The organism is Hydrogenobacter subterraneus (genome assembly GCF_055390195.1).
This window is the reverse complement of the sequence record NZ_AP042473.1, coordinates 111,926-546,289: the sequence shown is the minus strand read 5'-3', so window position 1 is coordinate 546,289 and position 434,364 is coordinate 111,926. Positions and strand designations below refer to the sequence as shown.

475 protein-coding genes, 8 tRNA genes, 2 other RNA genes, 2 pseudogenes and 1 CRISPR repeat array (2 of these 488 only partly in view) are annotated in these 434,364 nt (G+C 43.3%); of the genes and pseudogenes, 252 read left to right on the top strand and 235 right to left on the bottom strand.

Features of this window, described 5'->3' with window-relative positions; genetic code table 11:
* On the bottom strand, positions 1–2,517 hold the 5' portion of the coding sequence (glnE, locus tag ACZ5GB_RS03090) for a bifunctional [glutamate--ammonia ligase]-adenylyl-L-tyrosine phosphorylase/[glutamate--ammonia-ligase] adenylyltransferase (protein WP_464327516.1). The gene continues 270 nt to the left of window position 1, outside the view; only the first 2,517 of its 2,787 coding nucleotides appear in the window; its start codon is at positions 2,515–2,517; the stop codon falls past the left edge of the window.
* 249 nt (positions 2,518–2,766) lie between these two features.
* On the opposite strand from glnE, the gene ACZ5GB_RS03085 reads away from it, so the two are divergent.
* From ACZ5GB_RS03085 to ACZ5GB_RS03075, 3 genes are read left to right on the top strand one after another with little or no spacing between them, the layout of a single operon-like run.
* Positions 2,767–3,456 (top strand): biotin--[acetyl-CoA-carboxylase] ligase, encoded by a 690-nt coding sequence (locus ACZ5GB_RS03085; protein ID WP_464327515.1) that lies wholly within the window; start codon positions 2,767–2,769, stop codon positions 3,454–3,456.
* A gap of 15 nt (positions 3,457–3,471) precedes the next feature.
* A complete protein-coding gene (hisG, locus tag ACZ5GB_RS03080) occupies positions 3,472–4,077 on the top strand; it encodes an ATP phosphoribosyltransferase (RefSeq protein WP_464327514.1) in 606 nt (201 codons plus the stop codon).
* 1 nt (position 4,078) lies between these two features.
* Positions 4,079–4,561: a tetratricopeptide repeat protein gene (locus ACZ5GB_RS03075; RefSeq protein WP_464327513.1), complete on the top strand. Its 483-nt coding sequence runs from the start codon at positions 4,079–4,081 to the stop codon at positions 4,559–4,561.
* On the opposite strand, the gene ffh is transcribed toward ACZ5GB_RS03075, so the two are convergent.
* A complete protein-coding gene (gene ffh / locus ACZ5GB_RS03070) occupies positions 4,529–5,848 on the bottom strand; it encodes a signal recognition particle protein (RefSeq protein WP_464327512.1) in 1,320 nt (439 codons plus the stop codon). The genes ACZ5GB_RS03075 and ffh overlap by 33 nt on opposite strands.
* Positions 5,849–5,870: 22 nt before the next feature.
* Between ffh and leuB the strand changes: the two genes are divergently transcribed.
* Both leuB and ACZ5GB_RS03060 read left to right on the top strand, forming a co-directional pair.
* Positions 5,871–6,965: a 3-isopropylmalate dehydrogenase gene (leuB, locus tag ACZ5GB_RS03065; protein WP_464327511.1), complete on the top strand. Its 1,095-nt coding sequence runs from the start codon at positions 5,871–5,873 to the stop codon at positions 6,963–6,965.
* Complete coding sequence (locus tag ACZ5GB_RS03060) at positions 6,947–8,452, top strand: hypothetical protein (protein ID WP_464327510.1); 1,506 nt, start codon at positions 6,947–6,949, stop codon at positions 8,450–8,452. Before leuB ends, ACZ5GB_RS03060 begins: the two co-directional genes overlap by 19 nt.
* On the opposite strand, the gene ACZ5GB_RS03055 is transcribed toward ACZ5GB_RS03060, so the two are convergent.
* Genes ACZ5GB_RS03055 through ACZ5GB_RS03035 form a run of 5 tightly spaced genes read right to left on the bottom strand, consistent with a single transcriptional unit; the run spans position 8,447 to position 11,370 of the window.
* Complete coding sequence (locus ACZ5GB_RS03055) at positions 8,447–9,385, bottom strand: SAM-dependent methyltransferase (protein ID WP_464327509.1); 939 nt, start codon at positions 9,383–9,385, stop codon at positions 8,447–8,449. The two genes, ACZ5GB_RS03060 and ACZ5GB_RS03055, sit on opposite strands and share 6 nt — an antisense overlap.
* Entirely contained in the window at positions 9,382–9,741 is a 360-nt protein-coding gene (locus ACZ5GB_RS03050; protein WP_464327508.1) for a histidine triad nucleotide-binding protein, read from the bottom strand. The genes ACZ5GB_RS03055 and ACZ5GB_RS03050 overlap by 4 nt, the downstream gene beginning before the upstream one ends.
* 20 nt (positions 9,742–9,761) lie before the next feature.
* Positions 9,762–10,361: a dTMP kinase gene (gene tmk / locus ACZ5GB_RS03045; RefSeq protein WP_464327507.1), complete on the bottom strand. Its 600-nt coding sequence runs from the start codon at positions 10,359–10,361 to the stop codon at positions 9,762–9,764.
* A complete protein-coding gene (locus ACZ5GB_RS03040) occupies positions 10,352–10,651 on the bottom strand; it encodes an alanine racemase (protein ID WP_464327814.1) in 300 nt (99 codons plus the stop codon). Before ACZ5GB_RS03040 ends, tmk begins: the two co-directional genes overlap by 10 nt.
* Positions 10,648–11,370 carry an alanine racemase gene (locus tag ACZ5GB_RS03035; protein WP_464327506.1) on the bottom strand — a complete coding sequence of 241 codons (723 nt, stop codon included), beginning with the start codon at positions 11,368–11,370 and terminating at the stop codon, positions 10,648–10,650. The genes ACZ5GB_RS03040 and ACZ5GB_RS03035 overlap by 4 nt, the downstream gene beginning before the upstream one ends.
* Positions 11,371–11,750: 380 nt before the next feature.
* Between ACZ5GB_RS03035 and acs the strand changes: the two genes are divergently transcribed.
* The 6 genes and pseudogenes from acs (at position 11,751) to ACZ5GB_RS03005 (ending at position 19,533) form a co-directional block, all read left to right on the top strand.
* The gene (acs, locus tag ACZ5GB_RS03030; RefSeq protein ID WP_464327505.1) at positions 11,751–13,643 is read left to right on the top strand and encodes an acetate--CoA ligase; all 1,893 of its coding nucleotides are present in this window, start codon (positions 11,751–11,753) and stop codon (positions 13,641–13,643) included.
* A 167-nt stretch (positions 13,644–13,810) separates the two neighbouring features.
* Positions 13,811–15,179, top strand: a pseudogene (gene thiC / locus ACZ5GB_RS03025) (phosphomethylpyrimidine synthase ThiC).
* A gap of 89 nt (positions 15,180–15,268) precedes the next feature.
* A complete protein-coding gene (locus ACZ5GB_RS03020; protein ID WP_464327504.1) occupies positions 15,269–16,015 on the top strand; it encodes a DUF2334 domain-containing protein in 747 nt (248 codons plus the stop codon).
* Positions 15,942–18,188, top strand: coding sequence for a glycosyltransferase (locus tag ACZ5GB_RS03015; RefSeq protein WP_464327503.1), 2,247 nt, complete (start codon positions 15,942–15,944; stop codon positions 18,186–18,188). Before ACZ5GB_RS03020 ends, ACZ5GB_RS03015 begins: the two co-directional genes overlap by 74 nt.
* Entirely contained in the window at positions 18,175–19,290 is a 1,116-nt protein-coding gene (locus tag ACZ5GB_RS03010) for a glycosyltransferase (RefSeq protein ID WP_464327502.1), read from the top strand. The genes ACZ5GB_RS03015 and ACZ5GB_RS03010 overlap by 14 nt, the downstream gene beginning before the upstream one ends.
* Before the next feature lie 36 nt (positions 19,291–19,326).
* A complete protein-coding gene (locus ACZ5GB_RS03005) occupies positions 19,327–19,533 on the top strand; it encodes a hypothetical protein (protein ID WP_464327501.1) in 207 nt (68 codons plus the stop codon).
* Positions 19,534–19,733: 200 nt separating this feature from the next.
* On the opposite strand, the gene ACZ5GB_RS03000 is transcribed toward ACZ5GB_RS03005, so the two are convergent.
* From ACZ5GB_RS03000 to ACZ5GB_RS02960, 9 genes are read right to left on the bottom strand one after another with little or no spacing between them, the layout of a single operon-like run.
* Positions 19,734–21,248, bottom strand: coding sequence for an RNA-guided endonuclease InsQ/TnpB family protein (locus tag ACZ5GB_RS03000; protein WP_464326441.1), 1,515 nt, complete (start codon positions 21,246–21,248; stop codon positions 19,734–19,736).
* Positions 21,235–21,837, bottom strand: coding sequence for an IS607 family transposase (locus ACZ5GB_RS02995; protein ID WP_464326442.1), 603 nt, complete (start codon positions 21,835–21,837; stop codon positions 21,235–21,237). The genes ACZ5GB_RS03000 and ACZ5GB_RS02995 overlap by 14 nt, the downstream gene beginning before the upstream one ends.
* A 51-nt stretch (positions 21,838–21,888) precedes the next feature.
* Positions 21,889–22,203, bottom strand: a complete 315-nt coding sequence (locus tag ACZ5GB_RS02990) for a hypothetical protein (RefSeq protein WP_464327500.1) — start codon at positions 22,201–22,203, stop codon at positions 21,889–21,891.
* Positions 22,169–22,426 (bottom strand): hypothetical protein, encoded by a 258-nt coding sequence (locus ACZ5GB_RS02985; protein WP_464327499.1) that lies wholly within the window; start codon positions 22,424–22,426, stop codon positions 22,169–22,171. The genes ACZ5GB_RS02990 and ACZ5GB_RS02985 overlap by 35 nt, the downstream gene beginning before the upstream one ends.
* Complete coding sequence (locus tag ACZ5GB_RS02980) at positions 22,423–22,695, bottom strand: hypothetical protein (protein WP_464327498.1); 273 nt, start codon at positions 22,693–22,695, stop codon at positions 22,423–22,425. Before ACZ5GB_RS02980 ends, ACZ5GB_RS02985 begins: the two co-directional genes overlap by 4 nt.
* A 5-nt stretch (positions 22,696–22,700) precedes the next feature.
* Entirely contained in the window at positions 22,701–24,776 is a 2,076-nt protein-coding gene (locus ACZ5GB_RS02975; protein ID WP_464327497.1) for a heavy metal translocating P-type ATPase, read from the bottom strand.
* On the bottom strand, positions 24,773–24,979 hold the full coding sequence (locus ACZ5GB_RS02970; protein ID WP_464327496.1) for a hypothetical protein: 207 nt from the start codon (positions 24,977–24,979) through the stop codon (positions 24,773–24,775). The genes ACZ5GB_RS02975 and ACZ5GB_RS02970 overlap by 4 nt, the downstream gene beginning before the upstream one ends.
* 12 nt (positions 24,980–24,991) lie before the next feature.
* Complete coding sequence (locus tag ACZ5GB_RS02965) at positions 24,992–25,306, bottom strand: hypothetical protein (RefSeq protein ID WP_464327495.1); 315 nt, start codon at positions 25,304–25,306, stop codon at positions 24,992–24,994.
* Positions 25,307–25,317: 11 nt separating this feature from the next.
* Positions 25,318–25,689, bottom strand: coding sequence for a hypothetical protein (locus ACZ5GB_RS02960; RefSeq protein ID WP_464327494.1), 372 nt, complete (start codon positions 25,687–25,689; stop codon positions 25,318–25,320).
* A gap of 76 nt (positions 25,690–25,765) precedes the next feature.
* Between ACZ5GB_RS02960 and panC the strand changes: the two genes are divergently transcribed.
* From panC to nusB, 3 genes are read left to right on the top strand one after another with little or no spacing between them, the layout of a single operon-like run.
* Positions 25,766–26,626 (top strand): pantoate--beta-alanine ligase, encoded by an 861-nt coding sequence (panC, locus tag ACZ5GB_RS02955; RefSeq protein ID WP_464327493.1) that lies wholly within the window; start codon positions 25,766–25,768, stop codon positions 26,624–26,626.
* Entirely contained in the window at positions 26,613–27,074 is a 462-nt protein-coding gene (gene ribH / locus ACZ5GB_RS02950; RefSeq protein ID WP_464327492.1) for a 6,7-dimethyl-8-ribityllumazine synthase, read from the top strand. The genes panC and ribH overlap by 14 nt, the downstream gene beginning before the upstream one ends.
* Complete coding sequence (gene nusB, locus ACZ5GB_RS02945) at positions 27,074–27,493, top strand: transcription antitermination factor NusB (RefSeq protein ID WP_464327491.1); 420 nt, start codon at positions 27,074–27,076, stop codon at positions 27,491–27,493. Before ribH ends, nusB begins: the two co-directional genes overlap by 1 nt.
* Here the strand turns inward: nusB and ACZ5GB_RS02940 are convergent.
* The gene (locus tag ACZ5GB_RS02940) at positions 27,490–27,687 is read right to left on the bottom strand and encodes a twin-arginine translocase TatA/TatE family subunit (RefSeq protein ID WP_464327490.1); all 198 of its coding nucleotides are present in this window, start codon (positions 27,685–27,687) and stop codon (positions 27,490–27,492) included. The two genes, nusB and ACZ5GB_RS02940, sit on opposite strands and share 4 nt — an antisense overlap.
* The gene (gene tatA / locus ACZ5GB_RS02935; protein WP_464327489.1) at positions 27,684–27,860 is read right to left on the bottom strand and encodes a twin-arginine translocase TatA/TatE family subunit; all 177 of its coding nucleotides are present in this window, start codon (positions 27,858–27,860) and stop codon (positions 27,684–27,686) included. The genes ACZ5GB_RS02940 and tatA overlap by 4 nt, the downstream gene beginning before the upstream one ends.
* A gap of 148 nt (positions 27,861–28,008) precedes the next feature.
* On the opposite strand from tatA, the gene ACZ5GB_RS02930 reads away from it, so the two are divergent.
* The 12 genes from ACZ5GB_RS02930 to truB all read left to right on the top strand — a co-directional run bounded on the left by ACZ5GB_RS02930 (position 28,009) and on the right by truB (position 36,469).
* Complete coding sequence (locus ACZ5GB_RS02930; protein ID WP_464327488.1) at positions 28,009–28,218, top strand: cold-shock protein; 210 nt, start codon at positions 28,009–28,011, stop codon at positions 28,216–28,218.
* A gap of 39 nt (positions 28,219–28,257) precedes the next feature.
* Positions 28,258–29,484 carry a bifunctional folylpolyglutamate synthase/dihydrofolate synthase gene (locus tag ACZ5GB_RS02925; RefSeq protein ID WP_464327487.1) on the top strand — a complete coding sequence of 409 codons (1,227 nt, stop codon included), beginning with the start codon at positions 28,258–28,260 and terminating at the stop codon, positions 29,482–29,484.
* Positions 29,474–30,025, top strand: a complete 552-nt coding sequence (yihA, locus tag ACZ5GB_RS02920; RefSeq protein ID WP_464327486.1) for a ribosome biogenesis GTP-binding protein YihA/YsxC — start codon at positions 29,474–29,476, stop codon at positions 30,023–30,025. The genes ACZ5GB_RS02925 and yihA overlap by 11 nt, the downstream gene beginning before the upstream one ends.
* Complete coding sequence (gene lipA / locus ACZ5GB_RS02915) at positions 30,012–30,842, top strand: lipoyl synthase (RefSeq protein ID WP_464327485.1); 831 nt, start codon at positions 30,012–30,014, stop codon at positions 30,840–30,842. Before yihA ends, lipA begins: the two co-directional genes overlap by 14 nt.
* 2 nt (positions 30,843–30,844) lie before the next feature.
* A complete protein-coding gene (gene gap, locus ACZ5GB_RS02910) occupies positions 30,845–31,864 on the top strand; it encodes a type I glyceraldehyde-3-phosphate dehydrogenase (protein WP_464327484.1) in 1,020 nt (339 codons plus the stop codon).
* Between the two features lie 20 nt (positions 31,865–31,884).
* Positions 31,885–31,957, top strand: a tRNA-Pro gene (locus ACZ5GB_RS02905).
* Positions 31,958–32,031: transfer RNA gene (locus ACZ5GB_RS02900), tRNA-Arg, on the top strand.
* Positions 31,996–32,646: an alpha/beta fold hydrolase gene (locus ACZ5GB_RS02895; protein ID WP_464327813.1), complete on the top strand. Its 651-nt coding sequence runs from the start codon at positions 31,996–31,998 to the stop codon at positions 32,644–32,646. The genes ACZ5GB_RS02900 and ACZ5GB_RS02895 overlap by 36 nt, the downstream gene beginning before the upstream one ends.
* Positions 32,606–33,262 (top strand): methyltransferase domain-containing protein, encoded by a 657-nt coding sequence (locus tag ACZ5GB_RS02890; RefSeq protein ID WP_464327483.1) that lies wholly within the window; start codon positions 32,606–32,608, stop codon positions 33,260–33,262. Before ACZ5GB_RS02895 ends, ACZ5GB_RS02890 begins: the two co-directional genes overlap by 41 nt.
* Positions 33,259–34,668, top strand: a complete 1,410-nt coding sequence (locus tag ACZ5GB_RS02885; RefSeq protein ID WP_464327482.1) for a Do family serine endopeptidase — start codon at positions 33,259–33,261, stop codon at positions 34,666–34,668. The genes ACZ5GB_RS02890 and ACZ5GB_RS02885 overlap by 4 nt, the downstream gene beginning before the upstream one ends.
* A 5-nt stretch (positions 34,669–34,673) precedes the next feature.
* The gene (locus ACZ5GB_RS02880; RefSeq protein WP_464327481.1) at positions 34,674–35,606 is read left to right on the top strand and encodes a sigma-70 family RNA polymerase sigma factor; all 933 of its coding nucleotides are present in this window, start codon (positions 34,674–34,676) and stop codon (positions 35,604–35,606) included.
* Positions 35,606–36,469, top strand: coding sequence for a tRNA pseudouridine(55) synthase TruB (truB, locus tag ACZ5GB_RS02875; RefSeq protein WP_464327480.1), 864 nt, complete (start codon positions 35,606–35,608; stop codon positions 36,467–36,469). The genes ACZ5GB_RS02880 and truB overlap by 1 nt, the downstream gene beginning before the upstream one ends.
* Here truB and prfA read toward each other — a convergent pair.
* The 3 genes and pseudogenes from prfA to alaS form a co-directional block, all read right to left on the bottom strand.
* Positions 36,453–37,526 carry a peptide chain release factor 1 gene (gene prfA / locus ACZ5GB_RS02870; protein WP_464327479.1) on the bottom strand — a complete coding sequence of 358 codons (1,074 nt, stop codon included), beginning with the start codon at positions 37,524–37,526 and terminating at the stop codon, positions 36,453–36,455. The genes truB and prfA overlap by 17 nt on opposite strands.
* Positions 37,526–37,711: a 50S ribosomal protein L31 gene (gene rpmE, locus ACZ5GB_RS02865; RefSeq protein ID WP_464327478.1), complete on the bottom strand. Its 186-nt coding sequence runs from the start codon at positions 37,709–37,711 to the stop codon at positions 37,526–37,528. Before rpmE ends, prfA begins: the two co-directional genes overlap by 1 nt.
* Positions 37,708–40,313: pseudogene (alaS, locus tag ACZ5GB_RS02860) on the bottom strand (alanine--tRNA ligase). Before alaS ends, rpmE begins: the two are co-directional and overlap by 4 nt.
* Positions 40,314–40,440: 127 nt before the next feature.
* On the opposite strand from alaS, the gene ACZ5GB_RS02855 reads away from it, so the two are divergent.
* A complete protein-coding gene (locus ACZ5GB_RS02855; protein WP_196607743.1) occupies positions 40,441–41,289 on the top strand; it encodes a hypothetical protein in 849 nt (282 codons plus the stop codon).
* Between the two features lie 87 nt (positions 41,290–41,376).
* On the opposite strand, the gene ACZ5GB_RS02850 is transcribed toward ACZ5GB_RS02855, so the two are convergent.
* The 5 genes from ACZ5GB_RS02850 to ACZ5GB_RS02830 are packed head-to-tail and all read right to left on the bottom strand — an operon-like array spanning position 41,377 to position 45,687.
* Positions 41,377–42,099 carry an ABC transporter ATP-binding protein gene (locus tag ACZ5GB_RS02850; protein ID WP_464327477.1) on the bottom strand — a complete coding sequence of 241 codons (723 nt, stop codon included), beginning with the start codon at positions 42,097–42,099 and terminating at the stop codon, positions 41,377–41,379.
* Positions 42,068–42,787, bottom strand: a complete 720-nt coding sequence (locus tag ACZ5GB_RS02845; RefSeq protein ID WP_464327476.1) for an ABC transporter ATP-binding protein — start codon at positions 42,785–42,787, stop codon at positions 42,068–42,070. Before ACZ5GB_RS02845 ends, ACZ5GB_RS02850 begins: the two co-directional genes overlap by 32 nt.
* The gene (locus tag ACZ5GB_RS02840; protein WP_464327475.1) at positions 42,772–43,662 is read right to left on the bottom strand and encodes a branched-chain amino acid ABC transporter permease; all 891 of its coding nucleotides are present in this window, start codon (positions 43,660–43,662) and stop codon (positions 42,772–42,774) included. Before ACZ5GB_RS02840 ends, ACZ5GB_RS02845 begins: the two co-directional genes overlap by 16 nt.
* Positions 43,649–44,521 carry a branched-chain amino acid ABC transporter permease gene (locus ACZ5GB_RS02835; protein WP_464327474.1) on the bottom strand — a complete coding sequence of 291 codons (873 nt, stop codon included), beginning with the start codon at positions 44,519–44,521 and terminating at the stop codon, positions 43,649–43,651. Before ACZ5GB_RS02835 ends, ACZ5GB_RS02840 begins: the two co-directional genes overlap by 14 nt.
* On the bottom strand, positions 44,512–45,687 hold the full coding sequence (locus ACZ5GB_RS02830; protein WP_464327473.1) for an amino acid ABC transporter substrate-binding protein: 1,176 nt from the start codon (positions 45,685–45,687) through the stop codon (positions 44,512–44,514). The genes ACZ5GB_RS02835 and ACZ5GB_RS02830 overlap by 10 nt, the downstream gene beginning before the upstream one ends.
* Positions 45,688–45,916: 229 nt before the next feature.
* Between ACZ5GB_RS02830 and ACZ5GB_RS02825 the strand changes: the two genes are divergently transcribed.
* Positions 45,917–46,696, top strand: a complete 780-nt coding sequence (locus ACZ5GB_RS02825) for a ParB/RepB/Spo0J family partition protein (RefSeq protein WP_464327472.1) — start codon at positions 45,917–45,919, stop codon at positions 46,694–46,696.
* Here ACZ5GB_RS02825 and ACZ5GB_RS02820 read toward each other — a convergent pair.
* Positions 46,693–47,430, bottom strand: a complete 738-nt coding sequence (locus ACZ5GB_RS02820; protein WP_464327471.1) for a nitrilase-related carbon-nitrogen hydrolase — start codon at positions 47,428–47,430, stop codon at positions 46,693–46,695. The genes ACZ5GB_RS02825 and ACZ5GB_RS02820 overlap by 4 nt on opposite strands.
* Positions 47,431–47,455: 25 nt before the next feature.
* Between ACZ5GB_RS02820 and ACZ5GB_RS02815 the strand changes: the two genes are divergently transcribed.
* The 4 genes from ACZ5GB_RS02815 (at position 47,456) to ACZ5GB_RS02800 (ending at position 49,333) form a co-directional block, all read left to right on the top strand.
* A tRNA-Ser gene (locus ACZ5GB_RS02815) sits at positions 47,456–47,543 on the top strand.
* Between the two features lie 12 nt (positions 47,544–47,555).
* A complete protein-coding gene (locus ACZ5GB_RS02810; protein WP_464327470.1) occupies positions 47,556–48,131 on the top strand; it encodes a CDP-alcohol phosphatidyltransferase family protein in 576 nt (191 codons plus the stop codon).
* A gap of 3 nt (positions 48,132–48,134) precedes the next feature.
* Positions 48,135–48,572: a pyridoxamine 5'-phosphate oxidase family protein gene (locus ACZ5GB_RS02805; RefSeq protein ID WP_464327469.1), complete on the top strand. Its 438-nt coding sequence runs from the start codon at positions 48,135–48,137 to the stop codon at positions 48,570–48,572.
* Positions 48,569–49,333: an ABC transporter ATP-binding protein gene (locus tag ACZ5GB_RS02800; protein WP_464327468.1), complete on the top strand. Its 765-nt coding sequence runs from the start codon at positions 48,569–48,571 to the stop codon at positions 49,331–49,333. The genes ACZ5GB_RS02805 and ACZ5GB_RS02800 overlap by 4 nt, the downstream gene beginning before the upstream one ends.
* On the opposite strand, the gene ACZ5GB_RS02795 is transcribed toward ACZ5GB_RS02800, so the two are convergent.
* Complete coding sequence (locus ACZ5GB_RS02795; RefSeq protein WP_464327467.1) at positions 49,312–50,505, bottom strand: class I SAM-dependent methyltransferase; 1,194 nt, start codon at positions 50,503–50,505, stop codon at positions 49,312–49,314. The genes ACZ5GB_RS02800 and ACZ5GB_RS02795 overlap by 22 nt on opposite strands.
* Positions 50,506–50,953: 448 nt before the next feature.
* On the opposite strand from ACZ5GB_RS02795, the gene ACZ5GB_RS02790 reads away from it, so the two are divergent.
* The 4 genes from ACZ5GB_RS02790 (at position 50,954) to ACZ5GB_RS02775 (ending at position 53,596) form a co-directional block, all read left to right on the top strand.
* Complete coding sequence (locus ACZ5GB_RS02790; protein ID WP_464327466.1) at positions 50,954–51,289, top strand: hypothetical protein; 336 nt, start codon at positions 50,954–50,956, stop codon at positions 51,287–51,289.
* A 68-nt stretch (positions 51,290–51,357) separates the two neighbouring features.
* On the top strand, positions 51,358–51,846 hold the full coding sequence (locus ACZ5GB_RS02785; RefSeq protein WP_464327465.1) for a V4R domain-containing protein: 489 nt from the start codon (positions 51,358–51,360) through the stop codon (positions 51,844–51,846).
* A complete protein-coding gene (locus tag ACZ5GB_RS02780) occupies positions 51,843–53,072 on the top strand; it encodes an FAD-dependent oxidoreductase (protein ID WP_464327464.1) in 1,230 nt (409 codons plus the stop codon). Before ACZ5GB_RS02785 ends, ACZ5GB_RS02780 begins: the two co-directional genes overlap by 4 nt.
* Positions 53,073–53,074: 2 nt before the next feature.
* Entirely contained in the window at positions 53,075–53,596 is a 522-nt protein-coding gene (locus ACZ5GB_RS02775; protein ID WP_464327463.1) for a molecular chaperone TorD family protein, read from the top strand.
* Here the strand turns inward: ACZ5GB_RS02775 and sat are convergent.
* Genes sat through ACZ5GB_RS02745 form a run of 6 tightly spaced genes read right to left on the bottom strand, consistent with a single transcriptional unit; the run spans position 53,528 to position 59,129 of the window.
* Positions 53,528–54,718, bottom strand: coding sequence for a sulfate adenylyltransferase (sat, locus tag ACZ5GB_RS02770; RefSeq protein WP_464327462.1), 1,191 nt, complete (start codon positions 54,716–54,718; stop codon positions 53,528–53,530). The two genes, ACZ5GB_RS02775 and sat, sit on opposite strands and share 69 nt — an antisense overlap.
* The gene (cobA, locus tag ACZ5GB_RS02765; protein ID WP_464327461.1) at positions 54,709–55,455 is read right to left on the bottom strand and encodes a uroporphyrinogen-III C-methyltransferase; all 747 of its coding nucleotides are present in this window, start codon (positions 55,453–55,455) and stop codon (positions 54,709–54,711) included. The genes sat and cobA overlap by 10 nt, the downstream gene beginning before the upstream one ends.
* Complete coding sequence (locus ACZ5GB_RS02760) at positions 55,448–56,215, bottom strand: sulfite exporter TauE/SafE family protein (RefSeq protein WP_464327460.1); 768 nt, start codon at positions 56,213–56,215, stop codon at positions 55,448–55,450. The genes cobA and ACZ5GB_RS02760 overlap by 8 nt, the downstream gene beginning before the upstream one ends.
* Entirely contained in the window at positions 56,205–56,492 is a 288-nt protein-coding gene (locus ACZ5GB_RS02755) for a hypothetical protein (RefSeq protein ID WP_464327459.1), read from the bottom strand. The genes ACZ5GB_RS02760 and ACZ5GB_RS02755 overlap by 11 nt, the downstream gene beginning before the upstream one ends.
* Positions 56,489–58,132 carry a phosphoadenylyl-sulfate reductase gene (locus tag ACZ5GB_RS02750; protein ID WP_464327458.1) on the bottom strand — a complete coding sequence of 548 codons (1,644 nt, stop codon included), beginning with the start codon at positions 58,130–58,132 and terminating at the stop codon, positions 56,489–56,491. Before ACZ5GB_RS02750 ends, ACZ5GB_RS02755 begins: the two co-directional genes overlap by 4 nt.
* Positions 58,041–59,129, bottom strand: coding sequence for a nitrite/sulfite reductase (locus ACZ5GB_RS02745; protein WP_464327457.1), 1,089 nt, complete (start codon positions 59,127–59,129; stop codon positions 58,041–58,043). The genes ACZ5GB_RS02750 and ACZ5GB_RS02745 overlap by 92 nt, the downstream gene beginning before the upstream one ends.
* Positions 59,130–59,259: 130 nt before the next feature.
* Between ACZ5GB_RS02745 and ACZ5GB_RS02740 the strand changes: the two genes are divergently transcribed.
* From ACZ5GB_RS02740 to guaB, 4 genes are all read left to right on the top strand, one after another.
* Entirely contained in the window at positions 59,260–60,609 is a 1,350-nt protein-coding gene (locus tag ACZ5GB_RS02740; RefSeq protein WP_464327456.1) for a sigma-54 interaction domain-containing protein, read from the top strand.
* Between the two features lie 108 nt (positions 60,610–60,717).
* Positions 60,718–61,362, top strand: a complete 645-nt coding sequence (locus ACZ5GB_RS02735; protein ID WP_464327455.1) for a 6-phosphogluconolactonase — start codon at positions 60,718–60,720, stop codon at positions 61,360–61,362.
* A gap of 7 nt (positions 61,363–61,369) precedes the next feature.
* The gene (locus ACZ5GB_RS02730; RefSeq protein WP_464327454.1) at positions 61,370–62,710 is read left to right on the top strand and encodes a sigma-54-dependent transcriptional regulator; all 1,341 of its coding nucleotides are present in this window, start codon (positions 61,370–61,372) and stop codon (positions 62,708–62,710) included.
* A 7-nt stretch (positions 62,711–62,717) separates the two neighbouring features.
* Positions 62,718–64,175 (top strand): IMP dehydrogenase, encoded by a 1,458-nt coding sequence (guaB, locus tag ACZ5GB_RS02725; RefSeq protein ID WP_464327453.1) that lies wholly within the window; start codon positions 62,718–62,720, stop codon positions 64,173–64,175.
* 10 nt (positions 64,176–64,185) lie between these two features.
* Here the strand turns inward: guaB and ACZ5GB_RS02720 are convergent, their stop codons facing one another.
* On the bottom strand, positions 64,186–64,659 hold the full coding sequence (locus ACZ5GB_RS02720) for an exodeoxyribonuclease VII large subunit (RefSeq protein WP_464327812.1): 474 nt from the start codon (positions 64,657–64,659) through the stop codon (positions 64,186–64,188).
* Positions 64,660–64,881: 222 nt separating this feature from the next.
* Here ACZ5GB_RS02720 and ACZ5GB_RS02715 point away from each other — a divergent pair, with 222 nt between their 5' ends.
* Both ACZ5GB_RS02715 and ACZ5GB_RS02710 read left to right on the top strand, forming a co-directional pair.
* Positions 64,882–65,730 (top strand): hypothetical protein, encoded by an 849-nt coding sequence (locus ACZ5GB_RS02715; protein ID WP_196607743.1) that lies wholly within the window; start codon positions 64,882–64,884, stop codon positions 65,728–65,730.
* A gap of 114 nt (positions 65,731–65,844) precedes the next feature.
* Positions 65,845–66,216 carry a hypothetical protein gene (locus tag ACZ5GB_RS02710; RefSeq protein ID WP_464327452.1) on the top strand — a complete coding sequence of 124 codons (372 nt, stop codon included), beginning with the start codon at positions 65,845–65,847 and terminating at the stop codon, positions 66,214–66,216.
* A gap of 3 nt (positions 66,217–66,219) precedes the next feature.
* Here the strand turns inward: ACZ5GB_RS02710 and uvrA are convergent, their stop codons facing one another.
* Entirely contained in the window at positions 66,220–69,012 is a 2,793-nt protein-coding gene (uvrA, locus tag ACZ5GB_RS02705; protein ID WP_464327451.1) for an excinuclease ABC subunit UvrA, read from the bottom strand.
* A gap of 26 nt (positions 69,013–69,038) precedes the next feature.
* Between uvrA and nth the strand changes: the two genes are divergently transcribed.
* Positions 69,039–69,659, top strand: coding sequence for an endonuclease III (gene nth, locus ACZ5GB_RS02700; RefSeq protein WP_464327450.1), 621 nt, complete (start codon positions 69,039–69,041; stop codon positions 69,657–69,659).
* Positions 69,656–70,489, top strand: coding sequence for an S-methyl-5'-thioadenosine phosphorylase (gene mtnP, locus ACZ5GB_RS02695; RefSeq protein WP_464327449.1), 834 nt, complete (start codon positions 69,656–69,658; stop codon positions 70,487–70,489). Before nth ends, mtnP begins: the two co-directional genes overlap by 4 nt.
* On the opposite strand, the gene ACZ5GB_RS02690 is transcribed toward mtnP, so the two are convergent.
* The 3 genes from ACZ5GB_RS02690 to yaaA all read right to left on the bottom strand — a co-directional run bounded on the left by ACZ5GB_RS02690 (position 70,486) and on the right by yaaA (position 73,064).
* On the bottom strand, positions 70,486–71,394 hold the full coding sequence (locus ACZ5GB_RS02690; RefSeq protein ID WP_464327448.1) for a selenium metabolism-associated LysR family transcriptional regulator: 909 nt from the start codon (positions 71,392–71,394) through the stop codon (positions 70,486–70,488). The two genes, mtnP and ACZ5GB_RS02690, sit on opposite strands and share 4 nt — an antisense overlap.
* 64 nt (positions 71,395–71,458) lie before the next feature.
* Positions 71,459–72,415: a glycosyltransferase family 2 protein gene (locus tag ACZ5GB_RS02685; protein WP_464327447.1), complete on the bottom strand. Its 957-nt coding sequence runs from the start codon at positions 72,413–72,415 to the stop codon at positions 71,459–71,461.
* On the bottom strand, positions 72,405–73,064 hold the full coding sequence (yaaA, locus tag ACZ5GB_RS02680) for a peroxide stress protein YaaA (RefSeq protein WP_464327446.1): 660 nt from the start codon (positions 73,062–73,064) through the stop codon (positions 72,405–72,407). The genes ACZ5GB_RS02685 and yaaA overlap by 11 nt, the downstream gene beginning before the upstream one ends.
* 17 nt (positions 73,065–73,081) lie before the next feature.
* Between yaaA and rsmA the strand changes: the two genes are divergently transcribed.
* On the top strand, positions 73,082–73,831 hold the full coding sequence (gene rsmA / locus ACZ5GB_RS02675; protein ID WP_464327445.1) for a 16S rRNA (adenine(1518)-N(6)/adenine(1519)-N(6))-dimethyltransferase RsmA: 750 nt from the start codon (positions 73,082–73,084) through the stop codon (positions 73,829–73,831).
* The gene (speE, locus tag ACZ5GB_RS02670) at positions 73,828–74,670 is read left to right on the top strand and encodes a polyamine aminopropyltransferase (protein WP_464327444.1); all 843 of its coding nucleotides are present in this window, start codon (positions 73,828–73,830) and stop codon (positions 74,668–74,670) included. Before rsmA ends, speE begins: the two co-directional genes overlap by 4 nt.
* On the opposite strand, the gene ACZ5GB_RS02665 is transcribed toward speE, so the two are convergent.
* The 10 genes from ACZ5GB_RS02665 to cas6 form a co-directional block, all read right to left on the bottom strand.
* The gene (locus ACZ5GB_RS02665) at positions 74,667–75,107 is read right to left on the bottom strand and encodes a ribonuclease H-like YkuK family protein (RefSeq protein ID WP_464327443.1); all 441 of its coding nucleotides are present in this window, start codon (positions 75,105–75,107) and stop codon (positions 74,667–74,669) included. The genes speE and ACZ5GB_RS02665 overlap by 4 nt on opposite strands.
* A gap of 86 nt (positions 75,108–75,193) precedes the next feature.
* Positions 75,194–76,084: direct repeats of the CRISPR family, unit length 29 nt; unit sequence CTTTACATCCCACATAGTTCAGATAAAAC.
* A 200-nt stretch (positions 76,085–76,284) separates the two neighbouring features.
* Complete coding sequence (gene cas2 / locus ACZ5GB_RS02660) at positions 76,285–76,548, bottom strand: CRISPR-associated endonuclease Cas2 (RefSeq protein WP_464327442.1); 264 nt, start codon at positions 76,546–76,548, stop codon at positions 76,285–76,287.
* A 4-nt stretch (positions 76,549–76,552) separates the two neighbouring features.
* Complete coding sequence (gene cas1b / locus ACZ5GB_RS02655) at positions 76,553–77,533, bottom strand: type I-B CRISPR-associated endonuclease Cas1b (protein WP_464327441.1); 981 nt, start codon at positions 77,531–77,533, stop codon at positions 76,553–76,555.
* Positions 77,534–77,539: 6 nt separating this feature from the next.
* Positions 77,540–78,046, bottom strand: a complete 507-nt coding sequence (gene cas4 / locus ACZ5GB_RS02650) for a CRISPR-associated protein Cas4 (protein WP_464327440.1) — start codon at positions 78,044–78,046, stop codon at positions 77,540–77,542.
* Positions 78,047–78,048: 2 nt separating this feature from the next.
* Entirely contained in the window at positions 78,049–80,568 is a 2,520-nt protein-coding gene (cas3, locus tag ACZ5GB_RS02645) for a CRISPR-associated helicase Cas3' (RefSeq protein WP_464327439.1), read from the bottom strand.
* Positions 80,543–81,385, bottom strand: coding sequence for a type I-B CRISPR-associated protein Cas5b (gene cas5b / locus ACZ5GB_RS02640; RefSeq protein ID WP_464327438.1), 843 nt, complete (start codon positions 81,383–81,385; stop codon positions 80,543–80,545). The genes cas3 and cas5b overlap by 26 nt, the downstream gene beginning before the upstream one ends.
* The gene (gene cas7i, locus ACZ5GB_RS02635) at positions 81,345–82,910 is read right to left on the bottom strand and encodes a type I-B CRISPR-associated protein Cas7/Cst2/DevR (RefSeq protein WP_464327437.1); all 1,566 of its coding nucleotides are present in this window, start codon (positions 82,908–82,910) and stop codon (positions 81,345–81,347) included. Before cas7i ends, cas5b begins: the two co-directional genes overlap by 41 nt.
* Positions 82,903–83,439 (bottom strand): hypothetical protein, encoded by a 537-nt coding sequence (locus ACZ5GB_RS02630; RefSeq protein WP_464327436.1) that lies wholly within the window; start codon positions 83,437–83,439, stop codon positions 82,903–82,905. The genes cas7i and ACZ5GB_RS02630 overlap by 8 nt, the downstream gene beginning before the upstream one ends.
* Positions 83,436–84,893 carry a Cas8a1 family CRISPR/Cas system-associated protein gene (locus tag ACZ5GB_RS02625; RefSeq protein WP_464327435.1) on the bottom strand — a complete coding sequence of 486 codons (1,458 nt, stop codon included), beginning with the start codon at positions 84,891–84,893 and terminating at the stop codon, positions 83,436–83,438. Before ACZ5GB_RS02625 ends, ACZ5GB_RS02630 begins: the two co-directional genes overlap by 4 nt.
* Positions 84,894–85,667, bottom strand: coding sequence for a CRISPR-associated endoribonuclease Cas6 (cas6, locus tag ACZ5GB_RS02620; RefSeq protein ID WP_464327434.1), 774 nt, complete (start codon positions 85,665–85,667; stop codon positions 84,894–84,896). It abuts the gene before it with no gap.
* A gap of 163 nt (positions 85,668–85,830) precedes the next feature.
* Here cas6 and ACZ5GB_RS02615 point away from each other — a divergent pair, with 163 nt between their 5' ends.
* From ACZ5GB_RS02615 to kdsB, 3 genes are read left to right on the top strand one after another with little or no spacing between them, the layout of a single operon-like run.
* Positions 85,831–86,592 (top strand): iron-sulfur cluster-binding protein, encoded by a 762-nt coding sequence (locus ACZ5GB_RS02615; RefSeq protein WP_464327433.1) that lies wholly within the window; start codon positions 85,831–85,833, stop codon positions 86,590–86,592.
* Positions 86,593–86,608: 16 nt separating this feature from the next.
* Positions 86,609–86,926, top strand: a complete 318-nt coding sequence (locus tag ACZ5GB_RS02610) for a hypothetical protein (protein ID WP_464327432.1) — start codon at positions 86,609–86,611, stop codon at positions 86,924–86,926.
* The gene (gene kdsB, locus ACZ5GB_RS02605) at positions 86,923–87,642 is read left to right on the top strand and encodes a 3-deoxy-manno-octulosonate cytidylyltransferase (RefSeq protein ID WP_464327431.1); all 720 of its coding nucleotides are present in this window, start codon (positions 86,923–86,925) and stop codon (positions 87,640–87,642) included. The genes ACZ5GB_RS02610 and kdsB overlap by 4 nt, the downstream gene beginning before the upstream one ends.
* Here the strand turns inward: kdsB and lpxC are convergent.
* Genes lpxC through ACZ5GB_RS02590 form a run of 3 tightly spaced genes read right to left on the bottom strand, consistent with a single transcriptional unit; the run spans position 87,567 to position 89,410 of the window.
* Complete coding sequence (lpxC, locus tag ACZ5GB_RS02600) at positions 87,567–88,406, bottom strand: UDP-3-O-acyl-N-acetylglucosamine deacetylase (RefSeq protein WP_464327430.1); 840 nt, start codon at positions 88,404–88,406, stop codon at positions 87,567–87,569. The two genes, kdsB and lpxC, sit on opposite strands and share 76 nt — an antisense overlap.
* An 11-nt stretch (positions 88,407–88,417) precedes the next feature.
* Positions 88,418–89,128 carry a uroporphyrinogen-III synthase gene (locus ACZ5GB_RS02595; protein ID WP_464327429.1) on the bottom strand — a complete coding sequence of 237 codons (711 nt, stop codon included), beginning with the start codon at positions 89,126–89,128 and terminating at the stop codon, positions 88,418–88,420.
* Positions 89,129–89,146: 18 nt separating this feature from the next.
* Positions 89,147–89,410 (bottom strand): hypothetical protein, encoded by a 264-nt coding sequence (locus ACZ5GB_RS02590; protein WP_464327428.1) that lies wholly within the window; start codon positions 89,408–89,410, stop codon positions 89,147–89,149.
* 81 nt (positions 89,411–89,491) lie between these two features.
* Here ACZ5GB_RS02590 and ACZ5GB_RS02585 point away from each other — a divergent pair, with 81 nt between their 5' ends.
* Positions 89,492–90,010: a gamma carbonic anhydrase family protein gene (locus ACZ5GB_RS02585; protein WP_464327427.1), complete on the top strand. Its 519-nt coding sequence runs from the start codon at positions 89,492–89,494 to the stop codon at positions 90,008–90,010.
* Here ACZ5GB_RS02585 and ACZ5GB_RS02580 read toward each other — a convergent pair.
* Together ACZ5GB_RS02580 and ACZ5GB_RS02575 are read right to left on the bottom strand one after the other, a co-directional pair.
* Positions 89,997–91,631 (bottom strand): ABC1 kinase family protein, encoded by a 1,635-nt coding sequence (locus tag ACZ5GB_RS02580; protein WP_464327426.1) that lies wholly within the window; start codon positions 91,629–91,631, stop codon positions 89,997–89,999. The two genes, ACZ5GB_RS02585 and ACZ5GB_RS02580, sit on opposite strands and share 14 nt — an antisense overlap.
* Positions 91,632–91,789: 158 nt before the next feature.
* Complete coding sequence (locus ACZ5GB_RS02575; protein ID WP_464327425.1) at positions 91,790–92,620, bottom strand: DMT family transporter; 831 nt, start codon at positions 92,618–92,620, stop codon at positions 91,790–91,792.
* 20 nt (positions 92,621–92,640) lie between these two features.
* Here ACZ5GB_RS02575 and ACZ5GB_RS02570 point away from each other — a divergent pair, with 20 nt between their 5' ends.
* The 6 genes from ACZ5GB_RS02570 to ACZ5GB_RS02545 are packed head-to-tail and all read left to right on the top strand — an operon-like array spanning position 92,641 to position 98,618.
* Positions 92,641–93,765 (top strand): pyridoxal-phosphate-dependent aminotransferase family protein, encoded by a 1,125-nt coding sequence (locus ACZ5GB_RS02570; RefSeq protein WP_464327424.1) that lies wholly within the window; start codon positions 92,641–92,643, stop codon positions 93,763–93,765.
* Positions 93,759–94,394 carry a phosphoserine phosphatase PspA gene (gene pspA, locus ACZ5GB_RS02565; protein WP_464327423.1) on the top strand — a complete coding sequence of 212 codons (636 nt, stop codon included), beginning with the start codon at positions 93,759–93,761 and terminating at the stop codon, positions 94,392–94,394. The genes ACZ5GB_RS02570 and pspA overlap by 7 nt, the downstream gene beginning before the upstream one ends.
* Positions 94,369–96,903 (top strand): tetratricopeptide repeat protein, encoded by a 2,535-nt coding sequence (locus ACZ5GB_RS02560; RefSeq protein ID WP_464327422.1) that lies wholly within the window; start codon positions 94,369–94,371, stop codon positions 96,901–96,903. The genes pspA and ACZ5GB_RS02560 overlap by 26 nt, the downstream gene beginning before the upstream one ends.
* Before the next feature lies 1 nt (position 96,904).
* Entirely contained in the window at positions 96,905–97,516 is a 612-nt protein-coding gene (locus ACZ5GB_RS02555; protein ID WP_464327421.1) for a MotA/TolQ/ExbB proton channel family protein, read from the top strand.
* Entirely contained in the window at positions 97,513–97,902 is a 390-nt protein-coding gene (locus ACZ5GB_RS02550) for an ExbD/TolR family protein (RefSeq protein WP_464327420.1), read from the top strand. Before ACZ5GB_RS02555 ends, ACZ5GB_RS02550 begins: the two co-directional genes overlap by 4 nt.
* Complete coding sequence (locus ACZ5GB_RS02545) at positions 97,899–98,618, top strand: YdcF family protein (RefSeq protein ID WP_464327419.1); 720 nt, start codon at positions 97,899–97,901, stop codon at positions 98,616–98,618. The genes ACZ5GB_RS02550 and ACZ5GB_RS02545 overlap by 4 nt, the downstream gene beginning before the upstream one ends.
* Here ACZ5GB_RS02545 and ACZ5GB_RS02540 read toward each other — a convergent pair.
* Both ACZ5GB_RS02540 and ileS read right to left on the bottom strand, forming a co-directional pair.
* Entirely contained in the window at positions 98,586–99,587 is a 1,002-nt protein-coding gene (locus ACZ5GB_RS02540) for a DHH family phosphoesterase (RefSeq protein WP_464327418.1), read from the bottom strand. The two genes, ACZ5GB_RS02545 and ACZ5GB_RS02540, sit on opposite strands and share 33 nt — an antisense overlap.
* Positions 99,588–99,612: 25 nt before the next feature.
* Positions 99,613–102,372 carry an isoleucine--tRNA ligase gene (ileS, locus tag ACZ5GB_RS02535; RefSeq protein ID WP_464327417.1) on the bottom strand — a complete coding sequence of 920 codons (2,760 nt, stop codon included), beginning with the start codon at positions 102,370–102,372 and terminating at the stop codon, positions 99,613–99,615.
* A 28-nt stretch (positions 102,373–102,400) separates the two neighbouring features.
* Here ileS and tgt point away from each other — a divergent pair, with 28 nt between their 5' ends.
* The 10 genes from tgt (at position 102,401) to ACZ5GB_RS02485 (ending at position 110,295) form a co-directional block, all read left to right on the top strand.
* Entirely contained in the window at positions 102,401–103,516 is a 1,116-nt protein-coding gene (gene tgt, locus ACZ5GB_RS02530) for a tRNA guanosine(34) transglycosylase Tgt (RefSeq protein WP_464327416.1), read from the top strand.
* Entirely contained in the window at positions 103,476–105,248 is a 1,773-nt protein-coding gene (locus ACZ5GB_RS02525; protein WP_464327415.1) for a tetratricopeptide repeat protein, read from the top strand. Before tgt ends, ACZ5GB_RS02525 begins: the two co-directional genes overlap by 41 nt.
* A 4-nt stretch (positions 105,249–105,252) precedes the next feature.
* Positions 105,253–105,621, top strand: coding sequence for a flagellar basal body rod protein FlgB (gene flgB, locus ACZ5GB_RS02520; RefSeq protein WP_464327414.1), 369 nt, complete (start codon positions 105,253–105,255; stop codon positions 105,619–105,621).
* The gene (gene flgC, locus ACZ5GB_RS02515) at positions 105,618–106,034 is read left to right on the top strand and encodes a flagellar basal body rod protein FlgC (RefSeq protein ID WP_464327413.1); all 417 of its coding nucleotides are present in this window, start codon (positions 105,618–105,620) and stop codon (positions 106,032–106,034) included. The genes flgB and flgC overlap by 4 nt, the downstream gene beginning before the upstream one ends.
* The gene (gene fliE, locus ACZ5GB_RS02510; protein WP_464327412.1) at positions 106,025–106,306 is read left to right on the top strand and encodes a flagellar hook-basal body complex protein FliE; all 282 of its coding nucleotides are present in this window, start codon (positions 106,025–106,027) and stop codon (positions 106,304–106,306) included. The genes flgC and fliE overlap by 10 nt, the downstream gene beginning before the upstream one ends.
* A 3-nt stretch (positions 106,307–106,309) precedes the next feature.
* Positions 106,310–107,812, top strand: a complete 1,503-nt coding sequence (fliF, locus tag ACZ5GB_RS02505; RefSeq protein WP_464327411.1) for a flagellar basal-body MS-ring/collar protein FliF — start codon at positions 106,310–106,312, stop codon at positions 107,810–107,812.
* A gap of 2 nt (positions 107,813–107,814) precedes the next feature.
* Entirely contained in the window at positions 107,815–108,768 is a 954-nt protein-coding gene (gene fliM, locus ACZ5GB_RS02500; RefSeq protein ID WP_464327410.1) for a flagellar motor switch protein FliM, read from the top strand.
* A gap of 1 nt (position 108,769) precedes the next feature.
* Positions 108,770–109,156: a flagellar motor switch protein FliN gene (gene fliN, locus ACZ5GB_RS02495; protein WP_464327409.1), complete on the top strand. Its 387-nt coding sequence runs from the start codon at positions 108,770–108,772 to the stop codon at positions 109,154–109,156.
* Positions 109,157–109,234: 78 nt separating this feature from the next.
* Complete coding sequence (locus ACZ5GB_RS02490; RefSeq protein WP_464327408.1) at positions 109,235–109,552, top strand: rhodanese-like domain-containing protein; 318 nt, start codon at positions 109,235–109,237, stop codon at positions 109,550–109,552.
* Positions 109,549–110,295: a hypothetical protein gene (locus ACZ5GB_RS02485; RefSeq protein WP_464327407.1), complete on the top strand. Its 747-nt coding sequence runs from the start codon at positions 109,549–109,551 to the stop codon at positions 110,293–110,295. Before ACZ5GB_RS02490 ends, ACZ5GB_RS02485 begins: the two co-directional genes overlap by 4 nt.
* Here ACZ5GB_RS02485 and ACZ5GB_RS02480 read toward each other — a convergent pair.
* Complete coding sequence (locus tag ACZ5GB_RS02480; RefSeq protein ID WP_464327406.1) at positions 110,283–111,710, bottom strand: acetyl-CoA carboxylase biotin carboxylase subunit; 1,428 nt, start codon at positions 111,708–111,710, stop codon at positions 110,283–110,285. The two genes, ACZ5GB_RS02485 and ACZ5GB_RS02480, sit on opposite strands and share 13 nt — an antisense overlap.
* Before the next feature lie 10 nt (positions 111,711–111,720).
* Positions 111,721–112,257, bottom strand: coding sequence for an ATP-dependent protease subunit HslV (gene hslV, locus ACZ5GB_RS02475; RefSeq protein WP_464327405.1), 537 nt, complete (start codon positions 112,255–112,257; stop codon positions 111,721–111,723).
* An 18-nt stretch (positions 112,258–112,275) separates the two neighbouring features.
* On the opposite strand from hslV, the gene hisA reads away from it, so the two are divergent.
* Complete coding sequence (gene hisA / locus ACZ5GB_RS02470) at positions 112,276–113,001, top strand: 1-(5-phosphoribosyl)-5-[(5-phosphoribosylamino)methylideneamino]imidazole-4-carboxamide isomerase (RefSeq protein ID WP_464327404.1); 726 nt, start codon at positions 112,276–112,278, stop codon at positions 112,999–113,001.
* A 7-nt stretch (positions 113,002–113,008) separates the two neighbouring features.
* A complete protein-coding gene (gene hemH / locus ACZ5GB_RS02465; protein WP_464327403.1) occupies positions 113,009–114,028 on the top strand; it encodes a ferrochelatase in 1,020 nt (339 codons plus the stop codon).
* Here the strand turns inward: hemH and ndk are convergent.
* From ndk to ACZ5GB_RS02430, 7 genes are read right to left on the bottom strand one after another with little or no spacing between them, the layout of a single operon-like run.
* Positions 113,986–114,408, bottom strand: a complete 423-nt coding sequence (gene ndk / locus ACZ5GB_RS02460) for a nucleoside-diphosphate kinase (protein ID WP_464327402.1) — start codon at positions 114,406–114,408, stop codon at positions 113,986–113,988. The two genes, hemH and ndk, sit on opposite strands and share 43 nt — an antisense overlap.
* Before the next feature lie 13 nt (positions 114,409–114,421).
* On the bottom strand, positions 114,422–114,700 hold the full coding sequence (locus ACZ5GB_RS02455; protein ID WP_464327401.1) for a hypothetical protein: 279 nt from the start codon (positions 114,698–114,700) through the stop codon (positions 114,422–114,424).
* 1 nt (position 114,701) lies between these two features.
* Positions 114,702–115,238 (bottom strand): F0F1 ATP synthase subunit delta, encoded by a 537-nt coding sequence (locus ACZ5GB_RS02450; RefSeq protein WP_464327400.1) that lies wholly within the window; start codon positions 115,236–115,238, stop codon positions 114,702–114,704.
* Positions 115,235–115,729, bottom strand: a complete 495-nt coding sequence (locus ACZ5GB_RS02445; protein WP_464327399.1) for a F0F1 ATP synthase subunit B family protein — start codon at positions 115,727–115,729, stop codon at positions 115,235–115,237. The genes ACZ5GB_RS02450 and ACZ5GB_RS02445 overlap by 4 nt, the downstream gene beginning before the upstream one ends.
* The gene (locus tag ACZ5GB_RS02440; protein WP_464327398.1) at positions 115,726–116,166 is read right to left on the bottom strand and encodes an ATP synthase F0 subunit B; all 441 of its coding nucleotides are present in this window, start codon (positions 116,164–116,166) and stop codon (positions 115,726–115,728) included. Before ACZ5GB_RS02440 ends, ACZ5GB_RS02445 begins: the two co-directional genes overlap by 4 nt.
* Before the next feature lie 19 nt (positions 116,167–116,185).
* Positions 116,186–116,632 carry a ribose 5-phosphate isomerase B gene (gene rpiB, locus ACZ5GB_RS02435; protein ID WP_464327397.1) on the bottom strand — a complete coding sequence of 149 codons (447 nt, stop codon included), beginning with the start codon at positions 116,630–116,632 and terminating at the stop codon, positions 116,186–116,188.
* Between the two features lie 10 nt (positions 116,633–116,642).
* A complete protein-coding gene (locus tag ACZ5GB_RS02430) occupies positions 116,643–117,296 on the bottom strand; it encodes a YidH family protein (protein ID WP_464327396.1) in 654 nt (217 codons plus the stop codon).
* Positions 117,297–117,485: 189 nt separating this feature from the next.
* Between ACZ5GB_RS02430 and ACZ5GB_RS02425 the strand changes: the two genes are divergently transcribed.
* Positions 117,486–119,924 (top strand): putative bifunctional diguanylate cyclase/phosphodiesterase, encoded by a 2,439-nt coding sequence (locus ACZ5GB_RS02425; protein ID WP_464327395.1) that lies wholly within the window; start codon positions 117,486–117,488, stop codon positions 119,922–119,924.
* On the opposite strand, the gene gatB is transcribed toward ACZ5GB_RS02425, so the two are convergent.
* A complete protein-coding gene (gene gatB / locus ACZ5GB_RS02420) occupies positions 119,919–121,328 on the bottom strand; it encodes an Asp-tRNA(Asn)/Glu-tRNA(Gln) amidotransferase subunit GatB (protein WP_464327394.1) in 1,410 nt (469 codons plus the stop codon). The two genes, ACZ5GB_RS02425 and gatB, sit on opposite strands and share 6 nt — an antisense overlap.
* 15 nt (positions 121,329–121,343) lie before the next feature.
* Between gatB and rdgB the strand changes: the two genes are divergently transcribed.
* The 5 genes from rdgB (at position 121,344) to ACZ5GB_RS02395 (ending at position 124,941) form a co-directional block, all read left to right on the top strand.
* Positions 121,344–121,949 carry an RdgB/HAM1 family non-canonical purine NTP pyrophosphatase gene (rdgB, locus tag ACZ5GB_RS02415; protein ID WP_464327393.1) on the top strand — a complete coding sequence of 202 codons (606 nt, stop codon included), beginning with the start codon at positions 121,344–121,346 and terminating at the stop codon, positions 121,947–121,949.
* A 7-nt stretch (positions 121,950–121,956) separates the two neighbouring features.
* A complete protein-coding gene (locus ACZ5GB_RS02410; protein WP_464327392.1) occupies positions 121,957–122,358 on the top strand; it encodes an arsenate reductase/protein-tyrosine-phosphatase family protein in 402 nt (133 codons plus the stop codon).
* A 202-nt stretch (positions 122,359–122,560) separates the two neighbouring features.
* Positions 122,561–123,232, top strand: a complete 672-nt coding sequence (locus tag ACZ5GB_RS02405; RefSeq protein WP_464327391.1) for a c-type cytochrome — start codon at positions 122,561–122,563, stop codon at positions 123,230–123,232.
* A 16-nt stretch (positions 123,233–123,248) separates the two neighbouring features.
* Entirely contained in the window at positions 123,249–124,658 is a 1,410-nt protein-coding gene (locus ACZ5GB_RS02400; RefSeq protein WP_464327390.1) for a cbb3-type cytochrome c oxidase subunit I, read from the top strand.
* Positions 124,648–124,941 (top strand): hypothetical protein, encoded by a 294-nt coding sequence (locus ACZ5GB_RS02395; RefSeq protein WP_464327389.1) that lies wholly within the window; start codon positions 124,648–124,650, stop codon positions 124,939–124,941. The genes ACZ5GB_RS02400 and ACZ5GB_RS02395 overlap by 11 nt, the downstream gene beginning before the upstream one ends.
* Here ACZ5GB_RS02395 and ACZ5GB_RS02390 read toward each other — a convergent pair.
* Together ACZ5GB_RS02390 and ACZ5GB_RS02385 are read right to left on the bottom strand one after the other, a co-directional pair.
* A complete protein-coding gene (locus ACZ5GB_RS02390) occupies positions 124,938–125,453 on the bottom strand; it encodes a nitroreductase family protein (RefSeq protein WP_464327388.1) in 516 nt (171 codons plus the stop codon). The two genes, ACZ5GB_RS02395 and ACZ5GB_RS02390, sit on opposite strands and share 4 nt — an antisense overlap.
* On the bottom strand, positions 125,440–126,072 hold the full coding sequence (locus ACZ5GB_RS02385) for a phosphoribosyltransferase (RefSeq protein WP_464327387.1): 633 nt from the start codon (positions 126,070–126,072) through the stop codon (positions 125,440–125,442). Before ACZ5GB_RS02385 ends, ACZ5GB_RS02390 begins: the two co-directional genes overlap by 14 nt.
* A 38-nt stretch (positions 126,073–126,110) precedes the next feature.
* Here ACZ5GB_RS02385 and ACZ5GB_RS02380 point away from each other — a divergent pair, with 38 nt between their 5' ends.
* The 5 genes from ACZ5GB_RS02380 (at position 126,111) to ACZ5GB_RS02360 (ending at position 129,772) form a co-directional block, all read left to right on the top strand.
* Positions 126,111–126,485, top strand: coding sequence for a hypothetical protein (locus tag ACZ5GB_RS02380; protein WP_464327386.1), 375 nt, complete (start codon positions 126,111–126,113; stop codon positions 126,483–126,485).
* Positions 126,486–126,807: 322 nt separating this feature from the next.
* A complete protein-coding gene (locus tag ACZ5GB_RS02375; protein ID WP_464327385.1) occupies positions 126,808–127,236 on the top strand; it encodes a DUF420 domain-containing protein in 429 nt (142 codons plus the stop codon).
* Complete coding sequence (gene ispF, locus ACZ5GB_RS02370; protein WP_464327384.1) at positions 127,233–127,706, top strand: 2-C-methyl-D-erythritol 2,4-cyclodiphosphate synthase; 474 nt, start codon at positions 127,233–127,235, stop codon at positions 127,704–127,706. The genes ACZ5GB_RS02375 and ispF overlap by 4 nt, the downstream gene beginning before the upstream one ends.
* Complete coding sequence (locus ACZ5GB_RS02365) at positions 127,696–128,442, top strand: patatin-like phospholipase family protein (RefSeq protein WP_464327383.1); 747 nt, start codon at positions 127,696–127,698, stop codon at positions 128,440–128,442. Before ispF ends, ACZ5GB_RS02365 begins: the two co-directional genes overlap by 11 nt.
* Positions 128,432–129,772 (top strand): MATE family efflux transporter, encoded by a 1,341-nt coding sequence (locus ACZ5GB_RS02360; RefSeq protein WP_464327382.1) that lies wholly within the window; start codon positions 128,432–128,434, stop codon positions 129,770–129,772. Before ACZ5GB_RS02365 ends, ACZ5GB_RS02360 begins: the two co-directional genes overlap by 11 nt.
* On the opposite strand, the gene ACZ5GB_RS02355 is transcribed toward ACZ5GB_RS02360, so the two are convergent.
* Entirely contained in the window at positions 129,767–130,777 is a 1,011-nt protein-coding gene (locus tag ACZ5GB_RS02355) for a GGDEF domain-containing protein (protein ID WP_464327381.1), read from the bottom strand. The two genes, ACZ5GB_RS02360 and ACZ5GB_RS02355, sit on opposite strands and share 6 nt — an antisense overlap.
* A 53-nt stretch (positions 130,778–130,830) precedes the next feature.
* Between ACZ5GB_RS02355 and ACZ5GB_RS02350 the strand changes: the two genes are divergently transcribed.
* From ACZ5GB_RS02350 to ACZ5GB_RS02335, 4 genes are read left to right on the top strand one after another with little or no spacing between them, the layout of a single operon-like run.
* The gene (locus ACZ5GB_RS02350) at positions 130,831–131,289 is read left to right on the top strand and encodes a hypothetical protein (protein ID WP_464327380.1); all 459 of its coding nucleotides are present in this window, start codon (positions 130,831–130,833) and stop codon (positions 131,287–131,289) included.
* Positions 131,290–131,316: 27 nt separating this feature from the next.
* On the top strand, positions 131,317–132,318 hold the full coding sequence (gene ilvC / locus ACZ5GB_RS02345) for a ketol-acid reductoisomerase (RefSeq protein WP_464327379.1): 1,002 nt from the start codon (positions 131,317–131,319) through the stop codon (positions 132,316–132,318).
* Positions 132,315–132,938, top strand: a complete 624-nt coding sequence (locus ACZ5GB_RS02340) for a CDP-alcohol phosphatidyltransferase family protein (protein ID WP_464327378.1) — start codon at positions 132,315–132,317, stop codon at positions 132,936–132,938. Before ilvC ends, ACZ5GB_RS02340 begins: the two co-directional genes overlap by 4 nt.
* Positions 132,935–133,594: a RibD family protein gene (locus ACZ5GB_RS02335; protein ID WP_464327377.1), complete on the top strand. Its 660-nt coding sequence runs from the start codon at positions 132,935–132,937 to the stop codon at positions 133,592–133,594. Before ACZ5GB_RS02340 ends, ACZ5GB_RS02335 begins: the two co-directional genes overlap by 4 nt.
* On the opposite strand, the gene ACZ5GB_RS02330 is transcribed toward ACZ5GB_RS02335, so the two are convergent.
* The 3 genes from ACZ5GB_RS02330 to carB are packed head-to-tail and all read right to left on the bottom strand — an operon-like array spanning position 133,595 to position 136,067.
* Complete coding sequence (locus ACZ5GB_RS02330; protein WP_464327376.1) at positions 133,595–134,089, bottom strand: efflux RND transporter periplasmic adaptor subunit; 495 nt, start codon at positions 134,087–134,089, stop codon at positions 133,595–133,597.
* Between the two features lie 10 nt (positions 134,090–134,099).
* Positions 134,100–134,384: a DUF2103 domain-containing protein gene (locus tag ACZ5GB_RS02325; RefSeq protein ID WP_464327375.1), complete on the bottom strand. Its 285-nt coding sequence runs from the start codon at positions 134,382–134,384 to the stop codon at positions 134,100–134,102.
* A gap of 9 nt (positions 134,385–134,393) precedes the next feature.
* A complete protein-coding gene (carB, locus tag ACZ5GB_RS02320; RefSeq protein ID WP_464327374.1) occupies positions 134,394–136,067 on the bottom strand; it encodes a carbamoyl-phosphate synthase large subunit in 1,674 nt (557 codons plus the stop codon).
* 124 nt (positions 136,068–136,191) lie between these two features.
* On the opposite strand from carB, the gene ACZ5GB_RS02315 reads away from it, so the two are divergent.
* The 8 genes from ACZ5GB_RS02315 (at position 136,192) to ACZ5GB_RS02280 (ending at position 143,609) form a co-directional block, all read left to right on the top strand.
* Entirely contained in the window at positions 136,192–136,776 is a 585-nt protein-coding gene (locus ACZ5GB_RS02315; RefSeq protein WP_464327373.1) for an NAD(P)H-dependent oxidoreductase, read from the top strand.
* Entirely contained in the window at positions 136,773–137,393 is a 621-nt protein-coding gene (locus ACZ5GB_RS02310; RefSeq protein WP_464327372.1) for a nitroreductase family protein, read from the top strand. The genes ACZ5GB_RS02315 and ACZ5GB_RS02310 overlap by 4 nt, the downstream gene beginning before the upstream one ends.
* A complete protein-coding gene (locus ACZ5GB_RS02305) occupies positions 137,393–138,145 on the top strand; it encodes a sulfite exporter TauE/SafE family protein (protein WP_464327371.1) in 753 nt (250 codons plus the stop codon). Before ACZ5GB_RS02310 ends, ACZ5GB_RS02305 begins: the two co-directional genes overlap by 1 nt.
* Positions 138,146–138,149: 4 nt before the next feature.
* Entirely contained in the window at positions 138,150–139,445 is a 1,296-nt protein-coding gene (gene aroA / locus ACZ5GB_RS02300; RefSeq protein ID WP_464327370.1) for a 3-phosphoshikimate 1-carboxyvinyltransferase, read from the top strand.
* Between the two features lie 241 nt (positions 139,446–139,686).
* On the top strand, positions 139,687–140,172 hold the full coding sequence (locus ACZ5GB_RS02295; RefSeq protein WP_464327369.1) for an N-acetyltransferase: 486 nt from the start codon (positions 139,687–139,689) through the stop codon (positions 140,170–140,172).
* Complete coding sequence (locus tag ACZ5GB_RS02290) at positions 140,156–141,889, top strand: bifunctional 3'-5' exonuclease/DNA polymerase (protein ID WP_464327368.1); 1,734 nt, start codon at positions 140,156–140,158, stop codon at positions 141,887–141,889. The genes ACZ5GB_RS02295 and ACZ5GB_RS02290 overlap by 17 nt, the downstream gene beginning before the upstream one ends.
* An 11-nt stretch (positions 141,890–141,900) precedes the next feature.
* The gene (locus ACZ5GB_RS02285) at positions 141,901–142,563 is read left to right on the top strand and encodes a flagellar basal body L-ring protein FlgH (RefSeq protein ID WP_464327367.1); all 663 of its coding nucleotides are present in this window, start codon (positions 141,901–141,903) and stop codon (positions 142,561–142,563) included.
* Complete coding sequence (locus tag ACZ5GB_RS02280) at positions 142,524–143,609, top strand: flagellar basal body P-ring protein FlgI (protein WP_464327366.1); 1,086 nt, start codon at positions 142,524–142,526, stop codon at positions 143,607–143,609. Before ACZ5GB_RS02285 ends, ACZ5GB_RS02280 begins: the two co-directional genes overlap by 40 nt.
* On the opposite strand, the gene rnr is transcribed toward ACZ5GB_RS02280, so the two are convergent.
* Entirely contained in the window at positions 143,606–145,687 is a 2,082-nt protein-coding gene (gene rnr, locus ACZ5GB_RS02275; protein WP_464327811.1) for a ribonuclease R, read from the bottom strand. The genes ACZ5GB_RS02280 and rnr overlap by 4 nt on opposite strands.
* 16 nt (positions 145,688–145,703) lie before the next feature.
* On the opposite strand from rnr, the gene ACZ5GB_RS02270 reads away from it, so the two are divergent.
* The 9 genes from ACZ5GB_RS02270 to ACZ5GB_RS02230 all read left to right on the top strand — a co-directional run bounded on the left by ACZ5GB_RS02270 (position 145,704) and on the right by ACZ5GB_RS02230 (position 151,892).
* Positions 145,704–146,009, top strand: coding sequence for a dephospho-CoA kinase (locus ACZ5GB_RS02270; RefSeq protein ID WP_464327365.1), 306 nt, complete (start codon positions 145,704–145,706; stop codon positions 146,007–146,009).
* A 40-nt stretch (positions 146,010–146,049) separates the two neighbouring features.
* Entirely contained in the window at positions 146,050–146,322 is a 273-nt protein-coding gene (gene rpsO, locus ACZ5GB_RS02265; RefSeq protein WP_464327810.1) for a 30S ribosomal protein S15, read from the top strand.
* On the top strand, positions 146,319–148,397 hold the full coding sequence (locus tag ACZ5GB_RS02260; protein WP_464327364.1) for a polyribonucleotide nucleotidyltransferase: 2,079 nt from the start codon (positions 146,319–146,321) through the stop codon (positions 148,395–148,397). Before rpsO ends, ACZ5GB_RS02260 begins: the two co-directional genes overlap by 4 nt.
* Positions 148,388–148,459, top strand: a tRNA-Thr gene (locus ACZ5GB_RS02255). Before ACZ5GB_RS02260 ends, ACZ5GB_RS02255 begins: the two co-directional genes overlap by 10 nt.
* A gap of 11 nt (positions 148,460–148,470) precedes the next feature.
* The gene (dut, locus tag ACZ5GB_RS02250; protein WP_464327363.1) at positions 148,471–148,917 is read left to right on the top strand and encodes a dUTP diphosphatase; all 447 of its coding nucleotides are present in this window, start codon (positions 148,471–148,473) and stop codon (positions 148,915–148,917) included.
* Between the two features lie 3 nt (positions 148,918–148,920).
* Positions 148,921–150,108, top strand: a complete 1,188-nt coding sequence (locus ACZ5GB_RS02245) for a cation:proton antiporter (RefSeq protein WP_464327362.1) — start codon at positions 148,921–148,923, stop codon at positions 150,106–150,108.
* Complete coding sequence (gene queA, locus ACZ5GB_RS02240; RefSeq protein WP_464327361.1) at positions 150,105–151,109, top strand: tRNA preQ1(34) S-adenosylmethionine ribosyltransferase-isomerase QueA; 1,005 nt, start codon at positions 150,105–150,107, stop codon at positions 151,107–151,109. Before ACZ5GB_RS02245 ends, queA begins: the two co-directional genes overlap by 4 nt.
* A 16-nt stretch (positions 151,110–151,125) precedes the next feature.
* A complete protein-coding gene (locus ACZ5GB_RS02235; RefSeq protein ID WP_464327360.1) occupies positions 151,126–151,473 on the top strand; it encodes a hypothetical protein in 348 nt (115 codons plus the stop codon).
* Between the two features lie 5 nt (positions 151,474–151,478).
* Positions 151,479–151,892, top strand: coding sequence for a potassium channel family protein (locus tag ACZ5GB_RS02230; protein ID WP_464327359.1), 414 nt, complete (start codon positions 151,479–151,481; stop codon positions 151,890–151,892).
* Here the strand turns inward: ACZ5GB_RS02230 and ACZ5GB_RS02225 are convergent.
* A complete protein-coding gene (locus ACZ5GB_RS02225; protein ID WP_464327358.1) occupies positions 151,889–152,737 on the bottom strand; it encodes a hypothetical protein in 849 nt (282 codons plus the stop codon). The two genes, ACZ5GB_RS02230 and ACZ5GB_RS02225, sit on opposite strands and share 4 nt — an antisense overlap.
* Before the next feature lie 136 nt (positions 152,738–152,873).
* Here ACZ5GB_RS02225 and ACZ5GB_RS02220 point away from each other — a divergent pair, with 136 nt between their 5' ends.
* Both ACZ5GB_RS02220 and ACZ5GB_RS02215 read left to right on the top strand, forming a co-directional pair.
* Positions 152,874–153,326, top strand: a complete 453-nt coding sequence (locus ACZ5GB_RS02220) for a TIGR00725 family protein (RefSeq protein WP_464327357.1) — start codon at positions 152,874–152,876, stop codon at positions 153,324–153,326.
* Between the two features lie 42 nt (positions 153,327–153,368).
* Positions 153,369–153,722, top strand: a complete 354-nt coding sequence (locus ACZ5GB_RS02215) for a hypothetical protein (RefSeq protein ID WP_464327356.1) — start codon at positions 153,369–153,371, stop codon at positions 153,720–153,722.
* Here the strand turns inward: ACZ5GB_RS02215 and ACZ5GB_RS02210 are convergent.
* Entirely contained in the window at positions 153,702–154,466 is a 765-nt protein-coding gene (locus tag ACZ5GB_RS02210; protein ID WP_464327355.1) for a YhjD/YihY/BrkB family envelope integrity protein, read from the bottom strand. The two genes, ACZ5GB_RS02215 and ACZ5GB_RS02210, sit on opposite strands and share 21 nt — an antisense overlap.
* Positions 154,450–155,562 carry a KamA family radical SAM protein gene (locus ACZ5GB_RS02205; protein ID WP_464327354.1) on the bottom strand — a complete coding sequence of 371 codons (1,113 nt, stop codon included), beginning with the start codon at positions 155,560–155,562 and terminating at the stop codon, positions 154,450–154,452. Before ACZ5GB_RS02205 ends, ACZ5GB_RS02210 begins: the two co-directional genes overlap by 17 nt.
* Before the next feature lie 17 nt (positions 155,563–155,579).
* On the opposite strand from ACZ5GB_RS02205, the gene ACZ5GB_RS02200 reads away from it, so the two are divergent.
* Both ACZ5GB_RS02200 and thyX read left to right on the top strand, forming a co-directional pair.
* On the top strand, positions 155,580–156,269 hold the full coding sequence (locus tag ACZ5GB_RS02200; protein ID WP_464327353.1) for an SIR2 family NAD-dependent protein deacylase: 690 nt from the start codon (positions 155,580–155,582) through the stop codon (positions 156,267–156,269).
* Positions 156,266–157,195, top strand: coding sequence for an FAD-dependent thymidylate synthase (gene thyX, locus ACZ5GB_RS02195; protein ID WP_464327352.1), 930 nt, complete (start codon positions 156,266–156,268; stop codon positions 157,193–157,195). Before ACZ5GB_RS02200 ends, thyX begins: the two co-directional genes overlap by 4 nt.
* Here thyX and rpmA read toward each other — a convergent pair.
* Genes rpmA through ACZ5GB_RS02160 form a run of 7 tightly spaced genes read right to left on the bottom strand, consistent with a single transcriptional unit; the run spans position 157,185 to position 162,400 of the window.
* Positions 157,185–157,451: a 50S ribosomal protein L27 gene (rpmA, locus tag ACZ5GB_RS02190; RefSeq protein ID WP_464327351.1), complete on the bottom strand. Its 267-nt coding sequence runs from the start codon at positions 157,449–157,451 to the stop codon at positions 157,185–157,187. The genes thyX and rpmA overlap by 11 nt on opposite strands.
* Positions 157,452–157,454: 3 nt before the next feature.
* Entirely contained in the window at positions 157,455–157,754 is a 300-nt protein-coding gene (gene rplU, locus ACZ5GB_RS02185; RefSeq protein ID WP_464327350.1) for a 50S ribosomal protein L21, read from the bottom strand.
* 51 nt (positions 157,755–157,805) lie between these two features.
* Positions 157,806–158,039: a hypothetical protein gene (locus ACZ5GB_RS02180; RefSeq protein WP_464327349.1), complete on the bottom strand. Its 234-nt coding sequence runs from the start codon at positions 158,037–158,039 to the stop codon at positions 157,806–157,808.
* A gap of 46 nt (positions 158,040–158,085) precedes the next feature.
* A complete protein-coding gene (locus ACZ5GB_RS02175; RefSeq protein ID WP_464327348.1) occupies positions 158,086–158,565 on the bottom strand; it encodes a peroxiredoxin in 480 nt (159 codons plus the stop codon).
* Positions 158,566–158,577: 12 nt separating this feature from the next.
* Positions 158,578–160,539, bottom strand: a complete 1,962-nt coding sequence (gene cfiA, locus ACZ5GB_RS02170; protein ID WP_464327347.1) for a 2-oxoglutarate carboxylase large subunit — start codon at positions 160,537–160,539, stop codon at positions 158,578–158,580.
* A 16-nt stretch (positions 160,540–160,555) separates the two neighbouring features.
* A complete protein-coding gene (gene accC / locus ACZ5GB_RS02165) occupies positions 160,556–161,974 on the bottom strand; it encodes an acetyl-CoA carboxylase biotin carboxylase subunit (protein WP_464327346.1) in 1,419 nt (472 codons plus the stop codon).
* A gap of 9 nt (positions 161,975–161,983) precedes the next feature.
* On the bottom strand, positions 161,984–162,400 hold the full coding sequence (locus ACZ5GB_RS02160; protein WP_464327345.1) for an OsmC family protein: 417 nt from the start codon (positions 162,398–162,400) through the stop codon (positions 161,984–161,986).
* A 195-nt stretch (positions 162,401–162,595) separates the two neighbouring features.
* On the opposite strand from ACZ5GB_RS02160, the gene ACZ5GB_RS02155 reads away from it, so the two are divergent.
* From ACZ5GB_RS02155 to ACZ5GB_RS02145, 3 genes are read left to right on the top strand one after another with little or no spacing between them, the layout of a single operon-like run.
* Positions 162,596–163,018, top strand: coding sequence for a molybdenum cofactor biosynthesis protein MoaE (locus ACZ5GB_RS02155; protein ID WP_464327344.1), 423 nt, complete (start codon positions 162,596–162,598; stop codon positions 163,016–163,018).
* Positions 163,015–164,016, top strand: a complete 1,002-nt coding sequence (moaA, locus tag ACZ5GB_RS02150) for a GTP 3',8-cyclase MoaA (protein WP_464327343.1) — start codon at positions 163,015–163,017, stop codon at positions 164,014–164,016. The genes ACZ5GB_RS02155 and moaA overlap by 4 nt, the downstream gene beginning before the upstream one ends.
* A 2-nt stretch (positions 164,017–164,018) precedes the next feature.
* Entirely contained in the window at positions 164,019–164,219 is a 201-nt protein-coding gene (locus ACZ5GB_RS02145; protein WP_464327342.1) for a Trm112 family protein, read from the top strand.
* On the opposite strand, the gene ACZ5GB_RS02140 is transcribed toward ACZ5GB_RS02145, so the two are convergent.
* Both ACZ5GB_RS02140 and ACZ5GB_RS02135 read right to left on the bottom strand, forming a co-directional pair.
* A complete protein-coding gene (locus ACZ5GB_RS02140; protein ID WP_464327341.1) occupies positions 164,158–164,826 on the bottom strand; it encodes an HAD family hydrolase in 669 nt (222 codons plus the stop codon). The two genes, ACZ5GB_RS02145 and ACZ5GB_RS02140, sit on opposite strands and share 62 nt — an antisense overlap.
* On the bottom strand, positions 164,823–165,734 hold the full coding sequence (locus tag ACZ5GB_RS02135; protein ID WP_464327340.1) for a LysR family transcriptional regulator: 912 nt from the start codon (positions 165,732–165,734) through the stop codon (positions 164,823–164,825). The genes ACZ5GB_RS02140 and ACZ5GB_RS02135 overlap by 4 nt, the downstream gene beginning before the upstream one ends.
* Positions 165,735–165,903: 169 nt before the next feature.
* Between ACZ5GB_RS02135 and rpoD the strand changes: the two genes are divergently transcribed.
* On the top strand, positions 165,904–167,610 hold the full coding sequence (rpoD, locus tag ACZ5GB_RS02130; protein ID WP_464327339.1) for an RNA polymerase sigma factor RpoD: 1,707 nt from the start codon (positions 165,904–165,906) through the stop codon (positions 167,608–167,610).
* Here rpoD and ACZ5GB_RS02125 read toward each other — a convergent pair.
* Positions 167,582–168,460 carry an NAD(P)-dependent oxidoreductase gene (locus tag ACZ5GB_RS02125; protein ID WP_464327338.1) on the bottom strand — a complete coding sequence of 293 codons (879 nt, stop codon included), beginning with the start codon at positions 168,458–168,460 and terminating at the stop codon, positions 167,582–167,584. The genes rpoD and ACZ5GB_RS02125 overlap by 29 nt on opposite strands.
* Positions 168,457–168,768, bottom strand: a complete 312-nt coding sequence (locus tag ACZ5GB_RS02120; RefSeq protein ID WP_464327337.1) for a hypothetical protein — start codon at positions 168,766–168,768, stop codon at positions 168,457–168,459. Before ACZ5GB_RS02120 ends, ACZ5GB_RS02125 begins: the two co-directional genes overlap by 4 nt.
* Positions 168,769–168,888: 120 nt before the next feature.
* Here ACZ5GB_RS02120 and ACZ5GB_RS02115 point away from each other — a divergent pair, with 120 nt between their 5' ends.
* Together ACZ5GB_RS02115 and def are read left to right on the top strand one after the other, a co-directional pair.
* A complete protein-coding gene (locus tag ACZ5GB_RS02115; protein WP_464327336.1) occupies positions 168,889–169,302 on the top strand; it encodes a glycine cleavage system transcriptional repressor in 414 nt (137 codons plus the stop codon).
* Positions 169,299–169,805 carry a peptide deformylase gene (gene def, locus ACZ5GB_RS02110; RefSeq protein WP_464327335.1) on the top strand — a complete coding sequence of 169 codons (507 nt, stop codon included), beginning with the start codon at positions 169,299–169,301 and terminating at the stop codon, positions 169,803–169,805. The genes ACZ5GB_RS02115 and def overlap by 4 nt, the downstream gene beginning before the upstream one ends.
* Before the next feature lie 335 nt (positions 169,806–170,140).
* Here def and ACZ5GB_RS02105 read toward each other — a convergent pair whose 3' ends face one another.
* Positions 170,141–170,989, bottom strand: a complete 849-nt coding sequence (locus ACZ5GB_RS02105) for a hypothetical protein (RefSeq protein ID WP_464327334.1) — start codon at positions 170,987–170,989, stop codon at positions 170,141–170,143.
* A gap of 467 nt (positions 170,990–171,456) precedes the next feature.
* On the opposite strand from ACZ5GB_RS02105, the gene ACZ5GB_RS02100 reads away from it, so the two are divergent.
* Positions 171,457–173,337 (top strand): TonB-dependent receptor plug domain-containing protein, encoded by a 1,881-nt coding sequence (locus ACZ5GB_RS02100; protein ID WP_464327333.1) that lies wholly within the window; start codon positions 171,457–171,459, stop codon positions 173,335–173,337.
* Complete coding sequence (locus tag ACZ5GB_RS02095) at positions 173,315–173,521, top strand: hypothetical protein (RefSeq protein WP_464327332.1); 207 nt, start codon at positions 173,315–173,317, stop codon at positions 173,519–173,521. Before ACZ5GB_RS02100 ends, ACZ5GB_RS02095 begins: the two co-directional genes overlap by 23 nt.
* Positions 173,522–173,572: 51 nt before the next feature.
* On the opposite strand, the gene ACZ5GB_RS02090 is transcribed toward ACZ5GB_RS02095, so the two are convergent.
* From ACZ5GB_RS02090 to ACZ5GB_RS02075, 4 genes are read right to left on the bottom strand one after another with little or no spacing between them, the layout of a single operon-like run.
* A complete protein-coding gene (locus tag ACZ5GB_RS02090) occupies positions 173,573–173,920 on the bottom strand; it encodes a hypothetical protein (RefSeq protein ID WP_464327331.1) in 348 nt (115 codons plus the stop codon).
* 56 nt (positions 173,921–173,976) lie between these two features.
* Positions 173,977–174,231 (bottom strand): DUF454 family protein, encoded by a 255-nt coding sequence (locus tag ACZ5GB_RS02085; protein ID WP_464327330.1) that lies wholly within the window; start codon positions 174,229–174,231, stop codon positions 173,977–173,979.
* 34 nt (positions 174,232–174,265) lie between these two features.
* On the bottom strand, positions 174,266–175,540 hold the full coding sequence (gene purD, locus ACZ5GB_RS02080) for a phosphoribosylamine--glycine ligase (RefSeq protein ID WP_464327329.1): 1,275 nt from the start codon (positions 175,538–175,540) through the stop codon (positions 174,266–174,268).
* A gap of 48 nt (positions 175,541–175,588) precedes the next feature.
* Positions 175,589–176,185 (bottom strand): anthranilate synthase component II, encoded by a 597-nt coding sequence (locus ACZ5GB_RS02075; protein ID WP_464327328.1) that lies wholly within the window; start codon positions 176,183–176,185, stop codon positions 175,589–175,591.
* A 25-nt stretch (positions 176,186–176,210) separates the two neighbouring features.
* On the opposite strand from ACZ5GB_RS02075, the gene ACZ5GB_RS02070 reads away from it, so the two are divergent.
* The 12 genes from ACZ5GB_RS02070 to ACZ5GB_RS02015 all read left to right on the top strand — a co-directional run bounded on the left by ACZ5GB_RS02070 (position 176,211) and on the right by ACZ5GB_RS02015 (position 190,575).
* Positions 176,211–177,176, top strand: a complete 966-nt coding sequence (locus ACZ5GB_RS02070; protein ID WP_339946006.1) for a flippase-like domain-containing protein — start codon at positions 176,211–176,213, stop codon at positions 177,174–177,176.
* A complete protein-coding gene (lpxK, locus tag ACZ5GB_RS02065; protein ID WP_339946008.1) occupies positions 177,169–178,095 on the top strand; it encodes a tetraacyldisaccharide 4'-kinase in 927 nt (308 codons plus the stop codon). The genes ACZ5GB_RS02070 and lpxK overlap by 8 nt, the downstream gene beginning before the upstream one ends.
* Positions 178,096–178,218: 123 nt before the next feature.
* Positions 178,219–178,710: a hypothetical protein gene (locus tag ACZ5GB_RS02060; RefSeq protein ID WP_464327327.1), complete on the top strand. Its 492-nt coding sequence runs from the start codon at positions 178,219–178,221 to the stop codon at positions 178,708–178,710.
* Between the two features lie 4 nt (positions 178,711–178,714).
* A complete protein-coding gene (locus ACZ5GB_RS02055) occupies positions 178,715–180,034 on the top strand; it encodes a PelD GGDEF domain-containing protein (RefSeq protein ID WP_339945925.1) in 1,320 nt (439 codons plus the stop codon).
* Positions 180,012–181,025 carry a tetratricopeptide repeat protein gene (locus ACZ5GB_RS02050; protein WP_464327326.1) on the top strand — a complete coding sequence of 338 codons (1,014 nt, stop codon included), beginning with the start codon at positions 180,012–180,014 and terminating at the stop codon, positions 181,023–181,025. Before ACZ5GB_RS02055 ends, ACZ5GB_RS02050 begins: the two co-directional genes overlap by 23 nt.
* A complete protein-coding gene (pelF, locus tag ACZ5GB_RS02045) occupies positions 181,009–182,526 on the top strand; it encodes a GT4 family glycosyltransferase PelF (RefSeq protein ID WP_339945919.1) in 1,518 nt (505 codons plus the stop codon). The genes ACZ5GB_RS02050 and pelF overlap by 17 nt, the downstream gene beginning before the upstream one ends.
* Complete coding sequence (pelG, locus tag ACZ5GB_RS02040) at positions 182,514–183,887, top strand: exopolysaccharide Pel transporter PelG (protein ID WP_339945917.1); 1,374 nt, start codon at positions 182,514–182,516, stop codon at positions 183,885–183,887. Before pelF ends, pelG begins: the two co-directional genes overlap by 13 nt.
* On the top strand, positions 183,853–186,594 hold the full coding sequence (locus ACZ5GB_RS02035; protein ID WP_464327325.1) for a bifunctional glycoside hydrolase 114/ polysaccharide deacetylase family protein: 2,742 nt from the start codon (positions 183,853–183,855) through the stop codon (positions 186,592–186,594). Before pelG ends, ACZ5GB_RS02035 begins: the two co-directional genes overlap by 35 nt.
* A complete protein-coding gene (locus tag ACZ5GB_RS02030; protein ID WP_409154496.1) occupies positions 186,566–187,705 on the top strand; it encodes a tetratricopeptide repeat protein in 1,140 nt (379 codons plus the stop codon). The genes ACZ5GB_RS02035 and ACZ5GB_RS02030 overlap by 29 nt, the downstream gene beginning before the upstream one ends.
* Positions 187,702–188,268, top strand: a complete 567-nt coding sequence (locus ACZ5GB_RS02025) for a hypothetical protein (protein ID WP_464327324.1) — start codon at positions 187,702–187,704, stop codon at positions 188,266–188,268. The genes ACZ5GB_RS02030 and ACZ5GB_RS02025 overlap by 4 nt, the downstream gene beginning before the upstream one ends.
* Complete coding sequence (locus ACZ5GB_RS02020; protein WP_464327323.1) at positions 188,235–190,460, top strand: tetratricopeptide repeat protein; 2,226 nt, start codon at positions 188,235–188,237, stop codon at positions 190,458–190,460. The genes ACZ5GB_RS02025 and ACZ5GB_RS02020 overlap by 34 nt, the downstream gene beginning before the upstream one ends.
* Positions 190,461–190,502: 42 nt before the next feature.
* Positions 190,503–190,575, top strand: a tRNA-Lys gene (locus tag ACZ5GB_RS02015).
* Here the strand turns inward: ACZ5GB_RS02015 and glgB are convergent.
* Both glgB and ACZ5GB_RS02005 read right to left on the bottom strand, forming a co-directional pair.
* A complete protein-coding gene (gene glgB / locus ACZ5GB_RS02010; RefSeq protein WP_464327809.1) occupies positions 190,537–192,453 on the bottom strand; it encodes a 1,4-alpha-glucan branching protein GlgB in 1,917 nt (638 codons plus the stop codon). The two genes, ACZ5GB_RS02015 and glgB, sit on opposite strands and share 39 nt — an antisense overlap.
* 10 nt (positions 192,454–192,463) lie before the next feature.
* Positions 192,464–192,952 (bottom strand): DsrE family protein, encoded by a 489-nt coding sequence (locus tag ACZ5GB_RS02005; protein WP_464327322.1) that lies wholly within the window; start codon positions 192,950–192,952, stop codon positions 192,464–192,466.
* Between the two features lie 35 nt (positions 192,953–192,987).
* On the opposite strand from ACZ5GB_RS02005, the gene ACZ5GB_RS02000 reads away from it, so the two are divergent.
* Positions 192,988–193,602, top strand: a complete 615-nt coding sequence (locus ACZ5GB_RS02000; protein WP_464327321.1) for a phosphoribosylanthranilate isomerase — start codon at positions 192,988–192,990, stop codon at positions 193,600–193,602.
* Complete coding sequence (locus ACZ5GB_RS01995) at positions 193,574–193,957, top strand: PaaI family thioesterase (protein ID WP_464327320.1); 384 nt, start codon at positions 193,574–193,576, stop codon at positions 193,955–193,957. The genes ACZ5GB_RS02000 and ACZ5GB_RS01995 overlap by 29 nt, the downstream gene beginning before the upstream one ends.
* On the opposite strand, the gene htpX is transcribed toward ACZ5GB_RS01995, so the two are convergent.
* The 4 genes from htpX to ACZ5GB_RS01975 form a co-directional block, all read right to left on the bottom strand.
* On the bottom strand, positions 193,954–194,829 hold the full coding sequence (gene htpX, locus ACZ5GB_RS01990; protein WP_464327319.1) for a zinc metalloprotease HtpX: 876 nt from the start codon (positions 194,827–194,829) through the stop codon (positions 193,954–193,956). The genes ACZ5GB_RS01995 and htpX overlap by 4 nt on opposite strands.
* A gap of 206 nt (positions 194,830–195,035) precedes the next feature.
* Complete coding sequence (locus ACZ5GB_RS01985; RefSeq protein ID WP_464327318.1) at positions 195,036–195,398, bottom strand: hypothetical protein; 363 nt, start codon at positions 195,396–195,398, stop codon at positions 195,036–195,038.
* Positions 195,399–195,652: 254 nt separating this feature from the next.
* Positions 195,653–196,696 (bottom strand): 3-deoxy-D-manno-octulosonic acid transferase, encoded by a 1,044-nt coding sequence (locus ACZ5GB_RS01980; protein WP_464327317.1) that lies wholly within the window; start codon positions 196,694–196,696, stop codon positions 195,653–195,655.
* Positions 196,677–197,777 (bottom strand): inositol-3-phosphate synthase, encoded by a 1,101-nt coding sequence (locus ACZ5GB_RS01975; RefSeq protein WP_464327316.1) that lies wholly within the window; start codon positions 197,775–197,777, stop codon positions 196,677–196,679. Before ACZ5GB_RS01975 ends, ACZ5GB_RS01980 begins: the two co-directional genes overlap by 20 nt.
* 36 nt (positions 197,778–197,813) lie before the next feature.
* Here ACZ5GB_RS01975 and ACZ5GB_RS01970 point away from each other — a divergent pair, with 36 nt between their 5' ends.
* From ACZ5GB_RS01970 to gcvPA, 3 genes are read left to right on the top strand one after another with little or no spacing between them, the layout of a single operon-like run.
* Entirely contained in the window at positions 197,814–198,302 is a 489-nt protein-coding gene (locus ACZ5GB_RS01970; protein WP_464327315.1) for a hypothetical protein, read from the top strand.
* A gap of 12 nt (positions 198,303–198,314) precedes the next feature.
* Positions 198,315–198,836, top strand: a complete 522-nt coding sequence (gene gcvH / locus ACZ5GB_RS01965; RefSeq protein WP_464327314.1) for a glycine cleavage system protein GcvH — start codon at positions 198,315–198,317, stop codon at positions 198,834–198,836.
* Positions 198,837–200,147, top strand: coding sequence for an aminomethyl-transferring glycine dehydrogenase subunit GcvPA (gene gcvPA / locus ACZ5GB_RS01960; protein ID WP_464327313.1), 1,311 nt, complete (start codon positions 198,837–198,839; stop codon positions 200,145–200,147).
* Here the strand turns inward: gcvPA and ACZ5GB_RS01955 are convergent.
* From ACZ5GB_RS01955 to ACZ5GB_RS01925, 7 genes are read right to left on the bottom strand one after another with little or no spacing between them, the layout of a single operon-like run.
* Entirely contained in the window at positions 200,144–200,695 is a 552-nt protein-coding gene (locus tag ACZ5GB_RS01955; RefSeq protein ID WP_464327312.1) for a hypothetical protein, read from the bottom strand. The genes gcvPA and ACZ5GB_RS01955 overlap by 4 nt on opposite strands.
* Before the next feature lie 16 nt (positions 200,696–200,711).
* Positions 200,712–202,253: a DHA2 family efflux MFS transporter permease subunit gene (locus ACZ5GB_RS01950; protein WP_464327311.1), complete on the bottom strand. Its 1,542-nt coding sequence runs from the start codon at positions 202,251–202,253 to the stop codon at positions 200,712–200,714.
* Positions 202,250–203,368 carry an EmrA/EmrK family multidrug efflux transporter periplasmic adaptor subunit gene (locus tag ACZ5GB_RS01945; protein ID WP_464327310.1) on the bottom strand — a complete coding sequence of 373 codons (1,119 nt, stop codon included), beginning with the start codon at positions 203,366–203,368 and terminating at the stop codon, positions 202,250–202,252. The genes ACZ5GB_RS01950 and ACZ5GB_RS01945 overlap by 4 nt, the downstream gene beginning before the upstream one ends.
* Positions 203,365–204,633 (bottom strand): TolC family protein, encoded by a 1,269-nt coding sequence (locus tag ACZ5GB_RS01940; RefSeq protein ID WP_464327309.1) that lies wholly within the window; start codon positions 204,631–204,633, stop codon positions 203,365–203,367. The genes ACZ5GB_RS01945 and ACZ5GB_RS01940 overlap by 4 nt, the downstream gene beginning before the upstream one ends.
* The gene (locus ACZ5GB_RS01935; RefSeq protein ID WP_464327308.1) at positions 204,621–205,199 is read right to left on the bottom strand and encodes a TetR/AcrR family transcriptional regulator; all 579 of its coding nucleotides are present in this window, start codon (positions 205,197–205,199) and stop codon (positions 204,621–204,623) included. The genes ACZ5GB_RS01940 and ACZ5GB_RS01935 overlap by 13 nt, the downstream gene beginning before the upstream one ends.
* Positions 205,196–206,416: a TolC family protein gene (locus ACZ5GB_RS01930; protein ID WP_464327307.1), complete on the bottom strand. Its 1,221-nt coding sequence runs from the start codon at positions 206,414–206,416 to the stop codon at positions 205,196–205,198. The genes ACZ5GB_RS01935 and ACZ5GB_RS01930 overlap by 4 nt, the downstream gene beginning before the upstream one ends.
* Entirely contained in the window at positions 206,413–207,462 is a 1,050-nt protein-coding gene (locus ACZ5GB_RS01925; RefSeq protein WP_464327306.1) for an efflux RND transporter periplasmic adaptor subunit, read from the bottom strand. Before ACZ5GB_RS01925 ends, ACZ5GB_RS01930 begins: the two co-directional genes overlap by 4 nt.
* A 114-nt stretch (positions 207,463–207,576) precedes the next feature.
* Here ACZ5GB_RS01925 and ACZ5GB_RS01920 point away from each other — a divergent pair, with 114 nt between their 5' ends.
* Genes ACZ5GB_RS01920 through truA form a run of 3 tightly spaced genes read left to right on the top strand, consistent with a single transcriptional unit; the run spans position 207,577 to position 209,694 of the window.
* Positions 207,577–208,599, top strand: a complete 1,023-nt coding sequence (locus ACZ5GB_RS01920; RefSeq protein WP_464327305.1) for a PhoH family protein — start codon at positions 207,577–207,579, stop codon at positions 208,597–208,599.
* Positions 208,520–208,963 (top strand): rRNA maturation RNase YbeY, encoded by a 444-nt coding sequence (gene ybeY / locus ACZ5GB_RS01915; protein ID WP_464327304.1) that lies wholly within the window; start codon positions 208,520–208,522, stop codon positions 208,961–208,963. Before ACZ5GB_RS01920 ends, ybeY begins: the two co-directional genes overlap by 80 nt.
* Positions 208,964–208,971: 8 nt before the next feature.
* The gene (gene truA, locus ACZ5GB_RS01910) at positions 208,972–209,694 is read left to right on the top strand and encodes a tRNA pseudouridine(38-40) synthase TruA (RefSeq protein WP_464327303.1); all 723 of its coding nucleotides are present in this window, start codon (positions 208,972–208,974) and stop codon (positions 209,692–209,694) included.
* On the opposite strand, the gene ACZ5GB_RS01905 is transcribed toward truA, so the two are convergent.
* From ACZ5GB_RS01905 to ACZ5GB_RS01870, 8 genes are all read right to left on the bottom strand, one after another.
* Positions 209,691–210,176: an SCP2 sterol-binding domain-containing protein gene (locus ACZ5GB_RS01905; protein ID WP_464327302.1), complete on the bottom strand. Its 486-nt coding sequence runs from the start codon at positions 210,174–210,176 to the stop codon at positions 209,691–209,693. The two genes, truA and ACZ5GB_RS01905, sit on opposite strands and share 4 nt — an antisense overlap.
* Positions 210,177–210,288: 112 nt before the next feature.
* Entirely contained in the window at positions 210,289–211,182 is an 894-nt protein-coding gene (argB, locus tag ACZ5GB_RS01900) for an acetylglutamate kinase (protein WP_464327808.1), read from the bottom strand.
* Positions 211,183–211,187: 5 nt separating this feature from the next.
* Complete coding sequence (gene fabD / locus ACZ5GB_RS01895) at positions 211,188–212,117, bottom strand: ACP S-malonyltransferase (RefSeq protein ID WP_464327301.1); 930 nt, start codon at positions 212,115–212,117, stop codon at positions 211,188–211,190.
* A gap of 12 nt (positions 212,118–212,129) precedes the next feature.
* Positions 212,130–212,366 (bottom strand): hypothetical protein, encoded by a 237-nt coding sequence (locus ACZ5GB_RS01890; RefSeq protein WP_464327300.1) that lies wholly within the window; start codon positions 212,364–212,366, stop codon positions 212,130–212,132.
* 3 nt (positions 212,367–212,369) lie between these two features.
* Complete coding sequence (locus ACZ5GB_RS01885) at positions 212,370–213,398, bottom strand: glycosyltransferase family 9 protein (protein ID WP_464327299.1); 1,029 nt, start codon at positions 213,396–213,398, stop codon at positions 212,370–212,372.
* Positions 213,385–214,509 carry a hypothetical protein gene (locus ACZ5GB_RS01880; protein WP_464327298.1) on the bottom strand — a complete coding sequence of 375 codons (1,125 nt, stop codon included), beginning with the start codon at positions 214,507–214,509 and terminating at the stop codon, positions 213,385–213,387. Before ACZ5GB_RS01880 ends, ACZ5GB_RS01885 begins: the two co-directional genes overlap by 14 nt.
* 15 nt (positions 214,510–214,524) lie before the next feature.
* A complete protein-coding gene (locus tag ACZ5GB_RS01875; protein WP_464327297.1) occupies positions 214,525–216,864 on the bottom strand; it encodes an AAA family ATPase in 2,340 nt (779 codons plus the stop codon).
* Position 216,865: 1 nt separating this feature from the next.
* Positions 216,866–217,186, bottom strand: coding sequence for an MTH1187 family thiamine-binding protein (locus tag ACZ5GB_RS01870; RefSeq protein ID WP_464327296.1), 321 nt, complete (start codon positions 217,184–217,186; stop codon positions 216,866–216,868).
* 32 nt (positions 217,187–217,218) lie between these two features.
* On the opposite strand from ACZ5GB_RS01870, the gene ACZ5GB_RS01865 reads away from it, so the two are divergent.
* Positions 217,219–217,941 carry a flagellar hook-basal body protein gene (locus ACZ5GB_RS01865; protein ID WP_464327295.1) on the top strand — a complete coding sequence of 241 codons (723 nt, stop codon included), beginning with the start codon at positions 217,219–217,221 and terminating at the stop codon, positions 217,939–217,941.
* Here ACZ5GB_RS01865 and ACZ5GB_RS01860 read toward each other — a convergent pair.
* On the bottom strand, positions 217,938–218,807 hold the full coding sequence (locus tag ACZ5GB_RS01860; RefSeq protein ID WP_464327294.1) for a 5'-3' exonuclease: 870 nt from the start codon (positions 218,805–218,807) through the stop codon (positions 217,938–217,940). The two genes, ACZ5GB_RS01865 and ACZ5GB_RS01860, sit on opposite strands and share 4 nt — an antisense overlap.
* On the bottom strand, positions 218,785–219,447 hold the full coding sequence (gene thiE / locus ACZ5GB_RS01855) for a thiamine phosphate synthase (RefSeq protein ID WP_464327293.1): 663 nt from the start codon (positions 219,445–219,447) through the stop codon (positions 218,785–218,787). Before thiE ends, ACZ5GB_RS01860 begins: the two co-directional genes overlap by 23 nt.
* A 48-nt stretch (positions 219,448–219,495) precedes the next feature.
* On the opposite strand from thiE, the gene ACZ5GB_RS01850 reads away from it, so the two are divergent.
* From ACZ5GB_RS01850 to ACZ5GB_RS01840, 3 genes are read left to right on the top strand one after another with little or no spacing between them, the layout of a single operon-like run.
* Positions 219,496–219,969 carry a Fur family transcriptional regulator gene (locus tag ACZ5GB_RS01850; RefSeq protein WP_464327292.1) on the top strand — a complete coding sequence of 158 codons (474 nt, stop codon included), beginning with the start codon at positions 219,496–219,498 and terminating at the stop codon, positions 219,967–219,969.
* A complete protein-coding gene (locus ACZ5GB_RS01845; protein ID WP_464327291.1) occupies positions 219,938–220,453 on the top strand; it encodes a lytic transglycosylase domain-containing protein in 516 nt (171 codons plus the stop codon). Before ACZ5GB_RS01850 ends, ACZ5GB_RS01845 begins: the two co-directional genes overlap by 32 nt.
* A 4-nt stretch (positions 220,454–220,457) precedes the next feature.
* Positions 220,458–220,799 (top strand): hypothetical protein, encoded by a 342-nt coding sequence (locus tag ACZ5GB_RS01840; RefSeq protein ID WP_464327290.1) that lies wholly within the window; start codon positions 220,458–220,460, stop codon positions 220,797–220,799.
* Here the strand turns inward: ACZ5GB_RS01840 and aroD are convergent.
* Positions 220,777–221,436: a type I 3-dehydroquinate dehydratase gene (aroD, locus tag ACZ5GB_RS01835; RefSeq protein ID WP_464327807.1), complete on the bottom strand. Its 660-nt coding sequence runs from the start codon at positions 221,434–221,436 to the stop codon at positions 220,777–220,779. The two genes, ACZ5GB_RS01840 and aroD, sit on opposite strands and share 23 nt — an antisense overlap.
* Positions 221,436–222,635: an argininosuccinate synthase gene (locus tag ACZ5GB_RS01830; protein ID WP_464327289.1), complete on the bottom strand. Its 1,200-nt coding sequence runs from the start codon at positions 222,633–222,635 to the stop codon at positions 221,436–221,438. Before ACZ5GB_RS01830 ends, aroD begins: the two co-directional genes overlap by 1 nt.
* An 85-nt stretch (positions 222,636–222,720) precedes the next feature.
* Between ACZ5GB_RS01830 and ACZ5GB_RS01825 the strand changes: the two genes are divergently transcribed.
* From ACZ5GB_RS01825 to ACZ5GB_RS01795, 7 genes are read left to right on the top strand one after another with little or no spacing between them, the layout of a single operon-like run.
* Positions 222,721–224,232: a hypothetical protein gene (locus ACZ5GB_RS01825; protein ID WP_464327288.1), complete on the top strand. Its 1,512-nt coding sequence runs from the start codon at positions 222,721–222,723 to the stop codon at positions 224,230–224,232.
* Between the two features lie 2 nt (positions 224,233–224,234).
* Positions 224,235–226,397, top strand: a complete 2,163-nt coding sequence (locus ACZ5GB_RS01820; RefSeq protein ID WP_464327287.1) for a BadF/BadG/BcrA/BcrD ATPase family protein — start codon at positions 224,235–224,237, stop codon at positions 226,395–226,397.
* A gap of 1 nt (position 226,398) precedes the next feature.
* Positions 226,399–227,490: an acyl-CoA dehydratase activase-related protein gene (locus tag ACZ5GB_RS01815; protein ID WP_464327286.1), complete on the top strand. Its 1,092-nt coding sequence runs from the start codon at positions 226,399–226,401 to the stop codon at positions 227,488–227,490.
* Positions 227,491–227,541: 51 nt separating this feature from the next.
* The gene (locus ACZ5GB_RS01810; protein ID WP_464327285.1) at positions 227,542–228,705 is read left to right on the top strand and encodes an LL-diaminopimelate aminotransferase; all 1,164 of its coding nucleotides are present in this window, start codon (positions 227,542–227,544) and stop codon (positions 228,703–228,705) included.
* The gene (locus ACZ5GB_RS01805; RefSeq protein WP_464327284.1) at positions 228,702–230,207 is read left to right on the top strand and encodes a sodium-dependent transporter; all 1,506 of its coding nucleotides are present in this window, start codon (positions 228,702–228,704) and stop codon (positions 230,205–230,207) included. Before ACZ5GB_RS01810 ends, ACZ5GB_RS01805 begins: the two co-directional genes overlap by 4 nt.
* The gene (locus tag ACZ5GB_RS01800) at positions 230,204–231,496 is read left to right on the top strand and encodes a CBS domain-containing protein (protein WP_464327283.1); all 1,293 of its coding nucleotides are present in this window, start codon (positions 230,204–230,206) and stop codon (positions 231,494–231,496) included. Before ACZ5GB_RS01805 ends, ACZ5GB_RS01800 begins: the two co-directional genes overlap by 4 nt.
* Positions 231,468–232,598, top strand: coding sequence for an acetoin utilization protein AcuC (locus tag ACZ5GB_RS01795; RefSeq protein WP_464327282.1), 1,131 nt, complete (start codon positions 231,468–231,470; stop codon positions 232,596–232,598). The genes ACZ5GB_RS01800 and ACZ5GB_RS01795 overlap by 29 nt, the downstream gene beginning before the upstream one ends.
* A 314-nt stretch (positions 232,599–232,912) precedes the next feature.
* On the opposite strand, the gene ACZ5GB_RS01790 is transcribed toward ACZ5GB_RS01795, so the two are convergent.
* From ACZ5GB_RS01790 to ACZ5GB_RS01775, 4 genes are all read right to left on the bottom strand, one after another.
* A complete protein-coding gene (locus tag ACZ5GB_RS01790; protein WP_464327281.1) occupies positions 232,913–233,518 on the bottom strand; it encodes an SCO family protein in 606 nt (201 codons plus the stop codon).
* Positions 233,519–233,641: 123 nt separating this feature from the next.
* Complete coding sequence (locus tag ACZ5GB_RS01785; protein WP_464327280.1) at positions 233,642–235,384, bottom strand: cbb3-type cytochrome c oxidase subunit I; 1,743 nt, start codon at positions 235,382–235,384, stop codon at positions 233,642–233,644.
* An 11-nt stretch (positions 235,385–235,395) separates the two neighbouring features.
* Positions 235,396–235,833 carry a cytochrome c oxidase subunit II gene (locus ACZ5GB_RS01780; protein WP_464327279.1) on the bottom strand — a complete coding sequence of 146 codons (438 nt, stop codon included), beginning with the start codon at positions 235,831–235,833 and terminating at the stop codon, positions 235,396–235,398.
* Positions 235,834–235,845: 12 nt separating this feature from the next.
* Entirely contained in the window at positions 235,846–235,971 is a 126-nt protein-coding gene (locus tag ACZ5GB_RS01775) for a hypothetical protein (protein ID WP_464327278.1), read from the bottom strand.
* 222 nt (positions 235,972–236,193) lie between these two features.
* On the opposite strand from ACZ5GB_RS01775, the gene thiS reads away from it, so the two are divergent.
* From thiS to hemG, 3 genes are read left to right on the top strand one after another with little or no spacing between them, the layout of a single operon-like run.
* The gene (gene thiS, locus ACZ5GB_RS01770) at positions 236,194–236,400 is read left to right on the top strand and encodes a sulfur carrier protein ThiS (protein WP_464327277.1); all 207 of its coding nucleotides are present in this window, start codon (positions 236,194–236,196) and stop codon (positions 236,398–236,400) included.
* Positions 236,401–237,204, top strand: coding sequence for a thiazole synthase (locus ACZ5GB_RS01765; protein ID WP_464327276.1), 804 nt, complete (start codon positions 236,401–236,403; stop codon positions 237,202–237,204). It abuts the gene before it with no gap.
* Positions 237,201–238,511, top strand: a complete 1,311-nt coding sequence (hemG, locus tag ACZ5GB_RS01760; protein WP_464327275.1) for a protoporphyrinogen oxidase — start codon at positions 237,201–237,203, stop codon at positions 238,509–238,511. Before ACZ5GB_RS01765 ends, hemG begins: the two co-directional genes overlap by 4 nt.
* A 205-nt stretch (positions 238,512–238,716) precedes the next feature.
* Here hemG and ACZ5GB_RS01755 read toward each other — a convergent pair whose 3' ends face one another.
* From ACZ5GB_RS01755 to panD, 6 genes are read right to left on the bottom strand one after another with little or no spacing between them, the layout of a single operon-like run.
* Complete coding sequence (locus ACZ5GB_RS01755; protein ID WP_464327274.1) at positions 238,717–239,175, bottom strand: Mut7-C RNAse domain-containing protein; 459 nt, start codon at positions 239,173–239,175, stop codon at positions 238,717–238,719.
* Complete coding sequence (leuC, locus tag ACZ5GB_RS01750; protein ID WP_464327273.1) at positions 239,156–240,445, bottom strand: 3-isopropylmalate dehydratase large subunit; 1,290 nt, start codon at positions 240,443–240,445, stop codon at positions 239,156–239,158. The genes ACZ5GB_RS01755 and leuC overlap by 20 nt, the downstream gene beginning before the upstream one ends.
* Positions 240,445–242,316: an ATP-dependent zinc metalloprotease FtsH gene (gene ftsH / locus ACZ5GB_RS01745; RefSeq protein ID WP_464327272.1), complete on the bottom strand. Its 1,872-nt coding sequence runs from the start codon at positions 242,314–242,316 to the stop codon at positions 240,445–240,447. Before ftsH ends, leuC begins: the two co-directional genes overlap by 1 nt.
* Before the next feature lie 34 nt (positions 242,317–242,350).
* The gene (tilS, locus tag ACZ5GB_RS01740; RefSeq protein ID WP_464327271.1) at positions 242,351–243,244 is read right to left on the bottom strand and encodes a tRNA lysidine(34) synthetase TilS; all 894 of its coding nucleotides are present in this window, start codon (positions 243,242–243,244) and stop codon (positions 242,351–242,353) included.
* Entirely contained in the window at positions 243,241–243,843 is a 603-nt protein-coding gene (locus ACZ5GB_RS01735; RefSeq protein WP_464327270.1) for a hypothetical protein, read from the bottom strand. Before ACZ5GB_RS01735 ends, tilS begins: the two co-directional genes overlap by 4 nt.
* The gene (gene panD, locus ACZ5GB_RS01730) at positions 243,833–244,231 is read right to left on the bottom strand and encodes an aspartate 1-decarboxylase (RefSeq protein WP_464327269.1); all 399 of its coding nucleotides are present in this window, start codon (positions 244,229–244,231) and stop codon (positions 243,833–243,835) included. Before panD ends, ACZ5GB_RS01735 begins: the two co-directional genes overlap by 11 nt.
* A gap of 126 nt (positions 244,232–244,357) precedes the next feature.
* Between panD and ACZ5GB_RS01725 the strand changes: the two genes are divergently transcribed.
* Entirely contained in the window at positions 244,358–244,801 is a 444-nt protein-coding gene (locus ACZ5GB_RS01725) for an RrF2 family transcriptional regulator (RefSeq protein WP_464327268.1), read from the top strand.
* Here ACZ5GB_RS01725 and ACZ5GB_RS01720 read toward each other — a convergent pair.
* Complete coding sequence (locus ACZ5GB_RS01720; RefSeq protein ID WP_464327267.1) at positions 244,791–246,899, bottom strand: ribonucleoside triphosphate reductase; 2,109 nt, start codon at positions 246,897–246,899, stop codon at positions 244,791–244,793. The two genes, ACZ5GB_RS01725 and ACZ5GB_RS01720, sit on opposite strands and share 11 nt — an antisense overlap.
* A gap of 118 nt (positions 246,900–247,017) precedes the next feature.
* A complete protein-coding gene (locus ACZ5GB_RS01715; protein WP_464327266.1) occupies positions 247,018–247,584 on the bottom strand; it encodes a precorrin-2 dehydrogenase/sirohydrochlorin ferrochelatase family protein in 567 nt (188 codons plus the stop codon).
* A gap of 17 nt (positions 247,585–247,601) precedes the next feature.
* Here ACZ5GB_RS01715 and ACZ5GB_RS01710 point away from each other — a divergent pair, with 17 nt between their 5' ends.
* Complete coding sequence (locus ACZ5GB_RS01710; protein ID WP_464327265.1) at positions 247,602–248,456, top strand: slipin family protein; 855 nt, start codon at positions 247,602–247,604, stop codon at positions 248,454–248,456.
* Positions 248,440–249,291 (top strand): DUF58 domain-containing protein, encoded by an 852-nt coding sequence (locus tag ACZ5GB_RS01705; RefSeq protein WP_464327264.1) that lies wholly within the window; start codon positions 248,440–248,442, stop codon positions 249,289–249,291. Before ACZ5GB_RS01710 ends, ACZ5GB_RS01705 begins: the two co-directional genes overlap by 17 nt.
* On the opposite strand, the gene pheA is transcribed toward ACZ5GB_RS01705, so the two are convergent.
* Positions 249,277–250,368, bottom strand: coding sequence for a prephenate dehydratase (pheA, locus tag ACZ5GB_RS01700; protein ID WP_464327263.1), 1,092 nt, complete (start codon positions 250,366–250,368; stop codon positions 249,277–249,279). The two genes, ACZ5GB_RS01705 and pheA, sit on opposite strands and share 15 nt — an antisense overlap.
* On the bottom strand, positions 250,368–250,799 hold the full coding sequence (locus ACZ5GB_RS01695) for a hypothetical protein (protein ID WP_464327262.1): 432 nt from the start codon (positions 250,797–250,799) through the stop codon (positions 250,368–250,370). The genes pheA and ACZ5GB_RS01695 overlap by 1 nt, the downstream gene beginning before the upstream one ends.
* 19 nt (positions 250,800–250,818) lie before the next feature.
* Between ACZ5GB_RS01695 and thiO the strand changes: the two genes are divergently transcribed.
* From thiO to ACZ5GB_RS01670, 5 genes are all read left to right on the top strand, one after another.
* A complete protein-coding gene (thiO, locus tag ACZ5GB_RS01690; protein WP_464327261.1) occupies positions 250,819–251,853 on the top strand; it encodes a glycine oxidase ThiO in 1,035 nt (344 codons plus the stop codon).
* A 176-nt stretch (positions 251,854–252,029) separates the two neighbouring features.
* On the top strand, positions 252,030–253,979 hold the full coding sequence (locus ACZ5GB_RS01685) for a PhoX family protein (RefSeq protein WP_464327260.1): 1,950 nt from the start codon (positions 252,030–252,032) through the stop codon (positions 253,977–253,979).
* Between the two features lie 120 nt (positions 253,980–254,099).
* Positions 254,100–254,744 (top strand): potassium channel family protein, encoded by a 645-nt coding sequence (locus ACZ5GB_RS01680; RefSeq protein WP_464327259.1) that lies wholly within the window; start codon positions 254,100–254,102, stop codon positions 254,742–254,744.
* Positions 254,734–255,231, top strand: coding sequence for a potassium channel family protein (locus ACZ5GB_RS01675; RefSeq protein ID WP_464327258.1), 498 nt, complete (start codon positions 254,734–254,736; stop codon positions 255,229–255,231). Before ACZ5GB_RS01680 ends, ACZ5GB_RS01675 begins: the two co-directional genes overlap by 11 nt.
* On the top strand, positions 255,221–255,559 hold the full coding sequence (locus ACZ5GB_RS01670; protein WP_464327257.1) for a DUF6394 family protein: 339 nt from the start codon (positions 255,221–255,223) through the stop codon (positions 255,557–255,559). The genes ACZ5GB_RS01675 and ACZ5GB_RS01670 overlap by 11 nt, the downstream gene beginning before the upstream one ends.
* Here ACZ5GB_RS01670 and ACZ5GB_RS01665 read toward each other — a convergent pair.
* Positions 255,548–257,995 carry a CBS domain-containing protein gene (locus ACZ5GB_RS01665; protein ID WP_464327256.1) on the bottom strand — a complete coding sequence of 816 codons (2,448 nt, stop codon included), beginning with the start codon at positions 257,993–257,995 and terminating at the stop codon, positions 255,548–255,550. The two genes, ACZ5GB_RS01670 and ACZ5GB_RS01665, sit on opposite strands and share 12 nt — an antisense overlap.
* 17 nt (positions 257,996–258,012) lie before the next feature.
* Between ACZ5GB_RS01665 and ACZ5GB_RS01660 the strand changes: the two genes are divergently transcribed.
* Genes ACZ5GB_RS01660 through ACZ5GB_RS01650 form a run of 3 tightly spaced genes read left to right on the top strand, consistent with a single transcriptional unit; the run spans position 258,013 to position 259,178 of the window.
* Positions 258,013–258,285: a hypothetical protein gene (locus ACZ5GB_RS01660; RefSeq protein ID WP_464327255.1), complete on the top strand. Its 273-nt coding sequence runs from the start codon at positions 258,013–258,015 to the stop codon at positions 258,283–258,285.
* Positions 258,263–258,646: a hypothetical protein gene (locus tag ACZ5GB_RS01655; RefSeq protein WP_464327254.1), complete on the top strand. Its 384-nt coding sequence runs from the start codon at positions 258,263–258,265 to the stop codon at positions 258,644–258,646. Before ACZ5GB_RS01660 ends, ACZ5GB_RS01655 begins: the two co-directional genes overlap by 23 nt.
* 49 nt (positions 258,647–258,695) lie before the next feature.
* The gene (locus ACZ5GB_RS01650; RefSeq protein WP_464327253.1) at positions 258,696–259,178 is read left to right on the top strand and encodes a bifunctional nuclease family protein; all 483 of its coding nucleotides are present in this window, start codon (positions 258,696–258,698) and stop codon (positions 259,176–259,178) included.
* Here ACZ5GB_RS01650 and ACZ5GB_RS01645 read toward each other — a convergent pair.
* From ACZ5GB_RS01645 to ACZ5GB_RS01635, 3 genes are read right to left on the bottom strand one after another with little or no spacing between them, the layout of a single operon-like run.
* Positions 259,170–259,598 carry a hypothetical protein gene (locus tag ACZ5GB_RS01645; RefSeq protein ID WP_464327252.1) on the bottom strand — a complete coding sequence of 143 codons (429 nt, stop codon included), beginning with the start codon at positions 259,596–259,598 and terminating at the stop codon, positions 259,170–259,172. The two genes, ACZ5GB_RS01650 and ACZ5GB_RS01645, sit on opposite strands and share 9 nt — an antisense overlap.
* Positions 259,595–260,239: a site-2 protease family protein gene (locus ACZ5GB_RS01640; RefSeq protein ID WP_464327251.1), complete on the bottom strand. Its 645-nt coding sequence runs from the start codon at positions 260,237–260,239 to the stop codon at positions 259,595–259,597. The genes ACZ5GB_RS01645 and ACZ5GB_RS01640 overlap by 4 nt, the downstream gene beginning before the upstream one ends.
* Positions 260,239–261,945, bottom strand: a complete 1,707-nt coding sequence (locus tag ACZ5GB_RS01635) for an FAD-dependent oxidoreductase (protein ID WP_464327250.1) — start codon at positions 261,943–261,945, stop codon at positions 260,239–260,241. Before ACZ5GB_RS01635 ends, ACZ5GB_RS01640 begins: the two co-directional genes overlap by 1 nt.
* Before the next feature lie 149 nt (positions 261,946–262,094).
* On the opposite strand from ACZ5GB_RS01635, the gene ACZ5GB_RS01630 reads away from it, so the two are divergent.
* The 17 genes from ACZ5GB_RS01630 to ACZ5GB_RS01550 all read left to right on the top strand — a co-directional run bounded on the left by ACZ5GB_RS01630 (position 262,095) and on the right by ACZ5GB_RS01550 (position 274,340).
* Entirely contained in the window at positions 262,095–265,133 is a 3,039-nt protein-coding gene (locus ACZ5GB_RS01630) for an efflux RND transporter permease subunit (protein WP_464327249.1), read from the top strand.
* Positions 265,134–265,145: 12 nt separating this feature from the next.
* Positions 265,146–265,442 (top strand): GYD domain-containing protein, encoded by a 297-nt coding sequence (locus ACZ5GB_RS01625; RefSeq protein ID WP_464327248.1) that lies wholly within the window; start codon positions 265,146–265,148, stop codon positions 265,440–265,442.
* A gap of 4 nt (positions 265,443–265,446) precedes the next feature.
* The gene (locus ACZ5GB_RS01620) at positions 265,447–265,794 is read left to right on the top strand and encodes a hypothetical protein (RefSeq protein ID WP_464327247.1); all 348 of its coding nucleotides are present in this window, start codon (positions 265,447–265,449) and stop codon (positions 265,792–265,794) included.
* Positions 265,757–266,638 (top strand): methylenetetrahydrofolate reductase [NAD(P)H], encoded by an 882-nt coding sequence (metF, locus tag ACZ5GB_RS01615; RefSeq protein ID WP_464327246.1) that lies wholly within the window; start codon positions 265,757–265,759, stop codon positions 266,636–266,638. Before ACZ5GB_RS01620 ends, metF begins: the two co-directional genes overlap by 38 nt.
* Positions 266,635–266,838 (top strand): MoaD/ThiS family protein, encoded by a 204-nt coding sequence (locus ACZ5GB_RS01610; RefSeq protein WP_464327245.1) that lies wholly within the window; start codon positions 266,635–266,637, stop codon positions 266,836–266,838. The genes metF and ACZ5GB_RS01610 overlap by 4 nt, the downstream gene beginning before the upstream one ends.
* 7 nt (positions 266,839–266,845) lie before the next feature.
* A complete protein-coding gene (locus tag ACZ5GB_RS01605; protein ID WP_464327244.1) occupies positions 266,846–267,322 on the top strand; it encodes a DUF1858 domain-containing protein in 477 nt (158 codons plus the stop codon).
* Positions 267,323–267,331: 9 nt separating this feature from the next.
* Complete coding sequence (locus ACZ5GB_RS01600; RefSeq protein WP_464327243.1) at positions 267,332–267,742, top strand: NUDIX domain-containing protein; 411 nt, start codon at positions 267,332–267,334, stop codon at positions 267,740–267,742.
* A 36-nt stretch (positions 267,743–267,778) separates the two neighbouring features.
* Positions 267,779–268,093, top strand: a complete 315-nt coding sequence (locus ACZ5GB_RS01595) for a hypothetical protein (RefSeq protein WP_464327242.1) — start codon at positions 267,779–267,781, stop codon at positions 268,091–268,093.
* 2 nt (positions 268,094–268,095) lie between these two features.
* A complete protein-coding gene (panB, locus tag ACZ5GB_RS01590; RefSeq protein ID WP_464327241.1) occupies positions 268,096–268,896 on the top strand; it encodes a 3-methyl-2-oxobutanoate hydroxymethyltransferase in 801 nt (266 codons plus the stop codon).
* On the top strand, positions 268,889–270,607 hold the full coding sequence (locus ACZ5GB_RS01585; RefSeq protein WP_464327240.1) for a GspE/PulE family protein: 1,719 nt from the start codon (positions 268,889–268,891) through the stop codon (positions 270,605–270,607). Before panB ends, ACZ5GB_RS01585 begins: the two co-directional genes overlap by 8 nt.
* Positions 270,608–270,635: 28 nt before the next feature.
* On the top strand, positions 270,636–270,878 hold the full coding sequence (locus ACZ5GB_RS01580) for a sulfurtransferase TusA family protein (protein ID WP_464327239.1): 243 nt from the start codon (positions 270,636–270,638) through the stop codon (positions 270,876–270,878).
* A complete protein-coding gene (locus ACZ5GB_RS01575; protein WP_464327238.1) occupies positions 270,875–271,177 on the top strand; it encodes a DsrE family protein in 303 nt (100 codons plus the stop codon). The genes ACZ5GB_RS01580 and ACZ5GB_RS01575 overlap by 4 nt, the downstream gene beginning before the upstream one ends.
* A gap of 1 nt (position 271,178) precedes the next feature.
* Entirely contained in the window at positions 271,179–271,520 is a 342-nt protein-coding gene (locus ACZ5GB_RS01570; RefSeq protein WP_464327237.1) for a DsrE family protein, read from the top strand.
* Complete coding sequence (locus ACZ5GB_RS01565) at positions 271,514–271,753, top strand: sulfurtransferase TusB (RefSeq protein ID WP_464327236.1); 240 nt, start codon at positions 271,514–271,516, stop codon at positions 271,751–271,753. Before ACZ5GB_RS01570 ends, ACZ5GB_RS01565 begins: the two co-directional genes overlap by 7 nt.
* Positions 271,753–272,247, top strand: a complete 495-nt coding sequence (locus tag ACZ5GB_RS01560) for a 6-pyruvoyl trahydropterin synthase family protein (protein WP_464327235.1) — start codon at positions 271,753–271,755, stop codon at positions 272,245–272,247. The genes ACZ5GB_RS01565 and ACZ5GB_RS01560 overlap by 1 nt, the downstream gene beginning before the upstream one ends.
* On the top strand, positions 272,244–274,247 hold the full coding sequence (locus tag ACZ5GB_RS01555; RefSeq protein WP_464327234.1) for a hypothetical protein: 2,004 nt from the start codon (positions 272,244–272,246) through the stop codon (positions 274,245–274,247). Before ACZ5GB_RS01560 ends, ACZ5GB_RS01555 begins: the two co-directional genes overlap by 4 nt.
* Positions 274,248–274,268: 21 nt before the next feature.
* A tRNA-Ala gene (locus ACZ5GB_RS01550) sits at positions 274,269–274,340 on the top strand.
* Between the two features lies 1 nt (position 274,341).
* Here ACZ5GB_RS01550 and dprA read toward each other — a convergent pair.
* Together dprA and moaC are read right to left on the bottom strand one after the other, a co-directional pair.
* Positions 274,342–275,355 (bottom strand): DNA-processing protein DprA, encoded by a 1,014-nt coding sequence (gene dprA, locus ACZ5GB_RS01545; RefSeq protein WP_464327233.1) that lies wholly within the window; start codon positions 275,353–275,355, stop codon positions 274,342–274,344.
* Positions 275,339–276,103: a cyclic pyranopterin monophosphate synthase MoaC gene (moaC, locus tag ACZ5GB_RS01540; protein ID WP_464327232.1), complete on the bottom strand. Its 765-nt coding sequence runs from the start codon at positions 276,101–276,103 to the stop codon at positions 275,339–275,341. Before moaC ends, dprA begins: the two co-directional genes overlap by 17 nt.
* Before the next feature lie 179 nt (positions 276,104–276,282).
* Between moaC and ACZ5GB_RS01535 the strand changes: the two genes are divergently transcribed.
* The 3 genes from ACZ5GB_RS01535 (at position 276,283) to ACZ5GB_RS01525 (ending at position 278,212) form a co-directional block, all read left to right on the top strand.
* The gene (locus ACZ5GB_RS01535) at positions 276,283–277,506 is read left to right on the top strand and encodes a porin (protein WP_464327231.1); all 1,224 of its coding nucleotides are present in this window, start codon (positions 276,283–276,285) and stop codon (positions 277,504–277,506) included.
* A gap of 127 nt (positions 277,507–277,633) precedes the next feature.
* Entirely contained in the window at positions 277,634–277,981 is a 348-nt protein-coding gene (locus tag ACZ5GB_RS01530) for a nucleotidyltransferase substrate binding protein (RefSeq protein WP_464327230.1), read from the top strand.
* Complete coding sequence (locus tag ACZ5GB_RS01525) at positions 277,982–278,212, top strand: nucleotidyltransferase domain-containing protein (RefSeq protein ID WP_464327229.1); 231 nt, start codon at positions 277,982–277,984, stop codon at positions 278,210–278,212. It begins immediately after the preceding gene.
* A gap of 71 nt (positions 278,213–278,283) precedes the next feature.
* Here ACZ5GB_RS01525 and ACZ5GB_RS01520 read toward each other — a convergent pair whose 3' ends face one another.
* Genes ACZ5GB_RS01520 through ACZ5GB_RS01505 form a run of 4 tightly spaced genes read right to left on the bottom strand, consistent with a single transcriptional unit; the run spans position 278,284 to position 281,084 of the window.
* Positions 278,284–278,709, bottom strand: coding sequence for a hypothetical protein (locus tag ACZ5GB_RS01520; RefSeq protein WP_464327228.1), 426 nt, complete (start codon positions 278,707–278,709; stop codon positions 278,284–278,286).
* Positions 278,710–278,753: 44 nt separating this feature from the next.
* Positions 278,754–279,182: a hypothetical protein gene (locus tag ACZ5GB_RS01515; protein ID WP_464327227.1), complete on the bottom strand. Its 429-nt coding sequence runs from the start codon at positions 279,180–279,182 to the stop codon at positions 278,754–278,756.
* Between the two features lie 32 nt (positions 279,183–279,214).
* A complete protein-coding gene (locus tag ACZ5GB_RS01510) occupies positions 279,215–280,495 on the bottom strand; it encodes a ComEC/Rec2 family competence protein (RefSeq protein WP_464327226.1) in 1,281 nt (426 codons plus the stop codon).
* Positions 280,431–281,084 carry a class I SAM-dependent methyltransferase gene (locus ACZ5GB_RS01505; protein ID WP_464327225.1) on the bottom strand — a complete coding sequence of 218 codons (654 nt, stop codon included), beginning with the start codon at positions 281,082–281,084 and terminating at the stop codon, positions 280,431–280,433. The genes ACZ5GB_RS01510 and ACZ5GB_RS01505 overlap by 65 nt, the downstream gene beginning before the upstream one ends.
* Before the next feature lie 86 nt (positions 281,085–281,170).
* On the opposite strand from ACZ5GB_RS01505, the gene ACZ5GB_RS01500 reads away from it, so the two are divergent.
* Positions 281,171–281,911 (top strand): GGDEF domain-containing protein, encoded by a 741-nt coding sequence (locus tag ACZ5GB_RS01500; protein WP_464327224.1) that lies wholly within the window; start codon positions 281,171–281,173, stop codon positions 281,909–281,911.
* Here ACZ5GB_RS01500 and pgeF read toward each other — a convergent pair.
* Genes pgeF through flhA form a run of 5 tightly spaced genes read right to left on the bottom strand, consistent with a single transcriptional unit; the run spans position 281,872 to position 287,203 of the window.
* The gene (pgeF, locus tag ACZ5GB_RS01495; protein ID WP_464327223.1) at positions 281,872–282,471 is read right to left on the bottom strand and encodes a peptidoglycan editing factor PgeF; all 600 of its coding nucleotides are present in this window, start codon (positions 282,469–282,471) and stop codon (positions 281,872–281,874) included. The two genes, ACZ5GB_RS01500 and pgeF, sit on opposite strands and share 40 nt — an antisense overlap.
* Positions 282,468–283,241, bottom strand: coding sequence for a pyrroline-5-carboxylate reductase (gene proC / locus ACZ5GB_RS01490; protein WP_464327222.1), 774 nt, complete (start codon positions 283,239–283,241; stop codon positions 282,468–282,470). Before proC ends, pgeF begins: the two co-directional genes overlap by 4 nt.
* A gap of 2 nt (positions 283,242–283,243) precedes the next feature.
* Positions 283,244–284,071: a MinD/ParA family protein gene (locus ACZ5GB_RS01485; protein WP_464327221.1), complete on the bottom strand. Its 828-nt coding sequence runs from the start codon at positions 284,069–284,071 to the stop codon at positions 283,244–283,246.
* Positions 284,071–285,177, bottom strand: a complete 1,107-nt coding sequence (locus ACZ5GB_RS01480; protein ID WP_464327220.1) for a flagellar biosynthesis protein FlhF — start codon at positions 285,175–285,177, stop codon at positions 284,071–284,073. The genes ACZ5GB_RS01485 and ACZ5GB_RS01480 overlap by 1 nt, the downstream gene beginning before the upstream one ends.
* The gene (gene flhA / locus ACZ5GB_RS01475) at positions 285,167–287,203 is read right to left on the bottom strand and encodes a flagellar biosynthesis protein FlhA (RefSeq protein ID WP_464327219.1); all 2,037 of its coding nucleotides are present in this window, start codon (positions 287,201–287,203) and stop codon (positions 285,167–285,169) included. Before flhA ends, ACZ5GB_RS01480 begins: the two co-directional genes overlap by 11 nt.
* A gap of 62 nt (positions 287,204–287,265) precedes the next feature.
* Here flhA and ACZ5GB_RS01470 point away from each other — a divergent pair, with 62 nt between their 5' ends.
* From ACZ5GB_RS01470 to ACZ5GB_RS01455, 4 genes are all read left to right on the top strand, one after another.
* Positions 287,266–288,978, top strand: a complete 1,713-nt coding sequence (locus ACZ5GB_RS01470; RefSeq protein WP_464327218.1) for a proline--tRNA ligase — start codon at positions 287,266–287,268, stop codon at positions 288,976–288,978.
* An 86-nt stretch (positions 288,979–289,064) separates the two neighbouring features.
* Positions 289,065–290,069 (top strand): uroporphyrinogen decarboxylase, encoded by a 1,005-nt coding sequence (gene hemE / locus ACZ5GB_RS01465; protein WP_464327217.1) that lies wholly within the window; start codon positions 289,065–289,067, stop codon positions 290,067–290,069.
* Complete coding sequence (locus ACZ5GB_RS01460) at positions 290,066–291,187, top strand: tRNA (guanine(10)-N(2))-dimethyltransferase (protein ID WP_464327216.1); 1,122 nt, start codon at positions 290,066–290,068, stop codon at positions 291,185–291,187. Before hemE ends, ACZ5GB_RS01460 begins: the two co-directional genes overlap by 4 nt.
* Positions 291,165–291,698, top strand: a complete 534-nt coding sequence (locus ACZ5GB_RS01455; protein WP_464327215.1) for a hypothetical protein — start codon at positions 291,165–291,167, stop codon at positions 291,696–291,698. The genes ACZ5GB_RS01460 and ACZ5GB_RS01455 overlap by 23 nt, the downstream gene beginning before the upstream one ends.
* Here the strand turns inward: ACZ5GB_RS01455 and trpE are convergent.
* Positions 291,684–293,165 carry an anthranilate synthase component I gene (gene trpE, locus ACZ5GB_RS01450; RefSeq protein ID WP_464327214.1) on the bottom strand — a complete coding sequence of 494 codons (1,482 nt, stop codon included), beginning with the start codon at positions 293,163–293,165 and terminating at the stop codon, positions 291,684–291,686. The two genes, ACZ5GB_RS01455 and trpE, sit on opposite strands and share 15 nt — an antisense overlap.
* Positions 293,166–293,296: 131 nt before the next feature.
* Between trpE and ACZ5GB_RS01445 the strand changes: the two genes are divergently transcribed.
* Both ACZ5GB_RS01445 and ACZ5GB_RS01440 read left to right on the top strand, forming a co-directional pair.
* Positions 293,297–293,731: a rubrerythrin family protein gene (locus ACZ5GB_RS01445; RefSeq protein WP_464327213.1), complete on the top strand. Its 435-nt coding sequence runs from the start codon at positions 293,297–293,299 to the stop codon at positions 293,729–293,731.
* 53 nt (positions 293,732–293,784) lie between these two features.
* Positions 293,785–295,074 carry an anaerobic glycerol-3-phosphate dehydrogenase subunit C gene (locus ACZ5GB_RS01440; RefSeq protein ID WP_464327212.1) on the top strand — a complete coding sequence of 430 codons (1,290 nt, stop codon included), beginning with the start codon at positions 293,785–293,787 and terminating at the stop codon, positions 295,072–295,074.
* A 5-nt stretch (positions 295,075–295,079) separates the two neighbouring features.
* Here ACZ5GB_RS01440 and ACZ5GB_RS01435 read toward each other — a convergent pair whose 3' ends face one another.
* Positions 295,080–295,358, bottom strand: coding sequence for a hypothetical protein (locus tag ACZ5GB_RS01435; protein ID WP_464327211.1), 279 nt, complete (start codon positions 295,356–295,358; stop codon positions 295,080–295,082).
* 344 nt (positions 295,359–295,702) lie between these two features.
* On the opposite strand from ACZ5GB_RS01435, the gene selB reads away from it, so the two are divergent.
* The 8 genes from selB to ACZ5GB_RS01395 all read left to right on the top strand — a co-directional run bounded on the left by selB (position 295,703) and on the right by ACZ5GB_RS01395 (position 304,597).
* Entirely contained in the window at positions 295,703–297,415 is a 1,713-nt protein-coding gene (gene selB / locus ACZ5GB_RS01430) for a selenocysteine-specific translation elongation factor (protein ID WP_464327210.1), read from the top strand.
* Positions 297,412–298,749 carry an L-seryl-tRNA(Sec) selenium transferase gene (gene selA / locus ACZ5GB_RS01425; RefSeq protein WP_464327209.1) on the top strand — a complete coding sequence of 446 codons (1,338 nt, stop codon included), beginning with the start codon at positions 297,412–297,414 and terminating at the stop codon, positions 298,747–298,749. Before selB ends, selA begins: the two co-directional genes overlap by 4 nt.
* 7 nt (positions 298,750–298,756) lie before the next feature.
* Positions 298,757–299,704 carry a cysteine synthase B gene (gene cysM / locus ACZ5GB_RS01420; protein WP_464327208.1) on the top strand — a complete coding sequence of 316 codons (948 nt, stop codon included), beginning with the start codon at positions 298,757–298,759 and terminating at the stop codon, positions 299,702–299,704.
* An 18-nt stretch (positions 299,705–299,722) separates the two neighbouring features.
* Positions 299,723–302,029, top strand: coding sequence for a phenylalanine--tRNA ligase subunit beta (gene pheT / locus ACZ5GB_RS01415; protein ID WP_464327207.1), 2,307 nt, complete (start codon positions 299,723–299,725; stop codon positions 302,027–302,029).
* Positions 302,027–302,194: non-coding RNA, 6S RNA (gene ssrS, locus ACZ5GB_RS01410), on the top strand. Before pheT ends, ssrS begins: the two co-directional genes overlap by 3 nt.
* A 33-nt stretch (positions 302,195–302,227) precedes the next feature.
* The gene (locus ACZ5GB_RS01405) at positions 302,228–302,797 is read left to right on the top strand and encodes a 5-formyltetrahydrofolate cyclo-ligase (RefSeq protein WP_464327206.1); all 570 of its coding nucleotides are present in this window, start codon (positions 302,228–302,230) and stop codon (positions 302,795–302,797) included.
* Entirely contained in the window at positions 302,794–304,503 is a 1,710-nt protein-coding gene (gene rny, locus ACZ5GB_RS01400; RefSeq protein WP_464327205.1) for a ribonuclease Y, read from the top strand. The genes ACZ5GB_RS01405 and rny overlap by 4 nt, the downstream gene beginning before the upstream one ends.
* A gap of 20 nt (positions 304,504–304,523) precedes the next feature.
* Positions 304,524–304,597, top strand: a tRNA-Met gene (locus tag ACZ5GB_RS01395).
* On the opposite strand, the gene ACZ5GB_RS01390 is transcribed toward ACZ5GB_RS01395, so the two are convergent.
* The 6 genes from ACZ5GB_RS01390 to glgP are packed head-to-tail and all read right to left on the bottom strand — an operon-like array spanning position 304,598 to position 310,994.
* Positions 304,598–306,316 (bottom strand): ATP-dependent DNA ligase, encoded by a 1,719-nt coding sequence (locus ACZ5GB_RS01390; protein ID WP_464327204.1) that lies wholly within the window; start codon positions 306,314–306,316, stop codon positions 304,598–304,600.
* Positions 306,317–306,326: 10 nt separating this feature from the next.
* Positions 306,327–307,076, bottom strand: a complete 750-nt coding sequence (locus ACZ5GB_RS01385; RefSeq protein ID WP_464327203.1) for an ATP-binding protein — start codon at positions 307,074–307,076, stop codon at positions 306,327–306,329.
* Complete coding sequence (locus ACZ5GB_RS01380; RefSeq protein WP_464327202.1) at positions 307,067–307,885, bottom strand: NAD(+)/NADH kinase; 819 nt, start codon at positions 307,883–307,885, stop codon at positions 307,067–307,069. The genes ACZ5GB_RS01385 and ACZ5GB_RS01380 overlap by 10 nt, the downstream gene beginning before the upstream one ends.
* Complete coding sequence (locus tag ACZ5GB_RS01375) at positions 307,882–308,445, bottom strand: D-sedoheptulose 7-phosphate isomerase (RefSeq protein WP_464327201.1); 564 nt, start codon at positions 308,443–308,445, stop codon at positions 307,882–307,884. The genes ACZ5GB_RS01380 and ACZ5GB_RS01375 overlap by 4 nt, the downstream gene beginning before the upstream one ends.
* Positions 308,438–309,328: a ferritin-like domain-containing protein gene (locus ACZ5GB_RS01370; RefSeq protein ID WP_464327200.1), complete on the bottom strand. Its 891-nt coding sequence runs from the start codon at positions 309,326–309,328 to the stop codon at positions 308,438–308,440. Before ACZ5GB_RS01370 ends, ACZ5GB_RS01375 begins: the two co-directional genes overlap by 8 nt.
* Positions 309,329–309,332: 4 nt before the next feature.
* Positions 309,333–310,994, bottom strand: coding sequence for an alpha-glucan family phosphorylase (gene glgP / locus ACZ5GB_RS01365; RefSeq protein WP_464327199.1), 1,662 nt, complete (start codon positions 310,992–310,994; stop codon positions 309,333–309,335).
* A 21-nt stretch (positions 310,995–311,015) separates the two neighbouring features.
* On the opposite strand from glgP, the gene ACZ5GB_RS01360 reads away from it, so the two are divergent.
* From ACZ5GB_RS01360 to ACZ5GB_RS01350, 3 genes are read left to right on the top strand one after another with little or no spacing between them, the layout of a single operon-like run.
* Positions 311,016–312,356 (top strand): MFS transporter, encoded by a 1,341-nt coding sequence (locus tag ACZ5GB_RS01360; protein ID WP_464327198.1) that lies wholly within the window; start codon positions 311,016–311,018, stop codon positions 312,354–312,356.
* Between the two features lie 9 nt (positions 312,357–312,365).
* Positions 312,366–313,766: a high affinity choline transporter 1 gene (locus ACZ5GB_RS01355; protein ID WP_464327197.1), complete on the top strand. Its 1,401-nt coding sequence runs from the start codon at positions 312,366–312,368 to the stop codon at positions 313,764–313,766.
* A 29-nt stretch (positions 313,767–313,795) separates the two neighbouring features.
* Positions 313,796–314,488, top strand: coding sequence for a uracil-DNA glycosylase (locus ACZ5GB_RS01350; protein WP_464327196.1), 693 nt, complete (start codon positions 313,796–313,798; stop codon positions 314,486–314,488).
* Here ACZ5GB_RS01350 and ACZ5GB_RS01345 read toward each other — a convergent pair.
* Together ACZ5GB_RS01345 and serS are read right to left on the bottom strand one after the other, a co-directional pair.
* Positions 314,477–315,664, bottom strand: coding sequence for a TRC40/GET3/ArsA family transport-energizing ATPase (locus ACZ5GB_RS01345; RefSeq protein WP_464327195.1), 1,188 nt, complete (start codon positions 315,662–315,664; stop codon positions 314,477–314,479). The two genes, ACZ5GB_RS01350 and ACZ5GB_RS01345, sit on opposite strands and share 12 nt — an antisense overlap.
* Complete coding sequence (gene serS, locus ACZ5GB_RS01340; protein WP_464327194.1) at positions 315,661–316,932, bottom strand: serine--tRNA ligase; 1,272 nt, start codon at positions 316,930–316,932, stop codon at positions 315,661–315,663. Before serS ends, ACZ5GB_RS01345 begins: the two co-directional genes overlap by 4 nt.
* Positions 316,933–317,015: 83 nt before the next feature.
* On the opposite strand from serS, the gene ACZ5GB_RS01335 reads away from it, so the two are divergent.
* From ACZ5GB_RS01335 to ACZ5GB_RS01315, 5 genes are read left to right on the top strand one after another with little or no spacing between them, the layout of a single operon-like run.
* Complete coding sequence (locus ACZ5GB_RS01335) at positions 317,016–318,509, top strand: flagellin N-terminal helical domain-containing protein (protein WP_464327193.1); 1,494 nt, start codon at positions 317,016–317,018, stop codon at positions 318,507–318,509.
* Between the two features lie 49 nt (positions 318,510–318,558).
* Positions 318,559–318,927 (top strand): flagellar protein FlaG, encoded by a 369-nt coding sequence (locus ACZ5GB_RS01330; RefSeq protein ID WP_464327192.1) that lies wholly within the window; start codon positions 318,559–318,561, stop codon positions 318,925–318,927.
* A 1-nt stretch (position 318,928) separates the two neighbouring features.
* A complete protein-coding gene (fliD, locus tag ACZ5GB_RS01325; RefSeq protein WP_464327191.1) occupies positions 318,929–320,257 on the top strand; it encodes a flagellar filament capping protein FliD in 1,329 nt (442 codons plus the stop codon).
* A complete protein-coding gene (gene fliS, locus ACZ5GB_RS01320; RefSeq protein ID WP_464327190.1) occupies positions 320,254–320,664 on the top strand; it encodes a flagellar export chaperone FliS in 411 nt (136 codons plus the stop codon). Before fliD ends, fliS begins: the two co-directional genes overlap by 4 nt.
* Positions 320,630–320,872 carry a hypothetical protein gene (locus ACZ5GB_RS01315; protein WP_464327189.1) on the top strand — a complete coding sequence of 81 codons (243 nt, stop codon included), beginning with the start codon at positions 320,630–320,632 and terminating at the stop codon, positions 320,870–320,872. The genes fliS and ACZ5GB_RS01315 overlap by 35 nt, the downstream gene beginning before the upstream one ends.
* Here the strand turns inward: ACZ5GB_RS01315 and ACZ5GB_RS01310 are convergent.
* From ACZ5GB_RS01310 to ACZ5GB_RS01300, 3 genes are all read right to left on the bottom strand, one after another.
* Positions 320,869–321,639 carry a polyprenyl synthetase family protein gene (locus ACZ5GB_RS01310; RefSeq protein ID WP_464327188.1) on the bottom strand — a complete coding sequence of 257 codons (771 nt, stop codon included), beginning with the start codon at positions 321,637–321,639 and terminating at the stop codon, positions 320,869–320,871. The two genes, ACZ5GB_RS01315 and ACZ5GB_RS01310, sit on opposite strands and share 4 nt — an antisense overlap.
* Positions 321,640–321,792: 153 nt before the next feature.
* On the bottom strand, positions 321,793–322,764 hold the full coding sequence (trxB, locus tag ACZ5GB_RS01305) for a thioredoxin-disulfide reductase (RefSeq protein WP_464327187.1): 972 nt from the start codon (positions 322,762–322,764) through the stop codon (positions 321,793–321,795).
* Positions 322,765–322,814: 50 nt separating this feature from the next.
* Complete coding sequence (locus ACZ5GB_RS01300) at positions 322,815–323,411, bottom strand: peroxiredoxin (RefSeq protein ID WP_464327186.1); 597 nt, start codon at positions 323,409–323,411, stop codon at positions 322,815–322,817.
* A 122-nt stretch (positions 323,412–323,533) separates the two neighbouring features.
* On the opposite strand from ACZ5GB_RS01300, the gene ACZ5GB_RS01295 reads away from it, so the two are divergent.
* Both ACZ5GB_RS01295 and ACZ5GB_RS01290 read left to right on the top strand, forming a co-directional pair.
* On the top strand, positions 323,534–325,381 hold the full coding sequence (locus tag ACZ5GB_RS01295; protein WP_464327185.1) for a GGDEF domain-containing protein: 1,848 nt from the start codon (positions 323,534–323,536) through the stop codon (positions 325,379–325,381).
* A gap of 22 nt (positions 325,382–325,403) precedes the next feature.
* The gene (locus tag ACZ5GB_RS01290; protein ID WP_464327184.1) at positions 325,404–327,665 is read left to right on the top strand and encodes an endonuclease MutS2; all 2,262 of its coding nucleotides are present in this window, start codon (positions 325,404–325,406) and stop codon (positions 327,663–327,665) included.
* On the opposite strand, the gene ACZ5GB_RS01285 is transcribed toward ACZ5GB_RS01290, so the two are convergent.
* Positions 327,662–328,954 carry an NAD(P)/FAD-dependent oxidoreductase gene (locus ACZ5GB_RS01285; RefSeq protein ID WP_464327183.1) on the bottom strand — a complete coding sequence of 431 codons (1,293 nt, stop codon included), beginning with the start codon at positions 328,952–328,954 and terminating at the stop codon, positions 327,662–327,664. The two genes, ACZ5GB_RS01290 and ACZ5GB_RS01285, sit on opposite strands and share 4 nt — an antisense overlap.
* A 115-nt stretch (positions 328,955–329,069) precedes the next feature.
* On the opposite strand from ACZ5GB_RS01285, the gene petA reads away from it, so the two are divergent.
* The 3 genes from petA to ACZ5GB_RS01270 are packed head-to-tail and all read left to right on the top strand — an operon-like array spanning position 329,070 to position 331,441.
* The gene (petA, locus tag ACZ5GB_RS01280; protein WP_464327182.1) at positions 329,070–329,588 is read left to right on the top strand and encodes a ubiquinol-cytochrome c reductase iron-sulfur subunit; all 519 of its coding nucleotides are present in this window, start codon (positions 329,070–329,072) and stop codon (positions 329,586–329,588) included.
* 12 nt (positions 329,589–329,600) lie between these two features.
* Positions 329,601–330,812 (top strand): cytochrome b, encoded by a 1,212-nt coding sequence (locus ACZ5GB_RS01275; RefSeq protein ID WP_464327181.1) that lies wholly within the window; start codon positions 329,601–329,603, stop codon positions 330,810–330,812.
* A complete protein-coding gene (locus ACZ5GB_RS01270; RefSeq protein ID WP_464327180.1) occupies positions 330,809–331,441 on the top strand; it encodes a cytochrome c1 in 633 nt (210 codons plus the stop codon). Before ACZ5GB_RS01275 ends, ACZ5GB_RS01270 begins: the two co-directional genes overlap by 4 nt.
* On the opposite strand, the gene ACZ5GB_RS01265 is transcribed toward ACZ5GB_RS01270, so the two are convergent.
* The 5 genes from ACZ5GB_RS01265 to ACZ5GB_RS01245 are packed head-to-tail and all read right to left on the bottom strand — an operon-like array spanning position 331,419 to position 334,339.
* Entirely contained in the window at positions 331,419–332,069 is a 651-nt protein-coding gene (locus tag ACZ5GB_RS01265) for an endonuclease (protein WP_464327179.1), read from the bottom strand. The two genes, ACZ5GB_RS01270 and ACZ5GB_RS01265, sit on opposite strands and share 23 nt — an antisense overlap.
* Positions 332,035–332,622 carry a hypothetical protein gene (locus ACZ5GB_RS01260; RefSeq protein ID WP_464327178.1) on the bottom strand — a complete coding sequence of 196 codons (588 nt, stop codon included), beginning with the start codon at positions 332,620–332,622 and terminating at the stop codon, positions 332,035–332,037. Before ACZ5GB_RS01260 ends, ACZ5GB_RS01265 begins: the two co-directional genes overlap by 35 nt.
* A complete protein-coding gene (locus tag ACZ5GB_RS01255) occupies positions 332,612–332,824 on the bottom strand; it encodes a heavy-metal-associated domain-containing protein (RefSeq protein WP_464327177.1) in 213 nt (70 codons plus the stop codon). Before ACZ5GB_RS01255 ends, ACZ5GB_RS01260 begins: the two co-directional genes overlap by 11 nt.
* Entirely contained in the window at positions 332,799–333,398 is a 600-nt protein-coding gene (mobA, locus tag ACZ5GB_RS01250; RefSeq protein WP_464327176.1) for a molybdenum cofactor guanylyltransferase MobA, read from the bottom strand. Before mobA ends, ACZ5GB_RS01255 begins: the two co-directional genes overlap by 26 nt.
* Positions 333,395–334,339 (bottom strand): lytic transglycosylase domain-containing protein, encoded by a 945-nt coding sequence (locus ACZ5GB_RS01245; protein ID WP_464327175.1) that lies wholly within the window; start codon positions 334,337–334,339, stop codon positions 333,395–333,397. The genes mobA and ACZ5GB_RS01245 overlap by 4 nt, the downstream gene beginning before the upstream one ends.
* 38 nt (positions 334,340–334,377) lie before the next feature.
* Here ACZ5GB_RS01245 and rlmN point away from each other — a divergent pair, with 38 nt between their 5' ends.
* Positions 334,378–335,421, top strand: a complete 1,044-nt coding sequence (gene rlmN, locus ACZ5GB_RS01240; protein ID WP_464327174.1) for a dual-specificity RNA methyltransferase RlmN — start codon at positions 334,378–334,380, stop codon at positions 335,419–335,421.
* A 5-nt stretch (positions 335,422–335,426) separates the two neighbouring features.
* Positions 335,427–336,110 carry a signal peptidase I gene (gene lepB / locus ACZ5GB_RS01235; protein WP_464327173.1) on the top strand — a complete coding sequence of 228 codons (684 nt, stop codon included), beginning with the start codon at positions 335,427–335,429 and terminating at the stop codon, positions 336,108–336,110.
* Here the strand turns inward: lepB and ACZ5GB_RS01230 are convergent.
* Genes ACZ5GB_RS01230 through rplN form a run of 25 tightly spaced genes read right to left on the bottom strand, consistent with a single transcriptional unit; the run spans position 336,100 to position 349,353 of the window.
* Positions 336,100–337,812, bottom strand: a complete 1,713-nt coding sequence (locus tag ACZ5GB_RS01230) for an oxygen-binding di-iron domain-containing protein (protein WP_464327172.1) — start codon at positions 337,810–337,812, stop codon at positions 336,100–336,102. The genes lepB and ACZ5GB_RS01230 overlap by 11 nt on opposite strands.
* Positions 337,812–338,060 (bottom strand): hypothetical protein, encoded by a 249-nt coding sequence (locus ACZ5GB_RS01225; protein ID WP_464327171.1) that lies wholly within the window; start codon positions 338,058–338,060, stop codon positions 337,812–337,814. The genes ACZ5GB_RS01230 and ACZ5GB_RS01225 overlap by 1 nt, the downstream gene beginning before the upstream one ends.
* Positions 338,036–338,440 carry a hypothetical protein gene (locus ACZ5GB_RS01220; protein WP_464327170.1) on the bottom strand — a complete coding sequence of 135 codons (405 nt, stop codon included), beginning with the start codon at positions 338,438–338,440 and terminating at the stop codon, positions 338,036–338,038. The genes ACZ5GB_RS01225 and ACZ5GB_RS01220 overlap by 25 nt, the downstream gene beginning before the upstream one ends.
* Positions 338,418–339,194 (bottom strand): TlyA family RNA methyltransferase, encoded by a 777-nt coding sequence (locus ACZ5GB_RS01215; protein WP_464327169.1) that lies wholly within the window; start codon positions 339,192–339,194, stop codon positions 338,418–338,420. The genes ACZ5GB_RS01220 and ACZ5GB_RS01215 overlap by 23 nt, the downstream gene beginning before the upstream one ends.
* Positions 339,191–339,430, bottom strand: a complete 240-nt coding sequence (locus ACZ5GB_RS01210) for a YggT family protein (RefSeq protein ID WP_464327168.1) — start codon at positions 339,428–339,430, stop codon at positions 339,191–339,193. Before ACZ5GB_RS01210 ends, ACZ5GB_RS01215 begins: the two co-directional genes overlap by 4 nt.
* Positions 339,427–339,783, bottom strand: coding sequence for a 50S ribosomal protein L17 (rplQ, locus tag ACZ5GB_RS01205; RefSeq protein WP_464327167.1), 357 nt, complete (start codon positions 339,781–339,783; stop codon positions 339,427–339,429). Before rplQ ends, ACZ5GB_RS01210 begins: the two co-directional genes overlap by 4 nt.
* Positions 339,784–339,786: 3 nt before the next feature.
* A complete protein-coding gene (locus ACZ5GB_RS01200; protein WP_464327166.1) occupies positions 339,787–340,740 on the bottom strand; it encodes a DNA-directed RNA polymerase subunit alpha in 954 nt (317 codons plus the stop codon).
* Between the two features lie 12 nt (positions 340,741–340,752).
* Positions 340,753–341,382, bottom strand: a complete 630-nt coding sequence (gene rpsD, locus ACZ5GB_RS01195; RefSeq protein ID WP_464327165.1) for a 30S ribosomal protein S4 — start codon at positions 341,380–341,382, stop codon at positions 340,753–340,755.
* A 3-nt stretch (positions 341,383–341,385) separates the two neighbouring features.
* Positions 341,386–341,775: a 30S ribosomal protein S11 gene (gene rpsK / locus ACZ5GB_RS01190; protein WP_464327164.1), complete on the bottom strand. Its 390-nt coding sequence runs from the start codon at positions 341,773–341,775 to the stop codon at positions 341,386–341,388.
* 11 nt (positions 341,776–341,786) lie between these two features.
* On the bottom strand, positions 341,787–342,167 hold the full coding sequence (gene rpsM / locus ACZ5GB_RS01185; RefSeq protein WP_464327163.1) for a 30S ribosomal protein S13: 381 nt from the start codon (positions 342,165–342,167) through the stop codon (positions 341,787–341,789).
* Between the two features lie 11 nt (positions 342,168–342,178).
* Positions 342,179–342,292, bottom strand: a complete 114-nt coding sequence (gene rpmJ, locus ACZ5GB_RS01180) for a 50S ribosomal protein L36 (RefSeq protein ID WP_464327162.1) — start codon at positions 342,290–342,292, stop codon at positions 342,179–342,181.
* A gap of 36 nt (positions 342,293–342,328) precedes the next feature.
* Positions 342,329–342,568 (bottom strand): translation initiation factor IF-1, encoded by a 240-nt coding sequence (infA, locus tag ACZ5GB_RS01175; protein ID WP_464327161.1) that lies wholly within the window; start codon positions 342,566–342,568, stop codon positions 342,329–342,331.
* Positions 342,561–343,352: a type I methionyl aminopeptidase gene (map, locus tag ACZ5GB_RS01170; protein ID WP_464327160.1), complete on the bottom strand. Its 792-nt coding sequence runs from the start codon at positions 343,350–343,352 to the stop codon at positions 342,561–342,563. The genes infA and map overlap by 8 nt, the downstream gene beginning before the upstream one ends.
* On the bottom strand, positions 343,342–343,983 hold the full coding sequence (locus ACZ5GB_RS01165) for an adenylate kinase (protein WP_464327159.1): 642 nt from the start codon (positions 343,981–343,983) through the stop codon (positions 343,342–343,344). The genes map and ACZ5GB_RS01165 overlap by 11 nt, the downstream gene beginning before the upstream one ends.
* Positions 343,980–345,275, bottom strand: a complete 1,296-nt coding sequence (secY, locus tag ACZ5GB_RS01160) for a preprotein translocase subunit SecY (RefSeq protein ID WP_464327158.1) — start codon at positions 345,273–345,275, stop codon at positions 343,980–343,982. The genes ACZ5GB_RS01165 and secY overlap by 4 nt, the downstream gene beginning before the upstream one ends.
* Complete coding sequence (rplO, locus tag ACZ5GB_RS01155; RefSeq protein ID WP_464327157.1) at positions 345,272–345,718, bottom strand: 50S ribosomal protein L15; 447 nt, start codon at positions 345,716–345,718, stop codon at positions 345,272–345,274. Before rplO ends, secY begins: the two co-directional genes overlap by 4 nt.
* Positions 345,715–345,900 carry a 50S ribosomal protein L30 gene (gene rpmD / locus ACZ5GB_RS01150; protein WP_464327156.1) on the bottom strand — a complete coding sequence of 62 codons (186 nt, stop codon included), beginning with the start codon at positions 345,898–345,900 and terminating at the stop codon, positions 345,715–345,717. The genes rplO and rpmD overlap by 4 nt, the downstream gene beginning before the upstream one ends.
* A gap of 12 nt (positions 345,901–345,912) precedes the next feature.
* Complete coding sequence (gene rpsE, locus ACZ5GB_RS01145; RefSeq protein ID WP_464327155.1) at positions 345,913–346,500, bottom strand: 30S ribosomal protein S5; 588 nt, start codon at positions 346,498–346,500, stop codon at positions 345,913–345,915.
* An 11-nt stretch (positions 346,501–346,511) separates the two neighbouring features.
* Positions 346,512–346,883, bottom strand: coding sequence for a 50S ribosomal protein L18 (rplR, locus tag ACZ5GB_RS01140; protein WP_464327154.1), 372 nt, complete (start codon positions 346,881–346,883; stop codon positions 346,512–346,514).
* Positions 346,884–346,894: 11 nt separating this feature from the next.
* Positions 346,895–347,449, bottom strand: coding sequence for a 50S ribosomal protein L6 (gene rplF / locus ACZ5GB_RS01135; protein ID WP_464327153.1), 555 nt, complete (start codon positions 347,447–347,449; stop codon positions 346,895–346,897).
* A 9-nt stretch (positions 347,450–347,458) separates the two neighbouring features.
* Positions 347,459–347,863, bottom strand: coding sequence for a 30S ribosomal protein S8 (rpsH, locus tag ACZ5GB_RS01130; RefSeq protein WP_464327152.1), 405 nt, complete (start codon positions 347,861–347,863; stop codon positions 347,459–347,461).
* A 12-nt stretch (positions 347,864–347,875) separates the two neighbouring features.
* The gene (locus ACZ5GB_RS01125; protein WP_464327151.1) at positions 347,876–348,064 is read right to left on the bottom strand and encodes a type Z 30S ribosomal protein S14; all 189 of its coding nucleotides are present in this window, start codon (positions 348,062–348,064) and stop codon (positions 347,876–347,878) included.
* 1 nt (position 348,065) lies between these two features.
* The gene (rplE, locus tag ACZ5GB_RS01120) at positions 348,066–348,635 is read right to left on the bottom strand and encodes a 50S ribosomal protein L5 (RefSeq protein WP_464327150.1); all 570 of its coding nucleotides are present in this window, start codon (positions 348,633–348,635) and stop codon (positions 348,066–348,068) included.
* Positions 348,632–348,988, bottom strand: coding sequence for a 50S ribosomal protein L24 (rplX, locus tag ACZ5GB_RS01115; protein WP_464327149.1), 357 nt, complete (start codon positions 348,986–348,988; stop codon positions 348,632–348,634). Before rplX ends, rplE begins: the two co-directional genes overlap by 4 nt.
* Positions 348,988–349,353, bottom strand: coding sequence for a 50S ribosomal protein L14 (rplN, locus tag ACZ5GB_RS01110; protein WP_464327148.1), 366 nt, complete (start codon positions 349,351–349,353; stop codon positions 348,988–348,990). The genes rplX and rplN overlap by 1 nt, the downstream gene beginning before the upstream one ends.
* A 218-nt stretch (positions 349,354–349,571) precedes the next feature.
* Between rplN and ACZ5GB_RS01105 the strand changes: the two genes are divergently transcribed.
* Positions 349,572–350,681, top strand: coding sequence for a DUF4382 domain-containing protein (locus ACZ5GB_RS01105; protein WP_464327147.1), 1,110 nt, complete (start codon positions 349,572–349,574; stop codon positions 350,679–350,681).
* A 105-nt stretch (positions 350,682–350,786) separates the two neighbouring features.
* Here the strand turns inward: ACZ5GB_RS01105 and ACZ5GB_RS01100 are convergent, their stop codons facing one another.
* Positions 350,787–351,635 (bottom strand): hypothetical protein, encoded by an 849-nt coding sequence (locus ACZ5GB_RS01100; protein ID WP_464327146.1) that lies wholly within the window; start codon positions 351,633–351,635, stop codon positions 350,787–350,789.
* 145 nt (positions 351,636–351,780) lie between these two features.
* On the opposite strand from ACZ5GB_RS01100, the gene rplT reads away from it, so the two are divergent.
* The 8 genes from rplT to ACZ5GB_RS01060 all read left to right on the top strand — a co-directional run bounded on the left by rplT (position 351,781) and on the right by ACZ5GB_RS01060 (position 358,757).
* Complete coding sequence (gene rplT / locus ACZ5GB_RS01095) at positions 351,781–352,140, top strand: 50S ribosomal protein L20 (RefSeq protein WP_464327145.1); 360 nt, start codon at positions 351,781–351,783, stop codon at positions 352,138–352,140.
* Complete coding sequence (gene pheS, locus ACZ5GB_RS01090; RefSeq protein ID WP_464327144.1) at positions 352,137–353,150, top strand: phenylalanine--tRNA ligase subunit alpha; 1,014 nt, start codon at positions 352,137–352,139, stop codon at positions 353,148–353,150. The genes rplT and pheS overlap by 4 nt, the downstream gene beginning before the upstream one ends.
* A 2-nt stretch (positions 353,151–353,152) precedes the next feature.
* On the top strand, positions 353,153–354,349 hold the full coding sequence (locus ACZ5GB_RS01085; protein WP_464327143.1) for an MFS transporter: 1,197 nt from the start codon (positions 353,153–353,155) through the stop codon (positions 354,347–354,349).
* 22 nt (positions 354,350–354,371) lie between these two features.
* Positions 354,372–355,466, top strand: a complete 1,095-nt coding sequence (locus ACZ5GB_RS01080) for a bifunctional diguanylate cyclase/phosphohydrolase (RefSeq protein ID WP_464327142.1) — start codon at positions 354,372–354,374, stop codon at positions 355,464–355,466.
* Positions 355,467–355,498: 32 nt separating this feature from the next.
* On the top strand, positions 355,499–356,824 hold the full coding sequence (locus ACZ5GB_RS01075) for a UDP-N-acetylmuramoyl-tripeptide--D-alanyl-D-alanine ligase (RefSeq protein WP_464327141.1): 1,326 nt from the start codon (positions 355,499–355,501) through the stop codon (positions 356,822–356,824).
* Complete coding sequence (locus ACZ5GB_RS01070; protein ID WP_464327140.1) at positions 356,799–357,392, top strand: DUF8089 domain-containing protein; 594 nt, start codon at positions 356,799–356,801, stop codon at positions 357,390–357,392. Before ACZ5GB_RS01075 ends, ACZ5GB_RS01070 begins: the two co-directional genes overlap by 26 nt.
* A 76-nt stretch (positions 357,393–357,468) precedes the next feature.
* Positions 357,469–357,811, top strand: a transfer-messenger RNA (tmRNA) gene (ssrA, locus tag ACZ5GB_RS01065).
* Positions 357,812–357,830: 19 nt separating this feature from the next.
* Positions 357,831–358,757 (top strand): YbgA family protein, encoded by a 927-nt coding sequence (locus ACZ5GB_RS01060; RefSeq protein ID WP_464327139.1) that lies wholly within the window; start codon positions 357,831–357,833, stop codon positions 358,755–358,757.
* Here ACZ5GB_RS01060 and metG read toward each other — a convergent pair.
* Together metG and moeB are read right to left on the bottom strand one after the other, a co-directional pair.
* Complete coding sequence (gene metG / locus ACZ5GB_RS01055) at positions 358,754–359,080, bottom strand: methionine--tRNA ligase subunit beta (protein ID WP_464327138.1); 327 nt, start codon at positions 359,078–359,080, stop codon at positions 358,754–358,756. The two genes, ACZ5GB_RS01060 and metG, sit on opposite strands and share 4 nt — an antisense overlap.
* A 9-nt stretch (positions 359,081–359,089) precedes the next feature.
* A complete protein-coding gene (gene moeB, locus ACZ5GB_RS01050) occupies positions 359,090–359,905 on the bottom strand; it encodes a molybdopterin-synthase adenylyltransferase MoeB (RefSeq protein WP_464327137.1) in 816 nt (271 codons plus the stop codon).
* Positions 359,906–360,009: 104 nt separating this feature from the next.
* On the opposite strand from moeB, the gene ACZ5GB_RS01045 reads away from it, so the two are divergent.
* Positions 360,010–360,771 carry an oxygen-binding di-iron domain-containing protein gene (locus ACZ5GB_RS01045; protein ID WP_464327136.1) on the top strand — a complete coding sequence of 254 codons (762 nt, stop codon included), beginning with the start codon at positions 360,010–360,012 and terminating at the stop codon, positions 360,769–360,771.
* Between the two features lie 103 nt (positions 360,772–360,874).
* Positions 360,875–364,339 carry a DNA polymerase III subunit alpha gene (gene dnaE, locus ACZ5GB_RS01040; RefSeq protein ID WP_464327135.1) on the top strand — a complete coding sequence of 1,155 codons (3,465 nt, stop codon included), beginning with the start codon at positions 360,875–360,877 and terminating at the stop codon, positions 364,337–364,339.
* On the opposite strand, the gene ACZ5GB_RS01035 is transcribed toward dnaE, so the two are convergent.
* From ACZ5GB_RS01035 to ACZ5GB_RS01000, 8 genes are all read right to left on the bottom strand, one after another.
* Positions 364,336–364,695, bottom strand: a complete 360-nt coding sequence (locus ACZ5GB_RS01035; protein WP_464327134.1) for a DUF309 domain-containing protein — start codon at positions 364,693–364,695, stop codon at positions 364,336–364,338. The genes dnaE and ACZ5GB_RS01035 overlap by 4 nt on opposite strands.
* The gene (locus tag ACZ5GB_RS01030; RefSeq protein WP_464327133.1) at positions 364,692–364,982 is read right to left on the bottom strand and encodes an FUN14 domain-containing protein; all 291 of its coding nucleotides are present in this window, start codon (positions 364,980–364,982) and stop codon (positions 364,692–364,694) included. The genes ACZ5GB_RS01035 and ACZ5GB_RS01030 overlap by 4 nt, the downstream gene beginning before the upstream one ends.
* Entirely contained in the window at positions 364,979–366,094 is a 1,116-nt protein-coding gene (locus tag ACZ5GB_RS01025) for a radical SAM protein (protein WP_464327132.1), read from the bottom strand. The genes ACZ5GB_RS01030 and ACZ5GB_RS01025 overlap by 4 nt, the downstream gene beginning before the upstream one ends.
* A 74-nt stretch (positions 366,095–366,168) precedes the next feature.
* A complete protein-coding gene (locus tag ACZ5GB_RS01020; protein WP_464327131.1) occupies positions 366,169–366,591 on the bottom strand; it encodes a magnesium transporter MgtE N-terminal domain-containing protein in 423 nt (140 codons plus the stop codon).
* On the bottom strand, positions 366,584–366,991 hold the full coding sequence (locus ACZ5GB_RS01015; RefSeq protein WP_464327130.1) for a hypothetical protein: 408 nt from the start codon (positions 366,989–366,991) through the stop codon (positions 366,584–366,586). The genes ACZ5GB_RS01020 and ACZ5GB_RS01015 overlap by 8 nt, the downstream gene beginning before the upstream one ends.
* Before the next feature lie 29 nt (positions 366,992–367,020).
* Positions 367,021–368,607 (bottom strand): citramalate synthase, encoded by a 1,587-nt coding sequence (gene cimA, locus ACZ5GB_RS01010; RefSeq protein WP_464327129.1) that lies wholly within the window; start codon positions 368,605–368,607, stop codon positions 367,021–367,023.
* A gap of 13 nt (positions 368,608–368,620) precedes the next feature.
* Positions 368,621–370,153, bottom strand: coding sequence for a DNA primase (gene dnaG, locus ACZ5GB_RS01005; RefSeq protein WP_464327128.1), 1,533 nt, complete (start codon positions 370,151–370,153; stop codon positions 368,621–368,623).
* A gap of 9 nt (positions 370,154–370,162) precedes the next feature.
* Positions 370,163–370,357, bottom strand: a complete 195-nt coding sequence (locus ACZ5GB_RS01000) for a CDGSH iron-sulfur domain-containing protein (RefSeq protein ID WP_464327127.1) — start codon at positions 370,355–370,357, stop codon at positions 370,163–370,165.
* A gap of 49 nt (positions 370,358–370,406) precedes the next feature.
* Here ACZ5GB_RS01000 and ACZ5GB_RS00995 point away from each other — a divergent pair, with 49 nt between their 5' ends.
* Genes ACZ5GB_RS00995 through ACZ5GB_RS00980 form a run of 4 tightly spaced genes read left to right on the top strand, consistent with a single transcriptional unit; the run spans position 370,407 to position 375,682 of the window.
* The gene (locus tag ACZ5GB_RS00995) at positions 370,407–371,429 is read left to right on the top strand and encodes an EAL domain-containing protein (RefSeq protein ID WP_464327126.1); all 1,023 of its coding nucleotides are present in this window, start codon (positions 370,407–370,409) and stop codon (positions 371,427–371,429) included.
* Positions 371,426–373,702, top strand: coding sequence for a 5-methyltetrahydropteroyltriglutamate--homocysteine S-methyltransferase (gene metE / locus ACZ5GB_RS00990; protein WP_464327125.1), 2,277 nt, complete (start codon positions 371,426–371,428; stop codon positions 373,700–373,702). Before ACZ5GB_RS00995 ends, metE begins: the two co-directional genes overlap by 4 nt.
* On the top strand, positions 373,699–375,174 hold the full coding sequence (gene tkt, locus ACZ5GB_RS00985; RefSeq protein ID WP_464327124.1) for a transketolase: 1,476 nt from the start codon (positions 373,699–373,701) through the stop codon (positions 375,172–375,174). Before metE ends, tkt begins: the two co-directional genes overlap by 4 nt.
* A 19-nt stretch (positions 375,175–375,193) precedes the next feature.
* Positions 375,194–375,682: a transketolase-like TK C-terminal-containing protein gene (locus ACZ5GB_RS00980; protein ID WP_464327123.1), complete on the top strand. Its 489-nt coding sequence runs from the start codon at positions 375,194–375,196 to the stop codon at positions 375,680–375,682.
* A gap of 26 nt (positions 375,683–375,708) precedes the next feature.
* Here the strand turns inward: ACZ5GB_RS00980 and ACZ5GB_RS00975 are convergent, their stop codons facing one another.
* Genes ACZ5GB_RS00975 through ACZ5GB_RS00965 form a run of 3 tightly spaced genes read right to left on the bottom strand, consistent with a single transcriptional unit; the run spans position 375,709 to position 378,436 of the window.
* A complete protein-coding gene (locus ACZ5GB_RS00975) occupies positions 375,709–377,580 on the bottom strand; it encodes a S8 family serine peptidase (RefSeq protein WP_464327122.1) in 1,872 nt (623 codons plus the stop codon).
* 11 nt (positions 377,581–377,591) lie between these two features.
* Positions 377,592–377,918, bottom strand: coding sequence for a S8 family serine peptidase (locus ACZ5GB_RS00970; RefSeq protein WP_464327121.1), 327 nt, complete (start codon positions 377,916–377,918; stop codon positions 377,592–377,594).
* 2 nt (positions 377,919–377,920) lie between these two features.
* Positions 377,921–378,436, bottom strand: coding sequence for a YbhB/YbcL family Raf kinase inhibitor-like protein (locus ACZ5GB_RS00965; protein ID WP_464327838.1), 516 nt, complete (start codon positions 378,434–378,436; stop codon positions 377,921–377,923).
* Positions 378,437–378,518: 82 nt separating this feature from the next.
* Between ACZ5GB_RS00965 and ACZ5GB_RS00960 the strand changes: the two genes are divergently transcribed.
* Positions 378,519–381,518 (top strand): valine--tRNA ligase, encoded by a 3,000-nt coding sequence (locus tag ACZ5GB_RS00960; RefSeq protein ID WP_464327120.1) that lies wholly within the window; start codon positions 378,519–378,521, stop codon positions 381,516–381,518.
* A gap of 1 nt (position 381,519) precedes the next feature.
* Here the strand turns inward: ACZ5GB_RS00960 and fabZ are convergent, their stop codons facing one another.
* Genes fabZ through ACZ5GB_RS00920 form a run of 8 tightly spaced genes read right to left on the bottom strand, consistent with a single transcriptional unit; the run spans position 381,520 to position 389,813 of the window.
* Positions 381,520–381,969 carry a 3-hydroxyacyl-ACP dehydratase FabZ gene (gene fabZ / locus ACZ5GB_RS00955; RefSeq protein ID WP_464327119.1) on the bottom strand — a complete coding sequence of 150 codons (450 nt, stop codon included), beginning with the start codon at positions 381,967–381,969 and terminating at the stop codon, positions 381,520–381,522.
* A gap of 44 nt (positions 381,970–382,013) precedes the next feature.
* Positions 382,014–385,043 carry an efflux RND transporter permease subunit gene (locus ACZ5GB_RS00950; protein WP_464327118.1) on the bottom strand — a complete coding sequence of 1,010 codons (3,030 nt, stop codon included), beginning with the start codon at positions 385,041–385,043 and terminating at the stop codon, positions 382,014–382,016.
* Positions 385,040–386,068 carry an efflux RND transporter periplasmic adaptor subunit gene (locus tag ACZ5GB_RS00945; RefSeq protein WP_464327117.1) on the bottom strand — a complete coding sequence of 343 codons (1,029 nt, stop codon included), beginning with the start codon at positions 386,066–386,068 and terminating at the stop codon, positions 385,040–385,042. The genes ACZ5GB_RS00950 and ACZ5GB_RS00945 overlap by 4 nt, the downstream gene beginning before the upstream one ends.
* A complete protein-coding gene (locus tag ACZ5GB_RS00940) occupies positions 386,065–387,234 on the bottom strand; it encodes a TolC family protein (protein ID WP_464327116.1) in 1,170 nt (389 codons plus the stop codon). The genes ACZ5GB_RS00945 and ACZ5GB_RS00940 overlap by 4 nt, the downstream gene beginning before the upstream one ends.
* The gene (locus tag ACZ5GB_RS00935) at positions 387,231–387,635 is read right to left on the bottom strand and encodes a DUF2231 domain-containing protein (RefSeq protein ID WP_464327115.1); all 405 of its coding nucleotides are present in this window, start codon (positions 387,633–387,635) and stop codon (positions 387,231–387,233) included. The genes ACZ5GB_RS00940 and ACZ5GB_RS00935 overlap by 4 nt, the downstream gene beginning before the upstream one ends.
* A 23-nt stretch (positions 387,636–387,658) precedes the next feature.
* Entirely contained in the window at positions 387,659–388,900 is a 1,242-nt protein-coding gene (locus tag ACZ5GB_RS00930; RefSeq protein WP_464327114.1) for a sensor histidine kinase, read from the bottom strand.
* On the bottom strand, positions 388,897–389,547 hold the full coding sequence (locus tag ACZ5GB_RS00925) for a response regulator transcription factor (protein ID WP_464327113.1): 651 nt from the start codon (positions 389,545–389,547) through the stop codon (positions 388,897–388,899). Before ACZ5GB_RS00925 ends, ACZ5GB_RS00930 begins: the two co-directional genes overlap by 4 nt.
* The gene (locus tag ACZ5GB_RS00920) at positions 389,544–389,813 is read right to left on the bottom strand and encodes a hypothetical protein (RefSeq protein WP_464327112.1); all 270 of its coding nucleotides are present in this window, start codon (positions 389,811–389,813) and stop codon (positions 389,544–389,546) included. Before ACZ5GB_RS00920 ends, ACZ5GB_RS00925 begins: the two co-directional genes overlap by 4 nt.
* A gap of 158 nt (positions 389,814–389,971) precedes the next feature.
* Between ACZ5GB_RS00920 and ACZ5GB_RS00915 the strand changes: the two genes are divergently transcribed.
* Complete coding sequence (locus ACZ5GB_RS00915) at positions 389,972–392,152, top strand: lipoyl protein ligase domain-containing protein (protein ID WP_464327111.1); 2,181 nt, start codon at positions 389,972–389,974, stop codon at positions 392,150–392,152.
* Between the two features lie 79 nt (positions 392,153–392,231).
* A complete protein-coding gene (locus ACZ5GB_RS00910) occupies positions 392,232–393,290 on the top strand; it encodes a DegT/DnrJ/EryC1/StrS family aminotransferase (RefSeq protein WP_464327110.1) in 1,059 nt (352 codons plus the stop codon).
* Here ACZ5GB_RS00910 and ACZ5GB_RS00905 read toward each other — a convergent pair.
* Complete coding sequence (locus ACZ5GB_RS00905) at positions 393,238–393,978, bottom strand: OmpA/MotB family protein (RefSeq protein ID WP_464327109.1); 741 nt, start codon at positions 393,976–393,978, stop codon at positions 393,238–393,240. The genes ACZ5GB_RS00910 and ACZ5GB_RS00905 overlap by 53 nt on opposite strands.
* Positions 393,978–394,727: a motility protein A gene (locus tag ACZ5GB_RS00900; RefSeq protein WP_464327108.1), complete on the bottom strand. Its 750-nt coding sequence runs from the start codon at positions 394,725–394,727 to the stop codon at positions 393,978–393,980. The genes ACZ5GB_RS00905 and ACZ5GB_RS00900 overlap by 1 nt, the downstream gene beginning before the upstream one ends.
* A 42-nt stretch (positions 394,728–394,769) precedes the next feature.
* On the opposite strand from ACZ5GB_RS00900, the gene trpS reads away from it, so the two are divergent.
* From trpS to ACZ5GB_RS00880, 4 genes are read left to right on the top strand one after another with little or no spacing between them, the layout of a single operon-like run.
* Positions 394,770–395,954 carry a tryptophan--tRNA ligase gene (gene trpS, locus ACZ5GB_RS00895; protein ID WP_464327107.1) on the top strand — a complete coding sequence of 395 codons (1,185 nt, stop codon included), beginning with the start codon at positions 394,770–394,772 and terminating at the stop codon, positions 395,952–395,954.
* Complete coding sequence (locus tag ACZ5GB_RS00890) at positions 395,951–397,036, top strand: PHP domain-containing protein (protein ID WP_464327106.1); 1,086 nt, start codon at positions 395,951–395,953, stop codon at positions 397,034–397,036. The genes trpS and ACZ5GB_RS00890 overlap by 4 nt, the downstream gene beginning before the upstream one ends.
* Positions 396,984–397,205, top strand: coding sequence for a hypothetical protein (locus ACZ5GB_RS00885; protein ID WP_464327105.1), 222 nt, complete (start codon positions 396,984–396,986; stop codon positions 397,203–397,205). Before ACZ5GB_RS00890 ends, ACZ5GB_RS00885 begins: the two co-directional genes overlap by 53 nt.
* Positions 397,205–397,552: a 6-pyruvoyl trahydropterin synthase family protein gene (locus ACZ5GB_RS00880; protein ID WP_464327104.1), complete on the top strand. Its 348-nt coding sequence runs from the start codon at positions 397,205–397,207 to the stop codon at positions 397,550–397,552. Before ACZ5GB_RS00885 ends, ACZ5GB_RS00880 begins: the two co-directional genes overlap by 1 nt.
* Here the strand turns inward: ACZ5GB_RS00880 and ACZ5GB_RS00875 are convergent.
* The 3 genes from ACZ5GB_RS00875 to ACZ5GB_RS00865 form a co-directional block, all read right to left on the bottom strand.
* Complete coding sequence (locus tag ACZ5GB_RS00875) at positions 397,549–398,004, bottom strand: ligand-binding protein SH3 (RefSeq protein ID WP_464327103.1); 456 nt, start codon at positions 398,002–398,004, stop codon at positions 397,549–397,551. The two genes, ACZ5GB_RS00880 and ACZ5GB_RS00875, sit on opposite strands and share 4 nt — an antisense overlap.
* A 97-nt stretch (positions 398,005–398,101) precedes the next feature.
* Entirely contained in the window at positions 398,102–399,262 is a 1,161-nt protein-coding gene (locus ACZ5GB_RS00870; protein ID WP_464327102.1) for an iron-containing alcohol dehydrogenase, read from the bottom strand.
* Complete coding sequence (locus tag ACZ5GB_RS00865; RefSeq protein WP_464327101.1) at positions 399,259–399,702, bottom strand: TraR/DksA family transcriptional regulator; 444 nt, start codon at positions 399,700–399,702, stop codon at positions 399,259–399,261. The genes ACZ5GB_RS00870 and ACZ5GB_RS00865 overlap by 4 nt, the downstream gene beginning before the upstream one ends.
* 54 nt (positions 399,703–399,756) lie before the next feature.
* Here ACZ5GB_RS00865 and ACZ5GB_RS00860 point away from each other — a divergent pair, with 54 nt between their 5' ends.
* From ACZ5GB_RS00860 to ACZ5GB_RS00850, 3 genes are read left to right on the top strand one after another with little or no spacing between them, the layout of a single operon-like run.
* Positions 399,757–401,091, top strand: a complete 1,335-nt coding sequence (locus ACZ5GB_RS00860; protein WP_464327100.1) for a peptidylprolyl isomerase — start codon at positions 399,757–399,759, stop codon at positions 401,089–401,091.
* 1 nt (position 401,092) lies between these two features.
* Entirely contained in the window at positions 401,093–401,872 is a 780-nt protein-coding gene (locus ACZ5GB_RS00855; RefSeq protein WP_464327099.1) for a citryl-CoA lyase, read from the top strand.
* Positions 401,869–402,294 (top strand): phosphate-starvation-inducible PsiE family protein, encoded by a 426-nt coding sequence (locus tag ACZ5GB_RS00850; RefSeq protein WP_464327098.1) that lies wholly within the window; start codon positions 401,869–401,871, stop codon positions 402,292–402,294. Before ACZ5GB_RS00855 ends, ACZ5GB_RS00850 begins: the two co-directional genes overlap by 4 nt.
* Here the strand turns inward: ACZ5GB_RS00850 and ACZ5GB_RS00845 are convergent.
* The 3 genes from ACZ5GB_RS00845 to ACZ5GB_RS00835 all read right to left on the bottom strand — a co-directional run bounded on the left by ACZ5GB_RS00845 (position 402,287) and on the right by ACZ5GB_RS00835 (position 403,509).
* A complete protein-coding gene (locus ACZ5GB_RS00845) occupies positions 402,287–402,676 on the bottom strand; it encodes a CZB domain-containing protein (RefSeq protein WP_464327097.1) in 390 nt (129 codons plus the stop codon). The genes ACZ5GB_RS00850 and ACZ5GB_RS00845 overlap by 8 nt on opposite strands.
* An 84-nt stretch (positions 402,677–402,760) precedes the next feature.
* Positions 402,761–403,003 carry a tetratricopeptide repeat protein gene (locus tag ACZ5GB_RS00840; RefSeq protein ID WP_464327096.1) on the bottom strand — a complete coding sequence of 81 codons (243 nt, stop codon included), beginning with the start codon at positions 403,001–403,003 and terminating at the stop codon, positions 402,761–402,763.
* On the bottom strand, positions 403,003–403,509 hold the full coding sequence (locus tag ACZ5GB_RS00835) for a hypothetical protein (protein ID WP_464327095.1): 507 nt from the start codon (positions 403,507–403,509) through the stop codon (positions 403,003–403,005). The genes ACZ5GB_RS00840 and ACZ5GB_RS00835 overlap by 1 nt, the downstream gene beginning before the upstream one ends.
* A 36-nt stretch (positions 403,510–403,545) precedes the next feature.
* On the opposite strand from ACZ5GB_RS00835, the gene ACZ5GB_RS00830 reads away from it, so the two are divergent.
* From ACZ5GB_RS00830 to purC, 3 genes are all read left to right on the top strand, one after another.
* Positions 403,546–404,937 carry an FAD-binding oxidoreductase gene (locus ACZ5GB_RS00830; RefSeq protein ID WP_464327094.1) on the top strand — a complete coding sequence of 464 codons (1,392 nt, stop codon included), beginning with the start codon at positions 403,546–403,548 and terminating at the stop codon, positions 404,935–404,937.
* 26 nt (positions 404,938–404,963) lie between these two features.
* A complete protein-coding gene (locus tag ACZ5GB_RS00825; RefSeq protein WP_464327093.1) occupies positions 404,964–405,848 on the top strand; it encodes a dienelactone hydrolase family protein in 885 nt (294 codons plus the stop codon).
* A 184-nt stretch (positions 405,849–406,032) separates the two neighbouring features.
* Complete coding sequence (gene purC / locus ACZ5GB_RS00820) at positions 406,033–406,731, top strand: phosphoribosylaminoimidazolesuccinocarboxamide synthase (protein ID WP_464327092.1); 699 nt, start codon at positions 406,033–406,035, stop codon at positions 406,729–406,731.
* On the opposite strand, the gene malQ is transcribed toward purC, so the two are convergent.
* Both malQ and ACZ5GB_RS00810 read right to left on the bottom strand, forming a co-directional pair.
* Positions 406,728–408,140, bottom strand: coding sequence for a 4-alpha-glucanotransferase (gene malQ / locus ACZ5GB_RS00815; RefSeq protein WP_464327091.1), 1,413 nt, complete (start codon positions 408,138–408,140; stop codon positions 406,728–406,730). The two genes, purC and malQ, sit on opposite strands and share 4 nt — an antisense overlap.
* 34 nt (positions 408,141–408,174) lie before the next feature.
* Positions 408,175–409,653 (bottom strand): IS200/IS605 family accessory protein TnpB-related protein, encoded by a 1,479-nt coding sequence (locus ACZ5GB_RS00810; protein ID WP_464327090.1) that lies wholly within the window; start codon positions 409,651–409,653, stop codon positions 408,175–408,177.
* Between the two features lie 120 nt (positions 409,654–409,773).
* On the opposite strand from ACZ5GB_RS00810, the gene ACZ5GB_RS00805 reads away from it, so the two are divergent.
* The 3 genes from ACZ5GB_RS00805 (at position 409,774) to ACZ5GB_RS00795 (ending at position 413,933) form a co-directional block, all read left to right on the top strand.
* The gene (locus tag ACZ5GB_RS00805; protein WP_464327089.1) at positions 409,774–411,183 is read left to right on the top strand and encodes a c-type cytochrome; all 1,410 of its coding nucleotides are present in this window, start codon (positions 409,774–409,776) and stop codon (positions 411,181–411,183) included.
* 11 nt (positions 411,184–411,194) lie between these two features.
* The gene (locus ACZ5GB_RS00800) at positions 411,195–412,517 is read left to right on the top strand and encodes a hypothetical protein (protein WP_464327088.1); all 1,323 of its coding nucleotides are present in this window, start codon (positions 411,195–411,197) and stop codon (positions 412,515–412,517) included.
* A gap of 429 nt (positions 412,518–412,946) precedes the next feature.
* Positions 412,947–413,933, top strand: coding sequence for a mechanosensitive ion channel family protein (locus ACZ5GB_RS00795; RefSeq protein WP_464327087.1), 987 nt, complete (start codon positions 412,947–412,949; stop codon positions 413,931–413,933).
* On the opposite strand, the gene ACZ5GB_RS00790 is transcribed toward ACZ5GB_RS00795, so the two are convergent.
* From ACZ5GB_RS00790 to mutL, 5 genes are read right to left on the bottom strand one after another with little or no spacing between them, the layout of a single operon-like run.
* Entirely contained in the window at positions 413,910–414,590 is a 681-nt protein-coding gene (locus ACZ5GB_RS00790) for a YggS family pyridoxal phosphate-dependent enzyme (protein ID WP_464327086.1), read from the bottom strand. The genes ACZ5GB_RS00795 and ACZ5GB_RS00790 overlap by 24 nt on opposite strands.
* A gap of 3 nt (positions 414,591–414,593) precedes the next feature.
* Positions 414,594–414,716: a hypothetical protein gene (locus ACZ5GB_RS00785; protein ID WP_464327085.1), complete on the bottom strand. Its 123-nt coding sequence runs from the start codon at positions 414,714–414,716 to the stop codon at positions 414,594–414,596.
* Positions 414,703–415,257, bottom strand: a complete 555-nt coding sequence (locus ACZ5GB_RS00780; protein WP_464327084.1) for a Maf family protein — start codon at positions 415,255–415,257, stop codon at positions 414,703–414,705. Before ACZ5GB_RS00780 ends, ACZ5GB_RS00785 begins: the two co-directional genes overlap by 14 nt.
* Positions 415,258–415,276: 19 nt before the next feature.
* The gene (gene hisF, locus ACZ5GB_RS00775; protein WP_464327083.1) at positions 415,277–416,032 is read right to left on the bottom strand and encodes an imidazole glycerol phosphate synthase subunit HisF; all 756 of its coding nucleotides are present in this window, start codon (positions 416,030–416,032) and stop codon (positions 415,277–415,279) included.
* Complete coding sequence (gene mutL, locus ACZ5GB_RS00770; protein WP_464327082.1) at positions 416,032–417,306, bottom strand: DNA mismatch repair endonuclease MutL; 1,275 nt, start codon at positions 417,304–417,306, stop codon at positions 416,032–416,034. Before mutL ends, hisF begins: the two co-directional genes overlap by 1 nt.
* 100 nt (positions 417,307–417,406) lie before the next feature.
* Here mutL and ACZ5GB_RS00765 point away from each other — a divergent pair, with 100 nt between their 5' ends.
* Genes ACZ5GB_RS00765 through sppA form a run of 4 tightly spaced genes read left to right on the top strand, consistent with a single transcriptional unit; the run spans position 417,407 to position 420,091 of the window.
* Positions 417,407–417,874: a hypothetical protein gene (locus ACZ5GB_RS00765; RefSeq protein ID WP_464327081.1), complete on the top strand. Its 468-nt coding sequence runs from the start codon at positions 417,407–417,409 to the stop codon at positions 417,872–417,874.
* A gap of 15 nt (positions 417,875–417,889) precedes the next feature.
* Positions 417,890–418,447 (top strand): hypothetical protein, encoded by a 558-nt coding sequence (locus ACZ5GB_RS00760; RefSeq protein ID WP_464327080.1) that lies wholly within the window; start codon positions 417,890–417,892, stop codon positions 418,445–418,447.
* Positions 418,448–418,449: 2 nt separating this feature from the next.
* Entirely contained in the window at positions 418,450–419,262 is an 813-nt protein-coding gene (gene lgt, locus ACZ5GB_RS00755; RefSeq protein ID WP_464327079.1) for a prolipoprotein diacylglyceryl transferase, read from the top strand.
* Positions 419,246–420,091, top strand: a complete 846-nt coding sequence (gene sppA, locus ACZ5GB_RS00750; RefSeq protein WP_464327078.1) for a signal peptide peptidase SppA — start codon at positions 419,246–419,248, stop codon at positions 420,089–420,091. Before lgt ends, sppA begins: the two co-directional genes overlap by 17 nt.
* On the opposite strand, the gene amrB is transcribed toward sppA, so the two are convergent.
* A complete protein-coding gene (gene amrB, locus ACZ5GB_RS00745) occupies positions 420,081–420,848 on the bottom strand; it encodes an AmmeMemoRadiSam system protein B (RefSeq protein ID WP_464327077.1) in 768 nt (255 codons plus the stop codon). The two genes, sppA and amrB, sit on opposite strands and share 11 nt — an antisense overlap.
* Before the next feature lie 18 nt (positions 420,849–420,866).
* Between amrB and amrS the strand changes: the two genes are divergently transcribed.
* Positions 420,867–421,877: an AmmeMemoRadiSam system radical SAM enzyme gene (gene amrS / locus ACZ5GB_RS00740; RefSeq protein ID WP_464327076.1), complete on the top strand. Its 1,011-nt coding sequence runs from the start codon at positions 420,867–420,869 to the stop codon at positions 421,875–421,877.
* 1 nt (position 421,878) lies between these two features.
* Here amrS and ACZ5GB_RS00735 read toward each other — a convergent pair.
* A tRNA-Arg gene (locus tag ACZ5GB_RS00735) sits at positions 421,879–421,952 on the bottom strand.
* A 24-nt stretch (positions 421,953–421,976) separates the two neighbouring features.
* On the opposite strand from ACZ5GB_RS00735, the gene murC reads away from it, so the two are divergent.
* The 3 genes from murC to ACZ5GB_RS00720 are packed head-to-tail and all read left to right on the top strand — an operon-like array spanning position 421,977 to position 425,452.
* The gene (gene murC / locus ACZ5GB_RS00730) at positions 421,977–423,335 is read left to right on the top strand and encodes a UDP-N-acetylmuramate--L-alanine ligase (RefSeq protein WP_464327075.1); all 1,359 of its coding nucleotides are present in this window, start codon (positions 421,977–421,979) and stop codon (positions 423,333–423,335) included.
* Positions 423,332–424,960, top strand: coding sequence for a single-stranded-DNA-specific exonuclease RecJ (locus ACZ5GB_RS00725; RefSeq protein WP_464327074.1), 1,629 nt, complete (start codon positions 423,332–423,334; stop codon positions 424,958–424,960). The genes murC and ACZ5GB_RS00725 overlap by 4 nt, the downstream gene beginning before the upstream one ends.
* On the top strand, positions 424,961–425,452 hold the full coding sequence (locus tag ACZ5GB_RS00720; RefSeq protein ID WP_464327073.1) for a DUF2227 family putative metal-binding protein: 492 nt from the start codon (positions 424,961–424,963) through the stop codon (positions 425,450–425,452). It begins immediately after the preceding gene.
* 32 nt (positions 425,453–425,484) lie between these two features.
* Here the strand turns inward: ACZ5GB_RS00720 and ACZ5GB_RS00715 are convergent, their stop codons facing one another.
* The 6 genes from ACZ5GB_RS00715 to ACZ5GB_RS00690 form a co-directional block, all read right to left on the bottom strand.
* Entirely contained in the window at positions 425,485–426,198 is a 714-nt protein-coding gene (locus ACZ5GB_RS00715; protein WP_464327072.1) for a 2-oxoacid:acceptor oxidoreductase family protein, read from the bottom strand.
* Complete coding sequence (locus ACZ5GB_RS00710) at positions 426,195–427,055, bottom strand: thiamine pyrophosphate-dependent enzyme (RefSeq protein ID WP_464327071.1); 861 nt, start codon at positions 427,053–427,055, stop codon at positions 426,195–426,197. The genes ACZ5GB_RS00715 and ACZ5GB_RS00710 overlap by 4 nt, the downstream gene beginning before the upstream one ends.
* Positions 427,045–428,253, bottom strand: a complete 1,209-nt coding sequence (locus ACZ5GB_RS00705) for a transketolase C-terminal domain-containing protein (RefSeq protein ID WP_464327070.1) — start codon at positions 428,251–428,253, stop codon at positions 427,045–427,047. Before ACZ5GB_RS00705 ends, ACZ5GB_RS00710 begins: the two co-directional genes overlap by 11 nt.
* 66 nt (positions 428,254–428,319) lie before the next feature.
* A complete protein-coding gene (locus tag ACZ5GB_RS00700) occupies positions 428,320–428,859 on the bottom strand; it encodes a Uma2 family endonuclease (protein WP_464327069.1) in 540 nt (179 codons plus the stop codon).
* Positions 428,856–429,425: a carbon monoxide dehydrogenase beta subunit family protein gene (locus ACZ5GB_RS00695; RefSeq protein WP_464327068.1), complete on the bottom strand. Its 570-nt coding sequence runs from the start codon at positions 429,423–429,425 to the stop codon at positions 428,856–428,858. Before ACZ5GB_RS00695 ends, ACZ5GB_RS00700 begins: the two co-directional genes overlap by 4 nt.
* Positions 429,426–429,443: 18 nt before the next feature.
* A complete protein-coding gene (locus ACZ5GB_RS00690) occupies positions 429,444–429,674 on the bottom strand; it encodes a 4Fe-4S dicluster domain-containing protein (RefSeq protein ID WP_464327067.1) in 231 nt (76 codons plus the stop codon).
* A gap of 604 nt (positions 429,675–430,278) precedes the next feature.
* Between ACZ5GB_RS00690 and mtnA the strand changes: the two genes are divergently transcribed.
* The 6 genes in view from mtnA to prmC are tightly spaced (at most 8 nt apart) and all read left to right on the top strand, a layout consistent with a single transcriptional unit that may run on beyond the window.
* Positions 430,279–431,229, top strand: a complete 951-nt coding sequence (mtnA, locus tag ACZ5GB_RS00685; protein WP_464327066.1) for an S-methyl-5-thioribose-1-phosphate isomerase — start codon at positions 430,279–430,281, stop codon at positions 431,227–431,229.
* Positions 431,226–431,918 (top strand): PilZ domain-containing protein, encoded by a 693-nt coding sequence (locus ACZ5GB_RS00680; RefSeq protein WP_464327065.1) that lies wholly within the window; start codon positions 431,226–431,228, stop codon positions 431,916–431,918. The genes mtnA and ACZ5GB_RS00680 overlap by 4 nt, the downstream gene beginning before the upstream one ends.
* A complete protein-coding gene (locus ACZ5GB_RS00675) occupies positions 431,915–433,075 on the top strand; it encodes an FtsX-like permease family protein (RefSeq protein ID WP_464327064.1) in 1,161 nt (386 codons plus the stop codon). The genes ACZ5GB_RS00680 and ACZ5GB_RS00675 overlap by 4 nt, the downstream gene beginning before the upstream one ends.
* The gene (locus ACZ5GB_RS00670) at positions 433,068–433,727 is read left to right on the top strand and encodes an ABC transporter ATP-binding protein (RefSeq protein WP_464327063.1); all 660 of its coding nucleotides are present in this window, start codon (positions 433,068–433,070) and stop codon (positions 433,725–433,727) included. The genes ACZ5GB_RS00675 and ACZ5GB_RS00670 overlap by 8 nt, the downstream gene beginning before the upstream one ends.
* Before the next feature lie 8 nt (positions 433,728–433,735).
* A complete protein-coding gene (secG, locus tag ACZ5GB_RS00665) occupies positions 433,736–434,062 on the top strand; it encodes a preprotein translocase subunit SecG (RefSeq protein ID WP_464327062.1) in 327 nt (108 codons plus the stop codon).
* Positions 433,980–434,364: the beginning of a peptide chain release factor N(5)-glutamine methyltransferase gene (gene prmC / locus ACZ5GB_RS00660; RefSeq protein WP_464327061.1), read on the top strand. It continues 431 nt past the right edge of the window; the window shows 385 of its 816 coding nt (coding positions 1–385); it begins with the start codon at positions 433,980–433,982; its stop codon lies beyond the right edge, outside the window. The genes secG and prmC overlap by 83 nt, the downstream gene beginning before the upstream one ends.

Genomic DNA, 434,364 nt, shown 5'->3' with positions numbered 1-434,364 from the left:
CAGTAGGATATAGTATTGAATGAGAAACTCCGCATCTATAAGCCCTCCCGGTGAAAATTTAAGGTCAATGTATCCCTTCATCTTTTTAGCGTTGCTTTCAAGAGCGAACCTCATATCCCTTATCTCTTTCCTCTCCTTATCGCCGATGGGCTTGTTAAAAAGAAAGTCTTTTAGCAAGGCTTCAAACTCCTCCATGAGACTCTTTTCACCCGCCACATACCTACACCTTGTCCAAGCTATCCTTTCCCAAGTCCTTGCCTGAGTTTGGAAGTAATCTCTGTAAAAGTCTATGGAAGGTGCTATCTCACCAGCCCTTCCCATGGGCCTGAGCCTAAAGTCCACCTTGTAGAGGTAGCCCTCTGATGTGTGTTTTGTCAAAAAGGCTATAAACTCTTGTGCCTTCTTTGTGTTTTCTAAGCCTGCTGACCTGCATGCAAAGACAAGGTCAAGGTCTGATCCTATGTTTAGTTCACTGCTTCCGTATTTGCCCAAGGCTATAAGAAGCATGTCTTTTATCTTGAGGTCTTCCCATAGTCTTTGAAGTAGAAAATCTGAAAGGTCAGAGAGCTTTTGGAAAAATTCAAAGAGCTTTTTATACCTTTCATTCTTCTTCACAAGGTAAACAAGGGTTATCCTTATCTCCCAAACCCTTTTGAACCTTCTGTATAGGTCCTCCAGGCCAAGGCCAAGGGTGCTTCTGTACTTTTCAAACTCTTCTTTAAGGTCTTCTAAGGTGGGAAAGTCCTGATATAGAGTTAGCACATCCTCCACCAGGTCCGGATACCTGCTTATGAGGGTGGAGATGTAAGAGGAGAGGGAAAAGACTTTACAGAGGGTCTTGTTTACATCCTCCTTTGCCGGGCTTAAGACTATCTTTCTCCCTGTAGGATTTGAAAAGAACTTGTCAAAGTTGGCGAGGGTCTCATCCGGGTCCGGTGTCTGGGACATACTCTCTACAAGCCTTGGAAGTAGCCTTATAAAGCTTTGCTTTTCTTGCGTGGAGAGCTTTATACCTTCCCTACCTGTTATATAGCTGGAAAGTATGTTATAGGCCCTTACTGGCTCTTTAAAGCCAAGGCTTTTCAGGATTTCTTTTGCCTCTTCTACGTCTTCATTGAGGAGGGCCCTTTGAATGGGGTGTAGCTCTTCCTCCTCTTGTGAGGGCATTATGCCAGAGAAGATAAGGCTTACACCTATTGTGTATTCCTTGTATACCTTTATAAACTCCTCCTCCTTCATGTTTAAGACCTTTGCAAGCCTTTTTATTTCCGAGTCCGAAAAGCTCTGTGTTGAAATACATCCATAGACCTGAATGGCATGCTCCAAGCGTCTTAGAAATTCATAGGCCCTTTCTAGCAAAAGAGCCTCCTCATTGGAAAAAATACCCTTTTGGTTTAGCTTCCATATGGCCCTAAAGGTGTTGCTCTCTTTTAAAAAGGGGAACTTTCCGCCAAGAAGTATAACAAGGGCCTGAACGGCAAACTCTACTTCTCTTATACCTCCTTCACCCGTCTTTACGTTTTGCTTGTTTAGTAGCTTTTTCTTTGCCTCGCTGGCTATCTGAGCCTTCATAAGCCTTATCTCTTCAATGATCCTGTAGTCTACAGACCTTCTAAAGACAAAGGGCTCTTTAACCTCCCTCTCAAAGGCTCTATAAAGCTCTTCATCCCCAGCGCAGTACCTTGCCCTCAAAAGGGCAAACCTCTCCCAGGTCCTCCCGTAGGATTCATAATAGAGCTCTGCACTTCTCAAGGACATGCTTATGGGACCGGACTTTCCAAAGGGCCTTAGGTCCAAATCCACCTCATAGGGCTTTCCCTCTGGCGTTACCTGAGTCATGAGCTTAAAAACCTTTTGAAAGACCTTTGAGAAAAACTCGTTTAGGTTTAGCTTGCCAGCCTGGCCTTTGTCTGTAGAGTGCAAAAACATTATGTCTATGTCTGAGTAGTAGTTTAGCTCATAGCTTCCAAGCTTTCCAAGTGCTATTATGCATCCTGTGGCTGGTTTTCCGTTCTCACCTACAGGCTCTCCATATTTTTCCACCATTTCCTTATAGGCACTCTCATAACACAGCTCCAGCATGGCATCGGGAAGCTGGGAGTATTCATAAAGGATGTCTTCAAGCTTGGCTGTGCCAAGTATCTCCTTTGACATTATCCTCATAAGCTCCCTGTGCCTGTAGTAGGCCAGGGCCTTTGAAAACTCCTCATCGGACATGCCATCATGCACAAGCTCTTTTAGTTCCTTTAAGTAAGCCTTTTTGTCCTTGAAAACATACCAAAGGCCAGGTATGGTATTTTGAAAGTCCTCCGGGTGGTTTATAAGAAACTTCTTTATACACTCGGACCTGTCAAGGAGCTCAAGGAGCAGTATAAACCTCCTTTCGTTAAGGTAGTCTATAAGGCTCTGTGGGTTTGGGTGAAGGCTAAGGAGCTTTTCTAAGGCTTCCTTTGCCTTTGGTAAGTTGAAGACCTTTTCCTCTGCCTTGGCCCACCAGTGGGAAGGGAAATCATACATTCCTAAGCTAAAATTATAAACCTATACACGCCGGATGAGAAATTCATCCTTTGTAGGGACAGGTTTTAAACCTGCCAGATTATAAAACATCAAGCGAATCCAAAACCGGTAGATTTTTTATTAGTAGTGGCACGGCATGCCGTGCAACTACATTTCTTGTCTCATTTATTTTTAACAAAAGGCATAATGGCATCACCGTTGCTTAATTTATTTCTCACTCGGCGTATTGTTTTAAGATTTTATTTAAGCATGTTCAAAGTCCTTCTATGGCTTGAAGAAATTACTTCAACGCAGGATTTTATAAAAGAGAGAAAACTTCCCTTATGGAGTGTGGTAGTTGCCAACAAGCAAACAAAAGGGAGGGGAAGGCTTGGAAGGGTATGGTATTCCCAAGAAGGTGGTCTTTACTTTAGCTTTTCTTTGCCACAAGGTATAAGGGATGAGAATACTCTTCCCCTTGTCTTATCCAACGCCGTGGCGGATTACCTTAGGTCTTTGGGTTATATACCAGCCATAAAGTGGGTAAACGATGTTTATTTGCAAGGTAAAAAGGTGTGTGGTGTGCTAACAGAAAGGTTAAAAGACAGAATAGTGGTTGGTATGGGTATAAACTTAAATCAGGAAAGCTTTCCAAGGGACATTGAAGCCATATCGCTAAAAATCGTATCAGGAAAGGACCATGATAAGGTTTGTTTTCTCTTGGAACTTTTGGATTACATTGAAAGTTCAATAGAAAAGCTGTCCAAAGATGGTTTTATGGTTTTCAAAGATATTATAGAACAAAGGCTTCTCTTCAAAGATTCAGAGGTAATACTCTATACGCCCCATCCTGTAGTTGGTATACTTCAGGGAATAGACATGGATGGAAGCCTTTTGCTTATGACGCAGGATGGTCTAAAGGCCTTTCAGGTGGGAGAGATTACCCTTAGGGCTTTGTAGTGTTATACTTTAAACATGCTAAGAATAGCCCTTCCGAAGGGTAGGCTTTTTGATGAGACCTTAGACCTTTTTTTAAAAAAAGGAATTATAAAAGAGAGGTTTGAAGAAGGCAGAAAACTAAGCATAAGGTTGGATAACTTTGAATTTTTGTTGGTAAAGCCCTTTGATGTGCCAGTTTATGTGGAGAATGGTGTGGCAGACCTTGGTGTGGTTGGCAGAGATGTGCTACTGGAAAGAAGGCCAGACCTATATGTTTTGCTTGATTTGGGCGTGGGCTTTTGTAGAATAGTGGTAGCAGGGAAAGAAGAAAACAGAGAAAAGTATAGAAAAAGCTCCTATATAAAGGTTGCTACTAAGTATGCACGCATAACCCAAGACTTCTTCTCGGAAAAAGGTATTAGATGTAAAGTTATACCCTTGAGCGGTTCCGTAGAATTGGCACCCCTCATAGGACTTTCGGACTTTATAGTTGACCTTGTGCAAACAGGAAGAACCTTAAAAGAGAACAATTTGGTAGTAATAGAGGAAATAACTTCCTCAACGGCCATGCTTGTATGCAACAGGGCAAGCTACAGAAACATGAGGGATGAGATACTAAATATGGTAGATAGGTTTATGTGAAATGAAGAAGGGGCTACTTATACTTTTTAACTTTTTCCTTTTTTCCTGTTCTGTTCCCACCATAGTTATCTTAGAAGACCCCCTCACCTCTCAAGAACATGTGAACTTAGGCTATATATACGAAAAACAAGGTAAGCTTGAACTTGCAGAAAAGGAATACAAGAAGGCAATAAAAAAAGACAAGAAAAATTGGATAGCTTATTACAATCTTGGAAATCTATATGCAAAGAAAGAAGATTGGAAAAAAGCTGAAAGCTTTTATAGGAAGGCCCTTGAGATTAAAAGAGACCCAGATGTTTTGAACAACCTTGCCTACGTCTTAAATAAACAAGGAAAATACTGCTCTGCTCAAAAATTTATAAAGGAAGCCATAGAAAAGGAAAGTAAAGAAGAATACATGGAAACACAAAAGGAGATAGAAAAGGCTATAAAAGAAAAGAATATTGACTGCCTATCTTTTGAAGGGGAAGGGGAACTTTGGTAGCTGTGGTATTCCTTGCATACCTTTAAGCTTTTTTATCATCTTTTTCATTTCCTCATATTCCTTTAAAACCTTATTCACGTCGGATACGGTGGTACCACTGCCCTTGGCTATCCTTTGTTTCCTGCTAAGGTTTATTATCTTTGGATTTCTCCTTTCCTGCTTTGTCATAGAGAGTATTATGGCCTCAGTTTTTTTGAACTTTTTCTCATCTATTTTAAGACCTTTTAGCTGGGCTCCTATGCCAGGGAGCATACCAAGGAGTTTGTCCAAAGGACCCATGTTCTTTATAAACCTTATCTGCTTTAACATATCTTCAAGGTCAAAATCACCCTTTAAAACTTTAAAGGCAAGAGCTTGGGCCTCGTCCTCTGGAATAACTTGCTGGGCTTTTTCCACAAGGGTTTGTATATCTCCAAGACCCAGTATCCTTTGGGCTATCCTATCAGGATAGAAGGGTTCAATATCTTCTATCTTTTCACCAACTCCAATAAACTTCACACCCACGCCGAGAGCTTCTTTAACAGATAGGGCCACGCCACCCCTTGCATCGCCATCCATCTTGGTAAGAACAAGGCCTGTAAGCCCAAGGGTCTCATGAAAGGCCTTTGCAGCACTAAGGGCAGATTGGCCTTGCATGGCATCAGCCACATAAATTATCTCCGAGGGCCTAACAGCTTCCTTTATCTCTTTTAGCTCTTCCATAAGCTCCTCATCTATATGCAACCTTCCAGCCGTGTCCAAAAGGAGATAATCCACACCTTCCAACCTTGCCTTCTCCACAGCCCTTTTTGCTATCTCCACGGCGCTAAGGCCTTCCTCAAAGCCATAGTAAGGCACGCCTATCTTTTCCGCCAGCCTTTGAAGCTGGAGCATGGCCGCCGGGCGCCTCACGTCTGTGGAGCTTACAGCAACCTTAAAACCTTTTTCTTTTAAATAGTTGGCTATCTTACCTATGGTGGTAGTTTTACCAGTTCCTTGAAGGCCTACAAATAGGACCACGCCCTTTTTAAGGTCCTGCTTTTCTCCACCAAGGGTGTTTACAAGCTCTTCGTATATGCTAATCAAAAAACTATCTTGAGGAGATGGACTTTTTGTTAAATCTTCCTTTAACGCCCTTTCCCTAACTCTCTTTATAAAGTTCTTCACCACATCGTAGTCCACATCGGCCTCTATAAGGGCTGTGCGTATGTCTCTAAGAATATCATTTACCTGTTTTTCTGTAAGCTTTCTTGTATCCTTAATCCTTCCAAGGGCTTTGCCAAACTTTTCCGTTAGCAATTCAAGCATAAGGTTTAGTATAATACACTCTATGCCTACTTTCAAGATAGCGGTTTTAGAAGGTGATGGTATAGGCCCAGAGGTGGTATCCTCCGCTTTAAAGGTCCTCAAAAAGATTGGAGAGCTTTCGGGTGTGGATTTTATCTTTGAAAAAGCACTTATAGGCGGCTCCGCCATAGACCAAAAGGGCACACCCTTGCCACAGGAGACGGTAGACCTTTGTCTCAATTCTGATGCGGTGCTTCTTGGTGCGGTGGGTGGTCCCAAGTGGGATGACCTTCCCACGGACAAAAGGCCGGAAAAGGGACTCCTTGGCATAAGAAAGGCCCTTGACCTTTATGCGAACCTAAGACCTGCAAAGGTGTATGAACCCCTCATAAGCTCCTCACCTCTAAAAGAGGAGGTGGCAAGAGGTACAGACTTTATTGTGGTAAGAGAGCTAACTGGAGATGTATATTATGGAGAGCCAAGGGGCATATTCATTGAGAATGGCAAAAGAGTAGGAATAAACACCATGAGATACACAGAAGATGAGATAAGGAGGGTGGTAAGAAAGGCCTTTGAAGTGGCTCTTCAAAGGAAGAAAAAGCTCACAAGCGTGGACAAGTCCAACGTGCTTGAAGTAAGCGGACTATGGAAGAGTGTGGTGGAAGAAGAAGCAAAGAACTATCCAGAGGTGGAGGTAGAACACCTCTATGTGGACAACTGCGCCATGCAGATAGTAAGAAGGCCTTCTTCCTTTGATGTGATAGTAACTGGCAACATCTTTGGAGACATACTCTCCGATGAGGCGGCCGTCATCACTGGAAGCCTTGGTATGCTTCCTTCCGCAAGCTTGGGAGATAAATATGCCCTCTATGAGCCGGTGCATGGCTCTGCACCCGATATAGCTGGCAAGGGCATAGCAAACCCCATTGCCACCATACTTTCCGCCAGCATGATGCTAAGGTATTCCTTTGGTCTAAAAAGGGAGGCGGATATAATAGACAGAGCTGTGGAAATTGTGCTTGAAAAAGGTTATAGAACACCGGATATATATAGCGAGGGCTGTATAAAAGCAGGCACAGAGGATATGACAAAGGCTATAATAAAGGTTGTGGAGGAGCTATGGGAAGGCTTATCTTAACATTTTTACTTTTCTTTTCTTTTAGTGTAAAGGCTCAGGAAGCCCTTGATAAGGTAAGGGATTTCTTTGGCAGGGAGGGTTATGCGGTAAAGGTGGAAGGACAAAGAGTGCTTGTAGACCTTGGGAAAGACAAGGTAAGACCTGGAGAAGAGTTTGATGTGGTAAGGGAAGGGAAGGAGATAGTCCATCCCATTACAAAACAGGTGATAGGGAAAGAGAGGGAAAGGGTTGGAAGGATAAGGATTGAAGAGGTGCAAGAGGGCTTTTCTTATGGGAGGCTTTTGGAAGGCTCTGTCAAGGAGGGGGATAGGGTAAAGCTAAGAGTAGAAAGTGCATGCTTTGACGGTGGGGATGAGCTATTCTTTAAGCTAAAGGCCCTTCTTCCAGAATTGAAGAGGGGAAAGGCTTGCACCTATGATATAAAGGAGCTAAGCGATGGCATAGGTGTAGAGTATAAGGGCAGTCCTGTAGCCTTCTTTAGAGTGCAAAACCCCACCCTTGGCATAGAGAGGGCAAGGCTGGAGGATATAAACCTTCTTGCTAAGTCTAAGCTCCTTAGGTCTTTGCCTTCTTTGCCCTTGTCCGCAGACCTTTGCGACCTTATAGGTACTGGGAAGGAATTTCTTTTGATTCTCTACTCTGGCAGGCTTGAGGTATATGAGCTTTTAAAGAACGACCTTGTAAAGAGGTTTGATTATAGCCTACCGGCAGGTGTGCCCGTTGGGCTACAGTGTGGCAAGATAGGAGAAGGAAATCAAGACTATGTGATTGTAAACATGGTCTCTGGCGATAGCGCAAGCTCCCTTATCCTTAAGGCCGTAGGCGATAGCTTGGTGCCAGTTGTCAAAAATGTGCCATACATAATGGGCGTTTTGGACAAGGAAAGGCCCAAGGATAGCTTTGTAGGCCAGAGGTATAGCTTTAGGGAAAGCTTCGGTCAAAGCGTGAGGCTCTCCTTAGAGAGGGAAGGTCTAAAGGAGGTTGGAGCCTTCCTTGCGCCAAGGGGTTTTAGAATAGACAGCGCCTTTTACTTTGGCAATTATCTTGTATTTACCGACAGTATGGGAAGGGTGAGGGTCTTCAGGGGTGATGGTGAGGTGTTTTCAACGGAAGAGGGCTTTGGTGGTTCTTACACCTTTGTAGAAATACCCTTTGAACAAGGAAAGATAAACTTTGTATTTAACCCAAGGGGGGCAAAGACCCAATTTCTAAACATGCCTATGGCCTTTGTGATAAAGAACCATGCGGGTGTGGTACAGAGGTTTTTGGATATTTTAAAGTACAGTAGGGGCGAGCTTTTCATATTGGGTGAAAAGCGCAAAGACCTTATCTTTATAAAGCCCTTGAGGGGTGGGAACTTTGAAGAGGCCGTTCAGGCCGTGCTTACCGCAAAGGATGGAAGGATCCTTGTCATCACCGGAAGGACTGGAACCCTTGCCATACAGAACAGGGGAGATGTGTATGAGGTTGAATTAAGGGCGCTATAGTTTTTTCTGCACAAGGACTCTAAAACGCTCTCCCATGCTTATAAGAAGGGTCTTTAGGCGGGAGAGCCTTTCTATATCCTCTGGAGACTCAGAGAGGCTAAGGTTTTCAAGCTCTTGCAAAAAGGCTGGGCTTTTCAGCAAAAAATCCCTTAGGCTCATAAAAGCCACGCTTTGCAGTCCAAAATCTTTGCCATACTCTTCAAGCAAGGAAAAGTTCACATGGGAAGTTATATCCATGCCAAGGGAAGGCCTGTTATAAAACCTGTGGCCTTTGTAGCCCACCACAGTTCCCTCTGGAAACTTGGCCATCTCTTGAGTTGTATATCCATAGTCTATTACGATGTGATAGCCCTCCAAAAGGTTTTCAGCTATGATTTTTAAAAAGTCTATGCAATCAAGGCAGACCTCTACCACCTGCGAAAGCCTTTCATAGCCCATCCTACTAAGAACATCCTTTAAAGGCTCATAAGAAACCTCTTGCCATACCTCCTTCTCACCATCAAGGAAAAGCTCTTTCCCCTCCTTTATTACATGTACGGGAAGGCAGTCAAAAAACTCATTGGAAAAGACCACACCACGCATAGGAAAAAAGTTTTCTGTCCAAAAGACCTTTTCTTCAAAATCTTTTAGCTTTCTTTTTTGAAGCTCTATAAGCCTTGGGCTAAAGTCGTATATATAGTAGCTTACTCTTTCAAAAAGGCTTGGCTCCTTTTCTTTTAGATAAGTTAAAACATCGTAAGCTAAGGCACCACTGCCACCACCAAGCTCAAGAAGAATAGGCCTTTCATAGTCCTTTATCAAACTGGCTAAATATTCGGCCAAGGCGTAGCCAAAGGACCTATCCAGCTCTGGCGCAGTAAAAAAATCCCTTCTAAAGTCAGACTGGTAGTATTCTCTTACCGCATGGGCCATCCAGTCCCTAAAGGAGATCATCCCGGTGGCCACTCCATCTTCCTGCCCGCTATAAAGTGAAGGTGAAGATGGAAAACGCTCTGGCCCGCATCCCTTCCTACGTTAAAAACAAGCCTATAGCCCTTGTTTAAATTCTCATCGGGCGCATAGCCCAGCTCTTCACCAAGCTTTCTTGCCACATAAAACATATGCCCTACCAATTCCTTGTCTTCCGGCTCAAGGCTTTGAATACCAACTATGTGTTTTTTGGGAACTATCAATATATGGGTGGGTGCCACTGGGTTAATATCATGGAAGGCATAAACAAGGTCATCCTCATAGGCCCCTTTTGAAGGTATCTCTTTCCTTACTATCTTGCAAAAGATGCAGTCCTGCATGGCCTTACCTCCAAGATAGATTATAAATCAAGCCCAAACCTCTCTTTTAAAACCTTTAAAACATCCATAAAAACCTCTTCCTCACTCCTTGTTCCATCCAGCATAACTATCCTATCCTTTTGCTCGTGGGCTATAAGTATGTAAGCATCCCTCACACGTCTTAGATAATCCCCGTCCTCAAAGCGTGTTCTTTTTCCCTTTATCCTTTCCAAGGCTACCTCCAAAGGCACATTTAGCAAAAAGGTAATATCTGGCTTTCTTCCCCTTGTGGCTATGTGGTTTAGGATGTTTACCGTGCCAAGGTTTATCTCCCTTCCATAGCCCTGGTAGGCCATTGTGGAATCTATAAACCTATCCACTATCACCACCTTACCATTCCTTAGGTCTGGAAGTATCTTCTCCCACACAAGGCTGGACCTTGCGCACTCAAAAAGCAAAAGCTCTGTGGTTGGGTCTGTTTCAAAGCCAAGGATAAGCTCCCTTATCTTTTCGGCCAACTCTGTAGAGCCAGGGTCCCTATAAAGGGATACCTTATAGCCAAGGCCTTTGAGGTGTTCATAAAGCCTTTTTGCCTGCGTGGTCTTTCCAGAGCCGTCAATGCCTTCAAAAGTTATGAGCATACTTGCCTCCTTATCCTTGAGGATAGATTTGTCATAAGCTCATAAGGTATGGTTCCCGCCAGCTTGGCAAGGTCTGTAAAGCTTTGATTTTCTCCCACAATTTCCACCCAGTCTCCCACCTTTGCCTCTGTGCCAGTTAGGTCCACCATGGTCATGTCCATGGTGATGTTGCCAAGTATCTTTATAGGCTTTCCTTGATAATAAAGGTATGCCTTGTTTGAAAGGCTTTTCATAAGACCGTCCGCATAGCCAAAGGCCACTACCCCAACCCTTGTGGGCTTCTCTGTTATATAGGTCCTTGAGTAGGATATGGGAAAGCCTGCGGAAGGTCCTTTATGGATATTATCCTTGCCTTTAGCTCAATGGCTCTCTTTAGCTCAATGGGATAGTCCTGCATGGGTTTTTCTCCATAAAGGGCAAGGCCTACCCTTATATGGGTTGTAAAGGGTATTCTGTAGACCACTCCCGCTGAGCTTTCCATGTGTATGTATCTGAGGTTGGAATATCTTTTAACTATCTTCTCAAACTTCTCTATCTGAAGAGAGGAAAAATCCCTGTCAAGGGGGCTTGAAAGGTGGCTAAGGACGCCTTCTACCCTTTCATCCTCCACAAGCTCCTCCAAAAAGCCAAGCCTTCCCATGCCTGTATCATACTTTACCTGTATGGGTACGTTTAGGCCCTCAAGGGCCTTAAGATGTTCCCAATGGGAAACCACCGGAGTAAGGTTGTATTCTAAAAAGGCTTTGGCCTCGCCCTTTAGAACACCACCAAGCACCAATATTTTCTTTTTTATGCCAGCTCTTCTTAATTCTATTCCCTCTTCCACACAGGCTACAGCAAAGGCTGAAACCTCATCAAAATTTTCAAGGATGGAGCTAACATATATGGCTCCTATTCCGTAGGCATTGGCCTTTACTACAGCAATAATCGGCTTCCCAGTATACCTAAGAAGATTGACAAGGTTTTCTTTAATATTTTGGCTCCTTATGCTAAGCACTGCCCTGTACATTCTTAATTATTCTAAAGCTTTTAAGCGGGTTTTTCATGCACAGGCTAAAACCATCCGCATATCTTATTAGTTCTATTTAAATGCCCTATCAACGGCCTATATGTTCTTGGTTTTTAATATATAGCAATATAACAAGGGAATTTATACGCTTTTAAAACAGGAGATAAAGTCTGCTTTAAGCAAGCCTTACTTAGACTACGTATACCAAAAAGAATGCTTTATATGCAAAAGCAATACGGCAGTGTTTTGGACTGTATGCCATCCTTTCAACTTTTCTTGTCAAAAATATATAGTTTTTATCATACATTTTTGAAATTTTACAATATTTTACAAATTTAGGTTATACTTTTTTACATAAAACAACCGTAGGAGGTGTAAACATGGAAATAAGGGAAGAGGTCCATTTAAAGGTGGAGGAAAAGTACAATCCACCAGCCCACATAGTAGAAAGAGCATGGATAAAGGATTATGAAAGCCTTTACAAGGAATCTATAAGCGACAGGGAAGGCTTTTGGGCAAAGGTAGCAGAGGAACTTCACTGGTTTAAAAAGTGGGATAAGGTCCTTGAATGGAACTATCCTTATGCCAAGTGGTTTGTAAATGCAAAGACCAATATAACCTATAATTGCTTAGACAGGCACGTGCAAAACGGAAAACGCAATAAGGTGGCTTACATATTTGTGGATGAAGACAATAGGGAAAAGAAGATAACCTACGGGGAGCTTTTGGAGCTTGTAAACCGAATAGCCAACGGCCTTAAGTCCCTTGGTGTAAAGAAGGGTGATAGGGTATCCATATACATGCCCAATACCATAGAGGCCATAGCGTGCATGCTTGCCTGCGCAAGGATTGGTGCCATACACAGCGTAGTCTTTGCAGGCTTTAGCGAAGGCGCCCTTAGGCTTAGAATTGAAGATGCAAAGGCTAAGGTAGTAATTACTGCCAGCTATACCAAGAGAAGGGGTAAAAAGATAGACCTATTTGCCACAGCCCAAAGGGCCATAGATGGATTGGGATTTGTGGAAAAGGTTATAGTATGGGACAGAGATGGGGATGTGTTAAACGGCTCTGGTGGCCTATTTGTAAGCCTTGATGAGCTTATAAAAAACAGTTCTCCCGAATGTGAGCCTACGGTTATGGATGCGGAGGACCCGCTATTTATACTTTACACTTCTGGCACTACCGGCAAGCCTAAGGGAGTGCTTCATACCACCGGAGGATACATGGTAGGCACCTACTTTACTACCAAGATAACCTTTGACCTTCATGAGGATGATATATACTGGTGCACTGCCGATATAGGATGGATAACCGGACATAGCTACATAGTTTATGGTCCTCTTGCCTGCGGTGCCACATCGGTTATAACGGAAGGCGCACCCGATTATCCAGACCCCGGAAGATGGTGGAGCTATGTAGAAAAGTATAGGGTGAACGTCTTTTACACTGCGCCCACTGCCATAAGGATGTTCATGAGGTATGGCGAGCAGTGGCCAGCCAAGTATGACCTGTCCTCTTTAAGAATACTAGGCTCGGTGGGTGAGCCTATAAACCCGGAAGCATGGCATTGGTACTATAAGCATATAGGAAGGGAAAATTGTGTTATTGTAGATACTTGGTGGCAAACAGAAACGGGCATGCACATGATAACCACCATACCCTCTTACCCCGCAAAGCCCGGAAAGGCAGGAAAGCCTTACTTTGGAATAGAAGTGGCTGTTGTGGATAGCAGCGGGAAAGAGCTACCACCCAACACAGTTGGAAACCTTGTTATAAAAACGCCATGGCCATCCATGCTTAGAACATGCTGGGGAGAACCAGACAGGTACGAAAAATACTGGAACACCATACCAGGTTATTACTTTGCTGGAGACCTTGCCACCTACGATGAAGAGGGATACATAATGATACTTGGCCGTGCGGACGATGTGCTTAATGTGGCGGGCCATAGGATAGGAACGATGGAAGTGGAAAGCGCCATAGTGGACCATCCTGCAGTGGCAGAAGCGGCGGTAATAGGCAAGCCTCATGAGATAAAGGGAGAGTCCATAAAGGCTTTTGTAATACTCAAAAAGGGCGTAGAACCCACAGAACATCTAAAGGAAGAGATAAAACAGCATGTCAAACAGATACTCGGCGCCATAGCGGTGCCAGATGAGATAGAATTTGTGGAAAAGCTTCCTAAGACAAGAAGCGGTAAGATTATGAGAAGGGTCCTAAAGGCTCAAGAGCTTGGCCTTCCTGTAGGAGATATATCCACCTTAGAGGATTAATCACTGGGGGCCTGCGCCCCCATTCAACTTTTTATACTCAATAAGCATTTTTGAATTACAAGCACACTATAGTGGTATTAAAAACGCAAAACTGCAAAAAATCATATTGAAAATTCACAGGGTAGGAAAGATATTTATAAAGCCAAATCCTTTAAAGGAGGTTTTGCATGTTAAGGGCTGAGTGGGTAGAAAGGAGAAAGGGCTTTAAAAATAAAAGCCAGATGCACCTTGCCAGGCAGGGCATAATTACGGAGGAAATGCGATATGTGGCCAAAAGGGAAGGCCTCCATCCAGAGTTTGTACGTCAAGAGGTGGCAAGGGGTAGGATGATCATCCCAGCCAACATAAACCACCTGCATCTTGAGCCTATGTGTATTGGTATAAACTCAAGGGTAAAGGTCAATGCCAACATAGGAAATTCTGGCCTTGCAAGCGATATACCAACGGAAGTGGAAAAGGCAAAGGTAGCCATAAAGTATGGTGCGGATACCATAATGGACCTATCCACTGGAGAGGCAATAAAAGAAACAAGAGAAGCCATAATAAAGGTCAGCACTGTGCCTGTGGGAACGGTACCCATATACGAGGCCCTAAGAAGGGCAAAAGGTAATGTAAAAAATATGACGGTGGACCTAATACTGGACGTGATAGAAGAACAAGCCCAGCAAGGCGTTTCTTACATGACCATACATGCGGGCGTTTTAAAGGAGTTCTTGCCTCTTGTCCAACACAGGGTTATGGGTATAGTCTCCCGTGGCGGTGCCATAATGGCCCAATGGATGATGGAACATGGAAAGCAAAACCCCCTCTATGAACACTTTGACAAGATATGCGAAATATTCAAAAAGTATGATGTGAGCTTTTCTCTTGGAGATGGCCTAAGACCTGGAGCCATTGCGGACGCCTCCGATGAGGCCCAGCTGGCGGAGCTAAAAGTTTTGGGAGAACTGACAGAGAGGGCATGGAGGCATGATGTGCAGGTGATGGTGGAAGGACCGGGCCATGTGCCTATGGACCAGATAGAGTTCAATATGAAGATTCAGCAAAAGGTATGCCATGAGGCACCCTTCTATGTGCTTGGTCCCCTTGTTATAGATGTGGCGCCCGGCTGATGACCATATAGCCTCCGCCATAGGCGCTGCCATGGCTGGTTGGTATGGCGCTGCCATGCTATGCTATGTAACACCCAAAGAGCACCTTGGTCTTCCAAACATAGAAGACGTAAAGCAAGGAGTTATAGCATATAAGATAGCCGCCCATGCGGCCGATGTGGCCAAAAACTGGCCCGGTGCAAGGGATTGGGACCTGGAGATGTCAAAGGCTCGCTTTGCTTTTGATTGGAACAGGCAGTTTGAGCTTGCCATTGACCCAGAGACGGCAAGGGCATACCACGATGAGACCCTACCACAGGAAGGCTACAAGAGTGCCAAGTTCTGCTCCATGTGTGGGCCAGAGTTCTGCGCTTACAAAATCTCTCAAAACGTATCCTCCAAAATGGAGGAAATGCTACAACTTGACAACTGGATAGCACCATAAACTTCCCTTTGGGGGCCTTGCCCCCATCTTAACCAAATCTTAACCAAAGCTTAAAGAAATCTTAACCTTTCCCTCCTATCCTTATACTCATGAGCTTGTTCCTTTTAGAACTTCACGACGTTAGCCCTTACTACAGGAAGGAGTTTTTTAAGGCCCTTGACCTTCTGGAGGAGGTGGGATTGGATGGATTCTCCCTCCTTATAGTGCCTTACTTTTGGGAGAGGGCACCCTTGGGGGAGGATAAGGATTTTGTCTCATTTATAAAAAGCCTACCTGCAGAGGTGGTGCTTCATGGCTATACGCACAAAGGAAGCAGAAGGTTTAGCGACCTTCTTTGGACGGATGGGGAGGGGGAGTTTGGGGGGCTTGACCTAATAAGCACCTATGAAAAGGTGTATTTAGCCCTTGAGCTTATGGACTATCTTGGTATAAAAACAGAGTTCTTTGTCCCTCCCGCATGGATAGGAAATCCTTACCTTGATGACGTGCTGTATTCTTTGGGCTTTAGGGCTGTGGCCTACAGGTGGTATATAAAGGACCTAAGCACGGAAAAGATTATAAAGTCGCCGGCGATAAGCTTTAGCAATAGGCATCTTTTCTCTTGGTTTAGCCTTATGCTTGTGCCAGAGCTTGAAAGGCTATACAAAAAACACAAACTCTTGAGGCTTGCCATACATATGGCAGACCTTAGGGACGAAAGGAAAATACTTCTTTGGAAGGAAATACTTAACAAGTTCAAAGAAAGAAGGAGGTGTGTGAGCTATGGGGAACTTTTTGGCAAAAGCGGACCTTCACCTTCATTCAAAGGCCTCCAACCTGCCGGGAGGCTGGTTTAGCAGGCTAATAGGCTGTCCTGAGAGCTTTACAGAACCTATGGAGATATACAAAAGGCTAAAAGAAAGGGGCATGAGCTTTATAACCATAACGGACCACAATACCATAGAGGGAGTATTGGAGATAGCCCACCTTCCCGAGGTCTTTATAAGCTGTGAATACACGGTGGAGTTTCCGGAGGACAAAAGGAAGGTGCACGTGCTTGTCTATGGCCTGAGTGAAAAGGATCACCAAGAGCTTACAAAATTAAGAGAGAATATCTTTGACTTTGTAAAATACCTAAAAGAAAGAAGGCTTGCCCACTCCCTTGCGCACCCACTATACTCTGTGGAAAGATCCAAGCTTGACAAAAGCTTTGTGGAAAAGCTGGTGCTTCTTTTTGACAACTGGGAGGTAATAAACGGCACAAGGGGGGAAGGTGTTAGATATGTGGAAGAGGCTATAGCAAGAGCTTACGATGGATGGGACAGGATATACCAATTGGCTGAAAAACACAGAGTAGAGCCTCAAAGGATAAGGGAAAGGATAAGCTTTACGGCGGGGTCAGATGACCACGGTGGTATGGATGTGGGAAGAACATGGACTGCAGTGGAAGGAGCAACAAGCAAGGAAGAGTTTTTGAAGGGTCTGTGGGAAGGGAAAACTCAAGTGGGGACGGAAGACCTTGGAGAACAAAGGCTTTTGAACATGATAGGAAGGGTGGGCTATGATTTTCTAAAGCGCAAAAACTACATTCCATCTGAGATAAAGCCTTTGACAGACTATATCTTTATGCACTCCGACAACCCCACCGTAGGCTTTCTTATAAGGAATTTTTTGGGCATAAGGGCAGAAAGGACAGATATGTTGAAAGAGGTTATGAAGGCTTTGCCTTCTCTTGCCTTGGAAAGGCTTATAAAGAGCCCCTCACCGCAAACCATTGGGGAGCTGTGCCTGTCCCTCGTGGCTCATGGCTTCCCCGCCTTTTTAAAGTATGCCCAAAGAAGGGAAGAGGAAAAGATAAAAGAGCTTGGAAAAGAGTTTGGTATTACAAAAACAAGGCCACCAAAGGTGGCATACATAACAGACACTTACCACCATATAAACGGCGTTGCAAGAAGCGCTAAGCTCATAAGGCAGATAGCCATGGAGGAAGACCTGCCCTTTACAGTCCTTATATCCAGCTCAAGCATAAGGGAAGAGGAAGGCCTCATAAACCTAAGGCCTTTGGTGGAAATTCCCACACCCTTTTATGAGGAGCTTAAGATGGGCCTTCCCAACTTCCTTGACCTTGTGGACCTCTTAGAAAAAGAAGGCTTTACGCAGGTTCATATAGCCACGCCGGGGCCTTTGGGCCTTTTGGGCCTTTTGGCAGGGAAGATTTTGGGCCTTAGAATAACCTTTGCCTTCCACACAGACATACCCACCTATGCAAGGACCTATACAGGAGACCCAGACTTGGAAGAACTCCTTTGGAAGGCCTTTGTGTTTATAGGAAATATGTCCCACAAGTTCTTTGTGCCTTCTGAATACTATAAAAAGGTCTTTGTAAATAATGGGCTAAGCTACGGAAAGATAGGTATATTTAAAAGGGGTGTGGACACAGACCTCTTCTCACCGGACAAAAGGGAAGATGGCTTTTGGGCAAGAAGGCTTGGCATAAAGAAACATCAAAGGGTCATACTCTATGTGGGAAGAGTCTCAAAGGAAAAAGGCTTGGATAACTTTTTGTATGTGGCAAAGTGTTTCCCGGAAGACACCTTTGTAATAGTGGGCGATGGCCCATATAGAAAGGAAATAGAGGCCAAAAGGCCAAAAAATGTACATCTTACCGGCTATATGGTGGGTGAAGAGCTTGCAAAGGCCTACGCCAGCTCCGATGTCTTTCTCTTCCCTTCCGAGACGGAGACCTACGGTCAGGTGGTGCTTGAAGCCATGGCAAGCGGTCTTCCTGTTATAGTTAGCTCTAAGGGTGCTTCCCATGAGCATGTACAAGAGGGTGTAAACGGCTTTATAGCCACAAGGCCAGAGGAGTATGTGGAAGCTCTATCTTTGCTCCTTTCTAACGAAAACCTAAGGAGAAGTATGGCCCAAGAGGCCCTATACAGCGCCAGAAGGCTTGATTTGAGAAAAAGCTATATAGATTACATGCTTGCCATAGCAGGCCTTGGGAGGTTAGTGTATGAAGTTGATTGATATAACACCCTATTTTCATAGCAAGAGTGGTGGCATAAAAAGGTATCTTTTGGAAAAGGCAAAGTTTTTACGGGATAAGGACATAGAACATGTGATCATAATACCAGGCAAAAAAAGGAGGGAATACTACATAGAGTCCTCCAAAGTATATGAACTTCCTTCCTTTCCCCTTCCACTCACGGGAGGCTATAGGTTCTTTTCCTCTTTGAATGAGATAAAAGAGATACTCAAAGAAGAAGGCCCAGAGGTGGTGGAGCTTGGCGGAACCTACCAGCCCATCCCTTTTTTAAAGTCGGAAGGCTACCTTCTTAGCGTTTTTTATCACTCGGATGTAAGGACGGACCTTTCCCTTCTTCCTGCACCGAACAAGCTAAGGAAAAGGCTTTTGGAACACACCATAAAGAAAAGGCTATCAAAGGCAGACCTCATCATCACCCCGTCAAAAAGGCAAGAAGAATTCTTAAGAAGCTTTGGGCTTGAAAAGGTTATCACCATAAACTTGGGTGTGGATACAAACATCTTCAACCCAAACAAAAGAAACCCTTACTTTGAAAAGGCCCTTGGTGTAGAAAAGGACAAGTTCAAAATAGTCTATGTGGGAAGGCTTTCCCCAGAAAAGAACGTAGGGCTTTTACTTGAGGTCTTTCAACATCTTGACCCCACTCTCTTTCATCTTATAGTGGTAGGAGATGGACCCCTAAGAAAGAGGGTGGAAAATCTCTCCAAGAAGCTTCCAAACTTAACCTACCTTGGATATATAGAAGATGAGAAGGAGCTTGCCCAGATTTATGCCAGCTGTGATATATTCCTTAGCGCCTCTCTTGGAGAGACCTATGGTCTTTCCTTCCTTGAGGCGCAAGCCTGCGGATGCCTCCTTGTGGCCTTTGATATGGGTCTTGAGACACAACCCTTTAAGGAGTTTTTGGCAAAGGAGAAAAGCCCGGATGCGCTTTACGACGCCATAGTAAAAGCATGCCATTCTTTAAACCTTAGTATGAGAGAAAGAATAAGCTCTTATATTGCGCAAAACTTCTCTTGGAAATCCACCTTTGAAAAACTAATAAACCTTTACGCCGGCTCTCTTGCGGGTGCTTGTTCTTAACCAAATCTTAACAATTTTTCTTTAAATTATTTTTTTATGAAAGACAGAATAGAAGATTTATTGAGGGAGATTGAAAGGGAAAAAGCTTCTTACAACAGGCTTCTTAAAAAGGGTGAAAAGGTAAGAAGGCGTGAGAGAGATACCTTTTTAACAGAAAAGGACAGGACCATCCTTATAGAATCTTTTGTAGTTGGTGGCCTTATAGAAAACCTTATAACAAAGGCTATAAATAGAATCTTTTAACACTTGGTAAGGAATCCATTCGCCGTATACCATGCCCTTGTTTGTCTCATTTATTTTTAGCAAAAAGTGATAGTGGCCTCACGTTGCTTAATACATTTCTCACTCAAGGTATGTTGCAGATAATTATAAAAACCTCTAAAACACTTTCTCTATAGCACTTAAAACCCTTTTATAGTTTCCAGGTATAGAAAAACCAGATTTTAAGTTTCAAACGTATTCAAATAACCTGGTTTTTCCATCCACCCTGCAGGGAATGATGTTCCCTGCCTACTACTCCCTATCCGTAAGGACTCAGGAGATACTTTGTAAAACAAATCAATCAATTTAAGTCTTACAGGATTGCAAAGCTTTATAAAGAAAGTTTTAAGATTTTCGTAAAATCTAAGTCTCAGGAGCTTGGCTCCTACTCTAATAATATTCACAGCTCCTACTAAGTCTGCGTGAAATACTTTATTTAAAACTTTATCTTTAAATATATTTCCATCTCTTTTTCCTTGACATATTTCTTTATTTTTTGTCTCTTTTACTTCAAATATATTAGCTAACGGTGATGTTTTAGATGTATAACTCTCATCAACCTCTATAACTTCCATTCCATACTCATAAGCTTTGTACTCTATTAACTCTATTAACCTTCTAAAAGGAATAGATACAAACTCTTGATTAGTTTTCTTTCCTAAGTCTATGCCGTTTTTACTTTCAATTGCATTTTTTCCTATGTAGATGGTTTTATGTCCTGTTTCACGGAGTAAATCAACCAGTTTCCTTGCTATTTTGTGAAAGTTGTTATCAAGCCACCTCTTTCTGTAGGAAGATAAAGATTTCATCTTTAATTCTAATTCATGAATCTTCTTAGTAGCAACTTCGTTTTCAATAAAACCTTTCTTGATAGAGTTTCTTAAGTTATCTATTTCAGCTCTAAGTTTTGACATTTCTTTGTTAAACCACTGATTGAAAGCTTTTATTTCTTTTCCTGATACTATAAAACTTTTTAACTCTGGATTTTCACTCACGACAGAAAGGAGTTCATTTAATCCTATATCTATTCCTGCTCTGTATTCTCCTTCTGGCTGTTCTACTTTTAAAGGATACTCATAAACAACATCTACATAGAGGTCGTCGCCAAAGAGTTTTATTCTTACTGAAGAAATTTTATAAGGGAAATCTTTAGGTAATTTAACTTTAAGATACTTATTGTTTTTGAGCCTGATTATTATTTTATCTCCTTCTTGCTTAAAAGTGTTAACATTTCCTTCTACAGAAAAGTTCATAAGGTATTTAAGTTTTTTAGCTTTAGGTGGTTTTGGCATTTCTTTGAACTTTTCAGGATTGGTTTTAAAGCTTTCAAGAGATTTAAAAAAGCTTTTAAAGTCTTTTATAGTCTGACGGATGATGTATTGGATGTAGCAAGGATTATCTACTTTCTCTTTTTGATTTTTAAGTTTTATAAGTAGGTCTGCTAATTCAGGATTACTTTCTATATTTTTTAAGACCTTTTCAAACTCTTCTTTGTATTTACCTGTATAGTTTTTTGCAACAAGGCCATAAAGAATAGACTGGTTTAGTAAATGTTCTTTATAAAGCGTATAATATTTTCTGACAAGAATTATAAGTATGTTTCTAAAGTGAGCAAGGTCTAAAAGTAGAGTTCTTACTTTTCTTTTTCTTTCTTTTCCCCCTATTCTTATGGTAAGAACTCTTTTACCTGAGAACATCTTCTACCGCCTTTCTGAGTTTTCTTCTGTTTGAATAATATTTCATGGAAAATGAATGTAGCAGAGTGATGATTTCTTCAATTATTTCTTCAACATCTTTCTTCTCGCTCGTATAGTCATTTATCACCACTATCTGGGTTCCAAATCTTGAAAAGAGGTTTTCAAAGAAATTAAACCCTGTTCTCGTAAGTCTGTCCCTGTAGGTTATCACCACTCTCTCTATGCGATAACTGAGAACCTCGTTTAAGAGAGTTTGGAAGTCTTTTCTTGCATCAAAATTAAGAGCTGAAGCTATGTCCTTATAAACTCCATCTATTTTCCAGCCTCTTGTAATACAAAAACTCTTGGCAAGCTCTATCTGGTTAATTAAATCCTGTTTCTGTTTTGGAGTGGAAACTCTCGCATAAATGATAGTTTTTCTGTACGGGGACTTTCCTGTAGTTTCTAAAAGGTACTTGTAAACACTATCTTCGTCATATTCATATCTGCCATTTGGCAAACGAGTTGCTTTTATTTTTCCCTCCTTCCTGAGTCTTCTTAAAGTACTCCGGGATATTCTTAAAATCTCCATCACTTCATATGATTTCATACAATTAAAGTAATCATTTGACTGCATTTTGTCAAGAGTTGCTAAAAAATTTTAGTCATATATCTTTACCCTTCCCTCAAGGATATACCTCAAAAGCCTTGAAGGCTTCTCAATAACTCTAATAAGGTCCTTGTAGTTCAAAACTATTCTGTCTTCCACTTGCGGTGGCTTTGAGGTGTGGCTTATGCCCTCTTGGCTTATAAGAAAGTGTTCCAACTGTCCGTTGGGAAGCTCTACCGTTAGAAGTATGGGGCTTTTTAGCTCTCTTAGGGCTTGGCCATGCTCTTCTTGTAGGTGGTGTGCCAGTAGCTTTAGCTCTCTAAGGTAGTCTTCAGTATTCGCTTTCAATGTGTATGATCCTCTCATCCCTTGATAGCCTCCCTATTATGTCCTCAAGCACCTCAAAGGCCTTCTCCTCTGTGGAATAGATGCCAAGGACAGCAGGAAGGAGAGGCTGGCTCATGTAGGCCACCACCTTATAAACCAGCCTCTTTTTACCTTCCACCTCTATCTTTGCCTCTTCCACCGAAAGGGATATAACGTGAAGAGTATTAAGATACCTTCCACTTCTTGTCCTCAAAAAGTTCATGCCTCTTCCTTCTTTTCCTCCTCTTTGAGGGCCTTTTTGGCACCCTCTACTGCACCTTCCACCGAGTATCTGACCACCCTCAGGGCCTTCTCTCCTATCTCCGCCGTAGTTTTAACTATCTCCTTGCTAACCTCCATTACCTTGGATAGGGCTTCCGTAGGCAACTCCCTTAGGCTCTTCTCTTCCGCCATTCCAAGCTTTTTCTTTAGCTCTTCCAGCTCTGCCTTGATCTTTTCAAGCTCTTGGGCCAAATCCTTTTTTTCTTCCATGACTTTCACCTCCTTTTGATTGAATATAATCCTAAAAGCAAAGTAGCACCGTTGTTTATAAGGGTTGAGACCGATGGGCCAATAAGCCCAAGGGCTGAACCCAAAAGGCCAGCAGTGTTTATAAGGTTGTTCAGTCTATAGACTTTTTTAAGCCTTTCCATAGTCTCTTGGGCTATATCCACCACATCCAGTAGATGCCAAAGGCTATCTCCTATAACAATGTCTGCCACCTCTATGGCTATGTCTGTGCCACTCCGTAGAGATACACCCACGTCTGCAGAAGTCAAAGCGGGAGAATCGTTCACACCATCACCCACAAAGGCCACAACTCTGCCTTGACTTTTGAGCTTCTCCACCACCTTTGCCTTTTCCGCGGGAAATACCCTTGCATAAAACTCCTCTATGCCCAGCTCCCTCGCCATGTGGCTTGCAATGCCCTCGTTGTCTCCAGTGCAAAGCACCACCCTTTTACCCCTCCTTTTTAGCTCAGCCACCACATCCTTTGCCTCTTCTCTGAGAGGGTCCCTAAAGGTAAGAAGGCCCACTATCCTTTTGTCTTTCACAAGGTATAGAACGGACTTTGCCTCCGAGTGAAACTTATCCACAAGGCCTTTTATCTCTTGGCTTATCCTTATCCTTTTACTCTGCATAAAGCGAGTGCTTCCAAGCATAAACTTTTGGCCCTCAATTTCTCCCTCAATTCCAAGGCCTATGTGGTATTTGGAGTTTTCCCTTGGCAAAAGCCTAAGGCCCCTTTCCTCCGCCAGTCTAACTATGGCCCTTGCCACAGGGTGGGTAATTCTTTGCTCCAAAGAGGCAGAGTAAAGAAGCACATCCTCTTCCGACATTTCTAATCCTACCACATCCTCCACCTTGGGATGGCCTACCGTTAGGGTGCCCGTCTTGTCCATCACAAAGGTATCCACCTTTGAAAGGGTCTCCAGCTTTCCACCGCTCTTTATGAGTATGCCATGAGTTGAGGCCTTGGCTATTCCAGACAGCACGTTGAGAGGGGTGGTAAGGTGTATGCCCGTGTGGTAGTCTATGATAAGAGTGGAGGTAAGCCTTCCTATGTTTCCGCTAAGCATATAGGAGGAAAGGCCAATACCTATGGTGGGCAATACCATCCTGTTTGCCCACTCTTCTGCCATCCTTTGCACCCTTATGGGTTCTTTTATGCTCTCTTCCACAATCTTTGCGATCTTTGCCACAACCGTGTTTTCTCCCACCTCCTCCACTCTTACATAGAGCTTTCCATCCTCCACAAAGGTGCCCGCATAGACCTTGTCTCCCACCTTTTTATGCACAGGGTTTGACTCTCCCGTAAGGCTTGCCTGGTTTACCAAGGCATCACCCTCTTCCACCACGCCGTCCACCGGTATCTTTTCACCCGCATACACTACAATAAGCTCTCCCTTTTTAAGGTCCAAGGCCTTTACCCTTATGGCTTGGCCATCACCCACAACCAGCCACGCCATATCCTCCTTGTAAGAGAAAAGCCTTTCAATCTTTTCATAGGCCTTTCTTTCAACCCTTTCGGAGAGGTAGTCTCCAAGAGAAAGAAGGAATACCATGGTATGGGCTGAAAGGGGACTTCCCGTAAGGCTTGCCAGCACTATGGCAGAAGAGTCAAGGAAATGGACATCAAGCCTTCTTTCTCTTAGAGAACTTAAAGCCTTGTCAAAGATAGGCTTGGAAAGAAGTAAGGTCATGCCGGCCAGCAATGGATTTGGAAGGATGCTTCTAAAAAGGTAAGGGATAAAGCCAAAAGAGGTAAGCACAAGCCACCTTAAAGCTCCCTTTTCTTCCTTTTGCACCTTTGGCCTTTCCCTTGAGAGGTCCTCAAGGAACACATCCCTTGGCGTGTTTTCTATGTGGTTTAAAAAGTCTATTAGGTCAAAGCTGTCTGGGTCATACTCAAGGGTAAGCCTTCCCGATGCTTTGGAGTATTTTACCCTCCTTACTCCGCCAAACCTTGAAAAGTAGGACCTTAATGTTTCTTCTGGATGGTGAAGGTATTGGAAAAGGTAAGAAGTTAGCCTTATTCTTCCCTGTGATAGCCTCTCTATCTTGTAGCTCATTGTCCTTCTGTCTTTTCTTCCTTTAGCTTTAGCTCAAGGGCCTTTACCATAGCTTCAATCTCCCTTTGCGTCTCCTCAAGCCTTTTCTTTTCTCTTGCCCTGTCAAGCATATAAAGGGCAAGCACTCCAAGGCCAAAGCCAAGGGCAAAGCTAAAGGGACCGGAGCATACAATCCTGCCAAGTATGGACCCTATTTGGTTCATCCTTCTACCTCCTTACAGTCTTTCTTTTATTCTCTGCAATATCTCCTGCTGTTTCTGGAGTATCTCCAGCTTTTTCTCCACCTCAAGCCTGTAGAGGTGCTTGGCCTCTGAGACCACATCCTCCCAAAACTCCTTACCCTCCTCCAGATTTCCTGTGAGCCACTGCTGGAAGGCTATAACTTCCTTTGTAGCAGATACAAGTAGTGGCCTTGAGTCCTTCATTACCTTGCTGAGGACCACAAGGCCTGCAAGGGCGCCAAAGCCGTATAGCATCATGTTGGTGGATAGGCATCCACCTATGGTAGTAGGAAGGCTAAAATTTAGCATCCTTTACCTCCTTATAGCTTTGTTTTTAAATAGGGGACCAAAAGCATACTGCAAAGGGCAAAGGAAATAAGGCCCGCACCCCAGCCAAGGAAAGCAAGGCTCACGACAAGCTTCACTCCAGGGTGTTTTAAAAGGTGCTGAAGGTAGAAATGTATATCTTCCTTCTCCAGCCTTTGAACCGGTTTATGCTTTATGTTCTCAACAAGGTAGTGGAAAAAGCTCCCTTCTTTGAACCTTACAAGAAGGGTTTTTGTGTTTTCTTTGTATTCCACCCCCATAACCCCCTCCATCCCGCCCATACCACGCAAGAAAAGGTCCCTCTCCTCTACGCTTGAAAAGTAAAGCCTCGCTTCACCTTGCCTCAGAGAAACATACTCAATCATAGGCAAACATTGTAGCAAGCTATTGTTAAGATTTGGTTAAGAGGAATTGTGTTATAATTACTTAACCTGTGAAGCCATGCCAACGCTCTTTAGAAAGATAAAGGAGATAAGGAACTACATAAGGTCTGTTAAGTGTGAGAACAAGCATACTATAGGCTTTGTTCCTACCATGGGCTATCTGCACGAAGGCCACAGAGAACTAATAAAAAGGTCAAAGATACAAAACGACATTACCATAGTGAGCATATACGTAAATCCGCTTCAATTTGGGCAAGGTGAAGACTTTGACAGATACCCAAGGGACCTTGAGAGGGATATAAGCATATGCGAAGAGGAAGGCGTAGATGTTGTCTTTGCACCCCTTGACGAGGAGATGTACCCAGAAAAGCCTCTCATAAACATAGAGATAAAAGGCCTCACAGACATACTGGAAGGGCAGTTTAGACCGGGACACTTTAACGGCGTTTGCACTGTAGTTCTTAAGCTCTTCAACATAATACAGCCAGACAGGGCCTACTTTGGTGAAAAGGACTACCAACAGCTAAAGGTAGTAGAAAGGCTTGTAAAGGACCTTAGCATCCCCGTAGAGATAGTGCCAGTGCCTACGGTAAGAGACAAGGATGGCCTTGCCCTTAGCTCAAGGAATACATACCTAAGGCCAGAGGAAAGAGAATCTGCCCTCTCTCTATATAGGTCCTTTTTGCTTGCGGAAAAGCTCCTTAGAAACGGAAACAAGGATGCCCAGACTCTTAAGGAAGCTATCAGAGAGTTTATAACAAGGCATCCACATGTGAGAAAGATTGATTATGTGGAGATAACCGATGAGAACCTAAGGCCCGTGCAAGAGGTAAAGGAGGGTGATAGAATACTCCTTGCTGTGTGGATTGGAAATACAAGGCTCATAGACAACTGGAGGATAGGAGATGCAGAACTTTGAAGGCCTTTTAAAGGCGGAAGGTTTTAGCTTTGGTATAGTTGCCAGCAGGTTTAATCACCTTCTTGTAGACAGGCTAATAGAAGGTGCCATAGATTGCCTTGTAAGGCATGGAGCTTCAAGAGAAAGCATCTATCTTGTAAGAGTGCCGGGTTCTTGGGAGCTACCAATTGCGGTAAAGGAGCTAATAAACAAAAGAAAGGTGGACGGTGTGGTAGCCCTTGGCGTTCTCATAAGAGGGCAAACGCCTCACTTTGATTATATAGCCAGTGAGGTAGCAAAGGGCTTAGCATTGGTAAGCTTGGAAACTGGCAAGCCGGTTAGCTTTGGGGTCATAACTGCGGACACACTTGAACAGGCCATAGAGAGGGCTGGAACAAAGCAAGGAAACAAAGGCTGGGAAGCTGCCCTCTCTGTTATTGAAATGGTAAACCTCCTGAGAAATCTTTAATGATATACAAGCCACAAGCAAGGAAGGACGCCTTTTTAGTCCTTTATCAATGGGATATGAAAGGAGAGCCTATAGAATCACTCATAGAAGAATACATATCCGCCAACAACATATCCCTCCAAGATAGAAGAAGGTATATGAGAAAGTTGGTAAGGACCTTCATGGAACATTCAGTAGAAATAGACAAGCTCATAGCCGAGTATTCGGAGAAATGGGACATAGATAGGGTAGGTTTTATAGAAAGAAATATACTTAGGATAGCCATAGCCGAACTTTTGTATATTTCAGCAAAGAACCCCAAAATTACTATATCTGACTACATAAAATTGGCCCAAAAGTATGCAGGGAAAAACTGCGCAAGGTTTGTCAATGGTATACTGGGGAGAGTATTGAGGGAGAAGTTGGGCATACAGGATTAGGGCTTTTCCTTTTCTTTTATCTCTTGACCATTTACCTCCTTTACCTTTTCTTCCTCTCCAGATATAGCCTTTTTGAAGTTTCTTATACCTTCACCCAAAGCTCTACCTACCTCGGGGAGTTTACCAGCACCAAAAAGCACAAACACCACAAAGAGTATAAGAAGTATCTCGGTAAAGGAAAAGTGGGGAATCATGCCTGCTCCTTCTTCTCGGGCCTTTTCTCCTCCTCTTCTCCAGAGAGGGCCTTTTTGAAGTTTCTTATGCCTTCACCAAGCCCCTTACCAAATTCAGGCAACTTTGAAGCTCCAAAAATAACAAGCACAACCAAAAGTATAAGTATCAACTGCCAAGGTAACGGGAAATGCATCTTTTACCTCCTTTCAATAAATTATAACCCTACCCCTTGACATAGGCAAGGTTATGGACTATGATTATAGGTAGGCAAGTAAGGAAAGGGAGGGCGCCTTACCTTTCTAAGCTTGCTAAGTAATAATTTTTAAGGAGGTTTTTGTTCCATGCCACTCACAGGTACAGTCAAATGGTTCAGCAAAGAAAAGGGTTATGGTTTTATAACCCGTGATGACAATCAAGGAGATGTGTTTGTGCACTTCTCCGCTATACAGCAAAGAGGCTTCAAGACCCTTCAGCAAGGTCAAAGGGTCGAGTTTGATGTAGAACAGGATACAAAAGGTTTAAGAGCTAAAAACGTAAGAGTTATCTCCTAAGGCTGATAAGCCCCCTTCCGGGGGCTATAATTAAACTTTATGCGTGTTTATGACCTTTATAAGGGTAAAGACTACCACATAGTTCCAACCTTAGAAAGAATAGAAAGGGCCGTAGATTATCTTGGTTTAAAGCCTTCCTACGCATCTATTCAGGTGGGAGGGACCAACGGTAAAGGTTCTACCTGTGCCTTCATAAGCAATCTATTGCAACATCACGGTTATAAAGTTGGCTGGTTTGTATCTCCACACCTCTTTGATGAAAGGGAAAGGTGGAGGATTAACGGAAGGAAAATACCGGAAGAAAGGCTATCCTACTTAATAAAAGAGCTTAAAAATGTTTTTGAAAGATTTGAACTTACCTATTTTGAGGCATGCACTCTTTTGGCGCTAAGATTCTTTGAAGAGGAAGGGGTTGATCTTGCAGTCTTTGAAGTGGGCATGGGTGGAAGGTGGGATGCCACAAAGGTGTGCTTGCCAGAGGTGTGCGTAATAACAAACATACAGAGGGACCATACAAAGTGGCTGGGTGCAGACTGCGAGAGTAGGGCCGTAGAAAAGCTTGGTATATACAGAAGGGGAAAGCCCTTGGTCCTTGGAAGTATGAGGTACCCACTATATCCCAAGGCTTTGGAAATGTGCAGGGAGGAAGACCTTTATGTGGCGGGCATTGACTTTTTTTCTTACGGAAGGGTGGAGGGGCTTACCACTTTGATGGACTTTTACAAAGATGATGCTATGGACATAAAAGAGGTGGAGCTTGGCCTATGGGGAAGGTATCAGATAGACAACGCAAGCCTTGCCCTAAGGGCCACAGGCCTTTTGATAAAACTTGAAGAACAAAGGGTAAGAAGGGCGTTGAAAAATACAAGATGGGAAGGCAGGATGGAGATAGTAAGGAAGGACCCTCTACTCATACTGGATGGCGCTCACAATCCCGATGGTGTGGCCAGGGTTGTAAAAGAGGTTAAAAGCCACCTTGGAGGCCTTACACCAGTTTTTACAGCCTTACGTGAAAAGGAATGGGACCTATCTCTAACATACCTTAGAAGCCTATCGGACAAGCTTTACCTTGTTCCCATAAAACACCATAGAGGAGAAGATATACAAAAGGTCTATCAGAAGGCAAAAGAATTGGGCTTTAAGGAAATCCATCTTCTTGAAGAGGCACGCCAAGCCTTGGACCTTCAGGAGGATATAATAGTCCTTGGGTCCCTTTACCTTATAGGAGAAATAAAGGAAATACTTGAGGGAGTGCATGAAGGTTAAGTTCGTTGGTAGTTTTAAGAAGGACTTTCCTAAGGATGAGAGAAGGCATGTGGTCTTTGCAGGAAGGTCCAACGTAGGTAAATCCTCCCTTATAAACATGGTGGTGGGGCAGGATATAGCAAGGGTGAGCAAAGAACCCGGAAGGACAAGGAGCGTTAATTTTTTCCTCCTTGAAGATTATGATGTTTATCTTGTGGACCTTCCCGGCTATGGCTTTGCAAAGGTCTCAAAGGCAGAAAGGGAAGAGTGGCGTGCAATGATAGAAGATTACTTTAAAAGCTGTTGGGAGAATATAAGGGTTGTCTTTTTGCTTATAGATAGCCTTGTGGGTCCTACGGATTTGGATGTGCAAGCTATTGAATGGTTTGAGGGCCTAAGGCTTCCATATATTATAGTTCTTACCAAGTGTGATAGGGCTACACAGAAGGATATACACCAAGCTATCAAGAAAGTGAAGGAAGTCACATCAGCCACAGTTATACAGACTTCTTCAAAAGAGGGAAGAGGAAAAAAGGAGATTTTAAAGTATGCTGTTGGTTAAAGCACCTCAAAAGGAGGTTTTATTCAAAACACAGCAGGTTTTGAGGAAGTATTCTCTTAACACCGTTTGTGAAGAGTCTCTATGCCCCAACATAGGCGAATGCTTTTCTAAGGGAACTGCCACCTTTTTAATATTGGGTAAGGTATGCACAAGGGCTTGTAAGTACTGTCATGTGGCAACAGGAAGGCCTACTGCACCAGACCCATCGGAACCCATAAGGCTATACTATGCTATAAAAGAGCTAAGGCTAAGGTATGTGGTGATAACTTCCGTAGACAGGGATGACCTGTCCGATTATGGCTCTGGGCATTTTCGCAGGTGCGTAGAGTTTTTAAAATCAAGGGATAAGGACCTTAAGGTGGAGGTTTTAACCCCAGACTTCCAAGGGTCGGAAAGGGCTCTTGAAAACATAGTTATATCCCATCCAGATGTGCTTGCACACAACATAGAAACGGTAGAAAGGCTTTTTCCAAAGGTTAGGCCTCAGGGAGATTATAAAAGAAGCCTCAAGGTCTTGGAGTTTTATTCAAAAAGCCAAATTGCACCCGTGAAATCAGGGCTTATGCTTGGTTTGGGGGAAAGATGGGAGGAAGTTATCAAGACAATGGAAGACCTTAAAAGGGTAGGTGTATCCATACTGGTTATAGGTCAATACCTTAGCCCAGGCCCTAAGCACTACCCAGTGGCCAAGGTCTACTCAAAGGAAGAGTTTGATAGGTTAAAAGATATAGCATTGTCTTTGGGCTTTGAAAGGGTATTGTGCGAGCCTTTGGCAAGGTCCTCTTACCATGCCCATGAGTTGGTTTATAATGTGTAATTATGGGTATTAAAGTTGGCATAAACGGCTTTGGTAGAATAGGTAGGTCCTTTCTTAGAGCTTGCTACGGCTATGAAGATATTGAAATAGTGGCGATCAACGACCTAACAGATACGCAAACTTTGGCCCATCTATTAAAGTATGACTCTGTGCATGGAAGGTTTAAAGGGAAAGTGGAAGCAAAAGACTCAAGCCTTGTAGTGGATGGAAAAGAGATAAGGGTATTCTCTGTAAAAGACCCGGCAGAAATACCATGGGGCGAGCTTGGCGTGGATGTGGTGATAGAATCCACGGGCGCCTTTACCAGCAGAGAAAAGGCCGAACTCCATCTTAGGGACACGGTCAAAAGGGTTATCATCTCTGCACCCGCCAAAAACCCTGATATAACCGTAGTTTTGGGTGTTAACGAGAGTATGTATGACCCAGAACAGCACAGGATCATATCCAACGCCTCTTGTACTACCAACTGCTTGGCTCCAACCCTTAAGGTGCTTCATGAAAAGTTTGGTGTAAAGAGGGGTTATATGGTTACGGTGCATGCTTACACCAACGACCAAAGGGTCTTGGACCTTCCTCACAAGGACCTAAGGCGTGCAAGGGCCTCTGGAATAAACATAATACCAACCACCACAGGTGCAGCAAAGGCCATAGGCGAAGTAATCCCAGAGCTTAAGGGTAAGCTTGACGGCACAGCCAGGCGTGTGCCTGTGGCCGATGGTTCCTTGATAGACCTAACAGTGGTGGTAGAAAATCCCCCCTCTTCTGTGGAGGAGGTAAACAGAGCCTTTAAAGAGGCCTCAGAAAACTCTCTCAAAGGCATACTTGAATACACAGAAGACCCTATAGTCTCACAGGACATAATAGGAAACCCCCACTCAGCCATCTTTGACGCTGGGCTAACTCAAGTGCTTGGAGACTTGGTCCATGTGGGCGCTTGGTATGATAACGAATGGGGTTATTCTTGCAGGCTTAGAGACCTTGTCCTTTTTGTTGCAGAAAAGGAACCTACACTTAAAGCCTGAGATATAATTTTATATAGATACGGGGTGTAGCTCAGGTGGCAGAGCGTTGGCTTTGGGAGCCAAAGGTCGCAGGTTCAAGTCCTGCCACCCCGAGGGTCCGTAGCTCAGCTGGACAGAGCAAGGGATTTCTAATCCCTAGGTCGGGGGTTCGAGTCCCTCCGGACCCGCTTTTCTTCATCCACGGATGGGGGTTTAGCTCAAAGGTCCTAAAAAACATACCATCCATAGACTTACCCTTTCATGGAGAAAGCACACTTGAATACAAGGACCTTTGGAGTCTGGCAAGGGATATAGCCCTAAGGGTGGAAAAAGGTTCCCTTTTGATAGGTTGGTCGCTGGGTGCAAGCTTGGCTCTTATGATGGCATATATGTTTCCAGATAGGTTTAGGGGGCTTTTGCTCATTGGAGCTTGTGCATGCTTCTCTTGTGCTTGGCCGGAGAAGAACCTTAGAGGTTTTATGCTAAGGCTTGAAAGGGACAGAGAAAGCTTTTTAAAAGAGTTTAGGTCCTTAGCCTATCCCAAGCCTTTTGAGGATAGCCTTAACCTTGAGGGTGCAAGGGAGATGTTAAAGGATTATATGAAATTGGACCTAAGGCCCATACTACCATACATAAGACAAAGGACCATAATCTTGCACGGCACAGAGGACCCCATAGCACCCTTTAGCTCATCCCTTACCCTTTACAACATGCTAAAAAGGTCTAAATTAATAACCTTCTTAGGAGGACATTTCCCAAAGGATGAAAGTCTTATCTTTAAAGTTCTCAAGAGCGTGCAATAGCTACGAAGATTGGGCTCTGCCCCAAAGGTACTCTGCAGAAAGGCTAAAAAGAATTGAAGATATAAAAGGGTCTGTCCTTGATGTGGGCTGTGGCACTGGCCTTATGAGTCAAGGGTTGCAAGAGGTGGTTGGCGTGGATATTGCCATGGGTATGGCAAGGGTATATAAGGAAAGGTTTGGGAAGGTTGTGCTTGGAGATGCTCATAATTTACCCTTCAAGGATAAAAGCTTTGACTGTGTGGTTAGCAATTTTGCCCTTCATTGGACAGACATAAATAAAAGCCTGCCGGAGGCTTTGAGGGTTTGTAAAAGGCTTTTTTTATGTGCTTTGCCAGTGGAAGGTAGCCTCCCACAAACAGGCTTCCCCTTCCCAAAGGTAGAGGAAGTAGGGTCCATTCTTGAAAGTAAGGCGACAATAAAGAGTTTTTTTGTTGAGGATATTCTTATCCCCTTTCAAGGCTGGGATTTGATACGGTTTTTCCACTATACGGGTTCTTCCTATAATCCTCTCCTCAAAGGTGGTATAATCTCAAAGAGGAGGCTTGAAAGTATGATAAAAACGATTGACAAGCCCCTTTTTAGGGTCCTATTCTTTTCCTGTGAGGTAAAAGGATGAAGAGGAGGTTAAAGATGCTATCCTTCTTATCGGTTTTTTTCTTGCTTTCTTCCCTGTTCTTTAGCTGCAAAGCACAGCAAAAGGAAGCCCAACCTACAAAAGAAGAAAAGCCTGTAATAACCTCCAACGTGCTTTCTCAGTTTGAACAGGAGCTTACCACCATAGTGGAAGCCGTATCCCCTTCTGTGGTAACCATATTTGCAACGCAAGAAGTATCGGGCATAGAAGTTCCCTTCCCCTTCCCATTCCAAATACCACCACAGGAGAGAAGGTCCCTTGGTTCTGGTGTAATAATAGACCACAAAAAGGGTAAGTTTTATATACTTACCAACAGTCATGTGGTACAGAATGCCAGGGCAATAACTGTAAGGTTTGATAAGCACACAGAAAAAAAGGCAAGGATAGTTGGCACAGACCCCAAAACGGATGTGGCTGTGATAGAGGTGGATGATAAGGATATACCAGACCCCCAAAGTAGGATAGCCAAGCTTGGAGATTCTGACAAACTAAAGGTTGGACAATTGGTAATAGCCATAGGAAATCCTTATGGTTTGGAAAGAACTGTAACCGTTGGCGTGGTGTCTGCCCTGAGAAGGGCCATAGGTATTACCCAGTATGAAAGCTTTATACAAACAGACGCAGCCATAAACCCGGGCAACTCTGGCGGACCCCTTGTAAATATAAAAGGCGAGGTAATAGGTATAAACACGGCCATTTTGGCAGAAGGTCAAGGCCTTGGCTTTGCCATACCCATAAACTTAGCCAAGTGGGTGGCGGACCAACTTATAGAAAAGGGTAAGGTGGTAAGAGGATGGCTTGGGGTGGTAATACAGGACATAACGCCAGAAATGGCGGAAAACCTTGGTATAAAAGAAGGTGTAATAATAGCTCAAGTAATGCCCGGAAGCCCTGCAGATAAGGCAGGTCTTAGGGTAGGGGATATAGTGGTGGAGATAGATGGTCAAAAGGTTAATGAGGTGAGGGAGCTACAATTTAAGATAATGAGAACACCGCCTGGTAAAGAAGTTAATATGAAGGTCATAAGGGAAGGTAAGGAGATAAGCCTTAGGGTAAAAGTGGGTGAGATGCCAGAAGATAGGCAGGTGGGAGAGCAGGACCAAACACAAACAGACATAGGTCTTATGCTAAGAGAGCTTACACCTGAGGAAGAAAAAAGGTTTGGTGTTAAGGGTTTGCTTGTGGTTGGTGTGGCGCCCAACAGCCTTGCCATGCAAAGCGGTATATTGCCAGGTGATATAATACTCCAAGTGGGCAACAGACCTGTATACAGTGTAAAGGACTTTCAACAAAGTATAGAAGCCTTAAGGCAGGGGGGTAAAAATAGCGTCCTCCTACTCATAAGAAGGAGAGGGAATAACCTCTTTTTAGTCTTAAGGTTGAGGTAGGAAAGATGATACCAGATACAGAGCAAGAGATCATAAACCAATACCTTAAAAAGGTTTCCAAAATACCCCTCCTCACTCCCGAGGAGGAGAAGGAAGTGGCCAGAAGGGCAAAGGAAGGCGACCCACAGGCCTTTAGGAGGCTTGTGGAGGCAAACCTAAGATTTGTTATAAGCATAGCCAAACAATACCTTGGGTATGGTCTTCCCCTTTCCGAATTGATCGCCGCTGGCAACCATGGACTAATAGAGGCGGCCAAAAGATTTGACCCAGATAGGGGCGTAAAGTTTATATCTTATGCCGTTTGGTGGATAAGGCAGGCAATTATGCAGGCACTTTCCCAACAAACGGGAGCAGTGAGAATACCAATAAAACAATCCCATCTTATAAACCGTATTAGCAGTATATACAGCAGGCTATACAGGGAGTTTGAAAGGGAACCAACTTCTGAAGAGATAGCCTATGAATATACAAAGGAGATACTTCAAAAGGAGCTTGAAAAGGAGCTTGGAAGGGAGCCAACCGAGGAAGAGATAGAAAAAAGGATAAAAAAGGAAGGTTATAAGATAAGCCCGGAGGAAGTGGAGAAGTGTTTACAGCTTTGCAGGGTTCCTCTATCCCTTGATGCGCCAGTGGGCGAAAACGAGGATACTTCCTTTGTGGACTTTTTGAGCCAACACGGCACTGCGGACGTGGAAGAAAAGATAATAAACGAAGTTTTGGAAAAGGAGATAGAGGACCTGTTGGATAAACTTCCCGAAAAGGAAAGAAGGGTTATAGAGCTTAGGTTTGGTCTAAGGGGTGAGGAGCCAAGGACGCTAAGGGAGATAGGTGAAATTTTGCAGATATCAAGGGAAAGAGTGCGTCAGCTTGAGACAAGGGCGCTTAGAAAGCTAAGAAATATGGCTATGAAAAGGCATCTTAAAGACTTTTTAAGCTGATGCTTTCTGGAATACTCCTCGTAGACAAGCCAAAGGGCATGACCTCTATGGAAGTGGTGGAAGGCATTAAAAAAAGGTTTAAAGTAAAAGCTGGGCATAGTGGAACCCTTGACCCAATAGCCACTGGACTTTTGCTTGTCCTTATAAACGAGGCCACAAAGTTTTCCCAGTTTTTCACAAGCTTGGATAAGGCATATATCACTGTAGCAAAGCTTGGTGAGATAACAGATAGCTATGACGCAGAAGGAGAAATATTGGAAACAAGGCCAGTAGAAATATCTTGTGAAGATGTAAAAAATGCTTTAAAAAGCCTTACTGGTACCATACTCCAAACACCACCGCCTTTTTCGGCAAAGCGTGTGGGGGGAAAAAGGGCCTATGAATTGGCAAGAAAGGGCCTAAAGGTGGATATAAAGCCGGTAGAGGTGCATGTTTACAAAGCAGAATTGAGAGAATGCAACCTACCACATGTTAGTCTATACTTTGAGGTATCTTCCGGCACCTATATAAGGAGCTTGGTTCATCAGCTTGGCCTTGACCTCTCCTGCGGAGCCCATGTGGTAGAGCTAAGAAGGTTAAGGATTGGAAATTTTGGCGTGGAGAAGGCTATAAGCTACCATAGGCTTATGTCCCTTGAGGACCTCGCCGGGCTTTTGATACCCATAGGGGATGCCCTTGATTTTCTGCCAAGGATAAGCCTAAGTAGAGAACTTTCAAGAAGGATAAGGCACGGCATGCCTATAAGGCTTGAAAGGCCTTATGAAAGAACCTTTCTCAGACTGTATGAGATGGATAACTTTTTGGGTGTGGGCCTTATAGAGGATAATATGCTAAAGCCTTACAGGCTTATGCGAGAGCTTTAAGCTTTTCTTCTATATCGTGTTCTATAAGGGCCTGTATAATCTCATCCAGCTTTCCTTCCAATACATCTTGTAGCCTGTAAAGGGTAAGGTTTATCCTGTGGTCTGTAACCCTATTTTGAGGAAAGTTGTAGGTTCTTATCTTTTCGCTCCTCTCTCCAGTGCCTACCTGTTGTCTTCTTTCCCTTGCCAATTCTTCTTCCTTTTGTCTTTCAAAAAAGTCCTTTAGCCTTGCATAGAGTATTTTTAGGGCCTTCTGCCTGTTTTGGAATTGGGACCTTTCATCTTGACAGGAGACGGTTATACCAGTTGGAAAGTGGGTTATCCTTACTGCCGTTTCTGTAGTGTTTACATACTGGCCTCCCGCACCGCTTGCCCTAAAGGTCTCTATCTTAAGGTCCTTTGGGTCTATCTGTATTTCTGTTTCATCCGTTTCTGGGAGGACTGCCACGGTAGCCGTTGATGTATGTATTCTACCGCCCGCCTCCGTTGCTGGCACCCTTTGAACCCTATGAACGCCGCTTTCAAACTTAAGCCTTGAGTATGCTCCCTCACCCTCAATAAGGGCTATAACCTCCTTATATCCACCAAGGCCCGTTTTGTTGGCAGAGAGTATGCTAAACTTCCATCCCTTTTCTTCCGCATACTTTTGGTACATATGCAATAGGTCTGCCACAAAAAGAGCAGCCTCTTCACCACCCACACCAGCCCTTATCTCAAGGATAACGTTTTTGCTATCCTTTGGGTCTTTTGGTAGCAACAGAATTCTTATCTCCTTTTCTACCTTTTCCAGCTCTTTGGTAAGCCTTTCCACCTCTTCCTTTGCCAGTTCTTTTAGCTCTTCATTCTTTAAAAGTTCCCTGGCTTGTTGTAGGTCAGAAAGGATCTTTTTGTAGTTTTTGTACGCATTGTAAAGCTCCTCAAGCTCTTTTAGCTCCTTTCCAAGCTTTGTAAGCTTTTCTCTGTCAGAAACTACCTCTGGACTACTAAGTTGGTATTGAAGCTCCAAATACCTCTGCTCGGCTAACTTTAACTTCTCTTCAAGCTCCTGGCTAAGCATTACTTCTTGCTGGTTAGCTCAAGGAAGGCGGGCTTTACTCTTAGCTTTCCTGTGTAAAAAGGATGGCAAGCGTTGCATGTTTCAAGGTATACGGTGCCACCCTTTGTGGAAAGCAAGGTAAACTGGTTCCCACAACCACATACAAAAAGCGTAGGTTTAAGCTCTGGATGTATGCCCTTTTTCATCCTTTCACCTCCTTAAGCCTATCTATTATAACAGATTTTAAGGCCTCCAAGGCAGTTTGCAAGCCCTCAAGGGTGTTTACCCTTCCCTGCACAAGGTCATCCCTTCCGCCTCCACCACCGCCAAGATGTTCAGAGACAATGTTCATAAGGTCCTTTGCAGAAATTTGGCCTGTCAAGGCCCTTGAAAGGGCTATAAGGGATGATACCTTGTCCCCTCTCTTGCTAAGGAGGAATACTATGGCTTTGTTGTCTTTGTTCCTTATATTATCGGCCAGGACAAGCATATCCTTTGGGTCCACATCCTCCAAAAGGCCAAAGTAAAAGTCTATTTGTCCTAAGCTTTCCTTCTTTATGTCCGAAAGGGCTGTTCCGCCAGTCAAGAGCTTTTCCTTTAACCTTGCTATCTCTCTTTCTTTTTCTTTAATCTCCTCCATAAGCCTTTGTATTGCCTTTGGTATATCTTCTGTGGATACTCCAAGGAGGCGTGCGCTTTCGGTAAGGACCTTTCTCTCGTTGAAGGCATCTTCCACTGCCCACCTGCCCGTTTTGGCCACTATACGCCTTATGCCAGCACCTACGGAAGACTCAGAAACTATTCTAAAGTAGCCTATATCTCCAGTCCTTTTAACATGCGTCCCACCACATAGTTCTTTTGAAAAGTCCCCCACGCTCAAAACTCTCACCCTATCTCCGTACTTTTCCTCAAAGATGGCTATGGCTCCGCTTTTTATGGCAGATTGATAGTCCATTTCCTCCACCATCACAGGCTGGTTTTTCATGATTTGATAGTTTACAAGCTCTTCTATCTTCTTTATCTCCTCCTCCGTAAGGGGTTGGAAGTGGGTAAAGTCAAAGCGTAAATACTGGTCTGCCACCAAGGAACCAGCTTGTCGCACATGTTCTCCCAACACCTCCCTTAAGGCTGCATGCAAAAGGTGGGTGGCCGTGTGGTTTCGCTTTATATCTTCCCTTCTTTCTTCCTCTATGTGGGCAAAAACTTGTTCTCCTACCTTTAAAACGCCTTTAACCATATATCCCTTATGGGCTATTATGCCTTCCAGTGGAGATTGGGTATCCTCAACGAAAAAGATGCCTTCTGGACCTTCAATGGTTCCCACATCGCCTATCTGGCCACCCCTTTCTGCGTAGAAAGGTGTTTCTTTTAGGAACACTTCTGCCTTTTCTCCCTCTTTTAGTTCAGAGACAAGCTCCCCATCCTTTATTATGGCCAAAACTTGAGTGTTTGCAGATGTTTCTTCGTAGCCTATAAATTTGGAAGTCATGCCAAGCTCTTTTAGATGGTGATAAATGGGCTGTGTTTCTTCCGCTTCTATCTTAAAGTGCTTTCTTGCCCTTTCCCTCTGCTCTTCCATCTCTTTATGGAAGCCTTCCATATCAAGGCTTATGCCCCTTTCTCTTGCCATCTCTTCAAGGAGGTCTATTGGAAAGCCATAGGTGTCGTATAGGGTGAATATCTGGTCTCCGGGAATAACCCTTTCTGCCTTCTGCAATATCTCCTCTGCGTAAGGCATACCCCTTTTCAATGTGTTTATAAACCTTTCCTCCTCTCCCTTTATAACAGACTTTATAAAGGACCTTGCCTGCACAAGTTCTGGATAGGGGTCTTTCATTATATCCACAACCAAATCCACACCCTTGTGTAAAAAGGGTTCTTCAATGCCAAGCTTGTAGCCAAACCTCATTGCCCTTCTGAGTATCCTCCTTAGCACATAGCCTCTTCCCGCATTGGAAGGTAGGACCCCATCACCCACAGCAAAGGTGAGGGCCCTAAGGTGGTCCGCTATGACCCTTAGGGCGCTGTCTGTTTCAAAGTTTTCACCGTAGGATTTCTTTGATAGCTCCTCACCAAAGGTTATAAGGGGCCTTATGAGGTCTATCTCAAAATTGGTCCTTGTGCCTTGGAGAACGCTTGCCACCCTTTCTAAGCCCATGCCCGTGTCTATGTTAGGCTTTGGAAGGGGTGTGAGATTTCCCTTTCGTCCCTATTGTATTGCATAAAGACCAGGTTCCATATCTCAAGGTACCTTTCTGGCTCATAATCTGGACCCCTATCCACGTATATTTCCGAAGAAGGCCCACAAGGGCCCGTATCTCCCATCTGCCAAAAGTTATCCTCTTCTCCCATCCTCCATATGCGCTCCTCTGGCAGGCCTATATGGTCTCTCCACAAAAGAAAGGCCTCTTCATCCTCCTTAAAAACGCTCACATACAGCCTTTCCTTGGGTATTTTTAGATGTTCTGTGACAAATTCCCAGGCATACTCTATGGCTTCCTTTTTAAAGTAATCCCCAAAGGAGAAGTTGCCAAGCATCTCAAAAAAGGTGTGATGCCTTGAGGTAAAGCCTACGCTTTCAAGGTCGTTATGCTTTCCAGAGACTCTCAAACACTTTTGACAGGAAACTGCCCTTGTATATGGCCTTTTTTCAAGGCCAAGGAAAACTTCTTTAAAAGGCACCATGCCAGCGTTTACAAAAAGCAAGGTAGGGTCCTTTTCAGGCACAAGGCTGGCAGACTTTACCCTTGTATGCCCTTTCTTTTCAAAAAAGCTCAAAAAAAGTTCACGAATCTCATGTCCAGTCATGGAAATAGAATTATATACAAATTACACGCTGGGTGAGAAATTCCCTTTAAGCCAAACTTTCCATATCAATAAAAAGACAGCAGGGCTACTATAATAGTAGCCCTAAAAACCATCGGAGGTTTTTACCATGGAAATTATACCACCTTACCTACGCATCTACCAACAAATCCTAAAAGACCTTGAAAATGCCTTGCCATTCCTTAATGTGCCAAAAGCTAAAGCAGGCAGAAAGCCTAAACTCACAGACATCCATATAGCAGCCATCTTTATACTCTCCTACATAACCAATACAAAAGTCCTCACCTTAGCTAAACTACTTATTGACCCATCCATACAATCATGGCATATCTTCAGAAGATACAGACTCAAGAGAGTATACAGGATATTGAGAGAATACAAGCTTCACAAGCTGAGGCTTATGATTTTAGCAAGGCTTTTGTATGGTAAGAAGATAGAACTTGTAATAGATGGAACCATAGTGGACATAGCCAATGTAAACAGGGCGAGGACACAGAAGATAAGGAGGGTAAGAGGGAAGGTATGGTGGGCAAAGAGGAGAAGGAAGATAGTTCGGAGAGACAATGGGAAGGTAGTGGAGTTTGAGGAGGTCAGGTATGGCATGTTGATGATGGTGTTATGTGATAGGTGGGGAAGAGTTTATGATGTGTGGATAAGCTTTGGAAGTGTGCATGAGGTTAGGGCATTTAGGGAAAGGAAGAGAAGGAGTTTATGGTTTAGGAAGCTTGTGGAGAGTTGTGTGGTGTATGGAGATAGGGGTTATAGGGGTTGTGAAGGTGTGATTGTGTGTGGTAGTAGGGAGATGAGGGCAAAAAGGCAGGTAGTGGAAGGTGTTATAAGTCAGATAAAGCTTTTTAATGCTGGTAGTGGGTGGAGGACTTTAACTTGTGTGCTTGTGTATGTATATGCTTATGCTATTGGATATAGCTATTATAGGAGGGGTGAACTTGAGGTCTAATTTCTCACCCGGCGTATGGAAATAGAATTATATACAAATTGGGATTATTGCAATAGGGAACCTGGCTTTATTGTAAAGGCAACAAGGTCACCAAAGACCCATGTAAACCTTCCTAACCACATCCTTGGAAAGTAGTTCTTCCACCTCCCCCTCCGCCACAAGGCTTCCAAGGTCCAGCACATAACCCCTCTTACATAAAAGCTTTGCGAGGTATATCTCCTGCTCCACAACCAGCAGAGATACACCCTCCTTTGTGCTTATCTCCCTAAGGGCTTCTCCAAGCCTATCCACCACCTTTGGAGAAAGGCCCAAGGAAAGCTCATCTATCATAAGAAGCACAGGCTTTGACATGAAGGCCCTGCCTATGGAAAGCATCCTCTGAAAGCCTCCAGAGAGGTCGCCAGCCAGTTTCTTTCTCACCTGTGCCAGCTCTGGAAAGAAGTAATAGACCTTTTCCAACCTCTCTTTAAAATCCCTCCTCTTTGTATATGCGCCAAGCACAAGGTTTTCTTCAACGGTCATATCCAGAAAGAGGTTTTTTGTATCGCTTGCCAAAGCTATGCCAAGTTTTAACCTATCATAAGGGCTAACCTCAGATATGTCCCTGTCCTTAAACCTTATACTTCCATTCCATGGCTTGAGAAGGCCAGCTATGGTTTTCAGGAGAGTGCTTTTCCCAGAGCCGTTAGACCCAAAGACCACCACCGACTCTCCTTCATAAAGCACCATGTTTATCTCCTTTAAAACCACCATATCACCATAGCCTACGCTTAGGTCCTCAACCTTCAAAAGCAAGGTGCCTTTCTCCAAGATAAGCCCTCCTTACCTCTTGGTCCTGCGCCATACCCTCCAAGCTTCCATCATACACTATCCTTCCCCCATGAAGAACCACAACCCTATCCACAAGACCAAAAAGTGCCTTAAGCACATGTTCCACCATAAGTATGCTAATGCCCTCTTCCTTTAGTTCTTTTAAAAGGCTTTGAATCTCTTTTGTAGATGCTGGGTTTAGGCCCGCAAAAACCTCATCAAGTAAAAGCAAGCTTGGCTTAAGCGCCAAAGCCCTTGCCAGCTCAAGCCTCTTCCTTTGGGCTAAGGAAAGTTCACCGCCCTTTTTGTTTCTTAGCTCATATAACCCTACCCTTTTAAGAAGTTCCTCCACCTCAGCACCCTTTCCCGCATGGTGGCTTGCTATCTGTATATTCTCCCAAAGGGTAAGGTTCCAAAAAGGTCTTGGAATTTGAAAGGTCCTTCCTATACCAAGCCTTGCCCTTCTGTAGGATGGTAAACCACTTATATCAATGCCTTTAAAGCGCAATGTGCCAGAGTCCTGTCTTATTATACCAGATATGATGTTTAAAAGGGTGGTCTTGCCAGAGCCGTTTGGTCCCAATAGCCCAACCACTTCTCCCCTCTTTACACTAAGGCTTACACAGTCCAAAACCAGGTTTCCACCGTAAGATTTTTTAACATCTACCACCTCTAAGACCTTCTCCATACAAACCCCCTTGGAAAGAAGAGTATAAGTAAAACTATGGCAATGCCAAGAAGAAGGCCATGAAGCATAAGGAACTTGCTCCAAAGCAATTCAAAAAGCATCTCAAAGAAAAAGGACCAAAGGAGAGGACCATAGGTAGGAAGGGATAGGGAGAGGGTAAGTATGAAGAAGGTTTTTACCGACAGCATGGGATTAAAAAGGGTTGAAGCATCCACATAAGCATTCCAAAAGGAAAAAACACCTCCAGTTAAACCAAGGAAGAAAGCCATAACCATAAAGGCAATGGACCTATATAACACAACGTTTATACCCACGCTTAGGGCTGTGGTCTCATCCTCCCTTATAGCCTTCATGGTAAGCCCAAGCCTTGACCTATCAAGGAAAAGGGTAAGCATAAAGAGGGTTAAAAGTAAGGTAAGGAAGGAATAAAAGGCGATGAGGTTAGAATATTCAGGAAGGTTGAAGGCTATTCCCTTTGTGCCTCCTGTTATTTCAAGGTTTTGGGCAAGCTCCATCAAACAAAGTTGAAAGGCTAAGGTGGCTATAGCAAAGTAGTGGCTTTTTAACCTCATAAGGATGGGGGAGATAAGGAGGGAGAGAACAAGAGAAGATAAACCTCCAAACAAAAGGGATAAAAGAAGGGGAGTTGAATAGTTGTTGTAAAGGATGGAAAAGGTGTAGGCTCCAAAACCAAAGAAGGCTACACCTCCAAAGGCTGGATAGCCAAGGAAATGAAAGAGAAGGTTATGAGAATATGAGAGGCAGGATAAAAAGATAAAGGCTGTCAGAAGGCGAAGCCAATAGGGGTTTATCTGGAGGGGTAAAACAAAGAGAAGAAGGATTAAGAAAAGGAGTATTAAATCAGCCTTTCTCATGGTACCTTATGCCAAAGAGTCCTCTTGGTCTTATGGTAAGGAAGGCAATCAGAAGCATAAGAGAAACCACATTTTTCCAATCTTCTCCTAAGTAAAAGCCAGAGAAGACTTCAAAAAGGGATAAGATAAAACTACCAAAGGCAAGCCCGCTTACACTACCAAGCCCTGCAATAACACATATTAAAAAAGCCCTTATGGTAAGCCAGCCGGACTCAAAGGGTGTAAAGCCTTGAAGCATAGCATAAAAGCTACCAGAAAATAGGGCAAGCCCTATGGCAATGCCCGTGCTTATCATAAAAACCTTTTTAGGATCTATACCGCAAAGCTGGGCGCCAACAGGGTCCAAAGAGACAGCCCTTATAGCCCTGCCGGTCCATGAGTACCTTAGAAAGGTATAAAGGGCAAAAAGGGAGATTAAAGAAAAGAAAAAGACCAGAAGCCTATTAAGTGGAAGGATAAGGTCTGCAATAAAAAGGGAGGAGTTCTCAAAAGGAAGGCTTATAGACCTTATGTCCGCTTTGAATATAAGGTTTAAAAGGTTGGTTATAACCACATCAAAGCCAAAGGTAAGCACAAGTATGGTAAAGGGTTCATAACCCATAAGCCGGTTTACAAAGAGGGCTTGAAAGAAAAGCCCAAGGAGAAAGCCAAGGATAAATATGATAGGAAGGAAAAGCAAAACATCAAAGCCTGCCATATATATGATGTATGAAAGATAGGCTCCCAGAATTATAAAGGACCCGTAGGCCAAGTTTATTATGCCAGTTACACCCCACATTAAGGAAAAGCCAGCAGAAAGGATGGTATAAAAGCCTGAGAGTAAAAGAGCATCCAGTAGTAGCTGAAGCACTATTTCCATGAGGGCTTGGGATATATGGGTCCAGCCTCTTTTATAGGATATACGGTTACCTGACGCCCCTTTTGTATCTGGATAATGGCCATAGGCTTTGTGTTTATCTTACCTGTAGAGTCAAAGCCCACAGGTCCAAAGAGGGTTTCTACCTTGTTTTTTGTAAGAGCCTCCCTTACCTTGGGAACTTCAAGGCTTTTTGCCCTCTCTATGGCTTTTTGGAATACTATGCCAACGGCCACAGCTCCCGCCACATGATACTCTGGGTCTTCCTTAAACCTTTCCCTATAAAGCTTTACAAAGTTCTGCGTATTTCCAAAGATGGGGTCTTTGTAGTTTAAGGCAGGACTCCACTGCACAGGGCCGAATATTCCTTCCGCATCCTCTCCGAGGGACTTTACAAAAGCTGGTAGGGCGGGTCCAACGGTCAGGCCAAGGAACTTTGGATTTACCCTAAACTGTTTTAGCTGTTTTACCAAAAGAACAGAGTCTGCAAAGTGGCCAGAGCCTATTATTATGTCCGGTCTTTGAAGTCTTACCTTTTGAATAAGACTGGAAAGATCTTGTGCCTCCTTTGGATAGCCTTCAAAAAGGACCACTTTAAGGCCTTTTTTCTGAGCATGTTCATAGGCTCCCTGGGCTGCATCTTGGGCGAATATGTCCTTTTCATAAACTATGGCTATGGTTTTAAGATTTCTGTCTAAGGTGGTAGCAAGCTCCACAAGGTCCCTTCCATAGTTTGGTGCTATGGTGTAAAGCCCAAACACATTTTTGTATCCCTTTTCGTATATGTCGCTGGAGGCTCCACCAGCTTGAATCATAATGGCTCCATACTTTTCCACTATGGGTGCCGCTGCAAAAACCTGAGCACTTCCGTAGGGTCCAAGGATAAACCTTATACCATCTTGGACTATAAGCCTTTCCACAAGCCTTGCTGTGGTAGTAGGGTCGCTCTGGTCATCGTAATAAACTATCTCAACCTTATAATGCCTATCACCTACCTTTATGCCACCCTGTTCGTTTACCTTTTCCTTCCAAAGTTCATAACCCCTCTTTAAGAGCTGTCCCTCCTTGGCAAGCTTTCCCGTCAGAGAAACCGCCGCACCAAACTTTATAACCTCCTGCGCTCCCACAAGACTTAAAAGAGTCAACAAAAGAAAGATTACGTACCTCATAGTTATTAATTTTATACGCCGGGTGAGAAATTCGTCCTTTGTAGTGGCAGGTTTTAAACCTGTCAGATTATAAAACATCGTGCGGGTCAAAGACCAGCCGCTTTTACATTGCTCGTCTCATTTATTTTTTTAACAAAAAGGCATAATGGCATCACCGTTGCTTAATTAATTTCTCACCCAACGTGTAAAGGTTATAATATTTTTTTAAAACTACGCAAGAGTGTGTAGGATGAGGTTTAGGGAACCTATTAAGGGCTTAGAACTGGAGTTTGCCATAGTGCCAGAGAGCAAGATAGTTATACCATCTATTCAGCGTGAATTATCGGATGCACACATAAAAAGACTTATGGAGTCTATGGAGAAGATAGGCTTTGTGGAGCCTTTAACCGTGATTCCAACGGAAGATGGCTACTATGAGGTTATAAACGGACAGCACAGGTTTGAAGCAGGAAGAAGGCTTGGCATGTCAGAATTTCCAGTCATTATCCTCCCAGCCTCTGCCAAAGACTATATCATAGCCCTCAACGTAGAAAAGGTGCCATCGCTAAAGGATAAGGCCCATCAAGCCTATGAGATATTTATGTCTTATCTTCAGAAGGAGCCTTCTTTGGAAGAATACAGGCTTGAGAAGTTTGTAGAGGAAGCCTACCTTATAACCATAGGCTTTATAGTGGATAAGATAGGGGACAAGAAGTTTCCGGGCTACGCCTTTGAAAAGGTTCTAAAGAAGGTAGATTTCTTCTTGGACTCTCCCTTGGAGTCTGCAAAGGAAGAGAGGGAAAAGAGGGCGGAGGTTTTGATGAAGGCAAAAGAGGTGCTAAACAGAAGGTATGAAGAATTGGGACTAAAGAACGCCCTTCAGAAGGAGGCCATAGTTTCAAAGGCCTTCCAGATGGAGTATGGAAGGTATGTAAGGAACATAGGCGATGATTTTTATACTGTTTTTGAAAGGCTCATGTCTGCCATGGAAAAGGTCACCTTTGAGGAGGGAGAGCTGGAGGAGTTTTAAAACCTAAGGGGTATAAGTTCTCTTACCCTTTGCACCTGTTCCCTTTCCACACCTACCTGAAGTATGCTATCTCCCTTTTCGGAAAAGGCAAGCACCTCTCCCCAAGGGCTGTATATGGCAGAATGTCCGGCATACTCCTCCTCTCCCACCCTTCCCCAAGCGTTGGAAAGCATCAAAAAGGATTGATTTTCTATGGCCCTCACACGGGATAAGACCTTTAGATGTTCCTTTCTTTTCTCACCCCACATGGAAGGCACTATTAAAATATCCGCCTCTTTTAAGCTTTGTGAAAGTTCAGGAAACCTCAGCTCAAAGCATATGAGGATGCCAATTTTTGCCTTACAGCTTTCAAAGACCGGGTTTTCTACGCCCGGAGTAAAATGTTTTGGCTCTTCATACAAAGGAAATAGCTTTATCTTGTGCCTTACGCCTACTATTTTGCCCTTTTCCACCAAAATGGCCGAGTTGTATATCTTTCCTTCAAGCTTTAAAGGGTATGTGCCTACAAGGGTGAGGTCCCTCTCAAAAGAGAGCCTTTTTATCTCTTCCAACACATCCTCTGTCTTTTCCGCATGCTTGTCTAAGTTTTCATAGTCAAAGCCACACTGCCACATCTCTGGCAAGGCCACTATGGAGCCTTCCTTTATGTATTTGAGAATTTCCATTACCTTGGAAAGGTTTTCCTCCACCTTTCCAAAGGCTGGCCTGTATTGGACTACCGCAAGGTTTAGCATGCTGTTGGAATATAATTATAGGATAGGCGAGGTGCCGGAGTGGACGAACGGGGCGGTCTCGAAAATCGCTGTGGGTTCAAAGCCCACCGGGGGTTCGAATCCCTCCCTCGCCGTAGGAGAAGATTATGAGCTACCTTGTAAGAGAGTTAAAACCAACCTTTGAAAGGCTTGTAGAGCCATTGGTAGATTTACTTAATAAACTTGGCACCACTCCAAATCTTATAACCATACTTGGACTTTTTCTTGTGGCCATAGGCGCTCTTTTCCTCTACCTTGGCCAAAACCTTATAAGCTTTATCTTTTTACTTTTGGGTGCTTTGTGTGATGCTATAGACGGTAGCCTTGCAAGGCGTTCTGGCAGAAATTCGCCCTTTGGTGCCTTCTTTGACTCTCTTATGGACAGAATTTCCGATGCCCTTCCCTTTATAGCTATAGCCCTATCTTCGGAAGACAAAGTGCTTTCCCTTTTTTCCATGCTTGCTATGGTTTTTTCTTACACGGTTAGCTACGCAAGAGCAAGGGCTGAGGGGCTTGGCTTTGAGCTAAAGGTAGGCACCTTTGAAAGGCCTGAAAGGTGGATAGTCCTTCTTTTGGGCATTGCCCTTGATATGGTATTCCTTGCGGTGTTGATAATAGCCATAGGTTCTCTTTTCACCACCCTTCAAAGAGCCTATATTTTTATGAAAATTCAAAGGAGGTAAGACATGCTTCCAAAGGACCTTGTGGAGCTAATGCGCAATCTTGGAGTTTTTCCAGTGGTGCTTTGCACGGTGGATAAGGATGGAAGCCCTCATTTAACCTTTATAACATGGGTATATCCTGTAGATGATAAAACCATAAGGATAGCCCTTAGTGCCAACGCCAAAAGTGCCAAAAATATGCTTCAAACAGGCACAGCATCCCTTATGCTTATAGCCCAAGATAAGGCTTTGGCATGTTATGGAAGGGCAAGCATGATAAAGGATAGGATAGATGAGGTAAAATTCCCTGTTTCTGTTTTTGAGGTGGAGATATACAACATAGAAAACAACCTCTTCCCCGGTGGCACCATAACGGGCACCATACCCTTTATGCATACGGGAGACCTTCAAAAGGCTGGTGAGCTGGACCAACTGGTGCTGGAAGCACTAAGAAGCTTATGAAGAGCATAGCAAGGATTGAGAACCTACGCCTTAACATAAACGGAAGGGAGATTTTAAAAGACATAAGCTTTGAAGTCTATGAAGGTGAGATATTCACCATACTGGGTGGTAGCGGAAGTGGGAAGACTACCATTACCAAGTGCTTGGTGGGTCTCTATAGGCCCACCTCTGGCAAGGTGGAGGTTTTTGGAAAGGAGGTGCCCAAACTAAGCCAGTTTGAGCTGGACAGAATGAGGAAGTATATAGGCTACGTCTTTCAAGGTGCTGCTCTTTTTGACAGCTTAAAGGTTTGGGAGAACGTGGTATTTTACTACTTGGAGCATGGGGACTTCAAAGAGGAGGAGCTAAGGGAGATGGCCAAAAAGTATTTGAGCTTGGTTGGCCTTTCAGAAGAGCATCTTGATATGTATCCTTCCGAGCTTTCAGGTGGTATGAGAAAAAGGGTAGGAATAGCAAGGGCTATAGCCACGGAGCCAAGGCTCATAATCTACGATGAGCCTACCTCCGGCCTTGACCCCATAACCAGTAGGCTCATAGATGAGCTTATTGTAAGCCTTAGAGATAAAACAAACTCTACGGCCATAGTGGTGTCCCACGACCTTGTGTCCGCCTTCTCCATCTCAGACCGCATACTCATACTAAGGGATGGTGAGCTGGTTCAAATAGGAACAAAAGAGGAGATATTAAACTCCAGTATTCCCTTTGTAAGGGAATTTATAAAGAAGGGCCTTGGGGACCTTCAAGCGGTTAAAAGTGGATAGCCAAACTGCCTTCTCATCACAGGATAGCTGTTTACTACACCCTTGGAGAAGAGGAATTGGAAAAGGTGGTTGCTACCTATGTAGAAGGAAACGGCAGAGGCAGTAAGATAAAGCTCCCACATCCTAAAGAATTCCTCACCATATCTTTTTATGACCCAGTCCTTTACTTTATAAAACCTCTTCTTCCACTCTTTGAGTGTAAAGTAGTAGTGAAGCCTCCAATCGTCTATGTCTATGAGGTTAAAATCAAGATCCTTAGAGGCTTTTATTACCTCCTCTATGGAGGGTAGATAACCACCTGGAAATATGTACTTCCTTATCCACCTGCTTTGGCTTGATGGGTGAACCTTCCCTATGGTATGCAGTAAAAAGAGCCCACCCTCTTCCATGATCTGGTTTACAACTTCAAAAAACTTTCTGTGTCTTCCTTTTCCTACATGCTCAAACATGCCAACGGAGACCACTTTGTTGAATTTCTCCCCAAGCTTGGGAAGGTCCTCGTAGTGCATAAGGTATACCTCTACCCTCCCCTTCAAACCAAGCTCTTCTATCTTATCCTTTACAAACTCGTACTGGTTTTTAGAAAGGGTTATGCCAACAGACCTTATGTTATAAAGGGATGCGCTCTCAAGTATGATTGAACCCCATCCACAGCCTATATCCAATAGCCTATCACCTTCTTTTAACTGCAGTTTTTCGTAGATTATTCTTCTCTTTTCACTTTGTGCCTCCTCAAGGGACACGTTGGGCTCTGAAAAGAAGGCGCAGGAGTAGGTCATGGAGCTGTCAAGCCAGAGTTTATAAAAATCGTTCCCAAGGTCATAATGCCTTCTTACTTCCTTCCCTTCCAAGCCTTTTATGAGCCTTAGACCTTTTAGCAAAAACCTAAGAAGGTATGAAAAGGTATCCTTTAGACTTTTCCTTTCATTGGAAGCTAAATACTCCATACAGGCCATTAAAACCCTCTCCAGATCGCCTTCTACAATCACATCACCTCGCATGTAGGCTTCACAAAAACCCATTTCTGCATCCCTGAGTATATCCTTTAGAGCTTCACCCTTTGTAATCCTTATTCTGTTCTCTCCCTGTCCATAGCATACACCATTGGGAAGCTCCACTATAAGACCATTCTCTATCTTTTGGTTTAATTTATCTACAATTTCTTTCATCATTGACAACCCTCCTCAGTGATTAAATATAAAACAAAAAAGGAGGGTCTAGTATAAAAGTATAAAATAAAAAAAAGAAACTGTTTATTCGCCTGAATCGTTGTAAGACCAAGCCCTCTGTTTCCAGGCTCAAGCACAAGGTCGTTCATATCGGAAGGTTTATGGGGTGTGAAGATGTAAGTGTAAGCCCAGTAGCCACCAGTGCCAAGAAGACTATGAACTGTTTTAGAACCGTTGCCGTTGTTTTTACCTGAGGAGTGAATACCAAGTAGGTTTACATTGGCTGGACCAAGCTTTCCAGAACCCTTAAACCTTGCAAGCCATACACTCTGCTTGTATTTCCAATCTTACCGCTGTTTGCAAGCACAACTCCATGAAGATTAAAGAGGTGAATCCAGAGAGAAGCTCTAACAACTTTTTAGGACATGCAGATGTCTATCAGTAGTACAAGGTGACCTTCCTGCTCTCCAAAGGTGGCTTCTTCCTAAACTGTGAGGACCACTTTAAAGGAGACCTCTACAAGTTCTCACTGAACAAGGAGAACATAGTAAGGTTCTACTTTGAGGGCTTGGCCACAAGGCATAATCCCATCACCGGTAAGTTTATGCCCTGTTATCCAAGATATGTGTCCTTGAGAGAGGCAGGTCAGTATCAAGGCTTTGACCCAGACAAGATAGAGCAGGAGTATCCCTTCAAGTTCATCACCTACAAGCCCACCTTACACACAAGGTCTTGGCCAGATTATAAAGAAACTAAGCCCTTTGTAACGCTTACTATTGGAGATTGAGTACCATATTGACATGAAAGGAGGGTATGCTAAATTATGAATTCATATTCAATCAAGGAGGTACGAAAATGGACGAGCTTGAGGCGGTGTCAAAGATCAGGATTTTTCTAAGGCAGGAAGGTTTTATAGTGCCTAGAAAGCCTGTGCAGGAGTTTTATTCAAGCATAGTAAAGCTTTCAGGCTTTGGTATAGGTGGCATACTCAACATGTCTGGCAAAAAGGCTGGGAAGATAGCGGGGCAAATATTAAAGGAACTTATAGGGAATCATGCGCCCTCCACGGAGGAAATAGAGCTCTACCTTAGGACCTTCCTTGAAGAGGCTGGTATAGGAGTTGTGGACCATTGGAAGAATGAGGAGAACAAGATAAAGATATACATTAGAAGCTCTGTCTTTGCAGAGGGGCAAGAAGGCAAAAAGCCTGTCTGTATACCCTTACAGGGTGCTCTTTCCGGCATCTTTGAAGAGCTAACAGACCTCAAATGGGAATGTAAAGAGGTGGAGTGTGTAGCACAAGGCAAAGAGTTTTGTCTTTTTGAACTGGAGGTGAAAGGATGATAAAGATCTATGATACGGTTGTTGTAGGAAGCGGTCCGGGGGGTTTTACTTCAGCCCTCATACTTGCAAAGGGTGGACTAAAGGTAGCCCTTTTGGAGGCTGAGGAGCTTGGTGGTACATGTCTAAACAGGGGATGTATACCAAAGGAAGGGCTTTACCGTATAGCTAAGGAGGCCTACTCTTTAAGGAAGAAGGGCTTTGAGGTAAAGCTGGACTTTGAGAGGGCTTTAAAGTATGTAAGAACAAGGATAAACCAGATAAAGGCTAATGCGGAATTTTTGCTAAAAAGGGAAGGTATAGACCTTATAAAGGGTATTGGTGTGCTTGTGGATGAGAATACGGTAAAGGTAGGTAAAAACCTTTATCTTAGGGGTGAGCATGTTGTGCTTGCTTGCGGCTCCAAGCCTAAGGAAAGACACACAAGCCCGGAGGATGTGCTAACGGGAAAGGTGCTTCCAAGGGGTAAAATACTTATAGAAGGTTCCGGTGCTAGCGCCTGCGAGCTCTCCTTTATCCTTTCGGCCTTTGGCTACCATGTTTGTCTAAAGGTTGAGGGAAGGCTTTTGAAGGACTATCCAGTGGATGAGGACATGGTGGAAAAGTTGGAGAAAGAGTTAGAGCTCTGTGGCGTAAAGTTTGTGGACAGTATAATAGATGCGGACCTTCATGTAAAGGCTACTGGTAGGGTTCCAAATTTGTGCAAAGAGAGCTTCCCCTTCCTTGAGTTTGACCAAGAGGGTTATGTTAAGGTTGATGAGTGTATGAGAACAAACATAAAGAATGTTTACGCTGTGGGAGATATAACAAAGCCCATGGGTGCAAGCCATGCCATTGCAAAGGCAAAGTCTGCCTGCCAGAGCATAATGGACCTCTATAACCCTTACAGGCCTGAGCTTGTGCCCATAGTTATATGCTCGGCCTTTGAGCTTGGCTTTGTTGGCTCTTATGAGGCAAGGCATAAAAAGATCACAAAGACCTTGAACGCAAACACAAAGAGCTTTGTAAACGGAAGAAGGGGGATAATAAGCATGTATGTGGACGAGGAAGGAAGGCTTTCTTACTTCTCCATCGTCGGGGAAGAGGTTAGCGAAGCTTTAAATCTGATATCCTTTACCATGAACAACGCTCTCTGGGACGATCAGCTCTTCCGCATGCCCTATACGCATCCCTCCCTTTGCGAATACTTTGGAGACATAGCCTTAGATTACTCTGTAAACAGGGTTTGAAGATGGATGAGCTAAAGGGCCTTTCCTTCTTTTATTATGCCTTTTCCGAGCTTTTTTTGGAAAAGGACTACTACTACCTCAATTCCTTATGCAATGACCTAATCAACTCAACATACTCTAACTATGCCTTAAAGGTGCTTAGGCATATGGACAGCTTTAAGCTTCAAGAGGAGCTTGAGCTTATGGACGGAATTTCCCTTTTGGAAAGGGACTATAGGGATGTGGACCCAAAGCTGATCTCTTCAGCTTATGAGCATTTGGGGTTTAAATTGGATGAAGGCTATGAGCCAGACCATGTGGGTGTGGAGCTTAGGTTTTTATCCCTTCTTTGCTTAGAGGAAGACCTTGTTAAAGGCTATACAAACCAGTATAGGTTTATAAGGAACAGGCTTGAGTGGCTTGTAGACCTTGAAGAGGCCTTCAAAGAAAAGGGCTTTTTAGCCTTGGCAGATTCCCTATCTTTCCTCAGGGCCTTTCTCAGAGACCACAAGGCCTTTCTTATGGGTGAACTCAAGGTCAAATAGGAGCTTAGCTATATCCTCCCTTATCATCTCCTTTGGTGGCACAAGGCCCTTCCTCAACATCTCCCTTATCTTTGTCATGCTCACATAGGTTCTGTAGCTTTCCCCATGCCCACAGCTTTTGTCCGATACCATACAACCACACTGGCTACAGTAAAAGACCGCAGTAACCCTTATTATCTCTATGCCTATGTCCCTTGGAAGCTTATCAAATATCCTGTGTGCATCGTAAGGGCCATAAAAATTCCCAACGCCCGCATGGTCCCTACCTACTATAAAATGGGTGCATCCAAAGTTCTTCCTTACTATGGCATGAAAGACCGCCTCCCTCGGGCCCGCATACCTCATGGCAGTGGCAAGGCCAGAAAGAAGCACCCTTTTGGAAGGATAGTAGTTATCTATAAGGTACTCATAAGCCCTTAAAACGGTGTAGGAGTCAAAGTCGTCAGACTTCTTCCAGCCCAAGACAGGGTTTATAAAAAGGCCATCTGCTATTTCAAGGGCTATCCTCTGAAGGTACTCATGGGCCCTGTGAGGTGCATTCCTAGTTTGAAATCCCACCACCCTCTTCCAACCCCTATATTCAAAGACCTTCCTCGTCTCCTCAGGGTCCAGCACCCAATCCCTAAGGGGTTGGTTTACCCTTTCCAAAAGCCAAACCTCTCCACCTATGGCCCACCTTCCCCTTGAGTAAAAGATCCTCACGCCTGGGTGCTCTTCCCTGTCCGTACCCCATACGAACCTGGCAACTTTTTCCAACTCTATGGGATATATGTCCTTAACATCAAGCAGGGCCTTTAGCCTGCCTTCATCGTCCCTTAGGGCCACTCTCTCTCCAGGTCCAAGGGACCTTGCCACCTCTTCTTCCACCTGTAGAAGTATGGGTATGGTCCAGACATGACCGCTTGGAAGGAGCATATGATAGACCACACCCTCAAGCTCTTCTTTTGTCATGAAGCCCTTGAGGGGCGAAAAGACGCCTGTGGCAATGTTCTCAACGTCAAGGAGTGTATCCCTATCCACATGGAGGGACGGGTACCTCTCGGCCTCAGTCAGTATCTTTACCCTTTCCCTCTCTGGCACAACCCTGTTTACAAGCTCTCCTCCATGGGGTGCTATAAGCATGCCTCAACCTCCTTTAATGCTAATTTTTCCCTCAGTCTTACCACATGTCCCACCACCATGATGGCAGGAGGGCTTACCTCAGGCGGGTTTGTGGAAAGCTCATAAAGGTCTGTAAGTATAACCTTCTGCTTCTCTGTGGTCCCATTCTCTATAAAGGCCACAGGCTCCTTTGGGTCCCTCCCTACCTCTATAAGCCTTTTGGCTATCTCTTTTCTTCTTGATACTCCCATGAGAACTATCAAGGTGTTTATCCCTTTTAGACTCTCCCAATCTATGCTTGATTTTTCCTTTCTTGGGTCCTCATGTCCTGTTATTACGGCAAAGGATGAGGATATACCCCTGAAGGTTATTGGTATGCCAGCGTAGGCTGGCACTGAGTAAAAGGAGCTTACTCCCGGGACTATCTCAAACTCTATGCCATGCTCTGCCAAAAATAGCGCCTCTTCTCCTCCCCTTCCAAAGATGAATGGGTCTCCCCCTTTTAGTCTTACCACCACTTCCTTTGTGTGGGCATACCTTAGCAAAAGCTCGTTTATCTTCTCCTGCTCTATGGTATGCTTTCCATCTTCTTTTCCTACATAGACAAGCTCACATTCTGGCTTGGCAAAAAGAAGTATCTCTTGGTTTATGAGCCTGTCGTATAGGATAACATCGGCGGACTTTATTAGCCTCAAAGCCTTAAGCGTTAAAAGCTCTGGGTCTCCTGGTCCTGCGCCTATAAGATAGACCTTACCCATTGGTAAAGCTCCTGTACAAAAGGTTTAAGGCCACCACAAGGAGCATGGCTGATATGACAAGCCTCAAAGGCTTTGGGTTTACAATCCTTGTTAGCCTTGTGCCAAGGTAGACTCCCAAAAGGCCACCCAAGCCCATGGGTAAAAGGAGATCTCTTTCAAAGTGTCCCAACATCATGTGAAGGCTACCACCCACAAAGGAGCAAGCAAGGCCAAAGGCTATGTCTGTGCCTACGCATCTGTTTGGTTCAAGGCGTGTAAAATAAAGCAGTAAGACCATGCCTAAGGCCCCTGCACCTGCAGAGGTAAGCCCCACCTCAACGCCTATGAGGAAGCACAGAAATGGCAGAAGGTAATCGTACCTTGTTAGGTCTATCCTTTTCCCTTTGAGAAGAAAGGCCAAATTAAAAAGAAGGGAGGCTAAGATGGTAAGGCCTATGATAAAGAGCAATGTTTTCTTAAAGGCTTGCACAGAGGAAAGCTCGGAAAGAATGTAAGAACCTGTAAAAACGCCCGGTAGCCCTCCTAAAAGCATAATCCTTAAGGTTTTGTAGTCTAAGTTTTTGTAAAGTATGTGGAAGAGACATGCGGGTAGCTTTACAAGGCTGGAAAAGAAGAGGGCAGAGCCTACGGCCTTTGTAGGGTCAAAGCCAAGGAGTATAAGGGTAGGGGCCGTAAGGGTCCCTGCGCCTACGCCTGTGAGCCCTATAGCAAAGGCTATAGAGAAGCCAAGGAGAAGAAGTCCCAAAAGGTCAACAACCATACTCCAACCTCCCAAACATGGCAAAGTCAAACTCCTCCGATAGGTCCTTTACCTCCTCCAAAAGCCTCTTTACACCTTCCGAATGCATCTTTGAACTTTCCTCAAGGGCAAAGGAGGCAAACTTGGCTTCATGGTCAAAGACCAAGCATATCCACAACCAGCTTTCCAGCTCCTTCATCATGCATGCCCTTCCGTTAAACCTTCCCTCCTTCCAACCCCTTTTCCTTAGCCCATCTTCAAAGGCCTTCCTGTCTTTGATCTCCTTCAAGCTTATCATTTCCTTTCCCCCAATATCTTGTCCGATATTCTTTCAAAGCTTCCCGTCTCCAGACTGCAGTGCATACCACACTCCTTAGGAGCTCCCACTTCCCACCACCATCTTCCTACCCTTGGGTCCTCATAGGGAGCCACAGGCCTGGTGCAAGGTGAACATCCTATGCTTCTGTAGCCCTTCTCGTAGAGCTCGCTATATGGCACTCCCTTTTCCTTTATGTACTTCCACACATCCCTTTCCGTCCAATCTACCAAGGGGTTTACCTTTACTATCTGTCCGTGGTCATGGTCCACTTCAATCTTCATAAGGTTGTGCCTGCTTGCCCATTGTTCCCTTCTCAGGCCTGTGATCCAGGCATCCACCTGATTTAAAGCCCTCAAAAGGGGCCTCACCTTCCTTATATGACAGCAGAGGTGTCTGAGCTCCACAGACCTGTAAAAGAGGTTTACGCCAAACCTCCTTACCATATCCTCCACCTCTTCCTTGTCTGGGAAGTAAACCTCTATCCTTATGCCGTAGACCTCATAGACCTTTTCCATAAGCCTGTAGGTCTCCTCATGAAGCCTTCCCGTATCAACGGTAAAGACCCTGACCTGTGGGTTTATCCTGTAAGCCATATCAAGGATCACCATGTCCTCTGCCTGACCGCTCCAGGCTATGTAGAGCCTTGGATGAAAGTTCTCTATGGCCCAGGCTATCACATCTTGGGCAGGCCTTCCTTCGTATTCGATGGCGAGTTCATGAAGCTCAAGCTCGTCATACATGGGTGCACCTCCGGCAAGGGCTGGATATATGGCTATCTCATCCCCTTCCTTAAGAGGAGTATCAAGGCCCTGCAAGAACTTTATGTCCTCCTCATTCAAAAAGACCTTTATGTAAGGCTTTAGCTCACCCCTTTCATCAATGGCCCTTCCACGAAAATCTTTAAACTCCTCCTCAAGCTTCAAAAGAGCTTCTCTCACTGTCTTAGCTTCCACCTCCACCTCAGAAAGCCCACCGAAAAACCTGCTTATGGGCCCAAAGAGCCTTACCTTTACCTTCCCCTTCTCCTCTTGCACCACCGCCTTTCCACCTTGCATAATGCTCAAGAGCTCCTCATCAGAATAAGACCTCACAAACTCCTGAAAGCTTTTATGTCCTGAGCTTTTGTATGCCAGTATAAGCCTCTCTATGTACTCTTTTGCCAAAGGCAGTGGCACCTTCTTGGCCACTATCCTACCTATGTTTGCATACTTTCCATAGCCACCTCCTAGCACTATGTTTACCGCGCTCTCTACGCTTCCGTCGGGATGTCTTATGTGGGTGGCCTGAAGCCCTATGTCGTTTAGCCAATGGTGGGCGCAGGCATGGGGACAGCCATCCACACCTATGGCAATATCTCCCAAATCTCCTAGCCTCTCCTCAAGATATTCCAAAAGCTCCAAAAGAAACTCCTTTGAGGAGCCAACGGAGTAGTTGCAGAAGGGGTCGCTTGTGCAGGCTATGGATATGCCCCTTGATATGCTCTTTTTGAGGCTAAAGCCTATCTCTTCCATCCTTCTTAGCACATGGTCAAGCTCCTCCTTTGGTATATTGGTCAGTATGAGGTTCTGCCTTTGAGAGACCCTTATGGAGAGGTTTAGGTCCTGTGCAAGCTCTGCCACCTTTATGAGCCGGCTGACCAGATACCCTACCTGCCTCCACAGGAAAGCCCACGTAGAAAAGGCCCTCCTCCTTCTGCTCTCCTACTCCCACGTGGAAGTTCCTGCCTATGGCCACAGGCTCTTCCTTGATAAACTCTGGGCTAAAGCTTAGCCTCTCAAGGAGCAATTCCCTAAAGCCTTCTACCCCAACCTTGTCTACGAAGTACTTTATCCTTGCCCTTACAAAGGACCTTCTGTTTTCTGGATCCTCGCTCCATATGTCCACCACAGCCCTAGCTACCTCTAGGACCTTTTCCTTTGGTATGAATAAGCCCAGCTTTCTTGCAAGCCTTGGCGTTGAAGAAAGCCCACCGCCCACCCAAACTGCAAAGCCTTCAACACCATCTTTTACCATGCCCACAAAGGCAAGGTCATGCATCTCCGGACAGTTGCAATGGTAAGGACAGCTTGAAAGGGTTATCTTAAACTTCCTAGGCAGGTTAAAGTATTCCCTGTTTTCTGGATTGTGGAAAAAGCCCTCAAGCTCCTCTATGCATCCTTCAACGTCAAAAAGCTCATATTTATCTACGCCTGAAACGGGACAGCTGGTTATGTTCCTTACCGTATCACCACAGGCCCCTATGGGGAAAAGCCCAACGCTGGAAAGCCTTTCAAAGACCCAGGGTAGGTCATCAAGCCTTATTCCATGCATTTGAATATCCTGCCTTGTGGTGAGCTCCGCATAATCATTAAAGCTTTTGGCAAGCTCCCCAATCACTCTCAGCTGGTCTGGCTTTACCTTTCCACCGGGCAGTTTAATCCTCAGCATGAAGTAGCCTATGCGTGGTTTATCATGATAGAGGCCGTACCATTGAAGGCGCACAAGGTCCTCTTCTGGGACCCTCTCATAGCCCTCCTTTATAAGCCTTGGAAGCTCTTCAATTATATCAAGGGGGTGCTTTTCTGCCTTAAGCTTTTCCCTTGGATTCTTGTCTATAACCTCTTTCCAAAGCTTCATATTACCAACCTCCTAACCAGGTTTATGCAAAATGCATGCCAGCAGAAAAGTCTCAAAAAGGTAAGGATTTTTCAAGTCTATCTGACCTATCTCATGTATATTTTGTAAACAAGCTGTATAATCAATAAACATGAAATATGTTATTCTTTATACAAAGGACAAGGGCTTAAAGGTGGAAGGCCTAAAAACAGTTGAAGAGCTCCCAGAGGACCTAAGGAACTCCATAGTTATCTTGGATGTGGATACAGTCGGGCTCTCACCACTGCCAGACCTTAAAGAGGATGGGAACTTGGTTATAGCCATAACGGGAAGGACCTTACCAGGATACACCATGAAGCTTATGAGCCTTGGCTTTTATGACGTGCTTCTAAAGCCTGTAAATCCTAAGGAGCTAAGGGAGGTAATTGAAAAAGCTAAGGGCGAGCTCTACCACAGAGAAGAAGTGATACCTATAGTTTACAGCGAAGAGGACCTCTCTGGAGACCTATGTAAGGAGCTATGTTCCATAATAGGGAACTCTGAGGGGAGGATGAAGGAGGTTTTAAAGACCATTGGGAAGGTGGCACCCTTGGATGTGCCAGTTTTAATAACGGGTGAGACTGGTGTGGGGAAGGAGCTTTTTGCAAAGGCCCTTTGGAAGCTCTCCAGAAGGTGGAATGGACCCTTTTTGGCCATAAACTGCTCTGCGGTGCCACCGGAGCTGTTTGAGGCTGAGCTTTTTGGATACGAAAGAGGAGCCTTTACAGGAGCTTCTACCTCTAAGGCTGGCCTTATAGAGATGGCGAAAGGTGGCGTGCTATTTTTGGATGAGGTGGGAGACCTGCCTTTGGTCCTACAGCCAAAGCTTTTAAGGGTACTACAGGAGAAGAAGGTAAGGAGGCTTGGAAGCACAAAGGAGGTACCCTGCGACTTTAGGCTCATCTGCGCCACCAATAAAGATATAAAGAGTTTGGTAAAGGAGGGTCTCTTTAGGGAAGACCTTTACTACAGGATAAGTGTAGTGCATATACATATACCACCTTTAAGAGAGAGGAAGGAAGACATACCCATTTTACTCAACTGCATAGTAGGGAACCTATCTACCGAGATGGGAAAGAGGATAAGGGGCTATACAAGGGACTTTTTGGAGAAGGTGCTTAGCTACAGCTGGCCCGGTAATGTGAGGGAGATGGAGAATATGCTAAGAAGGGCCATAGCCTTAAGCGATGGTGATGTTTTAAGGGGTAAGGATTTGGAGCTTGTGGCGGAGGAATATAAGCCACGGGACATTGACAGGGTTGTAAGGATGGAGGTAAAAAGGCTCATAGAAGCTGGTGAGAGGGACATATACCGTAAGCTTTTAGACAGCGTAGCCTACGCCATAGTAGAAGAAGCCTTTTCAGTCCTTGGTAAAAACCAGTCTAAAACGGCCAAGGTTTTAGGTATAAACAGGATAACCCTTAGAAAGCTTTTAAAGGATAAGGCTACTCCTTTAACTTAGCGTTGGGAGTATTCCTTGATATGCCAGGGAGCTTCCTCATGAAGGTTGTTTCAAGCTCTTCAAGGGCATTAGCCAGTTCTAACCACTTTAGGTTTATAGTATATTCCTATGAAAAAAGTGGCAAGCTATTTCATACATTCAAGCAAAGAGCCAGAAGTTTATCTTATCAGGTTTTTAAAAAGACTCTTTAAGCTTTTTCTAAACAAAGAGAGGCTCTGCCATGTGGCCCTTGCGGGCGGTAAAACACCCCTTGACCTCTACAGAATCTTATCAAAGGAAAAGCTCTTGTGGGATAGGTTAAGGTTTTATCTTAGCGATGAAAGGTATGTGCCTCTATCTTCCGAGCTTAGCAACTACAAAAACATAAAAGAAGCCCTTGGAGAAAGGGCAAGACTGGCCTTCTTTAAAACGGAGATGCCACCAGAGGAATGCGCCATGGATTATAGCCTTCAGCTTCCAGAAAGACTGCATATAGCCTTACTTGGAGTAGGCAAAGACGGGCATACTGCCTCTTTGTTTCCCAAAGTAGAATGTGAAGATGTAAGCCCGAAGGTGTGCCTAAGTAAGTCCCCCGATGGGCTTTTGAGGCTTTCTTTGAAGGAGGAATACCTAAATAGGTCCTGTGCGGTCATATTCTTTTTAAAGGGTGAGGAAAAAAGAAAAGCCCTTGAGGCTATGCTAAGGGGTGAAGACATTCCAGCAAGTAGGATAAGAGGTAGCCTAAGAACATATATCTTCACCGACCTTTTATAATTTTCTCATGGAAGTGAACATCCTTGTGGTGGATGATGAAAAATCCATAAGAGATACTTTAAAGGGCATACTTGAAGAGGAAGGCTATAAGGTCTTTACAGCAGAAAGCATAAAGTCTATGAAAAGCTTGGTTGAAAAAAACTACTTCCACTGTGTACTTTTGGACCTTTGGCTTCCCGATGGAAACGGTCTTGATTATATAGGCTATCTCAAAGAAAACCTTCCGGGGTCTGCCATCATAGTGATAACGGGCCATGGAAAAAGCGAGCATGCCGTAAGGGCTGTAAAGGAGGGGGCTTATGACTTTTTGGAAAAGCCATTTTCAATGGATAGACTTCTGCTAACCATAGAAAAGGCACTCAAAGAGACCATAAGGTCAAGAAGGGAAAAGGATGAAGATGAGATTTTGGGTGAAAGCAAGCAGATGCTGTATGTGAAGGAGTTAATTAACAAGATAGCCAAAACGGATGCCAGCGTTCTTATAATAGGTGAAAGCGGAACAGGTAAGGAGCTTGTGGCAAGAAGCATACACAGGCTGTCAAACAGGTCCGAAGGACCCTTTATAGACATAAACTGTGCGGGACTGCCAGAAGACCTTGTGGAGGCAGAGCTTTTTGGTTATGAGAAGGGAGCCTTTACCTCAGCCACTCATAGAAAGCTGGGAAAGCTTGAGCTTGCCCATGGTGGCACCTTGTTCCTTGATGAAATATCCGAACTAAGCCCCAAAGCTCAGGCAAAGCTCTTGAGAGTTTTGGAGACAAAGGAGTTTACAAGGCTTGGAGGCACTCAAACCATAAGGTCCGACTTTAGGCTCATATGCGCCTCAAACAAGGACTTAAAAGAGGAGGTAAAAAAAGGCAAGTTCAGAGAAGACCTTTACCATAGGATATCCACCTTTTTAATAAGCCTTCCACCCCTTAGAGAAAGGGGTAATGATATTCTCCTTCTTACAGAATACTTTTTAGGCTACTACCTTAGGAAGTATGGCAAACCCAACAAGTATTTGAGTGAAGATGCAAAAAGGCTTTTGCTTACCTACCAATGGAAGGGCAACGTCAGAGAGCTAAAAAACCTTATGGAAAGGCTTGCCATATTGCATGAAGGATCCCAGATAACAGAAAAGGACCTTAGATATCTCCTCGGCTTTGAACACCACCCTGAGGATATAAACTCACTCCTTTTGGAAAAGGACCTAAGAAAGGCAAGACAGGAGTTTGAAAGGATATTTATAGAGAGAAAGCTAAGAGAATATGATTATGACCTCAAAAGAACTGCGGAAGCCATAGGCATAGACCTGTCTAACCTCTACAGAAAGATAAGGCAATACGGCATAGAGGTTGGAATATAATTAATATATGGAAATACTTGAAGGCTATACCTTTGATGACCTACTTTTAATACCGCAATATTCTGAAGTTTTGCCCCACGAGGTAGATGTTTCTACTTGGCTCACAAAAAAGATAAGGCTTAACATACCCATAGTTTCCGCAGCTATGGATACGGTTACAGAGGCCCGTCTTGCCATTGCCCTTGCCCGTGAAGGCGGCATAGGCATAATACACAGAAATCTCTCCATAGAAGAGCAGGCTCAAGAGGTGGAGAAGGTTAAAAAATCGGAAAGTGGCATGATTTTACAGCCTGTAACCGTTAGGCCAGACAATACGGTCAAAGAAGCCCTTGAGATAATGGAAAGGTATAAGATTTCTGGCGTCCCAGTGGTAAGCGATGGCAACAAGCTTGTAGGCATCCTCACCAACAGAGACCTAAGGTTTATAAAGCCTACCGACTACCACAAGCCCGTATCCCTTTTCATGACCTCCCAGAACCTTATAGTGGCCCAGGAAAGGGTTACCCTTGAGGAAGCAGAGGAAATACTCCAAAGGCACAAGGTTGAAAAGCTTCCCATAGTGGATAAGGAAGGAAGGCTTGTAGGCCTCATAACCATAAAGGATATTACCAAGCGCAAAAAATACCCCAACGCCTGCAAGGATGAACTTGGTAGGCTAAGGGTTGGTGCAGCTGTAGGCACAGGACCGGATACAAAGGATAGGGTTGATGCCCTTGTATCCGTTGGCGTGGATGTAATAGCCATAGACACGGCCCATGGGCATTCTAAAAGGGTTTTGGAAACGGTAGAGTTTATAAAATCCACATATCCAAACCTTGAGGTGATAGCGGGCAATGTGGCCACTGCCGAAGGCGCCTTAGACCTCATAAAAGTAGGTGCGGATGCAGTTAAAGTAGGAGTAGGACCTGGTTCCATATGCACCACTCGTATAGTGGCAGGTGTGGGAGTGCCACAGCTAACGGCTATTAGGTGGGCTTATGAAGTGGCAAAAGAATATGGTGTGCCAATAATAGCGGACGGTGGCATAAAATACTCTGGAGATATAGTAAAAGCCCTCGCCATGGGCGCAAGCTCTGTAATGCTTGGAAACCTATTGGCTGGCACAGAGGAGGCTCCCGGAGAGACGGTATATTATCAAGGTAGGGCCTACAAGGTCTATAGGGGTATGGGGTCCTTGGGCGCCATGATGAGCAGGAGGAGTGCAGACAGGTATGGGCAGGAAAAGATGGAGAAGTTTGTGCCAGAAGGTATAGAAGGTAGGGTTCCATACAGGGGTAGGCTTAGCGATGTGATATACCAGCTGGTGGGTGGCTTAAGGTCTGGTATGGGCTATGTGGGTGCCAAAAACTTGGAAGAGCTTCGCCAAAAGGCAAAGTTTGTAAGGATAACCTGGGCTGGCTACAAAGAGTCCCACGTGCATGATGTGCAGATAACAAAGGAGGCACCAAACTATTGGGTGGAGTAAGCGGACTTATTTAAAAATTCTTGATTAGGAATATGATAATGAAAAGTATAAGTAAAGCTACTATAACCAGCCTTTCCGTGCTTAGTTTCGTTTTAAGTTCTTGGATTTTCTGATTTAATTCCTTTTCTTTTGCTTGAAAGTCTTGGATTATTTGGCTTATTCCTTGCTTTAGCCTAATTTTTTCTATTTCTTCTCTTATCCCTACTGCTGCAGCGGTAGGCGTATCACAACTTCTATCCGAAAAAATATCCAAATATGTTCTATCTTTACTATGTCCAATAGCTGATATTCTAAAGGATGGTAAACTTATCCAAGCATCTATAACATTTAAATCATTAAAAACGTCAAAATCTACCTCATCTCCACCACCTCTAATTATAACCACGATATCCCCTTCTGCTTGTTTTATAGATTGGATTATACTTTCTGGCGATTGAATATTTGTTGGTATAGGTTTAATATCAACTTTATCTAAATTTCCTATATTTCTTGTGAAATCTTGTAAAACAGTACCACTGCGGGGATGAATAACGCATATAGTATAACTATCCCTTTCTGGAAATTGATGAGTCCTTGATTTATATTTGTTTAATAAATCTATTATACGCCGAGTGAGAAATTCCCTTTAAGCTAAACCTTCCATATCAATAAAAAGACAGCAGGGCTACTATAATAGTAGCCCTAAAAACCATCGGAGGTTTTTACCATGGAAATTATACCACCTTACCTACGCATCTACCAACAAATCCTAAAAGACCTTGAAAATGCCTTGCCATTCCTTAATGTGCCAAAAGCTAAAGCAGGCAGAAAGCCTAAACTCACAGACATCCATATAGCAGCCATCTTTATACTCTCCTACATAACCAATACAAAAGTCCTCACCTTAGCTAAACTACTTATTGACCCATCCATACAATCATGGCATATCTTCAGAAGATACAGACTCAAGAGAGTATACAGGATATTGAGAGAATACAAGCTTCACAAGCTGAGGCTTATGATTTTAGCAAGGCTTTTGTATGGTAAGAAGATAGAACTTGTAATAGATGGAACCATAGTGGACATAGCCAATGTAAACAGGGCGAGGACACAGAAGATAAGGAGGGTAAGAGGGAAGGTATGGTGGGCAAAGAGGAGAAGGAAGATAGTTCGGAGAGACAATGGGAAGGTAGTGGAGTTTGAGGAGGTCAGGTATGGCATGTTGATGATGGTGTTATGTGATAGGTGGGGAAGAGTTTATGATGTGTGGATAAGCTTTGGAAGTGTGCATGAGGTTAGGGCATTTAGGGAAAGGAAGAGAAGGAGTTTATGGTTTAGGAAGCTTGTGGAGAGTTGTGTGGTGTATGGAGATAGGGGTTATAGGGGTTGTGAAGGTGTGATTGTGTGTGGTAGTAGGGAGATGAGGGCAAAAAGGCAGGTAGTGGAAGGTGTTATAAGTCAGATAAAGCTTTTTAATGCTGGTAGTGGGTGGAGGACTTTAACTTGTGTGCTTGTGTATGTATATGCTTATGCTATTGGATATAGCTATTATAGGAGGGGTGAACTTGAGGTCTAATTTCTCACCCGGCGTATGGTTTTTAAGTATAAAGGAATTAAACACTCCTATGTTAAAACTCTTTGAGACGTATAACCCTTGCCTTTAATATGGGCTTGTTCTAAAATTTTAACTATGCCACACTTGACTATTGATGTATTACAGCTACTGGAAGAGAAGCTCGGAAAGGAAGAAGCTAAAAAGGTAGCAGAGGCTATTGAACTCGCCTTAGAAAGCATAGAAGAGAAAGCCAAGGATGTGGCACTACAGAAAAAGCTAGAATTAAAGGAAGAGCTTACAAAAGAACTGGCAACAAAGGCGGACTTGCAAGTATTAAAGGCTGAGCTTGAGGCAAGGATAGAAAAAGAAGTATCAAAGCTAAGGGAAGAGATACTCAAGCTTGACAGGAAGTTCACCATAATGTTTTTAATACTGCTTTTTGCCATAATCCTTTTAAACAAGGATGCCTTAGAGTTTATAGCAAGGCTTTTTGGCCTTATTAAGTAAGGCTTAGGCCCTAATTTTCTCCTTTTCTGTTAATACCTTCCTCAAATACTGGCCTGTATAAGAGCCTTCCCTTTGAGCTATTTCCTCCGGTGGCCCCACGGCCACCACATAGCCTCCCCTTTCCCCGCCCTCTGGCCCAAGGTCTATGATCCAATCTGCGCACTTTATCACATCAAGATTATGTTCTATAACCACTACCGTATTGCCTTTATCCACAAGCCTTTGCAGTATGTCTATGAGCTTTTTCACATCGTCCATATGGAGGCCTGTGGTAGGCTCGTCTAAAAGGTAAAGGGTCCTCCCTGTTTCCTTCTTGGAAAGCTCCCTTGCAAGCTTTATCCTTTGAGCCTCTCCACCAGACAAGGTGGTGGCGGGCTGTCCCAGTTTTATGTATCCAAGGCCTATGTCCTTTAAAAGTTGTAGCTTCCTCCTTATGGTGGGTATATTTTCAAAGAATTCATAGGCTTCGTCCACGGTCATATCAAGCACATCCGATATGTTTTTGCCCTTATATAGAATGTCAAGAGTTTCCCTGTTGTACCTTTTGCCCTTACACACATCGCAAGGCACATAAACAGGTGGCAAAAAGTGCATCTCCACCCTGATCACACCCTCACCCTGACAGGCTTCGCACCTTCCACCTTTTACGTTAAAGGAAAACCTTCCCGCATTGTAGCCCCTTGCCCTTGCCTCCGGAGTCTGGGCAAAAAGCTCCCTTATGTGGTCAAAGACCTTTGTGTAGGTGGCTGGGTTTGACCTTGGAGTCCTTCCTATGGGAGATTGGTCTATGTTTATGACCCTGTCAAAATGCTCAAGCCCTTCTATCCTATCAAAGCCTTCCACCTCCGCACTGCCTCCATAGAAAAGGGCCCTGCTATATTCCCAAAGGATATCATATATTAGCGTGGACTTGCCACTGCCGGAGACTCCTGTGATACACACAAAAAGACCAACTGGAATTTCTACCGTAATATTCTTCAGATTATGCTTCCTTGCTCCAACTATCCTTAGCCATCTATCCTTTGGCTTTCTTCTTTTTTCTGGCACAGGTATGGAGAGCCTTCCTGAAAGGTAGGCACCAGTAAGGGACCTTTCATCCCTTAACATATCCTCCACCCTCCCTTGGAAGACCACCTCACCGCCCTTTTTACCCGCCCCCGGACCCATATCTATGACCCAGTCTGCGCTCAGAATAGTCTCTGGGTCATGCTCCACCACTATAACCGTGTTGCCAAGGTCCCTTAGGTCCTTAAGGGTCTTTATAAGCTTTTCTGTGTCCCTTGGATGCAAGCCTATAGACGGCTCATCAAGAACATACAAAACTCCGGTAAGCTTAGAGCCTATCTGTGTTGCAAGCCTTATGCGTTGCATCTCACCACCGGAAAGGGTGGTGGCACTACGTGCAAGGTTTAGGTAGTCAAGCCCCACGTTTATAAGAAAGCCAAGCCTATCGGATATCTCCTTTATTAGCCTTTCTGCCACTATAAGGCTTTTGCCCTCAAGCTTGGAAGGAAGACTATCAAAGAACTCCTTTGCCATCCTTATGGGCATGCGTGCCACATCCCATATGCTCTTTCCATCTATAAGAACCGAAAGGGCCTCAGGCCTTAGCCTTGCACCACCACACTCAGGGCAGGGCTTTTCCCTTATAAACTCCGATATCTCCTCCCTTAACCTCTCCGACTCCTCTTCCAAAAACCTCCTCTCCAAGTGTTTTACTATTCCTTCAAAATTCCCACCGTCAAGAGAACCACCATAAAGCAAAAAGCTTTTTATTCCGCTTGGTAGGTCCTGCCATGGCGTCCTTGGGTCATAACCAAGTTTTCTTAGGATGTTCATTATGGGATATTTCAAGTATTCAAAAAAGGAAGAATCGGTTATCCTTACGGCATCTATGGCAGGCTCTTTTTCATCTATCAAAAGCTTTACATCCACCTCCCACTTTACGCCCAAGCCCTTGCAGGCTTGGCAAGCACCATAGGGGGAGTTGAAAGAAAAAAGCCTTGGGGAAAGCTCTGGAATGGAAAAGCCATGGTCTGGGCATGTAAGCCTCTCGCTAAAAATCTCCTCCTTTTGAGTTTCCACATCCTCTATCTTTAAAAGACCCTTTGAAAGCTCAAGGGCCTTCTCTATGGCCGTAAGCAGTCTTGCCCTCTCTTCCTCCTCAAGGGTGAGCCTGTCTACAACCAAGTCTATATTATGCTTTTTGTTTTTGTCCAAAGGTGGCACTTCCAAAATCCTCATATATTCTCCATCCACCTTTACCCTTGAAAAGCCCATTTTATCAAGCTCTTTAAAAAGTTCTTTAAACTCACCCTTTTTGCCCCTTACCAAAGGAGAAAGCACGCTTATGCGCCTGCCTTTGTATTTCTCCCACACCTTTTCCAGCATCTCATGGGCCGAAAGGCCCTCAAGCAACCTTCCACACTCAGGACAATGGGGCTTTCCTATGTTTGCCCAAAGGACCCTCATATAGTCGTATATCTCTGTTACAGTTCCAACGGTGGAACGTGGATTTTTTGAAGTGGTCTTTTGGTCTATGGCTATGGCTGGAGAAAGGCCTTCTATTATATCCACATCGGGCTTTTCCATAATGCCCAAAAATTGCCTTGCGTAAGAAGAAAGGGATTCCACATACCTCCTTTGTCCCTCCGCATAGATGGTATCAAAGGCGAGGGAGGATTTGCCAGAGCCAGAAGGTCCGGTTATTACCACAAGCCTATTTTTTGGTATATCAAGGTTTACGTTTTTAAGGTTATGCTGACGGGCACCCCTTATGATGATCTTGTCATACATCAAGTATGTTATAATGTAGGGCAAAGATGGAAAAAATTCAAGAGATAATAAGCAGGCTTGAAAAGGTCTTTCCAGACAAGCTTGAGCTAAACTTTTCAAACCCTCTTGAACTCCTTGTAGCTGTCATCTTGGCAGCCCAAGCAACGGATAAAAAGGTAAATGAAGTCACAGAAAGCCTTTTCAAAAAGTATAAAAGCTGTGAAGACTACTTAAAGGTCCCTCTTGAGGAACTGGAGAAAGATATAAGCTCCATAAACTACTACAAAAATAAGGCAAAGTATATAAAGTCTGCCTGTCAAAAGATAATGGAAGAGTTTGGTGGTAAGGTGCCAGACACCATGGAGGACCTTGTAAAGCTTCCCGGCATAGGAAGAAAAAGCGCAAACATAATCCTATATAATGCCTTTGGAAAAAACGAAGGCATAGCCGTAGATACCCATGTGGCAAGGGTGAGCCAAAGGCTTGGCCTCACTAAGGAAAGCAAGCCAGAAAAGATAGAAAGGGACCTTATGGAGCAGGTCCCAAGAGAGCTTTGGGGCAAGTTTTCAAACCTTCTCATACTGCTTGGAAGATACATATGCACGGCACAAAAGCCAAAGCATTTTGAATGCCCTTTGTATGACCTCTGTCCCTCCAGGGAGCTATGATAGGTGTAATTGGTGGAAGTGGTCTATACAAGCTTGAGGGCTTTGAGGTAATAGATAAAATCAAGATAAGAACACCCTTTGGAGAACCCTCCTCTCCCGTAGTGGTGGTGAATGTGGCAGGGAAAAGGCTTTTCTTCCTCTCAAGGCATGGAGAAGGCCACATATACCCTCCCCATCTTGTCCCATATAGGGCAAACCTCTGGGCTTTTAGGGAGCTGGGTGTAAAGAGGGTAATAGCCATATCTGCTGTGGGTGGTATAAACAGAAGGCTATCACCGGGAGACTTTGTAGTTATAGATGACCTTTTGGACTTTACAAAGAATAGGAAGGACACCTTTTATGAGGGCAAGTTCTCCCTGCCAGTGGCCGGTGAGGACAAGGTGGCAAGGCTTTTAAAAGAGGGTAAGGTGGTCCATATAGACGCAACCCAGCTCTATTGCCCTCAGATGAGAAGGATTATGATTGAAGTGCTTGAGGAGCTAAAGCTTCCTTATCATGCCTCCGGCACCTATGCCTGCACGGAAGGTCCAAGGTTTGAAACGCCCGCAGAGATAAGGATGATAGAAAAGCTGGGTGGGGATGTGGTGGGCATGACGAGCTATCCTGAGGTGGTCTTGGCCCGTGAGCTTACCATGTGTTATATGAGCCTTTGTGTGGTGGCAAACCCAGCGGCGGGCATTGCAGGCTATCGCCTAACAAGCGATGAAGTTATAAACTTAATGAAACAAAAGGAAGAGGAGATAGGAAAAGTTCTTATTGAGTTTTTAAAGAGGATTCCAGAAGAAAGAGATTGTGGATGTGAAAAAATACTTGAAGGCGCAGAAGTTTAAACAAAAACCTCTTCCAAAATTCTGTTTAACTCTCCTAAAAAGTTCCTAACGGCAGGGCTTTGTGGCCTATCTTTGCTGTAGATAAGATAGAACTTCCTCACAAGAGGGTCCATTCCATCAACCTTTAAAACCTTTACCTCTGGAGGCCTAAACCTCTTTAACACATGAGAGGACAAAAAGGAAACAGCCCTAATATTCCTTAAAGCTTCTAAAATAACCTCATTTTTGTTTGCCACCAAAACTACGTTAAGACTGCTTACATCTACACCTATGGACCTTAAAAAGTTCTCCACAAACCTCCTAGTTCCAGAGGTCTCTTCTCTGAAAAGGAAGGGTAGCTTTATAAGTTCTTCTAAACTTATCCTCTCTTTCACCGCAGGGCCGCCAAGAAAAACTATATTATCCTCCCACATTTCCTTTACCACAAGCCTAGGGTCTTCATATTTTACACCCACAAACCCCATATCCACCTCCCCAGCCTCAACCTTTTTGATAACTATGTAAGAGTCCTCCACCGTAAGGTCTATCTTTGTATTTGGGTTTTTGTTAATATACCTGCTTATAATACCAGGCAGAAGGTAATTCCCCGGTATGGAACTGGCGCCTATCTTTATATTACCCTTGTAGGAACCTGTAACAAGCCTTATTTCTTCTATGATGGATTGCTTTAGTTCTACCAACTTTTTGGCATAGGGATATAGCATATGGGCGTTGCTTGTAGGAAGGTATCTCTTTCCCTTTTTATAAAAGAGTTTAAGGCCTATGGATTTTTCTAAATTATGCACGTGGAAGCTGATGGTAGATTGAGAAAGGTGCAAGCAATCTGAACTTTTAGAGATGCTACCTTTTTCATATACACAACAGAATATCTCCAAAAGCCTTAGGTCTATGTCTATTGGTTTCATTCTTTGTCTAAAAGATTAATTGAAAAACCTATATGTTTCAATGAGGCTTTTCATAGCTTTTTGTTCATAGGTTGATCTTTTCCTCTATCAAAAAGGGCTTTTCCTCTTTTGTTCGGTAGTATATCCTTACTAAAAGCTCCGCTATTATGCCTGTAGATATTAGCTGTATGCCAGCCAAAGTAAAAAGTACGCTGAGGATAAGCAGGGGCCTTCGGCCTATATCCTCATCCATGAAGAGCTTTATAAAGATAAGATAAAAGAGCATTAAAAGTCCTAAGCTCAAAAGCAAAAAGCCAAAGGTTCCAAAGACATACATGGGTTTGTTTAGGTATTCGTTTAAAAACTTCACCAAGAATATGTCCAGTATGACCCTTATGGTCCTTCCTATGCCATACTTGGACCTGCCGTAGATCCTCGGATGGTGCTTTACTGGGATTTCGGTTATTTTTGCTCCAAGCCTTTTAGTCAAAGCAGGCAAAAATCTGTGCATATCTCCATAAAGCTCAAGCCTTTTTACTATATGGGACCTATAGGCCTTTAGGGTGCATCCATAATCGTGCAATTCCACGCCCGTTACCTTTGATATGATCCAGTTGGCAATCATGGAAGGGAGCTTCCTTGAGAAGAAGGGGTCTTTTCTGTCCTTCCTCCAACCGCTTACAATATCGTAGCCTTCTTCCAGCTTTTCCAAAAGCCTTGGTATGTCCTCCGGGTCGTTTTGAAGGTCTGCATCCATGGTTATGATGACCTCTCCGCTGGCGTGCTGGAAGCCAGCATACATGGCAGCAGTCTGCCCATAGTTTTTCCTAAACCTTATTAACTTTACCCTATTGTCCTCCTTGGCTATAGCCACCAGCTTATCCCATGTGCTGTCTGTAGAACCATCATCCACAAAGATTATTTCATACTCCCTATCAAAACCCTTTAACACTTCCTTTAGCTTTTGATATAGGAGTGGCACATTCTCCTCTTCGTTATAGGCTGGTATAACTATGGAAAGATATACCCCTTCAGACTTCATACCTTCCCTCGGACCTAAGGATTACATAAATGTGCTTTCCCTTTTCCCTTATGTCTTCCACCTTATAGTCGTAGAAGTTTATCCTATGAAGCTCAGAAAGTTGAAGCTCCTTCTCCGCTATATACCTTAGGGTGTAGGCATAATGCTTGGCTGGGTTCATAACTTTTTTGTCCTTCCTGTAATACTCAAAGTTTACTACCTTTTCCACGCCCGATAGGTCAAAAAGGGAGAGGTATTCCTTTGAAATGAAAGGAAAGACCACCTTACCCTTTAAAAGCCTTTGGGACACATTTTTTATATGAGGCTTCCAAAAGTCAAAGAGGCTTTTGTCCTCATAAATATCCTTCCAGCCTATAGGTGCATAGGACATACATGCCTTTGGCTTTACAAGTCCATAGATGGGTGAAAGAACATAAGAGTTCTCATTTATGTATTCCATAACCTTTGGTGGCATCACCCACATCTCCAAGCTCTCCCAAAATGGCCCACCAAACCTCCTATAAAGAGGCGCAATAAAACTGTCTTGAGAAAATGCCTTTTCCAAAAGCCTTGAGAAAGGCTCAAACTCCAAAAGGCCGTAGGCACTATCACAGTCCCGTAGGTTGATCCTGTGCTGTTTTTTGCTGTAAGGCAGTATGAAAAGGAACATGTCTAAAATTATAAAGCATGAAGCTAAAAAAACATTTAGGACAACATCTGCTTGTGGCTCCTGGTGTTTTGGACCGAATAGCCCAGCTTATTGACCCAAGGGAGGGAGAGGTTTTGGTGGAGATAGGTCCCGGAACGGGAAACCTTACAAAAAAGGTCCTTGCACACCCTTTTAAGGAACTCCACCTTTTGGAGATAGACCAAGATATGATAAGAAGCTTAAGGGAAAGCATAAAGGACCCAAGGGTAGTTATCCATGAGGCGGACGCAGTAAGCTTTGATTTTTGCAGTCTGGGAGAAAATCTCAAGGTTTTTGGAAATCTGCCCTACAACGTGGCAAGCCTTATAGTTGAGAACACTGTTTTTTACCACAGATGCATACCTCAAGCAATTTATATGCTTCAAAAGGAAGTGGCGGAAAAGATACAAAAGGGACCCTCTTGGCTTTCCACCTTTGTTAGAACCTTTTACAAAGTAGAATACCTTATGAGCATACCAAGTAGGTTTTTCTATCCAAAGCCCAAGGTGCAATCCGGCCTTATAAGGCTTACAAGAAAGGAAGAGTTGCCAAAGGTTGACCTAAAAGACTATAAGAACTTCTTGACAAGGCTATACTCCATGAGAAGAAAGGCAATAAAGCATAAACTTCCTGAAGAGGTTTTACTTGAGCTATCCATAGACCCCATGTGTAGGGTAGAAAGCCTTGACCCAGAAAAGCTTCTTTTGATTTATAATATCCACCAAAAAGTGAGAGGTGATAAGAGATGATGGACACCTTCTTCATGGAAAGAGACCCCTACGCCCCCATTAGACATTGTTATCCCATTAGCAACGTGCTTTACTATGGAAAGAGTGAGTACCAAGAGATAATGGTGGTAGAATCACCGCACTTTGGGAAGATCCTTGTCCTTGACGGCGTAGCCCAGTGCGACGAAAGGTATGAGTTTATCTACCACGAGTATATGGCACATGTGCCACTCTATGCCCATCCTAATCCGGAGAACGTTCTCATAATAGGTGGTGGTGATGGAGGAGTTTTAAGGGAGGTTCTTAAACATCCAGAGGTAAAAAGGGCTGTGCTTGTGGATATAGACAAGGAGGTTATAGAAGTTTCAAAGAAGTTTTTACCCACAATGGCCTCGGCCTTTGAAGACCCAAGGGCCATTGTGTTAAACGAGGATGGTTATAAATACATACAAGACTATGAAAATGAGTTTGATGTGATAATAGTGGACTCTACAGACCCGGTAGGCTTTGCCCATGTGCTAACAACGGAGGAGTTTTTCAAGTATGTTTATAGGGCGCTCAAAGAGGATGGTATATATGTGGGACAAACGGAATCTATACACTACCACCTTGAAATTGTAAGGAGGATACAAAAGGCTCTTAAAAAGGTCTTTCCCATAGTGGACCTTTACACCGCCGTAATACCCGGCTATGCAGGATACTGGTGGACCATGTCCATAGCCTCAAAGAAGCACCCCGTAAGGGAACCTTCCAGACCCGTAAAGGTTCAAACAAAGCTCTACTCCGAGGATATGCACAAACATGCCTTTTTGCCAGAAAGCTTTTATAAAAAGCTCATATCTGGTGAGTATGTCTTTTAGTATTTTCCGGTAATGTAGTCCGCCACCGTGCTGGCTGCGATGGAATAGGGCTTTACCACTGGCTTTAGGCCTTGGGCCAACACATAGCCTATGGCCTCTTTGAGTATTACGCTAGAGTTGTGTTCTGGGTTTGGGTTTATATCAAGATGGACCTCAAAGGGCCTTTGGCCCACCACCTCCGATATCTCAAGGGCAAGATATACCGCCCTGCTAACCTCCTCCAAAAGCCTCTGTCTAAGGGACCTTATGCGTGGCACCCTATCCACCCTCCAAAAGATCTTAGCACCCCTGCAGGAGTCTATATGGACCACCACCACAGAGACGAATACGGTATGGTTTTTCACCTGCCTTGAATCACAGCCCACATAAACGGCAGTCTTCGGAGATGTATTCTTTATAAACTCCTTTACCTCCTCTATATCCCTTATTAGGGGCATGAAAATATTTTAAAGCTACAAATGACCATAAGGATTAAATTAGTTTTTGTGGAGAACATCTTTATGACTTTTCTGTCCTATGTGATCTTTACATCCCACATAGTTCAGATAAAACAAAACCTGCAGAGTAAGAGTTCAGCTTCCTGATAACGACTTTACATCCCACATAGTTCAGATAAAACTAACTTACGAAAAAGAGGGTGTTGGCCCTTTCTTTCCTTTACATCCCACATAGTTCAGATAAAACTTGCTGACGAGAATACTGAAGTTATAGAGCATATTAGTAACTTTACATCCCACATAGTTCAGATAAAACAATCGTAAGTGTTGACTTAGAATTGTCTCCTCATGAAAGCTTTACATCCCACATAGTTCAGATAAAACAAGTATGGGAGCAATTTTACTTACCTGTGCAAGCACACTTTACATCCCACATAGTTCAGATAAAACCCTTCTGAGATAACCTTCATCCCGCCGCGCCTGGGCTCTTTACATCCCACATAGTTCAGATAAAACATGATGAAATTCATTATAAAGCAAAATTCTACTTTTTCTTTACATCCCACATAGTTCAGATAAAACCAGTTCTGCGTCGTATAGCTCGTTGTGATAATCGCTTCTTTACATCCCACATAGTTCAGATAAAACCATAAATAGCTCTCTGTATTTTGTCAGCAATGCCTCACTTTACATCCCACATAGTTCAGATAAAACTAAGTCCGCACTTGTTAAGAGGGTGTTAGAGATAGCCTTTACATCCCACATAGTTCAGATAAAACAGTGAGTTCCACTGCAGAGCCTTTATGCCCTCTACACTTTACATCCCACATAGTTCAGATAAAACAAACTCAGACAACTCAAAAATCTTAGCAGGGAGAGACTCTTTACATCCCACATAGTTCAGATAAAACCCGCATTTTTCTTTTGTAGTAAGCAGACAGCATCTCACTTTACATCCCACATAGTTCAGATAAAACCCCACACCTACCACCTAAATCTAATATAGATAATACACCAATTTTAGGAATCTGTCAAGTGGTTCAAGTGGGGTTATTTTTCCGCGAACCTCCAGTTGGGAATTGAGATGAAATATCAAAACAATTCTAAGCCTTGACACATCTAATTCAGACAAACATAGGCCATTTTACCCCTTTGCGGAAAGCTTGAGAGACTTGGATTAGAGAATGTTATCAGTAATTTCCTTTTCTATGCCAAGGACTCTTTTTGATAGGTTTTTCTTGTTTTCTACACTATAAAAGTAGATTGAGTCTTCATTTTCGTTGATAGCTCTTTTCAACTCCAGAATGCATTTTTCAAGTTTACCTTCACTTATTTCCCCTTCAAAGACCGAGTTTTGAACCCAAAGAAAATACTTCTTTAATATTTTTCTTACTTTGTTTATCCTCTCTTCACTTATGTCATAAACCACTATTAAATACATAGCCTTACCACCAAGCTTTCAAAGGTTTGTAAATTTCATCTCCAAGAAAATGTTTTATAAGCTTATAACATTCAAGCCTTATTAGAGTTCTATAAGAAACATTTCTATTCAATTTTTTATGCTTTATAGTAGTGTTAAGCTTTTCATCAAAAGCCTTTACAAACTTCTTTTTACCATTATCTTTCAAATAGCAATAGTTCAAATCTTCATCAAAGTCCTCAGGTTTAATAATACCATTATTAACAAGTTTAAATATAAGCTTATCCGCTAATATAGGTTTAAATATCTCCGCCAAGTCCAAGGAAAGAGAAAACCTACGCTCCCTTGGTTCATGCAGATAACTTATAGTAGGATTAAGTTGTGTATGATACAACTCAGATAACACAGTAGAATAAACCAAAGAATTGGCAAAGGATATAAGAGCATTCACAGGATTAGTCGGTGGCCTTTTCTCCCTTTTATCAATATAAAATCCTTCTTTTAGAATTACATTGAAAGCTTGGTAATAAGCCTCCCTTGCTCTACCCTCACAACCCATGAGCTCGCTTATACTCCTTGCCTCTTTAGCCTTTTCAAACTCTTTTTTTATTTTCTCTCTAAACTCAAAAGTCCCTTCATATTCTTTTAAGTTCCAAAGCATATGAAATAAAGCACCTTCTACAAAACAGTAGGCAAGATATAACCTTTCTTCAGGATCAAGGTAGTGTTCAACTTGTTTTATCGCCAGATGACCTGAAACGTTTATATCCCTTGGCACAAAGCTTCCAGAATAAAATCCGTAATAGTTATAAACGTGCACAATTTTATTTTGTTGAGATAAAAAGTTTAAAAGTTTTGTGTTTAACTCTACTTCACCAAAAATATGTATAACCTCTACATCTTCTATTGGAATAGCCTTCTTTTCCCCATTATCCGTTTCTATGTATATGGTGTTTTCCTTGCGCCGAATTCTGCCGTTTGTAAACAAGTAATATGCCCTACCCATGATCAATTACCCAAAGCAGAATTCATAATAAGCACACTTAGTACAGTATGGTTTTTTCACCACCTTCGGAGGCTTTTCCATACTTAAAACCTCTCTAACCCTTACCAATGCTTCCTCAACCTCCTTTTCAGCTTCCGGTGTAAGTTCAACCTCCTCCCTTTTTCTCATCTTAGGATAGTTTATAACACCTTTCTTTTCTACACCAAGCCTTTTAAGATAATAAAGGTAATATAGAAGTTGCATCCTGTGAGCATAAACCAGCTTATTGGAATATTTAACTTCTCTTATTTCTTCTTGCGCTACTATATCAATCTTTATAAGATTGTCTATCAAAACCTCTTTTGTTTCCTCTTTTGGATAAGAGTATTCCCCCAACAGCTTACCAAGGAGTACCTTATCAGAACTGCGTTCCATCTGAATTCCCCTATCAAAAAGCCAAAGCTTCCTCTCACAAACATAAAGATAGTTTATCTTTATTCCATTAGTCTTTAAAGCCTCAAAGTCAAAGTCCATACCTAAATTATATTATCTTTAGCTTCGTAATTTTCTCCTGATATCCCTTTTAAACCTAACTGTTTATCATAAGCATAAGACCTAACTATGTAAATATCCTCAAGCCAGTTTACAATCTTCTTCCTTATATTCCTATCTTCCAAACAACTTGCTATATAAGAAGCATTAATCAAGTCCTCACCCTTCTTAAGCAAATACCTATAATCCAAATGCACAATGAATTTTGCTAAAATATTCTTCTTAAAGAATGTATAGTCTATATATCCATTTTTTGCAAGCTTCCCTTCCAATCTCTTTAATTCATTTTCTAAATCACTAATCCTATTTTCTGGAATAACAGGCACATCGTATATCTCCCTAAATATTTTCAAGGCTTCTTCCTTGTAGTTTGATTGAAACCCTGCATCAAGTATTTTTAAAGTTTCGTAAAACTTTCTAATATATTCAGAAGAGATATCTTTTAAATTTCTATAAAGCTCTTCAACAAGATCTATCTTATCCCCTTCTGATAATTTAAAAGATAAAGTTCCGTTTCCAATTGATTTTAAAATCTCGGAATAAGCCTTTTTATACTGTTTGTTTGTAATATATTTCTTTAGCTTATCGTCAATTTTTATTTTACATAACAATACAAGAGATAAAATCAACAGATCTTCACTATAAACTCTACCAGCCCCGGAAGAGATTCTTTCTTCATCCTCACCATATACTATGATTACATTTGTTTCATCACGTTCTAATTTCCTCCTTCTTAAAACCCTACCCATTCTTTGTACAAGAACATCAATGGGAGCTAATTCCGTATATAAAATATCCGCATCAATATCTAGAGAAGCTTCCACAACCTGAGTAGCAACAAGTATTTTACCTTCCCTTTCATTCTCTGATTTAGGATTTTTAAATTCACGTAGAATTTTTCTTTCTCTTAATTTTCTATCCTTTAACGTGAACCTGGAATGCAGAAGACAAATCTTTATATTTTTACCTTCAGCCTTCTCCATAATTTTCTCATACACCTTTTGAGCCTTTTCCACAGTATTGAGTATAACTAGTACTCGCTTTCCTTCATTATTTGCTTTGTTAATAATTTCTTTTATGAATTCATCTTTTTCTAGATCACCTTTAACTAATTGAATTATATGCTTTTGCATATTTTTATATTCTTCATATTTATCAATCTCCTCAAAATTCTCTTCTCCAATCCTTTCTCCTAACTCCTCTCTTACGAAGCTTGGTAGTGTAGCAGTCATAAGTAAAAACTTCCCACCGAGCTTTACAATATCTTCTATAAGCTTAACAATAATCGCTACAGCTCTTGTATCGTAAGCTTGAACTTCATCTATAACCAATCTGGAATAGGATAAGGTAGCATAGAACTTTTCATAACCCGGATATTTTAAAGCGGATGGAAAAATCTGGTCTCCTGTTGATACCAAGACAGGAAAGGCCAAATGACGAGCCATATCAAGCACTCTTAACCTCTCACCTTCATAACTTGTAGAATCCTCGTAAAGATAAACATCCGCATCTGAATGTAAAAGTCCCACTTTGTCTTCACCAAAGAGCTCCTTTGCCCTTTTATAGATAGAATTTACAGCACTTCTTAAAGGCAATGTGAAAAATAGCTTTTCTCCCGCTCCCCAAAGGAAAGCAAATTCTGTTTTACCAGAACCGGTAGGAGCTACAAGAATAATATTTTTATCTTTACGTTCTTTCAAATCATCTCTCTGCCAGAAGCTATTTCCAAATTTCTTTTCAAGTTCTTTTTCTATTTTACTATAACATGGTGGCTGTTTTTCTATATCTACATTTATCTTTTCCTTCTGAACAAAAGATGCAAAATGGTCTATCCTTATTAAAAGACCAGCTACGATTGCCCAATCCTTTTTAAAAGATTCTTCCAGCCCTAAACGCTGTGGAAGATGTATATTACCATAAGGTGGTGTAATAAAAGCAAAAAGGTCCTTGTATTCGCCTACGTTGTATGCCAAATCTTCATTAAACCCCAATAATTCCAAGAATTCTTTGTATTCATTTGATTGATCAAATTCCTCTTTTAGATTTCTAAGGAGTTCATTTCTAAATTCTTCGTCTTCCAAAACCTTCTTAACCGCTTCAATAAAATTCCTATCCTTTCCTAGAACAATACTATCAAAGCTATCCCTCCAATGGTGAAAAGCCACAGCTGATAGAACTAATCTTTTATACTTATCTTCATCATCTGGCACATTTTTTAAAAAACTACAAATTTTTTCCTCATTAATCCAAAGCAAGGAAAAGATACTATGCGGTATATCAGGAAAAGGTTTTTTAGGTTCATATTGCCAATTACCTATCCCTATTTGAAAAGATGGGGAAACCTTTCCAAGGTCATGAGCAAAAATTGAAAGTTTTAGTAGCTTCCATATATAAGGCTCGATTCTATTGCCCATCACATTAAACAAACTGTCCATTTGTTTTAAAAGCTCCTTTGTGTGTTCACTTAGACTAATTCCATCACTCTTTGCCCAAATCTTTCCCATTTTCTGCACCTCCAGGCAATTTGTAAAAGAATAAAGGAAAGTCCTCATCTTTATCTAAATAAAACTCAAAAGGTCTAAAACTTTGCCCTTCATAAAGCTTTGCTATTACATATTCGTTGAAAATGCGCTCTCCTTCTATCTTTTCATAATATACACCAATCTTAAAAATATTAGCATTCAGATTTTTAAAAAACTTCTCATAACCCTCTTTAAAACTTTTCTCACCATCTTCTGAAAGTTCATAATAGACATACTCTGGAGCTGGAATCCAAGTAAAGTAATTCTTTATAAATCTTATTTTACCAATCACTGGCTTTATTTCTCTAACTTCTTTAATAACTATCCAGTCTTCTGTCCTCCCCAAATGAATAGAAGATAGTCTTTTAGTGTTTCCATTGAAAGCATCTTTAATTCTCTCAAACCATCCACTATCTGTATGGAGTATGTAAACTATAAGTTCCACATTATGAAGAACATCTATTTTTACAGGTATTTGCCCACCAGGATGTTGAATTATGCCATTTATTGACCTATTTCTAACACTCCCAAATTTTTCTATATGGCTTTCATAACTCAAATTTCTAAACCAAATATATTCCTTTACTAAGCTTTCGTATCTTCCATAAATCGCTAAAGATAAACCTTTTTTAAATTCTTTAAACTCATCGTCATTATTTATTCCAAGAAGATTGCAAATTAAACCTTTTACTGTTGAATAAGGTGGTATAGGATAAGTCAATCTTCTTTGATAAGAAAAAGGAATTCTATAGTGAGCCTCAGGTTGATAGATTTTGACCTTTATTATCCGTACGCTCATCTGTTGACAACCCTATTGCCTTAAGAAATTCTTTCCAATCTGTATAAAAGTCTTTTTCATAACCTTCTATATTACTAACAAAGCCACGGCTTTTGAATTTCTCCGATCTAAAGGCATAAATCAACTTCCTACCTTGGTTTGTCCTATTCTCGTTTTGTGCTGGAATACACTGATCTGGCGCCGGTAGAATGTATCCATTTTCCAAGATGGATGTATCCATATAATCAAGCTCCACAAAAGGGTGGAAAATAGGTATCGGTAGCTTCAGAGCGGCAGCTATTATAAAGTGTGGAGTTATTCCCCAATTTTCTCCGCTGGAGTGATAAATTAAACCATTTTTAAGAACGTTTAGGATTTGACAGAGCCTTTTTTTCTTCAAATAATCATTTAATCTAAATATAACCTTCTTTTTTCCAGGTGTTTTATAAACTTCAATATCACCGAGCGTGGCTCCTTTACTATCCTTCACTTCATATACTTCACAGTTGTTTTGGTTATTTTGGCTATATTTCTTTAAGCAATTAATTTGACAAGTCAATACCCTGGATAGTTTCAAGGTCTTTTTAGTAGGATCATACTCATAATTACTAACATTAAATTTGTACTTTTCCTCTTCTTCATTAAACTCAAAATCCCCTTCATAGATTTTGAAAGTGTCCTTTTTCGTTTTCTTGTTGTTTTTATTTTCTTTAGCTTCTTTTGTTTCACCACTTTTTTCTTCTTTATGAATATGAATAAGATCTTTCTTGAATGTTATGAATTTTTTACCACTTTTATCAGCTTTCTCTTCCATTAAACCTTTGTCTACAGACACTTCTGTTCCATACACTTCTATCTTTAATCCTTTTCCTTCTATAGAATAAACATTTTCTTCCTCTATAATAACATTTTTTAAAACAATATCTTCCCCCTTACCTGTTAAAAACAACCTTAATATACCTTCTTTACCATTTTTATCTTCATAATCATAATCCTCAATCCACCACTCGTCCCCTCCAAGCCTTTCCACATCAATAGTAAAAGAAACCTTGTAATATGACACATGCTCTTCTTTATTAACTGGATTTGGATCTGTACCAGGTCTTCTGGCAAGGTCATGATTGGCGTTAAATTGCATATCGCCTTCCCAGGTTTCAAGAGCTATCGCTTTAGTTATACCTACGCAACCCTTCCTGCTGATCCCTTGCTGACCACCAATTGTATACATATACCCAAAAGCATCCAATTCTGCGTGAGTAAGTATATTTTGCTTTGTAATATCAAACTGCACTACTTTGTTATCTCCACTACCAGATTCTACACACTCTGCCGGTTTCCAGTCATCACCATACAATTTATTTAAAGTTTCAAATAGGTAATGTCTCATAGCAACCTTTGATAGATAACTGTAAGTTTTACTTCCAAATCTTGTTAGCTTCTTTATGGATGGTATATTTCCACCTATCTTTTCATCTCTATTGAGAGCAGAAGCTTCAAAAATCATAGTCAAGGTAATTGCACTTGGTAAGCTCCTTCCGCTATTCATTTCCTTCCTCCCTATCCTGTTTTATAAAACCGCTTAAAAAGGCATACATATAAGCTCTAAAAAGATTTTCATCATATTTAGGCTTAATGGCTTCAATAATCTCCTCTGGAAACTCTTCTCCATTTACTACGAAAATCCTTAGCAACATTCCACATACTGAATCACGCTTTCCTAACCTTATTTGTTCAAGCATTCGTAGCATTTGATCATTTATTGCTTTTCTTAAAGATGCATTTTTAGCAAGCCTGTATCCTTTATTCCTCAACCTTTCAATAAGGAAATCTGGATAAATTTTCTTCAATTTGAATAAAATAGCATTGATTCTTTTGATTCTATCATCATTCCTTGTTCCCCTTCTCTCAAACTCAGTTTTCACAGCCTCAATGGCAGTAATGAAATCTTTTAATTTTTCAAACTCGGAAAAAAGCCTTATAATTTTATCCACATCTTCTATCCAGGAGTCGTCCTCAGGATTTATTCTTTTGTATATCTCGTCAAGCCTATTGTAGATTTCTTTATATGCACTCATAACACACGCCCCTCCGCAATACTCCTTTGTGATATTTTAACATATAATAATGGAAGTAGTGTTGTCAAGTATTCAAGCTTTTCTTTATCCCCTCTATTCTTAAGCTCCGACTCCGAAATATAAGCATCATCACACTTTTCTTTCCAGTTGTTTAAACACCTCATAATTCTGTAATTAAGATCTAATAAATAATCAAAATTGCCTTCCAGTATTTTTTCCAAAACCTTAGGCTCATCTGTTTGCTTGATCATGCTAGCAATCTCTTTATCTAAAAGGATAGAAGCTATTTCGTAAGGCAAAGAATAGTAATCAATTGTATCTTTATCTTTACCTTTTTTCCTAATTACCATTTCTATATTCATTAAGCTCCATGCTCCTATAGTAGCCCTTACCCTTTGCGATAAATCTATAAGGCTTATCCCCAATATTTTTCCCAAATCTTTTCCTCCTTCGCTTATTACTCTTTCCGCAAATCTGTTAAGATACCACATAAGCTTGAAAGATGGAGCATTTATGAAGATTTGACTGTTTCCTTCAGAAGATATGAACGCTAAATGGTTATGAATTAAAAGGTATGAACAAAGAAAGCAAATTTTTAATGAATTATTTAAATTCCATAAAGCGTTGGGAAACTTGTTTATTGATGGTCCTAAGCTAGGGAAATGTGGATGTTGAAATGTTGTTAACCTTAATTCAAGCTTACTATTAGTGTTTATCTCTTGTATGTTCTCACCACATAATCCACATTTTAAGTTTGTAGTATTTCTAATAAACATACTAGATATTAATTCTGAAAATTCTAAATTTCTCCACTCATTCAGTTGAACTAAATTTTGATATGGCATATCACTAGAAAAAAGTATGTTTCCAGTAAAATAAAATTTACATGCAAGTTTTTCTTCATCACTTAAATTTTCTGGATTATTGATTATTTTATTGCTATCCAGACCCAAATTTTCCAAGAATTTTTCAAATGCTGTCTTTTCATTAACTTCCTTTTTCTTTCCTTTTTTCTTTTTATTTTCGTCAGTTTGCTCTTGCCTTTGCTCTTGCCTTTTTTCTTTAAGTTTTTTTATCTTTTCAACTTCTTTTTTTATCCTTTCAATCTCATCCTCGATTAAGAACTCTGCAAGATATTTAATACTTTTAGGAATGGATTTATTTCCTATGTTTTCTGTATTTTTGAATATCTCTAAGTAAAGTTTTACACTCCCATCATCTTGAAGTATTTCTTTTTCTACGTAATATTCACCCTCCCCTTTAGCTACCACCTTCAAGAACCCAATCACCGACGCATTATAAAGCCAATTGGATGGATATAAGACTATCTCATTTCTCTGAGTGTTGCTTTCACATAATGTTTGATTTGTGGAAGAACTATCTAACTTCTTGTTAGATGAATCAAATAAAGAACCCTGCCCTGGTATATTTTGCTTACTTTTACCCCTCCTCACCTACACCACCTCCACCATTCCAAAGCCCTGTCCTGTCCTTAAGCCCATACCTGCTTGGTAAAGTATTTTAAGGTCCTCTGGGTGTCCTTGCAAGGTAAAATATCCCTCAAAACATGTAAGTGTGATGTAAGGCTTTCCTACCTTTTCCCTTATCTTCCTCAAGGTGTGTTTTACCACCTGCTTTTTCCACTTTATAGGTTCAAAAAGAAGGCTGTCTTTTAGGCCTTGGGACCTTAATTCCTTTAGTTTCTTATCATGGATTATGTTAAACTCTCGGTTGTATGCCTCCAAATCTGTGGGTAAAAGGGGCTTTCCATCTTTGTCTTCTATGAGTATGGGTGATAGAGTTTTAAAGATTATCTTATTGTCTTTTATATCCTTCTCCTTAGGCGTCCATATCCTTTCAATCTCTATATGTCCTCCATTACTAAGAGAAAACCTGCGAAGTTTTAAAAGACCATTGTAAAGGTTTAAAATAAACTCAAAATCGTAAGAGCTTATAAAAAGGTTTATGTACTTGTCGTGCGGTGGGTAAAAGACTATATCTTCTATCTCTTGGTTTTCAATAAGTATTTTTTCCTTTTTAGTCTTTGTTCCCTTTGGGAATACAAGGCTAAAGGTGAAAGGCTTGGGCTTTTTGGTCTTTTCATCATAATAGAGCTGGTTAAGATATTTCTCGTCGTATGTGGAAAGTGCCTCTTTTATAAGGCTCATGATGATATTTCTGTAGAATATGGGTATCTTGTGAGCCTTTAAAAGCACCTTTAACCTCATTGACTAAAATTATAAGCTTATTAAAGCTCTTACCACATTTTAGATTTTTTGAGGCACGCATTGTAGCGTCCATACATTGTTTGTCTAATTTATTTTTAGCAGAAAAATAATAGCCTTAATTGATTTCTCACTCTACGTGTGTTTTTATGAGATAATTTTATGCATGCATCCTATCCTTGAAAAGGTGAGGCTATCGGAAGAGGCATGTCTTTTGAAGATAAAGGCGCCACACATAGCCAGTGCGGAGCCAGGGCAGTTTGTTATGGTTCAGCACACAGAGCTATCCGAGCTTATACCCCTTGCCATACTCTCCACCTATGAAGAGGGTTTTACATGCCTTGTAAAGGCGGTGGGAAGAAGCACCCTTGAACTCATAGAAGAGGCACAGGAGTTAAGCTACGTGGCTGGTCCTCTTGGAAGGCCATTTCCGGTAAGGTCCTATGGCAGGGTAGCCTTTTACACACACTCCTGGGGCATTGCGCCTGCCCTGATGGTGGCAAGGGCGCTAAAGAAGGAAGGAAATTATCTGATATTATTCCACACCTCTGAAGACTTTTACCTTGAAGAAGAGGCAAAGAAGGTCTTTGACGAGGTTTTCCAAAGTAGCCCAAAGGCTTTGGATGTGAACCTTGTGGTCTCTGTGGGTAGCAACAGGCTTTCAAAGGACCTTCTATCTTTATATACGCAGACTCCCATAATAAGCATGGTGAACGTGCATATGTTGGATGCAGTGGGCTTGTGTCTTGTATGCAGGGTTTTGGTGGATGGAGAGCAAAGGCTGGCATGTGTGGATGGTCCTTGGTTTGAGGCTCACAAGGTAGATTGGGATAATCTTATGGAGAGAGAAAGGGCTTACGAGGAGCAGGAAAGGATAGCCTTTGAGGAGTATAATAAATTGTTAAAAAGAAAGAGTCTAAAAGCTTAGTTTATAATGTTGGGATATGGAAGAGCAATATAGTATATATAGAGAATGTATAGAAAAGCTTGAGCAGTGCAAGAAGGAATTAGAAAAGCTTAAATCTGACCATCAAACCCTACAAGAAAGGCTATACGATCTTGAATTTGAAAAAGCTTCACTTGAAGGAAAGATTAAAAGCTTAACAGAATATATACAAAATATAGAAAGTATCTCTAGAAGCAAGGACGATATAATAAAAAACGTTTCACAAGAAGCAAGCACCTATAGAAAACTTTTAACCCTGTTTATAATACTAACTATACTCCTGCTAATTATGATAGTATACCTCTCACTAAGATGAGAAGGCTCATAGTCATCCCCTCAAGGCTTGCCTCCACAAGGTTAAAAGAGAAGCCCCTTGTTGAGATTCTTGGAAAACCTCTCATAAGATGGGTGGTAGAAGGCTGTTTAAAAACTGGTGAGAGGGTTCTTTTGACCACAGACAGCGAAAGGATATACCAGGCGGTAATGGACCTCCCTGTAGAGGTAAGATACACACCCTCAGACCTTCCCTCTGGGAGCGATAGGGTGGCCTGGGCCATAAAGGATGAGCCTGTGGATTACGTGATAAACTACCAAGGAGATGAGCCTTTTGTGTATAAAGAAGACATTGAAAAGCTCTTTGAAGCCCTTGAAAAATACCCCGTGGCAACCCTCGCCCTAAGGGATGAGAAAGCCTATGAAGACCCAAACTCTGTGAAGGTGGTGCTTAAAAAGGACCACACAGCCCTATACTTTTCCAGGTCTTCCATACCTTATATGAAAAAAAACTCCAATCTATACCCGCTCAAGCATGTGGGCATTTATGCCTTTCGGAAGGAAGTGTTGCTTGAATTTACAAGCATGCCAAGAGGTTATCTTGAGGAGCTTGAAAGCCTTGAACAGCTAAGACTTCTTGAAGCAGGCTATCCCATAAAGGTGATCATCACAGAAAACTACTATCACGGTGTAGATACAAGGGAAGATGTGGACCTTGTTGAAAGGGAGCTTTCCGCAAGGCTTTTTACAAATTCATAATTCAAGGCATGACCACCAAGGTAAGAGAAGACCTTACCCCTTATCCTAAAGCCCAAAAGGCTAAGGTCCCCTATAAGGTCAAGTAGCTTGTGCCTTATTGGCTCATCCTTTGACCTCAAACCCTCTGGATTATAAACAAAGCCCTTTCCTATTACCACCGCATTCTTCAAACTACCACCCTTGGCAAGGCCCTTTTGAAGGAGGTATTCCACCTCTTCCTCATAACAGAAGGTCCTTGCAAAAACTACCTCTTTGGCATTACCGCAGTATTGGGCAGTTCCTTCCTCAAGTATGCCCTTTACATAGCCCTTGTAGATGACACAAAAGCCTTCGGAAGGCTCCGCCTTTATGTATGCCTTACAATTCTTTACCTCAAAACCTTCCCTTATCTCAAGAACCTTAGCCTCGGCGCTCTGTTCGTAGGTTAAATCCTTTAATGCTTTGTAAAACTGATAACCGCTTCCATCTAAAATAGGCACCTCATACCCTTTTAAGAACTCCACCGTAAGGTTATCTATGCCAAGCATGTAAAGGACTGCCAAAAGATGCTCTGCCGTGCTAACCTTTGCCCCATCTTTACCTAAAACTGTGGCGTGGTCTGTGCCAAGAACATATTTATAGTTGGCTGGTATGTATTTACCATTCACCAAAAACCTTATCCCTTTATTCTCCTCTTCTGGATGTAAAACTATCTTTGAGACCTCTCCGCTGTGTATGCCTACTCCTTCAAACTCCACTTCCTTTGAGATGGTTTTTTGTAGCATGGTCAATCCTATTATTTGCAAACTTTATGCCAGTTTTTTAAAAATTCTACCACGCTTTCCATTGTAGGTTTTTCAGGCATCTGGCTATCCAGTCCCAACTCTTTCTTTATAAATTCTTTTGTAGTTTTGCCAATGGATAGGATTTTTTTATCCTTTAGAAGCCTTATGGCTTCTTCCTTTGGCAAGTTTGCAAGAAGGCCCTTCACCGCCGAAGGGCTGGCAAAGAAAACCACATCAGCCCTTTTTAGCCTTTCAAGAAGCTCTTCCTTTTCATACAACCTTTCCTTAACCCTATAGACATCTATGGGATACACCTCAAGGCCAAAAGCCTTTAAGCCTTCTATCACCTCATCCCTTCCCACCGCAGACCTTGGAACAAGCACCTTCCCAGAAAGTCTTTCAAACAGCTTTACAATCTCCTCTGCATAGTATTCTCTTGGCATAGCCCAAACCTTATATCCAAACTCCTCCACCGCTTTTTTTGTCTTCTCTCCCACCACCACAATCTTTTCATTACCAAGCTTATACTTTGAGAGGAACACCCTAACGGCCCTTGGGCTTTGAAAGACCACAAAGTCAAAATTCAAAGTAGGAACTTCAAAGCTTAGCACTTCCTCTTCTATAAGAGGCAACTCAATGACCTCAAAACCCGCATTTTCAAAGAGTTTTTTATCCCTCTTTATATCCTCAATGCTCCTTGTTAAAGCTATTTTAAACGTCATACATTGTAGTTTAAACCATCAATCATCATCCCAATGCCAGTGTCTCTTCCAATGTTTTTTGTGCTTCTTTTTTTCTATTATCACTACCTTTTCGTAGGGTTCATAATAGTAAACGGGAGTTGGTCTAACCACGATCACATCCGGCCTTCTATCCACATAAACCACTCTTTTTTCAGGGCAAACATTATAGCCTAAGCTTATACCAAGATAAACCCTATCACCAGCCATACTTACACCATAAAGTCCAAAGAGCATAGTACCAATGGCTAAAAACCTTCTCATAGCTCGTCACCTCCTTTTCAAAAAATTAAAGTATTTACAAAAAAATGAAAGTACTATGAAAATTTGCCTTAAAATATACTCATGGCTCTTGTGCTACCTTACAAAGATAAAAAGCCAACCATACATAATTCTGTCTTTTTGGCGGAGAACTCAGTTGTTATAGGAGATGTGGAGATTGGAGAAGATTCTTCCGTATGGTATGGCACTGTTATAAGAGGGGATGTGAACTATATACGCATAGGTAAGGGGACAAACATTCAAGATAACTCTGTGGTGCATGTAACCCATGACACACACCCTACCATAATAGGGGACTATGTTACAGTTGGGCATAGGGTTATTTTGCATGGCTGTAAGATAGGCAACTATGTATTGGTGGGTATGGGTGCGGTGGTGATGGATGGTGTGGAGATAGAGGATTATGTGCTTGTGGGCGCTGGAGCCTTACTTACACCGGGCAAAAAATTCCCTTCTGGCGTTTTGGTAGCTGGCTTTCCTGCCAAAATAGTCAGAGACCTAAGGGAAGAGGAGATAAAGCTTATAAAAGAATCTGCGGAAAACTACATAAGGTATAAGAACACATACCTTAAGTCTGTCTGAGTTTCATAAAACCAAAAAACACAAGCAGTATGGTGAATATGGCAAGAGGGTAAACAAAGTATTCCTTTAATAAGTGTGGTGACAAGGCAAGAATCAAGAGGGAGGAGGACAGCATAAAGCCAAGGGTTAGTATGCTCATAGAAAGCCTGTTTATATCCCTTCTTAGGTCCTTCATAAACCTTTCTTCACCCTTGTAGTCTATGGATACCCTAAACTCACCCCTTTCAACATTGTTAAGAAACCTTTTTGTCTTTCCAATACCCTGAAGTAACATCTTTGTGGTCATAAGTAGATTTTTCGTAGTTTCTTGTTTTGAGAACATGGGAAGTAAGACATGCTTGAAGCCCTTACTTACATAGGGCTTCATTTCTTCAATCAGTCTAAATTCTGGGTCAAGTTTTAGGGCTGTGCCTTCTGCAAGGGCAAGAGTTTTTAGTAGTAAGAAAAGGTCTGAGGGTATTCTCATGCCATATCTGTATGAAAGCCTAAGCGTATCTTGTACTATTTTTGAAAGCTTAACTTCCTTCAAAGGTTGCATAAAGTAGTAGGAAAATAGTATCTCCAGTTCTCTGTTCAAAAACTTTTCTCTTTCTGGTTTTATATATATGCCAAGGTCGTAGAGAGCATCTATTACAAGGTCAAGGTCGTTTTTGATGATGCCGTACATAAGCTGGAAAAGATTGATCCTGTTAATACTGTCAATAGTTCCTACCATCCCATAGTCTAATAGACCTATCCTACCATCCTTCATGACTAAAAAGTTTCCAGGGTGGGGGTCTGCATGGAAGAATCCATCCCTAAGGATCATCTTAAGGTATATACCAGCTCCCTTCCTTGCAATGTCTTTGAGGTTAAAGCCACCTTTTTCAAGCGCCTCTCTATCACTTATTTTTATACCTTCTATCTCTTCAAGGCATAGGACCCTTTTGGTAGTATATTCCCAATATACCTTTGGTATATAAACATCTGTGTCCTTTGAAAAGTTTTTTCTAAAGGTATCACAGTTTCTTCCCTCCCTTGTATAATCAAGCTCGTTCTTTATGGTATAAGAAAACTCTTCAAAGATTGCTTGAATATCCCATATCTGTCCAAGCTCTGTTTTCATGGCAGTCTGGGCAAGCTCCTCAAGTATGGCCAAATCTTCTTCCACCTGGCTTTCCACATAGGGCTTTTGTACCTTTAGCACCACCTTCTCACCAGTCTTTAGCCTTGCCCTATGCACCTGACCTATGGAGGCTGATGCCAAAGGCTCATCCTCAAAATAGTCAAAAATGGCTTCGCATGGCCTTCCAAACTCCTCCTCTATAACCTTCCTTATGCTTTCGGAGTCCACGGGTGGCACCTTGTCCTGAAGCTTTGAAAGCTCCTGAATATAGCTATCCGGCAAAAGGTCAGGCCTTACGCTAAGTATCTGTCCAAGCTTTATAAAGGTAACACCAAGCTCCTCAAAGGCTAATCTTAGATGTTCCTCAGGCGTGTATCTTTCCTTCCTCCTCTTATGGCCCAATATGCCCCAATGAAAGGGTACAAGATGTCCAAGCCCAAGCTTAAAGAGTAAAAGGCCAAAGCCGTGCTTTGTAAGCACCTTGGCTATATATACCTTCCTCCCTAAATGGTCCATAAACATCCCCTTTAAAAATATATTAAAAGTTGGGTGATAGATTAAGCTTTGATTTTTCAATGTAAGTCCTGCCACAATAAAGCACATGTAAAGGGCTAAGATTGCACATCCTAAGTATGTTGTTATCTTTACCAAAAGCAATATTTAAAAAACCTATACTACCCAAAACCTATAAGCATATTACCAACTATCATAAGAATTGCAGGCAGGAATGCCCTGTTTAAACTCTCGCCCAAAAATATTTTTCCGTATATAAGAGCAAACAAAAGAGAAAGTCTTTCTGCGGAAGCCACATAAGAAGACAAGGTGAAAAGTAAGGCGAGGTTATAAAGCACGTCTCCTATTGCAAAGAAAAAACCAAGGGTTGGAATTTCCCAGTGCTTATAATTATCCAATCTTATTATGTAAGAAGGTTTTACAAAAAGCAAAGAACCCAAGCCCATTAAAACACAATAATACCAGCTAAAAAACAGCCCATTGCTTTCTATAACAGAAGCCTTGCCAAGCACCACATTAAAGCCAAAAAGGGCTGTTGAAATAAGCATGTAAATAACTCCCCTGTTCTTCTTTAAAAAGTCCCTTGGTGAAAAGCCTACCATTATAAGGCTTGCAAGAATTATGAGTCCTATACCAAGAAGGCCTAAGGGAGAAGGTTTTTCGGAAAGTAATAGCCAACCAAAAAGGACAGAAAAGACGGGCATAAAGGAATAAAAAGACATGGCGGTGGATAAGGGTGCATACTTTATGCCCTTCATAAAAAGCACACCACCCAAAACCTCTAAGGGAAGCCAGATAAGGCTATAAAGAAAAAGCTTGAGGCTCATGTCCCAATAATAGAAACCAAAGGGTGTTAAAAGTAAAGAAGCTATGGGAAACCTCACCCAGAGAACAAAGTTTTCATCAAGTCCCTTTAATAAAAGCCTTTTGTTTAGGTAGTCGTTTGTTCCCCAAAAGAAGGCGGATAAGATGGCAAGCCATAGACCAAGCATTCGGAGTAAAATATTCTACCATGCGCCAAGAGAGGATATTTACACCCGGTCCGGTAGAGATCCCAGAAAGGGTAAGAGAGGTCCTTGGAAGGCAGATAATCCATCATCGCACGGAAGAGTTCAGAAGGGCATTTTTTGAGGTAAGGGAGCTTTTCAAAAAGCTCCTGGATAACCCTTCGGACAACTTTGTCTTTTTTGCTTCTTCCGGCACCGGTGCCATGGAGGCCACCATATTGAATTTCTTCAAAGAAGGCGATAAGGTCTTGGTAATAAATGGTGGAAAGTTTGGCGAAAGGTGGCTAAAGCTCTCTAATCATTGGGGCCTTGTGCCCATAGAGTATAAGGTAGAATGGGGGAGGTCTGCGGACCCAGAGGAGGTAAGAAGACTCTTGAAGGAAAACCCGGACTGTAAAGCGGTGCTATTCCAGATCTCAGAAACTTCTACCGGTGCCTACCATCCTGCTAAGGAGATAGGGGAGGTATGCAAGGAGTTTGATGTGCTTTCTGTGGCAGATGCCATAACTGCTTTGGGAGTTTACAACATAAAGCCATCTTATTGGAACCTTGATGTGATAGTGGGCGGGTCCCAGAAGGGCTTTTTGCTCCCACCGGGCCTTTCGGTCCTTTGGTTTTCAGAGAGGGCGGAAAAAAGCCTTGTGGATAGGGCCTTTTACTTTAGCATAAAAAGGGAGCTTCCAAAGCAAAAGGAGGGTCAAACGGCTTGGACGCCTGCCATAAGCCTTATCCTTGCCATGAAAGAGTCCTTAGAGCTTCTTTTGGAAGAGGGTATGGAAAGGATAGAAAAGAGGCATAGAGCCTTATCGCAAGGGACTCTAAGAGCCATAGAAGTCCTTAATCTACAAAGATTTGCTCAAAATCCAGCTCTGTCGGTTAGCGCCATAAGGTCAGAGAGGTCGGAGGACATAAGGAAGGAGCTTTTAAAGCTTGGTGTGAGGGTGGCTGGCGGTCAGGATGAGCTAAAGGGTAAGATCTTTCGTATATCCCATATGGGTGTAGACCCAAAGGATGGGCTTATGGTGATTGGGCTTTTGGAGGTTGTCTTAAAAAGGCTTGGCTTTGATATAAACATAGGAGAAGGTGTAAGGGCTTATAGCCAAACTTTAATGGAAGAGGGAATATGGTAAAGCTTTATCTTATAAGGCATGCAGAAAGCGAGTGGAATCCCATAGGAAGGTATCAGGGCCTTTTGGACCCAGAGCTTTCAGAAAGGGGAAGAGAACAAGCCAAAAGGCTTGGGGAACGATTCAAAGATATTGAGCTTCATGCCATATACTCCTCTCCACTCAAAAGGACCATGCAAACGGCCCTTGAGATAGCCAAGAGGAAGGGTAAGGATGTTATTCCAGAAAGGAGGGTTATAGAGATTGACCACGGTGTATGGTCCGGCTTGCTGGTGGAAGAGGTGCAAAGAAGGTTTCCAGAACAGTTCAGGCAGTGGCTTGAAGAGCCACATAAGGTAAGCTTTGAAGGCGGTGAGAGCCTTTTACAAGTGTATGAAAGGGTAAAGAGCTTTTTGGAAGAGTTAAAGGAAAAGCATTGGGGTCAAAGTGTGGCAGTGGTTTCTCACACTGTGCCTATGAGGGCTATGTATTGCGCCCTTTTGAAAGTGGACCTTTCAAGGTTTTGGTCCTTTGGCTGTGATAATGCCAGCTATTCTGTTGTCCATATGGAAAAGGATAGGAATGTTATAATGGCTCTTAACATAACCTGCCATTTGGGGGATTTGTATGTGGAAGCCCATAAGGCTCTTTAGCCTTCTTTTGCTTTTGGCCTTTGCCTTAGCACAACAGATAACAAAGGAGTTTGATGTAAAGGTAGAGCTAACAGGCAAGCTGTACGAAGAAAAGCCCAAGCTTAGCCCACCAAACTACCTTCCCATGCCACAGGCAAAGGAGCTTGACCTATCCTACATGGTTCTTGAGGCACCAAAGATCATGGAGTTTGCCCAGATAAAGCCTATAGAGAGGAGTGGCATAAGCTGTGGAGAGCCAAAGGATGCACTATCTTACAGGCTTGGAGTGGATTATTATCTGAAGGGTAGGTATGACCTTGCGGAAGAAGAGCTTGGAAAGGTGCTTTTGGTGCCAAACTCAGCCTTTGGGCCTATGGCCGAATATGTGCTTGGCATAATAGCCTATTCAAAGGATCAAAAGCAAAGGGCCTTAGAGCTTTTTAAAAATTCTTGCAACTTTACCCATATGTATCAGGAACCGGCCTGCGAGGCCTACTATGCCTTGAGCCTTACCCTTAAGGGTTCTGTGCCAGAAAACCAAAACAACCTCTGGAAGGCGGTAAAGGCTATAAAGGAGGGAAGACCAGCCAACCTCTCCTGTGATGGTGTGGTCTTTGTTCAATACTGCCAGTATGTATCCGATTTTGTAAAGGGAAAGGAGAACTTACTTTATAGGGATAGCACAAGGCTAAGGTCTGGCATTCTTGCCTACTTTGGAGGAGACCTAAAGGGGGCCAAGGCCATCTTTGAAGATTACTCCAGGCCTGGAAGGCCCTACAGGGATGTGGCCCTTTATTATCTGTCCTTGATAGACTACAAGGAAGGCAAAGGAGAACAAGCCTTGAGGCATGCAAGCATACTGGAAAGCATAAATCCATACCTTGCAAGAGAGCTTTATGCTCTCATATCCGAGAAGGATGTTTATCTTTCAAGGCTTACCTATACCCTTACAAAGGATGTAAGATTTCTGGAAAAGGCTGGTATTATAGCCTACAACTCTGGGGACTATGCCCTTGCTTTGAGGAACTTTTTGGAAGCTGGAAACACAAGGTATGCGGTCTATTCTGCCATAAAGATGGGAGACTACAAAAAGGCCATTGAGCTTTTGAAAAACAAGAAAAAAGACAGAGAGGACTACCTTTGGCTTCTGGAGGCTCTCTATTGGTCCGGTGAGGATATGTCTGGCACCCTTTCGGAGGTGGCAAAGCTCTATCCAGACCTATACAAGGAATACCAAGGATGGGAAAACTTTAGAAGGGGCGATTGGCTTGGAGCCCTTGGCTTTTTTGAAGACCCGTATTATAAGGCCTTGGCCCTTTATAACCTAAAGAAGTATAAGGAGGTTATAGACCTCCTTCAAGGAAGGATGGACGAAAGGGCAAGGCTTTTGAAGGCAAGGTCTGCACTAATGCTTGGCGATACAAAGCTGGCCAGAAGCTTTTTGACCGGCAAATCTGAAGAGGAGTTTTACCTCTTGGGGCTTTCTTACTTTTTGGAAGGCAACTATCAAAAGGCCGTTGAATTCTTTGAGAAGGTACCAAAGGATAGTCCAAACAGGGCCAGAGCCCTTCTTAAGATGGGGGAGAGCTACTATAACATGGGGAATGTGGAGAAGGCAAAAGAGAAATATCTTGAGGTTCTAAGGAGCTTTCCAGACAGTGAGGAGGCCAAGTCTGCAACCCTCGCCCTGCTTGATTTTGCTGGAAAGAACATAGGGGATGAGGAACTGGAAAAGGTCTTAGAAGAGTATATGAAAAAGGAGAAGAATCCACCACCTGAGATCATCTACCAGTATGCAAGCCTTATGGCAAGAAAGGGCAACAAGGCGGAAGCGGAAAGGCTACTCCTTACACTCCTTGACACACCCATAAAATTCAAGGCTATACTAAAGCTGGCAGACTTGGAAGAAGACCCTTCCAAAAGGCTTGTGCTACTTTACAAGGTCTATAAAGAATCACCCGTGGAAGAAGAAAGAAAGAGAGCAAGGGATGAGATCATAAAGATATATTCTTCTTTTGGAGAAGCAAAGAGCCTTGCGGATATGCTGGCAGAAGGAGATAAGCCAGACAAGATTAAGGCAATAGGTTTATACCTTAGCATAAGGGACATCTCTTCAGCCCATAGCTTGGCACAAGAGCTTATAAAGTCTGGCTATAGGGATCAAGAGTTTGAGAGGTATCTCCTGGACCTATACAAACAAACGGGGGACTTATCCCTACTTGACTATGTATCAAAAAGCCCAGAAAAGAGCTTAAGAGGGCAGGCTTTATACCTTTATGGTATGGACCTGTCAAAAAGAGGGGAAAGAAAAAAAGCTTTGGAATACTTTGTAGATATTAGCTTGAACTATAAGGGAGAGCCTTATTATAACTCTGCAGTTTTGGAAGGGGCAAAGATACTTTTAAAGCTTGGTGCAAAAAGAGATGCAAGCTGTATGTTGGAAAGGTTTGATTCAAGCACAGCAAGCCCAGAGGAGACAAGCATGTATAATAAGCTTAAAAAAGGCTTACCAAAGTGTGAGGTGAAGTAAGATGGAGGGACTTATAAACCTTTTGCAAAAAGGTGGTCTTGCCATATATCCTCTTCTTTTCCTTTCCATCCTTTCTTGGGCTGTTATAGTAGAAAGGCTTATGAACATGAGGCCATCCAACTACAGAAGCAGGTCCTTTAAGGACCTAAAAACCTTGCTTGCCAGCGGAGACATAGATGGTGCCATAAAGCTACTTTCAACAGACAGCTCCCATATGGCGGTGGTTTTAAAGGACCTCTTACAAAGCTACAAAGAGGGAAAGATAAAGAAGGAAGACATTATAAAAAGCCTGGATTTTGAAATCTCTCTTCTTGTGCCAAAGCTTGAAAAGAACTTGGCCATTCTTTCTACCGTGGCAAGCGTGGCACCTCTTATTGGCCTTTTTGGCACCATAACGGGGCTTATAAAAGTCTTTTCAGCCTTTTCCGTAGCAGACCCAGAGACGGCCATGCCTTTACTATCAAAAGGCATAAGTGAAGCCTTAGTGGCTGCAGCTACAGGCCTTGCGGTAGCCATACCAGCCCTTGTAGCTTATTGGCTTTTCAAAATCTGGGGCAACAACATACTAAGCAAGATAGAAGAAGAGCTTTTTGATATGGTGAGGGTGTTATGAGGAGGAGAAGGCTTAGCTATGATGAGAGAGCTTATATAGATGTGGTGCCTCTCGTGGATACTCTTCTCGCCGTCTTTCTTTTCCTTGCCCTTTTGGCCTTCCAGTCTCCCATAACCTTCCTTGCGGTAAAGCTACCCTTTGCAAAGGAGGGTGAAAAGGTAAGCCTGCAAGTCTATAGAGTTCAGGTGCTAAAAGAGGGAAAGTATATGGTAAACGGAAAGGAGGCAAGCTTAGAACAGATAGAAGAAGACCTTAAAAATAAAAAGCCAAAGACCATGGTCATAGAGGCCGATGAGGATGTGGCGCATAAGTTCGTTGTAGCCCTCATGGACTTAGGAAAGAAAAGTGGTGTGGAGAATGTGCTAATAGGTGTAAGAAAAAGATGATCTTTTTCTTAAAAAAGCTTTTTAGCTTTTTGATCCTTCCACCTGCGCTTTTTATCCTACTTTTTTTAACCATATTCTTCTTGTCAAAAAGAAGGCTTATAAACCTTTTGGCCCTTTTTGGAGCCCTCAGTCTATATCTGCTTTCGGTAGAACCAGTCAAAGATGCTCTTTACAAGCCCTTGGAAGACAAATACCCTGTGCCACAGAGTGTGGATGTGGATGCCCTTGTGGTCCTCGGTGGTGGCTCTTACAACACAGGCATACTCAAAGAAGACTCCATGAAAAGGCTTCTCACAGGCTTTATACTTCACAAAAAGTATGGACTTCCTATCATACTTTCCGGGGGCGCCAGCGTAGGAAGGCTTCCCGAGGCTGAAATCATGAAACAACTGCTTGAAGAGCTTGGTGTGGACAGAAGAAGTATAATCACAGAGGTAAGAAGTAGGGATACCTACGAAAATGCCTTGTATGTAAAGGAGATATGCCAACAGCACGGCTTTAAAAAAATAGCCCTTATCACCTCAGCCTACCATATGCCAAGGGCTATGGAGACCTTCAAAAGTGTAGGGCTTGATGTTCTCCCTTATCCCACCGATTTTAAACAGGACAAAAAATACACCCTATACAGCTTCATTCCTCGTATGAGCGTACTAAACGACAGCTACAAGGCACTAAGGGAACACTTAGGCCTTTTGGCCTACGGCATACTTTATTAGCCCTTCCCTTTCCAAGCCTCTCTTTATGGCCTTCAAAAGAAGGTCCATAGCCTCCTCGTAGCTGTTAGCCTTTATCTTACAACCGGAGGCATACTTGTGGCCACCACCACCCAGCTCTTCCGCTATCTTTGCCACATCCACCTTCCCCTTGGACCTGAGAGAAACCTTCCAAACCTTCTCCTCCGGCTTTTCAATGATGGCGTAGGCCACCTCCACACCTTCTAAGGACCTTGGATAGTTTACAAGGCCTTCACTGTCCGCATACTCACAGCCCGTCTCTTTGAAAAATCTATCAAAGATAGTTATTCCAGCCACAAGGCCATCCTCATGAAGGGTAAGAGTTTCCAAAACCTTTGATATAAGCCTTATCTTGTTTATGCTTTCCCTCTCTGCAAAGTTAACATATGTCCAATTGGGCTTTGCACCAAGCTCTACAAGCTCCTTTGCAAGCTCAAAGGTCTCCGCAGTAGTATTAGAATATTTGAAAAAGCCCGTATCGGTAGCAAGGCCTGCATAAAGGTTTTCCGCTATATCCTCATCTATGGCGGACTTGTCCCAAGCACACAAAAGCCTGTAGATGAGAGAAGTGGTAGAGGGCGCATCGGGATCTATGTAATCATACTCTCCATAAAACTCTCCACCTATGTGATGGTCTATCCTTGCCCTTCTGAAGGCCTTTACTTCCGCATTCACACGGGAAAAGCCACTGGCATCAACCACTATGGCAAGGCTAAATATGTCCTCCACTGGAAGCCTTATAACGTCGCTTGCTCCAGGTAAAAAGTCCAAAAAGTGTGGCACCTTATCCTTGCAACCCACCACCACATTTTTACCCTTTTTCTTCAGGAAAAGGTATAGGGCCAAGGCGCTACCCAATGTATCCGCATCCGGATTCTCATGGCTTGCTATTAGAATTGGACCCTTTTCTTCCTTCAAAAGCTCTATAAGAGGTATGTTTTGCTCCATCATCTTAGACCTCCACAAAAGAATAAATTTATATCCTTTGAAGCACGCTTGCACACCTTTTGCATACCTCTCCTTCAAACTCTTCTTCTGGATAATACAGCCAGCATCTTGGGCATTTGCTACCTTCTGCCCTTGACACTCCCACCTTTACACCCTTTACAGCTTCGCCATCTACCTTGTATGCTCCACCCTCTTCAAACTTTACAGAGCTTACGGTAAAGAAGTATTTAAGATAGTCCTCATAGCTCTTAGCCACCTCTAAGCCCTCTCCCCAGAGGAAGACTTGGGCCTCATAAGGGTGGTTTATAGCCTTGTCCTTTCTTGCCAGCTCTATGGCCTTCATCACATCTTCCCTTAGGCTTATGAGGAGTTGGTAGTCTTTTAAAAGAGTTTCATCTATTAGCTCCTTTCTTGGTGTGGGTATGGAGTGCATAAAGACGCTTTCGGGCAATTGGGGGTTTATACTCCTCAAGTGTTCCCATGCCTCCTCCGCAGTAAAGCTCAAAAAGGGCGCTATGGATGTTATTAAAGCTTCCGCAAGGTGGTAAAGTACCGTCTGGGCAGACCTCCTTTCCCAGCTGTCTGGCGCATATATGTATAGCCTGTCCTTTAGCACATCAAGGTATAGGCTTGAAAGCTCCACAGAGCAGAAGTTCCTTATAAGATGGTAAACCCTATGAAAGGCGTAGCTTTGGTAGTGTTGATGGACTTCTTGTAAGACCTTCTGAAGATAGGAAAGCATCCACCTATCAAAGTGATGGAGTTCTTCAAAGGCTACAGCATCCTCCGGCCTGTAGTCATAGAGGTTTCCCAAAAGGAACCTTATGGTGTTCCTTATCTTTTTGTAGTCTTCCACAAGCCTTTGTATGATGTTCTTTCCAAGCCTCACATCCTCTGTGTAATCTTCTGAGACCACCCAAAGCCTTAAAATATCCGCGCCATACTGCTTTATTATCTCCTGTGGAGAGACCACATTGCCCAAAGACTTGGACATCTTCCTTCCCTGCTCATCCACCGTAAAGCCGTGTGTAAGCACGGCCCTATAGGGTGCATGTCCATAGCTTGCCACCGACTCAAGAAGGGATGCCTGAAACCAACCTCTGTGCTGGTCTGAGCCTTCAAGGTAGAGGTCTGCCTTTTCTATGCCCCTTTTCCTTAACACAAAGGCATGGGAAGACCCCGAATCAAACCAAACATCAAGTATGTCCTCTTCTTTTACAAACTCTCCTGATCCACACTTTGGACACCTGTAGCCCTCGGGAAGAAGCTCTTTTGGACTTTTCTCAAACCAAAGGTCCGCACCCTCTGAGGAACTTTCTACCAGCCTTGCTATCCTTTCAAAGACCTCTTCCTCCGCCACCACATGCCCGCAAGACTTGCAATAAAAGACCGTTATAGGAACTCCCCAATACCTCTGCCTTGATATGCACCAGTCTGGCCTGTTTTCCACCATAGAAGCTATACGGTTTTTCCCGTAGGTGGGTATCCATTGGACCTTCTCTATCTCCTCAAGGCTCTTTTCCCTTAGGCTTTTGCCATTTGCCTTTGCTTCCATGCTTATAAACCACTGAGGAGTGGCCCTAAAGATAACAGGGTTTTTACACCTCCAACAGTGAGGATAAGAGTGCCTTATGGTGCCTCTATAGAGTAGTAGCCCTCTTGACTGCAGGTCCTCAATTATGAGCGGGTTGACTTCAAAAACCCTTTTACCCCTTATGAACTCCGGCGCCTCCTCTGTAAACCTACCTTCATCATCCAAAGGAGCAAAGGGTTCAAGGCCATACCTAAGGCCCACCATATAGTCCTCTCTACCATGCCCCGGTGCCATATGCACCAGGCCCGTACCAGTGGAAAGCTCCACAAACTCTGAGGGATAAACTTTATTTATCCTATCTCCGTAGGGAGCGTAATACTCAAGGCCCACAAGTTCTGTTCCTTTTACCTCTTTTAAAACCTCACCTTCTGAGCCTACCAAGGACCTTAAACTTTCAAGCACGTCCTTTGCCACCACATAAGTCTCTTCACCCACCTTCCAAAAGGCGTAGGTGTATTCTTCGCCTACCATTACGCCAAGGTTTGCTGGCAGTGTCCAAGGCGTGGTGGTCCATATGAGAAGGTAGGTCTTTTCATAGTCCTTTAGTGGGAACTTCACATATATGCTTGGGTCTTCCTTATCATAGTACTCTACCTCCGCCTCGGCTTCCGCCGTCTTATCGTATATACACCAATAGACAGGTTTTTTGCTTCTTACAACCATACCTTTACTGAAGATCCTTCCAAGCTCCCTTATCTCCTGAGCCTGATAGGCCGGGTCCATTGTTATATAAGGATTTTCCCAGTTTGCAAGCACACCTAACCTTACAAACTCATCCCTTTGAATATTTACAAACCTGTTGGCATATTCCCTACATAGCCTCCTAAAGGCCACCTTACCAAGGGCTTCCTTTGAAAGCTTTTTCTCCTTTAATTCCTTTTCTACCTGTTGTTCTATGGGTAGGCCATGGCAGTCCCAGCCTGGCACAAAATCCACATCAAAGCCAGAAAGTAGCCTGTATTTTACGATCACATCCTTTAAAATCTTGTTTAGTGCATGGCCTATGTGTATGTGGCCGTTGGCATAGGGCGGTCCATCGTGCAACACAAAGGTTTTTTTCTCTTTATTCCTTTCCTTTAGCTTTGTATAAAGGCTTTTCCACTTTTCCAGTATTTGTGGCTCCCTTTCTGGAAGGTTTGCCTTCATAGGAAATTCTGTTTTTGGAAGGTTTAGAGTTTCTGCATAGTTTCGCATGGAGATATATTATAATCTCCATACATCAATGTTTTCCTTTAGAGTGATAAAGTCCGATGGAAAGGCAAGGCTCGCGGAGCTTGTAACGCCCCATGGCAGGATAGAAACGCCCGTCTTTATGCCCGTAGGAACCCAAGGAACGGTCAAGGCCATGCTTCATAAGGACCTTTTGGAGATAGGAACTCAGATAATCCTTGGAAACACCTACCATCTTTACCTCAGGCCTGGTGTGGAAATAATCAAGGAGGCAGGTGGACTTCATAGCTTTATTGGCTGGCAAAGGCCCATACTTACCGACAGCGGTGGCTTTCAGGTCTTTTCTCTTTCAAGGGATAGGAACAAAAAGTCAAGGGTGAGGGTGAGCGATGAGGGTGTTGAGTTCAGAGACCATCTGGCAGGAGACCTTCACTTCTTTACACCGGAGAAGGTAATAGAGATCCAAGAGGCCTTTGGCTCAGACATAATAATGCCCCTTGATGAATGCGTAGAATACCCAACCACCTACGCCTACGCCAAGATGGCCCTTGAGAGAACGATAAGGTGGCTTGACAGAAGCATAGAAGCGAAAAAAAGAGAAGACCAGGTGCTTTTTGGGATAGTGCAGGGCGCCTTCTTTGAGGACCTAAGGGTAGAATCGGCCTTGAGGACTGTGGAAAGAGACCTTTTTGGCTACGCCATCGGTGGCCTTTCTGTTGGTGAGCCAAAGGAGATAATGTATAGCATGTCAGAGGTTGTGTGCGACCTTCTGCCTTGGGATAGGCCCAGGTACCTTATGGGTGTAGGCATGCCGGAGGATATAATTGAAGCTGTGGCAAGGGGTGTGGATATGTTTGACTGTGTGGCGCCCACAAGGATGGCAAGGACTGGAACCCTTTTCACATCCCAAGGAAAGATAAACATAAGAAACGAAAAGTATAAAAAAGACTTTACACCACCAGACCCTGAGTGTGATTGTTATACCTGTCAAAACTTTACAAAGGCCTACCTTAGACATCTTTTTAACGCAGAGGAGATATCGGCCTACGTGCTAAACACCATCCATAACCTACGCTTTTATCACAGGCTTATGGAAGATATAAGAAGGTCCATAAAGGAGGGTAGGTTTGAGGAGTTTAGAAGGTCATGGTATAAGGCTTATTGTTAAAAAGATCCTTGTCCTTCTTTTAATATTTTTACTTTCCTTTTCTGCGGAAAGGGAAAAATCAAACCTTAAGCTTGCCCAAACATACTTTTACAGGGGCTATATAGAATACACTCAAGGCAACTATTCGGATGCCATTGGGGAGTTTAGCAAGTCATACCTTGCGGACAAAGAAGGCTACTATGGAGAACTATCCTACTTATACATAGGCATAGCTTATGCCCAACTTTCTTACAAAAAGGGACAAAAGGGAGGCATAGCCTCCGCCATAGCCTATCTAAACATGTACCCTTACTACTACAAAAAGCCCACATACCTTTTCCTTCAAAGGGAGTTTATAGGATACTCTTACCTGCTCCTTGGTTTGTATGACAAAGCCAAGGACATATTCTTGAGCCTTTACAAAGATACCTTAAGGCAGGACTATCTTTTGAATTTCCTTTATGCCGATGCCCTATCGGATGGAACTAACAGAGAACTTCTAAACATGATAGACCCAAGAAGCCTCACAGAAAAAAGATACTTATACCACTTGGTTAAAGGTTTTTATGCCTTTAGGGATGGAAATTACAAGGAGACGATAAAAGAACTTTCGGAAGCCCAAAGCCTAAACAGATACATTGAAGATGACCCAGAGTTTTTGTATAGGTATGCGGTAAGTGCCTTTATGGAAGGTGATTGGAGGAAAGCTGTCTTTTACTTTGAACAGCTGGACAGAAAAGACATGTACAGAAAGTATGGTGAATCTTTGGATTATTACCTTGCGCTCATATACCTTATGAACAAGAACTATGCGGATGCAAAAAGGAGAGTGGATAAACTAATGGAGCTTAACAATGTGAAGACAGCCCTTCTTATCTCCCAGCTTTGGACCTTTCCAGACTTTTTAGAAAAGTATAAGTTTAATGATTATAAAAAGACCCTAAAGTCCATAGCATGGCGCTACCTAAACAGCTCTTACTCCATACCAGCCATCTTAGGCCTTTACTACTACAGTTTAAGAGATAAAAAGATTGAAGAAGAAAGCCTTTTTAAGTTAAAAAATCTTGACCTAAAAGAGGAAATAGTTTTTCAAGACATAAAGGTAAATACAAGGCCTATGCTTGAGCTTTTAAAAGGCCTTATGGATAAGATGGACCCCTATGGCAAAGACGCAAACTTTTTGATAAATCTTTATTCCTTAAATAAGGGAAACTACGCCCTCCTCTTTGGGTATGAAAAGCTGGCAAGAGCCATAACCTACCTTGGAAACACATCCATGAAGGATGTTGTCCAAAGGGTGGAAGAGCCATTAAGGAGCTTTTTGCTTGGACAGATAAGCCTTTTGGAAGGTTCAGAAGAAGGGTTAAGGATGATTGAAAGTGCTTCCAAGCTTTTGGAAGGAGAGGACAAAAAAGAAGCCCTTTTTATAATTGGTATATACAAAAAGGATATAAGGCTTTTGGAGAGCCTCCTTAGTGAAAAGCTTTCTCCCAGATTAGAACCTTACCTTGAGCCATCCCTTTTGGAGCTTGGCGATTTTTACTATGCGAGAAGAGACTACAATAAGGCAAAAGAATACTACAAAAAATACCTTGAAATAGCACAAGAAAGCTACCTTTACTGGCTTGTTGCCTATAAGCTTGCCAAGGCTGGAGAGCTTACTAAGGACCAAGAAACTATAAGCTGGGTTGTAAAAAAGGCAGAAATGAGAGATAATATAATAAGCAGGGTTATATTAGCCCTTTGGGGGTAATAGGATGGATATATTCAAGGATGTAAGGGAGGTTATGCCCTACCTTAACTACACATGGAAAAGGCACAAGGTAATACTTGGCAACCTTGCCAATGCAGACACACCCAACTACAAGGCTAAGGATGTGGCTTTTAGCTTGGATGTACCCGAAAATCTTAAGACAACAAGAGATAGGCATATAAAGCCTACGGCTTCTGAAGATTTTAGGGTTTTTGAAATAAGGAAAAGGCTAACTGGCAACGACTTAAACGATGTTAGCATAGAGGAGGAGATGGCAAAACTAAGTCAAAACAGGATAGCCTATGAGGTTTATATGAGGTTTGCCACAGGAAGCCTTGAGAAGCTAAGAACGGTTATAAGGGAGGGAAGATGATGATGGACCTCTTTAGAGCCTTTCAAATATCTGCCAGCGGTATGTATGCACAAAGGATAAGGATGAACACAGTAGCCAGCAACATAGCCAACTTTGAATCTTACAGGACCGCAGGAGAACCTTTTAGAAAGCTGGAACCTGTCTTTGAAGCAGTAGAAAGTCCAGAGAGCCTTCAAAAGGGTTATGTGTCTGTAATTGTAAGGGAAATAAGAGAATCTCAAGAACCCTTTAGGATTGTCTTTGACCCAACCAACCCAAGGGCAGACGCAGAAGGCTTTGTGAGATACCCCAACGTGGAGCTTGTAAAGGAGATGGCTGATATGATCTCAGCCATGAGAAGCTATGAGGCAAACCTAAACGCCTTTAAAACAACAAGAGAAATGGCCCAAAGGACCTTAGAGCTGTGGAGATAAGGCAAATAGACGGCTTTTTAAGAGAGAAGTTTGATCCAAAAAAGGCAGAAGGGGGAGATTTCTTAAAAGAGCTTGGTAAGTTTTTACACTGGGTAAACCAAGAACAACAAAAGGCAAAGGCAATAAGGGAAGCTGTTTTAAAAGGTGCAGATATTCCACTACATCAGATGGTCATTGAATTTGAAAAGGCAAGCGTAGCTTTAAATTTACTTATTCAAGTGAGGAACAAGCTACTTGAGGCCTACCAAGAACTAAACAGAATGCAGGTATAAGGTATGGCCGAAATTAGGGAGGTAATAAACACCCTAAGGGATAAATTTACAAGCCTTCCACTTACTCAAAAACTTCTTGTGGTTGGCATTCCCACCCTTGCCCTTGTCCTTCTTATCCTAATAGCAACCCTTGCCACAAAGCCAAGCTATACCACCCTTTACGCAGGCCTTTCTCAAGAGGATATGTCCGCCATTATGGCAGAACTTGACAAAGAAGGTGTGAGTTATAAGGTAGGCCAAGACGGAAGAAGTATATTGGTGCCAGAAAGCCAGGCAAGGGACATAAGGCTTAAGCTTGCTGCAAAGGGCATTCCCAGTAAAGGCATAGTTGGTTATGAAGTCTTTGACAAAAATAATATAGGTGTTTCCGATTTTCAAAATCAAGTGAACTTCAAAAGGGCTGTGGAGGGTGAACTGGCAAGGACTATCCTCAGAATGGAAGGAGTGGAAGATGTAAGGGTAAACATAGGCATGCCCCAAAAGTCTATTTTTGTAAGAGAAGAGGAGGAGCCTACCGCCAGTGTGTTTATAAAGCTAAAGCCTGGCCATGAGCTTACTCCAGAACAGGTAAAAGCAATAAGAAATTTGGTTTCCGCAAGCGTCCCAAAGCTAAAACCTCAAAGGGTTGTAGTGGTAGACAACCTTGGAAGAGACCTTACGGCCCTTTTGGATGAAGAAGAAACTATAAGTAATAAGGAATTAAAACTAAAACTGGAGTTTGAAAGAAGGCTTGAGAAGGAAATCCAAAAGGCGTTGGAAGATGTGCTTGGGCCTGGCTCTGTGAGGGTTAAGGTCTCTGCAGACCTTGACTTTACAAAAAGGGAACAAAAGGAAGAAGTGTATGACCCAGATATGACAGCAATAGTAAGCCAGCAGAAGAAGAAGGAAAGAACTATGGGTGGTGGTATGGCTGGTGTGCCTGGTGCTCAGGCCAACATACCACCAGGAGCGGGTGCTGTGGCTGGCGGAGGGCAGGTTATCACAGAAAAAAGCGAGACTATAACAAACTATGAGGTGAGCAAAAAGGAAGTTTATACCATTGATCCGCTTATAAAGGTTAAGCGGTTGAGCATAGGCGTGTTAGTTGATGCCAACATAAAGAACCTTGATATGGAAAAGATAAAAAGGATAGTTGTAGCTTCCGCAGGTATAAATCAACAAAGAGGCGATATAATTACAGTTGAAGCTATACCCTTCCAAAGGTCCACCTTTGAAAAGACCACAACAGAATATGAAAAGTATATAAAATTGGCTTTGATTGCCTTTCTCGCTATTATATTTGCTATAGCTATGCTAATATTGTTAAGGAAGCTTTCTAAGAAGAAGGAGATAACTACTTTACCACCACCCACAGGAGTGTCTGGTATTGAAGTGGTAGAAAGTGCAGAGGAAATAAGGCTAAAGGCAGAAAAAGTTGAAACAATGGAAGCTATAATTAAAGCTGCAAAGGAAGAGCCTGATAAGGTAGCTAAAATATTGAAAAAATGGTTAAGGAGTAAGGGTTAAAGATGGCAGACGAAATTCTTAGTCAAGAAGAAATGAAACTTCTTCTCCAAACCTTTGAAAAGGGGAAGAAGGAAATTTCATCCGAAGAGAAGGTAAAACCGCTTGACATCACCCTTTTTGAACATATATCCGCAGGTAGGATAGCTGGTCTTGAACTTATCTTTGAAAGATGGATAAACGGTTTAAGGAAGGGTCTTACATCTCTGATAGTTAGCATACCGGATATATTCAAAGAAAGTGTTAGTATTGTGAGGTTTGGCGACTTTATTTCAAAACTTCCATTTCCATGCGCTGTAGGCATTTTTAACGTTGAACCTTTAAGAGGGCAATGCCTTATAGCCATAGACCCCAGGCTTATATACATAATAATTAGTAGTGTTTTTGGTGGTAGTGTAAGAAATTATAAAGTAGAAAATAAAGAATTTACACGTATTGAAATGAGGTTTATTCAAAAATTGCTAAATGTGTGCTATCAAGAACTTGAACTTGCTTGGAGTACTGTAATGAAGGTAAAAATAACACCTATTGGTATTGAAACAAATCCAACTTTGCTAACTGTAGCCCGTGCCAAGGAAAAGTTTATACTGCTAAGGCTTGCAATTATCATAGAAGGTAGTGAAGGCTACATATATTTAGCAATACCAGAAGCTTCCATATTACCCTATAAGGATATGTTAAAAGGCACTGCTGAAATAAAGTCAAAAACTGAGCAAAAGGATTTAGTAAAAGCTTTCCAAAAGATCCCTGTAAAACTTGAAGTAATACTTGGAAGGTCGTATATAAACTTTAAAAAATTACTTGAGCTAAAACAGGGGGATGTGATAGTACTTGATAAAACTATAAGAGAACCTTTAGAAGTAAAGGTTGAAGGCGTTTTGAAATTTTTAGCTTTTCTTGGTCAGTTGGGAAAGAAAAAAGCAATAAAGATAAATAAATACATACAAACGGAGGATTGATATGGATGAAGAAAGGCAAGAAAGCACTACAGGTATGTGGGAATCCGCTATAAAGGAACAAGAAGAGGCTTCTAAACAAGAGAAACAAGAACAGCAAGCTAAGCAGGAAGAAGGTGAATTGGAAATAAGCGACAGGCTAAAAAGGTTTTTAGACATACCACTTCAAGTGGAAGTGGTTGTAGGTTCAACGGTTATCACTCTGGGAGAATTACTCCAACTGGATACGGGATCTGTGGTTGAGTTGGAACAAAATGTAGAAGCACCCGTTGATATAAAGGTAAATGGAAAGCTTATAGCCAAGGGAGAGATAGTCATAATAGAGGATAGGTTTGGCGTAAGGATAATTGATATACTTGGAAGAGAGGAAAGGATCAAGGAAGTTATGTAGGTAGGCTTTCCATATCCGGTAGAGAGTTCAAACATTTATTTATTTTTGAATATAATTAAATACCTAAAGGAGGTAGACATGTTTCAAGTGCCAGAGGTTGGGCCACAGGAAGCAAAGGAGATGCTTCAAAAAGAAAACGTGGTCCTTTTGGATGTAAGAACTCCTCAGGAGCATATACAGCTTAGAATACCAAACTCCATTCTAATCCCCCTTGATGAGCTTAGATATGCTTTTAAGGACCTGCCTAAGGATAAAACCTATATAGTTTATTGTAGAAGTGGGGAAAGGAGCGCCTTTGCCACTTACTTCCTCAGGCATATGGGATACGAAGCCTATAACCTGGCTGGAGGAATTTTAATCTGGCCTTACGAGAAAGAGTCCGGACCGCCTAAATGAGAAGGTGCCTTTGGGTCCTTTTTCTTTTCTCTGCGGGTTGTGGCATAAAGGCAAAGCCAGAGGTACTAAAGGGGCCAGAGGTAGCCATAAAAAGAATAGGTGATAAGGTTTATGTAAAAAGTATAGCTGGAGAGATAAGGGTTAAAGGCTTTGAAAAGGTAGGGGATTATTGGATAAAGGAAAACAAAGAGGCCTTTTGTTTTGTGGTGGAAAGGGTCGGCGGTAAGCCTAATAAATTTTGCGTAGAAAGGGCTATAGAGGAAAGGCCGTATCTAAAAGTGGAGGAAGAAAAAGATTTTGTAAGGCTTATGCTTTTAGGCTTTGAGGCCTATAGGCTTTATCCTCTCAAAGAAAAGAGCATTGATCTGGAAGAGGGCAAGGATTTTAAAAATAGCCTTAGGCTTGAAAGAGATTATTGGGAGAGATGTTATGCCATTACGGGAATAAAAGGCATTTTGGGAAGCCAGCCTGTGGAGCTTTGTGTAAAGCCTAAGCCACCACCAGTGGTAAAAGAGGTGGAAAAGCTTGAAGTAAGGACAGGAGAAAACAAGCTTTACCTTGTTTGGTTTTACAAAGAAAACTACAAGGAGTTTGTAATATACGAAAGGGGAAAGGAGATAGGAAGGACTACAGGCTTTGCCTTTGAAATCCCACTACCAAAGGATAAGACAAGCTTTACGGTAAAGGTTATAAGCCCTCTTGGCTTTGAGAGCAAAGGTGTAAGCGTGGATTACAATCCATAGTAGGCTGCGATGGCTGCAGAAAGGGCAAGGGCGAGGGTCTCTGGGTCCTTCTCACCCTCTATTTCAAAGTCGTAAGTGGGTAGCTTTTCTTCAAGGAACCTTATGCCAAAGTATCCGGAGATAAAGTCTGGGTCTCTTATGATCTCTCTATGAAGGGGTATGTTGGTGGGAACTCCCCTTATTATAAACTCATCTATGGCTCTTCTTGCCCTTGCCAACACCCTATCCCAGCTAAGAGCCCAAACACTCATCTTGGCTATCATAGAGTCATAATAGGGTGGTATTACATAATCTTTGTAAACTCCCGCATCCATCCTTATACCAGGCCCTCCGGGTGAGTAGTAGGCTGTTATCTTACCGGGCGCTGGTGCAAAGTTTCTCCTCGGGTCTTCTGCGTTTATCCTAAACTCTATGGCATAGCCTCTAAAGGTTATATCACTCTGAGTAAAGGGTAAAGGCTCTCCCATGGCTACCCTTATCATAGTTTCCACAATATCTATACCGGTAACCATCTCCGTTATTGTATGTTCTACCTGAAGGCGTGTGTTCATCTCTATAAAGTAAAACTCCTTATTTTTGAGGTCCACCAAAAACTCAAGGGTGCCAGCACTATAGTATCCTACCTGCATCATAGCCTTTACACTCAAGCCAAGCATCTTCTGTCTTATATCTTTGGGAAGAACGGGGCATGGCGTAATTTCTATAATCTTCTGATGCTTCCTTTGGACAGAGCAATCCCTTTCACCAAGATGTACCACATTGCCATACTTGTCTCCAAGTATCTGAACTTCTATATGCTTTGGATTATCCAGGTATTTCTCTATAAAAAGGTCACCCTTTCCGAAAAAGGTCTCTGCCTCTCTGTAGGCAGATTCAAAAAGCTTAGGAAGTTCCTCAAGGCTTCTGACCACCCTCATGCCCCTTCCACCACCCCCATAGGCCGACTTTAGAATAACCGGCAGGCCTATCTCCCTTGCATAATGCATGGCATCCTCGTAGTTTCTAAGGGGGTCTGGAGAGCCGGGAATGGTTGGTATGCCAAGCTTTTGCATTGCCCTTTTTGCCTTTACTTTATCTCCAAAAAGCTCTATATGCTCCGGTGATGGACCTATAAAGGTTATACCCTTTTTCTCACAATACCTTGCAAAGTCTGCATTTTCTGCCAAAAAGCCATAACCGGGATGTATGGCATCCGCACCTATGGACTTGGCAAGGTCTACTATCCTTACATAGTCAAGGTAAGCCCTAACGGGGTCTCCCGGAATTAGATAAGCCTCATCAGCCTTTTTCACATAAAGAGATTTGGTGTCCGCCTCCGAATATATAGCAGCCGTTCTTATACCAAGCTCTTCACAGGCCCTTATTATCCTTAGGGCTACTTCTCCTCGGTTTGCCACAAGGACCTTTTTAAACATGGATAAAATTTTACCCCAGCTTTTCAATAATAAAGTTTTGGTTGGTGTATATGCATATCTCTCCAGCTATTTTTAAAGACTCCTTAACTATTTCCTCGGCGGACATGTTGGTATTTCTGTAAAGTGCCAAGGCGCTTGCCCTTGCATAATCTCCACCAGAGCCTATGGCAAGCACTGGTTCATCTGGTTCTATTACATCGCCGTTGCCAGAAAGAAGGTACATATGGTCTCTGTCTGCCACCAAAAGTAGAGCCTCAAGCCTTCTTAGGCTTCTGTCCATCCTCCAATCCTTGGCAAGCTCCACGCAAGCCCTTAGCAGGTTCCCCCTAAACTCTTCCAGCTTTGCTTCAAGCCTTTCCATTAGGGCAAGGCCATCGGCGGCGGAGCCGGCAAAGCCCACCAAAACACTGTCCTTATAAAGCCTCCTTATCTTTTTGGCCGTGTGCTTTATAACAGAAGCACCAAGGGTAACCTGACCATCACCACCCATAACGGTGATATTATCCCTTCTTACGGCTAATATGGTGGTTGCTCTTATTTCCTTCATTGTATAATATTCTAAACCTTGAGATTGGAAAAAGAGAACCTAAAGGATTTTTTAATACCGGCCATAGACTTAAAAGAAGGTAAGGTGGTAAGGCTTTTAAAGGGCGAATTTGACAAGGCAAAGGTTTATTCCAGCTCTCCCGAGGATATGGCCAAGTTCTTTGAAGATATAGGTTTTAAAAGAATCCACGTGGTAGACCTTGATGGGAGCCTTGAGGGTATTCCAATAAACCTTGAGGCCATAAGATCCATAAGGCGTGCCTTTTCTGGGACAATTGAGGTAGGTGGAGGCATAAGGAGCTTGAAAAGCTGTAAGGTCCTTAAGGAGGAGGGTATAGACCTTTTTGTCATAGGCACTCTGGCCGTAAAGGAGCCAGAGACTTTTGAGGAAATAATCTATGAATTTCCACAGAGGGTTATACTGGCGGTGGATGCAAAGGGTGGAAGGGTGGCCATTGGAGGGTGGAAGGAGGAAAGCGCACTAAGGCCGGAAGACCTTGCATTAAAATACGACCAAAAGCCCATATGGGGCTACCTCTACACCAACATAGACAGGGATGGAACGCTGGATGGTGTGGATGTGGAACCTTATAGGGAGTTTAAAAAACATGTAAAAAAGCCTCTTATAGCCTCTGGCGGTGTGGCAAGCTTGGAGGATGTTTATAAGCTTATGGATGTGGTGGAAGGGGTGGTAGTTGGAAAGGCCATATATGAGGGCAAAATAAACCTAAGGGAGCTTTTATAATCTTCACATGGTTGGCGTAGTTCTCTTCAATATGGGAGGTCCCGACAGCCTTTCGGCCATAAGGCCCTTTCTATACAATCTCTTCTCCGACCATGACATTATAAGGTTTCCAAAAGCCATACAAAAGCCTTTGGCTTTTCTCTTATCCATCCTTAGGGCAAAAAAGACAAGGCACTATTATGAGATAATGGGTGGCAAATCTCCACAAAGGGAGCAAACTCAGGCCCAAGCTCAAGCATTGCAAAAAGCCTTAGGTGAAGGCTATAAGGTGGTGGTTGCCCTAAGGTATTGGCATCCGCTTACAGAAGAGGCCCTAAGAGAGCTTTTAAGTTATCCCATAGAGAGGATTGTGCTTTTGCCTCTATATCCTCAATATAGCAGGACCACTACAGGTTCTTCCTTTAATGAGTTTGACAGGGTCCTTAGAAGGCTTGTAAAAGGTGGAAAGCACTTTAACCTTACAACCTTAAAGGGTCAAGAAAAGTCTTATTTTTATCCCTCAAGCATACCGGTGCATAGGGTAAACTGCTACTATAATCACCCAACTTACATAAGGGCAATGGTGGAAAACATAAGAGAAAGCCTTCCCAACTGGCAAGAGTTTTTTTTCCTCTTTACAGCCCACAGCCTACCTATGAGCATAATAAGAGAAGGAGACCCCTACCAAAGGCAAACAGAAGAAACGGTAAGGCTTATAATGGAACATTTCCCTGGTGTAGGCTACGCCTTAGGTTATCAAAGTAAGGTGGGACCTACCAAGTGGCTTGAACCTTTTACACAAGACCTTTTGGAAAAGCTCATAGATTCTGGGGTAAAAAAAATAGCCTTGGTGCCAGTTTCTTTTACCTGCGAGCATTCAGAAACCTTGTATGAACTTGACTATCTTTATGGAAATATGGCAAGGGAAAGGGGTGTGGAGCTTATAAGGATACCAACCCTTAAAACACACCCCCTATACATACAAGTCCTAAAAGAGCTTGTCCTTCACGCCATCTCAAGCTGTGAGAAGATAAAGGGTATTTCGTAGTCTGCGGATTCCTTTGAGTCGGAGGCATGAACGGCGTTTTTGCCCTTGTCTGTGCCAAAGAGGGCCCTTATGGAGTTGGGTGCCACCTTCCTTGCCTCGTTGCTGTCCGTTGGACCTATTATCTCCCTTACCCTCCTTATGGCATCCTCACCCTCCAGCACCATGGCAACCACGGGACCAGAGGTCATAAACTCCACAAGCTCTCCAAAGAAGGGCCTCTCCCTATGCACCGCATAAAAGCCTTCCGCCTGCTCCTTTGTAAACCTAAAAAGCTTTAAAGCCCTAATCCTAAAGCCCTCGGATATAAACCTGTCAATTATCTTGCCTGTGGCGCCCTTTTCAAAGGCATCTGGCTTTACTATAACAAGGGTTCTCTCCATCTTTTGACCTCCTCTATTCTCCTTCAAAGGATTGTAATTCTTCCATAAGGGATTTAACCTGGTGCATTATGGCGCCAAGGAGGCTTTCCATAGAAGAAGACCAATAGGCCTCGTTAAAGACAATCTCCTTTTGGGGACCTTCCTCATCACCTTCAAGGTAGGTTATTACCACCGTGGGGTATTCCACGCTATCCCTATCTGGCAACAAAAGCTCCACATCCACCTCTGGTGGTATGGCCATAGTCTGCAATCTTTTTGCTAATTCTTCAAACTTTTCCCTTGGGTATTCCATATTAACCTCTAAGAAGGGTTTCAAGGCTTCTTTTCACAGAAGCGTCCAAGACAAGGCTTGAGGTCTTTAGAAGAAAACCACCTATAAGCTCTGGGTCTTCTACTATTTCAAAATCATAATCTCTTCCTGTAAAGTCCTTTATGGCCTTCTTTATCTTTTCCAAATGGGACTCATCCACCCTCCTCGCAAGCACCAAAAGGGCTTTGCTAAGCTTTAGGAGCTTTTCTACCTCATGGTCATAAACCCTTTTGACCTCGCCAAGGAAAGGAATGGCGTTTATCTCAAGTATGTAGTCAAAGACCTCATCCACCTTATCTTCTATGCCAAGCCTTTCTCTAAGGCTCTTTATAAAGGCAAGCTTTTTCTCTTTTGGTATGTTTGGGTTTAAAACAAATCCTCTAAAATCCTTTTCCGACCTGTATAACTTGTAGATGAGTTCAAGCAGTTGGGATGTTTTTATAAGCTCTTCCCTTTCCTTTTTGGACCTTTCTAAAAGGGCCTTGACTATCTTTCTTACTATCTCTGGTCTTGCACTCATCCTTGGGCCTCCAACCTTTTGAGTGTTCTTTCAATATAAGCCTTTTGGACCTCCTCTTCCTTAAACCTTTCCTTTAGAATTTCTACCGCCAATGTGTAGGCCTTTTCTGCACCGTAGCGCACCAGTTCTTCCTTTGCCTTTTTAAGCTCTATATCAATAACCTCCCTTGTCTTCTCCCTTATCCTTCCTGCCATATCCTGCGCCTTTCTCTCTTCCTCCTCTTTTATGCTCTTTGCCGTCTCTTGTGCCAGTTTGAGCTGTTCTTCATACCTTCTTTTTGCATCCTGCAAGCTTTCTCCTGCCTTTTGTAGCTCTTCTTGAGCTTCCTTTAGCTCCTTCTCCGATGCCAAAAGCCTTTCAGTAAGTCCATTAAAGTATCTGTTGAAAGCCTCTGATATGGGCTTTTTCCCAAAGTAATAGACTATGCCAAGAAAGGCCAGTATGTTTAGACCCTTCCATAGGAGTTCAATGGTGTGGTGTCCTTCGCTCATGCTGCCTCCTCCAAGACCTTCCTGTATATAAGCTCTGCCACCTCTTTTATCCTTTCATCCAGCTTTTTCTTCTCTTCTTCAAGGTTCCTTCTTATCTCTTCTACGGCCTTTGCTATCTCCCTTTGTGTTTCTTCTTCAACCTTAGCGATCAGCTCTGCCTTAAACCTTTCCGCCTCCCTTCTGGCATTCTCCAATATTTGATTGGACTCTACCCTTCCCTTTTCCACTATGGCTTGCGCCTCTTCAAGGTACCTTTGGGCCTCTTCCCTTAGTTTGAGTGCCTCTTCCGTGTTCTTTTGGACTACCCTATCCCTTTCTTCTATTACTTGAGAGTATGGGTTTACGAGGATTGACCTTACAAGGGCCACAAAGACAAGGAAAAGAACTGCTTGAATAATAAGGGTTATGTTTGGGTACATGGCCTGTTGTATATCCATACTAAGCCTCCTAAGAGTATTATAGCATATCTTCTATCTCTCTTATGAGCCTTACCCTTCTTTCGTGCCTCCCTCCTTCAAAGTCCGTAGAAAGCCAAGCCTCCACTATGGATAGGGCGAGGTCATCCCCTATTATCCTGTCCCCAAGGCATAGCACATTGGCGTCGTTGTGTTTTCTGCTCATGCGGGCCATGTATTCGTTCAGACAAAGGGCTGCCCTTATACCTCTAAACTTGTTGGCCGTTATACACATGCCTATGCCCGTACCACATATGAGTATGCCCCTCTGGGATTCTCCTCTTTGCACAGATAGGCATACCTCCTTTGCAAAGATAGGATAGTCTGTGGACTCCGTAGATTGGGTCCCAAAGTCAAGCACCTTATAGCCCTTTGAAAGCAAAAACTCCTTAACCTTCTCCTTAAGTGGGTATCCTGCATGGTCTGAGCCTATGGCTATAGTAAGCATAAACTTTATTTTAAATGATCCTTAGCACATAAAAGGTAAGAACTACACAGGTCAAAAAGATGATGAGCCCATAGACCTTATAATACCAAAGGCTTGTCCTATAAAATCCTCTATCTACCTGCCTTATGGTTCTAAAGAAGTTTATGGCTCCCAAAATTAGTGTAATGAGGCCTATTGATATGATAAAAAGGCCTATCTTTGCCAAGCCTTGGTGGCCATTGCCCAAGTGCATACTAAAAACCCTTTCCAATTGCCTTATAAAGAACTCAAACCTTTCAATAACAAAGCCAAATATGATTAGAGATATGGCAGTCCTAACCCATGCCAAAAAGGTCCTCTCCGCCGCCATATAGATCCTTGGGTCTATAACTTCTTTTTTGTCCACCATTATGCCTCCTTCTATATAAGATATATCCCAGTAAAAGACCAAAGCGCCCAGGAGTATAAGGAAATCACCGATCAACGCGGATGCTATGGCCACAGTTCTTAAAATCACAGATACATCTATCTTTTGTGTTATATCTGCCAAAACTTCAAGCTTCATCAGAAAAAGGGCAAAGGAAAGGGCGTAGAGGGCAAGCCTAATATATCCCAGATAGGTCCTTTCTACGGACATGTATATTCTGGCATCCCTTACCGATGGTAGCCTTTTATAAATAAGCATAGCTTAAGCCTATTTGGATAATTTAATTTTACAAAAGTGTTGTATAAATAGAAACTGATTAAAATCATGTTATAATGTGCTGTGGAGTGATGAATAAAAGCAAGAGTTTTACTCTACGCTTTGGTATTTTTTTATGGTATCTTAACTTTAATTCTTTATGCAATTTTATATTTCGTTGCAGAAAGATATATGATTTCATTCACTCAAAATATGGCCTTTCAGATTGCAGACGGCGCATCAAAGCAAGTTTTTAACTCCATGTATCAGGTTATGAAAAGAGGATGGGAAAGGAAGGACCTTTTGGAGTTTATGAAGGCAATTGAGTCTTCTTACTATGGAACGCCCATAAGCATAAACATATACCGTTCTAATATTGTGAGGGAACTTTTTGGAGACATACCAGAACCAGAAAAAACCAAATTGCATGAGCTTGCCTTTAAGGGCCAACCGCAGATGGTATTCAAAGATTACCTTTACACATACATCACTCCTGTTAAGGCAGAAAAAGATTGTTTAAGATGCCATGTAAACGCAGTAGAGGGAAGCGTCCTTGGCTTGGTAGAAACGCGTATAAACTTAGCCACTTTTGCAACAAAAATAAAAAGCCTTTTTAGCCTTTTGCTTTTGTTGCCCGCTGTAGTGTTTTCTCTTTTGTTTTTAGCACTTATTATGAAATTTAGAAGTGTTATGCTTTCAATGAGCGAAGAGATAAGTAAGAATGTAGAAGATATCAAGTATGTAGAAGACGTAGAAAATATAATAAATCTTGTAAAAAACTCTTACGAAGAGATAAAGCCAATTTATGAAGCGATTCAGAGTCTTGGCGAAAAAATAAAATCCATAGCCATAGATAGAAAAGTATTAGAGCTGGAAACTCAATTGTTTGAAAGAATAATAGTAACATCAAAAACCATAGAAGAATGGCATGAATATGTGAAAAGTCTTATAAAAGAAATGAATTCTATGATTACCATAGATATAGTGTTCGTTATGTTTCTTGAAGATAGAGAGCTAAGAGTTGATGTTTTTTGGTATAAAAGAGCTGAAGAAGATTTCAAAAGTTATATAGAGGGTTTTATAAAAACAAAAATAAGCTTAGAATTACCTATATCTCTGTTAATGGACAAGCAGATCTACTTTAACCATCATACAATAAACAACAATGAAGTTTATAACGATGTTGATAAGGAAAGTATTAGATTAAGAACAAAGGCTATTTTCCTTGATAAACCACAAGTAGGTGGTATAGTTGGAATAGGTTTAGAATCAAGTTTAATAGAGGATGAGACAACTCAAATGGTTGTGAGCAGCTTACTTTCTATCCTTATAAACGCGGTTGGCTCATCAAAAGCTATAAGCGACTATGTGAAACAGATAGAGTTTTATGCCATGAGAGACCCTCTTACCTTCTTTTATAATCAGAGAACCTTTTGGGAGCTCTTGAACTATGAAATAGATAGAGCAAAAAGGTTTAATAGGAAACTTGCTCTATTAATACTTGATGTTGATAACTTTAAGTTTATAAACGACACCTACGGACACTATATGGGAGATATGGTATTAAGAGAGATTGCCAGGGCCATAGGTGAGAGAAAAAGAAAATCGGATATAGTTGCAAGGTATGGCGGTGATGAGTTTGCCATAATAGCCATAGGTGCGGATACTATAAGTGCCTACAACCTTGCCACTTCCTTGAAAGAACAAATAGAAAACTTATCTATAACCATGCCCGATGGTAATGTTTTGAATGTAAAAATTTCCGTAGGTATAGCCGTTTTCCCAGACCATGCAGGCACACCAAAGGACCTGTTTTTGCTGGCTGATAGCATGTTGAGAAATGCAAAGGAGGAAGGCAAGGGCAAGGTAAGAGTGCCTGGACCTGAAGAATTGGTGGAATCTTATAAGAATCTAAGTGCAAAGGCTATAAAGCTGTTAAGTGCTTTGGATAAGGGAGAAATTTATCCATACTTCCAGCCCATAGTGGATTTAAAAAAGGATGAAATCTTTGGTTATGAGGCTTTGATGAGGCTTGGAAAAGATTGTTCTACGGCAAGTGAGTTTATAGATATGGCGGAAAGGATAGGCATCATCCTAAAGCTTGACCTTTTGCTCTATGAAAAGGTGTTTAAATTGGTAAGCGAAAAAGGCTACAAGGGTAAGGTCTTTTTGAACATGTCCCCCCGTGCTATGCTTGACGATAATTTTGTGGAAAGCGTTCTGAATCTTCTTAGAACATACAATTTAGAACCTTCACAGATTGTTTTTGAACTCACTGAAAGAGAAAGTATAAAAAACATAAGCCTTGCAGAAAAGTTTTATAAAAACCTAAAGAGTAAAGGATTTTTACTTGCAATAGATGATTTTGGTTCTGGATATTCCTCTTTTCATTACGTAAAAAGGTTGTCTGTGGATTTTGTAAAAATAGATGGAGAGTTTATAAAAGACTTAGACGTAGACTTGAAGGATAGGATATTTATAGAATCAATACTAACCTTAGCTAAGGGTATGGGCATAAAAACCATAGCGGAATGGGTAGAAAGGGAAGAGGTTTATAATATTCTTAAAGAGATTGGCGTTGATTATGCTCAGGGCTTCTACTTGGGAAGGCCCTCCGAGAAAATGTTATAACATTTCCCTTAAAAGCTTATTTACCACTTGAGGGTTTGCCTTTCCCTTTGCCTTTTTCATAACCTGTCCCACCAAAAAGCCAAAGACCTTCTCCTCACCAGACCTATACCTTTCCACTTCCTTTGGATTTTCCTTTAAGACCTCTTCTATGAAAGCCCTTATCTGCCCTTCGTCGCTTACCTGCTTTAAGCCCTTTTCTTCCACCACTTCATTGGGGTCTTTGCCTGTTGCCACCATCTCCTTTAGCACTTCCTTTGCCAATTTGGAAGAGAGTGTTCCTTCCTTTATTAGCCTTACAAGCTCCGCCAAGCCCTTGGGGCTTACAGGAGAATCTTCTATATCTTTTCCTACCTCTGAGAGGTTGCCCAAAAGGTCGTTGAGGAGCCAGTTGGCCACAAGCCTTGGCTCTTTATTGTAATGTTTTAAGGCATCTTCAAAGAAGTCTCCCAGTTCTTTGTTGTCTGTCAAAACCCTTGCAGAATACTCATCCAAAGAGTAGTCTTTTACAAACCTTTGGAACCTTTCCTCTGGAAGCTCGGGCATTGTCCTTTTTATTTCTTCTATCCACTCCACTGGCACCACTAAGGGCAAAAGGTCTGGGTCTGGGAAGTATCTGTAGTCCTCGGCCTCTTCTTTGCTTCTCATGGGATGGGTGAGGCCTGTGGATGGGTCAAAGGTCCTTGTCTCTTGCACCACCTTTTGTCCAGAAAGCACCAATTTTATTTGGCGCTCCATCTCCGCCTCTATGGCCTTCTGCACAAACCTAAAGGAGTTTACGTTTTTTATCTCCACCCTTGTGCCAAACTCCTTAGAGCCTTTTGGCCTTATGGATAGGTTTATATCGCACCTTAGCTGGCCCTTTTCCATATCTGCCCGGGAAACACCCGTATATCTCATAATGTTCCTTAACTTTTCAAGGAACTCTCTGGCAAGCTGTGGTGAATCAATGTCTGGCTCTGTAACTATCTCCATCAAAGGTGTGCCTGCCCTGTTTAGGTCCACAAGGGTTTTTGAACCTTCGTGTATGTTTTTACCCGCATCCTCTTCTATGTGAAGCCTTCTTATCCTTATCCTCTTTCCGTTTACCTCAAGCCAGCCGTTTACTGCAATAGGCTCCTCATACTGGGAGATTTGGTAGCCCTTGGGAAGGTCTGGATAAAAGTAGTTTTTCCTTGCAAAGACAGACTTGGTGTTTATCTGACAGTTTAGAGCAAGCCCCGCCCTTATGGCAAACTCCACAGCCCTTTTATTGATGACAGGAAGGCTTCCCGGAAGCCCAAGGCACACAGGACATACATTGCTGTTCGGCTCTGCGCCAAACTCCACAGGACAAGAGCAGAACATCTTTGTTTTTGTATCCATCTGCACGTGTATTTCCAGACCTATAACCGGTTCAAACTCCATGTTTATAATTTTAGCATGCTAAACCGATTATTACTCGCTACCACCAACAAGGGGAAGATAAGGGAGATTAAAGAACTCTTTGAAGGCTCTGGCATTGAGCTGGTGGAGCCTGAAAGGGAAGTAGAAGTGGAGGAAGACGGAGGTAGCTTTTTAGAAAACGCCTATAAAAAGGCAAGGGCCTATTATGAGGTTTATAAAATACCTACCTTGGCGGAAGATTCTGGCTTGGTAATTCCAGCCCTTGGGGGCTACCCGGGAGTTTTCTCAAGCAGGTTCTACAACCTTGAATGGGGAGGCGTAGAGAAGGTAGAAGACAGCAAAGACAAGGCAAACATAAGGAAGGTGTTAAGGCTTATGGAGGGCATTGAGGACAGAAGGGCTTACTTTATAACCTTTACGATGGTTTATATGGATGAGGCGGGCCTTTGGTCGGAAGGAAGGTGCAACGGTCAAATACTTCATGAGCCAAAAGGAAGTGGAGGCTTTGGCTACGACCCCATATTCCAGCCAGAGGGCTACACCAAAAGCATGGCAGAGCTAAGTCCTCAAGAAAAAAACCTCATATCCCATAGGGGAAGGGCTATAAGAAACCTCCTCAAGCTTATTAAAATGCTAAAATAAAAAGCTTATGAAGATAGCTTTTATCTCTACTCATAACGCCATAAGGAGCATAATGGCCGAGTCTGTGGCAAGAAAGATGTCAAAGCTTGCCCTTTTATCTCCAGAAATATACTCCGCTGGAGTAGAGCCTGCAAAGGAGGTTCCAGAAGAGGTGCTTAAGCTTTTACAAGAAAAAGGCTATTCAATAGAAAACCTATATCCCAAAAGCCTTAAAGATATACCTTACGACAAGATTGATATACTTATAACCCTCTCACCGGAGGCACGAGACAACTGTCCTTATTCCATATCTCACATGAGAAGGGAGCATTGGGTAGTTGAGGAAGTAAAGCTTATGAGAAGAGAGGAGCTACTAAAGACCTTGGAGCAGATAGAGAACCTTGTAAAAGCACTTTTTAAAGTAAACTAACACTCACATATATCTCAAATTATATGTTTGGTGAGGGAATAAAAGCCATATAAGGTAGGCTTAGAACATAACACTTAAAAAGGAGTTTATCGCTTAGCTTTATTTTGATAATAAGATTTTCAACCCTTATTTTCTACTTGACAGTATGGAAAAGGAACCTACATTTATTCTTGTAAGTAATCCTTTACTAAGGAGGTTGGCCATGAGTATAGGGTGGCTGGAGGTAGTAGTAGCAACGCTTCTTGTGTCCCTTGTGGTCAGTTTGGTCCTCGCAAGAGGACGCCATTGGCTTGAACCGGGCTTCTGGAAAGTGGCCGCTGTTATAACCAGCTCAGTTATGGCAATAACTCTTGTCTTGCTTACATTACATACCACGCAAGCCATAAGCATGGGAGGTAAACGTGTTCCTTCTCCAGAGGTTATCAACAAGGAAATAGGCTACGTTTACAACGCAGAAAGGAGAGCCATGGAGCCTGTTTTTGGCAAGGAGGTGGGCTTTTTTGGAAAGGTATGGAGTAAGGAGGAGGCTCAAAACCTTATAGTGAAGGGTAAGCTGGTTATACAGAGTAGGAACTGTATGGACTGTCATACCCTTTTGGGCAACGGCGCCTACTATGCTCCAGACCTAACAAAGGCTTGGCTTGACCCCAAGTGGGAAAAACAGATAATGCCCATGGTGGGTGCCAAATCAAGGGAAGAAGCTATGAAGGTATGGCTTATGAACCCAGACAAGTACCCAACTTGGGTAAGGAAGATGCCCAACCTTAAGCTAACAGAAGAGGAGGCAATAGCCGTCGTTGCTTACCTAAAGTGGATGTCTTCCATAGACACAAACGGTTTTCCAGCCAACTTTCCAGAAGTAAAAGTCCAATAAAAAGGGAGGTATAGCCATGGAAAGGCTTTATGAATCTCAAAAGTTAGCCCTTTGGTACTTTTGGACTGCTATTGCGCTCTTTGGCGCACAGCTGCTTTTTGGCTTAATCTCAGCCTATCAATTTATAAACCCAGACTTCCTTTATGGCACGCTCAATTTTATGACAAACAGAATGCTCCATATAAACGCCATGGTTGTATGGCTTCTTATGGGCTTCATCGCTGGTATATACTGGTTTTTGCCTTTGGAAACAGAGAGGGAAGTGGTTGGTATAAAACTGGGTAAGCTGGCCTATTTTGCCTTTGTGGGTGCTGTGGCCGTTGTAGTTCTTGTATATCTTTTAAAGCAGTTTGGTAGTGGAGACTTCTTTACCATGTGGTTTATAACAGAGGGTAGAGAGTATATAGAGGCTCCACGGTGGGCTGATATAGGTATAGTTGCTGTAGCCCTTGTGGTGGCATACAATGTAATAGCTACAACCCTTGCCAGCAAAAGGATAACTGGCATACTGGGCGTTTTGATAGTAGACCTTGCCTTTCTCTTTGGCCTTTATCTGGCTGGTATGTTCTTTACACCAAACATATCTGTAGACCAATTTTGGTGGTGGTGGGTTGTCCACCTTTGGGTGGAGGCCACATGGGAAGTGCTTGTTGGTGTTCTAATGGGTTGGCTTCTTATGCACCTTCTTGGCACTCCAAGGAAGATAATAGAAGCTTGGCTCTATGTGGAGGTTATGCTTGTCTTCGGCACGGGTATATTGGGCCTTGGACATCACTACTACTGGATAGGCACACCCGAGTATTGGCTTGGCATAGGTGGCTTTTTCTCTTCTCTTGAACCTTTGCCCTTGGTGGCTATGGTTGTGCATGCGGTTTACGATGCAGGCGTTCACAAGCTTAAAACAGTAAACAGGCCAGCCCTCTTTTGGGCTTTTGCTCAGGCCTTTGGAAACCTCTTTGGTGCTGGTGTTTGGGGCTTTATGCATACCCTACCTCAGATAAACCTCTTTAGCCATGGAACGCAGATGGCGGCAGCCCATGGACACTTGGCTTTCTTTGGAGCCTATGTGGCGGCAAACCTTGCCCTATTCTATTTTGCCTTGGGTAAAACAAGGGTAAAAGAAGGCTACATACTTAATGGTGTGCCATGGAAGATAGCCTATGTAGGTATGATCATTGGCATTTTTGGAATGGTGGCATCTCTTACTGTGGCTGGCTTTGCTCAAACTATGATAGAAAGGGCCACACTTGGAAGCACATGGGAAGCCTATATTCAAGCCCAAATGCATCCATGGATGGAAGAAGCTTATAAATGGAGGCTCTTGTTTGGTGTGATCTTCTTCCTATCTTACTTGGTGCTTTTGTATGACCTTCTTACAGCTGGCAAAAGGGTGGAAGCCCTCAAGGAGGCGGAAATTGCTGGCTAAAACCATTTATGAACTTATGCTTTATGGCTTTTTCTTTGTGCTTTTTGCTGGCGCTTATGCCATTCTTTATGCCATGGGGAGGTTTGCAGGCCTCCCCTGGCTTATAAGGTTTTCTTATCTTTTTGCCCTACTTCAGTTCCTGTCTGGTATGGGTATGTTCCTCTCCAACTACCTTGATGCTTTTTGGCGCTACATAGTTCTCCTTAGCAGTGTGGCTTACTTTTTCATACCGCCCTTTATGTGGAGAGTGGTGGAGGAGATGCACAAAAGACACGACAATTAAATTATGGTAAACAGGTCCTCTAAGCTCCTCCTTGGCGTTGGTAGGGGTTTTTCTGCAGGGTAGCCTACGGTAAGGATAGCCACTGGCTTCCATTCCCTTGGCGCAGAAAGACATGCTTTTAGGCCATTTTCCTCAAAGGCACCTACCCAACATGTGCCAAGGCCCAAAGCTACTGCAGCAAGCTGGGCATAGGCACAGGCTATTGTGGCATCTTGAATGCAATAAAGCTCTGCACCCCTCTTACCATACTTTATGGCACTTCTGCTTGGGTTGGCAAAGAAAACAAATACTGCGGGGGCATCCGCTATAAACCATTGATTTAAGGCCCATCGGGCTATCTCCATCCTTTTTGCCTTGTCAAGCACCAGAAAGACCTCATAAGCCTGGAGATCTCCTGCGGAGGGCGCACTTCTTACGGCCTCCATTATTTTTAAAAGCTTTTCCCTTTCCACAGGCTTGTTTTGGTAGGTCCTTATGGAATGTCTCTTTTCCAAAACCTCAAAGAACTCCATCTTTTAAAAGCTCCTCAACTTCCCAATCTTCCACCTGGCGAAAATCTTTATAAAACATACCCACTGCAAAGCTTCCCTCTTCGGCCACATGATAACAATATACTTCTGCATGGGTGCTTAACCTTCTTAAGCTTTCTGCATGGCATACTGGTACTGCCACTATGACCTTTTTAGCCTTCCTTCTTTTCAAATATTCAACGCCCGCAAGCACCGTTTGACCCGTGGCAATACCATCATCCACAACCACTACCACCTTTCCTTCCACCTCCAGAAGCTTGCCTTTGAGGAATTTTTCTTCCCTTTCCCTTATCTTCTTTAGCTCTTCCTCAGCTACCCTTTTTATCTCTTCTTCAGAAAGTCTAAAATATTCCACAGTCCATTTGTCTAAGTATATATGCCCATCCGGGTCCATGGCGCCAAAGGCAAGCTCTGGGTTTGATGGGACGCCGAGCTTTCTAACTATAAGAAGGCTAAGAGGGGCATTGAGAGCCTTTGCCACCTCTTTGGCTACCACCACACCACCCATTGGAATTCCAAGCACAAGGTCCACCTTTCCTACCTTGTCCTTTATATACTCTCCTAAAATCCTTCCTGCCTCTTTCCTGTTTTCAAACAGCATTATGTTATAATTTACAACCAAAATCACGGAGGGATGCAATGAAAGTCAATAAGTTTATACCTTTACTCGGTCTGTTAGCAATTGGAATATCAAACTGTGGTGGCGGAGGAGGCAGTGGCTCTTTGGATTTTAATTCTGTGGTGGTGAGTATACTGGGTGCAAATCCAAATCCTTTAGAGAGTGATGTAATAATAAGAAAAAAGGAAACCAGATACGTTTGGACAAATTATCCAGCTTGTGATACTTTAACCCCTGCTAACGATGTTTGTACAGGTACAACTTTTAAAAGCGATGTTATTACTATAACCTTTAGGTCTCAAACTATAAGGAATGCACAGGGCCAACCAGTTACTTCTAACCCCTCACCCGTCTATGTAGATAAGTTTTTCCAATTGTATACCAGGCACCTATGAATCTTCTGTTGGAGCAACCATACCTCCAGATACTGACACACAGATATCTATACAGCCTATAACTTTTGATATGAAAAAGTCTATAGCCTTACAAGGTCAATATATTTACATATCAAATGATGGGTGTGGAACAATTTTTACAGTTTATACCTATCCTAATCCTTGCAATGCAATTGCTAACATAGAGTTTTATCTTGTAGAACAGTATTCAGGAAAGCACAAAACCATCAGCTATCCTATAAATGTACGGCTTGCGGACATTACAACGCAAGACGATGAATGTAATAGATAGGTGCCATAAAAACCCAGTATAATAAAAATCATGCTAACAACACTCATAACCATATTGAGTATGCTCACCATTTCAATAAGTGGCCTTGCCATAGTGCTTGGCATTTTCCTAATCAAAAGTGGAAGAAGGGAAGCTCATAGAAGGGCTATGATAACTGCTTCCGTCTTTGCTCTTATATTTGTTTTCCTGTATGTGCTTAGAAACTTTCTGCAATCTCAAGGTCTTATCCCTATGGGTAAATACGAAGGTCCCTACAGGGGCCTTTTCCTTTTTATCCTTTGGTCCCATACTATCCTTGCCATAATCAACTTCCCCCTTGCTGTCATTACTTTAAGGTACGCCTTTAAAGGCACTTTTGAAAAACATAAAAGGATTGCTCCCATAACAGCCTTTGTTTGGATCTACGTGGCCATAACTGGCTGGCTTATCTTTTACTTTATGCAGTTTTTAAACCCATGAAGCTTCGCATAGGCCTTGGTTTTGATTCCCATGCCTTTGAGGAGGGAAAGCCCTTAAAGCTGGGTGGTCTTCTCATAGACTTTCCAAAGGGCCTAAGGGGCCATTCGGACGGCGATGCTCTTTTGCATGCTATAACAGATGCCCTCTTGGGAGCCATTGGGGAGCCAGACATAGGTGAGCTGTTCTCCGATAAGGACCCAAGGTGGAAAGGTGCAAACTCTGAGGTCTTTTTAAAAGAAGCCCTACGGAGGGTAAAGGAGAAGGGCTACAGAGTGTTGAACCTTGACTGTGTGATAGTGGCGGATGAGCCAAGGATTGCACCCTATAAGGAGGCCATAAAGGATAACCTTTCAAGGCTTCTTGGCATTCCAAAGGATAGTATTTCCATAAAAGGCAAGAGTCGGGAGGGCTTTTGTAAAGAAGAAGGTTTGGCTTGCTTTTGTACTATCCTTTTAATCCATGAAGGTTAACCTTGTGCTTTCGGGCGGGGCTTCTCGGGGCATAGCCCATATTGGTGTGATAAAGGCTTTGGAAGAGCTTGGCTTTGAGATAAGAGCCATAAGCGGGGTAAGTGCCGGCGCCCTTGTGGGAGCTTTCTACTGCGATGGCTACACACCAGAGGAGATGCTAAGGGTTGTAAAATCAAAGGAGTGGCTAAAGTATTTGAGGCCAGCCATTCCAAGGCTTGGCTTTATATCTTTAAAAGAGGCGGAAAAGTACTTGAATAAGATGCTATCCATAAGGCGCATTGAAGAGGCAAAGAAAAAGCTATTCATTGGGGCCTTGGACATAAAGAGTGGAAAGACCTTCTACTTTGATAGTGGAGACCTTGTGCCTATACTTTTGGGTAGCTGCGCCCTGCCGGGCATCTTTGAACCTATAAGGTATAAGGAATATCTTCTTATAGATGGTGGTATTACCAACAACCTTCCTGCAGAGCCTTTGCTTTCCATGGATGGCATGCTTGTAGGCGTGGATGTAAACCCAAGCGAACAGGTGGAGAAGATAAGGAATATATTTCACCTACTTGTGAGAAGTTTTCTCTTGGCGGTGAGGTCTAACGTGGATAAGAGGAAAGAGCTTTGCCATGTGGTAATAGAGCCAGACCTTTTTAAATACTCACCCCTCAGCCTTCTAAAGGCTGATGAAATATATAGGCTTGGCTATGAAAAAACCATGCAGGTGCTAAGGCCATATGTCCAATAACAAAATACTTATAGACCCATCGGAAAGCAAGCTAAGGGTAATAAACAGAGTGCTAAGGCTTGCCATGCCCATCATCCTTTCAAACCTACTCTACACCATAGAGAGTGCCTTTTCCATCATACTGGTTTCTGGCATTTCCGCCACCGCCGTGGCCGCCGTGGGCTACTCTGCCAGTATGCTCTGGTTTATATACTCCCTCATGGCCCTTGCATACACTGGCACCACGGTGCTTGTGGCCCAAAGGGTGGGAGCAAACAAGGACCCATCTCCAGCCCTCCTTTGGGGCTTATTTATCTCCCTTTTTATAGCCCTCCCTCTTACCTTCCTTGGCAAGGATTTGGTAGCTTACCTTATGCTTACCTTTGGCGCCTCAAAAAGTGTGGCAAGCCTTGCAAAAGAATACCTTGAGCCAGTTTTCCTTTTTATAACGGTGGGCTTTGCCACCAATACCCTTTATGCTGCCTACAACGGATACGGAGATACAAAGACACCCTTCAAGGTGGCCCTTCTTATGAACGTGGTAAATATTTCCTCTGCCTATCTTTTAATATACGGTAAGTTTGGCCTTCCAAGGCTTGAAGTAGCCGGTGCAGGCTGGGGCATAGCCCTATCGGAAATAGTAGGACTTCTCTTTTACATCTACCTTTATGTGCAATACAGAAAGCCCTTTCCCATAAGCCTTTGCTTTGACAAAGATATACTCTTTAAGATGTTGCGCATAGGTACGCCTACGGCCATAGAGAGAGCCTTTACAAGCCTTTCTTTTAATGTGTTTGTGGGACTTGTGGCCCAGTTTGGTGATAAGGTGCTTGCAGCACACCAAGTGGGCCTAAGGGTAGAAAGTATTTCCTTTATGATAGGCTTTGGCATGATGATAGCTTCTACTACTATTGCAGGACAAAACTACGGAGCAAAAAACTTCAAAGGGCTTGATTATGGAGTGAGAATAAGCGCCCATACTACAGCCCTTATAATGGGACTTATAGGGTTGCTTATAGCCATCTTTCCACACTACTTTTCCTTGATCTTTACAAGGGACAAAGAAGTTATAAGCTATGCAGTCTATTACCTTGTTATAGTTGCCCTATCACAGCCACAGATGGCCCATGCAAGTATTTTTTCTGGCTCTCTAAAAGGCATGGGGAAGACACACATACCCCTTTTGGTGAACCTGTCCTCCTTTTGGGTCTTTAGAATATTACCTTCCATGCTTGTGCTAAAATTCATACACAGCCCACTGGTGCCTTGGGTCTTTATGAGCTTGGAAACCACTTTGAGAGCTATCATATTCTACTTAGCTTATAAAAGGGAAATAAGAAAATACCTATAGGACCCTGCTTCTTTTGTTTTCATACATAAGTTCATCCGCTTCTCTTATTAACTCTTCCACGTCTGTATACCTATCATTTACTTCCACAACGCCATAACTGAAAGAAAGCTTTAACTTTTGACCTTTTACAATAACCTGCATATATTCCAGCTTTCTTTTTAACCTTTCTGCCACACAGATGGCCTGTTCCCTTGTTGTATTTGGCATAAGTACGGCAAACTCATCTCCTCCCCATCTTGCCAAAATATCTCTAGCCCTAAGGCTTTTTCTTAAGAAGAAGGCTACCCGTGCCAGCACCATATCACCTACAGAATGTCCGTACATGTCGTTTATTTTCTTAAAACCGTCAAGGTCTATAAATACCAGAGAAAAGGGGGTTTTTCTTTTCTTGTACTCCTCGAAGCACTCCCTAAGGGCTCTTTCAAAGGACCTTCTATTAAAGGTGTTTGTTAGGTAATCAATGTTTGCTTCTACCTCAGCTTGTTCAAGCCTTTCCCTAAGTTTTTCTATTATGTAGTGTTGTTCTTCCACATCTTTTAAGAACCTTTCATTTTGTGCCTTTATATCCCTTATATGTGCTAAAAGTTCTGATAAAAGGTGGGTTAATTCACCCTCTGGTATTCTTTCCTCTATACTAGAAATCTCTTTTTCCTTTTTTCTGGCATATTCTTTGTAGTCTCTTGTCAATTTACTAAGGTCATCTGTTAGTTTATAAAGTATTTCCAGAGTAATATCTACATCACAATTTGCATCACTTAAACCATCTTCCCCATGCAGTTTCTTATATAGGCTTATAAGCTTTTCATCAGAGGGCAAAATATTCATGTTTTCAAAGGCGTAACAGAAAACCACAAACCACCTTTCATAGTTTTTAGGCGTAGGTAGTATGTTATTTCTAAGGAGGAACTTAAGCTCCTCCCTTATTATGTTGGCAAGCGCCTTCATGTCTGAGTTTTCCAAAGGTAGCCCGCTACTAAGTTTATGATAAACCTTACACTTATTCATGTAAGTTTCCCTCAGTTGTATAATTTATACAGCTATATATTTTATATTAAAACATGGGTATATTTATTGAGGACCTTTTAAACTTTGGGAATCTTATAGATGCAGAGATTGAGATAAAGCTTAGCCCAGCGGATCTAAAAAGGGCATATACAAGCCTAGACTTTGACCTGAAGGACGGGGTGCTAAGAGTTATATCAAGAAAGAAGGTGCTCTTTTTCAACAGATCATATGAAATTAGGCTATCTGAGATGGGCGATAGGGTGAGAAAGGATAGGGAGAATATGAGGCAATGGGCTTTCTTTAGAGTTTTGTCCAGAGAGGGCTTGGAGGAGGTTTTAAAGCTTCCTGAATTTACAATGGAAGAGGAGTATTTGGGAATGGACCTTATGCCTGCGGTTAGCTTAACAGAGATCTATGAAAAGATACCAAAGCAGTTTAGAGAAAAGCTAGTTATAAACAGATATAAGTTGGGTAAGGAGTACCTATCTGCCTTTTTCAAGTTTGAAAAATGATGGTATAATTCCTTTTGGAGGAGTAAGATGGCAAAGGTTTATTATGATCAGGATGCAAGCCTTGAACCTCTCGTAGGCAAAACGGTAGCCATACTGGGCTATGGTAGCCAAGGACATGCCCACGCCCTAAACCTTAGGGACAGTGGAATAAGGGTAGTTATAGGTCTGTATGAGGGTAGCAAGTCAAAGGCTAAGGCCATAGCGGATGGCTTTACGGTTCTTACGCCGGAGAGGGCTGTGCAAGAGGCGGACATAATCATGTTCTTAACTCCAGACACTGTCCAGCCTCAAATATATAAAGAAAGCGTGGAGCCCTTTTTGGATGCTTCCAAAAGCCTTGCCTTTGCCCATGGCTTTAACATTCACTTTAAACAGATTGTGCCTCCAAAGGATGTAGATGTATTTATGGTGGCGCCAAAGGGTCCGGGCCACTTGGTAAGATGGATGTATGAAGAGGGGAAGGGTGTGCCAGCCCTTGTAGCCATATACCAGGATGCCTCTGGCACTTGTAAAGAAAAGGCCCTTGCCTATGCAAAGGCCATAGGTGCCACAAGGGCTGGGGTGATAGAAACCACCTTTAAAGAAGAAACGGAAACAGACCTTTTCGGAGAGCAATCCGTTTTGTGTGGTGGCGCAACAGCTCTTATAAAGGCTGGCTTTGAAACTTTGGTGGAGGCTGGCTACCAACCAGAAGTGGCCTACTTTGAATGCTTGCACGAGCTAAAGCTTATTGTGGACCTTATATACCAATACGGCATTGCTGGCATGAGATATTCCATTTCAGATACGGCTAAGTATGGCGATGTAACAAGGGGAGAGAGGATTTATAAGGTTGTAAAGCCTCTTATGAAGGAGATATTGGAAGAGATTCAAAAGGGTGAGTTTGCCTGTGAGTGGATATTGGAAAATCAGGCGGGAAGGCCCGTATTTAATGCCTTGCTTGAAAGGGACAGGCACCACCTTATAGAGAAGGTGGGAGAAGAGCTAAGAAGGATGATGCCTTGGATAACCGGTAAGGAGCTAAAATGAACCTAACAAAAAGAAGGGATACTCTCAAAAAGGTTTATGCTCCGGTGGGTATAGCCCTATACAGGCTACACCTGCCACCCAACTTTATAACCCTTCTTTCTGTAGCCTTTGGCATGGCTTCTGCTTACGCCTTCTACCATGGAAAGCTCCTTACCGGCGCAAGCCTTCTTTTTCTGTCTGGCCTTTTTGACTTGGCGGATGGTATGGTGGCAAGGCTTTCCGAGAAAGCTTCCAAGTTTGGTGCGGTCTTTGACTGGCTTGCGGACAAATGGGTGGATGGCTTTGTGCTTGGAACGGTAGGATACTTTTATGCGGGACCTTTTACAGCCATAACGGTGGTAACTGCCTCCATGCTTCATTCTTTTATAAAGCCGGTGGCCTATGCGGAGATAGGGTATGAAGAAAGGATTTCTGGGAAGATAAAGGACCCCCTTGAGGGTGTGGGCTTTTTTGGAAGGCCAGAAACACATCTTACCCTTATAGCCTTTACCATATTGGAAAGGCTTCAGGCGCCCGTAGGCCTTGAGTTTGGAATAAAGCTTATTGCCCTTCTTACCTTGGCATCTTTACTTTTGAGGATCATCTACCTGTATAAACACTACGGGAGAGAGTACGAATGAGGCCATACATAATAATAGTGTCAGAGGTTAGCGTGGACGGGAAATTGACCCTATACAGGGGAGCATCCAGTAAGGAGCTTATGACCCTTATGGACCAAGAGGCGTACAGGTATCTTCATGAGATAAGGGCAAAGGTGGATGGCATAATGGTGGGCTGTGAGACGGTAAGGACAGACAACCCAAGCCTTACAGTAAGGTATGTGGAGGGGAAAAACCCAACGAGGATAATCCCATGTTCTACTGCCAACGTGCCAACGGATGCCAACATATTCTCCAAAGATGCACCCACCATAATAGTCACCACAAAGAGGGCGCCACAGGAGAGGATAGAAAAGATAAAGGCTTTGGGTGCGGAGGTGCTTGTGGTGGGCGAGGACTTAGTGGATTTTGAGAGGCTTATGCCCATGCTATATGAAAGGGGTATAAAAAGCCTTATGATTGAGGGAGGCGCTTCTATAAACTGGGAGTTTGTGCGTAGGGGCTATGTGGATGAGATAAGGCTTATACATCTTCCTGTTATAGTTGGTGGTGAGAATGTACCCACCCTTGTGGGTGGAGAAGGCTTCAAAAGTCTCAAAAACCTTTTGCACCTTAGACTTAGGTCCCATTTCAAAAGGGGCAATCACCTTATAACCGAGTGGGAAGTGGTAAGATAACTACCTTTCCTCTAAGATTAAAAGCACTTCTGGGCTTAAAGTGCCGTTTACAAACATTCCCTCTCTAACAAAAAGCTTTTTTACAACGCCTTTTGTTGGTGATTTTATAGTGCAATACTCTACAAGCTTTTCCACCCTTTCAAGTTGTGACTTAAGTGCTTGATATTGACTTAGTTCCTTATCATATCTGCTCTTCCAATCTTCATACTCACTCCTAGATAACAAACCACGGTTAAAAAGCTCCTCATACCTTTTAAAATCCCTTTCCACCTTTTCAAGTGTGGCTTTTTGAGAATTGAGCTGAGCCTTTAGACCATCCCTCTGAGTGGTATAAAGGACAGGATCTATGATAACTAAAATGTCTCCCTTATTTACCCTTTGACCCTCCTTTACAAAAAGCTTTTCCACCTTTCCTTGAACTATGGCCGAAACCTTTACTTCTTGAGCAAAGACCATTATAAAGTAAGACAAAAGTACAAGAAATATGAACCCCATGAAAGAAATTTTAATCTATCACTTCTTTGAAAAGTCTTTCAAACACATCCTTATCATCACAAACTATAAAAACTTCCTGCACAGAGGTGCCGTTTTTGTATAAAAGCTTGTAGCCAGAAGTGGTTCTATACTTTAAAAACAAACCTTTAGACCCTCTGCCTCCATTTTGCCTTGCTATTCTACCGGGAATTATAGCCTTCACGCATTCAAGGGAATTTAGCTTTTCTAAGTACTCCTCCAAACCTTCCAAAAGATGATGCTCAAGCTTTACTTTACCTTTTCTGTACTTTCCCATGACCTAAATTTAATCTTGGTCCAAAAACTCTCCGTCTTCAAGCGTATAGTATGGCCTTTCATAGCTTGAATAATAATAGGGTGTATAGGCTACAAACTCACCGGCGCATGTATCCACACCTTTAAAGGCAGGAAGTATATTCCATTCATACCTTAACCTTCTTACCTCCTCCTCCCCCATGCCAGTAAGCCTTCCTATTTCCATATCCGAATAGCCCATCTCTTTGGCCATCCTTAAAACTTCCGGCGTCAGATTTCCTTCCTTTAACACCTTTTCAAACTCCACTATCTGCCTTATATTCTCCAAAAACCATGGGTCAATCTTGCTAAGCTCATAAACTTCCTGAAGGCTATAGCCCTTTCTGAAGGCGCTCGCTATATACCAAAGCCTGTTAGGGTTGGGCGTTCTTATAGCCCTTTTTACCTCCTCATCCTCCAAAGAAGAATAGTCTGGAAAGGCAAGGCCATATGCATCCTGCTCAAGGCTTCTTATGGCTTTGTTCAAGGCCTCTTTAAAGGTCCTTCCAATGGCCATAACCTCCCCCACAGACTTCATCATGGTGCCAAGAGTTCTATCTGTGCGTGGGAACTTGGCAAAGTCAAAGCGTGGGATCTTTACCACCACGTAATCAATGGATGGTTCAAAGGATGCGGGCGTGTGCTTGGTAATGTCGTTCTTTAGCTCGTCAAGGGTGTAGCCCACAGCCAGCTTTGCAGCCACTTTTGCTATGGGAAAGCCTGTGGCCTTGGAGGCCAAGGCGGAAGACCGTGAGACCCTTGGGTTCATCTCTATAACGTAAAAATCTCCATTCTCCGGATTTACAGCAAACTGTATGTTGGACCCTCCCGTATCCACGCCTATCTCCCTCATTATCTCTATGCAGGCATCCCTCAAAATCTGGTATTCTTTGTCCGTCAAGGTCTGGGCTGGCGCCACTGTAATAGAATCCCCCGTATGAACTCCCATAGGGTCAAAGTTCTCAATGCTACAGACTATTATCACATTGTCCTTTGAATCCCTTATCACCTCAAACTCAAACTCCTTCCAGCCTATAAGGGACTTGTCTATTAGCACCTGATGGATGGGTGAGGTCTTTAGAGCTATCTCCACCTTTTCTTTAAACTCTTCCATGTTGTAGGCAATGGAACCTCCTGTGCCACCAAGGGTAAAGGCTGGCCTCAAGATGGCTGGAAAGCCCACCTCCTTTACCTTTTCAAGGGCCTCTTGAAGGGAAGATACCACCACGCTGGGTGGCACCTTAAGACCAATTCTTTCCATTGATTTTCTAAAGAGGTCTCTGTCTTCACCCTTCTTTATGGCCTCGTAGTTGGCACCTATTAGCTTGACGCCATACCTGTCTAAAATACCTTCCTCATAGAGCTGGACGGCTAAGTTCAAGGCCGTTTGGCCACCAAGGGTAGGCAAGAGGGCATCGGGCCTTTCCTTCTTTATTATCTCTTCCAACACCTCCAGCACAAGGGGTTCTATGTAGGTTCTGTGGGCAAACTGGGGGTCTGTCATTATGGTGGCCGGGTTGGAGTTAACAAGGACTATCTCAAAGCCTTCTTCAAGCAAGGCCTTGCAGGCCTGAGTGCCAGAATAATCAAACTCTGCCGCCTGACCTATCACTATGGGACCAGAGCCTATGATGAGTATCTTCTTTATGTCTGTTCGCCTTGGCATTAAAGTCTATATTTTACACCATAAACAGGATTAAAGCCCAATTCAAAAACATATGACCTGCTTAATTGTGCCTTTTTTACGCCTTGTATTAAAATATTAAAATCTACCAGTGGGAGGTTCTATTATGAAGCATGTATGCCTTATATACGCACACCCCAACCCAAACAGCTTTAACAGAGCCATAAGGGATAAGGTCCTTGAATACTTGGGTTCAAAGAATATAAGCTACACTTTAAGGGACCTATACGCCTTGGGCTTCGACCCAGTTTTGTCCTCAAAGGATTTTGAAAGCCTTTTGGCTGGAAAGGTGCCAGAAGATATTGCAAAAGAGCAGGAGATTATAAAAGGGTCCCAACTGTTGATATTTATCTATCCCATATGGTGGACTGGCATGCCAGCCATACTCAAGGGCTACATAGACAGGGTCTTCAGCTATGGCTTTGCCTACGAAGAAAGGGATGGAGAGCTTGTAGGCCTTTTGTCGGACAAAAGGGTAATCATAATAAACACCCTTGGGGCAAGTGAAGAAGATTACAGGCCCTCTGGCATGGAGGAATGCTTAAAGAAAACTACAGATGTGGGCATCTTTGAATTCTGTGGCATGCAAGTGATAAAGCATATCTTTTTGTATTCTATTCCTTATGTAAGCGATGAAGAAAGAAGGAGTATGTTGGAAGGCATAATCAAAGAACTGGAGGTGGTACTATGAAAGAGTGTCTTAGGCTTATAACAGAAAGAAGGTCCATAACCTTTTTTGACCCCACAAGGGATGTGCCAGATGAGGTGATAAAGGAGATACTGGAGATCTCCGCCACCGCACCATCTGGCTATAACCTACAGCCTTGGGAGGTTATAGTGGTAAAGGATAAGGAAAAGAAAAAGAGGCTTAAGGAGATATGCTACAACCAGCAGAAGGTAGAGGATGCAAGCGCCAACATAGTGCTAATTGCCAATACAAGGGCTGGATTTGAGCATGTGGATAGGGTTCTTCAAAGCTGGGAAGAGCTTGGCTATATAAAGCCAGAGGCAAAGGAAGGCCTAAAGGCACAGATATTATCAGGCTGGCAGGACCCACAGAGGGCCTTTAGGAAGGCTGTAAGGGATACGGCCCTTTTTGGCATGACCATAATGATCACCGCAAGGGCCTTTGGCCTTGAAACCCATCCTATGGAAGGCTACGATGAGCAAAAGCTAAAGGAGTTTTTGAACATAGAAGATTACAAGGTGGTCCCCATGATAATAGCCATAGGCTATAAGGACCCTTCAAAGGAGCTACTTCCAAGAGCCTACAGGTTTAAGTTTGAGGAGTTTGGAAAGATAATTTAATGGAAGCCTATCTTTTGGCCTTTTTTGCCTCTGTGTGCGCCGGTGCCATAAATGCGGTGGCTGGCGGTGGAACCCTTATAACCTTTCCTTCCCTTGTTTGGCTTGGCCTTGACCCAGTGGTGGCAAACATAAGCAACACGGTGGCCCTTTGGGTGGGGTCCCTCACAGGAGCCTTCGGCTTCAAAGACAGGCTAAAAGAATCAAAGGATGCATTCCTTCCTCTATTCTTCTCTTCTGTGCTTGGTGCCCTTGTGGGTGCCTTGCTTTTGATAAAAACACCCTCTAAGACCTTCAAGGATATAGTGCCTTTTCTCATCTTTTTTGCCGTGCTGATGCTGGCCCTTAGCGAGTTTATAAAGGGCCTTTTGGCAAGGTTTGCCATAGAGGATGGAAGGCTTCACCCTCTTATACCTACAGGCCTTCAGTTTTTGACCGGCGTGTATGGGAGCTACTTTGGTGCTGGCATAGGCATTATGATGCTGGCAAGCCTTACCCTCTCCGGCATTCACAACATACATACAGCCAACGGCATAAAGAACCTTTTGGGCCTTACCATAAACTTAATTGGTGCCCTTATCTTTGTTTTGAGCGGTAAGGTAAGCTGGCCCTTTGCCCTTGCCATGATGCCCGGCTTTGCCCTCGGAGGCTATATGGGTGCAAGAATATCTCAAAGGTTCAGGCCAAAGGTGGTAAAAGCCTTTGTAATAGGCTGGGGGACACTTATAGGGCTTTACATGCTTTTGATAAAATAATCTCATGCTAAAGCTAAGCAAAGCAAAAAGAGCAAAAGGAGAGCTAAGGGTACCCTCAGACAAGTCCATATCCCACAGAGCGGTTATCTTCTCAGCCTTGGCGGAGGGAGAAAGCTATGTAAAAGAGTGGCTTTCTTCCGAAGACACTTTGGCCACCTTAAACATGCTTATAGCCTTAGGTGTAGAGGTAAAGAAGGATGGAAAAAACCTAAGGATAAAGGGAAGGGATTACAGCTTTGTTGAACCCTCCTACGTGCTTGATGCCAAAAACTCTGGAACTACTGCAAGGCTTATGCTTGGAGTCCTTTCCACACAGCCCTTTTTTAGTGTGATAACGGGGGACGAGAGCCTCAGGCAAAGGCCCATGCTTAGGGTGGTAGAGCCCCTAAGGCAGATGGGTGCCTACCTTGACGGAAGGGAGAAGGGGAACAAGCTTCCCGTATGCGTAAGAGGAGGAAGCCTAAAAGGTATCTCCTTTTTTAATAAAAAGTCCTCTGCACAGGTAAAGTCTGCCTTGCTTTTGGCTGGGCTAAGGGCGGAGGGCTACACGGAGGTGGTAGAGCCTGTCCTCTCAAGGGACCACACAGAAAGGATGTTAAAAGCCTTTGGCGTGGAGCTTATACAGATGGAGGGTAAGGAAGGGCATGTGATAAAGCTAAAGGGTGGTCAAAGGCTTGTGGCTACAGAGGTATTTTGTCCTGCTGATCCCTCATCTGCCAGCTTTTTTGTAGCCCTTGCCGTGCTTCTTGAAGGTTCTGAGCTCCTGATCAAAGATGTGCTTGTAAACCCCACAAGGGATGGCTTTTTTAGAAAGCTAAAAGATATGGGTGCGGACATAAGGTATGAAAACCTAAGGGAAATATCCGGTGAGCCTGTGGCAGACCTTTATGTGAGATATTCTGGAAAGCTAAAGGCCGTGGAGGTGCTTCCGGAAGAGGTGCCTTCCATGATAGACGAGCTTCCCATTTTGGCGGTGGTTATGGCCCTATCGGAAGGAGTCTCAAGGGTTAAGGGTGCGCAGGAGCTAAGGGTAAAAGAGAGCGACCGAATTAGGGCTGTGGTGGAAAACTTGAGGGCTATGGGGGTAAAGGCGGAAGAGTATGAAGATGGCTTTGAAATAGAAGGGGTAGAAGTCCTAAAGGGTGCTTCTATAAAAACCTTTGGGGACCACCGAATAGCCATGGCCTTTTCCATTGCCGGCCTTTTGGCGGAAGGGGAAACTATCATAGACAATCCTGAATGCGTAGCCATCTCATATCCAAACTTTTATAAGGACCTTGAAGGTATTTTGGAAGGTTGATAAAAGATGCCATCGTACGTAAACCTTACTTTAAATAAACAGGTGCCTGTGCCTATCTTACCCTAAACTAAATAAACGAATTGCTTATGGATTGTCTAATTTATTTTTTTAGGCAAAGGGCTGTGTGGTAATTGAACCTTTATACACGGCCCTTTACGTGTACCCGATTGCGCATACATCTACGGCTATAAAGTTAACATAATACATACGATTTTAATTTTCCCATACTATATTTTTATTAATGCTTATAAGGAAGGCTAAGCTTAAGGATGTGCCAGAGCTTTATAACCTTATAAACGAGTATGCAAAGGAAGGTACCCTTCTGCCAAGAAGCCTAAACTCTCTGTATGAGAACATAAGGGATTTTTGGGTTTGTGAGAAAGATGGGGAAATAGTGGGTTGTTGCGCCCTTCACATAGTTTGGGAGGACTTGGCTGAGATAAAGAGCCTTGCGGTCAAAAAGGATTATAAGGGCATGGGCGTGGGTAGTTCGTTGGTGGAGGCTTGTCTGAAAGAGGCGGAGGAGCTGGGCATAAAAAAGGTCTTTGTTCTTACCTATGCGCAGGGATTTTTTAGCAAGTTTAACTTTGAGGAGGTGGAAAAGGCCAAGCTTCCACATAAAGTTTGGGGTGAGTGTATAAACTGTATAAAATTCCCAAGCTGTGATGAGATAGCCATGTGGGTGGATTTGGAAAAAGTTTTTATCAAGCATGACAGTAAAGTTTAGCTATATAACCTCTGGAGAAAGGCTAAGCAGGGCCTACGAAAGCCTAAGGGAAGAGCCTTATGTTTTCCTTGATACGGAGGTATCCAACGACAGGATAAGGCTTGTACAGCTGGGAGGAAAGGAAGATATATTCATCCTTGACCTTTTTGACCTTGGTGAGGAAGGTGTGCTATTTTTAAGGGAGCTTCTCTCCAGCAAAGGCATAGTGGGGCATAACCTTAAGTTTGACCTTAAGTACCTCTATAGCTACGGTATAGAGCCATACGCAGTCTTTGATACCATGATAGCAAGCCAGCTTTTGGGAGACACGGACAAGCACTCTCTTCAAAAGGTTGCCATGCACTACTTGGGGCAGGTTTTGGACAAGGGCCTTCAGGCCTCCAACTGGGGACAGCCCTTTTTAGGAAAAGAACAGCTTGAGTATGCCGCGCTGGATGTGAAGGTGGTAAGGGACCTTTTTTACATATTCCTTAAAAGGCTCAACGAAGGCCATCACCGAGAGGAAATACTTCTCAAAACAAGGACTTCAAGGGTCTTTAATCTCTTAAATCCTGTGGCCATAGTGGAAATGGCTTTTGTTCAAGAGACGGCAAAGCTTGAGCTAAACGGCATACCGGTGGATAAGGAAGAACTGGAAAGAAAACTAAAAGAACAAGAGAGGCTTCTTCAAAAGAAAGTTATGGACTTTATGGTGAAGTATAGGATAGACCCCATGTCGCCCAAACAGGTGGGAGAGCTTCTTACAAAGAGGTTTGGCCTTGACCTTCCAAAGACGGAAAAGGGCAACGTTTCCACCGATGATAAGGTGCTTTCCGAATACGCTTCACACCCTGTAGTCTCCGAGCTTTTGGACATAAGGGGGATGAAAAAGGTTATTGAAAAGCTTCAGGAGATAAAGGAAAGGATAAGAGGAAATAGGGTCTACCCAGAGTTTAAGCAGATAGGCGCCATCACTGGAAGGATGGCAAGCATGAACCCAAACGTGCAAAATATACCAAGGAATTTAAGGGGCATCTTTAAGGCAGAAGAGGGTAATGTGTTTGTTATTGCAGACTTCTCCCAGATTGAACTAAGGATAGCCAGTGAGTATGTGGGTGAGGAGAAGATGCTTCAGGCCTTCAGGCAGGGTAAGGACCTACACCGGTATACTGCAAGCGTATTTTTGGGAAAGCCAGAGGAGGAGATAACAAAGGAGGAGCGCCAGCTTGCCAAGGCTGTAAACTTTGGACTCATATATGGCATATCTGCCAAGGGCCTTGTGGAGTATGCAAAAACTTATGGCATTGACCTTTCTCTTGAATCCGCCCAGAAGATAAGAGATAGCTTTTTTGAATACTACACTTCCTTTAAAGCTTGGCACGAAAGGGTAAAAAGGGAGTTAAAGGAATACAAAGAGTCAAGAGGCCATACCCTTTTGGGAAGGCCTTACGTAGCCCATACCTTTCCGGATGCGGTAAACTATCCCATACAGGGAACGGGTGCAGACCTTCTCAAACTTTCCGTGCTTATGTTTGATGCAGAACTAAGAAGAGAAGGCCTTAAGGCAAAGGTGGTTAATCTGGTGCATGATGAGATATTAGTTGAATGCAGAGAGGAAGACGCGGAGCGCATAAAGGAACTTTTGAAAAAGGCCATGCTACACGCAGGTAGAGTTATACTAAAGCAAGTGCCGGTAGAGGTAGAGGTTTTTATAAACAACCGGTGGGAAAAGGATTAAATTATATAGCCATGGGGAGGTGGATAATCCTTTTAATAGTGTTTGCCTTTTCCTGCGGTCCCAAGGTCAGCACCTTGGAGGATTATGAGAAGAGAAACCCTTACCCTGGCCTTCAGGAGAGGACAGAGTACAGCTCAAGGGGTAGCCTTATGCCAAAGGAGGGCTACCAGGACCTGTATTCAGAAAGAAGGGCAAGCAGGGTGGGAGATGTTATATACCTTCAGATAGTAGAGAGTATAAACGCCATAGAAAGCATATCTGCACAAACTCAAAGGTCTTCGGCTTTTCAAGAAGGCATAAGCTCTCTTTTTGGCTTGTCAAAAGGCACTCTTGCAGACATAGGTGGAAAAGGCTCTGGGCAGATGAATACAAAAGGCTCTGGGAAGGTCCAGCAAACGGGAGTTTTAACCACAAAGCTTGCGGGCAGGGTTATGAAAATATACCCCAACGGCAGTATGCTTGTGGAGGCAAAAAAGTATATTGCTATAGAGAACGCTCAAAGGGAGGTGGTTTTGAGGGGTATAGTTAGGCCGGAGGATATAGACAGCACCAACACCGTTTCAAGCGATAAGATAGCCAACCTCGAAGTCTTTATAGACGGCAAGGGCTTTTTGGCAGATGGAGGTAGTCCGGGATGGCTTGCAAGAATACTTGCAAAGGTCTTGCCCTTTTAATGCTCCTTTTCTCTTTTGCCTTTTCTACGCGCATTGGGGATGTGGCAAGCTTTGAGGGCAACAGAAGCAACTACTTAGTAGGCTATGGCCTTGTGGTAGGCCTAAAAGGCACTGGCGATGGCAAAAGCACCCTTTTTACAGTGAGAAGCATAGCCAACATGCTAAACAGGATGGGTATAGTGGTGGACCCAAGGAGGATGACCACAAAGAACGTGGCGGCTGTTATGGTAACAGCCAAGCTACCACCCTACGCAAAGCCGGGCATGAAAATAGATGTGGAGGTCTCCTCCATAGGGGATGCAAAAAGCTTGGAAGGTGGCACTCTTCTCCTTACTCCCTTGAGAGGGCCGGACGGTGTGGTATATGCCTTGGCACAGGGACAAGTGCTTGTGGGAGGCTATGAGGCAAGAGGAAGAGGTGCCCAGCAAGTGGTAAACGTGCCAACGGTAGGAAGGGTGCCAAACGGTGCCACAGTGGAGAGAGAACTTCCAACAGAGAGCATACCACAGGAGATAAACCTTTACCTGGATAGTCCCAGCTTTTCCCTTGCCAAGATGATTCAAGATAGGATAAACATGGAGTTTGGCAAAGACACGGCACAAGCGATGGATGCCAGCACGGTAAGGCTTAGAATACCACAAGGAATGAGTCCGGTGGATTTCCTTGCCAAGGTGGAGGACCTACAGATAGATGTGCCATCCCTTGCCAAGGTGGTAATTGACGGGAGGTCTGGAGTGGTCCTCTTTGGCGGAGATGTAACCATAAACCCAGTCTCTGTAGCCGTTGGAAGTCTAACGGTGATCATCAAAGAAACTCCAGAGGTATCCCAGCCACCACCCCTTTCTCCGGGTGAGACCAAGGTGGTACCAAGGACGGAGATAAAGGTGGAAGAAAAGACTGCAAGGATAGTTCAATTAAGGGGTGCCACCGTCTCACAACTGGTGGAATCTCTCAACAAAATAGGTGCCACGCCAAGGGAGGTTATCTCTGTGCTTCAGGCCATAAAGGCCTCTGGGGCCCTTCGGGCAAAATTGGAAGTGCTTTAAACCAGCACAAGCTCAAGCCTTGCCCTCTCCTCATCTATGGCCACCACCTTTACCCTAACTTTGTCGCCAAGCCTAAGGACCTTACCCGTGGTTATGCCAACAAGCCTATGGGCAGGCTCATCATAAACATACTGGTCATCGGTCAAGGTGCTTATATTTACCAAACCCTCCACCATATACTCTTGTATCTCCACAAAAAAGCCAAAAGCTACCACACCGGTTATTATTCCATCAAACTCCTCTCCAAGGTGGGACCTCATAAAGCGCACCTTTAGCCTGTCTATGGCTTCCCTTTCTACTTCTTCTGCCAACCTCTCCTGCTGGGAAAGGTGCATGCCAGCCATCTCAAGGTAGGAAAGGGTCTTCTCATAGTCTATCTCTTCTCCCTTTAGGGCCTTTTTCAAAAGCCTATGGACTATGATATCCGGATATCTTCTTATGGGTGAAGTAAAGTGGGCGTAGTGTTCGGAGGCAAGGCCAAAGTGGCCAAGGTTATGGGGAGAATAATGGGCCCTCTTCATAGACCTTAGGGTCAAAAACCTCACCAAGTTCTCCTCAGGCCTTCCCTCAAAGTCTTCTATTATCTTTTGGAAGAACTTAGGGGTAAGGCTTGGCTTTTTAACCTTGTAGCCCAGGCCTGCAAGTATCTCAAGGAGGTTTTCCACCTTGCTTGGGTCTGGCTTTTCATGAACTCTATACAGACAAGGATAGCCCATGTTTTCAAGATGCATGGCAACCGTCTCGTTGGCTGATACCATAAACTGCTCTATTATCCTATGGACCACATGCCTCTCATAGGGTAGAACAGCCACAGGCTCACCATACTCATCCACCACCAGCTCCGCCTCTGGTAGGTCAAAGTCTATGCTACCCCTCTCCCACCGCATCCTTGCCAGTATCCTGTATAGGTCCTCCATAAGCCTTAGAGATTCTATTATTTCCTTTGGGTATTTGTCTTCCAAGGCAGGGTCTCCAAGGATTAGCCTTAAGGCTTCGTTGTAAGTTAGCCTTGCCTTGCTCCTTATCACGCTCTCATATATGTCATATTCCAATAGCTTTCCCCTTTCATCAAAGATCATCTCACAGGTAAAGGCAAGCCTATCTTCCTTGGGCTTTAGGCTACATAGGTCCCCAGCAAGCTCTTCGGGAAGCATATGCAAAGCCCTATCGGGCAGGTAAAAGGTAAAGCCCCTTTTAAAGGCCTCCTTATCAATGGCAGAGTTTTCTTTCACAAAGTAGGAAACATCCGCTATATGAACCCAAAGCCTGTAGCCCTCTGGAGTTTTCTCAATTGCTACCGCATCGTCAAAGTCTTTTGCCCTTTCTGGGTCAATGGTAAAACAGACCTGTTCCCTTAGGTCCCTCCTCCTTTTTAGCTCCTTTTCCAGGTTGATCTTTAAATTCTTTGCTTCTTTTATCACTTCTTCTGGATAAGAGGTGGGCAGGTTATACTTTCTTATAAGCACATCTATTATGAGGTTTTTCTCCTCTGGATGGCCCAAAACCTCTTTTATCCTTCCAATGGCAGGGTGCTTTTTTGTAGGAAACTTCTTTATCTGTGCTACCACTACCGTTCCGTCCTTTAGGTCCTTGCAATCCTCCAAAAGTATGGTCTGGTGCTGGTTTTCATCCATGGGTAAGCCAAGGCAGGACCTTTTCTTTTTTTGTATCTTACACACTATTTCCTTCTTTGCTCTCTTTAAAACCCTTAAAATGCGCACTTCCTTTTTGTCCTTATACTCTACCACCTTGGCCCTCACCACATCACCCGCAAAGAGATTGACCATCTCAAAGGGAGGTATATATATGTCCTTCTCTCCCTCTCCAATTTCCAAAAAGCCAAAGCCCGCAGGATAGGGTATTACCTTACCGCTTACTATCTCCTCTTCCGCATAAGCATACTTGCCGCTTTGAATCGCCACTTTACCCGACTTTTTGAGGGACCTTAATGCTTTTTTAAGGGCTTTTCTCTCCTTTTTGTCCAGCCCAAGCCTTCCCAGTATTTCTTCAAAGCTCAAAGGCCTTTTACTACTTTTGAGAACTTTTAAGATTAATTCCTCTAAGGGCACCCCTTCCATTGTAAAATATTTAACCATGAAAGACTGGCAAAAGTATACCCAAAAGGTAGAGGAGTTAAAAAAGGCCCTTGGAGAAGCCCTTGGTGCTTTGGATGTGGAGTATGAAGTCAAAATGCCCGGAGAGGAAGGCTTTGACCCTTCCTTTAAGGTCCCCTATGTGCTTGTAAAGTATTACACAGATGAAGGCCACTCACACGAGAGAAAGATAGAACTTTTTGAATACTACCTTGAGGAACCCGTTGAGAATATGGTAAAGATGATAAAGGATATGATAGAGGAGTTTCTAATGGAAATAGACCAGAGCGAATATGGTGGAGGTTGAGTTATAATATTTTATTTTGAAGAACGCAGGAGGAAGAAAGATGGCACTACCCAAGGCTTTAAAGCAAGAGCTAATAAGAAGCTTTCAAAGGCATGAAGGCGACACTGGATCACCAGAGGTGCAGATAGCCATACTTACGGAGCGTATAAACAGGCTCACAGAGCATCTCAAAAAGCACAAAAAGGATGTGCATTCAAGGCGTGGGCTTATAGCCCTTATACATGCAAGGAGAAAGCACCTTGAGTATTTGAGAGAAAAGGACTACAAAAGATACTTGGAGGTAGTAGAAAGACTTGGATTGAAGGTGAGATGATGGAAAGCGTGCAGGCAAAGCTTGGGGAATCGGAAATAATTATAGAAACTGGAAATTACGCAAAGCTGGCGGATGGTGCGGTAGTTGTTCGCCAGGGTGATACGGCTGTGTTGGTAACAGCCGTAATGTCTGAAGAGCCTGTCCAGGGTATAGACTTTGTTCCCCTCTCCGTGGATTACCGTGAGCAGTCCTCAGCATGGGGCAAAATACCAGGCGGTTTTATAAAAAGGGAAGGAAAGCCCACCGAGAGGGAGATTTTGGTTTCAAGGGTTATAGACAGGCCCATAAGGCCTATGCTACCAGAGGGCTTTTTCCATGAGGTTATAATAACGGCCCTCACCCTTTCGGCCGATGACAAGTATGACCCCGATGTGCTTGCCATAACTGGTGCTTCTGCAGCCTTGCATATATCAAGGATACCCTTTGATGGTCCCATAGCGGGCGTAAGAGTATGTAGGATAGACGGCAGGTTTGTGGCAAACCCCACCTACGAAGAAAGACAGAGGGCGGACCTTGATATAGTTATGGCCGGAAGCAAGGATGCCATAGTGATGGTGGAGGGTGGCGCAAAGGAGGTGGATGAGGACACCCTTGCAGAAGCTCTATATTTTGGCCTTGAGGCCATACAGGACCTTTTAAAGGCCCAAGAAGCCTTAAGGGAAAAGGTTGGAGTTCCAAAGGTAAGCTTTGAGGGTATGGACCTGCCAGAGGAGCTCCAAAAGGCCCTTGAAGAGTTTTGCACGGATAAGATATTGCAATCCTTTAACATCTCCGACAAAAGAGAAAGAAAGACCTTCCAATCAAACATACTCAAAGAGTTCATAGAGGTAAACCAAATCCCAGAAGAGTGGCACTTTAAAGTAGGCTATAACTACAAAAAGCTTATAAGCAAGCTTATGAGAAAGAGGGTTTTGGAGGAGGGTGTTCGTATTGACGGAAGGGGTCCAAAGGATATAAGGCCTATAAGTATAGAGGTTCATCCCTTTGAAAGGCCACACGGTAGCGCCATATTTACAAGGGGACAAACGCAGGCCTTTGCCACAGCCACCCTTGGCTCTCCAGAGGAAGCCCAGCTTGTAGAAAGCATATACGAGGGTGAAACCTTCAAAAGGTTCATGCTACACTACAACTTCCCACCCTTCTCCACCGGTGAGGCCAAGCCTTGGGGACCACCAAGGAGGAGAGAAATAGGTCATGGAGCTTTGGCAGAAAGGGCTATAGAGCCTCTCATACCACCGGAGACGGAGTTTCCTTACATAATAAGGGTAGTTTCCAACATACTTGAATCCAACGGCTCCACATCTATGGCTACCGTATGCGCAGGCTCCCTTGCCCTCTTTGATGCGGGAGTGCCGCTCAAAAAGCATGTGGCAGGCATAGCCATGGGCCTTATTATGGAGGGTGGAAAATACGCCATACTATCGGACATTCTGGGAGATGAGGACCAGCTTGGCGATATGGACTTTAAGGTGGCTGGCACAAGGGATGGAATAACGAGCGTTCAGATGGATATAAAGATAAAGGGCCTTAAAAAGGAGATAATGAAGGAAGCCCTATACCAGGCAAGGGAAGGAAGGCTATACATACTTGAGAAGATGTATGAGGCCCTACCAGAGCCAAGGAAAGAAGTATCCCCTTATGCGCCCAAGATTGAGATAATAACCATACCAGAGGATAAGGCCTTGGTGGTAATAGGTCCCGGTGGAAGGAATGTAAAAGAGTTTAGGGATAAGATGGGTGTATCCGTTTGGGTCCATGAGGGTGGAAGGGTATCCCTCACCTCCAATTCAAAAGAAGCCATAGAAGAGGTGAAGAAGATAATACAGAATCTTATAGCAGAGGTAGAGGTTGGCAAAGTATATAAGGGTAAGATAACAAGGGTGGAACCCTACGGCGTCTTTGTGGAAATCTTGCCGGGTAAGGTGGGGCTTTTGCATGTGAGCAAGATGGAGGGGTATGTTAAGGATGTAAGGGCGAAGTTTAGCGTGGGCGATGAGCTGTTGGTAAAGGTGCTTGAGGTGGATGAACAAGGAAGACCTAAGTTAACTAATATAGGCATAAACGAGCCGGCGTAGCTCAGCGGCAGAGCGAGGCACTCGTAATGCCTAGGTCGTGGGTTCAAGTCCCACCGCCGGCTTGGAGAAAGCTATGAGGATAAAAGTCAAAAGACTACCACATTCGGAAGGTTTACCTTTACCTTTTTATGCTACGGAACATGCTTCTGGTATGGACCTTTTGGCGGCGGTGGAAGAGCCTGTTATTTTAAAGCCCATGGAAAGGGCACTAATTCCTACGGGCATAGCCATAGAAATACCACCGGGCTATGAGGCACAGATAAGGCCAAGGAGCGGCCTTGCTATCAGGCATGGCATAACCCTTTTAAACACCCCAGGCACCATAGACGCAGACTACAGGGGAGAGATAAAGGTAATCGTTATAAACCTTGGTAGTGAAGACTTTGTGATAAAAAGGGGGGACAGGATAGCCCAGATGGTTATATGCCCAGTGGTTAAGGTGGAGCTCCAAGAGGTGGAGGAGCTAAGCTCCACAGAAAGGTCTGATGGGGGCTTTGGTTCAACGGGTTATAATATTTAAGGCATGGAATTACATAGCATCTTTTTGTATCTTGCCATAATACTCTTCCTTGCCCGCATCATAGGCGATACCTTTGGAAGGTTTGGCCTTCCGCCGGTGCTTGGTGAGATACTGGTAGGTGTCATACTTGGTAAGAGCGCCTTGGGAATAATAGAGCCCAACGAGGTTTTAAGGCTCTTGGCAGAGATAGGGGTCATCCTTTTGCTCTTTCACATAGGCCTGGAGGCGGACATAAACCAGCTTAAAAAGGTGGGCCTTTCGGCCTTTGTGGTTGCCTTTGTGGGCGCCTTTACACCCATGCTCCTTGGAACCTTGGCAAGCTACTACCTTTTGGGCTTTTCTTTGACTACCTCCCTCTTTTTGGGTGGAACGCTAACGGCCACAAGCATAGGCATAACGGTAAGGGTGCTTGACGACCTTGGAAAGATGAAGGAAAGGTTTGCCCAGATAGTTTTGGGCGCCGCCGTGCTTGACGATATATTCGGAGTTATAGTCTTGGCAGGGCTTTATGAGTTTTCAAAGGAGGGAGTAGTTCATTTTGATGCCTTAACAATGCTTGTGCTATACATAACAACCTTCTTTATCCTCTCTCCCATCTTGGCCCAGATATTGGCAAGGGTTATAAAAATACTTTCCCAAAAGCTAAAAACGGAAGACTTTATCCCTCCCACCGTTATAGCCATTGTATTCCTCTTTGCCTTCCTTGCCCACGAGGTAGGTTCTCCAGAAATACTGGGAGCCTTTACGGCAGGCCTTGCCCTCTCAAGGCGCTTTGCCCTACCCTTTGCCATGTTTTTAAAGACGGACGAAAGTATGGCTCACAAGATAGAACATACCATCACACCCCTTGTGTGGGTCCTAACACCCATATTCTTTGTCTATGTAGGACTGCAACTAAACCTAAAAGCCATTGATTTTACTTCACAAAAATTCTGGATGCTTTCCCTGCTTATACTGCTCATAGCCGTTGTGGGGAAAGTCATTTCTGGCTTCTTTGTAAGAGGCTCTATGAAGGAAAAACTACTTATTGGCTTTTCCATGCTACCAAGGGGGGAGGTAGGCCTTATATTTGCAGAGTTTGGAAGACAGATAGGCCTTTACGATGATACCCTTTATGCAGTGGTCATCTTTGTGGTGGCCATTACCACCCTTATGGCTCCTGTGGTGTTAAAGATGCTTGCAAGGGCATGAAAGTAGAAGACTTTGACTACCACCTGCCAGAAGAACTAATAGCCAAGTATCCAATTACACCAAGGCACAATGCAAGGCTTATGGTCCTAAACAGAAAGAACCAAAGCATAAAGCATGACATATTTTGGAACCTACCACTCTATTTAGAAGAAGGGGACCTTTTGGTCTTTAACAACTCAAAGGTTTTGCCCGCAAGGCTATACGGAAAGAAGCCCACCGGTGGAAAGGTGGAGGTGCTCCTTACAGACTTTATCACAAAAGAAGAGTGGTATGCCTTGATAGGTGGGAAGAATATAAAGGAGGGATTGCAGATATATGTTGGTGAGGGTCTGATAGTGGAGGTGTTGGAGCATGTGGAGGGTGGCAAGTTTAAGGTAAAGCTCCTGTCAGAAGACCCACTCAAGGCCCTTGACAAGTATGGCAAAATACCCATACCGCCTTACCTAAAGCGTGAGGAGGAACCCATAGACAGGGTCTATTATCAAACGGTCTTTGCACAGATAGAAGGCTCTGTAGCTGCGCCCACCGCAAGCCTCCACTTTTCAAAAGAGCTTTTAAAAAGGCTGGAAGAGTATGGGATTAAAAAAGCTTTTATAACCCTACATGTCTCCTATGGAACCTTCAAACCGGTAAAGGTGGATGAGGTGGAGCTTCACAGGGTAGACCCGGAGTATGTAAGTGTGCCAAAAGAGACAATTGAGCTTATAAAGGAAACAAAGAAAAGGGGCAAAAGGGTGATAGCCGTAGGCACCACGGTGGTAAGGGCATTGGAGACTGCCGGCTTTGAACCCTTTGAAGGCTGGACAGAGCTTTATATATACCCAGGCTATTCTTTTAAGGTGGTGGATGCCCTCATCACCAACTTTCACCTTCCAAGGTCCTCTCTTCTTTTTCTGGTCTGCGCCTTTGGAGGAAGGGAGTTTATTTTGAGAGCTTACCAAGAGGCGGTAAAAGAGAGATATAGGTTTTATAGCTATGGGGATGGAATGTTGATATTGTAAATATAAAATATTTCTTATGAGGCGTAGAAGTTATTCTTATTTAAAGCTATTGAAAATTTACATACATAACATACTGGAAAACGAAAGGTTTTACATGCATACTATATACACTACCATAGGATTATTTTTAGTAATCACTTCATCTATAACCATTTTTATTCTAATCACTCCTGAGGCAGAAAAAATGCCTCCAGACCTTCATAAGTTTTTGGAACACTACGAAAATTTCACTATCTACTTCTTTACTATAGAATATTTACTAAGGCTTTGGGTTGCTTCAGATTTTATTGATGACTTTAAGCACTATCTTGAACACAAAAGGAACTACTTATATGCTTTTTGCATGCTTTATCAAAGAAGTTAAAATGGATGCTAAGGCCCACATCCATAATTGACCTTTTGGCCATACTTCCCATCCTCAGGCCTCTTAGGGTTTTTAGGTTTTTGCTTATCCTTAGGCTTCTTAAGATCATCAGATATACACATTCCCTTAGGGTGATCCTTAGCATCTTTAAAGAGAACAGCTATCTTTATTTTGTTAGCTTTTTAATAATATTCACTTTGATATTCTTTTCGGCAATAGCCGTTTATATCTGGGAGTATAACGCGGGAAATACAAGCTTTGATAGCTTTCTTAATTCCCTTTACTGGGCTATCATAACGGCTACCACGGTAGGCTACGGAGATATTACTCCAACCACACCAGTAGGGAAGTTTTTTGCAGCCATTTTACCAATGTCCATAATCTTATTAATTTCTTCTTTACGCCGGGTGAGAAATTAGGCCTCAAGTTCACCCCTCCTGTAATAGCTATATCCAATAGCATAAGCATATGTATAAACAAGCACACAAGTTAAAGTCCTCCACCCACTACCAGCATTAAAAAGCTTTATCTGACTTATAACACCTTCCACTACCTGCCTTTTTGCCCTCATCTCCCTACTACCACACACAATCACACCTTCACAACCCCTATAACCCCTATCTCCATACACCACACAATTCTCCACAAGCTCCCTAAACCATAAACTCCTTCTCTTCCTTTCCCTAAATGCCCTAACCTCATGCACACTTCCAAAGCTTATCCACACATCATAAACTCTTCCCCACCTATCACATAACACCATCATCAACATGCCATACCTGACCTCCTCAAACTCCACTACCTTCCCATTGTCTCTCCGAACTATCTTCCTTCTCCTCTTTGCCCACCATACCTTCCCTCTTACCCTCCTTATCTTCTGTGTCCTCGCCCTGTTTACATTGGCTATGTCCACTATGGTTCCATCTATTACAAGTTCTATCTTCTTACCATACAAAAGCCTTGCTAAAATCATAAGCCTCAGCTTGTGAAGCTTGTATTCTCTCAATATCCTGTATACTCTCTTGAGTCTGTATCTTCTGAAGATATGCCATGATTGTATGGATGGGTCAATAAGTAGTTTAGCTAAGGTGAGGACTTTTGTATTGGTTATGTAGGAGAGTATAAAGATGGCTGCTATATGGATGTCTGTGAGTTTAGGCTTTCTGCCCGCTTTAGCTTTTGGCACATTAAGGAATGGCAAGGCATTTTCAAGGTCTTTTAGGATTTGTTGGTAGATGCGTAGGTAAGGTGGTATAATTTCCATGGTAAAAACCTCCGATGGTTTTTAGGGCTACTATTATAGTAGCCCTGCTGTCTTTTTATTGATATGGAAGGTTTAGCTTAAAGGGAATTTCTCACTCGGCGTATAGGAGTGTTTAATTCCTTTATACTTAAAAACCATGAGGCAGGTGGCGGTTATAGGCTCTTCAAAGGCAAAGCCTGAGGAAGAAGAATACAAAATAGCTTATGAGCTTGGCAAAGAGATAACCAAGAGGGGATGGGTGGTGGTATGCGGTGGGAGGGGTGGCGTGATGGAAGCGGTATGCAAGGGTGCAAAGGAGATGGGAGGGCTAACGGTGGGCATCCTTCCTTCCTACGAAGGTGATGAGGCAAACCCATACGTGGATATAAAGATAAGGACCGGCATGAATTGGAACAGGAATCCCTTGGTGGTAGCCAGCGGTGATGTGGTAGTAGCCATAGGTGGCAACTGGGGAACTCTGTCAGAAATAGCCTACGCCCTTATTTTGGGAAAGCCCATAATCGGTTATAAAACCCATAACATAGAAGGACTGCGTCAAGCCAATAACTTGTCAGAAATACTATCCTTTTTGGACAGTCATGCCAGTTGAAAATGTGTCTCAAAAGACCATATTTATATGAGAGGATTAGCCATGGGAAAAGAGCTTTTCTTTTTAGAGGATATGCTTTTTAAGAGCACTTATGAGGAGATAGAGGAAAGGTATGCGGAAGTTATACAAATGTATGCGCACGACCCGGAGATAATCAACATAGCCAAGAGTATAAAGGGCATGTGCGATTATATAATGAAGACCTACAAGGAAATACCCAACCCAGAGAAAAAGCTGGATGAAAACTTATATACAACCCTTTACCAAGTGCTAAAGGACCTTAGCATAACCCTTTATGACCTCTCCATAGCCGAGGGCGAGCAGATATACTACGTGATATCCAGCGCATACCAGAAGCTAAACGGGGCCAACAATCTACTGGAAAAGTTGGTCTAATCTGGCTATGATCCTCACACCCACCAAAAGGCAAAAGAAAGAGTAATAGAGCCACATAAGCAAAAGAAGGGGAGACCCTATTATGCTATAGAGGGGGCTAAGGCTAACCATCTTGACCACTATGAGAGAAAAGGCCTTATTCAAGAAAAAGAGCATAAGGGCCACAAGGCCTGAGGCAATAAGGGTAGCTCTCTTAAGCTTGAAATACAAGGAATAGAGCATGGTAAGCACAAGGAATATGATAAATAGGTTAAATAGCTCCGCAATCCTGTAGTATATGCCACCAAGGAGGGCTTTGCTTACGGTAAGCAGGACTATGGCCACAGAAAGAAGAAGGGTATAAAAGACCATCATAAGGGGCATTACCGTCCAAAAGAAAACTTCCCTTTCTACAGGTTTTTTCCCATAAACAAACCCAAAGGCTGTGTTCAAAGACTTGGCAAAGGATAGAGAAAAGTAGTAAGCAAGTACCAAAGAAAGGATGGAACCAGTTGCCTTTTTTTCATAAGCAGGGAGTATTTTATTCAGTATATCTTCCGCATAAGAAGGGATAAGGCCTTGAAGGTATTGATAGACTTTCATAGGGTCAAGGAAGGGCAAATACATGGATAAAAAGGCAAGTAATATAACAAGAGAGCCGATTACCGTGAGGAATTGATAGGTTAAAGAGGCGCTGTGATAGCCCACCTCTCCTTTAAGTGCATCAATTAAAGATAAAAACAAAGCCTTAAAATACTTCCACATCGGAAATAGTGTATTCTACAATACCACCAAGGGGGCTTCTAAAGGTGTATGTGTCTCCATCCTTTTGAATTATATAATTGGGGCTTATTGGCACCTTGCCCTTTCCACCGGGCAGGTCTACCGCATAGGTGGGTATGCCCATGCCAGAAATCTTTCCTCTCAAATACTCCATTATCTCAAGGCCCTTTTCCAAGCTTGTTCTAAAATGCACCGCACCCTTTACAGGGTCGCAGTGAAAGAGATAAACAGGCCTCACCTTTATCCTAAGCAGTTCTCTAAAAAGCCTCAGCATTGTCTCCGGGTCATCGTTTACACCCTTCAAAAGCACCGTTTGGTTGTTTACCGGAACGCCATGCCTTAGTAGCCTTTCTATGGCCTCGGCAGACTCTTCTGTTATCTCCTTGGGGTGGTTAAAGTGGGTGTTTATCCATATGGGTGAATGCTTTTCTAAGATATTTAGAAGCTCCTCATCAAAGAACCTCTGTGGTGCCAACACCGGAAGCCTTGTTCCTATCCTTATTATCTCCACATGTGGCACCTCCCTTATCCTTGAAAGCACATAGTTTAGCTTCTCGTTGCTTACAGAGAGTGGTTCGCCACCAGATAAAAGCACTTCTCTTACTTCCTCGTGTTTTTTTAGATATTCTATGAACCTATCTATCTCCTCCTTTGTCCTTGCCCTCTCTCCTTCCTGAAAAATCCTTTTTCTCATACAATGCCTACAATACACGGCACAAAAGGTGGTAAGGGTAAATAGTACCCTGTCGGGGTATCGGTGGGTAAGGCCGGGAATATCTCCCTCTTCCTTAAAGGGGTCTGGATCACCGTAAGATTGGACTCTTTCATCCACCTCCACAACTCTTGGTATCGCCTGTAGTCTTATGGGGTCTTGTGGGTCCTCCGGGTCTATGAGGGAAAGGTAATAGGGGGTTATGGCCATTGGGTAAAGTCCTTTAGTTCTATCTATGCCATCCTCCTCTTCCTTTGTAAGCTTTATATATCTTTTTAGCTCTTCCTTTGTCTTTATCCTGTTTTGAACCTGCCAATGATAGCTTCTCCACAACTCTTTTGGAACCTTTTCAAAGAACCTTTTCATGGTGTATATATTATTCCATGAAAGTGGTAGTTTTAACCGGTGCTGGCATATCCGCAGAAAGTGGAATTCCTACCTTTAGAGGTAAGGATGGCCTATGGAAGAATTTTAGGGCAGAAGAGCTGGCTACGCCAGAGGCATTCAAAAGAAATCCCGCACTTGTGTGGGAGTGGTATCTTTGGAGAAGAAGCATAATAGAAAAGGCAGAACCAAATAAGGGCCACAAGGCCCTTGTAGAACTTGAGAATATTCTTGGGGATAACTTTCTTCTTATCACACAAAATGTGGATGGACTTCATCAAAAAGCAGGGTCCAAAAGGCTTGTGGAACTTCATGGGAACATATGGAGGGTAAGGTGCCTTAGCTGTGGTGCCAACTACTACGACTATAAGACCTTCTATGAGAAGCTTCCACCATCTTGTAAGGAGTGTGGAGGGCTTATTAGGCCAGATGTGGTTTGGTTTGGTGAAAGCCTACCGGAAAAAGCTCTTAATATAGCCTTTCAATGGGCTATGACCTGTGATGTTTTTGTTTCCATAGGAACCTCTGGAGTGGTCTATCCAGCCGCAGAACTTCCCTTTTTGGCAAAAAGGCATGGGGCAAAGGTGATAGAGATAAACCCAGAGTCCACTCCCATATCTTCCATAGCAGATGTTATAATTAGAGAACCAGCCACTATCGGAGTGCCAAAGCTCTTGGAGGTGCTATGAAGGTTCACATTATGGGGTCAGACCAGAGGATAGTTAGGTGTGCAAGGGTTTCCTTTGGAAAGGATCAAGAGGTAGACAAGGAAAGGGACATAAAGCTTATTAAATATCTGCTACAACATAAGCATGCCTCGCCCTTTGAACACATTGTAATTGCCATAGAAGGAGATAAAGAGCTCTGGCTTGAAATCCTTGGCAAGGTGGAAAACCCCGCAGTGCAGATATATTATTCCAAAGGCTTTATATGGCTAAACCTCAGAAACTTTATAAACGCTTGGGAATCTTTACCTTCTTACTTGGAGGAAGGCATAAAAGAGGCCCTTCCAGCCACCCTTTCCCTATTAAAAGGCACAGACCCAGAAGACTATTCTATGGATAAAGCCTACTTAAAAGAAAAAGTAGAAACATCTTCCGGATGGATAGGTCTTGTAGACAGCCTTGAGCTTGGAACAGATATGGACTATTACACCTTTGTGGTAGAATGCCCCCTCTTTATAGCTCGCCAATGGCACAGGCATAGGTTTGGTTCTTATAATGAGATAAGCAGAAGGTATGTGGATTATGAACCAGACTTTTATATACCTCCTTACCTTAGAAAGCAAGCCAAAAGCAACAAGCAGGCCTCCATAGAAGAACCCGTAGAAGAGCCATGGAACTCACTTTTTTTGAAAAAGGTAGGCTGGTATGTGCAGGACCTTAAGGACCTATATAAGTCCATGGTAGATCATGAGGTGGCCAAAGAACTAGCAAGGGGCATACTGCCCCAGTTTATGAAGACAAGGTTCTATTGGACTGTGCCAAGAATCTCCCTAGATAACTTCTTAACTCTAAGGACCCATCAGGGAGCCCAGAAGGAAATAAGGGAGTTTGCCTTGGCTATAGAAGGCTTAGTAGGCTATAAAGGTAGCGACAAAAAACTTAGGCTGTAGCACTTTGCAAAGGTATTACGCTTACAAACTTTTTGTTCCTTCTGTTTTCAAACTTCACCACGCCATCCACAAGGGCAAAGAGAGTAAAGTCTGAGCCCATGCCTACGTTTAAGCCTGGGTATACCTTTGTTCCTCTTTGTCTTACCAATATATTACCAGCCCTTACTATCTGGCCATCGTACCTTTTAACACCAAGCCTTTTAGAATGGCTATCTCTTCCATTTCTCGTTGAGCCACCGCTTGCCTTGGAAGCCATGCCTTAGACCTCCTTAATGTCTTTTATAAGTATTTCTGTGTATGGCTGTCTATGACCTTTCCATCTTTTGTAATTCTTCTTTGCCCTAAACTTAAAAACTATCACCTTTTTGTGCTTGCCATGAGATGTAACTTCTGCCAAAACCTTTCCCTTATTGAATTCTACGGTGCCATCCTCTTTTCTTATAAGTATGGGGTTCAACTCTATAAGGGTTCCAGGCTCATAAGGTAGCTTTTCTACCTTTAGCCTTAAGCCCTTTTCAACCCTATATTGCTTTCCACCAGTTTCTATAACCGCATACATGTTCCTTCTCCCAGAAAAGAGATTTAGGGGGCGAGGCCCCCCGTAGATATTTTACTTCTTCTGCTCTCCGGCAGGCTGTTGTTGCTGTTGTTCTCCAGCGGGTTGCTGTTGCTGTTGCTCCCCGGCAGGCTGCTGTTGCTGTTGTTGCTCAGCGGGTTGCTGTGGTTGTGCAGGTTGCTGCTGCTGTTGCTGTTCTGCTGGCTGCTGCTGTTCTGCAGGCTTTTGCTGGCAGGATGCTGCCAGGAGTGCAAGGCTTGCCACTCCAAGTGCTATGAGCTTTCTCATTTTATCTACCTCCTTTATGAATTATTTTGACCTAAAATTATAAATCCTACAACTTTAACTTGTCAAGAGTTTTTAAAAGAGCTTCCACATGTCCCTTTGCCTTTACGTTGTACCAAGTCTTCAGTATTCTACCGTCAGGTGATATGAGAAAGGTACTTCTGATAATACCTTCCGTTTCTTTGCCATACATTTTCTTTTTACCATACGCTCCATAAGCTCTGGCTACCTCTTTGTCTGGATCGCTGAGAAGTGGAAAGCTTAAGCCATATTTTTCTTTGAACTTTTTGTGAGATTGCACACTATCTGGGCTTATTCCTACCACATTGTAGCCTTTAGATTGAAGGATATTAATATTATCTCTAAAGTCGCAAGCCTCTTGGGTACATCCGGGTGTATCATCCTTTGGATAGAAATATAGTATAAGGGGAGAGGAAAGGAAGTCTTTTAGACAATACCTTCCTTCTCTCCCATCTTTATCTATGCCCTCAAGGCAAAAATCCGGCGCCTTATCACCTTCCTTTAGCATACCACTATTATATCACCCGTAAGTATCTCCTTCTGGTTTTACCGGTTCTATCCTCAAAAGGGCATCGTCTGGTGTTACGTTGTCTCCAGGCTTTACGAATATCTTCTTTACTATACCTGTAATGGGTGCATGTATCTCGTTCTCCATCTTCATGGCTTCTACTATTGCCACTGTTTGGCCTTCGTTTACGGGCTGTCCTTCTTCTACCAAAACCCTTACAACCCTACCGGGCATGGGCGCTGTAGCATCTCCCGGTTGGCTTGCCTTTGGAATACCCTTTTCTTCTGCCTGGGCTACCGCTTGAGAAACTCCTCCCGTTGGCACTGCCTCCACTTGGGGTATGAGTTGTACTTCCTCAAGCCTTCCATCCACTCTCACATAGTATTTTCTTGGCTTACCAGGTTCTGTATGGGCGCTTACGCCTTCTATCTTAACCTTAAACTTTTCACCATGATAGACTATTTCAAACTCTACAGGTGCTGCGCCTGGAACTGTACCGGCCTTTACCTCTGTAGCCTCCACAAGCTCCTCTACGGGTTCTGCATGCAACTCTCCCTTTTCCCTTGCTACGAAGAAGTCCTTTGCCTGCATGGGGAATAGGGCGTAAAGCAACACCTCTTCGTCGGTGGGTTCTCTTCCCAAAAGGGCCTTTGTTTCTTCATAGGCCTTGTCCCAGTCGTTGGGGTCTGCAAGGTCTGCAGCCCTTATGGAGAAGTCCGGTTCCTTTCCGGGACCAAGTATCTTTTCCGCAAGTTCCTTAGATATGGGACCTGGTGGTCTTCCGTACTTGCCCTCCACATAGTCTCTTACCTCTTTGGTTATCACCTTGTAGCGTTCTCCGGATATTACGTTTAGGACCGCCTGCACTCCCACTATTTGGGAAGAAGGTGTTAGAAGTGGTGGATAACCCAAGTCCCTTTCCACATTGGGAACTTCCGCCAAGGCCTCTTCTATCTTATCTATGGCGTTTGCCTCTATAAGCTGCGCCACCATATTGGAGATCATTCCACCGGGTATTTTGTGTATAAGCACCTTGGCATTTACTCCCGCATATTCAGTTTCATACTTCTTGTACTTCTTACGTATTTGTTTGGTGATCTCCGCACATTCTTCTATCTTCCTTAGGTCAAGGCCTGTGTCAAAAGGTGTGCCTTCCAGCATGGCAACCACCGATTCTGTGGCTGGGTGAGAGGAACCAAAGGCCAATGGTGAAAGGACCGTATCCACCATATCCACGCCTGCCAGTATGGCCATCATATGGTTCACTATAGCCGTTCCGCTCATATCGTGGTTGTGAAGCAATACAGGCAACTTTCCGCCGGTAGCTTCCTTTATACCCTTTATTATGGCATAGGTCTCAAGGGGCATTATAATACCGGTGGCATCCTTAAAGGATAGCCAGTCCGCACCCATTTCAGCTATCTCAAGGGCATACTCTATCCACTTTTGATAAGTGTGGACGGGGCTTCTTGTGTAGCTTATCTCCGCATGGGCTTCTCCACCAAGCTCTTTTATAGCTTTTACGGCTGTTTGAATATTCCTATTATCATTTAAAGCATCAAAAACCCTAAATACAGTAATACCGTTGGCTATTGCCCTTTCCACGAATTTATAAACAAGCTTGTCCGACTTTGGCCTATAACCTACTATGTTTTGGCCTCTAAAGAGCATCTGGAGCTTTGTATTTGGCATAACTTCCTTTATACGCCTTAGTCTTTCCCATGGGTCTTCCTTTAGATACCTAAGGCACACATCGTAGGTGGCACCACCCCAAACCTCCACAGCATAGAAGCCTACCTTGTCCAGCTTCTCGCAGAGGGGCAAAAGGTCATCGGTCCTCACACGGGTTGCCAGCTTACACTGTATACCATCCCTAGGCGTGAGGTCTGTTATCAATATCTTCTTTTTGAAGCCAGACCTCTCATACTCTTTTAGCCTTTCTTGGATGTCTTCAATTATCTCTGTTGCATGCATAGTTTAACCTCCTTGTTTATAGTCCATGATAGGCGGCAATAGCCGCAGATATAAAGGCTACAAAATCTTCTTTATCTCTATGCTCTTGGTAATCAAAAAGATGTGGATGGGTCTCTAAGTATTTGGTGTTAAACTTGCCAGCCCTAAAGTCTGGGTCTTCCATGATCTTTATAAGTAGTGGTATGGTTGTTTTTATACCTGTTATTTCGTAGGTTTCTAAGGCTGCCTTCATCCTATCTACCGCCACTTCCCATTGGGGAGCCCAAACTATAAGCTTGGCTATCATGGAGTCATAATAAGGTGTTATCTCATAACCCCTTGAGGCTGCATGCTCCACCCTTATACCAAAGCCTCCGGGTGTGTAATATCTTTCTATGGTTCCTATGCTTGGAGCAAAGTTTTTCTTTGGATCCTCTGCGTTTATTCTACACTCTATGGAATAGCCGTTAAACTTTATATCCTCTTGTTTATATCTTAAAGGCTCTCCCGCCGCTATCCTTATCTGCCATTTTACTATATCCACTCCCGTTATCATCTCCGTAACAGGATGTTCCACCTGTATCCTTGTGTTCATCTCAATGAAGTATATGTTCCCTTTTTCATCGGCTACAAACTCCATAGTGCCTGCGCTGTAGTAGCCTATCTCCTTGGCCGTGTTTACCACAAGCTCTCCATAGTAGGCCCTCTTACCGGGTGTAAGAAGCAAAGATGGAGCTATCTCCACAAGCTTTTGGTTTCTCCTCTGTATGGAACAATCCCTTTCTCCAAGGTGTATCACATTGCCATACTTGTCTCCCAAGACCTGAAACTCTATGTGGTGTGGGTTTTCTATATACTTTTCAAGCAAAAGGTCTCCTCTTCCAAAGGCCTTTAGAGCTTCGTTGTAGGCGCTTTCATAGTTTCTCAAAAGCTCCTCTTCGTTCCTACATATCCTAATACCCCTTCCACCACCACCTGCGGAAGCTTTTAAAAGAACAGGATAGCCTATTTCTTTTGCTATCTGTTTTGCCTCCTGCTCATCCTTTAGAATGCCATCGCTTCCCGGCACCGTAGGAAGGCCCGTCTTTTTGGCTATCTCCTTTGACCTTGCCTTATCACCCATAAGCTCTATAACCTTCCAGTGGGGGCCTATAAAGGTTATACCCTTTTCTTCACAAAGCCTTGCAAAATGCTCATTCTCCGCCAAAAAGCCATAGCCAGGATGTATGGCATCCGCACCTACCTCAAGGGCAAGGTCCACTATACGCTCTGCATTTAGATAGGTATCCAGTGGATTGACTCCAATCATATAGGCCTCGTCGGCCATCTTTACATGCCTTGCGGTAGATTCTATTTCGTTGTATATGGCAACCGTTTTTATACCAAGCTCCTTACAGGCCCTTATTATCCTACAGGCTATTTCACCCCTGTTGGCCACAAGCACCTTTTTGAACATGCCAACCTCCTAAAGGAGTTCTATTTTGTATTCAATGGGTGCTACCTTGTTTATCATATAGGCTATGGAGCATGTGCCGGGATTGTATATGGTCTTGTCAAGGGCCTTTTTTACATCCTCTTCCGAAACATGTCCTTTCACTTTTACATAAAGGTATATCTTGGTAAAGACCTTTGGATAGCCTTCTGTTATCCTTTCTGCATCCGTTTCTATCTCTATATGCTCTGTATGTTTGCCCTCCTTGTGAAGGGCCTCATAAAGGTGAATGCCCACACAACCCGCTATAGAATGGAAAAGAAGCTCTGGAGGCCTTATGCCTCTTCCCTTACCACCCACGTAGCCTGCGGCGTCTATGGGCACCTCTCTGCCCGACTCACCTGTGCCTATAAAGTGAAAATCTTCCTTTTGCACCACCTTAACCTTCATTCCAACCTCCTAAAAAGGGTGGATATAAATTATAAGCCAAGTTTTCAAAAAGTGGTGGTTTTTATCATAAAAATTTGGGAAGAGGTTATCTTATTTCCAAACTATAGGACAGATTAAAGCCTTTGAAAATTCGCTTCTTCCAAAAGGGACAATCTTAATTTCTCACTCGGCGTAGCAGTGCCTATAATTATACCCATGGTACCTAAGATATACCTCGGCGTTGAGTGGATAGGTGCGGAGAGGCTTCTTTCCCATTATCAGGTGCCTCATGAGTGTGGTGCAAGCGTAATATTCCTTGGCATAGCCAGGTCTGCACCGGAGGATGGAGATGTGGCAGAACTACATTATGAGGCCTTTCCAGAGATGGCCATAAAGGTTATGGAAGAGATAAGGGAGGAGGCCTTAAAGGCCTTTCCAATAAAAGAGGTTTTTATACATCACAGGCTTGGTGTGGTAAGGGTTGGTGAGCCTTCCTTTATGGTGGTGGTTTTTGGTGGGCATAGGGATGAGAGCTTTAAGGCCTGTAGGTATGTGGTGGATGAGGTAAAAAAGAGGGTGCCCATATGGAAGAAGGAAGTCTTCAAGGATGGAAAGGGTGAGTGGGTGCTTGGAGCATGATCTTAGATAAGCTTGGTAGAGAACTTCATGACCTAAGAATATCCGTAACGGACAGATGCAACTTCAGATGCACCTTTTGCATGCCAGAGGGCCAGGATTATGAGTTCTTCAGACGGGAGGAGATACTTTCCTTTGAAGAGATCACCAAGTTTGTAAGGGCCATAATCCCCCTTGGAATAAAGAAGGTTAGGCTCACCGGTGGTGAGCCACTCTTAAGGAGAGACCTTGAAAGGCTTATAAAGATGCTCTCAGAGCTTCCCATAGAGGACCTAAGCCTTACCACCAACGGCTTTCTACTAAAGGAAAAGGCAAAAGTCTTAAAGCTTGCGGGCCTTAGGAGGATAACGGTCAGCCTTCCATCTTTGAAGGATGAGGTATTTTCAAAGCTTGTAGGGAGGAATGTAAAGGTTTCTCATATACTTGAAGGTATTGAAGAAGCCCTAAGGGTTGGACTAAAGCCTGTTAAGGTGAATGTATGTGTGGTAAGGGGCTTGAACGATGGGGAGATAGTGGATATAGCCAAGTTTTTCAAAGGTATGGGTGTGGTGGTCAGGTTTATAGAGTTTATGGATGTGGGGAACCTTAACGGATGGTCCTTGGATAGGGTCTTTTCTGTAAAGGAGATGCTACAGCTCCTAAAGGAACATTTTGAGCTTGAACCTATGGAAAAAAGCTATAGGGGTGAGGTGGCAGAAAGGTACAGGTATGTGGATGATGGCGTGGAGGTGGGCTTTATATCTTCCATAACTCAGCCCTTCTGTGGAGACTGCAACAGGCTTAGGCTTACGGCGGACGGAAAGGTGCTTACATGCCTTTTTGCGCAGGACGGTTATGATGTGAAGAGCCTTATAAGGTCTGGAGCTACGGAGGAGGAGATAAGAGAGTTTATATTGCATATATGGTCCCAAAGGGAAGACAGATATTCAGAAAAAAGGCTTGAGATGTTAAAGGAGGGCATAAGGCCCAAAAAAGTGGAGATGTTTAAGATAGGAGGTTAAACATGATAAGCCAAGACCTTTTGGAAATACTTGCCTGTCCCAAGTGTAAGGGGGACTTGGTTTATGACCAGGAAAAGAATGTATTAGTCTGCAATAACTGCAAAGTCTTTTATCCCATAGAGGAGGATATACCTATACTCCTTATAGACTCTGCAAGGCCCCTTGAAGAGCTTCAAAAAGCTTCTCAGGAGGGACGGGCATAATACCTTCTGGCACTGCCTTTTCTCCCACATGTATATACTCAAAGGGCTTTGCATAGATCCTTTTGTAATCTTTTAACATCTGCCAGTCTGCAAGGCTATCGCCCACATAAATGCCAGCGTCAAGGTCAAGGGCCTCAACGCAAAAGTGTAAAGCATAAGGGTGAGGCTTCCTCAGTTCCTCTTGGGGTATGCTATCCTCGTCCACTACAAAGTCAAAGAAAGGAGAAAGGTTAAACCTTTCCAGAAGATAGTTTAGGTCCTCCCTTGGTCTTCCTGTGACTATGCCAAGGGGATAGCCAAGGTTTTTTAACCTTTCAAAGAAATCCCTTTGAAGAATTAGCCTTTCCTTGTCCCTAAGGGAAAGATAAAACCTATTAAAAACTCCTATAACATCTTCCAGCCTTGCATCTCCTCCAAACTCTCTTATGACTTCAAGGGTGGCAAGCCAGTCGTTGTTTATCCCCCTTGAAAACTTTATTTTTATGACCTCCTGTAGTGGAATTTCTTTTTTAAGGAAATGTTCTGCAGTGTATTTTATGGCGTAATGATAGGATTGGCTTACATCCACTATAACTCCATCCACGTCAAAGATTATGCCCTTTCTCATCCTGCTATAAGCTCGGTGCTTGTCTTAGAAAGCAAAAACTTCATAAACCTGCTTGCAAGGAAGGTAAGTTTTTCATGCTCTGGATATATTATGTAGTACCATCTTACCGCGTTAAAGCCCCTTATTTTTACTGGTACCACACTACCCTCTTCTATATCCTTTTCTATTATGCCTCTTGACAAAAAGCTACAGCCATAGCCCTTTTTTACCATACTTAGTATGGACCTTCCGCAGTTTATTTCTATCTTAACTTTAAGTTTTTCAAAGATAATTCCAAGTCTTTCAAGCTCTTCTTTTACTACCTTCCGTGTGCCAGAACTTACCTCTCTAAAGATTAGGTCTGCATTATAGAGTTCTTCAGGGTCTATTTCACCCTTTTTTGCAAAAGGATGGGATGGATAGGTAAAGAAAACAACCTCATCCATAAACCACTTTACAGAACTAAACTTTTCTGAAGGGTCCCTTTCAATGATGCCTATGTTTAAAACACCTGAAGAGAGAGCATCTTCTATATGCTGTGAGTTATCCACCAAAACCCTAACCGATATGTTGGGAAACTGTTGATGAAATTCCACAAGAAGCTCCGGAACTTTGTACTCGCTTAATGTAGTGCTAATACCCAAAAGGAGTGTATCCTTAAAATCCTTTTTTATCTTTGCCATTTCTTCCATAAGGTTTTCATAATTGCTAAGAAGGCTCTTCGCTATCTGGTATATTCTCTTACCCTCATCTGTAAGCACAATCCTTCCGCCCTGCCTTTGGAAAAGTTTAGCACCCACTATCCTTTCAAGTGCCTTTATCTGTTGAGTTACCGCTGGCTGTGTAATGTATAGTATTTCTGAAGCCTTAGAAAAGCTCCCAAGGTCTGCAACTGCCACAAAGGTCTTAAGCTTGCTGATGTCAATCATTACGATTTATAATTTTAATATAAACTTTTCTTATGGCAACGCCGGTGGCTGTGGCAAAGGCCAGCACCCTATTATAAAAGTTTGACTTGCAACCTTAAGCCTTCATAAATATATTTAAAAAGGTTATGGAGGTCTATGTAAAGCATCTTCCTTATAGGAGGTTTTCTGCATGATTTACAAGCAACTTATGAAAAAGCTTATGGACCTTAGCGAAAAGGGCTATGTCACCCACGATGAGATCAATGAGCTTTTGGGTCTCGAGCTTGTGGATACGGAGCTGTATGAAGAGATAATGGACTTTTTACAGGAACGTGGAGTAAAAATAGTTGATACGGAAGAGGCCCTTGAGGAAAAAGAAGATACCATAACCATATCCACAGAGAGCCTTCTGCTTAGCGGAAAGGACGGAGACCCAGTAAGGCTATATCTCAAGGACATGGGTAAAATACCTCTTCTCAAAAGGGAAGAGGAAATAAAATACGCAAAGCAGATAGAAACGGGAAGAAAGATCATGAGAAGGGGCCTTTTGAGAACTTCCTTCCTCATAGACAGGGTCCTAAGGGAATGGGGTGAGGTGTGCAACGGTAAGATAAAGGCAACGGACCTAATGGATACGGTGGATGAAAGTAAAACTATTGAAGAATATGAAGAAAGCCATGAGTATTTAGAAAGGTACTTTATAGAGAAGGGATTGGAGCTGGCAAAGGCGTATAAAGAAGCTCTTTATTGGAGAGATACTTACCTACTTTATGGAACACCGGAGTATAAGAAGGAATACCTGAGAAGACATGCAAAGATGAATAGAATACTAAAGGATATGAAGCTCAAGCATTCAAAGTTTGAACGCATAGCGGATGAACTTTTAAACCTGTATAACAAATACACGAAAAAGCTCAAAGAGTTTGAACTAAGAAAGAAGAAATTGGAAAGCATACACCCAGACATAGAGGAGCTTTTAAACAACTACGATAAGGACCAATCCCTCCGTGAAAAGGCGGAAAGACAGGGCTATGGCTTTGCAAAGTTCCAAATGTTAAGGGATGAATATCTGGCGCTCAAAAAGGAGATAGAAGAATTAAGAAGGGAAATGGGCATATTGCCGGAAGAACTTCAAAGGGTTATTAACATAATAAGGGAGGGCAGGACAAAGGTAACGCAGGCAAAGCAGGTTATGGTAAAGTGCAACCTAAGGCTTGTGGTCTCCATAGCCAAAAAGTATGTAAACAGGGGCCTTCACTTCCTTGACCTTATCCAGGAGGGCAATATAGGCCTTATGAAGGCCGTGGATAAGTATGACTACAGAAAAGGTTATAAGTTTTCCACTTATGCTACCTGGTGGATACGTCAGGCTATAACAAGGGCCATTGCAGACCAGGCGAGGACCATACGCATACCGGTGCATATGATAGAAACCATAAACGATATAACAAAGGCCCACAAAAAGCTATTCCAAGAACTTGGAAGGGAGCCTACCGCCGAGGAGATAGCCAAATACCTTGGCATATCGCCAGAAAAGGCAAGGAAGGTTATGCGTGTATCCCAAGAGCCTGTCTCTCTTGAAACACCTATCGGGGATGATGAAGAAACTCATCTTAGGGATTTTATAGAAGACAAGAGCGTGCCATCACCGGAGGAGCAAGTTTCAAGAAAACTTCTTAGAGAACAGCTTATAAAGGTGCTAAGCACCTTAGGTGAAAAGGAAAGGGAAATACTTATGTACCGTTATGGACTTGTGGATGGCATAGAGTACACCCTTGAGCAGATAGGCAAGATGTTTAACGTGACAAGGGAGAGAATACGCCAGCTTGAGACCAAGGCCATAAGAAAGCTAAGGCACCCCGCAAGGGCTAAGTATCTACGGGATTTTGAGTGGTGAGCCTGTTGTAGACCTCTGCGAGGACTGAAAAGTCCTCGCCACCCATCCCTAAATATTTTGCCAAGGCGTAAGAATTTTTAACGTTCTGCAAGGTAAAGGTAAAAGCCCCAAGGTCCTTTACCATATCCTCCGCATAATGAAGGTCCTTGTGAATTAAATCTACAGAAAAATGCACAGAGTAATCCTTTTCCAAAAGTTTTTTCTTTTTAACATCAAGAAGGTAAGACTTGCCCGCACCGCTCTCCAAAACCTTTATAAGAAGCTCCCTATCAAAGCCACACCTTTCTCCTACGCCTATGGCCTCTGCAAGCACCTGCATAAAGCCACCCAAAACCATGTTGTTTATCAGCTTTAGCCTTGTGGCATCGCCTGCCCTGCCCACATAAAAGATGTTCTTACAAAACTTCTCAAAAAGGCTTACATTTTCTTCAAACTTCTCCCTATCACCACCCACAAGTATGGTAAGCTCTCCCCTCTGGGCTGGTATGACGCTTCCCAGGATGGGAGCATCAAGGTAAAAGGCACCGAGCTTTTTAAGTTCTTCGTAGGCAAGGCTTGCGTAGGCATAATGGTTTGTGGTCATATCTATGATGGTCTTGCCTTTTATATTTCCCTTTGACAGTCCATTTTCTCCAAAGATGACCTCTTCGGAAGCTCTGGAATCAAAGACTATAACAAAGACCTTATCTACCTCTTTTAGAAGGTCCTTAGGGCTTTCTGCTATTGGCACGCCAAGTTCAAGGGCCTTTTCCTTAGTGCGATTCCAAACTATAAGCTCTACGCCTTGTTCCATAAGCCTTTTTGCTATAGCTCTGCCAAGACTTCCCAAACCAATAAAGCCTACCCTCATAGCAAACTCATTATAACAGGACTTACCATTTCCCAGTCTTCGTAAGGAAAGCTAAGGTATGCCCTATCTGAGTCGGATATGACCTCTTCCGGCGAGCCACCCACGCTTTCCACAAGCTTTTTTAACCTATCCGCCTTTTCCTTTGGCACGCTTATGGTGTAAGTCCTTCCAGACCACCCCTCTTGAGTCTTCTCAAGATAAATATCTATCCATATGTCTCCAAACTCATAGGAAAGCATAAAACCCAAAGGTTGAGCAAGGCCTAAGATTTTTGCTATTTGGGAAAGGTGAAAATCCAACTCTTCCATATTAAAATCTTAGCATGAAGTTTTTCATAGTTTCCATCTTTGGGAAGGATAGGCCCGGCATAGTCAGCCGGTGTTTCAAAGGCCCTTTATGAGCTTGGCCTTAACCTTGAGGACTCTTCCATGACAAGGCTCAACGGTGAATTTACCATAATGCTAATAGTAAGCTCAGAAAGGGAAATAACCTCGGAGAAGATCCTTGAAAGCCTACAAGAAGTGGGCCAAAGCTTTGAGCTTTTTATGGTTTGCAGGGAGCTTGAGGAGATAGTATATGCACAGCCCGAAGCCATATATAGGATAGTTGTCTTTGGCTCGGACAAACCCGGTATAGTATACAGTGTGGCTTCAAGGCTGGCAGGCCTTGGCTTAAACATAAGCGACCTAAGAACAGAAAAGAGGGGGAACCTTTATGTAATGCTTATAGAGGCCGAAGGCAAAGAGGATATGGAAGACAGGCTCCGAGAAGCCATGGAAGAGGTAAAACAATCCATAGGCGTGGAGATAAGCCTTGAAAGGGAAGAGGGAGAGAGGCTGTGAGAAAACTTGAGGTGATTACTTATCCCGATGAAAGGCTAAAGGTGCCATCCCTTGAGGTGGTAGATTTTGGGAAAGACCTTGAGGAGTTTGTTAGCGACCTTGTGTATACCATGAAGACATCACCCGGTTGCGTGGGCATTGCATCGCCTCAGGTGGGAGTGCACAAAAGGATAATTGTGGTAGATACCTCCCAATCAAAGCACAAGGAAAACAAACTAAGCCATGGACTTATGGTCCTTATAAACCCTGTAATAGTTCAATATGAGGGGGAGATAGTGATCAGAGAAGGCTGTCTTAGCGTGCCAGATTATACGGGCAATGTGAAAAGACATTATTGGATAAAGGTTCAAGCCTTTGATATAAAGGGGAATCTCATAGAATTTGACACAGAAGGCTTTGAGGCGGTGGTGGTGCAACATGAGATAGACCACCTTGATGGGAAGGTCTTTTTGGAAAGGCTTGTATCACCAAAGGACCTTTTTAGAAGAAAGGTTTATAAGTGAGAGGTTTATACCAGTTGCCCAGTTTTTCAAGCAAAAAACTTTTTACACAAACCTTGGCTCAGAAGCTTTTTTAGCAACTCCACTAAAAAAATGTGTTAAAAATTCTAATAGCATATACCGGGTAAGAAATTAAAGCCTTAGGCTTTCCGCCAGCTGGTTTTCTAAAAGTGCGGCATGGTTTGCCAGTGCATCAATCGGACACTTGTAAAGAGTATCCCTACACAAAAATGCTTCTGTAGAAACACACTAATGCATGCTTTGACAGGTCTGGGACCTACTGTTACGGACACAATACATTAGTGAAAAATTAACTATGGAATACGCCGGGTGAGAAATTAGACCTCAAGTTCACCCCTCCTATAATAGCTATATCCAATAGCATAAGCATATACATACACAAGCACACAAGTTAAAGTCCTCCACCCACTACCAGCATTAAAAAGCTTTATCTGACTTATAACACCTTCCACTACCTGCCTTTTTGCCCTCATCTCCCTACTACCACACACAATCACACCTTCACAACCCCTATAACCCCTATCTCCATACACCACACAACTCTCCACAAGCTTCCTAAACCATAAACTCCTTCTCTTCCTTTCCCTAAATGCCCTAACCTCATGCACACTTCCAAAGCTTATCCACACATCATAAACTCTCCCCTCCCTATCACATAACACCATCATCAACATACCATATCTTACCTCCTCAAACTCCACTACCTTCCCATTGTCTCTCCGAACTATCTTCCTTCTCCTCTTTGCCCACCATACCTTCCCTCTTACCCTCCTTATCTTCTGTGTCCTCGCCCTGTTTACATTGGCTATGTCCACTATGGTTCCATCTATTACAAGTTCTATCTTCTTACCATACAAAAGCCTTGCTAAAATCATAAGCCTCAGCTTGTGAAGCTTGTATTCTCTCAATATCCTGTATACTCTCTTGAGTCTGTATCTTCTGAAGATATGCCATGATTGTATGGATGGGTCAATAAGTAGTTTAGCTAAGGTGAGGACTTTTGTATTGGTTATGTAGGAGAGTATAAAGATGGCTGCTATATGGATGTCTGTGAGTTTAGGCTTTCTGCCTGCTTTAGCTTTTGGCACATTAAGGAATGGCAAGGCATTTTCAAGGTCTTTTAGGATTTGTTGGTAGATGCGTAGGTAAGGTGGTATAATTTCCATGGTAAAAACCTCCGATGGTTTTTAGAGCTACTATTATAGTAGCCCTGCTGTCTTTTTATTGATATGGAAAGTTTGGCTTAAAGGGAATTTCTCACCCGACGTATTAGTGAAAAATTAACTATGGAATGGGGTATACCACCTGATAAAAATAAATGAGACAAACAATGTAGTGGCACGCTAATACGTGCCCTCAATAAAATCCAGAATGTAAAGAATTTTGACTAGGGTACTGTATACAGTGCCCTTACAAAGAATGAATTGCTCACCCAGCGTATTATGACACACCAAGGAATTAATTAGAAAATAGTTATGAAAAGTCGGGGCAATATATTTACTACTTGCGGAGCTACAAAGCTGGAAGTTAGTTCGTGAAAACCACAGTCTATCCTTGAAACACCCTCAGTAAACCTTGACAAATATCATACTGTGATATAATGTTAAATAAACGCTAAATTGGAGGTAAAGTAATGAGAAAAACCACCTTCATTTTAACAGCTATCTTTAGCCTTCCAGTCTTTGCCCAAGAGGTACTTTTGAAAGAGGTAGAAGTTAAGGGAAAAAGGGAGACCTTTAAAGAAAGCCTTGAGATAAGGGAGGTAAGGGAGTCTTTTGCAAAGGATGTGGGAGAGGCCCTAAGCAAGATTGAGGGGCTTCACAGGTTCAGAAAGGGTGGCATAGCCAACGATGTGATAATACGCGCCTTCCAAAGGGATAACATTAACGTGCTAATTGATGATTCAGAGGTTCATGGTGCATGTCCCAACCGAATGGACCCGCCTGCCTTCCATGTGGATTTTTCGGAGGTGGAGAAAATAGAGGTTATAAAGGGACCATTTGACATAAGGCATCAAGGCTCCTTGGGTGGTATGGTTAATATAATCACCAAAAGGCCAGACTTTGGCTTTAGGTTTAAGCTTAACCTTAGCCTTGGCTCCTTTGACTTTAGGAATATCTCTCCTGTGGTCTCCTACAGGGATGATAAGTTTTATGGCCTTGCGGGCTACTCTTACAAGTATTCAAAGCCCTACAAGGACGGAGATGGAAAAAGGATAACGGAGTATGCCAACTACAAGCCACAGTATATAAATTCAAAAGCCTTTGAGATAAACACCTACTGGGCCAAGTTTGGCCTAAGACCCTTGGAAAACCACCATCTTGAAATGGCCTACACAAGGCAGGATGCCAGACATGTTTTGTACCCAGCCCTCATGATGGATGCGGATTATGACAAAACGGACAGGTTTAACTTTACCTACAGGGTAGATAAAATATCCGACCTTATAAACTCCCTTAACTTCCAGCTTTATTACACAAAGGTGGACCACTGGATGGATGACAGGTTTAGGAAGTTTATGACAAATCCATCTGGACCTTACAGCATGGCAACGGATGCAAAAACAAAAACCTTTGGTGGAAGGGTGGAAGCACAAATAAAAGATTTTGCCTTGGGCTTTGAAGCCTATAGAAGAAACTGGGATGCCACCAACTACATGTGGGATCAAATGAGTGGTATGTATATGAGGCAGTTTGTAATCCCAGATGCAGACATTGCCAACTTTGGCGTGTATGGAGAATATAGGAAATCTTTTAATCCTAAATTGAGGCTTGTAGCAGGCCTAAGGCTCGATACTACCAAAAGCGAGGTAGACAGCTCCAAAGCAAACACAGACCTATACTATGCCTACCAAAACACAAAAAGCACATCAAAGACGGATACATACCCTTCGGGTAATCTACAACTCTTTTACAACTTGACACCAGAGATTGAACTCTTTACCGGTTTGGGCTATGCAGTAAGGGTGCCAGACCAGCAAGAAAGGTATTTTGCCTTACAAAGAATGTGCAATCCACCAGCCAATACATACTGTGCTTGGGTTGGAAACCCAGAGCTAAAGCCTTCCAAAAACTTAGAGCTTGACCTTGGAATAAAACACCAGACGCAAAGGTCTTTGACAAAGGCTACCCTTTTTGTAAGCTATGTATGGGATTATATAACCTTACATAAGAAAGATGTGGTTAATCCTATTCCTATGGTGGCACCAGCTAACGGTCAGGCCATGACCTATGCCAACGTGGATGCTCGTTTCTGGGGCTTTGAGCTAAGCTCCAATTACAACGTGTGGAAAAACCTTTTCCTCTTTGGTGGTGTAAGCTACACGGAAGGCAGAAAGGATACAAAACCAAGCTTGAACATAAAAGACAAGGATGTGGCGGAGGTGCCACCTTTAAAGGGCAGGCTTGGGCTAAGGTATGATACTGGCCTGTGGTTTGCAGAGGCAGAGCTTGTGGCTTCCGCCACCCAAAGCAAAGTAGACTCCGATGTAAATGAGACAAAGACCTCCGGCTGACGGCATAGTAAACCTAAAGGCTGGCATAAGCTACAGAAACTTTACCTTAAATGCTGGAGTGGAAAACCTCTTTGACAAAAAGTATTATGAACACTTCTCCTATATGAGAAATCCCTTTAGCACAGGCGTAAAGGTGCCAGAACCCGGTAGGAGTTTCTATGTTAGTGCTTCTTACCAGTTTTGAGGCCTTTGGGCAACCTACGGGTTGCCCTTTCAAAATTATTTGAGACAGAACTTATGGTTTTACCACCGCAAGGTATATAACAAACAGGGAAACTATTATCAAAGGGATAGCCACTATATAGTTAAAAAGGTCATACTTTTTGTAAGCCTTTATCTTATCTTCAGCCTTTGGAATGTAGATATTTACAAACCAAAAGTTTAAAACTTCAAGTGGCAAAAGCACTCCAAGGACCAAGGGTATTTTGTAGTTTAACCACCTTATATCAAAGCTATAGCCAATAAGATGGAGCATGTAAAGGCCCATAGTAAGGGCAAGGAAAAAGCCAAAGATTTCCAAGTTTGTCATCCATCTGTAGAAATTTCTTAGTATGTGCTGGTTGCAACCAGTTTCTCTATGCATAGAGTAAAACATAAAAAGACCGAGGGAAAAAGAAGAACTTGCCCACAACAATATGCCTATAATATGGATAAACTTTGCAGTGGCGTACTCCATCTTTTGAGATATTTTACAGACTTTTTGATGTATGGATATATCTTTTTACCCAAAAAGGGAAGTTTTTTAAGCCTTACAATATCCCTTTTGGAAGCTTTTGAAAGGAAAAGTATGGCAAGTAAATACAAAGGCACAGTAGGCATTATAGGCAAAAAGATACCCACCGTTCCAAGCACAAAAAAGGAAAAGCCCAAAAACCTATAGGTTTGCTTTTTCATAATTAATTGAAAATATATTCCCTTGGTGTTGTTTTTACCCGTAAATTACCATAAAGGCCCTATAGCCTATATCTTTTCTGTAGTGCATACCCTCAAAGTTTATCTTCTCAATGGCCTTGTAGGCTCTTTCCCTTGCCTCTTTTAGGTCCTTGCCCCAGGCGCAAACATTTAGAACTCTTCCACCCTTGGTATAAACCCTTCCATTTTTTAGCTCTGTGCCGGCGTGGAAAACCACCACATCTTCCATTTTTTCTACTTCTTCAAGCCCAATTATCTCCTTTCCATCCTCTGGCTTTTCTGGGTAGCCTTTGCTGGCAAGGACCACGCAGAGGGTATGCCTTGGGTCTATCTCAAGGTTTACAGGCTTGCCTTCATAAAAGTCCAAAAGAGTTTTTAAAAAGTCTCCCTTTATCCTCATAAGAAGAGGTTGTGCCTCTGGGTCGCCAAGCCTTACGTTAAACTCAAGCACCTTTGGTCCATCCTTTGTTAGCATAAGACCAGCATACAAAAAGCCCCTGTAGTAAATGCCCTCTTCACGCAGGCCCTTTATAACCCTTTCTATTATGAGTTCCCTTATTGCCTTCTCTGTGGCCTCATCCACAAAGGGATTGGGAGAGTAGGCACCCATTCCACCCGTGTTTGGCCCTTTGTCTCCATCCAAAAGCCTTTTGTGGTCCTGAGAGGTGGGCAGTGGCACATAGCTATCCCCGTTTAGCATAACTATATAAGATGCCTCCTCACCTTCCAAAAACTCCTCTACAACCACCTTTGAACCAGCTTCTCCCAAGGCTTTTTTAACCATTAAATTATCTATGGCCCTTAGGGCCTCCTCATAGCTTTTACATACAAAAACACCCTTCCCACTGGCAAGGCCATCCGCCTTTATAACCACCGGCACACCAAAATCTTTTATAAAGTTTTTCGCCCTTTGAGGGTCCTCAAAGGTGTGAAACTCTGCAGTAGGAATACCATACTTTTGCATAAACTCCTTGGCAAAAGCCTTGCTACCTTCCAGCATGGAAGCTTTTTGACTTGGCCCAAAGACCTTAAGACCTCTACTTTCAAACTCATCTACCAAGCCAGCCACTAAGGGAGCCTCAGGCCCAACTATGGTAAAGTCTATACCCTCCCTTTGGACAAAGTCTGCCAAAGCTTTTACGTTGGTGGGTTCAATGGATACATTTTGAGCTATCTTTGCCGTGCCACCGTTGCCTTTGGCACAGTATAAACCTTTTACCAATGGACTTTGGGATACCTTCCAAAGGATAGCGTGTTCTCTTCCACCGTTGCCAACTACAAGAACCTTCACCTATTAGATTATAGCATAAGGATAAGCTTGATGGGAATTTCCCTCACCTTATTTAACCTTTGAAAGTGCTTCCCCCCTTGCTATTTTCAAAAAGTTTTCCAAAAGTCTTAGGCCCTCTTCAGAAAGTATGGACTCTGGGTGAAACTGCACTCCAAAGACGGGATACTCCACATGCTCCACACCCATAATTTCCTCATCCTCGGACCAAGCCGTTATCTTCAAAACCTCCGGCAAGCTTTCCCTATCTATCACCAAGGAATGATACCTTACGGCCGTAAAGGGATTCTTAAGCCCTTCAAAGATGCCCTCGCCCGTGTGGAATATCTGCGATGTCTTTCCATGCATAAGCCTTTTTGCTCTCACTATCTTGGCTCCAAAGGCATAGCCTATGGACTGATGGCCAAGGCACACACCCAGTATGGGTATTTCCTTGTAAAACCTCTTTATAACATCCACCGATATGCCAGCCTCTTTTGGAGTGCAAGGCCCGGGAGATATAACTATGGCATCTGGTTTTGCCCTTTCTATGTCCTCAAGGCTTATCTCATCATTCCTGCGAACGGCCACATCTGCGGAAAGCATCTGAAGATAATGCACAAGGTTATAGGTAAAAGAATCGTAGTTATCTATCATCAAAACTCTCATAGGGATTAAAATATAACTTTAAGGTATGTATAGGTCAATCTTTTATGGCATAATCTTAACTCTCTTGTTTGTGTTGGGTTCTTTAGTTTACATTGTTAAAAAAACACTTACTAAGGACTTTCTGGGAGTCTTTGCCCATATAGACAAAAGGTATCTTATCCTATCGCTTCTTTTTATGTTCTTGTATCATACCTTTGATAACCTTAGGCTTTTTGTGCTTTCAAGAGCTATGAATTTAAAGTATTCTTTTTTTTATGGCTATATCATATCCTTTATAAACACCTTTGGGGCTACCATAACTCCAGCACACATGGGTGGCGAATTTATGTCTGTATATACTCTTTCCAGGAAAGGTGGTAGGCTCCATAAAGTAATAAGCATAGTCACCATGAAAACTATAACAGGCATGGTCTTCTTCATACTGGCTTTTCCCTATGCTATGTCCTATCTCTATAAAAACCCAAAACAATCTTTGAGAATTTTAGGTTTATTTTTCTTTTTTCTTGTTTTGTTTTCATTTTTATACCTTCTTTTAAAAGCTATTTCAAAAAGAAATTTTGGTGAAAACAAAAAATTTATCCAAAAGATAAAATACACATTCAAAAGGTACCTTGTAGTATCAAGAATATTCCTAAGGGACAAAAAACTAAGCATACTTTTGGCATCTATAAGCAGTGTGTTTCTCTATCTTTCCTTTTTATCCTCCGGCGCCTTTTTGGTCAAAAGCTTCAATCCAGAATATAACCTTTTTACCTTGATAGAACACCAAATTATGCTACTTTATGCCATATTCCTTAGTCCTACGCCGGGTGGTAGCGGGGTAGGAGAGGTAGGTGCCTTGTATGTCTTTGATGCCTTCCTTGAGGCAAGCTTACTTGGTGGTTTTTCCATACTTTGGCGGTTCATAACCCAGTATATGAGCGCCCTTCTGGGCGGTATATTCCTTCTGTTCCTTGTTATAAAAGACTCAAGAAGATTTACCCATGCTTGACCTAATAAACCCTTATGCCTATGCGGTAAGAATAAGAAACTGGCTTTATGACAAAAACTTCATAAAACCATGTAAGCTTCCTGTGCCTGTTCTATCCGTGGGCAATCTCTCTGTGGGCGGCTCTGGTAAAAGCTCCTTGGTGAGATATATGGGAGGGCTTTTAAAGGACCTTCATGTATGCATACTTTCAAGGGGCTATGGCAGAAGGACAAAAGGGACCATTTTGGCATCCGAGAGGGGAAGGCTTTTAGTAAGTTGGGAAGATGCTGGGGATGAGCCTTATATGCTGGCAAAGCTTTTGCCTTGGGCAAGCGTGGTGGTGGACGAGAACCGATGCAGGGGAGCTTTCTTTGCTCTTGAAAGGCTAAAGCCAGATATATTTATACTTGATGATGGCTTTCAACACAGGAGAATACATAGAGACTTAAATATCTTGCTTCTCAAAAAAAAGGACCTTTCAGACAGGCTTTTTCCCTTTGGAAGGCTAAGGGAGCCTTTAAGTGGTATGGAAAGGGCTGACATAATAATTCTGTCTTATGCAGATATTGAAAATTTTGACTGGAGGCATCCTACAAAGCCTACACTTAAGATGGTAAGGGAAAACTGGAGAGTGGTAAGGAGTTCGGACGGTAAAGTTTTTGAAAATTTTAAGGAAACAAGCTTTATAGCCTTTGCTGGGCTTGGAGACAACAGCCAGTTTTTCAAAAGCCTTGAAAGGCTTGGAATAAAAACAAAAGAAAAGATTAGTCTTCCAGACCATTACTCTTACAAGGATTTTAAGTTAAAGGAGGATGAATTCTACATAACCACTTTAAAGGATGCCATAAAGCTAAAACCATCAGAAAACCTTTTTTACCTTGATTTTGATGTAAGGGTGGATGGTTTGGAAGAAATACTGTTGAGTAAAATAAGAAATTAAAAAAGTAGGAACGTGGTTATGATGGTATAGTAATTTTGTCAATTCTTCACGTAATCTTCATGAAAGGCTATTTATAGCTAAGTTATAATACACTCTTATGAGTACTCCTATGGAGGTTTATCAATGAATAAAGTTAAAATTCTTACATACCTACTTTTTGTCTTTTTGGTATCTTGTGCCAGCGTGGTAAGCACCAAAAGGGTTGATATACCTAAGAATGCCTCTTACGTAGTTTTGCCCTTTGAGAACAACACAGAAACTCCTTTGGCAGGCCTTAGGGTGGCATCAATAGCCGAAGGTGTAGCTCTTTCTAAAGGCTATAAGGTGCTATCAAGAGTATACAGAGAAACAAAGGAGTATACTCACACAGACATAGAAAATATGATAAGGGAACTTAAGGAAAGGGGTGATGTGGATTATGTAATAACGGGTAGCGTTAATGAGTTTAGGTATAAGACGGGGATAGATGGGGAGCCTGCAGTAAGCATAACGTTAAAGATATACAGCCTAAGGGAAGATAGAGTTGTTTTGATAAACACCGGTTCAAGGACAGGCTGGGCTCATGAATCTGTTTCCACAGTAGCACAAAAATTGCTTATGGCCCTCCTTCCATAAGGCTATGCAAAAGAAGAAAAGTGGATTTAGAGGAGTTTTCCTTGGCCATTGGTATTTTCTTCCAGAAGGTATATCTACAAAGATCATTTTGGCCGAGATAATATTTGTAGTTTTTGGTATGTATTTCTTAGGTTTTTATCTAAACAAGGAGGACCCTCTTTTCCTTAACTCAAAGCTTAACTTTTTATACAACCTTTTACCTATAGCACTCATAACCTTGTTTTATGGTATATTTGCAGGGCTTGTTTATTTTGCCTTGTTTACCAGCCTTGCATATTTTACATACAAAACCATAGACCATATATATTTTTTATCACTTTTCCTCTTCCTACTTGTCTTTTCCGAGTTCTGGTTTTACTGGAAAGGAAAATTAAAAGAGGCGGAGATAGAATACAACTACATAGCACAAAGATTAAAGGATTTGACCGCAAGCTTTTCCTTGCTTAAGCTTTCTCATGAACAGTTGGAAAGGTCTTATATTACAAAGCCGATAAGCCTTAAGCAGATAATATTAAATATAAGGCACATTATAGCCAGAGATGGAGATATATACATGGCCTTAAGGAAGGTCTTTGATTTAATTCTTGTAAATTATGACGTGGAAGAAGCTATCCTAATTGAAAAATATTCCAACGGCAGATATAAAGTTATAGCTAATACAAGCAACATTAATGATGTGGACTTAGAAGACCCACTTATAAGGACGGCCATAGAGAACCAAAAGATAGCATACGTTTCGGACCTAAAAGAATCCGAGATAACAAAATACTTAGCTGTAATTCCTATAAACATAAACGATGAATTCTTCTATATTTTTGTCCTAAAAAGAATGCCTTTTATGAAGCTAAACATTGAAAACCTCATTACTATAAATCTACTACTTTATTACGTTGCCTTAGAGAGGCTTGAAGAAGCAATAGCCTTTCAGAGTAGCCTATTAAATAAGTTTGACATCAGCTTCTTGAAAGAGGTTTATAGGCTTATAAAGCTTAATAAAGAATTTGGAATAGAATCACATATAGTTTTATTCTGCCCAAAGATTTACGAATATGAAAAGTTTGAAATTTTGGAGGATGTATTACAAGAAAACATAAGAGGTATAGACATGATGGAGGTGATTTATTTGGATGGAATAAAGGTAATTGCTGTGCTTTTACCTTTCACAGATAGGTTCGGTGCGGAAATGTTTGTTAAAAGGATAGGTAGCTTAATAGTGGAAGAGTTATCCTACGAGTTTTTAAAGGAAGAACTATCAATTAGCATATACCATGTTAAACAGGTTGAAGATATAACCTTTTGCCATGGAACCAAGCAAGCTTTATAAATCCATCCTATTGGAACTTCTAAGCTTTGCACTTTTTATAAATTTAAACATATACACTTTAGTTCCATTCTTAACCTTACATGGCTTGGCCCTGTTTATCATAACAAGCCTTTTAGCTTCCATTATACCTAAAAGGTTTAAAGACCGCAGAAAAGCTATCTTTGTATTCTTTATAATACTTTACCCCACTCTTTACTTAGGATACATCTTTCTGTTAGTAGCAGTATTTTATCTGCTTAGGAAGCAAAAAGTAGATGTATATCAGCCACCAAGAATACCTTCCTTAGAAGAAATCATAACGGAAGATATAAAGTTTTCTGGAAGAAAGATAGGTGAAGCGGCCTTAGCTGTTATTCAAAGTGGTGAAAGTAAAATAAACCCATTAAGGTTGGAAACTATACTTTCCTACCTTCTCAACCTTGAGTCTTCTCAAATCATACCAGCTTTAAAGAAGGCCTTGGCCTATTCCGAAGACACCATCAGACTCTATGCCTTTGGTGCCATAAGCAGGATAGAAAAAAACCTTAACCAAACCTTACATGCTTTAAGAGAAAGGCTAAGTCAAGAAAGGCTCCCGCCAGAGGAAAAGGCCTATCTCTACTATCAAATAGCCCTAATATACTATACCTTTGTACATTATAAATTGGCAGATCCCGAATTTAGAGGATACATGCTAAAAGAAGCCTTGGAGAACGTTAAAAAATCCTTAGAAATGAAAAGCACGCCAGAGGCAAAACTTTTATTGGCCAAGATACACATAGAGATGAAGCAGTTTGATGAGGCACTTATCCATCTGGAAAGTTTGATGGAGAGTAAGGAGTTAAATCCTGTGAGCTACCTTATGCAGCTTGCAGAAGTGTATTATGAAAGGGGGGATTATAAAATGGTAAAAAGGTTAATAAGGGAACATCCAGAAATAGAGCTTTTGCTTGATGTGGAGGCCAACTTTGTAATAAGGTTTTGGAGAGGGAAAAATGGTAATCTTAGATAAGAACAAACATGTGGATGTTCTTATCATAGCGGAAGGCACCTATCCATACATAAGGGGTGGTGTATCCTCTTGGATACATGACCTTGTAAGCAATCTTCCCGAACTAAACTTTGGCGTTGCGTTTTTGGGTAGTAGGAGGGAAGATTATGGCGAGATAAAGTATAAGCTTCCGGAGAACCTTGTATATCTCACAACGGCCTATCTTTTTCAGGATGTAGAAAAGCCAAAAGCAAAAGAGATAGAGGGCAACAAGGAAGCCTTTGAAAGTATAAGGAAGTTAATATACTGGTTTAAGCATAAAGGTACAGGGGATATTCCAGCGGATGTTTTAAACGCAGATTTTTATGAAAAGGAAATAACCTATGAGGATTTTTTATATAGCAAAAGGTCGTGGGAGATAATAACGGAGTTCTACGCAGAGTATGCTATGGGAAGTCCCTTCATTGACTACTTTTGGACCATAAGGAACATGCACTATCCTCTGTGGGTGGTGGCAAGATTGGTAAAAAAGATAGGAGATAGGTTTGATATAGTCCATAGCCCTTCCACAGGTTATGCAGGTTTTTTAGCTTCACTCCTAAAGGCCTATTACAAAAAGCCTTTTATCCTAACAGAGCATGGCATATATGTAAAGGAAAGAAAGATAGACATACTTAATGCAGATTGGTTAAAGATTAAAGGCTTCCAGCTTACTAAAGGTACTGAAGAAATAGAGCATATTCATAAGCTTTGGATAAACTTTTTCTTTGGTCTGGGAAGGTTAATATACCACAGTGCAAACAAGATCATATCCCTTTTTAACGAGGCAAGGAATATACAGATATCCTTGGGTGCAGACCCTCAAAGGTGTATTGTAATCCCCAACGGTGTGGATGTGAAGGCCCTATCCCCTATAATAGAAATGAGAGGTGATAAACCACCTAAGGTGATAGGCCTTATAGGCAGAGTTGTACCCATAAAGGATATAAAGACCTTTATAAAGGCTATGAAGCTTACCGTTGAAAAGATGCCCGAAGTTCAAGGATGGATAGTAGGGCCTACGGACGAGGACCCAGAGTATTTTGAGGAGTGTAAAAACTTGGTGGAAGCCTTGGGCTTAGAAGATAAGGTCCTATTCTTAGGTTTTCAAAATATAAAAGATATATTGCCAAAGATAGGGCTTTTAACTCTTACATCAATAAGCGAGGGTATGCCCTTGGTGGTGCTTGAAGGCTTTGCCGCAGGACTTCCCTGCGTGGCTACCGATGTGGGTTCTTGTAGGCAACTCATATATGGAGGTCTAAACGAGGAGGATATAGCCATAGGCAAGGCTGGAGAGGTGGTCCCTATTGCCAACCCTGCCGAACTGGCAAGGGCTTATGTAAGGATCCTTGGCGATGAAGACCTATGGAGAGAATACCAAAAGAACGCCATAAGAAGGGTAAATACTTTTTATACAAAGGAGCTTTTTCTGGAAAACTACAGAAGGATATACAGTGAGGCAAAGGGATGGCGGGTATAAGCTTTGAGCTAAGAAGGGTTTTGAGAAAAGGCACCATAACCGCCATAGTGGAAGCTTTTGGCTATTCTTTGGCCCTAAGCTCGGGCCCATATATAATAACCATACTGTCCCTTATAGTGTCCTCTCTGCTATATTATAGATATTCTGGCGATGCCTTATCCATAACAAGGTTTCAAGTTTCCGTAACTTACCTAATAGCTCTAAGCCTTATATATTCTGGTTTTGGTCAGCTTGTATTTACAAGGTATGTGGCAGACCGAATATTTGAAAGGGAATACTACAGGCTTATGCCGAACCTTCTGGGCTTATTGACTATTTTTATGGCTTCAGCCTTTCTTATAAGCCTTCCTTTAAGCATTTACTTCTTTGCCAGAGAGGCTGGTTATTCTTATGCCTTGATATTTTCTTTAACCTTTACCGTCTTGGTAGGCCTATGGCTTGTGAATATAGTGCTTGTAGGTCTAAAGAGGTATAAGTTTATCCTCCTTTCCTTTGCACTTGCCTACTTGACCTTCTTCCTTATAGGCTATGTCCTCTCCAGCTTTGGTTTAAATGGCCTCATGGTGGCCTTTTTCCTCTCTCAATCCTTGTTATTTTTAATGCTTTTGGCCTATTTTATCTACAACAATCTTTCAGACAGAATAATAGAGTTTGATTTTTTGAATAAAGAAAGGGTCTTTGTATCCCTCATATTTGTAGGCTTCTTTTATAACTTAGCCATTTGGATAGATAAGTTCGTCTTTTGGTTCAACACAGCCACCTCCACACCGGTTTTAGGACCGCTCAGATATTCAATAGTCTATGACATACCCATGTTTTTGGCTTATTTGGCCATTGCTCCCGGCATGTCTGCCCTGTTTATAAAAATAGAAGTGGAATTCTCCTATTGGTATCAAAGATACTACGATGCTATAATAAACGGTCTATCTTTAAGGAAGATATATAACTACGGCGATGAGCTTATAGAGTCTGGGAGGTCTGCCCTTTTTGAAATAGCAAGGGTGCAAGGCATATTTAACATAGTTCTCATACTTTTTGAAAAGCCTATTTTTACTCTTTTCAACATACCCTTCATCTACATACCACTTTTCCATGTGCTTTTGTTTGGAACCTTCTTCCAGCTCCTGCTCATATCGGTAATATCCATGCTTTTTTACTTTGACAGAAGGAAAGAAACCCTAATAACCGTCTTTGTATTCTTTGTGCTAAACTTTTTGCTTAGTTATGCCTCTATAAAACTTGGTCCATACTTTTATGGTTATGGCTTTGTTATATCAGCTTTTATAAGCTTCCTTGTGGCTTTAATCCTTCTTAGGAGGTTCTTACATGGTATTCATTATTACACTTTTATGTTTGTTTAGTCTGTTGTATGCAAAGGATCTTTCCGTAGGCTTTATATACAGAGATGGTGTGCCAGAGGAAGCCCTTTACCTCTTTGATTGGCTTGTGGTAGACCCAGACAGCAAGCTTCCTCAAAAGCTAAGGGAAGAAAAGTTTTACATAAGAAACAAAAAGGCAAAGCTTATAGCCTATGTAAGCGTAGGCGAGCTTGAGCCTACGAAGGAATATTACAAGGAGGCAAAGAGGGAGTGGATGCTCGGTGATAATCCAGCTTGGAAGAGTAAGATAGCAGATGTCCGAAGAGAGGATTACGTAAATTTCCTCTTTGAAAAAGTTTTTAACCGGCTAAAAGAATATGATGGCTTTTTCTTAGACACATTGGACAGTTATCAAAAGGTCCTAAAAAGTGAAAAGGATAGAAGGGATTATGAGATGGCTTTGGTTGACCTTATAAAAAGGCTAAGGAAGACTTATCCCAATAAGCTTATTCTTATAAACAGAGGCTTTGAGATTGTAGAGTATGTAAAAGATGACATAGATGCCCTTGTTGCAGAATCTCTCTTTTATGGCCTTGACTTGGAAAGGGGTCTAAGGTATAGAAAGATGAAAGAAGAAGAAACAAGGTGGCTTTTGGATAGGCTAAACTATGTGAAATCCCTTGGATTAAAGGTAATAGTAATAGATTATGTGGACCCAAAAAACAGAAAGCTTCAAAAAGAGGTGGCAAAAAGGATATATGAGCTTGGCTTCATACCCTATGTATCCGACAGATTTTTGTACACCATTGGCACAAGCATATACCAGCTTAAGCCCAGAAAGGTGCTCCTCATACACGATGGCAAGCTTGACCCAGCATACAGCGATGTGCATAGGCTGGTACAACCATGGATAGAATACTATGGCTATGTGCCAGTCTTGAGAGGCATAGATCAAGCAATGTCCGACCAGTCCTTTCAAGGTCCTATGGCGGACCAATACGTAGCTATCATATTGAGTGTAGGTGAATATAAGGATGCTAACAAGCTATACAGGTGGCTTTTGGAGAAAAAGGATGAAGGCCTTAAAGTTTTTTTCATAGGTAGTATACCTTTTGCGGACAGGGATGATTACCTTTCCTCTTTTGGCATAAAAAAAGTGGGAAACCTTGGGCCTCTTGACGACTACAAAATAGAAGAAAGCTCCTTTCCCTTTTTTGAAGCAGAACCCACATTGGGAGAGATGCCAATGCTTTGGGTTGAAAGGCCACTGTATTACATAAAGGCACGGGCAAAGGGAAAGGTCTTTTACCCCCTTGCCATAACAGACTGGGGAGGCTACGCCTTAGAAGGAAGCTTTTATAAGTATATGAGGGAGGACCTCTTTGTAGTAAACCCCCTTGACCTTATAAAGGCCCTTTTGAGGCCCAATTTTCCCATTCCAGATATAACCACAGAGAACGGAAGGAGGATCCTCACAGCCCATATAGATGGAGATGCAGGCTTTGGAGTGGCAGACTTTGACCCAAACAGGAATGTTATAGAAGTTATAAGGGATGAAATTATAAAAAGGTATCCCATACCCCACACTGTATCCATAATAGAGGGAGAGATAGCTCCCTACGGCCTTTATCCAGAAAAATCTCCAAAGTTGGAAGAGATTGCAAGGTCTATTTTTTCCCTTGACAATGTGGAGATGGCAAGCCACACCTTCTCCCATCCTTTTAGATGGCAAAAGCTTGAAAATAATGAAGGCTTACCAGAATACGCAGAGGCCCATTACAACTTAAACATACCCGGCTACACTTTTAGCTTAGAAAGGGAAATCTTTGGCTCCATAGAGTATATAAACAAGAGGCTTTCTCCAAGCCCCCAAAAGAGGGTAAAGGTCTTTCTTTGGAGCGGGGATTGTATGCCTTCTTCTAACGCCCTTAGGCTTGCCTACCGTGCAGGTGTTTACAACATGAACGGAGGATACACCTGGATAAACAAAAGAGAACCCTTCTACAGCTACATAAGCCCCATGGGTTTGGACAGGGATGGATATTTTCAAGTCTATGCTCCTGTGCAAAATGAAAACCTTTATACAAACCTTTGGAGTGATTACTACGGCTATGTTAGAGTAATAGAAACATTCCAACTCACAGAAAAACCGAGAAGGCTAAAGCCCATAGCCATATACTATCACATGTACTCTGGACAAAAGATAGCATCTTTAAAGGCATTAAGAGAGGTTTATGAATACGCTCTTTCTCAACCAGTCAATCCCATGTTTGCATCAGAATACGCGCAGAGGGTTTTGGAGTTTAGAAATATGGCCATTGCGGAGGATGTAAGGGATGGTAGCATAGTAGTTAGGTCCGAGGGCAACCTTAAGACCCTTAGAGTAGATGAAAATAGGATATATCCCCATGTTTTTGAAAGCAAAGGTGTAGTAGGTTTTAATTACATAAACCAAAGCCTTTATATTAGTTTAGACAATTCGGGAGATTATAAGATTTTGCTTGGAGATAAGGAACCAAGCTTTTACCTTGTAAGCTCCAACGGTCAGATAGTAGAAAGCTCAAAGAAGACGAATGGGATGAGTATAAAGATAAAGGCACATGTACCTCTTGAATACGAAATATATGCATCGGAAGGTTGTAGCATCCATATGAGTCCAAAACCAGACATCATGGAAAGAAGGGGGTCCATATTGAGGGTAAGGTATAAGGAGGAAAGGCTTGGTGAAGTGGAGGCCAGTTGTAAGTAGTCAATTTTTAAAACTTTGGGAGCTTGTAGCACTATCTGTCTTCTTTTTGGTTATGCTTTTTGTTATCTTTCCAAAGGGAAGGCTGGAAAGATATGTGGCAGATGAAAAAGATAAAAACCCACAGCTTGCCCTAATTTATTTAAGGGAGCTTGATAGAATAAGGCCATCACCAGAGTTTAAGCTTATGATAGCAAAAACGAGCTTGCAGTTGGGCCACTATGAAGATGCAGAAAGGTATATAAAAGAAATAGATTACACGGCTTTAAAGGAAGAAGACCTTATAGACCTTTATTTCATTCTAAAGCGCTTATACTTTGATACAAAAAATAAAGATTATTACGCATACGCACAAAAGGTTCTCAAAGCCCTACAAACCTCTTCCAGCCTTAAAACCTTAGAATTGGTCTACAGAGAAGCTATAGATATGGCAATGCCCTCCCTTGCTCTTTCCTCATCCCTTAGGATAAGCAGCCTCAAGAAGAATAAAGATATACTTTGGTTGGAAAGAACATACAAGCACGCCCTTGAGTTAAAAAACTACACGCTTGCCAAGAGATATTTGGAATATCTCATAGAAGAAGACAAGGCAAGAAGAGCCTACTGGCTAAGGGAGTATTATAACTTGGCTATGGCTATGGAGGACACTAAATTGGCTCTTGAAGTTCTTATAAACCTATATACTATAGAACCCGCAGAAAGGGAGAGGATAAAACAAAGCATAGCTTGGCTACTTTTGAAAAGCTCACAAAACCCAGAGCTTTTGTTAAAAGAGTATATGATGAAGCATCCATACCAAGAGATGTATTACATGGACATATTGGCTACACTATATAGGGCAAAGAAGGCATATAAAAAGGCCTTTGAAGTGTATAGCGTACTGTATGAGAAGGTAAAGGACCCAAGAGAAAAGGCTCTTATTTACAAGAACATAATAGGCCTTCTTTTGGAAGCAAAAGATTACAACACTCTTAAGGATTTTATAGAAAGGAACTATGTTAACCACCTTGACAACTTGGAGCTTTTAAAGCTTACATTGAGGGCCTCTTTGGCCACAGGAGACCCAAGCTTTGCATACAAAATAGCAAAGGACATAGCGGGGAGGATAAAATGAGTAAGAGGTTCTTAAGCCTTTCCTTAGCCTTGTGCCTATTTAGTATAAGCCAGCCCATCCTTGCTACCCAAAGGACACAAGAGGTGGTAAAGAGCATAGGCACTATAAAAGTGGATGAGGAGTTGTTAAAGCTTTTGATCACAAGCCTTCTGGGAAAGGGAGGGCTGGAAGAGGCCTATAGCATATCCAAAAAGGCCATAGAACTATTTCCAAAAAGCGCCTATTGGCTTGACCTTCACGCAAAGATATGCCTTTGGACAGGAAGGAATCAGGAGGCCTTTGAGACCTATAGCAAGCTTGCCAACCTAAGGCCTTCAAAGGATAGTATAAAAAACCTCTTTCTCATGGCCTTGGCTACAAACAGGTTTGACGTGGCAAGCCAGCTTATAAAGAAGTATGAATACTTGAGAGAAGATAGGTCTATAAAGGACCTTGTTTATATATTTGAACAGGCTGGAGAGCTAAAGGAACTCATAAGGCTTCTGGAAGGGCTTTATGAGAAAAAAGAGACACAAGCATACTCTATAGCTTGGCTCAAATTAGTTATAACTATGGGGATGTAGAAAAGGCCTTTGAATACATGAAAAGGCTGGAAAAAGAACATGGTATTACAAGTTCGGAACAAGCAAGCCTCTATTCTAACATACTCTTTACCATGAGAAGGTATGAAAAGGCCCTTTTTGTGCTTAAAAAGTATGTCAAACTTGCAAAGGATGAAGATATAGAATACTTTGAAAACCTTTCCGACCTTGCTTGGCCTCTCAAGGATATAGAAACAGCCTTTTATGCAAGCCAAAGGCTTGAAAGCTTAGGAAAGGCAAGGCTGGTAGATTACATAAGGCTTTATATGGTCTTATACAGTAGAAAAAAATATCAAGAGGCTTCAATATATGCCAAAAGAGGTTATGAAAAATACAAAGACCTTTACCTGTTGAGTGCTTATGTACAATCCCTTGCCAATATTGAAAGGTGGGAAGAAATAGTTAGCTTTTTATCAAAAAAAGAAGAAGAGGTATTAAAGAGTTCATACCTTTCTGGACTTTATTTCAGAGCCTTATATAAGGTTGGCAAGAGGGATTATGCTACAAGCTTTCTAAAGACGGCTTTGAAAAATAGGTTTTCGGAGGACCTTTTGGCACAGGCCATATATAGCGCCATTGAAGGGTCGGACAGGAACTTGGCCATATACATAGAAAACAACTTCAAGCAGTTTAAAGATAGGATGCCTAAGGAGTTTGCATCCTTATATACCTTTTTACAAAATGCTAAATCAGCTTTGGACCTATTGAGGGATATGAAAAGGGAAAGCTTGGAGGACCTTTTAACCTATTCGGATGTGCTTGCATTGTATGGAAGAGAAGAGGAGGCTTCTCAGATAAGGTTTTCTCTCTTTAAAAAGCTAAGCCAAGATATGGAAGATACATACAAGGACCCTAATAAGCTTTATGCCTACCTAAGGGTGGGAATATACTATATGTCCGCAAGCCAGATAGACCAAGTTCTAAGGATAGCCAAAGATTCCTTATCTAAGGTGGCCTACGAGGATATATACCAGACTTATCTTATATCACAGGACCAGCAGGACAAGCTAAGTTATATGGCAAACATAGAAAAGAAGGAGCTAAAACCTTGGATGCAGTTAAACATAGCCTTAAACTACGACGACAGAGACAAGCAAAAGGAGCTGTTGGAAAAGTATGTGGATATACTACCCATAAGGGATAGGGTGGAGGCTTTAAGGCGCACTGGACAGTTAAAAGAGGCTGGAGCCTACGCCTTTAAGGGTCTGGAAGAAAATAGAGAAGACTATCTCCTTTATAAACAGTTCAGAGATCTGGCAAGGGAGCATTATTCCTTGTTTGAAGATGAGCTTTCCTATGTAAACTTTGGTGATGTATTCTTTTTGAGGAACTATATAAACCTAAGACACTATATGGCTAAAGGTATATACTTGCTCTATGACTCAGACAGCTGGCTAAGGCTTTCTAACAAAAATGCATCTATTAAGAGAACAGAAAATACACTTTTTAATCGGATAAAACTGAGGAAGGTGTTTGATAAAAGCTATGTGGAGGCTGGCTTTTCTTACCTTTCTTCCCTTAGAGGTGTGGGGGGCTTTTCTCTTGGATATGGCACCTACCTTTCCAATAGGACAAGCCTTCAAGCAAGTCTTGACGTAAACCAGCCTTCTTATGAAAGCATATACATGTTGCAAGGTGGAATGAAGGATAGCTTTTCTCTGTCAATACAACATGGCCTTAGCAGTAGGCTATTTCTGAGTATGAAGAGTTCTTATGAAAGCTATAAATCTCAAGACTACAAGCATGTTGGCACAGGTTTTATAAACTATGGTGAAGTGTATTATAAGCTTAGAGTAGGCTATCCAGATTATACCCTTAGGGCTTTTATTCAAGGCAACATGTATAGAGAAAAGGAGAGAACAAAGGGTGTTATAGATGAGATGGTTTTTGTTCCAAGCCCTGATGTTTTGCCAGAAAGTTATGGCCTTCTGGGTGTTGGTTTTTCCTTTGGCTTTGACAACAAGGACAACTATGTGAGGGTAGTAAGACCCTTCCTTGATGTTAGCTTAAGCCTTGATACGCGTAAAAGGCTTGGTTTTAATCTTCTTGGTGGCATAGGTGGTACCATCCTTAGACAAGATAACCTTTCCTTTGGTCTGTCTTATACCACCAACTTTATGGGAAGTAGGAATAACCTTTGGGGAAGCTTTATCAAATACTTAAGATTGTATTAACAAGCTTTGTATAGTGTTATAATATATTCTTAGTAGCGGTTAGGGTCGGTAGCTCAGCTGGCAGAGCAACGGACTCTTAATCCGTGGGCCGAGGGTTCGAATCCCTCCCGACCCATTTAAAGATTACCACAGCAAGGGGAGGAAGAGTAAGCCTTAAAGAGTAAGGCCTGTTGTGAAAGGGTATATCTTCGGCATAAACACCACCCAAGTTTCCAAGGTTGCTACCACCATATATGTATGAGTCTGTGTTCAAAATCTCTTTCCAAAAGCCTTCCCTTGGCACTCCAATTCTATAATCAAAGCGTGGCACAGGTGTAAAGTTGCATACCACAAGGACAAGGTCTCCATCGGAAGACTTTCTAAGGTAGCTTATTATGCTCTTCTCCCAGTCATGAAAATCAATCCATTCAAAGCCCTCTGGCTCACAGTCAAGCTCATGCAAGGCTTTCTCTTCCCTGTAGAGTCTGTTTAAATCCTTCACAAGCCTTTGAATACCTTTGTGGCTCTCATAATCTAACAGATGCCAGTCAAGGCTTTCCTCATGGTTCCACTCCCTCCATTGGGCAAACTCTCCACCCATAAAGAGAAGCTTTTTACCCGGATGGGTCCACATGTAGCCAAAGAGGAGCCTAAGGTTTGCAAACTTCTGCCAATAGTCTCCGGGCATCTTGTTAATGAGAGAACCTTTTCCATGCACCACTTCATCGTGGGACAAGGGAAGTATGAAGTTCTCTGAAAAGGCATACCATATACTAAAGGTGAGCTGGTTGTGGTGGTATTTCCTGTATATGGGGTCCTTGGACATGTAAAATAGAGTGTCGTTCATCCATCCCATATTCCACTTGAAGCCAAAGCCCAGGCCTCCTATGTAGACGGGCCTGCTTACCATGGGAAAGGCGGTAGACTCTTCTGCTATAGTCTGAATGCCTTCAAAATCCCTATACAGGCAAACGTTGAGCTTTTTTAAAAAGTCTATGGCTTCCAAGTTCTCCCTACCCCCATACTGGTTTGGCACCCATTCCTTCCTTGAGTAGTCCAAATAGAGCATGCTGGCCACTGCATCCACCCTTAGTCCATCCGCATGGTATTTTTCAAGCCAAAAGTGGGCGGAGCTGAGAAGGAAGGACCTTACCTCACCCTTTCCGTAATCAAAGATGTAGCTGTTCCAGTCTGGATGCCATCCCTTTCTCCAGTCCTCATACTCATAGAGATGTGTGCCATCAAAGTAGGCAAGGCCGTGGCCATCGGTGGGAAAGTGGGAAGGGACCCAATCAAGGATAACGCCTATGCCTTGTTGGTGAAGGTAGTCTATAAGATACATAAAATCCTGTGGGGTGCCATACCTTGAGGTGGGTGCAAAGTAGCCCGTTATCTGATAGCCCCATGAGCCATAAAAGGGATGCTCCATAATTGGCAAAAACTCCACATGGGTAAAGCCCATCTCCTTTACATACTGGGCAAGCATGGGAGCCAGTTCTCTATAGCTTAGCCATCTGTTTCCCTCTTCTGGTACCCTTCTCCAAGAGCCAAGATGGACCTCATATATGCTTATGGGAGCCTTGTGATGGTTGATATCCTTTCTCTTTTTTAGCCATTCTTCATCCTGCCATTGATAGCCTATGTCCCACACTATGGAGGCTGTGCCTGGGGGCGTCTCATGGAAAAAGCCAAAGGGGTCTGCCCTGTCTGTCCAATAGCCCCAAGAGGTGTATAGATGATACTTATACCTTTGGCCCTTTTTTACACCCTCCACAAAGCCCTCCCATATGCCCGAGCCATCCTCCCTTCTCTTCAAAGGCAAGGAGTGCTTGTCCCATCCGTTGAAGTCTCCAAAGACAAAGACCTGCTTAGCATGGGGAGCCCAAAGGGCAAAGTAGGCACCATCTTCAAAAAAATGACAGCCAAGCTTCTCATAAAGCCTGCAATGGGAACCCTCTCTAAAAAGGTAGACATCATAATCCGTTATAAGGGAAAAATCGTATAGGACCTTCATATAAAGGATTTTACCTTTTAATCTCAAAAACCTGAGGGATCATCAAAGCATAACCTTGAAGTTGCCAGTGTATTATTTCTGTGATGGCGGAAGGCACAAGCTCCACAAAAGGATAAAAATCCTTTTCAGAGAGGCCGTATATCTGTTCAGCGGCCATCTTACAAACCTTAAACTTAACTCCATACATGCTAAGGTTTTCCATCCTTTCCACCATGTCCGCATACTGGTCCCTGTTTTTTATAGCAAATACAGGAAGCTCCCTTCCATGGGAAACAACCACAATGTCTATGTCCTCTGGGCTAAAGTTATAGGGTGGTTTGGTAAGCACAAATATCACATTAGATATCCAGCCAAGGGCTGGCCTTAGCTTTTCTGGATGGTCAAAGAAAAGCTCATAAACCACCTTAAAGGGCTTTTGATAGGGTGTTTGGACAAACTTGCCATGTGGCTGGGAAAAGGCTAAAGAAAGAAGCAAAAATAAAGACAATATCTTTATCATTTCCACACCTCCCTACTATAATATTTAGCCTACGCATGGTTAAAATCAAGCTTTGTGGCTTTACGAGAGAGGAGGACATAGAAAAAGCTGTAGAGTTTGGAGTGGACTATGTGGGAATAATCCTTTATGAGAAAAGCCCAAGGTATGTAAGCTGGGAAAGGCTAAAAGACCTTTTGTCTGTAGCCACTGGGGTCAAAAGGGTGGCCGTTATGGTAAATCCTACAGCAGAGGAGACTTTAAGGGCCTTTGATGTTGGCTTTGATCTAGTCCAGCTACACGGAGAAGAAAGCTTGGAGTTGGCCAATGTCATTGGACTAAACAGGGTTATAAAAGCCTTTAGAACATGTCCAGGCCTTGAAGTCTCAAAAGAGTGGAAAGGTTCTCATGGTGTGCTTTTGGATGCATGTTCTAACCTTTACGGTGGAAGCGGGCAAGAGTCTGATTGGGAATTTGCCAAAGGCCTTGTGGAGGAGGGCTTTAAGGTGTTTCTGGCTGGTGGTCTAAAACCAGAGAACGTAAAAGAGGCCGTAAGAAGGGTAAGGCCTTATGCAGTGGATGTATCTTCTGGTATAGAGGTAAGCCCTGGCATAAAGGATCACAAAAAGATGGAGGAGTTTGTGAATGCAGTTAAGAACGCATTTAAAGATTGACAAAAGTCTAAGCGGAGAAGTTGTAGAGCTGTCAGAAGGTTATGCAAAATTGAGGTTAAAAACAGATAGCCGAATGGTGGCGGATGATATGGGTCTCGTGCATGGAGGCTTTATCTTCTCCTTGGCTGACTTTTGCGCCATGGCGTGCGTAAATGAACCCAATGTGGTTCTGGCTCAAGCCAGCATAAGATTTCTAAAGCCTGTAAAAGTTGGGGATGAAATCTTTGCGGAGGGGAGGATAATAAGGGAAGAGGGAAAGAAAAGGTGGGTACAGGTAGAGGTGAAAAGGGGAGAAGAAAAGGTAGCAGAGGGGGAATTCCTCTGCGTAGTGCCAGAAAGGCACGTTCTATCTTAGTAAGAATAAGAATACACCCCCATTTGCCTTGCTAACTCTTTTAGCCTTTCTATCCTTTTTTCTGTGGATGGGTGGGTAGAGAAGAGTTCCCATATGCTTTGACCAGATAGGGGATTTTCAATAAAAAGATGGGCTGTGCCTTGGTTTACTTCTGCGGGTATTTGATGCACATAGTTGTGTATCTTTTCTAAGGCGCTTGCCAAAGCGAGTGGATCTCCGCTTATCCTTGCTCCAGTCTCGTCTGCCAAATACTCCCTTGAACGGGATATGGCCAACTGTATTATGGTGGCAATTATGGGGGTTATTATTATCATAGCTATGCTGGCTATGATAGAAAGTGGATTATTATTTTCTTCATCCCTTGAATGGCCCAAAAGTAAGGCCCATTGGAACATATTCACCAGGTAAGATATAGCTCCAGCTATGGTGGCAGCCATTGTAGCCACAAGCACATCCCTGTTCTTTATATGCCCTATCTCGTGTGCCAAAACTCCCCTTAGCTCGCGCTCGTCAAGAAGATGGAGTATGCCAGATGTTACAGCTACCGCACCGTTAGAAGGCCCCCTTCCTGTGGCAAAGGCGTTGGGCTGTTCCATAGGCACCAAGTATATCTTGGGTTTTGGTATGTTTGCCCTTTGGGCAAGATCTTCTACCATTCTGTGAAGCCAAGGCGCTTCTTCGTAGGGTATTTCCCTAGCGCCATACATGGCAAGCACTATCTTATCGGAGAACCAGTAGGCTATAAAGTTCATGATGCCAGCCAGCACAAGGGCTATGGTCATACCAGTTTTTCCACCGATAAGATGGCCTACAAACAGGAAAAGGCCAGTAAGAGCTCCAAGCAGTATGGCGCTTCTTATAGCATATCCCATATTATTTTCCTTCGTGTCCAAGCCCTTTATACAGGCTTGGGCTGGGGTATTTATATCCCGCCTTTCCTGAGATGTGGACTGCCCCAGCAGGCGGTATTAGTCCACACCCTTCCTTTTTGTATATAAAGATAAGCATAAGGTTATATCATGTCAATATCCCTGGGAGGGTGTTTCAAAAGGCGCATTAAATTAAAAGGCATTAGAGATTAAAAGTATTGGATAAAATACTTCACAACCAATCCTGGCTTACCATCTGTTAGATAATCCACAAGCTCCTCCCATTCTTTCGCATCATCGTCATCCCCAAAGCAATCCCTGTATAAAACTGCATACTTCTTGGGTGTTTCCAGCATGTCAAAGTATTTTTTGGCAAACTCCTTGTCTCTTCTGTTTAACCCCAATCTATAAAGGTCAAAGATCCTTTGAGTGGGCGTGGTGCTTTGAATGTATTCTTCCCTTGTGGGGATTTTTAGATTATACTTTTCTCTCACTTCCCTCTGCACCCCAGGATAAAACCAATCTAACAACTCTTCCTCGCTCATATAATCATAAATGGTCTCCTCTTGCATGTGTAAGCATCCTTGTTATAAATCTAATATTTAATAATCCCTTATCATACGCCGGGTGAGAAATTAATTAGGAAGCTGGGATACCATCATACCTTCTTGCTAAAAAATAAATGAGACAAGAAATGTAGAGGCACGGCATGCCGTGCAACTATTAATAAAAAATCTATTGGTCTTGGACCCGCCCGGTGTTTTATAATCTGGCAGGTTTAAAACCTGCCACTACAAAGGATGAATTTCTTACCCAACGTATAAATTTAATAATCCCCCATCATCTCCTCAAGGGCAGAAAGATAGCACTCCAAAATCCTTTGAGAATACTCTTTAAGATTAAAAGATGCTTTTGAAAACCCGCTTGAAAGCAATTCTTTAAGCCTTGTGTATAGTTCTATTTCATCTTTTACTGGAAATCCAAGACCTACCTTTTCAAGGAAGTCTTTTAAGTCCTTTACCTTGTGGGTGTGTGGTCCATAGAGGACTGGCTTTCCAAAGTAGGCAGGCTCCAAAAGGTTGTGTCCGCCAATAGGAACAAAGGTGCCGCCCACAATGGCCACATGGGCATAGGCATAAAGAGAAAAAAGCTCGCCAAGGCTATCTACCACAAGCACATCCCAATCTTCCTCTTGATTGCTTCTAAAACTTACCCTATAGCCTTTAAAAACATCCACCACCTCTTTGGCCCTTTTTACATGCCTTGGTGCCACTATTAACTTAAGGTCCTTGAAATCCCTTCTCAAAAGGTCAAAGGCTTTTTTTATGATGGCTTCCTCTCCCTGATGGGTGCTTCCAGCCACTATAAGCCTTGAGGCATTTACTTTTAATTCCACAGGCCTTGGCTCTTCAAGGACAAACTTTAGGTTTCCACAGGGTAGGACTTTTTTACAGCCATAATTTTTAAACCTTTCTGCAGAGCTTTCATCCCTTGTGATAATGAGAGAAAACTTTTTAGATAAGCATCTTTCCAAAAGCCCACCCTTGGCATAGGCGTTTAGCCATATTTTTGGAGCCTTTGTAAAGGTCAAAAGGGAAGGCCAGAGTTCCCTTTCCATAATGACTATAGCCACAGGTTTAATCTTCCTTTCAAAGGATATTACAAAAGGTGGGAGGTCAATGGGGAGTCTGTAGAGCTTATGAAAGTATGCCTTGCCCTCTTGAGCCTTTAGATACTCCTTTGCCCTAAAGGAAAAGTAGGTAAGAACTATTTCATATCTTGGATAAAACCTTTTTAGAAGTGGCCTTATAGTGTTAAACTCGCCTACGCTTGCAGTGTGAACCCAGAGGCTACCTCTCCCTTTCTCCACGAATAAATTCTTCCACCATCTTCCTTGCCTGCCAGTCTGGGTACTGTATGGGAGGATGCTTCATGGTGTAGGCGCTTATAGAGTAAAGGGGTCCTCCTATGCCCCTGTCCCTTGCCAGCTTACAGCACCTTATGGCATCAATCATTGAGCCTGCACTGTTTGGTGAGTCCTCCACATCAAGCTTGACTTCCACATACATGGGCACATCACCAAAGAGCCTTCCTTCTATGCGTATATAGGCTATCTTCCTGTCCTTTAGCCAAGGCACCCAGTCGGAAGGACCTATATGTATGTTCATCGGGTCCATCTCATAAGGTATGAGGGAAGATACCGCCTCTGTCTTTGAGACCTTCTTGGTCTTTAGCCTATCCCTCTCCAGCATGTTGAGAAAGTCCGTATTGCCACCGAAGTTAAGCTGGTAGGTCCTGTCAACCTTTACGCCCCTATCAAGGAATAGCTGGACAAGGGTTCTATGCAAAATTGTGGCACCCACTTGGGATTTTATGTCATCCCCAACTACGGGAATGCCTTCGTTTTCAAACCTCTTTGCCCACTCTGGGTCCGAAACTATAAAGGTAGGCATGCCGTTTATAAAGGAAACGCCAGCCCTAAGGCAGGCCTCCGCATAAAAGCGCGCAGCCTGTTCCGACCCAACGGGAACGTAGTTTATAAGTATGTCCGCCTGAGTCTCTTTTAACACTCTTACCACATCCTCCAGTTCATCCTCCTTCTCATCGGACAAAACAAAGCTTCTCTCCGGTGGGTAGTTGGCCATATGGGAGGCATAGCCATCAAGCACCTTACCCTTTCTGACCACCACACCCATCCTTGGTATGTTTGGTTCAAAAATGGTTGTGCAGTTGGGTGGTGAAAAGATGGCTTCTGATATGTCCTTGCCCACCTTTCTTGCGTCAATGTCCCATGCTGCAACTATTTCAATGTCCCATGGCTTGTAGCCACCTACATCCTCAAACATAAGACCGCTTACACCCTCTCTGTGCTTTGCGTAGTAGTAGATGCCTTGAATCAAACTACTAGCACAGTTGCCAACGCCAGCTATTGCCACTCTTATTTTTGACATTTCAACCTCCGCAAAGGCTTATAATATTATAACAGGATGAAGGTTCTTTTAGTTTTCTACTCAAAACTACTTAGCGAGAGTGAGCTTTTGCAAAGGGTAAGTGAAAAGGTTAACACCTTAAAAAGGTTTATAGGGCCAGATAGCCTTTATGCTGTCATTACCTCTGAGATGAAGGACTTTATAGATAAGTTTCCAGATTTGGTCTTTATAAGGAACGACAAGGGGACCTTTCTTTATGGTCTTTATAAGGGTTTGAGAAAGTTGAGAGGCAATGATGTGTTGGTGCTTGACCCATTCCAAGCCATAAGCCTTGATAAGATAAAGGAGTTTATAAGTAAGAGAAGGGTGAATGCTTTCCATTCTTTGAACGAACATGGAAAGGGCATAGCCCTCTTTAGGCTGATTGACCTTGATTACTTTATAAGGTCTTCGGAGATTTTGCTTCTAGAAAAGGAAGAGGAAGACCTTAGCACGCTTATGGAAAAGGTCAAACAAGATTATGGTATAGAATATGAAATGCTTTGAGGAGGTAAGATTATGGAAGACATCATAGTGGGTAAGTATGTGGTAAAGACAGACAGGTATTACACAAAGGACCATGAATGGGCCCTTGTTAAAGGCAATAAGGCATGGATTGGTATAACCGATTATGCGCAAAAGGAGTTGGGTGATGTGGTCTACATAGACCTACCACAGGTAGGTGAATCCTATGAAAGTGGAGATACCATTGCCAACGTGGAATCTGTGAAAAGTGTATCGCCAATCTATGCGCCACTCTCTGGCACAGTGGTAGAGGTCAACGAAACCTTAAGCGATGAACCTCATCTTATAAACGAATCTCCTTATGAGGATGGATGGATTGCAGTCCTTGAGCTTTCCGACCCTATGGAAGTGGAAGACCTTATGCCCGCCGAAGACTACGCCCAGCTTCTTGTGGAGATAGTCAAAGAAGAAAAAGGAGAAGAGGTAAAGCTTGAAATGCCAGAGGAAGAGGTTATAGAAGAATCCTTGGAGGCACTGCCAGAAGAAGAACTTGGCTACGAAGAAAGGGAAAAGTAAATGTATATACCCCATTCCGAAGAAGAAACTGAAAGGATTTTAAAAACGCTTGGCCTCTCCCGCCTTGAGGACCTCTTTTCACACATAGACCCTTCTCTACTTTCTGAACCTTCTTTGCCTCCACCAAAAAGTGAAGAAGAGATAAGAAGGTATATAAAAGAATTGGGAAGTCAAAACGCAGAGCTTGTGTGTTTTGCAGGCTTTGGTGCCTACGATAGGATCGTTCCATCGGTTATATGGCAAATACTAAACAGGGGAGAGTTTTTGACAGCCTACACACCCTACCAGCCGGAGGCCTCTCAAGGAACCCTCCAGGCCATCTTTGAATACCAAAGCCTCATATGTGAGCTTACCAAGATGGATGTGGCCAATGCAAGCATGTATGATGGTGCCTCTGCCCTTGCGGAAGCTATTTTGATGGCAAGGGCTATAAGGGGAAAGGGCAAAAGGGTTATACTTTCGGAGGGCATAAACCCTCTTTATAGACAGGTGGTAAGCACCTACCTTATGGGCTATAGGGATGAGATAGCCCTTTGCACTCTCACAGAAGAAGGCCATACGGACCTTGATAGGCTGGAAAACCTTTTAAAGGATGGAGAGGTCCATGCACTTGCGGTGCAATATCCAAACTTTCTGGGCTTTGTGGAACCACTAAGGGAGATATCTGAACTTTCCAAAAGGTATGAGGTGCCACTGGTGGTGGTGGCAGACCCTATAGCTTTGAGCATTTTGAGGCCACCAGGAGAGTTTGGTGTGGACATTGTGGTGGGAGAGGGCCAGCAGATGGGAGTACCTTTAAACTTTGGCGGTCCTTATGTGGGCTTTTTTGCCACAAGGATGGAACATGTGAGAAGGATGCCCGGAAGGCTTGTAGGCATGGCAGAGGACATAGAAGGAAAGAGGGCCTTTACCCTTGTGTTGCAAACAAGAGAACAGCACATAAGAAGGGAGAGAGCCACATCCAACATATGCACTAACCAAAACCTCATAGCCCTTGCCAACCTCTTATACATGGTGCTTCTTGGAAAGGAAGGACTAAGGGAGGTGGCAATTCAAAGCCTCTCAAAGGCGTTTTACTTAAAAGAAAGGCTTTTAAGCCTTGGCTTTGAAGAGGTTTATAAAGGGAAACATCTTTGGGAGTTTCCACTAAGGCATGAAAAGAGTAAAGAGCTCTATCAAAAGGCCTTAAACTCCGGCTTTCTCTTTGGCGTGCCCCTTGATGACTTTGGATATAAAAACACCTTGCTTATAGCAACCACAGAAAAGAGGACAAAGGAGGAAATGGATAGGCTTGTACAGGTCCTTCTTTAAAAGGTGCAAGCCTTACTTTTAATTTCAAGTTCTTTACAAACTTTCCTACAGTAATTTTTACTTTCAATCATACTTTCTTGATCGTTAATTACAAAAAACTTTCCGTCAAAATCATACACTTTAGCCCTGCAATAATCCTCTTTCTTGCCATATATGGAGTATTCATAAACTTTTAGTTTTTCCTCAAGCTTTACATTGTAAGAATACCTTCCAGCGCCTCCTGTACCAACCAAAAATATAGCATCTTTGTATTTATCTCCATCTTTAATTTTAGCAACTTGAAAATTGTTGTCTTTATAAATTAAAAGAACTGTAAGGTCCGTTGTGGCACCCATACTTGCAAAATGAACCAAAATTAGATTTTTAGACCTACCCACAATGAAGGGCTTTTCAAAAAGGTTGTCGCTCCTGATTATAAACTCAGAACTCCTATAGTTGCTAAAGGACTTTTTTATGAATTCTTTTAACTTATTTTCGTCAATCTCCGGCTGGGACATAGAAAAGCCAAAAAATAGGAAAAGGATAAAAAGAAGCCTTGTAAAAACCATAGGTATAATTTTACACCTATCCTTTTCTTTTACGCACTAAAACATCTTTAAAAAGAAGATAAAAGATAGGAACACTTCCCAACAGGGCCCAAAGGCCAGCTAAAAATAGGGTGGAGCCAAAGGCATCAGATAGGGCATAGAGGCTTTGAAGCTGGTAGAAGAGGGCTTGTGCCTTTTCTTGAGACTGATGGGTGAGGAGGCTAAGTTCTTGAGACCACCTTTGGATATGCATCTGGACCCATTGTATATTTTGCACTTCTGTGCTTCTTTGGAAGTTTTCTGTAGCAAACCTTTGAAGGTCGTTGGTGGCCAAGGCTGTACCAAAGGAGCCTCCCACAAAGCGTATGTAGTGCATAAGGCTAACTCCAAATGTAGTTTTTTCTCCCAAGCTCCTTAGGGCCATCTGGGTTATGGGAGCAAAGAAAAAGCCCATGCCCACACCCATAAGGGTAAGGTATAGGATGGCCGTATGCCTTGGAGTAAAGTAGTTTAGCCTTGGAAGAAGTAGGAAGTTAACAAGAAGATAGCTAAGGGTGGCTATGTAGAGGGCTAATTTGGGGGATTTTTTATCAGATATTAGTCCTGCCACTGGAGACAAAAGGCCTATGGCGAGGGCCATGGGGAGTATGGCAAGGCCTGCCTGAAGGGTGGTATAGCCCTTTAACTTTTCAAAGTAAAGAGGAATTAGGTAAAAGACCTGATACATGGAAAAGCCAAGCACAAAGCAATAGACCCAAAGAGCTATCAAAAACTCCCTTATCTTAAAGAGGGAGTAATCTATTAGCCTGTTTTTGGAAAGGGTCTCCCACAAGAAGAAGAGTAAAAGTGAAAAGACAGAAAGGATAGTAAGGTAAAGGATAAAGTCGCTGGAAAACCAGCCCTCCTTTTGGCCCCTTGAGAGGACTATAAGAAGGCTAACGGTAAAGCTTGTCAAAAATAAATAGGACAAAGGATTAAGTTTTACCTTGTGCTGTGGCCTGTAGTCCTTTAAAAAGAAAAAGGCCAAAGCAAAGTTAAAAATGCCTATGGGTAGGTTTATGTAAAATATCCATCGCCAGTCTATATGTTCTGTTATCCATCCTCCAAGTGTGGGTCCAAGAGCTGGTGCAAAGCTTACTCCCAAGCCATATATGCCCATGGCAAGGCCTCTTTTTTCCGGTGCGTAGGCGGAAAAGAGCAAAGCCTCTGCGCTCACCACTATAAGAGATTCTCCAAAGCCTTGCACTGTCCTTGAGGCTATCATCCACTCCAAGGATTGGGCCTGACCGCAGAAAAAGGAAGCTGTGGTAAAAAGGAAAAGGCCCAAGAGAAATACCTTCTTTAGGCCCATTATGCCCTCCAGCCACTCTACCAAAAGGATGGCGCTTGCGGCTGAGGTCATGTAAGCTGTTATTACCCATTGCACGCCGTAGAGGTCCGTAGAAAGGGGTGCTATCATCTTTGGCACCACAATATCCACGATGGTAGTATCCAAAATGGCCATAAAAACGCCAACCATCAAAGAAAAGGTCAGTATAATCCTCTCTGCCGAGCTTAAGGTTTCATGAAAGGGCCTCATTCCCTCTTTATCTCCACCCTTCCACCCATGCCTACCCTCAAAAGGCTAAGGTCTCCTTTTGTGATACTTATCTTTACCGGTATCCTTTGGACCACCTTTGTAAACTCTCCGGCAGATATGTCTCTTGGCACAAGGGCAAAGGTAGCGGCGGAAGCTGGGCTTATCTCCTCCACCACACCTTCAAAAACCACCTTTGGATAGGCGTCAAGCCTTATGTAGGCCTTTGAACCTACCTTTACACCCCTTAGCTTGTCCTCCTCCAGCAGAACCTCCACATAGTAGGAATTTTCCTTTATGAGGCTAAAGGCGGGCTGGCCAGCTTTTACCGTATCTCCCACGCTTACAAACCTCTTTGCCACCACACCATCAAAGGGGCTAACCAGAAGGGTCCTGTTTAGGTCCAGCCTTGCCTTCTCAAGCTTGGCTTTTAAACCTTTTAACTCTCCCTCCATGGCCTCTATCCTTTTGTCAATCTCTTTAAGGCTTAGCTCTTCCGCCTTTGCTATGCCATACTCCTTTTCAAGCCTTTGGATGGCTATGTCCAACTCCCTTATGTTGGCCTCAAGGGCAGAAAGCCTTGAAAGGAATACCTTATACTGGGTGTCCACCTGCTCAAACCTTTGGCTTGGCACAAGCCCTTTTTCTAAAAGATTTTTTAATCTTTCCCTATCCTTGGAGAGCTGTTCAATCTGTGCCTTTACCTCTTCCCTTTGGCCCAAAAGGGCCCTCTTCTTTTCTTTTAGCTCCTCCACAGAGTCCTTAACTGCACCCACCCTTAGGCCCACCTGCTTGGCAATCCTTTCCCTTTGGACCTTCAAGGCCGATATCTGAGCCTCCAAGGAGCTTATGCTATTTTCCAGACCTTTTACCGCTATTTTGTAGTCTGTGTCTTCAAGCCTTGCCAAAGGCTCACCGGCCTTTACCCTGTCCCCCACATCTTTATAGACCTCCACCACCCTACCGCTTACTTCAAAGGCTACATTGCTCATGCTGTCCGACCTTACAAAAACCGCATCGCTTATGGCATAGTCCATCCTATGCTTTATCCATCGGTAGGAAAAAAAGGAAAAGACCAAAAGCAAGATTATAAGGATGGTAATCCCCAGTCTCTTCATAGCTCTCCCGCCTCTCTTAAAAGTTCAAAGTAAGCCTTAAGAAGATCATAGTAGGCTATGACCTTTGCCTTCCTTGCCTGGGTTAGGCTTGCCTCCGCACCTAGCAGGTCCGTACCGCTTATTATTTGGTTTCTGTATTGCTCAAGGGAAAGCCTGTAGAACTCCTCTGCAAACCTTAGGTTTTCTTCGGCCACCCGTAGGTTATCCCTTGCGGTAAGAAGCCTCTCATAGGCAGACCTTATGCCCAAGACTATCTTTTCTGCAAGGTCCTTTAGCTCCTCCTTGGACTTTTTTTCTTCCTCCACATAGGACAAGGCCCTGTAGTAAGAGCTAAGGGCATTAAAGCTTAGGCTTACACCAGCACTAAGGGTGAAAAAGCCCTTGGGGTATATGTTGGGGTTTTGGTCTGAATAGTTGTATAGAGCTTCCAAAAAGGCCTTTGGATAAAAGGCAGAAAGCTCAAGCCTTCTTTTTAGCCTTGCCACTTCTATGCTTTCCTTTGCCAGCCTTATGGCTGGCCTTTGGACCATGGCCTTATTTATGAGTTCTTTTAAATCCGGAACCTCCACATTCCTCTTTATAGGTTCAAGGCTTTTTAGCCTCCCTTCCTCTATGCCCGTGAGCCTTGAGAGGTTTGCCAAGGCTATGCGGTAGCTTCCTTCCGCCTGTCTTAAGTCCCTTTCCACCTCCGCCAGCCTTACCTTTGCCTGAAGCACGTCTGTGATGGCCACAAGACCCTCCTTATAAAAGGCCTCCCTCTGTCTTAGGTCCGCCTCTATGGCCTCCTTTTGCTTTTTTATAACTTCTATTTGGTCCAAGGAAGATAGCACCAAAAGGTAGGCCTTTATTACCTCAAGCCTTAGGTCCAATAAGGCTTCTTTGTACTCTTCTTCTGAGATCTTTAAAAGCCTCTCTGATATGGCCGCCTTGGAAGACCTTTGGCCCCCATCAAAGATCATCTGCCTTATGCCAGCCTGAAAGCTCTGGTATGTGTCCTTTGAACTCTCCACCACAAGAGGCGGAAGGCCTCCAAAGGCTGGTATGCTTATGGACTGCCTCTCCGACTGCCAAGAAAACCTGTAGTTTAATAAAAACTCCGGATAATAAAGGCCCTTGTCCGCCTTCAGCTGTAGCTTGGCAGACTCTATGGCATACCTCTTGGAAAGAAGGCTTGCGTTCTTCTCTTCTGCAGACTTCAAAAGCTCCTCAAGGCTAAGGGAAAAGGAGAGGCTAAAAAGACAAAGCAAAAGTCCTACAACCCACATTTTAAACCTCTAAAGATAACATCAAGCCCCTCTTGTGCTTCTTGAAGTATCTCCTCAAGCCCTGCGTTGTTTAAAAGCAATCTTTCCATATACAAGAGCCTCATATAGCCTACGATGAGATTGACCAAGGTCCTCACACTTCCACATCTAAACTCATCCTCCTTGTAGCCCTTTTCCACCATCTTGGTCAGCAAGGCTAAAATATCCTCCATGTGCCTTTTGTGAAGCCTTTTAAACTCCTCCCTGTTGCAAAGGAGCTCAAAGAAAAAGACATAGGCTATGTGCCTGTCTTGATAGCATTCTATCAAAAAGTCCCTTATGTGGCCCCTTATCATCTCCTCCGCAGAAAGGCCCTTATTTAGCCACCTTCTCATTATCTCTTTTGTCCTCTCTGCCATGCTGTTTATGAGCTCTTCCATAAGCTGGTCCTTGCTCTTAAAGTAGAAGTAAAAGGCTCCCTTTGAAAGGCCCGCATGTTTCACTATGTCCTCCACAGTGGTGTGGTTGTAGCCTTTTTTGGAAAATAGCTCCTTTGCCGACTGGATTATCTTTTCTCTTGTGCTCATCTTGTTAACCTCTCAAGCCTTGCGAGGCTTGTATTGTAAAGGTAAAGGGTATAGTAATAGCTTTCAAGAAGGCTGTTGTAGTTGTTTATGGCATCAAGCACCTCCAGCTGGTTTGCCACACCAAACTTATACCTTTCCGTGGATAGCCTCAAAGATTCTTTTGCAGACTCAAGAGAAAGCTCAAGGGCATTGAGCTGTGCTTTCAAAGACCCAAGGTCAAGGAGTGTCTTCCTTAGCTCTGCCCTCTGGCTTGTCTCAACATCTTTCAAGTTTTCCATCTGTTTTAGCACATCAAGCTTGGCTTGCGCCACATTGGCCTCCCTTGCAAAGCCGTCAAATATTTTGTAGTTTAGCCTTACTCCAAAGGTGTAGCCCTCCACCATTTTGTCGCTACCCCCCAACCTTGCAGTGTTTCCTTGATAGGTGGCAAAGGCAGAAAGGCTTGGATAGTATTGGGATTTTTGCACCTCCACTGCCTTTTCAAGCACTTCAAGGCTCTTTTTTGCAACTTTTATGGTGCTGTTGTTTTCCAAAAGCTTCTCATAGTCCTCCTGTTTGTATTCTATGGCCTTTAGCTCTCCCTCCGGTTCTATGTCCTCCCCCTCATACTTGAGAAAGCTTTTAAAATCCTCAAGGCTCTTTTTGTAATCCGCCTTAGCCTTTTCAAGGTCTGCCTTAGCCTTTTCAAGCTGTGCCTTTGCCCTCATTAGTTCCACCTTGGGCAAAATGCCCGCCTCAAACTTCGCCTGCGCAAGCCTTAAGTTCTCTTCCCAATAGCGCAAGTTCTCCTGAGCTATCCTTACCACTTCCTTTTTGTAAAGGAGAGCATAAAAGAGCTGTTTGGTCTGAAACTGCACCTCCCTCAAAACATCCTCATAAACAAGCCTTTGTAATTCTTCTTGATTCCTTGCAAGGCTTAAGCCCTCAAAGACAGACTTGTCAAAGATGGCTTGGTCAAGCTCAAAGGTGTAGCTGTGTCTGTTTTTTGGAGTGAAGCCAAAGGCGAGCTCTCCTCCAAGCCTTGTATAGCTGTAAGAAAAGCTAAGCTGTGGCAGTATGCCAGCCCTTGCCTTTTTTATGTTCTCCCTTGCCTTTTCTATGTCCAAAAGTGAAAGCTTGGAGGATGTGTGGTTTTTTATGGCAAGCTCCAAGGCCCTATCAAGGGTCAAAGAAAAGACAAAGGAAAAGCTCATCAAAAGCCAAAGCACAAACCTCATCTTACCTCCACCTTCATACCCTGCTGTAGCACATAGGCATTGTCAAGGGCTATCTTATCTCCCTCTTTTAGACCTCCCTTTACATACACCATACTACCCTGGCCCTGCTTTAGCACCTCAACCTCCACAGCCTGCGCCACACCATTCTCTATACGCCAAAGTATGTTTTTATTCCCTTGTAGGACCACAGCCCTCTCTGGCACCGCAAAGGCCCTCTCTGTTTTTATAACCAATCTGGCTTCACCATACATGCCCGGCTTTAAGTTGCCTTTAGGGTTAGAAAGCTTTGCCTTTATGGTTATAAGCCTGCTGCTATCCGCCACAGGAGAGACAAAGAAAACCCTTCCTTCCAAATCTCCAAGGGGTTCCACTTTTATTTTTACAGTTGAACCCTCCTTGGCATAGGGAAGGTACTCTTGAGGCACCTGAAAGACAAACCTTATGGGGTCAAGGGCCACAAGGCGGAAAGTCTGGCTTTGGGGTGTTATATAATCCCCTACATTTACAAACCTTTGGGCTATGTACCCAGAAAAGGGTGCCATTAAAGTGGTTCTCTCAAGGTTTAGCCTTGCATTGCTTAGCTGTGCATAGAGGCTTTTTATAAGCTCCTCTTGGGCTTTTAACTGTGTTTTCACATTCTCATACTCTTCCTTTGCTATGAGCTCCTTTTCAAAGAGAAGCCTCCTTCTTTCCACAATGGCCTTTTGGTTTTCATAATTTGCCTTGGCTTGGCTTATCTGGGCTTCTATCTGTCTTACCGTGTTTTCATAATCGGCAGGGTCTATCTTTAAAAGGGGTTGTCCCACCTTTACAAGGCTTCCCTCATCCACAAAGAGGCTAAGGACCCTACCGCTTACTAAGGGTCTAAGCACTATGTCTTTTTCTCCTTCAAAGTATCCCTTTGTGGCATACTCTATAGGAACCTCCTCAGACTTTACGGTGTAAAGGCTAACTACCACCTTTCTTTCTTGGGGCTTTTGCACTTCCTTTTTTTGGCAGGAAAAGACAAAGAGCACCAAAATGCCAAGCCATAAAAACTTCCTCATAATACCTTATATTATAACATACCGACCAGTCGGTCGGTGATAGAAAAAAGGTTTTAAAGAAGTTTAACCTGCTTGATTTTTAGAGGGGATGGTATATATTATACCTTTAAACATATGATGACAGAAAGGGTAGAAGAAAAACTGGATTTAGGCAGTTTTGATGAAAAGTTTTATGCCATAGTAGGCCGGGGCGATGAGAACCTAAAATACTTCTCCCAGATATTTGATGTAAAGATTTCCGCCAGAGGAACGGAAATAATCATAAGGGGTGAAGAAGATAAGGTAAGGCTGGTCTATGAGTTTCTAAAGGAAATAATAAAAGACCTAAAAAACTCCACAATGACATCTCAAGAGGTTAGAGAGAGAGCTAAAAACTATCTCCAATCAAAAACTGCTACAGAAACTGTCCAAAAGGAAGAAGTTATACTTATAACACACAGGAAAAAGGCTATAGTTCCAAAAACCCATACACAAAGATTATACATTGATGCCATTAAGAATAACGATATAGTCTTTGGTATTGGGCCTGCTGGAACAGGAAAAACATACTTGGCCATGGCAATGGCTCTTGCACACCTTAAGGCCAATAAGGTCAATAAGATAATACTTACAAGGCCTGCGGTGGAAGCCGGTGAAAAACTTGGCTTTTTACCCGGAGGCATAGCCGAAAAGGTGGACCCTTACTTGAGACCTCTATATGACGCCCTTTACGATATGGTGGATTACGATAAGGCAGGCTATATGCTTGAAAGGAACATAATAGAAATAGCACCCCTTGCCTTTATGAGGGGTAGGACCCTTAACGATGCCTTTATCATACTGGATGAGGCACAAAACTCAACAAAAGAACAGATGAAGATGTTCCTTACAAGGATAGGCTTTGGGTCAAAGGTGGTGATCACTGGAGATATTACACAGATAGACCTTCCAAAAAGGGAACAATCGGGGCTTGTAGAAGCTATAAAAGTTCTAAAAGGCATAGAAGGCATCAGCTTTGTATGGTTTAAAGAAGAGGATGTGGTAAGGCATCCTATAGTAGCGAGGATTATAAAAGCTTATGAAGAGTTTGAAAGGTCAAAAGAAGAACAAAGTACTGGTAAGGAAGGAGAAAGGGAATCTTCCCGTCAGGTGGATTAAGGATATAGTCAATAAATTATTAGACTTACAGGGGCTTAAGGGTATTGAGGTAAGTCTTTATTTTACAGACGATGATACCATAAGAGAGCTAAACAAAACCTACAGAGGCAAGAATAAGGCCACGGATGTACTTTCTTTTATCTTTGACGAGCCAGCGGGCCATTATAGGCTTTTGGGAGAAATAGTTATATCTGTGGATACAGCTCGGAAGCAGGCCAAGGAAATAGGCCATAGCCTTGAAGAAGAGATAAAAAGGCTTGTTGTACATGGATTTGTGCATCTTTTGGGCTACGACCATGAGCTTGGTGGAGAGGAAGAGAGGAAGTTTAAAGAGCTGGAAGATAAGCTTTTGAATTCTCTATAATCTTCCTTATGCCCAATTATGTAATGCTTTTATCCTTTGTGGGGACTAACTTTCATGGCTGGCAGATACAGCCCCAATTGAGGACAGTTCAAGGAGTGCTAAAGGAAAGCATAGAAAGGCTATTCCAAGAGCCTATAAGGCTTATAGGTTGTTGCAGGACCGACGCCGGAGTTCATGCAAAGGAGTATGTGGCGAACTTTTATGCAGAGCGCACTTTTAATACGGATACATTGCTTAAGGCTCTAAATTCCTTGCTTCCAGAGGATATAGGGATAAAAAAGGTCTGGGTTCAAGAGGGCTTTAATGCACGATACGGCGTAAAGGGCAAGGTTTATCTCTATAGGATTCTGAACACCCATGCCAGAGACCCTTTTCTGGAACCCTTCTGTTGGAGAATTCCATATAGGCTTGACTATGAGAAAATGGCCTTGGCTTCTGAGCTTTTTGTGGGCCTTCATGACTTTTCTGCCTTTGCCAAGCTGGAGGAAGAAAAGAACACGCTTATAAACATTGAAGAGGTGAGCTTAAAAAGGGAGGATGAGCTTATAGAGTTTAGAATTAGGGCAAGGAACTTTTTAAGGTATATGGTAAGGAGGATCGTAGGTAGCTTAGTCCAGTTAGGCCTTGGAAAGTTGGAATTAGAAGATATAAAGAATTATCTACGGGGCAGGGGCATATGCCCCCACACCGCAAAGGCCAAAGGCCTAACCCTTGAAAAGGTTATACTTTAAGGGCATTTGCTGGCATCGTGGGGTGGGCTATCTATAATGTCAAGGAAGGCTTCAAAGGGACCCATGTTCTTCATGGCAACACCTTTGGGACCTTCAAACTTAAGCCTTCCAAACATCATAGCCTTCATGGGGCCGTATTCTTTCCTTCCCATCTCAAGCCACCTTTTTGTCTCGGCATACATAAGGAAATCATCCTTACCCCTTTTGTCCTTGGCAGGTCCACCATATACGCACATGGCCTTACCGCCTTCGTTCTTTATGGTTAGCTGTATCTGTTTTGCTTCTCCGCAGTCCTCCCTGTAAATGAATATCTTCCTCTCTGGAACTGCCACCCAGCTTTCGCTTTTGCCAAGCTGTTCTACAAGTTGTGGAGTTTTGTTCCACGCTTCACACAAGGCCTTTGCATATTCTCCGCCCATAAAGACTGGAGTAGACATGGCTATAGCACTTATACTTAGAAGTGCCATATAAACCTTTCTCATCTTGGACCTCCCTTAAATTTATACATGATGTTTAGAAAAATATCACATATAACTTATTCTTTCTATCATATTTTCTTATTGCTTAATAAGATATAGGAATGTGCTTATATTGTTATCCTACTATTTCCGTTCCCACCCCTTCCTGTGTAAAGACTTCCAAAAGTATGGAATGGGTTATCCTTCCGTCTATTATATGAACCTTTTTAACGCCTGCCTCAATAGCCTCTAAGGCGCTTTTTACCTTTGGAAGCATACCGCCCTTTATAACACCATTGGATATAAGCTTTAAAGCCTCATCCTTTGTAAGGGTGGATATTAGCCTGCCTTCTTTATCTTTTACTCCTTCCGTGTCTGTAAGGAATATGAGCTTTTCTGCCTTTAGGGCCTTTGCCACCTCTGAGGCCACAAGGTCTGCATTTATGTTATAGGCCTCTCCCTCCTTTCCCACACCAACGGGTGCTATTACAGGAATGTAGCCCTTTTCCATAAGAGTCTGAAGTAGTTCCACATTTACTCCCTCCACCTGCCCCACATAGCCTATGTCTTCCTCTGGGACTTCTAAGCCCAGTTCTCTAAAGTAAGCCTCTTTATCAAGCTTTTTTGCCCTTATGAGCTGTCCGTCCCTTCCCGAGAGTCCCACCGCATATATGTTTTTACCACTATGTCTGTTTATAAGCGCCACAATGTCCTTGTTTATATCTCCAGATAGGACCATTTCTACCACGTGCATGGTCTCTTCGTCCGTCTTTCTCATACCACCCACAAAGTGGGGCTTTATACCAAGCCTTTCCAAGGTTTGGCTTATCTGGAGTCCTCCACCATGCACTACTACCACCCTTATACCCACATACCTTAAAAGCACCACATCCTTGGCAAAGTTTTCTCTTAGGCCCTCCTCCGTCATGGCAGAACCGCCATACTTGATTACAAAGGTCTTGCCATAGAACTCCCTTATGTAAGGAAGGGCCGACTGAAGCACCTTTGCCTTTAAGATAAGGTCCTCTATCATGGCTAAAGCGCCCTCTTGACCTTTTCTATATCCTCCACCTTTTCCACGTTAAAGACCCTTACCTGTGGTGCCGTCTGCTGGATGAGCTTTGAAAGCACATTTTTGGGACCTATCTCTATAAAGGTATCTACACCTTGTTCCACCATATAAAGCACGCTTTGGTACCACCTTACAGGGGAAAAGATCTGCCTGTATAGGTTTTCTCTTATCTCTGGCGCTAAGGTATGAGCCTTGGCCGTGTAGTTTTGCACTATGGGTAGGTTTAAGTTCCTTATGGGCGTTTGGGCAAGCTTTATTCTAAAAGTATCGGCCGCAGGCTTCATAAGAGAACAATGTGATGGCACAGAGACCTTTAAAGGTATGACCTTCCCACCCATTTCCTTTGCAATCTGGCTTGCCCTTTCCACCGCCTCCCTTTCTCCAGATATGACCGTTTGTTCTGGAGAGTTGTAGTTGGCAGGCTCTACAACACCTACCTCTTGGGCAAGCTTGCAGGCTTCTTCCACCTTTTCCGGTGGTAGTTTAAGCACAGCCGCCATAGCACCTTTGCCTTCTGGAACTGCCTCTTGCATATACTTTCCACGCAGATGAGCAAGCCTTACAGCCTCAAAAAGCTCCACACCACCCGCTACCGCAAGGGCTGTGTATTCTCCAAGAGAGTGGCCAGCTACAAAGTCTGGAACTGGAAAGCCTTGGGCTTTCAAAACGGCATATATGGCAAAGCTTGTAGTGAGTATGGCCGGCTGGGTGTTTATAGTCCTATTTAGCTCCTCCTCTGGGCCTTTAAAGATTATACTGCTAAGGTCGTATCTCAAAGCAGTTTCTGCACTATGAAAAACATCTGCCGCTTCGGCAAACTCCTTATAAAAGTCATAGCCCATACCTACATATTGAGAGCCTTGGCCTGGAAATACAAAGGCTATCTTTCCCATAAGCTCTTTATTTTAACCCAATTCTTTGAGCTTTTCTCTGAGAAGGTCCCAACTCCACCAGGTAGCCTCATGCACGGGCATGGTTTTACCTATGTTTTCCTCCGTTCCTTCCACCCATACCACTTTGCCATCGGTCAAAAGCTTAAAGTTTCTGGTCCTGGATGACCATCTCCAAAAGTTATGTGGCCCAATGCCAAGGGCCTTTTTAAAAAGCTCAAGCTCGTTCGGTAAAAGGGGTCTTCCTTGCATGCTTTAATTATAACCTTTATACAATTCCAATCCCTTTTCAATGACAAAAGGCACGTCCTTTTCACTTTCAAGGACCACACACCTTACCCATGGGTGATGGTGATAAGAAGCTGGAAAATCCTTTACAAATATGGCTAAAGTGGGAACCCTTAGGGCAACGGACATGTGATAGGGACCACTGTCTGTGGATATAAAGAGAGAACAGGACCTTATAAGGCCTGGCAATTCAAGTATATCTGTAGCTCCTGCAAGGTCGTAGGCGGGTAAAGGGTAATCCTTGAGAAACTCTTCATTTATATCCTTTTCAAAGGAAGCTCCAGTAAGCACAAGTATGGACCCTGTGCTTTTTTGGATTTCTTCAATTACCTTTCTCAACAGCCTTAGGTTGGGACGCTTCCAAAGGGCATCTGGTGTGCCACACCCTATGTTTAGTCCTATAAGATTGGCTTCCTCCGGAATTCCAAGGCTTTTGCGGAAATTTTTTCTAAAACTTATGGCCTCTTCTGTCTCTTCCAGTTCTATTGGTATATTATTCCTATCTATGCCCAAGGCCTTTAGAACTACAAAATATCTATCGGTGTAATCGGAAGTTTTTAGCACCTTTCTGGATGGTGGTGAGGACATACTATAAAAGAATCTCCTAAAGGGAATTTCGGCTACACCAAGTGTTGGAATTTTGTGCCTTAGGCGTGCATAAAGGCAAAGTATGGAGCTTTTAAGGCCATGAGGTTCAAAATCTATAATAAAGTCTGGTTTTACTGTATTTAAAACTTCTTCAAACTCCCTTATAAACCTTTTCCAATCCTTTAGGCCCTTTATCCTTTTATCAATAACGTGAAAGGAAGACAAAAGATGGTGTTTAGAGATTAGCCTTTCGGAAACATAACCTTTATCCTTTGTAAGGAAAAGAAGATGTAGATTAGACGTTGGAAATCTGTTTTTGAGAGCTCTCCAGCTTGCACTGGCCCTCAACAGGTCGCCAACGCCAGCGGAGTGGCCAAATAGCATAAGTATTTCCTTAGGCTCTTTCATACTGCTCTATCATTCTAAACCAGAGGAAATACAAAGGCAATAAAGCATCCCAAAAACCTGTAAATAAGGAACCTACAAACATTACGGAAGGCATAAGTAAAAAGGGAATAACCAAAAAGTCTGCAAGCTTGTATCTAAAAACAAAAGAGTAGTATTTCCAGTATAGCCAAAGAATGGCCAAAAGGCCCAAAAGCCCCTTTTCTATAAACTCTGATATGAAAAGAACAGATTCATAACCTACGGCGGATTTTATGTGTAGTCCCTCCCTTTCCTCGGGTTTAAGGCCATGGCCTATCAAAAGTGGCACAATATTTGCTTCCTTTATATCCCTTTCTATTACCATAAGCCCTGCTCTTAAGTTGGCCCACCTTAGGCTGGATATGGCATCCAATGTTCTATTATCAAGCTTTTCTTGACCAGTAAGAACCTTATAAAAAGCTTGGAATCTTGCATCTTTTTTTACAAAGTTGTATGAAAAAACTGCTCCAAATGAGATGGAAAGCAAGGCTATTACTATCATATACCTAAGTTTTATAACACCTCTGAGTAAAAAGACGAGCAATAGGAGAGTTATAACAAGGCCAAGTATGGTGGACCTTCTGAGTGAAAAAAAGACCATTGATATAAACACAAAAAAGGCCAAAAGCCACCAAAGCCTTTTTGTTTTTAAGAACAAGGCTAAGGCAGAAAGGCTAAAAAGAGAATAAAAGGTGGCCACCTCAAAAACACCACCCCATATTGGAGCTACCGTGCCTTTATAATGGTATTTATAAAACACAACAGGTAGCAAAAGAAAGCCAATAAGCCTAATTATAAGGTTTAGCCTATAAAGGTATTTTTCATTAACTTTTACTTCATCTCCACCAAAATAAAGAAAAAGGAATACGCTTCTTTCAAAGGCTTTGTTTAAAAGGTGTGGTGCGTATATTAAAGTGGAAAGTAAGGTAGGGATTGCATGAACTAATAAGGGTAAAGAAAGCTCACCTTTTAGGCTTTTCTTTTTCCTCAGATAGGCTATGAATATATAAATTAGCCCAAGGATGAGCGCACCTTCAAAGACGCTTATTGACAAAAAGGATAGTATGGTAAGCAGAATTACAAATGAGTTCATCTCATAAAATTATAACTACAAGGCTTTTCTCTTTCCAATCTGTGATATTCTCTTGTGTAGTTCTTTAATCTTTTCTTTAACAAGTCTGTGAAACCTATCAGCCTCAATGCCTGTTAATACTTCTATGGCATCATCCACGCTATCCACTGTATATATATGAAATTCTCCTTTCTCAACGCTATCAAGCACCTCATCGCTCAAAATAAGGTTATCATAATTCCTCTGTGGGACTATAACCCCTTCTATACCCTTTAGACCACGTATTTTGCATGTTTTATAAAAGCTTTCCACCTTTTCCTTTATGCCTCCTACTGGTTGCACATTGCCAAGCTGGTCTATGGAGCCTGTAACCGCAATGTATTGCTTTAGTGGAACCTCTGCAATGGCAGAAAGGATGGCCAAAAGCTCTGCCATAGAGGCGCTATCACCTTCCACCTCATCGTAGCTTTGCTCAAAGGTAAGGGTGCAAGAAAGGTGCAAGGGCATATCCCTTCCGTATTTCCTTCCAATATAACCGCTAAGTATTAACACTCCCTTTGAGTGAATAGGCCCACTTAATTCCACTTCCCTCTCTATGTTTATTATCCCCTTGTCCCCCACATAGATGGACGCCGTTATCCTTGTAGGCTTCCCAAAGCTATAATCACCAAGGTCAATAACACTAAGGCCATTTATCTGCCCCACCTCTTCCCCTTCAATACGTAATATGACCTTGCCTTCCTCTATGGCCTTCCTTACCTTTTCCTCTATTAGGTTTGACCTAAGGACCTTTTCATTTATAGCTTTCCTTATATGTTCTCCCTTTATAAAACCATCATCTTCTACAAAGCTTTGGGCCTCTCTAACCACATCCACAAGGTAACCAAAGACCACATTGAACTTCTTCCTGCTTCCAGAAAGTTCTACTCCATACTTAAAAAGTTCTGATAGGGCATCGGGGGAAAGGTGCCTTATGCCTTCCTCTTCCACTATCTTCCTGAGTATTTTTGGAAAGGCCTCAATTAGCTCATCTCCTATATCCACTATGGGGTCAAAGTCCGCCTTGACCTTAAAAAGCCTTCTAAACTCTGGGTCGTAGTTATACAGAAGGTAGTAAAGGTATGGGTCTCCTATTAGGACTACCTTAAAGTCCGCCGGCACAGGCTCCGGGCTTATGCCCACAAAGGGCAGTAGGCTATCCTCAAAGGGGTGAAGGGGCATGTATATCTTTTTGTGCATAAGCACCTTTTTGAAGGCATCCCATAGGAAGGGGTTTTTGAGAAGGTCGCTAACCCTTAGCACAAGGTAGCCACCCCTCGCCCTATGCAGACAGCCCGCAGACAGACTCATGTGGTCCGCATACAAAACACCCATCTCCGCAGTGTAAAAGACTCTTCCAAATAGGTTTTGGAAGGTGGGAACCTCACAGAAGACTACGGGCGCGCCTTCAAGGTCCGAGTTATCCACTATAACATTTACTCTAAAGGCGTTGAAGGACTTTTCAAGCATCTTTTGAATGGCTATGTTTCCCTTTGAAGTATGCCAAGAGAGGAAAAGGTCTGTATTTTTAACAAGCTCAAGCTTTAGGCTTTTTATATGTTCTGAAAGTCCATCATAGGGCGTATACTTGCTTTCAAACCTTGAGAATACCTTATCCACCACATAGCTTGCCACCTTATTCCTAAGCTCCAATATTTCATCGGAAAGAGAATGGTCAAGCTCCCTAAGGGACCTCATAAAGTCCCTAAACTCTTCTTCAAACTCAGAAAGGTTTTTCTCATAGCTTTCTTGGAGCCTTGGATTGGCGTAGAGTTCTTCTTCCGTTATTACTCTCCTTCCCACAAGGGGCAAAAGCCTTATACCGGCAGGAGTAAAAACTACACCCAAGCTGTGCTTTTGGGCCTCTTCTGCAAGCCTTTGAATTATCTCTTCCTTTTTACTTTCTACCCTCTTTGTTATCCTTGATACCTCTTCTTCGTATTCCTTACTCTCAAAAGCCTTTGGAATTTCCTCCTTTAGAGCTTCTATCGCCCTTTCTATATCCTGCGCAAAGGCTTTTCCCAATCCTGCGGGCAAAAGTAAAGGCTTTGGCTTAAGCGGGTTATCAAAGTTGTTCACATAGCATATATCCTCTGGAACTCTTTTGTTTTTTGAAGCATCCTTTAGTGTGGTAAGGGTATAAATGGTCCTTCCTATGCCTTCTGGTCCAGAAACGTAAAGGTTATAGCCTTCCAGCTCTGTCCTTAGGGCAAGGTCAAAGGCGGATCTTACCCTCTCCTGTCCTGGAAAGTATTTTCCTGGTTCCACATCCTTGGTAGAATAAGAGTAAGTATAGCCATATAGCAGGTCTCCCTTTGAAAGCTTTTTTATAGCCACCTTACCCTACCTTCTTTATCTCTCTTCCTATCTTCTCCTCCACCGATTTTACCTTGCTCTGTATCCTTCCAGACTTGCCTTCTCTGTAATCTATCTTCATGGTTATGGATATGCGGGGACAATCTTTTTTTAAGGCCTCAAAGCCCTCCTTTAAAACGCTCATAACCTCATCCCAACTCTCACCCTCTATTATGGTGCCCATGGGTGTAAGCACATAGGGAAGGCCAGACCTATCCACTATATCCACAACCCTTGCCACATATTGACTTACACTTTCACCCTTGCCCAAGGGAGTCATACTTACAAAGACAAGCACACTCATAGTTATAATATTCTACAGGAAGGAGGGAAGATATGGCTATAGAATACCAGCCCCTTTATATCCTCTCAAGCGGTATGCTCCTCCAGCAGAGAAAGCTTGAAACCATTACCAACAACCTTGCCAACGTGGATACACCTGCCTTTAAAAAGGACCTTATGTTTGCAAGCCTTTGGGAAACACCAATGGGTCAGAGGGTAATGGATACGGACCCTCAAAACCCAAACAACAACTTCCTTTATCCCATAATAGAAAGGGTCTTTACAGACCTCTCTCAAGGCTCTATAAGGCAGACTTCCAACCCCCTTGACCTTGCTATAGAGGGTGAGGGCTTTTTTGCTGTAAGGAGAGGGCAAGAGGTTTTTTATACAAGGAAGGGAAACTTCAGGCTTGATAATGACGGCTTTTTGGTAAACGAGCTTGGCTATAGAGTCCTTGACCAGAACTTGAATGAAATAAGGCTTGAGGGAGTGCCTACCTTTGGAAGGGATGGTTCTGTCTTTGTAAACAACGTGCAGGTGGCAACCCTTGGCATCTTCAGGCTTGAAAACCCTCAAAAGGTGGGAAGGGACCTCTTTCTGGGCCAGCCTCAGCCAGCGCAGAACTTCAGAGTGCTTCAAGGCTACCTTGAAATGTCCAACGTGAACCCTATACTTGAAATGGCAAACCTTATACAAACTCACAGGGCCCACGAGACCTACTCAAACCTCATAAGGTCCTTGGATAGCCTTTATGAGAGGTTCAACCAAAGCTTTTAGAAGAGGCTCTTTTGGGCTACCCTCTTTGAAAGGTTTTCCAGCTCCTTTATAAGGCTTTTCATCTCAAGCTCTTCAAACTTCTTTCTTAGGGCTGGTATGTTCGGCTCCTTTAGCTTTAAACTTTCTTCATCAAAGTCAAGGCCCTCAACCGTGTGTAGCTCAAGCAAAGCTAAGGCAAGCTCAAGGTCTTCCTTCTTTGCTTGAGGAAAGGACAGACTAAAGTCCTCCCAATTTCTTAGTATGTTTTCCACGCTTCCATACTGTTGGAGTAGCCTTATGGCCGTCTTTGGTCCAACGCCTTTTACTCCTTCTATGTTGTCCACCTTATCGCCCACAAGGGCCAAATAGTCCTTTAGCTTTTCCGGTGGAACTCCAAACTTTTCCAAAACCTTCTTTTTGTCAAAGACCTCACCGCTTATGGGGTTTATCACCACAAGCCTATCGCCTACCAATTGCATTATGTCCTTGTCTGGAGAGTAGACCTTTACAGAAAAGCCCTTTTCAAGGGCCCTCAAAGCCAGTGTGGCTATTATATCGTCCGCCTCATAGCCCTCTATCTCATACCTTTTGATGCCAAGAAGGTCCACAAGCTCCTTTATAACCGGTATTTGCACCTTTAGTGGGTCTGGCATGGTGGGCCTTTTGGCCTTGTATTCCCTGTATAGGCTTTCCCTTTTTGTAGGCGCCGGAAGGTCAAAGGCTATGGCAAAATAGACAGGCTTCTCTGTCTTCAGAAGGGCAAAGATGGCCCTCATAAAGCCGTATATGGCGCCGGTGGGAAAGCCCTTTGAAGTAGAGAGGGGAGGTAGGGCAAAAAAGCTCCTATAAAGAAAGGCAGAGCCGTCAAGGAGATATAAAACCTTCATGCATAGCCTTCCTGTAGTAGCTTTTCATGGCCTCCACAAGGCTCCTTGTGGCCTTTTCCACATCCTCAAAGCCAAGGATGGCCGAGACTACAGCTATACCCTTTGCGCCAGCCTGTAGCACCTCTCCCACCCTGTAATGGGTTATACCGCCTATGGCCACTACGGGCTTGGAAGTGAGCTTTACAGCTTGGCGAAGGCCCTCAAGTCCAACGAGCTTGTAGTTTTCCTTTGTGGTAGTCTCATAAACAGAGCCAAAGCCTATGTAGTCTATGGGAAGATGCTCCACTTCTCTTAGCTTGTCCACCGAGTTGACCGAATAGCCTATGTACATCTTGTCTCCCACAAGCTTTCTTACCACATCGGGTGGCAGGTCCTCCTGTCCCACATGTACGCCGTCGGCCTCCACAGCGAGGGCAAGGTCCACTCTGTCGTTTACCACCAGGTCCACACCATACCTTCTGGTGAGTTCTCTTAGCACCAAAAGCTCCTCATACATCTGCCTTGTGCTTTTGTTTTTGAACCTATACTGAAGGGCCGTTATGCCACCCCTTATGGCAGACTCTATGGTGGAAACAAGGTCCCTGTCTTGAAAGTATCTATCATCTGTTACAAGGTAAAGGGTCAAGTTGGGCTTTTTCATCTAAACCTCCTGTTGAAAATGATATTCATTTAGCTTATATTATATGCCATGCAGTTGGAGGAGTTAAAAAGTAAATTTGAGCAGTTTTTAAGACAGAGGGGGTATAAGGTAACAAAGGGCAGGTTTGAGATAATTGATAAGATAGCCAATTATGGTCCCCACTTTGAGATAGAGGAGCTTGTAAGGTGGATAGCCAATCAAGACAGGTCCATAGCCAGTAGGTCCACCGTTTATAGAACGGTCAGACTTCTTCAAGAGTTTGGAGCCATAAGGGAGGTTATAAAGCTTGGAAACAGGACCATATACGAGTTTGTGGCAGGAAAGCCCCATCATGAGCATCTTATTTGCGTTGAATGTGGGAAGATAATAGAGTTTTACAAGGAAGAGATAGAGGAGCTCCAAGATAGAGTATGCGAAGAGTATGACTTTACTCCCTTAAACCACAGGCTTGAGGTCTTTGGCATATGTTCAGAGTGTAAGGGGAAAAGGTATGAGAGTGGAAGGCTGGAAGCTGGAGCTTAAGACCACAAGGGAAGAACACATAAAGCCAAAAGAAGACTTTAGCTTTTATCTTCAGTCTGCCGTTGAGGGTCTTAAAAACAAAGAATTTAAGGAAAATATACCCATAGAGGCCAGAGTAAGGGCAAAGGTGGAGGAAGTCTCACAAAAATACTCCATACCAAAAGAGTTAATCCTCGCCATCATAAAGCAGGAGAGCAACTTTAACCCAAGGGCATACAACAAAAACAAGGACGGCACAGAGGATAGGGGCCTTATGCAGGTCAATTACCAGCACAACTTAAGGCTTATGAAGGAGTATGGCATAGAAAACCCAGACCAGCTTTATGATATAGAGACCAACATAGAGATAGGCGCGAGAATACTCTATGAGAACTTTAAAAGGTTTGGAAACTGGGTGATGGCTGTCAAAGCATACAACGGGCTAAAGGCAAACAACTGGGACTATGTAAAGGGCGTTTTTGAAAAGATTTCCCTCCTTAGGTGAAACCATGAGGATAAGAGAGCTTGAAGAAAGACAGAAGGAGTTTTTAAAGAACGTCTTTGAGCTTGAAAGCCTGCCGGAAGATATGGAGCTTGAGGAGTTTTTGGCCTCAAAGGGCTGTAGGCTCTATGAGTGTCTATCTTGTGGCAAGCTCATTTTTCATGACAACTACGAGTTTTGGAACCTTACAGACTGCTGTGATGACAACTCAAAGATAACGCAAGAGGGGCTTCTATGCGAGGTTTGCTATTCAAAAACTCCGGAGAACTTAAAACATTGGATATTCTTTAAGCCCACCTACTATAAGGAGGTGGAGTTTATAGACCTTAAGAGAAAAGGAGAGACCTAAGCCTTACCATCTCCTTCAATTCTATCTGCCCAGGCGCTACAGCAGAGCCCACAAAGGAGTAGGTTATAACAGAGCCAAAGACAAAGCCAGCCACCCTTGACACTTTTCCATAGTCCCCCATGGCTATGAGTATCTTTTCTCCCTCCTCTTCCTTTCCAAGGCACAAAAGCCTTGCCGTATCCTCATAAGAGTTGGCCTTCACCGCTATCTTTACAATGTCCGCAGACCACCTTTTTGCTTCTCTAAGGACCTCCCTCAGTATCCAATTGGGTGGTGTAAGTTCAAAGTTGTGGTAAGAGATGATAAGCTTTTTACCAGAGCTTTTGACTATTTCCCTTACATAGGGAAGGATATCTTGAGAGGAGAGTTCTATATCTGTATAGTGGCTTAGAGGTGAGCAGGCCTTGAATATGTCCAGCCTGTTTTCTACCTTTGAGCCTCCTTCCTTCTCACTCCTTACAGTTAGTATGGTCTTAAGGCCTATGCCTTGGACTTTTTTTATGCATTCAAGCACAAAGTCTGGGCTTTTGTTTTCAAAGAGGTCCACCCTAAGCTCTATTATGTCCGCACCCTCTTCTTTGCAAAGCCTTAGGTTATCCTCAAAGTTTTTGTCCGAAAGAGGCACCGCTATAAGCATCATCTTTTCCTTACCCTTCCCAAGACCTTTAGTGGCAGGCCAAATACCTTGGTAAAGTTGGCGCCAGCCTTGTGGTCAAAGGCATCCTTTTCTGAGTAGGTGGCAAGGTCCTCCACATAAAGGCTGTTGGGTGATGTCCTTCCTACCACCTGCACATGGCCCTTGTAAAGCTTTAGCCTTACTTTACCACTTACATACTTGGCAAGCCTTGAGGTAAAGGCATCCAAAGCCTCTCTCAAAGGCGAAAACCAAAGGCCTTCATAGACTACCTTGGCATACTCATGGGGGATATGTGTCAAAAAGTAGTGGAAGGTAAAGCGGTCAAGCACGAGGGAAAGGAGGTCCCTGTAGGCCTCGTAGAGCACCGTTGCGCCGGGGGCTTCATACACCTCCCTGCTCTTTATGCCCACAAGCCTGTTTTCCACCATATCTATCCTGCCTATGCCATGCCTTCCTGCTATGGCGTTGAGGTCAAGGATAAGCTGGCTAAGATTTTCATACCTTTTGCCCTTTATGCCAACTGGCACACCCTCCTCAAACTCTATCTCTATATACTCTGGCCCCTCTGGAGCCTTTTGAGGGCTTTGTGTCCATTCAAAGGCGTCTTCTGGTGGCTCCTCCCATGGGTCCTCCAAAGGTCCACATTCAATAGATATTCCCCAAAGGTTTTTGTCTATGGAATAGGGCTTGTCCTTTGTGGCTTTTACGGGTATTTGGTGCCTTAGGGCATACTCTACTTCTTCTTCTCTGGATTTGAATTCCCACTCTCTAACCGGTGCCAACACTTCAATGTCCGGATTTAGGGCCCAGACAGAAAGCTCAAACCTAACCTGGTCGTTTCCCTTACCGGTGGAGCCATGGGCCACATAGTCTGCACCAAACTTTTCCGCATACTCTACAAGCTTTTTGGCAATAAGGGGCCTTGAGAGGCTTGCGGTAAGAGGATATTTGCCCTCATAGAGGGCCAAGGCCCTAAGGGTAGGAAGGCAGTATTCTCTTGCAAACTCCTCCTTTAGGTCCTCCACTATGGCCTCTACGGCCCCAGAGGCCTTTGCCTTGGAGGGAATTTCAGAAAGCTCTTCACCTTGGCCCACATCGGCCGTGTAGGTTATGACCTCATAGCCCCTATCGGTGAGCCATCGCACTATTACAGATGTATCCAAACCACCGGAATAGGCAAGGATAACTCTTTTTGGCATGATGGTATTATAGCATATGATAAAAGCCATAAGGAAATCTTACCTCTAAGGTATAAATTTTCTTAAAAACTCAAGGAGGGTTATTATGGAAACAAGGGAGGTTCACTATAGAGCTTACAGGCCAAGACCCTTTACAAAGGAGGAAAGGCCTCACACCACCATACTCTTTGGAGGCCTAACTTGGAAGCACGAAAGATTGATACAAGGCTCTCTGGAGAGGATGGGTTATAAGGCACAGCCTTTGCCCAACATAGAGAGGGTGGACCTGGATATTGGAAAGGAATACATAGATGTGGGCGCATGCTGTCCCACTACTTTTACTGCGGGCAACTTGGCAAGGACGCTTATAAGCATCAAGGAAAAAGAAGGTGAGGAGGCTGTAAAAAACAATTATCTTTTTGTCACGGTAGGTGCCTGCGGACCTTGTAGATTTGGCCAATACCATGAGTCTTATGAGAGGGTCCTTGAGGGCTTAAACCTTAGGGACTTTAGGTTATTCCTTTTGGACCTACTTCAGATGGAGCAGTCTGCGCCGGGGGGTGGCCTTGAGATAAACATGCCTTTGACCTTTGGGCTTATATACGCCATGTTTTTGGGAGACCTTATAACCGATATGGAGTATGCCACAAGACCTTATGAAGTAAGGGAAGGGCAAACGGACAGGGTGGTAAAAGAGAGCATAGAACTGCTCTATGAGAGGCTAAAAAACAGGCCCATAAAGGGCAAAAAGCTGGATTCTCTCCTTTGGCATGTGTTTACAGACTATTTTGTAAAGGCTTTGAAAAAAGTAAAAAGCCTTTGGGATGAGGTGGAGGTAGACAGGTTAAGGGTAAAGCCAAAGGTTAAAATAACGGGCGAGTTTTGGCTTCAGACCCATGAGGGGGATGGAAACTACAACATAAAGAGGTGGCTGGAAAGGGAAGGGGCGGAGGTGATCCCACCACCTATAGCTGTTTGGATGGACTACCTTATAAACATGGAGCTTTTCAAGCTTGAGGATGCCAAGGGCTTTGTCAAAAAGTATTACCTTAAGAAAAGCGCCGTAGGCACCATAGCCTACCTTTACAGGTTTGTATATAACAGGCTAAGGAAGGCCTTAAACAACATACCAAACCCACTGCCAGACCAAAGGCAGTTGAAAGAGCTGGCAAGGCCATACTTTTACTACAGGCTTACCGGTGGGGAGGGCCACATGCTAATAGGGAAGGCCCTGTATGCCTACAAGAGAAAACAAGCCCATATGATATGCGAGCTTTCTCCCTATGGGTGCTTGCCCAATACCATGTCCATAGGAGCTATGGCAAAGGTTTTGGGAGACTACCCAGACCTCCTCTATGCACCCATTGAGATAAAGGGAGATGCGGAGGTACATGCCTACTCAAGATGTCAGATGATACTAACGGAGGCAAAAAGGAGGGCAAGGGAGGAGTTTGAAGAGGTGCTAGAAAGGACAGGCTTAACCGTAGAAGATATAAGGAACTTTGAGGAGGAACATCCAGAGCTAAGGAAAGCTACCTATAAGGTGCCTCACTACGGGTATGCGGGCACTGCCAGCAACTATGTGATGCATGTGGCCAAGCTTATGGGTAGGGGGTAGCCATGCTTTTGCTTGGTATAGATGTGGGAAGCACCACCTGTAAGTATGTTTTGACGGATGAAAAAGGGAACATCCTTGACAAGGCCTATGAGAGGCACAACACAAAGCAGGCGGAAAAGGTATTGGAGTTTCTCCTAAGGCTGGAAGGTCAATATGGCTTAAGGCATGGAAGGGATAGGGTTTATATAACAGGCTCCGGTGGTGGCTTTATAGGAAGCCTCGTAGGTGCAAGGTTTGTGCAGGAGGTGGTGGCCGTTGCCACGGCGGTGGAAAGGTTGCATCCCGACGTGAGGTTTGTGAGCGAGATAGGCGGAGAGGACATGAAGACCATCTTTATAAAGGAGCAGGAGGGAAAAAGGAACAGGCAGGTGTATATGCAGAATGTATGCGCTGGAGGCACGGGCACCTTTATAGAAAAGGTGGGCAGAAAGCTTGGCATACCACCAGAAGAGCTATCTCAGATGGACTATGAGGGCTATACGCTCCACCGCATAAGCTCCAAGTGTGGCATCTTTGCAGAGGCAGATGTAAACTCCCTTGTAAAGGCGGGCGTTCCAGTGGAAGAGATCATAGCTTCCCTCTTTGAGGCCGTTGTCTATCAAAATTTGGCCCAGCTCACAAAAGGAAACACTCCCCTTCCAAAGGTCCTTCTTTTAGGTGGTCCCAACCTCTTCTTTAAGGGCCTTCAGCAGGCGTGGAGGGTTCACCTTCAAAGGCTTTGGAAGGAAAGGGGTGTGGGAGACTTTAGCAAGGAGGATATGGAAAAGCTTGTAATAGTGCCGGAAAACTCCCTCTACTATGCCAGCCTTGGCTGTGTCTTTACAGCCCTTGAGGAGGAGGGAGGAACTTATACGGGTCATGAGAGGCTAAGGTGGTGGGTGGAAGAGGGTCAGTATGAGCAGAAGTTAAAGGAAGGAAAGAGGGGGCTTGTAAGCTCAGAAGAAGAGCTTGAGGAGTTCAAGAGAAAGTATTCTTACGTTGTGGAAAACCGCATAGTGCCAAAGAAGGCAAGAGAGGTTATAATAGGCTGTGATTTTGGTTCCACAACGGCAAAGGCTGTATGCATAACGCCTCAGAAGGAGATAGTTTTCTCTTGCTACACATTGAGCAAAGGAAACCCTATAGAGGATGCAAAGGAGATATTTAGAAGGATAAGGGATTATCTTGGTGATGGGAAGGTTTTGGCTCTTGGCCTAACGGGCTATGGCAAGGACCTACTCAAAGATGTTCTGGGTGCGGATGTGGCTGTGGTAGAAACGGTGGCTCATGCCACCGCTGGCCTTCACTTCTTCCCCGATGCGGACTGCATATGCGATGTGGGCGGTGTGGATGTAAAGATCATGATACTCAGGCAAGGCTCTGTGGTAGACTTTAGGCTAAATTCTCAATGTTCTTCTGGCAATGGTGCCTTCCTTCAGGGTGTGGCAGAGAGGTTTAACATACCTTTGGAGGAGATAGCGGATAGGGCCTTCTCAGCCAAGGCCATGCCCAACTTCACCATGGGCTGTGGCGTTTTTCTCCAGAGCGACATAGTAAACCAGCAGAGGAAGGGCTGGAAGGCGGAAGAGATTTTGGCAGGCCTTTGCCACGTTTTGCCTTTGAACGTGTGGGTCTATGCGGGCAACATAAACAACCTGGCTCAGGTGGGCAAAAAGTTTATCCTACAAGGTGGAACGCACAAAAACCTTGCGGTGGTTAAATCTCAGATAGACTTTATAAAGTCCAAGGTGCCAGAGGCTGAAATCTATGTGCATCCTTATTCAGGTGAGGCTGGCGCCATAGGCGCAGCACTTATAGCCTTAGAGCATTATCAAAGGCATGGAAAAACCAACTTCAGAGGCTTTTCCACTATAGAAGGGCTTACCTACAAGGCCACCACCTCCAAAGATACGGTGTGCCATTGGTGTCCTATAAACTGCCAGAGAAGCTTTATAGACGCTCATATTGGAGAAGGGGAAGGAAGGCCCTGGAGCAAGGTACCCCTGCCACCGGGATGGGTAAGGCTTATCGTTAATAACGCCTGTCCAAAGGGCCTTGTGGAGGATGAAAAGGAGCTAAAGGTGGTAAGAGAAAGGATGGAGAGGGTAAAAAATGAGTTTCCTAACATCGCTGATCTTGTTAAAAAGGAGGCCTTTAGGGTCCCAGCAAGACAGAAGGTACATTAGGGTGGGTATACCTAAGTTTTTGAACATCTGGGGGACCCACCAGTTTTGGGTGGGCTTCTTTAAAGCCCTTGGCGTAGGTAAGATAATTTTCAGTTCAGACACCTCGGAAGAACAATACAGAACATACGGAAAAGGTAGGATAACTATGGACTCCTGCTATCCGGTAAAAGCCCTTGCAGGACATATGGGAGAACTGCTATATAAGGATATAAACCTTCTCTTTGTACCCATGATCTATTCCTTACCTTCCTTTTTGAGGGGTCATGTGGTAGATACCCTATCTTGCACCCGAGTAATGATGAGCGTGGAGAACATAAGGGCTGGTTTTACAAGGGAAAGGGATGAGTTCTCCCAAAGGGGTATAAGCCTTGTCTCTCCCTTTGTTCCCTTTGGAGAGCCAGAGCTCTTGCCCAAATACCTTTGGGAGTCTTTAAAAGAGGTTATACCGGGCCTGAGTCTTGAGGAGACTGCAAAAGCTGTGGAAGAAGGTTTTAGAGCCCTTTCAGATTTTGAGAAAAGGATGAGGGAAAAGAGCCTTGAGATCATAAAATGGTGTGCCAAGAATCAAAGGCCTGCCTTGCTTGTGCTTGCCAGGCCATACCACATGGACCCGGGCATAGGCCATGAGATAGACGCAGAGTTCCAGCCCTATGGCTACCCTGTCCTTTGGTACAATTACCTTCCCTTAGATGATTGGCTTCTGGACTGGCTCTTTGGAAAGGAGATAAGAGCTGGCATAATAAAAAGCCCCTTTGACATATCAGACGTTTGGACATCTTCATACAGCTCCAACACCAACGAGATCATATGGGGTGCCAAGTTCTCCGCAAGGCTTCCTTGGATAACAGGCGTTATAAGGCTCTCCAGCTACGAATGCGGCATGGACCAGCCCACCTTTACACCAGTCCAAAAGATTGTGGAAAGCTCTGGCACCCTTTACTTTAAGTTTGGAGAACTGGATGAGACAAAGCCGGCGGGTAGTGTAAAGATAAGGGTAGAAACCATAGTCTACTACCTTGAAAAGTATTCAAAAGATATCATAGAGAAAAAATTAAAAAGGCTTGGACCCATTCCGAAAGAGCTTTTGACCTAAAAGCTGTTTATAATAAAAACATTTCATTTCTTACTAAAAGGAGGTATGCGGATGTTTGAGTATGCCCAGAGGATAAAGACCCTTCCACCCTATCTCTTTGCTCAGATTGACCAAAAAAAGAGGGAAAAGCTACAGCAAGGAGTGGATTTAATTGACCTCGGAGTAGGAGACCCAGACATACCCACGCCACAGCCCATAGTGGAGGCTATGAAAAGGGCTGTGGAAAAGCCAGAACATCACAGATATCCTTCTTATGAGGGCATGCTTTCCTTTAGACAGGCGGTGGCAAACTGGTATAAAAGGCGCTTTGGTGTAGATTTGGACCCAAACACAGAAATAGTTACTCTCATAGGCTCTAAGGAAGGAATCGCCCACTTCCCCCTTGCCTTTGTAAACCCCGGTGATGTGGTCCTCTGCCCAGACCCAGCCTATCCAGTCTACAAGATAGGAACTATCTTTGCAGGCGGTGAACCTTACATACTACCCCTAAAGGAAGAAAACGGCTTTCTTCCAGACTTTAAAAGCGTACCAAAAGATATCCTAAAGAGGGCAAAGATCATATGGGTAAATTATCCCAATAACCCCACCTCTGCGGTGGCAGAGGAAAGCTTCTACAGAGAGCTTATAGATTGGGCAAGGGAAAACAACATAATAGTTGCCTCAGACCTTGCCTATTCGGAGATATACTTCGGCGATAAAAAGCCCATGTCCATCCTTCAGGTAGATGGAGCAAAGGAGGTGGCCATAGAGTTTCACTCCCTCTCAAAGACCTTTAATATGACAGGCTGGCGCCTTGGAATGGCCGTGGGCAACAAGGACCTAATAGCCGGCCTTGGAAAAGTAAAAACAAACGTGGATTCGGGACAGTTTCAAGCAATTCAAGAGGCTGGCATTACGGCGCTAAGCCTACCCGAAGAAGAAGTTCAAAAGATAAGGGACGTATACAAAGAAAGAAGGAGTGCCATGATTAAGGCCCTTGAGGATGTGGGGCTTGAGGTCTATAAATCCGATGCCACTTTCTACCTTTGGGTAAAGGTGCCAAAGGGCTACACTTCCGCAGAGTTTGTATCCTTACTTTTGGATAAGTGTGGTATTGTATGCACGCCGGGCAACGGCTTTGGACAGTATGGAGAAGGATACTTTAGAATATCTTTAACAGTGCCAACGGAAAGGCTTTTGGAGGCCGTTGAGAGGATTAGGGGGCTAAAACTATGAAGAAAAGGGAGACTTGGGCCTCAAAGATAGGCCTAATCTTTGCCGCCGCCGGCAACGCCATAGGCTTGGGAAACCTTTTGAGGTTTCCTTCCAAAGTAGCCCTCTATGGTGGTGGTGCCTTTATGATCCCTTACTTTGTCTCCTTCTTCCTTTTAGGCCTGCCACTCATGATCCTTGAGTGGATTATAGGAAGGTATGCAGGCTCTAAGGGACATGGTTCCATGACGGGCATTATGGGATCACTCTTTCATCATGCCAACTGGGCGAGGGTCCTTGGTTCCCTTGGTGTTGCCATACCCTTCCTTATAGTTTGCTATTACATATACATTGAGTCGTGGACCTTGGGCTTTGCAGTACTTTCCCTCTTTGGCCAGATGCCAGAACCGGTTATAGGCCAAGACGCCAAGACGGCCATGGCGCCCTATGTGGAGTTTTTCAAAGTATATACCAAACCCTCTAATATAGCCATAATCTTTTTGATCCTAACCCTTGCCATAAACTGGTATATCCTTCAGAGGGGAGTGGTAAAGGGCATAGAACTTACCGCAAAGTTTGGCATACCAGCCCTACTTGTAATGGGTCTTTTACTTTCCATAGTATCCCTTTCCATCAGGGGTGGTAAGGGTCTTGAAGGGCTTTTATACATCTACACTCCCGATTTCAGCAAAATATGGGACCCTCATGTGTGGCTTGAGGCCTCGGGCCAGATCTTCTTCACCCTCTCTCTTGGCATGGGTGCTATAGCCACCTACGCCAGCTATGTAAAGTCTAAAGAAGATGTTTTAAAGGCGGGACTTTGGACGGCAGGACTCAATGAGTTTGTGGAGGTGGTGATCGGTGCCTCCATTGCCATACCGGCCGCCTTTGCCATGTTTGGAGCCTCTGCAGTTCCAGAGCTTGCCAAAGAAGGCACCTTTAGGCTTGGATTCATGTCCATGCCAGCCGTGCTTATGGCCTTACCTTTGGGCAGTATTCTTTCGGCCGTGTGGTTCTTCTTGCTTTTTATTGCAGCCCTTACCTCCTCCTTAGCCCTTATTCAGCCTCTAATATCCCTTTTTGAAGATGAGATGAGATGGTCCCATACAAAGGCTGTAAATGTTTCCATGCTTATGGTGGTACTTGGTGCTTTTCTATCAGCCTATTTACCCGGTTTCATAGATGAGCTTGACTTTTGGGCAGGTACTTTTATGCTTGTATTTTTTGCCCTTTTGGAGATAATAGTATTTGTGTGGATATTTGGCGTAAATAAGTTCCACCATGAGCTTACAAGGGATGTTTTTATAAGAATACCAAAGGCGGTGGTTTACTTCTTTGCCATAGTATCGCCTATATTCTTGGTGAGCCTCCTTTATCAATGGGGTGTGGTAAAGGCTCCAGAAGTTCTATCCGACACAAACACTTACGTGGTAATAGCCAGGCTTTTCATAATAGCCACACTTGTGCTTCTTGCCTTTGTAGCCATAGATAGTAAGAGAAGATACCTTTCTGGACCACACCTATGAAGGAAATAGAGCTTTCCAGCTTGGCAACGGGCGTGCCTATTATAGAGCTTTCCCTTGGAGTAAAGGAAGCACTAAGAACCTTTGAAGAGTATGGCATATACGATTTTTTAGTAGTTGTAAAGGATAACAAGCCTGTAGGCATTGTTTATAAATTTGACCTTATAAACGCGCAGCAAAGGCCAAATTTAATAGTTGGGGACCTTGTCCATCCTGTTATGAAGTTAAAAAATGTGGTAATAAAGTCGGATGAGCTTGTATATCTTCTGGACTTTTTTAACTTTTCAAAATCTCCTATACTGCTTATAGACAAAAAAGGCTTTTATATAGGTGTTTTGTTCTACCATGTGGTGCTTCATCATATAAGCCTGTTTAAGGAAACTGCCATTCCTTTGTTCCAAAAGATAAGGTCCCTTTTTGGTCAAGATTATTATTTTTATTGCTTTTATATAAAGTCTTTAAAAGGCTTTGTAGAAGCTTACGGAACCTCTGCGGGTGAAAGCGTTCAAAAGATATTATACGAGGATATAAAAAATAGCATACCGGGCGATATAAGCCTTTCCCTCGAGGAGAAGGAGGTTTATGTTCTTTCAAAGCATAGAGTAAAGGAAGAGGATATAAGGTCTTTGTATGAAGAATTTCACAAAGAGTTTACACTGCTTTATGCAGAGGCAAACCCGCTTTACATACGGGGTTATTGTATACCAATAAAGGATGTTAACAACTTTGAAGAGCTTTTTAGGATAAGCTCAGACCTTAAAAAGAGGATGGAAGGGGTTTATGATGCTTCCTTTTTCATATTTTATGATGAAAGGCCTTCCGTTGTTTTATGTGAGTATAAAAGAAAGGAATTTATACATCAGATAAAACTCAAAATAAAGCAAGATTTTGAAAGAATAGTGGAGATTTTAAAAAGGTCCGACAGAGACCTTTGGGAGTTTATACTATATGACCTTTTTAAAGAATATCCTTATTTTGAGCTTTTCTATATAATGGGAGAAAGCGGACTTCAAGTTTCCAACAATGTGGTAAACCCGAGGATAACCTATCCCATAAAAACTGGTAGAAAGGGTGCGGACAGGTCGGAAAAGGAATACTTTAAAAAGGCAAACTACGAGGATGTTTATATCTCCAACATATACATATCTCAGGCAACGGACGATTTTTGCATTACCGTATCAAAAAGGTTTAACTATGGAGGAAAGAGCTACATCCTTGCAGGAGATATAAACTACAGAGAAATACACAAACTGGTAAAGGAATATGCAAAAGAAAGCGAGATTAGTAGGTAGTTTGGCATATAAGAAGCTAAGATATACCAACAACCATCCCCTCAGAATACCAAGGGTTTCTTTGCTCATTGAACTGTTAAAAGCTATGGAACTTATAGAGGAAAAAGAGCTTGTGGAAAGTAGGGAAGCAAGATGGGAAGAGCTAAGGCTATTCCATGATGAGGAGTATTTGAGAGCTTTGGAAGAATGCGACAGGTGCATGTGTGTAAAAAAGGATTACAGAGAAAGGTTTAACATAGGCAATTATGAAAACCCTGTGTCTCCAGCCATGTGGAAGGGTTCCCTTCTTGCCACAGGCTCTTCCGTGCAAGCGGTGGAACTCTTCTTAGAGGGCCATATAGCCTTTAACCCTGCCGGTGGCATGCACCACGCTTATAAAGACAGGGCAAACGGCTTCTGTTTTATAAACGACCCTGGAATAGTTTTGCAATACCTGTTAGAAAAAGGCTTTAAAAGGGTCCTTTACATAGACCTTGATGCCCATCACTGCGACGGCGTTCAAGACTTTTTCTATCAGGAGGGCAGAGTTTTTGTCTTTTCCATACACCAATCTCCCACCTATGCCTTTCCCTTCAAAAGGGGCTTTTGGGAGGAGAGGGGAGAAGGAAAGGGAAAGGGCTATAACCTAAACATACCTCTACCAAAGGGAGTAAATGACAGTGAGTTCCTCTTTGTCTTAGAAAGCCTTCTACCTCTTATAGCGCAAGCATACAAGCCAGAAGTCTATGTATTACAGCTTGGCACAGACACACTCAAAGAGGATTATCTCTCCAAGTTTGAGCTCTCCAACTGGGGCTTTTTGAAGGCCTTTGACCTTGTGAGAGAGGTTTTAGGGGAGGGCATTTACCTTGGTGGTGGAGGCTACCATCCCATAGCTTTGGCAAGGGCTTGGTCCCTTATCTGGTGCAGGATGTCCAACAGAGATATTCCAAAGGGTCTTACTCCTTTGGCAAGGGAAGTGCTATCCTCTGTGGATTTTGAGGAACTGGAAGAGGAAGACAGGAGCTATATGCTGGATGGCCTTTTGGACAGACCAAGGGAAGGAGAAATAAGAAGCGAGGTAAGGGAGATTGTGGAGAGGGCTAAAGCAGAATTTTGCTAAGACAATTAAATGTAGGGGAGGGTTCCAAACCCACCCGGTGAGACCCGATCCACCTAAATTTCAATAAGAGCGCGGTGCACCATGCCTCTACAAAGTATGAATTTCTCACCCAGCGTATTTTTGCTAAAAATAAATGAGACAAAAAATGTAGAGGCACGGCATGCCGTGCAACTACTAATAAAAAATCTACTGGTCTTGGACCCGCCCGATGCTTTATAATCTGGCAGGTTTAAAACCTGCCACTACAGAGAATAAATTTCTCACCCAGCGCATTGTTTCAAAAATTTTCAAAATATTTGAAGCAAAGTCAAAAATTAAGGCAAGACTTTTTTTGCCTCTTCCCTTTTGTGCAAATACTTTGCCAATGTGATAACCGTATATACTCCCGTTAATACAAGCCCCAAAAGTGCTATAAAGAAGAGAAACCTTTGAACTTTCTCCCACAGAGGAGCTTTGCCTTTGGCGTAATCTAAGGCTTTTTCCAACTCCCTTTTATCAAAAACCACACCATACACATACTTTTTAATCTTCATATCCGGCGAGATGAAGACCAATAGGTTTGGATGGACAAAGTCCTTACTTTCCGGTATGGACATAAACCTAAAATCTATGGCATCCAAAAGCCTAAACAGGTCTTCCTTGTTTTTTACCATAGCCACAATCCAACCCTTACCATCCAAGCCATGCTTTTCTTGAAAATCCTTTATGTTTTTAAGGCCGTCCGTTGGGTCAAAAGTGAGGGATATTACCCAAAAGTCTTCACCCGGCCTTCCGGGAAGGGCCTTTTTTAGAGAATCGGTAATTATGGGGCAAGCGGAAGAGCAGTTGGTATAGATTGGGCTTAAAATTATAGGCTTTCCCTTCAAGCTGTATAGGTCAAACTCCTCTCCATAGGAGTTTATAAGCCTTACATTGGGCAAGGGGTTTTCTAAGGTTTTTCCCTCGTTGGGTGGTATGCCAGTGGAGCCTTCTTGGGCAAAGGCTGTTAATAAAAAAAGAGGAGGGCTAAAAGCCCTCCAAACAAATGGCGCACGACGGAACCCTCATCTAAGCTCTGCCTTCTCATTCTTGTCTTCCTTTGCAGACTGGGGCTTTGTAATAGGAACTGGGTTTTTATCGTTATATCCGGGAGAGTCAAAGAATACACCCCTCTTGGTCACATCGTAAAGGGGTGGTATGTAGGATATGAGGAATAGGAGTGAGCTAAAGACCACCCAAGGTGTAAGCTTTTGGAGAGCTGGCATCTTCTCATCGTGGTAGGCTTCAGCGGTGGGTATTTCAAGGTCTGCCTCCTTGGTGGCTGGGGACAAGAGAGTTCCAAAGAAGGAGATGGCCCAGAATACAAAGCCAACTACTATAAGCACGCCGGCAAATACGGAAAGCTCTGCATAGCCTACCCACTCGGGCCTGTAGAGGGGTGATTCTGGGTTTAGGTAAGATATGCCCGTGTTTGTCCTCCTTGGGAAGCCATGAAAACCTGCCACAGACATGGCATATTCAAATATAAGCATACCTTGCCACCAGAGCCATGGAGCCAAGACTGCCAAGCCTTTGAACTTGATCTCCTTTCCGGTGAGCTGAGAGAGGAAGTAAAGGGACATGCCAAGGAATACAAGGGTTACAAGACCACCAACGGTGGTGTGGAAGTGTCCGGGCACAAAGGAGGTGTTGTGAACCACTTGGTTCATGTTATAGGAAGCGTTGATTATACCCGTTATACCACCCACGAAGAATAAGAACAGACCAGCCATAAAGTAGGAGACGAGCCACTTGTTGCCCTCAAGGCTTATGTAGGGTATTTTTGCCAACCAGTAGAGATAAGAATCTTTAACTTCTGGATACTTGGCCTTTATAGAATACTCAAGGGATGCCGCCACAGTAAAGGCAGTTATCATACTTGGCACTGCCACACCCAAGGTAAAGAGAGCATGTATGAGCTTGTAGTTGTTGGTTATACCGGGTTCTGTAAACTGGTGGTGAAGTCCTACCGGGAAGGATAGGATTAGGAAGAGAATGAACACAAGCCTTGCTGCACCATCGGAGTATAGCTTTCCTTCACCAGTTACTATTTTAGGAAGCACTGTGTAGAGCATCACATAAGCTGGCAGAAGCCAGAAGTAGACTACCGGGTGTCCAAAGGCCCAGAAGAGGGTCCTTGCCAAGGATGGGTTAATCTCTTGCACAAGGCCCAAAGACAAAGGCAGAAGTTGGAAAAGCACCTCTATAACAACGGGCACCACCATTATGACCCACATAATATGGTTTACGAGCATACCGTAGACCGCAAGTGGCACCTTTTGGCCGGGGTTTTCCCTCTTCCATGCTATATAGTTGGGTAGCCAGTCAAAAAAGAGGGGAACTATGGAACCTACTATCAAAAGTGCTGCGCCAAGGTAGAAAGTCCAGTGGGCAATAAGTGGAGGATAAAAGGTGTAAAGCACGTTTGCCTTGCCCGTAAACATGGCCCAGGCTGCCATAAGGGTGCCACCAAACATAAGGATAAGGGAGAGCCATTGGACAGCAGGCCTCAAAGGCTTTTTAAGGTAGTAAAGAAATACAATATTTCCAAGGGCCACTATGATTATGGTTGTAAAGACTATGGCGTTTATAACACCGTGCAGGGTAAGGCCTTGATAATATTCAATGCCCGCCACAGACATATCCTTTATCACACCAGCCCTGTAAAGCACTTGCATAAGGCCATGGTAGATACCAAAGACAAGCAATAAGATGGGAAAGACTATCTCCGCCACAAGTATGTTTCTTATGGTCTTATCCACCTTCATGGCACACCTCCTTATTTAACTACTATCTTTGCGGACATATCCTGATGGCCTATGCCACAGTACTCATGGCAAACTATGTGATAAACGCCGGGCTTGTCAAACTTATACCTTGCATAGGCCACCGTTCCTGGAACTGCCATGAGGTTTACGTTTGTGTTGTCAATCTGAAAGCCGTGGATCACATCACCACTTGTTAGGTAAATATCCACCACAGAACCAGCGGGTATTTCCACCTCTGCAGGCTCAAAGTACCACATCTTGGCAAGGTAGTGAAGCTCATACCTGTTGGGTGCATGCTGGATAACTTTGCCTTCTGTGAAGGGCTTTACATCGGTAATACAGGTAGGCACGTCAATGTTTAGGGCCTTTGCGGCATAGACTATAAGCGCAGCAAAAAAGGCCATAAGTCCTACTGCTAAGGTTAAAGCGGTTTTCTCTGCCCTATCCATGGCATCACCTCCTTATGGCTGGGTTTGGCCCCTGGAGACCATAACCAAATAAGTGGAAAGCCACACAAAAGCGTAGAAAGCCATCATGAGCAAGAAAAAGGCTAATGCGCCTTTTGGAAAGAAGCCCTCTTCCTTCATAGCACACCTCCTATAAGGATTTTTTATAAAAACATAAGTTGCACTTATAAGTATATGCACTTATATGTCTTTTGTCAATATATTTCTGAAGAAAAACATTCTCAATAAGAAATTTTTAGATTTAAAAGTAAGATTATGAAAATATTATTAATAAGTAGGTTTAGAACCTATTCCTACAAACCTTGTAATGTGGAAGTATAGGGCTATATTTATTAAAATCCCATGAGGCTCGTGGTCAACGGAAAAGATACGCACATGCCCGAAGGCATTAGTATACTTGAACTCCTTGAAAGACTGGAGATAAAGGTAAGGGAGGTAGGCTTGGCGGTGGCCGTAAACGGGGAGATAGTGCCAAAATCAAGGTATAAGGAGTATATACTTAAGGATGGAGATAGCGTTGAGATAGTAAACATTGTAGGAGGTGGATAGATGACGGATTATGAGAAGCTTCTTGAGGATGACTACTTGGAGATAGCAGGTAGGCGTTTTCGCTCAAGGCTTATCATAGGCTCTGGTAAGTTCAAAAGCTTTCAGGAGAACAAGGAGGTCCTTGAAGCCTCTGGTGCAGAGATTATAACGGTGGCCGTGCGTAGAGTAAACATAACAGATAGGTCCAAGGAGAACCTACTTGATTACATAGACCCCAATAAGTATCAAATACTCCCAAACACAGCTGGTTGTTATACGGCGGAGGAAGCCATAAAGACGGCCATGCTGGCAAGGGAGGCCACAGGAATAAACTGGATAAAGCTGGAGGTTATAGGAGACCAAAAGACCCTTCTGCCCGATATGGAGGAAACGTTAAAAGCTGCCAAGTTCTTGGTAAAGGAAGGCTTTGTGGTATTGCCCTATATCTTTGACGACCCTATTTATGCCAAAAAGTTTGAGGATGTGGGCTGTGCTGCTGTTATGCCACTTGCGGCGCCCATAGGTTCAGGCCTTGGTATGCAAAACCCTTATAATCTAATCTTCATAAAGGAAGCCGTTTCTGTGCCTGTTATAGTGGATGCCGGCATAGGCAGTGCTGCGGACATTCCACCCGTTATGGAGCTTGGTATAGATGCCATCCTTACCAACACAGCCCTTGCGGAGGCAAAGGACCCCATAAAGATGGCTGTGGCCATGAAGTATGCGGTCATAGCGGGTAGGCTCTCTTACCTTGCTGGCAGGATGCCAAAGAGGACCTATGCGGTTCCATCCTCTCCACTAAAGGGAGTTCCATTTAAGACATGATAGATGTGGCAGTGGTAGGCTCGGGCATATCCGGGCTATCTGTAGCATGGCATCTGTCAAAAAAAGGCTTTGAGGTAAAGGTCTTTGAAAAGGAAGACCTTCCTGGTGGAAACATACAAACCGTAAAGAAGGAAGGCTTTATCTTAGAGCTTGGCCCACAGACTATAATGGCAGACAAAAGGGTGGAAGAGTTCCTTTCCGATGCAGGAATAGAACCCGAATACGCTAGCGAAAGGGCCAAGATAAGGTATATTTACAAAAAGGGAAGGCTTATATCCTTGCCCCTGTCTCCCTTAAGCTTTTTAAAATCTCCCCTCCTTTCTCTTTTTGGAAAGATAAGGGTTCTAAAAGAGCCCCTTATAGCACCCTCCATAAAGCCAGAGGAGAGCATTGCGGAGTTTGTAATAAGAAGGCTTGGAAAGGAGTTTCACGATTACATAGTGGCACCTTTTATATCCGGCGTTTATGCAGGAGATACGGAAAAGCTCTCTGTAAAGTATGCAGTAAGAAGGGTCTATGAGCTTGAAAGGAACTTTGGAAGCCTTATAAAGGGAGCTATAAAGCTAAAGGCTTTGGGACCCGCTGGTAGGCTCATATCCTTCCCAGGAGGAAATTACACCTTAATTGAAAGGCTTTCTTCAGAGCTCTCTGTGGATACGGAGAACGTAGTCCTAAAGATCAGAAGGAAGGATGACAGGTTTATAATAGATGCCAAAAATGGTAAGTATGAAGCCAAGGCTGTAGTAGTGTCTGCACCAGCCACCTCCGCAGGCTACCTTCTTAGAGACATCTCTTGGAGTGCTTCCCAGGAGTTTGACCAGATATACTACGCACCTATTGTGGTGGTGCATGCAAGCGTAGAAAAAGGGTCCATTCCAGAGGGCTTTGGCTTTTTGGTGCCAAGGGTGGAAAGCAAAAGGATGCTTGGTGTCCTCTTTTCTTCTCAAATATTCACCGGCAGGTCTCCAGAGGGCAAGGAGCTTCTTACCATATACCTGGGCGGTGCCACAGACCCAGAGGTGGTTGAATATGAAGATGAACTTATATACTCGCTTGTGGAAAAAGAACTAAAGGAAATCTTAAGAATAGACAAGGTCCAATTTTTGAACCTGACAAGGTGGAAAAGAGCCATACCACAGTATACGCTTGGCTATGGCAAATACCTTGACCTTGCCAAGACATTGGAAGGGGAAAACCCAGGGCTATTTTTGACGGGCAACTACCTTTATGGTGTTTCTGTGGCGGACTGCATAAGGGCTTCTCATGATGTGGCGGAAAGGGTGGAGAGATTTTTAACAAGAAGATAATCACGCCGGGTGAGAAATTAATTAAGCAACGGGGATGCCATTATATCTTCTTGCTAAAAATAAATGAGACAAAAAATGTAGAGGCACGGCATGCCGTGCTACTACTAATAAAAAATCTACTGGTCTTGAACCCGCCCGATGTTTTATAATCTGGCAGGTTTAAAACCTGCCACTCCAAAGGACGGATTTCTAACCCGGCGTATTTTTAACAAGAAGATAATACCTCTTTTAAAATCCTCTTGAGCCGTGAATGGTGTGAACCTTTCCAATAAATTTTCCCACAGCTTTGGCATAGGGTAAAGTCTCTGCCATACTTATAAACCATGGGCGGTATTTTGTCTTTTATCTCTTCTTTACTCACAGGCATAAGTGGGGAATTGCAATAATAACATCTGTTTAGCTTTAGTTCTCCTTTTATGTCAAAAAATTTCAAAATAAGACACAACTGCACCTTCCAATCATCCTTTGGAAGCAAAAAATACTCCACTCCCCAAGCCTTTAGATGTTCTTCCATCTTCCTTGAAGTGGTGATAAAAACCCGACCAGGGTGCTTAAGAAGGTCTTTTTTATTTATGGCGCCCTCCAAGAGGAGGGCATCCTGGCCCAAAAGCCTTAGCCAATAGGCTATTTTATGGAGGTCCGCCTCAAGCAAGAACCTCTTCAAGCTCTTCTTTTTTGACCACCTCCTCAGGGTGGGCTATTCTACCAAGCACTGCGCTGGCTGCCACCACCGCCGGATTTGCCAAGTAGGCTTCGCTCTTTGGATGGCCCATCCTACCGGGGAAGTTTCTGTTGGAGGTGGATATGCACCTTTCACCCTCTGCCAATATGCCCATATGACCACCAAGGCATGGGCCACATGTAGAAACGGAAACAGAACAACCCGCCTCAAGGAATATGTCTATGAGGCCTTCTTTTAGAGCCTGCATATAGACCTGCTTAGAGGCTGGTATAACTATGCATCTCACATAAGGATGGACCTTTTTACCCTTTAGCACTTTGGCCGCTATCCTAAGGTCCTCTATCCTTCCGTTGGTGCAAGAGCCTATGAAGGCTTGGTCTATGGTTATGTGGGTAGATTCAGAAACGGGATGCACGTTGGAGGGAAGGTATGGCCATGCCACAAGAGGCTCTATCTTGCTTGCATCCCACTCATAGACCACCTCATAGTTGGCATCAGGGTCGCTCTGGTAAACCTTCCAGGGCTTTTTGGCCCTTTGGGAAACATACTCTATGGTCTTTTCGTCCGGCGCTATTATTCCGCTTTTGCCGCCTGCCTCTATGGCCATGTTGGCTATGGTTAGCCTCTGCTCCACAGAAAGGCTTCTTATGGCTTCGCCGTCAAACTCCATGGCCTTATAGAGGGCGCCATCCACACCTATATGGCCTATGGTGTAAAGGATAAGGTCCTTGCCCGAAACCCAGGGCTGTAATTTCCCATAGAAGATAAACTTCATGGTGGGTGGAACCTTCAACCATGTCTCGCCCGTTGCCATGGCGTAGGCTATATCGGTAGAACCCATACCTGTGGCAAAGGCTCCTATACCACCATAGGTACAGGTGTGAGAGTCTGCACCCACCACAAGGTCTCCCGGCACCACTATACCTTGCTCCGGCAATATGGTATGTTCTATGCCTTCACCCTCTTGGAAAAACCATTTTATATTGTGCTTCCTTGCAAACTCTCTTACTATCTTTGCCTGCTCTGCAGACTTTATGTCCTTGGCTGGCACAAAGTGGGATAGCACAAGGGCTATCTTCTCTGGGTCAAAGACTTTGTTTATTCCGTACTTTTCCAAGGTTTTTATGGCCAAAGGCGCAGTCACATCGTTGGCCATAACAAGGTCCACCTTAACAGTGATTAGCTCTCCTGAGTGGACCTCCTTTTTGCCCGCATGGTCGGCCAATATCTTTTCTGTGATAGTCATACCCATCACTTTACCTCCTTTACTTCTTCTTTCTTTTCCTCTACTTTAAACTCCTCTTTTTTGCACTCGTTTTTGACTTCTACACCATAAAGCTTTAGTATCTCCACCACTTCCTCGCAGGACATAGTTTCCTTTTCTAAGAGCCTTTTGACTACAGCCTGTATGGCCTCTTTATGCTCCAAAACTATCCTTTTTGCATCCTCATAAGCTTTTGTAAGTATATTCCTAACTTCCTCATCTATCTCTCTTCTTAGCTCCTCGCTTATATCCACGGAGGTAGTCATGCCACCGAGGAAGGGGTTTATGGTCCTTCTTACCGCCAAAGGTCCTACCCTTTCGCTCATGCCCCACATGGAAACCATCCTATAGGCAAGCTCTGTAGCCCTCTGAAGGTCGTTCTCCGCTCCCGTGGTAATACCTTCCTTACCATAAAAGACTTCTTCCGCTGCCCTTCCACCCATAAGGCTAAGTATCCTGGTATAAAGGTCTTGCTTGTCATACATATGCTTATCATCTATGGGCATCTGTTGTGTTACACCCAAGGCCATGCCCCTTGGAATGATAGATACTTTATGAAGGGGGTCTGTGCCGGGCACCATAAGGCTCATTATGGCATGGCCCATTTCATGGTAGGCTATCTTCTCCTTTTCTTTGGGAGATATAACCATGCCCTTCCTTTCAAGGCCCATGGTAATCCTGTCTATGGCATCTTCTATGTCTTGCATCTCTATGGCTTCTTTTCCTCTTCTTGCTGCAAGAAGAGCAGCCTCGTTCATCACATTGGCCAGGTCAGCACCGGTAAAGCCCGGCGTAGCTCTTGCCACTATCTCAAGGTCCACATCGGGCGCAAGCTTTTTATCCTTTGCATGCACCTTAAGTATCTCATACCTTCCCCTCACGTCCGGTCTTGGGATGAATATCTGTCTGTCAAACCTGCCGGGCCTCAATAGGGCTGGGTCAAGTATATCTGGCCTGTTGGTAGCTGCAATAACTATGATACCTTCTGAGGTGTCAAAGCCGTCCATCTCCACCAAAAGCTGGTTAAGAGTTTGTTCTCTTTCATCATGGCCACCGCCAAGGTTTATAGCACCCCTTGAACGGCCTACCGCATCAATCTCGTCTATGAATATAATGCATGGTGCATGCCTTTTTGCCGTATCAAAAAGGTCCCTTACACGGGCCGCACCCACACCCACAAACATCTCCACAAAGTCAGAGCCGGAAACGGATATAAAGGGCACGTGGGCCTCTCCAGCTATAGCTTTGGCAAGGAGTGTTTTACCCACGCCCGGTTCACCATAAAAAAGCACACCCTTTGGAGGTCTTCCACCAAGCCTTTGGAACTTTACAGGGTCCTTTAAATACTCTATTATCTCCTTTACCTCCTCCTTCACCTCTTCCATACCCGCCACATCTTGTAGTGTTACCTTTGGCTTCTCATCTATATAAACCTTTGCCCTGCTTTTTCCAAAGCTAAAGGCCCTTGAAGTAGGGTTGCCGCCGCTCACCTGCCTCATCATGTATATCCAAATACCTATAAAGAGCAGTATGGGAAGCCAAGAGACAAGGAAAGGCATAAGCCAACCGCCCTCTTGCGTTACAACTTCAACTTTTACACCCTTTTCTATAAGCTTGTTAACAAGGTCAGAGCCAGGGGGTATGCCCGTTTCTATCCTTTGACCCTCTGTGGTTATGCCGGTTAATATATTATCTTTAATCTTTACTTCTTTTAACTTACCCTGGTCCGCAAGCTCTATAATAGTGTTTACAGGAGTTTTGACTGCAATGTGTTCTCTATTACCTTCAAAAAGGTTAAAGGCCAAAACCATAAAACCCAAAAGTATCACCCATACAAAAAGGCTCTTCATCCACTGCATTCTTTTACCTCCGTACTTAAGAATTTAATAATAATCATGTGTTAGGGCTTTTCAAGTAGGAACCCCTTCTTATACTCTTTATAGCCCTATCCACGTCCTTAAGGTTTCTTAAATTATAAACTTTATAGATAACCCTTCTTTGTATGGCAATTGGAAGGCTTAAAAAAGCTTTTCTATTCAACTCTATGCCATTAAATACTTTACTTATTGCCTCCTGCGTTAAGCTTTCTAAAACTTCCTCTTCATCTTTTAGGATCTCCCTAAGCCTCAGAAAGCTTTCTTCAAGCTTTAGATTTAATTTTTTAAGCTCTGGGACAATTTTATGTCTTATAAGATTCCTTGCTATCTTTAGGTTATAATTGGTAGAATCTTCAACCCATTCTTCACCTTTTAGTCTTACAAAATCCTCTATCTCTTCCCTTTTTGTAAGATAAAGAGGCCTTATCACATTTCCTTCCTTCTCTTCAAAGCCCAAAAGGCCCTCCCTGCCCGAACCTCTTACAAGCCACAAAAGTATGGTCTCTACCAAGTCGTTAAGGTGATGGGCTGTGGCAATAAGGTCAAAGCCCTCTTCTCTCCTTATCTCTTCCAAGGCTTGGTAGCGTAGCTCCCTCGCCCTTGCCTCCAGATTACCCCTTTTGGTATCTATCTCTAACCTCTTTACAAATATCTCAAGGCCCTTCCTTTTGGCAAACTCCACGCAAAAAGCCTCATCTCTAAAGGCCTCTTCTCCCCTTATGCCATGGTTTATGTGTGCAAGGGCAAGTCTGCCTATACCCAAGAACTCCTTTAACTCCAATAGGGCAAGGGCCAAAGCTACCGAATCCACACCACCAGAAAAGGCCACCAATAGCCTTGCACCTTTTGGTATAAGCCTTTTGCTCCTTTGAAGGGTTGCCACCTTTCTTAAAAGAACGTGGTACTTCATCCCTTAAGCCTTTTCTTTACCTCCTCGTAAAAGGGATGGGGAACGCCTTCAAGATGAAGTTTTTCAAGAAGGTCAAGGGCCTTTGACCTTTCTCCCTTTCTCTCAAGAAGGTAAACCATGATCTCATAGGAGTTAATCTGTGGCAAGCTACCTCCGTTTCTTTCCTTTAGTTCTTCCTTATATTCATCAAAAAGGCTTAGGTCCATGGAGGCATACCTTTCCATCCTTTCAAAGTCCTTTAGCTTTTGAGAAAGCATGAGAAGGTCGTTAAGTATTAGGTGTTTTTCATAGGCCGATTGGGCGAAGTCAAGGGCTCTTAAGTATAACCATTCTGCATCCTCATACTTTCCATCAAGCAGGGCCGTCTGGGCAAGGGTTCCAAGAAAAGTGGCTTTCGTATAGCCGGGGTTTTGCACCTCTCCACTGTCAAAGTGTTTGGCTTTAAATGGGAATCTCATATCCTTTATGCTTTTTAAAGAAAAAAAGTATTTAACACGCTTCTGGTCCTTTGGGTCCAAGCCTTCATACCAATCCCAAAGGTCAAGGGCTTTTAAAATTCCTCCCCTTTCTCTAAATATACGGAAAACCTTACCAATCATAAGTGCTTCCAACCCCTTCTATCACCATTTCTCTCTTTACTTCCCTTATTTGATTGTTCTCATCCACGTAAACCAAAAAGGGTCTGTAATTCTTTAGTTCTTCCTCATCAAAGAGGCCGTAGGAGGCTATTATGATTATGTCTCCTACTGCTCCAAGCCTTGCGGCGGCACCGTTTAGCCTCACTTCGCCAGAGTACCTTGGTGCTGGTATTACATATGTAGAAAAGCGTGCACCGTTGCTCACATTATAAACCTCTATCTTTTCAAAAGGTAAAAGGTTTGCCGCCTCCATAAGGGCAAGGTCAAGGGATAGGCTTCCCTCATAGTGAAGCTCTGCACCAGTAATCTTAGCTCTATGCACCTTAGACTTTAGCATAAACCTCTGCATTCTTACCTCCAAAAGGTATAAATATATAAATATAGCTTAAACCTTAAACTGTGTAGGAAATTGATAAACCACGTCGGAAAAAATAGGACTTTTCAACTGACGAATGTGTATTATAATTATATCATTATGATATACTCAGAAACAGTTAAATATGCCCTGTTGGCTTTAGCTTATTTAGCAGTAAATAGGGACAGGCTGGTAAAGGTGGAAGAGATTGCGGAAGCCCAAAGGATACCCAAGCCCTTTCTCTCTAAAATTTTCCATAAGCTTGCAAGGGAAAGGGTTTTAAAGTCCTACAAGGGGCCAACTGGTGGCTTTACCCTTGCGGTGCCTCCAGATAAGATCACCATAATGGACGTTATAAAGTATCTGGATGAGGATTATAAACTGGACTACTGCGCCCTTAGGCCCGGAAGGTGTGAAGAATGGAACGTCCTACCCTGTGCAGTGCATGACAAATGGACCAAGCTTAGACAAGAGATTCTGGAATACCTTAGCACAACCACCATAGCAGAGTTGGCAGAGGTGGAAGAAAAGCACAGAAAGCCAGTCAATTCAGCTAAGTTATAACATACTCCAGCCTGTCCTTGAACTCCTCCTGCTTTCCCTTGTTCCACCTTTGCACCGGTCTATAATAACCCACTATCCTTGAGTAGGTCTCTGTTTCCTTCCCGCATATGGGACAGGTAAAGTGTTCTCCCTTTATATAGCCGTGGTCCTCGCATACAGAGAAGGTGGGAGTTATGGTAATGTAAGGCACTGGATAGTTTTCAAAGACAAACTTTACAAACTTGGCTACCGTTTGCTCCTCTGGAGACTCTTGCAGGAAAAAGTGGATAACCGTTCCACCTGTATAAAGCACCTGTAGGTCCTTTTGGTGTTCCAAGACCTCTATGGGGTCATCGGTGTAGTTCACCGGCAAGTGGGTGGAGTTGGTGTAGTATGGCTCCTTTTCTCCAGCAGTGATTATATCTGGAAACTTACTCTTATCTATCTTGGCCAGCCTGTAAGAAGCTCCTTCTGCGGGCGTAGCCTCAAGGTTATAAAGATGTCCCGTTTGCTCTTGGAATTCGGAAAGTTTCTCTCTCATAAACTTGAGGACCTTTATGGCAAAGGCCTTACCTTCTGGCTCTGCTATGGACACACCAAGGAAGTTTAAACATGCCTCGTTCATACCCACAAGGCCTATGGTTGAAAAGAAGGTATCAAAAGATTCAAGGTATTCCCTTGAGTAGGGCATAAGCCCCCTTTTGAGATTTCTCTCTATAACCTTCCTTTTTATTTCCAAGCTATCTCTTGCAACCTTCATCAGGTACTCAAGCCTTTCAAAGAATTCCTCTTCACTCTTTGATAGGTATCCTATCCTTGGCATGTTTATAGTTACAACGCCTATGGAGCCAGTTTTGTCTGCGCTTCCAAATAGACCACCCATCCTACTTCTTAACTCTCTTAAATCCAGCTGCAATCTACAGCACATACTCCTTATGTCCTCCGGCCTGAGTGAGCTGGATACAAAGTTCTGGAAATAAGGTATGCCGTATTTGGCCGTCATCTTCCATAGAAGCTCTGCATTGGGCGAGTAAAAGTCAAAATTCTTGGTTATATTGTATGTTGGGATAGGGAAAGAAAAGATGCGCCCATTGTAATCTCCTTCCATCATGATTTCCATAAAAGCCCTGTTTATCATATCCATCTCTTTCTGAAAGTCTCCATAATAGCCTATATCCTCCCTTTCCACACCGCCTATAATCACAGGCTTTTTCTTCATATCCTCTGGCACCGTCCAGTCAAAGGTAAAGTTTATAAAGGGTGCCTGAGAGCCCCATCTTGAGGGTACGTTCAAGGAGAATATAAATTGTTGCATGAGCTGTTTTAGCTCATCATAGGATAGCCTGTCTATCCTTACAAAGGGTGCAAGGTAAGTATCAAGAGAGTTAAGGGCTTGAGCACCAGCAAACTCCATCTGGGCAACGCCCAAAAAGTTTACAATTTGACCAAGCAAGGAAGAAAGGTGCTTGGCAGGCCCGGCGGTCACCTTACCCTTTCCACCCCTAAAGCCCTTTCTAAGAAGGTCCTCCATGGACCATCCTGCACAGTATCCTACTATGCCATGGGATAGGTCGTGTATATGAATATGACCCTCCCTATGGGCCTTTGATATGTACTCTGGGTAAACATGGGTAAGGGTGTAGTGGGCTATAAGAGTCCCCGCAGTATGGAGCATAAGGCCGGAGAAGGAATAGGTGGCGTTGGCGTTCTCCTGAACCCTCCAGTCTTGTTGGTATATGTAGTCGTTTACCACCTTTTCCGCATCCACTATGGCCTTTGATATGTCTCTAAGCTCCTCCCTTTTTTTCCTATAGAGTATGTAAGCCTTTGCAGTTTTGGCAAAACCATGAAGTATAAGCCTTTCCTCAACTATGTCTTGTATCTCTTCCACATGAACCTTATCCTTTTTAAGCTCCAAAACCTTTTCTATTACCTCATCGCACAGGTCCTTTAAAACACCTTCCTCCAAAGGCTCGCCAACGGCCTTAAAAGCCTTGGATATGGCCCTTTCAATCCTGCTTCTGTCAAACTCTTGCAATGTGCCATCCCTCTTTATTACTTGAGGAAGCTGACCATAATACCTTTTTTTGAGCTCCAAGGGGCTTTCTATCTTCAACATGGTCCACCTCCTTCAAATTTATGATTTTAATATCATAAAAGTTCTTTAACTAATTTTCAATCTAAAAAACAACATAAACAAAAGGTTTAGAGTATGTTGTTTCTAACTTATGGGGAAACTATAACTTTTTTATATCCAAAAACTTTAAGGCTAAATGGGTAATTATCTCCTGCCTCTCTTTTCCCTTAGGTAGGCTTTTCCTCATATCTTCCAATGTCTGCTTTATATCCTCTATGTTTTGTGGTAGGGACCCTTCTATGTATTCCCTTATGGCCCTTGAGAGGGCGGGAACTTTACCAGAGGTGGATATACCTATAACCACATCACCTTTTACCACAAGGGCAGGAAATATAAAGGAGCAATAATCTATACTATCCACTGAGTTGCAAAGTATGCCTTTTTTCTTGCAGTATTGGTATAGCCTCTTTTGAAGCCTTATATCATCCACAGCCACTATGACCATAAAGGCACCTTTTATATCTGCAAGCCTGACCTTCCTAAGGGTAAGCTCTATTTTTCTTTGATTGTATAACTCTCTTATGCCCTCTGTTATTTTTGGGGATATGACCCTTATCCTTGGCTCAAAAAGTAAGAGCTTTTCTATCTTTCTCTCCGCCACCTTTCCACCACCAACCACCACAACTTCTTTATCCTTTAAATCCACAAAAACTGGAAAGTAGGGCATAGTTTATAATCTAAGATATGAAACCCATTTTGGACTTTTTACCTTTTCTACTTTTTTTGGTGGTGGTTCTCGCCAGCGTAGCGGGAGGGGACATATTAAGATTGATAGGAGGTGTAGCCGTGAGCTTTTCACCCTTTATAGTGATAGCTATTGCCATTATTGTATTTTTGGCTGCTTCGGTAAAGATAGTGCCAGAATACCAGAGGGCTGTTATCTTTAGGCTTGGTAGGGTAATTGGGGCCAAGGGGCCAGGCCTTTTTATACTTATACCCATAATAGATAAGATGGTAAAGGTGGACCTAAGGACTGTAACCCTTGATGTGCCAACACAAGACATAATAACCAGGGACAACGTTTCTGTAAGCGTGGACGCAGTGGTGTATTTTAGGGTTATAGATCCTGTAAAGTCCATTGTGGCTGTAGAGAACTACCTTTATGCCACTTCTCAGATAGCTCAAACAACCTTAAGGAGTGTATGCGGTGCTGTAGAGCTTGATGAGCTTTTATCGGAAAGAGAAAAGCTAAACTTACAACTGCAAGAGATTATAGACAGGCAGACAGACCCATGGGGTATTAAGGTGGTTGCCGTTGAACTAAAGAGGATTGACCTACCAGAGGAGCTAAGAAGGGCCATGGCAAAACAGGCGGAGGCAGAAAGGGAAAGAAGGGCCAAGATAATAGCGGCGGAGGCAGAATACCAAGCGGCCCAAAAGCTTGCGGAAGCGGCGCAGATACTTGCCACACAGCCCATAGCTATACAGTTGAGATATCTTGAAACTATACAGAGCGTAGCCAACAAGCCCGGCAACACGGTGCTTATACCTATTCCCACAGAGCTTTTTAGAGTGTTCTTCAGTGAAGGTAAGGGTTAATAGGGCAGGGGTAATATTCATAGGGATAACCATCTTTTTGGGCGTTGCAGCGGTCAATACTGCAAATAACCTACTTTATCTTGTGGTCTCCTACATGCTTTCTTTTATGCTACTTTCCGGTATGCTTTCCCTTTATAACCTTAAGGGCCTTGAGGTTTTGCTTTTGCCACCGGAAGAAGTATATGCTGGCTTGGAAACACCTTTTAGAGTGGTAGTGAAAAACCAAAAAAGGCTACCTTCCTTTCTAATAGAGGTAAAAAGCGGTAAAGGCTATTGTCTATTTCCCTTTATAAAGGAAGAGAGTGAAGGCATCATACACATATACTTTGAAAAAAGGGGCTTATACGAAAACCTGGAGGTGGAAATTTCCTCTTCCTTTCCTGTGGGCCTTTTTGAAAGGTTTTATAGTTTAAGTGTGCCGTTGAACCTGGTAGTCTTCCCTAAGCCTTTGAAGGCCAGCGAAAGTGCTTTGAACTCCGTAGGCAAGAAGGAGGGCATTACTCCTCGCCACAGTAGGATAAAAGGTTATGAAGAGCTTGAGGGTATAAGAGAATACACGAACGAGCCAATAAAACTTATACATTGGAAGATCTCTGCAAAAACGGGAGACATTTATGTAAAGGAAATGGTAGAAGAAGCTTCTCCGCCTATCATACTATCTTTGGACAGCGTGGATGGAAGCTTGGAAGAACGTATTTCAAAGCTTACCTACCTAATTGTTAAGTTTATATCTCAAGGAAGAGCAGTGGGCTTGGAACTTCCCCATATCACCATAGAGGCTTCCACTGGCACAGCCCACAAAAGAAGAATGCTTAAAGAGTTAGCCCTCCTGTAAAAAGGCCTTTGGATAGGACCCCAAAACCTTTACCATCTGCGCCCTCTCCTGAAGCAAGTCAAGAGCCTTTTTTACCCTTTCCTCTTCCACATGCCCTTCAAGGTCTACAAAGAACACATAGTCCCATACCCTTTTCTTTGAAGGCCTGGATACTATCTTAGTTAGATTCACACCATACTTATAAAAACACTCCAAGGCCCTAAAGAGGGCTCCAGCTTCATCCTTTACTGCAAATATAAGGCTTGTTTTGTCGTTGCCCGTGGGCTTCATAGCCCTTTTGCCAATAACTATAAACCTTGTGTAGTTGTTGGGATTGTCTTGAATATTCTCCGCCAAGATGTTAAGGTGGTAGGTATAGGCTGCCACTTCACTGGCTATGGCGCCCGCATCTTCCATCTCTATAACCAGCTCGCAAGCCTTTGCCGTGCTTTCTGTCTCAATAAGGCTCACAGTAGGTAGGTTTTTCCTTATCCACTCCTTACATTGGGCCAAGGCATGCCTGTGGGAGTATATGGTTTTTATATTGCTTAATGCGCTGCTGGTAGAAAGAAGGTTTAGTTTGACTGGTATAACTATCTCACCTACAATCTTTAGGTCAGACTCTAAAAACATATCTAAGGTGTAATTGACCACTCCCTCTGTGGTGTTTTCCACAGGCACCACCCCATAATCCACCCTGCCAAGCTCCACTTCTCTAAAAACATCACCTATGGTGCTTACAGGCACATAGTGAGCAGAAAAGCCAAAGTATTCAAGAGCTGCTTGGTGTGTAAAGGTGGCCTTTGGGCCAAGGTAGGCAATCCTTAGTTCCTTTTCCAAAGAAAGACAGGCCGAGATTATCTCTCTGTATATGTGAAGTATGGCTTCTGTAGGGAATTCCTCTCCATATACTTCTTTGTTTAGCTTTATCATTCGGTTTATTATTTCCTTTTCCCTTTCTGGGGCATGCACTTCAAGGCCAAGCTCCTTTTTTACCTCACCTACCCTTTTTGCAAGCTTTGCCCTTTCATTCAAAAGATGGAGTATTTGCTGGTCTATCTCGTCTATCTTAAGCCTTAATTCCTTTAGTTCATCCATTAGCCTTTGGTATGTGTATGCATATAAATGCTATCTGTATATGCTTCCATGGAAGGCATGTGCCTTTCCTTAGATTTCCAGTATTTTCTGCGCCTCCTGTAAATATCTCTAAGGTACTCTTTAAGCGTAAGGCTTGGGTATTTACCCTTTGCTACCTTGTGAAGGTGCCACCACCACTTTTCTATGGGTTGGCTATCATCATCCTCCATAGGCTCGTCAGAGTTTTCAAGAAGTTCAAGGAACCTATGCACATTTTGAAAGAGCTTCTTATCAGCCTTTCTAACATAAATGCTATCTTCAAGGCCTTCTTGATGCACTTTTTCCCTTAGCTTGATTATAAGGTCTGGATATCCCACACCGTAGTTAAATAAGAGCTCCACCTCCGCAAAATAAATATAATCTGTATCAAGTTCTCTTTTAAATTCGCCCATAATAGGTAAATTATATACCATGAGGAAAATCATTGTAGTGGGTAGTGGTGTTATAGGGCTAAGCTGTGCTATGTACCTTGCTCATGAGGGGCACCATGTGCAGGTTATCACCAGAAACCCAGAGGAGGCCACCTCTTGGGTGGCAGGTGGCATGCTTGCACCCTTTTCTGAAGGCTTGGAAGGAGAACTTTTTGATTTTTCTTACAAAAGCTTAAAACAATATCCAGAGTTTATAAGGTTTGTAAAGGAGGTTTCTGGCCAAAGGGTTGACTTTTGGGAAGGTGGTATATACAGGGTAGTCTTAAAGGAAGAGAAGGAGCTTTTGGAGATAGCCAAAAGGTATAAGGATATGGGATATGAGTTGGAAGTGTTGGAAAAGGGAGATTGGCTTTCGGAAGAGGTTCTTTGCCTTATTAATTATGTGGAGGAGGGCTGGGTGGATGCAGAGATGCTTATGGATGGCCTCCTTTTTGCCATGAATAGGCTTGGTGTGGAGATTAGAATTGATGAGATTGTAAAAGTGGAAAAGAGTAAGGATGAGATAACCCTTTTAAAGGGTCTAAAAGGGAATTATACGGCAGATTTTTATCTTTTTGCCCTTGGGGCCTGGACTGGAGAGCTTTTTGACCTTCCCGTATATCCTATAAAGGGCCAAGCTTTAAAGCTTAAGGGAGAAAGGCTTCCAAGGGTGCATTACTCTTCCATCTCCTACCTTATACCAAGGGATAGCTATCTTTATGTTGGTGCCACCTCCGAGGATGTGGGCTTTTTATCGGGTAATACCCTTGAGGGTATAAAGAGACTTTCGGAAGGTGCCATAAGGGTCTGTCCATCCCTTTCAAAGGCTAAGGTCTTTGGCATGCTCTACGGCTACAGGCCAGCCACACCAGACGAAAAGCCCATCTTTGAAGTGGGACAAAACTATATGGTGGCTACTGGACACTACAGAAATGGCATTTTGCATGCGCCGATAACTGCAAGGATAGCCTTGGAGTATTTGAAAGGTGAAAGGCCATACTTTATAGACCTTTTTTCCCATAGGAGGTTTTCTTAAGGAAGTGCCGAGGTAATAGATTAATCCTTTTGCAAAAAATAAATGAGACAAAGAAACTATGGCAAAAGACTAAGAAAAGAACAGGAAATAAACCTTAACCGAAACTTAACCAAACCTTAAAGATTTCTTAACAAAAAGCCCATAAACTTAGTCCAAAACCTTAAGGAGGCAAAGCCATGGGTGAGTATTTTGGGGACGTATTGAAAAGAGCCTTGAGTAGGAGAGAGGTATTAAAGTCTGCCATCTTTGGTAGTGCGGGCCTTGCCCTTGTGGCCTGTGGTGGGGGCGGTGGCTCCTTGGCGGAGGTAACCCAGTCGCCTTTAAGCTTTAAAACCATCTATCCAAACACAGAGGACAAGATAACTGTGCCAGAAGGCTACAAGCACAACGTGGTAATAAGGTGGGGAGATGCGCTGGATAGTGGTCCAAACCTAAATTGGGACAGCATCTACCAAAATGGTCCCACGGACCAAGATATAGAACGTCAAAAGAATTGCTTTGGTTATAACTGCGACTTTTTGGGCTTTTTCAAAACTCCCAACGGGAAAATCCTCCTTGCCATAAACCACGAATACGCAAACCCAGAGCTCATGTTTAGCAACTTTTTAGATGCTCAAGGCAATCCAAACTCTGGAAGGCCTACGGCAAATGAGTCAAGGTTTATGCTTGAGGCCCACGGCGTTTCCATAGTGGAGGTAAGAAGAAGGCCCGATGGCTCTTGGGAGTATGTGAAAGGCTCATCATACAATAGAAGGATAACAGGCTCAACGGAGATAGACATATCCGGTCCTGCAAGGGGGCACAGTTTGATGAAGACTTCTCAAGAACCAACTGGCACAAAAGTACTTGGCACTCTCAACAACTGCGCAGGAGGGAAAACGCCTTGGGGCACCATGCTAACCTGTGAAGAAAACTTTAACTCATACTTTTATGGAGATATAAACCAGGTGCAGGACCCTACAGTTAAGGCCATACACCAAAAGTATGGTGTGCCAAGTGGCTACAGCAAGTATTACGGCTTTCATAACATAGACAGCAGGTTCAACATAAACCAAGAGCCTAACGAAGCCTTTAGGTTCGGGTGGGTGGTGGAGATAGACCCAATGGACCCAAGCAAAAAGCCTGTGAAGAGGACAGCCCTCGGAAGGTTTAAGCATGAAGGGGCTACATGCGTGGTGGCACCAAATGGTAGGGTAGTGGTCTATATGGGAGATGATGAGAGGTTCCAGTATGTGTATAAGTTTATAACCAAAGGCACATACAACCCAAACAACAGAGATGCTAACTGGGGACTTTTGGACGAGGGAGAGCTTTATGTAGCAAAGTTTAACGATAATCTTACAGGCCAATGGATGCTAATAGCCAGGTGTGAGAAGAATCCCGATGGCACATATCAGATCACACCAAACCCAGCCCTTCCGCAGGAATTTCAAAATGACCCAGCCCTATGCTTTATAAACACCAGAGGAGCTGCCGACGCCCTTGGAGCTACCAAGATGGACAGGCCGGAGGATGTGGAATGGAACCCAATGAGCAAAAGCGTATGGGTGGCACTTACATACAATGAGAGAAGGGGTCAATCTGGTCAACCTCCCGCAGATGCTTCAAACCCAAGGTCACCCAACTATATGGGCCATATACTTGAGATCATGGAAGACAATCAAAACCCAGCTTCCACAACTTTTAGGTGGCAGATACCAGTGCTATGTGGAGACCCAAACTCTCCGATAATAGATAATAGGCTCATCATCTACGGACAGTTTGCAAACTCTCAGGTGCCAGCCATATCAGCACCGGACAACTTTGTGATAGACAAACTTGGCAACGTGTGGATAGCCACCGATGGAAACCCAAGCTCAAGCAGGCTCAATAAAAACGATGGAGTTTATGTTTTAAATCCCTTTACAAAAGAGCTTAAAATGTTCCTTTCTGGAGTAAAGGGCTGTGAAATATGCGGTCCCGAGTTTTCCGATGATTGGAAGACTTTCTTCTGCAACATACAGCATCCGGGAGAAACAGATACCAATAACCCCTCAAGCAGGTGGCCCTATGATGGCACGGCCAACATTCCAAGGCCTTCTACCGTAGCGGTTTGGAGAGAGGATGGAAGGGAGATATTCGCATAAAGCATGCCTTGCCTTCCTTCTCCTCCTTTTTTACACAAAGCTGGGCTCATAAGCCCAGCTCTTTTATATTCTTAAGACTGCCTTGTCCTTTTCTTGATCACGCATGATAAAATAAATCCTGTGGGACGCAAGATTAAAAACATTAAAAAGAAGCTTAGAATAAGAAAGAAAAAGGAGAAAAAACTTATTGAAATATATCAAGAACGATTTATAGAGTCTCTAAAAGACCTTAAAATACCTCTACTTCTCCTACACTTTTCCATTAGCATTGGCACTTTGGGCTATATGATGCTTTCAGGTGGTAATTTTATAGACTCCATCTATATGACTGTTATTACTATTGGAACCATAGGATTTGGTGAGATAGCAAAGGGGACGGACACGCCTATTGGTAGAATTTTTACAACTTTATTGGCTGTAATGGGTATTGGCGTGTTTACTACCTCTGCCACGGTCATTATAAGCATATTTTTAAAAGGGAACTTACTAAATCTACTAAAATATATACGTATGCTTTCTCAGATAGAAAAGTTAAAAGACCATGCCATTATATGTGGTTATAACAGGGCTTCTGCATGGTTGGTGGAGGCTCTAAAAAGAAGAAAAATAGAATTTGTGGTCGTAGACGCAAGAGAAGAAGCTCTTAAGTATATCCAACTTCATAATATTAAGTACTTTATAACGGAAGAACCTTTTAAGAAAAGCGCCCTAATAGCGGCCGGTATAGAAAGGGCAAAAATACCTTATAGCCAATATGGAAGATGAAGCAAAAAATATAGCGGTAATTGCCACCGCAAGGCTTTTACAACCAGACAAGGAAAAACTCTTTATATACTCTACCGCACCCACGGACGGCAGCGCCAAAAAGTTAGAAGAGCTTGGCGCCAATAAGGTAATTGTCCCAGATAAGCTTATAGCTAACAGGATATTCTCCTACATGCTTCATGAGACAAGTGGATACGTTTCGGACCTTTTTGATAGAATAGCTTACGGGGAAGAAGGAGAGCTGGAGATAGTGGAGCTTAACGTTGGAGAAAGTAGCCATCTTGTAGGCAAAAGGTTAAGGGATATGGACTTAAGAAAGACCTACGGAGTTACCATCATAGGAATAAGGAAATTGGATGGAAGCATTGATCTAACCGTATCCGGCGATACAAAGATAGAAAGTGGGGATACCTTATTACTCCTTGGCAAGCCTTCCAATATACGTAAAGCTATGAACTTTTACAGGGAGGTTTTACATGAAGCTTAAAAAGATAATGACAGACTTCTTCCTTCTTATGGCTCTTACCACCAACCTTAGCTTTATATTCAATCCAAATCCATATGAGCTTGTAATAACGGTTATAACCAATCTTACAGCTACCATACTTAAACTCGGAGAGGGCAAAATACTGGCTACAGAGATGACTGCGGCAAGCCTTGTGGCAGACCTTCACCTTATTCCAGCCACCTTTATATATTTTTTGGGTGATGTTCAGGAAGCAGTAAGCCTTGCCATAGGGGCCTTGGCAGCCAATATAATATCCATCCTACTTTCTATCATAGAAGCCATATTTAGCTATCTATCAGAGGAGTAGGCTGTCCATAAGCCTTAGCCTTTCCCTTTCTATGGCTTCTCCAAGCTCCTTTCCTTTTAGGTGTTTAAAGTTTTCCACATCTACTTTGATAAACCTTAACCTTTCCATGTAAAGTTTTACCTTTTCCTTTTGGTAAAGCATGAGGATAAGCAAGAGTGCTGTGGGCTTTCCCTTAAGGGTAAGGTAGATTTCAGAAGGCTTTTGTGCCTTTTGGAGTTGGCTTATGAGATTGTGTAGGCTTTCTTTCATCAGTTTGTAGCTTTCTCTTACCCAAGAGGGTGCGCTAATCTCCTTGAGAAGGTCCTCTCCCTTTGTATCTTTTAAAAGCAAAAGCAAAAATACCCAGCCATAGTCCAAGGCCTCCTGTGGAAACTCTATCTTATGCCAGCTTACTATATCCTTTAGCCTTTCCAAAAGGCTTTCCAGCTCCGGCTTAAATACAAAGCCTTCTATGATCTGTTCAAGAACACCATACCTTTTGTAAAGCCTAAGTATTTCCAAAAGCCTCTCTTCTCTCAGAGCAAGCCTTAGCTCGTTGAGGATCCTACCCCTCGGTGCCTTCTTTAACAGCCCAAGGCTTACAGCCTTTTTGAGGAGCTTTTCTGTGCCTTTGGATAGCTTAAAGCCAAACCTTCCCGCAAACCTCAAAGCCCTCAAAATCCTAACCGGGTCCTCCACAAAGCTCATGGGATGTAAGACCCTTATAATTCCATCCTTTAGGTCCCTCAGGCCTCCAAAGTAGTCAATAAGAGTGCCAAAATCCTCCGGGTTTAGAGAGAGGGCCATGGCGTTTATAGTAAAGTCCCTTCTTAGGAGGTCTTCTTTTAGAGTTGCCCACTCCACCACAGGGTAAGAGCCGGGATGCGGGTAGGTTTCCCTCCTTGTTGTAGCAAACTCCAGCTTATAGTCCTTATATTTCATGTGGGCCGTGCCAAACTCTTGAAAGGTGTGGCAATTCACTTGCCATTTTTCTCCAAGCTTGCAGGCAAGAGCTATGGCATCACCTTCCACCACCAAGTCAAGGTCCCATATTCTTTTTCTCATAAGAAGGTCCCTTACTACACCACCCACCAAGTAAACCTTATAGCCCAGCCCTTTTGCTTCCTGTCCTATCTCCTCAAGAAGTCCTCTTATATCTTCTGGTATGCTTATCTTCTTTTCAATGGCTCTAAGGCCTTGTATATGCCTTCTGTAGGCATGCAAAAGGTCCATCCTTGTTATAACACCCACAACCCTATCCTTTTCCACCACGGGTATGAGCTTTTCCCCATACTTGGAAAGTATTTCCTCTGCCTTCCATATAAAGTCCTCCAGCTCCAAGGTATGAAATTCTTCCACCATAAAATCTTTTACCTTTCCCTTTATGCCGTGCCTTTGGGCCTTGAGAAGGTTTTTCTTATACACAATGCCTACAAGCCTTCCTCTATCGTCTATGACCGGTGCCCCCGCATAGTTCCTTTGACTTAGCTCAAGAAGGGCAAGGTCAACGTCCATATCTTCATGGATCAAAAAGGGTGGATAGCTCATTATCTCTTTTACCTTCAAGGGAACTTTTTCGCCTTTTAAGAGGGCTTCAAGAAGGCCCTTTAGCCTCTCAGCTGGCACTCCTTCAAACTTGCCAGCACTGGCAAACTCATGCCCTCCACCTCCAAAGCTTTCAAGCACGGCGGATACATCAAATTCACCCCTTATGGACCTACCAAAAAGGTAGCTTTTGCCACCCGCTTCCACTATAACAAAAAAGGCAGAGGATTCTTTTATCTCCTTTAGTTCATAAAGCAAGCTCAAAATATCCGGTTTATACTCTTCCATCCTAAGAACCACAAGGCTTATCTTCTTTCCATCCACATATAGGCTTTCCAAGCTTACCATATGCTTTGAAAGAAGGTCTATCTCCTCCTTGCTTATACCACCGCTAAGGCTTTTTCTAAGGAGGCTAAGGTTCAAACCCCTTTCTAAAAGCCATGCGATAGCCTTGGCATCCCTATAAGTGGTGCCTTCGTAAGTGAGCATGCCCGTATCCTCGTATATGCCAAAAGCTAAAAGGGTGGCTGATAAAGAATCTATTTCTATCTCTTTTTCCATCAGCTCTTCCACTACAAGGGTGGTGCAACTTCCCACGCTATCCACCTTTCCTTTAAAGCCCTTTGGAGCCTTTGGATGATGGTCGTAAATGTATATGTCCCTTATTCTATCTCCGAAGCTTTTGAGGTATTCTTCATAGTTGTGGCTGTCTACCAAAAGAAGGTCAAATTTCTCTGGAAGTTCCTCCAGCATACGGAAGCTATCAGAAAAGGAGCTTAAAACCTCGCTTGCTCTCTTGGAAAGGTAAGAAGGCTTTAAAAGATAAGCATCTTCATAAAGAAGCAATAGCCCGTAGGCCGAAGATAGGGCATCAAGATCTGCACCCTCCTCAAGTATGATAACTTTTGGCATAAGGTTAAAATTATATTGTGGAAAGGTTTTTGCTTTTTTCTATTATTGGCTTTGTGTTGGGAGTAGGCTTTGTAGAGCTTACTCACAGGCTTGTAAAGAAAGGATTTTTAAATTTTTACATGCTTAGCCTACCTTTAAAGCTTTTCCTTTGGGCCTTTGCCCTTTATACTTCTTATATTTTTTATGGGTTTTTGAGTTTTATAGCTTGTTTATTAGGCTTTATCTTTGGCTTTTTGTTCACACTTATACTTAGGGGGTTTGTAAAGGATGGAAGACCTAAAGATGCTTGAACCTCTTTTTCAAAATAGCCTTTTCCAGTTTTTTCTTTATATGGCCCTTATTCAACTTCTTGCACAAGTTTTTTTAGACAGAAGGGTAGCCTTCTGGATAGCCTCGGTAAGCGCCACAGTTTTGTGGCTTAGGTCCTTTGACCCACTAACACCTCTTAAGGCATGGCTTATAGTTCTCTTCATATTTAGCCTGTATCTGATACCAAGGCTACTTTTCCACTTTAACATCTTTCTATACCTAAAAGGCAAAAAACGATGTCCAGAATGCTATAGTGAAGTGCATTGGAGGGCTAAGGTGTGCCCATTTTGTAAGCATAGGTTTAAGGGAGTGGAAAAGGCTGGAGAGGAGATTTCAAAATAAAGTTGAAGCTCTTGGTGGTAAGGAGTAAATTTATAGGTGGAGGTTTGCCATGATAGAGATGGTTGTGCATGGAGTAACCCTTGACCCTGTGTCTCAGATGCCTATAGTGATTTTGAGGGCAAAAGACAATGAGGAAGTGATCCTTCCTATATGGATAGGTGTTTTTGAAGCAGACAGTATAGTACGCCAGCTTCAAAGGATAGAACCGCCAAGGCCCATGACCTATGAGCTTACAAAGAACATAATAGAAAGTATGGGTGCAAGGCTTGAAAAGGTGGTAATAACCGACTTAAGAGATAGCACCTACTATGCGGAGCTTCATATAATACATGGGAACAACCTTTTGGTTATAGATTCAAGGCCAAGCGATGCCATAAACCTTGCATTAAGGTTTGATGTTCCAGTCTTCGTTGAGGAGGAAGTTTTAGAAAAGTCCAAAGTGCCAAAGCCGGAGGAGGATGAAGAAAAGGAAAAACTAAGAGAATGGCTTGAAAACATAAAACCCGAAGATTTTGAAAAGGGCTTAAGTTAATATAACCTCTTTTAAACACTCCAGCATAAGGTCCTTGGGTGGGCTTCCCACATCCACCACGGGTTCAACGGCTAAGAGGTCTTCTTTGTTTAAAGAATCATAGAGTAATTTATACACTTCCACAAGGCCTTCACGAAAGCTAAGCCCCTCTTTAAAAACATACAGCTCCAAATCCTCCCTGTAGCCAGACAGGTTATAGTTCTCCGGCTTTTTTATGGCTTCATCCACTCCTATAGCATAGGCCTTACCATGGTTTAAAGCAAGCTTAAAAGGTGCATACTCGGAAGCATAACATTCCATATCTACAGGGCTTAGTTCCTCATCGGAAGGCAAAGCCACCACATACACGGCAGACCTTCTTTCTTGCCTTCCACCCTCGTAATGTGCCAAAATCTCTATGTAATATACCCAAGACCTCATATCCTACCTAAAAGATAGTTCCATAGAAACAGTATGGGTGGAAATATGATCCTTCCCAATACTCCAGTAAAGAGCAAGACTGTTATTATGAGAAAACCATAGGTTTCAAACCTATAAAAAAGTTCCCAGTATTTTACGGAGAAAAAGCTCATAAGGGCCCTACTTCCATCCAAAGGTGGTATGGGTATGGCGTTGAAAAAGGCAAGCACAAGGTTTATAAGCACAGCTTGGGCGGAGAAAAGGGCAAGGGGAAGGATTATTGGGTCTCCAAGGAAGTTAAGGTAGCCCTCTTTTATAAGCCTAAAGAGGATAGCAAAGAATATGGCAAGGAAGAGGTTCATAAGGATGCCTGCAATGGAGACAAAAAAGGTGCCATACCTTAGGTTTCTAAACCTTAGAGGGTTTATAGGCACGGGCTTTGCCCATCCGAAGAGAATGGGAGAGGAGAGTAGCATTAAAAGGGCTGGGAGGATTATGGTGCCAAAGAGGTCTATGTGGGGGATAGGGTTTAATGTTAGCCTTCCTGCCTCTTTGGCCGTTGGGTCTCCCATCTTATAGGCCATCCATCCATGGGCATACTCATGAAGTATTACAGCCATCATGATGGCTGGTAAGGCCACCACTGCCTGTTGTGGGTCCATTAGTACTTCCTCTCCGCCGGTTGATGGTATTTTATGTCCACCTCAGAGTATTCTATCCTTAGCTTATCGCCCTCTTGCTTAAGGATGGTATGTTTCAAAAAGTTTTCATCATCCCTTTCGGGGTAGTCTTCCCTGTAATGGCCACCCCTTGACTCCCTTCTATGCAAGGCACAGTAGGCCACTGCCCTTGCAAGGTGTAGCATGTTCCTTAGTTCTATAGTCTCTACCAGATTTGTGTTAAAGACCTTGCTTTTATCCACCACTGGCACCCTTTCCCATCTTTCAATAAGCTCAGAAAGCTCCTCATAGGCGGACTTTAAGGATGCCTCATCCCTAAATATGCCAACCTTCTCCCATGTAATATCTCCCATTCTCTTTCTCAAATCGGCCAGTCTTTCTTTGCCTTCCCTCTTCATAAGCCCTTCTATAAACTCTTCCCCTTTTCTCTCTTCTCCCGGGGCTATGTCCAAAAAGTCTACCTGTTTGGCATACTCTCTGGCCGATATACCACAGAACTTGCCAAAGACAAGAAGCTCTATAAGGGAATTTCCACCCAAGCGGTTGGCACCATGCACAGAAACACAAGCACACTCACCCACTGCATAAAGGCCTTCCATGGGCGTGGCGGAGGTCATGTAGTTTTCCACATGTATGCCACCCATACAGTAGTGGGCTGTGGGCCTTATAGGCACAGGGTCATAGACAGGGTCCACACCCTCAAAGTCTATGGCCAATTGACGCACCTGTGGAAGCCTTTCCTTTATCTTCTCTTCTCCCAAATGCCTTAGGTCCAAAAGCACGTAGGCAGAAGTGCCTTCTCCAAAACCTCTTCCTTCCCTTATCTCATACTCTATGGCCCTTGATACCATATCTCTGGGCGCAAGCTCCATCTTTTCTGGCGCATACCTTGCCATAAACCTCTCACCCAGCTTGTTTATAAGATAACCACCCTCTCCACGACAGGCCTCAGAGAGCAAAATACCAGTTTTGGCAAGGCCAGTGGGATGGAACTGGATAAACTCTATATCTTTGAGGGGAAGGCCGTTCAAAAGGGCTACCGCCACACCATCACCCGTATTTCCCACTGCGTTGGTGCTTCTCTGCCAGTATATACGGGCAAAGCCACCGGTGGCCAAAACCACCGCCTTGGCTCTAAGCACAACCACCTCGCCGTTCCTTATATCATAGACCACCACACCCTTGACCCTTTGGCCGTTGTGAAGTAGGTCCAAGAGGAAAAACTCGTTGAAAAAGTCTATGTTATCTTTGGCAAGAGCCTGCTCAAAAAGGGTATGCAAAAGCACATGGCCAGTCCTGTCGGCCGAATAGACAGTCCTTGGGAAAGAGGCACCACCAAAGGGCCTTTGAGCTATCCTGCCATCCTCCATCCTTGAAAAAGGCACACCCCATCGGTCAAGCTCGTAGACCACCTCCGGCGCATGCCTGCACATAAAGTAAACGGCCTCCTGGTCTGCAAGGAAGTCTGCGCCCTTTATGGTATCAAAGGCATGTGCCTCTGGAGTGTCTTGGGGCATGGCATTACCAAGGGAGGCGTTTAGACCTCCCTGCGCCGCACCTGTATGTGAACGCGTGGGATATACCTTAGAAACCACAGCCACCTTTATGGATGGGTCCCTTGCACACTCTATAGCGGTGCGAAGCCCAGCACCACCCGCACCCACAATAACCACATCATAGCTTTTCATGGCTTAAATTTTAACTCAAAACCATATATTTAAATGCAACATAAAAGGATAATCTTCATCATATAAAAGGTGTTTCTACAAGATTGATGGACCAGATTTTCACAAGGACAAACATACCGACCAGTCGGTCGGTTATAATATACATTACCATGTACAGGTTTTTTATACATAGGCCGGTAACCTCTTGGATGTTCATGATAGCCTTTATCTTGCTTGGCCTATACTCCCTCAGAGTCATACCTATAGACCGCCTTCCCGATGTGGACTTTCCCACAGTTTCCATAGTTACCAACTACCCGGGTGCCAACGCTTATGTGGTGGATGTGAATATAACAAGGGAGATAGAGGACCAAATAGCCACTATAAGCGGTATAGAAAGCATATCCTCTGCCAGCTTTGCTGGCACTTCCCGAATAACCATAACCTTTTCCCTTGAAAAGGACATAGATGTGGCAGCACAGGAGGTAAGGGATGCAGTCCAAAGGGCTTTAAGTAGGCTTCCGGAGGGTGTGGACCCACCCTTGGTAAGGAAGGTGGATACATCTATTGCTCCTGTCTTTGTTGCTTTGCTTCACTCAAAGACGGCGGACTATCAAACTTTGGCCTATTGGGCGGATAAGGTAATAAAGAGGGAGTTTGAAAGGATAAACGGCGTAGGACAGGTGGACCTTGGGGGCTTCAGGGACAATGTGCTATGGGTTAGGATTGACCCAGAAAGGCTATACTCAAGAAGCCTTGCCCTTCAGGATGTGGTTGATGCTATAAAGAAGAATCATTTAGAGTCCCCGGCGGGAGCCATCTATGGAAAGGACAGAGAATACATAATAAGGCTTTACGGTAAGGTAAAGGATCCAAAGGAATTGGAAGGAGTCTATATAAGAAACGGTGTAAGGCTAAAGGATGTGGGCTTTGTGGAGTTTACCGAGGATGAGTTTAGAGGTATGGCACGGTATAAGGGAGAGCAGGCTGTAGCCCTTGTGGTCTATAAGCAATCCAAAAGCAACACGGTGGCTGTGGTAGATGCGGTAAAGAAAAGGATGGAAGAGCTAAACAGGGAGCTTCCGCCAGGTATGCGTATGGATTACACCTTTGACTCTTCCATCTTTGTAAAGGACAGCGTAAAGGCGGCCATAGAGGAGATCATCATAGGTAGCCTCCTTACTGCCCTTGTGGTCTATTTCTTCCTTGGCAGTCTAAGGCTTACCCTTGTTCCCATCTTTGCCATACCCATAACCCTTTTGGGGACAGTCTTCTTTATATACCAGCTTGGAAACTCTTTAAACACCTTTACCCTCCTTGCCCTTGCGGTGGCTGTAGGCATAGTCATAGACGACGCCATAGTTGTGCTTGAAAGCATATTTAGAAGAAGGTATGAGGAAGGCCTTGATCCTTTGCAGGCGGGAGAGGTTGGAACAAGGATAGTTATCTTCGCACTTTTGGCCTCCACCGCCTCTTTGGTAATAGTGTTTATTCCCATCATATTTTTAAAAGGTGTGGTGGGCAAGCTCTTTGGTAGCTTTGCCCTCACTTTGGCGATAGCCATAGCCCTTTCTTACCTTGTGGCCATAAGCTTTACACCCATGGCGGTTTCAAGGCTTGTAAAAGGCGAAGAACCCTCAAACCCCTTTACAAGAGCATACCAAAGCTTTGAAGCCTTTTTTGATAGGCTTTTGAGATGGTCCCTTGACCACAAAGCCATTGTTATAGCCCTCTCACTCATAAGCGTTTTCATAGGCTTCCAGCTATTTAAAGCCACTAAAAAAGAATTTTTCCCCATAGTGGATGAGGGAAGATTTCTCATAAGGTTTGAAACGCCTACCGGCTCTTCCTTTGAATACACAAGGAAAAAGGCGGAAGAGATAGAAAGGATCCTTTTGAAAAACCCCTATGTGGACCGCTTTGGTATGGCTGTGGGACAAGGCGTGGCAGGAAGGCCAGACGTGAACGGTGGCTTAGGCTTTGTGTATTTAAAGGAAGGGAAAAGGCCCCATCAGGCAAAGGTAATGGAGATGGTAAGGGAGGAGCTCAAAAAGGTTAAGGATGTAAGAATAAGCGTAGAACCACCGGGCATAGTGGGACCGGGAGGAGGAAGACAGGTGGACCTTCAGTATGTTATAAAAGGCCCATCCCTTGAGGAGCTTCAAAGTATATCAGAAAAGCTGGTAAAAGAGTTTAGGAATAGGCCAGGCTATAGGGATGTGGATACGGACCTAAGATTAAACGAACCACAGGTGCAGATAAGAGTAAACAGAGAAAAGCTTGGAGACCTTGGAGTGAGCGTGGAGGACATAGCCCTCACCTTAAACGTCCTCTTTGGAAAGTTCCAACTTGGCACCTATGAGCTTGGTGCGGAGAGCTACGACCTATACGTCAAAGCCTTGCCAAACTTTGTAGAAAATAGGGAAAACCTTAAAAAGGTCTTTGTAAGAAATGCAAAGGGAGAACTCATACCCCTTACAGAGCTTGTGGAGATGGAAATTGCCCCCGGCTACAAGGCCATAAACCGCTACAACAGGCAATACTCTTTTACCTTTTTTGCCAACCTATCCCCAGAAAAGCCTTTGGCCAACGCAGTGGATGAGCTAACAAGCTGGTTAAGAAATAACCTACCACCGGGCTACACCTTTGAACCTGTAGGCCAAGCCAAAGAGTTTCAGAGAGCCTTTCAGGGCCTTGGCTTTGCCCTTCTTTTTGCCCTTGTGGGAGTTTACATGGTTTTGGCTTCCCTCTTTGAGAGCTATAGACACCCCTTTACAGTGCTTTTGATGGTACCTTTGGCTGTGGCAGGAACCTTTGGCCTTCTATTTTTAACCAACACCTCTTTAAGCGTCCCATCTTACTTTGGCGTAATACTTTTGGTAGGCATAATAGTTAGGGATGCAGTGCTCTTTATAGAGAGGATTATACAGCTAAGAAAGGAAGGTATGCCCACACGCCAAGCCATACTCCAAGCGAGGAAGGAAAGGTTAAGACCTATCTTAATGACCACCTTTACCATAGTTTCAGCCCTCACGCCTGTAGCCTTAGGTCTTACTGCAGGTGCAGAACTCAGAAAGCCCTTAGCTATTGCGGTTATAGGTGGTATATTTACCGGTTTACCTCTTAGTCTCTTCCTGCTTCCAGTTATCTATGAACTCTTTGACAAACTTAGTTTAAAGACTTATCATATAAGAAAGGAAAACACTTAGGAGGTGAGAGCCATGCCTATCTATGTGATGCTAACAACCCTAACCGATGAAGGAATGAAAACCCTAAAGCACAGGCCAGAAAGGATAAAGGAAGTGGACAAAGAGGTGATGGACCGCTTTGGCATCAAAATATTGGCCCAGTATGCGGTAATGGGACCCTACGACTTTGTAAACATAATAGAGGCACCGGACAATGACACAGTGGTAAAGATGGCCTTGGAGCTTGGTTCAAGAGGGACCATAAGGACCCTCACCATGCCAGCCATAGAAGTAGACCAACTAATAAAAGACTTAAAGGAGCTGGGCTAAGCTTATGGAACAGGTCCTTAGGGCCTTCTTTGAGATTACCCTAAGGTATACGGACCTAAAATGGGCAAAGAGCAGGGATGACCTCATAAGCAGGGCTATAAAGGCCCTAAGGGCCTTCAAAGAAGGTAAAAGCATACAGGAAGTCAAAGCCACAAAGGATCTAAGCTTTGAAATAGAAAACAGCTTGGAATTTTTGGAAAGCTTTGTAAAAAAGCACCCAGAGGAGGTGGAAAAGCTTATAAGCCTTTTAAGCATGTTCATAAAATCACCAACTCCTTGTAAAATAAAGCTTATAAACTTTGCGGAGGCCTTGCTTGAAGATAGGGCAGTACCTAAAAGAGGGCAACTTTAGCCTATCCTTTGAATTCTTCCCACCAAAGACTCCAGAAGGGGAAGAGGAGCTTTTTCAAACCATAAAAAACCTAAGGAGTATAAACCCATCCTTTGTATCCGTTACCTACGGAGCTGGTGGAAGCACAAGGGACAGAACAAGGAGAGTGGTGGAAAGGATACACAAAGAAACAGACCTTACAGTTATGGCCCACCTTACTTGCATAGCGCATAGCAAAGAAGAGCTTTTGCAGATAATAGAAGAATACAGGGAAATAGGCATAGAGAACCTTTTGGCCCTAAGGGGGGACAAACCCGTCAATACGCCAGACTTTAAACCACCGGAAGGTGCATGCAAACATGCGGACCAGCTTGTAAGCCTAATAAGGGAAAACTACGGCGATTGGTTTTCCATAGGCGTGGCTTCTTATCCAGAAGGCCATCCCGAATCTCCCAATATGGAATGGGAGATAAAGTATTTTAAAAAGAAGGTGGAGGCTGGTGCAGACTTTTCCATAACTCAGATGTTCTTTGATAATAGATACTACTACGAGTTTGTAGACCTTTGCCAAAAGGCTGGCATAGACATACCCATTATACCGGGCATAATGCCCATAACCAACTTCAGGCAGGTGCAAAAATTTGCCAGCATGTGCGGTGCCACCATACCCCAAAGGCTAATAGAGAGATTAGAACCCTATGCGGACAGTCCAGAAGAGACATTAAAAATAGGCGTAGAGTTTGCCATAGAGCAGTGCTTGGACCTTTTGGAAAACAATGTTCCAGGTCTTCACTTTTATACGCTAAATAAGTCAAAGGCAACGCTTATGGTCTATGAAGGCATTAGGGGAGCTTTAAAGGCATGAGAGTAAAGGTAAGCTACAGAGGGCAGATAAAGGAATTGGAGTTTGAAAAGGATAAGATAACAGCCTTGGAGCTATTGAAGGCCTTGGGCCTCTCAAGGGAATATGCCTTTGTAGTAAAAGGTGAGGAAATACTGGAGGAGAGGGACCTTATAGAGGATGGAGAAGAAGTAAGAGTGATAAACGCCATCTCAGGCGGATAGTTAAAGCATGAGGTTGGATGTTAGAAACTTAGAGCCACCTCAGCCTATGGTTAAGGTAGCCCAGGCCCTTGAAAGATTAAAGGAAGGGGAGGTTTTGGAAGTCTTAGGTTCAAGGCCCTTTACTCATTTACTTCCAAGGCTAAAGGAGCTGGGCTACGATTATGAATTAAAGGAAACAGAAGAAGGATACCTTCTTAGGATATGGCGTAGCGGTCCGGCCATGCTGAAAGAAGAAAGCCATAGAGGGGAGTTTGAAATAGATGAAAATACCAACGTTGGAGAGCTTTTAAGAAGGTTGCCAAAGGCCCTTGATGTGCTAATAAGCTATGGCTTTACGCCCCTTAAGAACCCCATCTTAAGGAAAATACTGCCCCACACGGTCACCCTTGGACAGGCAAAGAAGATAAGAAGGATGTCCGATGAAAAATTTAACGAAATGCTTGAAGTCCTCAGAAGGCTAAAGGATGAGACCCACAACCTCTAAAATATTTTTATGGAAATAAAGACGCCCTACCTAGCTGTGGATGCCATCTTGAGGCTTTGGGAGGGAAAAAGCTTTAAAGGTTTGGTCCTGATAGAAAGGCTATACCCTCCTTACGGCCTTGCCTTGCCTGGTGGCTTTGTGGAAATTGGAGAAAGCGTAGAGTCTGCGGTGCTAAGAGAGGTAAAGGAAGAGACCGGACTAAATGCTACAATAAACAGGCTCTTTGGAGTATATTCGGACCCCAAAAGGGACCCACGATTTCATGTGGTTTCTGTTGTCTTTGTATGTGATGCGGAAGGTGTTCCAAAGGCTGGAGATGATGCAAAAAAGGTAAGGGTTTTTAAACTGGAAGAGCTTCCCTTAGATAATCTATGCTTTGACCATGGTAGGATATTGGAGGACTATTTAAAAAGATGGTAAAATTTTTAATTCATAAACTCTTTCTGGAGGAGTTGTATGACCAAGGAGTTTGAAATTGGCATAAGCTTACTCAAAAAGGTCCAAAAGGAGCTTGAAAGCCTTATGCAAGTTCAAGACCGTTTAAACGCACGCATTATAGTAAATGCCATAATAAACCCCATCACAGCATCCGCTTACCAAATAAGGGTGGGTGATGGCCCCCACAAGGAAGAATTGCTGGAAAGCTTGCTCAAACTTGTTAAAGAGATGAGGGACCTATCGGACATAAAGGCTATGCAAGAAACCATAGGGAAAGTTCTGGAGCTTTTGAAAGAGTTTGAAGAGGCGCAAGCGGAGAAAAAAGAAGGGTAGCTATGGAAGGTATAACTATAAGAACCCTTTTTAAGAAGAAGAGGGAGGGTAAGAAGATCACCATGGTATCCACCTATGATTACCTTTCTGCAAGGCTTTGCGACCAGGTGGGTATAGATTGCATATTGGTGGGTGATTCTTTGGGTATGGTCTTTCAGGGCTTGGATTCTACTCTACCCGTTACCCTTGAGGAGATGATATACCATACAAAGGCCGTAAGAAGGGGAGCAAAGGAAAGCTTTGTTATAGTGGATATGCCCTTTATGAGCTATCAGGTTAGCCTTGAAGAGGCCATAAGGAACTGTGGAAGGGTTATGAAAGAAACAGGCGCCAACGCAGTGAAGATAGAAGGCGGTGAGGAGGTGGCAGAGCTTGTTTACAGGCTCGTAAATATAGGCATTCCTGTGGTAGGTCATATAGGCTTTACACCCCAAAGCGTGCATGCCTTGGGAGGCTACAGGGTGGTGGGAAAAGTAGAAGAGGAGGCCCAAAGGGTAAAAAGGGATTTTAAGGCCTTAGAAGAGGCAGGAGCCTTTATGGTAGTTTTGGAGAGCATGCCAAAGGATCTGGCAAAGGAGATAACAGAAAGCTCAAAGGCTATAACCATAGGTATAGGTGCTGGTCCCTATTGCGATGGGCAGGTGCTTGTCTTTTATGACCTGGTGGGCCTTGTGGAGGAGATAAAGCCCAAGTTTGTAAAAAGGTATGTGGATGGGGCAGAGCTTTTTAGGAAAGCCCTTATGTCCTTCAAAGAAGAGGTAGAAAAGGGTATATTCCCTTCTCAAGAGGAAAGCTATGGATGAGGCCAAGCTTTTGGACACCTTGGTAAAGCTTGGGTATGTAAAAAGAGATGAAGCTCTTAAGGCCCAAAAGGAAAAGGAAAAGGATGAAGACATAATTAGTGCTTTATATAGGATGGGTTTTTTAAACGATACAAAGCTTTTGGATTTTTATCAAAAATATTTAAGACAAAGGCTTTGGACCGGTAGTCCAGAAGATATAAACATTCCGGAAGATATAAAGGATAAATTACCAGAAGACTTATTGAGGAAACATAGCATAGCACCTATAAAATACGAAAGAGGAGAAGATGGAAAGGCGCAAAAACTACACGTGGTCATGATAAACCCTTTCAATCAAGCGGCCATAAACGAGCTTAAGTTCAAAACAAAGATAGACATAGTAATACCATATGTAGGCACGAAAAAGACTATAGACGCTATCCTTGATAAACTTTATCCTCCCATAGATAGAATTATAGAAGGTATGGAGCTTGGCGAAGAGCTGGAAATAGAGTCTTCTCAACCAGAAATACCCCTTGAGATGTTGGTTGCAGAATCGGGAGAAGGCCCAATAGTAAAACTGGCAAATTTTCTTATAGCGGAGGCGGTAAACCTTGGAGCCTCAGATATTCATATAGAACCACAAGAAAAGAAATTGGTTATAAGGTATAGGGTTGATGGTGTATTAAAGATATACCACGAGTTTCCTGTAAGGATAAAGGACTCTCTCACAGCACGTTATAAAATCATAGCAAACCTTGATATTTCAGAAAAAAGGCGCCCTCAAGATGGAAGGATAAGGACAAGGTATAAGGGTAAGAAAATAGACCTTAGAGTATCTACGGTTCCCACCGTATATGGCGAGAAGATAGTTATGAGAATACAGGAAGCTGAAAAGTACCTAAACGTAAAGCTTGAGGACCTGGGCTTTGAGCCAGATGACCTTGAAAAGTTCCGAAAAGCAATTTGGACGCCCTGGGGTATGATACTGGTCACAGGACCAACGGGTTCTGGTAAAACCACCACCCTTTATGCTGCCCTTATGGAAAGGAATAGTCCAGATGTAAACATAATGACCGCAGAAGACCCGGTGGAGGTCTCCATACCAGGGCTTAACCAGGTTCAAATAAACGAGAAGATAGGAGTTACCTTTGCCAATGTACTAAGGGCTTTTCTAAGGCAGGACCCAGACATAATACTCATAGGTGAGATAAGGGACACAGAGACGGCCGAGATTGGCATAAGAGCGGCTCTAACGGGCCACTTGGTCTTTTCCACCCTGCACACCAACGACGCACCTTCCAGCATTACAAGGCTGGTGGATATGGGTATAGAACCTTTCCTTGTAGGCTCTTCTGTTATCCTTATAGTGGCCCAAAGGCTTGTAAGGAAGCTTTGTCCAAGGTGCAAGCTTGTGGATGATACCCCAAGGGAAGCCCTATACAGGCTGGGTGTTCTACAAAGCCCGGATGAAAACATAACAATTTATAAGGCAAATCCCAAGGGTTGCGAGCATTGCAACGGCTCTGGCTATAAAGGTAGGACGGCAGTGCATGAGATATTGGAGGTGGATGAGGAGATGAGAAAACTGATAATAAAGGGTGCTACTTCAGAAGATATAAGGGACCTTGCTCGCAAAAAAGGTATGAGGACCCTTTACGAAACAGGTGTGTTGAAGGTTAGAAAGGGCATAACCTCCTTGGCGGAGGTGGAAAGGGTCCTTGCAAAGTAAAAAAGAGGTTCTTATAATTAAAAGTTCTATGGAGAAGATAAACTGCGATAAGGAGTTGGATATAAGGGGTGATGTCTGTCCCTTCACCTTTGTAAAAAGCAAGCTTGCCCTTGAGCAGATGGAAGTGGGACAGGTGTTAAGGGTAATAGTGGATTATAAGCCTTCGGCGGAGAGCGTTCCAAAAAGCATGAGAGAAGAAGGTCAAGAGGTTCTGGCCGTAAACCAGCTTTCGGAAAACACCTGGGAAATCCTCATAAGAAAGGTAAGATGAGATTTCTCTTTATAATAACCAGCAACCCCTTTGCTAAGGACTACAACACCATAGTAAGACTTGTAGAAGAGCTTACAAAAAAAGGCGAAGTGGCTCTATTCTTTACCGGAAACGGTGCCTATTACATCATAAGGCCAGAGACAAAAAGACTAAAAGAGCTGGGAGCAAGGCTTTTGTACTGCGCCCACTCTGCCCACCAGAGGGGCATAGAAAAGGCCCTTGAATTCTTTGAGAGTAGTTCTACCTACAACCTCTCAAGACTCATACAGGATTACGATAGGGTGATAAACTTTAATTAACATGAGAATAGCCTTTATAGTAAAGGGAGACCCTTTCTCATGGAAGTGCCATGAGGCCCTAAGGGTGGCCATGGCCCTCGGCATAAACTCTGAAGTAAGCCTTATCTTCATAAAGGATGGCGTATATGCCCTTACAAAGTGGCATCCAGAGGAGCTTGGTATAGAGGGCTTTGAAAGGCTTTTGGAGAACATGGCCTATGTTAATGTAAAGGTCTTTGTGGAAGACACATCCTTAGAAGAGAGAGGCCTAAAGCCAGAGGATTTGGTCTGTGAAGTGGAAGTAAAAAGCATTGAGGAAATAAAGGAAATGATAAAATCTGCGGAGGCTGTAATGGTATGGTAAGGACCTTGTGGCTTGTTAGAAAGTTGGGAGACTTTAGCTCAGACTTGGTGGAAGAGGATGATATAGTTATACTTATCCAAGATGGTGTTTTGCGCTTTCCCACAAGGAAGGGTTGGTATGCTTGTAAAGAAGATGCCCAGGCAAGGGGCATAAAAATACCAGAAAACCTTACAAAGAGCTACCAAGAGATAGCCGATCTAATAGTAAAGGCCGAAAGGGTGGTGGTGTGGTGATGAAGTGGCAGATTACAAAGACCTTTAGGTTTGAGGCTGGCCATAGGGTTTGGAAGCAAAACCTCACCTGTGGAAGGGGTGCGGAGCTTACCCTTGGAAAGGAAGTGCCTGTAAACAAGTGCGTAAACCTTCATGGACATAGCTACCTGTTGGAAGTGGTCATAGGGTCCAACGTGCTATCAGAACAGGAGATGGTTTTGGACTTTTACCATGTAAAAAACGCTTTGAAGGACCTAATAGACACCATAGACCACAGCTTTATCATAGATGTGAAGGACCCAATGTATGAGGAGCTAAAAACTGTGGCGGAAAAGTACGGAGCCTTAAAGATATTTCCAGTGGATTTTTGTCCCACTGCGGAAGCCTTGGCCAAGTTCTTTTATGACTTTTTGGTGGAAAAGCTATCTCAGGTGGGGCTTTTGGGAGAGGTAAAGGTGGTCAAGGTGGTCCTTTGGGAAACGGCCACCTCAAAGGCGGAGTATTACGGTGAATGAATTTAAAGATAGCACTACCAGGTGGGAGAAGCCTTAAAGTAAAGGCAGAATTTCCCTACGCAGGCAGTCCAGTAGGCTACCGAGTTCTCATAAGGGGTAAAACTGGCCTTGTGGTGGGATTGGCAAAAGAGGGAGAAGCCATAGACCTTACCTTTCCCGATGAAAAGCCCATTACAACAGAAAAACATATCCTGTCCATCCTTGAAACGGCCAATTACTTTGCCCAGCTACCTTGGAAGCTTCTCTTTGACCTTATGCCCTCTGTTTTTGACTGGAGGGAGGAGGAATACATCCGCCTTGGAGAAAAGGACTGGAAGTTTATTGATAAGCTAAGCCTTAAGGTGCTTGAGTATGTAAAAACAAGAAGGGCTGTAAAGGAGGAGAGTCTAAAAGAAAAGTTTGGGAGGGATATAATTGAAAAGCTCTTAGACCTTGGCTTTTTAAAGAGGGTAAAAGAGTGGAAGATGCCAGACCTTACCATCACCTACTACAGCCTGCTTGTGCCGTTGGAAGAGGCAATACAAAGGCTAAGGAGGTTTAAAAACAAGGAAGAAAAAATAAGGCTAATATACTACCTTTTGGAAAATAGGATAGCAAGCAGGGAAGAGCTACGATCGGCAGGCTTTAAGGGTGATGATATAAAAGCCTTGGTCCAGAAGGGCATAATAGGAGAAAGGGAGGAAATAATTCGTGAGATAAGGGGTGCGCCCACCATAAGGCAGGCAAGGGTGGAATATGTAAGACCCTTGGGAAAAAAGTCTGTAATCTTTGGCCATTGGGAGGGTCTAATAAGCCATGTGGCGACACATCTTGAAAGACTTGTAAAAGAAGGGAAAAACACCTTTATCTTTTGCCCCAGTATATCCCTTCTTTCTGTTCTGTTTGAGCATCTTTATCCCCTTTTGGGAGATAGGCTAATCCTCCTTAGGTCCCAAGATAAGCCAAAGGACTTTATCAAAAAGTGGTTTTATATTTCCTCCGCCGATGGCATTGTGCTTTTGGGAAGCAAAATAGCCCTTTTAGCACCTCTAAAAAGCATGGACCTGCTCATCTACTTTGATGAAAACACATCCAAGGCATTGGAAGGCTTTGATATAAGACACTTTCTCTATACCCTTTCCAGGTATTACGGTGCAAACTTTTTGCTTGTTAGCACCTTTATGCCCCTTAGCCTATGCACAAGAGAAGATTGGGAAAGACACTACCATGCGCCGCAGGCGGAGGTTTTTGTCTTCAAAAGAAAAGCCCAAGAGATCCTTTCACCTTCGGTAAGAGAGCTTATAAAAAACAGCCAAGAGGAGTGGCTTTTCCTTGTAAATAAAAGTGGTTATGCCTATGCCTTTTGCAGTTTTTGTGGTTGGATGGTGGAATGTCCAAGGTGCAAGGGCTTTTTGACCTTGAGCAAGGATAAGGAAAGGGTCTTTTGCACCTCTTGCGGGTATAAGTCCCATGCCCTATGCCCAGAGTGTGGCAGACAGCTCAAAGAGCTTGGCTTTGGCATAGAAAAGGCCATAGAAGAGGTACACAGGCTCTTTGGAAATAGAGAAAACTTTCACTTTGACACGGTGCCAAGGCTCGGGAAGAGTTATGACAATGTTTTAGTGCTTCACTCAGACAATATCCTTTCGGTGCCTTGGTTTGATTCCTTAGAAAGGTATTTTTCTTACCTGTGGCAGGCACTCTGTATTAGCAAAAAAAGGCTAATAATCCAAACGGCGCTGGAAGACAACCCTGTATTGGAGTTTATCAAAAACAAGGACTGGCATGGCTTTTGCCAAGAGGAATTAAAAAGGAGAGAGGAAGAGGACCTTCCACCCTTCAAAAGGCTTGTAAGGGCAAGGTTAAGGTCGGAGCCAAACTTAAAAAACCTTCCTGTGGAGGCAAAAGGCAAAAGGCTTGAAAAACTTTGGGAGCTTCTTATAAAGGTGGATAAAAAACATCTCAAAGAGCTTTTAAAAAGATTAAGGGAATACCAGCCCGTGGACCTTGAAGTGTTTTGAGTGTATAATTTAAAATTCCAAGGGGACGTAGCTCAGTGGGAGAGCGCCTGCATCGCAAGCAGGAGGTCGGGGGTTCAACTCCCCTCGTCTCCACTCAAAGGCTCATGTAGTATGACCCATTCCTCAAAACCTTACCCTCCAGCTCAAGCTGGGTTAATTTCATGGTAAGCTCTTGGTGAGAAAGCCTTGTGATCTCCAATAGCTCATCAAAGGTTTTTGGTGTGGTCAAAAGGTCAAGGAGTGGGTCCTTTAAGGAGTGGGAAGAAGGAAGCTCTTGGAAAAGGAGGGTAGGGCTATACAGCACCTTGGCTTTGCCCTCGTTTACCAAGTTTATACAGCCCAACCACCTTTGACTTAGGGCGTTGCCTACATATACCCATAAGGGTTTTTTCTGTTTTATGGCGTATTGGGCCGTTATTAAAGAACCGCTCTTTTGGCCCGCTTCTGCCACCACCAAAGCCTTAGAAAGACCGCTTATAAGCCTGTTTCTCCTTGGAAAGGTGTATTCTTCTGGGCTTGCCTCTGGCAAAAACTCGGACAGAAAAAGCATATTCCCATTTTGCAACTTACTTAGATAGGCTGGAATTTTTAGTATTCCCATGCCCAAAAGGCATACGGTATAGCCCCCAAGGGCTAAACACTCCTTGTGGCTATAAAAATCACAACCTATGGCTCCGCCAGAGCAAACACCATAGCCCTTGCTTACCACCTCTCTAACCAAGCTTTTTATAAAGCCCAAGCTTTGGCTATCTGGCTTTCTTGTCCCCACTATGCCTATCATGGGCACCTGCCTTATCTCTCCCCTGTAGAAAAGCACGGGAGGAGGGTCTTCTATCTCTTTGAGAGAGGTAGGATAGGCCTCATCCTCCAAACATACCCAACCTATGCCCTCCCTTTCCACAAGCCTTATAACCTCCTCTGGCTCAAAGGAAAGCTCCCTTCTTTTTATCGCCCTTGCCCTCTCCTCTCCCAACATCTCCCTTAGGTCCTCATAGCTTGCAGAAAGTATATCCTCCGCAGACCCAAAGGCCAACCAGAGCCTTTTTATGGATACCTCCCCAAGCCCCCTTATAGCCTTCAAAAGAAGCCAGTTATACAGCCTCTCCATCTACCCAAATTCCCAAGAGACTTCCAAAGCTACCAAAAAAGGCCTCTATAACTTCCCTGTCTGGTTGAATTTCTACGCACGGCTTGCCCTCAAACCTACCCACCCTTACACCCTCCCTTAGCCTCTCTGGGACCAAGGAAAAGAGCTTTTGGTTTATGGCATAAGACACCCCCCAAACCTCAGAAAGGTCAAGCCTTTGAGTGCTTACCACCAGCTGGGCATCACCTTCGGAGATGATAGCCCCAAGGCTTGAAAGCTTACCCTCTATATACTCCTTCATGCCGCACTCGGATATAACCCTCACCACCACACCCTCAAGGCCCTTTGACCACTGAGACTTGCCCCCAGCCTTTTCCAACAGTCTTATCTCCTCTATAAGCATGCTATCATCCATACCCTTACACATATCGTAGATGGTAAGAAGGGCAACACTAACGGCAGTAAGAGCTTCCATTTCATAGCCAGTCCTATGGATGCCCTTTACAAAAGAGAAAACTTCCACATAATCCTCTCCCACCCTTACATCCATCTCCACATGTTCAAGGCTTACAGGATGGCAAAAGGGTAAAAGCTCGGGAGTTTTCTTTGAAGCCATAATGCCCGCAAGCCTACAAGAAGGGATCACATCCCCCTTTGGCACTCTGCCCTCCCTTATGGCCCTTATGGTCTCTGGCCGTAGCCTTATCCTACCGTAGGCTTTGGCAGTCCTAAGAGTCTCTGGCTTTGAACTAACATCCACCGTTCTCATTGTATTTTGACCCCAATGGTAAATATTATATGCCCTTGGTGAAGATTTTGAATTTTTGCAAAAATAAAACTTGCTGTTTAAAAGCCTTTGGAAATCTTGCAAACTTTAAAAAAGTCTTGACAAGCATCCCTTTTTTTGCTATTATATTGCCATCAAAACCTTTTAAGGAGGGTACCAACATGAGGAAGAGCCTTTTGGCAGTAGCAGCCCTAATGGGAGCAGCGGTATTGCCTTCTCAGGCAGCAGTCATCAGAGTTGACGAAGACACCTTTGCCAACATGGGACTAAAACTCCAGATCTGGGCACAGCATCTGGGTAAGACCACACCGGGTGGTAAAGATTACAACGACTTTTCCATCGCCAATGCTCGTATCTACTTCAGCGGGCAAGTCAACAAGATAGTCCAATTTGGTGCCAACTTGGATTCTGCGGTGTATAGTGGTGGACAAGGAAGAGGTACTCACCAAGGTACTTCAAACTCCAGAGTTAACGACGCCTTCATCAACCTAAAGCTTATGGATGAGTTCCAAGTAATGGCAGGTCTCTACAGGCTTCCCTTCTCAAGGGCATCTCTAACAGACAGCTACAGCTACTATATACCAACTGGATATGGATATAGCGTAAGAGGTAATTACTTTACTCCATTTACCATAGGTTCTAATGTGCAAAATGGTTACAGGGATGCAGGTCTTACCTTCTGGGGCAACATAGCAGATGGTCTTGTTAAGTATCAGATTGGTGTCTTTGATGGAAGATATGACCATGTAAATGTTGATAAAAACGGTAATGGTATTGGTAAAAAAGACAACCTTGCCTTTGCCGGAAGGATACAATTCACACCTACCATGCTTGGATACAAGGCAGAAAAGGGCTTTACGCTTGCGGATACTTACCTTGGAAGGCAAAATGTGCTAACAATAGGTATTGGTTATAACACCCAAAAATGGGATGATGGAGCTGGCAATTCAAAAACTGCTAAGTCTTGGACCGTGGACGCCATGTGGGAGCAAAAGTTTGGAGACATAGTGCCAAACCTCCAGCTTGGCTATCAGGATAATAAGGACATAGGAACATGGAAAGATAACAACAGGAATAATACTTATGAACCACCAGGTGAACTTTCTATAGGGAAAAATAGGGTATGGTATGTCCAAGGCCAGCTTCTCTATGACCAAGTGGTAGGCCTTGGAAAGCCAGCTCTTGGCATAAGGTATGAAAAGCAGGATGATAGGACAGCTAGCAACTTAGATACTAATAGGGTAGGTGTGTTCCTCAACTACTACATAAAGGGCCAAGATGCCAAGATACAATTTGGTGCTGACGTAGTAAGCCTGAAGAACAAGAATGTCGACAACAGGAAGAACTATACCGACTGGACCTTGGCCCTTCAAACTCAATTCTAACAATCCCATCCACCCCCGCCTCCTGCGGGGGTTTTTATTACAATCTTTATAGATGCAAGCCTTACCAAGATAGAAGCAAAGGTTTAATTCCTACAAAAAAGCTCTAAATCAGCTAAACAGTGCAATATTGCTTTCTAAGGAAAGGGAATTATCCCTTTTGGAAAAGCAAGGTTTAATTCAGGCTTTTGAATTTACCCATGAGCTTGCATGGAACCTACTCAAAGATTATTTAGAATACCAAGGTTATCAAAATATTAAAGGCTCAAGGGATGCTATAAGGGAAGCTTTTAGGGTTGGGCTTATTGAGGATGGTGAGGCTTGGATGGATACAATAAAGGCACGAAACATTACATTACATGTTTATGATGAAAGCATGGTGGAAGAGATATTTGAGGTAATTGTGGAAAAATATGCAGACCTTTTTAACAAGCTTAAGGAAACCTTTGAAAAGATTGAAAGGGAAGAGGACCCATAAATGGACATACCAGAGCATATTTTGAAAAAGATACTGGATGTTTTAAAAGAGGAGGGAAACATAGAAAAGGTTATTATCTTTGGCTCAAGGGTAAAGGGCACTTCTAAGGCGAGTTCCGATATAGATATAGCCCTTGTGGGCGAAAACATAAACCTAAGGCAGATACTAATGATAGGCTCAAAGATAGAGGACCTTGACCTACCTTATAAGGTGGATTTAATAAGCTACTAAAGATATAAAGGACAAAAATTTAAAAGAGGAGATTGATAAGTTTGGCGTGGAGATAGAATTAAAAAATTAATTTATAAAAGTCCTGCCCTTTTTAATACCTCTTCTATCTCTGGATTTCTTTTTGCTAAATCTTTTAAGACTTTTTCTATCTTATCGCTTTTGTCTTCCAATTCTTTTGTCTTCTTGGCTACGGGAGATAGGGCAGTTCTTCTGTCCCATAGTATAAATCCAATTAGAGCGATTATTCCCACTATAACCGTCAATAAAGCTCCCAAAACAATGCTCATATAATTCCTAAAATCGCTCCTCAACTCATCAACCTGTTTTTGAAGAATATCCATGCGCTTTTCCAAGGCTTCTACTTTTACCTCAAGTCTTTCAACCTTTATTTCTATACTTCTTAACCTATCCCTATCCTCTTGTGTAAAAGGCACTTCTTTGGAGAAGGCAAGGCCAAGGAAACTTAAAAACACAAAGACCAATAAAAACTTTCTCATGCTTTAAATGTTAAACTTTTAAAGGTCCTTTGTCAATTCAAGGTTTAAAGCAATCCCGCCCGTTTTAAGGCTTGCTCTATCTTTGGGTCTTCTTTGGCCAATTCCTTTAAAACTTTCTCCACCCTATCGCTTTTATCTTCCAACTCCCTTGTCTTTTTTACCACAGGCGATATGGCGGTCCTTCTGTCCCACATTACCAAGCCTATTAAAATTCCCATACCACTAAACAATACACCAAAGCCCCAGAGGATTAAGGTTCTCAGATCATCACTCTGTTTTTGAGTAGACTCCTTTAAGTCGTCAATCCTTTTATTAACATCATCAATTCTTTGATTGACCGCTTTAAAACCCTCTTCAACCTTCACCTCAAGCCTTGTTATCCTATCCCTATCCTCCTGTGTAAAAGGCACCTCTTTAGCTAAGGCAAGGTTAAAAAAGCTTAGGAAAAGAAGCGCTAATAAAAACTTTCTCATAACTAAAATGTTAAGCTTTGAAAGGCTTACTGTCAATTTTTAAAAATATTTGAAGCACACCTATCTTTTTTCCTGTATATTCCCCACACATACAAAATCATAGCTCCAAAGCTTGATAGAAAAATAGCCTGCTTTAAGCCTAAAGGAATCCCCACATCCAAGTCAAAATGGGAAAGTGCTTTAACAGAAAATAGGATGAATTTACCCATCACTTCCATTGGAAAAGTGGGAAGGCTAAAGAATGTGATGATTTCCCAAATACCATAAACTGTAAAGGGCAAAAACATAAATCCAACTAAAGGGCTAAAGACTATACTACCCGCACTGCTGGTGGTGAAACTCCAAAGCAAGGGAGACACACCCAAAAAGGCAAAGAAGGAAATTAGAAAGGAGTTTAAAACCTTCCACTTTAGGCTGTTTTCTTCCCTTCTAACTATTCTCAAGCCCAAAAGTATGTAAAGGGTGGCAAAGAAGGAAAGCCAAAAGGAGTAAGATTTTACAAAGCTTGGTTCAAAGAGTAGTAGAAGACTGCAAGAAAAAAGTAGGATGTTTAAAGAGTTTGGCACACCTTGAGAGAGCTTTACCAAAACCCAAAGCAAAAACATAAGCCAAGCCCTCAAAGCTGGTGGGTCCTGTGGTGTCAAAAAGATCACATAAAGGCTTGTGCCAATGGTGGCAAGCAATACCCCATAAGGATAGGGTAGGGCATATTTTAGTATGAAAAAGAACATGGCTACATGAAAGCCAGATATGACAAGTATATGAATCAAGCCCGTTTTCCTAAAGTGATAAAAAATATCCTGTGGTAGAAGCTCTTGAGACTCTCCAAAGAGATAGCTAAGGGTCAAGGCCCTTACCTGTGGGTCTTTTATTTTCTCTTCCACCTTTCCCATATATCTTTCCCTTAGGCTCTTTTGCCTCAAGGATGGCCCTTCTATATCTTTCCAGCTGGCGCTTACAAAGACCTTGTCTCCTTCTGCCCTCACCTTACCGTATAGCCAAAAGGCCCCTGAAGGGATGTCCTCTGCACCATAAAGGCTAAGGCTTATCTTTTTACCATACAGCTCTGGGAAGTCTCCGCTTAGGACCTTTGCTCTTAGCCTTAATCTTCCACCCTCTTCCACCACAGGGCCTTCTACAAGCACCTCCAAAAGACCCTCATCTTCAAAGTACAAAAAGGCCTCTTCCCTTTCTACCCTCCAAAGGGAAAAGATTAAAAGTACAAAAAATAAAAAAAGCTGTAATACCTCAGCCTTTTTTGGCAAGGATAATATAGACCAATCCCAAAAGCCTCCTTTGGACCTCCACCACATAAAAGCCCTCCTCCTCAAGCTCCCTTTTTACCTCCTCTATGCTAAGGGAGTTTTCAAGGGAGTGTATAAAAAAGGCCCATTTATCGCTACCAAATAGAAGAAGGCCAAGAGGCTTTAGAGGGTATTTCATCAAAAATATCAAAAGTGGGGTTATAAAGAACTTGTTTATATCCAAAAGGGCCATATGGCCATTATCTTTTAAAACTCTTTTTGCCTCTTTGAGAAAGGCCTTTCTGTTTAGGAGATGTCTATAAACTAAGGAAAGACTTAGGGAAGAAAAAGAACGGTCTTTAAAAGGCATATTTTCCGCATCTGCCACCAAAAACTTACAAGCCTTGCACTTTGACCTTGCTATCTTTAGCATCTCCAAAGATAGGTCTATGCCCACCCTTAGGCCCTTGTTTTGAGACTTCAAAAGCACCTCGCCAGTACCAGTTCCCACATCAAGCCTGTTGCCCTCATAAGGTAGCATATCAAGAAGGTCCCTTTGCCATTGGCTTATACTTCCTAAGGTTATAAGGTTTAGAAAAAAGTCATATTTTTTGCTTACAGCAGAAAAAATTTCTTGCACTTGCTTTTTTGTTATCATGCTAATATTCTATAACAATTGGACAAAGAACGAATTTCTCACCCGGAGTGTTAGTATGTTATTATTATAAACAGGCGGAGTGAGTTATGTGGGAGGTTTATATAGCCCTTGGCATTGCCATATTTATGCTAAGTGTAGGTTATGCTGTAAAGGATCTCTTTTTTAGAAGGCTTGCTCTTTTGTATGCTGTAGCCTTTCTGCTTTTGTCCGCTGGCTACTATGCAAGCTACGTGGTTAATTTGAGAATTTACTTTAGCTTTATGAACGTGTTTTCTTACCTTATCTTTTCCTATACCTTTTTCCTTAGCTACAAGCTTGTAAAAACACAAAGGAAAGAGATGGAAAAGAAGTACTTAGACACTATAACGGGAGTTTTTAATAGGCTATACTTTGAAGAAGTCTTACCACAAAGAATAAAAGCTATTTTGAGCCTTGGGTTGAACTACTTGGTTGCCTTCTTAGATTTGGACAACTTAAAACAGGTTAACGATACTTATGGCCATTTAAAGGGAGATGAACTCATAAAAAATCTTGCAAAAGCTATAAACCAGTCCATCAGGGGTCATGAAGATGTGGCAATAAGGTATGGAGGAGATGAGTTTTTAATTGTGGCCCCCATAAGGGCTTGTGGAGATAGTTTAATACTTCTAGAAAGGATAGAAAGAAACATAGAGGAGATGAACCAATCTCTTGAAATCCCCTTATCAGTATCCATTGGTTTTGCTTGTTATCCAGATGATGAGAAGGATTTTAGGAAGCTGTTGGAGGTTGCAGACAAAAGGATGTATCAGATAAAAGTGGATAGAAAGGGCTTTAGCTCCACATAAGTCAAAAGCCTTTCTTGTGTTCTGTTTCTTCTGTAGGATGGTAGGCTATGGTGGCAAATGGTGCAAACTTTGTATACAAAAAGGTGTTTTATTCCGCTCTTTTTTAACCTCAATATAGCCTCTTCCTGCGTATCCATATAAAAGCTTTTGTTCTTAAAGTGAAGACATGAAAAGTAATTTTTAAAATCTTCTCCCACCTCATAACAGCAAGCCTTTGCAGAGGGGCCCACAAAGGCTAAAAAGCTATCCAATGGCTCAAACTTGGAAAGTGCTTCCACAGTCTTTTCCACTATGCCATCCTTTAGACCTCTCCAACCTGCGTGTACAACCGCCACCGTTTTCTCTCCAAGGAAGGCCAAAGGTACGCAGTCTGCAGACCTCACACCTATCTTCAAACCTCTCTTTTGCGTAATTATGGCATCGCCCTCAAGGCCATCTGTAAAGCTATTTAAAACATAAACCTTGGAAGAATGCACCTGTTTGAGGGTCAAAACATCTTTGTCCTCTTCCCACCTTTTGAGAACAAGCCTTGCACTGCCTTTTTCTAAGGAAAATATCATAAGAGCCTTTTGGCCTTTTCCGAAGTCTTTTGGATACACTCCATTACTATGCCAGCAAAGCCACGTTCTTCAAGCACCTTTATGCCTTCTATGGTGGTCCCTCCGGGAGAGGCCACCTTGCTTATCCAATCCTCCGGATGTCCCCCCATCACCTTCAAAAGCTCACAAGAGCCCAAAAGCATATCTATGGCTATGGACTTGGCAAGCTGATAAGAAAAGCCCTCTATTACCCCCGCCAGAGCCAGGGCATGCACGAACTTAAAGGCAAAGGCAGGACCAGAACCCGCAAGGGCAGTAAAGGCATCAAAAAGATTTTCTTCTATCTCATACAGGCTTCCAGCCTTGGAAAAAACCCTTCTAAAGCTTTCCTTTTCCTCTTCCTTTACTCCCCCACCAAAGGCGCAGGCTATGGTAGCCTTACCCACAAGGGCGTTTATATTGGGCATAAGTCTTATTATCTTTGAAGTTTTACTCATCTCCTCCATCTTTGAAAGGCTAAGGCCTGCCACCACGCTTATCAAAAGCTTATCCCCCATCTTGTCCCTTATCTCCCTTAGCACACCTTCCACATCCTTTGGCTTTACCGCAAGCAAAAGCCAGTCTGATACTTCCAGTAAAAACTCCAAACTACTTGCCACTCCAAAGCCTTCCGAAAGGGCCTTCTGCCTTTTATCCTCGCTTACATCGTAAACCACTATCTCCACATGTTCCTTTATAGCTTTTGAAAAGCTTTCTCCCATATTGCCGTAACCTATCACTCCTATAGTCATGTTTATCTCCTTAGCTTTGATAGTAATCTTTGCCAAAAGCTCATGGGTTGAGGTCTTATATCCAAGGATAGCTTTGATAAGGCGTTGGTAAGATCCCTTGTAAGGCTTTCATCAAAGGGGTTTTGGTTTATTATGTTCCTTATCATCTTTGGGTTAAACCTTATACTTCCCAAATACCTTACTTCTGCAGAAGTGAATTTTTCGCATACCACCTTTATGCTTTCAAAGACCTTTATGCCTTCCTCATCGCTTTGCACCTTATTTACAAGCAGATAAAATTCTTTTAGCTTTTCCTCTTGGTTTAGCACCTTTATAAGCCCGTAGGCGTCTGCTATAGATGTGGGTTCTGGTGTGGTTATTATAAGGGGAATGTGGCTGGAAGATACTAGGGCTGTGGTATCAAAGTGAATGCCTGGTGGCGTATCAAAGATAACCCATTGGTAGTTCTTTTCTGCGTATTCCTGAAGCCTGTATATTAGGCTTTTTAATTGAGCTGGTGGTAAGTTTACCAACTCTCTCACACCACTACCGCTGGATATGAAGGCAAGGTTTTCTTCAATGGGGACCACCACCTCCTCAATGGGCACTTCTCCCATAAAGAAGTGGTACAAGTTCTTTGCTGGAGTTATGCCAAGCATTATATGCACATTGCTAAGCCCCAAGTCTCCATCTACTATAAGCACCTTTTTGCCTTTTTTGCTTAGTATTCTTCCTATGTTTATGGTTATGAGTGTTTTTCCTACTCCACCCTTGCCACTGGCTACGGCCATATAGCCCGTCCTTTCCTCTTTACCCTCTGCCTTTAATAGGTGCAAAGCCTGTGCTTCCATCACGCTACCCCTAAGAATATCTTAGCCAAATACTCATAACTTGCCATAATAAGGTCCTCTGGCACCCTCTGCCCTGTGGTAAAACAAAGCACAGGTAACTGGGTTCTATAGGCCACGTTTATGGTGGTACCAAAGTAGTTGGTTTCATCCAGTTTTGTAAATATTAATCCAGCGGGTTCTACAAAGCTAAAGCTTTCTATAACTTCATACTGTACCCTTTCCTCTGCGTTGGCTCCAAGGGTTATATAGGCTTTTAGGGCTGGAAGCTTGGCAAAAAAGGGAGAAAGCTCCCTTATCCTTATCTCATCATACTGGCTTCTGCCGCCCGTATCCACTAGCACAAGATCAAGGGAAGAAAGTTCTCCTATACATTCCCTAAGCCTGTAAGGCGTATCTGCAATCCTAAAAGGAAGCTCCATTATGTTGGCATAGGTCCTAAGCTGTTCCACCGCTCCAACCCTGTAGCTATCTATGGTTATAAGCCCCACCCTTTTACCTTTGTTTTTCAGCATGTACGCCAACTTGGCTATAGTGGTGGTTTTACCCACGCCAGTGGGGCCAAGGAGCGTTATTACGCTAAAGCCCTCCTCGGGAAAGTTCTCCACAAGCTTTATGTTTTTGCTAAAACCTTCTATAAGAGACTCTATGTTTTCACCCTTTAGGTCAAGCCTTTTTAGTTCAAAGTCATAACCACAGGCGGATTCCACTATCTTTTGAGCCACATCCCTTGAAACCCCCCTGTTTATAAGTTTGTTCATAAGGTGCAAAGCTCTTATGGAGTATTCCGATTCCAAGTCATCCTTTTTTGGCTCTTCCTTTTCCAACTTTTGTTTTTTTACAAGGTCCATAACCTCCTTTAGGTTTTCCTTTAGTCTGTTTATCTCTTGGTATAAACTCTCTTCTTTTTTTAACTCTGTGGCAAAGTCTTCCTTATCTGGTATGCCAACGGTTATCTCCAGCTTTGAACTTTTTGGAAAAGGTAAAAAGGGTATAAGCTTTTGTTTTACAACCCTTGTGGACAAGATAACCGCCTCTGAGCCATATAAAGCCCTTACTTCCTCCACTGCTTCCTGAATGGAATCCACAATAAGCTTTTTAATCTTCATCTATAACACCTATAACCTTTAAGTTTAGCTGTCTATCAAGTTCATTATAAGACAGCACCGTAAGGTTTGGCATGTAATTTTCAAGCACCTTCCTTACATGCCTCCTTATGCTTCCAGAGGTGATGATAAGTGGCATAGCTTGGTATTGGTTAAACTTAACAATCTCCTGCGATAGCTTGGGATATACCTTATTAACCAAAAGGTCCAAAAATTCATCTTCTTTACCTTCCTGAACATATGCGGTTAGCTTGGCTTCAAGCTTGGGAGATATTATCATGGCGTACAATGTTCCGTTAGTGCTATACAACCTTGTTATTCTTTTAGAAAGCCTTTGCCTTACAAACTCTGTAAGCAGGTCTGGGTCCTTTGTCTGTTCTATGTAATCTGCAAGAGTTTCAAGTATGGTAAGAAGGTCGTTTATGGGTATGCCTTCCCTCAAAAGGTTTTGGAGCACTCTATGTAGTATGGATATGGGTACTACATCTGGCACAAGGCCCTGCACCGCCTTTGGATATTTTTTAGATAGGTTCTCCACAAGTTCCATAACCTCTGCCCTTCCCAGTATTTCATAAAGGTTTCTCTTTATGGTCTCACTAAGGTGGGTTATTATCACAGTAGATATATCCACCACCATATAGCCAAGCCTTTGAGCCTTATCCTTTAGCTCTTCCCTTATCCAATAGGCTTTTAACTTGAAAGAGGGGTCCTTTGTCTCTATTCCTTGAAGGGGTTCTCTTGCATTGCCAAGGTCTATGGCAAGCCAATGTCCTGGGAAGACCTCATATGAATCTACCTCTATGCCTCTTATGAGTATTCTGTATTGGTGAGGCTTTAGCCTAAGGTTGTCCCTTATATGCACAAGTGGGATGATCACACCGTATTCATTTGCCAGCTGTCTCCTTATGGACTTTATCCTCTCTGGAATGTCTCCGCCTTGCGATTCATCCACATAGGGTATAAGACCATAACCTATCTCAAGGGCTATGGCCTCCGGCTGTGTAAAAAACTCTTCTTCTTTCTTTTCCAAAGCGGGCTTTTTCTGTTCTTTCAATACCTCTTCAAGCTTTCTAAGTTCCTCTTGCTTTAGGGCTTTGTTTAGTGTGTAATAGAGGCCTCCAAGGAGACCAGCCAACAGGAAAAAGGGCAACTTGGGAAAGCCCGGTATAAGGCCTATAAAGAGTAAAAGGCCAGAGGAAAATAGGAATACTCTTGGCTCCTTTGAAAACTCTTCTAAAAGGGCCCTTCCAAGCCTATCCTTTGAAGAAGACTTTGTCACGACCACGCCAGCGGCCGTGGAAAGCATCAAAGCAGGTATCTGGCTGGCAAGCCCCTCCCCTACTGTGAGCAAAGAATAGGTTCTTATGGCATCAAGAAAGCCCATACCCTTGAAGACCAATCCCACCACAAGGCCACCCACAAGGCTCAAAAAGAGTATGATGAGGGCTGCGATGGCATCACCCCTTATAAACTTACTGGCACCGTCCATGGCTCCATAAAAGCTTGCCTCCTGTTCAAGCTGTGCCCTCCTTCTTTTGGCTTCTTCCTCCGTTATAAGGCCTGCGTTTAGGTCTGCGTCTATGCTCATCTGCTTTCCTGGCATGGCATCCAAGGTAAAGCGTGCCGCCACTTCTGAAACCCTCTCCGCACCCCTTGTTATCACTATGAAGTTTATAACTATAAAGATTAGAAAGACTATAAGACCCACCACAACGTCTCCACCTACCACAAAAGTGCCAAAGCCTTCTATTATATGTCCCGCCGCATCCGTTCCCTCATGCCCATGGAGAAGGATCCTTCTGGCGGCGGCAATATTAAGGGAAAGCCTCAAAAGGGTCCCCAAAAGCAATATGCTTGGAAATACAGAAAGCTCAAGTGGTTCCTTTATGAAGGTGGTAAGCACAAGCACAGTCAAAGAAAAGGTAATGCTAAGAGCCAATAAAAGGTCCAAAAGAAAGGCTGGAATAGGAAGGATTATGGCGCTTAGTATGACTATAAAGGCTATGATTATCCACCCTTCCCTCAGCATAGACTATAATATACTCTATTAACTTAGGCTATTTCAAAGAGCTAAATGATATAATGGAATAAATGCGTTGGAGTAAGTATTTTTGGTATACATCTAAGGAAGACCCTGCCGATGCAGAAGCTCCTTCTCACAAGCTTCTTATAAAAGGTGGCTTTATAAAGCAGGTTTCTGCTGGCATATACGAGCTTACTCCTCCCGGTGTAAGGGTCCTAAGGAAGATAGAAAACATAGTGCGTAAAGAGATGGACAGAAGTGGCGCCCAAGAGGTCTTGCTTACCGTTTTGAACCCAGCAGAACTTTGGAGAGAAACGGGAAGATGGGACCTGTATGGAAGGGAGCTTTTTACTCTAAAAGACAGGAACGGAAGGGAATACTGCCTTGGACCTACCCACGAGGAGGAGATAACAGACCTTGTAAGAAGCTACGTAAACTCCTACAGACAGCTTCCTTTAATCCTTTATCAAATACAGGTAAAGTTTAGGGATGAAAAAAGGCCACGCTTTGGCCTTATAAGGGGAAGGGAGTTTATTATGAAGGATGCTTATTCTTTTGATGCGGACGAGATGTCCGCCATGATCTCTTACGAGAGCATGAAGTTTGCCTACCATAGGATCTTTAAAAAGCTAAGACTGGACACCCTTATGGTGGAGGCAAGCGTAGGCACCATAGGTGGTATAAGCTCCCATGAGTTTGTGGTGCTTACCGATTATGGGGAGGCAAGGGTAGCTTACTGCGAAAACTGTGGCTATGCGGCCAATGCGGAGATAGTAAAGCTTCCAAAGCCGGAAGAGGAAAGAGAGGAAGAAAGGCCCTTGCAAGAAGTGGCCACACCCGGCACAGATACCATAGAAAAGCTCTCTTCCTACCTTGGTGTGCCTGCAAGAAAGATCATAAAGGCTGTGCTTTACGTGGTGGATGGAAAAGATTTTGTAATGTTTATGATAAGGGGAGACAGAAATGTGGATGAGAACAAGGTGGAGGCCGTTTTGGGAACGGAAAACTTCAGGCTTGCAGAGGATAAGGAGGTTTGGGACCTTTTGAAAACAAAGAAGGGCTTTATAGGACCTTTTAACCTTCCACCTTCCATAAGGGTCTATTGGGACAACTCCACCTACGGCATAAAGAACGCAGTCATAGCCTTCAACAAGCCAGACTATCACTACATAAACGCAAACCCCGGAAGGGACTTTTCTTATGGTGATTTTGTGGATGTGTGCCAGGTGGAAGAAGGAGACCCATGCCCTAAATGTGGGTCTTCTTTGAAGGTAAGAAGAGGCTTGGAGCTTGGACATATATTCCTTTTAGGCACAAGGTATTCGGAGCCTATGAAGGCATACTATAAGGACCCACAGGGTCAAGAGAGGCCCATAATTATGGGCTGTTATGGCATTGGTATATCAAGGTGCATATCTGCCATAGTGGAGCAGTACCACGATGAGAAGGGTATAAAGTGGCCCACGCCAGTGGCACCCTTTGAGCTAAATATCATATGTGTAAACCCTTCAGACCCAGAACAAAGAGATGTGGCAGAAAGGCTATATATGCTTGCCCAAGAGTATGGCATAGAGACCATTTACGATGATAGAGACGAAAGCCCGGGCTTTAAGTTTGCGGACGCAGACCTTTGTGGATTTCCCTATAGGATAGTGGTAGGCAAAAAGGTAAAAGAGGGTAAGGTGGAGCTTCAAAGTAGGCACACGGGCGAAAGGTGGGATGTGGATATAGATAAGGCGGTAGAAGAGGTAAAAAGGCTAATAGAGGAAGATAAAAAGTAAGTTTGTCTAAGTTTATTTTTATCCATGTGTTCTGCAATTATTCAGGGAGTTCTCACTTTGCCTTTGTATATGTTAAGATAATTTAAATGCTCCTTCTTGATAGTCTAAAGGGAGAAAGGATACCGCGCTTCCCCGTTTGGCTTATGCGCCAGGCTGGCAGATACATGCCACAGTATAGGGAACTAAGGGAAAAGGAAAGGGACTTTTTAAGCTTTTGCAAAAAGGTGGACCTTGCGGTAAGGGCAAGCCTACTTCCCTTGGAACTCCTTGGCGTGGATGCTATCATCATCTTTTCAGACATCCTTGTGCCTCTTGAACCTATGGGTGTAGAGGTAAGGTTTGAGGAGGGAGAAGGGCCAGTGCTTTCTTGGGATGGCAATGTTTCTTCTTTAAAAAGGATAAGCTTTTCTCAGGTGGAGTTTGTGGGTGAGATAATAAGGGGAGTAAAAGGGCAAGTCAAAGAGGTGCCAGTTATAGGCTTTTGTGGCGCTCCCTTTACCTTAATGGCCTATATGGTGGAGGGTGGGTCCAACAGGGACTTTAGAAAGACAAAGCTTTTTATGTGGACAAGAAAGGAAGAATACAAAAGGCTTATGAGTTTGCTTGTGGAGAACCTTTTGGAGTATTTGAAAGGGCAGATCAAAGCTGGTGCGGACCTACTTCAGGTCTTTGACAGCTGGGCCATGTATATGCCCTATGAGGACTTTGAGGAATACGCTCAGAGCTATTTAAAAGTTCTTTTTGAAGAGTTAAAAAAGCATTCAGACACACCCATCATATACTTCTACAGAGGCTCCGGCTCCTTTTTGAAAGCCCTTGAAGGCCTCCCAGTGGATGCCGTCTCTGTAGACTGGACTGTGGATATGATTGATGCCATGAGGAATAGCTCTAAGGCCTTTCAGGGGAACTTGGACCCTACGGTGCTTTATGCAGATGAGGAGACTATAGTAAGGAAGGCGTTGGAGCTTTTGAGATGTATTCCAAGGAGGTCTAAGTATATATTCAACTTGGGCCATGGGCTTATGCCCGATATGGACCTAAATAAAGTAAGGCTTTTGGTGGATACGGTAAAGGGCTACAGGCTCACATGATAAGGGAAGGGAAGGTGCTTTTGGACCTTGAGCTTCCAGAGGTAGTATCTTCTCAGATGGAAGTCTTTTACAACCCCCATATGAGGGAAAACAGAGATATAAGCCTTTTGATGCTTTTGAGCCTACCATACCAAGATATGAGGATTTGCGACCCCATGGGAGCAAGCGGTGTAAGGCTTCTTAGGATGCTTTTGGAGACAAACAAGGTAAAGCTGGCAGTTTATAACGATATAAGCCCAAAGGCTGTGGAGTTCTTTAAAGGGCTTATAAAAAGCCATGGCCTTGAAGAAGATAAGGTGGAGATATACCAAGAGGATGCCTGTTTGCTTTTAAGAAAGTTAAGAAATTTTCACTATGTGGATATTGACCCCTTTGGCTCTCCTGTGCCTTTTTTGGAAAGCGGTATACTACCAGTGGCAAGGCGTGGTATCCTGGCCATAACGGCCACAGACACCTCAGTCCTTTCTGGCACCTACCCCAGCACATGCATAAGGAGGTATGCTTCCAAGCCTTTGCTTTCCGCCGAGTTCTACCATGAGGTAGGCATAAGGATACTCATAAAGAAGGTTGTAGAAGAGGGAGCAAAGCTTGATTATGCCCTGAGGCCCATATTCTCTTACTCTTATAGGCACTATTTTAGAGTCTTTTTCCAAAAGGACATAGGGCCAAAAAGGGCAGACGAGCTTTTAAAAAGCGTAGGCTATCTTCTTTACTGTGATAGTTGCCTATACAGAGAAGGTGTGAGCCTTGAATCTTTAAGGGATAGCTGTCCACATTGTGGTAATAGGCTCCTTTGGGCTGGCCCTCTCTGGCTTGGAAAACTCTGGGACAAGGACCTTGTGGAAAGCCTGTGGCAGATAAGGGGAATGGTGGAGATATCCAAGGAAACAAACAAACTTCTTAAGCTGATAAGGGAGGAGTCAAAAATAAATAGCCTTGGCTTTTATACCATATCATCCATGGCAAGGGCCTTTAAAATTGGCCAACCACCACCCATAGGGAAGTTCCTAAAAGTTTTTGAAGGCGTGAGGACCCATTACACGGGAGAGGGCTTTAGGACAGAGCTCTCCCATGAGGAAGTTCTAAGGAGAGTCCATGAGCTACTACAGAGAGCTTAAGGATTTTATCTTGGAGATAAAGGGAGATTTTTTCCTTTCACCAAGGGATGCATGGTTTTTGAAGTTTTTGGAGGAAGAAGGCTATCCATTGCCGGTGGTAAAGGAGGGAATAAAAAGGTTTTTCCTTTATTATCCTCCAGAAAAGAGGACAAAGCTTCCCCTTTTCATGAGCTTTGAAGAGATAAAAAAGAAAAGGCAAAGGGCCGTAAAAAAAACTGCGCCAGACTGGAAAGAAAAATTCTACCAGAGGCTTGAGGTAGCCAAAAGGTTTTTGGGAGAAGAATTGACCTATCCAGAACCAAAGGACCAAGCGCAGGCTGAGGAAATACTCATAAGCTTGGAAAATGAGATAGCTCAAAGGCTTTATGATGCTTTAAGTAAGGAAGAAAAGATAAGCCTTATGAAAAAGTTTTCAGTTTTTAAAGAAAACAAAGAGCTTTTAAAGGCTATGGTAAAGAGAGAATTATTTAAAAGGGTGGGTCTAAAGGGCCTCTCCCTATTCTTGGACTAATTCCGCCATGCTTATGGCCTTCATGAGGGCCTTTGCCTTGTTTACCGTCTCCCACCACTCTTTTTCTGGGTCCGAGTCAGCCACAATGCCAGCTCCAGCTTGCACAAAGACTTCATTTCCAAGGACCAGTGCAGTCCTTATGGCTATGGCCATGTCCATATTTCCATCAAAGGATATGTAGCCCACCGCACCCGCATATATGCCCCTTCTTTGATTTTCAAGTTCCTCTATTATCTGCATGGCTCTTACTTTTGGAGCTCCAGAGACGGTGCCAGCAGGGAAAAGAGCCTTTAGCACATCCACAGCAGAAAGCCCCTCCTTTAGCTCACCCACCACATCGCTCACTATATGCATTACATGGGAGTACCTTTCCACCCTCATAAAGCCCTCCACCTTTACGCTCCCGGGCTTGCTAACCCTTCCCACATCGTTCCTTGCAAGGTCCACAAGCATAAGATGCTCCGCTCTTTCTTTTTCATCCTTTAATAGGTCCCTTTCAAGCTCCAAATCTTCTTCTTCTGTGAGACCCCTCTTCCTTGTGCCAGCTATAGGCCTTGTCTCAATCCTTTTTTCTTCAAGCCTTACAAGCACCTCCGGAGAAGAGCCTATCACCTTTATGTCTCCAAGGTCCATGTAATACATGTAAGGTGAAGGGTTTAAATACCTCAAGGACCTGTATATACCCTCTGGCTTTCCAAAAAAGTCCTTTTTAAAGCTTTGGGATAGCACTACCTGCACCACATCACCTTGGGCTATGTATTCCTTTGCCCTTTTGACTATGTTTAAAAATTCTTCCTTTGTAAAGTTGGACCTCCACTCCCTTAAATCTGGGTCTCTGTGTGGGAAGTGTATGGGATAAACACAGCTTTTGAATATTTTCTCTTTTATACCTTCCATTATTCTCCTTGCCCTTTCATACTCTTCTCTTATGTTCCTCTCCGTATTAAGTGGCACTATTATGCGTAGGCTACCGCTCAAGTTGTCATGCACCACCACTATATCGCTCATAAGCATAAAAAGGTCAAAGACCTTCAAAGGGTCTGGATTTTTGTCCTCTATAGGCTCATAATACTTAATTATGTCGTAACCCACATAGCCCACCATACCACCCCAGAACCTTGGAAGTCTTGGATCCTTGTATGGTTTAAAGGCTTTTAGGATATCTTCAATGGGTTTCAAAGGGTTTTTCTCTTCAAAAAGCTTTACCCTTCCCCTGTCGTATATGCAACCTATGCCCTTTTTCCATGCATAATAGAAGCCAGAGGAAAGCACTATAAAGGAATACCTTCCCCACTTTATACCCCCCTCTGCACTCTCAAGGAGAAGGCTATACTTCCATCCACCCTTTAACTTAAGGTAGAGGGATAGGGGAGTTTCTGTGTCTGCCATAAACTCTGCAAAGACTGGTATGAGGTTGTAATCCTTTGAAAGGGCTTCTACTTCTTCTATGCTAAGGCTCATCTGCATGCTATATTATGTTAGCACAGTGAAGTTAAAAAGGGCGGGCTTTGCCCGCCGAGTTTTTTTATACCCCTTGACAAATGAAAAAAATTTTCATATAATATATATAACCAAAAACCTAAAAGGAGGTGGCAACCATGAGCAAGAGCTTACAAGGAACCAAGACCCTTGAGAACCTTATGCATGCCTTTGCTGGCGAGTCCCAAGCCAACAGAAGGTATCTCTACTTTGCCAGAAAGGCAGACATTGAGGGCTATCCAGACATAGCCAACATATTCAGGGAAACGGCAGAAGGCGAGACTGGACACGCCTTTGGACACTTGGAATTCCTTGAGAAGTATGGCGGTGGAGACCCTGCCACCAAGATGCCCATAGGAACCATGGAACAGAACCTTGAAGCTGCCATAGCTGGTGAAACCTACGAGTACACCGAAATGTACCCAGGTTTTGCAAGGGTAGCAAGGGAAGAAGGTTTTGATGACATAGCCGAGTGGTTTGAGACCCTTGCCAGGGCAGAAAAGTCCCACGCTGGAAGGTTCCAAAAGGCTTTGGAATCTCTTAAGAACGGCTAATTTAATATCCTTGGGGGCCTTGCCCCCACCCTTAATTAAAAAAGGAGGGAATTATGAACGAACCTGCTATCGGTGGTGTGAAAGATTTTGAATTTAATATAAAGGATCCCAATTTTTTAAACGAACAAGCCCTATGGGAAGAGGCAAAGAGGGTATTTTCCAAATGCAAAGACTGTAGGATGTGCGTTACCTACTGTCCTTCTTTCCCAGCCCTCTTTGATGCAGTAGACAGACATAATGATGATATTGAAAAGCTTTCAAAGGAAGAGCTTGCCCTTCCCTTAGAGCTATGCTTTCATTGCAAACAGTGCTATTTTAAATGCCCTTACACACCACCCCATGAGTGGAAGATAGACTTTCCCCACCTTTCTCTGAGGTATAAAGTGTGGAAATTCAAAAACAAAGGAGCAAAAATAACGGATAAATTTATGCTAAATACAGACTTGGTAGGCAAACTCTCCGTTCCCTTTGCTCCCATTGTGAATAAGCTAAACAATACACCCACCTTCCGGGTGATTATGGAAAACTTTATGGGTATTGACAGAAGGGCAAAGCTCCCACCCATTAACTCGGAGACCTTTGCAAGTTGGTTTAGAAAGAACAGAAAGCCGGTAAAGGGTGAGAATGGTAAGGTGGCCCTCTTTTACACATGCCTTCTAAATTACAACTACCTTGAGAGGGGAAAGGCCCTCTTGAAGGTCTTTGAGAAGAATGACATATACATAGAGCTTCCAGAACAGCAGTGCTGTGGCATACCTTCTTTTGATATAGGAGATATAGATACGGCCATAGAGAAGGCAAAGTATAACGTGGAAAGGCTAAAGGAGTATGTAAAGGCAGGCTTTGATATTGTGGTGCCAGTACCTACCTGCGCCCTTCAGATAAAGTATGAATATCCCCTTTTATTACCCGATGACCCAGACGTTAAACTTGTCTCCGAAAAGGTTTACGATGTGCATGAGTACCTTTTCAAGCTTCATCAGGAAAAGAGGTTCAACAAGGACTTTAAGCGTTCCCTTGGAAGCATAGCCTACCATATACCTTGCCACCTTAAATCCCTAAACGTAGGCTATAGGGCTGTGGCACTTATGAGGTTAATACCAAACACAAAAATTCAAATAATAGAAAGATGCTCTGGACATGATGGCACCTTTGGAGTACGAAAGGAAACCTTTGATATGTCCATAAAAGTAGGATCAAGGCTTTTTGAAGATATGAAAAACTCCAACGCAGACCTCTTTGTGTCCGACTGTCCCCTCTCGGGCAACCATATAGAAATGGCAACGGGCAAAAAGGTTTACCATCCACTTGAGGTGCTGGCAATGGCCTATGGAGAGGATTGAGGGTATTATTTAATAAGACCAAATAGCTTTGCGATAAACTCTAAAGCCTCTTTGTTTAGGAAAATAGTGGTAAAAAGCAAGATAAGAAATAGGATGGTAAACTTTCTATCAAGCCTTAGTATTTCCTTTTCTATTTCTAACTTCACAGCTTGCATCTCTTGACGTAGGGCTCTTATTTCTCCATAAAATTCGGCTTTAGTGATAAGCTCTTTTGTTAACTCTTCTTTTAGTTCAAGCTTTTTCTGTAAGGCTAAGTCTTCAGCCTTTTCCTCAACGCTTTTCAATGCTTCTTAAATAACCTCCGCTACCTTTTTTGCTTCCTCCTTACCGAGCCTTTCCTCTAAAAGCTGCAATATATCAATGGTAAGATATGGCATAGTTATTATTATATGCTTTTAAACGCCGGGTGAGAAATTAATTAAGCAAAGGTGATGCCATTATACCTTTTGTTAAAAATAAATGAGACAAGAAATGTAGAAGCACGGCATGCCGTGCAACTACTAATAAAAAATCCAAAAGTAGTGGCGGGTCTTGGACCAGCCAGAGGTTTTATAATCTGGTAGGTTTAAAACCTGCCATTACAAAGGACGAATTTCCCACTCCACGTATAAATTTTAATAAGAGCACCATGAAATACTTCCCTCTGGGCATTGCTGGGCATGTGGACCACGGAAAGACAAGCCTTGTAAAGGCCCTAACCTCCATAGACACAGATAGGCTTCCAGAAGAGAAAAGGAGGAGCATGAGCATAGACATAGGCTTTGCCTTTCTGGACTTCCCAGAGGAGAGCCTGAGGGTGGAGATAATAGATATCCCTGGGCATGAGAGGTTTATAAAGAATGCCATATGTGGCCTTGCTCCCGTGTGGGGGCTTATGCTGGTGGTGGACGCAGGAGAAGGCGTTATGCCCCAGACAGTGGAACATTTAAGGATAGCTAAAAGCTTTGGCATCAAAAAAGTTCTCCTTGTTCTTACAAAGATAGACAGGGTGGACCAATCTACTGTGGAGCTTGCTTCAGAGGAGGCCTCAGACCTTATAAAAAAAGAAGGCCTTGACCTCTTTGGTGTTTACGGTGTCTCTTCTATCACAGGAGAGGGCATGGAAGGCCTAAGGCTTGGCATAAAGGAGTATGCCAAGGAGAATATAAGGGACAGAGAAAATTGGCTCTTTAGGTTTTACATTGACTCGGCCTTTAGCGTAAAGGGCTATGGAACGGTGGTGAGGGGTAGCTGTGTGTTTGGCAAAGTAGAAGAGGGGGACCTTCTTACCCTTGAGCCTTTGGGCCTTTTTTGCAGAGTAAAAAGGCTTCAGAATCATGGAAGGTTTGTAAAGGAAGGAAAGGCGGGAGAGAGGCTTGCCCTAAACATTCCAGAGCTTGAACCAGATAAAGTAGAAAGGGGCTACTTTTTGGTGAAGGGTATCAAAAGCTCCAAAAGGCTTATAGTGAGGCTTGAGGGCCAAAGGCCAAAGGGCGTAGGCTATGCCTTCTTTGGAATGAGGGAGGTGTCCTTTTCCTCTCAGCACATCTTAGAAGACTACTACCTTCTTAAACTTTCCGAGCCTGTGCCTTGTATAAGGTGGGACAAGGGTCCCATACTTGACTCCTCCGGAAGGCTTATGGGCCACTATGAGGTTCTCCATCCTATTCCCACAAGAGCTTCAAAAAGGTTTTTAAGGGAAAACCTCGGCCTTTTGAAGGAAGACCCTCTTCAATACCTCCTTCTTGAAAGGGGCCTTATGGGCCTTAGCCTCTCAGACCTTTTCTCCTTTTACGGACATGCCATCAACCCACCCAACCTCCCAAGGCTAAAAGATACCCTTTACCATCCCAAAAGCCTTGAGGAGCTTGCAAAGAGAGTAAAAGATATTCTTTCCACAAAGGAAGGCATAGTTTCTTTGCCCGAGCTTCTGTCAAGGCTTGGTGTTTCGGAGGATGTTTTAAAATTAGCCCTAAGTGGCTTGAAGGATGTAAAGGTGGTAGAGGGCTACCTGCTTGATGCCAAGAGGGCAAGGCTTGAGGACCTAAAAGGTTATAGAGAGCTTATGGGCCTTCTCTCTCAAGGCATAAGGGAAGAGAGGGAGCTTGAGGCTTACAAGGAATACCTCTCTATGGCTGTCAGAAAAGGGCAGGTTTACAGCCTTGGGGACTACCTTTATATTTCAAAGAAGCTTTTTGAGAGCTACGTGGAGAGGCTAAAAGCCATAGGGAAAGAGTTTAGCATCGGAGAGGCAAAGGAGGTTCTTGGCCTCACAAGAAAGTATTTAATACCCTTGCTTGAACACATGGACAGGCTTGGCATCACAAGAAGAGAAGGAGAAAGGAGGGTGTTTTTGAGATGAATCTTTTGAGGCAGATACCGTCCGTTTCAAGGCTTCTTGAGGAGTTCAAGGGCTATCCGCAGGAGATTGCCAAGAGGGCCATAAGGGAGGTGCTAAGCAGGGTAAGGGAGGAGATAAAAGAAGGCAAAAGGCAGGACCTCAAGGACCTACACAGGCTTATTGAATACAAGATTAGAGAGCTTTCTGGCACAAACCTAAAAAGGGTTATAAACGCCACCGGTGTGATAATAAACACGAACCTTGGAAGGGCTCCCATCGCAAAGGAGGTGGCCCAGTTTATAAAGGAGATAGCCCAAAGCTACTCCAACCTTGAGTATGACCTTGGGGAAGGGAAAAGGGGGACAAGGCTTAGCCATGTGGAGGGCTTGCTAAAGGACCTCACAAAAGCGGAGGCTGTGCATGTGGTAAACAACAATGCGGCGGCTGTCTATCTTGTGCTAAACACACTTGCCTTTGGAAAGGAGGTGATAGTCTCAAGGGGTGAGCTGGTAGAGATAGGTGGAAGCTTTAGGATACCGGACATAATGAAGGCCTCTGGAGCAAGGCTTGTGGAGGTTGGGACCACCAATAGAACAAGGCTATCCGATTATGAGAAGGCCATATCGGAAGAGACAGCCCTTTTGATGAAGGTGCATAGAAGCAACTTCTACATGGAGGGCTTTGTGGAAGAGACAAAGATAGAAGAGCTTTTGAAATTGGGACTTCCCGTCTATTACGATATAGGCAGTGGTGTGCTTATAGACCTTAGGGAGCTTGGTATAAACACGGAGGAGCCAAGCTTTACCGAATGTATAAAAAAGGGTGTGCATATAGTCTCTGGCAGTGGAGACAAGCTTTTGGGTGGCCCTCAGGCGGGCATAATCCTTGGCAGGGCAGAGTACATCCAAAGGATGAAGAAGAACCCCATGAGCAGAGCTTTAAGGGTTGACAAGCTTACCCTTGCGGGCCTTGAAGGCACACTAAGGCTTTACATGAAAGGTGAGTATGAGAATATACCGGTGCTTTCCATGCTTTTACAGAGGCCAGAAGAGCTAAAGAGGAAGGCAAAAAGGCTTTCAAAAAGGCTAAGGAGTATAAAGGACTTAGAGGTTCATATACTTAGGGAGTTTTCGGCCTGCGGTGGTGGTGCCATGCCAGAGCTACTTTTGGAAACCTACTGCGTTGGGATAAGGCACAAAAACCTTAGCACTTCAGAGCTTGAAAGAAGGCTAAGGAATTTGGAGCCACCCATAGTGGCAAGGGTGAAGGAGGACATGCTTTTGCTGGATGTGAGGACATTAAGCCATGAGGATATGGAGGATATAGCAAAGGTTATAAGCCAGCTTGCTTTATAATCTTTCTGTGTGGGTTTTAGGTCAGCACGACGAGGCTTACAGAAAGATAAGGAATTCCATACTAAACCTTGTGGGCAACACGCCCTTGGTAAGGCTTAGAAAGGTCATACCACCTTACATATCACCCAAAGTGGAAATATACGCCAAGCTTGAGAGCTTTAACCCTGGAGGTTCTGTAAAGGACAGGCCAGCCTTGAGTATGTTCCTTGATGCCATAGAAAGGGGGCTTATAAAGGAGGGCAAGGTGGTTATTGATGCCACATCGGGCAACACGGGCATAGCCCTTGCCATGGTGGGTGCCTGCCTTGGTGTGCCTGTGGAGCTTGCCATGCCAGCCAACGTAAGCGAGGAGAGAAAGAGGATAATAAAGGCCTACGGCGCCAAAGTATACTTTACAGACCCCCTTGAAGGCACCGATGGAGCCATACTCTTTGTGAGGGAAAAGGTGAGCAAAGAGCCGGAAAAGTATGTTTATCTTGACCAGTATAATAACCCGGCCAACTGGAGGGCACATTTTTACTCAACGGGCATAGAGATATGGAACCAAACGGGTGGAAAGATAACCCATCTTGTGGCTGGCATAGGGACCGGTGGGACCATAATGGGAACGGGCAGAAGGCTAAAGGTATACAACCCAGATATACAGATAATAGGTGTACAGCCAGCCTATCCCTTTCATGGTATAGAAGGTCTAAAGCACATAGAAAGCTCCATAAAGCCCGGCATCTTTGATGAGACCTTTTTGGATAGGACCATCTTTGTGGAAACGGAGCCGGCCTACGAGATGACAAAAAGACTGGCAAGGGAGGAAGGAATTTTGGCAGGCCAATCCAGCGGTGCAGCTTTGCATGCTGCCCTTGAACTGGCAAAGGAACTGGAGGAAGGTGTTATAGTAGTCATATTCCCCGATGGGGGTGAAAAGTACCTTACCACCTCACCCTACAAGGACCTATAAGCATGTTAAAATATATCTATGAAAGTTCCCTTCTCCTGGCTCTCCGAGTTTATAGACATACAAGACCTTGACCCCTACAAAGTAGCAGAGGAGCTTACCCTAAAAAGCGTAGAAACTTCGGTAAGCAAATGGGACCTTGACCTTGACGGCGTTGTGTATGCAAAGGTGGTGGAAAAGAAAAAGCATCCCACAAGGGACCTATCTGTCTATAAAGTAAAAGCAGGTGAAGACCTTTACCTTCAGGTAGTATCAGCGGACAAGAGCCTTGAAGAAGGTAAAGGTGTGCTTTTGGCCTTGCCCAACTCAAGGGTAGGAAGCATGTGCATAAGCGCCAGAGATTTTGATGGCATCACTTCTCAAGGCATGCTCCTTTCCGCAAAAGAGCTTGGCCTGGAGGACCAATCTGAAGGGGTTTTGGCCTTTGATGAAGATATAAAGCCTGGCACCTCCGCCTACGACCTTTTGGGCTTTGGTGAATACATCCTTGAGATAGAACCCACACCCAACAGGGGAGACCTCCTCTCTGTAAAGGGCCTTGCAAGGGAAATAGGTGCCCTCTTTGGCCTAAGGAAGAAAGAAAGAAAATATCCAGAGTATGAGGACTTTGGAGAGCTGGATATAAGGATTGAGTCCAAGGACTGCAAAAGGTATAGGGGAGCCATAATAGAAGGCATAAAGGTAAAACCCTCTCCCCTCTGGCTAAGAAGGAGGCTCTGGCAGTGTGGCATAAGGGCCATAAACAACGTGGTGGATATAACCAATTACATAATGCTTTTGGAGGGCCAGCCTCTCCATGCCTTTGACCTAAAAACTATAAGCTTTCCAGTTTTTGTAAGGGATGCCTATGAGGGAGAGAAGATAAGGACCCTAATGGGAACGGAGAAGGACCTAAGACCCATAAACTTCCTTATAGCGGACAGGGAAAAGCCCTTGGCCCTTGCGGGAGTGGTGGGAGGCCTTGAAAGCTCGGTAAAAGAGGATACAAATTCCATACTCCTTGAATCGGCATACTTTGACCCCTATAGGATAAGAAAGTCTGCCAGGTCCCTTGGACTACAAACAGACAGCTCTTATAGATTTGAGAGGAATGTGGATATAGAAGGTGTTAAAAGGGCGCAGGACCTTGCCATAGGCCTTTTGCTTGACATAGCCGGCGGAGAGCTTAAGGCTATAAAGGATGTATACCCAGAACCTTATGAGCCAAAAAAGGTCTTTTTGAGCCTTGAAAAGTACAGAAGATATTCGGGAAGGGACTTTGATAGGGAGGAGATATCAAGGATTTTAAGCTCTCTTGACATACCCCATCAGACCCTAAGGTGCGGTGTGGAGGTGTATATACCACCCCATAGAAGCTTTGATATGCAAAGGGATGTGGATGTGATTGAGGAGGTGCTAAGGGTAATAGGCTATGCGGACATAAAGGCTGAACCTTTGAGGATTCCCTCCAGGCCATCAAAGATAGAAAGCCTTGAAGAAAGGATAAGGGATTTTATGGTATGCAGAGGCTTTTCCGAAGTTATAACCTTCTCCTTTGAAGAAAAGGACCTATACGAGCTTCTTTCTCTCCCAGAGCCACAGCTGGAGATTTTAAACCCCCTAAACAGGTCCCAAAGGTTTTTGAGGACTTCCCTAATCCCATCCCTTTTAAGGGTTTGCATTGAAAACACAAGAAACTACAACTACAATATGGCCATCTTTGAGCTGGGCAAGGTTTTCACAGAGGAAGGCGAGGAAACAAGGCTTGCCTTTCTTATGACTGGAACAAAAAGGCTATTCCCAGAAGAGGAGTATTCGCCCTATGATGCTATAGGCCTTGTGCAGGACCTTCTAAACCTATACTCGGAAGGTTATACCTCTCAAGCCTCCAGATTTCCCTTTTTCCATCCCAACCTTCAAAGGCTTTATTTGGTAAAGGACGAGCCCATAGCTTATGTGGGCGTATTGAACCCAATCCTTCAAGAGAAGTTAGAACTCAAACATAAAGTCATACTGGGTGAGTTAAAGGTAAAAGGCTTAAAGGAAGTAAAAAGGGCTTACAAGCCTCTATCCACCTTCCCACCCGCAATCAGGGACATAACCCTCCTTATGGACAAAGAGGTGGATGTGGATAAATTAATATTCCATATCAGGAGTACGGAACTGGTAGAAGAGGTTAAGATGTTTAGCCTATATACAGACCCAAGGCTTGGGGAAGGCAAGAAAAGCGTTAGCCTTAGATTGGTTTTTAGGAGTAAGGTAGGAACCCTCTCTGACCAAGAGGTGAATGAAATAGTTAATAAGCTTTTGGTGGATTTGGAAGAAAAGTTTGGGGCAAAGCTGAGATAGGGCCTGCCCTGTGCGTGGTGAAGGGACTTATATTGGGGTCCACATGGTGAGCCAATAGGGAGCCCGGCCTCCGGAGGAGCCCAAAGGGACTTCCGGGAGGGCACCCACCTAGTTCTTTTGGGGCCCACCGAAGGTTCCTTCTTCCACGGCATGGGCGGGTTAATTCTTGCCTTCCCCTCCTGGAAAAGGAGGCGGAAGATGAAGTTGCTTACAAAAAAAGAGCTTAGAAAACAATACATAGAAGAAAGGGAAAGATTACCCAAAGAAGAAAGGGAAAAGCTATCTTCCAAGATAGTAAGCAAGATATTAAACCTACCAAGTATTAAAAAGGCTAAAAATATTCTCCTTTTTTGCCCTCATAGAGGAGAACCGGACATAACACCACTTTTCTCTTGGGTTTTTAAAGAAGGTAAAACCTTGGTACTTCCTAAGGTGGAAGGAGAACACCTAAAACTTATAAGAATTAAAGAGGATACAAACCTAAGTCCTGGAGCCTTTTGCATACTTGAGCCGAGGGATGGAGAAGAAATCAGCCCAGAGGCGATTGATTTTTCTCTGGTGCCTGGTGTGCTTTTTGATAAGGTCGGATATCGGATAGGTTATGGTAAGGGGTATTACGATAGGCTTCTTACCAAGTTGGGAGGAATAAAGGTGGGGGTTTGCTATCAGTTTCAAGTGGTGGAGGAGTTGCCAAGGGATAGCTGGGATAAGCCCGTTGACCTTGTGGTCACGGAGGAAAAAATCTACGAAGGAGGTAAGGAAAGATGAGCGTGGAGTTGGTTTTATTGGTTGGTTTTGTTGCCTTAGTTGTTGGTGCTTCTGTAGGCTTTCTTTTGAAAGGTAAAAAGGCGCCTTCGGCGCCTGAACCAATCCCAGACCTTGAAGAAAAGAAGAAAGAGGCTGAGGAAATCATACTAAAGGCCAGGCAGGAGGCTCAAGAGATATTGAGAAAGGCCCAAGAGGAGGCAAGGGAGATAAAGCTTGTGGCAGAAAGGGATGCTGAAAAAATAGTAAAATTGGCCCAAGAGGAAGCGGACAGGCTTAGAAGCACTATAAAGGAAGAGACGGAGAAGATAAGGAAGGATGTGGAAGAGTATATTTCAGAGAAAAAGCAAGAGCTAAATAAGCTTGAACAAGCTCTACATCAAAAGGAGTTAAACCTTGAAAGGAGGGTGCAAGCCCTTGAAAGAAGGGAAGAAGAGCTATACAAAAGGGAAAAAGAAATAAGGGAGATGGAAAAGGAGATAGATAAGGCACAAAGGGATATTCAAACAAGGCTTAAGGAATTAGAAGAAAAGGAAAAGGAGATAGAAGCTCTTAAACACAGGGAGATGCTTGAGCTTCAAAGAATTGCCAGCATGACCTTGGAAGAAGCAAGAAGCGAGCTTTTCAAAAGGGTTGAGGAGGAAGCAAAGATAGAAGCCATAAGGATTATGAAGCGCATAGAAGAGGAGGCAAAGGATAGGGCAGAGTTTGAAGCAAAAAAGGTCATAACCACCGCAGTCCAAAGGCTGGCTTCCGAGATAGCCATAAACTACACCACTACCACCGTAGAGCTTCCAAGCAACGAGTTTAAGGGAAGGATAATAGGAAGGGAGGGAAGGAATATAAGGACTTTTGAGCTTTTAACAGGTGTGGATCTCATCATTGACGACACACCAGACATAGTAACCATATCCTCCTTTGACCCCATGAGAAGGGAGCTTGCAAAGGAAGCCCTTGAAAGGCTAATTCAAGATGGAAGGATACACCCCGCACGCATAGAGGAGGTTGTATTGGAAGTAAAGAAGGAAATGGATGAGAAGATAAGAAAAATGGGAGAGGAAACCTGCATGGAGCTTGGCCTATACGATATAAACCCTGGCCTTTATTACTACATTGGTAAGCTTTACTACAGGACAAGCTACTCTCAAAACGTGCTTTTGCACTCTAAGGAAGTGGCTTACATTGCAGGAATGATGGCTGAAGAGCTTGGGCTTGATGCCAAGATAGCAAGAAGGGCTGGACTATTGCACGATATAGGAAAGGCCGTATCTCATGAGCTTGGAGGGTCCCACACCGACATAGGCATAGAATTGTGCAAACGATATGGTGAGCCAGACCCAGTGTTAAACGCCATAAAGGCCCATCATGAGGAAGAACCTGTGAGATATCCAGAAGTGGCCCTTGTTTGCGCAGCCGATGCCCTATCTGCCGCAAGGCCTGGTGCCAGAAGGGAAAGCCTTGAGGCTTATCTCAAAAGGCTTGAAAAACTTGAGGAAATAGTAAAATCATTCAGTGGAGTTCAGAATGCCTATGCTGTGCAGGCAGGAAGAGAGGTAAGGGTAATAGTAAACCCAGAGGAGATAAGCGATGAAGAAGCTTACATGCTTTCTAAAAACATAGCAAGGAAGATAGAGGAGGAGATGCAGTTCCCAGGCCAGATAAAGGTGGTGGTAATAAGAGAGGTAAGGCATGTAGAATATGCAAAATAGTTTTATAATATATATTATCTGGCGGCGTAGCTCAGCTGGTTAGAGCGGAGATCTCATAAGTCTCAGGTCGGAGGTTCGAGTCCTCCCGCCGCCATTACTCTACAGACACTCTCTTTTGAAGTTCATACAGTCTTATGATCTCTTCTACAGTCGTGGCATCCTCTGGGTTTTTGTCCTCCCTTATAAAGCTTACAGCCCTTGGAAAGCGTAGAGCATAGCCTGGGCTATCTATGGTCCTTCCAGCTGTGTGCAAAGGAGACCTTGTTATCTCATCAGCATTTACCGTTATCACATACTTTGGCTCCACCCAAACATCGGCAGAAAGGAGGCTATCCACCCTTGCATGCTTGTGTTCAATCCTTATCTCATCAAGCATCTTCTTAAGCCTTATCCACTCATCTTCTGTAAAGCCAGAACCAACCTTGCTAACCGTTTTGAAGGTGTCTGTGGATGGGTCATAGACCCCCACAAGCACACCACCTATGCCGAGCTTTGCCCTTGCCCCCTTGCCGTAGTAATAACCCAGAATCACCACATCTATGGTGTCTGCCAAAGCACCCCTGTAGCTCCTTTTGAGCTTTATCCAGTTAAAATTCCTTGATCCTGCCGTGTAAGGAGCGTCAAGCCTCTTTGCCATTATGCCCTCAAGGCCTCTGGTTATGGCCTCTTCAAAAAACTCTTCCACCTCCTTGGCATTATCTGTGATTATCATCTCGGAGACTCTGAGGGTGTTTGTTTTTGTGAGGAGTCCTTCAAGGGTCTTTCTTCTTTCAATGAAGGGCTTTACAGTGTAGTCCTCCCCTTCCAGATATAGGAGGTCAAAGCAGAAGAGCTTTAGGGGGTATTCTTTTGAATACTCATGAATACCATACTTTCTCTTCCTTTGTATGGTTATCTGAAAGGGATAGAATTCTCCCGTCTCCTCGTTTATGGCTATGGCCTCACCCTCCAATATTACTTCCTTGGCAGGGAGGTCTTCCAAGATGGCTTTCACTATATCTGGGAACATCTCCGTCATGCGCTCCAGGTTCCTTGAGTATATTTCAACCTTTTGACTATCCTTATGGACTTGCAACCTAAAGCCATCGTACTTGGCTTCCACCGCACACCTTCCAAGCCTGCTTATTATCTCTTGGGCGCTTGATACTCTTTCTGCCAAGGCCATCCTTATGGGATAGCCAACCTGTATCTTGAAATCCTTTAGGGCATTTATCCCTTCTTCCTTTAGCTTTCTGGCTACAAGGCCAAGATCAGAACAGAGGTTATAGGCCCTCTCTATAAGGGGCTTTAGTTCCCTGCTTTTTGCCATAAGAGCCAGGGCATCTATTATGGTGGCATCGCCCACACCGAGCCTTAGCCTTCCTATCACCACTCTTACCGCATACTTGGCCTCAAAGCCAGAAAGGCCTTTTAGGAGGTTTATAAGTCTCATGACCTTGTCCAGAGTGCCCCTTGTCCTTGCAATATCAAATAATTCTTGATAGACCTTAACTAAGCTAAGGCCCCTTCCCTGCCAACTTATAAGCTCTTGCGCCACCTCTCCCAAGTCTCCCCTCTCTTTGTATAGGCTCTCCACCTGCTTTACCTTAACACCGCAAGCCTTGGAGATGGCCTCCATCATAAGCTTTTCTGATACACCAAACTCTAAGCCTCTGAAGGCTGGCACAAGCTCGCCAAGGGTCAGATAGACCACCTTGTCTATCTCTTCCACATCGGCCTTTTCCAAAAGGTCTCTTAGTATGTCTGCCATCTCAAGCCTGCTTGTGGTCTGCTCTATCCTTTGGAAGAACTCTGAAAGCTCTCTGAAGGTCATAAGAAAGATTTTAAGTGAGTTTTAAAAAACCTTCCAGATTTTTTACAAACTGGCTGGCGCTCCTTCCAGAAAAGCCGTTGCTCATGGACCACTGGAGGGCAAGCCTTTCAAGCTCCTCTTCTTCTATATTTAGGCCCCTTTGGGCCACTATGTGCCTCACTATGGAAAGGTACTCCTCTTTTCCAAAGGCGAAAAAGCCAAGCCTTATGCCAAAGCGTTCCACAAGGGAGACCCTCTCCCAATAGCTTTCTTCTGGGAACTTTTCTTCCCCGTTCCTTTCTGGCATAAGGTGCCTCCTGTTTGAGGTGGCGTATATGACCACATTGGCAGGCCTCTCCTCAATGTCTCCATCCATCAAAGACTTCAAGACCCTTATGCTCTCATCCCCCGGTTCAAAGGAAAGGTCGTCAAAGAAGAGGATAAACTTTTCTTCCCTTTCTCTGAAGAGATCATAGAGGTCTGAAAGATGCCAGAGGTCCATCTTGTATATTTGCACAATTCTTAGGCCTTCCTTGGCAAAAAGTCCAAGCATGGACTTGACTAAGGAGGACTTCCCCGTGCCTCTGTCTCCCCAAAGCAGAGCGTCGTTGGCAGGCAAGCCCTTTACAAGTTGCAGTGTGTTCCTTCTTAGAATCTCTTTTTGGTGGTCTATGTGCAAAAGGCTATCAAAGTCTGGTATGTGGGGATGTTTTATGGGCTGTAGCTGGCCATCTTTGAAGCGGAAGGCTATGTAGCTTTCAAATAAAGAACTTAGCCCCATCTTAGCTTCTCCCTTAGTATTCCAAAAAAGCTCCTCTTTGGGTTTGGATACATAAGGCAGTAATGCTTTGACCTCCTTACTATTATAATGTCTTCTTTGTTTAAGCTTCTGCCCTCCTGGCCGTCAAGTGTTAGGTAGGCCATGCCATCCTGGGAGAGGTTTTTTAGCTTTATCTCAAAGTCTGGTGGGAGGACAAGGGGCCTGTTGGAGAGGGTATGAGGGCATATGGGAACAAAGAGGAGGGCCTCCGAAAGGGGGTATATGATGGGGCCTCCTGCGGAGAGGGCATAGGCGGTAGAACCGGTAGGAGAAGAGACTATCACACCATCTCCATAGACCCTCAGGACAGACTCTTCTCCCACAAATACTTCCACCTCCACCATCCTGGCAAGGCTTTCCTTTGATATGACCACATCGTTTAGATAATCTCCCATATAGACCTCTTCCGATCCTCTTTTCAAATAGGCGGAGAGCATCATCCTTTTTTGTGGCTTTATCTCTCCTTTTAAAACCTTTTCTATGACCTCTTCCATGTCCTCCCTTTCCACCTCTGTGAGAAAGCCAAACCTTCCCTCGTTTATGCCAAGGATGGGTATGGACCTTTGTGCCACCAGCCTGGCACCGGCCAAAAAGGTGCCATCCCCGCCTATCACTACAAGAAGGTCTATACCTTCCAAGCTTGGCCTTTTGGCTTCTCGTTTGTTTATAAATGTCTCCACGCGAACGCCAAAGGAATGCAAAAGCTCCCTGACCCTTTGGGATGTCTCAAAGGCAGACTTTGTATCCTTTACAAAAAGGAGGACCTTCATAAAAGCCTGTCAATTATCTCGCAAAGAACATGGCCAAGGGTTATATGGCACTCTTGAATCCTCGCCGTATCGTAGGATGGCACAACAAAGCTGTAGTGGGCAATGTCTACCACCTTTCCCCCGTTCCTTCCTGTAAAGGCCACCGTGGTGGCACCAAGGTCATGGGCTTTCATAAGACCCCTTATCACGTTGGGAGAGTTGCCAGAGGTGGAAATGCCTATGGCTATGTCTCCGGGCATGCAGAGGGCCTCTATCTGCCTTTCAAAGATGGTTTCAAAGCCATAATCGTTTCCAACGGCTGTAAGTATGGAGGTGTCTGTGGTGAGGGCTATGGCAGGAAGGGCCCTCCTTTCCTTTTTGAACCTCCCCACTATCTCCGCCGCTATGTGCTGGGCATCCGCCGCGCTTCCACCGTTGCCAAAAAGCAGTATTTTATTTCCACTTTTTATTGCCTCAGCCATTATTTGGCCTACTTCCAATATCCTTTCCGCATAAAGCTCTACAAAGGCAAGCTTTACATCGGCGCTCTCTCTGAAGGAGTTTATCACAAGGTCAAGCATCCTTCTTTTTTAGGTCTCCCACCGTAAGCCTGTTCATAAGCTTGAAAAACTCCATAAGCTTTTGCTTGTGATATTCTTCTTGGTTTTCAATAAAGGTAAAGAGCCTCTTTATGCTTGGGTCTTCCACCATTTTCATCTCTTTTCCATATTCCCCGCTTGTCTCTTGTTCATAGAGTATCTCCGCCTTTACCTGCTCTTGGAGGCTCCTTAGAGGCCTTGGAGAAAAGTCTATCCTTTCAATCTGTGGCATGCCTCCCATCTCACCTATCTTTTCCCCGAGCTTTCCCATATGCACCATGCTCTCTATGGCAAGGTCAAGCATTATGTCTTTGTAATTGCAGTCCTTTGTATGGAAAAACTGGTAAAGGTAGTTGATTATGGTTTGATATTCCTCCTTTAAAAACTTGTTTAGCACCTCTATAGTTTTTGGGTCAGCCTTTTGCTCTTCCGTTGGCATGCATACAAGCCCCTCTTTCACCTTTTCCATAAGCTCTGAAAACTCCAGTTTGTGGTCCTCCTCGTCCTTTATGACCCTCTCAAGGAGCCTCTTGACCGAATCATCCTTTACCATCTCAAGCTGTTGGCTGTATATCCTTATGGCTTCCTCCTCTGCCCAAACATCCTTTGATAGCATATCTGCCCAGTCTGGGCCACCTATCATGATCATGTCTTCTATCCTGTCAAGGACCACCTGCCCTCCCAGCTGGACCACCTTTTGGGCAAACCACTTTAGATGTCTCATCTCCTGGCGTGCGATTTCCTCTATCTCGGAAGTGATGTTTCCATCTGTTATGAGGAATATATGGTATAGGTATTGCACTATGGCAGAGTGTTCAAGGGCTACATCATAAAGCAATAGCTTTATAGTTTCTCTTTTATCCATAGCTTCACCTCAAACCTATTTTATACACCTTACTAATATAATCGCTCACCATCCTGTGTGTGTTAAAGTAGGGGCCTATGGTGGCTATGCTGTTCTTCATAAGCCTCACCCACTCATCCTTGCGCCTATAGTAAGTTGGCAGTATTATATGGGCAAGCTTGCAATAGATGTCTTCTATATCCTCCTCATCGGAAGACTCGCTCATGTCTTGCCAGCCTGGTCTTGGACCTATGCCCCAGCCGTTCACCCCTTCTATCCCCCCCTCCAACCACCAGCCATCCCATACGGAGAAGTTTAAAACACCGTTCATTCCAGCCTTCATACCGCTTGTCCCACAGGCTTCAAGAGGTCTTTTAGGATTGTTTAGCCATACATCACAGCCAGCTATCAAAAGCTTTGCCATATCTATGCCGTAGTTTTCCAGAAAGGCCACTTTTACAGCCTTTGTCCTTTCTTTTATTATCCTCATAGCCTCAAAGATCCTTTTGATCATATCCTTACCCATGCTGTCCCTTGGATGAGCTTTGCCCGCAAAGACTATTTGAATCTCTCCTACCCTTTCACCCATGTAAATGAGTCTGTCTATGTCCCTTAAAATTAGGTCGTTCCTCTTATAGGGGGTTACCCTCCTTGCTATTCCTATGGTAAGCACATCATCGGAAAAGCTTGCATCCGTTTGTTTATTTATAAAGTTTATAAGCTCGCTCTTTATCTTGTTGTGGGTTTTAAGAAGAAGCTCGGAGGGAATATCATAGACCCTTTGAAGCAGTATGGGGTTTTCATCCCAGCCCGGTATGTATTCGTTAAAGACCTCTTGAAGCTCTGGATGTATCCATCTTTTGTGATATACTCCGTTGGTCACATATTCAATGTTTCCAGCAAGCTCTGGGAATATGCCTTGGGTGACGTACATATGCCTTTGGGATACGGCATTTACCTTGCCGGAGTATCTGGAGGCAAGTACAGAGAGGTTTATGTAGCCTTCCACAGCCTCCCTTTCCCAGTCCATATTGTCATAAGCTTTTAGCTCTTCCTTTACCATATCTACGGGAAATTTATCGTGGCCGGCTGGCACGGGTGTATGGGTGGTAAAGACACACCTTTTTCTTACCTCCTCTTGGCTCTTGAACTCTCTTAAAAGCTCTACTACAAGGAAGGCCGAATGGCTTTCGTTCATATGATAGACGTGTATGGGATAGCCGAGGGCTTTTAATACTCTGTAGCCACCTATGCCCAAAAGGATCTCCTGCCTTAGCCTGTATAAACTATCATCAAAGTAGAGCTTGCTGTTTAACCTTCTTATTTCTGGGTCATTTCCTTCCACATCGGCATCAAGGAAAAGGATCCTAACATCCGCCTTTGACCTAACCCAATACTCCCAACACACTACCTTTTGCCTTTTGTCTCCAAAGAATACTTCCACCTCAAGGTCAAGCTTTCTCAAATACCTTTTGTAATCCCAGAGGGCGTCAAAGTCCAACTGCATGCCATGTGGTGTGATCTTCTGTAAGTTATAACCCCTCTTGTAGAGCAATGTTATACAGACCGCCGGAATGTCCATGTCCGCATAGGAATATAGGGTGTCTCCCGCAAGGGTCCCCAGCCCCCCACTGTATAGGGGCATGTTATCTTCAAGACCAAGCTCCATCACAAAGTAAGCTATCATTGCTTTATATTTTATAGCACAATGAAACTCATAGAGACAGACCTCACCTGCAGGCTTGACAGTCTTCCTTGGACATCTTTTCATACAAGGTTCGTTTTTGCCTTGGGTATTACATGGGTTTTGGATGCCTTTGAGGTGGTAATAGTTAGTGCAGTCCTAAAGCCTATGGCTAAAATCCTTGGATTTTTACCTTGGCAGAGTTCCATGATGGTGAGCGGTTTTTTAATTGGTGCCATTCTTGGTTCTTTGGTCTTTGGCTACCTTGCGGACAAGTATGGGAGGAAAAAGCTATTTTTGATAACTCTTCTTTTTTATGCTGGTGGCACCTTTTTGACAGGCTTTGCCCAAAGCTTTGAAATGGCACTACTTTTTAGAATACTGGCTGGTGCGGGCCTGGGTGGAGAGTTTGCAGCAATCCAGTCCGCCATAGATGAGTTTGTGCCTTCAAGACATAGGGGCAAGGTGGACGGTACCATCACAGCCCTTTGGAACCTGGGTAGTCTAATGGCTTCCTTAAGCGCCATTGGGCTTTTAAAGCTTTTGGATGAAGGCCTTGCCTGGCGCATAGCCTACTTCTTTGGAGGACTTATAGCCTTGCTTGTAGTCTTTGTAAGGCTTTATGTGCCAGAGTCACCAAGATGGCTCCTATCAAAGGGAAGGATTGAAGAGGCAAGAAGGATAGTGGAAAGGATAGAGGAGGAAGCAGGAGGGAAAAGAAGCACCAACACATGCCATATACCAGTTTTTGAGGGAAGCATTTTTGATGCGTCAAAGATTATCCTGGAAAAATACAGATGGCGATTCCTCTTTAGCGCCAGCATGAGCTTTACCATACTTACCACCTACTATGGCATGATAACCCTTTTGCCCTTGATCCTTTCAGAGGTCTACCACCTTCAAACAAGAGAGATTCCTCAAATACTCACCCTTGGGAGCTTGGGAGGCCTGTTGGGTGGCCTTCTGGTGGCCTTTTTGGTAGATAAAGTGGGTAGGGTGCCTTTGGGAATCTTCATAAGTCTTTTGTCTTCTTTTCTTAGCCTTTCTTTTCTTCTTGGCCTTGACCTAAAGACCACCTTCTTTATTTATTCTTTTGTTGCCTTCTCCTTTGCCTCCGTTGCCTACGTGATAGCCACCGAGATATATCCTTCTTACATAAGGGCCTATGCCATAGGACTGCTCTCCATAATAGGCAGGCTCTCTGGCGCCTTTGCGCCACTTTTTCTTGTTAGCCTTGCTCAGATAGGCTTTACCTATGCCATGCTTGGTTTGGCTTGCCTTTGGCTTGTGGGCTTTTTTGCCTTTGTTCTGTGGGCCTTAAAGGGTATGGAAACAAAGGGCAAACCTTTGGAAGAAATTTCATAAAATAATGGCATGCTTTTAGGGTTCATCCTGCTTTATATGGTAGGTACCCTTCTTATAGGCCTTTTGGCAAGCACCTTTGTAAAAAACTCTAAGGACTTTATACTTGCGGGAAGGAGCCTTCCCTTGTATATGGCCACCTTTGTAACCTTCGCCACATGGTTTGGTGCGGAGACTGTCTTGGGCGCCTCTTCCACCATGGCAAAGGAAGGCCTTATAGGCGTTATAGAGGATCCCTTTGGCGCAGCCCTCTGCTTGATACTTATAGGCCTCTTCTTTGCCAAGCCCTTATACAGGATGAACCTTCTTACCATGGGAGATTTCTACAGGGTAGCATACGGAAGAAAAACAGAGATATTGGCGAGCCTTATGATGGTTTTTTCTTACTTTGGATGGATAGGAGCCCAAATGGTGGCCATAGGTGTCATCTTACACTTGGTGATAGGTGTGCCTCAAACTGTGGGCACCTTTATAGGCTTTGGTGTGGTACTTTTTTACACCTTTTTGGGTGGCATGTGGGCAGTCTCTTTGACAGATTTTATCCAAACCATAATGATCATAGTGGGCCTTTTGGCAGTATTGTATGAGGTGTCTTCTGGCTTTTCACAAATAGTTCCCGTTCTTGCTTCCCAACCTTTGGATTATTATAGGTTTTTACCAGAGCCTACCTTAAAGGATATCCTCCTTTACATATCCGCATGGATAACCATAGGCCTTGGCTCTATTCCTCAACAGGATGTTTTTCAAAGGGTCATGTCCTCAAGGAGCGAAAGGGTGGCCGTACTTTCCACCATAGGCGGTGGCCTTATGTACCTTACCGTTGCCCTTATTCCTCTCATACTGGCCGTCTTTGCAAGGGTTAAACATCCAGAACTTTTAAACGTTGACCCCCAGCTTATGCTTCCCACCATGATAATGGAGCATACAAGCCTGCTTACAAAGGTCTTCTTTTTTGGTGCTTTGCTTTCTGCCATTATGAGCACTGCAAGCGCAGCCGTCCTTGCTCCAGCCTCAGTTTTGAGTGAAAACCTTATAAGGCCTTACATAAAAAACCTCTCCGACAGGGGCTTTTTGTGGCTCACAAGGCTGTGCGTTGTCCTTGTAGCCCTCATCTCTTTGGGCTTTGCCCTCTCTGGAGAGAGCATATACCACCTTGTGGGAAGCTCTTCAGCCCTTAGTCTTGTATCTCTATTTGTTCCTCTTGTAGCAGGCCTATACTTCAAAGGTTCCAATTCTCTTTCTGCCATTCTTTCTATGCTCTCAGGTTTTTTCAGTTGGGCTGTGCTTGAGTATATCTTCCATAGCGAGTTTGCCCTTTTGGTAGGCCTTTCCTTTAGCATTATTTCTTACTTGATTTGCAACTTGATCCTTAAGGTAGGTAAGAGAACAAAGCCTTATTTTGAAAAAAGTTAAGACATCCAAACAACGTATAATTTAAGTTTATGCGTAAGATACAAGCAACCCTTATGGCCCTTTCAGAAATAGGCTTTGATGCACTATACATAGTAGATAATAGCTTGTCAGAGAGTAAAGCTCAAGAAGCTCCGGTAAAAGAAGCACCTAAGGAAGATAAGAAAAAGCTCCTTGAAGAGCTTTACAAAAAGATTGAGAAAGAAAAAACATGCGTTCTGTATGAGGGTGCCAGTGGATACGTTTTTGGAGAGGGAAATCCCTATTCACCCGTTGTCTTTGTGGGCGAAGCCCCGGGAGAAGAAGAGGACCAGCTAAAGCGTCCCTTTGTGGGAAGGGCTGGTAGGTACCTAAACCAAAAGCTTGAGGAGGTAGGTCTAAAGCGGGAAGAGGTTTATATTACAAACGTGGTAAAGTCAAGGCCACCAAACAACAGAAAACCTACACCAAAAGAGATGCAGAGCTGTCTACCCTACCTAAAAAAGGAGATAGAGATAATAAACCCAAAGCTTATAGTCTGTTTGGGTGCCACAGCCCTTGAGGGCATTTTGGGCAAAAGCCTGCCCATTACCAAACACAGGGGGCAAGTTTTTGATTATCCATACAACAGAAAGATTAAAGTTTTGCTTACCTACCACCCAGCCTACATACTGAGAAATCCCGGTGCAGAAAAGGAGTTTGTGGAAGACCTTAAAAAGATAAAGGAACTTCTTTCAAACCTTTGAAAGGAATATCTTCAAATATCCATCTTCTATCTTTGCACCTTTTGGCTCATAATCTCTTAATCTTCTTGGTAGAAGCACATGGCTCTTAAAGTTTTTCCACCTTACAATTATCTCTCCTTCACTCTTTAGAACGGATAGGCCCTCCTTTGTAAGAAAGGGTGCCTTTAGCTTTATAATGTAATCTCCATTCTCTTCTATAAACTCATAGGGCTTTTCCTTGTAGAAAACCCTTATGGGGTCCGTATCTCCATAGATCAGGTGAGAAAGTATCTCCAGCCTTTCTTGTCCTACCACCTCATCCTCCATAAGTGGCACAGTAAATACTGGAACTGGATAAAAGAGGGCGCTTATGTCCTCTATATGCCTTTTTTGGGTAAGAAGCCACCGAGAAAAATGCTCACAGTTTTCCACAGAAGGTGGAAGCACTTTATTTACAATAACCGCATCCACATTTACACCAAAGAGGTTAAAGTATAGGAAGGCCCTTTGGCTTTCCTTTAGGACCATCTTCTCCGGATTTGCCACTATCCTAACAGAGGTTATCTCCGAGTCTATAAGGACCTCATCAACCCCTTTTAGCCTCTCATAAAAGTTCTCAAGGGCCTTAAAGTATTCCTCATCGGGCAGGGGAACATCGGTAAGCCTTCTCGCCACAGGCCTTGCTATCTTCATTATATTTCTTTCCACGTTGAATATCTTTCTCATATACCACTTTAGGACCGTTGGCATGGAAACAAACCTAAGAGATTCACCGGTAGGTGGAAGGTCAAGCACCAGAGCATCAAACTCACCCTCTCTGTAATACTTATTCACATAAAGGAGGCTTGTAACCTCCTCCATGCCCGGAAGGATGGCAAGCTCTTCGGAAACCACCTGATCAAGGCCAGTGGTGTTAAAAAGAAGCTCCAAAAACCTATACACATCTCCCCAATATCTATCCACTTCCTCTTGTATGTCTATCTCTTGTATGTAAAGTTTGTCCGAAACCTTTATAGGCAATCCCTTGGCCTTTATCTTTTCTTCTTCCGGAAGGTCAAAGGCATCCCCTAAGCTATGGGCTGGGTCAAGGGATACCACTATGGTTTTGTAGCCAAGACTGGCAAGTCTATAGGCTGTGGCTGCAGAGACGGTAGTCTTTCCAACACCGCCCTTTCCAGAAAAGAGTATTATCCTCATGGCCTAATTATATCAATCTTCAAATAATCCCTTAACGCCTCCGGCACCACTACAGAACCATCCTCTTGCTGGTAGTTTTCCAAAATGGCAGCCAAGGTCCTTCCTATGGCCAATCCAGAGCCGTTTAGAGTATGGACAAAGTGGAGTTTTCCTTGTGCATCCCTATAACGCGTATTCATCCTCCTTGCCTGGAAGTCCTCACAGTTGGAGCAGGAAGAGATTTCCCTATACCTTCCTTGGGAAGGGAACCACACTTCTATATCGTAGGTTTTTGCACTGGCAAAGCCCATATCTCCAGTGCATAAAAGCACAACCCTATAAGGAAGCTCCAAAAGTCTTAACACATCCTCCGCGTCGGCCGTAAGCCTTTCAAGTTCTTCATAAGAGTGTTCTGGCTTCACAATCTTTACAAGCTCCACCTTATTAAACTGATGCTGGCGTATTATGCCCCTCACATCCTTCCCATAAGAGCCAGCCTCTCTTCTGTAGCAAGGCGTATAGGAGACCATGTATATAGGCAGGTCTTCTTCTGATAAGATTTCATCTCTATAAAGGTTGGTAAGAGGCACCTCTGCTGTGGGAATAAGGTAAAGGTTGTCCCTTTCGCATTTGTATAGCTCCTCTTCAAACTTTGGAAGCTGTCCTGTTCCTACAAGTATTTCTGGCCTTACAAGGTGCGGTGGCCAAACCTCCTTGTAGCCCTTTCTTGAATGTAAGTCCAGCATAAAGTTTATAAGCGCCCTTTCAAGCTTTGCACCCCAATCTTTTAGGATTACAAAGCGACTGCCAGAGATCTTCCCAGCCCTCTCAAAGTCAAATATACCAAGCCTTTCCCCTATCTCCCAATGAGGCCTTGGCTCAAAAGAAAAGTCCTTTGGCTTGCCCCACCTTCTAACTTCCACGTTTTCACTTTCATCCTTCCCAATAGGAACGCTCTTGTGCGGTAGGTTTGGTATTCTTAACATTAAGTCTCTTAATTTTTCTTCTACGGAAGCCAATTTTTCCTCGTAGGCTTCTATGCTTTCCTTTATTTTTTTCACCTCTTCCTCAAGGGAAGATGTATCTTCACCCTTTCTTTTGAGCATACCTATCTCCTTACTCTTTGCGTTCCTTTCTGCCCTAAGGCTTTCCAATTCCCTCAAAATAGACCTTCTCTCATGATCCAGCTCCATAACCTTGTCCACAAGTTCCTCAAAGCCTTCTCCTCTTGTTTTTAGCCTTTCCTTTACAAACTCTGGATTTTTACGTATTAGCTCCAAGTCAAGCATAGAGAGATATTTTAATCCACACTTAAAAAAAGCCTAAGGCTTCCGATAAACACATATAAGAAAACCTAAAGGAGGTAAGGACCATGGCGTTAAGAGTAAACTTTAACTTTGAGGCGGCGGCCACACACACGGCCATTTTAAGAAACGAAAGGGACATGAACAAATCTTTGCTTAGACTGTCCACAGGTCTAAGAATACTTAACGCAGCCGACGACTCAGCAGGACTCTTTATTGCAGACCAGCTTATGATAGTAGGCTCTGGACTTGAGGAAGGAAACAGAAACATTCAAACGGCTCTCTCCGCTCTAAGGATAGCAGAAAGCTCCGCAGGTCAGATATTTGATAGGCTAAATGAGATCTACAAAAGGACAGTACGTGCGGCCAACGATATAAACGATCCCAACGCAAGGACAAGCTTGCAGAGGGAGATAAACAACTTCGTTGACGCTATCCAAAAAATAGGCACAGATACGGAATACAACGGCATAAAGCTCCTTGATGGAACCTTTGCACAAAGATACATACACTACGGCGCAAGAGCAGAACAAACTGTGGAAGTAAACATAGGAGATGTAAGGGCGCAATCCCTTGGAGCTCACATAGTGGAAGGAACTGGAAGGGTAACATCGGCTACCGGCAATCTTCCGAACACCGGTCCATACATCTTAGAAAACGGTGAATATTTAAGAGTTGCTGGACAAGATGTTCTTTACAATAATAGCACAAACAACTACTTAGTAGATGCAGCTACTGCAGCAAGGAACATAAACACCAATGCCATATTGCAACAAATGGGAATAGAGGCGCTTGCTAAAAATAGAAGTGTAGCAAATACTTTTACAAGTGTATATACAGGAGATGCAACAAGTGTAGACCTCAAATTCTATGTTGGACAACAAAATATTACAACACCAAACTTTACCATAACTGTAACTCGAAACACCACTTTGGCTGACCTGGTGAACATGATTAATAGCAAAGCTTCTGCCTACAGTGTTCCTATTACTGCAAGAGCAGAAAATGGAAGGCTTATCTTGGAAACTTCAAACGGAGAGACAATAGCAATTGAAGCTACAGCGAACGGAGGCACAAGCACAACTATCAACTTTGACCAACTACTTGAAGGTGCATCCCCTCAAACGGTTGGTACAAACGGTAGTGCTTATGCCATTAAAATTGGAACTTTGAAGATATTCGGAGTAGATAGCTTCCAAGTTCTTGAAAATGGCATAGATATAGTTGATACAAACACATCTGTCTTCAAAAACCTATACGCTATTGACGTTTCCACCAATCAAGGCGCAGAAACAGGTATGATCATAGTCAAAAAGGCTCTCCAACGTGTGGATACCATAAGGGCCCAGATAGGTGCGGTTATGAACAACCTCCAGTCCATATTTGATTCTCAAAAGGTGGCACAGGACAACACAAAGGAGGCGGAGAATGTTATAAGGAACACAGACTACGCAGAAGAGATGGCCAACTTCACTAAGTTGCAGATAAAGATGCAATCTTCTATAGCCATGCTTGCACAGGCAAACCAGCTACCTCAACTTGTGCTACAGCTCCTCAGATAATAAAAACCAAGGGGAGGCTCTGGCCTCCCTTTTATTATGAGGTTTGGCCATGAGAGTAGATATGAGGGGTTTTGAAATTGTTAACTATGATAATCAAGCAATGGTTCAAAAACAGGCACAGGAAGGTACACTTGAAAGGATGAAAAGGGAAAGGGAGGAGATTACCCAACAAAGCGAAATAGATAGGAAAACAAACTCCGAGGAACTGCAAAAGTTAATAGAGGAAATTAGGAAGAAGTTTGATATGCTAAGCAAATATCTGAAAATAGATATAGATACAGAGCTTGAAATTCCTGTGGCAAAGATAATTGAAAGGGATACAAACAGGGTAATAAGGCAGATCCCCCCCGAATATCTATTGGAGCTAATGAAGAAAATAGACCAGATGCTGGGTATACTTTTAAACAAGGAGGCTTGATGTGGCCGGAGAGATTTATTTTAATAATCTAAGTGGCAAGTTTGATTGGGGTTCCATAATAGACCAGATAATAAAGATAAAATCCCTTCCTATACAAAGGCTTTCTAAGGAAGCTCAACAGATTCAAGCAAAGCAATCAGCCACACAAAAGCTCCTTGACGCCGTAAAGGGCCTGTCCAAAGTTTTTGAAAACCTCACAGTAGATAATCTCTTTAAGGGAAAAAGGGCAGAATCTTCAGATAGCTCTGTGCTTACAGCCACAGCTTCAGAAAACACACCAAATGTAGCATTAAACGTGGATGTTCTAAAGCTTGCTCAGAAGGAAGCTTTGGCTACCACTTTTGGAGTAAACGATATTAACGATACTATAAGCTGGGACAGCTTCACCCTTGGCTATAATCTTGGCAACTACCAGTATGAATATTTTACCGTGGATGCAGGCAGTGGGAAATTGCAGGACCTTGTAAACGCTATAAATGAGAAGGCAGGGAGCAGAATAGTGGCAAGTATATTCTACGACGGAACCTCTTATAAGCTTATGCTCTCAGAAAAGGATGAGAAGACTTCAAGCTTTGAAACGACGACAGATGGTAGCACAGTTTATACAACCATATTTTATGCTACCCCGTTCGTTATAAATGGACAGCAAGCGGGTGCAATTGTTCTTCAAAATGCACAAAATGCCCAAATAAGGATAGGAAATACAACCATTACAAGCACGTCTAACACCTTTGAGAATCTCATAACAGGGCTTAATGTGGAGGTAAAGAAGGTAGGAAGCGCCACCATAAGAGTAAGCGATGACTATTCAAAGGTAGTGGACTTTTTCAACAACTTTGTAAAAAACTACAATGCGGTTATATCTCAAATAAACCAGCTTACAGCAAAGGATGCCATATTTCAAGGAGATTATTCTATAGTGGGCATAAAAACAGAGCTTTCAAGAATGCTGGATGACCTTTTTGCCTACGACCTTGTGAGTATAAAAGAAGATGGAACCCTTGAGGCAAACACTTCCAATATAAACTCCTTGGCAAGCTCAAACCCACAGAAGCTAAGGGAGATTATTTCAAGGCTAAAGGATACGATGGGGCCATATGTTCTTGGAACTTCCATAGCACTTCAGAACTTTACCAATGATTACCAGAGCAGGCTTGACCAAATAAATACGATGGCCCAAAAACTGGGGGAACAGTTGGTTAAGGAAGAGCAAAGGCTAAGACAAGAATACGCAAAGGTGGAGGCCTTTATAAACAGGTCTCAAGAAATCATGGCAAGGCTTCAAAGCTTTATAGTAAGCCTTTCAGAAATGCAAGGAGGTAAAAAATGATAAACGCATACCTTGAAAATATGGTGCTTACGGCAAACCCGGTTATGCAGGTTATCCTTCTTTATGAGAAGGCTATAGCATGCCTTGAAGAGGCAAGGGAGATAATGGAAAAAGGTTTACAAGACAGTGATAGTATAAAGTCAAAGTATGAATCCTTAGGTAGGGCTACAGAGATATTGACTGTTCTAAAGGCTACCCTCAACATGGAACAAGGTGGTGAGATAGCTAAAAACCTAAGCGAAATCTACCAAGCCCTCCTAAACGACCTTGTAAGGATAACAGTGGAAGGCGATGACCCAGAAACCATAAGGAAGATGGTAAAAGTGCTAAAGGAATTAAAAGAAAGCTGGGAAGAAGTAGAGAGGAAAGTCTATGGAAAACCTCAAGAAGCTACTCCTGCAGTGTGAAGTATACCTTCAGCAAGGAGATTGGGACAAGCTTATAGAGGTGCTAAACGGCGTTACGCAAGAGCATATTGAAAGTCTTGACTTGGAGACGGCACAGGAGTGCTATAGAATACTGGAACATCTTATAAAAGAAAGCCAGCAGATAAGGAACAAGATGGCGGAAAGCTTGATAAACTTCAAAAAGTTCAAAGAAGGCTACAGCTTCTAATACTCTCTATAAACAAGCCTAAGGATAAGGTCCTTAAGATTTTCAGACTCATCAAAAGATTTGATAAAGGCTAAGACTTTCTTTAATTCACCCTCTGCCTTTTCTTTTGTTTTTTCCACACCTCCAAGCTCAATGACCAACCTTCTTAGCCTTTCATGCTCGCCGTTGTAGAATAGGTTTTTCTGGTCTTCTGTTAAGCCATCAAGCACAGATATAAGAGGATAAGTACATTTACCCTCTGCCAAGTCTGAGCCTGTGGGCTTTCCAAGCTTTTCTTCCTTCCCATAATAGTCAAGGGCATCGTCTATGAGCTGAAAGGCTCTTCCTGCCAGCATTCCCATATGATAAAATTCCCAGTAATCCTCTCTACCAGCCATCAAGGCACCCACAGCCATACAGGCACCAAATAAGGCGCCCGTTTTGTAGTCTATAATCTTTATGTAAGTGTTCTCATCAATGATCTTTCCAAGACTTCTCAATTCCAAAAGCTGTCCTTGAGACATTTTCATAACAGCATCGCTCAAAACTTCTATGCTTTGTAGATTGCCATACTGAGAGTAAAGGGAAAGGGCCTTGGCGTACATATAATCCCCTGCAAGCACACAGGCTTGATTTCCAAAAACAAGGTTGGCACTTTTCTTCCCTCTCCTTGTCTGCGCTCCATCCACCACATCATCATGAAGCAAGGAAGCTATATGCACATACTCTATACCCACCGCCAAAGGGATCGCCCTTTCCGTATCACCACCAAGAGATTCACAAACCATAAGGGTAAGAAGGGGCCTTACCCCTTCCCACCAGAAGATATAAGATAATAGCCTATATCAAAAACCTCCCTTACTTCAGGGTCAAGGTAGTGCAGTATTCTTTCCCTTATATCTTCAACGCTTATCATAGGCTCTAAATAGTATAACCTACTCCTACCATTGGGATGTAATTTTTGCCTTCTTGTTAAGATATTTGTCCACCGCAAGAGCAGCTTTTACACCATCCGCAGCGGCTATAACGGCCTGTTTTATATTGTTGCAAAGCACATCCCCAGCAGCAAAAACCCCCGGCACAGAGGTCATCATTTCCTCATTAACCACTATACAATGCCCGTCTGTCATTTCTACTTGGTTCATTAGGAAATCTACCGAAGGCTTATTACCGCCCAAGAATATAAAAACACCATCCACTTGAAGGAGCTTCTTTTCTTTTGTGGCGATATTTTGAACCCATAAACCTTCCACAAGGGAGCTTCCTACTATTTCCATAACTCTATGATGCAATAGAATTTCAACCTTTGGATTAAATTGGATTTCAGAAACCATTTCAGGTGGAGCTTTTATTTTGCTGGAAGGCACAACCAAATATATCTTACTGGCAAAACGTGCAATGAACTCTGTCTCTTCAAGGGCATAATCGTCCTCACCGATAACGGCCACAGGCCTATCTTTGAAAAAGGCTGCATCACACACTCCGCAGTAAGAAACACCCTTGCCCAAAAATTCTTCTTCACCTTTGTACTTATTAGTCCTCTCCATTGCACCGGAAGCTATTATTACAGCTCTTCCTTTAAATTCTCTTCCGTCTATGGTATAAACTTTCTTTATCTCTCCCAAAAGGTCTGTGGCTATTACTTTACCCCTTACAAACTCAGCCCCAAAAGCCTTGGCATGCTCCCTTATAAGTTTTAAAAGCTCATATCCGGATATGGGACCCCTTATGCCCGGATAGTTCTCTATCTGCTGTGTCACGCCCAAGGCACCATCGGCCTCCGCCCTGTATAGCACCAGTGTAGAAAGCCCAGCCCTTGCAGTGTATATGGCCGCAGAAGAACCAGCAGGACCAGCACCTATTATTATCACATCATAAACCTTATCCGTATGAAAATCCAAAGTTAGCTCCATCTTTTTACCTCCAACTTTAAAAAAATATAACCCCCCAGAGGGGGAAGTAATCAATCTTTTAGCGCCTCATAAACCCTACCTACCAACTCCTGAGAAGGCTTTAGCGTCTTTTCTCCTTCCTTCCACTTGGCAGGGCAAGCCTCGTCTGGATGGCTCATAAGATAGATATTTGCCTTCATCTTCCTAATAAGTTCCTCTGCATTCCTGCCCACATTGTAGAAGTTTATCTCCGAGCCAACAAGCACGCCATCGGGATTGATTATAAAAGTTCCTCTTAAAGCAAGGCCCGTATTCTCATCATAAACTCCAAAGAGCCTTGAAATCTTGCCGGTTGGGTCAGCGCCCATCAAGTATCTAACCTTTTCAAGAAGCTTTTCTGTCCTCTGCCATGCTAAGTGGGTGTATTTTGTATCGGTGGATACGGAGATCACTTCTACTCCCATGCTTTGAAGCTCCTCATAGTATTCTGCCAGGTCCGCCAGCTCTGTGGGGCATACAAAGGTAAAGTCCGCCGGGTAGAAGAAAAGCACAACCCATTTGCGTTCCCTGAGAAAATCCTCAAGGGAAATTTTACCAAAGCTTAGGGTCTTGGGATCATAAACCTCCATCTCAAAGTTTGGGACCCTTTGTCCTACCTTTACTTCCATGGTTAAACCTCCTTTCAAAGTTTTGTTATTGAATATTATAAGTAATTGAAAATAATTTGCAATATGATAGAAATCAATGTGATATACTTTTCTAACTTCTACCTTTTTACCAAGGAGGGGCCATGAAAAGGAATATGGTCATCAAGGTCCTGCTGGTTATAAGTTCAGCCTTCCTCGTTATCCTTTTTACAGCTCTTTACGCCTTTAGGTCCCAAGGGTTAGAAGAGGCAAAACAAAGGGCTTACATGATATCCGAGCTTGTAAGGGACACCCTTACCTCATACATGATAATGGGCGTGATGGATAGAAGGGATGAATTCCTTGGTAGGATAAAAGAGATAAAGGGTGTGGAAGAGATAAGGGTGGTAAGGGGCAGGGCGGTGGTTGAACAGTTTGGTGCTGGCTCAAAGTTTGAAATGCCAAGAGATGAGATAGAGAAGGCTGTGTTAGAAAGTGGAAAACCAATGGAAGTTTTGGATGAATCTTTAAGAAGTGTAAAATACAGGATAGTTATACCTTATAAGGCAGAGCCTATAAAAGGGATAAACTGCCTTGAATGCCATAAGGCTAAACCTGGGGAAACCCTTGGGGCTATTAGTCTTACCATGGACCTTTCTCATATAAAAGAAAAGTCATTACATATATTTTTATTGACTACTACAGTATTTTTACTTGCCTTTTTAGGCATTTTCTTTTTCTTTAACTCCTTTATTACAAAGGTAAGCAATTTTATTAAAGAAATTGAACTTACAATGAGGTCTGCAAGTGAAGGAAACTTTAAAACTGAAATAAAAACAGACCTGGGCTATGAAACACGTTCTTTGAAAGAAAGCATAGAACAATCCTTTTACAATCTCCAAAACACGCTTACATCTATAGAAGAAAAAGTTAGGACAATGATAGGATACGGTGTTATAAAAACTGGAAACGTACTTTCAGATACTTCAAAAATAGTAGATGAATTGCTCAATATATACAAATTTAAAAGAGTTATTGAAAAGGATAAAAGTAAAAAAGAAGTTTATGAAAGGTTAAGAGAAGTTCTTGAAGATTATATGAGTTTAGAAAACTTCTCCATATACGAAGTGGACCAGAACAAAAACAAAATATCCCCAGTTTATGTGAAAGGAGCCAAATATTGGTGCAATGAAGTTATTTTTGAAAATGCAGAAGAGTGTAGAGCGGAAAGGACTGGTATGGACGTAGATTCTAGAGAGTTTCCATGTGTATGTCCAAACTTTATAGACAACGATGTATGTAAACAGGGGAAGATGCACTATTATTGCATACCCGTTTATGTGGGCGGGATGGTAGGAAACGTGGTGCAGATAGTTTATGAACCGGAAATGGAGCCATTTATAAACCTTATAATCCCTTACATAAAGGGATACCTCAACGAGGCCTCGCCAGTCCTTGAAGCAAGGACTTACATGGATATGTTGAGGGAACAGTCCCTTAGGGACCAGCTTACAGGCCTGTATAACAGAAGGTTCCTTGATGAGACCATTGACAAGATAGCGGCCCAGATAAAAAGAAGGGGAACCACCCTTGGAATCCTTATGGTGGATATAGACTATTTTAAGGAGGTTAACGACACTTACGGGCATGATATGGGAGATAAGGTTTTAAAAGAAATAGCTAAGGTTTTGGTAAAATCTGTGAGAGAGGCCGATCTGGTTATAAGGTTTGGAGGGGAGGAGTTTTTGGTGCTTTTGATGGATGTGCAAAGCGGAAAGTCCGTAGAAATAGCGGAAAAGATAAGAAAAGCTGTAGAAAGCCACACCATAGAATCTTTTGGAGTTGTGCTTAGAAAAACTGTAAGCATAGGGGTTTCCGAGTTCCCAGAAGATAGCGAAAAAATATGGCAATGCATAAAGTATGCAGACGTAGCACTTTATAAGGCTAAGGAGATGGGTAGAAATAGGGTGGTTCGCTTCAGGCCAGAGTTTTGGACAGAAGAAAGCTACTAATAGCTACTAAAATATTTTCTTAATGAGGGAAAGAGACCTTATAAAGCTTGAGTTCTTCCAAGTCCTGGAGAGGCTTAAGACATATACACATTCTAAGGCCACAGAAAGGTTTGTTGATCAGATAAGACCGCTTACCGATAGGCAGCTGTTGGAAGAAAATATAAGGCTTGTTGAGGATTTTGTACATGTGTACGAGGAAATAAGTCTTTATAAGTTTGATGACGTGGAAGATCTTATAAAGAAATCTTCCATAAAGGATTACATACTATCTGTGGAAGAAGCCCTAAGCCTTTTGAAAGTATTAAGATTAATCAAGGAAGTTAGAAAAGTAATAGGCGAAAAGGTGCAGACCTATAAAAACCTTGCTCATATTACAAAAAGCCTTTACCTGTTTAGCTATCTTGAGAACGCCATTGAATCGGTCATAGATCCAAGAGGCTTTGTAAAGGATTCCGCCAGCGAGGAACTAAGAGATATAAGGTATAAGATAAGGGAAACGGAAAAGGAAATTTTAAAAAGGCTTGAGTCTGTTTTTTCAAGGCCAGATGCAGACAGGGTTTTTTCTGATAAGTTTGTAGCTTATAAAAATGGTAGATACGTGCTTCCTGTTAAAACTACAGAGGTCAAAAAAATAGTAGGTGTGGTACATGGTACCTCCTCCTCCGGTTTTACCACATATGTGGAACCTCAAAGCGTGATAGAACTAAACAACAGGCTTACGGTACTCAGGGATGAAGAGGAAGATGAGGTAAAAAGAATACTTAAAAGACTTTCTTCTCTTGTAGGTGAGCAGTCCCAAAGGCTTCTTGAGGCCTTTAGAACACTTATAAAAGTAGATTATTTATATGCTGTAGTAAAGTTTTCAAAGGAATATGAAGGAAAATTTCCACAGATAGGCGATTATGTGGATCTTTCTGGTGTAAGGCATCCACTTTTGATCTTCTTGAAAGAAGATGTGGTGCCCATAGATATAAGAATTAAGGATAAAAGGGGGCTACTATTAACAGGCCCAAATACGGGTGGTAAAACAGTAGCGTTAAAGACTCTGGGACTTTGTAGCCTCCTATTTCAATCTGGCATTCCCATACCTGTGGAAGAAGCTACCTTGCCAGTTTTTGAGAAGATTTTTATTGATATTGGGGATGAACAAAGCATAGAACAAAGCCTTTCTACCTTTTCTTCCCATATGACCAACATAGCAGACTTCATACCTCTTATTGATGAAAAAACTCTTGTGCTTCTTGATGAGCTTGGAGCTGGAACGGATCCAGTGGAAGGTTCAGCCCTTGGAATAGCATTGCTTGAATATCTAAAGGAAAAAAGGGCCTTTGTTTTTGCTACCACTCACCATACACCCATAAAGGTTTACGCCTTAAGTTCCGATTATTACATACCGGCAAGTGCACTTTTTGATAAGGAAAGCCTGAGGCCGCTTTATAAGATAATCTACGATGCTGTAGGTGAAAGTATGGCTTTGGCAGTAGCCCAAAGGTGTGGAATTCCGGAGGAAATATTGTTAAAGGCAAAAGAATTTCTTCCTGCAGGCTTTGAAGAATACTTCTCCGCAAAGGAAGCCCTTGAAGAATACATAAGGGAATACAGGGAAAGGTTAAAGGAGTTGGAAGAAGAGAAAAATAGGCTTGAAAGCCTTATAAAAGAACAAGAAAAGATGGCAGAAGAATTGGAAAGGAGGAAAAGGGAAGAGATAAATAGGGTTGTAAAAGAACTAAAGGACAAGTTTGAAGAGTTTCTTTTGGAAGCAGAAAAATATATAAGAAGTATAAAGGACAAGCAGAGGATAAAAGAACTTTTTAAAGAGAAGGTAGAAAACATATACAAAGAAGAGATAGAAGAAGCCTTACAGGTGGGTGATTGGGTTGAGTTTTTGGGTTCAAAGGGAAAGATACTTGAGATAAGGGATGACAGAGCCAATGTGCTTTTTGGTGGTGTTAAGGCATGGGTAAAAACCTCAGAGTTGAAAAAGATAGAGCCTCCACCGGAGGAATCTCCACCAGAAAAGGTCTTTGAATTCAAAAAGGCCACACCTTCAGAGATAAACCTTATAGGTTTTAGCGTAGAAGAAGCCCTTACCAAGTTGGAGCTTTTCCTACAAGAGGCTCATAGCATGGGTTTAAAGAGCATAAAAGTAATACATGGCCATGGAGTCCTAAAAAAGGCAGTTCAGGATTTTCTTTCCTCTTCTCCCCTTGTGGTCTTCCATAGAGAAGGTTATCCAAAGGAGGGAGGCCCCGGCACCTCCCTCGTGTATTTAACAAAAGATTAGCAAGGCGACCCAGGAGAACCAGAGCAATCGGAGCAGAGGTGTATGGCATGAACCTTCAAAAGGAACTCAAGCCCCTTCTCTTCAAACCATGGAGATACATCTCCACGCCTTATCTTCCACAAGAAGTACTTTTCAAAGGCAGACTTGAGGTAGTGCATCCAAACAGCCTTTTTGTATAGAACAGTTGACCTTGGTGGAAGCACAGGAGAGGCAAAGAAGCCCATAGCATCACCACCCATATCCGCTATACATATGGCAGACAGCTCGGGCGCATACCTGTCTGGATTGTTTCTTATATCGTTCACTATGTTGTGGGCCACAGCCAAGGCCATCTGCTCTATCATCATACCCGTCTTTGGTGCGCCGGTTGGTATGGGTGTTTGTTCTACAGGTGGTATGGCTGTTACCACTCCAACGCCAAAGATGTTTTTGTAGGTTGGGTTTTGGAAGCATCTGTTAACGATAACCATCTTGTTGGCTGGATTTGCCACCTTGTCGCCAGCAGAGGCCACCACTTCTGGACCCATAAACCTTGGCATAATCATGGAAAGCTTGGCTGGTGCTTCGTAGGTTTTGCCTTCCAAGTCTTCATATATTACCTTGTCTGGCTCCACCTTGGTTATCTTAACGTTGGCTACCCACTTTATACTTCTCTCTGCCATAATATCTTCCATAAGCCTTCTTGAAGGACCAACACCTCCAAGACCCAAATGTCCTACGTATGGCTCAGAGGTTATATAAGTTATAGGAACCTTATGCCTTAAGCCTCTTTTCTTTAGCTCATGGTGAAGCATAAAGGCAAACTCATAAGCTGGTCCAAAACAGCTCACGCCCGGTATGGCACCCACAACTACAGGACCTGGATTTCTGTAAAACTCTTCAAGCCTTTTGTTCAGCTCCATAGCGTGTTCTGCAGTACAAACGGAGGTGGAATTCTGCTCTTGACCCTCTGCACCGAATACAAGCTTGGGACCCGTAGCTATAACAAGGTAGTCATACTCTATTTCTTTACCGCCTTTTGTCTTTATTTTGTTTGCCTCTGGGTCAATGCTCTCCGCATCCTCGTTGATAAAGTCTATACCGTGCTTTGGGAGAAGGCCAGCCAAGGGTATGCTTATTTCATCAAACTTTCTCCACCCAAGGGCAAGGTGAGGATAGGATGGAGTAAAGCCAAAGTATGGCCTCCCAGATACTACGGTGACCTTAATGTCCTTATAAAGCTTTCTCAGGTTGTAGGCGGTAGCTATACCACCCACACCGCCACCTATTACCACCACATGCTTACTCATTACATCACCTCCTTAGGAAATTTATCACTTATAATTATATAAGCTATGACTTATAAACCAGGTTTTTGTTAGGGTGTATAATGGAAAATTTAGAACTTTATCAGGAGGTACTATTATGGAGACTTCCAGAAGGGACCTAATGGGTCTAGCCATAGGTGGTTTGGGTGCTGTTGGGGTCCTTGGAGTTCTTTACCCCATAGTTAAAACACTCGCTCCAAGTGCTGCATCACTTGCGGGTGCCACCGTAGAGGTGGATGTAAATTCCATTTCAGAAGGGCAGGTAAGGGTCGTATCTTGGAAAGGTAAGCCTGTGTTTGTTGTAAGGCTACCCCAAGGCTTTCAGTGGAATGGCAAAACAAAAGAAGATAGGAACAGGAAACTTTTACAAGGACAAGATGCCTACGCCATGGTTGCAGTATGCACACACCTTGGCTGTGTTCCTCTGTGGAAGCCTCAGGGAGAGGCAGAGTATAACTATCCTGTTTTCCACTGTCCATGCCATGGTGGTTTCTATTCACCATGGGGTGATAACATAGCCGGACCACCTCCTAGACCTCTTTACATACCACCACAAAAAAGAGAAGGAAACAAACTCGTTATAGGTGAACCTGGTTTTATAAAAGAACTAACATAAGGAGGTGATAAGATGCTAAGCAGGATAGGAAGATGGATAGACGAAAGGGCGCATCTTTCAGACCTTTGGCGCTCTCAAATGGTAGATTATAAAGTGCCTAAAAACCTTACCTTTCCTTATGTCTTTGGAGTTTTTGCCTTAGTTGCTTTTGCTATACAAATAATCTCGGGTATATTCCTCACTATGTATTATCAGCCCAACGTTCATACCGCCTTTGATAGTGCTAACTATACCATAATGAAAGAAGTTCCCTTTATGTGGCTTATAAGACACGTTCATGCTGCTGGCGCAAACTTCTTCTTAGCAGTAGTTTATTTACATATCTTTACCGGTATATATTACAACGCCTACAAAAAACCAAGAGAGCTTACATGGATAGTGGGATGGTTAATATACTTTGTGCTATTGGTTACAGCTCTTACTGGTTATCTACTTCCTTGGGGTCAGCTTTCCTACTGGGGTATGGTGGTAACAGCAGAAATACCCACCTCCATAGATTCTGCGCCTATAATAGGTAAGCTCAAAATAGGTGAAACAGTTTCCATATGGATGAAAGGTGGTTATGAAATAGGACAGATAACCCTTGGAAGGTTCTTTGGCTTACACATATGGCTCTTGCCTCTTATACTACTACTGCTTGTTGGTATACACCTCTATCTTGTACGTGCAGCTGGCATATCAAACCCAGAGGGTAGAGAAATAGACAAAAAGAAGGAAGGTGTGCCCTTCCATCCCTATATGACCTTAAAGGAAGGTGCCTATGTAATGGGCTACTTGGCAGTGTTCTTCTTCTTTGTGTTCTTCTACATGCACCACTTTTTACCACCAGACAACTACGACCCTGCAGACCCATTCAAAACACCGGCTCACATAGCACCAGAATGGTATCTACTTGCATACTACACCATATTTAGGTCCATACCCGATAAGTTCCTCGGCTTTGTTGCCTTTAACCTTACACTTGTTTTCCTTCTAATACTGCCATTCCTTGACTTTTCACCCATAAAGAGTGCCAGAAATAGGCCTCTATTCTTTGTTATGTTCATAGTGCTTGTAATATCTTCAATGGCCCTAACCATACTTGGCACCATGCCACCCACACCCACTAACGCCATGCTTGGACTTATATTTACCGCAGGCCTTTTTGCCTTCTTCCTATCGCTTCCAATCATATCCATAATAGAATGGGGTTGGTACAAGGCTAAAGGAGGTGAAAAGCAATGATTAAGGCCATCTTTTTCACAGTTATAACGGTAGTCTTTTTCTACATCATATGGATAAACAACATCTTTGCTCCCCATGAACATTATGAAATGCCCGCTCAGCATGCCAAGATAGCCGATGATGTCAAGAGCTATGCAAAAGAAGGGAAACAGCTCTTTGAGCAAAACTGTCAATCTTGCCACTCTGTAAGGTATGACGCCGTATACATAGCTTCTGTGCAAGCAAACCCAAAGCTTAAGACTCTTCAAGAAAAATATGGCAAGGTGCTTCCAAGAAATGTGTATGAATCTGTATTCCATGAGGACCTTATGTCTCTCAAAGAATCCTTTGGTAAAGTACCTCCAGACCTGTCTACCATCTACATAGTAAAAGGTAAAGAATACCTTTACAACTTTATACTTGACCCTCAAAAGGTCCTGCCCGGCACATCCATGCCAGCTGTTATGGCCGGAAGGCCAGAAGAGACTGCAAAGATCATAGCCTATCTTAAATCTGTAGCTGAACCAAGCCCAGAAGAAAAGGGCAAAAGGGTGCTTATGGGCGTAGGCACCATAGCCTACCTCATAGTTATGGGTGTGCTTCTTTGGATATATAGGGGTAGAATTCTCAAAAGGATGGGCTTACACTAAAGCAAAGCCTTTTTAAAGGGCACTCCCCGCAAAGGGGGGTGCTTCTACAATATCTCTTTGCATGTTCATCTATCAAGGCGTGAAATTCTTTATAAATTTCTATATCCTTAGGCAGGTTATCCTCAAAAAACTTTTTTAAGCTATCATAATTTCCATCTATATTCATAAACCTACGCATAAACCTTTGAGTATACTTATCTACGACAAAGCTTAACTTATCTCCGGCGTATAACAGTATGGCATCCGCCGTTTCTTTTCCAATACCGGGCACCTTTAAAAGCTCTTCCCTACTCACACTTTGCACCTTATCCGTTGGATTGAAAAAGTTGGCCACATCCTTTAGCCTTTTAGCCTTTTGGTTATAAAAGCCAGAGGGTCTTATAAGTTCTTTTAGTTTATCCATATTTGTATCCCTTATAAATCTTAAGGAAAGTTCTCCATATATTTTGAGATTTTCTAAAGCTCTTTCCACATTCTTCCAGCTCGTATTTTGGGTAAGTATGGCACCTATTATGATCTCTTCCCTTTTGTCCGTTCCCTTTTGCTTATGATAATCTTCATCCACAGGCCACCAGCCCTGCGGGCCGTAAAGGTCAAACAAAAGCTTGTATAAGTCTTCTAACCTCATGGTATACCTCTTCACCCTTTGAATAGCTTATGCCAAGTTCCTTAGCCTTTTGTAAAGTAAGAAAACCCTCTCTTGCAAGCAGTTGTAAAAATTGACTAAGGTTATGCCTCTTCTTGGCTTGCATACTTCCCCTTTCAAAATCTATAAGATAAACCTCAAGGTCCTTACCTATAAGAGTATTTTTATCAAGCTTATGAAGTTCTTCCTTGTTTACACCAAGCCTATCCAAAAGCTCAATAAGCTCAAGCACTCTAAGATAAACAAAAGCCTTTTGACTTCTTGTTAAAGAAGCCTTTTCTATGGGAATACCGTCTATAAACTCATAAACTAAAAAGTCTTCTCCCGCTTCCAAAAGCTGTGGGAAACCTCTGTATCCTTTTAAAAGCTTTAATATCTCACCTTCCTTTCTTATGGCGTATTCCCTTTCACTATCCTTTGCCACCTTTATGGCTACATCAATACCTTTCCACTTAGCCCTGTATATATAACCTCTCCAACCCTTACTAAAAAGTTGTAAGTCTTTTAAAGATTCTTTGAACTCTTCAAACCTCACCTACTACTTTATAGCCCCATTCTTCTACGGCGGATTGTAGTAGGCTAAAAGGTATATCCTTTTCCATCCGCACCTTGGCAATTCCCTCTTCTAAGCTAACGTCCACATGGGATACTCCTTCCACGGAGTATAAGGCCTTCTTTACTGTTTCTACACAGTGCATACAGGTCATACCTTCAACCTTTAAAGTCTTCTCCACCATAGAGTTTTATTATAAGTCCTGCATCCTCCTTTGTGTTCATGTTTATAAAGGAAAATAAATCTGGGTCGTAGGGTAATACATCTCTTTCCTCTAAGGCTTTGTAAGGAAGGCTTAATACAAAATCCATAAGCCTTTCACCCCCAGCCTTTATGTAGTCTTCAAGAGGTTCCAAAAGCTCCCTATAATAAACCGCAAAAAGAGGGTAGTATTTCCCTCTTACCTTGTAGAGTGTGAGAGGTGGAGAAGAGTTAAGCCAAAGATGTTCCACCACTTCCTTCCTTATAAGAGGCATATCTCCACTTATAACAAGAGCCTTTTCGCCATGGAGATTTTTAAGGGCTGTGTAAAGCCCAGCTATGGCATATTGCTTTTTCAAAAGGTCCTTAATAAACTCCACACCTTCCAAAAAGGAAAACTTATCCACATCCTTTGTGATAACACAAAGCCTATCGCATACTTTTTTTAGAGTTTCTGTTATATGTTCTATGGCCCTTTTATCACCTATTTTATAGAGTAGTTTATCCTCACCAAAGCGCCTGCTTTGGCCACCTGCAAGCACAAAGCATTCAATCATTCTCTTATAATAAGCTTTGCCCCATTAGGCAACCTTTCAACTTTTTCTTTTTCTTTATTCCTTTCCTCCTTTGGCACATAAACAAAGGTGCCAGCGGGTATAACATCCTTCTTTATGTGCGGGTTAAGGTCCTTAAAAAGGCTTTCTTTGATGCCACTTTTTGCTATAAACTCCTCCGTAGGTGTATCCCTATCCATTGCCTTTTTTGCCACCGATATGCCCTCTACCCTTACAGAAAGTCCATATTTTTCTGGATTGTTTGCAAGCAATAAAACGGCAAAAAAGGCAGGCACGTAGTTCCTTGTTTCCTCTGGAAGCAGGGTTTGAGTTGTCCAAAAGTCCACACCCCCTGTCCGCCTTGCCACACAGTTCTCACCACAGTTATAGCTTGCAAGGGCAAGCTCCCAGTTCCCAAACATAGAGTATAGGTCTTTAAGGTATCTCATGGCTGCATCGGTAGCCTTTACCACATCAAACCTTTCATCTACATACTGGTCCACACGAAGGCCATACCTTCTTGCTGTGGATGGTATAAACTGCCAAAGGCCGGCTGCGCCAGACCTTGAGACGGCAAAGTTGTTAAACCCACTTTCAATCACAGGAAGAAGGGCAAGCTCCTCTGGAAGGTTGTATTTCTGCACTATGGGCCTTATAATGGGCATGTAATAATTGGCCCTTTGCAAAGCCAATTCAAAGGAACGCTTGTTTGAAAGATAATAGTTTATAAACTTTCTTATTTCTTCTCTGTCTGGTATTGGTATTCCCAAAGCCTGTGCTTCCCTTTGTATAAACCTCTCTTCTTCCTCAGAGAAGTAAAAACTACCCTTTTGCACAAAATTTAGCTGATGGTCTGTTTTGGGTAAAATGGCCTGTCTAACCGCTGGAGTACAAGAGGTGAGAAGCATACACGAAAATACTGCTAACCACACTCCCCTTCTCATAGCTTCCCTCAAAAATCCATTATACTAAATTTTTAATTATGGAACTTCTAACATCCTACACATTAAAGGAGCTTAGAGCAAGGTTTGAAGAACTTGGCTTAGAAGCTTACAGAGCCAACCAAGTTATGAACTGGGTATACAAAAGGTTTGAAGATGACTTTCAAAAGATGACAGACCTATCCAAAGGGCATAGGGAGCTTCTGTCAAAGCATTTCAAAATCCACAGCCTTGAGCCAATTGATAAAGTTGTTGCAAAGGATTCCATAAAATACCTCTTTAAGACCTTTGATGGCCACATCATAGAAACAGTCCTAATATTTGAAAGGGACCATCTTACTCTGTGCCTTTCCTCCCAGATAGGATGCGCCGTAGGGTGCAAGTTCTGCGCCACAGCAAAAGATGGACTTTTGAGAAACCTAAGCACGGCTGAGATAATAGACCAGTTTTTATGGGTACAAAAGGATGCAAGCCAAAAGATAAGGAATGTGGTCTTTATGGGTATGGGTGAGCCCCTTGCCAACTATGAAGCTGTGAGAAAGGCCGTTGAAATATTGATAAGCCCTTGGGGTATAGACCTCTCCAAAAGAAGGGTTAGCGTATCCACCAGTGGTCTAATATCTCAGATAAGGAAGATGGCACAAGACCCTATGATGAGGGAGATAAACCTTGCAGTCTCCATAAATGCACCAAACCAACAGATAAGAGAGGAACTAATGCCCATAAGCAAAACTAACACTCTTGAAGACCTTATAAAAACCCTTGCAGAGTTTCCATATCCACCAGATAGAAGGATAATGCTTGAGTATGTGATCATAAAGGATGTGAATGACTCTACGGAAGATGCCCACAGGCTTGCCAAAATGCTTAGTCCATACAGGAGAAAGTTTAAGATAAACCTTATACCCTACAATCCAGACCCTTCCTTGCCTTTTGAAAGACCACCTCTTGAAAAGGTTTATGCTTTTCAGGAAGTTTTAAGAAGGTATAACCTTTCTGTTTTTGTAAGGCTTAGCAAGGGTGTTGATGTTTTTGGTGCCTGCGGACAACTTAGGAGCAAAAGGATACAGCTTATGGTAAAATAAGAAGGGTGAAAGAAATACCCAAGTGGTTTAAAGAACTTGTCATAGTTATAATTGTAGTGCTTTTTATTAGGACCTTCCTTGTACAAGCATACAATATACCATCTGGTTCTATGAAGCCTACTCTTCTTGTGGGAGATTTTATATTGGTTAACAAACTGGTTTACAAACTTTCCGAACCCCAAAGGGGTGATATAGTAGTCTTTAAATGGCCTGTGAATCCACAAATTGATTTTATAAAAAGAATAATAGGCATGCCAGGAGATACTATTGAGGTAAAAGGTGAAAAAGTATTTATAAATGGCAAAGAAGTTCCTTTAAGGTTTATAAGTAAAATACAAGAGGATGGAACAGATAAATTGATATATGAAGAAATTTTACCTAATGGTGTAAGACATAAAATTGCCCTATATGAATACCCTTTTATTCCCAGAAAAGACGCCTATTATGCAAAAATACCAGAAGGCTATTACTTTGTTATGGGAGACAACAGAGATAACAGCGAAGATAGTAGATATTGGGGTTTGCTTCCAAGGGAAAATATAGTAGGAAAGGCCTTTGTTATCTACTTCTCTGGTGATATACCACCATTGGAAAGCACTGATGTAAACATACTAACAGGCTTTAAGCAGTTGTTTTTGGCCATATTAAATCCTCGTTTTGAAAGGATAGGTAAAAGCCTTATATGGTAAGCTTGATACCAGCCAAGTAGAAATGTTTTATAGCTTCTTTTATAAGATTAGGTTCAAGATTTTTATTAAACATCAATCCTAACATAAGAGAAGGTAGCCTTTCAATATCCACAAAAACTTTATGAATTTTTGTATCTTCTATATACATAAATTGGTTGAGTTCCTCAAAAAATGATATAATTTCATCGTTTTCTGGCCTTTTCTTAAGCAATTTCAGTAAACTTTCACATACTTCTAAGATAACTCCTTCATCAAATTCATGAAAGTTATTCGGAATAGAAGAAAGTTTTGAAAAGGCTTCCTTTATAAGTGATTCGGATAGCATGGGATTACCAAACATAGGATAAACACAAGCTATGCTTTCTCTCACTATCTTTTTAAGAGTAAAAGAAAGAACATCCTGCGATGGTACATGTAAGCTTGTATAAAGAAGAAGGTCTTCTATTTCTGTGTCCGTAAGAGGGTTAAACTCTTCTATTGAACGTAAGGAACTTAAAAACTTACCAGTAAACAGATAGCCTTTGCTTTCTTCTAAGACCACAAAGCTTCCCGCCTCCGGCAAAAAGGGTGTGGAAATAAACCTTAAAATATCACCAGTAGCCAACTTCAACCTCCCACCTGGGAAGGTTTCTATGGTCTTAATCCTACTCAAGGGTATTCCCAAAGCTTTTAACTTTTGTGCTATGTTTAAAGAGGTTATTACAAAAGCCCTTTGGCTTGACTGAAGAAAGTTAACCACTCCAGAAGCTTCATCTAAACCAGACCCCATAAGAATAAGCCCTTTGACAGCATCCACAGTGCCTACAACTTGTTCCAATTTTGTCCTTATAAGAGCATAGTCCTGATGCGTCCCTACGTTTATTAATATTGGTACCTTTATACTGTCCTTTTCATATATCCTAAGGTACGAGTTCTTTTGAAACAGGCCTTTGTTGTCTTCCACACCAACCCAGTATAGTCCTTCCTTAAGCTCAATAGCTTGGCTTAGGTCCACCTTATATTTTGGAACAGTTTGTGCTTCTACTAAAGCAACTTGAGCTTCTTCCTTAATTGTGCTGACTTTGTGTTCAGGAATACGGCTATATATAATACTTGAAATAAAGTCCCAATTGTCCTTAAACTTATAAGGTAGCTCTTCTTCTTTATATGGTTCCAGTTTAATTCTAACTTCCTTTGTTATGAGACCCTTAAATTTTTCTATATCACAGCTCGATCCTTTTATAGCACCTTTTGACAAATATAGACTGCATTTACCTTCCTCATCTTCAATAGTTAGTATTAAGGTTTTACCCAAACGTAAGAATTTTAAAAGAAGATTTATAGGACCTAAATATTCTAAATGTGCCTGTTCATATATATCTTTGCTTATACTAACTATTTTTGTAAGCAATTCCATAGGATTGAAAGGAAGAACAACATAATTGACATCCCTAAGTCCATATTCTTTTAGTTTATCTGCCTCTTCATACCTATCTATAAAGAATATTGGTGTAATATATTTACCCGATTTGAGTACTTTAAACCAAAAATCCATATCCTCTATGGATAAAAGTAAAACTTCGGGTGAAGAGACTCTTAAGAATTCAAAGGCCTTTTCTTCTTCCAAAGCTACAAGTAGTTTATGGCCAGTTACGTTAAATATATCTACCAATAGGGGAAAGTATTGCTTCCTTTTATCTAAAAGCAAGCACAATACACCCATTAGTAAAGCTCCTTCTTTTCGCTTGCTATTTTTAATAAACTAAGTTGTTCCTTAAGTATGTTTATGGATTGGACAAGCATAAAAAAAGCATGTTCTACTTTTAGAAGAGCAGATTGAAAAGAAAGGTCATCTTCTAAAAGTCTAAGCTCCCTAAACCTCCTATAGAATTCATCTATATTAGTGCCAAAGGCCAAAAGCTCTTTTATAACCTCCTCAGAGAGTTTTAAAGCCTCTTCTCTTGTATCCATACCTTACCTACCTCCTCTCCTTCCGCTCTTGGCATATTATACCTACTAAAAAGGATAGATTCAACCATTTTTAGTTCATAATCCTGAAGGTTTTCTATTATAAGCCTTGCCCTATCACCTTCGTATTCGGACCTTACCTTTATATCCCCCTCCGAGGATCCACAAGAAAGGTCCCCACCACCCGCCATAAAACCCACACCCAAAGAAAGAGTAAGGAAGTTTAGCTCATCTATAAGCATAATTGGCCTTTCTAAGTTTTTGTGTATTTTTAAATACACGCAAAGGGCAAGCCCTACTCTCATAAGGTTTTCTGGAGTAAAAGGATAAAGCCCCAACCTACCAGTTAAATAGTTCTTTTCAAACAACTTCCCTAATTGCATCTTCTACCACCAAGTTTATATCATCAATATTCTTAAGCTTTTTACCCGCAAGCACAAAAAACTCTTCATTGCCCTTTGTCCCCTTAGGCTTAGCCTTAATCACACCCCCTATATTCATACCAAAAGACCTTAAAAATTCTATAACGCTAAGTATGGCTTCTTTTTTGAACTCATCCTCTCTTACTATACCCTTTTTTACCTTCTTTGGTTCCAGTTCAAACTGAGGCTTTACAAGCACAAGCAATACACCATCCTCCTTTAAAAATCTTAACACATTAGGAAGCACTTTTCTTGCTGATATAAAGGATACGTCTACGGTTATTAAATCCACAGATTGGGGTATATGTTCCTCTGTTAGCTCCCTTGCATCCGTTTCTTCATATAGGACCACTCTTGGGTCATATCTTAACTTTGGGTCCATCTGCCCCCTGCCCACATCTACCGCATAGACCCTTTTTACACCATGCATAAGTAAACACTGGGTAAAGCCCCCAGTAGAAGAACCCACATCAAGGGCTATCATATCCTTTACATTTAAATTAAACCTCTGCAAGGCCCACTCAAGCTTATAACCAGCCCTTGAAACATACTTAGGTGGCTCTTTTACTTCTATTTTTTGACCCTCCTTTACCTTTGTGCCTGGCTTTGTAATTACCCTCCCATCCACAAGAACAAGGCCCGCCATTATCATGGCCTGAGCTTTCTCTCTGGTTGGCGCATAGCCCTTTTCTACCAAATAGACATCAAGCCTCAAAGTTTAAAAAGATGTTTTATTAAATAAAGGATAAAGAGCAAAACAAGGGGAGAGAAATCAAGACCGCTTACCGGTGGAATTACTCTTCTTATAGGGTCAAGTAGGAGTGATATAAACCTGTCAAGAGAAACATAAAACTTGCTTTCCCTTACCTGTGGTATCCAAGAACCAATAGCATGCAAAAAAACTAATACTATTAAAAGGTTTATAAGTAGGGATAGTATACCCTTAATCATTCTACAAGCTCAAGAATAGCAAGCTCGCATCCATCACCCTTTCTTCTGTCTGGAAGCTTTATTATTCTTGTATATCCACCATTTCTGTTTTCAAACCTTGGAGCAATTTCTTCAAAAAGCTTTCTAATTGCCTTTTTGTCAGGAAGAAGCTGTAGAGCTAATCTGCGTGCGGTAAGGTCTCCTTTTTTCCCAAGGGTTATAAGCCTTTCTACAAAAGGCTTTACTGCTTTTGCCTTTTGAAGAGATGTTTCTATCCTTTCTTCCATTATTATGGCCCTCGCAAGGGACCTATAAAGGGCCAATCTTTGTTCTTTTGTTCTATCAAAGTGCTTTTTCTTAACCTTGTGCCTCATGTTTTACCTCCTGCTTTCTATGTCCATCCCTAAGTATAGGCCCATCTGTTTTAAGGCTTCCTTTATTTCATTAATCGCCTTTCTGCCCACATTCTTTGTGCTTTTTAGGTCCTCTTCTGTTAGCCTTACCAGGTCGCCTATGGTGGTTATACCCATTCTTTTTATGGAATTAAGCGCCCTTTGAGAAACATCCAATTCCTCTATGGGAAGGCTAAGCTTTTCTATAAACTCATCCACCACAGCAACTGGTTCTTCTATAACAGGAACTTCATAAGAGATATTCTCTAAGGCACTAAAGTTTTTGACTATAAGCTGGACAGCTTCCTTTATAACCTCGTCGGGTGTTTTTGTACCGTCAGTGTATATTTCCATTATAAGCCTATCGTAATCGCTCCTTTTTTCTACTCTGGTCTTTTCTACCCTAAAGGCTACCTGCCTTACTGGAGAAAAGTCCGCATCTACCAATATCCACCCAACTTCTCCAAGTACTTCCATTTCTTCGGTTGGTACGTATCCGAAGCCACGTTCAATCCTTATTTCCATATTTATCTCTTTCTCTGGGTCTGTTATCGTTAGTATCTTTTGGTCCGGATTTATAATCTCCACGTTGGGTGGAAGACTTAAATCCTTAGCATAGACCACACCTTCACCTTTTTTCTTAAGGTATAGTATCTCCACATCTGCATTGTGAAGTTTAAACCTAACCTTTTTTAGGTTGGCTATTATCTCAAGAGTGTCTTCTTGCACGCCTTCTATGGAAGAAAACTCATGGTAAACACCGTATATCTTTACAGCGGTTATGGCTGTGCCTTCTATTGAAGAAAGTAAGGTCCTCCTTAATGAATTACCTATGGTTATACCAAATCCTCTTTCTAAAGGCTCTACTATCAACCTTCCGTAGGTTTTTGTCCTCTCTTCCCAATAAACCTTTGAAGGAAATATAAATTCTCTTAACATTAAACCTCCTCCTTATACTCTTGAATAGAACTCTATGATGTACTGAAGGTTTATCGGCACTTCAAGCTGAATGTCCTTAGGCAAGTCAAGCACCTTTCCTCTAAAGTTGTCTTTGTCCAGTTCAAGCCATGGAGGTATGCTTCTTGGGTCCACCTTTTGAAGGTTTTCAAGAAGTTGAGGAATGTCCCTTGATGTAGGCTTTACTTCAATTATATCTCCTGGTTCAACCCTGTAGGATGGTATGTTTACCTTTTTACCGTTTACCAAGAAGTGGCCATGGGCTACCCACTGCCTTGCCTGCCTTCTTGTAGAAGCAAAGCCAAGCCTATAAACTACGTTGTCCAGTCTTCTTTCAAGTAATTGGAGGAGTACCTGGCCAGTATTACCTTTTGAGCGAGAAGCCTCGTCAAAGTATCTCTTGAATTGCTTTTCTCTTAGGCCTCCATACAGGAACTTAAGCTTTTGTTTCTCCATAAGACGGAGACCATACTCGGTAAGCTTCCTTCTTCTACCTTTTGTCCTTCCATGCTGTCCTGGTGGGAAGTTCCTTCTTGCTAATATCTTTGGAGCGCTTGCTTTCCCTGATACAACAACTCCAAACCTTCTATCGTGTCTTATCTGTGGTCCTATATACCTACCCATGCTTCAAACCCTCCTCTTTGCAGGTGGTCTGCATCCATTGTGAGGAATTGGAGTAACGTCCCTTATGGCCTTTATCTTTATACCAGCTGCGTGTATGGCCCTAAGGGCAGATTCCCTACCTGCACCAGCACCTTTAATCCTTACTTCTGCTTCCTGAAGACCATACTCTTGGATGGCTCTTTTGGCTGCCTTTTGGGCTGCAAGTTGTGCTGCATAGGGTGTGCTTTTCCTTGTGCCTTTAAAGCCAACCGTTCCGCCGCTTTCCCACACTAATGTATTGCCCTGCTTGTCCGTTATGGTCACAATAGTATTATTAAAGGTGCTAAGTATATGCACTATACCTTCTGTTACAGTCCTCTTTTGCTTTTTTGCTTGTTGCTTCTTCTTTGCCATATACTACCTCCTTACTTAACTATCTTCTTCTTTGTGCCTCCCACTGTTTTCCTCTTGCCCTTCCTTGTTCTTGCATTGGTCCTTGTCTGTTGTCCTCTAACTGGGAGGCCTCTAACGTGCCTTATACCTCTATAGCATCCCATATCTATAAGCTTTTTGATGTTCATCTGCACTTCTCTTCTTAGGTCTCCTTCCACTGTATAGTTTTGTTCTATAAACTTACGTATGGTGTTAAGCTCTTCTGGGGTTAGCTCTCCAAGCCTTTTTGTGCATGGAATACCAGTTTTTTCACATATTTCCCTTGCCCTTGCCCAACCGATGCCATAAAGGTAGGTAAGGGCCACTTCCAGCTTTTTGCCGTCAGGAAGGTCAACGCCTGCTATCCTTGCCATCTTTTACCTCCTTAGCCTTGCCTTTGCTTGTGTTTTGGGTTTTCGCATATTACCATAACTCTTCCCTTTCTTCTAATCACCTTACACTTGGCACATATGGGCTTCACGGAAGGTTTAACCTTCATGCTTACCTCCTTGCAAGCTAAAAATTATACCATAAATCATCCTCTGTAGATGATCCTACCCCTTGTAAGGTCATAAGGGGATAGCTCTACCTTTACCTTATCACCCGGTAGTATCCTTATAAAGTGGATACGCATTTTACCAGATACATGGGCAAGTACTTCATGGCCTGTTTCTAACCTTACCCTAAACATGGCGTTGGGCAAGGCCTCTAAAACTTCACCCTCAAGCACTATGCCTTTCTCTTTGGGTTTTTCTTCTCCTTTCTTCTTACCCATCTTTAAACTCCGTCAATACTATTGGTCCTTGTTTTGTCACAGCAACTACATATTCATAGTGGGCCGAAGGACTTCTATCTGCCGTTATAACAGTCCAACGGTCCCCATCGTGGGCTATTTCTTCTGTTCCAAGGGATAGCATGGGTTCAATGGCAAGAACCATGCCTTGCCTTAGCTTATAATCTCTCTTTTCCTGTGCTAAGGTGGCTGGATGGTTTGGGATAAAGGGGTCTTCATGCACCTTTCTACCTATACCATGTCCTCCAAGGTTTTTTAAAGGATAAACACCATACTTTTTGGCCACCCTGTATATGGCATCCACTATATCCGAGACCCAATTCCCTGGGACGCAAACCTTAACAGCCTCTTGCAAAGCTTCTTTTGTGGCCTTCATAAGCATCTCCTTTTCCTTGCTGACCTCTCCCACCGCTATGGTAATGGCAGAGTCTCCAGCGTAGCCATCCACATAAGCTCCAAAGTCAAGGCTTACGATATCACCCTCTTTTATTATCTGCTCTTTTTTAGGAATTCCATGCACCACAGCTTCGTTTATGGATACGCATAGGCTTGCAGGGAATCTTTCATCGCTAAAGGGAGGCTTATAGTTTAGAAAGGCTGGCTTTGCCCCTCTCTTTTTAGTTTCTTCCCTTGCTATAAGGTCAAGCTCGTAGGCAGAAATTCCAGGCCTTACGGCCTTGGCTACTGCCTGAAGAACCTCCACCACCACATCACAAGCCCTTTTTATCTTTTCAATCTCCTTAAAGGAGTAAAGCTCAACCGCCATCCTTCAATACCTCTAAAAGCCTGCTATGCACCTCTTCCACATCTTTTGTGGCATCCAATCTAATTAACTTATGCCTTTTTTCGTAAAATTCAATAAGTGGTGCTGTTTGTTCTCTATAAACCTTAAACCTTCTGCGCACCACTTCCTCTTTATCATCCTCTCTTTGTATAAGCTTGCCACCGCAAAGGTCGCATATACCTTCTTGCTTTGGTGGATTATACCTTATATGATAGACGGCACCACATACAGAACAGGTTAGCCTGCCAGAAAGCCTATCCACCACCACTTCTTCTGAAATCTCAAAAAGCACCACCTTATCCACATCCCTTCCATACTTTTTAAGCATTTCTTCAAGGGCTATGGCCTGTGGCACAGTTCTTGGAAATCCATCTAAGATAAATCCACCATCTTTTGGCATAACCTCTTCTATAAGGGATATTACCACCTCATCGGGAACAAGCTCTCCTTTGTCCATATATTCCTTTGCTTTTTTACCGAGGGGTGTGCCGTTCTTTACCGCCTCTCTTAGTAGGTCGCCCGTAGATATGTGAAGTAGGCCCATCTCTTTGGATAGCCTCTTTGCCTGAGTGCCTTTGCCAGACCCAGGGGGTCCAAGAAATACCACTATCACCTTACCTTCCTCCTATACTTGGTGTACTTTTGCTGGAGTAGTTGGGCTTCAAGCTTGTTTATAGTATCAAGGGCTACGCCTACCACTATAAGAGCAGTTGTACCACCAAAATAGAAGGGCACCTTTAGCCACATGCTTACAAATATGGGTATTACTGCTACTACACTGAGGAAAATGGCTCCCACGAAAGCAAGTCTGTTTATTATATGCTCCAAATACTTTTGTGTATCTTGGCCAGGCCTTATACCTGGTATAAAGGCTCCCGCCTTTTTCAAATTGTCCGCCACATCAACTGGGTTTATAAGCACTGCAGTATAAAAGTAGGTGAAGAAAAATATAAAGGCTACATAGAGTATGTTGTATGGTAGTGTGGTAGGGTTAAAGGCATCATGTATGGCTTTGGCTATAGGGTGTTGTATAAAGCCAAGGACTGTGGAGGGTATTATAAGTAGGGATTGGGCAAAGATTATAGGTATTACTCCCGCTGGATTTATCTTTATAGGAAGATAACTGGAAGAACCTACTATCTCTTGCCTGCCTACCTGCCTTCTTGGGTGCTGTATGGGTATTCTTCTCTCCGCCTCTTGTATGAAAACTATGCCAACTACTACAGCTATTACAAAGAGGATGGCACCTACAAAGGCAAAGGGTGATATATCACCGTTCTTAAGGGCGCTCCATACCCTTATGGCTGCATTGGGAAAGCCAGCCACTATACCAGCAAATATAAGTAAGGACATACCGTTTCCTATACCCTTCTCCGTTATCCTATCTCCAACCCACACCAAAAACATGGTGGATGCAACCAAGGAAATAATAGTAGTTATAGAGAATAGGAGGCCTGGTTCTGATACGACAGGCGTTCCCTTGGGCGAAACCTGCCCCTGAAGCCATACAGTTATACCCAAAGATTGCACAAAAGCCACAAGAAGAGTGAGATACCTTGTATATTGATTGATCTTATACCTTCCGTAGTCTCCTTCTTCTTTGGCAAGCCTTTGGAGTTCTGGTACAGCCACAGTCAACAACTGCATCATTATGGAGGCGGATATATAGGGCATGACTCCAAGGGCAAAGAGGGTCATCCTCCCAAGGTTTCCACCAGAGAATATATCGTAAAGGTAAAAGATGGTGCCTTCAAAGCTTTTGAAGAAATCTTGAAGAGCCGTAGTATCCACGCCAGGCAAGGGTATATGGCTACCGAGCCTGTATATGGCCAACATAAAAAGGGTGTAGAAAAACCTATTCCTAAAGTCCTCAAGAGAAAAAACTTGCCTGAGGTACTCTATCACCTTATCTCCTCACAGGTACCACCAAGGGCTTGAATCTTTTCCCTTGCGGATTGTGAGAAGGCATGGGCCTTTACTTTGAGCGCCTTTGTAAGTTCTCCATCGCCAAGCACTTTTACGGGCAAGCCTTTCTTCACAAGACCTCTTTCCAGTAGCTTTTCTGGCGTTACCTCTTCACCAGATTCAAAGTATTTCTCAAGGGTCCTAAGGTTTACTACCGAGTATTCCACCTTATTTAAAGGCCTAAAGCCCCTCTTGGGAATCCTTTTGTGTAATGGCGTTTGTCCGCCTTCAAACCACGAAGGCAATCTTCTATCTCCCGAACGTGTCTTTTGACCCTTGTGGCCCTTACCACAGGTCTTTCCAAGGCCGGAACCTATACCTCTTCCTACCCTTCTCTTTTCCTTTGTAGCTCCTTCGTTGGGTGCCAATTCATGCAGCTTCATCCTTCTACCTCCTCCACCTCAAGAAGGTGGATAGCTTTACGTATATTTCCTCTAACCATAGGGTTATCCTCAAGTATTACCTCCTGGCCAGTTTTTCTAAGGCCAAGGCTTTTAACCGCCTTTATTTGAGATTCTGGCTTTCCAGCCAATCCCCTTACAAGCTTTACTCTCAACTTTGCCATAGCATACCTCCCTTAGGGTATACGCAGGTCTCTTGCGTATATGTGGTATCTTTTCCTCAATACTTCTGGGTCTATGCCTCTTTCCTTTGCCACCTCTTCCAAGGACCTAAGCTTCAAAAGGGCATCAAAAACAGCTCTTACCACATTGTTTGGGTTTGTGCTACCTTGTAGCTTGGTAAGCACGTCCGTGTATCCTGCCAGTTCAAAGATGGGTTTGGCAGCACCACCAGCCACTATACCAGTTCCACGCCTTGCAGGTATTACCTTTATCATAGTTGGCCCATAATGCCCAATAACATCGTGGGGGACTGTACCGTTTTCAATGGGAACTCTTATAATGTGCTTTTTCCCGTCTTCTATTGCCTTGGCTATAGCTATGGGAACTTCCCTTGCCTTTCCAAGTCCAAAGCCTACATAGCCTCTTTTGTCTCCTACTATGACAAGGGCGCTAAAAGAAAACCTTTTTCCACCTTTGGTGACTCTTGTGGTCCTCTTGGCATATATGAGTCTTTCTTCTATCTGTAGCTGGTCTTCAATCTCTGCTATCCTCTGCTCTCTCCTTTTGTTGTCAATAAGTTTCTCAATGGATATGCCGCCCATCTTTACCTCCTTTAAAACTCAAGACCAAGCTCTCTGCATTTATCTGCAAAGGCTTTTATTTTACCGTGGTAGAGGAAGCCACCTCTATCAAAAACTACCTTTTTTATACCCTTTTCAAGAGCTTTTTTCACCAAAATTTCTGCTACTTTTTGCACATCTTGTATAGATTTTCCTCCTCTTTTGCCAGTTAACTGCACAAATTCAGGGTCTATTGAAGAGGCAGAAACTAAGGTATGTGCTTTAGTGTCGTCTATTATCTGGGCATAGAAGGCGTTTAGGCTTCTGTAAACACAAAGCCTGGGCCTTTCTGGGGTGCCAAATATCTTTTTCCTTATCCTCTTGTGCCTTCTTTCTCTCTTTTCATGCCTACTTAACTTTGCCATGCCTTACCTCCTTACTTCTTACCACCCTTTCCTTTTCCAGCAGCCTTACCAGCCTTGAGCCTTAGCACTTCGCCTTCATAACGTATACCTTTACCTTTGTATGCATCGGGTTTTCTAAAGGCTCTTATCTGCGCACAAACTTGACCAACTCTCTCCTTATCTATACCGCTAACGTATATCTTATTTTCCTTTACCTCAATCTTAATATCGGGCGGTATGGGATATATTACCGGATGAGAAAGTCCCAAGCTTAGCTCCAAGTTATTCCCTTTTACTGCAGCCCTGTATCCAAGTCCAACCACTTCAAGCACTTTGGTATAGCCCTCTGTAACTCCTTTTATCATGTTCCTTATAAGGGCTGCGGTGGTGCCGTGCATTGCCCTATGGAAGGGTTGGTCCGTGGGCCTTTCCACTTTTATCACGTTGTTTTCAATGGAAACCTTTATGTCTGGGTGTATTCTCATAGAGAGCTTGCCCTTTGGACCTTCTACTTTGATCTCTCCATTTTGAAGGCTTACCTTTACGTTCTGTGGTATCTCTATGGGTTTTTTACCTATTCTTGACATGGCCACACCTCACCATACATAAGCTATAAGCTCTCCACCTTTGCCAAGCTTACGGGCCTCATGGTCTGTGATAATTCCCGCATCGGTGGAGAGTATGGCTATACCAAAGCCTCTTTTGACATAAGGTATTTTATGCTTTGGAGTATATATCCTTCTCCCTGGCTTTGACACCTTTTCAAGCCCAGATATAACATTCCTTTCTTTTTTGGGGTCCACATACTTAAGGTGTATCCTTAGCTTGTATTGGGTGCCTTTCTTCTCCTCTTCCAACCTTTCCCAATCCTTTATATAGCCTTCCTTCTTGAGAAGCTCAAGAATTGCCTCCTTTAGCTTTGAAGATGGCACATCCACATAATCCATGCGCCTTTGTATGGCGTTCTTTATAGCGGAGAACATATCTGCTATAGGGTCCATCCCTTTACCTCCTTACCAGCTTGCTTTCCTTACACCTGGAAGCTCACCCTTAAGAGCAAGCTCCCTAAAACAAAGCCTGCACATACCAAACTGCCTTATAAAACCCCTTGGCCTGCCACATAGAGGGCATCTGTTTTTTTGCCTTACCACATACTTAGGAAAATGCTTTACATCTTTTGCCACTTTTGCTTTTCTTGGCATGTTAACCTCCTACACTCCTTATGGGAAGTCCGAGGAGAGAAAGTAGCCAAAAGGCCTCCTCGTCCTTCTTTGCCGTTGTATGGATTATTATGTCCATACCCCTTATGGCATCCACCTTTTCGTAGTCAATCTCTGGGAAGACTATCTGCTCCGCAATACCAAAGGCGTAGTTTCCCCTTCCATCAAAGGACCTTGGGTTTAGCCCCTTAAAGTCCTTAACCCTTGGCAAAGCCACAGATATAAGCTTATCAAGGAAGTCCCACATCCTTTCCTTTCTGAGCGTAACCTTTAGGCCTACGGGCATACCCTTCCTTAGCTTAAAACCTGCCTCAGACTTTTTTGCCCTCCTTACAGCTGGCTGTTGCCCTGTAATGGCCCTTAGGTCCTCCATAGCCCTTTCAAGCTGTTTAATATCTCCCACAGCCTCACCCACGCCCATATTTACCACTATTTTGACTATCTTTGGCACTTCCATAGGATTTTTGTAGCCAAAGCGGTTTATTAGCTGTGGGACCACTTCTTCCTTGTACTTAATATAAAGCCTTGGCACATACTTAGTCTCTACACTCATCTCTTAACCCTCACTTTTTCTTTCACAAGGTCAATGTTTTCGTTGCATTTTTTACAGTACCTGTACTTCCTTATAGTATCTCCTTCTACAAGGGTTCTTATGCCTACCCTGGTAGGCCTTTGGCACTTGGGACAAAGGAGCATCACATTGCTAATATGAATGGGAGCCTCTATTTCGTATATACCACCCTCTCTAACATTGGGAATTTCCTTTACATGCTTTTTTACAAGGTTCACATCCTTTACTATTACTCTGTTTTCTTCCCTGAGTACCTTTATAACTTCTCCTGTCTTTCCTTTTTCTCTGCCCCTCATAACCACAACTGTATCACCCTTTTTTATCTTCTGAGCCATCACACCACCTCCGGAGCCAAAGATGCCAACTTGGTAAAGCCTCTATTTCTCACTTCTCTTGCAATGGGCCCCAATATACGTGTCCCAAGTGGCTCTCCATACTGATTTAGCAAAACCACTGCATTGTCATCAAACTTTATATAGCTACCATCTGGGCGCCTTACTTCCTTTTTTGTCCTTACCACCACAGCCCTGTAAACTTTACCCTTCTTTGCAGGGCTATTGGGTGCAGCCACCTTAACTGTTACGGTGACCACATCACCCACGGTGGCATACTTTCTTGGTGCATAAGGTATGCCTATTATCTGCACCTTTTTAGCACCCGAGTTATCCGCTACATTAGCATAGCTTTGTCTTTGTATCATGGCTCTTCACCTCTAACATAAGCTAAGAATTATATCACAATTTAACCTTTGTGTAAAGGCCCAAACCTTCGGAGCCAAACCTAAGGCTCTAAGGGTAGAGAATTATAAAAGATAATACATGCTTTTGTCAAGGAAATATTTCACGAAAACATCACGCAAAGATAATAGGGTGGATAAATTATAATAAACTGTAAACAAAGCTTAAGGAGGGTTAAGCCATGAGGAAAAGGGTATCAATGCTTGTTGGACTTGTAGTAGTTATACTTTCTGGACTGTTTTTTGTAGCTTGCGGAGGTGGCGGAGGAGGCAGCACGCAAACTGGTAGTGTTTCTCTATTCTTTACAGATTCACCTGCAGATGTCTATTCTTCTGTGCTTGTAAAGGTCTATGAGGTAAACCTTTGTTCAGATAACCAATGCCAGAATAAGGTCAACCTTTTTACAAACCAGCAAGGTCTTTTGGTGGACCTAAGCAAGCTAAACGGCATCCTCCAGTATATAAACACCGCCAACATACCACAGGGAACCTACAACAGGCTTGAGGTAATACTGGACAAAAACCTAACTATAATTGATGGCTCTGGAGTATCTCATTCTGCTATTTTTACGCCCATGCAAGAAAAACCTAACAAGCCTAACACAGTGCAGTGTGATAATGCTAGCAACAAATGTTATATAAGGTTTAATGGCACAGTGCAGCCCTTTGCCATGGGTAAGCTTGTGGTGGACTTTGTGTTAAAGGAGTTTGAGGTGAATGAAAACACTAACCCTTGGCAAGTTACAGAAGTAAAAATGATGCCCTTAACACCACAAACCAACAAATACAAAGTATACCTTTCGGTACAAAGCGTAAACTCACAGAACAACACTATTACAGGCACTTGGATGGGCAAAACTTACACGGTAAACATAAGCTCAAACACGGTATGTGAGATAAACGGCACAAACTATCAAGGAACTAACTGCACCGGTCAAATACAAAGTGGCATGTGCATTGAGGTAAAGACCTATCAAGACCCTTCAAACCTTACCACTTTTACAGCTACCAAGATAGAAATGGAAGAGCCAGACAAGTGTGCAAATTCTTCCGGACCTAGTCCTAACTACACAGAACTAAAAGGAACTGTATCATCAAAAGACAGCCAAAATTCAACCTTTAACATAAATACATATAACAATCCCATAAAGGTAACACCTTCCACTTACTGCGAATACAATGATAACCACTATATGGGTAATCAATGTCTCGCAAACCTTCAAACTGGCTGGCTTGTAGAGGTAAAGATAAACTCCAACAATGAGGCCATAAAGATAGAGAAAGAACAATAAACTTTTGGGCAGGCCAAAGGCCTGCCTGCTTACCACCTTAAACTAAAAATAAATACCCTTTATAATGGATGTGTTATAATAGAGATTTCTACGCTGGGTGAGAAATTAGACCTCAAGTTCACCCCTCCTGTAATAGCTATATCCAATAGCATAAGCATATACATACACAAGCACACGAGTTAAAGTCCTCCACCCACTACCAGCATTAAAAAGCTTTATCTGACTTATAACACCTTCCACTACCTGCCTTTTTGCCCTCATCTCCCTACTACCACACACAATCACACCTTCACAACCCCTATAACCCCTATCTCCATACACCACACAACTCTCCACAAGCTTCCTAAACCATAAACTCCTTCTCTTCCTTTCCCTAAATGCCCTAACCTCATGCACACTTCCAAAAGTTATCCACACATCATAAACTCTTCCCCACCTATCACATAACACCATCATCAACATACCATATCTTACCTCCTCAAACTCCACTACCTTCCCATTGTCTCTCCGAACTATCTTCCTTCTCCTCTTTGCCCACCATACCTTCCCTCTTACCCTCCTTATCTTCTGTGTCCTCGCCCTGTTTACATTGGCTATGTCCACTATGGTTCCATCTATTACAAGTTCTATCTTCTTACCATACAAAAGCCTTGCTAAAATCATAAGCCTCAGCTTGTGAAGCTTGTATTCTCTCAATATCCTGTATACTCTCTTGAGTCTGTATCTTCTGAAGATATGCCATGATTGTATGGATGGGTCAATAAGTAGTTTAGCTAAGGTGAGGACTTTTGTATTGGTTATGTAGGAGAGTATAAAGATGGCTGCTATATGGATGTCTGTGAGTTTAGGTTTTCTGCCCGCTTTAGCTTTTGGCACATTAAGGAATGGCAAGGCATTTTCAAGGTCTTTTAGGATTTGTTGGTAGATGCGTAGGTAAGGTGGTATAATTTCCATGGTAAAAACCTCCGATGGTTTTTAGGGCTACTATTATAGTAGCCCTGCTGTCTTTTTATTGATATGGAAGGTTTAGCTTAAAGGGAATTTCTCACTCGGCGTATGGATGTGTTATAATAGAAATTTCTGTGTAAGGAGGTAAAGGATGCGTGTAAAGGGTCCCTCTTCAAGGAAGTTTAAGAAGAAGATCCTCAAGCTTGCCAAAGGCTTTAGAGGTCAGAGGAAGAACGTTTATAGAAGGGCAAAGGAATATGTCTTTAGGGCTTTGCAATATCAATATAGGGACAGAAGGCAAAGAAAAAGGCAATTTAGAAGGCTTTGGATTGCTCGTATAAATGCAGCGGTAAGGCCTTATGGACTATCCTACAGCAGGTTTATAAATGGACTTTCAAAGGCTGGTATAAACTTGAATAGAAAGGTGCTTGCCGACATGGCAGTAAGAGACCCAGAAGGCTTTGCCCAAATAGTAAACAAGGCAAAGGAAGCTCTGGCCCAGCCTGTATGATAGACCTAAAAAGCTTAGAAGAAGAGTTGAAAGGGGACCTACATAAGGTAGAGTCCCTTACTCAGCTACAGGCTGTAAAGGCTAAGTATCTGGGTAAAAGCGGATCTATAACTCAAGCCATTGCCAACATAAAGAATGTGCCACCAGAAGAAAGAAGAGAATATGGGCAAAGGGTAAATAAGCTAAAGGAGTATGCGGAAGAGTTAATAAGAAAAAAGGAAGAGGAGCTAAAGAAGCTTGAGCTTGAAAAAAGGCTATCGCAAGAGTGGCTTGACCTTTCAGTAGTTCTTGAGCCTTCCTTTGGCACATACCACCCCCTAACTCAAACACTCAAGAGGATAAAGGATATATTCATCAGCATGGGCTTTTCTGTTATGGAAGGCCCAGAGGTGGAGCTGGAAGAATACAACTTTGATATGCTAAACATCCCAAAAGACCACCCAGCAAGGGATATGCAGGACACCTTTTATGTAAACAAAGAGGGCTACCTTTTGAGGACTCACACTTCACCAGTGCAGATAAGAACCATGCTATCCCAAAAACCACCCATATATATGATAGCTCCCGGAAAGGTGTACAGAAGGGATGATGACCCAACCCATTCGCCCATGTTCCATCAGGTAGAAGGTCTGGCGGTGGATAAGGACATAAACTTTGGCCATATGAAGTACACCATAGAGGCCTTTCTTAAAGAGTTTTTTGAGGTGGATGTGCCTGTGCGCTTTAGGGCCTCTTACTTTCCCTTTACAGAGCCTTCCGCCGAAGTGGATATTGGGTGTGTTATATGTGGTGGTGAGGGTTGTAGGGTTTGTAAAGAATCTGGCTGGCTTGAGGTGATGGGGTGTGGTATGGTGCATCCTGCAGTGCTTGAAAACTGCCATATTGACCCAGAGGTCTATCAGGGCTTTGCCTTTGGTATGGGTGTGGAAAGGCTTGCCATGCTATACTTTGGCATAGATAACATAAAGCTTTTCTTTGAAAACAACCTTAGATTTCTAAAGCAGTTTTAGCCATGTTAAAGGAATTTACACCAGAGGAGAGAAAGGTAGTTTTAAGCATAACCTTTGCCGTTATGGTGCGTATGCTTGGTCTTTTCTTGCTTTTACCCGTATTATCTCCCTATCTTAAGACCTTAGAAGGCGCCACACCACAGCTCATAGGCTTAGCCATAGGCATATACGGCCTTGCCCAAGCCCTTTTGCAAATACCCTTTGGCTATCTATCGGACAAGTATGGAAGAAAACCCATCATCTTTGTAGGTATGTTCACCTACGCCATAGGAAGCTTGATGGCAGGCCTTGCGGGAAATATATGGAGTATGGTTTTTGCTCGTTTTATTCAGGGATTTGGTGCTGTTTCTTCTGCCATGATAGCTCTATCGGCGGACCTTACCAGAGAAGAGGTAAGGACTAGGGCCTTTGCCCATATAGGTGCTTCCATAGGCCTTACCTTTGCGCTAAGCCTTGCCATATCCCCTGTGCTGGCGGGGAAGTTTGGCGTTCCCTTTCTCTTCTTCCTTACAGCCTTTTTGAGCATACTGGCTTTATTTATCCTTATGACGCAGGTGCCAGAGCCAAAAGTGAGGTCCACAGAAAGGGAAATAAACCCATCCCTTAGCAACATAATCCATCTTTTAAAAGACAAAAATCAAATCTTTTTGAACTTTTCTGTGGGCTTACTTCATGCTTACTTGGTGCTTCTATTTACAGTGGTTCCCTATGAACTTGTATATAAGTATAACCTTCCAAAGATAAAGCACTGGGAAATATACTTACCTACGGTTTTGCTTTCCCTTATTCTCATGGTGCCAGCCATAATAGTGGCAGAAAAAAGGAAAAAATTTAGAGAAGTCTTCCTTTCTGCAGTTTTCTTGCTTGGGCTTTCTTTTGCCACTTTACACTTTGTAGGAAATTTTGTGGGTATTGTTCTGGCTGTGCTTCTTTTCTTTTTGGGATTTAACATGCTGGAAGCTCTTATTCCTTCCCTTCTCACAAGGCTAACCCATAAGGACCTTAGAGGCCTTTCCTTGGGCTTTTTTAATACAACTCAATTTCTTGGAGCCTTCCTTGGTGGTATGTGGGGAGGCTATACGTTAAAACATGGCTACAGTTATATGACTCTTCTTGCCATAGCTTTTGCCATCTTTTGGTTTTTTGTGGGAAGCCTTTGGTTTAGAAGTATAAAGGACCTTCCCATATTTACAGAATAATTTGCTTTATATTATAAAAGTTATGCTGAAGAGTTTGGAACTACTGCTAACTCTTCTTGAATACAGGGACGTTTATACAAGAGGTCACACGGATAGAGGTATTTTTTACGCTATAAAGATAGGCGAAAGCCTTGGACTTTACGAAAGGGAGTTAGATCTTCTTCGTATTGGTGGTATGTTGCACGATGTGGGGAAAATAGCCATACCAGACGTTATACTCCTAAAGCCTGGAAAGCTTACAAAAGAAGAGTTTGAGATAATGAAGCTCCATGTGCAATTAGGTTATGAGATGGTAAAGGACCTTGGCCTGCCTTCTGAATCTCTTGAGGTTCTACTATACCATCAGGAAAGGTACGACGGAGCTGGATACCCTTACGGATTGAAAGGTCAAGAAATACCTTTACTTGCAAGGATATACACCATTGCGGATGCTTTTGAAGCTATGACTGCAAGGAGAATATACAAAAGAGCAAAAACTTGGGAACAAGCTTTAAACGAGCTTGAGGAGTTGGCAGGTATGCAGTTTGACCCAGATATAGTAGGTTATGCCGTCAAAACATTGAGAGGGCTAAAACACGTGGAAATAAACCATTCCCGTGTAAATCAAGAGATAGAAAAGATAAGGTGGAGTTTTCAATATTTAGACCCAACGGGAGCCATAAAAGGAGACCTTTTTCTACCAACGCTAAAAGCCTTTATAGACAAAAAAGAAAGTCTTTGTTTGACAGTTTTTGATATAAAAAATCTCACTCAAATAAACCTTGAAAGGGGTTGGGAGGCTGGCAACGAAGTCTTAAAACATCTTGTAAGAGCTATAAACATTCAATGCTGTGCTTCTTACGATATAAGGGACATAATCCTAAGGCTGATGAAGGAGGATGTAATAGATATAACAAGCCCTATTGTGTTCCGCATAGGGGGTGATGAGTTTGCAGTTATAGCACCATATATTCCACCGAAGGAAAAGGTTATAGAAGTGGTAAAGTTTATGAACGAGATAGATGTAGGTGTAGATTATCTACAACTTGAGTATCCTTTAACTGTATCCACCTACCAAGAAGCCATTAATAAAATCTTTGCCTTTACCAAGAGCAAACTAATTGCTTTTTATATATAAAAAATTGACAATGAAACTTATAATTTATTTCTATGAACACAGAAAAGTTAGCTAATATACTAAAAGGCATACACATAGGAAAACCATCTACCTTTTTTGGTTTTTCTATCGATAGTAGGGCTGTAAAGGGTGGGGAGGTTTTTATAGCCCTAAGGGGCAAGGTGCATGACGGTCATAACTTCGCTGAAGAAGCTATAAAAAAAGGTGCGGTTGCTGTCCTTTGTGAAAGGCTTCTTGACCTTCCTAAGAATGTGCCACAAATATTGGTGGAAGACAGCCTTATGGCTTTGAGGAATATTGCCCTTTGGAAAAGGGAAAACTTTAAAGGTAAGGTAGTAGCAATAGCTGGGTCGGCTGGTAAAACCACCACAAAGGAGATGACAGCCTTTTTACTATCCAAGGTAGGGAAGGTGTGTAAAACTCCGAGAAATTACAATTCGCAGGTTGGTGTGCCTTTGTCTGTGGCTAACTTTGAAGAAGACTGTGCTTTTTGGGTTGTGGAGCTTGGAGCAAGTCAAAAGGGTGATGTTAAAAGGCTTGTGGAAATAGTAAAGCCACATATAAGGGCTATAACGGCTATAGGAGAAGAACACTTGGAAACCTTTGGATGCCTTGATGATGTAATTCTTGGGAATGGGGAAATATTTTATGGGATGGGAGAAGAAGACTGGGGGGTATGTCCTACAAAGGTATCTCATTGCTATGCCATACCTAAAAAGCTAACCTTCGGTGATGGAGATTTTTCTGCCAAAGATATAAAACTTTCTGCAGAAGGAGTAAGTTTTAAAGTAAAAGGAAAAGAAGTATTTATTCCTATACCAAGCCTTGCGGTGGTAGAAAATGCTTTGTGTGCCTTTCGCATACTTGAAGCCCTTGGTATTGAATGGAGAGAACTATCCAATAGCCTTGCAGATTTCCATCCTGTAGAAGGAAGGTTTAGAGTCATAAAAAGGAAGGACATTATTCTTATTGATGATACCTACAACGCCAATCCACCGTCGGTAAGGATGGCCCTAAAAAGCCTTAGCCTTTTCAACGGATACAGAATAGCGGTCTTGGGGGATATGTTGGAGCTTGGAGAGCTTTCAGAAGCCTATCATAGGGAAATAGGAAGGCTTTGCGCAGAGCTTGGTATAGACCTTTGCTTGTTTTATGGAGACCATATGAAGTACGCCTACCAAGAATGCCTTCAAAAAGGCGGTAATTGTAGATTTTTTGATGATAAGAAAGGGCTATTGGATTTTCTCCTGGGTAAGCCCTTTGGAAAAGCTGTTATACTTTTTAAGGGTTCAAGAGGTATGAAGATGGAAGAACTGGTGGAGGGTTTCACCGATGGCAAACTTTGTGGATATTTATAAAAAACTTGAAGAGAACGTATTATTCCACACCAAGCTTGAAAAGATAAAGTATGAGGAGGGAAAACTATTTTTAACCATTACACCACTTTCCCAAAGGTTTTTGCTCTTGGGAGATTCTGTCAAGGTAGGTTATATAAGCATGCTTCTTCCTGGTAAAGTTGTAGGAAAGGGCGAAAACTTAATAATAAATCTATTCTATTCGGGAGAAGGCAAGTGGGGAGATAGGAGCAAGCCAAGGGTGCCTGTTCAAAAGGACCTTAATTTCACAGTACTTATAAAGATAGATGGAATTTATAGAGCCTTTGAACCTATGGATATCTCCGAAGTTGGTCTGTCTCTGATAACATTTGATGACTCTGTATTACCTATGATGATAGGTAAAAGTTTGGAATTTAAAATAACAGGCAGAGAAGAATTATCCGGTGTATCTGGCACACTCCGGTTGGTGGGAATTATGGAAGATAAAAATGTGATAAAGCTATCATGTGAAATGGACTTAGATGATGCAGACACAACAAAAGTAAGGTTATATGTTATAAAGACAATAGAAAAGCTTTTTTCCATTTAGGGTATTTCAAAAACAGCCTCCTTGACCACTTGACATATTAAAGTGAGGTAATTATATTAACTCTTTGGTTCCCTTAGGGGGCGAATGGGTTCGACGGGGACTGTAGGACAGGGTTGCAGGCAGGGTGGCAACCTAAACAGCCAAGCAAAACACTTCCCGAAAGGGAACTCGCTCTCGCTGCTTAATTAAGAGCAGCGGCTCTCCCATGGCTTAGCCCCTGGGCTGTGGGAAGGGCTTAGAGACAGGGGTGTAGGCTATGGCTGGTGCAGGGACAGCCTTAGCCGAAGTTTAGCCCTGCTCGCCCTATGGGGTTTGCCAGTGGACACCCATAGGGTCAGAAGAAAACACTGGCTAAGCCTGTAGAGGCTCTGGGTGCCGAAGGTCCTCGGACGCGGGTTCGATTCCCGCCGCCTCCACCAAAAGTTAAATTATAAAACCATGCTAACTTTTCAAAGGCCAAAGCTTGTGCTTAGCCGATGTTTTTTTGACCACGTTAGGTATGATGGTGGCATCATAATAGACCCTTTTGTAGAAAAGCTAAAAAGCTACGTGGATGTTATAACCGTATGTCCAGAGATGGATATAGGCCTTGGAACACCAAGGCAGAGGATAATAGTTTTAAAAGAAGCAAAGGGCAGAAAACTTTTCCAGCCAGAAACGGGCAAGGACCTTACGGCTACCATGGAAGATTTTGCCAATAAATTCCTTTTAAACTTAGAAGAAGTTGATGGCTTCCTTCTAAAGAGTAAATCACCTTCCTGTGGTGTTGGGACTACAAAGCTTTATGAAGGGGATAAGGTAATAGGAAGAACTTATGGTATGTTTGCGCAAAAAGTTAAAGAAAATTTACCATATATACCTTTAGAAGACGAAGGAAGACTGAATGATAGAAGAATAAGAGAACATTTTTTAACAAGAGTTTATGCCTTTGCAGACCTTAGACGTTTAAAACATAGCTTTTCATCAAAAGCTCTCGTAGAATTTCATAGTTCCTATAAGTATCTCCTCATGACATACAATCAAAGTGCGTTGAAAAAACTGGGACAAATAGTATCAAGAGTTGGCAAAGAACCAGAAAAAGCGTTGAAGGCTTACGAAGAAGTCTTTCGTAGTGCTTTTAGTAAGATGCCTTCACCTTCAAAGCATGCCAATACCCTTTTACATATATTAGGACATATTAGCAGAAGATTAAATTCTATGGAAAAGAAGCACATAATACATCTCATTCAAAAAGTAAAGCATGGGCGCATAAGCTACAGGCTTGTGGTAGAGATAATAAGGAACATAGCTTATAGATATGAGGAAAAATATCTTCTAAAACAGAGATATTTTGACCCTTTCCCAGAGGAATTATTGGAAGATTAACTTGCTTTTGCTCCTTCCTTAATATCCCTATCTGGCACTATAAGGGAAAGGTTTTCACCGTCGGAAAGGGCAAGAACCATGCCTTGGGATTCTACGCCAAAGATCTTCCTTGGTTTTAGGTTGGCAAGCATAAGCACCTTCTTCCCTACAAGCTCCTCTGGGCTATAAAACTTGGCTATGCCAGCCATAAGAGTCCTTTCTTCCTCTCCAAGGGAGACCCTTAGCTTTAAAAGCTTTTCCGAACCTTCCACCCTCTCTGCGGAAACTATCTTGGCAAGCCTTATATCAAGCTTTAAAAAGTCCTCAATGCCTACAAGCTCCATCTTTAACTCCTAAAAATGCACATCGCACACTTGCTCATACTCTATAAGCTCTTTTATGGTTGGGTTTTTACCACAAAGGGGACAGTTGGGGTCCTTACGTAGTTTGACCTTTCTAAAGTCCATAGAAAGGGCATCCATTATAAGAAGCCTGCCTACCAAAGGCTCACCTATACCAAGAAGCACCTTTATGGCCTCAGTTGCCTGGATACAACCCATAATACCACCTATGGAGCCAAGAATGCCAGCCTCTTGGCAAGAAGGCACCAGGCCTGGTGGTGGTGGCTCTGGATAAAGACACCTATAGCAGGGAGAGTTTTCCTTATCTCTGTAATCAAAAACGGAAATTTGTCCCTCAAACCTTAACATGGCAGCAGATACCAAAGGCTTTCCAAGAAAGTAGCAAGCATCGTTTATGAGAAACCGTGTGGGGAAGTTATCTGTGCCATCAAGGACCACATCATAGTCCTTTATAATGTCCATAACGTTGGACTTGTTTATCATGGTGTTGTAGGTTATCACCTTAACATCTGGATTTAGCTTCTCTACGGTCATGCGTGCGGATTCTACTTTCGGAATGCCAACCCTTTCTGTGTTGTGAAGAATCTGCCTTTGGAGGTTAGAGAAATCCACCACATCAAAATCCACTATACCAATGGTTCCTACGCCTGCGGCAGCAAGGTAATATATGGCCGGAGAGCCAAGACCACCAGCTCCGATTACAAGCACCTTGGATTTTAAAAGCTTTTCCTGTCCCTTTCCGCCCACCTCGGGCAGTATTATATGCCTGGCATATCGTTTTATTTGTTCTTCTGTAAACTGAAACATAGTTTATAAATTATAAAACTACTCAATGCCTCTGCAAGCTTTTCTTTAAACTACGAAATACTTAGGGTATACTATATGATAATTATCAGGTTGGAGGTGTGTCCATGAAGAAGGTCATCTTTAACACGCCAGACCACAAAGTAATATTTTTCGAAGAGCTTACTCCTGCCAGTGCGGTGCAAGCCAATCAGGTTCTTATAATTCACAAAGATGAAGGCATGCTTTTAGACCCTGGAGGTCATAAGGTTTTTTCAAAGCTTCTTTCCGAGCTTGCTGTTTATATACCACCAAGTCAGATAAGGTATATCTTCCTGTCTCATCAGGACCCAGATATAGTGGCATCCATAAACGGTTGGCTTATGACCACCAAGGCAGAAGCATATATATCCAAGCTTTGGATGAGGTTTTTGCCCCACTTTGGCTTGGATTCCCAGCTTGAGGGTAGGGTTGTGCCAATAGATGACAACGGTACAGTGCTTACACTTGGTGGAGATTGTAAGCTATACATACTTCCAGCACACTTTTTACATTCAGAGGGGAATTTTCAGGTTTATGACCCTTGCTCTAAGATACTCTTTTCCGGAGACCTTGGTGCTTCTTTGGGGCAGGATTACTTCTTTGTGGAGGACTTTGACAAGCATATTAAGTACATGGAAGGTTTTCATAGAAGGTATATGGTTAGCAATAAGGTGCTGAGGTTTTGGGCTAACATGGTCAAAGACTTGGATATTGAGATGATAGTACCACAGCATGGCGCTATTTTTAAAGGTAAGGATATGGTAAAGAGGTTTATAGAATGGATTGAAAACCTTGAGGTGGGCGTAGACCTTCTAACACAAGATATGTATAAGGTGCCATCCGGATAAAAAGCACAATAGGCTAAATATTTAGGGAAGCTTCGCAAAAGGCTTATGCATCAAGCCTTTTAGGGTTTGTATTTTAGAATCCTTCATAGTATGCTAATAGAATATGAAAGACTTTGTGCATCTGCACCTTCATACTCAATACTCCTTGCTTGATGGAGCTATAAAGATAAAGGACCTGTCAAAGAAGGCAACAGAGTATGGCTATAAGGCGGTTGCCATAACAGACCATGGAAACCTTTTTGGCATACTGGACTTTTATAAGGAGATGAAGTCCGTAGGTATAAAGCCTCTTATAGGTATGGAGGCCTACTTTACCACAGGCTCACGCTTGGACAGAAGGGGTAAAGCATCGGAAGATAACATAACCGACAGACACAACCATCATCTCATCCTTATAGCAAAGAACGACCAAGGGCTTAAAAACCTTATGAAGCTTTCCACCCTTTCTTATAAGGAGGGCTTTTATTACAAGCCACGTATAGATTATGAACTTTTGAGCCAATACCATAAAGGGCTAATAGCCATAACGGCATGTTTGAAGGGCGTGCCTACTTATTATGCAAGCCTTGGAGAAGAGCAGAAGGCTGAGGAATGGGTAAAAAAGTTCTTAGACCTTTTTGGTGAGGACTTATACCTTGAACTTCAATCCAACTCCTTGCCAGAGCAAGAAGTTGCCAACAAAACCCTTATAAAGATAGCCAAAAGGCTTGGAGTAAAGCTTGTGGCCACCAACGATTCTCACTACCTTATGCCCGAAGACAGACTTGCTCACCAAGTACTTATGGCCATACAGATGAAGAAAACTCTAATGGAGATACAGCAAGGTGGTGGCCTAAAATGCGCCAACGAAGGCCTGCACTTTGCAAGCCCAGAAGAGGTATGGGAGAAGTTTAAGGGTAGGTTTGAAGGATGGGAGGAGGCTCTTAAGAACACCCTTGAGGTGGCAGAGAAAACGGCTGATAGCTTTGAGATCCTCGAAAACAAGGGCTATCTTATGCCCCACTTTCCTGTGGAGGGTTCAAGCCTTGGAGAGTTTCTCAAAGACCTTTCTATAAAGGGTTTGAGACAGAGAATAGAACAAGGTTTGGCAAGGGATAGTAAAGAATATTGGGATAGGCTACACTACGAGCTTGATGTGGTTTCCCGTATGGGTTTTGAGGGTTATTTCCTTATAGTTCAAGACTTTATCAACTGGGCAAAGTCCCAAGGCATTCCTGTAGGTCCCGGTAGAGGCTCTGCCGCTGGTTCCCTACTTGCCTTTGCCCTGGGTATAACCGATGTGGACCCCATAAGGCATGGTCTTCTCTTTGAAAGGTTTTTAAACCCAGAAAGAATTTCCATGCCCGATATAGACGTAGACTTTTGTATGGAAAACAGAGACAGGGTAATTGAGTATGTAAAGGAGAAGTATGGATCGGACAAGGTGGCTCAGATCATCACCTACAACGTGATGAAGGCAAAGCAAACCCTAAGGGACACGGCCAGGGCCCTTGGCATATCCTATCAAACTGCGGACACCTTAGCCAAGCTTATACCCCAAGGCGATGTGCAAGGCACATGGCTAAACCTTGAGGAGATGTATATAACACCCATAGAGGAGCTTTTGGAAAAGTATGGTAGGCATAGGACGGATATAGAGGAAAACGTGAAAAAGTTCAGAAGACTTTGTGATGAAAATCCAGAGCTAAAAAGGCTTGTGGAGATAGCCTTAAGGCTTGAGGGACTTACAAGGCATACTTCTTTGCACGCCGCAGGCGTGGTTATAGCTCCCAAACCCTTGGAGGAACTGTTGCCTCTTTATTATGACAAGGAAGGTTCGGTGGCCACCCAGTTTGACATGGTAAAGCTTGAAGAGATAGGCCTTATAAAGATGGACTTTTTGGGTCTAAAGACCCTTACAGAACTGCAAAGAATGAGGGAAATGATAAGGGAAAGGCATGGAGTAGATATAAACCTTTTGAGCCTGCCCCTTGATGATAAGGAGGTTTTTGAGCTTTTGAGGGAGGGCAACACCACGGGCGTGTTCCAGCTTGAAAGCGTAGGTATGAAAAACTTACTTAGAAGACTGTTGCCCGATAGCTTTGATGATATAGTGGCAGTCCTTGCCCTATACAGGCCAGGGCCTCTAAAAAGTGGCCTTGTGGACAGCTACATAAACAGAAAGCATGGTAAGGAACCTGTAGAATACCCCTTCCCAGAGCTTGAGCCAGTGCTAAAGGAAACCTACGGCGTGTGGGTCTATCAGGAACAGATAATGAAAGCATCTCAGATATTGGCTGGCTTTACGCCCGGCGAGGCGGACACCCTTAGAAAGGCCATAGGTAAGAAGAAGGCGGACCTAATGGCTCAGATGAAGGAGAAGTTTATAAAGGGAGCTGTGGAAAGGGGCTACAACGAGAAAAAGATAACAGAACTTTGGGAAGACATAGAAAAGTTTGCCAGCTATTCCTTTAATAAATCTCACTCAGTAGCCTACGGCTACCTTTCTTACTGGACTGCTTATTTAAAGGCACATTACCCAGAGGAGTTTTTCTGTGTAAAGCTCTCCACAGAAAAGAGCGACAAAAAGTTTATAAGCCTTATTAAGGATGTTAAAAAAGAAGGCTTTAAGCTGTTGCCACCGGATATAAACAAAAGCCATGTAGACTTTGTCATAGAGGGCAAAAAGACCATAAGGTTTGGCCTTGCCCGTATAAAGGGCGTAGGGGAAGAAACTGCAAGGCTTATAGTAGAAAGCAGGAAAAGGCCTTGGACTTCCTTGGGTGATTTTGTAAGAAGCGTGGACAATAAAAAGGTAAACAAAAAGACCCTTGAGGCATTAATAAAGGCTGGCGCCTTTGACTTTACTGGGGAAAAGCGGTCTTACCTTCTCAGCAGGCTTGAAAGTGGGTCTTCCATGTTTACAAAAGGGCTTTTTGGTTTTAAGGAGGAGGTGAAGGAAGAGGATAACTCCAAGTATGAAAAGGAAGTGCTTGGCTTTTATATTTCTTCCCACCCACTTGATCCATATGAAAAGCTCCTTAAGGGCAAGGTATCTTCCTTAGAAATCCTTGAAGAGGTGGAAGAAGGCACATACACCTTTGCAGGCGTTATAACGGAGCTAAAACTTAAAAAGACGCAGAAGGGTAATTATATAGCCACCTTCAACTTAGTGGATAAGACAGGAATAGCTCAGGTCTTTGTTTTCCCAGAGACCCTTGAACAGAATAAGGAAAAGATAAAAGAGGACCAGGTTTTGGTGGGTAGGTTTGAGGTGGATAAGGATGAGGAAACGGAAGAGGTAAAGCTCATACTAAAAGAAGCATATACACCGGAGGAGTTTTTAAGGAGCAAAAACATGATGTTAAGGCTTGTATTTTTGAAGGAACTGGAAGAAGACAAGTTGGAAAAATTAAGGTCCTTGATAGAACAGTGCAAAGATGAGGAGGGCAAAGAGTTGCTTATTGAGTTAAGAATAAACGGATATAGGACACTGCTTCAGGCAGACCCAAGGATAAGGGTTGGTATGGATATACTAAAGTTTAAAGAGGAACTGGAGAGAATGGGTGTAAGGGTGGAGATGATTTAGATGTTCAAAAGTCTAAGCTGTGGAAACTCCTCTATCCCTCCTCCCCCTTCCAAAGCTTTTATATGGACATCCACAAATTTAAGAAGGTAAGGCACATCCACATACCTAAGCACACTATCACAATTCATCAATTGCTCGTAAGACATTTTTAAAACTCTAAGACAGCTGTCCCTTCTTCCGCAGATGTAATGGTTGTATGCTATGGCAAGCCTTATAAGGCCTTGATAGCAGTTCCTTGAAGCTCTATCCTCCTTTGGAAACAATCTCCATATGTCCTCAAGGATTTCATGGGCTGAATAAAAATCACCCAAATCCCAAAGCCTTTTTGCTTCTTCTAAAAGCTCTTTTTCTCTCAAGTCTTAAACCCTATAGCAAAGCCCACTGCAAAGCTACCGGCAAAGGCAAGCTTTCTAATCAATCCATGCACAAAGGCCGTAAAGCCTTCAAACATACCCTTAAAGAGGGCAAAGAGATTGTTCCAATCCACATGGATTATGCCCTTGCTGGCAAGCCACATTAAAGAAAGGATATAAAGGCCAAGGAGGAGGAGGAAAAAGTTAAGAACCCGCCTTACCGCAAAGCCTACCACAAAGCCTGCAAAGCCCGCATAACCCATATCCAAAAGAAGGTCGCCCCAGTTCATTGGTACCTAAGGACGCTTGGATTTAGCACATCGGGGTAGTTGGTGGTCATCTCATAGTCAAAGAGCTGTTTTCTTATTCTTTGTAGGTCTGCCTTGTTTGGCTTGAAGGGATAGCTCTTTATATCGGTTACAGAGCTATCTCCAAAGGGCCTGTTGCAAGCAACCTCTGTGGTTTTCCCTCTGCATCCTGAGGTCATGAATGGCCTTCCGCTCCAAAAGAGTTCTTCAAAAGTGTCCTTATCTATACCAAAGTCAATTATCTGGCCCTTTTCATTGAACTTCATGTCTTCGTAGCGAGCTATCCTGTTGTCTATCAAATATCTTGCAAACTGGACCCTTCTGTATTGGGGTGCTGGACAAGGCTTTTCCTTTTCCATCATAGAACCTTCCTCCGGCCAGAAGGAGAAAAGGTGGGTTCTGGCACCCAGGTCTCTTACCTTTTGTATGGTTTCTACCATTTCTTGTTCTGTTTCACCCAAGCCCACTACAAGGTGGCATCCTGCATAACCGTCCCCCATCACATCACAGGCCCACTCAAGCACCTTCCAGAAGGTTTCCCACTTGTGAGGGCTGTTCATAGGCCTGCCCCTTAGCTTTTCAAAGACCTCCGGCGTGGCGCAGTCTATGGCAACGGTTACCGTGTCTGCACCCAGTTTTTTGTAATCTTCCATGTCTTCGTAGGTGGTGCCTGTGGCGTTTATAAGTAAGGAAACAAAGATTTTATCTCCAAGCTCGGAGAGGACCTTTTTAAGCACATACTTGGTATCCCTTATGGCCTTTGGATGGGTTATCTGGGCTATGCACAGCCTTTCCACATGGCCTACCGCCTTCGCCCTTTCTATTATCTCATCAAGCTTTACCGTGGGCCATTCCACCCTTATGAAGTTCTTCTTTGAATACTCCATATCCCTTGCCTTTTGAAGTCCACAATAGGCGCAGGTGGCATGGCATCCAGAAGGGTAGGTCAAAAGCGTATTTATACAGCTTAGCCTTGTATTTCTATAGAACTGCCCTGGCACTATGCCAAGGGTCATGGCTGCCGCCATGCTTATCTGAAGGTATTCTGGACTTTCCTTTTGCTCTGTAAGCCTTTCAAGAACTAACCTGTCCATCTTTCCACCTCCAAAGACTTATTATAAGCCCACTCTCAATAAGGCTTTTAAGAAATTCTTATAATTCCATAAGCTCACCTTTTCTTTTTCCTTTCCAATATTATGGCGGAGACCTCAGCAGCCTTTTTGGGGTCCATGGCTTCAAGTATGGCTGCGGCCTGCCTTTCCTTTAGGTTTATTAGAACTTCTGCGGCAAGGTTGGAGTCTAAGTTATTCATTATGGCTCCAGCCTCATCTGGTGATGCCTTGTTGAATATATCTACAAGCTTTTTTACCTCTGGTAGTTGTTCTTCCTTTTTTGGCTCTACTCTTTTTAGTTCCTCAAGCTTTTTTCGTTCCTCTTCAAGCCTTTTAAGCTTTTCTTCAAGGTCCTTCGTCATAACACTTATTTCATCTTTTGCCTTTCTTTCCCTGTCTTCTTTTATCTTTTTCTGCAAGGCAGATTGAGAAAAGGAAAAGGATAAAAGAATAGCCATAATAAAGAGAGCCTTAAGCATTTCTATGCCACCTCTTTATTAAATGCATGAAGTTTACGTTTTGTGCTTCAAGGCTAACAGTCTTAAACCTTTGCATTCTATCAAAATTTTCTTTTAGTATTTCAAGGGCTTTAAGGTCTTTATATGCTTCTTTTAGTCTTTGTTTTCTTTCTTCCTTAAATTGTTTTAACTCTGTTAACTTGTTTAATAAATCTCTTTTCTTGGATAGCATGGCTCTATATCGCAGTAGTAAGCCCTCCGAAAAGGAAGCCTTGATAAGGTTGTTTATCTCCTCTATCACCGTATCTATCTGTTGTATTTCTCTTTTTATAAGGTCTATCTGTATATCAATCTCTTTTAGCTCTTTGGACCTTAGGTCCTTTATCCCCTCCTTTATCTTTATAATCCTACGCAGGTCCATGGTAAAAATTAATTATAAAACCTAACATCCTAATTGGATTCCATCTCTTCCTCATCCTTGTGGAGTTTGTAAATAAGGCTGTCCGCAAGGGCTATCCAAGAGGCTTCTATGATGTTCTCGGAAACTCCTACCGTACCCCATCTTCTATTTCCATCGGTTGATTCAATAAGCACCCTAACCTTGGCACCCGTGCCTTCAGACTCGTTAACTATCCTAACCTTATAGTCTATAAGCTGGACCTCCTTAAGGTTTGGATAAAACTCCTCAAGGGCCTTTCTCAAAGCTCTATCCAAGGCGCTTACAGGTCCATTACCCAGGGCGGCAGTATGCTGTTTTACATCTCCAACAAAGAGCCTCACAGTGGCCTCCGAAACAGGCAGGTTGTCCGTGCTTCTTTTTGCTATAAGAACTCTGTAGGCGTCAAGGGTAAAGTAGTCCCTTACCAAGCCAAAATGCCTTTTGCAAAGTAGCTCAAAGGATGCTTCAGCGGCCTCAAAATGGTAGCCCTCCTTTTCCAGTTCCTTTATCCTTTCCAAAAGCTTTAGAACCTCTGGAGATTTTTCGTCCACCTCAATACCCATCTCTCTAAGCTTATAGAGTATGTTGCTCCTTCCAGAGAGGTCCGAAACGGTTACCTTTCTCTTGTTGCCTACAAGTGCTGGGTCAATGTGTTCGTAGGTGCCAGCATGCTTCATAACTGCAGAGGCATGCACGCCCGCCTTGTGAGCAAAGGCGCTCTCACCCACATAGGGCATGTTCTTTGGTAAGGGCATGTTGGACATCTCTGAGACAAAGTGGCTAAGCTCTGTGAGTTTTTTTAGGTTTTCCTCCGGCACAGCCCTATAGCCCATCTTTAGTTGCAGGTTTGGTATTATGGAACAAAGGTTTGCATTGCCCGTTCTTTCCCCTATACCGTTTATAGTGCCATGCACCTGTCTGGCGCCTGCCAAAATGGCCATCAAAGAGTTGGCTACGGCCGTATCCGAATCGTTGTGGGCATGTATGCCTATGTTTACCTCCGGAAAGGCTTCCTTTACCTTTTTTGTTATCTCATAAACCTCGTGAGGAAGGCTTCCACCGTTGGTATCGCATAGCACTATCCAGTCCGCACCACCTTCTAAGGCAGACCTTAGGACCTCAAGGGCATACTGGGGGTTGTTTTTGTATCCGTCAAAGAAGTGTTCTGCGTCAAAGATGACCTCTTCTACATGCTTCTTTAAAAAGCTTACCGATTCATAGACCATGGAAAGGTTCTCTTCTAAGGTGGTCTTTAGGGCCTCAAGCACATGGAAATCCCAGCTTTTGCCAAAGATGGTAATGACTTTAGCACCAGACTTTATAAGGTTTTCAAGCTGTGGGTCTTCTTCTGCCCTTTTGCCAGGCCTTCTTGTGGAGCCAAAGGCCACTATTTTGGCATGTATTGGCTTGTATTTCTTTAGCCTTTCAAAAAATATGGTGTCCTTTGGATTGGCTCCAGGCCATCCACCTTCTATGTAATCAATGCCAAACTCATCCAGTTTTTGGAGTATGCGTAGCTTGTCCTCAAGGGAAAAGTTCACACCTTCTGCTTGGGAGCCATCCCTTAATGTGGTATCATAAATGAAAACCTTTTCCATAATATAAAATATATCACTTTATCCTTAGCTTCCTTGGTTGAGCTTTGCTTTTCTGTCTTAACTCTTCAAAATCGGTAGGCTTTTCTATGTCTGGCAGGCTAAGGGCCCTCAGGCTTTCTTGAAAGGCCCTCTCAAGGTTATAGGCCTTAAAGTTCTTCACATAATCTGGTATAAGGTGGTATTCTTCTCTTTTTAATGCCTCAATAAGCTCCATAAGGTAAGGCGATAGCCTGAGTTTATCCAATTCAACGCCCTCAAAGCCAAACCTGTAAAGCCCAGCCAAAAGCACAGCCTCATGATAGCTCAAAGGGGTTTGTTCTTTTTCTTCCCTTTTCTCTACTTTTACAATCCTCTCTTGAAGGCTTGTTATAGGAAGGGATGTGGCCTTTGAAAGCTCTTTTAAAAGCTCATACCTTTTTACACCATCCGGTATAAAACCGCAGAAGTATAAAAGGTCATCAAAGGCCTCCTTGTCTCCTTCTTTTACCCTTTGAAGAAAATAAACCTCCACCTCCTGACTGGTCTTTATCAAGCTTTTTAGGGCTTGTGGGTCCTTCCTTACAAAGGAGTCTGGGTCTTCTCCCTCTGGCAGATAGACTACCCTTACTTGCATACCAGCCTTCAACAGGTAAGGCACAGAGGACCTAACGGCCTTCCTTCCAGCCTTATCGCCATCGTAGAGTAAAACAACTCTTTTTACCAACTTTGATAGCATAAGGGCATGCTCTTCCGTTAGGGCCGTTCCAAGGGGTGCCACGCAGTTCCTTATTCCCTCTTGCCAAAGGCTCATAAGGTCAAAGTAGCCTTCTACTATGATTACTTCTCCCTCTTCCCTTATGTATTCCTTTGCTTCGTAAAGCCCAAAAAGGGTGGACCTCTTTTTAAAGACCTCCGACTCGGGTGAGTTTATATACTTGGGCTGGCTTCCATCAAGGCTTCTTCCCCCAAAGGCTATTACATCACCCTTTATATCCCTTACCGGAATGATAAGCCTGTTTTTAAAGAGGTCTCTGTAAAAGCCCTCCTCTATCTTTGTTATGTTTCCACTCTTTTCATAAACCTCTAATAGCCCCTCCTCAGAAAGTAGTCTTATAAGCTTTTCTGTATTTCCAGAAAAACCCAGAGTGAACTTGCTTATGGTTCTTGAGCTTATCCCTCTACTCTCAAGGTATTCTAAGGCCTGTTTGCTCTCCTTTAGTTGTTCATGATAAAACTCTGCCACCTTTTGAAGTGCAATAAGGAGCTTGCTGTCCTTTTCTTTCCTTCTTAGTTTTATGGAAATTCCATACCTTTTGGCGAGCCTTTCTACAGCCTCCCAGTAGTCTATATTCTCATAAAGAGATACAAACTTTATGGCATCTCCACCCACACCGCAACCAAAGCATTTGAATATACCCTTGGAAGGTGAAACGTAAAAGGAAGGTGTGTCATCGGGATGAAAGGGACATCTGGCGGCGTAGTTGTTTCCAATTCTCTTTAGCTCTATGTAAGAGGAGATAACATCCACTATGTCAATCTTTCCAAGAAGGTCCTTGAGGGAGGACATAGGGAATAATTATAGGTCTATCTCCACCCTTGAGTTTTCATCGTAAATGTATAGCTTTCCTTCTTCCTCATCTTTTGTCCTTTTATGAGAGCCATCACAAAAAGGAAGCTTTTTTGAAAGACCACATTGGCATATGTAAAAGGTCTCTTCCCCTACCTCAAGCTTATAAGGGCCTTTTTCTGTATGCTTTACAAGTCTTGCCATAGCAAACCTCCTTAAACGTATAGTATAATACCAATAGTAAAAGTTGGCTATGATCGCTTTATACCTAAAAGATTCACCACAAAAGCTTTCCAATATACTGTCTTCCTTAGGAGTTTCCTTTTCTACCATTGGAAATGTTTTTATACTGGATATGGAAAAGCATGCCTTTTTTCTTATAGTAGAAGACCTTCCAAAGGAAATAACAAAAAAGTTAAAAATTTCCTTTGTAGAAAAAGAAGACCTTTCAAGCGCAGAAAAGTTAATTGAGATAGGTTTTAGATCTATATCCCTTGAAGAGTTTGCCGAAGAAAACTTGTTCTATGGTTTGTCTGAGGTGCTGAATAATGGGGATATCTATTTTCATTCCATCATAGATGTAAAAACAAAGAAGATATACGGCTTTGAAGCCTTGTGCAGACTACCTATTCCCATATATAAGCTCTTTAAAGTAAGCGATAGGATTGCCTTCTTTGCGGACAATTTCTGCAGAGAAAGGGCTTTGCTGGACTATACAAGGCGTTTTCCCATGCAAAATTATCATCTGTTTTTAAACTTTCATCCCAAGTTTTTGAAAAACCCTTTGGAGAACGTGGGAGAGTTGATCACAAGCCTTATGAACAAGGAAGTGGATGCTTCAAAGATAGTTGTGGAAATAGATGAGTATGAGGGAATGGATTTAAAGAGTGTAAAGCTTATTAGAGACTTTTTAAAGGCGGAAGGTATACAGGTTGCCCTTGATGATGTGGGGGCTGGCTACGCTGGGCTTTACCAGCTGACAGAAATACACCCAGACATCGCCAAGCTTGACATGGCCCTCGTTAGAGATGTTTATAAAAGCCCTGTTAAGCAGGCCGTTGTAAAGGGGCTAATATCTGCCTGCAAAGCCAGTAATATAAAGGTTTTGGCCGAAGGCATAGAAAAGGAAGAAGAGCTACTCTTCCTTTTGGAGGCTGGTGTGGACCTGCTTCAAGGCTTCCTCTTTTCCAAGCCAAGCCCATATCCAAACACAAGGGAAATAGAGAAGGTGGCTTATAATTTATTAGCTAAACACCCTTTAGGAGGTTTATTATGAAAACCTTAGCCTATGGCTTTCCTAAGCTGGGAGAAAAAAGAGAATTCAAAAGCCTTCTGGAAGACTTTTGGAAAGGTAAGATAAAAGAGGAAAACCTCATAGATGGTATGAACTCTCTAAAAGAATGGATAGCAAGCCTATATAAATCACATACAGACCTCTTTCCTTCTGGTGATGTTTCTTATTATGACTTTATGCTTGATATGGCAATAACGGTGGGAGCCATACCAAAGAGGTTTGGCCAATACATGGGCCTTGAAACCTACTTCCAGATGGCAAGGGGCGCTCAGGCGCTGGAGATGACCAAATACTTTAACACCAACTACCACTACCTTGTGCCAGAGCTGGAAGGAAAAGATTTCAAACTTTTCAAAAATATCCCCCTTGAAGAATACAGCTTTTTAAAGTCCAAGGGCTATGACCCTCTTCCAAGGCTTATAGCACCCTTTACCTTTTTGAAGCTTTCCAAGGTTTTAAAAAGGTCCGAGCATTCAGAGTTGCCCCTTTATGAACTTTCAAAGATAGAAAGCCAGAAGGATATGGAAGACTACCTAAATGCCATCTTCCCCGTTTATGAAGAGCTTCTAAAAAGCCTCTCTCAAGCTGGTGCAAGGGCTGTTTTGATGGAGGACCCAGCCCTATGCCTTGATATGGAGGAGTGGGAGTGGGACCTGGTGCATGAAACCTACAGCTGTCTTAGCAAGTATGCAGACCTTTATGTGATAACCTACTACGATAGTGTGTCAAACTACAAGAGGTTTGTAGACCTTCCCGTAAAGGCCTTGGGCCTTGACCTTGTATCCAATGGTGAAAACCTTGAGAACATAAGAAAGTATGGCTTTCCGGAGGATAAGGCTCTTATAGCGGGCATAATAAACGGAAGGAATGTGTGGAGGGCAAACTTAAAGGAAAAGCTAAGCCTTATAGAAGAGCTTTCCAATCTTTCAAAGGACCTTATAATCTCCAACTCCTGCCCCCTTTTCCACCTTCCTGTGAGCGTAGAGCCAGAAGACAGCCTGCCGGAGGGCCTAAAAGAGAGGCTTTCATTTGCCAAGGAAAAGCTCCGTGAGCTAAAGACTCTAAAGCTTGCCTTTGAGGGAGAAGAAGGTGCCTTAAAAGAAGTGGAGGAGTCTGCAAGGCTATCAAAAGAGGGCTTTGGAGCAAGAGAGGAGGTAAGGAGAAGGATAGCAAGCCTCAGGACAGAAGACTTTCAAAGAGAAGTTCCTTACGCGGAAAGGATAAAGCTCCAGCAGGAGATTTTGAACCTTCCCCTCTTGCCCACCACCACCATAGGCTCCTTCCCACAGACAGAGGAGGTGAGGAAGGCAAGGACTGCCTACAACTCTGGAAAGATATCGGAGGAAGAGTACAAGGAGTTTATAAGAAAACAGATAGAGCATGTGATAAGGGTTCAAGAGGAGATAGGTCTGGATGTGCTTGTGCATGGTGAGTTTGAAAGGACAGACATGGTGGAGTTCTTTGCCCAAAGGCTGGAGGGCATTGCTACCACCAAGCACGGATGGGTTCTCTCTTATGGCTCAAGGGTCTACAGGCCACCCATCATATACGGAGACGTTTACAGGCCAAAGCCTATGACGGTGGAGGAGATAACTTACGCCCAGTCTTTGACAAACAAGCCAGTCAAAGGCATGCTTACAGGACCTGTCACCATCCTAAACTGGAGCTACTACAGGGAAGATATACCAAAGCATGAGATAGCCTACCAGATAGCCTTGGCCCTCTTAGAAGAGGTAAAAGACCTTGAGTCTGCGGGCATAAAGGTTATCCAGATAGATGAACCTGCCTTTAGAGAGGGGGCGCCTCTAAAGAGGAGGGATTGGCCCTCTTACTTTGATTGGGCTGTAAAGGCCTTTAGGCTGTGTTCCAAGGCAAAGCCCCAGACCCAGATACACACCCACATGTGCTACAGCGAGTTTAACGAGGTGATTGAATACATCTATCAGATGGACTTTGATGTCATATCCATAGAGGCCTCAAGGAGTAAAGGAGAGATCATATCAGCCTTTGAGAGCTTTAAAGGGTGGGACAGGCAGATAGGTATAGGTGTTTATGATATACACTCGCCCGCCGTGCCCACAAAGGCTCAGATAAGGGCAGTGCTTGAGAGGGCCATGAAGGTCCTTCCTGTAGAGCTCCTTTGGGTAAATCCAGACTGTGGTCTAAAGACGAGAAGATGGGAAGAGGTAATACCTTCCCTCAAAAATATGGTGGAAACCGCCAAAGAACTAAGGGAGGAGCTTGTAAAGGCATGAGTAAGGACCAGCTTCTTATAAACACCATAAGGTTTTTGAGTGTGGATCAAGTGGAAAGGGCAAAGTCTGGACATCCGGGCATGCCCCTGGGCGCCAGCCACATAGCCTACCTTGTATTTGATAGGTTTTTACGCTTTAACCCCAAAAACCCCAAGTGGATAAACAGAGACAGGTTTGTGCTTTCTGCGGGCCATGCCAGCGCCATGCTCTATTCTCTCCTCTTTGTTATGGGCTATGACCTTGACCTTGAGGACCTCAAAAACTTCAGACAGCTTGGAAGCAAAACACCGGGACATCCAGAAAGTTTTTTAACACCTGGAGTAGAGGCCACAACAGGCCCCCTTGGCCAAGGCATAGGCAATGCGGTAGGTATGGCTTTGGCCGAAAAGTACCTTTCTTCCTACTTTAACAGGGAAGGCTTTCCCATCATAGACCACTACACCTTTGCCCTTGTGAGCGACGGAGACCTTATGGAAGGAATCTCCTGCGAAGTGGCCCAGCTGGCGGGCCACTGGAGGCTAAATAAACTCATAGTAATATGGGACAACAACAAGGTTTCCATAGACGGCCCCACTTCCTTAGCATGGTCTGAGGATGTATGTGAGAGGTTTTCCGCCTTTGGCTGGTATGTACAGCATATAGAGGATGGATACAACCTGGAAGAGATAGAAGGGGCCATAAGAAGGGCCATGGAGCAAAAAGATAGGCCTTCCTTTATATCCGTAAGGACCCATCTGGGCTATGGCTCTCCAAAGCAGGATGATGCCAGCGTGCATGGCGCACCCTTAGGAAAGGACCTTGCCCTGCAGACAAAGAGAAACTTTGGCTGGCCAGAAGAGGAGTTTTATGTGCCGCAGGAGGTGTGGGAATACAGGGAGGAGAAGATAAAGAGAGGAAAAGAGCTGGAAGAAGAGTGGAACAGGCTCTTTGAAGCCTACAGGGAAAAGTACCCTGATCTGGCGGACATGCTTTTGAAATACTTTAACAAGGACTGGGGAGAGGAGTACAAAAAGCATATTCCTACCTTTAGTGAGCCTATGGCCACGCGCCAGGCCAGTGGAAAGGTGCTAAACGCCATTGCCAAGCACATACCCGTCCTTTTTGGTGGCTCTGCAGACCTCTCTGAGTCCAACAACACCTACCTGCACGGTATGGGAGACTTTTCCGCAGAGAACCCCCTTGGAAGGAACATACACTTTGGAGTAAGAGAGCATGCCATGGGTACCATCCTAAACGGCATGGCCTACCATGGGGGAATACTTCCTTACGGTGGCACCTTCTTGGTTTTCTCCGACTATATGAGGCCTTCCATAAGGCTTGCCAGCATGGCCGGCCTTCAGGTCATATACGTCTTTACCCATGACTCCATAGGCCTTGGAGAAGATGGACCAACCCACCAGCCTGTGGAACAGCTAAGCTCTTTGAGGCTCATACCAAACCTTTGGGTCATAAGGCCGTGCGGATGCCAATGAAACAGCCATAGCCTGGCAGATGGCCATAGAAAGAAAGGATGGTCCAACAGCCCTTATACTCACAAGGCAAAAGCTACCCCTTATAGACAGGTCCAAGTACCCACCGGCAGAAGGCATAAGGAGAGGTGCTTATATACTCCTTGACTGCGAAGGAACTCCAGACCTTATCATCCTTGCCAGCGGGTCTGAAGTACACCCTGCCCTACGGGCCGGAGAGCTTTTAAAGGAGGAGGGCATAAGGGTAAGGGTGGTAAATATGGCAAGCTTTGAAGTCTTTGAAGGCCAAGAGGAAGGCTACAAAAGGCATGTTCTTCCGCCGGAGGTAAAAAGGAGGGTGGCTGTAGAGGCGGGAAGGGGCCTCTGTTGGTATAAATATGTAGGGCTTGAGGGTCTTGTTATAAGTTTGGAGACCTTTGGCAAGTCTGCACCGGGCGAAGTGCTTATGCAACACTTTGGCTTTAGCCCAGAGTCTATTGTTAAAAAGATAAAAGAACACTATTCCTTTTAAAAAAGCCCCCGGCGGGGGCTAAAGGTTTATTTTTTGAAGGTCCTCCTGAAAGCTATAAGTATTGGTGGCAAGAGCCAGAGGAGGACATTGAGAGGATTGGAACCTGTAGCCATGGAACATCCACCACCCCCACCAGAGGAGGAGCTACTCACAGAGAAGTTAAAGATGGCATAGCAGCTTTTGTCCGAATCCATGGTTATGGGGCATTGAGAACTCATTCCACAAGACTGACAATCACCACCCCAACCGCCAAAGGTGGAGCCGGCGTTTGGTGTAGCGGTAAGGGTGACAGAAGTGTTTGGATCAAAGTTTGCAGAACATATGGTGCCACAGTTTATGCCAGCTGGATCGCTTGTTATAGTGCCAGTACCGGTGCCAGACTTGCTAACAGTGAGTTTATATTGGAAAATGGCTACGCAGGTTTTGTCAGCATTCATAACTACGTTGCATGTGGTATTGTTTCCACAGCTTGAACAATCACCACCCCATCCTACAAAAGTAGAGCTTGGTGCGGCGTTAAGAGTAGCAGTGCTATTACTGTTGTAAACGCCCACATTGCCATCCACAGTGCCATTTCCGTTTATAAGCACGCGCAAAAAGTAAAAAGTTCCCGGCTGACAATCACTAATCGTTAAAGCCTTAGAGGCGTTTATCCTTCCACCAGTTATGGTCTTTCCATTGAGGGAAGAAAGAGGATCCACACCCTTCATTATCCTACACTTTAGCTCTCTCCATGTATAGCTTGGATTTTGAGCCTTCAAAAGGGCTGCAAGGCCCGCCACATGAGGAGAGGCCATGGAGGTGCCAGACTTATTACCATAATTGTTATTAGGCAAAGTACTCAAAATTCCCACACCAGGCGCTCCCACATGGACAGAGTTCCTTCCATAATTGGAAAAGCTTGCCAAAAGGTCGTTTTGGTCTGTTGCAGCCACGGAGATTATATTTTCCAAATCATAGGAAGCTGGGTATAAAGGAGTGAGGTCGTTATCATATTCTTCATTCCCAGCCGCAGCAACAAAGAGTATGTCCACATTCTTTGCGCTTGCTATGGCATCCCTTAAAGCTTGGCTATAGCCGTAGCCTCCCCAGCTTGCGTTTATGATGTGGGCACCCTTCTGTATGGCGTAGTTGATGCAGTCTATGGCATCTGAAGTGGTACCTGAGCCATCGTTACGCATAAACTTAAGGGCCATTATTTTAACTTGCCAATTTACACCCACCACACCAATGCTATTATTACCCACTGCACCAATGGTTCCAGCCACATGTGTCCCATGCCCGTTGTCATCCATAGGGTCGTTTGGATTGGGCGCACCTGTAATACAGTTTTTGCCATAATATCCAGTGGCTGGGTCCTTCCACATATTTGCCTGTAGGTCCGGATGGTTATAATCCACTCCTGTGTCTATCACAGCCACCACCACACTTTGACTTCCTGTGGTAATGTCCCATGCCGATGGAGCCTGTATTTTTACAAGGCCCCAAAGGTAGTTCCACAATGGGTCGTTTGGTATTGTAGCTCTTATGGTGTATATGTAGTCTGGTTCTGCGTATTCTACATCGGGCCTTTTTCTTAGCTCTGCAATGATCTCATGAGGTGTTTTACCTTTTGGCAGCTTAAACACGTAGATGTTTAGGTTCCTTATCTCCTTAATTGATTGAAGCCTATACTGACTTTTAACTTCTGATAGAGCTTGCAATCTAAACTGGCCTCCTTTGAACTTTACTATCACCCTATCTAAGGCATATCTTGGCGCTGGCGTGTATTGAGGTCCGAAAGATGTAGATCTATTAGTCTGCGCTTTGCTAATTTGACTACCTTGAGAGCTAAAGAGTGTTCCCAAAATTACAGCAAAAAGCCATAATAAAAGCCTTGATGTGCGTTTAAGCTTCATAACCCACCTCCCTACCATATTCTATAAATCCTATCAGGTTCTACATACTCAACCTCTTTTCTTTCAGAGAGTTTTTTCATCAGCTCTTCCTGCGATGCCCTTTCTGGCACTTCCACCACATACATGTTTAAGTCTTCAATAACCTTTACAAGCCTTAGTCCATACTGGCTTATTATTTCCTTCCTCCTTTCTTCTGGCACGTCCTTCTTAAACTTTATTATCAGCCTTTGGGATGTTTTCATAGGTACTTCTCCAGTGTTTAAAGGTCTGCTTGTGGCGCAGCCTTGGCTAAAAAGGGTGAAGCCAAGCAAAAGGGCTAAAAGCAAGCTTTTAAACATGATCACCTCCTTCCATACCTTCCCATAGTTTGCCCTTGTCCTATTACATGTCCCTGCATCTTGCTTTCCACCTCCCTCCTTGTGGCACCGGGCCTCAGGCCTAGGCTTTCCACATCAAGGGCATAAACCTTTATGTAATATCTATGAGTATGCCCACGAGGGGGACAGGGGCCACCATAGCCCACACGGCCAAAATCGTTAATACCTTGTTTTATACTTCCAACCTCACTCCTTTTGGGAAAGTTCTCCTGCAAACTTGTTTGGCTTGCGGGAATATCATAAACTATCCAGTGGGTAAAGGTGCCAACGGGCGCATCTGGGTCATCCATGATAAGCACAAAGGACTTGGCGTTGCTTGGCTGTCCAGACCATTTAACTTGAGGAGAAACATCCTCTCCATCACAAGTATATTTGCGAGGTATATCTTGACCTTCTTTGAAAGGAGCTTCTACCTTCATGGCTTCCCTCCCAAGGCTGTAATTAACAAAAAGTAAGACAAAAAGAGTGGCAAACAACACCTTTCTCAAGGTCCACCCTCCAAGGTTTATTATATACCAAGGAGTCAATTACCTACCGTAGCTGTAGTATAATCCTTTCTTTATGAAGGATATAGGCCAGTACGACCACAAGAAGGTGGAAGAAAGATACTCCAAGCTTTGGGTGGAAAGGGCTTTGTATTCTGTAAAGGATACATCTGGAGAAAAGTTTTCTGTGGTTATCCCACCCCCTAATGTGACAGGTTCATTGCATATGGGCCATGCCTTGAACGCTACCCTTCAGGACATAATCTGTAGATGGCAGAGGATGCTGGGTAAAGAGGTGGTTTGGGTGCCGGGCTTTGACCATGCGGGCATAGCCACCCAATATGTGGTAGACAGACAGCTAAGGGAAAAGGGCATAAACAGGCTGGACCTTGGAAGGGAGGAGTTTTTAAAGAAAGTTTGGGAGTGGGTGCCCATATCAAGGAATGCCATTAGAGAACAGCTTGAGAAGTTGGGCGTTAGTGTGGATTGGAAAAGGGAGAGGTTTACCCTTGATGAGGGCTTTTCAAGGGCTGTAAGGTATGCCTTCAGAAGGCTTTATGAAGAAGGTCTTATATACCGTGGAGAGTATATGGTTAGCTGGTGTCCAAAGGACCTTACAGCCCTTTCGGACCTTGAGGTGGAGCATGAGGAAGAGGAGGGAAAGCTCTACTACATACGCTATCCCCTTGAGGATGGCTCAGGGCATATAACCGTTGCCACCACAAGGCCGGAGACCATGCTGGGAGACACGGCTGTAGCCGTGCATCCGGGGGATGAAAGGTACAAAAGCCTTGTGGGCAAAAAGGTAAGGCTTCCCCTTGTGGAGTGGAAGAGGAAGGCTATGGATGGCTCAGAAGTAGAGCCAATTATCCCAATAATAGCGGATGAGAGGGTAAAGCCAGAGTTTGGAACGGGTGCGGTAAAGATCACGCCAGCCCATGACCCCTTAGACTTTGAGATAGGAAAGACCCATGGCCTTCCCTTTGTGCAGGTTATGGACCAGTTTGCCCGTATGAACCACAATGCAGGCCAGTTTGAGGGCCTTGACAGGTATGAGGCAAGGAAAAAGATAGTGGAAAGGCTTGAAGAGCTTGGCCTTCTTGAAAAGGTGGAAAGCCACAGGCATGCGGTAGGCAAATGCTACAGGTGTAAAACGGTGCTTGAGCCCTTTGTCTCTACCCAGTGGTTTTTAAAGGTCTCAGACCCACGCATAAGGGACCAAGCCATAAGGGTGGTAAAAGAAGGCCTAATTAGGTTTATTCCAGAAAACTGGTCCAAGATATACCTCCAATGGATGGAAAATTTAAAAGACTGGTGCATATCCCGCCAGATATGGTGGGGCCATAGAATACCTGTCTGGTATTGTGAAGATTGTGGAGAGGAAAACATATTTACCGATGAGGACTTTGACAGGGTTTATGACAAGATCATCTTTAACCTAATGGCAGATGGCAAGATAGGAGAGGAGTTTACTCCTGAGGAGGTGGCAGATATTCTTAACTCTCCCTCCTTTGTGCATCCAGAGATGACCGTTTTGGACTTTTATAAGCATTTTGCCTTTCATAAATATCACTCTACGGAAGTGGATGCCAACTCTCTCAGGCTCTTCTTTACGCAGGACCTAAACCCCATGGCCATACTCACAGAGAAAAAGAGCAGGTACAGGTATAATCCGCAGAAGAAGACCTACCGCTTTGTATTAAGGTGTAAAAAGTGTGGTTCAGAAAGGCTAAGGCAGGAGACGGATGTTTTGGACACTTGGTTCTCCTCTGCCCTTTGGCCCTTTGGAGTCTTTGGCTGGCCGGAGGCCACTCAGGACCTTCAAAAGCTATATCCTACAGACCTTTTGGTTACAGGCTTTGACATCATCTTCTTCTGGGTTGCCCGTATGGTGATGATGGGCACCTACTTTACAAAGGACATACCCTTTAAGTATGTCTATATCCATGCCCTCATAAGGGATGAGAAGGGTCAAAAGATGTCAAAAACTAAAGGCAATGTGATAGACCCCCTTGATATTGTGGAAAAGTATGGTGCAGACGCTTTGAGGTTTACCCTTGCCATACTCACACAGCAGGGAAGGGACATTAGACTGTCAGAAAAGCGTTTTGAGGGCTATAAGCACTTTGCCAACAAGCTCTGGAATGCGGGAAGGTTTATACTTATGAACCTTGATGAGGACCTTCTTTCCAACCTTCCCTACGGCGCCCCGCCGAGGCCTGAGGACCTCTGGATAATCACAAAGCTTAACAGGACCATAGAAAGGGTCAACAAGGCCCTTTCTGAGTATGAGTTTTCCGAGGCTGCAAGGGAGCTTTATGAGTTTATATGGAGTGAGTTCTGCGACTGGTATATAGAGTTTTCTAAGATAAGACTCTATGCCAAGCCTCAATCGGAAGATCCAGAAGAGGAAAAAAGGATAAAGGCGGAGAAGATAAGCGCACAGGCCACCCTCCTTATGGTCTTTGAGAAAACCCTTAGGCTTTTGCACCCCTTTATGCCCTACATAACAGAAGAGCTGTGGCAGGCCTTGCCAACAGCACACCAAGAGAGCATATCCATAACCCAGTACCCACAGTTTAACCCCCAAGAGGTCTACGAGGAAGCGGAGAAAAGAGTAGAAAGGCTAAAGGAGATTATCTCCTCCATTAGGTCCTTGAGGAGCGATCTTCGCATTGAGCCATCAAGGAGGATAAAGCTATACTACAGAGCGGAGGAGAGCAAAAGCCTTGTGGAAGAGTTTATGCCCCATATACTAAACCTTGCAAGGCTTGAAAGCCTTGAGGAAGTGGCAGAAAGGCCACCCAAATCTGTGGCGGGCTTTTCAAGGGACTTTGAATTCTATGTGCTGGCAGAAGAGAACATAAACTTGGAAGAGCTCATAAGCTCTTACTCAAGAAGGCTTGCAGAGGTGGAAAGGTCCATGGAAGCCTTTGAAAAAAGGCTAAGCAATGAGAACTTTTTAAAGAAGGCACCGGAAGAAGAGGTCCAAAGGACAAGGGAAGCCCTTGAGGAGCTAAAGGAAGAAAGGGAAAGGATTCAAAGGCTTTTGGGTATGTTGCAAGAGGCAAGGTAAGTTATCTTTTTATATCCTTTAGCTCCCTTGCAGCGGCGTAGAGTATGGCGGTAGCCACAATCTCAGAATCTACCCTTGCCACCCCCTTCATCTTTGAAAGGCTTTTCTTTAAAGAGATGACTTCCAGCTCCATTATAAGTTGGTCCCCAGGATATACTGGCCTTTTGAACCTTGCCTCATCAATGCCGGCAAAGACTATGGCATACTTCCCTATCTCAAGCCCAAGTGACTTTATCATGAGAATACCGCCTACTTGCGCCATGGCCTCAAGGATGTAAACACCGGGCATGAGAGGGAATCCGGGAAAGTGCCCTTGGAAGACAGGTTCATTAACGGAAACGTTCTTTAGACCCACTATCCTTTTGCCCTCTTCCATCTCAAGGATTTTGTCCACCAAAAGGATGGGATACCTGTGTGGAAGTATTTCCATTATTTCCCTTGCGTCTAGCATAGCTTAAAATTATACAAGGATTTGTCCCAATTATTTTTTGCAAGTCAGCTCTTCCTTCCGAACCTTTCATATACTAAGGGAAGTATCAGCAAGGTTAGTGCTGTAGAGGTAAAAATACCACCTATAACCACCACCGCCAAAGGCTTTTGAACCTCTGACCCTATGCCTTTAGAGAATAACATGGGCAAAAGGCCCAAGGAGGCAGCTGTGGCAGTTATAAGGATGGGCCTTAGCCTTCTTGAGGCGCCCAAAAGCACAGCTTCTTTGAGGCTATATCCATTTTCCAGCAAGGACCTCACATAAGATATCAAAACCACTCCGTTGAGTGTGGCTATGCCAAAGAGAGCTATAAAGCCCACCGCAGAAGGCACAGAAAGGTTATAACCGGATATATACAAGGAAAGCACGCCACCTATGGTGGCAAAGGGGACGTTCAGGATAACTATGAGGGCATCTCTAAGGGAGTTGTAGTTTATGTAGAGAAGTAGCAATATCAAAAGAATGGATAAAGGCGCCACTATGGAGAGCCTCTTCATAGCTCTCTCTTGGTTTTCAAACTGCCCGCCAAAGCTTATAAAGTAGCCAGGTGGAAGCTTGACCTCTTTTGCTATCCTTTCCTTTATTTCCTTTACAAAGCCTCCCAGATCTCTGCCTTGAAGGTTGGATTGCACAAGGGCAAACCTCATGCCGTTCTCCCTCCTTATCTTTGAAAAACCTTCAGTTATCTCCACATCCGCCACCTGTGAAAGGGTCAATATGTTGCCATCCTTTGTGATAAGGGGTAGGTTCTTCACACTTTCTAAGTCCTTTTTCTCTAAGCCCAAAACCAAGGGGAAGAGTATGGTGTTTTGCTGTATGTAGCCTACTTCCTTTCCTCCCAAGGCATAGGCCACCAAGTTCATAAGCTCTGCGGTGGTTAGGTTGTATCTTTTTAACACCTCCATCTTTGGCACTATCCTTAGTTGTAGCTTTCCAGACTGGGCTTCCGTTTCCACATCCACCGCACCCTTTATACCTTTTACTATCTCTTCAATCTTATAGGCTATCTCGTTTATCTTTTTTAGGTCATCGCCAAAGACCTTTATGGCTACGGTGGACCTTACTCCCGAAAGGAGTTCATCTATCCTCATCTGTATGGGCTGTGTAAAGCTAAACTCCACACCCGGCACGCCTTCAAGCCTTTCCCTTAGTATGTTTTCAAACTCCTGCCTGCTTTTGAAGTTTTTCCACTCCTCCGCAGGCCTAAGGATTATAAAGGTCTCAATGTAGCTAAGGTCCGCAGGCTCCCCCACCTCAGCCCTTCCTATGTTGGAAAAGGTCCTTACCACCTCTGGGTATTCAAGGGCAGTCTCCTCTACCACCCTTGCCACCCTTTTGGCCTCTTCCATGGAGACGTTTGGGTTCAAAAAGGACTTTACCAAAAGGGTGCCCTCCTCCAGTTGTGGGGCAAACTCTGTTCCTATGCGGGAAAGAAGGAAAAGAGAAAAGAGGAAAAGGCTAAGGGTGGCCGTCAAAAGCAAGCTTCTAATCTTAAAGGCACCTTCCAAAAGCTTTAGATAGAGTTCTCTTAGCCTTTTGAAAAAGTAGGTCTCTTCCCTTCCGGGCCTTATCACATAGTAGGAAAGCACGGGCATAAAGAGAAAGGCTACCACCAAGGAAGAAAAGAGGGCTAAGATGATGGTGAGGGCCAAGGGCTTGTAGTATTTTCCTTCCACAGATTCAAAGCTAAAGATGGGCAAAAAGACAAGCATGATAATGCCTACTGCAAAGCTAACGGGCCTTAGGACCTCGCTTACAGATTCAACTATTATGGAAAACTTGTTTGCCTGTGGCCTCTCAGAAAGATGTCTGTATATATTCTCCACCACCACCACGGTGGCGTCCGCAAAAAGGCCTATACCTATGGCAAGACCGCCAAGGGTCATGAGGTTCCCAGAGATGCCAAGGTTTTTGAGAAAGATAAAGGTGATAAGAAGGGTAAGTGGTACAGAGAGGGCCACCAAAAGGGCAACTCTAAGGTTCCACATATAAAGGGCTATGGCCAGAGATACCAACAGTATGCCTTCTATAAGGGCCCTTTCTACGGTGGAGAGGGCCTTTTGAGTAAGGTAGGACTGGTCATAAAGGACCTCCACCTTTAAGCCATCTGGCAATATCTTTTGAACCTCTTCAAGCTTCTTTTTCAGCTCTTCTACAAGCTCCATGGTGTTTGTTTGAACTCTTTTCAAAACTATGTTGCCTTGAACCTCCTGGCCGTTGAGGGTGAAGACTCCCCTCCTGTTTGGAAGCTCTGAGGGCAAGACATCTGCGATATCCCTTATGGTAAGGCTTACTCCTCCCTCCTTCTTTATAGGCACATTCTCCACCTCTTCCATGCTCTTTAGTCTTCCAAGACCTCTTACCACAAGGTCTCCTTCTGGAGATTGCAAAAAGCCCCCACCCGCTATCTGGTTATAGTCTTCCAAGGCTTTTACCACATCCTCCAAGCTTATGCCGTATAAAACCATCTTTTCTGGCTTTAGCCTTATCAAATATGCCCTTTCTGGCCCCCACTGGGATATGTCTTCCACGCCATCGGTGGCCTTTATAATGGGCCTTATCTTCCACATCTGGATGGTCTTTAGATCCTCAAGGGAGTAGTTTCCTTTCTCATCCAGCAGGGTATAGAAAAGCACATTGCCAAGGCCGGAGGTGTTTGGACCCATCCTTGGTACATAGCCCTGCGGTATTTGGGCTTGGGCCTCTGGAAGCTTTTGTGCCACAAGGTTTCTGGCAAAGTATATGTCTGTGCCATCTTTGAAAAAGACGCTCACATAGGAGAGGCCCGGAAGGCTCACAGACCTTACAAGCTCCACATCCTTTATACCAGACAAAACAAACTCTATGGGTTTGGTAACCAAAAGCTCCGTTTCCTCTGCAGAGAGGCCCGGAGTTTCTGTGTATATGATCACTTGTATGGGTGTGGGGTCTGGAAAGGTGTCTATGGGCAGCCTTCTGAAAGACCAAAGTCCAAGGGCTACCACTCCAAAAAGAAGCAAAAGCACCAAAAGCCTGTACTTTAAGACCTTCCTCATCTCTCTACCTGAGATTTAAGGAATACAAGACCGCTCATGGCCACCCTTTCACCTTTTCTTATGCTCCCCTCCACCAGCACCTTGTCCCCCACCTCCTTTACCTTCTTTACCTTCCTCACCTCAAAGCCCTCCTTAGTTTTCACAAAGACCACATAATCCTCTCCAAGCCTTTGGAGGCTCTGGGCAGGTAGCCAAAGGCCCCTTATATTCCCAAGCTGAAGGTAGACATCCACCATAAGACCGGGCCTCAAAAGCTCTTCCCTGTTTTCCACCAAAAGCCTTATGGGAACCCTCTTTGTGTTTTTATCCACCTCCCCCGATATATAATCCACAGTCCCCCAAAGCCTTTTATCCTTCCAAAGCACATAACCTTTTGTCCCCTTTTTTATCCTATCCACATCCCTTGGGTCCGCATAGGCATATACCCAAAGCCTCTCATAAGACTGGATTTTAAACATCTCCTTGGAAGTATCCACACCAGACCCAACAAAAACGGCCTGCTCCACCACATAACCGCTTATGGGAGACCTAACAAATATCTCGTTTTCCCTTACCTCACCAAAGGACCTAAGAGACATCAAAAGGGCCTCATACTCCCCCTTTGCCTTCTCATACTCTATCTTTGCACCGTAATATCTAGCATAAGGAATGACCTCTTCCTTGTATAGCATCTCCTCTCTCCTTAGCGTTTCCTCCGCCGTCTTTAGCTTCACCTTTGCCATCCTTATCTGGGCCTGAAGCTCTGCCACTTGAGGAGAATAAACAGAGGCCAAGGCTTGGCCCCTTTTCACAAAATCACCCTGCTTTACAAAAAGCCTTTTGACTATACCAGAAATTGGAGAATGGACTTGAGCTACAGAGCTTGAATAGTTGCTCACCTGTGCGGGAAGTCTCATTTCCTCCACCACCTCTTCCTCCTTTACCTCCCAAAGTTTTATGCCAAGCTTTTTCTCCTTTTCTGGGTCCAGCCTTATAACCTGGGAGAAGGAAAGAAGGGGTAAAATAAGAAGAAGTAAAAGCCTCATAGCTCACCCCCAAGGCTTAAATATTTGGCATACCCCTCGTGTGCCTGCCTTATTAGTTCCAGCCTATACTTTAAAAGCTCCACATACCTTCTCTTTGTCTCTGTAAGCTCCAAAAGGGTTATGGTCCTTAGCTTATAGCTCTTTATGGCAAGGCTAAGCTCCTCCTTTGCCTTTGGTATGGTCTGCTTTTCTATCCTTTCTATCTCTTCCAAAAGCTTTTCATACCTTGACCGCACAAGCTCATAGTCCCTTTTTAAGCTTAGCTCCTCCAGACTTTTCCTAAGCTCCATGCTCCTCCTTTCTGCCAAAAGCTGTAATATCTCTCCCTCCCTTCTGTAGAATAGTGGAAGTGCGGCAGAAATACCAACTCTGAAGCCATACTCTTGGGAAGAGACCTTTTCTCCAAGCACTGTAAGGCTAAACTGGGGCTTGGAAAGTATTCTTTCCACCTCTATGCCTGCCTCCAAGCCCTTTATGGCATACTGGTACTGCTTTAGCCTTGGTGAATTTTCAAAGTTTATCTCCTTTATGCTGTGTAGCCTGTCAAAGCTTTCTTCCAAGTCCTCCACCCTTTGGCCTATAAGGTAAGAGAGGTTTTTTAAAGCGTTCTCATAGTCCCTTTGGGCCATCTCCAGCTCAACCCTTGCCAGGTCAAGCTCCCTTTCGGACCTAAAGACCTCCAGCTTTGTGGTCTCTCCAAGTTCAAATAGCCTTTTTATAAAACTGTGAAGCTCTTGGCTTATCTTGTAGTTTTCTTGTGCCACTTTTAATAGTTCTTTCCTGTATAGGGCCATATAGTAGGCCAGATAGACCTCGCTTATCAAAAGGCTTTTTTCCTGCTCCATCCTCTCAAGGAATGCCTTCTCTTCGTAATCTACCATATTTTTGAAGCTTTTCCCAATGGGATAAATACTAAGAGGTTGAGAGTAAGAAAGGCTGTATATAGGATTTGTTTTGACGCTTTCCTTTGCTGTGCCAAAGTTTCCCACCTCCACCTCAAGGCTTGGGTTTAGGTAGGACCTGTAGGTCATGGCCTTGCCTTTGAACTTGGTCCTTTCTTCCTTTAGTGCCTTTAAGGATGGATAGTATTCCAAAGCCCTATCAATGACACCCCTTAGGTCTATGGCGTAGCACACTTGGATAAGCAAAAGTAGGACTATTATCATGGCTGAGTTTTAACAAGGTGTTCATACACCACAACTCCACCCATCCATCCCTGCAAAAATAAAAGCAATACACCAATCAAAAGCATGATTGTAAAAAGGTTCCTCTTCTTATAAAACCTGACAAGGCCAAGGGCCAAAAAGTACAAAGCCAAAAATAGGCCTAAGGCCTCATGGTAATTGAATATGGTGATGTTTTCCAAAAGCTTTTCAACAGGCTCGTGGGCTATTGTACCCGATATGCTTCCACCCACCACCGCCAAGACAGATAAATAGGTCAAAAGAGCATGCAAGCCATCAAGCTCCTTTTTTATAATCCTATAATAAATATCCACCACAAGTAAAAACACTGGAAAAGCTATAGCAAAATGCACCACTGGTGGATGTGTCTTTATAAGCTCCATGTTTTAATTTTACCTTACCAAGCTTAACACAGGCTTAACCGCAAAGAAGCCTCCACTCTATAACCTTCTTCTACCCTCTCTTGTCCTATTTTTAAATCACAGCCCATCATCTTACATAGGTTATAAGCCACATAAAGGCCTATGCCCGTATGCCTTCCCTCAAAGGGCTTAAAAAGCACCCTATCTTCTACAGGCTTTTCCGAAAGGTTGCTCACCTTTACATAGGCATATTCTCCATCCTTTTCCACCCTTATATCCACCTTGCCCTCTTCAATGCCATGCCTTATGGCGTTATCCACAAGCACGCCAAGCACCTCCAAAAGCACATCCCTATCACAATAAGCACAAAGAGGTTCTTCCAAAAGGCTTAGCCTTATCCTTTTGCCCTCTGGGTCATACAGCCTTACTATGCCTTTTAAAACCTCCTCCAGATTGCACCTTTCCTTCTTTATAAGGTCCTGCTGGCTTTCCATTTTGGCCATCCTGAGGAAGGTACTTAGGCTTCTTTCCAGCCTCCACAATTCTTCATGGATAGTCTTTAGCCTATCATCTTTATGGGACCTCATGAGGTCTTCCAAAAGAAGAAGGGCAGTAGAAAGGGGCGTTTTTACAGAGTGGCTAAGGGCCAAAAGTGTGTTCCTATGCCTTTCTGCGCTCTCCCTTATTTTCTTTATCCCCTCATGCACCTTTTCCATAAAGGGCCTTAGCTCTTCATAGACTTCTTCATCAAACCTCTCTTCAAAAAGGCTATCACTTGCCCTCTTTATAGAATTTAGCAAAGACCTTACGGTAAAAAGGTATATGCCAGCCAAGATGAGAAGGAATGAAAGCAATGATAGGAACAAAAAGACCTTTAACCTTTCTAAAAACTCCTTTTCTGATGTGAAGTTTACCGCATACTGCACATAAAAGCCATCCTTTCTTTTGTAGGTTAGCATCCTGTAAAATCTGTCTCCCACCTTTATAAGTCGTAGGTCTGGCATTGTCCAGTCTTTACTAAAGGGTAAAGAGATGTCTTCCGAAGCCTCCAAAAGGCTTCCATCGGGCGTCCTTATGGCATAAAGCTCATAGCCTGGGCGAGGTTCAAAGTCTTTTCCCAAAAAGTAAGATTGTTCAAAGATTCTCGCATCATCCGCTATGTGTCTGTCCACCGATGCAAGAAGGGCCTTTTCCACCACCATATAAAGCACAAGGCTATAGAAGGCAAAGAGAAGAGGGAAAATTGCAAAAAACAAATTTAGATGAAGCTTTATAGACCTTTTCATTCCACCATGTACCCCAAACCTTTCACAGATTTTATAATATCCCTTGACCCAAGCTTTTTCCTTATCCTTGAGATAAGCACCTCCAAGCTGTTGCTATCGGAGTGGTAGTAAAAGACCTTTTCCCTTAACTCTTCTTTGCTTACATACCTTCCTCTGTTTAGGCATAGGTATTCAAGGATGGCATACTCTCCATATGTAAGCTTTATCTCCTCCCCTTTCACAAAGACCTTTTTTCTTCCCATATCCAGCCTCAATTCCCCTATCTGTATCACATCGGAAGATCCTCCATACCTCCTCCTTATCAAGGCCCTCACCCTTGCCAAAAGCTCTTCAAGGTGAAAAGGCTTGGTAAGGTAGTCATCCGCACCCAAGGTAAAGAGCTTAACCTTTTGAGATACATCTCCCATAACAGTGAGCATAAGGACAGGTGTATTGATCCCCTCTTCCCTTAGCCTTTTTACTATCTTATCCCCCTCCAAAGTGGGAAGAAGAAGGTCCAGAATGATAAGGTCAAAGCCTCCACTTAGGGCCAGATCAAGTCCTCTTTTACCATCCGAGGCCAAGTTGACCTTGTAGCCCTCCCTCTCAAGGACGCTTTTCAAGGACCTTGCCAAAGAAAGGTCATCCTCTACGAGGAGTATCCTCAAGGTCTTGGCGCTGCCTCCATTAGCATCTTTTTGCGTATTTCATAGTCTTCCCTTCTTTTCTGTTCCTTTACATCCATCATACAAAGCTTCATATCCCTATAGCTTTTTGCCTTCTCCACACACTCTCTTTCCTTGGGAAGATACTTTTCTCTTAGCTTTATCTTCTCCAACATATATACTTTACACTTTTCCCAGTTTTGTTCACACCACTCTTTGTGCATCTTTCCATCCATGGGATGGGCAAGGCTTACGCTTGTAATGGCCATCAAAAGTAGGAAGTTTCTTCATGGCTTTACCTCCTTAAGGTTTTAAGTTTAATTTAAAGCCTCTTTATTAACCAAAGATTAACCATTAAAGGCTGAGCCATATCAGTAAAGGCGTGGCCATGAAGGATTAAAATTTTCAAATCAAAGAGGAGGCAGACATGTGGAGAGTTGTATATACGGGCCAGAGGCCCCACTATGAGAACATAGCCCTTGATAGGATCATGCTAGACCTTATGGCAGAGGATAAAATACCACCAACAATAAGGTTTCTGCAGTTCAAGCCAGAATGTGTTCTTGTAGGCTTCCACCAGGCGGTAGAACAAGAGGTAAGGCTTGAGTATACCCAAAGGGAAGGCATAGAGGTGGGAAGGCGTATAACGGGCGGTGGTGCCATATACTTTGATGAAACCCAGATAGGCTGGGAGGTGATAGCCACAAAGGACCATCTTGGGGACCTAAACTACGAAGAACTTACAAGGAAGATATGCACTGGCGTGGCAAAGGGGCTTCAAAAGCTTGGAATAAAGGCAGAGTTCAGACCAAGGAATGACATAGAGGTGGAGGGAAGGAAGATATCTGGCACCGGCGGAGTCTTTGAAGGCAAGGCCTTCTTATACCAAGGCACTGTGCTTATGGATTTTAACGTAGAGAGGATGTTAAAGTCTTTGCAGATACCAGTAGAAAAGCTAACCTCTAAGGGGATAAAATCTGCGGAAGACAGAGTAGAGTGGGTAAAGAGGGCCTTGGGATATATGCCAGAAAAGGAAAAGGTCTTTGAGGCCATACTCCAAGGCTTAAAGGAAGAGCTAAACATTGACTTCCAGTGGGGAGAGCTAACCGATGAGGAGCTAAGGCTCCTTGAAGAAAAGAAGGACTACTTCAGGAGCGAGGAATGGATATACCATGTAAAGAAGGCGCCCACCGACAGCGAGATGCTCTTTGGTATATACAGATGCCCAGGTGGAACCTTTAGGGTCTCCGCCAAAGTGGATCTTCAAAGCAAAGTCTTACAACAGATTATCATAAACGGAGATTTCTTTGTAAAACCCCAAAGGCTCATATACGACCTTGAGGCCTACCTAAAGCATACACCCATAAGGGATGTGGAAAATAGGATAAGGGACTTTTTCTCCCAAAGGGAATGGGAAGGGCTAAACCTAAGGGTAGAGGACTTTGTGGAGGCGGTTTTATTTCCCCTTAGAAAGGTGGAAGGCATAGACCTTGGCATAGAAAAAAAAAGATTGAATAACATCATAGCCTCCATAGGAGGAGGCCTAATAGAAAACCTACAAAAGGCCAAGGTTATGCTTCTTCCTTATTGTGCCAAGCCAAGATGGTGTGATTATAGACACCTTGACGATTGTGGTGAATGCGGTGGTTGCACTGTGGGCGATGCCTACAGGCTTGCCTACCAAAAAGGCATGATACCCATAACCATAACTTCCTTTGAACTTCTTAGGGATACTCTCCTCTGGTGCGCTCAGAACGGCTACACTTACGTAGGCCATTGTTGTTATGAGTTTTATGAAAAGAGGTATGAGATATTCAAAAGGGCTTCTGAAGAAGGTGCCAATGGTGTTCTTTTTGACATAGTGGGAACCACATGCTACAGCCTTGGAGTGGAAGAAGAAGAAAAGGCCTATCATGGAGAGTTTACGGTGGAGCTGGACCTTATAAAGGAAGACCTATACAAAAGCTTATCTGTTAAGGAGGATGAAGGGATAGAAATAGAAAAGCAAAGAGTAAGCTTTGATTTTTCTCCATACCTTGCGGACTTCAAACCCACCTACTACAAAAAGCCCAAGGCTGTACCCACGCCAGAAGAGGACAGAACGAGAACTTCCATGCAGAAGGAAGTCTTCCTTGGCGAGGCCACCCTTGAGGACAGAGTTGTAGGCTATAAGGAGGCCTTGGAGATCCTTGCCAAGTGGATAAAGGAGTCAGAAAGGCCCACCATAGTGCTTGGCCCCCTTGTCTTCTGGGATTTTGGAGAAAAAGAGCTTCAAGAAAAGGCAAAGGCTGTAAGAGACCTTATAGAAAAGGTGGGAAGGTTCAACGTTAAAGTCCTTCCAGATTATAGGCCAAAGCTGAAAAAGTATGACCCTTCTGTGGAGATGGACCCACCAAACCCTCATCATGCCATCTTACATGGCAAGCATGACCTCACCATCCTTGTGGGAGTCCATTGCTACAGAACAGACTTTGTTATAAGACTTTTGAAAAAACACACGGATACAAAGATAGCAACTTTGTGTGGCCTATACGGCCATCCTACAGCCCATCTTTCCACTGCCTTTACAGATGCGCAAAAGATTGAAGACCTGATAAAGCTACTTTAGAGTTTTTTCCAAAGGCTTGATATAAAGGCCTATAAGCCTTGCAACTTTGCAAAAACACAAGGCATATACTAAATAACTTATGATAAGAATTATTGAGCCAAGGTTTTCGGAAGAGGAGAAGGAAGTACTCTTAGAAATCTTAGACAGCGGGCACATAACAAGAGGCAAGTGGACAGCCCTATTTCAGGAAGAGTTTGCCAGATACATCGGCGTAAAGCATGTCTTTACTGTGTGTTCTGGAACTGTGGCCCTCTTTATAGCCCTAAAGGCTTTGAACGTAGAAGGCAAGTATGTGGTTGTGCCTGCCATGAGCTTTATGGCCACCATAGATGCGGTTTATTTGGCGGGAGGTATTCCTGTGGTGGTGGACGTGGATGAGTACTACACCATGGACCCAAACCAGCTGGAAGAGGCTGTAAAAAAATACAACCCTAAGGTGGTTATCCCCGTACACCTTTATGGACAGACGGCGGATATGGATTCAATCATGTGGCTTTCAGAAAGGTATGGCTTTTATGTGCTTGAGGATTCTGCTCAGGCCCATGGTGCCATGTGGAAGGATAAAAGGGCAGGGTCTTTGGGTCATCTTTCGGCCTTTAGCTTTTACGCCTCTAAAAACATTCCCATGGGAGAAGGTGGTGCCATAGCCACCAACGACGACAAACTTGCCCAAGAGATAAAAAAGTGGATAGACTTTGGAGACCATCCTGCCTTTAATGTGAGAATTACCGAATTTCAGGCGGGAATTGGCTATGTGCAACTAAAAAAAGTGGAAGAAAACAACAGAAGAAGAAGGGAGATAGCATTAAAGTATAAGAAATACTTGAATGGAAGCTTTGTGCATCCAGAGGAGAGGGAAAAAGCCTACCATGTTTACCACCTTTATACTCTTAGACATCCAGAGAGGGATAAGATAGTAGAAAGCTTAAAAGAAAAAGGAATAGATGCAAGGGTTTATTATCCTTACCTACTTCATGAGCTAAGGGGGGCAGAGCATTTGCCTACTCCAAAGGCAGAAAGCTTTAAAAAGGAAGTCTTTTCCATACCAGTCCATCCATACCTTATGGAAGAAGAGGTGAATTTTATCATTGATTCTCTTCTATCTTTGGCACAGTTAGTTCCGAACCCTTTATATTGAGTATGACTATCTCCACTCTTCTGTTTTGAGCCCTGCCCTCTGGGGTAGCGTTGGATGCCAAAGGCCTTGTATCCGCATAGCCAGAAGCCTTTAACCTTTCTGGGTTTATACCCTTTGATATAAAGTATCTTACTATTGAGCTTGCCCTTGCACCAGAAAGCTCCCAGTTGGAGGGGAACCTCTCGGTGGATATGGGTATATTGTCTGTATGACCTTCCACCTCTACCGGGTTTGGAAGGTCCTTGATTATCTCATATATCTTATCCAGTATGGGTCTCATCTCCGGTTTTATGTCTGCACTTCCTGGGTCAAAAAGGAGTTTTTCTTGGAGTATGAGCCTAATGCCTATGGCTTCGTAGGCTATTTTAAATTCTCCCTCCAAACCAAGCTTTTTAAGCATCTCTTGAAGCTCTTGGAGTTGCCTTTGTATTTTTCTACCTTTTTCCGTAGGTTCAGCCCTTTTTAGTACAGGTGCTGGTAGTATCTGCTTGGGAAGGGTCTCTTGAAAAGGCACCAACCTCATACCAAAGGCCTTTGCAAAGGCTTGGGCATATTCCATAGCCGCCTGCTTGCCCGCTTGAGCCATGGCAAAGAGGGCTATAAAAAGACATAGAAGTAATGTAAGGAAGTCTGCGTAGGGTATGGCCCATTTTTCTGAAACTTCTTCTGGACACTTCTTCTTTTTCATTACCCTTTTACCTCAATATAAGAGCTTAGCCTTTCTTCTATTAGTCTTGGATTTTCTCCCCTTACCATCATTCTACAAGCATCAAGTATCATATACATCCTAAGTATCTCCTCCTTAGATTTTATCTTTATCTTTTTTGCCATAGGTCCAAAGATAAGGTAAGAAAAGGTTATACCATAAACGGTAGCCACAAAGGCCGAAGATATACCATGAGCAAGCTCTTGTGCGTTGTCAAGGCTTTTTAGAGCCTTCATAAGACCAAAGACTGCACCCACAAGGCCAAAGGTGGGCGCACTTTCCGCAGAATTTTTCCAATACTCTACCGCTATTTCAAAATCTTCTTCCTTTTTTGCTATCTCAGCCTCAAGGCTTTCAACCAATACGTTCTCATCCACACCAAGCACCATAAGGTCTATAGCCCTTCTAAGAAAGGGGTCTTCTATCTCCTCCGCTTTTGTTTCAAGAGCAAGCATGCCTTCCTTTCTTACAAGGTTTGCCAGCTCTACCAGTTGATTCTTTACCTCAAGCATTTCATTACCGCCACCTTTAAAGGCCATCTTAAGCCCTTCTATTATCAGGGAAAACTTAGATAAGGGCATAACCACAAGGCTTGCGAAAAGAGTGGTAGGGACCACTATTACAAAGGCAGCAGGCTGTATCAAAAATAGGATGCTTGCGCCTTTTAAAATAGCACCTATCAAAAGAGCAACAAGCCCTCCTACTATCCCCACAACCGTAAGAATATCCATGGCTATTATTATAATCGGCCATTGTGGTTTAATATTTAAACCATGAGGATTTTAAGCGGTATGAGACCTACAGGAAAGCTTCATCTTGGACACTATTTTGGCGTTATAAAAAACTGGGTAAAGCTACAGGAGGAACATCAAACCTTTTATATGATCGCAGACTGGCACGCCCTAACTACAGGCTACAAAAAGGTTCAGGAGATACCACAGAACATAGAGGAGATGCTTATAGACTGGATTGCACTTGGAATAGACCCGCAAAAGAGCGTCCTTTTTAAACAATCGGACATAAAAGAGCATGCAGAGCTTTTTCTCATATTTTCCATGATAACGCCCAAAAGTTGGCTTGAATGGAACCCAACCTACAAGGATACAAAATACAACCTATTGAGGATAGCAGACCTCAGCCTTATGTTCAAAGGTGGCATAAGGGACCTTGTGAGGACCTTCATAGCCTCTTTGCCTTATAAGGTAGAAGACTTTGAGGCCCTTGAGGATATGCTTTTGGACAACCTCTCAGATGCCCTTATTGAGGCCCTCTTTGAAGGCCACTTGGACAAGGAGATACTCAAGGAGCTAAATGTTTCAAAAAGGGATTTTTATGATACGGATACTTATGGCTTTCTTGGATATCCTGTTTTGCAAGCTGTAGATATTCTCATATACAAGGCGGAGGCAGTGCCTGTAGGAGAGGACCAATTGCCACACATAGAACTGGCAAGGGAAATAGCAAGGAGGTTCAACAGCCTATACGGTGAAACCTTTCCAGAACCACAGGCCATGCTTACAGAAACACCAAGGCTTCCCGGCACCGATGGTAGGAAGATGAGCAAATCTTACAACAACGCCATCTATTTTGCGGACAGCAAAGAAGAAGTCCAAAGGAAGGTGATGAGCTTTTTCACAGACCCTCAAAAGCTCCGTAAAGGGGACCCGGGAAGGCCTGAGATATGCCCTGTATTTTTCTACCACAAGGTATTTAGCCCATCACAAAAGGTGGAAGAGATAGAAAGGGACTGCAGGAGCGGTAAGCTTGGCTGTGTTGATTGTAAAAGGCTTATGTTTGAAGGTCTTGAGGCCTTCCTTGAACCAATAAGGGAAAGAAGAAAGGAGGTGGAAAAGGATAAAGAAAGATTAAAAGAGGTGTTAAAGGAAGGTGCTAAAAAGGCCAGAGCTATAGCGATCAAGACTATGGAAGAGGTAAGGGAGAAGATTAAGGTGGGATGATCTTTTTTTTGACCGTTTTATTCTTATTGCTTATCTACATTGTCTTTTTAGAGTTATACCCTATAAGGAGGATAAAGGCCAAGAACATCAACCTTTTTCCCTCTAAGCTACCCAGCCTTTACCTCTATTCTTTTGAGATACACCTTCATAGCCAGTTCTCCTATGATTCTTTGGGAAAGCCAGAGGACATAACAGACTCTGCAAAGTTGGAGGATATAGACTATGTGATAGTCACGGACCACGACAAGGACCACATAAAATACTTTGCAGACCACAGGCTTATAGCCTGTGTAGAAAAGAAAGTGCTTGGAGAAAAGGGAAACATACTTGGAGACCTTCTCCTCGTAGAGGATATAAGGGTGGTGGCCCATCCCTTCAAAGAAAAGTATAGATGGAGGATGGACCTTCCAGAAGACTACCATTTTGAGCTTATAGACCTTAAAGATGCCCTTTTAGAAAGAAAAGGTTTGATGTTTTTCTTCCTTCCTTATATCCTAATAAGGGGCCTCTTTTCTGTAAACTGGGCCCTTGAAGCCATTAAAAAGTTAATACCTGTGGAAAAGTATGCCCTACAGTATCTTTCTATGGGTATAGAAAACCCTATAGTGGGAGGCCTTGACCATCATGTAAAGGTATATGTTAGAGAGGTAGGGATCAAATTTCTTTTTCCACACTATAGGCACAGCTTTAGGCTTATGAGGAACTTTCTTATCTCAGAAGAAAGGGTGGAAAGCAAAGAAGATTTTCTAAAACAGCTCAAAAGGGGCCATACGGTAATATCCTTTAGCAAAAAGCCCACGTTATACTGGAAGGAGGAGGGAAGTGTTAAGATATACCCTTCCGAAAGATGTTTGCTTATTAGGTACAGCAGGGAAGGTGTGGAGGCCTACATAGGGTCTTACTTTGAGATGGAACAGGTTGGCACAAGCCTTTTTATTGCATATACTTATAAATTCCAGTGGTTAAACTTTTACTTTGGTCTAAAGCCCCTTTTTATCTTTTTATACAAGGAGGAAAAGGATGGAAGAGATGCCTTTGCCCGAGGAAATAAAGGAGAAGATTCTTCAAAAGGTCTCCAATAAGGCCTTGGCCCTCAAGGCCTTTGAATATATAAAACTTGTCAAAAGGGGAGATGGAAGTATATGGGTTAAGGAGGAGTTTGAAGACATAAACAACCATGCCCTTTGGTTTATGGTGCTTGCCTGTGTAAATTACGCTCAAAGAATCTTGAAAGGAGAGGATATAGACTGATGCCTTGGAATGTGATTGTCAAAAAGAAATTTAGCTGGGCACATTTTTTGACAGATTACCATGGCGCGCCAGAGCCTGTGCATGGACATACATGGATCGTGGAGGTGCATATAAGGGCAGACAAGGTGGATGCGGGTGGTATGGGTATTGACTTTTTAGAGATAGAAGAGTTTTTAAAGAAGCTCCTTCCAGACTATGTGCTTTTGAATGATATTGTAGATTTTTCTCCAAGTGCAGAAAATATGGCAAAATGGATATACGAAAGGGTAAAAGAAAAATTCCCCACAGTCTCCAAAGTTTTAGTTTGGGAAAAGGAAGACTGTGGGGCTGAGTATTGGGAGGGTTAACAGCTTACACAGTTCTTTTCTTTTGCTTCCCTTGCCTTCTTTGCCATTTCTGGGTCATAGGCCTTGCCTTGCCAAAGCATTTGATAGACCACTTCGTGAGTGCTTTCTGCAAGCTGGGTTAGTTCTTTAAAGAGTTTGTTAAAACCTTCGCTTCTATGAGATTCTTCGTGGTCTTCCAAGCTTCTCCAAAAGGTGATTATAAGCACTTCCCTATTCTTTAGAGGATGCTCTGTAGTCTGTCCTGCAGTGGAACCTTCCAAAGAAACACCGCCAGTGTTGAGAGCCACAAATCCGCCATAAAAGCCTGTGTCTGAGTGGTAGGTCTTTACATGCTCGCAAAGGTAGGCCACCTTTTCTGCCACATCATCCAAGGTGACCCCTTCTTTTAACACCACATAGTTTATGTTAACTATGGCATCTTCTGGTACATCCACTATATAGTTTCCATACATGGTAGCACCTCCCTTTAAGATTATTCCGATATTCTAATATACTTAAAGCTTAGCAAATAAACCATGTTCTAAATCACAGAGTAAAAGAGGCCTTCAATCAATAGCCTTCGTAGGCCCTCTCGTAAAGTTTGTATATATCCTCCATGGTAGGTTCTACTGGATTTATGGGAAAGAGGCCCCTTGAAAGCATATAGGTGTCTTCTGTTAATCTTTCTATCTTTTCCCTTTCTACTCCAAGCTCTTTTAGGCTTAGCCTTAGCCCAACCTTTTCAAGGAAATCCTCAAGAGCCTTTACTGCCATATGTGGCTCTGGCTTGTAGCCCATAAGCTCTGCAAAAAGGGCATACTTTTCCGGATTGCCTTTATAGTTGAAGTCTGTAATGGCTACACCAAGGGCGGAAAGGCCCTCAGCATGGGCTATATGTGGATAGTGGGCCGATACGGGATGTTCCATACCATGTATGAGAGCAACCCTTTTTCTGTCTATGGCTATACCAGCCAGCATGGCAGCGTAGCTCATGTAGGACCTTGCCTGTAGGTTTTCTGGCTCTTCTATGGCTACTGGTAGCCACCTTCTTATGATCTGTATGGCCCTTATGGCTAAGTCCTCCGCAAAGAAGTTTGAAAGTCTGTTGGTAAGGGATTCAAGGGCGTGCATAAGTGCGTCTATGCCCGTTAGGGCTGTAAGCCTTCTGTCCATGCTAACTGTTAGAGATGGGTCTATTATTGCTACCCTTGGATAGTTCAAGGAGTGGGATATGACCATCTTTTCCTTTCTTATGGGGTTTGATAGGACAGAATACCTATTTACCTCGCTTCCCGTTCCGGCGGTGGTAGGAATGCATATAACAGGCCTGTTTAAAAAGGGTATGAGCCTTGGCCCTTCTGGATAGTTCACATAGTCCCATGCATAGCCTTCGTTGGAGGACACTATGGATATGGCCTTGGCAGAGTCCAAGCTACTCCCACCACCAAGGCCTATAATGTAGTCTATCTTCTCTTTTACCACAATCTCGCTTGCAAGGTTTACACTTTTATCCGTTGGATTGGGTTCTATCTGGTCAAAGATAATAATCTCTTCTGCTCCGTTCCTATTCAAAGACTCTACCACCCTATCTAAGGCACCGTTTTCCTTTGTGCTTTTTTTACCGGTGGCTATAAGAACTCTGTAGCCAAAGCGCCTTCCTACCTCACCAACCTTATTTACAGAACCAACCCCAAATATAACTTCTACAGGCAGATAGAGGTCAAAGTTCATGCCTCTGTTATGTCTTCGCGCTGGATTTCCACGTCCTCTGGAATGGTTGCCTCAAAGGTAAAGGCTGGATAGGTAGGAACAATACCTTCTTCTTCTGCCTTCTCAGCACAATGGGCGTGGTACCTTGTCCATGGTATAGCCATTAGCCTTTCAAATGGTATTTCTTCTCCGCAGTATTCGCATATTCCGTAGGTGCCAGCCTGTATTTTGTTGAGAGCATGGTCAATCTCTTTGATTATGAAGAACTCCCTCGCAGAAAAGGTATCAAGAAGCTCTTGAGTATAGGTCATCTGGCTCACATCCTCCAAGTCCCTTGGTTCTTTGACCTCTTCCTCAATACGTGCCTGCGTATCCTCCTTCTTTTTGTAGCGTTCAAGGAGCTTTGCCTTCTCCTCAAGTAGTTTGTTCCTCAAAAGTTCAAGTTGTTCTTTACTTAGCATCTCTAACCTCCTCTTTATAGGAATTCAAAATAATATATGCTAAAATTTTTTCTAATGTATTCCCTACTACACAGGTATAAAAGTATAACCGTAGCCATTATAGCAGTTGCCACTGGCGGCTTTTTCCTGTGGCTCTTTTTTGCAGGTGGCCTTAGCGATATAACTTCTCCTTCCAAAAGATGTGTGGTAGAGGTAAACTCTGGCTGTGTTACCATAAAGGACTACAGGAGAGAACTCCTTAGATTTTCCAATCTTCTCCAAAACCCTCAAATGGAAAAGCTTGTAAAGGACCAAGTGCTTTCAAACCTTATAGCCCAGGAGCTTCTTTATCAGAAGGCTAAGGACCTATCCTTAGTTGCCAGCAATGAGGAGGTGGTGGAGGTAATAAAGTCAGACCCCACCTTTCATGAAGGCGGTCTTTTTTCTGCATCCAAATATAAAGAAATACTATCAAGGAACGGCATGACTCCAGAGGAGTATGAAGACTATTTAAGAAAAGCCATAAGCATTCAAAAGCTTTTAAGACTTTTGACCAACGGAGTCTATATTACGGAAGAAGAGTTTAAGATAAATCTTTTGGCAGATTCCACACTTTTGAGTGGTAGCCTATACCTTATAACACCATCGGACGTAAAAGATAGATACACACCAACGGACCAAGAACTTTTGGAGTATTACCAGAAAAATAAAGAACTTTTTAAGAGACAAGAGGGAAGGGTTGTACGTGTATGGAAGGAAAAAGACAAGGAAAAGGCTCTTTCCATATACAAAGACTTAAAGGCTGGAAAGGAGGTGCAGGGCTTTCAAGAGTTTAGACTCCCAGAGGATATTCAAAAGCTTGGAGAAGCCATAAATAAAGAAGCACAAAGGCTAACCCCACAGGATAGAGTAAGCGTTTTTAAAGAAGGTGAAGAGTATGTGGTGGTTTATCTCAAAGAGCTTTTGCCCACAGGCTATGAAGACTTTGAGAAGGTGAAAGAAAAGGTAAAAGAAAAGCTAATAGAAGAAAAAAGCCAATCTTTTATGCTCCAGAAGGCACAAGAAGTAGTAAAGGCGATAAAAGAAGGGAAAAAACCGGAGGTAAAGGCGCTAAACTTTTCGCAAACTCCAGCCATGCAGTTGAGTGCAGTGATCAATATAAACCAAAAAGATTTAGTTAATATAGTCTTATCCCAAGAAAAAGTTTTTGGTCCTTATCCACTTAGGCAAGGCTATGGTGTGCTTTTCATAGAAAGTAGAAGCCAAAAGGAAATAAAGAAGGAAGAAAAACAAGAACTTTTTAAAGATATACTTAGCCTAAAATCTCAAGCTATACTCACAAGGTATATAGAATACCTTGAAAAGAATTCAAAAATAAAGATAAACAAAGAACTTCTTGGAGGTGGTTAAGATGGAAAAGAAGTGGAGAACGGCTATAACACAACATGTGGGTCATGAAACCTACATAAGAGGCTACAGGCTTTTGGACCTTGTGGGCAATCTAAGCTTTGCCCAGGCAATCTATCTTATTCTCAAGGGTGAACTTCCCAACGAAAAAGAATCTAAGATGATGGAAGCTATGTTTGTTTCTGTGATAGACCACGGTATTGCTCCACCTTCTGTGATAGCTGCCAGGGCTGTGGCTTCTGGTGGAAACTCTTTAAATGTAGGCGTTGCTGCAGGCGTGCTTGCCTTTGGTTCAGCCCACGGAGGAGCCTTAGAGGATGCAATGAAGTTCATTCAAGAGGGTGTGGCAAGCCAAAGGCCTGTGGAAGACATAGTTAGAGAATATTTAGAAGCCAAAAAGCCCATACCGGGCTATGGACATAGGTATTATAAGGACTTTGACCCAAGGACGAAGAGGCTTATGGACATAGCCAAGGAGCTTGGCTTTTATGGGAAGCATTGCCAGTTTGCAGAAGAGGTGCAAGAGGAGATAGGAAGGCAAAAGGGCAAAAAGTTGGTGCTTAACGTGGATGGTGGCATTGCGGCAGTTGCTTCAGAGATGGGCTTTGATTGGAGGCTTGGAAAAGGCTTTTTCATCATAGGAAGGGTGCCAGGCCTTGTGGCCCATGTGTATGAAGAGTTAACTATGGAAAAGCCCTTCTCCAAAAGATTGGACGAAGAGACAGAAACGGAATACATTGGTGTCCCACCAAGAGAACTACCAAGTGAGTTTAAAAAGATATGAAAGAAATGGATCTACAGGAAAAGATCCTCAAGGTATACAAGCTATTTACAGCTCTGGCTTTTAACATAGCCATAATTATTTTGCTCTTCTCCTTGGCTGTAGGCATAATTAGAACTATACTTGAAATAGGCCTCCTTTTTACGGAGGCCACCGTAAGGCTTAGTATAAAAGAGCTGGTTACAAACGTGCTTTCCATAGTTATAATCCTTGAGCTAATAAGGGCCTTTGTTGATTACTTTGAACATGAAAGGGTAAGGATGGAGATACTCATAGAGATAGCGGTAGCCTTTATGGTGAGAGAATTTATGATATACATATTTGCAGGAAATCTAAAAGGTGTTGATGTTGTTCTTTGGATACTTGGCATATTCCTACTTGTAGGTGCAAGGACCCTAACGGTTGTATTCAAACCTACTAAGTAGTGTCTTGTTCTTCTTTGCGTAGGACCCTTTCTAATTTTAAAAGTAGCTGGAAAAGCTCTGTAGACTTATTCTTAACCATGTTTAAGATTTTTAGCTTCTCCTCTTCCGAGCTTACCCTTTCAATCTCAAAAGCAATCTCATGAAATTCACGATGGGTTTTTTCTATTTCTTCAATCAACTCCCTTATGTGTGGTGGATACTCTTCCAATCTGGCATATACTTCTGGATAAAACCTTTTACCAAAAGAGCAATCCTTGTGCGATTTGTGTTCAAAGGGTTGGTTGTTCTTTATGCTTTTTTCAAGCTTGGATATATATGTAGCATGGCTTGCCATGATTAAGTCTATATCCTTAGCCATTAATAATAGTTCTTGCAACATCATACCTTCCTCCTAAAATAAGTTTTTCTTAAGATGGAAATTATTATGAAAGAAAAAACATGAAAAACAAATGAAAAACTTTTACATTTATACGCCGTATATTATATCCAAAAGTTCCTTTGCCTTTTCTTTATCTATCTCCCTTAACTTTTTATAAACTTCCCTTGCCTCTTCCACCTTTCCAGCCCTGCTGTAGGCAACGCCCAGCTTAAAAAGAAGGTCTGGGTCTTCTGGCCTTTCTTGTAGTTCCTTTTTAAGGTCCTCTATAAACTTCTCAAGCAAACCTTCGCCCATCTTGCTAAAAATTCCTTTGTAGCCCTTATCCATCATCACTTAGCCCCGTAGAATTTATAATTTAAGCCTTTTATCCTTTCAAGGTTTTCTATTAGCAGGTCTTCCAAGTAAGGGTTATAAGATAAGACCACTACTTGGAGGCCAAAGCCGAATTCCTCCAAAATCTTCCTTGATGTCCTTAGGAATTCTCTTAGCACCTCATCCTGTTCTATTTCAAAAGGTGCGCCCAAAAAGTGGTGGCTTATTCCCAAAAAGCTTCCGGGCTTTACCCTCACCGAAAGCCTTATGGGGTTTAGGTTTTCTATCAGCCTTTCCTTTTCAATTGCATACTCAAGACCAAACATGAGCATGGCATCGGTAATAAGGTGCATGGAAGACAGAGAAACAAACTGTCTAAAACCACTTTCTTTAAAGTCCAGCTTTAGATTGTCTCTTACCGTCTCTACCCAATGGGGGTGTGGATGCTCCAAAAGCCAAAGTATTTTCTCTGGATAAAAACTTTGGCCCTCCTGTCTTCCCCAAAACATACTGACAAGTGGCATTGTTATAAATATAGGCAGGGTTTATATTTTTATGCTATGCTTGGCATACTAAAAAGGAAGCCGGTAGATAAGCTCATAGAAGTTCTTGGAAAGGATAAGGTAAATACATCCCTTGTGGAAAGAAAGCTCTACTCTTACGATGCCACACCTATACCCATAGAAAGGGCTATGCCCTCCGCGGTAGTTTTCCCAGAAAGTCATGAAGATGTGGTAAAGCTTGTAAAGGTATGCTATGAAGAAGAGATACCTATCTTCCCAAGGGGTGCTGGCTCGGGCCTGACTGGTGGAGCAGTGCCTACCTTAGAGAAGGGTATAGTGGTGTCCTTTGAAAGGATGAATAGGTTTGAAGTCAATGTGGATAATGCTACTGCAGAGGTCCAGCCCGGCGTTATAACCTCACAGTTTCAAGAGTATGTGGAAAGGCTTGGGCTATTTTATCCACCAGACCCTTCATCTTTTAAATACTCTACTCTTGGTGGAAACATTGCGGAAAACGCCGGCGGCCCAAGATGTCTAAAGTATGGAGTGACCCGTGAGTATGTGCTTGGCCTTACTGCGGTCATAAAGGAAGGTCATACGCTAAAGACGGGGAATCCCATCATAAAGGATGTGGCAGGCTACGATATAACCAAGCTATTTGTAGGCTCTGAAGGCACCTTGGGCCTTATAACCTCTGCCACTCTAAAGCTAATACCAAAACCCAAGGCAAGAGCTACAGCATTGGCTCTCTTTAATAAGCTTGAAGATGTAGGAAGGGCAGTTACCAAAATCTTTACCTCTGGCATATTCCCCTCCGCCTTGGAGTTTATGGATTCGGATGCCATAAGAGCTGTGGAAGATTATAAGCCTGTAGGCCTACCCAAAGTGGAAGCACTGTTGCTTATAGAGGTGGATGGCTCTCCTCAAAGCGTTGTAGAGGACCTAAAACAGATAGAAGAGCTGTTAAGGCCAATGGGAGTAGAAGTTTTGGTGGCAAAAAGCAAAGAAGAGGAAGAAAAACTGTGGTCTGCTCGCAAGAGCCTTGGCCCAGCCCTCGGGAATCTGCGAACCGGGAAGATTAACGAAGACATAGTCATACCAAGGATATACCTCTCGGAGGCAATCCCAGAGTTTAGAAAGATAGCTCAAAAGTATGGCCTTCTTATGGTGATATTTGGTCATATAGGGGATGGAAACTTACATGTGAACCTGCTTTATGATAAGGCAAACAGAGAAGAGGAAGAGAGGGCAGAGAGGGCTGTGGATGAGGTATTTGAACTGGCTTTAAGGTACAACGGTTCTATAACAGGAGAGCATGGAGTAGGACTAACGAAGAAGAAGTTTTTAAGATGGCAATTTGGGGATGTGGGCTATGAACTTCTAAAGGGCATAAAGCTCCTCTTTGACCCTAAAAACATTTTCAATCCCGGAAAGGTGGTGGAGGTGTAAATTATAAAGGCTGGGGAGGTGTGAAGATGAAGGGGTTTTTAATAGCTCTTCTTTTTATGGTAAGTTTTAGCTTTGCTACCGATGAGTTCGTAAGGGGTTTGATTGATAAGCTTATGGAAAAGGGGCCAAATGCCTGGTGGTGGGACAAAAGATGGTGGGAAGAGGGCTATATAGAAAACCTACCCAACTATAAGGTGCGCACAGAGATGGTGATAGTAAAGAAAAGGGATGTAGATATTCCAGTTTATGTGTACAGGCCTGACGATGATAAGGCCTATCCTGGAGTCCTCTTTATCCATGGAAGGAGGGGCCTTGATGAACTTTTCCAGCTTCATGCAAAGAGGCTTGCAAGTAAAGGCTTTGTTGTGGTAGCACCAGACCTATACACGGGCAGGCTCATACCTCAGTTTCCCATAGAACATGACCCTATTGTAGAGGAAGACCTTGATGCCGTGCTTTTGTATGCGGTAAACAGAAAGGATATAAAGAACGGAAAGTTGTGTGCATACGGTCTTACAAGGGGAGGCTACTATGGTATAAGGCTTTTGGTGACATATAAAAGGCAGGAAAAAGAGATAGTGTGTTTTGTTGCTTATTATCCCCATATGCAAAACCCTAACGCTCCAGAGCCGGAGCAGGTCTACAGGTACGCTCCCGAGTGGGAGAATCTAAAGATACCTACTCTAATACTGGTAGGTGAAAACGAACAATATCAGAGGATAAGGCCAGCCTTGGTTGCAGTTGATCATCTCAAAGCCAAAGGCGTGCCCATATGGATAGTGGTATACCCTGGTGTGGGCAGAGGCTTTGACTTTAGGCTTGACAGAAGGACCTTTGCCGATGACCTTGCTTCAAAGGATGCTTTAATAAGGGCTTCTTTGTTTATAAGGAAATATCTTGAGGGGAGATAGAGCTTTTTATATGGTTTGAATACACATTTGCCTGTGAACTTATTTTTGTTTTATATTACTTTGTAGAAGTATGGCACAAAAACTCCTCACCTTTTTGTATCATTTATTTTCACCAAAAATTTATAGTAGCATCTTCGTCGCTTAATTAATCTCCCACCCCACGTAATGGATTTATAATTTATTCATGAAGCTTCTTTATGAGGGAAAGGCCAAAATAGTCTATGAGGTGGACAAAGACAAATGCCTTATCTATTTTAAGGATTCTGCTACAGCCTTTGACGCTACCAAAAAAGCAAACATAGAAGGTAAGGGGGTTATAAACAACGCCATATCAAGCCTACTTTTCAAGCTTTTGGAGGAAAAGGGAATAAGGACGCACTTTATAGAGAAGGTCTCCGAGAGAGAGATGCTTGTTTGGAAGGCAAAGAGGTATGACCTTGAGGTGGTGGTAAGGAACATAACGGCTGGAAGCCTTTGCAAAAGACTTGGCCTAAGGGAGGGAGAAAGGCTAAAAAAGCCCCTTGTGGAACTCTTTTACAAAAAGGATGAACTGCACGATCCCCTCATATGCATAGACCATGCCCTCCTTTTGAGCATTGCTGACAGGAAAAGCATACTCAAGATGATTGATATGGCAAAAAGGGTGAATAAGGTCCTTAAGAGGTTTTTCAAGGACCATGGCCTTTTGCTTGTAGATTTTAAGCTTGAGTTTGGCCTTCTTCCCGATGGAAGCTTAGCTGTGATAGATGAAATCTCTCCCGATACATGCAGGCTCTGGGATGCCAAAACGGGAGAAAAGCTTGACAAGGACAGGTTTAGGTTTGACTTGGGCGACCTCATGGAAGGCTACAGAAAGGTGCTTGAGGCCATAGAAAAAGGCTAAAACCTCCCGTATATATCGCACAGAGAGGCAACAAACTCCCAGACCTCCCCTTGTGGCATATCCTTTAGCCTCCACCGCCAGTTGCCCTCCGCCTTTCCCGGCGTGTTCATCCTTGACTCTTCCCCAAGGCCAAGGAGGTCCTGCATAGGCACAATGCAATACTTTGCCACAGACATGTAGGCAAGCCTGAGAAAGGCCTCATGCACTTTTGATGGCGCATAGCCAAGGTAATCTAAGACCTTTGCCCTCTGCCAAGGGTTTAGCTCCTTAAAAAACCAGTCCCGTATTGGCATGTTGTCGTGGGTTGTGGTATAAACCACGGAGTTATAGGTGTGGTTGTGTGGAAGATGGGTGGAGTTTTTATCAAAGAAGGCAAAGGCCAAGACTTTCATACCCGGGAGGCCAAAGTGGTCCCTTAAATTTATCACCTCCTCGTCTATGGTGCCAAGGTCCTCCGCTATAAAGGGCATGCTTGGAAACTCTTCCCTTATCCTTTCAAAGAGTTCATAGCCCGGAGCCTTCTCCCACCAGCCCCTTTCTGCCGTCTTTTCACCATAAGGCACCTGATAGAAGGCCGAAAAGCCCCTAAAGTGGTCAAGCCTCACAAGGTCAAAGAGCTTCAAAGAATGCCTTATCCTCAAAAGCCACCAGTCAAAGCCCCTTTCCTTTAGCCTATCCCAGTTATATACCGGGTTTCCCCAAAGCTGTCCAGTCTTTGAAAAGTAGTCGGGTGGAACGCCCGCTGAAACATCCAGCCTAAATATGTCTTGGTTTGCCCAAACATCTGCGCTGTCTCTGGCAGGATATATGGGAAGGTCCCCCACAATCCTTATGCCTTTTGAGTTGGCATAATCTTTTAAGGCTTTCCATTGCTTGAAAAAGGTGTATTGGACAAATTTCTCCTTTAAAAGATCTTTTTCTTCCACCTTTGGCAACTCTTCCCACTGCCACCAGGGCTTTTGTAGCCTTTTGTGTATGCAAGAAAAGAGGCTAAAATCCTCAAGCCAATAGGCATTCTCTTCACAAAAGGAGTGAAAATCCTGGTCTTCCTTGAAGTTTTTAAAGGCCACTTCAAGCATATACTCCTTTCTTTTGTAGACCTCCTCATAAGGGACTCTTTCAGACCTTTCTATCCTTAGGGCCTCAAGGGTAGCCCTATCTATGAGACCATCCCTATATAGCATCTCTGGGCTTATGAGAATTGGATTTCCCGCAAAAAGGGATATGGAGTAGTAGGGAGAGTTTCCATGAGCTTGGTGGGTTGGGTTTAAGGGTAGCACCTGCCATAAGCTTTGGCCAGAGGAGGTCATAAGGTCCACAAAGGCGTAGGCGTTCGGCCCAAGGTCCCCTATTCCAAAGTCCGAAGGGAGTGAGCTTATATGAAGAAGTATGCCGGCCTTTCTTTCCATTTTGGATTTTTTATTTTAAGGCTCTCAGGGTGTTTCAAAAATAGCCTGTGTTTTCGCACAGACCACCGCCCCCGCCCCCTGAAGCGGGAACTTGCGCCCTTCTCGGGTCTCCCCACAAGCCCTGAAAGAGAATATCTTTCAGGACAGAGAGGTCCCTTAATACCCTCTCAGGAGAGAGTGCCGTTAGCACCACTACCTTGAGAACTCGCCATGGATTAAATCGGGTATCTAAGCTTGTTCCTTCCAGTGGCTTAGATATCCTCCATGGCTCACTCCCAAGGCTTTTTATTAAATTCTCTATCTCCTTTATGTGTTTAGCTTTCAAATAGGCATTCTTTACCTTCTCTTTCACATACTCTTTTAACTCTTTCAAGTCTTTTATGCTTAGCCTTTTTATAAGCTCCATATAATTCTTTGGCACCTTTTCTTTTAGTCCCAATCCTCTCCTTGCTATCACATAGGCAGAAGCTACATCCTTGCTTACCATGTATTGTGGTGCATACTTTAACATACCTATGATAGATGTATAAGCTGGATTTACTTCTATCACTTCTATGCCATTCCTTTTGGCAAGTAGTTTTATCCTTTCTAACAATTTCCTATAAGCAAAGCTGTGTTGTATTCTCCTTACCTTTCTCCCAGAGTAGTCCCCTCCTTTGTTTTTCTTCATCTTTAACTTCTCTACCGCTATAGCCTTTCCTTTCTCTTTGGCTAAGCTTATAACTTTATGAGCGTATATCCATGTGTAGTAGTCTCTCTTATTGCTATTGCCACTTCCCAATTCTGGCATAGGTATTTCACCATAAGAAATAAGTCCGCCACGTTCATCCGTTTCTGTCCAAGCTATGTGGTTTGGATAGGCGTTTAGGTCTATGCCTATTACTCCATAAGCTTTGGTTATCTCTATCTGTGGATATTCTTCCTCTATGGTGAAGTAAGCATACACATTGCCATCTCTTAGCTTTAGCTCTACCGTATATGCTCTTCCAGAAAAGGCTATCTCTTTAATCTTCTCTATCCTATCCCCCGCACTTATCAAGGCATATACATATTGCCTTTCTCCTGTGTTTATTCTAAGATAGGTCCTATCCTCTTTTACTTCTATCCTTGTGTTTTGGTTTCCTTTACAATTTGCTTGTCCTATGGAGTATAGATTGCCTTTTCTCCTCTCTTGGAATTGAATTTTTAATCCTTGATAGTCTTTTCCGTTTATATGTCTTTTTTGCAATTTTCTAAAATTATCTCTTCCGCCAAATATAACCTTTTTTAAGCTTTCTCCTTTCTCTTTTCTTACTTTCATCAAGGCTTGTGCTTTAACAATGGCTGAGTGTGAATATCTTGCGTTTAGTCCAAATACATCTTGGATTAACTTTCTTAGAGTGTTTATTTCCATACCTTCCAAAAATCTTTTATAAGCATATCTCATAGCTGAGGACCATATTCTCATGAGGTTTAGGACCTTTTCCTTGTCTTGATAGCTTGAGAATAAAAGCTTAGCGCTTATGGTTATCATCTCTTGGTATTTTAACATAACCGTAGGTAAGGTGGATTTTTGAAACAGCCTCCTCTTGACATTGACAAAAATCATGTTATATTAACTTTAAGTTAAAGTTAAATTCAAGGAGGTGCAACGATGGACATACTGGGCTTTTATCCCATGTGGTATGTGCCAACCTTTGGTAGTGCGTTTAGCATTGCCATCATAGCTACCATTCACGTGATGGCCTCCCACACATCCGTAGGAGCATCCATACTTCTGGCCTACTTGGCCACAAAAGCCTATAAAGAGAACCTTCCACAAATTTACGACTACATCAAAAAGTATTTACTTGGCCTTTTGGTATTCTCCTACGTTTCTGGTTCTATAACAGGTCCCGGTATATGGTTTTCCGCCACGGTGGCAAACCCAAGGGGTATATCGGCCCTTATTCACAACTTTGTTTGGGTTTGGGCTGCCGAATGGATATGGTTTATAGCCGAGGTCACCCTTGTCTATATCCTCTTTTACACCTTGGGTAAGATAGACCAAAGGAGTTGGCTAAGGCTTGCTTGGACCTTTGCCATAGGCTCTTGGGCAACCATGTACATAATAGTTGGCATCCTATCCTTTATGCTATCTCCGGGGCATGAAAAATGGTTTGCCACGGGCAACATCCTTGATGCTTTTTATAACAAAAACTACTTTCCACACCTTCTTATGAGGTCCTTCTTTATGTTTGCCATAGCTGGAACCATAGGCATAGTGATAGCAAGCTTGATGAAAAAGGACCTTCCAGAAAATGTTTATAAGAGCATAGTCAAGACCATGTCCTATTGGGGCATAGCTGGCCTCATCTTTGGTAGCATGTTCTTTGCTTGGTATGTTTCCACCCTTCCAGAAAGAAGCCTTGTAATGCTCTCTGGCATAGTTCCCAAGTGGTATTATGCCCTCATCTTTACCATATTGGTAGTGCTTTTGGCACACTTTGTAATAACCGCCATAAGGCCCACGGTGGCAAAGCCCTATGTGGCTTATCCCATATACCTTCTCATCTTCTTCTTGGGTGTATATCCAGAAGAGAAGATAAGGGAAACCATCCGCAAGCCCTACGTGGCCGGTGAGTTTGTATGGGTAAATCAGATTATCGCAAGGGATGTGCCCGCCAAAGGCATAAAGGTAGAAACGGAAACCATAAAGGAAAAGGGCCTTCTACAGCTCAATCCTTTTGTGCCAGAGGGTCTAAGGACCATAACACCAGAGAACAAGATAATGGCAGGAAAGGCTATAGCCATACTCCAATGCTCTGGATGCCACAACGTGACGGGAAGCTCTGGCCTTAGGCCCTTTGGGCAAAAGTTTGCAGGCATGACCTCCGAGGATACAGTTTATAACTTCCTTGCCAACTACCTCACTCCTCAAAACCATCCCCCATACATGCCCTACTTTGTGGGAAAGGATGAGGAGCTTAGAGCCCTCTCTGCCTACATTGCGGACATGATCTCTAAGGGTGGTAGTGTTTCCGCCAAGATAGAGGTACCAAAGCAAGCATCTGCACAAAGATAAGGAGGTTTGACATGAGCATGGTAGTGTACCAAAACCTTATAAGGTGGTTCCTTTTGGGTGTGCTTAGCTTTATGCTGGTGGCTGGCAAGCTTGCCTTTGCAGGCCAATCCCCAGAACAAGTGGGCGCCATGCTAAAAGCCATGGCAGACCCCGCTGGCGCTCCCTTCTTCCCAGTGGTGATGCAAATACTCCAAGTTCTCACATGGGCCCTTCATATGCTCTTCGTTTGGACCTCTGTAGGTGGCCTTATCTACGCCATATACGGCTTTACACGCAAAGAGGAAAACCATCAAAGGCTTGCAAGGGCTATGCTTGAGCTTTCAAAGGTTTCTGTCTCCTTGGCCATAGTCTTGGGTGTGGCTCCCTTGCTCTTCTATCAGGTCATCTACGACCCCCTTTGGTATGCCTCCGCCAACCTATCCGCCTTCTGGTATATCATGTTTATAGTCTTCCTTCTCATAGGCTATTACCTCATATGGTTTGCCTACTTTAGCAGACAAAAATCTCAAATGTCCACCCTTTTCTCCATAGGTGGCCTTATATTCTTACTTTTGGTGGGGTTTATAATCCATGTGGTCAATTACCAAGCCCTATTCCCGGAGAAGTGGGTAGAGTGGTACACCTCCGGTGGCACCACCATGAACCATTCAGGATGGAACATATACGCCTTTAACCCCCTTAGGTATCTTTCCCTCCTTGTCTTTCCTTCCGTGGCCGTAACGGGTGTTTTTATGATGTTGTACGCTTGGTACTTTGGAAAGAGGGAGGACTTTGAGAAAGACTATGTGGAGTTTGTTGCAAGGCTTGGTACCAAGCTTGCCATCTTTGGTGGTGCGGGCTGGATAGTCTTCCATATTCTTCACATACTCACCTTGCCCTCCGATTGGAACGCAAAGGGTAGCATATTTACATTGCTCTCTGTGCTTGGCCTTTTGCTTGTGGCGGGCATGGTCTTTATAGCCCAAAAGAATCCCATAAAAATGGCCATACCGTCCCTTGTGGCTGGCGTTGTTGCCACTTTGCTTTTGGCCGTGTTTAGAGAGTACTTACGCGTGGCCTCCACAGCCAGGTTTGGCTACTCCATATACGACTACAAGCTGAACCTTGAGTGGCTTAGCCCCTTGCTCTTCTTTGGAACTACAGCCACAGGCCTTATACTCTATGCCTACGCTTGGTGGATGGCATACCAAGCAGGAAGAAGGCCAAAGGGACAGGTCTATGAAGCAAGCGAGGCAGAACACCACCTTGGAGATGTGTCCGTCTTTATAGTTGTCCTTTGGGCCATAGTCTTTGTAGGCACAGGCCTCATCATCATAATAAAGAATTACACTTAAGGCTTTTGGCGGGCCTTTGGCCCGCCATATTATAATCCTCTTTATACACCATGCTGGCTGGTTCTATCCCTGCATTTTTTGTTTCATTTATTTTTAGCAGAGAAGATAGTAGCATGCCCATTCTTTTGTTAATTTCTCATCCTACGTGTTTAATTGTCTAATTTATTTTTTTCAAAGGTGCAAGTGATGGCAAGCCAATTTCTTCCATCCTCATCTTTTGTTTCAATTATTTTCAAAATATTTACGTGGAGCGAGAAATTCGTCCTTTGTAGTGGCAGGTTTTAAACCTGCCAGATTATAAAACATTTGGCGAGCCCAAGACCCGCCACTACATTTCTTGTCTCATTTATTTTTAACAAAAAGGGATAATGGCATCACCGTTGCTTGATTAATTTCTCATCCAGCGCATTTGCCTTATAATTCCCTCTTATGATAAAGCAATACCTTCCTCTGATAGGCCTCCTCTTTGTCCCCTTGTTCGTCCTCTTTATAGAAAGGCTTTTCCTAAAGAGGCTAAGGTTCTACTGGGACATCTTCAAGTTTGTTCCAACCCTGTGGTCTTTTCTTTTTGTCCTATACATACTTTCAGAAGAATTAAAGCTTCCTGTAAGCCTTAGGCTCATAAAAGATAAGGCCCTTTGGGTGGTCTTTATCCTTTCTCTTTCCCTTCTTACTTCTAGGCTTGTGGCCCTCCTTTTAAGAATGTATATGAACCGCTACCGTCAAGAGATGCCGGCCGTTTCCCTTGTGGTGCAGGCTTCTAAGGTTTTGGTGCTTTTGGTAGGTGTGATAATAGCCTTAGACAAGATAGGTATAGCCATAACCCCCATACTTACGGCCCTTGGTGTGGGAGGCTTGGCTGTGGCCTTGGCCCTCAGGGATACACTTGAAAACCTCTTTGCAGGCTTTCATGTGCTTGCCTCAGGACAGATAAAGGTGGGAGACTACATAAGGCTGGAGGGCGGTGAGGAAGGCTTTGTTGAGGATATTACATGGAGGAATACGGTCATAAGACAGCCATCCAACAACCTTATAATTGTGCCAAACTCCAAGCTTTCCTCTTCTATAGTTATAAACTTTCACAAGCCAGACAGCGAACTGGCAGTGATCGTCCCCGTAGGCGTCTCTTACGACAGCGACCTTGAAAAGGTAGAAAGGATAACCATAGAGGTGGCCAAGGAGGTGCAAAGAGAGGTGGAGGGAGCCGTGTCGGACTTTGAACCCTTCATAAGGTATACGGCCTTCGGCGACTTTTCCATAAACTTTAACGTGATCCTAAGGGCAAAGGATGTTCCAAGCCAGCATGTACTCAGGCATGAGTTTATAAAAAGATTGAAAAGAAGGTATGAAGAAGAAGGCATAAAAATCCCCTTTCCCATAAGGGAGGTATATTTAAGGCCTCTCTCCAAAGAGTAAGGTTCCTATCCTAACTATGGTGGCTCCCTCCTCTATGGCAACCTCAAAGTCATGGGACATGCCCATGGAAAGGTGTGGCAAAGAAACTCCAAACTCCCTTTCAAGCTCCTCCTTTAGCCTTCTCAAAAGAGAGAAGTATGGCCTTACCTCCTGTGGGTCCTCTCTGTAGGGTGGTATGCACATAAGGCCAAGCACCTTTATATTTTCCGCCTTCAGGCACCTTTCAAAAAAGGCCTTTAGCTCTTTTGGCTCCACGCCCCCCTTTGTCTCTTCCCCTCCCACATTCACCTCTATAAGCACTTCCTGCACCTTTCCTATAGCCTTTGCCCTCTTTTCAATCTCCTCCAAAAGGCTATCTCTGTCCAAGGAGTGTATAAGGCTCACCTTGTCTATTATGTACTTTACCTTGTTGCTCTGTAGCCTTCCTATAAAGTGCCAATCTATAGACAGGTCCCTTAGGCTTTCCCACTTTTTCAAAAACTCCTGAACCCTGTTTTCACCAAAGGTAGAAATGCCACAGTTAAAAAATTCCCTTAGCCTTTCTGGAGGGACGCCCTTTGATGCCCCCAAAAGTAAAACCTCTTCCCTTTTCCTTCCTGCACGCTCACAGGCAAGCCTTATCCTCTCTTCCACCTCCTTTAGCCTTTCGCAAGCCATGGCTCAATAGTTTCTATGCTTTATCTGTATCTGCAAGCCACCACCCACATCCACTTTGTTGTCTTCTTGGCTCATCACAGAGGCACAACCGCTTATAAAAACCAAAAGCAAACTAATCCAGAACATCCTTTAATACCCTATAAGTCTTGGAGGCTGGAAGGCCCATAACAGTGTAAAAGTCTCCTATTATCTTTTCTATAAACCTTGCTCCCATGCCTTGCACCGCATAGGCCCCCGCCTTGTCCATAGGCTCTTCACTGCTAACATACTCTTCTATTTCCTTTTCATCCATTTTTCTAAACTTTACCCATGCTATATCATGAAAGCTTATCTTACCCTTGGGAAATATGACGCACACACCCGTTATGACCTTGTGCCACCTTCCAGAGAGGCTTCTTAGCATTTCCTTGGCTTCCTCCCTGTCCTTTGGCTTTCCAAGAACTCTTTTACCAAGGACCACTATGGTGTCTGCACCAAGAACGGTGGCAAACTTATAATCCTTCCAAACGGTGAAGGCCTTTTTGAAGGCAAGCCTTCTGGCAGTGAGAAGTGGATTACCCTCATGCCTTTCTTCCACATAGGAAGGTATAACAAGGAACTTAAAGCCAAGCATGCTAAGTATTTGAACTCTTCTTTTGGACTCAGAGGCAAGTATTAGCAGTCTCATTTAACTAAATATTTTAAACTTACATCCTTACCGTAATACCCCTTGAATATAGATAGGCTTTTAAAGCTGGGATCTCTATCTCCCTAAAGTGAAAGAGTGATGCGGCAAGGCAAGCGTCAGCCTTTCCAAAGGTAAAGGCTTCGTAAAAGTGTTCCATGCTCCCAGCTCCCCCAGAGGCTATAACGGGAATTCTAACAGCTTCTGCTATAGCCCTTGTTAGCTCTAAATCATAACCAGATTTTGTCCCGTCCTTATTCATAGAGGTAAGAAGTATTTCACCAGCTCCAAGGCTTTCTGCTTTTTTTGCCCATTCTATGGCATCAAGGCCAGTAGGAGTCCTTCCACCATGAATGTATACCTCCCATGAATCTCCTTTTCTTTTTGCATCTATGGCCACCACTATGCATTGAGAACCAAACCTTTTGGCACCTTCGTATATAAGCTCTGGGTTCTTAACGGCGGAGGTGTTTATAGATATCTTATCCGCACCAGCCTCAAGTAGCTTTCTCATATCCTCAAGGCTTGATATTCCCCCGCCTACGGTAAAAGGCATAAAGACCTCTTCCGCTACACGTCTTACCACCTCAAGGGTGATCTTCCTTCCCTCGGCAGAGGCCGTAATGTCAAGAAAGACAAGTTCGTCTGCTCCTTGTTCTTCGTAAACCTTTGCCACCTCTACAGGGTCTCCTGCATCCACCAAGTTTAAAAACCTTACACCCTTTACAACCCTTCCTCTATCCACGTCAAGGCAAGGTATTATCCTCTTTGCAAGCATTAGTATTCCCTTCCAAGCTTTTTGTAAAGGTCGCCAATATATATTCTATGGTACAGGGGTCTTCCATGGGGGCATACTTCCTTGTTTTCAAATTTAAGCCAGTTTTCAATCAAATACTTGGCTGTTTTTTCATCAATTTTGTCCCCTGCTCTTATGGATGCTTTGCAGGCTTCTTGGGCAGTTAGGCCTCTAACCTCATAATTGTATCTTTCTGCCAGAAGGTGTTGGTCAAAAAAGTAAATGTAATCACCGTACTTTACCACAATCAGCGTGTTATCTATTATACCAATAAACTCTGGTTCCAAAGCATAGCCCTTGGTGCTTTGTTTAAGGCTTATGCCAGTCCAGTTTCTATTCGGAAGAGTCCTTCCTATAAGTTCCTTTAATCTACCTTCCCGTAGTATTTTTACTTCCGTCTTTTTCGGGTGAATATTAACATCAAGAAGATAAGGAGGGGTTTGAATATAACATACACAGGCTCCCCACCTTCCAGTGGACCGCTTAATGTATTCCATAAGGCTCTTGTTATTGACTGGCCTATTGTTTATGAAGAGGAAAAGGCCCCTTGCTCTATCTGACAAAAACAGGTCAACTTTAAAGGGGCCCTCTTCTCCCATTAGGTGTTCAAACCTTTCTTCAAAAATATCCTCCACCCTATCCTTTATATGATCCACAGCTTTAAAGTTAAATACTTCTTTGCCTTCTGCTTCAAGTCTAAAGGCTACAGAGGGGTTGGCCAAGGCAAGGGCCTTAAAAATGCTATAGATTCTTTTTCTCTCCACATCTTCCTTTTTCAAAAAGACCCTTCTTAGTGGTAGATTATAAAAGATATCGTAAACCTCAGCATGCGTTCCCACAGGCATACCTACTTCTCTTTCTGCCACTACCTTACCACCCTCCACCCTTATCTCTCTCCCCACTCCTTCTTGATAAAATCTGGACCTCAATATAAACCTACTGACCAACGAAATGGCATGAAGCGCCTCACCCCTATATCCATAGGTGTTTATACTTTGTAAGTCTTCTAAAGATCTAATCTTACTTGTAGCACCGCTCAATATGGCTTTCTTAATGTCCTCTGAAGGGATCCCAATACCGTTGTCCCTTACACCTATAAACCTCTTTCCTCCTTTTACTATCTCCACATCCACCTTGGTAGCTTTTGCATCAAGGGAATTCTCCATCAATTCTTTTACACATTCCGCAGGGCCTTCTATGATCTCTCCTGAGATGATTTGATTTTTTATCTCCTCAGGTAGGACGTTTATACGCATAGGAATATAAGATACACTTATTTACTCCCAAATTAAGTCTAATTGCTTCTTTTAATAAACCAATTTAAGATTTACTCTAAGGAGTCTAAGGAGGTGGGAAATGGTTAGATTTCTTGTTTATCTTTTTGCCCTTGTCAGCCTTTCTCTTGCCCAAGAGGACAGCGTGCTTATCAAAACACCACTTACCAAAAAGCTAAAGGATTTTAACGTGAGCATTGGAATTGTTAGCATTGAAGAGTTAAAAAAGAGCTTTCCAAGAGCCTATGCACTATTGGAAAAGCACAACGGAACACCTCAAAGGTATGACACTCACCATCTTGCCGTAGCCATATGGAAGAAGGAAGGAGATAAGATAGTTTACCTGTCAAACTATAAGGTAGAGGCGGAGGTAAGGTCTCCCATATTGAGGGCTCAAAGAAGAGAGCTTCACAAGTATCCTCACCAGTACGGTGATAACTTTGGGGGATGGTTCCAGATGGGTGAAAGTGGTCTGTATTCTATCAACCTTTACATAAAGGATGACAGTGGAAAAACTTGGAAGGTAAACTTTGACTATATGCTTCAGTAAGTTTATAATTGAAGCATGGTTAGAAAAATAGCCTTTGGTGGGTTAGTTCTCTTCTTTTTGTCCGCCTGCGCTCCTACTGTATGTCCCGAGGGAGAAAGTATAAAGAAATCCTATTTAGAACAGTCCGCTCCCTCTTCTTACCAAGCCAGCCTTTCTCTAAGACAAGGCTTTTTGCGCATACCGGTGCAAGTTCAAAAGACGGAGGGTAAGTTTACCATAAGTGGGGAAGGTAGAGTTTTGGAGTTTAGCCTAAACAATCTGTGTTTGAGTGGTGTGTGCTTTGACCTTCCGATAAACCCAGATGGCCTTATCTTCGGCAAAGTAATAAGAGGTGATGAAAAGCTTAGCTGTGGGCTTTCCGGCGTTGCCTTTGAAAGGGATGATGGTGTGTATAAGACAAAGTATATATTCAAGGATGGGAAGTTAAGCCTTGTGGAATTCTACGATACAAAGAAAAACAGAACCTTAAAGCTCAATTACCTTGATTGGTCAAGGGAAGGCTATGCCAAGGCCATAAAGGTAGAGGGAGAAAGCTTTAGCCTTCTTCTTACGGTGGATAGTTTAAAATTTTAGCCATGTATCCCATACTTATTGAAATATTCGGCATAAAGATATACACCTATGGCGTGCTTGTGGCCCTTGGTGTCCTAATAGCCTACTGGCTCCTTCTTAGGCTTGCCAAAAGGGAAGGCCTAAACCCAAACCATGTGGAGAACACACTCCTCTTTGCTCTACTGCTTGGCATAGTGGGTGGAAGGCTATCTTATGTGATAGAGCATCCGGAACAGATAGAAGGCCTTATGGACGTGCTTAGTATATGGAACGGTGGTATGGACTTTTTTGGTGGCCTTTTTGGTGGCATATTAGGCGCTCTCATAGGCATATTAAAATACAGACTACCCTTTTGGAAAACGGCGGACATGGCAGTGGTCGCATTGAGCATAGCCCACGCCATAGGAAGGCTCGGTTGCACCTCTGCAGGCTGTTGCTATGGGAAGCCCTTTCCTGTGGATGGCTCTACCTTGCCGGGCATTCACTTTACAGACAAATTTCCCTTCTTCTATGTGGTCTTTCCACCCGGTGCGGTAGCACCACCTTACATGCCCCTATACCCTACCCAGCTTATGGAGTTTATAGGCCTGCTTTTGATCTTTATACTTCTCCTATTGGCCTACAGGAAAAAGCCCTTTGACGGCTTTGTATTTGCCTTTTATACCCTTTTGTATGGCTCACTTAGGTTTTTCCTTGAGTTTTTCAGAGGTGTTACACCTCCCATTCCCGGCATAGGCCTAACATGGAACCAGCTTGTAGCCCTTGGTATGATAATCTTCTCTGTAGTTCTTGCACTGTGGCTACTAAGAGAGAAGAGGCATGAAAAAGTGGCTTAAAAGACTTTTTATCTTTGTAATAATATTAATGGTGCTTGGCTTTTTGAGTTCGGTTTTGTCAAGGCTTCCAGTTGGAGAACGGGTAGCAGTCATAAAGGTAAAGGGTGCCATAATAGAGCCGGATAAGATAGTGGAGAAGATTCAAAAGGCAAAAGAGGATGAAAGCGTTAAGGCCTTGGTGCTTAGGATAGATAGCCCTGGTGGGTCGGTAGGTGCCTCTCAGGAGATATACAGGGCCCTTGAGGACTTTAAAACTTCTGGAAAGCCCCTTGTGGTTTCTATGGGTAATGTGTGCGCCTCTGGGGGTTATTACATATCGGCGCCCGCGGATGTTATCTTTGCCAACCCTGGCACCATTACGGGAAGCATAGGCGTCATAGTCCAGCACACAGAGCTAAAGGCACTCCTTGAAAGGCTAGGCATAAGAACCACGGCCATAAAAACGGGTAAGTTCAAAGATACCCTATCACCCTTTAGAGAACTATCTGAAGAGGAGAAGGTCTATCTTCAAAAGACCATTGAAGATGCCTACAACCAGTTCCTTCAAGCTATATTAAAGTACAGGTCTAAAAAGATATCGGATGAAAAGTTAAGAGAGATAGCGGATGGAAGGGTCTTTACGGGAAGGGTGGCAAAAGACCTTGGCCTTGTGGATGAGCTTGGAAATCTTCAGGATGCTATAAACAGGGCAAAACAGCTGGCGGGCGTGCCAAAGGCAAGGGTCTTTTACATGGAGGAAAGAAGAGGCCTCTTAAGAAGGCTTATGGAGGAAGACCTTCAGGGCTTTGGATTGGACTATCCTCTTATGCTTTATTACATTATGAAGTAAAAACATAGCCACCATAACCTACTACCCTTCTATCATCCCCGCATGTTTCCGCAGAGGTCTTATAGTCTACAAGTTTGGCCTTTAGGCCCTTTTCCTTAGCATAAAGTAAGGCACCTTCAATTCCTGTCTTTCCACAGGCTTCACATCCTTTTTTAAGCTCCTCCTTTCCTTCAAGGATCCACCTGTGGCAATAGGCATCTATCCTTCTTGCAGTCTCATCGGCGTAGTAGTGGCTAAGGTCTGAGCTTATGACAAAGAGGGTGTTCTCATCACAGAGGGTGTCCAAAAGTTCCTTTAACTTTTTTGCTTCAACCCTGCCGTAGACCACAGGCACAAGCAAAAAGTCCCTTAGCGACCTCTGAAGGAAGGGAAGCTGGACCTCAAGGGAGTGTTCATACAGGTGTGGCATGTCCCAAAAGGCTTCTTCTGGAAAGTCCTTTAAGGCAAGATGGTCCACTTCTACCCTTCCAAGGGGAGTTTCAAAGGCATGAAAGCTTCCAAAGGAATAGCCGTTAAAATCCACAAAGTGAGAAGGTCCCACAAGGACTACCCTTTTATAACTCCTGTTTTTCAAAAGGGCATAGACCTTGCCCGCCACAATCCCAGAACACTCATAGCCCGCATGAGGCACAATAAGGCCCCTAAGGCTTCCCTCTACCTCTACCTTTTCCCCAATCAGCCTGTCCACATACTCCTCAAGCCTTTTTCTATCAGAAGGATAAAAGTAGCCTGCCACTGCTGGTTTTCTTACCCTCATAGCTATAAATTTAACCCTATGGAAGCCTTGGCTTGGCTAAGCGAAGAAAAGGAGGAAAAGGTCCTATGTAAGGCCTGCAGTCAGAGGTGTGTTTTGGGTGAGGGTGAGTATGGGAAGTGTGGTGTGAGGGTAAACAGGGGAGGAAAGCTTTACCTTACCGTATATGGCCTTGTTTCCGCCATAAACATAGACCCCATAGAGAAAAAGCCCCTCTATCACTTCCTTCCTGGCACCTATAGTCTCTCTATTGGCACGGTGGGTTGCAACTTCTCCTGCCAGTTTTGTCAAAACTGGGAGATCTCCCAATATCCTCAGAATAATAACTATAAAGTCTTTGGAGAGCCTATAAGCCCTCAGGAGCTTGTAAGACTGGCCCAGCTTTACAAAACACCCTCCATCTCTTACACCTACAATGAGCCTATCATATTCTTTGAGTTTGCCTTTGATGTGATGAAGCTTGCAAAGGGGAAGGGTATAAGAAATGTTTTTGTAACCAGCGGTTATGAGACAGAAGAGGCCATAGACATAGCCCTTCCATACCTTGACGCTATGAACATAGACCTAAAGTCCTTTTCCGATGAGTTTTACAGAAAGGTGTGCGGGGCAAGGCTGAGGCCTGTTTTAAAAACTATTGAGTATGCCCTCAAAAAAGGCATATGGATAGAGATAACCACCCTTCTCATACCGGGCTATAACGACTCTGAGGAGGAAATAAGGGAGATAGCCCGCTTTATAGCAAGCCTATCAAGGGATATACCATGGCACATATCCCGCTTCTTCCCCGCCTATAAGATGGCACACCTTATGCCCACACCCATAGAGAAGATAAAAAGGGCCTATGAGATAGGAAGGGAAGAGGGGCTAAACTTTGTCTATGTGGGCAACTACTGGCAAGAGGACCTTGAATCTACCTACTGTCCGAGTTGTGGAGAAAAGGTGATAGAGAGGGTAGGCTACAGGACAAAGAACCATCTTAAAGAAGGCTTGTGTCCCCACTGCGGCTACAGGTTGCCCGGCGTGTGGGCATAAACGTGTCCGGGGGGACTTGAACCCCCGACCTTGGGTTCCGGAGACCCACGCTCTGTCCAGCTGAGCTACGGACACTACCAGAGTTATATAATATACCCAATGTTCAGGGAAAGGGTCAGAAGCTTCCACTTTGTAGGTATAGGTGGCATAGGCATGAGCGGTATAGCCCAAATACTCCTTGATATGGGCTATGAGGTCTCCGGTTCGGACATAAGAGAAAACAAAAACATTGAGCTTTTGAGAAAAAAAGGTGCAAAGGTCTTTATAGGGCATAAGGAAGAGAACGTGATGGGTGCGCAGGTTTTGGTCTATTCTTCCGCCGTCTCGGAGGATAACCCAGAGGTAAAAAAGGCAAAGGAGCTTGGCATACCTGTAATACCGAGGGGAGAGATGCTTGCAGAACTTTTTAGGCTTGGTGAGGGCATAGCCGTATGCGGGTCCCATGGGAAGACAACCACCACTTCTATGATAGCCCATGTGTTCCATTGGGCTGGTTATGACCCTACCGTTCTTATAGGCGGTGTGCTTCAAAGCCTTGGCTCCAACGCCAAGCTGGGCAAAGATAAGCTAATTATCTCTGAGGCAGATGAGAGCGATGGCAGCTTTCTAAAGCTTTTGCCCACGGTGGCCGTCATAACCAACATAGATAAAGAACACATAGGCTTTTATAGGGACCTTGAGGACATAAAGGAAGCCTTTTTGAAGTTTGCCAACGCAGTCCCCTTTTATGGCTTTGTGGTCCTAAACATGGATGACCCAAGCTGTAGAGAGATTGCCCAAAGGACCCACAGGAGGGTTATAGGTTATGGCATAGAAAGAGAAACAAATGTAGCTGCAAAAAGCCTTAGGCTCTTGGATGGCAGGTATATCTTTGAAGTTTGGCATGAGGGAAAGTCCTTAGGAGAAGTGCATCTTGGCGTGCCGGGAAGGCACAATGTATACAACGCTCTTGCTTGCATTGGTGTTTGCCTTGAAGCAAATATAGATTTTAAAAGTATAAAGGAGGCCCTTGAAAGCTTTAAGAATGCAGAAAGGAGGCTTGAACTGAAAGGCTACTTTAAGAGTATTCCCGTTTACGATGATTATGGACACCATCCAACAGAGATAAGGGCTGTGTTGAAGGCCATTAAAGAAATGTATCCAGATAAGAAAATACTTCTAGTATTCCAACCACATAGGTATTCTAGGACATATTATCTTTTTGAGGACTTTGTGGGCGTCTTAAGGGAAGCGGACCAATGCCTTCTTACTGATATATACCCAGCAGGCGAAGAAAATATCTATGGTGTGAGGGCTGGCGACCTTGCTCAAAAAGCGGGCTGTGTCTTTTTACCTACAAAGGAAGAACTATTTGAAGCAATAGAAGAAAGGGCTTCTGAAGATAAGGTGGTCCTATTTATGGGTGCAGGGAGCATTTCCAAGTGGTGTGAAGAGTTTTTAGCTTTGAAAAGAGTATGAGAGGACTTTCTGGTAAGGAATGGGTCTTATTGAGTGAAGTTGTAAAGCCCAATGAGGACCTTGTAAGGGCCTTTGGCCCTTTAAAAGCTCAAATACTTGCGAACAGAAATGCGGTAGTTCAAAGCTTGGATAGTAAGCTAAAGAACCTGGCGCCACCCTTTGATATACCAAATATACAGGAGGCTGTAGAAATAATAAAGACCTTTGTCCTGCAAGGTAAAAGCATCGCCCTTTTTGGGGACTACGACGTGGATGGAATAACAGGCACTGCCATACTCTACGACCTTTTAAAGAAGGCTGGAGCCAAGGTTCTGCCAGTACTTCCTACTAGAAGGAGGGGATATGGGCTAACGCCAGACCTTATTTACAAATTAAAGGGTTATGCAGACCTCCTTATAACCATAGACAACGGCACTACGGCCGTAGAAGAATTGAGCCTTGCAAAAATGCCCACCATAGTACTTGATCATCACAACCCAGGTGACAGATTGCCACCAGCACTAATAGTAAACCCCAAGCTAAGCTCACCAAAGGTAAGTGAATTAAAAGAGATATCTTCTTCTGGCTTGGCTTTTTATGTGGCTGCTCTTTTGAGGAAGGAATTGGAGCTTGAGGTGGATGTGCGGGAATATTTACATCTTGCCTGTCTTGGAACTGTGGCAGATGTGATGCCGATGAACTTTATAAATAGAATAATAGTGTCTAATGGAATAAGGCTTCTCAACCATATACTTAAAGGCGGTTTTCCTGCACCTGGTTTAAGGTTCCTCATGGAAAGATCAGGCATTAAAGATAAGGTAAGCTCAAGGGATATAGCCTTTTCCTTAGCGCCTAGATTAAACGCTCCTGGAAGGCTTTCCTCTCCCTATCCTTCTTTAAGAGTTCTTATTGAAAAAAGGGAAGATAAGGCTAGATATTTAGCAGATAAGATAGAAAGGTTCAACCAAGAAAGAAGGCAACTAAGCCAGTGGGCTTTTGAAGTCTCCTTGGAACAGGCAGAGCATCAAAAAGAACATAGCCTTATCATTGTAAAACTGGAAGAAGGAGCTGGTGGTGTGGCTGGTATAGTGGCTGGAAGGCTTGCCAGTTCCTTTTCTAAGCCTGTTATTGTGCTGTCCGTAGGAAAGGAATACACCACTGCTTCAGTTAGAGGTATAGATGGCATGGATGTATACACTCCTTTAAAGAAGTTATCCCACTTCTTTATAAAATGGGGAGGGCATTCAAGCGCAGCAGGTTTTACTATAAAGACAGATAAAATTCAAGACTTTGAAAAAGAAGCAAAAGCAGTTTTTGTAGAGATGCCTATAAGCGAAGGAAAAGTTTATATAGATATGGAGCTGCCTTTAGGAAAGATTGGGCAGGAAATCTACCAAACTTTGGCAGAGCTTGAACCTTTTGGTGAAGGTTTTCCGGAACCATACTTCTTGTCTGAACCATTAAACTTAAACATACTAAGCGATAGGGATAGGATGCGATTGAAGGCTGGAGATTTTTATTTCCTTTCTTGGGACACTGCGCTTAATAACAAGCTTTTGACAATGGAGAACAAACCAAGGAGAGTTGTCTATCAGTTGGACAGAAGAAGGTCAAAAACACTTCTGTTAGTAGATGTGGAGGAGTAAATGGCTCTTGGAAAAAGCCACGATTATATCAACCTCTTGGCTTTGCCCTTATGCCTATACTATACACCAAAAGAGTTTTATATTCCCTTTACCCTTGGTTATATCTTTGGCACCTTCCTTTTATCGCCAGACCTGGACCTCCCACAATCCAAACCCTCAAAAAGATGGAAAAAACTAAGGCTTATATGGAAGCCCTATCAATCCTTTTCAAAACATAGAGGTTCTTCTCATATTCCAGTTTTGGGTACATTGCTTAGGTTTAGCTACTTAGCGGTGGTTTTTATATTCTTATACTTTGTGCTTTTAGGCCTATCCTCTAAGTACATGCCTTATATAAAAGACCTTCTTTTGACCTTTGACCCTTTTGACCTTTTATCTTACTTAGCAAAAAGAGAAGAGACTTTTTATTTTGCTCTTGGTGTGGTCATATCTGAAATCTTTCATATTGCCCTGGATATATTTACCACCTTGCTAAAAAAGCTTAAGATTTAAAAAAAGAATTTTAAAAGGGGCAAAAGCCCCGATTAAACCGCCACTTTCTTAGGAGGTGGTGGTAAGAAGGGTTCTAAGCCTTGTTCCTGTGCCCATTTTTGAGCAAGCTCATAGGCAGCCTTTGCCGTGTTGAGGTTCTTTTCTATAAGCTCAAGCTTTTTCTTAAACTTCCTTTCCAAAGCGGAGTCCAGAGAGGCCGTTCCACCAGAGGCCACAAACTTCTTTAAAAACCTTGACTTTATACCCTCTTCTATAGCTTCTATACCCACCGCACCTATACAACCAAAGAGGGCTCCTATCATCGCCATGTTGGTAGAAAGCTCTGTGCCTGCAATGTCTATGGCGAACTTGGTAGCTGGGAAATTAAAGACTTTAACCTCAAGCTCTTCAAGCCTTTCCTTGTCTTCCTCTGTAAGAAGGTCCTCTTCCGTGTTTATGATAATAAGGCCCTTTCTCTTTATGCCGGAGTAGAAAGGCATGGTGTAGGACTTGCCCATGGTGATAACCTGTGGGTGGAAGACCATGATCACATCCGGATAGACCACTTCACCCCTGTCGTATATGGGTTCTACACCTATACGGGCGTAGCTTTCCGCTGGTGCCATCCTCTTCTCTGCTCCAAAGAAAGGGTTAGAAACGGCGTAATAACCCTCGTAGTCCGCCGCAGTGGCTATTATATGGGCCGCAGTGACTGCACCCTGCCCACCAAGGGCTGGCATACGTATATTGACCCTTTTTCTTATCATAGTAAGCCCTCCTCTTTTTTGCGCTCAATGACCTCCTTTGCTGCATCCGTCATATACTCAAAGAAGGCAAACCTTTCCTTATCCCTCTGCCTCATCTCATCAAGGCCATCATCGGAGTTAAGGCCTATTTCAAGTATGCAAGGAGTATAAAGATGCACGTAGGTTGGTCCCACCTCTCTTGCCACATATATGGCCTTCTTTATTACCGTTTCTACCCTTTTGGGAGAAGACACAGTCAGCCTTGCCACATAGTGGCAGCCAGAGTCTATGGCAAGTTGCCACATGGGAACTTTGTCCCATTGTTTACCTTTTGGAGCCATCTTAAAAACGTGGCCCTTTACGGTCATACCACTTTCCTGACCGCCCGTGTTGGCATAGACCTCGTTGTCAAAGCAGATGGTTGTAATCTTTTCTTGCCTAAAGAAGGATTGAAGGGTGCAATCCAAACCTATATCAACGATGGCACCGTCTCCTGCAAGCACCACCACATCCTTTACCTTGTCCGGAAATCTCCACTCAAGGACCCTTTTTATGCCAGAGGCTACCGCATTCTGGTTTCCAAAGAGGGAGTGAACTGTGTGAAGGGCTATGTGAGGAAAGACCAAAGAGGTACATCCCGTAGAGTTTACTATTATGGTGTCCTCTGGATTTGGCAAAGAGGCAAGAATATACCTCAAAGCCATAGATTCTGGACATCCCGCACAAAGTGAGTGCTCTTCTATGAGCTCCTTGGAGTAAGGGAGGTCCATAACTCCCCTTTTGGGATTGCCCCATGTGGCCTTAAACTGGAGGTCCTTAATTTCTTGGGGCATCACATCCAAAAATTCCTCGTTTATTTCGTAAATCTTATATGACATGTTTTACCTCCTTTCCAGTTAGTTTGAGAACTTCTTTTACTATCACTTCCGCTGGCATGGTCATACCACCTGCAACCCTTGGAGAACCTATTATCTCCGCATCAGAATGCCCGTAGAGATACCTTCTTACCTCTCTCTCAAGCCAGCCAACCACGTTAAACTCTGGAACGAATATATACTTGGCACCCTTTACGGCCTGCCTTAGTTCTTCTATGGGGAAGGGCCTTATGGTCTTTAGTTTAACCACCCTTGCCTTTACTCCTTCATCCTCAAGAAGCCTTACCGCCTCCTTTGACTGCGCTGCCGCAGTACCGCATGCCACAAATACGATGTCTGCCTCTGGGTCCCCAAACTCCTCCGTGAGGCCTCTCAAGTAGTGTTTCGCAAAAGGCCTTGACCTTTCAATGGCAGCCCTTACCTCCCATTGCCAGCTGGCATGAGTGGCGTAGGATATATAGTTAGACTTCATTACAAAGGGGTCTCTTAAAAACCTTCCCGGTGGTACTTCCGCATCTATAACTGGCATGGGAGCCCTGTAAGGATTGTATGGTGGGAGAGCTATATCGTCTGGAGGAAGCATTATGGCTTCCCTTGTGTGAGATACAAAGAAGCCGTCAACGACTGTTATAATTGGCACATGCACGGAAGGCTGTTCTGCCACTACAAAGCCTGCCAGTATCATGTCAAAGAGGTCTTGAGCGTTTTCCGCATACCATATCATACAACCTGTATCAAGGAGAAAGCCTACCTCAAGGTTATCTGGCTGTATAGAAAGGGGAGCATTTACACCTCTTGCCATAAGGACCAGCTGAACTGGTATTCTTGTACCGGCCCACATGGGAAAGTTTTCAAAGGCTCTTAGGGTACCAGGTCCAGAGGTGGTTGTTATGGTCCTTGCGCCAGCCAAGGCACAGCCTGCCACTTCGGACATAACACCAAACTCCGACTCGCCTCTAAAGTAAACGCCTACATAACCTTCAACCCATAACTCGCCTATAAGGTGTGCAGCTTCTGACTGTGGAGTAATTGGGTATGAAACGGATGCGTCCACAGAGGCCCTCTTTACCGCCTCTTTAACCGCCTCTGAACCTGTCATAAAGTGTTTTGTCCTTGGTGCTTCAAAAAGCAGATAATCTGGCGAAACTACTCTTTGCCCTGCCCTGTTGTATATTATGCCTTGCTCCTTAACTGTTTGCATAGCTACCTCCTTGCAGGATTTTTAAATAAGATGTGAAAAATACTATAAAAAACAAGCTGAGAAAAGTCATAGGAAAACCTCCTCAAGCTCTATGCAAAGACCTTCCAAAATCTTAGAACATACCTTGCCCTTTTCAAAGGCGTAGGAAACAACCTCATACACACCATTTTTTAACTCCAAGACCTCAATGCCCCTTTCCTCTGGAAAGACAAGCCAAAACTCTTTAATGCCAAACTGGGCGTATATCCTTCTTTTGTCTTCTGTATCCTTTTTAAAGGTGCTTGGAGATACCACTTCCACCACAAGGTCTGGAGCTCCAAATATGCCTTTATCTTTGACTATATCAAGCCTATCCTTTGATATGAAAACTATATCTGGCTGGACCACCACATCCTCAGCAAGGATAACATCCACGGGAGAGAGATAAAAATCTCCAGGGCCTTTTTCCTCTTGATAAACCATAAAAAAGCGGGAAAGCTTCCAAATGATTTTTTGATGTACAGTACTAGGTGCGGGCATTTCTATAAGCTCCCCTTCCAAAACCTCATACCTTTTGTCTTCTTCAAGGTTCAGGTAGTCTTGGTAAGTAAAGAGTGTAGCCTTCATTTCCCCAGCTCTTTCTTTACCTCTTGGGCTATTTTTATAAACCTTTCAAGCTCTTCTAAATGCTGGTCTCTCAAGGTTATCATGGCATCTTCATGCCCGTCCATACCACACATAGCTATGGTAAAGCAATCCGTTTCTGCCCTTATTATCTTGAGGGCTACATTGGCATAGTGGCAATGAACTCCTATGAATATACAGGCTTTTATGTTGTTATGCCAAATGGTTAGGTTTGGATGGTTAGGGTTTATTTCAACAGCTGGGTTTATCTTTGGATACTTGGGCCTGTAGTCATACATGGGAATAATCTTTGCATCAAGAACTTCTGCCATCTTTTTAACTAGTCTTGCTTTTTCTTTTGCCTCCTCGTTCCATGCATAAAGCACCTGAGGTCCTGGGAATATAGTGGGGTTTTCTCTTATTAGCATAGCCTTTGCGGCCTCTCTCATAGCTATTTCTTCATCAACCACTTCATTGAAAAGAAGTGCCTTTCCTGGTGGCGGGTTCAAAACACCTTCGTAAACTGCCACAGGATAAGGTGAAAAACCGCTTGGTCCTAAGGTTGCCATGCCTTACCTCCTTAAATTTTATCTTTCTGCATGTACTTCGGGCATTACCATGTGTATGGCGTTTCTTTTTAAGAGGTTCACGCATACATAAACACACAAGGCACAGCCCTTACACCTATCTTGGACAACGTATGCATGATGTTCCTCATCTGTGTACATGAGGGTGTTGGGCTCTGGGCAGAAAAGGGTACACTGCTTACAATTATACTTGGTGCATTCCTCGTTTATGACCTCCGCCACATAGTACATGCCATGCCTCCTGAAAGGTAATTGAGTGTTTATAAGTTATAACTATTAAATGATTTGTCAATATGTTATAGAAGTTCCTTTAAAAATCCAATTGACACAGACATGCGTTAAAATAACAAAATATACTGCAAACATAAACACCAAGCTTATACCATATTAGATAAGTAATTTAGCACCAGCCATGGAATAGGCAAGGGTGAACTGTAATAGGGTTCCTATGGTGTATGTATAAAAGGGCACGGGTTTACATTGGGTGGGGCTGAGGTGTAGCTTATTGTTGTGTGGCTGGTTGTTGTTGAAATACCGTATATGTTATACGCTGGGTGTTAGATTAAAGGATTAAACTCCATGCCACCTATTTGATTTTGTTATACAAGACCTTTCTCTTGAAAATAGGTGTAAAAAAGCTAACCTACAGGGTTGATAACTATTAAATGGATTAACCAATGGACATAATACAAAAGGCTATAAGTGTGAATCCATTACTTTAAACAATAGAGGCAGGGTTTCACATATTAACGTTCAAGCAGTATGCTATAAACTACTTTTTTACTACAGCGCTTCTGCAGTAGACTAATATGTAAAAGGTTTAAAATATTTACCAATGGAAGTAAAAGCTTTTCAATGGGAAGGTGATACTATTTTACTACTTGATCAAAGAAAACTGCCAGAAAGGGAGGTGTGGCTTAGGCTTGATAATTATAAGGATGTGGCAAAGGCTATTAAAGGAATGGCAGTAAGAGGTGCCCCAGCCATAGGTTGTGTGGCTGCCTACGGCTTTCTTTTGGGGGTCAAAGCCGGTGAGGATCCTTATGTGGTATATGAAACACTTAAAAATACGAGGCCTACGGCCTATAATCTCTTTTGGGCTTTGGATAGAATGAAAAGGGCTTTAGAAGAAGGTAAAGACTTGGAGGCGGAAGCGAGGGCAATAGAGGAAGAAGACTACAAAGCAAACAAGAGGATGGGTGAGATAGGCCAGCAGTTAATACATAAAGGGGCAAGAATACTTACTCATTGTAATACTGGAGCATTGGCCACCGCAGGATGGGGTACAGCTTTAGGAGTCATAAGGTCTGCCTACTATGCCAATAAGGATATCTTTGTTTGGGTGGATGAAACAAGGCCATATCTTCAAGGTTCAAGGCTTACAGCTTGGGAGCTTTCAAAGGAAGGTATACCACATAAGATAATAACCGATTCTACCGCAGGCTTTCTTATGAAAAAAGGGCTTGTGGATTATGTTATTGTAGGTGCAGATAGAATAACAAAAGATTACTATGTGGCTAACAAGATAGGCACTTATGCTCTTTCTGTGTTGGCGAAAGCCCATGGTATACCCTTTTATGTGGTTGCTCCAAAATCTACCTTTGATATGAACCTTATCGGAGAGGAAAGCATAGAGATAGAAGAAAGGAGTGAAGAAGAAATAAAGTTTTTAAGAGGTATCCCTATAGCTCCAGAGAATTCTCCAGCCCTTCATCTTGCTTTTGATATAACTCCACCAGAAAATATAACGGCAATAATAACAGAGGAGGGCATAATAAAACCATGACGCTTGCAGAGATTTTATACGATATTAAAAGCGGGAAAGAGTATGAAGTCATAACCTCTTGGAAAGAAATACCAATAAGGCTCAAGCTTAAAGTAAGATGGGTATCCCCCCAAGAGAGGTATATAAGCTTTGATTTTAAAGAGTGCAAATTCAAGCAAGTTTTTTCCGAAAAAGACCCAGTTTATATAAAAATAGGCGAGCTGTTCCTTTTGTGTAAGGTCTTTAGTAATATAAGGGATGAGTTAGTTTTAGAGGTTGATTCTCCAGTGCCTGCACCACCTATAGTTCTAAGAGAATTTATAAGGGTACAGCCTACGGAGAGGGAGCCTGTTTATGTATCTTTTTGCTTGGGAGATGACTGTGTTTTAAAGGTGGAGGCTGTAGATATAAGCGAGTCCGGCGTGGGTGTTTTGCTTCACAAGGAGGAAGCAAACAGGATAATGGAAAATCTTATGCAGATAGTTTCTGATGTACAAAGGATGCACACAGTCTTTGATATAGAGGTAGAACTCCCAAAGGAGGGAGTTGTTAAGGCTCAAGGTGAGCTTAAAAATATAATAGGAAGACAAGAAGATGTTTATATAAGGCTTGGTTTTAAAATAAACCTTGAAGAAAGTCAAAAGAAAAAGATAAGGCAATACATTATGAGAAGGCAAAGGGAAATTTTGGACCAACTAAAAAGGCTATGAAATCAATTCTTAAGATTTCTATTAGGTTTTTACTATCTGGCAAAGGTTCAACCCAACTTGTATCCTTTATAGCCCTATTGGGTGTATCCCTTGGAGTGTCTGCCCTGCTTCTTACCATGGGAGTGTTTGCCGGCTTCCAGCATGAGCTAAAAGAAAAAATACTATCCGCATCACCCCATATAATTGTTAGCCTACTTGATGCCAATAAGGATTACAAAGATAAAATAGAGAATATTGAAGGCATAAAAAATGTTTACTCTGTAGCCTTATACCAAGGTCTTGTATCAAGGGAAGGCAGGATTTCCAGCGTAAGCGTAAAAGCCTTAACTCCAGAAGATGCTTATAGGATATACGGTGTAAAGCTAAGGGAAGGTGTGGCCGTTGGCGCAGGGCTGGCAGACATTTTAGGGCTTAAAAAGGATGAGGAAATTCTCCTTCTTTCTCCCATGGGACAGAGAACACCCTTTGGCTTTTTGCCAAGGGCGAGGAGCTATGTAGTGGAAGGCATATTTCAAAAGGGTGTTTTTGACCAAGACTATGCGACAGTTGTAATGGATATAAAAAGGGCAAGGGATTTTTTTGGTGATTCATACCAACTTTCTGGCTATGAGATATACCTAAGGGACCCCTACAAGGCGCAGGAGATAAGAAACAAAATAGAAAGGCTTTTGGGCCCAGGTGCCATAGTGCGTTCTTGGATAGACCTTAACAAGCCCCTTTTTAACGCCCTTCAGGTGGAAAAGGTAGGCATATTTTTTGTCCTAATGCTTATGATAGTGATAGCTTCTTTTAACATTACAAGCCTGCTTTTTATGAAGGCAAGGGACAAGATGAAAGATATTGCCGTGTTAAGGACCTTTGGGTTAAAAAGTAGGCAGGTTATTTTTATCTTTCTACTACAGGGCCTTATGCTGGGTTCTCTTGGAACTCTTATAGGTCTTATACTTTCCCTTGTGGGAGCCTACTTTATAAACGAATACAAGCTAATAAGAGTGCCTGCGGATGTTTATCTTATGGACCATGTGCCTGTTTATTTTGAGATGAGGGATGTTATATCCACATTGTTGGGTGCCTTGCTTCTTTCCCTGCTATCCAGTTTATTACCTGCCTATAGGGCAAGTAGGGAAGGTATAGTTAGGGTTTTGAGGAATGAATAGGGTTCTTTATACTAATGACCTTTGGAAGGTTTATCCTGGAGGGGTGGAAGCGCTAAAGGGTGTTGGCGTTGAGGTGTTTGAGGGAGAAGTTGTAGGCCTTATGGGGCCTTCTGGTTCTGGTAAAAGCACTCTACTACACCTTATAGCTGGCCTTGAAAAGCCCACAAAAGGTGAGATATACCTTTTTGGTAAAAACATCACGCATATGGACGAGGATGGGTTGGCGGAGTTAAGGCAGAGGCATATAGGCTTTATATTCCAGTTTTATTACCTGTTGGAAGACTTTGATGTTTTAGAAAACCTTACCCTTGTAGGTGAGCTTGCTGGCGTGGAAAGGCCAAAGGAAAGGGCCATGGAGATTTTGGAATACTTGAGGCTTACCCATAGGTTAAAACATAGACCAAGCCAGCTTTCTGGTGGAGAACAGCAAAGAGTAGCTATAGGAAGAGCCTTGATGCTTAACCCAAAACTTCTTTTGGCGGATGAGCCAACGGGTAATCTGGACCTTGCGGAAGGCAAGAGGATCTTTGACCTCTTTTTAAGGCTAAGGGAAGAGAAAGGCCTCACCCTTTTGGTAGCCACACACAACGAGGAGCTAAAAACTTACTTTGACCGTATATACAGACTAAGGGACGGAAGGTTGGAGTTATAATTATAGATATGTATTACCTTTTTCTTACACTTTTTATTATAGTGGACCTTTTGCTTATAGCGGTTGTGCTTATGCAAAGGAGCAGGGGGGATGTGGGCAGTGCCTTTGGCGGTATGGGACAAGGTGTTTTTGGTCCTGGCGGTGTGGATACCATACTTACAAAGATTACCTATTGGCTTGGTTTTACCCTCATGGCTTTGGCCATTATCCTTGCCCTAACCCATCCTTCCAAAAAGGGTTCCCTTATAAAGGATGAAGGTCAAAGAACTCCTATCCAAACCCAGCAAAACAACCCTCAGGGACAAAGCCCTACTCCTGGCACACCTACTAAATAAAGACCACAAAGAGCTTTACCTTATGGAAAGCCTTGAAGTGCCAATAGAAGTAGAAAGGGCCTTTTTTGAAGGTTTGGAGGCCTTAGAAAAAGGCTATCCCCTTCAGTATCTTCTTGGAGAGTGGGAGTTTTATGGGAAGAGCTTTTATGTAGAAGAAGGTGTTTTAATACCAAGGCCAGAAACGGAAGTGCTTGTGGAGGAGGTGTTAAAGAGGCTTCCAAAGGACAAAAGGCTTAGGGGTTTTGAAATAGGCGTGGGAACTGGATGCATAAGCATAAGCCTTTTGCTTCATTGTGAAAACC

What these genes read in the sequence shown, in the direction of transcription:
- ACZ5GB_RS03085 (WP_464327515.1), top strand. Translation starts at nt 2,767, where the DNA reads ATGTTCAAAGTCCTTCTATGGCTTGAAGAAATTACTTCAACGCAGGAT.
- hisG (WP_464327514.1), top strand. Translation starts at nt 3,472, where the DNA reads ATGCTAAGAATAGCCCTTCCGAAGGGTAGGCTTTTTGATGAGACCTTA.
- ACZ5GB_RS03075 (WP_464327513.1), top strand. Translation starts at nt 4,079, where the DNA reads ATGAAGAAGGGGCTACTTATACTTTTTAACTTTTTCCTTTTTTCCTGT.
- ffh (WP_464327512.1), bottom strand. Translation starts at nt 5,848, where the DNA reads ATGCTTGAATTGCTAACGGAAAAGTTTGGCAAAGCCCTTGGAAGGATT.
- leuB (WP_464327511.1), top strand. Translation starts at nt 5,871, where the DNA reads ATGCCTACTTTCAAGATAGCGGTTTTAGAAGGTGATGGTATAGGCCCA.
- ACZ5GB_RS03060 (WP_464327510.1), top strand. Translation starts at nt 6,947, where the DNA reads ATGGGAAGGCTTATCTTAACATTTTTACTTTTCTTTTCTTTTAGTGTA.
- ACZ5GB_RS03055 (WP_464327509.1), bottom strand. Translation starts at nt 9,385, where the DNA reads ATGATCTCCTTTAGGGACTGGATGGCCCATGCGGTAAGAGAATACTAC.
- ACZ5GB_RS03050 (WP_464327508.1), bottom strand. Translation starts at nt 9,741, where the DNA reads ATGCAGGACTGCATCTTTTGCAAGATAGTAAGGAAAGAGATACCTTCA.
- tmk (WP_464327507.1), bottom strand. Translation starts at nt 10,361, where the DNA reads ATGCTCATAACTTTTGAAGGCATTGACGGCTCTGGAAAGACCACGCAG.
- ACZ5GB_RS03035 (WP_464327506.1), bottom strand. Translation starts at nt 11,370, where the DNA reads ATGTACAGGGCAGTGCTTAGCATAAGGAGCCAAAATATTAAAGAAAAC.
- acs (WP_464327505.1), top strand. Translation starts at nt 11,751, where the DNA reads ATGGAAATAAGGGAAGAGGTCCATTTAAAGGTGGAGGAAAAGTACAAT.
- ACZ5GB_RS03020 (WP_464327504.1), top strand. Translation starts at nt 15,269, where the DNA reads ATGAGCTTGTTCCTTTTAGAACTTCACGACGTTAGCCCTTACTACAGG.
- ACZ5GB_RS03015 (WP_464327503.1), top strand. Translation starts at nt 15,942, where the DNA reads ATGGGGAACTTTTTGGCAAAAGCGGACCTTCACCTTCATTCAAAGGCC.
- ACZ5GB_RS03010 (WP_464327502.1), top strand. Translation starts at nt 18,175, where the DNA reads ATGAAGTTGATTGATATAACACCCTATTTTCATAGCAAGAGTGGTGGC.
- ACZ5GB_RS03005 (WP_464327501.1), top strand. Translation starts at nt 19,327, where the DNA reads ATGAAAGACAGAATAGAAGATTTATTGAGGGAGATTGAAAGGGAAAAA.
- ACZ5GB_RS03000 (WP_464326441.1), bottom strand. Translation starts at nt 21,248, where the DNA reads ATGTTCTCAGGTAAAAGAGTTCTTACCATAAGAATAGGGGGAAAAGAA.
- ACZ5GB_RS02995 (WP_464326442.1), bottom strand. Translation starts at nt 21,837, where the DNA reads ATGAAATCATATGAAGTGATGGAGATTTTAAGAATATCCCGGAGTACT.
- ACZ5GB_RS02990 (WP_464327500.1), bottom strand. Translation starts at nt 22,203, where the DNA reads ATGAGAGGATCATACACATTGAAAGCGAATACTGAAGACTACCTTAGA.
- ACZ5GB_RS02985 (WP_464327499.1), bottom strand. Translation starts at nt 22,426, where the DNA reads ATGAACTTTTTGAGGACAAGAAGTGGAAGGTATCTTAATACTCTTCAC.
- ACZ5GB_RS02980 (WP_464327498.1), bottom strand. Translation starts at nt 22,695, where the DNA reads ATGGAAGAAAAAAAGGATTTGGCCCAAGAGCTTGAAAAGATCAAGGCA.
- ACZ5GB_RS02975 (WP_464327497.1), bottom strand. Translation starts at nt 24,776, where the DNA reads ATGAGCTACAAGATAGAGAGGCTATCACAGGGAAGAATAAGGCTAACT.
- ACZ5GB_RS02970 (WP_464327496.1), bottom strand. Translation starts at nt 24,979, where the DNA reads ATGAACCAAATAGGGTCCATACTTGGCAGGATTGTATGCTCCGGTCCC.
- ACZ5GB_RS02965 (WP_464327495.1), bottom strand. Translation starts at nt 25,306, where the DNA reads ATGCTAAATTTTAGCCTTCCTACTACCATAGGTGGATGCCTATCCACC.
- ACZ5GB_RS02960 (WP_464327494.1), bottom strand. Translation starts at nt 25,689, where the DNA reads ATGATTGAGTATGTTTCTCTGAGGCAAGGTGAAGCGAGGCTTTACTTT.
- panC (WP_464327493.1), top strand. Translation starts at nt 25,766, where the DNA reads ATGCCAACGCTCTTTAGAAAGATAAAGGAGATAAGGAACTACATAAGG.
- ribH (WP_464327492.1), top strand. Translation starts at nt 26,613, where the DNA reads ATGCAGAACTTTGAAGGCCTTTTAAAGGCGGAAGGTTTTAGCTTTGGT.
- nusB (WP_464327491.1), top strand. Translation starts at nt 27,074, where the DNA reads ATGATATACAAGCCACAAGCAAGGAAGGACGCCTTTTTAGTCCTTTAT.
- ACZ5GB_RS02940 (WP_464327490.1), bottom strand. Translation starts at nt 27,687, where the DNA reads ATGATTCCCCACTTTTCCTTTACCGAGATACTTCTTATACTCTTTGTG.
- tatA (WP_464327489.1), bottom strand. Translation starts at nt 27,860, where the DNA reads ATGCATTTCCCGTTACCTTGGCAGTTGATACTTATACTTTTGGTTGTG.
- ACZ5GB_RS02930 (WP_464327488.1), top strand. Translation starts at nt 28,009, where the DNA reads ATGCCACTCACAGGTACAGTCAAATGGTTCAGCAAAGAAAAGGGTTAT.
- ACZ5GB_RS02925 (WP_464327487.1), top strand. Translation starts at nt 28,258, where the DNA reads ATGCGTGTTTATGACCTTTATAAGGGTAAAGACTACCACATAGTTCCA.
- yihA (WP_464327486.1), top strand. Translation starts at nt 29,474, where the DNA reads ATGAAGGTTAAGTTCGTTGGTAGTTTTAAGAAGGACTTTCCTAAGGAT.
- lipA (WP_464327485.1), top strand. Translation starts at nt 30,012, where the DNA reads ATGCTGTTGGTTAAAGCACCTCAAAAGGAGGTTTTATTCAAAACACAG.
- gap (WP_464327484.1), top strand. Translation starts at nt 30,845, where the DNA reads ATGGGTATTAAAGTTGGCATAAACGGCTTTGGTAGAATAGGTAGGTCC.
- ACZ5GB_RS02890 (WP_464327483.1), top strand. Translation starts at nt 32,606, where the DNA reads ATGAAAGTCTTATCTTTAAAGTTCTCAAGAGCGTGCAATAGCTACGAA.
- ACZ5GB_RS02885 (WP_464327482.1), top strand. Translation starts at nt 33,259, where the DNA reads ATGAAGAGGAGGTTAAAGATGCTATCCTTCTTATCGGTTTTTTTCTTG.
- ACZ5GB_RS02880 (WP_464327481.1), top strand. Translation starts at nt 34,674, where the DNA reads ATGATACCAGATACAGAGCAAGAGATCATAAACCAATACCTTAAAAAG.
- truB (WP_464327480.1), top strand. Translation starts at nt 35,606, where the DNA reads ATGCTTTCTGGAATACTCCTCGTAGACAAGCCAAAGGGCATGACCTCT.
- prfA (WP_464327479.1), bottom strand. Translation starts at nt 37,526, where the DNA reads ATGCTTAGCCAGGAGCTTGAAGAGAAGTTAAAGTTAGCCGAGCAGAGG.
- rpmE (WP_464327478.1), bottom strand. Translation starts at nt 37,711, where the DNA reads ATGAAAAAGGGCATACATCCAGAGCTTAAACCTACGCTTTTTGTATGT.
- ACZ5GB_RS02855 (WP_196607743.1), top strand. Translation starts at nt 40,441, where the DNA reads ATGGAAATTATACCACCTTACCTACGCATCTACCAACAAATCCTAAAA.
- ACZ5GB_RS02845 (WP_464327476.1), bottom strand. Translation starts at nt 42,787, where the DNA reads ATGGAGAAGGTCTTAGAGGTGGTAGATGTTAAAAAATCTTACGGTGGA.
- ACZ5GB_RS02840 (WP_464327475.1), bottom strand. Translation starts at nt 43,662, where the DNA reads ATGAGAAAGGCTGATTTAATACTCCTTTTCTTAATCCTTCTTCTCTTT.
- ACZ5GB_RS02835 (WP_464327474.1), bottom strand. Translation starts at nt 44,521, where the DNA reads ATGGAAATAGTGCTTCAGCTACTACTGGATGCTCTTTTACTCTCAGGC.
- ACZ5GB_RS02830 (WP_464327473.1), bottom strand. Translation starts at nt 45,687, where the DNA reads ATGAGGTACGTAATCTTTCTTTTGTTGACTCTTTTAAGTCTTGTGGGA.
- ACZ5GB_RS02825 (WP_464327472.1), top strand. Translation starts at nt 45,917, where the DNA reads ATGAGGTTTAGGGAACCTATTAAGGGCTTAGAACTGGAGTTTGCCATA.
- ACZ5GB_RS02820 (WP_464327471.1), bottom strand. Translation starts at nt 47,430, where the DNA reads ATGCTAAACCTTGCGGTAGTCCAATACAGGCCAGCCTTTGGAAAGGTG.
- ACZ5GB_RS02810 (WP_464327470.1), top strand. Translation starts at nt 47,556, where the DNA reads ATGAGCTACCTTGTAAGAGAGTTAAAACCAACCTTTGAAAGGCTTGTA.
- ACZ5GB_RS02805 (WP_464327469.1), top strand. Translation starts at nt 48,135, where the DNA reads ATGCTTCCAAAGGACCTTGTGGAGCTAATGCGCAATCTTGGAGTTTTT.
- ACZ5GB_RS02800 (WP_464327468.1), top strand. Translation starts at nt 48,569, where the DNA reads ATGAAGAGCATAGCAAGGATTGAGAACCTACGCCTTAACATAAACGGA.
- ACZ5GB_RS02795 (WP_464327467.1), bottom strand. Translation starts at nt 50,505, where the DNA reads ATGATGAAAGAAATTGTAGATAAATTAAACCAAAAGATAGAGAATGGT.
- ACZ5GB_RS02785 (WP_464327465.1), top strand. Translation starts at nt 51,358, where the DNA reads ATGGACGAGCTTGAGGCGGTGTCAAAGATCAGGATTTTTCTAAGGCAG.
- ACZ5GB_RS02780 (WP_464327464.1), top strand. Translation starts at nt 51,843, where the DNA reads ATGATAAAGATCTATGATACGGTTGTTGTAGGAAGCGGTCCGGGGGGT.
- ACZ5GB_RS02775 (WP_464327463.1), top strand. Translation starts at nt 53,075, where the DNA reads ATGGATGAGCTAAAGGGCCTTTCCTTCTTTTATTATGCCTTTTCCGAG.
- sat (WP_464327462.1), bottom strand. Translation starts at nt 54,718, where the DNA reads ATGCTTATAGCACCCCATGGAGGAGAGCTTGTAAACAGGGTTGTGCCA.
- cobA (WP_464327461.1), bottom strand. Translation starts at nt 55,455, where the DNA reads ATGGGTAAGGTCTATCTTATAGGCGCAGGACCAGGAGACCCAGAGCTT.
- ACZ5GB_RS02760 (WP_464327460.1), bottom strand. Translation starts at nt 56,215, where the DNA reads ATGGTTGTTGACCTTTTGGGACTTCTTCTCCTTGGCTTCTCTATAGCC.
- ACZ5GB_RS02755 (WP_464327459.1), bottom strand. Translation starts at nt 56,492, where the DNA reads ATGATAAGCTTGAAGGAGATCAAAGACAGGAAGGCCTTTGAAGATGGG.
- ACZ5GB_RS02745 (WP_464327457.1), bottom strand. Translation starts at nt 59,129, where the DNA reads ATGAAGCTTTGGAAAGAGGTTATAGACAAGAATCCAAGGGAAAAGCTT.
- ACZ5GB_RS02740 (WP_464327456.1), top strand. Translation starts at nt 59,260, where the DNA reads ATGAAATATGTTATTCTTTATACAAAGGACAAGGGCTTAAAGGTGGAA.
- ACZ5GB_RS02735 (WP_464327455.1), top strand. Translation starts at nt 60,718, where the DNA reads ATGAAAAAAGTGGCAAGCTATTTCATACATTCAAGCAAAGAGCCAGAA.
- ACZ5GB_RS02730 (WP_464327454.1), top strand. Translation starts at nt 61,370, where the DNA reads ATGGAAGTGAACATCCTTGTGGTGGATGATGAAAAATCCATAAGAGAT.
- guaB (WP_464327453.1), top strand. Translation starts at nt 62,718, where the DNA reads ATGGAAATACTTGAAGGCTATACCTTTGATGACCTACTTTTAATACCG.
- ACZ5GB_RS02715 (WP_196607743.1), top strand. Translation starts at nt 64,882, where the DNA reads ATGGAAATTATACCACCTTACCTACGCATCTACCAACAAATCCTAAAA.
- ACZ5GB_RS02710 (WP_464327452.1), top strand. Translation starts at nt 65,845, where the DNA reads ATGCCACACTTGACTATTGATGTATTACAGCTACTGGAAGAGAAGCTC.
- uvrA (WP_464327451.1), bottom strand. Translation starts at nt 69,012, where the DNA reads ATGTATGACAAGATCATCATAAGGGGTGCCCGTCAGCATAACCTTAAA.
- nth (WP_464327450.1), top strand. Translation starts at nt 69,039, where the DNA reads ATGGAAAAAATTCAAGAGATAATAAGCAGGCTTGAAAAGGTCTTTCCA.
- mtnP (WP_464327449.1), top strand. Translation starts at nt 69,656, where the DNA reads ATGATAGGTGTAATTGGTGGAAGTGGTCTATACAAGCTTGAGGGCTTT.
- ACZ5GB_RS02690 (WP_464327448.1), bottom strand. Translation starts at nt 71,394, where the DNA reads ATGAAACCAATAGACATAGACCTAAGGCTTTTGGAGATATTCTGTTGT.
- ACZ5GB_RS02685 (WP_464327447.1), bottom strand. Translation starts at nt 72,415, where the DNA reads ATGAAGTCTGAAGGGGTATATCTTTCCATAGTTATACCAGCCTATAAC.
- yaaA (WP_464327446.1), bottom strand. Translation starts at nt 73,064, where the DNA reads ATGTTCCTTTTCATACTGCCTTACAGCAAAAAACAGCACAGGATCAAC.
- rsmA (WP_464327445.1), top strand. Translation starts at nt 73,082, where the DNA reads ATGAAGCTAAAAAAACATTTAGGACAACATCTGCTTGTGGCTCCTGGT.
- speE (WP_464327444.1), top strand. Translation starts at nt 73,828, where the DNA reads ATGATGGACACCTTCTTCATGGAAAGAGACCCCTACGCCCCCATTAGA.
- ACZ5GB_RS02665 (WP_464327443.1), bottom strand. Translation starts at nt 75,107, where the DNA reads ATGCCCCTAATAAGGGATATAGAGGAGGTAAAGGAGTTTATAAAGAAT.
- cas2 (WP_464327442.1), bottom strand. Translation starts at nt 76,548, where the DNA reads ATGTATTTAATAGTGGTTTATGACATAAGTGAAGAGAGGATAAACAAA.
- cas1b (WP_464327441.1), bottom strand. Translation starts at nt 77,533, where the DNA reads ATGGGTAGGGCATATTACTTGTTTACAAACGGCAGAATTCGGCGCAAG.
- cas4 (WP_464327440.1), bottom strand. Translation starts at nt 78,046, where the DNA reads ATGGACTTTGACTTTGAGGCTTTAAAGACTAATGGAATAAAGATAAAC.
- cas3 (WP_464327439.1), bottom strand. Translation starts at nt 80,568, where the DNA reads ATGGGAAAGATTTGGGCAAAGAGTGATGGAATTAGTCTAAGTGAACAC.
- cas5b (WP_464327438.1), bottom strand. Translation starts at nt 81,385, where the DNA reads ATGAGCGTACGGATAATAAAGGTCAAAATCTATCAACCTGAGGCTCAC.
- cas7i (WP_464327437.1), bottom strand. Translation starts at nt 82,910, where the DNA reads ATGAATAGCGGAAGGAGCTTACCAAGTGCAATTACCTTGACTATGATT.
- ACZ5GB_RS02630 (WP_464327436.1), bottom strand. Translation starts at nt 83,439, where the DNA reads ATGAGTGCATATAAAGAAATCTACAATAGGCTTGACGAGATATACAAA.
- cas6 (WP_464327434.1), bottom strand. Translation starts at nt 85,667, where the DNA reads ATGAGGTTAAAGGTGCTTTTAAAGGCTCACAAGATACCCATATTCTAC.
- ACZ5GB_RS02615 (WP_464327433.1), top strand. Translation starts at nt 85,831, where the DNA reads ATGCATCCTATCCTTGAAAAGGTGAGGCTATCGGAAGAGGCATGTCTT.
- ACZ5GB_RS02610 (WP_464327432.1), top strand. Translation starts at nt 86,609, where the DNA reads ATGGAAGAGCAATATAGTATATATAGAGAATGTATAGAAAAGCTTGAG.
- kdsB (WP_464327431.1), top strand. Translation starts at nt 86,923, where the DNA reads ATGAGAAGGCTCATAGTCATCCCCTCAAGGCTTGCCTCCACAAGGTTA.
- lpxC (WP_464327430.1), bottom strand. Translation starts at nt 88,406, where the DNA reads ATGCTACAAAAAACCATCTCAAAGGAAGTGGAGTTTGAAGGAGTAGGC.
- ACZ5GB_RS02595 (WP_464327429.1), bottom strand. Translation starts at nt 89,128, where the DNA reads ATGACGTTTAAAATAGCTTTAACAAGGAGCATTGAGGATATAAAGAGG.
- ACZ5GB_RS02590 (WP_464327428.1), bottom strand. Translation starts at nt 89,410, where the DNA reads ATGAGAAGGTTTTTAGCCATTGGTACTATGCTCTTTGGACTTTATGGT.
- ACZ5GB_RS02585 (WP_464327427.1), top strand. Translation starts at nt 89,492, where the DNA reads ATGGCTCTTGTGCTACCTTACAAAGATAAAAAGCCAACCATACATAAT.
- ACZ5GB_RS02580 (WP_464327426.1), bottom strand. Translation starts at nt 91,631, where the DNA reads ATGGACCATTTAGGGAGGAAGGTATATATAGCCAAGGTGCTTACAAAG.
- ACZ5GB_RS02575 (WP_464327425.1), bottom strand. Translation starts at nt 92,620, where the DNA reads ATGCTTGGTCTATGGCTTGCCATCTTATCCGCCTTCTTTTGGGGAACA.
- ACZ5GB_RS02570 (WP_464327424.1), top strand. Translation starts at nt 92,641, where the DNA reads ATGCGCCAAGAGAGGATATTTACACCCGGTCCGGTAGAGATCCCAGAA.
- pspA (WP_464327423.1), top strand. Translation starts at nt 93,759, where the DNA reads ATGGTAAAGCTTTATCTTATAAGGCATGCAGAAAGCGAGTGGAATCCC.
- ACZ5GB_RS02560 (WP_464327422.1), top strand. Translation starts at nt 94,369, where the DNA reads ATGTGGAAGCCCATAAGGCTCTTTAGCCTTCTTTTGCTTTTGGCCTTT.
- ACZ5GB_RS02555 (WP_464327421.1), top strand. Translation starts at nt 96,905, where the DNA reads ATGGAGGGACTTATAAACCTTTTGCAAAAAGGTGGTCTTGCCATATAT.
- ACZ5GB_RS02550 (WP_464327420.1), top strand. Translation starts at nt 97,513, where the DNA reads ATGAGGAGGAGAAGGCTTAGCTATGATGAGAGAGCTTATATAGATGTG.
- ACZ5GB_RS02545 (WP_464327419.1), top strand. Translation starts at nt 97,899, where the DNA reads ATGATCTTTTTCTTAAAAAAGCTTTTTAGCTTTTTGATCCTTCCACCT.
- ACZ5GB_RS02540 (WP_464327418.1), bottom strand. Translation starts at nt 99,587, where the DNA reads ATGATGGAGCAAAACATACCTCTTATAGAGCTTTTGAAGGAAGAAAAG.
- ileS (WP_464327417.1), bottom strand. Translation starts at nt 102,372, where the DNA reads ATGCGAAACTATGCAGAAACTCTAAACCTTCCAAAAACAGAATTTCCT.
- tgt (WP_464327416.1), top strand. Translation starts at nt 102,401, where the DNA reads ATGTTTTCCTTTAGAGTGATAAAGTCCGATGGAAAGGCAAGGCTCGCG.
- flgB (WP_464327414.1), top strand. Translation starts at nt 105,253, where the DNA reads ATGGATATATTCAAGGATGTAAGGGAGGTTATGCCCTACCTTAACTAC.
- flgC (WP_464327413.1), top strand. Translation starts at nt 105,618, where the DNA reads ATGATGATGGACCTCTTTAGAGCCTTTCAAATATCTGCCAGCGGTATG.
- fliF (WP_464327411.1), top strand. Translation starts at nt 106,310, where the DNA reads ATGGCCGAAATTAGGGAGGTAATAAACACCCTAAGGGATAAATTTACA.
- fliM (WP_464327410.1), top strand. Translation starts at nt 107,815, where the DNA reads ATGGCAGACGAAATTCTTAGTCAAGAAGAAATGAAACTTCTTCTCCAA.
- fliN (WP_464327409.1), top strand. Translation starts at nt 108,770, where the DNA reads ATGGATGAAGAAAGGCAAGAAAGCACTACAGGTATGTGGGAATCCGCT.
- ACZ5GB_RS02490 (WP_464327408.1), top strand. Translation starts at nt 109,235, where the DNA reads ATGTTTCAAGTGCCAGAGGTTGGGCCACAGGAAGCAAAGGAGATGCTT.
- ACZ5GB_RS02485 (WP_464327407.1), top strand. Translation starts at nt 109,549, where the DNA reads ATGAGAAGGTGCCTTTGGGTCCTTTTTCTTTTCTCTGCGGGTTGTGGC.
- ACZ5GB_RS02480 (WP_464327406.1), bottom strand. Translation starts at nt 111,710, where the DNA reads ATGTTTAAAAAGGTCCTTGTGGCAAACCGAGGAGAAGTAGCCCTAAGG.
- hslV (WP_464327405.1), bottom strand. Translation starts at nt 112,257, where the DNA reads ATGAAGGAAATAAGAGCAACCACCATATTAGCCGTAAGAAGGGATAAT.
- hemH (WP_464327403.1), top strand. Translation starts at nt 113,009, where the DNA reads ATGGTTGGCGTAGTTCTCTTCAATATGGGAGGTCCCGACAGCCTTTCG.
- ndk (WP_464327402.1), bottom strand. Translation starts at nt 114,408, where the DNA reads ATGGAGAGAACCCTTGTTATAGTAAAGCCAGATGCCTTTGAAAAGGGC.
- ACZ5GB_RS02455 (WP_464327401.1), bottom strand. Translation starts at nt 114,700, where the DNA reads ATGGAATACCCAAGGGAAAAGTTTGAAGAATTAGCAAAAAGATTGCAG.
- ACZ5GB_RS02450 (WP_464327400.1), bottom strand. Translation starts at nt 115,238, where the DNA reads ATGAGTGCAAGACCAGAGATAGTAAGAAAGATAGTCAAGGCCCTTTTA.
- ACZ5GB_RS02445 (WP_464327399.1), bottom strand. Translation starts at nt 115,729, where the DNA reads ATGAGCGAAGGACACCACACCATTGAACTCCTATGGAAGGGTCTAAAC.
- ACZ5GB_RS02440 (WP_464327398.1), bottom strand. Translation starts at nt 116,166, where the DNA reads ATGGATATACAACAGGCCATGTACCCAAACATAACCCTTATTATTCAA.
- rpiB (WP_464327397.1), bottom strand. Translation starts at nt 116,632, where the DNA reads ATGCTTACTATAGCCATAGGCTCAGACCATGCAGGATACCCACTTAAG.
- ACZ5GB_RS02430 (WP_464327396.1), bottom strand. Translation starts at nt 117,296, where the DNA reads ATGCTTATTTATAAAAGGCTACCATCGGTAAGGGATGCCAGAATATAC.
- ACZ5GB_RS02425 (WP_464327395.1), top strand. Translation starts at nt 117,486, where the DNA reads ATGATTTCATTCACTCAAAATATGGCCTTTCAGATTGCAGACGGCGCA.
- gatB (WP_464327394.1), bottom strand. Translation starts at nt 121,328, where the DNA reads ATGGAGTTTGAACCGGTTATAGGTCTGGAAATACACGTGCAGATGGAT.
- rdgB (WP_464327393.1), top strand. Translation starts at nt 121,344, where the DNA reads ATGCTAAACCGATTATTACTCGCTACCACCAACAAGGGGAAGATAAGG.
- ACZ5GB_RS02410 (WP_464327392.1), top strand. Translation starts at nt 121,957, where the DNA reads ATGAAGATAGCTTTTATCTCTACTCATAACGCCATAAGGAGCATAATG.
- ACZ5GB_RS02405 (WP_464327391.1), top strand. Translation starts at nt 122,561, where the DNA reads ATGAGTATAGGGTGGCTGGAGGTAGTAGTAGCAACGCTTCTTGTGTCC.
- ACZ5GB_RS02400 (WP_464327390.1), top strand. Translation starts at nt 123,249, where the DNA reads ATGGAAAGGCTTTATGAATCTCAAAAGTTAGCCCTTTGGTACTTTTGG.
- ACZ5GB_RS02390 (WP_464327388.1), bottom strand. Translation starts at nt 125,453, where the DNA reads ATGGAGTTCTTTGAGGTTTTGGAAAAGAGACATTCCATAAGGACCTAC.
- ACZ5GB_RS02385 (WP_464327387.1), bottom strand. Translation starts at nt 126,072, where the DNA reads ATGCTGTTTGAAAACAGGAAAGAGGCAGGAAGGATTTTAGGAGAGTAT.
- ACZ5GB_RS02380 (WP_464327386.1), top strand. Translation starts at nt 126,111, where the DNA reads ATGAAAGTCAATAAGTTTATACCTTTACTCGGTCTGTTAGCAATTGGA.
- ACZ5GB_RS02375 (WP_464327385.1), top strand. Translation starts at nt 126,808, where the DNA reads ATGCTAACAACACTCATAACCATATTGAGTATGCTCACCATTTCAATA.
- ispF (WP_464327384.1), top strand. Translation starts at nt 127,233, where the DNA reads ATGAAGCTTCGCATAGGCCTTGGTTTTGATTCCCATGCCTTTGAGGAG.
- ACZ5GB_RS02365 (WP_464327383.1), top strand. Translation starts at nt 127,696, where the DNA reads ATGAAGGTTAACCTTGTGCTTTCGGGCGGGGCTTCTCGGGGCATAGCC.
- ACZ5GB_RS02360 (WP_464327382.1), top strand. Translation starts at nt 128,432, where the DNA reads ATGTCCAATAACAAAATACTTATAGACCCATCGGAAAGCAAGCTAAGG.
- ACZ5GB_RS02355 (WP_464327381.1), bottom strand. Translation starts at nt 130,777, where the DNA reads ATGAATAAGTGTAAGGTTTATCATAAACTTAGTAGCGGGCTACCTTTG.
- ACZ5GB_RS02350 (WP_464327380.1), top strand. Translation starts at nt 130,831, where the DNA reads ATGGGTATATTTATTGAGGACCTTTTAAACTTTGGGAATCTTATAGAT.
- ilvC (WP_464327379.1), top strand. Translation starts at nt 131,317, where the DNA reads ATGGCAAAGGTTTATTATGATCAGGATGCAAGCCTTGAACCTCTCGTA.
- ACZ5GB_RS02340 (WP_464327378.1), top strand. Translation starts at nt 132,315, where the DNA reads ATGAACCTAACAAAAAGAAGGGATACTCTCAAAAAGGTTTATGCTCCG.
- ACZ5GB_RS02335 (WP_464327377.1), top strand. Translation starts at nt 132,935, where the DNA reads ATGAGGCCATACATAATAATAGTGTCAGAGGTTAGCGTGGACGGGAAA.
- ACZ5GB_RS02330 (WP_464327376.1), bottom strand. Translation starts at nt 134,089, where the DNA reads ATGGGGTTCATATTTCTTGTACTTTTGTCTTACTTTATAATGGTCTTT.
- ACZ5GB_RS02325 (WP_464327375.1), bottom strand. Translation starts at nt 134,384, where the DNA reads ATGGGAAAGTACAGAAAAGGTAAAGTAAAGCTTGAGCATCATCTTTTG.
- carB (WP_464327374.1), bottom strand. Translation starts at nt 136,067, where the DNA reads ATGCCAAGGCGAACAGACATAAAGAAGATACTCATCATAGGCTCTGGT.
- ACZ5GB_RS02315 (WP_464327373.1), top strand. Translation starts at nt 136,192, where the DNA reads ATGAAGCATGTATGCCTTATATACGCACACCCCAACCCAAACAGCTTT.
- ACZ5GB_RS02310 (WP_464327372.1), top strand. Translation starts at nt 136,773, where the DNA reads ATGAAAGAGTGTCTTAGGCTTATAACAGAAAGAAGGTCCATAACCTTT.
- ACZ5GB_RS02305 (WP_464327371.1), top strand. Translation starts at nt 137,393, where the DNA reads ATGGAAGCCTATCTTTTGGCCTTTTTTGCCTCTGTGTGCGCCGGTGCC.
- aroA (WP_464327370.1), top strand. Translation starts at nt 138,150, where the DNA reads ATGCTAAAGCTAAGCAAAGCAAAAAGAGCAAAAGGAGAGCTAAGGGTA.
- ACZ5GB_RS02295 (WP_464327369.1), top strand. Translation starts at nt 139,687, where the DNA reads ATGCTTATAAGGAAGGCTAAGCTTAAGGATGTGCCAGAGCTTTATAAC.
- ACZ5GB_RS02290 (WP_464327368.1), top strand. Translation starts at nt 140,156, where the DNA reads ATGACAGTAAAGTTTAGCTATATAACCTCTGGAGAAAGGCTAAGCAGG.
- ACZ5GB_RS02285 (WP_464327367.1), top strand. Translation starts at nt 141,901, where the DNA reads ATGGGGAGGTGGATAATCCTTTTAATAGTGTTTGCCTTTTCCTGCGGT.
- ACZ5GB_RS02280 (WP_464327366.1), top strand. Translation starts at nt 142,524, where the DNA reads ATGGCTTGCAAGAATACTTGCAAAGGTCTTGCCCTTTTAATGCTCCTT.
- rnr (WP_464327811.1), bottom strand. Translation starts at nt 145,687, where the DNA reads ATGGAAGGGGTGCCCTTAGAGGAATTAATCTTAAAAGTTCTCAAAAGT.
- ACZ5GB_RS02270 (WP_464327365.1), top strand. Translation starts at nt 145,704, where the DNA reads ATGAAAGACTGGCAAAAGTATACCCAAAAGGTAGAGGAGTTAAAAAAG.
- rpsO (WP_464327810.1), top strand. Translation starts at nt 146,050, where the DNA reads ATGGCACTACCCAAGGCTTTAAAGCAAGAGCTAATAAGAAGCTTTCAA.
- ACZ5GB_RS02260 (WP_464327364.1), top strand. Translation starts at nt 146,319, where the DNA reads ATGATGGAAAGCGTGCAGGCAAAGCTTGGGGAATCGGAAATAATTATA.
- dut (WP_464327363.1), top strand. Translation starts at nt 148,471, where the DNA reads ATGAGGATAAAAGTCAAAAGACTACCACATTCGGAAGGTTTACCTTTA.
- ACZ5GB_RS02245 (WP_464327362.1), top strand. Translation starts at nt 148,921, where the DNA reads ATGGAATTACATAGCATCTTTTTGTATCTTGCCATAATACTCTTCCTT.
- queA (WP_464327361.1), top strand. Translation starts at nt 150,105, where the DNA reads ATGAAAGTAGAAGACTTTGACTACCACCTGCCAGAAGAACTAATAGCC.
- ACZ5GB_RS02235 (WP_464327360.1), top strand. Translation starts at nt 151,126, where the DNA reads ATGAGGCGTAGAAGTTATTCTTATTTAAAGCTATTGAAAATTTACATA.
- ACZ5GB_RS02230 (WP_464327359.1), top strand. Translation starts at nt 151,479, where the DNA reads ATGCTAAGGCCCACATCCATAATTGACCTTTTGGCCATACTTCCCATC.
- ACZ5GB_RS02225 (WP_464327358.1), bottom strand. Translation starts at nt 152,737, where the DNA reads ATGGAAATTATACCACCTTACCTACGCATCTACCAACAAATCCTAAAA.
- ACZ5GB_RS02220 (WP_464327357.1), top strand. Translation starts at nt 152,874, where the DNA reads ATGAGGCAGGTGGCGGTTATAGGCTCTTCAAAGGCAAAGCCTGAGGAA.
- ACZ5GB_RS02215 (WP_464327356.1), top strand. Translation starts at nt 153,369, where the DNA reads ATGGGAAAAGAGCTTTTCTTTTTAGAGGATATGCTTTTTAAGAGCACT.
- ACZ5GB_RS02210 (WP_464327355.1), bottom strand. Translation starts at nt 154,466, where the DNA reads ATGTGGAAGTATTTTAAGGCTTTGTTTTTATCTTTAATTGATGCACTT.
- ACZ5GB_RS02205 (WP_464327354.1), bottom strand. Translation starts at nt 155,562, where the DNA reads ATGAAAAGGTTCTTTGAAAAGGTTCCAAAAGAGTTGTGGAGAAGCTAT.
- ACZ5GB_RS02200 (WP_464327353.1), top strand. Translation starts at nt 155,580, where the DNA reads ATGAAAGTGGTAGTTTTAACCGGTGCTGGCATATCCGCAGAAAGTGGA.
- thyX (WP_464327352.1), top strand. Translation starts at nt 156,266, where the DNA reads ATGAAGGTTCACATTATGGGGTCAGACCAGAGGATAGTTAGGTGTGCA.
- rpmA (WP_464327351.1), bottom strand. Translation starts at nt 157,451, where the DNA reads ATGGCTTCCAAGGCAAGCGGTGGCTCAACGAGAAATGGAAGAGATAGC.
- rplU (WP_464327350.1), bottom strand. Translation starts at nt 157,754, where the DNA reads ATGTATGCGGTTATAGAAACTGGTGGAAAGCAATATAGGGTTGAAAAG.
- ACZ5GB_RS02180 (WP_464327349.1), bottom strand. Translation starts at nt 158,039, where the DNA reads ATGAGAAAGCTCATAGCACTTGGAGTGGCAAGCCTTGCACTCCTGGCA.
- ACZ5GB_RS02175 (WP_464327348.1), bottom strand. Translation starts at nt 158,565, where the DNA reads ATGCTAAAGGAAGGTGATAAGGCGCCGGATTTTTGCCTTGAGGGCATA.
- cfiA (WP_464327347.1), bottom strand. Translation starts at nt 160,539, where the DNA reads ATGCATGCAACAGAGATAATTGAAGACATCCAAGAAAGGCTAAAAGAG.
- accC (WP_464327346.1), bottom strand. Translation starts at nt 161,974, where the DNA reads ATGTTCAAAAAGGTGCTTGTGGCCAACAGGGGTGAAATAGCCTGTAGG.
- ACZ5GB_RS02160 (WP_464327345.1), bottom strand. Translation starts at nt 162,400, where the DNA reads ATGAAGGTTAAGGTGGTGCAAAAGGAAGATTTTCACTTTATAGGCACA.
- ACZ5GB_RS02155 (WP_464327344.1), top strand. Translation starts at nt 162,596, where the DNA reads ATGGTACCTAAGATATACCTCGGCGTTGAGTGGATAGGTGCGGAGAGG.
- moaA (WP_464327343.1), top strand. Translation starts at nt 163,015, where the DNA reads ATGATCTTAGATAAGCTTGGTAGAGAACTTCATGACCTAAGAATATCC.
- ACZ5GB_RS02145 (WP_464327342.1), top strand. Translation starts at nt 164,019, where the DNA reads ATGATAAGCCAAGACCTTTTGGAAATACTTGCCTGTCCCAAGTGTAAG.
- ACZ5GB_RS02140 (WP_464327341.1), bottom strand. Translation starts at nt 164,826, where the DNA reads ATGAGAAAGGGCATAATCTTTGACGTGGATGGAGTTATAGTGGATGTA.
- ACZ5GB_RS02135 (WP_464327340.1), bottom strand. Translation starts at nt 165,734, where the DNA reads ATGATTGACATCAGCAAGCTTAAGACCTTTGTGGCAGTTGCAGACCTT.
- rpoD (WP_464327339.1), top strand. Translation starts at nt 165,904, where the DNA reads ATGATTTACAAGCAACTTATGAAAAAGCTTATGGACCTTAGCGAAAAG.
- ACZ5GB_RS02125 (WP_464327338.1), bottom strand. Translation starts at nt 168,460, where the DNA reads ATGAGGGTAGGCTTTATTGGTTTGGGAAGTCTTGGCAGAGCTATAGCA.
- ACZ5GB_RS02120 (WP_464327337.1), bottom strand. Translation starts at nt 168,768, where the DNA reads ATGGAAGAGTTGGATTTTCACCTTTCCCAAATAGCAAAAATCTTAGGC.
- ACZ5GB_RS02115 (WP_464327336.1), top strand. Translation starts at nt 168,889, where the DNA reads ATGACAAGGCTCAACGGTGAATTTACCATAATGCTAATAGTAAGCTCA.
- ACZ5GB_RS02105 (WP_464327334.1), bottom strand. Translation starts at nt 170,989, where the DNA reads ATGGAAATTATACCACCTTACCTACGCATCTACCAACAAATCCTAAAA.
- ACZ5GB_RS02100 (WP_464327333.1), top strand. Translation starts at nt 171,457, where the DNA reads ATGAGAAAAACCACCTTCATTTTAACAGCTATCTTTAGCCTTCCAGTC.
- ACZ5GB_RS02095 (WP_464327332.1), top strand. Translation starts at nt 173,315, where the DNA reads ATGAGACAAAGACCTCCGGCTGACGGCATAGTAAACCTAAAGGCTGGC.
- ACZ5GB_RS02090 (WP_464327331.1), bottom strand. Translation starts at nt 173,920, where the DNA reads ATGCATAGAGAAACTGGTTGCAACCAGCACATACTAAGAAATTTCTAC.
- ACZ5GB_RS02085 (WP_464327330.1), bottom strand. Translation starts at nt 174,231, where the DNA reads ATGAAAAAGCAAACCTATAGGTTTTTGGGCTTTTCCTTTTTTGTGCTT.
- ACZ5GB_RS02075 (WP_464327328.1), bottom strand. Translation starts at nt 176,185, where the DNA reads ATGAGAGTTTTGATGATAGATAACTACGATTCTTTTACCTATAACCTT.
- ACZ5GB_RS02070 (WP_339946006.1), top strand. Translation starts at nt 176,211, where the DNA reads ATGTATAGGTCAATCTTTTATGGCATAATCTTAACTCTCTTGTTTGTG.
- lpxK (WP_339946008.1), top strand. Translation starts at nt 177,169, where the DNA reads ATGCTTGACCTAATAAACCCTTATGCCTATGCGGTAAGAATAAGAAAC.
- ACZ5GB_RS02060 (WP_464327327.1), top strand. Translation starts at nt 178,219, where the DNA reads ATGAATAAAGTTAAAATTCTTACATACCTACTTTTTGTCTTTTTGGTA.
- ACZ5GB_RS02055 (WP_339945925.1), top strand. Translation starts at nt 178,715, where the DNA reads ATGCAAAAGAAGAAAAGTGGATTTAGAGGAGTTTTCCTTGGCCATTGG.
- ACZ5GB_RS02050 (WP_464327326.1), top strand. Translation starts at nt 180,012, where the DNA reads ATGGAACCAAGCAAGCTTTATAAATCCATCCTATTGGAACTTCTAAGC.
- pelF (WP_339945919.1), top strand. Translation starts at nt 181,009, where the DNA reads ATGGTAATCTTAGATAAGAACAAACATGTGGATGTTCTTATCATAGCG.
- pelG (WP_339945917.1), top strand. Translation starts at nt 182,514, where the DNA reads ATGGCGGGTATAAGCTTTGAGCTAAGAAGGGTTTTGAGAAAAGGCACC.
- ACZ5GB_RS02035 (WP_464327325.1), top strand. Translation starts at nt 183,853, where the DNA reads ATGGTATTCATTATTACACTTTTATGTTTGTTTAGTCTGTTGTATGCA.
- ACZ5GB_RS02025 (WP_464327324.1), top strand. Translation starts at nt 187,702, where the DNA reads ATGAGTAAGAGGTTCTTAAGCCTTTCCTTAGCCTTGTGCCTATTTAGT.
- glgB (WP_464327809.1), bottom strand. Translation starts at nt 192,453, where the DNA reads ATGAAGGTCCTATACGATTTTTCCCTTATAACGGATTATGATGTCTAC.
- ACZ5GB_RS02005 (WP_464327322.1), bottom strand. Translation starts at nt 192,952, where the DNA reads ATGATAAAGATATTGTCTTTATTTTTGCTTCTTTCTTTAGCCTTTTCC.
- ACZ5GB_RS02000 (WP_464327321.1), top strand. Translation starts at nt 192,988, where the DNA reads ATGGTTAAAATCAAGCTTTGTGGCTTTACGAGAGAGGAGGACATAGAA.
- ACZ5GB_RS01995 (WP_464327320.1), top strand. Translation starts at nt 193,574, where the DNA reads ATGCAGTTAAGAACGCATTTAAAGATTGACAAAAGTCTAAGCGGAGAA.
- htpX (WP_464327319.1), bottom strand. Translation starts at nt 194,829, where the DNA reads ATGGGATATGCTATAAGAAGCGCCATACTGCTTGGAGCTCTTACTGGC.
- ACZ5GB_RS01985 (WP_464327318.1), bottom strand. Translation starts at nt 195,398, where the DNA reads ATGCAAGAGGAGACCATTTATGATTATATGAGCGAGGAAGAGTTGTTA.
- ACZ5GB_RS01975 (WP_464327316.1), bottom strand. Translation starts at nt 197,777, where the DNA reads ATGTCAAAAATAAGAGTGGCAATAGCTGGCGTTGGCAACTGTGCTAGT.
- ACZ5GB_RS01970 (WP_464327315.1), top strand. Translation starts at nt 197,814, where the DNA reads ATGAAGGTTCTTTTAGTTTTCTACTCAAAACTACTTAGCGAGAGTGAG.
- gcvH (WP_464327314.1), top strand. Translation starts at nt 198,315, where the DNA reads ATGGAAGACATCATAGTGGGTAAGTATGTGGTAAAGACAGACAGGTAT.
- gcvPA (WP_464327313.1), top strand. Translation starts at nt 198,837, where the DNA reads ATGTATATACCCCATTCCGAAGAAGAAACTGAAAGGATTTTAAAAACG.
- ACZ5GB_RS01955 (WP_464327312.1), bottom strand. Translation starts at nt 200,695, where the DNA reads ATGGTTTTTACAAGGCTTCTTTTTATCCTTTTCCTATTTTTTGGCTTT.
- ACZ5GB_RS01950 (WP_464327311.1), bottom strand. Translation starts at nt 202,253, where the DNA reads ATGAGGCCCTTTCATGAAACCTTAAGCTCGGCAGAGAGGATTATACTG.
- ACZ5GB_RS01945 (WP_464327310.1), bottom strand. Translation starts at nt 203,368, where the DNA reads ATGAAGAGACTGGGGATTACCATCCTTATAATCTTGCTTTTGGTCTTT.
- ACZ5GB_RS01940 (WP_464327309.1), bottom strand. Translation starts at nt 204,633, where the DNA reads ATGTGGGTTGTAGGACTTTTGCTTTGTCTTTTTAGCCTCTCCTTTTCC.
- ACZ5GB_RS01935 (WP_464327308.1), bottom strand. Translation starts at nt 205,199, where the DNA reads ATGAGCACAAGAGAAAAGATAATCCAGTCGGCAAAGGAGCTATTTTCC.
- ACZ5GB_RS01930 (WP_464327307.1), bottom strand. Translation starts at nt 206,416, where the DNA reads ATGAGGTTTGTGCTTTGGCTTTTGATGAGCTTTTCCTTTGTCTTTTCT.
- ACZ5GB_RS01925 (WP_464327306.1), bottom strand. Translation starts at nt 207,462, where the DNA reads ATGAGGAAGTTTTTATGGCTTGGCATTTTGGTGCTCTTTGTCTTTTCC.
- ACZ5GB_RS01920 (WP_464327305.1), top strand. Translation starts at nt 207,577, where the DNA reads ATGATGACAGAAAGGGTAGAAGAAAAACTGGATTTAGGCAGTTTTGAT.
- ybeY (WP_464327304.1), top strand. Translation starts at nt 208,520, where the DNA reads ATGAAGAGTTTGAAAGGTCAAAAGAAGAACAAAGTACTGGTAAGGAAG.
- truA (WP_464327303.1), top strand. Translation starts at nt 208,972, where the DNA reads ATGCCCAATTATGTAATGCTTTTATCCTTTGTGGGGACTAACTTTCAT.
- ACZ5GB_RS01905 (WP_464327302.1), bottom strand. Translation starts at nt 210,176, where the DNA reads ATGAGAAAGGTTTATATGGCACTTCTAAGTATAAGTGCTATAGCCATG.
- fabD (WP_464327301.1), bottom strand. Translation starts at nt 212,117, where the DNA reads ATGGGAAAGATAGCCTTTGTATTTCCAGGCCAAGGCTCTCAATATGTA.
- ACZ5GB_RS01890 (WP_464327300.1), bottom strand. Translation starts at nt 212,366, where the DNA reads ATGCAAGGAAGACCCCTTTTACCGAACGAGCTTGAGCTTTTTAAAAAG.
- ACZ5GB_RS01885 (WP_464327299.1), bottom strand. Translation starts at nt 213,398, where the DNA reads ATGAAAGAGCCTAAGGAAATACTTATGCTATTTGGCCACTCCGCTGGC.
- ACZ5GB_RS01880 (WP_464327298.1), bottom strand. Translation starts at nt 214,509, where the DNA reads ATGAACTCATTTGTAATTCTGCTTACCATACTATCCTTTTTGTCAATA.
- ACZ5GB_RS01870 (WP_464327296.1), bottom strand. Translation starts at nt 217,186, where the DNA reads ATGAGTGTGCTTGTCTTTGTAAGTATGACTCCCTTGGGCAAGGGTGAA.
- ACZ5GB_RS01865 (WP_464327295.1), top strand. Translation starts at nt 217,219, where the DNA reads ATGGCTATAGAATACCAGCCCCTTTATATCCTCTCAAGCGGTATGCTC.
- ACZ5GB_RS01860 (WP_464327294.1), bottom strand. Translation starts at nt 218,807, where the DNA reads ATGAAGGTTTTATATCTCCTTGACGGCTCTGCCTTTCTTTATAGGAGC.
- thiE (WP_464327293.1), bottom strand. Translation starts at nt 219,447, where the DNA reads ATGAAAAAGCCCAACTTGACCCTTTACCTTGTAACAGATGATAGATAC.
- ACZ5GB_RS01850 (WP_464327292.1), top strand. Translation starts at nt 219,496, where the DNA reads ATGCAGTTGGAGGAGTTAAAAAGTAAATTTGAGCAGTTTTTAAGACAG.
- ACZ5GB_RS01845 (WP_464327291.1), top strand. Translation starts at nt 219,938, where the DNA reads ATGAGAGTGGAAGGCTGGAAGCTGGAGCTTAAGACCACAAGGGAAGAA.
- ACZ5GB_RS01840 (WP_464327290.1), top strand. Translation starts at nt 220,458, where the DNA reads ATGAGGATAAGAGAGCTTGAAGAAAGACAGAAGGAGTTTTTAAAGAAC.
- aroD (WP_464327807.1), bottom strand. Translation starts at nt 221,436, where the DNA reads ATGCTTATAGCGGTGCCTCTTTCGGACAAAAACTTTGAGGATAACCTA.
- ACZ5GB_RS01830 (WP_464327289.1), bottom strand. Translation starts at nt 222,635, where the DNA reads ATGCCAAAAAGAGTTATCCTTGCCTATTCCGGTGGTTTGGATACATCT.
- ACZ5GB_RS01825 (WP_464327288.1), top strand. Translation starts at nt 222,721, where the DNA reads ATGGAAACAAGGGAGGTTCACTATAGAGCTTACAGGCCAAGACCCTTT.
- ACZ5GB_RS01820 (WP_464327287.1), top strand. Translation starts at nt 224,235, where the DNA reads ATGCTTTTGCTTGGTATAGATGTGGGAAGCACCACCTGTAAGTATGTT.
- ACZ5GB_RS01810 (WP_464327285.1), top strand. Translation starts at nt 227,542, where the DNA reads ATGTTTGAGTATGCCCAGAGGATAAAGACCCTTCCACCCTATCTCTTT.
- ACZ5GB_RS01805 (WP_464327284.1), top strand. Translation starts at nt 228,702, where the DNA reads ATGAAGAAAAGGGAGACTTGGGCCTCAAAGATAGGCCTAATCTTTGCC.
- ACZ5GB_RS01800 (WP_464327283.1), top strand. Translation starts at nt 230,204, where the DNA reads ATGAAGGAAATAGAGCTTTCCAGCTTGGCAACGGGCGTGCCTATTATA.
- ACZ5GB_RS01795 (WP_464327282.1), top strand. Translation starts at nt 231,468, where the DNA reads ATGCAAAAGAAAGCGAGATTAGTAGGTAGTTTGGCATATAAGAAGCTA.
- ACZ5GB_RS01785 (WP_464327280.1), bottom strand. Translation starts at nt 235,384, where the DNA reads ATGAAGGTGGATAAGACCATAAGAAACATACTTGTGGCGGAGATAGTC.
- ACZ5GB_RS01780 (WP_464327279.1), bottom strand. Translation starts at nt 235,833, where the DNA reads ATGGATAGGGCAGAGAAAACCGCTTTAACCTTAGCAGTAGGACTTATG.
- ACZ5GB_RS01775 (WP_464327278.1), bottom strand. Translation starts at nt 235,971, where the DNA reads ATGAAGGAAGAGGGCTTCTTTCCAAAAGGCGCATTAGCCTTTTTCTTG.
- thiS (WP_464327277.1), top strand. Translation starts at nt 236,194, where the DNA reads ATGAGGCTCGTGGTCAACGGAAAAGATACGCACATGCCCGAAGGCATT.
- ACZ5GB_RS01765 (WP_464327276.1), top strand. Translation starts at nt 236,401, where the DNA reads ATGACGGATTATGAGAAGCTTCTTGAGGATGACTACTTGGAGATAGCA.
- hemG (WP_464327275.1), top strand. Translation starts at nt 237,201, where the DNA reads ATGATAGATGTGGCAGTGGTAGGCTCGGGCATATCCGGGCTATCTGTA.
- leuC (WP_464327273.1), bottom strand. Translation starts at nt 240,445, where the DNA reads ATGGGTATGACTATCACAGAAAAGATATTGGCCGACCATGCGGGCAAA.
- ftsH (WP_464327272.1), bottom strand. Translation starts at nt 242,316, where the DNA reads ATGCAGTGGATGAAGAGCCTTTTTGTATGGGTGATACTTTTGGGTTTT.
- tilS (WP_464327271.1), bottom strand. Translation starts at nt 243,244, where the DNA reads ATGAAGTACCACGTTCTTTTAAGAAAGGTGGCAACCCTTCAAAGGAGC.
- ACZ5GB_RS01735 (WP_464327270.1), bottom strand. Translation starts at nt 243,843, where the DNA reads ATGATTGGTAAGGTTTTCCGTATATTTAGAGAAAGGGGAGGAATTTTA.
- panD (WP_464327269.1), bottom strand. Translation starts at nt 244,231, where the DNA reads ATGCAGAGGTTTATGCTAAAGTCTAAGGTGCATAGAGCTAAGATTACT.
- ACZ5GB_RS01725 (WP_464327268.1), top strand. Translation starts at nt 244,358, where the DNA reads ATGATATACTCAGAAACAGTTAAATATGCCCTGTTGGCTTTAGCTTAT.
- ACZ5GB_RS01720 (WP_464327267.1), bottom strand. Translation starts at nt 246,899, where the DNA reads ATGTTGAAGATAGAAAGCCCCTTGGAGCTCAAAAAAAGGTATTATGGT.
- ACZ5GB_RS01715 (WP_464327266.1), bottom strand. Translation starts at nt 247,584, where the DNA reads ATGCCCTACTTTCCAGTTTTTGTGGATTTAAAGGATAAAGAAGTTGTG.
- ACZ5GB_RS01710 (WP_464327265.1), top strand. Translation starts at nt 247,602, where the DNA reads ATGAAACCCATTTTGGACTTTTTACCTTTTCTACTTTTTTTGGTGGTG.
- pheA (WP_464327263.1), bottom strand. Translation starts at nt 250,368, where the DNA reads ATGGATGAACTAAAGGAATTAAGGCTTAAGATAGACGAGATAGACCAG.
- ACZ5GB_RS01695 (WP_464327262.1), bottom strand. Translation starts at nt 250,799, where the DNA reads ATGGGCGAATTTAAAAGAGAACTTGATACAGATTATATTTATTTTGCG.
- thiO (WP_464327261.1), top strand. Translation starts at nt 250,819, where the DNA reads ATGAGGAAAATCATTGTAGTGGGTAGTGGTGTTATAGGGCTAAGCTGT.
- ACZ5GB_RS01685 (WP_464327260.1), top strand. Translation starts at nt 252,030, where the DNA reads ATGGGTGAGTATTTTGGGGACGTATTGAAAAGAGCCTTGAGTAGGAGA.
- ACZ5GB_RS01675 (WP_464327258.1), top strand. Translation starts at nt 254,734, where the DNA reads ATGGAAGATGAAGCAAAAAATATAGCGGTAATTGCCACCGCAAGGCTT.
- ACZ5GB_RS01670 (WP_464327257.1), top strand. Translation starts at nt 255,221, where the DNA reads ATGAAGCTTAAAAAGATAATGACAGACTTCTTCCTTCTTATGGCTCTT.
- ACZ5GB_RS01665 (WP_464327256.1), bottom strand. Translation starts at nt 257,995, where the DNA reads ATGCCAAAAGTTATCATACTTGAGGAGGGTGCAGATCTTGATGCCCTA.
- ACZ5GB_RS01655 (WP_464327254.1), top strand. Translation starts at nt 258,263, where the DNA reads ATGGAAGACCTAAAGATGCTTGAACCTCTTTTTCAAAATAGCCTTTTC.
- ACZ5GB_RS01650 (WP_464327253.1), top strand. Translation starts at nt 258,696, where the DNA reads ATGATAGAGATGGTTGTGCATGGAGTAACCCTTGACCCTGTGTCTCAG.
- ACZ5GB_RS01645 (WP_464327252.1), bottom strand. Translation starts at nt 259,598, where the DNA reads ATGAGGTCTTGGGTATATTACATAGAGATTTTGGCACATTACGAGGGT.
- ACZ5GB_RS01640 (WP_464327251.1), bottom strand. Translation starts at nt 260,239, where the DNA reads ATGGACCCACAACAGGCAGTGGTGGCCTTACCAGCCATCATGATGGCT.
- ACZ5GB_RS01635 (WP_464327250.1), bottom strand. Translation starts at nt 261,945, where the DNA reads ATGAAAAGCTATGATGTGGTTATTGTGGGTGCGGGTGGTGCTGGGCTT.
- ACZ5GB_RS01630 (WP_464327249.1), top strand. Translation starts at nt 262,095, where the DNA reads ATGTACAGGTTTTTTATACATAGGCCGGTAACCTCTTGGATGTTCATG.
- ACZ5GB_RS01625 (WP_464327248.1), top strand. Translation starts at nt 265,146, where the DNA reads ATGCCTATCTATGTGATGCTAACAACCCTAACCGATGAAGGAATGAAA.
- ACZ5GB_RS01620 (WP_464327247.1), top strand. Translation starts at nt 265,447, where the DNA reads ATGGAACAGGTCCTTAGGGCCTTCTTTGAGATTACCCTAAGGTATACG.
- ACZ5GB_RS01610 (WP_464327245.1), top strand. Translation starts at nt 266,635, where the DNA reads ATGAGAGTAAAGGTAAGCTACAGAGGGCAGATAAAGGAATTGGAGTTT.
- ACZ5GB_RS01605 (WP_464327244.1), top strand. Translation starts at nt 266,846, where the DNA reads ATGAGGTTGGATGTTAGAAACTTAGAGCCACCTCAGCCTATGGTTAAG.
- ACZ5GB_RS01600 (WP_464327243.1), top strand. Translation starts at nt 267,332, where the DNA reads ATGGAAATAAAGACGCCCTACCTAGCTGTGGATGCCATCTTGAGGCTT.
- ACZ5GB_RS01595 (WP_464327242.1), top strand. Translation starts at nt 267,779, where the DNA reads ATGACCAAGGAGTTTGAAATTGGCATAAGCTTACTCAAAAAGGTCCAA.
- panB (WP_464327241.1), top strand. Translation starts at nt 268,096, where the DNA reads ATGGAAGGTATAACTATAAGAACCCTTTTTAAGAAGAAGAGGGAGGGT.
- ACZ5GB_RS01585 (WP_464327240.1), top strand. Translation starts at nt 268,889, where the DNA reads ATGGATGAGGCCAAGCTTTTGGACACCTTGGTAAAGCTTGGGTATGTA.
- ACZ5GB_RS01580 (WP_464327239.1), top strand. Translation starts at nt 270,636, where the DNA reads ATGGAGAAGATAAACTGCGATAAGGAGTTGGATATAAGGGGTGATGTC.
- ACZ5GB_RS01575 (WP_464327238.1), top strand. Translation starts at nt 270,875, where the DNA reads ATGAGATTTCTCTTTATAATAACCAGCAACCCCTTTGCTAAGGACTAC.
- ACZ5GB_RS01570 (WP_464327237.1), top strand. Translation starts at nt 271,179, where the DNA reads ATGAGAATAGCCTTTATAGTAAAGGGAGACCCTTTCTCATGGAAGTGC.
- ACZ5GB_RS01565 (WP_464327236.1), top strand. Translation starts at nt 271,514, where the DNA reads ATGGTAAGGACCTTGTGGCTTGTTAGAAAGTTGGGAGACTTTAGCTCA.
- ACZ5GB_RS01560 (WP_464327235.1), top strand. Translation starts at nt 271,753, where the DNA reads ATGAAGTGGCAGATTACAAAGACCTTTAGGTTTGAGGCTGGCCATAGG.
- ACZ5GB_RS01555 (WP_464327234.1), top strand. Translation starts at nt 272,244, where the DNA reads ATGAATTTAAAGATAGCACTACCAGGTGGGAGAAGCCTTAAAGTAAAG.
- dprA (WP_464327233.1), bottom strand. Translation starts at nt 275,355, where the DNA reads ATGGAGAGGCTGTATAACTGGCTTCTTTTGAAGGCTATAAGGGGGCTT.
- moaC (WP_464327232.1), bottom strand. Translation starts at nt 276,103, where the DNA reads ATGAGAACGGTGGATGTTAGTTCAAAGCCAGAGACTCTTAGGACTGCC.
- ACZ5GB_RS01535 (WP_464327231.1), top strand. Translation starts at nt 276,283, where the DNA reads ATGAGGAAGAGCCTTTTGGCAGTAGCAGCCCTAATGGGAGCAGCGGTA.
- ACZ5GB_RS01525 (WP_464327229.1), top strand. Translation starts at nt 277,982, where the DNA reads ATGGACATACCAGAGCATATTTTGAAAAAGATACTGGATGTTTTAAAA.
- ACZ5GB_RS01520 (WP_464327228.1), bottom strand. Translation starts at nt 278,709, where the DNA reads ATGAGAAAGTTTTTATTGGTCTTTGTGTTTTTAAGTTTCCTTGGCCTT.
- ACZ5GB_RS01515 (WP_464327227.1), bottom strand. Translation starts at nt 279,182, where the DNA reads ATGAGAAAGTTTTTATTAGCGCTTCTTTTCCTAAGCTTTTTTAACCTT.
- ACZ5GB_RS01510 (WP_464327226.1), bottom strand. Translation starts at nt 280,495, where the DNA reads ATGTGGTGGAGGTCCAAAGGAGGCTTTTGGGATTGGTCTATATTATCC.
- ACZ5GB_RS01505 (WP_464327225.1), bottom strand. Translation starts at nt 281,084, where the DNA reads ATGATAACAAAAAAGCAAGTGCAAGAAATTTTTTCTGCTGTAAGCAAA.
- ACZ5GB_RS01500 (WP_464327224.1), top strand. Translation starts at nt 281,171, where the DNA reads ATGTGGGAGGTTTATATAGCCCTTGGCATTGCCATATTTATGCTAAGT.
- pgeF (WP_464327223.1), bottom strand. Translation starts at nt 282,471, where the DNA reads ATGATATTTTCCTTAGAAAAAGGCAGTGCAAGGCTTGTTCTCAAAAGG.
- proC (WP_464327222.1), bottom strand. Translation starts at nt 283,241, where the DNA reads ATGACTATAGGAGTGATAGGTTACGGCAATATGGGAGAAAGCTTTTCA.
- ACZ5GB_RS01485 (WP_464327221.1), bottom strand. Translation starts at nt 284,071, where the DNA reads ATGGAAGCACAGGCTTTGCACCTATTAAAGGCAGAGGGTAAAGAGGAA.
- ACZ5GB_RS01480 (WP_464327220.1), bottom strand. Translation starts at nt 285,177, where the DNA reads ATGAAGATTAAAAAGCTTATTGTGGATTCCATTCAGGAAGCAGTGGAG.
- flhA (WP_464327219.1), bottom strand. Translation starts at nt 287,203, where the DNA reads ATGCTGAGGGAAGGGTGGATAATCATAGCCTTTATAGTCATACTAAGC.
- ACZ5GB_RS01470 (WP_464327218.1), top strand. Translation starts at nt 287,266, where the DNA reads ATGCGTTGGAGTAAGTATTTTTGGTATACATCTAAGGAAGACCCTGCC.
- hemE (WP_464327217.1), top strand. Translation starts at nt 289,065, where the DNA reads ATGCTCCTTCTTGATAGTCTAAAGGGAGAAAGGATACCGCGCTTCCCC.
- ACZ5GB_RS01460 (WP_464327216.1), top strand. Translation starts at nt 290,066, where the DNA reads ATGATAAGGGAAGGGAAGGTGCTTTTGGACCTTGAGCTTCCAGAGGTA.
- ACZ5GB_RS01455 (WP_464327215.1), top strand. Translation starts at nt 291,165, where the DNA reads ATGAGCTACTACAGAGAGCTTAAGGATTTTATCTTGGAGATAAAGGGA.
- trpE (WP_464327214.1), bottom strand. Translation starts at nt 293,165, where the DNA reads ATGCAGATGAGCCTTAGCATAGAAGAAGTAGAAGCCCTTTCAAAGGAT.
- ACZ5GB_RS01445 (WP_464327213.1), top strand. Translation starts at nt 293,297, where the DNA reads ATGAGCAAGAGCTTACAAGGAACCAAGACCCTTGAGAACCTTATGCAT.
- ACZ5GB_RS01440 (WP_464327212.1), top strand. Translation starts at nt 293,785, where the DNA reads ATGAACGAACCTGCTATCGGTGGTGTGAAAGATTTTGAATTTAATATA.
- selB (WP_464327210.1), top strand. Translation starts at nt 295,703, where the DNA reads ATGAAATACTTCCCTCTGGGCATTGCTGGGCATGTGGACCACGGAAAG.
- selA (WP_464327209.1), top strand. Translation starts at nt 297,412, where the DNA reads ATGAATCTTTTGAGGCAGATACCGTCCGTTTCAAGGCTTCTTGAGGAG.
- pheT (WP_464327207.1), top strand. Translation starts at nt 299,723, where the DNA reads ATGAAAGTTCCCTTCTCCTGGCTCTCCGAGTTTATAGACATACAAGAC.
- ACZ5GB_RS01405 (WP_464327206.1), top strand. Translation starts at nt 302,228, where the DNA reads ATGAAGTTGCTTACAAAAAAAGAGCTTAGAAAACAATACATAGAAGAA.
- rny (WP_464327205.1), top strand. Translation starts at nt 302,794, where the DNA reads ATGAGCGTGGAGTTGGTTTTATTGGTTGGTTTTGTTGCCTTAGTTGTT.
- ACZ5GB_RS01390 (WP_464327204.1), bottom strand. Translation starts at nt 306,316, where the DNA reads ATGACCTTCAGAGAGCTTTCAGAGTTCTTCCAAAGGATAGAGCAGACC.
- ACZ5GB_RS01385 (WP_464327203.1), bottom strand. Translation starts at nt 307,076, where the DNA reads ATGGGGCTAAGTTCTTTATTTGAAAGCTACATAGCCTTCCGCTTCAAA.
- ACZ5GB_RS01380 (WP_464327202.1), bottom strand. Translation starts at nt 307,885, where the DNA reads ATGAAGGTCCTCCTTTTTGTAAAGGATACAAAGTCTGCCTTTGAGACA.
- ACZ5GB_RS01375 (WP_464327201.1), bottom strand. Translation starts at nt 308,445, where the DNA reads ATGCTTGACCTTGTGATAAACTCCTTCAGAGAGAGCGCCGATGTAAAG.
- ACZ5GB_RS01370 (WP_464327200.1), bottom strand. Translation starts at nt 309,328, where the DNA reads ATGGATAAAAGAGAAACTATAAAGCTATTGCTTTATGATGTAGCCCTT.
- glgP (WP_464327199.1), bottom strand. Translation starts at nt 310,994, where the DNA reads ATGATAGCTTACTTTGTGATGGAGCTTGGTCTTGAAGATAACATGCCC.
- ACZ5GB_RS01360 (WP_464327198.1), top strand. Translation starts at nt 311,016, where the DNA reads ATGAAACTCATAGAGACAGACCTCACCTGCAGGCTTGACAGTCTTCCT.
- ACZ5GB_RS01355 (WP_464327197.1), top strand. Translation starts at nt 312,366, where the DNA reads ATGCTTTTAGGGTTCATCCTGCTTTATATGGTAGGTACCCTTCTTATA.
- ACZ5GB_RS01350 (WP_464327196.1), top strand. Translation starts at nt 313,796, where the DNA reads ATGCGTAAGATACAAGCAACCCTTATGGCCCTTTCAGAAATAGGCTTT.
- ACZ5GB_RS01345 (WP_464327195.1), bottom strand. Translation starts at nt 315,664, where the DNA reads ATGAGGATAATACTCTTTTCTGGAAAGGGCGGTGTTGGAAAGACTACC.
- serS (WP_464327194.1), bottom strand. Translation starts at nt 316,932, where the DNA reads ATGCTTGACTTGGAGCTAATACGTAAAAATCCAGAGTTTGTAAAGGAA.
- ACZ5GB_RS01335 (WP_464327193.1), top strand. Translation starts at nt 317,016, where the DNA reads ATGGCGTTAAGAGTAAACTTTAACTTTGAGGCGGCGGCCACACACACG.
- ACZ5GB_RS01330 (WP_464327192.1), top strand. Translation starts at nt 318,559, where the DNA reads ATGAGAGTAGATATGAGGGGTTTTGAAATTGTTAACTATGATAATCAA.
- fliS (WP_464327190.1), top strand. Translation starts at nt 320,254, where the DNA reads ATGATAAACGCATACCTTGAAAATATGGTGCTTACGGCAAACCCGGTT.
- ACZ5GB_RS01315 (WP_464327189.1), top strand. Translation starts at nt 320,630, where the DNA reads ATGGAAAACCTCAAGAAGCTACTCCTGCAGTGTGAAGTATACCTTCAG.
- ACZ5GB_RS01310 (WP_464327188.1), bottom strand. Translation starts at nt 321,639, where the DNA reads ATGGTTTGTGAATCTCTTGGTGGTGATACGGAAAGGGCGATCCCTTTG.
- trxB (WP_464327187.1), bottom strand. Translation starts at nt 322,764, where the DNA reads ATGGAGCTAACTTTGGATTTTCATACGGATAAGGTTTATGATGTGATA.
- ACZ5GB_RS01300 (WP_464327186.1), bottom strand. Translation starts at nt 323,411, where the DNA reads ATGGAAGTAAAGGTAGGACAAAGGGTCCCAAACTTTGAGATGGAGGTT.
- ACZ5GB_RS01295 (WP_464327185.1), top strand. Translation starts at nt 323,534, where the DNA reads ATGAAAAGGAATATGGTCATCAAGGTCCTGCTGGTTATAAGTTCAGCC.
- ACZ5GB_RS01290 (WP_464327184.1), top strand. Translation starts at nt 325,404, where the DNA reads ATGAGGGAAAGAGACCTTATAAAGCTTGAGTTCTTCCAAGTCCTGGAG.
- ACZ5GB_RS01285 (WP_464327183.1), bottom strand. Translation starts at nt 328,954, where the DNA reads ATGAGTAAGCATGTGGTGGTAATAGGTGGCGGTGTGGGTGGTATAGCT.
- petA (WP_464327182.1), top strand. Translation starts at nt 329,070, where the DNA reads ATGGAGACTTCCAGAAGGGACCTAATGGGTCTAGCCATAGGTGGTTTG.
- ACZ5GB_RS01275 (WP_464327181.1), top strand. Translation starts at nt 329,601, where the DNA reads ATGCTAAGCAGGATAGGAAGATGGATAGACGAAAGGGCGCATCTTTCA.
- ACZ5GB_RS01270 (WP_464327180.1), top strand. Translation starts at nt 330,809, where the DNA reads ATGATTAAGGCCATCTTTTTCACAGTTATAACGGTAGTCTTTTTCTAC.
- ACZ5GB_RS01265 (WP_464327179.1), bottom strand. Translation starts at nt 332,069, where the DNA reads ATGAGGTTAGAAGACTTATACAAGCTTTTGTTTGACCTTTACGGCCCG.
- ACZ5GB_RS01255 (WP_464327177.1), bottom strand. Translation starts at nt 332,824, where the DNA reads ATGGTGGAGAAGACTTTAAAGGTTGAAGGTATGACCTGTATGCACTGT.
- mobA (WP_464327176.1), bottom strand. Translation starts at nt 333,398, where the DNA reads ATGATTGAATGCTTTGTGCTTGCAGGTGGCCAAAGCAGGCGCTTTGGT.
- ACZ5GB_RS01245 (WP_464327175.1), bottom strand. Translation starts at nt 334,339, where the DNA reads ATGAGAAGGGGAGTGTGGTTAGCAGTATTTTCGTGTATGCTTCTCACC.
- rlmN (WP_464327174.1), top strand. Translation starts at nt 334,378, where the DNA reads ATGGAACTTCTAACATCCTACACATTAAAGGAGCTTAGAGCAAGGTTT.
- ACZ5GB_RS01230 (WP_464327172.1), bottom strand. Translation starts at nt 337,812, where the DNA reads ATGGGTGTATTGTGCTTGCTTTTAGATAAAAGGAAGCAATACTTTCCC.
- ACZ5GB_RS01225 (WP_464327171.1), bottom strand. Translation starts at nt 338,060, where the DNA reads ATGGATACAAGAGAAGAGGCTTTAAAACTCTCTGAGGAGGTTATAAAA.
- ACZ5GB_RS01220 (WP_464327170.1), bottom strand. Translation starts at nt 338,440, where the DNA reads ATGCAATTAGGGAAGTTGTTTGAAAAGAACTATTTAACTGGTAGGTTG.
- ACZ5GB_RS01210 (WP_464327168.1), bottom strand. Translation starts at nt 339,430, where the DNA reads ATGATTAAGGGTATACTATCCCTACTTATAAACCTTTTAATAGTATTA.
- rplQ (WP_464327167.1), bottom strand. Translation starts at nt 339,783, where the DNA reads ATGAGGCACAAGGTTAAGAAAAAGCACTTTGATAGAACAAAAGAACAA.
- ACZ5GB_RS01200 (WP_464327166.1), bottom strand. Translation starts at nt 340,740, where the DNA reads ATGTTAAGAGAATTTATATTTCCTTCAAAGGTTTATTGGGAAGAGAGG.
- rpsD (WP_464327165.1), bottom strand. Translation starts at nt 341,382, where the DNA reads ATGGGTAGGTATATAGGACCACAGATAAGACACGATAGAAGGTTTGGA.
- rpsK (WP_464327164.1), bottom strand. Translation starts at nt 341,775, where the DNA reads ATGGCAAAGAAGAAGCAACAAGCAAAAAAGCAAAAGAGGACTGTAACA.
- rpsM (WP_464327163.1), bottom strand. Translation starts at nt 342,167, where the DNA reads ATGGCAAGGATAGCAGGCGTTGACCTTCCTGACGGCAAAAAGCTGGAA.
- rpmJ (WP_464327162.1), bottom strand. Translation starts at nt 342,292, where the DNA reads ATGAAGGTTAAACCTTCCGTGAAGCCCATATGTGCCAAGTGTAAGGTG.
- infA (WP_464327161.1), bottom strand. Translation starts at nt 342,568, where the DNA reads ATGGGTAAGAAGAAAGGAGAAGAAAAACCCAAAGAGAAAGGCATAGTG.
- map (WP_464327160.1), bottom strand. Translation starts at nt 343,352, where the DNA reads ATGGCGGTTGAGCTTTACTCCTTTAAGGAGATTGAAAAGATAAAAAGG.
- rplO (WP_464327157.1), bottom strand. Translation starts at nt 345,718, where the DNA reads ATGAAGCTGCATGAATTGGCACCCAACGAAGGAGCTACAAAGGAAAAG.
- rpmD (WP_464327156.1), bottom strand. Translation starts at nt 345,900, where the DNA reads ATGGCAAAGTTGAGAGTAAAGCTTGTAAGGGGATTGGCTGGAAAGCCA.
- rpsE (WP_464327155.1), bottom strand. Translation starts at nt 346,500, where the DNA reads ATGGGCGGCATATCCATTGAGAAACTTATTGACAACAAAAGGAGAGAG.
- rplR (WP_464327154.1), bottom strand. Translation starts at nt 346,883, where the DNA reads ATGGCAAAGTTAAGTAGGCATGAAAAGAGAGAAAGAAGGCACAAGAGG.
- rplF (WP_464327153.1), bottom strand. Translation starts at nt 347,449, where the DNA reads ATGTCAAGAATAGGTAAAAAACCCATAGAGATACCACAGAACGTAAAG.
- rpsH (WP_464327152.1), bottom strand. Translation starts at nt 347,863, where the DNA reads ATGGACCCTATAGCAGATATGTTCTCCGCTATAAAGAACGCCATACAA.
- ACZ5GB_RS01125 (WP_464327151.1), bottom strand. Translation starts at nt 348,064, where the DNA reads ATGCCAAGAAAAGCAAAAGTGGCAAAAGATGTAAAGCATTTTCCTAAG.
- rplE (WP_464327150.1), bottom strand. Translation starts at nt 348,635, where the DNA reads ATGAGTGTAGAGACTAAGTATGTGCCAAGGCTTTATATTAAGTACAAG.
- rplX (WP_464327149.1), bottom strand. Translation starts at nt 348,988, where the DNA reads ATGGCTCAGAAGATAAAAAAGGGTGATACAGTTGTGGTTATGAGGGGC.
- rplN (WP_464327148.1), bottom strand. Translation starts at nt 349,353, where the DNA reads ATGATACAAAGACAAAGCTATGCTAATGTAGCGGATAACTCGGGTGCT.
- ACZ5GB_RS01105 (WP_464327147.1), top strand. Translation starts at nt 349,572, where the DNA reads ATGAGGAAAAGGGTATCAATGCTTGTTGGACTTGTAGTAGTTATACTT.
- ACZ5GB_RS01100 (WP_464327146.1), bottom strand. Translation starts at nt 351,635, where the DNA reads ATGGAAATTATACCACCTTACCTACGCATCTACCAACAAATCCTAAAA.
- rplT (WP_464327145.1), top strand. Translation starts at nt 351,781, where the DNA reads ATGCGTGTAAAGGGTCCCTCTTCAAGGAAGTTTAAGAAGAAGATCCTC.
- pheS (WP_464327144.1), top strand. Translation starts at nt 352,137, where the DNA reads ATGATAGACCTAAAAAGCTTAGAAGAAGAGTTGAAAGGGGACCTACAT.
- ACZ5GB_RS01085 (WP_464327143.1), top strand. Translation starts at nt 353,153, where the DNA reads ATGTTAAAGGAATTTACACCAGAGGAGAGAAAGGTAGTTTTAAGCATA.
- ACZ5GB_RS01080 (WP_464327142.1), top strand. Translation starts at nt 354,372, where the DNA reads ATGCTGAAGAGTTTGGAACTACTGCTAACTCTTCTTGAATACAGGGAC.
- ACZ5GB_RS01075 (WP_464327141.1), top strand. Translation starts at nt 355,499, where the DNA reads ATGAACACAGAAAAGTTAGCTAATATACTAAAAGGCATACACATAGGA.
- ACZ5GB_RS01070 (WP_464327140.1), top strand. Translation starts at nt 356,799, where the DNA reads ATGGCAAACTTTGTGGATATTTATAAAAAACTTGAAGAGAACGTATTA.
- ACZ5GB_RS01060 (WP_464327139.1), top strand. Translation starts at nt 357,831, where the DNA reads ATGCTAACTTTTCAAAGGCCAAAGCTTGTGCTTAGCCGATGTTTTTTT.
- metG (WP_464327138.1), bottom strand. Translation starts at nt 359,080, where the DNA reads ATGGAGCTTGTAGGCATTGAGGACTTTTTAAAGCTTGATATAAGGCTT.
- moeB (WP_464327137.1), bottom strand. Translation starts at nt 359,905, where the DNA reads ATGTTTCAGTTTACAGAAGAACAAATAAAACGATATGCCAGGCATATA.
- ACZ5GB_RS01045 (WP_464327136.1), top strand. Translation starts at nt 360,010, where the DNA reads ATGAAGAAGGTCATCTTTAACACGCCAGACCACAAAGTAATATTTTTC.
- dnaE (WP_464327135.1), top strand. Translation starts at nt 360,875, where the DNA reads ATGAAAGACTTTGTGCATCTGCACCTTCATACTCAATACTCCTTGCTT.
- ACZ5GB_RS01030 (WP_464327133.1), bottom strand. Translation starts at nt 364,982, where the DNA reads ATGAACTGGGGCGACCTTCTTTTGGATATGGGTTATGCGGGCTTTGCA.
- ACZ5GB_RS01025 (WP_464327132.1), bottom strand. Translation starts at nt 366,094, where the DNA reads ATGGACAGGTTAGTTCTTGAAAGGCTTACAGAGCAAAAGGAAAGTCCA.
- ACZ5GB_RS01020 (WP_464327131.1), bottom strand. Translation starts at nt 366,591, where the DNA reads ATGCTTAAGGCTCTCTTTATTATGGCTATTCTTTTATCCTTTTCCTTT.
- ACZ5GB_RS01015 (WP_464327130.1), bottom strand. Translation starts at nt 366,991, where the DNA reads ATGGACCTGCGTAGGATTATAAAGATAAAGGAGGGGATAAAGGACCTA.
- cimA (WP_464327129.1), bottom strand. Translation starts at nt 368,607, where the DNA reads ATGGAAAAGGTTTTCATTTATGATACCACATTAAGGGATGGCTCCCAA.
- dnaG (WP_464327128.1), bottom strand. Translation starts at nt 370,153, where the DNA reads ATGTCCTCCCTCAAGGACCTTCTTGGAAAGATTGACATAGTGGATGTT.
- ACZ5GB_RS01000 (WP_464327127.1), bottom strand. Translation starts at nt 370,357, where the DNA reads ATGGCAAGACTTGTAAAGCATACAGAAAAAGGCCCTTATAAGCTTGAG.
- ACZ5GB_RS00995 (WP_464327126.1), top strand. Translation starts at nt 370,407, where the DNA reads ATGATCGCTTTATACCTAAAAGATTCACCACAAAAGCTTTCCAATATA.
- metE (WP_464327125.1), top strand. Translation starts at nt 371,426, where the DNA reads ATGAAAACCTTAGCCTATGGCTTTCCTAAGCTGGGAGAAAAAAGAGAA.
- tkt (WP_464327124.1), top strand. Translation starts at nt 373,699, where the DNA reads ATGAGTAAGGACCAGCTTCTTATAAACACCATAAGGTTTTTGAGTGTG.
- ACZ5GB_RS00980 (WP_464327123.1), top strand. Translation starts at nt 375,194, where the DNA reads ATGGCCATAGAAAGAAAGGATGGTCCAACAGCCCTTATACTCACAAGG.
- ACZ5GB_RS00975 (WP_464327122.1), bottom strand. Translation starts at nt 377,580, where the DNA reads ATGAAGCTTAAACGCACATCAAGGCTTTTATTATGGCTTTTTGCTGTA.
- ACZ5GB_RS00970 (WP_464327121.1), bottom strand. Translation starts at nt 377,918, where the DNA reads ATGTTTAAAAGCTTGCTTTTAGCCCTTTTGCTTGGCTTCACCCTTTTT.
- ACZ5GB_RS00960 (WP_464327120.1), top strand. Translation starts at nt 378,519, where the DNA reads ATGAAGGATATAGGCCAGTACGACCACAAGAAGGTGGAAGAAAGATAC.
- fabZ (WP_464327119.1), bottom strand. Translation starts at nt 381,969, where the DNA reads ATGCTAGACGCAAGGGAAATAATGGAAATACTTCCACACAGGTATCCC.
- ACZ5GB_RS00950 (WP_464327118.1), bottom strand. Translation starts at nt 385,043, where the DNA reads ATGAGGAAGGTCTTAAAGTACAGGCTTTTGGTGCTTTTGCTTCTTTTT.
- ACZ5GB_RS00945 (WP_464327117.1), bottom strand. Translation starts at nt 386,068, where the DNA reads ATGAGGCTTTTACTTCTTCTTATTTTACCCCTTCTTTCCTTCTCCCAG.
- ACZ5GB_RS00940 (WP_464327116.1), bottom strand. Translation starts at nt 387,234, where the DNA reads ATGATAATAGTCCTACTTTTGCTTATCCAAGTGTGCTACGCCATAGAC.
- ACZ5GB_RS00935 (WP_464327115.1), bottom strand. Translation starts at nt 387,635, where the DNA reads ATGGAGCTTATAAAGACACATCCACCAGTGGTGCATTTTGCTATAGCT.
- ACZ5GB_RS00930 (WP_464327114.1), bottom strand. Translation starts at nt 388,900, where the DNA reads ATGAAAAGGTCTATAAAGCTTCATCTAAATTTGTTTTTTGCAATTTTC.
- ACZ5GB_RS00920 (WP_464327112.1), bottom strand. Translation starts at nt 389,813, where the DNA reads ATGGCCATTACAAGCGTAAGCCTTGCCCATCCCATGGATGGAAAGATG.
- ACZ5GB_RS00915 (WP_464327111.1), top strand. Translation starts at nt 389,972, where the DNA reads ATGTGGAGAGTTGTATATACGGGCCAGAGGCCCCACTATGAGAACATA.
- ACZ5GB_RS00910 (WP_464327110.1), top strand. Translation starts at nt 392,232, where the DNA reads ATGATAAGAATTATTGAGCCAAGGTTTTCGGAAGAGGAGAAGGAAGTA.
- ACZ5GB_RS00905 (WP_464327109.1), bottom strand. Translation starts at nt 393,978, where the DNA reads ATGAAAAAGAAGAAGTGTCCAGAAGAAGTTTCAGAAAAATGGGCCATA.
- ACZ5GB_RS00900 (WP_464327108.1), bottom strand. Translation starts at nt 394,727, where the DNA reads ATGGATATTCTTACGGTTGTGGGGATAGTAGGAGGGCTTGTTGCTCTT.
- trpS (WP_464327107.1), top strand. Translation starts at nt 394,770, where the DNA reads ATGAGGATTTTAAGCGGTATGAGACCTACAGGAAAGCTTCATCTTGGA.
- ACZ5GB_RS00890 (WP_464327106.1), top strand. Translation starts at nt 395,951, where the DNA reads ATGATCTTTTTTTTGACCGTTTTATTCTTATTGCTTATCTACATTGTC.
- ACZ5GB_RS00885 (WP_464327105.1), top strand. Translation starts at nt 396,984, where the DNA reads ATGCCTTTGCCCGAGGAAATAAAGGAGAAGATTCTTCAAAAGGTCTCC.
- ACZ5GB_RS00880 (WP_464327104.1), top strand. Translation starts at nt 397,205, where the DNA reads ATGCCTTGGAATGTGATTGTCAAAAAGAAATTTAGCTGGGCACATTTT.
- ACZ5GB_RS00875 (WP_464327103.1), bottom strand. Translation starts at nt 398,004, where the DNA reads ATGTATGGAAACTATATAGTGGATGTACCAGAAGATGCCATAGTTAAC.
- ACZ5GB_RS00870 (WP_464327102.1), bottom strand. Translation starts at nt 399,262, where the DNA reads ATGAACTTTGACCTCTATCTGCCTGTAGAAGTTATATTTGGGGTTGGT.
- ACZ5GB_RS00865 (WP_464327101.1), bottom strand. Translation starts at nt 399,702, where the DNA reads ATGCTAAGTAAAGAACAACTTGAACTTTTGAGGAACAAACTACTTGAG.
- ACZ5GB_RS00860 (WP_464327100.1), top strand. Translation starts at nt 399,757, where the DNA reads ATGTATTCCCTACTACACAGGTATAAAAGTATAACCGTAGCCATTATA.
- ACZ5GB_RS00855 (WP_464327099.1), top strand. Translation starts at nt 401,093, where the DNA reads ATGGAAAAGAAGTGGAGAACGGCTATAACACAACATGTGGGTCATGAA.
- ACZ5GB_RS00850 (WP_464327098.1), top strand. Translation starts at nt 401,869, where the DNA reads ATGAAAGAAATGGATCTACAGGAAAAGATCCTCAAGGTATACAAGCTA.
- ACZ5GB_RS00845 (WP_464327097.1), bottom strand. Translation starts at nt 402,676, where the DNA reads ATGATGTTGCAAGAACTATTATTAATGGCTAAGGATATAGACTTAATC.
- ACZ5GB_RS00840 (WP_464327096.1), bottom strand. Translation starts at nt 403,003, where the DNA reads ATGATGGATAAGGGCTACAAAGGAATTTTTAGCAAGATGGGCGAAGGT.
- ACZ5GB_RS00835 (WP_464327095.1), bottom strand. Translation starts at nt 403,509, where the DNA reads ATGCCACTTGTCAGTATGTTTTGGGGAAGACAGGAGGGCCAAAGTTTT.
- ACZ5GB_RS00830 (WP_464327094.1), top strand. Translation starts at nt 403,546, where the DNA reads ATGCTTGGCATACTAAAAAGGAAGCCGGTAGATAAGCTCATAGAAGTT.
- ACZ5GB_RS00825 (WP_464327093.1), top strand. Translation starts at nt 404,964, where the DNA reads ATGAAGGGGTTTTTAATAGCTCTTCTTTTTATGGTAAGTTTTAGCTTT.
- purC (WP_464327092.1), top strand. Translation starts at nt 406,033, where the DNA reads ATGAAGCTTCTTTATGAGGGAAAGGCCAAAATAGTCTATGAGGTGGAC.
- malQ (WP_464327091.1), bottom strand. Translation starts at nt 408,140, where the DNA reads ATGGAAAGAAAGGCCGGCATACTTCTTCATATAAGCTCACTCCCTTCG.
- ACZ5GB_RS00810 (WP_464327090.1), bottom strand. Translation starts at nt 409,653, where the DNA reads ATGATAACCATAAGCGCTAAGCTTTTATTCTCAAGCTATCAAGACAAG.
- ACZ5GB_RS00805 (WP_464327089.1), top strand. Translation starts at nt 409,774, where the DNA reads ATGGACATACTGGGCTTTTATCCCATGTGGTATGTGCCAACCTTTGGT.
- ACZ5GB_RS00800 (WP_464327088.1), top strand. Translation starts at nt 411,195, where the DNA reads ATGAGCATGGTAGTGTACCAAAACCTTATAAGGTGGTTCCTTTTGGGT.
- ACZ5GB_RS00795 (WP_464327087.1), top strand. Translation starts at nt 412,947, where the DNA reads ATGATAAAGCAATACCTTCCTCTGATAGGCCTCCTCTTTGTCCCCTTG.
- ACZ5GB_RS00790 (WP_464327086.1), bottom strand. Translation starts at nt 414,590, where the DNA reads ATGGCTTGCGAAAGGCTAAAGGAGGTGGAAGAGAGGATAAGGCTTGCC.
- ACZ5GB_RS00785 (WP_464327085.1), bottom strand. Translation starts at nt 414,716, where the DNA reads ATGTTCTGGATTAGTTTGCTTTTGGTTTTTATAAGCGGTTGTGCCTCT.
- ACZ5GB_RS00780 (WP_464327084.1), bottom strand. Translation starts at nt 415,257, where the DNA reads ATGAGACTGCTAATACTTGCCTCTGAGTCCAAAAGAAGAGTTCAAATA.
- hisF (WP_464327083.1), bottom strand. Translation starts at nt 416,032, where the DNA reads ATGCTTGCAAAGAGGATAATACCTTGCCTTGACGTGGATAGAGGAAGG.
- mutL (WP_464327082.1), bottom strand. Translation starts at nt 417,306, where the DNA reads ATGCGTATAAACGTCCTACCTGAGGAGATAAAAAATCAAATCATCTCA.
- ACZ5GB_RS00765 (WP_464327081.1), top strand. Translation starts at nt 417,407, where the DNA reads ATGGTTAGATTTCTTGTTTATCTTTTTGCCCTTGTCAGCCTTTCTCTT.
- ACZ5GB_RS00760 (WP_464327080.1), top strand. Translation starts at nt 417,890, where the DNA reads ATGGTTAGAAAAATAGCCTTTGGTGGGTTAGTTCTCTTCTTTTTGTCC.
- lgt (WP_464327079.1), top strand. Translation starts at nt 418,450, where the DNA reads ATGTATCCCATACTTATTGAAATATTCGGCATAAAGATATACACCTAT.
- sppA (WP_464327078.1), top strand. Translation starts at nt 419,246, where the DNA reads ATGAAAAAGTGGCTTAAAAGACTTTTTATCTTTGTAATAATATTAATG.
- amrB (WP_464327077.1), bottom strand. Translation starts at nt 420,848, where the DNA reads ATGAGGGTAAGAAAACCAGCAGTGGCAGGCTACTTTTATCCTTCTGAT.
- amrS (WP_464327076.1), top strand. Translation starts at nt 420,867, where the DNA reads ATGGAAGCCTTGGCTTGGCTAAGCGAAGAAAAGGAGGAAAAGGTCCTA.
- murC (WP_464327075.1), top strand. Translation starts at nt 421,977, where the DNA reads ATGTTCAGGGAAAGGGTCAGAAGCTTCCACTTTGTAGGTATAGGTGGC.
- ACZ5GB_RS00725 (WP_464327074.1), top strand. Translation starts at nt 423,332, where the DNA reads ATGAGAGGACTTTCTGGTAAGGAATGGGTCTTATTGAGTGAAGTTGTA.
- ACZ5GB_RS00720 (WP_464327073.1), top strand. Translation starts at nt 424,961, where the DNA reads ATGGCTCTTGGAAAAAGCCACGATTATATCAACCTCTTGGCTTTGCCC.
- ACZ5GB_RS00715 (WP_464327072.1), bottom strand. Translation starts at nt 426,198, where the DNA reads ATGATAAGAAAAAGGGTCAATATACGTATGCCAGCCCTTGGTGGGCAG.
- ACZ5GB_RS00710 (WP_464327071.1), bottom strand. Translation starts at nt 427,055, where the DNA reads ATGTCATATAAGATTTACGAAATAAACGAGGAATTTTTGGATGTGATG.
- ACZ5GB_RS00705 (WP_464327070.1), bottom strand. Translation starts at nt 428,253, where the DNA reads ATGCAAACAGTTAAGGAGCAAGGCATAATATACAACAGGGCAGGGCAA.
- ACZ5GB_RS00700 (WP_464327069.1), bottom strand. Translation starts at nt 428,859, where the DNA reads ATGAAGGCTACACTCTTTACTTACCAAGACTACCTGAACCTTGAAGAA.
- ACZ5GB_RS00695 (WP_464327068.1), bottom strand. Translation starts at nt 429,425, where the DNA reads ATGGCAACCTTAGGACCAAGCGGTTTTTCACCTTATCCTGTGGCAGTT.
- ACZ5GB_RS00690 (WP_464327067.1), bottom strand. Translation starts at nt 429,674, where the DNA reads ATGTACTATGTGGCGGAGGTCATAAACGAGGAATGCACCAAGTATAAT.
- mtnA (WP_464327066.1), top strand. Translation starts at nt 430,279, where the DNA reads ATGGAAGTAAAAGCTTTTCAATGGGAAGGTGATACTATTTTACTACTT.
- ACZ5GB_RS00680 (WP_464327065.1), top strand. Translation starts at nt 431,226, where the DNA reads ATGACGCTTGCAGAGATTTTATACGATATTAAAAGCGGGAAAGAGTAT.
- ACZ5GB_RS00675 (WP_464327064.1), top strand. Translation starts at nt 431,915, where the DNA reads ATGAAATCAATTCTTAAGATTTCTATTAGGTTTTTACTATCTGGCAAA.
- ACZ5GB_RS00670 (WP_464327063.1), top strand. Translation starts at nt 433,068, where the DNA reads ATGAATAGGGTTCTTTATACTAATGACCTTTGGAAGGTTTATCCTGGA.
- secG (WP_464327062.1), top strand. Translation starts at nt 433,736, where the DNA reads ATGTATTACCTTTTTCTTACACTTTTTATTATAGTGGACCTTTTGCTT.